General features: G+C 64.5%; 402 protein-coding genes, 2 tRNA genes, 3 rRNA genes, 12 pseudogenes and 2 other annotated features (2 of these 421 running past the window's edge). Of the genes and pseudogenes, 207 read left to right on the forward strand and 212 right to left on the reverse strand.

The window, feature by feature from the left end; translation table 11 throughout:
- The 3 genes in view from ACZ5YA_RS11330 to ACZ5YA_RS11340 are tightly spaced (each overlapping or abutting the next) and all read right to left on the reverse strand, a layout consistent with a single transcriptional unit that may run on beyond the window.
- Positions 1-796 carry the 5' portion of an imelysin family protein gene (locus ACZ5YA_RS11330; RefSeq protein WP_464092516.1) on the reverse strand. The gene continues 293 nt to the left of window position 1, outside the view, so 796 of the gene's 1089 nt are visible here — the first part of the coding sequence; the start codon lies at positions 794-796; its stop codon lies off the left edge, out of view.
- Positions 796-2304 carry a di-heme oxidoreductase family protein gene (locus tag ACZ5YA_RS11335; protein ID WP_464092517.1) on the reverse strand — a complete coding sequence of 503 codons (1509 nt, stop codon included), beginning with the start codon at positions 2302-2304 and terminating at the stop codon, positions 796-798. The genes ACZ5YA_RS11330 and ACZ5YA_RS11335 overlap by 1 nt, the downstream gene beginning before the upstream one ends.
- Entirely contained in the window at positions 2301-3599 is a 1299-nt protein-coding gene (locus ACZ5YA_RS11340) for an imelysin family protein (RefSeq protein WP_059372005.1), read from the reverse strand. Before ACZ5YA_RS11340 ends, ACZ5YA_RS11335 begins: the two co-directional genes overlap by 4 nt.
- Positions 3600-3818: 219 nt before the next feature.
- On the opposite strand from ACZ5YA_RS11340, the gene ACZ5YA_RS11345 reads away from it, so the two are divergent.
- The 4 genes from ACZ5YA_RS11345 (at position 3819) to ACZ5YA_RS11360 (ending at position 7700) form a co-directional block, all read left to right on the forward strand.
- Positions 3819-4745 (forward strand): LysR family transcriptional regulator, encoded by a 927-nt coding sequence (locus tag ACZ5YA_RS11345; protein ID WP_464092518.1) that lies wholly within the window; start codon positions 3819-3821, stop codon positions 4743-4745.
- Between the two features lie 107 nt (positions 4746-4852).
- Positions 4853-5653 carry a class II aldolase/adducin family protein gene (locus tag ACZ5YA_RS11350; RefSeq protein ID WP_223283329.1) on the forward strand — a complete coding sequence of 267 codons (801 nt, stop codon included), beginning with the start codon at positions 4853-4855 and terminating at the stop codon, positions 5651-5653.
- 81 nt (positions 5654-5734) lie between these two features.
- The gene (locus ACZ5YA_RS11355; RefSeq protein ID WP_059371999.1) at positions 5735-6694 is read left to right on the forward strand and encodes a Bug family tripartite tricarboxylate transporter substrate binding protein; all 960 of its coding nucleotides are present in this window, start codon (positions 5735-5737) and stop codon (positions 6692-6694) included.
- Between the two features lie 10 nt (positions 6695-6704).
- The gene (locus tag ACZ5YA_RS11360; RefSeq protein WP_464092519.1) at positions 6705-7700 is read left to right on the forward strand and encodes a D-2-hydroxyacid dehydrogenase; all 996 of its coding nucleotides are present in this window, start codon (positions 6705-6707) and stop codon (positions 7698-7700) included.
- Positions 7701-7755: 55 nt separating this feature from the next.
- Here ACZ5YA_RS11360 and ACZ5YA_RS11365 read toward each other — a convergent pair whose 3' ends face one another.
- The 3 genes from ACZ5YA_RS11365 to ACZ5YA_RS11375 form a co-directional block, all read right to left on the reverse strand.
- On the reverse strand, positions 7756-9075 hold the full coding sequence (locus ACZ5YA_RS11365; RefSeq protein ID WP_118934136.1) for an MFS transporter: 1320 nt from the start codon (positions 9073-9075) through the stop codon (positions 7756-7758).
- Positions 9076-9120: 45 nt separating this feature from the next.
- Positions 9121-9792 (reverse strand): DUF4286 family protein, encoded by a 672-nt coding sequence (locus ACZ5YA_RS11370; protein WP_118934134.1) that lies wholly within the window; start codon positions 9790-9792, stop codon positions 9121-9123.
- A 126-nt stretch (positions 9793-9918) separates the two neighbouring features.
- Complete coding sequence (locus ACZ5YA_RS11375; protein ID WP_059372806.1) at positions 9919-10830, reverse strand: LysR family transcriptional regulator; 912 nt, start codon at positions 10828-10830, stop codon at positions 9919-9921.
- Positions 10831-11123: 293 nt separating this feature from the next.
- On the opposite strand from ACZ5YA_RS11375, the gene ACZ5YA_RS11380 reads away from it, so the two are divergent.
- Genes ACZ5YA_RS11380 through ACZ5YA_RS11405 form a run of 6 tightly spaced genes read left to right on the forward strand, consistent with a single transcriptional unit; the run spans position 11124 to position 16093 of the window.
- Positions 11124-12131, forward strand: coding sequence for an ABC transporter substrate-binding protein (locus tag ACZ5YA_RS11380; protein ID WP_059371990.1), 1008 nt, complete (start codon positions 11124-11126; stop codon positions 12129-12131).
- A 3-nt stretch (positions 12132-12134) separates the two neighbouring features.
- On the forward strand, positions 12135-12950 hold the full coding sequence (locus tag ACZ5YA_RS11385; protein ID WP_059371988.1) for an ABC transporter permease: 816 nt from the start codon (positions 12135-12137) through the stop codon (positions 12948-12950).
- On the forward strand, positions 12950-13771 hold the full coding sequence (locus tag ACZ5YA_RS11390; protein WP_059371984.1) for an ABC transporter ATP-binding protein: 822 nt from the start codon (positions 12950-12952) through the stop codon (positions 13769-13771). Before ACZ5YA_RS11385 ends, ACZ5YA_RS11390 begins: the two co-directional genes overlap by 1 nt.
- 24 nt (positions 13772-13795) lie before the next feature.
- Positions 13796-13978, forward strand: coding sequence for a DUF4089 domain-containing protein (locus ACZ5YA_RS11395; protein ID WP_059371982.1), 183 nt, complete (start codon positions 13796-13798; stop codon positions 13976-13978).
- Entirely contained in the window at positions 13975-15363 is a 1389-nt protein-coding gene (locus ACZ5YA_RS11400; protein WP_251881951.1) for an AtzE family amidohydrolase, read from the forward strand. Before ACZ5YA_RS11395 ends, ACZ5YA_RS11400 begins: the two co-directional genes overlap by 4 nt.
- A gap of 22 nt (positions 15364-15385) precedes the next feature.
- Complete coding sequence (locus ACZ5YA_RS11405) at positions 15386-16093, forward strand: GntR family transcriptional regulator (protein WP_118934130.1); 708 nt, start codon at positions 15386-15388, stop codon at positions 16091-16093.
- A gap of 20 nt (positions 16094-16113) precedes the next feature.
- Here the strand turns inward: ACZ5YA_RS11405 and ACZ5YA_RS11410 are convergent, their stop codons facing one another.
- Entirely contained in the window at positions 16114-16653 is a 540-nt protein-coding gene (locus ACZ5YA_RS11410) for an antibiotic biosynthesis monooxygenase (protein ID WP_059371977.1), read from the reverse strand.
- Positions 16654-16866: 213 nt separating this feature from the next.
- On the opposite strand from ACZ5YA_RS11410, the gene hpxZ reads away from it, so the two are divergent.
- Together hpxZ and ACZ5YA_RS11420 are read left to right on the forward strand one after the other, a co-directional pair.
- Entirely contained in the window at positions 16867-17241 is a 375-nt protein-coding gene (hpxZ, locus tag ACZ5YA_RS11415; protein ID WP_059371974.1) for an oxalurate catabolism protein HpxZ, read from the forward strand.
- 130 nt (positions 17242-17371) lie between these two features.
- On the forward strand, positions 17372-17926 hold the full coding sequence (locus tag ACZ5YA_RS11420; RefSeq protein ID WP_059371972.1) for an NADPH-dependent FMN reductase: 555 nt from the start codon (positions 17372-17374) through the stop codon (positions 17924-17926).
- Positions 17927-18782: 856 nt separating this feature from the next.
- On the opposite strand, the gene ACZ5YA_RS11425 is transcribed toward ACZ5YA_RS11420, so the two are convergent.
- The gene (locus ACZ5YA_RS11425) at positions 18783-18998 is read right to left on the reverse strand and encodes a dodecin (protein WP_042794506.1); all 216 of its coding nucleotides are present in this window, start codon (positions 18996-18998) and stop codon (positions 18783-18785) included.
- Positions 18999-19185: 187 nt separating this feature from the next.
- On the opposite strand from ACZ5YA_RS11425, the gene ACZ5YA_RS11430 reads away from it, so the two are divergent.
- A complete protein-coding gene (locus ACZ5YA_RS11430; RefSeq protein WP_059371970.1) occupies positions 19186-19692 on the forward strand; it encodes a DUF6496 domain-containing protein in 507 nt (168 codons plus the stop codon).
- A gap of 16 nt (positions 19693-19708) precedes the next feature.
- On the opposite strand, the gene ACZ5YA_RS11435 is transcribed toward ACZ5YA_RS11430, so the two are convergent.
- The gene (locus tag ACZ5YA_RS11435; protein WP_118934129.1) at positions 19709-20611 is read right to left on the reverse strand and encodes a LysR family transcriptional regulator; all 903 of its coding nucleotides are present in this window, start codon (positions 20609-20611) and stop codon (positions 19709-19711) included.
- A 111-nt stretch (positions 20612-20722) separates the two neighbouring features.
- Here ACZ5YA_RS11435 and ACZ5YA_RS11440 point away from each other — a divergent pair, with 111 nt between their 5' ends.
- The 3 genes from ACZ5YA_RS11440 (at position 20723) to ACZ5YA_RS11450 (ending at position 22944) form a co-directional block, all read left to right on the forward strand.
- Positions 20723-21517 carry an SDR family NAD(P)-dependent oxidoreductase gene (locus ACZ5YA_RS11440; RefSeq protein ID WP_464092520.1) on the forward strand — a complete coding sequence of 265 codons (795 nt, stop codon included), beginning with the start codon at positions 20723-20725 and terminating at the stop codon, positions 21515-21517.
- A gap of 15 nt (positions 21518-21532) precedes the next feature.
- On the forward strand, positions 21533-22546 hold the full coding sequence (locus ACZ5YA_RS11445) for a zinc-binding alcohol dehydrogenase family protein (protein WP_118934127.1): 1014 nt from the start codon (positions 21533-21535) through the stop codon (positions 22544-22546).
- A gap of 152 nt (positions 22547-22698) precedes the next feature.
- A complete protein-coding gene (locus ACZ5YA_RS11450; protein WP_280016431.1) occupies positions 22699-22944 on the forward strand; it encodes a hypothetical protein in 246 nt (81 codons plus the stop codon).
- 60 nt (positions 22945-23004) lie between these two features.
- On the opposite strand, the gene ACZ5YA_RS11455 is transcribed toward ACZ5YA_RS11450, so the two are convergent.
- From ACZ5YA_RS11455 to ACZ5YA_RS11465, 3 genes are all read right to left on the reverse strand, one after another.
- Entirely contained in the window at positions 23005-23361 is a 357-nt protein-coding gene (locus tag ACZ5YA_RS11455; protein ID WP_054453246.1) for a hypothetical protein, read from the reverse strand.
- Between the two features lie 75 nt (positions 23362-23436).
- Complete coding sequence (locus ACZ5YA_RS11460) at positions 23437-24345, reverse strand: aldose epimerase family protein (protein WP_464092521.1); 909 nt, start codon at positions 24343-24345, stop codon at positions 23437-23439.
- Between the two features lie 87 nt (positions 24346-24432).
- Positions 24433-25323 (reverse strand): LysR family transcriptional regulator, encoded by an 891-nt coding sequence (locus ACZ5YA_RS11465; protein WP_059371955.1) that lies wholly within the window; start codon positions 25321-25323, stop codon positions 24433-24435.
- A 130-nt stretch (positions 25324-25453) separates the two neighbouring features.
- Between ACZ5YA_RS11465 and ACZ5YA_RS11470 the strand changes: the two genes are divergently transcribed.
- From ACZ5YA_RS11470 to ACZ5YA_RS11495, 6 genes are all read left to right on the forward strand, one after another.
- Positions 25454-26242, forward strand: coding sequence for a 3-hydroxybutyrate dehydrogenase (locus tag ACZ5YA_RS11470; protein ID WP_118934123.1), 789 nt, complete (start codon positions 25454-25456; stop codon positions 26240-26242).
- Between the two features lie 21 nt (positions 26243-26263).
- Positions 26264-27634 (forward strand): fumarylacetoacetase, encoded by a 1371-nt coding sequence (gene fahA / locus ACZ5YA_RS11475; RefSeq protein ID WP_464092522.1) that lies wholly within the window; start codon positions 26264-26266, stop codon positions 27632-27634.
- A 71-nt stretch (positions 27635-27705) separates the two neighbouring features.
- Entirely contained in the window at positions 27706-28665 is a 960-nt protein-coding gene (locus ACZ5YA_RS11480) for a Bug family tripartite tricarboxylate transporter substrate binding protein (protein ID WP_464092523.1), read from the forward strand.
- A gap of 65 nt (positions 28666-28730) precedes the next feature.
- Positions 28731-31400 carry a DNA mismatch repair protein MutS gene (gene mutS / locus ACZ5YA_RS11485; RefSeq protein ID WP_464092524.1) on the forward strand — a complete coding sequence of 890 codons (2670 nt, stop codon included), beginning with the start codon at positions 28731-28733 and terminating at the stop codon, positions 31398-31400.
- Positions 31397-32590 carry a ribosomal protein uL16 3-hydroxylase gene (locus ACZ5YA_RS11490; RefSeq protein WP_464092525.1) on the forward strand — a complete coding sequence of 398 codons (1194 nt, stop codon included), beginning with the start codon at positions 31397-31399 and terminating at the stop codon, positions 32588-32590. Before mutS ends, ACZ5YA_RS11490 begins: the two co-directional genes overlap by 4 nt.
- A gap of 217 nt (positions 32591-32807) precedes the next feature.
- The gene (locus ACZ5YA_RS11495; RefSeq protein ID WP_464092526.1) at positions 32808-33035 is read left to right on the forward strand and encodes an endopeptidase; all 228 of its coding nucleotides are present in this window, start codon (positions 32808-32810) and stop codon (positions 33033-33035) included.
- Positions 33036-33477: 442 nt separating this feature from the next.
- Here ACZ5YA_RS11495 and ACZ5YA_RS11500 read toward each other — a convergent pair.
- The 6 genes and pseudogenes from ACZ5YA_RS11500 to ACZ5YA_RS11525 all read right to left on the reverse strand — a co-directional run.
- Positions 33478-33999: pseudogene (locus tag ACZ5YA_RS11500) on the reverse strand (IS110 family RNA-guided transposase); the annotation flags it as partial.
- Between the two features lie 118 nt (positions 34000-34117).
- Positions 34118-35107, reverse strand: coding sequence for a fimbrial protein (locus ACZ5YA_RS11505; protein WP_464092527.1), 990 nt, complete (start codon positions 35105-35107; stop codon positions 34118-34120).
- A gap of 325 nt (positions 35108-35432) precedes the next feature.
- Positions 35433-36557 (reverse strand): outer membrane protein assembly factor BamC, encoded by a 1125-nt coding sequence (gene bamC, locus ACZ5YA_RS11510; protein ID WP_059371942.1) that lies wholly within the window; start codon positions 36555-36557, stop codon positions 35433-35435.
- Between the two features lie 17 nt (positions 36558-36574).
- Entirely contained in the window at positions 36575-37480 is a 906-nt protein-coding gene (gene dapA, locus ACZ5YA_RS11515) for a 4-hydroxy-tetrahydrodipicolinate synthase (protein ID WP_059371940.1), read from the reverse strand.
- 87 nt (positions 37481-37567) lie between these two features.
- Positions 37568-38215: a site-2 protease family protein gene (locus ACZ5YA_RS11520; RefSeq protein ID WP_059371937.1), complete on the reverse strand. Its 648-nt coding sequence runs from the start codon at positions 38213-38215 to the stop codon at positions 37568-37570.
- 69 nt (positions 38216-38284) lie between these two features.
- Positions 38285-38911 (reverse strand): L-threonylcarbamoyladenylate synthase, encoded by a 627-nt coding sequence (locus ACZ5YA_RS11525; protein ID WP_059371935.1) that lies wholly within the window; start codon positions 38909-38911, stop codon positions 38285-38287.
- An 86-nt stretch (positions 38912-38997) separates the two neighbouring features.
- Here ACZ5YA_RS11525 and ypfJ point away from each other — a divergent pair, with 86 nt between their 5' ends.
- The 3 genes from ypfJ to ACZ5YA_RS11540 all read left to right on the forward strand — a co-directional run bounded on the left by ypfJ (position 38998) and on the right by ACZ5YA_RS11540 (position 41333).
- Positions 38998-39852, forward strand: coding sequence for a KPN_02809 family neutral zinc metallopeptidase (gene ypfJ / locus ACZ5YA_RS11530; protein ID WP_251882096.1), 855 nt, complete (start codon positions 38998-39000; stop codon positions 39850-39852).
- Positions 39853-40035: 183 nt separating this feature from the next.
- A complete protein-coding gene (locus ACZ5YA_RS11535) occupies positions 40036-40572 on the forward strand; it encodes a hypothetical protein (protein WP_054453268.1) in 537 nt (178 codons plus the stop codon).
- Positions 40569-41333, forward strand: a complete 765-nt coding sequence (locus ACZ5YA_RS11540; protein WP_059371932.1) for a DUF1828 domain-containing protein — start codon at positions 40569-40571, stop codon at positions 41331-41333. The genes ACZ5YA_RS11535 and ACZ5YA_RS11540 overlap by 4 nt, the downstream gene beginning before the upstream one ends.
- A 7-nt stretch (positions 41334-41340) precedes the next feature.
- Here ACZ5YA_RS11540 and ACZ5YA_RS11545 read toward each other — a convergent pair whose 3' ends face one another.
- Entirely contained in the window at positions 41341-41613 is a 273-nt protein-coding gene (locus tag ACZ5YA_RS11545) for a hypothetical protein (protein WP_054453716.1), read from the reverse strand.
- A gap of 271 nt (positions 41614-41884) precedes the next feature.
- The gene (locus ACZ5YA_RS11550; RefSeq protein WP_059371930.1) at positions 41885-42622 is read right to left on the reverse strand and encodes an ArsR/SmtB family transcription factor; all 738 of its coding nucleotides are present in this window, start codon (positions 42620-42622) and stop codon (positions 41885-41887) included.
- A gap of 88 nt (positions 42623-42710) precedes the next feature.
- Between ACZ5YA_RS11550 and ACZ5YA_RS11555 the strand changes: the two genes are divergently transcribed.
- The gene (locus tag ACZ5YA_RS11555) at positions 42711-43979 is read left to right on the forward strand and encodes an MFS transporter (protein WP_118933178.1); all 1269 of its coding nucleotides are present in this window, start codon (positions 42711-42713) and stop codon (positions 43977-43979) included.
- Here the strand turns inward: ACZ5YA_RS11555 and ACZ5YA_RS11560 are convergent.
- The 3 genes from ACZ5YA_RS11560 to ACZ5YA_RS11570 form a co-directional block, all read right to left on the reverse strand.
- The gene (locus tag ACZ5YA_RS11560) at positions 43939-44571 is read right to left on the reverse strand and encodes an FMN-binding negative transcriptional regulator (protein WP_251882136.1); all 633 of its coding nucleotides are present in this window, start codon (positions 44569-44571) and stop codon (positions 43939-43941) included. The genes ACZ5YA_RS11555 and ACZ5YA_RS11560 overlap by 41 nt on opposite strands.
- A gap of 96 nt (positions 44572-44667) precedes the next feature.
- On the reverse strand, positions 44668-45156 hold the full coding sequence (locus tag ACZ5YA_RS11565; RefSeq protein WP_464092528.1) for an N-acetyltransferase family protein: 489 nt from the start codon (positions 45154-45156) through the stop codon (positions 44668-44670).
- A 52-nt stretch (positions 45157-45208) separates the two neighbouring features.
- On the reverse strand, positions 45209-45403 hold the full coding sequence (locus tag ACZ5YA_RS11570; RefSeq protein WP_054453278.1) for a hypothetical protein: 195 nt from the start codon (positions 45401-45403) through the stop codon (positions 45209-45211).
- Between the two features lie 271 nt (positions 45404-45674).
- Between ACZ5YA_RS11570 and ACZ5YA_RS11575 the strand changes: the two genes are divergently transcribed.
- From ACZ5YA_RS11575 to ACZ5YA_RS11605, 7 genes are all read left to right on the forward strand, one after another.
- A complete protein-coding gene (locus ACZ5YA_RS11575; RefSeq protein ID WP_059371924.1) occupies positions 45675-46370 on the forward strand; it encodes a DUF3313 domain-containing protein in 696 nt (231 codons plus the stop codon).
- Between the two features lie 209 nt (positions 46371-46579).
- A complete protein-coding gene (locus tag ACZ5YA_RS11580) occupies positions 46580-46747 on the forward strand; it encodes a hypothetical protein (protein ID WP_165867876.1) in 168 nt (55 codons plus the stop codon).
- 108 nt (positions 46748-46855) lie between these two features.
- Entirely contained in the window at positions 46856-48499 is a 1644-nt protein-coding gene (locus tag ACZ5YA_RS11585; protein ID WP_464092529.1) for a hypothetical protein, read from the forward strand.
- A gap of 69 nt (positions 48500-48568) precedes the next feature.
- Positions 48569-49471, forward strand: coding sequence for a LysR family transcriptional regulator (locus ACZ5YA_RS11590; RefSeq protein WP_059371919.1), 903 nt, complete (start codon positions 48569-48571; stop codon positions 49469-49471).
- A 189-nt stretch (positions 49472-49660) separates the two neighbouring features.
- A complete protein-coding gene (locus ACZ5YA_RS11595) occupies positions 49661-50599 on the forward strand; it encodes a hydroxymethylglutaryl-CoA lyase (protein WP_118933182.1) in 939 nt (312 codons plus the stop codon).
- 53 nt (positions 50600-50652) lie between these two features.
- A complete protein-coding gene (locus ACZ5YA_RS11600) occupies positions 50653-51831 on the forward strand; it encodes a CaiB/BaiF CoA transferase family protein (RefSeq protein ID WP_464092530.1) in 1179 nt (392 codons plus the stop codon).
- 123 nt (positions 51832-51954) lie between these two features.
- Positions 51955-52917, forward strand: coding sequence for a Bug family tripartite tricarboxylate transporter substrate binding protein (locus ACZ5YA_RS11605; protein ID WP_118933184.1), 963 nt, complete (start codon positions 51955-51957; stop codon positions 52915-52917).
- 608 nt (positions 52918-53525) lie between these two features.
- On the opposite strand, the gene ACZ5YA_RS11610 is transcribed toward ACZ5YA_RS11605, so the two are convergent.
- The 23 genes from ACZ5YA_RS11610 to ACZ5YA_RS11720 form a co-directional block, all read right to left on the reverse strand.
- The gene (locus ACZ5YA_RS11610; protein ID WP_118933186.1) at positions 53526-55334 is read right to left on the reverse strand and encodes a right-handed parallel beta-helix repeat-containing protein; all 1809 of its coding nucleotides are present in this window, start codon (positions 55332-55334) and stop codon (positions 53526-53528) included.
- A gap of 147 nt (positions 55335-55481) precedes the next feature.
- On the reverse strand, positions 55482-55703 hold the full coding sequence (gene lysC, locus ACZ5YA_RS11615; RefSeq protein ID WP_430795150.1) for an Rz1-like lysis system protein LysC: 222 nt from the start codon (positions 55701-55703) through the stop codon (positions 55482-55484).
- On the reverse strand, positions 55597-55998 hold the full coding sequence (locus ACZ5YA_RS11620) for a hypothetical protein (RefSeq protein WP_059371908.1): 402 nt from the start codon (positions 55996-55998) through the stop codon (positions 55597-55599). Before ACZ5YA_RS11620 ends, lysC begins: the two co-directional genes overlap by 107 nt.
- Positions 55995-56405: a M15 family metallopeptidase gene (locus ACZ5YA_RS11625; protein WP_464092531.1), complete on the reverse strand. Its 411-nt coding sequence runs from the start codon at positions 56403-56405 to the stop codon at positions 55995-55997. Before ACZ5YA_RS11625 ends, ACZ5YA_RS11620 begins: the two co-directional genes overlap by 4 nt.
- Before the next feature lie 34 nt (positions 56406-56439).
- Positions 56440-56748 carry a hypothetical protein gene (locus ACZ5YA_RS11630; RefSeq protein WP_059371904.1) on the reverse strand — a complete coding sequence of 103 codons (309 nt, stop codon included), beginning with the start codon at positions 56746-56748 and terminating at the stop codon, positions 56440-56442.
- A gap of 129 nt (positions 56749-56877) precedes the next feature.
- Positions 56878-57321 carry a tail fiber assembly protein gene (locus ACZ5YA_RS11635; RefSeq protein WP_464092532.1) on the reverse strand — a complete coding sequence of 148 codons (444 nt, stop codon included), beginning with the start codon at positions 57319-57321 and terminating at the stop codon, positions 56878-56880.
- Positions 57322-57331: 10 nt separating this feature from the next.
- A complete protein-coding gene (locus tag ACZ5YA_RS11640) occupies positions 57332-58564 on the reverse strand; it encodes a pyocin knob domain-containing protein (protein WP_464092533.1) in 1233 nt (410 codons plus the stop codon).
- A complete protein-coding gene (locus tag ACZ5YA_RS11645) occupies positions 58554-59228 on the reverse strand; it encodes a DUF2612 domain-containing protein (RefSeq protein ID WP_059371898.1) in 675 nt (224 codons plus the stop codon). Before ACZ5YA_RS11645 ends, ACZ5YA_RS11640 begins: the two co-directional genes overlap by 11 nt.
- Positions 59225-60436 carry a baseplate J/gp47 family protein gene (locus ACZ5YA_RS11650; RefSeq protein ID WP_464092534.1) on the reverse strand — a complete coding sequence of 404 codons (1212 nt, stop codon included), beginning with the start codon at positions 60434-60436 and terminating at the stop codon, positions 59225-59227. Before ACZ5YA_RS11650 ends, ACZ5YA_RS11645 begins: the two co-directional genes overlap by 4 nt.
- A gap of 7 nt (positions 60437-60443) precedes the next feature.
- Positions 60444-60794, reverse strand: coding sequence for a contractile injection system sheath initiator (locus tag ACZ5YA_RS11655; protein ID WP_464092535.1), 351 nt, complete (start codon positions 60792-60794; stop codon positions 60444-60446).
- Positions 60791-61522, reverse strand: coding sequence for a hypothetical protein (locus ACZ5YA_RS11660; RefSeq protein ID WP_059371893.1), 732 nt, complete (start codon positions 61520-61522; stop codon positions 60791-60793). Before ACZ5YA_RS11660 ends, ACZ5YA_RS11655 begins: the two co-directional genes overlap by 4 nt.
- Positions 61515-62396 (reverse strand): baseplate hub protein, encoded by an 882-nt coding sequence (locus ACZ5YA_RS11665; protein ID WP_280015137.1) that lies wholly within the window; start codon positions 62394-62396, stop codon positions 61515-61517. Before ACZ5YA_RS11665 ends, ACZ5YA_RS11660 begins: the two co-directional genes overlap by 8 nt.
- Positions 62393-62692, reverse strand: a complete 300-nt coding sequence (locus tag ACZ5YA_RS11670) for a phage baseplate plug family protein (protein ID WP_118933194.1) — start codon at positions 62690-62692, stop codon at positions 62393-62395. Before ACZ5YA_RS11670 ends, ACZ5YA_RS11665 begins: the two co-directional genes overlap by 4 nt.
- The gene (locus ACZ5YA_RS11675; protein ID WP_464092536.1) at positions 62689-63333 is read right to left on the reverse strand and encodes a hypothetical protein; all 645 of its coding nucleotides are present in this window, start codon (positions 63331-63333) and stop codon (positions 62689-62691) included. The genes ACZ5YA_RS11670 and ACZ5YA_RS11675 overlap by 4 nt, the downstream gene beginning before the upstream one ends.
- Positions 63333-64997: a phage tail tip lysozyme gene (locus tag ACZ5YA_RS11680; RefSeq protein WP_464092537.1), complete on the reverse strand. Its 1665-nt coding sequence runs from the start codon at positions 64995-64997 to the stop codon at positions 63333-63335. The genes ACZ5YA_RS11675 and ACZ5YA_RS11680 overlap by 1 nt, the downstream gene beginning before the upstream one ends.
- A 168-nt stretch (positions 64998-65165) precedes the next feature.
- Positions 65166-65600, reverse strand: coding sequence for a hypothetical protein (locus ACZ5YA_RS11685; protein ID WP_251882119.1), 435 nt, complete (start codon positions 65598-65600; stop codon positions 65166-65168).
- 1 nt (position 65601) lies between these two features.
- Positions 65602-66033 (reverse strand): phage tail fiber protein, encoded by a 432-nt coding sequence (locus ACZ5YA_RS11690; RefSeq protein ID WP_059371886.1) that lies wholly within the window; start codon positions 66031-66033, stop codon positions 65602-65604.
- Between the two features lie 9 nt (positions 66034-66042).
- Positions 66043-67521, reverse strand: coding sequence for a DUF3383 domain-containing protein (locus tag ACZ5YA_RS11695; RefSeq protein ID WP_464092538.1), 1479 nt, complete (start codon positions 67519-67521; stop codon positions 66043-66045).
- Between the two features lie 4 nt (positions 67522-67525).
- The gene (locus ACZ5YA_RS11700; RefSeq protein WP_464092539.1) at positions 67526-68059 is read right to left on the reverse strand and encodes a phage neck terminator protein; all 534 of its coding nucleotides are present in this window, start codon (positions 68057-68059) and stop codon (positions 67526-67528) included.
- A 317-nt stretch (positions 68060-68376) separates the two neighbouring features.
- Positions 68377-68637: a hypothetical protein gene (locus ACZ5YA_RS11705; protein WP_059371883.1), complete on the reverse strand. Its 261-nt coding sequence runs from the start codon at positions 68635-68637 to the stop codon at positions 68377-68379.
- On the reverse strand, positions 68634-68990 hold the full coding sequence (locus ACZ5YA_RS11710; protein WP_464092540.1) for a hypothetical protein: 357 nt from the start codon (positions 68988-68990) through the stop codon (positions 68634-68636). The genes ACZ5YA_RS11705 and ACZ5YA_RS11710 overlap by 4 nt, the downstream gene beginning before the upstream one ends.
- A complete protein-coding gene (locus ACZ5YA_RS11715; protein ID WP_464092541.1) occupies positions 68983-69726 on the reverse strand; it encodes a hypothetical protein in 744 nt (247 codons plus the stop codon). Before ACZ5YA_RS11715 ends, ACZ5YA_RS11710 begins: the two co-directional genes overlap by 8 nt.
- Positions 69713-70546, reverse strand: a complete 834-nt coding sequence (locus ACZ5YA_RS11720; protein ID WP_464092542.1) for a YdaU family protein — start codon at positions 70544-70546, stop codon at positions 69713-69715. The genes ACZ5YA_RS11715 and ACZ5YA_RS11720 overlap by 14 nt, the downstream gene beginning before the upstream one ends.
- 109 nt (positions 70547-70655) lie before the next feature.
- On the opposite strand from ACZ5YA_RS11720, the gene ACZ5YA_RS11725 reads away from it, so the two are divergent.
- Positions 70656-71747, forward strand: a complete 1092-nt coding sequence (locus ACZ5YA_RS11725; protein ID WP_251882127.1) for a S24 family peptidase — start codon at positions 70656-70658, stop codon at positions 71745-71747.
- Between the two features lie 85 nt (positions 71748-71832).
- A complete protein-coding gene (locus tag ACZ5YA_RS11730; protein ID WP_464092543.1) occupies positions 71833-72018 on the forward strand; it encodes a hypothetical protein in 186 nt (61 codons plus the stop codon).
- Between the two features lie 657 nt (positions 72019-72675).
- Here ACZ5YA_RS11730 and ACZ5YA_RS11735 read toward each other — a convergent pair.
- The gene (locus tag ACZ5YA_RS11735) at positions 72676-73422 is read right to left on the reverse strand and encodes a class I SAM-dependent methyltransferase (protein ID WP_464092544.1); all 747 of its coding nucleotides are present in this window, start codon (positions 73420-73422) and stop codon (positions 72676-72678) included.
- A gap of 44 nt (positions 73423-73466) precedes the next feature.
- On the opposite strand from ACZ5YA_RS11735, the gene ACZ5YA_RS11740 reads away from it, so the two are divergent.
- Both ACZ5YA_RS11740 and ACZ5YA_RS11745 read left to right on the forward strand, forming a co-directional pair.
- Positions 73467-74716, forward strand: a protein-coding gene (locus tag ACZ5YA_RS11740) for an IS3 family transposase (protein ID WP_464092545.1) whose coding sequence is annotated in 2 segments (ribosomal slippage) — positions 73467-73761 and positions 73761-74716 — 1251 coding nt in all. Because the reading frame shifts where the segments join, the coding sequence is not laid out codon by codon here.
- Positions 73760-73876 (forward strand) — a sequence feature (AL1L pseudoknot). Its footprint overlaps the gene before it by 117 nt.
- A gap of 202 nt (positions 74717-74918) precedes the next feature.
- Positions 74919-76061, forward strand: a pseudogene (locus ACZ5YA_RS11745) (IS3 family transposase).
- On the opposite strand, the gene ACZ5YA_RS11750 reads toward ACZ5YA_RS11745, so the two are convergent.
- Genes ACZ5YA_RS11750 through ACZ5YA_RS11765 form a run of 4 tightly spaced genes read right to left on the reverse strand, consistent with a single transcriptional unit; the run spans position 76058 to position 77196 of the window.
- Positions 76058-76204, reverse strand: a complete 147-nt coding sequence (locus ACZ5YA_RS11750) for a hypothetical protein (RefSeq protein ID WP_464092546.1) — start codon at positions 76202-76204, stop codon at positions 76058-76060. The pseudogene ACZ5YA_RS11745 and the gene ACZ5YA_RS11750 sit on opposite strands and share 4 nt — an antisense overlap.
- Positions 76201-76539 (reverse strand): M15 family metallopeptidase, encoded by a 339-nt coding sequence (locus tag ACZ5YA_RS11755; RefSeq protein WP_464092547.1) that lies wholly within the window; start codon positions 76537-76539, stop codon positions 76201-76203. Before ACZ5YA_RS11755 ends, ACZ5YA_RS11750 begins: the two co-directional genes overlap by 4 nt.
- Before the next feature lie 38 nt (positions 76540-76577).
- A complete protein-coding gene (locus tag ACZ5YA_RS11760; protein WP_464092548.1) occupies positions 76578-76886 on the reverse strand; it encodes a hypothetical protein in 309 nt (102 codons plus the stop codon).
- A gap of 1 nt (position 76887) precedes the next feature.
- Positions 76888-77196: a hypothetical protein gene (locus ACZ5YA_RS11765; RefSeq protein ID WP_464092549.1), complete on the reverse strand. Its 309-nt coding sequence runs from the start codon at positions 77194-77196 to the stop codon at positions 76888-76890.
- Positions 77197-77287: 91 nt separating this feature from the next.
- Here ACZ5YA_RS11765 and ACZ5YA_RS11770 point away from each other — a divergent pair, with 91 nt between their 5' ends.
- The gene (locus ACZ5YA_RS11770) at positions 77288-78211 is read left to right on the forward strand and encodes an acyltransferase family protein (protein WP_464092550.1); all 924 of its coding nucleotides are present in this window, start codon (positions 77288-77290) and stop codon (positions 78209-78211) included.
- Between the two features lie 47 nt (positions 78212-78258).
- Here the strand turns inward: ACZ5YA_RS11770 and ACZ5YA_RS11775 are convergent, their stop codons facing one another.
- Together ACZ5YA_RS11775 and ACZ5YA_RS11780 are read right to left on the reverse strand one after the other, a co-directional pair.
- The gene (locus ACZ5YA_RS11775) at positions 78259-78474 is read right to left on the reverse strand and encodes a hypothetical protein (protein ID WP_464092551.1); all 216 of its coding nucleotides are present in this window, start codon (positions 78472-78474) and stop codon (positions 78259-78261) included.
- Positions 78475-79551: 1077 nt separating this feature from the next.
- A complete protein-coding gene (locus ACZ5YA_RS11780) occupies positions 79552-80091 on the reverse strand; it encodes a baseplate wedge 1 family protein (protein ID WP_464092552.1) in 540 nt (179 codons plus the stop codon).
- Positions 80092-80205: 114 nt separating this feature from the next.
- Here ACZ5YA_RS11780 and ACZ5YA_RS11785 point away from each other — a divergent pair, with 114 nt between their 5' ends.
- The 5 genes from ACZ5YA_RS11785 to ACZ5YA_RS11805 are packed head-to-tail and all read left to right on the forward strand — an operon-like array spanning position 80206 to position 81818.
- Complete coding sequence (locus ACZ5YA_RS11785; RefSeq protein WP_464092553.1) at positions 80206-80448, forward strand: hypothetical protein; 243 nt, start codon at positions 80206-80208, stop codon at positions 80446-80448.
- On the forward strand, positions 80445-80696 hold the full coding sequence (locus ACZ5YA_RS11790; RefSeq protein ID WP_464092554.1) for a baseplate wedge 1 family protein: 252 nt from the start codon (positions 80445-80447) through the stop codon (positions 80694-80696). Before ACZ5YA_RS11785 ends, ACZ5YA_RS11790 begins: the two co-directional genes overlap by 4 nt.
- A complete protein-coding gene (locus ACZ5YA_RS11795; protein ID WP_464092555.1) occupies positions 80656-80778 on the forward strand; it encodes a hypothetical protein in 123 nt (40 codons plus the stop codon). Before ACZ5YA_RS11790 ends, ACZ5YA_RS11795 begins: the two co-directional genes overlap by 41 nt.
- A gap of 41 nt (positions 80779-80819) precedes the next feature.
- Positions 80820-81308: a hypothetical protein gene (locus ACZ5YA_RS11800; protein WP_464092556.1), complete on the forward strand. Its 489-nt coding sequence runs from the start codon at positions 80820-80822 to the stop codon at positions 81306-81308.
- A 48-nt stretch (positions 81309-81356) separates the two neighbouring features.
- Positions 81357-81818: a tyrosine-type recombinase/integrase gene (locus ACZ5YA_RS11805; protein WP_464092557.1), complete on the forward strand. Its 462-nt coding sequence runs from the start codon at positions 81357-81359 to the stop codon at positions 81816-81818.
- A gap of 89 nt (positions 81819-81907) precedes the next feature.
- On the opposite strand, the gene ACZ5YA_RS11810 is transcribed toward ACZ5YA_RS11805, so the two are convergent.
- A tRNA-His gene (locus ACZ5YA_RS11810) sits at positions 81908-81983 on the reverse strand.
- A gap of 184 nt (positions 81984-82167) precedes the next feature.
- Here ACZ5YA_RS11810 and cls point away from each other — a divergent pair.
- The gene (gene cls, locus ACZ5YA_RS11815; protein WP_059372791.1) at positions 82168-83625 is read left to right on the forward strand and encodes a cardiolipin synthase; all 1458 of its coding nucleotides are present in this window, start codon (positions 82168-82170) and stop codon (positions 83623-83625) included.
- Between the two features lie 13 nt (positions 83626-83638).
- On the opposite strand, the gene ACZ5YA_RS11820 is transcribed toward cls, so the two are convergent.
- Positions 83639-84067 (reverse strand): PaaI family thioesterase, encoded by a 429-nt coding sequence (locus ACZ5YA_RS11820; RefSeq protein ID WP_059371872.1) that lies wholly within the window; start codon positions 84065-84067, stop codon positions 83639-83641.
- Between the two features lie 159 nt (positions 84068-84226).
- Here ACZ5YA_RS11820 and ACZ5YA_RS11825 point away from each other — a divergent pair, with 159 nt between their 5' ends.
- Positions 84227-85099, forward strand: a complete 873-nt coding sequence (locus ACZ5YA_RS11825; RefSeq protein WP_464092558.1) for an NAD(P)-dependent oxidoreductase — start codon at positions 84227-84229, stop codon at positions 85097-85099.
- A gap of 83 nt (positions 85100-85182) precedes the next feature.
- On the opposite strand, the gene ACZ5YA_RS11830 is transcribed toward ACZ5YA_RS11825, so the two are convergent.
- Positions 85183-86445, reverse strand: a complete 1263-nt coding sequence (locus tag ACZ5YA_RS11830; RefSeq protein WP_059371870.1) for an MFS transporter — start codon at positions 86443-86445, stop codon at positions 85183-85185.
- Between the two features lie 271 nt (positions 86446-86716).
- Here ACZ5YA_RS11830 and ACZ5YA_RS11835 point away from each other — a divergent pair, with 271 nt between their 5' ends.
- Positions 86717-87601, forward strand: a complete 885-nt coding sequence (locus ACZ5YA_RS11835) for a DMT family transporter (protein ID WP_118933215.1) — start codon at positions 86717-86719, stop codon at positions 87599-87601.
- On the opposite strand, the gene ACZ5YA_RS11840 is transcribed toward ACZ5YA_RS11835, so the two are convergent.
- Entirely contained in the window at positions 87598-88086 is a 489-nt protein-coding gene (locus ACZ5YA_RS11840) for a cupin domain-containing protein (RefSeq protein WP_118933216.1), read from the reverse strand. The genes ACZ5YA_RS11835 and ACZ5YA_RS11840 overlap by 4 nt on opposite strands.
- Positions 88087-88138: 52 nt before the next feature.
- Entirely contained in the window at positions 88139-88795 is a 657-nt protein-coding gene (locus tag ACZ5YA_RS11845; protein WP_059371867.1) for a GntR family transcriptional regulator, read from the reverse strand.
- 175 nt (positions 88796-88970) lie between these two features.
- Here ACZ5YA_RS11845 and ACZ5YA_RS11850 point away from each other — a divergent pair, with 175 nt between their 5' ends.
- From ACZ5YA_RS11850 to ACZ5YA_RS11860, 3 genes are all read left to right on the forward strand, one after another.
- On the forward strand, positions 88971-89945 hold the full coding sequence (locus ACZ5YA_RS11850; RefSeq protein WP_059371866.1) for a Bug family tripartite tricarboxylate transporter substrate binding protein: 975 nt from the start codon (positions 88971-88973) through the stop codon (positions 89943-89945).
- Positions 89946-89970: 25 nt separating this feature from the next.
- Positions 89971-91566 carry a gamma-glutamyltransferase gene (gene ggt / locus ACZ5YA_RS11855; RefSeq protein ID WP_464092559.1) on the forward strand — a complete coding sequence of 532 codons (1596 nt, stop codon included), beginning with the start codon at positions 89971-89973 and terminating at the stop codon, positions 91564-91566.
- Positions 91567-92003: 437 nt separating this feature from the next.
- Positions 92004-95411: an autotransporter family protein gene (locus ACZ5YA_RS11860; protein WP_464092560.1), complete on the forward strand. Its 3408-nt coding sequence runs from the start codon at positions 92004-92006 to the stop codon at positions 95409-95411.
- On the opposite strand, the gene ACZ5YA_RS11865 is transcribed toward ACZ5YA_RS11860, so the two are convergent.
- From ACZ5YA_RS11865 to ACZ5YA_RS11885, 5 genes are read right to left on the reverse strand one after another with little or no spacing between them, the layout of a single operon-like run.
- On the reverse strand, positions 95399-96889 hold the full coding sequence (locus ACZ5YA_RS11865; RefSeq protein ID WP_464092561.1) for an ArnT family glycosyltransferase: 1491 nt from the start codon (positions 96887-96889) through the stop codon (positions 95399-95401). The two genes, ACZ5YA_RS11860 and ACZ5YA_RS11865, sit on opposite strands and share 13 nt — an antisense overlap.
- On the reverse strand, positions 96880-97905 hold the full coding sequence (locus ACZ5YA_RS11870) for a glycosyltransferase family 2 protein (RefSeq protein WP_464092562.1): 1026 nt from the start codon (positions 97903-97905) through the stop codon (positions 96880-96882). The genes ACZ5YA_RS11865 and ACZ5YA_RS11870 overlap by 10 nt, the downstream gene beginning before the upstream one ends.
- Positions 97906-97926: 21 nt before the next feature.
- Entirely contained in the window at positions 97927-101097 is a 3171-nt protein-coding gene (locus ACZ5YA_RS11875) for a CusA/CzcA family heavy metal efflux RND transporter (RefSeq protein WP_464092563.1), read from the reverse strand.
- 13 nt (positions 101098-101110) lie between these two features.
- Positions 101111-102295, reverse strand: coding sequence for an efflux RND transporter periplasmic adaptor subunit (locus ACZ5YA_RS11880; RefSeq protein ID WP_464092564.1), 1185 nt, complete (start codon positions 102293-102295; stop codon positions 101111-101113).
- Between the two features lie 14 nt (positions 102296-102309).
- A complete protein-coding gene (locus ACZ5YA_RS11885) occupies positions 102310-103572 on the reverse strand; it encodes a TolC family protein (RefSeq protein WP_464092565.1) in 1263 nt (420 codons plus the stop codon).
- A gap of 227 nt (positions 103573-103799) precedes the next feature.
- Between ACZ5YA_RS11885 and ACZ5YA_RS11890 the strand changes: the two genes are divergently transcribed.
- From ACZ5YA_RS11890 to ACZ5YA_RS11905, 4 genes are all read left to right on the forward strand, one after another.
- The gene (locus ACZ5YA_RS11890; RefSeq protein ID WP_118933224.1) at positions 103800-104141 is read left to right on the forward strand and encodes a DUF4148 domain-containing protein; all 342 of its coding nucleotides are present in this window, start codon (positions 103800-103802) and stop codon (positions 104139-104141) included.
- Between the two features lie 153 nt (positions 104142-104294).
- The gene (locus ACZ5YA_RS11895; protein ID WP_013395300.1) at positions 104295-104984 is read left to right on the forward strand and encodes a heavy metal response regulator transcription factor; all 690 of its coding nucleotides are present in this window, start codon (positions 104295-104297) and stop codon (positions 104982-104984) included.
- On the forward strand, positions 104984-106333 hold the full coding sequence (locus ACZ5YA_RS11900) for a heavy metal sensor histidine kinase (RefSeq protein WP_059371857.1): 1350 nt from the start codon (positions 104984-104986) through the stop codon (positions 106331-106333). The genes ACZ5YA_RS11895 and ACZ5YA_RS11900 overlap by 1 nt, the downstream gene beginning before the upstream one ends.
- Before the next feature lie 71 nt (positions 106334-106404).
- A complete protein-coding gene (locus ACZ5YA_RS11905; RefSeq protein ID WP_118933225.1) occupies positions 106405-106770 on the forward strand; it encodes a DUF4148 domain-containing protein in 366 nt (121 codons plus the stop codon).
- A gap of 39 nt (positions 106771-106809) precedes the next feature.
- On the opposite strand, the gene ACZ5YA_RS11910 is transcribed toward ACZ5YA_RS11905, so the two are convergent.
- Complete coding sequence (locus ACZ5YA_RS11910; protein WP_464092566.1) at positions 106810-107781, reverse strand: Bug family tripartite tricarboxylate transporter substrate binding protein; 972 nt, start codon at positions 107779-107781, stop codon at positions 106810-106812.
- Between the two features lie 130 nt (positions 107782-107911).
- Here ACZ5YA_RS11910 and ACZ5YA_RS11915 point away from each other — a divergent pair, with 130 nt between their 5' ends.
- From ACZ5YA_RS11915 to ACZ5YA_RS11960, 10 genes are all read left to right on the forward strand, one after another.
- A complete protein-coding gene (locus ACZ5YA_RS11915; RefSeq protein WP_059371854.1) occupies positions 107912-108856 on the forward strand; it encodes a LysR family transcriptional regulator in 945 nt (314 codons plus the stop codon).
- 124 nt (positions 108857-108980) lie between these two features.
- Positions 108981-111056 carry a hydantoinase/oxoprolinase family protein gene (locus tag ACZ5YA_RS11920; protein ID WP_464092567.1) on the forward strand — a complete coding sequence of 692 codons (2076 nt, stop codon included), beginning with the start codon at positions 108981-108983 and terminating at the stop codon, positions 111054-111056.
- Positions 111057-111066: 10 nt separating this feature from the next.
- Entirely contained in the window at positions 111067-112803 is a 1737-nt protein-coding gene (locus tag ACZ5YA_RS11925) for a hydantoinase B/oxoprolinase family protein (protein WP_464092568.1), read from the forward strand.
- The gene (locus ACZ5YA_RS11930; RefSeq protein WP_464092569.1) at positions 112800-114485 is read left to right on the forward strand and encodes a thiamine pyrophosphate-dependent enzyme; all 1686 of its coding nucleotides are present in this window, start codon (positions 112800-112802) and stop codon (positions 114483-114485) included. The genes ACZ5YA_RS11925 and ACZ5YA_RS11930 overlap by 4 nt, the downstream gene beginning before the upstream one ends.
- Positions 114482-114784, forward strand: coding sequence for a (2Fe-2S)-binding protein (locus ACZ5YA_RS11935; RefSeq protein WP_118934903.1), 303 nt, complete (start codon positions 114482-114484; stop codon positions 114782-114784). The genes ACZ5YA_RS11930 and ACZ5YA_RS11935 overlap by 4 nt, the downstream gene beginning before the upstream one ends.
- Complete coding sequence (locus tag ACZ5YA_RS11940) at positions 114775-116163, forward strand: FAD/NAD(P)-dependent oxidoreductase (protein WP_118934901.1); 1389 nt, start codon at positions 114775-114777, stop codon at positions 116161-116163. The genes ACZ5YA_RS11935 and ACZ5YA_RS11940 overlap by 10 nt, the downstream gene beginning before the upstream one ends.
- On the forward strand, positions 116160-117278 hold the full coding sequence (locus ACZ5YA_RS11945) for an NAD(P)/FAD-dependent oxidoreductase (RefSeq protein ID WP_059371849.1): 1119 nt from the start codon (positions 116160-116162) through the stop codon (positions 117276-117278). Before ACZ5YA_RS11940 ends, ACZ5YA_RS11945 begins: the two co-directional genes overlap by 4 nt.
- 102 nt (positions 117279-117380) lie before the next feature.
- Positions 117381-117527 (forward strand): hypothetical protein, encoded by a 147-nt coding sequence (locus ACZ5YA_RS11950; RefSeq protein WP_464092570.1) that lies wholly within the window; start codon positions 117381-117383, stop codon positions 117525-117527.
- Between the two features lie 86 nt (positions 117528-117613).
- Positions 117614-118174 carry a DUF4142 domain-containing protein gene (locus ACZ5YA_RS11955; RefSeq protein WP_251881407.1) on the forward strand — a complete coding sequence of 187 codons (561 nt, stop codon included), beginning with the start codon at positions 117614-117616 and terminating at the stop codon, positions 118172-118174.
- A 94-nt stretch (positions 118175-118268) separates the two neighbouring features.
- On the forward strand, positions 118269-118502 hold the full coding sequence (locus ACZ5YA_RS11960) for a hypothetical protein (RefSeq protein ID WP_059371848.1): 234 nt from the start codon (positions 118269-118271) through the stop codon (positions 118500-118502).
- Between the two features lie 3 nt (positions 118503-118505).
- On the opposite strand, the gene ACZ5YA_RS11965 is transcribed toward ACZ5YA_RS11960, so the two are convergent.
- The 4 genes from ACZ5YA_RS11965 to ACZ5YA_RS11980 all read right to left on the reverse strand — a co-directional run bounded on the left by ACZ5YA_RS11965 (position 118506) and on the right by ACZ5YA_RS11980 (position 121266).
- On the reverse strand, positions 118506-118712 hold the full coding sequence (locus ACZ5YA_RS11965; protein ID WP_059371847.1) for a hypothetical protein: 207 nt from the start codon (positions 118710-118712) through the stop codon (positions 118506-118508).
- Positions 118713-118754: 42 nt separating this feature from the next.
- Entirely contained in the window at positions 118755-118970 is a 216-nt protein-coding gene (locus ACZ5YA_RS11970) for a hypothetical protein (protein WP_464092571.1), read from the reverse strand.
- Between the two features lie 5 nt (positions 118971-118975).
- Positions 118976-120787 carry a hypothetical protein gene (locus ACZ5YA_RS11975; RefSeq protein WP_464092572.1) on the reverse strand — a complete coding sequence of 604 codons (1812 nt, stop codon included), beginning with the start codon at positions 120785-120787 and terminating at the stop codon, positions 118976-118978.
- Positions 120788-120867: 80 nt separating this feature from the next.
- Positions 120868-121266, reverse strand: a complete 399-nt coding sequence (locus tag ACZ5YA_RS11980) for a PRC-barrel domain-containing protein (protein WP_059371844.1) — start codon at positions 121264-121266, stop codon at positions 120868-120870.
- Between the two features lie 260 nt (positions 121267-121526).
- On the opposite strand from ACZ5YA_RS11980, the gene ACZ5YA_RS11985 reads away from it, so the two are divergent.
- From ACZ5YA_RS11985 to ACZ5YA_RS12000, 4 genes are all read left to right on the forward strand, one after another.
- The gene (locus tag ACZ5YA_RS11985; protein ID WP_059371843.1) at positions 121527-121877 is read left to right on the forward strand and encodes a hypothetical protein; all 351 of its coding nucleotides are present in this window, start codon (positions 121527-121529) and stop codon (positions 121875-121877) included.
- Between the two features lie 183 nt (positions 121878-122060).
- Positions 122061-123017: a glycosyltransferase family 9 protein gene (locus ACZ5YA_RS11990; protein WP_118934890.1), complete on the forward strand. Its 957-nt coding sequence runs from the start codon at positions 122061-122063 to the stop codon at positions 123015-123017.
- A complete protein-coding gene (locus tag ACZ5YA_RS11995) occupies positions 122992-124110 on the forward strand; it encodes a glycosyltransferase family 4 protein (RefSeq protein WP_464092573.1) in 1119 nt (372 codons plus the stop codon). The genes ACZ5YA_RS11990 and ACZ5YA_RS11995 overlap by 26 nt, the downstream gene beginning before the upstream one ends.
- A gap of 64 nt (positions 124111-124174) precedes the next feature.
- Positions 124175-124780, forward strand: a complete 606-nt coding sequence (locus ACZ5YA_RS12000; RefSeq protein ID WP_118934887.1) for a hypothetical protein — start codon at positions 124175-124177, stop codon at positions 124778-124780.
- 51 nt (positions 124781-124831) lie between these two features.
- Here the strand turns inward: ACZ5YA_RS12000 and ACZ5YA_RS12005 are convergent, their stop codons facing one another.
- The gene (locus ACZ5YA_RS12005) at positions 124832-125221 is read right to left on the reverse strand and encodes an OsmC family protein (RefSeq protein WP_464092574.1); all 390 of its coding nucleotides are present in this window, start codon (positions 125219-125221) and stop codon (positions 124832-124834) included.
- Between the two features lie 396 nt (positions 125222-125617).
- On the opposite strand from ACZ5YA_RS12005, the gene ACZ5YA_RS12010 reads away from it, so the two are divergent.
- From ACZ5YA_RS12010 to ACZ5YA_RS12020, 3 genes are read left to right on the forward strand one after another with little or no spacing between them, the layout of a single operon-like run.
- The gene (locus ACZ5YA_RS12010; RefSeq protein WP_059371839.1) at positions 125618-126091 is read left to right on the forward strand and encodes a (2Fe-2S)-binding protein; all 474 of its coding nucleotides are present in this window, start codon (positions 125618-125620) and stop codon (positions 126089-126091) included.
- Entirely contained in the window at positions 126088-128379 is a 2292-nt protein-coding gene (locus ACZ5YA_RS12015; protein ID WP_464092575.1) for a xanthine dehydrogenase family protein molybdopterin-binding subunit, read from the forward strand. Before ACZ5YA_RS12010 ends, ACZ5YA_RS12015 begins: the two co-directional genes overlap by 4 nt.
- Positions 128380-128381: 2 nt before the next feature.
- The gene (locus tag ACZ5YA_RS12020) at positions 128382-129422 is read left to right on the forward strand and encodes an XdhC family protein (RefSeq protein WP_464092576.1); all 1041 of its coding nucleotides are present in this window, start codon (positions 128382-128384) and stop codon (positions 129420-129422) included.
- A gap of 304 nt (positions 129423-129726) precedes the next feature.
- On the opposite strand, the gene ACZ5YA_RS12025 is transcribed toward ACZ5YA_RS12020, so the two are convergent.
- Positions 129727-130692: a Bug family tripartite tricarboxylate transporter substrate binding protein gene (locus tag ACZ5YA_RS12025; protein ID WP_059371836.1), complete on the reverse strand. Its 966-nt coding sequence runs from the start codon at positions 130690-130692 to the stop codon at positions 129727-129729.
- 147 nt (positions 130693-130839) lie between these two features.
- Between ACZ5YA_RS12025 and ACZ5YA_RS12030 the strand changes: the two genes are divergently transcribed.
- The 4 genes from ACZ5YA_RS12030 (at position 130840) to ACZ5YA_RS12045 (ending at position 135754) form a co-directional block, all read left to right on the forward strand.
- On the forward strand, positions 130840-131796 hold the full coding sequence (locus tag ACZ5YA_RS12030; RefSeq protein WP_280015172.1) for a helix-turn-helix domain-containing protein: 957 nt from the start codon (positions 130840-130842) through the stop codon (positions 131794-131796).
- Between the two features lie 107 nt (positions 131797-131903).
- A complete protein-coding gene (gene glcF, locus ACZ5YA_RS12035; RefSeq protein WP_464092577.1) occupies positions 131904-133271 on the forward strand; it encodes a glycolate oxidase subunit GlcF in 1368 nt (455 codons plus the stop codon).
- Between the two features lie 7 nt (positions 133272-133278).
- A complete protein-coding gene (locus ACZ5YA_RS12040) occupies positions 133279-134805 on the forward strand; it encodes an FAD-binding oxidoreductase (protein WP_059371833.1) in 1527 nt (508 codons plus the stop codon).
- A 448-nt stretch (positions 134806-135253) separates the two neighbouring features.
- Complete coding sequence (locus tag ACZ5YA_RS12045; RefSeq protein ID WP_373429139.1) at positions 135254-135754, forward strand: acyloxyacyl hydrolase; 501 nt, start codon at positions 135254-135256, stop codon at positions 135752-135754.
- Positions 135755-135962: 208 nt separating this feature from the next.
- Here the strand turns inward: ACZ5YA_RS12045 and ACZ5YA_RS12050 are convergent.
- The 7 genes from ACZ5YA_RS12050 to ACZ5YA_RS12080 form a co-directional block, all read right to left on the reverse strand.
- Positions 135963-136039 (reverse strand) — tRNA-Arg (locus tag ACZ5YA_RS12050).
- 95 nt (positions 136040-136134) lie between these two features.
- The gene (locus ACZ5YA_RS12055; RefSeq protein ID WP_042794587.1) at positions 136135-136719 is read right to left on the reverse strand and encodes a helix-turn-helix domain-containing protein; all 585 of its coding nucleotides are present in this window, start codon (positions 136717-136719) and stop codon (positions 136135-136137) included.
- Positions 136720-136731: 12 nt separating this feature from the next.
- Positions 136732-138024 carry an NAD(P)/FAD-dependent oxidoreductase gene (locus tag ACZ5YA_RS12060; protein ID WP_464092849.1) on the reverse strand — a complete coding sequence of 431 codons (1293 nt, stop codon included), beginning with the start codon at positions 138022-138024 and terminating at the stop codon, positions 136732-136734.
- 11 nt (positions 138025-138035) lie between these two features.
- Positions 138036-138725: an amino acid ABC transporter permease gene (locus ACZ5YA_RS12065; RefSeq protein ID WP_059371832.1), complete on the reverse strand. Its 690-nt coding sequence runs from the start codon at positions 138723-138725 to the stop codon at positions 138036-138038.
- A 2-nt stretch (positions 138726-138727) separates the two neighbouring features.
- Positions 138728-139420: an amino acid ABC transporter permease gene (locus ACZ5YA_RS12070; RefSeq protein ID WP_059371831.1), complete on the reverse strand. Its 693-nt coding sequence runs from the start codon at positions 139418-139420 to the stop codon at positions 138728-138730.
- Positions 139421-139424: 4 nt separating this feature from the next.
- Positions 139425-140216, reverse strand: coding sequence for an ABC transporter substrate-binding protein (locus ACZ5YA_RS12075; RefSeq protein WP_059371830.1), 792 nt, complete (start codon positions 140214-140216; stop codon positions 139425-139427).
- A gap of 142 nt (positions 140217-140358) precedes the next feature.
- The gene (locus ACZ5YA_RS12080; RefSeq protein ID WP_059371829.1) at positions 140359-141108 is read right to left on the reverse strand and encodes an amino acid ABC transporter ATP-binding protein; all 750 of its coding nucleotides are present in this window, start codon (positions 141106-141108) and stop codon (positions 140359-140361) included.
- A gap of 149 nt (positions 141109-141257) precedes the next feature.
- Between ACZ5YA_RS12080 and amaB the strand changes: the two genes are divergently transcribed.
- Both amaB and ACZ5YA_RS12090 read left to right on the forward strand, forming a co-directional pair.
- On the forward strand, positions 141258-142760 hold the full coding sequence (gene amaB, locus ACZ5YA_RS12085; RefSeq protein WP_118934003.1) for an L-piperidine-6-carboxylate dehydrogenase: 1503 nt from the start codon (positions 141258-141260) through the stop codon (positions 142758-142760).
- A 137-nt stretch (positions 142761-142897) separates the two neighbouring features.
- Positions 142898-144190 carry a phospholipase A gene (locus ACZ5YA_RS12090; RefSeq protein ID WP_118934002.1) on the forward strand — a complete coding sequence of 431 codons (1293 nt, stop codon included), beginning with the start codon at positions 142898-142900 and terminating at the stop codon, positions 144188-144190.
- A 34-nt stretch (positions 144191-144224) separates the two neighbouring features.
- Here ACZ5YA_RS12090 and pdxK read toward each other — a convergent pair whose 3' ends face one another.
- The 6 genes from pdxK to ACZ5YA_RS12120 form a co-directional block, all read right to left on the reverse strand.
- Complete coding sequence (pdxK, locus tag ACZ5YA_RS12095; protein WP_059371826.1) at positions 144225-145058, reverse strand: pyridoxine/pyridoxal/pyridoxamine kinase; 834 nt, start codon at positions 145056-145058, stop codon at positions 144225-144227.
- A gap of 35 nt (positions 145059-145093) precedes the next feature.
- Positions 145094-145456: a cupin domain-containing protein gene (locus ACZ5YA_RS12100; RefSeq protein WP_059371825.1), complete on the reverse strand. Its 363-nt coding sequence runs from the start codon at positions 145454-145456 to the stop codon at positions 145094-145096.
- Between the two features lie 44 nt (positions 145457-145500).
- Positions 145501-146055 carry a helix-turn-helix domain-containing protein gene (locus ACZ5YA_RS12105; RefSeq protein WP_059371824.1) on the reverse strand — a complete coding sequence of 185 codons (555 nt, stop codon included), beginning with the start codon at positions 146053-146055 and terminating at the stop codon, positions 145501-145503.
- 93 nt (positions 146056-146148) lie between these two features.
- A complete protein-coding gene (locus ACZ5YA_RS12110; protein ID WP_464092578.1) occupies positions 146149-146931 on the reverse strand; it encodes an aldolase in 783 nt (260 codons plus the stop codon).
- Between the two features lie 28 nt (positions 146932-146959).
- Positions 146960-147601, reverse strand: coding sequence for a glutathione S-transferase family protein (locus ACZ5YA_RS12115; protein WP_464092579.1), 642 nt, complete (start codon positions 147599-147601; stop codon positions 146960-146962).
- A gap of 2 nt (positions 147602-147603) precedes the next feature.
- On the reverse strand, positions 147604-148572 hold the full coding sequence (locus tag ACZ5YA_RS12120) for a Bug family tripartite tricarboxylate transporter substrate binding protein (RefSeq protein WP_059371821.1): 969 nt from the start codon (positions 148570-148572) through the stop codon (positions 147604-147606).
- A gap of 1054 nt (positions 148573-149626) precedes the next feature.
- Between ACZ5YA_RS12120 and ACZ5YA_RS12125 the strand changes: the two genes are divergently transcribed.
- Both ACZ5YA_RS12125 and ACZ5YA_RS12130 read left to right on the forward strand, forming a co-directional pair.
- The gene (locus ACZ5YA_RS12125; RefSeq protein ID WP_464092580.1) at positions 149627-150556 is read left to right on the forward strand and encodes a hypothetical protein; all 930 of its coding nucleotides are present in this window, start codon (positions 149627-149629) and stop codon (positions 150554-150556) included.
- A gap of 223 nt (positions 150557-150779) precedes the next feature.
- On the forward strand, positions 150780-151727 hold the full coding sequence (locus ACZ5YA_RS12130) for a hypothetical protein (RefSeq protein ID WP_464092581.1): 948 nt from the start codon (positions 150780-150782) through the stop codon (positions 151725-151727).
- Between the two features lie 46 nt (positions 151728-151773).
- Here the strand turns inward: ACZ5YA_RS12130 and ACZ5YA_RS12135 are convergent, their stop codons facing one another.
- The 3 genes from ACZ5YA_RS12135 to ACZ5YA_RS12145 are packed head-to-tail and all read right to left on the reverse strand — an operon-like array spanning position 151774 to position 155416.
- Positions 151774-153735, reverse strand: a complete 1962-nt coding sequence (locus ACZ5YA_RS12135; RefSeq protein ID WP_464092582.1) for a DUF3732 domain-containing protein — start codon at positions 153733-153735, stop codon at positions 151774-151776.
- Positions 153735-154241, reverse strand: a complete 507-nt coding sequence (locus tag ACZ5YA_RS12140) for a three component ABC system middle component (RefSeq protein ID WP_464092583.1) — start codon at positions 154239-154241, stop codon at positions 153735-153737. Before ACZ5YA_RS12140 ends, ACZ5YA_RS12135 begins: the two co-directional genes overlap by 1 nt.
- Entirely contained in the window at positions 154241-155416 is a 1176-nt protein-coding gene (locus ACZ5YA_RS12145) for an ABC-three component system protein (RefSeq protein WP_464092584.1), read from the reverse strand. The genes ACZ5YA_RS12140 and ACZ5YA_RS12145 overlap by 1 nt, the downstream gene beginning before the upstream one ends.
- Positions 155417-155824: 408 nt before the next feature.
- On the opposite strand from ACZ5YA_RS12145, the gene ACZ5YA_RS12150 reads away from it, so the two are divergent.
- From ACZ5YA_RS12150 to ACZ5YA_RS12160, 3 genes are all read left to right on the forward strand, one after another.
- Complete coding sequence (locus ACZ5YA_RS12150; protein WP_464092585.1) at positions 155825-156601, forward strand: hypothetical protein; 777 nt, start codon at positions 155825-155827, stop codon at positions 156599-156601.
- 338 nt (positions 156602-156939) lie between these two features.
- Positions 156940-157368, forward strand: coding sequence for a DUF3010 family protein (locus ACZ5YA_RS12155; RefSeq protein ID WP_464092586.1), 429 nt, complete (start codon positions 156940-156942; stop codon positions 157366-157368).
- Positions 157365-158459, forward strand: coding sequence for a serine/threonine protein kinase (locus tag ACZ5YA_RS12160; protein ID WP_464092587.1), 1095 nt, complete (start codon positions 157365-157367; stop codon positions 158457-158459). Before ACZ5YA_RS12155 ends, ACZ5YA_RS12160 begins: the two co-directional genes overlap by 4 nt.
- A gap of 250 nt (positions 158460-158709) precedes the next feature.
- Here the strand turns inward: ACZ5YA_RS12160 and ACZ5YA_RS12165 are convergent, their stop codons facing one another.
- Positions 158710-159255: a hypothetical protein gene (locus ACZ5YA_RS12165; RefSeq protein WP_464092588.1), complete on the reverse strand. Its 546-nt coding sequence runs from the start codon at positions 159253-159255 to the stop codon at positions 158710-158712.
- The gene (locus ACZ5YA_RS12170) at positions 159252-161132 is read right to left on the reverse strand and encodes a zinc dependent phospholipase C family protein (protein ID WP_464092589.1); all 1881 of its coding nucleotides are present in this window, start codon (positions 161130-161132) and stop codon (positions 159252-159254) included. Before ACZ5YA_RS12170 ends, ACZ5YA_RS12165 begins: the two co-directional genes overlap by 4 nt.
- Positions 161133-162499: 1367 nt before the next feature.
- On the opposite strand from ACZ5YA_RS12170, the gene ACZ5YA_RS12175 reads away from it, so the two are divergent.
- A complete protein-coding gene (locus tag ACZ5YA_RS12175; RefSeq protein ID WP_464092590.1) occupies positions 162500-163882 on the forward strand; it encodes an MmgE/PrpD family protein in 1383 nt (460 codons plus the stop codon).
- Positions 163883-163912: 30 nt separating this feature from the next.
- Here the strand turns inward: ACZ5YA_RS12175 and ACZ5YA_RS12180 are convergent, their stop codons facing one another.
- Positions 163913-164641, reverse strand: coding sequence for an IclR family transcriptional regulator (locus tag ACZ5YA_RS12180; RefSeq protein ID WP_240633390.1), 729 nt, complete (start codon positions 164639-164641; stop codon positions 163913-163915).
- A 161-nt stretch (positions 164642-164802) separates the two neighbouring features.
- Between ACZ5YA_RS12180 and ACZ5YA_RS12185 the strand changes: the two genes are divergently transcribed.
- From ACZ5YA_RS12185 to ACZ5YA_RS12210, 6 genes are read left to right on the forward strand one after another with little or no spacing between them, the layout of a single operon-like run.
- A complete protein-coding gene (locus ACZ5YA_RS12185; protein WP_118933827.1) occupies positions 164803-166245 on the forward strand; it encodes an FAD-binding oxidoreductase in 1443 nt (480 codons plus the stop codon).
- A gap of 18 nt (positions 166246-166263) precedes the next feature.
- On the forward strand, positions 166264-167628 hold the full coding sequence (gene purB, locus ACZ5YA_RS12190; RefSeq protein WP_118933826.1) for an adenylosuccinate lyase: 1365 nt from the start codon (positions 166264-166266) through the stop codon (positions 167626-167628).
- A gap of 39 nt (positions 167629-167667) precedes the next feature.
- Positions 167668-168672, forward strand: coding sequence for a tripartite tricarboxylate transporter substrate binding protein (locus tag ACZ5YA_RS12195; RefSeq protein ID WP_464092591.1), 1005 nt, complete (start codon positions 167668-167670; stop codon positions 168670-168672).
- Positions 168673-168709: 37 nt separating this feature from the next.
- Positions 168710-169051, forward strand: coding sequence for a carboxymuconolactone decarboxylase family protein (locus tag ACZ5YA_RS12200; RefSeq protein ID WP_006391254.1), 342 nt, complete (start codon positions 168710-168712; stop codon positions 169049-169051).
- A 13-nt stretch (positions 169052-169064) separates the two neighbouring features.
- Positions 169065-169928, forward strand: coding sequence for a sulfurtransferase (locus tag ACZ5YA_RS12205; protein WP_464092592.1), 864 nt, complete (start codon positions 169065-169067; stop codon positions 169926-169928).
- 7 nt (positions 169929-169935) lie between these two features.
- Positions 169936-172272, forward strand: coding sequence for a molybdopterin guanine dinucleotide-containing S/N-oxide reductase (locus ACZ5YA_RS12210; protein WP_464092593.1), 2337 nt, complete (start codon positions 169936-169938; stop codon positions 172270-172272).
- A 192-nt stretch (positions 172273-172464) separates the two neighbouring features.
- Here the strand turns inward: ACZ5YA_RS12210 and ACZ5YA_RS12215 are convergent.
- Positions 172465-172833: pseudogene (locus ACZ5YA_RS12215) on the reverse strand (transposase); the annotation flags it as partial.
- A 555-nt stretch (positions 172834-173388) separates the two neighbouring features.
- Here ACZ5YA_RS12215 and ACZ5YA_RS12220 point away from each other — a divergent pair.
- Complete coding sequence (locus ACZ5YA_RS12220) at positions 173389-173562, forward strand: hypothetical protein (protein ID WP_165867916.1); 174 nt, start codon at positions 173389-173391, stop codon at positions 173560-173562.
- Positions 173563-173752: 190 nt separating this feature from the next.
- On the forward strand, positions 173753-174223 hold the full coding sequence (locus ACZ5YA_RS12225) for a hypothetical protein (RefSeq protein ID WP_464092594.1): 471 nt from the start codon (positions 173753-173755) through the stop codon (positions 174221-174223).
- Here the strand turns inward: ACZ5YA_RS12225 and ACZ5YA_RS12230 are convergent.
- Positions 174210-175217, reverse strand: a complete 1008-nt coding sequence (locus ACZ5YA_RS12230) for an NADPH:quinone reductase (protein ID WP_464092595.1) — start codon at positions 175215-175217, stop codon at positions 174210-174212. The two genes, ACZ5YA_RS12225 and ACZ5YA_RS12230, sit on opposite strands and share 14 nt — an antisense overlap.
- A 71-nt stretch (positions 175218-175288) precedes the next feature.
- Positions 175289-176722, reverse strand: a complete 1434-nt coding sequence (gene pdxR / locus ACZ5YA_RS12235; protein ID WP_464092596.1) for a MocR-like pyridoxine biosynthesis transcription factor PdxR — start codon at positions 176720-176722, stop codon at positions 175289-175291.
- A 394-nt stretch (positions 176723-177116) separates the two neighbouring features.
- Between pdxR and ACZ5YA_RS12240 the strand changes: the two genes are divergently transcribed.
- Positions 177117-177533, forward strand: coding sequence for a hypothetical protein (locus tag ACZ5YA_RS12240; RefSeq protein WP_464092597.1), 417 nt, complete (start codon positions 177117-177119; stop codon positions 177531-177533).
- A 54-nt stretch (positions 177534-177587) separates the two neighbouring features.
- Here ACZ5YA_RS12240 and ACZ5YA_RS12245 read toward each other — a convergent pair whose 3' ends face one another.
- The 3 genes from ACZ5YA_RS12245 to ACZ5YA_RS12255 all read right to left on the reverse strand — a co-directional run bounded on the left by ACZ5YA_RS12245 (position 177588) and on the right by ACZ5YA_RS12255 (position 180192).
- Positions 177588-178100, reverse strand: a complete 513-nt coding sequence (locus ACZ5YA_RS12245; RefSeq protein ID WP_059371809.1) for a hypothetical protein — start codon at positions 178098-178100, stop codon at positions 177588-177590.
- 213 nt (positions 178101-178313) lie between these two features.
- A complete protein-coding gene (locus ACZ5YA_RS12250) occupies positions 178314-179003 on the reverse strand; it encodes a phosphoribosyltransferase (RefSeq protein ID WP_280015185.1) in 690 nt (229 codons plus the stop codon).
- An 88-nt stretch (positions 179004-179091) separates the two neighbouring features.
- Positions 179092-180192 (reverse strand): NAD(P)-dependent alcohol dehydrogenase, encoded by a 1101-nt coding sequence (locus ACZ5YA_RS12255; protein ID WP_118933818.1) that lies wholly within the window; start codon positions 180190-180192, stop codon positions 179092-179094.
- Positions 180193-180499: 307 nt separating this feature from the next.
- Between ACZ5YA_RS12255 and ACZ5YA_RS12260 the strand changes: the two genes are divergently transcribed.
- A complete protein-coding gene (locus ACZ5YA_RS12260) occupies positions 180500-180745 on the forward strand; it encodes a hypothetical protein (RefSeq protein WP_059371806.1) in 246 nt (81 codons plus the stop codon).
- Between the two features lie 59 nt (positions 180746-180804).
- Here the strand turns inward: ACZ5YA_RS12260 and ACZ5YA_RS12265 are convergent, their stop codons facing one another.
- Entirely contained in the window at positions 180805-181638 is an 834-nt protein-coding gene (locus ACZ5YA_RS12265) for a universal stress protein (RefSeq protein WP_059371805.1), read from the reverse strand.
- A 46-nt stretch (positions 181639-181684) separates the two neighbouring features.
- Entirely contained in the window at positions 181685-182110 is a 426-nt protein-coding gene (locus ACZ5YA_RS12270) for an Hsp20/alpha crystallin family protein (RefSeq protein WP_059371804.1), read from the reverse strand.
- Between the two features lie 261 nt (positions 182111-182371).
- Between ACZ5YA_RS12270 and ACZ5YA_RS12275 the strand changes: the two genes are divergently transcribed.
- The 12 genes from ACZ5YA_RS12275 (at position 182372) to ACZ5YA_RS12330 (ending at position 195385) form a co-directional block, all read left to right on the forward strand.
- Positions 182372-182797 (forward strand): universal stress protein, encoded by a 426-nt coding sequence (locus tag ACZ5YA_RS12275; RefSeq protein WP_166738309.1) that lies wholly within the window; start codon positions 182372-182374, stop codon positions 182795-182797.
- 11 nt (positions 182798-182808) lie between these two features.
- The gene (locus tag ACZ5YA_RS12280; protein WP_464092598.1) at positions 182809-185274 is read left to right on the forward strand and encodes a cation-translocating P-type ATPase; all 2466 of its coding nucleotides are present in this window, start codon (positions 182809-182811) and stop codon (positions 185272-185274) included.
- Positions 185247-186095, forward strand: a complete 849-nt coding sequence (locus ACZ5YA_RS12285) for a L,D-transpeptidase (RefSeq protein WP_251881318.1) — start codon at positions 185247-185249, stop codon at positions 186093-186095. The genes ACZ5YA_RS12280 and ACZ5YA_RS12285 overlap by 28 nt, the downstream gene beginning before the upstream one ends.
- Before the next feature lie 70 nt (positions 186096-186165).
- The gene (locus ACZ5YA_RS12290) at positions 186166-186624 is read left to right on the forward strand and encodes a universal stress protein (protein ID WP_059371800.1); all 459 of its coding nucleotides are present in this window, start codon (positions 186166-186168) and stop codon (positions 186622-186624) included.
- A gap of 15 nt (positions 186625-186639) precedes the next feature.
- Positions 186640-189186: a magnesium-translocating P-type ATPase gene (gene mgtA, locus ACZ5YA_RS12295; protein ID WP_464092599.1), complete on the forward strand. Its 2547-nt coding sequence runs from the start codon at positions 186640-186642 to the stop codon at positions 189184-189186.
- Positions 189187-189318: 132 nt separating this feature from the next.
- Positions 189319-189756, forward strand: a complete 438-nt coding sequence (locus tag ACZ5YA_RS12300; protein ID WP_464092600.1) for a CBS domain-containing protein — start codon at positions 189319-189321, stop codon at positions 189754-189756.
- A 19-nt stretch (positions 189757-189775) separates the two neighbouring features.
- Entirely contained in the window at positions 189776-190294 is a 519-nt protein-coding gene (locus ACZ5YA_RS12305; protein WP_059371798.1) for a flavodoxin family protein, read from the forward strand.
- Positions 190295-190419: 125 nt separating this feature from the next.
- The gene (locus tag ACZ5YA_RS12310; RefSeq protein WP_251881314.1) at positions 190420-191508 is read left to right on the forward strand and encodes a PAS domain-containing sensor histidine kinase; all 1089 of its coding nucleotides are present in this window, start codon (positions 190420-190422) and stop codon (positions 191506-191508) included.
- On the forward strand, positions 191505-192158 hold the full coding sequence (locus tag ACZ5YA_RS12315) for a response regulator (protein ID WP_059371796.1): 654 nt from the start codon (positions 191505-191507) through the stop codon (positions 192156-192158). Before ACZ5YA_RS12310 ends, ACZ5YA_RS12315 begins: the two co-directional genes overlap by 4 nt.
- A 194-nt stretch (positions 192159-192352) precedes the next feature.
- A complete protein-coding gene (locus tag ACZ5YA_RS12320) occupies positions 192353-193087 on the forward strand; it encodes a helix-turn-helix domain-containing protein (RefSeq protein WP_223283457.1) in 735 nt (244 codons plus the stop codon).
- A gap of 146 nt (positions 193088-193233) precedes the next feature.
- A complete protein-coding gene (locus ACZ5YA_RS12325) occupies positions 193234-193647 on the forward strand; it encodes a hypothetical protein (RefSeq protein WP_059371795.1) in 414 nt (137 codons plus the stop codon).
- Positions 193640-195385: a PHA/PHB synthase family protein gene (locus tag ACZ5YA_RS12330; protein WP_464092601.1), complete on the forward strand. Its 1746-nt coding sequence runs from the start codon at positions 193640-193642 to the stop codon at positions 195383-195385. The genes ACZ5YA_RS12325 and ACZ5YA_RS12330 overlap by 8 nt, the downstream gene beginning before the upstream one ends.
- A gap of 37 nt (positions 195386-195422) precedes the next feature.
- Here the strand turns inward: ACZ5YA_RS12330 and ACZ5YA_RS12335 are convergent, their stop codons facing one another.
- The 4 genes from ACZ5YA_RS12335 to ACZ5YA_RS12350 all read right to left on the reverse strand — a co-directional run bounded on the left by ACZ5YA_RS12335 (position 195423) and on the right by ACZ5YA_RS12350 (position 198199).
- Positions 195423-196037, reverse strand: a complete 615-nt coding sequence (locus ACZ5YA_RS12335; RefSeq protein ID WP_464092602.1) for a lipid-binding SYLF domain-containing protein — start codon at positions 196035-196037, stop codon at positions 195423-195425.
- A gap of 68 nt (positions 196038-196105) precedes the next feature.
- Positions 196106-196540, reverse strand: coding sequence for a hypothetical protein (locus ACZ5YA_RS12340; protein WP_464092603.1), 435 nt, complete (start codon positions 196538-196540; stop codon positions 196106-196108).
- The gene (locus ACZ5YA_RS12345) at positions 196537-197520 is read right to left on the reverse strand and encodes a zinc-dependent alcohol dehydrogenase family protein (protein WP_464092604.1); all 984 of its coding nucleotides are present in this window, start codon (positions 197518-197520) and stop codon (positions 196537-196539) included. The genes ACZ5YA_RS12340 and ACZ5YA_RS12345 overlap by 4 nt, the downstream gene beginning before the upstream one ends.
- 31 nt (positions 197521-197551) lie before the next feature.
- Positions 197552-198199 (reverse strand): BON domain-containing protein, encoded by a 648-nt coding sequence (locus tag ACZ5YA_RS12350; RefSeq protein WP_125471106.1) that lies wholly within the window; start codon positions 198197-198199, stop codon positions 197552-197554.
- A 293-nt stretch (positions 198200-198492) separates the two neighbouring features.
- Here ACZ5YA_RS12350 and ACZ5YA_RS12355 point away from each other — a divergent pair, with 293 nt between their 5' ends.
- Positions 198493-198951, forward strand: a complete 459-nt coding sequence (locus tag ACZ5YA_RS12355; protein ID WP_118933806.1) for a universal stress protein — start codon at positions 198493-198495, stop codon at positions 198949-198951.
- A 48-nt stretch (positions 198952-198999) separates the two neighbouring features.
- Positions 199000-200763, forward strand: coding sequence for an adenosylcobalamin-dependent ribonucleoside-diphosphate reductase (locus tag ACZ5YA_RS12360; RefSeq protein WP_464092605.1), 1764 nt, complete (start codon positions 199000-199002; stop codon positions 200761-200763).
- A 122-nt stretch (positions 200764-200885) separates the two neighbouring features.
- On the opposite strand, the gene ACZ5YA_RS12365 is transcribed toward ACZ5YA_RS12360, so the two are convergent.
- From ACZ5YA_RS12365 to ACZ5YA_RS12385, 5 genes are read right to left on the reverse strand one after another with little or no spacing between them, the layout of a single operon-like run.
- Positions 200886-201983 (reverse strand): SDR family oxidoreductase, encoded by a 1098-nt coding sequence (locus tag ACZ5YA_RS12365; protein ID WP_118933804.1) that lies wholly within the window; start codon positions 201981-201983, stop codon positions 200886-200888.
- Positions 201984-201990: 7 nt separating this feature from the next.
- Entirely contained in the window at positions 201991-202962 is a 972-nt protein-coding gene (locus ACZ5YA_RS12370) for a Bug family tripartite tricarboxylate transporter substrate binding protein (RefSeq protein WP_118933829.1), read from the reverse strand.
- A 57-nt stretch (positions 202963-203019) separates the two neighbouring features.
- Positions 203020-203937, reverse strand: a complete 918-nt coding sequence (locus ACZ5YA_RS12375) for an SMP-30/gluconolactonase/LRE family protein (RefSeq protein ID WP_118933803.1) — start codon at positions 203935-203937, stop codon at positions 203020-203022.
- An 11-nt stretch (positions 203938-203948) separates the two neighbouring features.
- Entirely contained in the window at positions 203949-204275 is a 327-nt protein-coding gene (locus tag ACZ5YA_RS12380; protein WP_464092606.1) for an AtuA-related protein, read from the reverse strand.
- Between the two features lie 2 nt (positions 204276-204277).
- Complete coding sequence (locus ACZ5YA_RS12385; RefSeq protein WP_464092607.1) at positions 204278-205636, reverse strand: acyclic terpene utilization AtuA family protein; 1359 nt, start codon at positions 205634-205636, stop codon at positions 204278-204280.
- A 110-nt stretch (positions 205637-205746) separates the two neighbouring features.
- Here ACZ5YA_RS12385 and ACZ5YA_RS12390 point away from each other — a divergent pair, with 110 nt between their 5' ends.
- Positions 205747-206640, forward strand: coding sequence for a LysR family transcriptional regulator (locus ACZ5YA_RS12390; RefSeq protein WP_059371784.1), 894 nt, complete (start codon positions 205747-205749; stop codon positions 206638-206640).
- Here ACZ5YA_RS12390 and ACZ5YA_RS12395 read toward each other — a convergent pair.
- On the reverse strand, positions 206637-207332 hold the full coding sequence (locus tag ACZ5YA_RS12395) for a FadR/GntR family transcriptional regulator (protein ID WP_059371783.1): 696 nt from the start codon (positions 207330-207332) through the stop codon (positions 206637-206639). The two genes, ACZ5YA_RS12390 and ACZ5YA_RS12395, sit on opposite strands and share 4 nt — an antisense overlap.
- A gap of 269 nt (positions 207333-207601) precedes the next feature.
- Between ACZ5YA_RS12395 and ACZ5YA_RS12400 the strand changes: the two genes are divergently transcribed.
- The 10 genes from ACZ5YA_RS12400 to ACZ5YA_RS12445 are packed head-to-tail and all read left to right on the forward strand — an operon-like array spanning position 207602 to position 217109.
- Complete coding sequence (locus ACZ5YA_RS12400) at positions 207602-208729, forward strand: cupin domain-containing protein (protein ID WP_464092608.1); 1128 nt, start codon at positions 207602-207604, stop codon at positions 208727-208729.
- A gap of 11 nt (positions 208730-208740) precedes the next feature.
- On the forward strand, positions 208741-209877 hold the full coding sequence (locus ACZ5YA_RS12405) for an LVIVD repeat-containing protein (protein WP_464092609.1): 1137 nt from the start codon (positions 208741-208743) through the stop codon (positions 209875-209877).
- A gap of 1 nt (position 209878) precedes the next feature.
- Positions 209879-210256, forward strand: a complete 378-nt coding sequence (locus tag ACZ5YA_RS12410) for a RidA family protein (RefSeq protein ID WP_059371780.1) — start codon at positions 209879-209881, stop codon at positions 210254-210256.
- A gap of 39 nt (positions 210257-210295) precedes the next feature.
- Positions 210296-210898 (forward strand): glutathione S-transferase family protein, encoded by a 603-nt coding sequence (locus ACZ5YA_RS12415; protein WP_464092610.1) that lies wholly within the window; start codon positions 210296-210298, stop codon positions 210896-210898.
- Between the two features lie 20 nt (positions 210899-210918).
- On the forward strand, positions 210919-211722 hold the full coding sequence (locus tag ACZ5YA_RS12420) for an ABC transporter ATP-binding protein (protein ID WP_223283455.1): 804 nt from the start codon (positions 210919-210921) through the stop codon (positions 211720-211722).
- Positions 211719-212543, forward strand: a complete 825-nt coding sequence (locus tag ACZ5YA_RS12425) for an ABC transporter permease (protein ID WP_464092611.1) — start codon at positions 211719-211721, stop codon at positions 212541-212543. Before ACZ5YA_RS12420 ends, ACZ5YA_RS12425 begins: the two co-directional genes overlap by 4 nt.
- A 23-nt stretch (positions 212544-212566) precedes the next feature.
- Positions 212567-213580, forward strand: a complete 1014-nt coding sequence (locus ACZ5YA_RS12430) for an ABC transporter substrate-binding protein (RefSeq protein ID WP_464092612.1) — start codon at positions 212567-212569, stop codon at positions 213578-213580.
- Positions 213581-213589: 9 nt separating this feature from the next.
- Positions 213590-215086 carry an aldehyde dehydrogenase family protein gene (locus ACZ5YA_RS12435; RefSeq protein ID WP_464092613.1) on the forward strand — a complete coding sequence of 499 codons (1497 nt, stop codon included), beginning with the start codon at positions 213590-213592 and terminating at the stop codon, positions 215084-215086.
- Positions 215083-216696 carry a GMC family oxidoreductase gene (locus ACZ5YA_RS12440; protein ID WP_464092614.1) on the forward strand — a complete coding sequence of 538 codons (1614 nt, stop codon included), beginning with the start codon at positions 215083-215085 and terminating at the stop codon, positions 216694-216696. The genes ACZ5YA_RS12435 and ACZ5YA_RS12440 overlap by 4 nt, the downstream gene beginning before the upstream one ends.
- Positions 216696-217109, forward strand: a complete 414-nt coding sequence (locus ACZ5YA_RS12445) for a hypothetical protein (protein ID WP_124260416.1) — start codon at positions 216696-216698, stop codon at positions 217107-217109. Before ACZ5YA_RS12440 ends, ACZ5YA_RS12445 begins: the two co-directional genes overlap by 1 nt.
- Positions 217110-217173: 64 nt before the next feature.
- Here ACZ5YA_RS12445 and ACZ5YA_RS12450 read toward each other — a convergent pair whose 3' ends face one another.
- The 5 genes from ACZ5YA_RS12450 to ACZ5YA_RS12470 all read right to left on the reverse strand — a co-directional run bounded on the left by ACZ5YA_RS12450 (position 217174) and on the right by ACZ5YA_RS12470 (position 227241).
- Positions 217174-219945, reverse strand: a complete 2772-nt coding sequence (locus ACZ5YA_RS12450) for an autotransporter family protein (protein ID WP_464092615.1) — start codon at positions 219943-219945, stop codon at positions 217174-217176.
- A gap of 119 nt (positions 219946-220064) precedes the next feature.
- A complete protein-coding gene (locus ACZ5YA_RS12455) occupies positions 220065-222755 on the reverse strand; it encodes a hypothetical protein (RefSeq protein WP_464092616.1) in 2691 nt (896 codons plus the stop codon).
- A gap of 253 nt (positions 222756-223008) precedes the next feature.
- On the reverse strand, positions 223009-223929 hold the full coding sequence (locus tag ACZ5YA_RS12460) for a bestrophin family protein (protein WP_464092617.1): 921 nt from the start codon (positions 223927-223929) through the stop codon (positions 223009-223011).
- A 6-nt stretch (positions 223930-223935) separates the two neighbouring features.
- Positions 223936-226224, reverse strand: coding sequence for an FdhF/YdeP family oxidoreductase (locus ACZ5YA_RS12465; protein ID WP_118934984.1), 2289 nt, complete (start codon positions 226222-226224; stop codon positions 223936-223938).
- A 96-nt stretch (positions 226225-226320) separates the two neighbouring features.
- A complete protein-coding gene (locus tag ACZ5YA_RS12470) occupies positions 226321-227241 on the reverse strand; it encodes a LysR family transcriptional regulator (protein WP_251881288.1) in 921 nt (306 codons plus the stop codon).
- Between the two features lie 198 nt (positions 227242-227439).
- On the opposite strand from ACZ5YA_RS12470, the gene ACZ5YA_RS12475 reads away from it, so the two are divergent.
- The gene (locus ACZ5YA_RS12475) at positions 227440-228864 is read left to right on the forward strand and encodes an NfeD family protein (protein ID WP_464092618.1); all 1425 of its coding nucleotides are present in this window, start codon (positions 227440-227442) and stop codon (positions 228862-228864) included.
- A gap of 46 nt (positions 228865-228910) precedes the next feature.
- A complete protein-coding gene (locus tag ACZ5YA_RS12480; RefSeq protein WP_059371768.1) occupies positions 228911-229720 on the forward strand; it encodes a slipin family protein in 810 nt (269 codons plus the stop codon).
- Here ACZ5YA_RS12480 and ACZ5YA_RS12485 read toward each other — a convergent pair.
- From ACZ5YA_RS12485 to ACZ5YA_RS12520, 8 genes are all read right to left on the reverse strand, one after another.
- On the reverse strand, positions 229717-231378 hold the full coding sequence (locus tag ACZ5YA_RS12485) for a long-chain fatty acid--CoA ligase (protein WP_464092619.1): 1662 nt from the start codon (positions 231376-231378) through the stop codon (positions 229717-229719). The genes ACZ5YA_RS12480 and ACZ5YA_RS12485 overlap by 4 nt on opposite strands.
- Before the next feature lie 40 nt (positions 231379-231418).
- On the reverse strand, positions 231419-232573 hold the full coding sequence (locus ACZ5YA_RS12490; RefSeq protein WP_464092620.1) for an acyl-CoA dehydrogenase family protein: 1155 nt from the start codon (positions 232571-232573) through the stop codon (positions 231419-231421).
- Positions 232574-232586: 13 nt separating this feature from the next.
- The gene (locus tag ACZ5YA_RS12495) at positions 232587-233411 is read right to left on the reverse strand and encodes an SDR family NAD(P)-dependent oxidoreductase (RefSeq protein WP_059372763.1); all 825 of its coding nucleotides are present in this window, start codon (positions 233409-233411) and stop codon (positions 232587-232589) included.
- Positions 233412-233430: 19 nt separating this feature from the next.
- Entirely contained in the window at positions 233431-233850 is a 420-nt protein-coding gene (locus ACZ5YA_RS12500) for a MaoC family dehydratase (protein ID WP_464092621.1), read from the reverse strand.
- A gap of 9 nt (positions 233851-233859) precedes the next feature.
- Entirely contained in the window at positions 233860-234303 is a 444-nt protein-coding gene (locus ACZ5YA_RS12505) for a MaoC family dehydratase N-terminal domain-containing protein (protein WP_464092622.1), read from the reverse strand.
- A gap of 10 nt (positions 234304-234313) precedes the next feature.
- Positions 234314-235498, reverse strand: a complete 1185-nt coding sequence (locus ACZ5YA_RS12510) for a lipid-transfer protein (RefSeq protein ID WP_059371763.1) — start codon at positions 235496-235498, stop codon at positions 234314-234316.
- Positions 235495-237027: a class I adenylate-forming enzyme family protein gene (locus ACZ5YA_RS12515; protein ID WP_464092623.1), complete on the reverse strand. Its 1533-nt coding sequence runs from the start codon at positions 237025-237027 to the stop codon at positions 235495-235497. The genes ACZ5YA_RS12510 and ACZ5YA_RS12515 overlap by 4 nt, the downstream gene beginning before the upstream one ends.
- Positions 237028-237134: 107 nt before the next feature.
- Positions 237135-238184, reverse strand: a complete 1050-nt coding sequence (locus ACZ5YA_RS12520) for an AraC family transcriptional regulator (RefSeq protein WP_059371761.1) — start codon at positions 238182-238184, stop codon at positions 237135-237137.
- A 190-nt stretch (positions 238185-238374) separates the two neighbouring features.
- Between ACZ5YA_RS12520 and ACZ5YA_RS12525 the strand changes: the two genes are divergently transcribed.
- On the forward strand, positions 238375-239544 hold the full coding sequence (locus tag ACZ5YA_RS12525; RefSeq protein ID WP_187524035.1) for a CaiB/BaiF CoA transferase family protein: 1170 nt from the start codon (positions 238375-238377) through the stop codon (positions 239542-239544).
- A 58-nt stretch (positions 239545-239602) separates the two neighbouring features.
- Entirely contained in the window at positions 239603-240595 is a 993-nt protein-coding gene (locus ACZ5YA_RS12530) for a Bug family tripartite tricarboxylate transporter substrate binding protein (RefSeq protein WP_059371760.1), read from the forward strand.
- Positions 240596-240603: 8 nt separating this feature from the next.
- Here ACZ5YA_RS12530 and ACZ5YA_RS12535 read toward each other — a convergent pair whose 3' ends face one another.
- Positions 240604-241500 (reverse strand): LysR family transcriptional regulator, encoded by an 897-nt coding sequence (locus ACZ5YA_RS12535; protein WP_251881277.1) that lies wholly within the window; start codon positions 241498-241500, stop codon positions 240604-240606.
- Between the two features lie 71 nt (positions 241501-241571).
- Here ACZ5YA_RS12535 and ACZ5YA_RS12540 point away from each other — a divergent pair, with 71 nt between their 5' ends.
- The 5 genes from ACZ5YA_RS12540 (at position 241572) to ACZ5YA_RS12560 (ending at position 245385) form a co-directional block, all read left to right on the forward strand.
- Positions 241572-242819, forward strand: a complete 1248-nt coding sequence (locus ACZ5YA_RS12540; RefSeq protein WP_280015215.1) for a CaiB/BaiF CoA transferase family protein — start codon at positions 241572-241574, stop codon at positions 242817-242819.
- Complete coding sequence (locus ACZ5YA_RS12545; protein ID WP_192355211.1) at positions 242816-243292, forward strand: MaoC family dehydratase; 477 nt, start codon at positions 242816-242818, stop codon at positions 243290-243292. Before ACZ5YA_RS12540 ends, ACZ5YA_RS12545 begins: the two co-directional genes overlap by 4 nt.
- 87 nt (positions 243293-243379) lie before the next feature.
- Positions 243380-244345, forward strand: a complete 966-nt coding sequence (locus tag ACZ5YA_RS12550) for a Bug family tripartite tricarboxylate transporter substrate binding protein (protein WP_059371757.1) — start codon at positions 243380-243382, stop codon at positions 244343-244345.
- A 440-nt stretch (positions 244346-244785) separates the two neighbouring features.
- Positions 244786-245241, forward strand: coding sequence for a hypothetical protein (locus tag ACZ5YA_RS12555; RefSeq protein ID WP_124260409.1), 456 nt, complete (start codon positions 244786-244788; stop codon positions 245239-245241).
- Positions 245242-245259: 18 nt separating this feature from the next.
- A complete protein-coding gene (locus tag ACZ5YA_RS12560) occupies positions 245260-245385 on the forward strand; it encodes a hypothetical protein (RefSeq protein WP_262422097.1) in 126 nt (41 codons plus the stop codon).
- Between the two features lie 57 nt (positions 245386-245442).
- Here the strand turns inward: ACZ5YA_RS12560 and ACZ5YA_RS12565 are convergent, their stop codons facing one another.
- From ACZ5YA_RS12565 to ACZ5YA_RS12585, 5 genes are all read right to left on the reverse strand, one after another.
- Entirely contained in the window at positions 245443-245817 is a 375-nt protein-coding gene (locus tag ACZ5YA_RS12565) for a tautomerase family protein (protein WP_054451217.1), read from the reverse strand.
- Between the two features lie 120 nt (positions 245818-245937).
- Complete coding sequence (locus tag ACZ5YA_RS12570) at positions 245938-247197, reverse strand: quaternary amine ABC transporter ATP-binding protein (RefSeq protein WP_059371756.1); 1260 nt, start codon at positions 247195-247197, stop codon at positions 245938-245940.
- Positions 247194-248051 carry an ABC transporter permease gene (locus tag ACZ5YA_RS12575; protein WP_054451215.1) on the reverse strand — a complete coding sequence of 286 codons (858 nt, stop codon included), beginning with the start codon at positions 248049-248051 and terminating at the stop codon, positions 247194-247196. Before ACZ5YA_RS12575 ends, ACZ5YA_RS12570 begins: the two co-directional genes overlap by 4 nt.
- A gap of 235 nt (positions 248052-248286) precedes the next feature.
- Positions 248287-249288 carry an ABC transporter substrate-binding protein gene (locus ACZ5YA_RS12580; protein WP_054451214.1) on the reverse strand — a complete coding sequence of 334 codons (1002 nt, stop codon included), beginning with the start codon at positions 249286-249288 and terminating at the stop codon, positions 248287-248289.
- 516 nt (positions 249289-249804) lie between these two features.
- Positions 249805-251067: a class I SAM-dependent methyltransferase gene (locus tag ACZ5YA_RS12585; protein ID WP_118934512.1), complete on the reverse strand. Its 1263-nt coding sequence runs from the start codon at positions 251065-251067 to the stop codon at positions 249805-249807.
- A 206-nt stretch (positions 251068-251273) separates the two neighbouring features.
- Between ACZ5YA_RS12585 and ACZ5YA_RS12590 the strand changes: the two genes are divergently transcribed.
- The 6 genes from ACZ5YA_RS12590 to ACZ5YA_RS12615 all read left to right on the forward strand — a co-directional run bounded on the left by ACZ5YA_RS12590 (position 251274) and on the right by ACZ5YA_RS12615 (position 257286).
- The gene (locus tag ACZ5YA_RS12590) at positions 251274-252422 is read left to right on the forward strand and encodes a Bcr/CflA family multidrug efflux MFS transporter (RefSeq protein WP_118934510.1); all 1149 of its coding nucleotides are present in this window, start codon (positions 251274-251276) and stop codon (positions 252420-252422) included.
- Between the two features lie 368 nt (positions 252423-252790).
- Entirely contained in the window at positions 252791-253027 is a 237-nt protein-coding gene (gene rpmB, locus ACZ5YA_RS12595; RefSeq protein ID WP_006385639.1) for a 50S ribosomal protein L28, read from the forward strand.
- A 37-nt stretch (positions 253028-253064) separates the two neighbouring features.
- Complete coding sequence (gene rpmG / locus ACZ5YA_RS12600; protein WP_003810296.1) at positions 253065-253232, forward strand: 50S ribosomal protein L33; 168 nt, start codon at positions 253065-253067, stop codon at positions 253230-253232.
- A 180-nt stretch (positions 253233-253412) separates the two neighbouring features.
- The gene (locus ACZ5YA_RS12605) at positions 253413-254636 is read left to right on the forward strand and encodes an ABC transporter substrate-binding protein (RefSeq protein WP_059371754.1); all 1224 of its coding nucleotides are present in this window, start codon (positions 253413-253415) and stop codon (positions 254634-254636) included.
- Complete coding sequence (locus ACZ5YA_RS12610; protein WP_464092624.1) at positions 254636-256525, forward strand: ABC transporter permease; 1890 nt, start codon at positions 254636-254638, stop codon at positions 256523-256525. Before ACZ5YA_RS12605 ends, ACZ5YA_RS12610 begins: the two co-directional genes overlap by 1 nt.
- The gene (locus tag ACZ5YA_RS12615) at positions 256522-257286 is read left to right on the forward strand and encodes an ABC transporter ATP-binding protein (protein ID WP_464092625.1); all 765 of its coding nucleotides are present in this window, start codon (positions 256522-256524) and stop codon (positions 257284-257286) included. The genes ACZ5YA_RS12610 and ACZ5YA_RS12615 overlap by 4 nt, the downstream gene beginning before the upstream one ends.
- 19 nt (positions 257287-257305) lie before the next feature.
- On the opposite strand, the gene ACZ5YA_RS12620 is transcribed toward ACZ5YA_RS12615, so the two are convergent.
- The 4 genes from ACZ5YA_RS12620 to ACZ5YA_RS12635 all read right to left on the reverse strand — a co-directional run bounded on the left by ACZ5YA_RS12620 (position 257306) and on the right by ACZ5YA_RS12635 (position 261867).
- Positions 257306-259063: a SulP family inorganic anion transporter gene (locus ACZ5YA_RS12620; RefSeq protein WP_464092626.1), complete on the reverse strand. Its 1758-nt coding sequence runs from the start codon at positions 259061-259063 to the stop codon at positions 257306-257308.
- Between the two features lie 128 nt (positions 259064-259191).
- A complete protein-coding gene (locus tag ACZ5YA_RS12625; protein WP_464092627.1) occupies positions 259192-260064 on the reverse strand; it encodes a phosphonopyruvate hydrolase in 873 nt (290 codons plus the stop codon).
- An 81-nt stretch (positions 260065-260145) separates the two neighbouring features.
- Positions 260146-260694: a hemerythrin domain-containing protein gene (locus ACZ5YA_RS12630; protein ID WP_118934666.1), complete on the reverse strand. Its 549-nt coding sequence runs from the start codon at positions 260692-260694 to the stop codon at positions 260146-260148.
- Positions 260695-260706: 12 nt separating this feature from the next.
- Positions 260707-261867, reverse strand: coding sequence for a D-alanyl-D-alanine carboxypeptidase family protein (locus tag ACZ5YA_RS12635; RefSeq protein WP_464092628.1), 1161 nt, complete (start codon positions 261865-261867; stop codon positions 260707-260709).
- 304 nt (positions 261868-262171) lie between these two features.
- Here ACZ5YA_RS12635 and ACZ5YA_RS12640 point away from each other — a divergent pair, with 304 nt between their 5' ends.
- From ACZ5YA_RS12640 to ACZ5YA_RS12680, 9 genes are all read left to right on the forward strand, one after another.
- On the forward strand, positions 262172-262642 hold the full coding sequence (locus ACZ5YA_RS12640; protein WP_054451206.1) for an HU family DNA-binding protein: 471 nt from the start codon (positions 262172-262174) through the stop codon (positions 262640-262642).
- A gap of 156 nt (positions 262643-262798) precedes the next feature.
- Positions 262799-263311 (forward strand): MarR family winged helix-turn-helix transcriptional regulator, encoded by a 513-nt coding sequence (locus ACZ5YA_RS12645; RefSeq protein WP_054451205.1) that lies wholly within the window; start codon positions 262799-262801, stop codon positions 263309-263311.
- A 41-nt stretch (positions 263312-263352) separates the two neighbouring features.
- On the forward strand, positions 263353-264573 hold the full coding sequence (locus tag ACZ5YA_RS12650) for an MFS transporter (protein ID WP_059371748.1): 1221 nt from the start codon (positions 263353-263355) through the stop codon (positions 264571-264573).
- Between the two features lie 85 nt (positions 264574-264658).
- A complete protein-coding gene (gene leuS, locus ACZ5YA_RS12655; protein ID WP_464092629.1) occupies positions 264659-267316 on the forward strand; it encodes a leucine--tRNA ligase in 2658 nt (885 codons plus the stop codon).
- 11 nt (positions 267317-267327) lie between these two features.
- A complete protein-coding gene (locus ACZ5YA_RS12660) occupies positions 267328-267990 on the forward strand; it encodes an LPS-assembly lipoprotein LptE (protein WP_059371746.1) in 663 nt (220 codons plus the stop codon).
- Positions 267991-269046, forward strand: coding sequence for a DNA polymerase III subunit delta (gene holA / locus ACZ5YA_RS12665; protein WP_054451201.1), 1056 nt, complete (start codon positions 267991-267993; stop codon positions 269044-269046).
- Positions 269047-269161: 115 nt separating this feature from the next.
- Positions 269162-270442 (forward strand): glutamate-5-semialdehyde dehydrogenase, encoded by a 1281-nt coding sequence (locus ACZ5YA_RS12670; protein ID WP_118934674.1) that lies wholly within the window; start codon positions 269162-269164, stop codon positions 270440-270442.
- Between the two features lie 139 nt (positions 270443-270581).
- A complete protein-coding gene (locus tag ACZ5YA_RS12675; RefSeq protein WP_251881262.1) occupies positions 270582-270959 on the forward strand; it encodes a hypothetical protein in 378 nt (125 codons plus the stop codon).
- A 4-nt stretch (positions 270960-270963) separates the two neighbouring features.
- Positions 270964-271752 (forward strand): 2-keto-4-pentenoate hydratase, encoded by a 789-nt coding sequence (locus ACZ5YA_RS12680; protein ID WP_251881261.1) that lies wholly within the window; start codon positions 270964-270966, stop codon positions 271750-271752.
- Positions 271753-271805: 53 nt separating this feature from the next.
- Here the strand turns inward: ACZ5YA_RS12680 and ACZ5YA_RS12685 are convergent, their stop codons facing one another.
- The gene (locus ACZ5YA_RS12685; RefSeq protein WP_464092630.1) at positions 271806-273221 is read right to left on the reverse strand and encodes an amidase family protein; all 1416 of its coding nucleotides are present in this window, start codon (positions 273219-273221) and stop codon (positions 271806-271808) included.
- A gap of 90 nt (positions 273222-273311) precedes the next feature.
- Positions 273312-274181 carry a LysR family transcriptional regulator gene (locus ACZ5YA_RS12690; RefSeq protein ID WP_059371741.1) on the reverse strand — a complete coding sequence of 290 codons (870 nt, stop codon included), beginning with the start codon at positions 274179-274181 and terminating at the stop codon, positions 273312-273314.
- A 114-nt stretch (positions 274182-274295) separates the two neighbouring features.
- Here ACZ5YA_RS12690 and ACZ5YA_RS12695 point away from each other — a divergent pair, with 114 nt between their 5' ends.
- Positions 274296-275696: an MFS transporter gene (locus ACZ5YA_RS12695; protein WP_059371740.1), complete on the forward strand. Its 1401-nt coding sequence runs from the start codon at positions 274296-274298 to the stop codon at positions 275694-275696.
- Positions 275697-275742: 46 nt separating this feature from the next.
- Here the strand turns inward: ACZ5YA_RS12695 and ACZ5YA_RS12700 are convergent, their stop codons facing one another.
- The gene (locus ACZ5YA_RS12700) at positions 275743-276375 is read right to left on the reverse strand and encodes a cysteine peptidase family C39 domain-containing protein (RefSeq protein WP_464092631.1); all 633 of its coding nucleotides are present in this window, start codon (positions 276373-276375) and stop codon (positions 275743-275745) included.
- 119 nt (positions 276376-276494) lie between these two features.
- Between ACZ5YA_RS12700 and ACZ5YA_RS12705 the strand changes: the two genes are divergently transcribed.
- The 4 genes from ACZ5YA_RS12705 to ACZ5YA_RS12720 all read left to right on the forward strand — a co-directional run bounded on the left by ACZ5YA_RS12705 (position 276495) and on the right by ACZ5YA_RS12720 (position 279038).
- The gene (locus ACZ5YA_RS12705; RefSeq protein ID WP_464092632.1) at positions 276495-277445 is read left to right on the forward strand and encodes a 3-hydroxyacyl-CoA dehydrogenase NAD-binding domain-containing protein; all 951 of its coding nucleotides are present in this window, start codon (positions 276495-276497) and stop codon (positions 277443-277445) included.
- 95 nt (positions 277446-277540) lie between these two features.
- A complete protein-coding gene (locus tag ACZ5YA_RS12710; protein ID WP_118934686.1) occupies positions 277541-277813 on the forward strand; it encodes a GNAT family N-acetyltransferase in 273 nt (90 codons plus the stop codon).
- A 21-nt stretch (positions 277814-277834) separates the two neighbouring features.
- Positions 277835-278239 carry a YchJ family protein gene (locus ACZ5YA_RS12715; protein WP_059371736.1) on the forward strand — a complete coding sequence of 135 codons (405 nt, stop codon included), beginning with the start codon at positions 277835-277837 and terminating at the stop codon, positions 278237-278239.
- Positions 278240-278297: 58 nt separating this feature from the next.
- Positions 278298-279038 (forward strand): aldolase, encoded by a 741-nt coding sequence (locus tag ACZ5YA_RS12720; protein ID WP_059371735.1) that lies wholly within the window; start codon positions 278298-278300, stop codon positions 279036-279038.
- Between the two features lie 155 nt (positions 279039-279193).
- Here the strand turns inward: ACZ5YA_RS12720 and rrf are convergent.
- The 4 genes from rrf to ACZ5YA_RS12740 all read right to left on the reverse strand — a co-directional run bounded on the left by rrf (position 279194) and on the right by ACZ5YA_RS12740 (position 285438).
- Positions 279194-279306 (reverse strand): 5S ribosomal RNA (gene rrf, locus ACZ5YA_RS12725).
- Positions 279307-279505: 199 nt separating this feature from the next.
- Positions 279506-282388 (reverse strand): 23S ribosomal RNA (locus tag ACZ5YA_RS12730).
- 342 nt (positions 282389-282730) lie between these two features.
- A 16S ribosomal RNA gene (locus ACZ5YA_RS12735) occupies positions 282731-284261 on the reverse strand.
- Together the 16S, 23S and 5S rRNA genes form the textbook arrangement of a ribosomal RNA operon.
- Positions 284262-285132: 871 nt before the next feature.
- The gene (locus ACZ5YA_RS12740; protein WP_223283520.1) at positions 285133-285438 is read right to left on the reverse strand and encodes a hypothetical protein; all 306 of its coding nucleotides are present in this window, start codon (positions 285436-285438) and stop codon (positions 285133-285135) included.
- Between the two features lie 120 nt (positions 285439-285558).
- Here ACZ5YA_RS12740 and ACZ5YA_RS12745 point away from each other — a divergent pair, with 120 nt between their 5' ends.
- Positions 285559-286503 carry a LysR substrate-binding domain-containing protein gene (locus tag ACZ5YA_RS12745; RefSeq protein WP_118935206.1) on the forward strand — a complete coding sequence of 315 codons (945 nt, stop codon included), beginning with the start codon at positions 285559-285561 and terminating at the stop codon, positions 286501-286503.
- Between the two features lie 130 nt (positions 286504-286633).
- On the opposite strand, the gene ACZ5YA_RS12750 is transcribed toward ACZ5YA_RS12745, so the two are convergent.
- Positions 286634-288151 (reverse strand): acetyl-CoA hydrolase/transferase family protein, encoded by a 1518-nt coding sequence (locus ACZ5YA_RS12750; RefSeq protein ID WP_125472970.1) that lies wholly within the window; start codon positions 288149-288151, stop codon positions 286634-286636.
- Between the two features lie 240 nt (positions 288152-288391).
- On the opposite strand from ACZ5YA_RS12750, the gene ACZ5YA_RS12755 reads away from it, so the two are divergent.
- Together ACZ5YA_RS12755 and ACZ5YA_RS12760 are read left to right on the forward strand one after the other, a co-directional pair.
- Complete coding sequence (locus tag ACZ5YA_RS12755) at positions 288392-289312, forward strand: LysR family transcriptional regulator (RefSeq protein ID WP_059379515.1); 921 nt, start codon at positions 288392-288394, stop codon at positions 289310-289312.
- A gap of 233 nt (positions 289313-289545) precedes the next feature.
- Positions 289546-291954, forward strand: coding sequence for a DUF3772 domain-containing protein (locus tag ACZ5YA_RS12760; protein ID WP_251881246.1), 2409 nt, complete (start codon positions 289546-289548; stop codon positions 291952-291954).
- Between the two features lie 55 nt (positions 291955-292009).
- On the opposite strand, the gene ACZ5YA_RS12765 is transcribed toward ACZ5YA_RS12760, so the two are convergent.
- Positions 292010-292684, reverse strand: coding sequence for a hypothetical protein (locus tag ACZ5YA_RS12765; protein WP_059379517.1), 675 nt, complete (start codon positions 292682-292684; stop codon positions 292010-292012).
- Between the two features lie 44 nt (positions 292685-292728).
- Positions 292729-293193, reverse strand: a complete 465-nt coding sequence (locus ACZ5YA_RS12770) for a hypothetical protein (protein WP_059379518.1) — start codon at positions 293191-293193, stop codon at positions 292729-292731.
- A 454-nt stretch (positions 293194-293647) separates the two neighbouring features.
- Here ACZ5YA_RS12770 and ACZ5YA_RS12775 point away from each other — a divergent pair, with 454 nt between their 5' ends.
- Entirely contained in the window at positions 293648-293938 is a 291-nt protein-coding gene (locus ACZ5YA_RS12775; RefSeq protein ID WP_059379519.1) for an antibiotic biosynthesis monooxygenase family protein, read from the forward strand.
- Positions 293939-293968: 30 nt separating this feature from the next.
- Here ACZ5YA_RS12775 and ACZ5YA_RS12780 read toward each other — a convergent pair whose 3' ends face one another.
- The 6 genes from ACZ5YA_RS12780 to ACZ5YA_RS12805 form a co-directional block, all read right to left on the reverse strand.
- Positions 293969-294328 (reverse strand): nucleotide pyrophosphohydrolase, encoded by a 360-nt coding sequence (locus ACZ5YA_RS12780; protein WP_251881244.1) that lies wholly within the window; start codon positions 294326-294328, stop codon positions 293969-293971.
- An 8-nt stretch (positions 294329-294336) separates the two neighbouring features.
- Complete coding sequence (locus tag ACZ5YA_RS12785; RefSeq protein WP_118935259.1) at positions 294337-294954, reverse strand: 3'-5' exonuclease; 618 nt, start codon at positions 294952-294954, stop codon at positions 294337-294339.
- Between the two features lie 4 nt (positions 294955-294958).
- The gene (locus tag ACZ5YA_RS12790; RefSeq protein ID WP_059379521.1) at positions 294959-295183 is read right to left on the reverse strand and encodes a DUF1653 domain-containing protein; all 225 of its coding nucleotides are present in this window, start codon (positions 295181-295183) and stop codon (positions 294959-294961) included.
- Between the two features lie 104 nt (positions 295184-295287).
- The gene (locus ACZ5YA_RS12795) at positions 295288-296727 is read right to left on the reverse strand and encodes a PAS domain-containing protein (RefSeq protein ID WP_464092633.1); all 1440 of its coding nucleotides are present in this window, start codon (positions 296725-296727) and stop codon (positions 295288-295290) included.
- Between the two features lie 182 nt (positions 296728-296909).
- Positions 296910-297620 carry a glutathione S-transferase gene (locus ACZ5YA_RS12800; RefSeq protein ID WP_306636028.1) on the reverse strand — a complete coding sequence of 237 codons (711 nt, stop codon included), beginning with the start codon at positions 297618-297620 and terminating at the stop codon, positions 296910-296912.
- A 62-nt stretch (positions 297621-297682) separates the two neighbouring features.
- Positions 297683-298750 (reverse strand): GlxA family transcriptional regulator, encoded by a 1068-nt coding sequence (locus tag ACZ5YA_RS12805; protein WP_118934479.1) that lies wholly within the window; start codon positions 298748-298750, stop codon positions 297683-297685.
- Positions 298751-298890: 140 nt separating this feature from the next.
- Between ACZ5YA_RS12805 and ACZ5YA_RS12810 the strand changes: the two genes are divergently transcribed.
- From ACZ5YA_RS12810 to ACZ5YA_RS12830, 5 genes are read left to right on the forward strand one after another with little or no spacing between them, the layout of a single operon-like run.
- Positions 298891-299943, forward strand: a complete 1053-nt coding sequence (locus ACZ5YA_RS12810) for an ABC transporter substrate-binding protein (protein ID WP_118934482.1) — start codon at positions 298891-298893, stop codon at positions 299941-299943.
- 13 nt (positions 299944-299956) lie between these two features.
- Positions 299957-301006: an ABC transporter ATP-binding protein gene (locus tag ACZ5YA_RS12815; RefSeq protein ID WP_464092634.1), complete on the forward strand. Its 1050-nt coding sequence runs from the start codon at positions 299957-299959 to the stop codon at positions 301004-301006.
- Positions 301003-301851 (forward strand): ABC transporter permease, encoded by an 849-nt coding sequence (locus ACZ5YA_RS12820; protein WP_464092635.1) that lies wholly within the window; start codon positions 301003-301005, stop codon positions 301849-301851. Before ACZ5YA_RS12815 ends, ACZ5YA_RS12820 begins: the two co-directional genes overlap by 4 nt.
- The gene (locus ACZ5YA_RS12825) at positions 301848-302639 is read left to right on the forward strand and encodes an ABC transporter permease (protein WP_464092636.1); all 792 of its coding nucleotides are present in this window, start codon (positions 301848-301850) and stop codon (positions 302637-302639) included. Before ACZ5YA_RS12820 ends, ACZ5YA_RS12825 begins: the two co-directional genes overlap by 4 nt.
- A 36-nt stretch (positions 302640-302675) precedes the next feature.
- Positions 302676-303689, forward strand: a complete 1014-nt coding sequence (locus ACZ5YA_RS12830; RefSeq protein ID WP_059379528.1) for a proline racemase family protein — start codon at positions 302676-302678, stop codon at positions 303687-303689.
- 57 nt (positions 303690-303746) lie between these two features.
- Here ACZ5YA_RS12830 and ACZ5YA_RS12835 read toward each other — a convergent pair whose 3' ends face one another.
- The 4 genes from ACZ5YA_RS12835 to ACZ5YA_RS12850 are packed head-to-tail and all read right to left on the reverse strand — an operon-like array spanning position 303747 to position 308032.
- Positions 303747-305345: a GMC family oxidoreductase gene (locus ACZ5YA_RS12835; protein WP_118934488.1), complete on the reverse strand. Its 1599-nt coding sequence runs from the start codon at positions 305343-305345 to the stop codon at positions 303747-303749.
- Between the two features lie 5 nt (positions 305346-305350).
- Entirely contained in the window at positions 305351-306172 is an 822-nt protein-coding gene (locus ACZ5YA_RS12840) for a shikimate dehydrogenase family protein (RefSeq protein WP_464092637.1), read from the reverse strand.
- A gap of 15 nt (positions 306173-306187) precedes the next feature.
- A complete protein-coding gene (locus tag ACZ5YA_RS12845) occupies positions 306188-307174 on the reverse strand; it encodes a transketolase family protein (RefSeq protein WP_464092638.1) in 987 nt (328 codons plus the stop codon).
- Positions 307175-308032: a transketolase gene (locus ACZ5YA_RS12850; RefSeq protein ID WP_118934490.1), complete on the reverse strand. Its 858-nt coding sequence runs from the start codon at positions 308030-308032 to the stop codon at positions 307175-307177.
- A 127-nt stretch (positions 308033-308159) separates the two neighbouring features.
- Between ACZ5YA_RS12850 and ACZ5YA_RS12855 the strand changes: the two genes are divergently transcribed.
- Positions 308160-308864 carry a GntR family transcriptional regulator gene (locus ACZ5YA_RS12855; RefSeq protein ID WP_059379533.1) on the forward strand — a complete coding sequence of 235 codons (705 nt, stop codon included), beginning with the start codon at positions 308160-308162 and terminating at the stop codon, positions 308862-308864.
- A gap of 21 nt (positions 308865-308885) precedes the next feature.
- The gene (locus tag ACZ5YA_RS12860) at positions 308886-309956 is read left to right on the forward strand and encodes a glycerol dehydrogenase (protein WP_059379534.1); all 1071 of its coding nucleotides are present in this window, start codon (positions 308886-308888) and stop codon (positions 309954-309956) included.
- 39 nt (positions 309957-309995) lie between these two features.
- Here the strand turns inward: ACZ5YA_RS12860 and kce are convergent, their stop codons facing one another.
- Genes kce through ACZ5YA_RS12875 form a run of 3 tightly spaced genes read right to left on the reverse strand, consistent with a single transcriptional unit; the run spans position 309996 to position 312662 of the window.
- Positions 309996-310931, reverse strand: coding sequence for a 3,5-dioxohexanoate:acetyl-CoA acetone transferase (kce, locus tag ACZ5YA_RS12865; RefSeq protein ID WP_013395474.1), 936 nt, complete (start codon positions 310929-310931; stop codon positions 309996-309998).
- Complete coding sequence (locus ACZ5YA_RS12870) at positions 310924-311880, reverse strand: 3-hydroxyacyl-CoA dehydrogenase (RefSeq protein WP_464092639.1); 957 nt, start codon at positions 311878-311880, stop codon at positions 310924-310926. The genes kce and ACZ5YA_RS12870 overlap by 8 nt, the downstream gene beginning before the upstream one ends.
- Positions 311880-312662, reverse strand: coding sequence for an SDR family oxidoreductase (locus ACZ5YA_RS12875; protein WP_054457818.1), 783 nt, complete (start codon positions 312660-312662; stop codon positions 311880-311882). The genes ACZ5YA_RS12870 and ACZ5YA_RS12875 overlap by 1 nt, the downstream gene beginning before the upstream one ends.
- A gap of 325 nt (positions 312663-312987) precedes the next feature.
- On the opposite strand from ACZ5YA_RS12875, the gene ACZ5YA_RS12880 reads away from it, so the two are divergent.
- The 6 genes from ACZ5YA_RS12880 (at position 312988) to ACZ5YA_RS12905 (ending at position 319448) form a co-directional block, all read left to right on the forward strand.
- A complete protein-coding gene (locus ACZ5YA_RS12880) occupies positions 312988-314187 on the forward strand; it encodes an ABC transporter substrate-binding protein (protein ID WP_118934496.1) in 1200 nt (399 codons plus the stop codon).
- Positions 314188-314305: 118 nt separating this feature from the next.
- Positions 314306-315172: a branched-chain amino acid ABC transporter permease gene (locus tag ACZ5YA_RS12885; protein ID WP_054457820.1), complete on the forward strand. Its 867-nt coding sequence runs from the start codon at positions 314306-314308 to the stop codon at positions 315170-315172.
- 22 nt (positions 315173-315194) lie between these two features.
- Positions 315195-316976 (forward strand): branched-chain amino acid ABC transporter ATP-binding protein/permease, encoded by a 1782-nt coding sequence (locus ACZ5YA_RS12890; protein WP_464092640.1) that lies wholly within the window; start codon positions 315195-315197, stop codon positions 316974-316976.
- Complete coding sequence (locus tag ACZ5YA_RS12895; RefSeq protein WP_118934500.1) at positions 316969-317673, forward strand: ABC transporter ATP-binding protein; 705 nt, start codon at positions 316969-316971, stop codon at positions 317671-317673. Before ACZ5YA_RS12890 ends, ACZ5YA_RS12895 begins: the two co-directional genes overlap by 8 nt.
- 15 nt (positions 317674-317688) lie before the next feature.
- Positions 317689-318684 (forward strand): NAD(P)H-quinone oxidoreductase, encoded by a 996-nt coding sequence (locus ACZ5YA_RS12900; protein ID WP_118934502.1) that lies wholly within the window; start codon positions 317689-317691, stop codon positions 318682-318684.
- On the forward strand, positions 318681-319448 hold the full coding sequence (locus ACZ5YA_RS12905) for an SDR family oxidoreductase (RefSeq protein ID WP_059379540.1): 768 nt from the start codon (positions 318681-318683) through the stop codon (positions 319446-319448). Before ACZ5YA_RS12900 ends, ACZ5YA_RS12905 begins: the two co-directional genes overlap by 4 nt.
- 45 nt (positions 319449-319493) lie before the next feature.
- Here the strand turns inward: ACZ5YA_RS12905 and ACZ5YA_RS12910 are convergent, their stop codons facing one another.
- The 3 genes and pseudogenes from ACZ5YA_RS12910 to ACZ5YA_RS12920 all read right to left on the reverse strand — a co-directional run bounded on the left by ACZ5YA_RS12910 (position 319494) and on the right by ACZ5YA_RS12920 (position 322158).
- Positions 319494-320153, reverse strand: coding sequence for a thiopurine S-methyltransferase (locus ACZ5YA_RS12910; protein ID WP_059379541.1), 660 nt, complete (start codon positions 320151-320153; stop codon positions 319494-319496).
- A gap of 91 nt (positions 320154-320244) precedes the next feature.
- Positions 320245-320982, reverse strand: a pseudogene (locus ACZ5YA_RS12915) (YoaK family protein); the annotation flags it as partial.
- Positions 320983-321111: 129 nt separating this feature from the next.
- On the reverse strand, positions 321112-322158 hold the full coding sequence (locus ACZ5YA_RS12920; protein ID WP_464092641.1) for an aldo/keto reductase: 1047 nt from the start codon (positions 322156-322158) through the stop codon (positions 321112-321114).
- 320 nt (positions 322159-322478) lie between these two features.
- On the opposite strand from ACZ5YA_RS12920, the gene ACZ5YA_RS12925 reads away from it, so the two are divergent.
- The 9 genes from ACZ5YA_RS12925 to ACZ5YA_RS12965 all read left to right on the forward strand — a co-directional run bounded on the left by ACZ5YA_RS12925 (position 322479) and on the right by ACZ5YA_RS12965 (position 330316).
- A complete protein-coding gene (locus ACZ5YA_RS12925) occupies positions 322479-323441 on the forward strand; it encodes an AraC family transcriptional regulator (protein ID WP_464092642.1) in 963 nt (320 codons plus the stop codon).
- Between the two features lie 117 nt (positions 323442-323558).
- A complete protein-coding gene (locus ACZ5YA_RS12930; protein WP_464092643.1) occupies positions 323559-324860 on the forward strand; it encodes an alanine racemase in 1302 nt (433 codons plus the stop codon).
- Positions 324861-324863: 3 nt separating this feature from the next.
- On the forward strand, positions 324864-325532 hold the full coding sequence (locus tag ACZ5YA_RS12935) for an amino acid ABC transporter permease (protein ID WP_118933731.1): 669 nt from the start codon (positions 324864-324866) through the stop codon (positions 325530-325532).
- An 11-nt stretch (positions 325533-325543) separates the two neighbouring features.
- Positions 325544-326194: an amino acid ABC transporter permease gene (locus ACZ5YA_RS12940; protein WP_054457830.1), complete on the forward strand. Its 651-nt coding sequence runs from the start codon at positions 325544-325546 to the stop codon at positions 326192-326194.
- Complete coding sequence (locus ACZ5YA_RS12945) at positions 326181-326921, forward strand: amino acid ABC transporter ATP-binding protein (protein WP_059379546.1); 741 nt, start codon at positions 326181-326183, stop codon at positions 326919-326921. The genes ACZ5YA_RS12940 and ACZ5YA_RS12945 overlap by 14 nt, the downstream gene beginning before the upstream one ends.
- Before the next feature lie 24 nt (positions 326922-326945).
- Positions 326946-327731, forward strand: coding sequence for a transporter substrate-binding domain-containing protein (locus ACZ5YA_RS12950; RefSeq protein WP_059379547.1), 786 nt, complete (start codon positions 326946-326948; stop codon positions 327729-327731).
- A 22-nt stretch (positions 327732-327753) separates the two neighbouring features.
- On the forward strand, positions 327754-328101 hold the full coding sequence (locus ACZ5YA_RS12955) for a RidA family protein (protein ID WP_054457833.1): 348 nt from the start codon (positions 327754-327756) through the stop codon (positions 328099-328101).
- 66 nt (positions 328102-328167) lie between these two features.
- A complete protein-coding gene (locus tag ACZ5YA_RS12960) occupies positions 328168-329202 on the forward strand; it encodes a M14 family metallopeptidase (protein ID WP_464092644.1) in 1035 nt (344 codons plus the stop codon).
- A 25-nt stretch (positions 329203-329227) separates the two neighbouring features.
- Positions 329228-330316 carry a LacI family DNA-binding transcriptional regulator gene (locus tag ACZ5YA_RS12965; RefSeq protein WP_059379550.1) on the forward strand — a complete coding sequence of 363 codons (1089 nt, stop codon included), beginning with the start codon at positions 329228-329230 and terminating at the stop codon, positions 330314-330316.
- Positions 330317-330347: 31 nt separating this feature from the next.
- Here the strand turns inward: ACZ5YA_RS12965 and ACZ5YA_RS12970 are convergent, their stop codons facing one another.
- Complete coding sequence (locus ACZ5YA_RS12970; protein WP_059379551.1) at positions 330348-331166, reverse strand: 2-keto-4-pentenoate hydratase; 819 nt, start codon at positions 331164-331166, stop codon at positions 330348-330350.
- Positions 331167-331273: 107 nt separating this feature from the next.
- Here ACZ5YA_RS12970 and ACZ5YA_RS12975 point away from each other — a divergent pair, with 107 nt between their 5' ends.
- The 3 genes from ACZ5YA_RS12975 to ycaC all read left to right on the forward strand — a co-directional run bounded on the left by ACZ5YA_RS12975 (position 331274) and on the right by ycaC (position 333697).
- Entirely contained in the window at positions 331274-332221 is a 948-nt protein-coding gene (locus ACZ5YA_RS12975) for a LysR substrate-binding domain-containing protein (RefSeq protein WP_059379552.1), read from the forward strand.
- Positions 332222-332334: 113 nt separating this feature from the next.
- Positions 332335-333012, forward strand: coding sequence for a hydrolase (locus ACZ5YA_RS12980; RefSeq protein ID WP_464092645.1), 678 nt, complete (start codon positions 332335-332337; stop codon positions 333010-333012).
- A gap of 58 nt (positions 333013-333070) precedes the next feature.
- On the forward strand, positions 333071-333697 hold the full coding sequence (ycaC, locus tag ACZ5YA_RS12985) for an isochorismate family cysteine hydrolase YcaC (RefSeq protein WP_118933728.1): 627 nt from the start codon (positions 333071-333073) through the stop codon (positions 333695-333697).
- Positions 333698-333776: 79 nt separating this feature from the next.
- Here the strand turns inward: ycaC and ACZ5YA_RS12990 are convergent, their stop codons facing one another.
- A complete protein-coding gene (locus tag ACZ5YA_RS12990) occupies positions 333777-334925 on the reverse strand; it encodes a sterol desaturase family protein (RefSeq protein ID WP_059379554.1) in 1149 nt (382 codons plus the stop codon).
- Between the two features lie 256 nt (positions 334926-335181).
- Between ACZ5YA_RS12990 and ACZ5YA_RS12995 the strand changes: the two genes are divergently transcribed.
- Together ACZ5YA_RS12995 and ACZ5YA_RS13000 are read left to right on the forward strand one after the other, a co-directional pair.
- Entirely contained in the window at positions 335182-335406 is a 225-nt protein-coding gene (locus ACZ5YA_RS12995; protein WP_013395499.1) for a YdcH family protein, read from the forward strand.
- A 177-nt stretch (positions 335407-335583) separates the two neighbouring features.
- The gene (locus ACZ5YA_RS13000) at positions 335584-336186 is read left to right on the forward strand and encodes a LysE/ArgO family amino acid transporter (protein WP_464092646.1); all 603 of its coding nucleotides are present in this window, start codon (positions 335584-335586) and stop codon (positions 336184-336186) included.
- A 27-nt stretch (positions 336187-336213) separates the two neighbouring features.
- On the opposite strand, the gene ACZ5YA_RS13005 is transcribed toward ACZ5YA_RS13000, so the two are convergent.
- The 11 genes from ACZ5YA_RS13005 to ACZ5YA_RS13055 form a co-directional block, all read right to left on the reverse strand.
- Entirely contained in the window at positions 336214-336528 is a 315-nt protein-coding gene (locus ACZ5YA_RS13005; RefSeq protein ID WP_059379562.1) for a hypothetical protein, read from the reverse strand.
- A gap of 13 nt (positions 336529-336541) precedes the next feature.
- Entirely contained in the window at positions 336542-337252 is a 711-nt protein-coding gene (locus ACZ5YA_RS13010) for a GntR family transcriptional regulator (RefSeq protein ID WP_118933721.1), read from the reverse strand.
- Positions 337253-337440: 188 nt separating this feature from the next.
- The gene (locus ACZ5YA_RS13015; protein ID WP_059379564.1) at positions 337441-337857 is read right to left on the reverse strand and encodes a PaaI family thioesterase; all 417 of its coding nucleotides are present in this window, start codon (positions 337855-337857) and stop codon (positions 337441-337443) included.
- The gene (locus ACZ5YA_RS13020) at positions 337854-338861 is read right to left on the reverse strand and encodes a zinc-binding dehydrogenase (protein WP_118933720.1); all 1008 of its coding nucleotides are present in this window, start codon (positions 338859-338861) and stop codon (positions 337854-337856) included. Before ACZ5YA_RS13020 ends, ACZ5YA_RS13015 begins: the two co-directional genes overlap by 4 nt.
- The gene (locus ACZ5YA_RS13025; RefSeq protein ID WP_464092850.1) at positions 338858-340402 is read right to left on the reverse strand and encodes a class I adenylate-forming enzyme family protein; all 1545 of its coding nucleotides are present in this window, start codon (positions 340400-340402) and stop codon (positions 338858-338860) included. Before ACZ5YA_RS13025 ends, ACZ5YA_RS13020 begins: the two co-directional genes overlap by 4 nt.
- The gene (locus tag ACZ5YA_RS13030) at positions 340399-341496 is read right to left on the reverse strand and encodes a M14 family metallopeptidase (protein ID WP_251881199.1); all 1098 of its coding nucleotides are present in this window, start codon (positions 341494-341496) and stop codon (positions 340399-340401) included. The genes ACZ5YA_RS13025 and ACZ5YA_RS13030 overlap by 4 nt, the downstream gene beginning before the upstream one ends.
- Positions 341497-341516: 20 nt before the next feature.
- Positions 341517-342299, reverse strand: a complete 783-nt coding sequence (locus ACZ5YA_RS13035) for an ABC transporter permease (RefSeq protein ID WP_118933718.1) — start codon at positions 342297-342299, stop codon at positions 341517-341519.
- A gap of 11 nt (positions 342300-342310) precedes the next feature.
- Positions 342311-343144, reverse strand: coding sequence for an ABC transporter ATP-binding protein (locus tag ACZ5YA_RS13040; protein ID WP_251881197.1), 834 nt, complete (start codon positions 343142-343144; stop codon positions 342311-342313).
- 18 nt (positions 343145-343162) lie between these two features.
- Complete coding sequence (locus tag ACZ5YA_RS13045) at positions 343163-344260, reverse strand: ABC transporter substrate-binding protein (protein WP_059379570.1); 1098 nt, start codon at positions 344258-344260, stop codon at positions 343163-343165.
- A 63-nt stretch (positions 344261-344323) separates the two neighbouring features.
- Entirely contained in the window at positions 344324-345268 is a 945-nt protein-coding gene (locus tag ACZ5YA_RS13050; protein ID WP_251881195.1) for a VOC family protein, read from the reverse strand.
- Positions 345269-345522: 254 nt separating this feature from the next.
- The gene (locus ACZ5YA_RS13055; protein ID WP_118933714.1) at positions 345523-346434 is read right to left on the reverse strand and encodes a LysR family transcriptional regulator; all 912 of its coding nucleotides are present in this window, start codon (positions 346432-346434) and stop codon (positions 345523-345525) included.
- A 262-nt stretch (positions 346435-346696) separates the two neighbouring features.
- Here ACZ5YA_RS13055 and ACZ5YA_RS13060 point away from each other — a divergent pair, with 262 nt between their 5' ends.
- The 10 genes from ACZ5YA_RS13060 (at position 346697) to ACZ5YA_RS13105 (ending at position 357372) form a co-directional block, all read left to right on the forward strand.
- Complete coding sequence (locus ACZ5YA_RS13060; protein WP_464092647.1) at positions 346697-347473, forward strand: 5-oxoprolinase subunit PxpA; 777 nt, start codon at positions 346697-346699, stop codon at positions 347471-347473.
- Positions 347474-347511: 38 nt separating this feature from the next.
- Complete coding sequence (locus ACZ5YA_RS13065) at positions 347512-347754, forward strand: acetyl-CoA carboxylase (protein ID WP_013395528.1); 243 nt, start codon at positions 347512-347514, stop codon at positions 347752-347754.
- 8 nt (positions 347755-347762) lie between these two features.
- Positions 347763-349163 carry an acetyl-CoA carboxylase biotin carboxylase subunit gene (locus tag ACZ5YA_RS13070; protein ID WP_464092648.1) on the forward strand — a complete coding sequence of 467 codons (1401 nt, stop codon included), beginning with the start codon at positions 347763-347765 and terminating at the stop codon, positions 349161-349163.
- The gene (locus ACZ5YA_RS13075; RefSeq protein WP_118933711.1) at positions 349160-350032 is read left to right on the forward strand and encodes a 5-oxoprolinase subunit B family protein; all 873 of its coding nucleotides are present in this window, start codon (positions 349160-349162) and stop codon (positions 350030-350032) included. Before ACZ5YA_RS13070 ends, ACZ5YA_RS13075 begins: the two co-directional genes overlap by 4 nt.
- Entirely contained in the window at positions 350025-351014 is a 990-nt protein-coding gene (locus ACZ5YA_RS13080; RefSeq protein WP_464092649.1) for a 5-oxoprolinase subunit C family protein, read from the forward strand. Before ACZ5YA_RS13075 ends, ACZ5YA_RS13080 begins: the two co-directional genes overlap by 8 nt.
- A 135-nt stretch (positions 351015-351149) precedes the next feature.
- Positions 351150-352481 (forward strand): purine-cytosine permease family protein, encoded by a 1332-nt coding sequence (locus tag ACZ5YA_RS13085; protein ID WP_118933710.1) that lies wholly within the window; start codon positions 351150-351152, stop codon positions 352479-352481.
- A 90-nt stretch (positions 352482-352571) separates the two neighbouring features.
- Positions 352572-353222 carry an HD domain-containing protein gene (locus ACZ5YA_RS13090; RefSeq protein ID WP_464092650.1) on the forward strand — a complete coding sequence of 217 codons (651 nt, stop codon included), beginning with the start codon at positions 352572-352574 and terminating at the stop codon, positions 353220-353222.
- A gap of 109 nt (positions 353223-353331) precedes the next feature.
- On the forward strand, positions 353332-353835 hold the full coding sequence (locus tag ACZ5YA_RS13095) for a sigma-70 family RNA polymerase sigma factor (protein WP_251881185.1): 504 nt from the start codon (positions 353332-353334) through the stop codon (positions 353833-353835).
- A gap of 94 nt (positions 353836-353929) precedes the next feature.
- On the forward strand, positions 353930-354856 hold the full coding sequence (locus tag ACZ5YA_RS13100; RefSeq protein WP_464092651.1) for a FecR domain-containing protein: 927 nt from the start codon (positions 353930-353932) through the stop codon (positions 354854-354856).
- Positions 354857-354930: 74 nt separating this feature from the next.
- Complete coding sequence (locus ACZ5YA_RS13105) at positions 354931-357372, forward strand: TonB-dependent siderophore receptor (RefSeq protein ID WP_464092652.1); 2442 nt, start codon at positions 354931-354933, stop codon at positions 357370-357372.
- A gap of 6 nt (positions 357373-357378) precedes the next feature.
- Here ACZ5YA_RS13105 and ACZ5YA_RS13110 read toward each other — a convergent pair whose 3' ends face one another.
- The 12 genes from ACZ5YA_RS13110 to ACZ5YA_RS13165 all read right to left on the reverse strand — a co-directional run bounded on the left by ACZ5YA_RS13110 (position 357379) and on the right by ACZ5YA_RS13165 (position 404645).
- Positions 357379-358191, reverse strand: coding sequence for an efflux RND transporter periplasmic adaptor subunit (locus tag ACZ5YA_RS13110; protein ID WP_118933705.1), 813 nt, complete (start codon positions 358189-358191; stop codon positions 357379-357381).
- A 1-nt stretch (position 358192) separates the two neighbouring features.
- Entirely contained in the window at positions 358193-360175 is a 1983-nt protein-coding gene (locus ACZ5YA_RS13115) for a preprotein translocase subunit SecA (protein ID WP_464092653.1), read from the reverse strand.
- A 1-nt stretch (position 360176) separates the two neighbouring features.
- Positions 360177-362330, reverse strand: a complete 2154-nt coding sequence (locus ACZ5YA_RS13120; RefSeq protein WP_464092654.1) for an efflux RND transporter periplasmic adaptor subunit — start codon at positions 362328-362330, stop codon at positions 360177-360179.
- A gap of 10 nt (positions 362331-362340) precedes the next feature.
- Complete coding sequence (locus ACZ5YA_RS13125; protein ID WP_464092655.1) at positions 362341-364164, reverse strand: HlyD family secretion protein; 1824 nt, start codon at positions 364162-364164, stop codon at positions 362341-362343.
- Positions 364157-395923, reverse strand: coding sequence for a DUF4347 domain-containing protein (locus ACZ5YA_RS13130; RefSeq protein WP_464092656.1), 31767 nt, complete (start codon positions 395921-395923; stop codon positions 364157-364159). The genes ACZ5YA_RS13125 and ACZ5YA_RS13130 overlap by 8 nt, the downstream gene beginning before the upstream one ends.
- Before the next feature lie 147 nt (positions 395924-396070).
- Positions 396071-397783, reverse strand: coding sequence for a TolC family protein (locus ACZ5YA_RS13135; protein WP_464092657.1), 1713 nt, complete (start codon positions 397781-397783; stop codon positions 396071-396073).
- Positions 397776-398645 (reverse strand): hypothetical protein, encoded by an 870-nt coding sequence (locus ACZ5YA_RS13140; protein WP_280015480.1) that lies wholly within the window; start codon positions 398643-398645, stop codon positions 397776-397778. Before ACZ5YA_RS13140 ends, ACZ5YA_RS13135 begins: the two co-directional genes overlap by 8 nt.
- 16 nt (positions 398646-398661) lie before the next feature.
- On the reverse strand, positions 398662-399432 hold the full coding sequence (locus tag ACZ5YA_RS13145; RefSeq protein WP_059380151.1) for a SapC family protein: 771 nt from the start codon (positions 399430-399432) through the stop codon (positions 398662-398664).
- Positions 399433-399873: 441 nt separating this feature from the next.
- A complete protein-coding gene (locus ACZ5YA_RS13150) occupies positions 399874-400710 on the reverse strand; it encodes an SDR family oxidoreductase (protein ID WP_251881173.1) in 837 nt (278 codons plus the stop codon).
- A gap of 107 nt (positions 400711-400817) precedes the next feature.
- Positions 400818-402233 (reverse strand): aldehyde dehydrogenase family protein, encoded by a 1416-nt coding sequence (locus ACZ5YA_RS13155; protein WP_464092658.1) that lies wholly within the window; start codon positions 402231-402233, stop codon positions 400818-400820.
- 117 nt (positions 402234-402350) lie between these two features.
- The gene (locus tag ACZ5YA_RS13160) at positions 402351-403316 is read right to left on the reverse strand and encodes a PDR/VanB family oxidoreductase (RefSeq protein ID WP_118934707.1); all 966 of its coding nucleotides are present in this window, start codon (positions 403314-403316) and stop codon (positions 402351-402353) included.
- Positions 403317-403349: 33 nt separating this feature from the next.
- Positions 403350-404645: a cytochrome P450 gene (locus ACZ5YA_RS13165; protein WP_118934709.1), complete on the reverse strand. Its 1296-nt coding sequence runs from the start codon at positions 404643-404645 to the stop codon at positions 403350-403352.
- A 310-nt stretch (positions 404646-404955) separates the two neighbouring features.
- Here ACZ5YA_RS13165 and ACZ5YA_RS13170 point away from each other — a divergent pair, with 310 nt between their 5' ends.
- Both ACZ5YA_RS13170 and ACZ5YA_RS13175 read left to right on the forward strand, forming a co-directional pair.
- Positions 404956-405666, forward strand: coding sequence for a TetR/AcrR family transcriptional regulator (locus ACZ5YA_RS13170; protein ID WP_464092659.1), 711 nt, complete (start codon positions 404956-404958; stop codon positions 405664-405666).
- Positions 405667-405949: 283 nt separating this feature from the next.
- Positions 405950-407473 carry a tyrosine-type recombinase/integrase gene (locus ACZ5YA_RS13175; protein ID WP_081398509.1) on the forward strand — a complete coding sequence of 508 codons (1524 nt, stop codon included), beginning with the start codon at positions 405950-405952 and terminating at the stop codon, positions 407471-407473.
- A 51-nt stretch (positions 407474-407524) separates the two neighbouring features.
- On the opposite strand, the gene ACZ5YA_RS13180 is transcribed toward ACZ5YA_RS13175, so the two are convergent.
- Complete coding sequence (locus tag ACZ5YA_RS13180; protein WP_319308247.1) at positions 407525-408064, reverse strand: JAB domain-containing protein; 540 nt, start codon at positions 408062-408064, stop codon at positions 407525-407527.
- A 252-nt stretch (positions 408065-408316) separates the two neighbouring features.
- Between ACZ5YA_RS13180 and ACZ5YA_RS13185 the strand changes: the two genes are divergently transcribed.
- From ACZ5YA_RS13185 to ACZ5YA_RS13200, 4 genes and pseudogenes are all read left to right on the forward strand, one after another.
- The gene (locus ACZ5YA_RS13185; protein ID WP_306653495.1) at positions 408317-408457 is read left to right on the forward strand and encodes a DUF3606 domain-containing protein; all 141 of its coding nucleotides are present in this window, start codon (positions 408317-408319) and stop codon (positions 408455-408457) included.
- Between the two features lie 33 nt (positions 408458-408490).
- A pseudogene (ligD, locus tag ACZ5YA_RS13190) lies at positions 408491-408709 on the forward strand (non-homologous end-joining DNA ligase LigD); the annotation flags it as partial.
- Positions 408710-409275: 566 nt separating this feature from the next.
- A pseudogene (locus ACZ5YA_RS13195) lies at positions 409276-409670 on the forward strand (transposase); the annotation flags it as partial.
- A gap of 117 nt (positions 409671-409787) precedes the next feature.
- Positions 409788-410213 carry a DUF4113 domain-containing protein gene (locus tag ACZ5YA_RS13200; RefSeq protein WP_464092660.1) on the forward strand — a complete coding sequence of 142 codons (426 nt, stop codon included), beginning with the start codon at positions 409788-409790 and terminating at the stop codon, positions 410211-410213.
- A gap of 1830 nt (positions 410214-412043) precedes the next feature.
- Here ACZ5YA_RS13200 and istB read toward each other — a convergent pair.
- Positions 412044-412826 (reverse strand): IS21-like element helper ATPase IstB, encoded by a 783-nt coding sequence (istB, locus tag ACZ5YA_RS13205; protein ID WP_123787013.1) that lies wholly within the window; start codon positions 412824-412826, stop codon positions 412044-412046.
- The gene (gene istA, locus ACZ5YA_RS13210) at positions 412826-413839 is read right to left on the reverse strand and encodes an IS21 family transposase (RefSeq protein WP_123788106.1); all 1014 of its coding nucleotides are present in this window, start codon (positions 413837-413839) and stop codon (positions 412826-412828) included. The genes istB and istA overlap by 1 nt, the downstream gene beginning before the upstream one ends.
- Before the next feature lie 101 nt (positions 413840-413940).
- On the opposite strand from istA, the gene ACZ5YA_RS13215 reads away from it, so the two are divergent.
- A complete protein-coding gene (locus ACZ5YA_RS13215) occupies positions 413941-415482 on the forward strand; it encodes an IS3 family transposase (RefSeq protein ID WP_123787012.1) in 1542 nt (513 codons plus the stop codon).
- Here the strand turns inward: ACZ5YA_RS13215 and ACZ5YA_RS13220 are convergent.
- The 8 genes and pseudogenes from ACZ5YA_RS13220 to ACZ5YA_RS13255 form a co-directional block, all read right to left on the reverse strand.
- Positions 415389-416114 (reverse strand): porin, encoded by a 726-nt coding sequence (locus ACZ5YA_RS13220; RefSeq protein WP_123787011.1) that lies wholly within the window; start codon positions 416112-416114, stop codon positions 415389-415391. The two genes, ACZ5YA_RS13215 and ACZ5YA_RS13220, sit on opposite strands and share 94 nt — an antisense overlap.
- A gap of 467 nt (positions 416115-416581) precedes the next feature.
- Positions 416582-417682 carry a cupin domain-containing protein gene (locus ACZ5YA_RS13225; RefSeq protein ID WP_123787010.1) on the reverse strand — a complete coding sequence of 367 codons (1101 nt, stop codon included), beginning with the start codon at positions 417680-417682 and terminating at the stop codon, positions 416582-416584.
- 69 nt (positions 417683-417751) lie between these two features.
- Positions 417752-418729 (reverse strand): Bug family tripartite tricarboxylate transporter substrate binding protein, encoded by a 978-nt coding sequence (locus tag ACZ5YA_RS13230; RefSeq protein WP_123787009.1) that lies wholly within the window; start codon positions 418727-418729, stop codon positions 417752-417754.
- Between the two features lie 36 nt (positions 418730-418765).
- Positions 418766-420238, reverse strand: a complete 1473-nt coding sequence (locus ACZ5YA_RS13235; RefSeq protein WP_123787008.1) for an aldehyde dehydrogenase family protein — start codon at positions 420236-420238, stop codon at positions 418766-418768.
- Between the two features lie 24 nt (positions 420239-420262).
- Positions 420263-421228 carry a dihydrodipicolinate synthase family protein gene (locus ACZ5YA_RS13240; RefSeq protein WP_123787007.1) on the reverse strand — a complete coding sequence of 322 codons (966 nt, stop codon included), beginning with the start codon at positions 421226-421228 and terminating at the stop codon, positions 420263-420265.
- 157 nt (positions 421229-421385) lie between these two features.
- Positions 421386-422196: pseudogene (locus ACZ5YA_RS13245) on the reverse strand (IS5 family transposase).
- 24 nt (positions 422197-422220) lie between these two features.
- Positions 422221-422538 (reverse strand): tripartite tricarboxylate transporter substrate-binding protein, encoded by a 318-nt coding sequence (locus tag ACZ5YA_RS13250; protein WP_123787006.1) that lies wholly within the window; start codon positions 422536-422538, stop codon positions 422221-422223.
- The gene (locus ACZ5YA_RS13255) at positions 422450-423037 is read right to left on the reverse strand and encodes a tripartite tricarboxylate transporter substrate-binding protein (RefSeq protein ID WP_343498436.1); all 588 of its coding nucleotides are present in this window, start codon (positions 423035-423037) and stop codon (positions 422450-422452) included. Before ACZ5YA_RS13255 ends, ACZ5YA_RS13250 begins: the two co-directional genes overlap by 89 nt.
- 325 nt (positions 423038-423362) lie before the next feature.
- Between ACZ5YA_RS13255 and ACZ5YA_RS13260 the strand changes: the two genes are divergently transcribed.
- Positions 423363-423938 (forward strand): MarR family winged helix-turn-helix transcriptional regulator, encoded by a 576-nt coding sequence (locus ACZ5YA_RS13260; protein ID WP_123787004.1) that lies wholly within the window; start codon positions 423363-423365, stop codon positions 423936-423938.
- Between the two features lie 475 nt (positions 423939-424413).
- Here the strand turns inward: ACZ5YA_RS13260 and ACZ5YA_RS13265 are convergent, their stop codons facing one another.
- Both ACZ5YA_RS13265 and ACZ5YA_RS13270 read right to left on the reverse strand, forming a co-directional pair.
- Positions 424414-425121 (reverse strand): helix-turn-helix transcriptional regulator, encoded by a 708-nt coding sequence (locus tag ACZ5YA_RS13265; protein ID WP_123787003.1) that lies wholly within the window; start codon positions 425119-425121, stop codon positions 424414-424416.
- A gap of 268 nt (positions 425122-425389) precedes the next feature.
- Positions 425390-425752 carry a nuclear transport factor 2 family protein gene (locus ACZ5YA_RS13270; protein WP_123787002.1) on the reverse strand — a complete coding sequence of 121 codons (363 nt, stop codon included), beginning with the start codon at positions 425750-425752 and terminating at the stop codon, positions 425390-425392.
- Positions 425753-426186: 434 nt separating this feature from the next.
- On the opposite strand from ACZ5YA_RS13270, the gene ACZ5YA_RS13275 reads away from it, so the two are divergent.
- Together ACZ5YA_RS13275 and ACZ5YA_RS13280 are read left to right on the forward strand one after the other, a co-directional pair.
- Positions 426187-427436, forward strand: a protein-coding gene (locus ACZ5YA_RS13275) for an IS3 family transposase (protein ID WP_123786977.1) whose coding sequence is annotated in 2 segments (ribosomal slippage) — positions 426187-426481 and positions 426481-427436 — 1251 coding nt in all. Because the reading frame shifts where the segments join, the coding sequence is not laid out codon by codon here.
- Positions 426480-426596: a sequence feature (AL1L pseudoknot), on the forward strand. Its footprint overlaps the gene before it by 117 nt.
- A 46-nt stretch (positions 427437-427482) precedes the next feature.
- Entirely contained in the window at positions 427483-428007 is a 525-nt protein-coding gene (locus ACZ5YA_RS13280; RefSeq protein WP_464092661.1) for a LysR substrate-binding domain-containing protein, read from the forward strand.
- 4 nt (positions 428008-428011) lie between these two features.
- Here the strand turns inward: ACZ5YA_RS13280 and ACZ5YA_RS13285 are convergent, their stop codons facing one another.
- The 8 genes from ACZ5YA_RS13285 to ACZ5YA_RS13320 all read right to left on the reverse strand — a co-directional run bounded on the left by ACZ5YA_RS13285 (position 428012) and on the right by ACZ5YA_RS13320 (position 436349).
- Positions 428012-428998, reverse strand: coding sequence for a Bug family tripartite tricarboxylate transporter substrate binding protein (locus tag ACZ5YA_RS13285; RefSeq protein WP_123786991.1), 987 nt, complete (start codon positions 428996-428998; stop codon positions 428012-428014).
- Between the two features lie 57 nt (positions 428999-429055).
- Positions 429056-430621: a class I adenylate-forming enzyme family protein gene (locus tag ACZ5YA_RS13290; RefSeq protein ID WP_123786990.1), complete on the reverse strand. Its 1566-nt coding sequence runs from the start codon at positions 430619-430621 to the stop codon at positions 429056-429058.
- A complete protein-coding gene (locus ACZ5YA_RS13295; protein WP_123786989.1) occupies positions 430618-431079 on the reverse strand; it encodes a MaoC/PaaZ C-terminal domain-containing protein in 462 nt (153 codons plus the stop codon). The genes ACZ5YA_RS13290 and ACZ5YA_RS13295 overlap by 4 nt, the downstream gene beginning before the upstream one ends.
- Positions 431076-431774: a dienelactone hydrolase family protein gene (locus ACZ5YA_RS13300; protein ID WP_123786988.1), complete on the reverse strand. Its 699-nt coding sequence runs from the start codon at positions 431772-431774 to the stop codon at positions 431076-431078. Before ACZ5YA_RS13300 ends, ACZ5YA_RS13295 begins: the two co-directional genes overlap by 4 nt.
- A gap of 18 nt (positions 431775-431792) precedes the next feature.
- Positions 431793-432914, reverse strand: coding sequence for an acyl-CoA dehydrogenase family protein (locus ACZ5YA_RS13305; RefSeq protein ID WP_252978696.1), 1122 nt, complete (start codon positions 432912-432914; stop codon positions 431793-431795).
- A gap of 268 nt (positions 432915-433182) precedes the next feature.
- The gene (locus ACZ5YA_RS13310; RefSeq protein ID WP_123786986.1) at positions 433183-434352 is read right to left on the reverse strand and encodes an acyl-CoA dehydrogenase family protein; all 1170 of its coding nucleotides are present in this window, start codon (positions 434350-434352) and stop codon (positions 433183-433185) included.
- Between the two features lie 39 nt (positions 434353-434391).
- A complete protein-coding gene (locus ACZ5YA_RS13315) occupies positions 434392-435558 on the reverse strand; it encodes a CaiB/BaiF CoA transferase family protein (protein ID WP_123786985.1) in 1167 nt (388 codons plus the stop codon).
- Positions 435555-436349: a citryl-CoA lyase gene (locus tag ACZ5YA_RS13320; RefSeq protein ID WP_123786984.1), complete on the reverse strand. Its 795-nt coding sequence runs from the start codon at positions 436347-436349 to the stop codon at positions 435555-435557. Before ACZ5YA_RS13320 ends, ACZ5YA_RS13315 begins: the two co-directional genes overlap by 4 nt.
- 280 nt (positions 436350-436629) lie before the next feature.
- Between ACZ5YA_RS13320 and ACZ5YA_RS13325 the strand changes: the two are divergent.
- Both ACZ5YA_RS13325 and ACZ5YA_RS13330 read left to right on the forward strand, forming a co-directional pair.
- Positions 436630-437743: pseudogene (locus ACZ5YA_RS13325) on the forward strand (IS3 family transposase).
- 255 nt (positions 437744-437998) lie between these two features.
- Positions 437999-438658: an SOS response-associated peptidase gene (locus ACZ5YA_RS13330; protein WP_123786983.1), complete on the forward strand. Its 660-nt coding sequence runs from the start codon at positions 437999-438001 to the stop codon at positions 438656-438658.
- A 143-nt stretch (positions 438659-438801) separates the two neighbouring features.
- Here ACZ5YA_RS13330 and ACZ5YA_RS13335 read toward each other — a convergent pair whose 3' ends face one another.
- The 8 genes and pseudogenes from ACZ5YA_RS13335 to ACZ5YA_RS13370 form a co-directional block, all read right to left on the reverse strand.
- Complete coding sequence (locus ACZ5YA_RS13335) at positions 438802-439053, reverse strand: hypothetical protein (RefSeq protein WP_123786982.1); 252 nt, start codon at positions 439051-439053, stop codon at positions 438802-438804.
- Positions 439054-439089: 36 nt separating this feature from the next.
- On the reverse strand, positions 439090-439350 hold the full coding sequence (locus ACZ5YA_RS13340; RefSeq protein ID WP_123786981.1) for a type II toxin-antitoxin system HicB family antitoxin: 261 nt from the start codon (positions 439348-439350) through the stop codon (positions 439090-439092).
- Positions 439351-439446: 96 nt separating this feature from the next.
- Positions 439447-439770, reverse strand: coding sequence for a helix-turn-helix domain-containing protein (locus ACZ5YA_RS13345; protein WP_252978695.1), 324 nt, complete (start codon positions 439768-439770; stop codon positions 439447-439449).
- A gap of 6 nt (positions 439771-439776) precedes the next feature.
- Entirely contained in the window at positions 439777-440484 is a 708-nt protein-coding gene (locus ACZ5YA_RS13350) for a hypothetical protein (RefSeq protein ID WP_464092662.1), read from the reverse strand.
- Positions 440485-440552: 68 nt separating this feature from the next.
- Positions 440553-441328: pseudogene (locus tag ACZ5YA_RS13355) on the reverse strand (IS3 family transposase); the annotation flags it as partial.
- Between the two features lie 660 nt (positions 441329-441988).
- The gene (locus ACZ5YA_RS13360; protein WP_063589394.1) at positions 441989-443215 is read right to left on the reverse strand and encodes an NAD(P)/FAD-dependent oxidoreductase; all 1227 of its coding nucleotides are present in this window, start codon (positions 443213-443215) and stop codon (positions 441989-441991) included.
- Between the two features lie 9 nt (positions 443216-443224).
- The gene (locus ACZ5YA_RS13365; RefSeq protein ID WP_063589393.1) at positions 443225-443542 is read right to left on the reverse strand and encodes a non-heme iron oxygenase ferredoxin subunit; all 318 of its coding nucleotides are present in this window, start codon (positions 443540-443542) and stop codon (positions 443225-443227) included.
- Complete coding sequence (locus ACZ5YA_RS13370; RefSeq protein ID WP_063589392.1) at positions 443539-444699, reverse strand: aromatic ring-hydroxylating oxygenase subunit alpha; 1161 nt, start codon at positions 444697-444699, stop codon at positions 443539-443541. The genes ACZ5YA_RS13365 and ACZ5YA_RS13370 overlap by 4 nt, the downstream gene beginning before the upstream one ends.
- A 131-nt stretch (positions 444700-444830) precedes the next feature.
- On the opposite strand from ACZ5YA_RS13370, the gene ACZ5YA_RS13375 reads away from it, so the two are divergent.
- Positions 444831-446141, forward strand: a complete 1311-nt coding sequence (locus ACZ5YA_RS13375; RefSeq protein WP_063589391.1) for a citrate/2-methylcitrate synthase — start codon at positions 444831-444833, stop codon at positions 446139-446141.
- Here the strand turns inward: ACZ5YA_RS13375 and ACZ5YA_RS13380 are convergent.
- Complete coding sequence (locus ACZ5YA_RS13380; RefSeq protein ID WP_235816761.1) at positions 446133-447050, reverse strand: LysR family transcriptional regulator; 918 nt, start codon at positions 447048-447050, stop codon at positions 446133-446135. The genes ACZ5YA_RS13375 and ACZ5YA_RS13380 overlap by 9 nt on opposite strands.
- Positions 447051-447183: 133 nt before the next feature.
- Between ACZ5YA_RS13380 and ACZ5YA_RS13385 the strand changes: the two genes are divergently transcribed.
- The 6 genes and pseudogenes from ACZ5YA_RS13385 to ACZ5YA_RS13410 form a co-directional block, all read left to right on the forward strand.
- A complete protein-coding gene (locus tag ACZ5YA_RS13385) occupies positions 447184-448752 on the forward strand; it encodes an FAD-dependent monooxygenase (protein ID WP_464092663.1) in 1569 nt (522 codons plus the stop codon).
- A 48-nt stretch (positions 448753-448800) separates the two neighbouring features.
- Positions 448801-449805 (forward strand): Bug family tripartite tricarboxylate transporter substrate binding protein, encoded by a 1005-nt coding sequence (locus tag ACZ5YA_RS13390; protein WP_082886977.1) that lies wholly within the window; start codon positions 448801-448803, stop codon positions 449803-449805.
- A 324-nt stretch (positions 449806-450129) separates the two neighbouring features.
- Positions 450130-451551: pseudogene (locus ACZ5YA_RS13395) on the forward strand (IS1182 family transposase); the annotation flags it as partial.
- 246 nt (positions 451552-451797) lie between these two features.
- A complete protein-coding gene (locus ACZ5YA_RS13400) occupies positions 451798-452208 on the forward strand; it encodes an IS3 family transposase (protein ID WP_425536166.1) in 411 nt (136 codons plus the stop codon).
- 77 nt (positions 452209-452285) lie between these two features.
- Entirely contained in the window at positions 452286-452507 is a 222-nt protein-coding gene (locus tag ACZ5YA_RS13405; protein ID WP_217619035.1) for an integrase core domain-containing protein, read from the forward strand.
- Positions 452508-452674: 167 nt separating this feature from the next.
- Positions 452675-453251: pseudogene (locus ACZ5YA_RS13410) on the forward strand (LysR substrate-binding domain-containing protein); the annotation flags it as partial.
- Here the strand turns inward: ACZ5YA_RS13410 and ACZ5YA_RS13415 are convergent.
- A pseudogene (locus ACZ5YA_RS13415) lies at positions 453134-453948 on the reverse strand (SDR family NAD(P)-dependent oxidoreductase). The pseudogenes ACZ5YA_RS13410 and ACZ5YA_RS13415 sit on opposite strands and share 118 nt — an antisense overlap.
- Positions 453949-454391: 443 nt before the next feature.
- Here ACZ5YA_RS13415 and ACZ5YA_RS13420 point away from each other — a divergent pair.
- A protein-coding gene (locus ACZ5YA_RS13420; protein ID WP_063589230.1) for an aldehyde dehydrogenase family protein crosses the window boundary here: on the forward strand, positions 454392-454473 show its 5' end (the start). The gene runs 1430 nt beyond the window's last position; only the first 82 of its 1512 coding nucleotides appear in the window; the start codon lies at positions 454392-454394; its stop codon lies off the right edge, out of view.

The following is a 454473-nucleotide window of genomic DNA, read 5'->3' on the forward strand; positions in this document are numbered from 1 at the left end:
GCGTGGACAACTGGCTGCGCCAGAATGCAGCGCGCTTGGGCCGCGCCGCTTCCGGCGTATCGCCCAGCACGGGCAGGATCTTCACGTCGCGCGCAAACTGCAGCCCGGTGGATAGGGACTTCATGGCCTCGGCCGCGATTTCCTGTTGATCGCGGTACAGGTCGTTGCCCGCCTTGGGTTGCGCGAACTGCCGGCCGAAATCGCCCTCGGCGCTCCAGGCCTGGGCTACATCGCGCGTGATCTGCCTGACGTTGGCGGCCACCGCCCGGGCGTAATCGCAGGCGTAGGCGTCGACCTGCCCGCCATCCTGCCGCAGCAAGGCCGGCTCGCCGTACAGCACGTATTCCAACGCGGGCAGGCCCTGCACGGCCACGCTGCGTCCCGCCAGGGCGCCGGGCACGAGCAAGGCGCCGTCCTGCGCGGCGATCAGCGCCTGCACCTGCTTCGGCATCACGCCGCGCGTATCGGGCCAGAAGGCCAGGCGCTCGTAGCGGTTGGCCTGCACCAGAGGGCCAAAGCGCAGGAACTCGACGCCCGACCAGGCCAGCGCCAGGTCCTCGAACGCCTGCTTGACGCGCGCCGCGTTGGCCGCGCCGGGCTGCGCGCACCAGCCGCCCAAGGCGCCGTCCAGCGCCGAGGCCGCGTCCGCCATTTTCGCTACCGCCGGCCGCGCGTAATCGCGCGCCAGACGCTCGCCAAGATCCGCGGGCGGCGCGGCCTGCGCGGCCCAGGACGTGATGCCGCCCAGCACCGCAGCCGCGGCCAGTTTCAATACACGCGGGGCTATTGCAGCCATCACAGCGACTCCAGGAAACGGATGAGATCGGCGCGTTCTTCCGGCGTCATTGCCACCACGCGGTCGCGCGCGGGCTTGGCCTCGCCGCCATGCCACAGCACGGCCTCCAGCAAGGTGCGCGCGCGTCCGTCATGCAGCCAGGTGGCATTGGGGTTCACGGTCTTGGTCAGGCCTATGCCCCACAGCGGCGGCGTGCGCCATTCGCGGCCATTGGCCAGGCCGTCCGACACGCCGTCGGCCAGATCGTCGCCCATGTCGTGCACCAGCATGTCGGTGTAGGGCCAGATCAGCTGGAAGCGGTGCTCGGACTGCTTGGCGTTGCGGCTGGTGACGTACTTGGGCACGTGGCAGGCGACGCAATTGGCTTCGTAAAACAGCTTCTTGCCGGCCAACACCCGCGCATCGTCGGCGTCTCGGCGCTGCGGCACGGCAAGGTTGGTGGAATAGATGGTGACGAAGTCCATCAGCTTTGCCGGCACTTCCTCGGGGCCGAAGCGCGGCTGCGCGCCGTGCGGCATGTCGAGGCACTGCTTCTGCGAGGGCGTGCAGTCGCCGGAATGCTGGGGAAACAAGGGCGTGGACAGCCCCATGTCGTTGGAAAACGCCGCGGCGCTCTGCTGCTCGACCGTGGGTTGGCCGGCCTTCAGGTTGAAGCGCCCCAGCACACGCGCGCCGGTGCGCACGTCGGTGACCCAGTTGGCCTTGCCGACGATGCCGTCGCGCTTGTCCGCGCCCACGTTGGCCAGGATGTCGGCTTGGTGGATGGATTCCAGCAGACCCAGGCCGATCATGGGTGGCGCCAGGCGCGGCGAGATCTGCGTGTCCGCGCGCATCGGACCATAGCCGAGATTCTCGATGCGGTAGGCGGGCTTCATCAGCGTGACGGTTTCACCGCCGTTAAGCGCGACCGGGACCGGCTGGTACTCGATCTCCATGCGGCCTTCGGCGGGCAGGCCCGCGACCGCGAAGTTCTGCAGCTGCACGCCGTAAACGGGTTCGGGCAAGGCCGCGATCTCGCCCGGCGCGAGCTTGGGGTGACCGCGATCGGCGCCCTGCGGCACCGCCAGGCGCAGCAACAGCGCCACCGCGTCGGTACGTTCCAAAGGATCGAAGCCCGGCACCGTGCCGCGTCCGTCCTTGGTATGACAGGCCTGGCAGGAACGCGCATTGAACAGCGGCCCCAGGCCGTCCGAGGCTTGCGTGGAAGCCGGCGCCGAGACCCAGTCCTTGCGGAACAGGCCGTTGCCGACCTGGAATTCCTGGCGCCCCTCAAAGCTCATGTTGGCCGACGGCTGCGAAAAAATGTCGGCGTTGATGAGCTTGTTGGTGGTGGCGGCGCCCGCCTGCATGGTCTCGAAGGTCTCGACCTTCGAGAAATCGCGCGTGGGCGCGGTGATGGCGGTCACGCGCTTCAGGTCTTCGGGCGTGAGGTCGTCACGCCCGGTCGGAGCGGCGGCGGCGCCGGCATGCGCCGACGCCGCCAGTACGGCGGCTAAAACGAGTTTCACTTGAATACGGCGTCAGGTTTGTCCAGGCTGTCGGAACCTTCGATGGCGACCTTGCCCAGGTCCAGCAAGGCGATCACGCGCTCCAGGCTGCGGGTCTGGTCGACCAGGCGGTCGATGGCGGCCTGCACCACGGCATTGCCTTCCTTGTTGCCGTCCGAAATCATCTGGTCGTAGGTTTCGACCGTTTCGGCGCGCGTCTTCATCGCCTGCATGGCGGCCACGGTGGCGTCCAGCTTGGCGCGCACTTCGGCGTCCAGCTTGGGATCGCGGGCCTTCACCAGTTCCGACAGGCTGGCGCCCGAGACGGTCTTGCCGTCGATACGGGTGTAGCTGCCCAGGTAGACGTTGCGGATGCCGATCTGGTCGTAATAGTGCGAGTTGTGCGTGTTGTCCGAGAAGCAGTCATGCTCTTCTTCGGGATCATGCAGCATCAGGCCCAGCTTCATGCGTTCGCCGGCCAGCTCGCCGTAGGACAGGCTGCCCAGCCCGGTCAGCATGGCGATCAGGCCCGCCTTGGGATCTTCTTCGACGGCCTTGCGCGCGGCGCCGTCCTTCTTCCAGTTGCCGACCATCTCTTCCAGGTCCGTCACCAGCAGGTCGGTCACGGCCTTCAGGAACTGCACGCGGCGCTCGCAATGGCCGCCCGTGCACTGCTTGGGATCGAAATCGGTGTGCGGACGGTTGCCGGCGTGGCGTTCCTGCGGCGTGCCCTTGCGGTCGGCGGGCGCGGGGCCGGTGCCGTTCAGGTCCTGGCCCCACAGCAGGAATTCGATGGCGTGGTAGCCCGTGGCCACGTTGGCTTCGTTGCCGTCGGCTTCGTGCAGCACTTCAGACAGCAGCTGGGGCGTGATCTTGCTGACGTCGACGGTCTTGCCGCCCACCGAGATCTTGGAATTGGCGATGACGTTGACCGCGTAGTAGGCGTTCTCGTCGTTTTCCGTGCCATAGGACGCGTCGACGTAGTCGATCAGGCCTTCGTCCAGCGGCCAGGCGTTCACGCGGCCTTCCCAGTCGTCGACGATGGGGTTGCCGAAGCGGTAGGCCTCGGTCTGCTGGTAAGGCACGCGCGCCGCCAGCCAGGCCTCGCGCGCGGCCTTCAGCGTGTCGGCGCTGGGCTTGGCGATCAGGGCGTCGATGGCGGTGCGCAGGGCCCGGGCGGAAGTCAGCGAGTCTTCGTAGCCAGCCAGCGCCAGATCCGAATACGTGGCGACCACGGCCTTGGGCTCGGCCGCAGCCTGGGCCGTCCCCCCGAACACCGCAGCGGCCAAAACCGCTCCCAACAGCAACTTGCGCATCGACTTTCTCCCGTAACTCGAACGGCACCCGCCCCCACGGCGGTCCGCTCAACCTCGAATTTTGAGGATGAGAGTGTAAACAATTTTCGTTTGTCATTCAGAATAAAGTCAGATACCTGACATTTCTTTGAACCGCCAGCCCCGTTTTCCCGGAGGCGGCAAGGCCGCATGCGCACGCCGCTGCGACTACTATCCCCTACTCCCCTCCCGTCATGCGCCATGGAACTCCGCCAACTCCGCTACTTCGTCCGCGTCGTTGAACTGGGCAGCATCGGCCGCGCCGCGCGCGAGCTGGAGGTGGTCGCCTCGGCGCTCAGCCAGCAGATCAGCCGTCTGGAAAGCGAGCTGGCCACGCGGCTGCTGGTGCGCACGCCCACTGGCGTGGTGCCGACGCCGGCGGGCACGGCATTCCTGCGGCAGGCGCAACTGACCTTGCGGCACGCGGAAAACGCAGTGACGGCCGCGCGCGAGGCGCGGCTGGCCGGCATGGTCAGCGTCGGCTTCGCACCGACCACCGCATCGGTGCTGGCCAGGCCCTTCTACGCGGCCATGGCCGAACGCTATCCGAACGTGCGGCTGCATCTGGTCGAGGGCTTGTCGGGCAACCTGGGCGAACTGCTGACGGGGCGGCGCCTCGACCTGGCCGTGCTGTTCCAGAACGACAGCAGCCAGGGCCGCAGCGCCATCCCGGTGCTGGACGAACGGCTGTTCCTGCTGGCGCGCCGCGGCATGGTCACCCTGCCCGACGGCGAGCCCATCACCATGGCGCAACTGGGCAGCCTGCCGCAAGCCGTAACCAGCAAGGCCCACGGCCTGCGGGCCTGGGTCGAGGCCGCCTTCGAACGGGCCGGCGTCGAACCCTGGATCGGCGTCGAGGTCGACGGCCTGACCACGCTGATGGATCTGGTGCAGGCCAACGCGCTGGCCACCATCCAGCCCGGCGCGGCGGTGGCCCGGGTGGAGTCCGGACTGCTGAGCATGCACCCCATCGACGATCCCTTCCTGTTCCGCCGCAACCTGGTGTATTGCATCAACGACGAGGAACTTTCGCCGGCGGCATTGGCCGCGCGGGTGGTGCTGCTGGACGTGATGCGCGCCCTGGTGCGCAACGGCGGCTGGCCGGGGGCAACCCTTCTCGATTCGTGATGCCCCCATGCCTGGGCCGGGGCTAGGCCCGCCCCCATCCCGCCGATAAATTGCCAGGCATGGATGCCGCGGCATGGTGCGGCGGCAATGGAGCTTCACGAATTCCGATGACCACTGACACTCACGCCGGGGGACGCCTGCGCATTGCCTCGATGCGTCCGCATTGCACCGAGGCGGAATGGAAAGCGCGCGTCGACCTGGCGGCCTGCTACCGCCTGGTCGAGATCTACGGCATGGCCGACATGATGGCCAACCACATCTCGGCGCGCGTGCCCGGCGAAGACAACGCCTTCCTGATCAACCCCTACGGCATGATGTACGAGGAGATCACGGCGTCCAGCCTGATCAAGGTGGACCTGGACGGCACCATCCTGGCCCGGCCCGACTTCGGCGAATTGGACTACGGCATCAACAAGGCCGGCTATGTCATCCACAGCGCGGTCCACGCCCATCGCCACGAAGTGGACTGCGTGATCCACACCCACAGCTGGGCCTCGATGGCCGTGTCCTCGCTGGAATGCGGGCTGCTGCCGCTGACCCAGACCGCCATGCGCTTCCTGAAGATCGGCTATCACGACTACCAGGGCGTTGTGCTGGGCGTCGAGGAACAGGCCTCGCTGCTGGCCGACCTGGGCCAGGGCGAAGCGCTCATCCTGCGCAACCACGGCGCCCTTACCGTGGGACGCAGCGTGGGCGAAGCCTTCAACTGGATGCACCGCCTGGAACTGGCCTGCCGTTCGCAGCTGGCGGCCATGGCGACGGGATCGCCGCTGCAGGCCGTGGCCGCGCCGGTTTTGCAGGAAACCTGGAACAACTACCAGCCCGGCACGCGCCGGCCCTATGGAGTGATGGAGTGGCCCGCCTTGCTGCGCAAGCTGGACCGGCAGGACCCGAGCTACCGCGACTGAGTTTTTCGGTTCAACAGGCGCCGGCCGGCGTGGCGGCACGGCGCCATCGAAAACACCACTACGCCCACGCGAGGAGACATCATGAACACTGCACGAGCCCTGCTCGCTTCCGCAGCGCTGGCTGGCGCCTGTACGCTGGCGCCGCCCGCGGCCGCGGACTATCCCGACCGGCCGGTGAAGGTCATCGTGGCGTTCTCGCCCGGCGGCACCACCGACACCCTCACCCGCAGCGTCACCAATACCCTGACCCAAAAGCTGGGCCAGCCTTTCGTGGTCGAGAACAAACCGGGCGCGGGCGGCAACATCGGCACGGAATACGTCGTGCGCGCGGCGGCCGACGGCCACACGCTCATCGTCAACTCCGTGGGGCCCATCGCCGTCAACCCCTCGCTGAACAAGCTGCCCTATAGCCCGCTGACTGATCTGGTGCCCATGGTGCAGATCGCCACGGTGCCCAACGTGCTGGTAGTGCCGCCGGCTTCGCCCGCCAAGGACATCCAGGGATTCCTGAAGTACGTCAAGACCGCGCGCCAGCTCAACTACAGCTCCACTGGAGTCGGCACGTCCTCCCACCTGTCCAGCTACATGCTGATGGACGAGCTGGGCGTCAACGCCACGCACGTGCCGTACAAGGGCGCGGACGCGGTCAACGACCTGCTGGCCGGGCGCATCGACTTCATGTTCGCCACCATCCCTTCCGTGATCGGGCACATCCGTTCCGGCAAGCTGCGCGCGCTGGCGGTCAGCACGTCGCAGCGTTCCGCCACCCTGCCCGAGCTGCCCACCATCGCCGAATCCGGCTACCCCGGGTTTGACGCGGGTTCCTGGTTCGGCTTCTTCGCGCCCAAGGGCACGCCGCAGCAGGTGGTGGACGTCGTCAACCGCGAGGTCAACGCGGCACTGCCGGGGCTCAATGAACAGATGCTGCGCGAAGGCGCCGAACCGGTAGGCGGCACGCCCGCGCAATTCGGCGCCTTCATCAAGCGCGAACATGACAAGTGGGCGCTGCTGGTGCGCAAGTTCGCCCCCGAAGCCCATTGAACCCGCCGCCATGACGCAAGGCTCCGACATCCGCATCCTGTGCTCGCCCGCCGAAGCCGCGCCGCTGCGCCTGGCGCTGGACCGCAGCCCGGCAGCGGGCCGCTATGCGCTGGTCCACCCCGTTGCGGGCCAGCCCATGATGGCCGAGACTGCGTTCGTCTCGCGCGACATCACGGGGCATTCGACCAAGTTCGAGATCCAGCCATCGACCGCGCTGTACTACGAGGCCATGCGGAACGCGCCGGCGCTGCGCTGGGTGCATGTGCACTCGGCCGGCGCCGACCGCGAGATCTACCAGCGCCTGCACGAGCGTGGCGTCGCGGTCACGACCTCGCAAGGCGCCAGCGACCCGGTGGTAGCCCAGAGCGCCGTCGCCGGCGTGCTGGCGCTGGCGCGCCGCCTGCCGCTGCTGGCCGCCGATCAGCGCGACCGCGCCTGGCGGCCGCTGCTGGACGAGCGCACGCCCAGGGACCTGGCCGGCCAGCATGCCGTGGTGGTGGGATGGGGCGGGATAGGACAGCGTATCGGCGCGCTGCTGGCCGCGCTCGGCCTGAAGATATCGGTCGCGCGCCATAGCGGCGCGCCCGTGCCGCAGGCCCGCCACACCGTGGGTTACGGTGAACTGCCGTCCCTGCTGCCCGCGGCCGACTGGCTGGTATTGGCCTGCCCGCTCACGTCCGCCACGCGCAACCTGATCGGCCGCGATGCGCTCGCCGCGCTGCCCGCGCATGCGATGGTGGTCAACGTGGCCCGCGGCCACGTGATCAATGAGCCCGAACTGATCGCGGCGCTGCGTGCCGGCCGCCTGGGCGGCGCCTTCCTGGACGTGTTCCAGCACGAGCCGCTACCGCCGGATTCCGCGCTGTGGGACCTGCCCAACGTCATCGTCACGCCGCACAGCGCCGGGTTCTCGGACGGCAATGCCGCGCGCGTGCGGGCCCTGTTCGTCGACAACCTCAACCGCTGGCTGGCCGGCGAGCCGCTGGCCAATCGCAGCATCGCCTGAATGGCCTGTCGCCGCCCGGCCGCGAGGCCGGACGGCGACAGGCATGCGCCGCGCCTCAGCGCTGCAACGGAGACTTGGCCGTTTCCCTGGCGGCCAGCACCGCCACCGCCGTCACGACCAGCGCCGCCGCCACGTACAGCGATATGGCGAAGGTCGAATTCCAGGACTTGAACAGGCTGGCGATGATCAGCGGCGCGAAGCCGCCACCGACGATGCCGGCCAGCGTGTAGGCCAGCGAGGAACCCGCATAGCGCACGCGGCCCGGGAACTGCTCGGTGATGAAGGCGGCCTGCGGGCCGTACATCAGCGCGTGGATCAGCAGGCCCACCACGACGGCCGCGCAGATGGCGATGGGATGCGCGGTGTCCATCAGCACGAAGAAAACGAAGGCCCAGATCATGCCCAGCACCGCGCCCGCCAGGTACACCGGACGGCGGCCGATCTTGTCTGACAGATGCCCGCACAACGGCACCGCAATCGCATTCAGCGCGGCGCCCAGCATGGTTGCGGTGAGCGCCATGGGCCGCGACAGGTGCAGCACCGTGGTGACGTAGGTCAGCGTGAACACGACCACCAGCGCATAGAGCACGTCGGAGCCGATGCGCGAGCCGCCCGCGACCAGCAACTGCCGCCAGTACTGGCCCAGCACTTCCTTGATGGGCGTGGCGGCGGTTTCACGCTTCTGTTCCATTTCCAGGAACACGGGCGTCTCCTCCACGCCGCGGCGCAGCCACAGGCCGAACAGCACCAGCGCCACGCTGGAGACGAAGGGCACGCGCCAGCCCCAGGCCTGGAAGTCCTCGGGGCTCAGAAAGGCCGAGACCACGGCGATGAAGCCCGTGCCTATCAGCGTGCCGCAGGACGGACCGATCTGCGTGAAGGAGGCGTTGCGCCCGCGCTGGTCGGGCTTGCCGTGCTCCATCGACAGCAGCACCGCGCCGGCCCATTCGCCGCCCAGGGCCACGCCCTGCACGAAGCGCAAGGCCACCAGCGCCACGGGCGCCCATACACCCCAGGACGCGTAGGTCGGCAACAGCCCCATCAGGCCGGTGGACACGCCCATGATGACCAGGGTGGCGACCAGGACAAACTTGCGCCCCAGCCGGTCGCCCAGATGGCCGAAGACGAAGCCGCCCAGCGGCCGAGACACATAGCCCACGGCATAGGTGGAGAAGGCCAGGATGGTGCCCGTCAGCGGGTCGAAGGACGGAAAGAAGATGGAATTGAAGACCAACGCCGCCATCAGGTTGTAGATGGTGAAGTCGTACCACTCCAGCGTGGTGCCGACCGAGCTGGCCAGGGCCAGCCTGCGCATCTTGTTGGGCGCGGCCGCGGTCTTCACCGGCGCGGCGCCATATAGCGTTTCTTCAGCCATGGGATTCCCCTTGAATTGGATGTTTGGTGACTGGCCGCGATGGGCTCAGCGCAGGTCGGCTGCCGTCAGTTTCCAGCCCAGTTCCAGCAGCCAGGCCTGTGACGGATCGGTATCGAATGCGCTGCAAGCCCGATCGCGCAGGACGCGCGCGGCGGCTGCGGAACTCGCTTCCACCACGAACAGCGGCGCCAGCACGCGGTTGTCGGCGGACTCGCGCGGCAGCGGCGTGCTGAGCCCCGCGTCCGGCACCAGCAGATAGGACTGCACGAAGCCGTCCGCCTGCGCCAGTTCAGCGCCCAGCGCCTGCGCCCGGGCCACCAGCGCTTCGCTGTCATTCGTCGCCGGCAGAGGCAGGACCGCGATCTCGCTGCCGGAGCCAAAGCCCGTCACGGCCCGCACGGCGCACACGCGGCGCATCGGGTCGCGCATGCGGTCCAGGTTGGTCACCGACCATACGGTCTGGCGCTCGAACGCCTTGCGATAGTCCGCCGTGGTGAAGGCGGCCAGCGATTCGGTGCGGTACAGGCCCAGATACTTGCGGCCGCCTTCCCGCGACAGGTAGCGCGCGCCCGACAGGAAGCCGGGAATGCGCACGCGCTCTTCCACGTGCTCGCGGTCGTACCAGCGGTTGAAATCGGCTTCGTGGGCGGGGTCGGCGTCAGTGGCGACGAACAGCAGGCCGTGCGGCGGGAGGGAGGATTCGGTGTGCGTGCTCATGGGCGGAAGACAGGAAATTCCTTCGATTACGGAAGGCTCCATCTTCAGCCGGCCGGTTGCCCCGGGACAAACGAGTAATTCTTCTGCGCGGCAATAAAATTACTGAAAGACGCCCTAGGGATAACACTATTGCGCCGAACCCAATCGCGGCGCAGCGACCGAGGACGTGAACTGGTCCGACGCGCGGCTGGCAAGTTCGGCCACCAGCCGGATCGCGTCCGAGCCGGCGCTTTCCAGATAGCTCACCACCAGCAGCTGGGGCGGCACCGGAATGTCGCAGCGGATGATCTGTACCTCGCCGCGCGCCACGTATTCGTAGATGGGCGGCAGCGGCACCAGCGCCCGGCCGAAGCCGCTGCGCACCAGCCGCGCCAGCGCGGAGATCGAGCTGACGCAGTGCACCTTGCCTTGCGGCATGCCGACTTCGCGGTACAGGGCCTTGAGCGCTTCGTGAGGCTGCGATCCCGGGCTCATGGTCAGCACCGGTTCGCTCAGCAGTTGCTGCGCGCTCAGCGCCTCCTCGTCGCCCGCCGGCCCGACCCAGCCCATCTCCATGGGCAGGCAGGCGTTGCTGATGATGCCGCTATCGTTCAGCAGGTCCGTCTGCAGCGCGATGTCCAGCGCGCCTTCGCGCAGGCCGCGGTGCAGCGCGCGCGTGGTCTCGGAGGTGAGCTGGACCTCGATGCCCGGATAGGTGGAGCGCAGATTGGTCAGGAAGCCGATCAGCCAGGTGTGCACCACGGTTTCGATGGCGCCGATACGCACCAGGCCAAAGACCTCGTCGCCGCCCTTGCCCAGCGACAGGATCTGCTGGCGGATCTCCAGCAGCCGTTCGCCATAGTCCAGCAGCCGGGTGCCGGTGGCCGTCAGCCTGAGCTCCTTGGCGTCGCGCTCGAACAGGCGCGCGCCTATGTCCTCTTCCAGCGAGGCGATGCGATTGGCCACGGCGGCCTGGGTGATGTGCAGGCGGTCGCTCGCCGCCCGGAAACTGCCCAGGCGCGCCGACCACAGAAAGGCTTCGACAAAACGCGTATTCATCTCGGTATGACGCGGCCAGGCGTCGCGCAAGGGTTCACAAGTCCGGAGCGGCACGCTCCGATCCGCCCACATGCTACCGCCATCGCGCGCAGCGCGACACGGGGGCCGGTTACGTCCCCTTCATTGGTGCGCCGTGCACCAATGTGGTTCAGGCGAGGCACCAGCGCGAGGCCGGCCCGCCAGGCGCACTGGGCGCATGCCGCCCCGGAAGAAGTTGGCACGGCTCTTGCTTGATGCCTGGTATGCCAGCTTGTCTACAAGCGCCACTTTCCTTGCACACCAGGAGTTCCTCCATGATCTACCGCAACGCGCCCCACGCCTTCAACGCCACCCGCCGCCGGCTGATCCAGGGCGCCGCGCTGGGCGCCGCGACGCTGGCCGCGCCGGCGCTGGTTCGGGCGCAAGCGGGACCCGTGATCCGCATCGGCTTCTGGCCCGTGGCGGCCGGCCTGCCGTTCTACGCGGCGCTGGAAAAAGGCTATTTCAAGGAGGCCGGGCTGAACGTCGAGCCGCTGAAATTCGCGGGCGCGCAGCAGGTCATGGAAGCCATGCTGGCCGGCCGCGCGGACGGCAGCGCCAACGGCACCGGCTCGGCCAATCTGGCCATCGGCGAGATCGCTTCGCCCGGCCTGTTCAAGATTTTTGCGTCCAATCCCAGCAACGCCAAGCACGTGCTGGACGAGTTCATCGTCGCGAAAGACAGTCCCATCAAATCCATCGCAGACCTCAAGGGGAAAAAGGTCGGATCTGGACCCGGCATCCAGAACGCCACGCTGGCCAAAGCAGTGCTGGAGCGCGCCGGCGCAACCGGGGCGACCGTGGTCGAGCTGGCGATAAGCCAGCACGTCGCCGCGGTCGCCGCCGGCCAGTTGGACGCCTGCTACACGCTGGAGCCCACGGGCACGGTGGGCAGGCTGAATGGCACCACCCGCGTGCTGGAGTCCGGCGTCATCTCCAAGTACGTGCTGGGCGATCCGATGGCGCCGTGGTTCGGCGGGTCGGCATCGCTGACCACCGCCTTCCTGAAGAAGCATCCCGAGGAAAGCAGGAAATTCATCGCCGCCTATGCGCGCGGCATCGAACTGATCCGCAGCAAGCCGGAAGAGGCGCGTCCCTACCTGAAGGGCTACACCGCCATCGAAGGTCCGATGACCGAGGAAGTGCCGCTGGCCGCCTACACCCTCTACAACGAGTTCACGCCCGGCGATATCCAGCACTTCCAGAAGTTCTTCGACCTGTTCGCCGACAAGGGCGTCTTCGCCCAGAAGGTCGACGTCTCGACCATGCTCTACAAGGGCTGAGCCATGACCGCAACCACTGCAACAACCACGGCCGGCCCGGCCGCGACAGCGCGGCCCCCACGCAAATTCGACACAAGCCGCCTGCTGCCGCTGATCGGCCCGCTGGCGCTCTTCGTGGTGTGGGACCTGGTGGTGCGCCTGCAACTGGTCAGCCCCGTGCTGCTGCCCACGCCCAGCGCGGCGCTTGCGGCGCTGGTCAAGGGCATGGCGGGCGGCCCGCTGCTGGCGGACTTCCTGGCGTCGCTGAACCGCACACTGCAGGCCTTCCTCATCGCGGGCGTGATCGGCGTGCCGCTGGGCGTGCTGCTGGGCAGCAACGAAAAGGCGTATCGCAGCGTGGAGTTTCTGATCGACTTCTTCCGCTCCACGCCCTCTTCCGCGCTGATCCCGCTGTTCCTGATGATCTTCGGCGTTACCGACATGAACAAGATCGCCATTGCTGCCTTCGCGGCGGTGCTGGTGATCCTGTTCAACAGCGCCTATGGCGTCATCAACGCCCGCAAGCAGCGGGTCATGGCGGCGCGCGTGATGGGCGCGTCGCGCTGGCGCATCTTCAAGGACGTGCTGATCTGGGAAAGCCTGCAGCCCACCTTCGTGGGCCTGCGCAGCGGCGTGTCGATGGCGCTGGTCATCGTGATCGTGGCCGAGATGTTCATCGGTTCGGACAGCGGCCTGGGCAATCGCATCATCAACGCGCAGCAGGTGCTGAACGTGCGCGACATGTACGCGGCCATTCTTGCCGCCGGCGCGCTCGGCTATGTGTTGAACATACTTTTTCTCGTGCTGGAAAAGCGCGTGGTCCACTGGAGCGGCCGCTGATGTCCACCGTCCTCAATCCCATCATCGCCCCCGGCCCCGCCGCCGCCCCGTTCGAGCCCGGTCCGCTGGGCACCCACATCACCATACGCGGGCTGACCAAGTACTTCGCCGGCTGGCCGTTGTACGAGGACTTCAACCTGGACATTCCCAAGGGCAAGATCGTCTCCGTCTTCGGCCCCAACGGCTGCGGCAAGTCCACGCTGATCAACATGATCGCGGGCCTGATTCCCATCGACTCGGGCGAGATCCTGTTCGACGGCAAGTCGCTGGCGCAGACCAAGATCGGCTACGTCTTCCAGAACTACCGCGAAGCCATGTTCCCGTGGCTGCGCACCATCGACAACATCGCCTATCCGCTGCGCCTGGAAGGCCGCAGCAAGGCCGAGGTGGATGCGCGAGTCGCAGAGCTGGTGGCCTCGTTCGACGTCAAGTTCGACCTGAACCGCTACCCCTACGAACTGTCCGGCGGCCAGCAGCAGACCGCATCGATCATGCGCGCGCTGGCGCCTGGCCCCGAGGTGCTGTTCCTGGACGAACCCTTCTCCGCCCTGGACTTCGAGATGACGCTGTTCATCCGCGAAAAGCTGCAGGAGGTCTTCATGCAGACCGGCACCACCATGCTGCTGGTGTCGCACGACCTGGAGGAAGCCGTGTACCTGGCCGACCAGGTGCTGCTGCTGACCAAGCGGCCCACCCGGGTCGCAGAGATCCTGGATTACCGCGACGCGCGTCCGCGCACGGTGGCGACGCTATCAGAGCCCAGCTTCATCGAAATGAAGAAACTCAGCCTGGAAATCTTCCAGCGCGAAGTGCGCAAGTAAATCACCCGTACCGGAGAGTCCGCCATGACCCAGGAAACCATCGACCAATACGTACGCAGCGCCCTGGCGCTGGCCGGCTATGCCTTGCGCGAGCAGACGGTGGCCGACGTCGCGCAGCAATTCGCGCGCATCCAGGACATCGCGGCCGGCTTCGTCGACGAGCCGCTAGCCGTGGAGCTGGAATCGGCCGCGGTGTTCCGTCCGTGAGCGGCCCCGCGCAGGATATCGCGCGCCAGGTCCGCGCCGGCGAACGCAGCGCCATGGCCGTGCTGGACGCCACGCTGGCGCGCGTGCGCGAACGCGACGCGCGCTACAACTGCTTTACCGCCGTCACCGAAAGCCGGGCGCGGCAGGAAGCGGCGGCCATCGACGCGCGCCGCGCCCGCGGCGAGCCGCTGCCGCCGCTGGCGGGCGTGCCTTATGCGGTCAAGAACCTGTTCGACATCGCCGACGAAGTCACCCTGGCCGGCGCGCGGGTCAACGCCTCCAACCCGCCCGCGCGGCGCGACGCCAGGCTGGTCGAGCGCATGCGCGAGGCCGGCGCGGTGCTGGTCGGCGCACTGAACATGGACGAACACGCCTACGGCTTCACCACGGAAAACAGCCACTACGGCGCCTGCCGCAACCCGCACGACACCACCCGCATCGCGGGCGGCTCTTCCGGCGGCAGCGCCGCCGCGGTCGCGGGCGGCCTGGTGCCGCTGACGCTGGGCTCGGACACCAACGGTTCGATCCGCGTGCCGGCATCGCTGTGCGGCGTGTTCGGCCTGAAACCTACCTTCGGCCGCTTGTCGCGCGCCGGCTCATTTCCGTTCGTTGGCAGCCTCGACCACCTGGGACCGTTCGCGGCCAGCGCCAGCGACCTTGCCGCCGCCTACGACGCGCTGCAGGGCGCGGACGCCGAGGACGTGGCCTGCGCCGGGCGTCCCGCCGAAGCCGCGTTGCCGGCGCTGAACGCGGGCATGCGCGGACTGCGGGTGGCGGTGCTGGGCGGCTACTTTTCGGAATGGGCCGGACCGCAGGCCCGCCGCGCCGTCGAGATCGCGGCGCGTGCGCTGGACGCCACGGCCGTGGTCGAACTGGCGGGAGCCGCCCAAGCTCGCGCCGCGGCCTTCGTCATCACGGCGGCGGAAGGCGGCGCCCTGCATCGCCGCAGGCTCGTCACGCACTACGACTACTACGAACCGCTGTCGCGCGACCGGCTGGTCGCAGGCAGCCTCGTGCCCGCGGCGTGGGCGCAGCAGGCGCAGCGCATCCGCCACCGCGTCTATCGCGAAGCACTGACGCTGTTCGAACACTACGACGTGCTGATCGCCCCTGCCACGCCAGTGCCGGCCACGCCCATCGGTTCGGACTGGCTGACGTTGGCCGGCCAGCGGCTGCCGGCGCGCGCCAGCATGGGGCTCCTGACGCAGCCGGTGTCATGCATCGGCCTGCCCGTCTGCGCCGCGCCGGTCTGGCCCGAAACCGGACAGGACGATCACCTGCCGCTGGGCGTGCAGTTGATCGGCGCGCCATGGCGCGAAGCCGATTGCCTGCGCGCCGCGCACGCGCTGCAGCAGGCCGGCATTGCCCGCCTGCGCCCCCTTTGAACCACCGCTCCGAGGCCACCACATGGAAACCGCCTTCGCCGTCATCGACATACCGCGCACGCTCGCCGACACCGCCTACGGCACGCTGAAGCGCGACATCCTGGACTTCCGGCTGGCGCCGGGCGACCGCTTCACCGAAACCGAGATCGCCGACCGCCTGCAGGTCAGCCGCACGCCCGTGCGCGAGGCCCTGTTCCGCCTGGAGCGGGAAGGCTATCTGGAGGTGCGGCAACGCAATGGCTGGCTGGTCAAGCCGCTGGACTTCAACACGCTGGACCACTTCTACGAACTGCGCAGCGTGCTGGAAGCGGCCGCGGTGCAATCGCTGTGCGCATCGGCCAGCGCCGCCGAGCGGCAGCGCGCGCTGCGCCCGCTGGCCGATATCTGGCTGGTGGACCCAAGCGAACGTTCGGGCGACTGCGAGCGGCTGGCGAATCTGGACGAGCGCTTTCACATCGACCTGGTGACCGCCGCTGGCAATCCGGAGATCGCCCGCGTGCACCGCGCAGCCACCGAACGCATCCGCATCGTGCGGCGGCTGGACTTTACCCTGCCCGAGCGCATCGGCAAGACCTACGAAGAGCACGCGGCCATACTCGAAGCCGCGCTGGCCGGCGATGCGGCGCGCTCGGTGGCGCTGCTGCACGCGCATATCCAGGGCAGCCAGGCCGCAGTGCGCAAGATCACGCTGCACCGGCTGTACTCCTCCCGTGGCGCGCGCGCGGCCTGAACCGGCCGCGCCTGCCTGCTTCAGCCCGCCCGCAGCCAGCGATGCAGCATGCGCGCCACCAGGGGCATGCAGATGAACACCATCACCGGCGTGAGCGCTACGCTGGTGATCAGCACACGCCAGAAAACCGGCAAGAGGCTCAGCGGTTCGCTAGCCAACACGGAGAAAACGAGCAGCACCGGAAAGTAGGCCAGCCAGATGCTGACGGCCTGCTTCCAGCGCGGCGGCGCGCTGGTCCTGGGCGCGAACCAGTCGTCCGTGCCGCTGACGCGGCGCTCGTGGCTGGCGCGCACCAGCGACGCGCCGCGTTCCAGCCACATGCGCCGCGGCAGGGAGTTTTCCCAGCGGGCGAGGCTGGCCGCGTCGGCAAAACGCAGGACGATCTGGTACTGGTCGCCGCCTTCCGCGGGTTGCAGCACGCCAGACCCGAGAAAGCCCGGGAAACCTGCCGCGAGGATTTCCCCCTGGCGCATCCAGGACAGGAAATCGCCATAGCGTTCGGGGGTGATGTGCCGGGTGACCAACATGGTGACCGGGGCGGAAACGGCGGAACTGGACATGGCGGAACTCCTGGGACGGCGCGCAGCTTGTTATGCAGCATCTATGCAGTATTTACCCTAGCAAGCGGCATGCCAGGATCGGCACGCCGCGCTCCTCCCGACGAGGTCGAGAAACCGCCGCTCACGGGACGGAGCCGCCGCACCGCAGGACACACCATATTGGTGATTACCCCTACATTTCGCACCACAACGGTGCCAACTGGAGCAGCACGCATGGATATCAATCTGCCCGACGTCGTGGCGGAAGTCACCGCCGCCCTGGACCGCTACGAAACCGCCCTGGTGAACAACCAGGTGGAGGTTCTGGATGCGCTGTTCTGGAACAGCCCTCACACGCTGCGCTATGGCGCGGGCGAAAATCTCTACGGCTACGATGCCATCCGCGCCTTCCGCGCGGCGCGTTCACCGCAAGGCCTGGCCCGACGCGTGTTGCGCGCGGTCGTCACCACCTATGGCCAGGATTTCGCAACGGCCAATCTGGAATTCCAGCGCGACGGCAGCGACCGCATCGGCCGGCAAAGCCAAACCTGGATGCGCACGCCTGAAGGATGGCGCGTGGTCGCTGCCCATGTCAGCCTGATGAGCTGACGCGCCAACCCGCGCGCCGCCGACATCAGCGCGTCATGATCATGAATAAACATATCCGCGATCGTGATTGAGCGGGCTTGCGTACAGGTCTACACTGACAATCCCGTCCCCCCCTTGGAGCCTGCGCCCCATGAGCACCTACAAGATTGCCGTTTTCGTCGGAAGCCTGCGCGCTGCCTCGTTCAACCTGCGGCTGGCCCGCGCGCTGGAAAAGCTGGTGCCCGCGGACTTCAAGTTCGAATACGTGAGCCTGGGCGACGTGCCGCTCTACAACCAGGACAACGAGAACAACCTGCCCGCCCCCGCCGCCAAGCTCAAGCAGCAGATCGCCGACGCCCAGGGCATCCTGTTCGTGTCGCCCGAGCACAACCGCTCCGTGCCCGCCGCCATCAAGAACGCCATCGACTGGGGTTCGCGTCCCTGGGGCCAGAACTCCTGGACCGGCAAGGCCGTCGGCATCGTCGGCACTTCGCCCAGCGCCGCCGGCACCGCGTTGATGCAGCAGCACCTGCGCAACATCCTGGCCGCCGAGGGCGCCAACGCCCTGACCACGCCGGAAGTCTTCCTGCAATACACCGAAGGCCTGGTCGACGACCAGTACAACATCACCAACGAAGGCACCCGCAAGTTCCTGCAAGGCTGGGTGGACCGCTACGTGGACTGGATCAAGAAGTTCAACCCCTGATCGCCGCCGCTGCCGGCGCGGGCTCCTCCCGGCCGGCAGAGATCGCCCGTCTACCTCCGGGCGATCCAGCCCCCCGATACGTCGGGGGGCTTTTTTTTGCGTGCGACCTCCCATGAATCCCGCATCCTTCCTCGACCGGAGAATGCGGCGGCCATTGTGCGCAGCCAGCGCAGCTCGAGCGGCGGCCCGCCGCCGGGCCGCCCCAAGGGGCCAGCCCCCTCGGGGGCCGGCAAGCACGCGCAGCGTGCGCGGCGTGGGGGCATTCACTTATCCCCGCCAACTGTGGAGAAGGTTGAGGACAGCCTTGGGGCATAGTGAAATTCCCCTGTCCCGCCAAGCACTTGCGAGGGCCGGTCAAAAATTGCGCAATCATCCTTTTGGATGATTTTTGACGCACTTATCCACTGAAACCAGGATGACCGCGCGGACTTGCGCGGCGGCTGCGCCGAAATGTGGATTTGTCCCCGCGTTCTGTGGAGAAGCATGAGGACAGTATGAGGGCAGGTCGAAAATTCCCTTGCATATCAATCGCCTGGAAGGGGTGGTCAAGAATGGCTCAAATGCCGTATCGAAGCGCCCAGGTTGTCCCCGCCAAATGTGGATAAGCCTGAGGACAGTATGAGGGCAGCATGCAAAAAGCCTTATGCACCAAGCACTTGAAGCTGCCGCTCAAGAAACGCTCAATGCCGGCGGGTTCACGATGCCTCCGCGGATCGCGATGACGGCAGGCGCAAGGCAAGCAAGCTTGTCCCCACCGAATGTGGACAAGCCTCTGAACAGTCGGATAACAAGCGGGAAAAATCCTTATCCGACAATCACTTGGAAGGGGTGCTCAATAAAGAAGCAGCAAGCGGACTCACTCGTTCCCTTCCAGCCGCATGCCTATCTTCAAGCCGACCTGCCAGTACGCCACCTTGCCGTCCTTGATGTGGCCGCGCACTTCGGTCACTTCGAACCAATCGAGGTTGCGCAGCGTCTCGGAAGCGCGCGCGATGGCCTGGCTGATGGCGTCGTCGGTGGACTTGGTGGATGAACCCACCAGTTCGATTTGCTTGTAGACATGATTCGACATAGCTCGTCTCCGCTAAGGGGTGAGTCGTGCATCGTCGGTCTGGCGGCGGTGTTCCGGCGCTTACGACCGGCAATCCATTCGAACACACAGCATACGCCCACGGCGCTAGAGTGGTGTTACGAGTTCCGTCGCACCGGCCTCGGCGCGGCGGAGCGCGTTTTCGCAACGCAAGCAAGGAGGTGTCGTCATGCCTGAACGAAAAACCCTGGAACGAGCGGCGCGCGACAAACGGCAAGGAAAATCCGCATCCACGCAGGCCGGAGAATTCGTGCGCGAGGAAATCGAACACGTGCGCGAAGGCAAGCATGGCGTGAGATCCACCAAGCAGGCCATCGCGATCGGACTGTCCAAGGCGCGCCGCGCCGGCGTGGCCCTGCCCGCGCCGAAGAAGGCCAGCGCGGCGACCAAGCGCCGCGCAAAGCAGGACAGCGACGCAGCCCATGATGGGCATGCCAAGTCCGCCACACGCGCCAAGGCCACCACCACCGCCCTGAAGAAGGAAAGCGCCAAGCCCGCTACACGCACCGCGTTGTCGCGGCAGGCCAGCGCATCGGCCTCCAAGCGCAGCGCCGCCGCCCGCTCGGCCGCGGCCAAGAAGGCTGCCGCCACCAAGGGCGCCGCAGGCCGTTCCGCAGCCGCGAAGAAAGCCGCCCGCACGCGCGCGGCAAACCAACGGGCCAGCCACGCGCATTGAAGCGCACAAAGGCCGGCTAGCCCGCCTCGAACGCCTTGAAGCGTTCGTGCAGGAACTCGCGCAGCCGCTTTACCGCCGGCGACAGCAGCATGCGGTGCACGCACAGCAGGTATAGCGGCGACGGTTCGCTGGTGTAGTCGGCCAGGACTTCGATGAGCCTGCCCGCCCGCAGATCGGCCAGCACGTCAAAGCGCGACTTGTAGGCCAGGCCATGGCCAGCCAGGGCCCAACGGCGCACGAGTTCGCCGTCATCGCCGACGCGGTCGCCCTTGACCGGTATGGTGAGCGCGGCGCCTTCGTGCCGGAAGGCCCAGCGGTCGTGCAGGGTTTCGCCCAGCACGAAGGACAGGCAGTTGTGGCGGCGCAGGTCATCGGGCACCTGCGGCACGCCATGGCGCGCAAGGTATGCGGGCGAGGCGCACACCACGCGGCGGTTGTGCTCGGATAGCGGCAGGGCCACCAGTCCAGAGTCGTTCGGAGTGCCATAACGCACCGCAAGATCCACCGGCTGCCGGTACAGGTCGGCCAGGCGGTCGCTGATGCGCACCTGGAAGTTGACGCGTGGATGCCGTTCCTGGAACTCATCCAGCCATGGCAGCAGCACGTGCCGGCCCAGGTCGGACGGGATCGACAAGGACAGCGTGCCGGAGATCTCCGTCTTGTTGCGCGCCACGGCGTTCCTGCCCGCGTCCAGCGCCGACAGCGCCGCGCGGGCATGTTCCAGATAGCGTGCGCCGTCGCTCGTCAGCCTGAGGCTGCGCGTCGTGCGCACGAAGAGGCGCGCGTCCAGGACCTGCTCGAGCCGCTTGAGCGCGGCGCTGGCGACCGCTGGCGTCAGGTCCAGCTCGCGCGCGGCGGCGGAAAAGCTGCCCTGGTCCGCCGCCGCCATGAATATCCTCAGATCCTCGAACCGCACCATGCCGGCCTCATTTTCAAAAAATTATTGAAACTGACTGCGATGCTAGCCGCTTTTTCGCTGGTTTGGACTGGGTAATCATGGCTCCATTCCCCGACACGCAAGGAGTCCCCCATGAAAATCGAACTGAACGGCAAGAAGGCCCTGGTCACCGGATCGTCTGGCGGCATCGGCCTGGCCATAGCCGCAGGCCTGGCCGAGGCCGGCGCCGAAGTCGTGCTGCACGGCCGCAACGCCGACAAGCTGGCGCAGGCGGCCGCTTCGCTTGCCCAGCAGTTTCCCGCCGCGCGCGTGAGCACCGTGCAGGCCGATCTCGCCACCGCCGACGGCGCGGCCTCGATCTCGGCCGCCCATCCCGACGTCGACATCCTGATCAACAACGCCGGCTACTTCGCCCCCAAGTCCTTCACTGAAATCACGGACGACGACTGGCAGTACATGCTGGACATCAACGTCATGAGCGGCGTACGCCTGTCGCGCTACTACCTGCCGCGCATGCTGGCCGCCGGCTGGGGCCGCATCGTGTTCATATCCAGCGAATCCGGGGTCCAGATCCCCGCGGAGATGATCCACTACGGCGTCAGCAAGACGGCGCTGCTGGGCGTGTCGCGCGGATTGTCCGAGCTGACCGCCGGCACCGGCGTCACCGTCAACGCGGTGCTGCCCGGCCCCACGCGCTCGGAAGGCGTGTCGGACTTCTTTGCCGAAATGGCCAAGGAACAAGGCGTCACGCAGGACCAGATGGAGCGCGACTTCATCGCCCAGCACCGCCCCACTTCGCTGCTGCGCCGCCTGGCCACCGTGGAAGAAGTGGCCAACATGGTCGTCTACGCGAGCTCGACGCAAGCCGCCGCCACCAACGGCGCGGCGCTGCGCGTGGACGGCGGCGTGGTGCGTTCCATCATCTGATCCCGGCAAGCAACCATGAAAGCCATCGCCTATTTCAAGAACCTGCCCGCCGATCACCCGGAGGCGCTGCAGGACATCGACATCGCCGACCCGGTGCCCGGCGACCACGACCTGCTGGTCGAGGTCCGCGCCATTTCGGTCAACCCGGTGGATGTGAAGATCCGCGCCAATCGCAAGCCCAAGGACGGCCAGCCCGAAGTCATAGGCTGGGACGCCGCCGGCGTGGTGCGCGCAGTGGGTGCAAAGACCAGCCTGTTCAAGCCGGGCGACCGCGTCTGGTATGCGGGCGCGCTGAACCGCCCCGGCGCCAACAGCGAGCTGCACGTGGTGGACGAGCGCATCGTCGGCCGCATGCCGGCCAGCCTGGACTACGCCCAGGCCGCGGCGCTGCCGCTGACCACCATCACCGCCTGGGAGCTGCTGTTCGACCGCCTGCGCGTGCTGGACAACGCCGCCCCCAGCCAAGGCAGCCTGCTGGTCATCGGCGCCGCGGGCGGCGTGGGATCCATTCTGGTGCAGTTGGCGCGCCAGTTGACCGGACTCACGGTGATCGGCACCGCCTCGCGCCCGCAAACCCAGGCCTGGGTGCGGGAACTGGGCGCGCATCACGTGATCGACCACAGCCAGCCGCTGGCCGCCGAACTCAAGCGCATCGGCTTCGGACACGTCAGCCACATCGCCGGCCTGACCCAGACCGACCAGCATTTCGCGCAGATGGCCGAAGCGATTGCGCCGCAAGGCAAGATCGCCCTGATCGACGATCCCGCAGCCATCGACGTGCGCCTGCTCAAGTCCAAGTCGGCCTCGCTGCATTGGGAGTTCATGTTCGCGCGTCCGCTGCACGGCACGCCCGACATGATCGCGCAGCATGAACTGCTGAACCAGGCCGCCCGCCTGATCGACGAAGGCGCGCTGCGCACCACCCTGGGCGCGCACTACGGCAAGATCAACGCCGAAAACCTGCGCCGGGCGCACGCCTTCATTGAAAGCGGCAAGGCGCAGGGCAAGATCGTGCTGGAAGGGTTCTAAGGCGCGTAGGCCATGCCTCGCCGCTCGCGGCGGCGGGGCGTCTCGCAATTGCAGGCAGAAAGCAGTACAAACTCGACTGCGCGCAAACACATGCGCGACACCATCGGGAGTCTCTTCTGCTCGACCACATTCTCAATCAGGCGCTTGAACCCGTGCTCTGGGGGATGGTGGCCTTCACCCTGCTGATGCTGCGGCTGGCTCCCTTGCAAGGATGGAAGGCCGCCATCGTCGCCGGCATCACGGCCGGACTGGTCTTCGACACCGTGCAGTTCCGCGTGGGTCCGCCGCGCCTATGGGACTTGCAGGTACTGGGTTCGGTGCTGGCCGCCCTGCTGGCGGCCGCCGTCTTGGAAGCGCTATTCCTTCTGGTGCGCCGCTCGCGAGCCGAGCGGGCCTGAGGCGTGGGGCCGGCATCCGGTCCGAACTGCGACACATGATGCGCCGGCAATGCGCCCGTTCTAGGCGCGCCCTTCCCGCTTGGCGCGGGCGTGGGGATCATTGATCTCGGCTTCCAGCTCGGCGATCAGCCATTCCAGCCAGCCGTTTTCGCTGCGCGCGTAGACCACCGCGGCGGGCGTCTTGCCCGTGCGCCAGCCAGGCTGGTGCGCATCCATCCACGCGCCCAGGCTTTTGTGCGGCGCCAGCAGGCCTGACAGCCACGACCACAGATAGTCGGGCACGTTGCGGCGGAATCCTTGCGCGCAGGCATAGAGGGTGGGCTCAAGCGGCAAGTTGCCGGCGCGCGCCAGCCTCGCCTGCACGCGGCGCAGCGTCTCGGCCGCGGCCTGCAATTGTTCGGTGCTGAGCTTTTTCATCGAAGGACTCCTGGACTTGGTTTGCCCGGATTATCGCCGCAGGCGGCGGCGCTTTCAAAGCGCCGCTTGCAGGCATCAGGAACGCGCCGTTCGGGGCGGCTCCAGGCCGAACAACGCGGTCGCGGCAAAGCGCGCGCCGGGCTCGAGCGCCCGCATGCCGGTACGGGCTTCGCCGGCCGCCGCAAGGTTAAACGCATCGGCTACGTTGGTGACCGGCTCGACGCACAGAAAATCCGAACCGCCCGCCGTGTAGACCACCAGATGCGCAAACGCCGGGTCGGCGTGCAGCGACAGCTGATGCCCATCGGGCCAATGCAGGGTGGCTCGCCCTTCCCACTGCGACAGATAGGTGTCGCAGCCGCTGGCCGAACGCCGCAGTTCGCGCACATGAACGGCCTTGCTGCCGGTGGGCAGGCCGTCGGCGTCCGCCGCCCACTCGCGGCGCGCATGCAGCGTGACCCGCTCGGCCGTGAAATAGGGATGCAGGCCCAGGCCGCAAGGCATGGGCGTGTCGCCGAGATTGACGATGGCAAGCGCCACGCTCAGGCCGCGCGCGTCCAGCTGATAGCGCTGCACGCATTCGAAGGGCCAGGGCCAGCCCAGCACGCCGGCGGGCTGCTCCAGCACCAGGTCGACGCTGTCCGGACTGTGGCTGCGCACGCGCCACGGCTGATACAGGCCTGCGCCATGGATCGCATGGGGCCGGCCGGGTACGGACTGCAATGCGTGCCTGGCGCCGTTGAAGGTGAACACGCCATCGCGGATGCGGTTGGAGTAAGGCGCCAGCGGATAGGAGCCCGCCCGCGGCCAGCGTCCGGCGGGCCACTGCGTGTCGGTCAGGGGCACGATCCAGTCATGCGCGCCGGTGGACAACCGGGTCAGGCGGCCGCCGCCGCCCGGCGCGAATTCGGCCTGGAGCGGACCGCTGGTGATGGTGATGCGCTCGCTGGCGTCCAGCGTGGCCGGGACGGATAGAACCTGCATGGATAAGAGACTCCGGCGGCGGAAACAGGGCCGCGCGCTGCGATTGTGCCGTTTGCGGACGGCCGGGAGCAAGCGCGGACAGGCCCCCTATCCCGCCACGCCCCCAACGCCGCACAACGCCAACAGACGCCCCAACGCCGGATTCTGGTTGGTCTCCAGCCAAGCAATGCCGTGCTGCAGCTTAGGGGCGTCCGCCGGCAACGGGCGGAACATCACGCCCTCCATGTTGAAGGATTCGATGTCGCGCGGAATGATGGCCACGCCGGTGCCAGCCGCGACCAGGCACAGCAGGGTTTGGGACGCCTCCGTTTCCCGCAGCACGCGCGGCAGGAAACCCGCCTCCAGGCAGATCGCATCCATGGCGTCGCGCAAGTGGAAGCCCTTGCCCGAGGGATAGGCGATGAACGGTTCTTGCGCCAGATCCGCGACACGCAATTCGGCCTTGGCGGCCAATGGATGCGCGTCTGCCAGCGCAATGGAAAACTCGCTGAGCATGAACTCGTGCGACGCGATGTGCTTGCCCTCCAGGGGCAGAAAGCACAGCGCCGCATCCAGCGTGCCGTCCAGCAGCTTCAAGCGCAACTCGCCCGTGGGCAGCGGCCCCTGGATGTCCAGCGCGATATCGCTGTAATGGCGCCGGCAATCGCGCACCAGCCCCGGCAGGCGCACATGGCTGGCGCGTCCGGTATAGCCCAGCCGCAGGCTGCCGGTCTCGCCCCGGCCAGCCTTGCGGCAAGCCTCCACGGCGCCGTCGAGCTGCCGGAACATGGGCTGGATGCTGTCCAGGAACACGCGGCCCGCCACCGTCAGCGTCACCTTGCGCGTGCTGCGGTCGAACAGCTTCACGCCCAGCTCGTCTTCGAGTTCGCGGATGCGCTGGCTCAAGGGCGGTTGGGCGATGTGCAGGCGCAAGGCGGCCCGTGTGAAGTTCAGCTCCGTGGCGAGGACCATGAAGCTCTGCAGATGGCGCAATTCCATGAGCGGTTCTGAGGGTGCCGGTTATTAATATTCTATGAATATAAATCATGCATCGATAATAAATTGGACGACTCAATCCCCACGCCCTAACCTGCCACGCATTCCATAACGACACAGCGTGGAGACAAGCATGGCTGATCTTTCGGGGCGGGTGGCCCTGGTAACCGGTTCGACCAGCGGCATCGGCCTGGCGGTAGCGCGGCGCCTGGCGCGCTCCGGCGCGACCCTGGTGCTCAACGGCCTGGCCGACGCTTCGGCGGCCGACGCGCTCTGCGCCGAATTCCGCGATACCTATGGCGTGCCGGTCCGTTTCCAGCCCTGTGACCTGCGCAAGCCGGCCGAGATCGAGGCCATGATGGCCGAGTTGAACCAGGCCTACGGCGCGCTGGACATCCTGGTCAACAACGCCGGCATCCAGCACGTCAGCCAGATCGAAGCCTTTCCGGTCGACAAGTGGGACGACATGATCGCGGTCAACCTGTCCGCCAGCTTCCACACCATACGCACCGCACTGCCTGCCATGCGCGCACGCAACTGGGGCCGCATCGTCAACATGGCATCCATCAGCGGCTTGCGCGGCCGCGCCGGCAAGACCGGCTACAACGCCACCAAGCACGGCTTGATCGGCCTCACCAAATCGGTGGCGCTGGAAACCGCGCAGACCGCCATCACCTGCAACGCCATCTGCCCCGGCTGGGTACACACGCCGCTGGTGCAGAAGCAGATCGACGCACTGGCCGAACGTGACGGCCTGGACAATGCCGCAGCCACCAACAAGCTGTTGGGCCTGCGCCAGCCTTCGGGCAAGTTCGTCACCCTGGAGCAAATCGCCGGGCTGTGCGAGTTCTTCTGCTCGCCCGACGCCGACGAAGTCCGCGGCGTGGCCTGGGCCATGGACGGCGGCACGACCGCGGCCTGAAGCGACGACGACCTCACGAACATGCGCGCAGGCCGGGCAGCGGCGCGCAGCCATACCGACAATGCCCGCGAGGAGTACACGATGCTGGACCACACCCACGCGCCCACCGCCCAGAGCTGGGTCGACGGCGCCGACGGCCATCCGGATTTCCCGGTGCAGAACCTGCCGATGGGCGTGTTCCGCCACGATGGCGGCGCACCACGAATCGGCGTCGCCATCGGCGAACAGGTGCTGGATGTCCAGGCCGCCGTGGAACTGGGCCTGCTGGACGGACTGGACCCGGTCGCACGCCAAGCGCTGTCGGCGCGCAGGCTCAACGACTGGATGGCTTTGCCCGGCCCCACCCGCAAGGCTGTGCGGCACGCGCTGTTCGCCCTGCTGGACGCCGCACACCCTGACCGCGCGCGGCATGAGGCCCATGCCGCGCGCCTGCTGCACCCGCAAGCGCAGTGCGAACTGCTGCTGCCCGCGGACGTGGGCGACTACACCGATTTCTATGCGGGCATCCATCACGCAAGCCAAGTGGGCAAGCTGTTCCGCCCCAACAACCCGCTGATGCCGAACTACAAGCACGTGCCCATTGCCTACCATGGCCGCGCGTCCTCCATCTGCGCGTCCGACACGCCCGTGCGGCGGCCCCGCGGCCAGGTCAGGATCGCGGCCGGCGTCGATACGCCGGCCTTCCGGCCCTCGGCGCAATTGGACTTCGAACTGGAACTGGCCATCTGGATCGGCCCCGGCAATGCCCTCGGGGAGCCGGTGCCGCTGGAGCTCGCCGCCGGCCACATCGCCGGCTACGGCCTGCTGAACGACTGGTCCGCGCGCGACATCCAGGCCTGGGAATACCAGCCGCTGGGCCCCTTCCAGGGCAAGAACTTCGCGTCCACGGTTTCGCCCTGGATCGTGACCAGCGAGGCGCTGGCCCCGTTCCGCCGCGCCGCGATGGCGCGCGGCGACGCCGATCCCGAACTGCTGCCCTACCTGCGCGACGCCAGGGATGCCGCCAGCGGCGGACTGGAGATCGCGCTGCAGGCGTGGCTATCCACGCCGCTCATGCGCGAACGCGCGCAGGCGCCGCGCCAGCTGTCGGCATCCGACGCGCGCCACCTGTACTGGACGCCCGCGCAGATGGTGGCGCAGCACACGCTGGGCGGCTGCAACCTGCGCCCCGGCGACCTGCTGGGCTCGGGCACCATCTCCACGCCCGACGACAGCGGCCACGGCAGCCTGCTCGAACTGACGCACGGCGGCACGCAACCCATTACCCTGCCCTCGGGCGAAACCCGGCTGTTCCTGGAGGCCGGAGACGAAGTCACCCTGACGGCCCATTGCAGCCGCGAGGGTTTCCAGCGCATCGGCTTCGGCGCAAGCCGCGCGCGCATCATCGATTGACGTTCAATACCAGGCATCCCGCTAGACCTGGAGACGGCCGGCAAGCCGGCGGCACACTAAGGAGGAATGACATGAAGAAGATCCTGGCAGCAGGCATGATGGTCCTGACAAGCGCAGGCAGCGCCCCCGCGCTGGCGCAGGACTTTCCCAACCACCCGATCCGCCTGATCATCCCGTACTCCGCCGGCGGCGTCACCGACGTGGTCGGCCGCGCCCTGGCCGAGCAGTCCGGCAAGCGCCTCGGCCAGACCGTGGTGGTCGAGAACAAGACTGGCGCCAACGGCACGCTGGGCGCGACCCAGATGCTCAACACCGCGCCCGACGGCTATACCGTCACCATGGTGCCCATCGGCATCTTCCGCATGCCGCACATCACCGGCACGCGCTACGACCCGGTCAAGGACCTGACCTACATCTCGATGATCGCCGGCTACAACTACTACGTCGCCGTCGCCTCGGACTCGCCCTGGAAGACGCTGGACGACCTGGTCGCCTACGCCAAGTCCAAGCCCGACACGATTTCCTACGGCACGCCGGGCGCCTACAGCAGCCAGCACATCGCCATGGTGCAGCTGGGCGAAGCCGCCCAGGCCAAATGGACCCACGTGCCCTACAAGGGCGACGCCGACGCGCTGACCGCCATGCTGGGCGGCCACATCCAGGTGCTGGTCGGCGCCAGCACCATCCTGCCCTACGTCGCCTCGGGCAAGGTCCGCATCCTCGCGTCGCTGGGCGACAAGCGTTCCCCCGACCTGCCGGACGTCCCCACCCTGAAGGAAGCCGGCTATCCCGTGGTGCACACCTCGCCCTTCGGCATCGCCGGTCCCAAGGGCATGGACCCGGCCGTGATCGCCAAGCTCGACGGCGCCTTCCGCGACACGCTCAACGACGAAGCCTTCCTGGCCCTGCTGCGCCAGTCCGGCGTATCGCCGCAGTACATGGATACAGCGAACTACACCAAGGCCGCCCACGCCAGCGCGGAAACCGAGCGTGAGGTGATCAAGAAGTTGGGGAATATCATGAACAAGTGAGGTCCGGACAAAACCAGCATCCGTCCCTCCCCGCAGCGGTTCACGCGCCCGATACAATCACGGGCATGAATTCCGCAACGCAAAACACCGCCGCCGACGCCCACCCGGGCCATACCCCCATGATGCAGCAATACCTCCGCCTGAAAGCGGAGGCAGGTCCCTTGCTGCTGTTCTACCGCATGGGGGACTTCTATGGAATGTTCTATGAAGACGCGGAGCGCGGCGCGCGTCTGCTGAACCTGACGCTGACCAAGCGCGGTTCGTCCAACGGCACGCCGATCCCGATGGCCGGGCTGCCGGTGCATGCCATGGAGCAATACCTGGCGCGGCTGGTCGCCATGGGCGAGTCCATCGCCATCTGCGAGCAGATCGGCGACCCGGCGACGTCCAAGGGTCCGGTCGAGCGCCGCATCGTGCGCATCGTCACACCCGGCACGCTGACGGACGATGCGCTGCTGCCGGCCAAGGCGGACCGCGCGCTGGCCGCCGTGTTCGTGGGCGGCACCGCGCGCGCGCCGCGCGCGGGGCTGGCCTGGCTGAACCTGGCCAGCGGCGAATTCCGCGTGACCGAATGTGCGCCGGCGCAGCTGGAATCCGAGCTGCACCGCATCGCGCCGGCCGAGATCGTCTGCGCCGACAGCGCCGAATTCGATTTCCCGTTCGAAGGCGCGCGGGCCCGCGTGCCCGATTGGCACTTCGAAGCGGACAGCGCGCGCGCGCACCTGCTGGCGCATTTCAAGACAGATACGCTGGCGGGCTTCGACATCGAAGACATGCCGGCCGGCATCTGCGCCGCGGGCGCGCTGCTGCGCTACGCCGCCCGCACCCAGTCGCAGGCCCTGGCCCACGTGCAGAGCCTGTCGGCGGAGCGCCCCGGCCAGTACGTGCTGCTGGACCCGGTCACGCGCCGCAACCTGGAGCTGACGCAGACGCTGTCGGGCGAAGATTCGCCGACGCTGTTCTCGTTGCTGGACGGCTGCCGCACGCCCATGGGCAGCCGGCTGCTGCGCCGCTGGCTGCACCATCCGCTGCGCGAGAACGAACAGGCGCTGGCGCGCCAGCAAGCCATCTCGGCGCTGCTGGCGGGCCGCATGGACATGGAGCAAACCTTCGGCGCGGCCGGCTTTGGTTCGGCCGGCCTGCTGGAGTCCTTGCGCAGCGCATTGAACGCCTTCCCGGACATCGAGCGCATCGCCGCCCGCCTGGCGCTGCGTTCGGTGCGCCCGCGCGAGCTGGCCAGCCTGCGCGACGCGCTGCAAGCCCTGCCGGCGCTGCGCGACCAGGTCGAGCCGATGGCGGATTCGCCGCGGCTGGGCGAACTGGTCTCGCACCTGTCGGTGGACCCGGCCCTGGCCGCCCTGCTGGTGCGCGCCATTGCCGCCGAACCTGCTGTCGCCATCCGCGACGGCGGCGTGCTGGCGGCGGGCTTCGACGCCGAACTGGACGAGCTGCGCGGCCTCGCGGCCGACGGCGGCGACTTCCTGGTGCAGCTGGAAGCCCGCGAGCGCGAACGCACCGGCATCAGCAACCTGCGCGTGGAGTTCAACCGCGTGCATGGCTTCTACATCGAAGTCACCAAGGGCCAGACCGCCAAGGTGCCGGAGGACTACCGCCGCCGCCAGACGCTGAAGAACGCCGAACGCTACATCACCCCTGAACTCAAAACCTGGGAAGACAAAGTGCTGTCCGCCCAGGACCGTTCGCTGGCCCGCGAGAAATGGCTGTTCGAGCAATTGCTGGACGTGCTGGCCGAGCACGTGCGGCCGCTGTCGGATTGCGCGGCCGCCTTGGCCGAACTGGACGCGCTGGCCGCCCTGGCCGATCACGCGCGCCGCCACGACTGGATCGCGCCCGAACTGTCCGAACAGGCCGACATCGACATCGATGCCGGCCGCCACCCGGTGGTGGAACACGCCATCGAGCGCTTTACCCCCAACGGCTGCCGTCTGGAGCCGGCGCGCCGCATGCTGCTGATCACCGGCCCGAACATGGGCGGTAAATCGACCTACATGCGGCAGGTGGCGCTGATCGTGCTGCTGGCGCGCATCGGCAGCTTCGTGCCCGCGTCGCGCGCCCGCATCGGCAAGATCGACCGCATCTTCACCCGCATCGGCGCGGCCGACGACCTGGCGGGCGGCCGCTCGACCTTCATGATGGAAATGACCGAGGCGGCCGCCATTCTGTCGGCCAGCACGCCCAACAGCCTGGTGCTGATGGACGAGATCGGCCGCGGCACGTCCACCTATGACGGCCTGGCGCTGGCCTGGGCCATCGCCTGCCGCCTGCTGGCCCACAACCGTGCGCTGACGCTGTTCGCCACCCACTATTTCGAGCTGACCCGCCTGCCGGCGGAACAGCCGGCCTCGGCCAACGTGCACCTGGCCGCGGCCGAATCGGCCGGCGGCATCGTGTTCCTGCACGAAGTGCGCGAAGGCCCGGCCAGCCGCAGCTACGGGATCCAGGTGGCGCAGCGCGCGGGCGTGCCCGCCGCCGTGATCCGCCAGGCCTCGCGCGAGCTGGAGCGCCTGGAGGCCCAAGGCGCACCCACGCCGCAGCTTGGCCTGTTCGCGGCCGCGGCTGACGCCGACGCCCAGGCCTATGCCGAAGCCGACCGTTCCGACGACCTCGACGCCCTGGACGCCCTGCGCGAGGAACTCGCCGCCATCGACCCCGACAGCCTGACCCCGCGCGAAGCGCTGGACGCCCTCTACCGCCTGAAGAAGCACCTGCAATGAACCTCGACCATCCCTTGGCCCTGCTGGGCAACCAGAGCCCCAACGACTTCATGCGCCGCTACTGGCAGCGCAAGCCCCTCTTGATCCGCCAGGCCATCCCCGGCTTCAAGCCGCCGGTCACGATCGCCGCCATCAAGAAACTGGCGCGCCGCGACGACGTGGAGTCGCGCCTGATCTGGCGCGAGAACGGCGAATGGCAAATGGAGAACGGCCCGTTCGCGCGCCTGCCCAAGGACAACGAAGGCGATTGGACCTTGCTGGTGCAAAGCGTGGACCTGCACAGCGATGCCGCATCCGAACTGATGCAGCTGTTCCGCTTCATCCCCGACGCGCGTCTGGACGACGTGATGATCAGCATCGCCAGCCATGGCGGCGGCGTGGGTCCGCACTTCGACAGCTACGACGTGTTCCTGCTGCAGGCCGCCGGCGAGCGCGAATGGCGCTATGGCCGCCAGAAGGACCTGTCGCTGGAGCCGGGCCTGCCGCTGAAGATCCTGAGCCGTTTCGAGCCCGAAGAAACGGCCGCGCTGGCGCCCGGCGACATGCTCTACCTGCCCCCGCAGGCGGCCCACGACGGCGTCGCGGTAGGCGACGGCTGCATGACCATCTCCATCGGTTTTCGCGCGCCCACGCAGGCAACGCTGGCGCGCGGGCTGCTCGAAGCGGCCGCGGACCAGGTCATGGCTCGCGTCGGCCTCCTGGGCGGCCCCTATGGCGAGCCCGCCCTGCCCGGTCCGAAACTGTCGGCGGTCTATCGCGACCCCGGCCAGCCCGCGGTCGACACACCCGCCGCGCTGCCGGACGCGCTGGTGGCCGCCACGCTGGAAACCGTGGAAAAGCTGCGCTTCGACGACGCGCTCGCCTCGCGCTTCCTGGGCTGCTGGCTGACCGAGCCCAGCAATCTCAGCGTGTTCGACGCTCCCGAAGGCATGGACGTGGACCTGGAAGAAGACTGGCCTGCCGCGGGCCGGCTGGTGCTGGACCGGCGCAGCCGCATGCTCTATCGCGGCAAGCAGCTCTTCATCAATGGCGAGACTGCCATGGTGCCCGCAGACGCCGCCCTGCGCACGCTGGCGGACGCGCGCAGCCTGGATTGTGCGGATCCGTCCTGCGCCCGCCTGACCGACGAAGCGCGCTCCTGCCTGGCGGATTGGCTGGATTCCGGCTGGATCCGCTACGTCGCGGCGTAGCATCCCGACACGGCCCCGTATCAGTCCTGTACAGAAGGAAATCAGGTCTGATACGCGGGACACATCAAGAAAGAGATAACACGAAGCTGAAAGGTTTGTTGCCGTTGGGATGCGACCTTTTTAAATTTCATACGCGTTGCGCCCGCGTGTTCCTGTAGTCTGACTTCTGGTTTCCCCTAATGGGGTTTCAAGAGTCGTCATCTACAGGAGTCTAAAAATGATGAGCAAAACCTTGATTATTGCCTCGGTGCTGGCCGTCGCGCTGAGCGCCTGCAACAAGAAGGAAGATGCCCCGGCGCCCGCGACCAACCCCGCTCCGGGCGCAAGCGCGCCCGCCCCCTCCACGACGCCCCCGGCCACCTCGCCGGCTCCGGCGCCCACGCCCAACACCACGCCGGGTGGCGGTTCGACCACCCCGGGCGGCTCGACCACGCCCGCGTCCTAATAAAAACTCAGCGACGAACCCCCGCTCTGAGGACGCAAGAAAATCTATGGTCAGCCCGTTTTTTGCAAGCGAGTTGGTGTTGGCGTAGATTGGGCTTTGCTCAAATCTATTCGGAGTCAGTTGGGGACAGGTCCCCGCTCCATGATGAGAGTCGCGCCCGGCAAACCAAAAAAACCCCTCAGCATGGAAAGCTGCTGTTTTTCATGGCAGGTTTTTTTGCCAGGCCGTTGAGCCATTTATGTCTTCACGTACTCGCGCCGCAGAACCAGGAAGTGACTGCGTAAAACGGTGATGAATGTCAGGTTGCGCTAACGGCCTGCCCACTTCGATAGTTCGTTCCATTGGCGAGGATGGCCCAGGCTATCCTCGCCAATTTATTGGCCAGCGCGCAGGCCACCACGTTCGAGTGACACCTTGCCAGCAGTTCGCGCCCCCAGATGCCCAGCCGAGGCGGCAGCTCCTGCTCGGCCAGCACTGCCGGCAGGCGCCGGATGATTGCCTGGCCGCGCGGCGGACTGATGCCGAACTCCAGTAAAAGGGCGTGGACCTGGTTGATCACGCCGGTGCGCTCGCGCACCAGCGACTCTCGCACGCGGCGCAGCGCCGAGACGGTCTGCTGAGCCTCGTTGCGGGCGCTCACGAGCCGCATGCTTGGGCGCGAAGCGGCCTCGCAGATCGCCTGCGCATCGGCGAAGTCGTTCTTGTTGCCCTGCACGAAGGGGCGCACGAACTGGGGCGAGATCAGCTTGGCTTGGTGGTCCAGCGCCAGAATGCGGCGTGCCATTCAATGAGCTCCCGCACAAGCCTCCATTACCACCGTGCTGCACGGCATATTGCCCAGTAGCGTAAACAGTTGCTGGCGCGAACACTTCTTGCGAAACACCATCCTGCCGCTCGCGTCCTGTCCGTGCAGATGGAAGCTATGCTTGCCCAGATCGATGCCAATCAGCGTCACGATGCTCATGAGAGGTCGCCCAGAAAGAACAATCCCCACTCAGCGTACCGCTTCGTGGGGATCGGGCTGACCATCTCATTAAGCCCCGGCTGTCACGGCCGGGGCTTTTTCGTGTCCAGGTGACGCGCTATTGATAGCTCATCGTGAATGTCGCAAGACCGTTGGCCGAGCCTGGGGTCACGGTCTGCCCGGTCTGGACATAGCGGGCATTCAGCGGGATGGAGAATGAGCCGTTCCCGGTCACCCCTGCCACCCATTGATTCTGCGCGCCCCAGGCGGACGAGCTCGGCCCGTATTGGACGACAGTCGTTCCGTTCAATACCTGGATCCCCACGCCTTTGGCGGTTGAGGTTGGCGTCAACGATAGCGTGTCGGACAGGTTTGCAAGATTGGTCTGATCGGTCAACGTGACCGCGACGTTGACCGTCGCGGGAGGAACGCCGCCAGAACAGGTCAGGCCTATGCTGAAGGGCTTCTCCGGGGAAAATGATCCGATTCCGGTAAATACCTTGCTCGGGACGGGTGGAAACTTGACCACCACGGAAGGCGTCGCAACGGAGCAGGTCGGCTTCTTCGGTGAAACTTCGATTCCCCCCGAGATGCGAATGGAGGCGAACTGGAAATTTCCAGCGTTCTGGACGATACCTTTGGCAATTTCGCCTGTCAGCGTACCCGACTGGGTAATCGGCCCGGTCTTGACCAGCTCGAATCTCAAGGACCCTTCCCCGAACGTGGCGTAGGGATTGGTGTTCTGAAAACCGACCGGAAAGTAAACTGCAAAAGCGGTCCATCGCAGCCGCACGCCTATGCCGGGAATGGCGGTCTGGTATACGTTATTGGAGAGCAGCGGACCGGTGGTGCCTTCGTAGTAGTTGCTCAGGTACGCCCCCGCGCCGGGGCAAGTAACCGTGAAATTCGTACCCCAGTTCATTTTGAGATCTCTAGTCACGAGAGGCGTCCAGTCCGCGACGTTCGGGTCGATACTGGGCAACGTGACCGGCTCAAGCATGAACACGCCTACCGAGCCTGTATTGGTCGTGCAAGCGTCGGCCGCCCAGGCTCCCGGCGCCGCGGCAATGGCGGCGACCAGCGTGGCGCAGCGGATCAGTTTTCTCATGGGCATGATTCGGGAAGTACCTAGCAAATTGCGTAAGCCACAACTATATGGATAACGGCACAGGACACGAATCAGCCCCATCCGAAAAATGTTCGGACAACAATAGGACTTGTCCCACCACCTCGATTGCACTCCTTGCCGAAGCGCCTGACTCGCTGCGGCCGTCCCGCGTGAAGGTGCCCAAGCGCGTGATGTTGTCCCCAAAAAAAGAGGCCCCGACAGTGAACTGTCCCCGAAAGTTGGACATAGATCCAACCTTCGGGGACAGTTCACCGTAGGGGCCTCTCTTGTGCGGGCCTGCGCGTGAGCGCAGAACCGTCTGGTCTTACATCTTGTCCTTCAGCACGCTCAGCAGACGCTGGGCGGTGGCGCTATTGTCGCGCGCGCCATTGGCATCCAGCACGGTCACCACGGTCTGGTCGCCGCTGGCGGCCAGGTGGATACGGTACTGAGGCGCCTCGGCCTTCTTGTCGCCCGAGAACATGCGGCTGAAGAAGCCCGGCTGCTCCATCTTTTCGCCCGTGTCGGTGTCGACATAGCGGACGAAGTAGTCGCCAGCGGAGCGGTCGCGGTCGTCCACGGCGAAGCCGCCGCCATCCAGCGCCACGCCGACACGGCGCCAGGCGCGGTCGTACGATTCGGCAACGAGCAGCGAGGCGCCCTGGGCGCGGACGTCCTGCTGCACGGCGGGTTTCTGCGGCGCGGCCTCGGCCTGCTGCACCAGCTTGCGGGCGTTGTCGACGTCGGAGCCCAGATAGACCATCATGCGCGCCAGCATGGCGGCGTTCAGGCCCGGGTCTTCCTTGCCGTTCTGCCATTGCACCTGCATGCCGTCGGCGCCGACGCGCTTCTCAAGCATCTGGCGATGGCTGACGTAGACCTCGGTGTGGCCGTTCACGCGTTCGACGCGCGTACGGAATTTCTCGCGCTCGCCGCTGTCCCAGGCCGACTCCAGCACCGCGCCCAACGCTTGGCGCAGCCAGCTTTCCGGGATCTTGGCGCGGTTTTCCGCCCAGTCGGTTTCGATCAGGCCTGCGCTCGGGTTGTTGCTTGCCACGGTGAAACCGCTTTCGGTCCAGAAGTCCACCAGACGCGGGAACACGTCTTCGGGAGCACGGTCCACGACCAGCCAGCGCAGGTCGCCGTCACGCTCGACACGCATGTCCTGGCGGCCGGGGAGCACGTTGCTGGTCTTGGGCTGGGAAGCTTGCGCCTGGCCCTGTTGCTGGAACTGCGAATAAGTGGTGGAGCCCGAAGCGGGCGCGCGATAGCGCGGATCGCTGTTGGCCTGGGTCAGGTCGGGGGGAATGCTGAGCGGCTCCCCACGCTGGGTGACGGCGCTCTTGTAGTTGACGGACTCTTCATTGCCCAGGAATTGATTGACCTCACTGCAACCGGCCAACAACACCAGAGACATCAATGCCGACAAACCGGCATGACGCTTGTTCATACGTATCCTCACGATATTTAGAGCAGGCCCGTTTCCTGGAGCGCGGCGCGCACGGTCGCGTGGTGCTGCGCCCCCAGTTCAACCAGCGGCAGCCGGTAGCCCAGTGCGCTGCGGCCCATTTCGGCCAACGCCCACTTGACGGGGATGGGGTTGGCTTCCACGAACAAAGCCTTGTTCAGACGCGCCAGGTACGCGTTAAGTTCACGCACCTTCGGCACATTGCCGGCCAGGGCGGCGGCACAGAGCTCACGCATGAGCTTGGGCGCCACGTTGGCCGTAACGGAAATATTGCCGCGCGCGCCCAGCAGGATCAGGGCGGCGGCGGTGGGGTCATCGCCGCTGAAGACCTGGAAGCTGGCCGGCGCTTCGCGCAGCAGCAGGCCGCCGCGGGCGATATCGCCCGTGGCGTCCTTGATGCCGATGATGCCCGGCACCTGCGCCAGGCGCAGGACCGTTTCGTTGCTCATGTCGGCAACGGTACGGCCCGGCACGTTGTACAGGATGGTGGGCAGATCGACGGCTTCCGCGATGGTGCGGAAGTGACGGTACAAACCTTCTTGCGAGGGCTTGTTGTAATAGGGAACGACCGACAGGCCAGCCTGCGCGCCCACGGCCTTGGCGTGGCGCGTCAGGTGGATGGCTTCGTCGGTGGAGTTGGCGCCCACGCCGGCGATGACCGGAATGCGGCCCGCAGCGTGTTCGACCGCAACGCGGATCAGCTCCGCATGTTCTTCCATGGAGACCGTGGGCGACTCCCCGGTGGTGCCGACCACCACCAGTGCGTCGGTTCCTTCCTGGATATGCCAGTCAATCAGCGACCGGTAGGCCGCGTAGTCCAGACTGCCGTCGGGCTGCATGGGAGTGACCAGAGCCACCATGCTGCCTTGGAAATTAACGCCTGCGGCGGTTGCAGGGGATGCCATAAATGTAGGGCTCCAAAACCCCGTGGCGGGATGCCCCAGGGCCAGAATCAAAGAAACCGTTAAGTTTAACGGATATTGGCTGAAATCCTACAGAAACCACTGGACGATGGTCGTCCCCAGGGAGAGTACCGGCCGCATCAATAGCCAGAGCACATCCGTCACCAGCAAGATGACGACGATCACCAGACCATACGGCTCTATTTTCGAGTATTGCCAGGCCAGGCGGTTGGGCAGCAGGCTGAAGAGGATGCGTCCCCCGTCCAACGGCAGGATGGGCAGCAGGTTCAAGGCCATCAGCACCAGGTTGACGTTCACGCCGGCCACGGCCATTTCGAACCAGAACGACTCCTGCAGGCCGGACTCCAGGAAGATGCGCAGCGAAAACGCCCACAGGACGGCCATGAACAGGTTGGCGGCGGGTCCCGCCAGCGCCACCCACAGCATGTCCTGCTTGGGCCGGCGCAAGCGGCCGAAATCCACCGGCACGGGCTTGGCCCAGCCGAACAGCATGCCCGGGCTGCCCAAAAGCTTGGAGGCCAGCAGGATCGCCACCGGCACCAGCAGCGTGCCGACCGGATCGATGTGCCGCGCGGGATTCAGGCTGACGCGTCCAGCCTGATAGGCCGTGGGGTCGCCGAACATCCGCGCGACGTAGCCGTGCGCGGCTTCGTGCAAGGTGATGGCGAAGATGACCGGTATCGCGTAGACCGCAATGGTTTGGATGATGTCATTCATGGCGAACCGGATTGTAGATGAGCCGCGCGCCGGCGCATGCCGGCGTGCAGGTCGGCGCGGCGGGCGCGCTCAGGCAAGACCGAGGGTGGCAGGATCGCCGCGTCCGACGCGCACAACCACCGGGTCGTCGCCGGTGAGGTCGATCACGGTGGTGGGCGATTGCGGGCAAGCGCCCGCGTCGATGATGGCCGCCAGGGAGTGCTCATAGCGTTCGCGGATTTCTTCCGCGTCGTTCAACGCTTCGGTCTCGTCCTTGGGGATGAGCGTGGTGGACAGCAAGGGCGCTCCCACCTGCTCCAGCAGGCCCAGCATGACGGGATGGTCCGGCACCCGGATGCCGATGGTCTTGCGCGACGGATGCGAAACGCGGCGCGGCACTTCCTTGGTGGCTTCCAGGATGAAGGTCCAGGGTCCCGGCGTCGCGGCTTTCAGCAGGCGGTACTGGCGGTTGTCGACGCGCGCGAAGTGGCCGATTTCGGCCAGGTCGCGGCACAGCAGCGTGAGATGATGGCGTTCGTCCAGGCCACGCAACCGCCGCAGTCCGTCGGCGGCGTTCTTGTCGTCCAGCCGCGCGACCACGGCATAGCTCGAATCGGTAGGCACCGCGACCAGCCCGCCATCGGCCAGCCATTGGGCCGCCTGCTTCAGCAGGCGCGGTTGCGGATTCGCGGGATGAATATCGAAATACAAGGCCATAGGTTTATCCTAACACTCTTGAAGGCCGCTCAGTACAGAGCGGCGATGCAAAATGGCGGGAACGCCGACCCGCCCGGAGAAACAGTATGCGCCTTGATGACTCGCGCGAAAGCGACAATGTGGAAGACCGCCGCGCAGGCGGCCCACGCATCGGCGGCCGCGGCACCATCGGCATAGGCACGATCGTGCTGGCCCTGGTCGCCATGTATTTCGGCGTGGATCCCAGCGTGGTCCTGCAAATGGCCGAAGGCCCGCCCGTGCAGCAACAGCAGGGCCCCGCCACCCGTCCGCCCGCCAACGACAAGCAGGCAGTGTTCGTCTCGAAGGTGCTGGGCGAAACCGAAGACACCTGGAGCGCCATTTTCCAGAAGGACCTGAACCGCCAATATGTGGCGCCCAAGCTGGTGCTGTTCCGCGGCGCCACGCCCACGGCCTGCGGCACCGGACAGTCGGCCATGGGGCCGTTCTACTGCCCGGGCGACAGCAAGGTGTACATCGACCTGGCGTTCTTCGACGAATTGCAGAACCGCTTCAAGGCGCCGGGCGATTTCGCCCAGGCCTATGTCATCGCGCATGAGGTCGGCCATCACGTCCAGCATCTGCTGGGCATCTCGGACCAGGTGGACAATCTGCGCCGCCGCAATCCTGCGCAGGCCAATGCCCTGTCGGTGCGCATGGAACTGCAGGCCGACTGCTTCGCCGGCCTGTGGGCGCAGCGCGCCAACGCGGCGCGCAGCATCCTGGAAAGCGGCGACGTGGAAGAAGCCCTGACCGCCGCCACCGCGATCGGCGACGACCGCCTGCAAAAGCAGAGCCAGGGCTATGTGGTGCCCGACTCCTTCACCCACGGCTCGTCGGCCCAGCGCGTGCGCTGGTTCAAGCGCGGGCTGGAGAGCGGCAGCATCAAGCAGTGCGACACGTTCGGCGCCAGCTCGCTATAGCCGCGTGAACAAGCCCCGATGCGCCGCCCGTTGTGCTGTACATCCATACAGCACAACGGGCGGCGCAGTCTTCATCTTGTAAGATTACGCCCCCTCGCAGTGTTGCGCGTGCGCCCGCCGCCGCGCGGCGTTTGCCAGGCGCGCTGCCCGGCGCGCGCATTTCCAAGACCCTAGATCAGTTCCATGGCCAACAAGTTCGAACCGTTAATCACCGTTGATGAGGTGCAAGAGATTCTTGCCGAACCCAAGGAAACCGTAAAACCGATCGCCTGGGTCCCCAAGCCCGCCGCCAGCAATCTCCAATGGATGGAATTCGCCTGTGCCTGCCGGGTCAAGGGTGAAGTGCGCGAAGACGTGATCTTCCGCGCCACCTATCGCGGCGCGCGCACGGCAGTGCATGGCCAGGCCACCATTTTCCTGGCCGAGGCGTTCTGCGCCAGCCTCTTCGTGGGTCCGCACCGCGTGTTCGGCGTGGACACCGACGACTCCTTCCATACCAGCCTGGTGGGCGAAGGCCGGCCGCAGTACCGCAAGCCGCTTGCGGACCGCAGCCATGAACACATCTGGGTGGACGATGGCGAAGGCTACGCCGAGCCCATCGTGCCTGCCCTGCAGAATATCGGCGCGCTGATGCAATACTTCCTGCCGCGGGCGAACCTGACGCTCACCGGCGGATTCGCGCATCCCCTCAAAGGCCGCCAAATCGAACTGATCCTATGAGCACTTTCCTGGAAGCCTCCGGCTGGACCGTCCTGCCGGCGGGCGAGCACGCCATCCGCGCCATATCGCCCATGACCCTGGGCCTGGACGGGCAGCATGCGGCCTTCTTCATCGCGCATCCCGACGAGTCCACGTTCTACCTCACCGACGCCTGTGAGACCGCGATGCACGCGTCCAGCTATGGCATCGACCTGGCGGCCAAGCGCATCGACATCCTGAATGAAACGCCGGGCGTCAGCCTGGCGCACTTCGACCGCGACGGCGCCATCGTCGCCAGCGGCCCCAACGAACAGCTGCAGGAAGCGCTGTGGGACGCGGTCAAGCTGGCGATGGCCCTGTCGTTCCAGTGCGCCAAGTGGATGCCGAAGTTCAGCCAGCTGCGCTTCCGCGCGCAGGTCGGACGGGCATTGACGGCAGGCGTGGGCGTGAACCGCATGGTCAAGGGCGCGCGCGCCAAGGGCAGCAGCGGCCACACGGCCGATTTCGCCTTCGCCGTGCGCGCCGCCAGCAGCACCGCGCTGACGTACATCGAACCGATCGCCCTGAAGGCCGGCAAGAAAATGGACTGGACGCAGGTCTACCAGACCCACGGCAAGATGTCGGACGTGAAGATGGCGGACGCGCGCAACTCGCGCATGGTCATCCTGGAGGACGGCGCCTCGGCCGAGGAATTCAAGAAAGCCGTGACCATCCTGGAACAGTCCGCAACCGTGCAGACGCTGGCCAAGACGCGCGATTGGCGGGAAGTCTTTTCCGGCTAGGACGGCGTCAGGCTGGCAGGTTGGTCAGGCCGTCGACGATTTCGCGGCCGTGCAGGATCGCTGCATGCACCGCTTCGCGCGGACTGTAGACAAAGCCGCCCTCGGCAAAACGCGGAACCGGATATTCGTCGCCGCCTTCGAGCACGGCGCCAGCCTGGACCACCATCACCGACGCTATGAATACGGGGCCGCTGGATTGCGCCTGAACCTCGGCGTCTGCGCCCCGGGACACTTTGGCCGTCAGCCGGTATCCCTTGTAGATCAAGTTGTTCTGATGCACTTCGGATGCCCTCTTTCTGCGACCCAGCATACCCCGCTTGTCCATGACAGTTCGGATATGTTTTGTAACGTGGGCAGAAAATAGAAACACTGTTGCAGCGCAAGAATTGTGTCCCCGTTTTTTGAGGACGCTGCGCGCGAAGCACCTGCGCACCGCATGGCCAGGGTTGGCGCGGCTTGCGGCGCGACGCGGGATGCTGTCGCAACCCGCCGCCGCACAGGTTCACGGGGATTTCCCTAGATCTGTTGCATATGCACACCTTGTTGCGGCTTCAAGCCGCAACATGGCGGTCCTGCTGCGCAGTCGCCGCGGCCGGCTGCTCACCGGCCGGTCCAAAGAAAGCGGGAAACTGCTTTTCGCCCTTTTTCGTGACGCTCAGCGCACGTGAATCCAGATCCTTGCTGATCCACCCCCGGCGCGTCAGCGCCTCCAACAGCGCCGCGCCCAAGGCGCCGCCCAGATGCGAGCGGCGCTCGCTCCAGTCCAGGCAGGAACAGGCGAAGCGCCGCCGGCGTTGGCGCGCCTGCGACACGTCCACGCCTATCTGCGCCAGCGCTGCCTCCCCCAACGGCGTCAGCAGGTAATCGCGCCCGTCCGCCGTAAGCCATTGGCGCGACAGCATGGCGTCATGGATGCGCACGGCCAGCGTGCCCGCCATGTGGTCATAACAGGTGCGCGCCTCCCGCAGCGCCGACGGCGTGCTGGGTTTGAACGGCACGCGTTCCGCGCCAGCCACCACCAGCAAGGCCTCCAGCGCGTGTCCGACCTCGCTGTTGGCCAGGCGGTAGTAGCGGTGCTTGCCCTGCACGGCCATTTCCACCAGCCCTTGTTCCCGCAGGCGCAGGAAATGGCTGCTGGCGGTGGAGGCGCCGATGTCGGCGGCAGCCGCCAGTTCGGTCGCGGTGCGCGCGCGGCCGTCCAGCAGCACGCACAGCATGCGGGCGCGGGCCGGATCGGCGATGGCGCCAGCCACGGCGGAAAGATTGATGTCGGCGAACTCGGATTCCATGATTCGTCACAGACCAAAGTGTTGTGTGCAGAGTCAAGCATACTGCGACTCAACACAACAAGACAGCAGCCGGCCTGCCCGGACACCCATGCCCGCATCCCGGAAATTCTTCGGCTGGACAGTGCTTTACGCCACCTTCGTGCTGGCGATCTTCGGCTGGGGCGTCGGCTTCTACGGCCCGCCCGTCTTCCTGCATGCCGTGGCGCAGCGTACCGGCTGGGGCGTGGCCCTGGTATCCGGCGCCGTCACGCTGCACTTTCTTTGCGGCACCGTGGTGGTCGCCAACCTGCCGCGTCTGTACCGGCGCTGCGGCGTGCCGGCAGTCACGCTGGGCGGCGCCGTGCTGCTGGCGTTCGGCGTGGGCGGATGGGCCACGGCCGCGCAGCCCTGGCAGCTCTACGCAGCTGCGCTGTTCTCGGGCATGGGCTGGGTGACGTTGGGAGCCGCCGCCGTCAATGCGTTGATCTCACCCTGGTTCGTGCGCCGCCGCCCCGCCGCGCTGGGCATGGCCTACAACGGCGCCAGCGTCGGCGGCATCGTCTTTTCGCCCTTGTGGGTTTACCTGATCGGCCAGGCGGGATTTGACCAGGCGGCCTTGTGGGTGGGCGCGGCGATGGTGGCGGTGATCGCCGTGCTGTCGCGCCAGGTGTTTGCCCTGACACCGCAACAGCTCGGCCAAGAGCCGGATGGCGCTTGCGCTGCGACTCAGGCGCCGGCGGCTGCGGCAGGCATCGCCCCGCCCGCGCCGGTGGCGGACCTGTGGCGCAACCGCGCCTTTCTCACCTTGGCTGCCGGCATGGCGCTTGGCCTGTTCGCCCAGATCGGTCTGATCGCGCATCTGCTGTCCCTGCTGGCGCCGCTGCTGGGTGCGCAGACTGCCGGCCTGGCAATGGGCCTGGCCACGGCCGCGGCCATAGGCGGGCGCACGCTCGTCGGTTGGCTGATGCCTGCCGGCACGGACCGGCGCAAAGTCGCCTGCCTGGCCTATGCCATTCAGATCGCCGGTTCGTTGATTCTGATGTTGGCCGCCGAGCACGCCTGGGCCATCTGGCTGGGCGTTCTGCTGTTCGGCTCAGGCATAGGGAACGCGACCTCGCTGCCGCCGTTGATCGCGCAGACAGAGTTCGCCCGCGAAGACGCGCAACGTGTGGTCCCGCTGATCGTCGCCATGTCGCAAGGCGCCTACGCCTTCGCGCCCGCGTCGTTCGGCATGCTGCGGGCATGGTCCGAACAGGCCGGACAGCCGCTGCTCTGGTTCCTGGCGGCGGCGGCCTGCCTGCAGGCTGCCGCCATCGCCAGTTTCGCGTGGGGGCGGATTACTCCAGCCCGCCGCGGCGGGCAACCAGCCCGGCCATGACCGCATCGCCGTTTTCCGCCGCCAGGCCTTCGGCCACGCCGCGCCTGTCGGCAAGCGTGCGGTTCTGACTGACCTTCCATTTGCCTTCGATGCGCGCAATGGGGATCTCCACGCCGACGATGGCACGCATCTGGGCGGCGATGAAATCCGCAGGCGCGTCGGCCACGCGCCAAGGCTGCGCGCGCGCCCTTTCCTGGCTGTCGGTCAGCGCATCCAGCTGGGCCCGCAGCCAGGCCGGATCATCCTGGATCACCGGCACGCCCCAGGCGTGCACGGCAACGAAGTTCCAGGTGGGCACGACCTTGTGCGTCTCGGCCTTGGTCGGATACCAGGACGGCGTGACGTAAGCCTGCGGCCCATGGAAGACGACCAGGCATTCGCGGCCTGCAGCCAGGTCGGCAAGCTGCGGATTGGCGCGAGCCACGTGCAGACGCAATACGCCATGCGGCCCCTCGGGATAGAGTAAACAGGGAATGTGGTTCGCCATCAGCCCCCCATCCCCGCTGGTCGTGAGCACGCCCAGGGGGTGGGCGCGGATGAATTCGTGCTGGACTTCGGGCGAGTCTTCGCGAAAGGCGGACGGCAGATACATGGCGGGTTCGGCGGTAGCGGCTGAAAACCACAACATACCGCCATCGTGGCTCCATTTCCAGGACCAGCCAAGGCTATTTTCATGGAGCCAGAAGCATCAGACCGGCAAGGGCTTTTCCAGCAGGACGGTAGTGAAGCCGCTGTCCCATTCCTCGTCAGGATAGGTATCGATCTCGGCGTAGCCGTGCTTGCCATAGAACTGGCGGCTGCGCATGTTGAAAGAATCCGTCTCCAGCCGCGCGCGTGCGAATCCCGCGCCCTGGATCGCCGCTTCCATCCATGCCAGCAAGGCGCCGCCAACGCCCTGCCCTTGCCTTGCGGGATGCACGTGCAAGGCCCAGATGAAGTCGTTCTCCCAATCCGCCATGCCTGCCAGCACGCCGTCGATTTCGCACACAATGAAAAGACTGCCCCTGGCGCTCACATACTGGGCCGTCTTGCCGCTGGCGCGGAACTGCTGGTCCCTTTCCGCCGTCATTTCCGGCATCCATGTGCTTTCGTAGGTGCGCATCAGCAGGTCTTCGAGCAAGACTGCGTCCTCAGGCCGGGCCGGCCTGATCATGAATTTCTGTTGTTGGTCCGTCATGCGCGGCAGTGTAGCAATGCCCGCCGCGGCCGCCGGGCAAAGATGCGCGCGCTTATCGTCGCACGCGCTCGTATGCCTGGTTCATGCGATCCCGCGCCCCGGTTTCGTTGGCGTAGGCGCGATCATAGTTGTCCAGGCAATCCTGGGTGGGATTCGGCCACTTGATCGCGGCGATCGCGGCGGTGAGCTCGTCGCGGGCCCGTTGCCAGTCCTTGACGGCGGCATACCATTGCTTGGCAGTGTCCATAGTTGTCTCCCTATGTTCACTCGTCCATCGTAGTCCCGCGGCGGCTTTCCGCGGCAGCTATTACGGCTTACCCGCTATGGAGCCTTCGACGCCCCCTCGATCCTTTGTTTCAGTTTTCCCAAAATGGAATTCTGCTTTGCAACGAAACGGGGTGTCCATCCGAGCCAAAGCGGGAAATCCGGCGCGAAACGGGGCAATAATTGCGCCGCCCGCGGCGCGCGCACGGTCTTTCCATCTGCAGCCCGGGCGCCATTTTCAGGAAGAGAAGAATATGAAGATCCGTCTCGCTCTGGCCGCCTGCTGTGCAGTGATCGGCCTTGCCGGCTGCACCAACCTGCCCAAGCCGCAGAACTATTCCACGTCCCTGGGTGAAAACCAAAGCCGGCTGAAACAGGATCCCGACTGGAGCGCCGGCATGGTCTGGGTTCGCCCCGGCCCGCCCATCGGCAGCCAGTACCCGAAAAAAATCATCCTGGAGCCGGTGCAATACATCCAGGGCGACCGGCCGGACGAGCTGGACCTGAAGGCCGACAGCGCCATGCGCGAGCGTGTGCTGGCCTACCTGAATGAAGCGATACGGCGCGAGTTCGAGCAAGCCGGCTATCAATTGCTGACCCGGCCTGCGCCGCACGCGCTGCGCCTGAGCGCGGCCATCACCGGCACCTTCCGCAACGAGCGCGACCCCAGGATTACCGAGTACATCCCCATCGGTTTCGTGATCGGCCAGACCGTCAAGGCGGCCGGTTACCGCGATCAGTCCGCGCGCCTGCTGCTCGAAGCCGCGCTGCGCGACGCCAACACCAACGAACTTCTGATCACCTCGCTGGGCACCGTCACGGGCGGCAATCTGCCCGCCGACCGCAAGCCCACCGTGGACGACGTGCGCAGCGCCATCGACGATTGGGCGCACCACGCGCGCGAACAGTTCGACCGCATCTGGCTTGAGGACAGGCCCGAAGCTGGCTAGACCGCGCATCAGCACAGGAAGGAGTGTCCTATCAGCTATCAGTGTTGATGGGCCCTGATCCATCAGGGCGGAACAGAACGGGCTAAAGCGGGTCGAATCCATCGCATTTTTCACCTGAAAATCACGATGTGATGAATATTGACGTCAACCCTCACTTACCCAGTGCCACGGCTAATGCTACTGTTCCGCCTGTGCAAGGAGTACATGCAATGGATCAGAAAACCAAGCCCTGGGCTTTTCCCAAGCCGCATCCGGAAAATACCCCGCGGGGCGAACGCAACAAACAGGAGTTCGACGCTCCTGCCCAAGACCCGAAACCCGCGCCCAAGCCGCGCGCGAAGAAGGAGACGCCGGCCGCCAGCCGGGCTCGCACATGAGCCCGGCCGGGCGCCCCGCCGACCCGCTCCTCGAATAAGCTTATCCCGCCTGCCCATGGCCCTGCGCCCGCATTCGCGATCGACGGCGCTCGTATCGCGGAATCCAGCATGGCCATGATCGCCGATCCGCCGCTGCGAGGCAGCGGCAAGATTACCGGAGTGTTCTTCGACCCAGCAGGGGAAATCGCGGCCGTGGCCTCCGAGTTCCCCCTGCTCGCGCACCCTCGCGCCCGCGCGGCCTATGGCGGCCAAACGCTGCGCTATCGCGTGGCGCTGTACCGCCGCGGCAGCCCCATCCCGTTCGCGGCGTTCGACGAGCTGCGCCATCCCGTCAACCACGTCGCCTTCCATCCCGACCAATCCGTGGTCGCGATCGGCGCCGGCCGTTATGACGGCGGCTATCTGTTCGAAGGCGACCTGCAGGTCTGGGACTGGCGCAGCGGACTCTCCCGCCGGTTCTTCCACGACATCCCCGAAGTTGCGCATTGCGCCTTCGACCCCGCGGGCGACGGGATCGAGGCGTGGGTGCGGCCCTGGGACGAGGAATGGGAAGGCCTGCCCGACGATCCGCCCGACGCCGCGTTCAGCACGCTGTATGTCGTGCGCGCGCCCTACGGCGAAGCAACCTGGTCCGATGCCGGACCGCGCGAACTGGAACTGTCGAGCGACGCCATCGCGCCGGCAGCAGATTCCCCCGCGCCTGCACCTGAATCCCGCCTCGCGCAATGGCTTGGGCTGCCGCAACTGGCGAGCCGCAACGCCATCCACGATCTTGCGTGGCTGGACGCCAAGCGCATCGCGGTGGCGCATGGCGGCTGCCTGCTGGAAATCCACGGCGTCGAAGACGGCTTGATCGCCGCATACTCCGGCGCCGGCCATGGCGCCGAGATCATCCGGGCGGCAGGCATCCATGTACACGTCGTGGAGCCCTCGACGCGGCCCGACATGAAGTGGCGCCAGGATTCCCGGCTGTATACGCTGACGGACAAAGGACTGGACCTCGTCGGCGAATACGACGGCGAATACACGTTCTCGGCCTCGTCACAAGGCGTAATGCTGGGCCGCAGAAACCGCATCCCCGCTACCAGAGGCGCACGCGACCTGCTGCGCGACCTGGGCTCGGGCGCCGAACTGCGCGTGGACCTGGGCCATTACGACTGCTTCAATCACTACATCCGCATCAGCGGCGCGCCGTCGCCGTTCTGTGTGCAGGGCACGCCTGCAAGCTCCCATGAGGCCAAACGCCTGTGCATGGTCATGTCCGACGGCCAGATCAAACCGCTCTGGCCGGTGCTCAAGGCCAATGGCAAGCCCGACAGCCATGCCATGGAGCTTAGCGGCTGCTATGTCGAAGACGCGCAAGGCGCGGGCCTGGTCATCAGCGGGCGGCACTACTCTCCCGCCGTCAGCGCCGCCTGCGCCGGCTTCATCTATCGCAAGCCGCTGGACCGCGACCGCGAACGCTGGCGGCATCCCACCACCGCCTCGGCCAGCGCGGTCGTCTTCATGCCCGGCCCCGGGCTGGTCGCCGCCGCATTCCTGGACGGCGGGCTGCTATTGCTGGATGCCGCTTCGGGTGAAATCCAATTGCGCGCCCGGATGCGGCTGGAAGGCCTGCCTACGCTGGTCTTCGCCCTCGATGCCCACGAGGAAAAGCTGGCTCTGGGAACGGCCGACGGCCGGATCGCCATCATCACGGTCGGCGAACTGCTGGCGCGCGGCGCGGCGCAGGAATGGGTGGAAATCGGCTAAGCGTAATCCCCTAGGCCGGCGGCGCTAGACTGCCGCTATCCTCGCGGACGTGTATCTCCGCGACTCCCCATGACCCCTCGCCTGGATCTGTATACCCTGCAGGTGTTCCTGGCCGTGCTGGAAGAAGGCAGCATCGCCGCCGCCGCCGCGCGCGAACATATCGCGCCATCGGCGCTATCGAAGCGCCTGTCCGAACTCGAACGCGTGCTGGACGTGCCGCTGTTCCAGCGCCATGCGCGCGGCGTGGAACCGACCAGCGCCGCACGCGCATTGGCGCGGCGCGCACGCGCGCTACTGCATCAAACCCAGGACCTGGCCGCCGAAATCCGCGACTACTCCGCCGGCCTGCGCGGCCGGGTGCGCGTCGCGGCCAACCTGTCTTCGATCGCGCAGTTCCTGCCGATGGAACTGCGCCGCTTCCTGACCCAGCACCCCAACGTGCAGATCGACCTGGAAGAATCCGTCAGCGCCGGCGTCACCCGCGCCGTGATCGACAACGCCGCCGACATCGGCGTCTATACCCAATCCGACGACGAAAACGGACTGGACATATTTCCCTACCACCGCGACGTCATGGCGCTGGTGGCGCCATCGGGGCACCCCTTGTCGCGGCGCCGGCGGGTCTCTTTCGCCGATACGCTGGATTACGACCACGTCGGCATGCACCGGGGCAGCGCCGCGAACTATCTGTTCACGCGCGAAGCCGCTTCCATGAACCGTTCCCTGCGGCTGCGCTTCCAGGTCACCTCCTACGACGCGCTGGTGTCCATGGTGCGCGCGGACCTGGGAGTCGGCATCGTGCCCACCGAGGCCCTGTCCGCCTATGTGTGCGACGAGCTCTGCATCATTCCGCTTACCGACGCCTGGGCGCAGCGCCAACTGAAGTTGTGCGTGCGCAGCAATGAATCGCTATCGGGTGCCGCCAGGCTGCTGCTGGATCATCTGATCGCCGAAGCCGCAAAGCAGCAATAGGACGCGCGGGCCGGCCCGGGCGCGACGCCTGGATCCCGAGCCATCGCGTTTCGCGATCCCCCGCCGAAGATTCACGATTTGTCCTGCCTGGGTCCATCGCAGAAGATGGAGGCCGACCACCCATATCCCGGACATCGCCGCGCAAAGCCCTCGCGGGCGCAGGATCCGGATGCCAGGAGACGACCAGCCATGAGCCTTCCAGACCGAGTCGAAATCGTGGAAGTGGGCATGCGCGACGGATTGCAGATCGAATCCGAGTTCGTGCCCACCGACACCAAAATCCAGATCCTGAACGCGCTGATCGACGCAGGCGTGCGGCACTTCGAAGCCACCTCCTTCGTTTCGCCCCGCGCCGTGCCGCAGATGCGCGACGCGCAGGAAGTCCTGCAGGGCGTGCGCAAACGTCCGGGCGTGGTGCTGGGCGCGCTGGCGCCCAACCGCAAGGGCGTCGAACGCGCGCTGCAGTCGCAGGCCGACGAGATCGTCGTGTTCCTGTCCGCCACGGAAAGCCACAACACCAAGAACCTGAACCGCCCTGTCGAACAGTCGCTGCGCGACATCGAGGACATCGCGCAGCTGCTGAAAGAACACCCCATCAAGCGCAAGGGCGCCATTGCCGTCGCTTTCGGCTGCCCCTTCGAAGGCGACGTGGACCTGGGCCGCATCCGGACCATCTTCGACCACTTCGCGCGCCAGGGCTTCGATGCCGTGACCTTGGGCGACACCACCGGCATGGCCACGCCCCGGCTGGTGCGTCACACGGTCGAGACGCTGCGGGCCGATCATCCCGGCATCAAGATCTCGCTGCACTTCCACAACACGCGCGGCATCGGCCTGGTGAATGTGGTGGAAGGCCTGCGCGCCGGCGTGACGTCCTACGAATCCTCGCTGGCGGGGTTGGGCGGCTGCCCGTTCGCGCCGGGCGCCACCGGCAACATCTGCACCGAAGACCTGGTCTACCTGCTGGACGAGATGGGCGTGGACAGCGGCATCGACCTGGGCGCGCTGATCAAGGTGGCCCAACGGCTGGAAGGCATCGTCGGCCGCGGCCTGCCCGGCCAGTTGATGAAGGCGGGGCCGCGCCTGCGCCTGCATGACTACGCCGTGGCCGCCGGCGCGATCGGCTGAGCCAAAACGGGATCTTCGGGATAGCCAGAACGATAACCACGCACCAATACGCCATGCCACTTACCGGAATCCGCATCCTGGACCTGACACGCATCATCTCCGGGCCGTACTGCACATCCATACTGGCCGACATGGGCGCCGAAGTGATCAAGATCGAGGCGCCCGGCGAGGGCGACCCGATCCGCCGCCAAGGCGTGATCCGGGACGGCCTGAGCTGGTATTTCGCCAACTACAACCGCAACAAGCGGTCGGTGACGCTGGACCTGTACAGCGCCGAAGGCAAGGACATCCTGCGCCAGCTGATACCCCACTGCGACGTCGTGATCGAGAACTACCGGCCCGGCATCATGGACAAGATGGGCTTCGGCGACGAGGCGCTGAAAGCGTTGCGGCCGGACATCATCCATTGCAGCATCAACGGCTTCGGCGCGTCCGGCCCCTATCGCGACCGCCCCGCGTTCGACTTCATCGCCCAGGCCATGAGCGGCTTCATGAGCCTGAACGGCGGCGAAGACGATCCGCCCATGCGCGCGGGGCCCCCCATCAGCGACCTGGCCGCAGGCCTGAACGGCGCGCTCGGCGTGGTGGCTGCGCTGCTGCGCCGCGAACGCACCGGCCGCGGCGACTCCATCAGCGTCAGCCTGCTGTCCAGCATGATCGGGCTGCTGAGCTTCCAGGCGTCGAACTACTTCGCCAGCGGCGAGCTACCTCCCCGCACCGGCAACGACCACGGCATCGTCGCGCCCTATGGGCTGTTCGAGACCGCCGACGGCCAGGTCGCGATCGCGCCGTCCAACGATGCCATGTACGAAAAGCTCCTGGACGCGCTGGAGCTGCCCGAACTGCGCGCGCATCCGGAATTCCAGGCCAACGCCGACCGCATGCTGAACCGCGCATCCATCAAGTCCGCCATCGAAGCCCGCACCCGCCAGAAGGACAGCCACTACTGGATCGAACGCCTGAACCGGTACGGTGTGCCCTGCGGACAGGTGCTGAACCTGCAGGACGTGTTCGACGACCCCCAGGTCGCGGACCAGCAGATGGCCATGGACGTTGCGCATCCCGATGGCCAGCAGGTGCGCATGCTGGGCTTTCCGATCAAGTTCTCCGAGGCGCCCTGCCAGATCCGCAGCCCTGCGCCCGAGCTGGGCGCGGACACCGAATCGGTCCTGGAGGAACTGGGCCTGTCGCACGACCGGATCGGGGAACTCCGCGCGAAAGGAACCGTCTAGCCAACCAGGGGCCTGAACCCGCCCGCCGCAACCGAACCCGCAGTACGCGTCAGCAGCATCCGCAGCAACCGACGTCTGGCGATCACGACCGGACGCGCCCACCAAGGAATGGAGACCACAATCATGCTACGTGCCCTAATGTTCTCGGCCTGCGCGCTCGCCGCCTGCGCCCCCGCCGCCGCGCAGCAGTACCCGAACCAGCCCATCCGGGTCATCGTGCCGTTCACGCCCGGCGGCGGCACCGACTTCCTGTCGCGCACCGTCGCCGCCAAGCTGTCCGATTCGGTCAAGTGGAACGTCGTCGCCGAGAACCGGCCGGGCGCCGGCGGCACCATAGGCATCACCACCGCCGCGCGCGCCAAGCCCGATGGCTACGAGATCGTCATGGGCCAGGTCGACAACCTGGCCGTGGCGCCTTCGCTCTACACGAAGCTGGCCTACGACCCGGTCAAGGACTTCGAACCCATCGGCATCGTCGGCGAAGCGCCGCTGGTGGTCGTCGCCAACAAGAACGGCCCGTACAAGTCCCTCAAGGACCTGATCGCCGCCGCCAAGAAGGCGCCCGGCACGATCAACTACGGCTCGCCGGGAGCCGGCACCATCACGCACCTGGCCGCCGAACTGCTGCAACTGCAGGCGGGCATCAAACTCGTGCACGTACCCTACAAGGGATCGGGTCCGGCCATGGCCGACCTGCTGGGCGGGCAGGTCCCGGTCATCTTCACGTCCATCCCCTCGGCCGCGCCGCAGATCAAGGCCGGCAGCGCCGTGCCGCTGGCCGTGACCTCGCTCAAGCGCAGCCCGGCCATGCCGGACGTGCCCACCATCGCGGAATCCGGCTATCCCGACTTCGACGTGCGCGTCTGGTATGGGCTGCTTGCTCCCGCCAACACGCCCAAACCCATCATCCAGACGCTGAACACGGAACTGAACAAGATCCTCGCGCTAAAAGACGTCCAGGATGCGCTGGCCGCGCAAGGCGCGACCGCCATGCCGACCACCCCTGCCCAGTTCTCGCAGACCATCGCAGCGGACTACAAGAAGTGGCGGTCGGTCATCCAGTCCGCCAACGTGAAGCTCGAATAGCATCCGATCCAGACCTTGCGGCTGCCATAAGTACCTCTGACCGCCGCTGAATTTCAACGCACGCGCGGCTTTGAGAACAGCCTAGACCAAACGCATGCATCGTCTCATGCGTATGCACGACACTCCCCTCGGAAGCGTCGCGCATACGCTTGGATGATGGACCGCAGCAGCATTGACAGGGAAAGAGCCAGTCGAGACGATGACCTCAGCGCCACAGGTTTCACCATGGCGCAAGTGAAGGAGGCTCATCATGTCAATCTCATGCAGACGACTGGAGGATGTGATTGCGGTCTCGGCAGCAGGAGACCAGTACCGGATCGAGCGACATATCATTCAAGAACCCGCGACGGACGACAGTCCCGATCCGCACATAGTGCTGCAATGCCGCCTGTCCACCGGCGGCGCCGTGATCTGGGAGGGGAAAGACGTGTACAGGCTGAAGTCAGGCGAAATCCTCAGGCCAGTAAATCGGCGGAAGAAGAAGAGTCCATTTGAAGGGTAGCGAAGAAAAGCCCGCGGCTTGCGCCTGCGGGCTTTTGTTTGGGTGGCGGGCACCTGCCCGTCACAACCTCGCACTCAGGCCATGCTGAATACGCACATGGCCATGCTCAAGCCCGCGTGGTAATGACGAAAGCATTCCCAGCGGCCGGCGTACCGTAGTACGTGGCTCGCCACTGCCCCAACGCGGTGCTCTGTTCGCCCCACATCTGTCCGAGCGCTCCGGTGGTGGTCGTAATGTCGGCCTTGACCATTGCGGGTTGCTCCGCGCTGTCGCAGATCTTGTGAATCGTGAAGGACGGACCGGCAGTGAATCCAGAGCCCGCACAATTTATCTTCATGCGGACGGAGTGGCCGTAAGAAACAATTTCGGTAGCGCTTGCCGCGTCGCCCCAACCGGACAGCGACACAGCCACCACGTCGTTAAAGATTCCGGGATTCAGCATGCGAATCGAGTGGTTTCGGCCAACCAGTACTGATCCGTATTCCAGCTTCAGGTCCGTGCCCAACCAGTATGGGCAGCGGCTGTCGCCATCCGGGCCGACGATGTAATTTCCTTCCACCAAGACGCCGCCTACCTTGCCCAGCGTCTGGCCAAACAGAAAAATCGGGATGCGGTCGTATGTGCTGTTCCCACCGGCGTCGCCCGCGTTGTAGACCATGTTGCCGCGCAGAACGGTGTCATACACGCCGCCAGCGCCCACGTCCCAGCCCACGACCAGCGCATGCTTGCCCTGCCCCCTCAGGGTGTTTCCCATGATCTCGTTGCCGACCGTGCTTACAGCGTTGCCGCCCACCGTGCACCCAATCCCGAACGTGGCGCCGCCAACCAGGACGTTGTCCGTGATCCTGCAAAATTGACTCATCACGCCGATCAGATCGCCACACCCGATAGTCGCCAGTTCGTTCGTCAGCGCCGGCGAGCTACCTTCTGGATCTATCGTCAATTGCGTGTCGCTGATTCTCGCCATGATCCGGAATTCCCTGCCTCCGTCGATAACCAGCACTTCGCCTACTCGCACATTCGTGAACTTCGGCCCCGAAATCCACGTTACGGCGGCGCCAGTCAGGTTCACGCGCAGCCTGGCGTCGCGCCCGCCGATGATGGGGGAATAGATCGTATTGTTTGAAATGATGGTGTAGTCCGCGGCTCCGAGCAGTATCGCTCCCGCGCCCGGGCGAACGATCCTGTTCTGAAGAATCAGATGCCTCGCCTCCTGCCCCACGAATCCATACACGCCGATGGCATGCATGAACGTGTCCTCGATGTGATTGCCGACGACGCTCATGCGCGCTGCGCTGCATGTGATGCCGTATCCGCAGCTGCCAACAAGCACATTGTCACGGACCGTTGCGTCATCGGCCCCACGCACATGCACGAGAACCGCGTTGTAGTCTGCAGCATTGTTGCCGCGGTTGCCGTTGACCGTGCATCCGCGCAGCCCAGCGCCATGTGCGAAACCGAAATCGATCAGAATAAGCAGATTCAGGCCGTCCGGCTGCGTAATAACGGTCTTGCCGTCGCCAACCAGTTCCACGCCGGCGCGCATCCGGATAGACGAATTGATGACGTAGGTTCCGCCGGCGCACTGCACCTGACCGAGCCCGCTGTTGAAAGCCGCATCCAATGCGGCTTGAATAGCCGCACCGTCGATGGATTCGGCCAGTGAGGTGATGAAAGGATAGTCGACTTGGGCGGCCGACAACGTGGCGTAACGCTCCGCGAGCGTATGGAGCGTGCCATCCGCGATCGGGCCATGGTCCTGGACTTGAACAGAATGCCCAGCCATGTTGTCCGGTGCACTGGAAGTGCGAGGTTCTGGGAGAACGGCTGCATCATCATCGACATGATGCTTCAACGCGGCCGAATTCTCGGCCGAGCGTTTCAGTTGCTGTAGGGAAAGAGTTCTGATCGTCATGTGATATCTCCGGGAAATTTGCCGCTGCTGGGCTAGGGGGCATTCTCTGTTTGCATATCCGGTCTACATGGCTTTCTCCTGGATGGACGAAAAAAAGCCCGCGGAGTGCGGGTTATCTGTTGCAGCATGACCTGGCGGATCGCAGTCTCACGACGGGCCGAACCGGGATTTCTCCCAGCTCTGCGCCGTCACACGCTGCCGTGCCGCACACTCTCCGTACAACGCGACCAGCGCGATGTAGCTGCGCGCCAGATCGTCCCAGCTATCGCTCGTCACCTCGGGCACTGGCGGGCACGACTGCGCCAGGTTGGCTGGCAGAATTGGCCAGACGGCCGGCCTCGTTGATGTGCCGCAGCCGCTCAGCGTCAATGCGGCAGCCAGCAGGTAGAGGGCTCTGGACTTCGACACGGGTGTACCTCTCGATGATCTTGGGGCTGGCGCCGCGTAACGCAGCAAGCGCGCCTTCCAGGGATTCGGAGATCCCGCCCAGGCGCGTCGTCTGACGCTGGAACTCGGTGAGCTCGGCCAGCGTGTAGTCGGCATTGGCCTGGTCTATTCCGGCGCGGTACTGAACGGCGCCATACCAGCGCACACACAGGAAGGCGGCGGCCACCAGGACGGCGCCGATCAGATACGGCGCCAACGCGCGCAGCGATGCGTTCATGCGCGTCCCTTCCAGCCGCGCGGGATCTGGAAGTGCGGGCCGTCTTTGAGCGTCTTCCAGTCGCCGCCCCATTCCACCGGAACGCCGAGCTCGGTCGCGCAGGCCTTGACCACCTGCGCCAGGCCGGCGAAGGCCTGCCAGTTGCTCCAGGGAATCACCCCATCAATCAGCGGCGCCAGGTCAACGGCATGGCTCAGGCCGTCCGCCTGCGGCAAGTGGTAGCTGTCCATCGTCTGGCTGGCGCCACGGGCGACGTACTCGCGTTGCCGCTCAAGGGTACGAACGCCTTCCACCACAGTGAAGTCGACCGTCGTGCGTTGAATCGCCAGTTGGACGATCTCGGCCAGGTCGAGATGCACCCCGACCAGGCGGTCCAGGCTGCGTTGGGATAGTTGGAAAGTACTCACGGATGAAGTCTCCGCATGAATGAAACGATGCGCCTCATGCCCCTCTGCCGCGCACTCGGTCGATCACGGCCTGCCACAACGCGCCGATGGGAACGGTCTGCACAACCTCCCATCCTCGGGAGACAATGGCCATGCCGAACATGCCGGTCAGAAAACCGGCCAGGCCTTCTGGAATCTCCAGCAGCAGCGACAGATAGGGAGCCGCGTAGTACGCCACCAACGAGCCGCTGGCAGCCATACTCAGCCGGGCTGGCCATGATCCTTGCAGATAGCGCATGGAAACCGCTGCGCCCAGAACGCCGGCGAGCTTTGCGGCAAGGGCGTCGAAATCTTGGATGTTCAATTTCGCCCCTCGCAAAAAGAAAGGATCCACCGACGTGAACTGACGCACCCTCCCCAAAAGTTGGACGAGATCCAACCTTCTTGGGGAGGTAGTTCACGAGGCGGAGAAGTCTTGGGATCTCCCCAAGAATCAGACTTTTGGAGTCTTCCCCATTGCCGCCAAGCCAGGAGTTTCTGGCCAAACAAGGTCGTATGGAAAGCCGGGCAATTGTTCGATGCGATTTAGAGCAATACGGTATCGCTTCCAGGAGTTCAACAGCATCTCGTCGCCAGAGGTGCTCTCTGCCACGTCTACGGCATCTTGCAACGGTGCGATGCGAATCGCTGCCTGTGCCAGGCGCGCATCGCGCTCGGCCAGCACACGAAGACGTGCATGTTCGGCCGACTCGGGAAGTCCTTCCACCAACTGAGGCATACCGCTCTCCCCAGGCACAATGAACTTCCCCTGTGCTTGTCCGTTGATCAGGGTCCTGTATTGCTCGTCGGTAATCGCCACCTTGTCGTCAGGGAGGACGTCATAGTGGAAATCACCAAGATAGAATCCCCTGGTGGCGGGGCTGTAATAGAAGCTCATCCTAACCTCCTCAGTAACCAATCGCGAGAACGTTTGCCAACGCCCCGTTTGCCAAAGTGAACGACGAGCCGTTCCACCGATAAGCAGTAATACCTACCCCGGTCCTTGTCCGGCCGTAGGAGCCGTACACGACAATGTTGTCTGTAAACCATTCAACGGAATTAGATTCACTCACAAAAACCTTGAAGCACGCGTTTGGAAAAGCCACGGGAAACGTGGCCATGACAGAGGAATTTACGGTCCCGGGCGCCGCCATTTGTTGAATGATGAGACCGCTCGGCAGCTTTTGATAGCCGTTCTCTGCAATGAAAGAGTTTCCTCCGTTCAAGAAAGCCGACACAAGCGTGGCAGGCGACAAACTGACGCCGTTGTGCAACAGGTCCACCGCTTCATGGAGAGTCGCCATTCGCACGATTCCAGCCTCATCCGACGTCGCGACATCGGTCTCGAATACGGTGCGCTTCCAACCCGACCACACTCCAGCCTCATTCCGCGTCCGTGTGAATTGGTCAGTCGAAAAAAACGTCGTAAAAACCTGCGTTTTTATTGGGCCGGAGCTTTGCACAAGCAAGGTTCCCGCAGCGGAATCGCGGGGATAGTGAAGCCCAACTTTTGCGTAGGCTGCGATGTTCTGCCCATAAAAGCCAGACCGCAACACATAGTCAAGATCCTGGTTCTCGCCAAGAAATGCGTCGAAACCCAAACCGAAAGAGCCTACCGTCAGCAAGCGACCGGCGGTTGTATCAGTCTGGTTCGATTGGATCTTGGATTGAAGTGCGGCCGGTGTTACCACCTTGTCAGTGCTGACGCCCGCTTGGACTTCCTCATTGGTCGCCAATCCTGTGCCTAGAGAAATCCAACCGCCGCCGCCCAAGTCGGGATCAGCGGTGTTGTTTTCCACCAGGTTCAGCCACCTGCTGCCAGTACCTGACGAGGCCGCCAAGATCGCGCCCTTGGGATATCCACCTACGGCCGCCGAAAAGGCAGCATCAAACCGGTAGGTCGCTCCTGCCTGACTCCAACGGGTGGCCGTACTCAGGAAATTCAGGATGCCATTGAAGTCCGCACCATATGGCGGCACTCCCCCTGCGGCCAGAGGAGTCATCGTCAACGGCGGAAATCCATCAGTAAACGACGCCGCCCCCGGCGTCACGCCGATCTGCGACGCAACCGGAATAGTGTTCTTCGTCCCGCTTTCCGCAAACGGGACGGCCGATTTGATAGGTGCATTGCTAGCTTGCATTGATAAGCCCCGAAGAAGTGAAAAGTACGCCCGAGCCGAACGGCTGCATCAGCGCTTCGTTGAATCCGAACGTGGTAGAAAGATCGACCTGCAGGATGTTCGCCAGAACCGCGGCCGGTTTGGGTATCGCGCCTGATTGAGTCAGGATGGCGATTTCATGCGGCGCCAGCGCGAACTCGAACACGTAGCGGAATTCCATCCTCCCTGTGTCCGACACGTAGCAACGCCCGCGCCCCGCGAACAGGTTCGACAGCAGCCGGTTCAAACTGGGCGAAGTGCAATCCGAGATGTTGGCCAGCGCCTTGACCAGGATGAGCGTGCGATACGCGTCGTCGGCGAGCCGATACGTCTGCGTGGCCTGCTCGCCTGTGTAGAACGGCGCCTGGTTGAAGGGCTGCCAGTTCAGCGCCTCGTCAAATCCCAGATAGGTGACGTCTCCCGGCACCGTCAGCATCCGGCCGACGTCGACGATCCTGCCCCAGATGTCCAGCCCGAAACCCTGCGCGGTCTCGACGTTCCAGACGAAGTCATGGAAAGCGTCGAAATCGGCGTCGGGGTTGATGTAGTCGTCCATGTTGTTGATCAACTGGACGAGCGTGGGGCTGTTGGCGTACTGGCTGATGAGGGTCCGGGCCGCCAGCCCCGGCTTAGGCACGACGCTCATATCAATGTCACCGCAATATCGCTGGCCGTGATCGTGGGCCGGCGGTTGATCGGTACGGCCAGGCTGGCGCCCGACGGCGTGTCGGAGCCCAGCAGCAAGGACAGGATGGAGACCACCGGGCTCAGCACCGAAATGGGTGCGTAGAAGCGGCTGGCATAAATGGTCGATCCGATCCGCGCGCGCTGCCCGCCATCTCCGCCGTTGAAGGCGTCCATGATCGCCTGCTTGGTCAAAGCCACAATGTCCGACGGCAGCGCGGGGTTGTCCGCGAGCTGCACCGCGAAGCGCACGGGCAGCGCTGCCGGGGTTTCCCAGGTCACGACATACGACGGGTAGGGATAGGCATATCCCTCCTTGTCCTCCACGGTATAGGAGGTGTTGCCGTTGTAGTCGGAGCCATTGCTCTTCTTGCGCCAGATGGCATCTGCGATGTCCACCGCCTCGCCGCCCGTCACCGCGACCCAGATGGAGTGCGGACGCAGGACGACGCCGCCGACCGTCTTCGGCACGGAGAGATCGTTCTCCGTCACGTAGGCGTCGATGACGCCCTCCACGTTCGCCACATTGGCGTAGATCGCCGGGATCGAGCCGCGGGCGTTCAGCGCCACCGACTGCCGCCGGCGCTCTTCGAACTCGGCCCGGCTTTCCACATGGCTGCCCACCGTTGCGGCATCGGCGTTCGATACCGAGTCCCAACCGGGAATGGCCTGATAGATCTGGTTCAGTGCGCCTGGCGCGCAATCCACCGGCCCATCGACCGAGCAAGCGAATGGCAGGTCGACGCTTCCGCTGGCCGGTATCGTTCCAGCCTGGGTGCACAGATACAGATTTCCATCCACCGCCTGGGCGCGCGCGCCCACGGGTATCGTCACGCCCGCCAGGCCCGTGCAGGTGGCGATGACAGCGGTAGGCGTACCCGGCTTGCGGTCCAGGAAGTAGATCCGCCCGATGGCGTCCTGCATCCGCCCTTGCGCATAGGCCGGGTCGACCTGGTTCACGTAGGTCGCAAACTCGTTGTTCTTGTCGCCGATGATGGCGGTGGTGCTGGAGGCCAGCTGGCCCTGGGGCGTTTCCAGCGCGGGATTCAGCCCGCCGCCGAAGGCCGCGTCCATGTCGGACAGGACGCCGGCGAGGATGGCGGATTCGTTGGGCAGCACCAGCCCTTCCGGCGTGAACTGCACGCGCGGCACTTTCGAGTTGTTCGGCATGGTTTCCTCAGAAGCTGACGGTTTGCGTCGTTCCGTCTTGCAGGGTGATTGCGACGTAGCCCGCCAGGGCGCGGTCGGTATAGGAGGTCAGCGTGCAGACCGCGTCGTCCACGTCCGGGACTGTCAGCGCGGCTCGCCGGACGTGCTCCCGCACCAGCGCCAGCGGCGGTTGATGGCCCAGGAATTCTTCCCAGTACGGAACGCCTGGGGCGGTGTTGTAGAACAGCTCCCCCTTGAACAGCTTGATGGCGCTGGCGACGTCTTGCGCCACGGCGTAGGGCTTGGTCGCCAGCGCGATGTTTCCCGCGGCATCAAGCACCAGGTCCCAAGCCGTCCGGTCTAGCAGCAACGTGTTCAATTGGGCGCTCCTGTGTTTGCCGGCCCGCTTTGCACGCCGGAATGCGTGTGGGTGCTGCCCACGTCCTTGCCGTTGTTGCGCAGCGTACCCAGCGTGTGCATGTCGCCCTGCCAGGTAGACGTGCCACCGAAGGATCCGCCGCCTTGCTGCACCGTCCCGTTCAGCACGATCCGGGGCGAATTCAATGCGCACTGCGCGCTGGCGTTCAGTTCGATATTGGGCGCGGCCACCGTCACCTTGGAGGGCGACACGACATTGATGCCGTCCGCCGTGAACTGCACGTACTGCACCGGGGTTCCATTCAACAGACCGCCGAAATACAGCCCGTCCGCCATGTCGTGGGAACGCCAGGAACCGGGGTTGTTCTGCGCCTTTGAGGTCTTCACCAGCGAGATATCCCGATTCGCGAAAGCCGCCATCCCGATATCCCCGACCTTCGGGTCCAGGATGACGGCGTCCGCTCCGCCCTGAAGGCGAAAGTAGGGAAGACGATGCAGGACCCCATGCGGCACGGCATTGCCGGCGCCATCGAGCTGGTTGACGAGCGGCTGCACATCGACGAAACCCACCGGAGACAGTCCGCCTGCATTCGTCACCGACACCACCTTGACCAGCGTCGCCGTACTGACTCGATTCAGGGCCTGGCTGATCAGGAACTGCAAGGCCCCGAACTCGCTGTCGCCCTGGCCGGCTTGCGCCAGCCCTGCGTATCCGTATTGCTTAGCCATTGAGATTCCTTTTGCATACGGCCATCGACTGCCAGACGCCGCCAGGCACCTCTGCCTCCAGCTTGTGGGACAGACTCACAATGATCCACTCGCCATGCGCGGGTTCGACGGTGCTGATGACCTGCACTCTTTTTCCCAAGCCGAGGTGCGGGTTGTAGAGCGTCGTCAGTTGCAGTCCCTTGCTCGTAAACGCCGGATATCCGATCAACCCCGTTTCCGGCGCCACGAGAATCGGATCGCCCTTTCGGTATCCGCCCTCCGGCCAGACTGACAGGATGCCGCGGTCTATCGTGAAATTGACCCGGGCGGCCTTCGCGCAACTGCGTAGTTGGTCCATGTCGGTTCCGGAAAAATAGGGGTCGGCCAACACATAGTCCTCCCCACTTTTTTCGCCCTTGTATCCCATTGATTTGGCGATATCGCACATGATTTCCTGCGCCTTTTTCGCGCCGGGAAACGACCTGGCGGATGCGGGCTTTACCTGCTTGGCCCCAGCCACCTCGGTCTTGACTGTGAATACGCCCCCCGCGGCCGCTTTGCCCTCTGCCCCCATTCCGTAACCACCCCAGGCCTCGACGATGTCTCCTTCGTAGACCACGCAGGGAACACCCGAGTCTCCCGCTGCGTCGATCCGGACAAGATTCTTTCCCCGGCGCTCCGTCATGACGGGTCCTATCGTCGTCAGTTTGTTCATCAGGTCTTGATTCAGTCCGTGGATCTGCAGGGTCATTGGACTGTTTTCGAATACGGTATGGAGAGGAATATCCACCGTCATCCTGTAGCCGCTGAGCGTCACATCCGGCCCCTGCTCATCGCCGAACTCCCCCTTGCCCAGGCTGATGGTCACGTTCAGCCGGCGTTTGATGAAGCTCATGGTTCCAAAGGCTCCAGGTATGCCAGGACGAAACGCGAACCGAGATGCTGATGCTGCGGGTCGACGTGGCCCTGAGTGTCCACAAAAGCCAGATCGCCGACGAAGCCCAGGTAAGCTGACCGCACCAGCCGTACCCGGTCATGGCAAAGCACCGTGGTCACGATGGGCGCATTGTCGAGTTCAAGATCCAGATAAAGCCCGGTCGACTTCTGGTAGACGGCGATCTGGCAGTTCTGCCCGGACAGCACGACGCTGAGCGTTTGCGCCGGCACGGGTCTTAGGGGAATTCTCTTCATTGGATGGGCTCCAGATCCGCCACCTTGTTCTGGTCGCGCCGGGGATAGGCATCAATCTCGAACGCCTGCACCTGGCCATTGCTCACTTCATACGCGCCGCTGGGGTCCTGCGTGGCCGGCGATAGCTGGACGGCCGTCTGCCGGACTTCCTGCAGCGTCAGATCGACGATCAGGAGGCTGGAGCCGTTCTTGTCTGCGCGGGTGTACGAGTACTTCACCAGGTTGGCCGACGGATAGACGATCTCGGGCGTCACCACTGAGTACAGTTCCGTGCTGCCGACAATGCGCTCCAGCACGGACAACATGATGTTGCGCGACGCCGGATCACCGCCATGCGCCAGCTTGATGGTCGCCTCGAATGGCGCATCGACCTTGTTGAAGGACGAGAATCCGCCCTGCTCCGAGGGATAGCTGGATATCTGGCTGCCCTGATTGAAAGCAATGCTGAGGAACGTCTCGAAGACCAGCATCTGCCGCCCATCGACGCCATACAGCCCCCAGCGAGGAGGACCGAAGATCCTATCGGTCAGCGCCGCAAGTTCGAAGCTTGCCGGTTCGAAGACCGCAGGAAGCGTCGCCGCGCGGAAGACCGCGGGGACGCCCGGACCGCTCGGGACATCGGGAAAAGGAATAAACGGCATCAGAACATCCCCGTATTGCCTTGTTGGACGAGATTCTGGGAGCGCCCCACACGTCCCAAATCGCGGGCGACTCCCTCGCCATCCGTCGCTTGCGTCATAACCGTAATGGGGCCGTGGATATGAGTTTCGGACGTATTGCTGGTGGTTGCCGTGCTGCTCGGGATGGCGGCAGCGCTGGCTTGGGCTGCCGCGACCGTCGTAGCCGCAGCCGCGGCGCCTCGTTCCTGATCTTCGAGGAAAAGCGTCCCATAGATTGCCCCGGCAGCGGCGGCGAGCTTGCGCTCTTCGCTTGAGCTATCCCCTTCGGACTTGTTCAATCCAAAGTGGCGGTACACGGCCACGCTGGCCTGGGCCGGGGTGGTGGCGGCGGCCAGATGTACTCCCGCCCTACGCCTGGTGCTCTCCAGCTCGCTGGCGACGAAATCCAGCTGTTGTTCAACCGTGGACTCGCGCAGGTCCATGCCATATATGCGCTTGAACTCGGCCTGGCGTCGCGGATTCCATAGTCCGATGCCGGCGGAAGCGCCATCAGCGCCCACGGCCCTGGGGTCCAGGTTGCTTTGGGCCTGCAGGTTGGCCACCAGCCCCACGGCCGCCTCCCGGGCATAGCCCTTGGACTCGAAGTACCTGACCGCATCGAGAACCTCCTTGCGCTTCAGCGCGGGGTTTCTCATCGCGGCCAGGTCTTCTTGCTCGCCCCCATTCAGATCTTTGCTAAACAAGAACAGCGCAGCGCCAGCCGCCGCACGCCCAGCCAACTTCAACGCCGCAGGACCCAAGCCTCTCAACGCACCCAGTCCACGCGCCGCACCGGCGCCACCAAGGGTTCCGAGAGCCGTAGCCACGGCCCCCAAGGCAGATGCCAGGCTCAGCAGCGAATTCGCCCAGGACAGAATCTTGAGCGTCCCCAACGCCAGCAGGACGTTTTGCCACCCTCCCACCGCCTGCGCCGCCGAATCGACTGCATCGACGAACTTCACGATGGCCTGCGCCGCTGCGTCGACCCACTCGACGATCTCGTCGCGGTTCTCAAGCAGATAATCGCCCCAGCCCTGGGCGAGCGAGATAATCCGCTCGAACGCCGGCATGAGCGCCAGCAGCACCTTGACGCTCACCGATTCAAAGGTATCGCGCAGGTCCAGGTAGCGGTCACGCAGCTGCGTGGCCGCTTGTGCATCGTTGCCGGAGATGGCTGCGCGTTTCTCCTGGACCTGAAGCATCCGCTCGAGCTCGTCGGGCCCGCGCTTGAACAGATTGAACAGGCCCTCGCTGATGCCCATGTCCTGGGCGGCCAGCGCGGCCTGAGCCCTGTCCTTCTGGTAAAGATCGGCAATGATCCTCGACCTGGCCAGCAGGTAGGTGTTCCCATCCTTGAGGTCGCCGACATTGCCGCCGTTGCGGAAGAACGCGGGTAGCGAGTCCGCGGCGGATCCGCGGTTGAATCTGGCTACCTCGCCCGAGGATTCCCTCAATTGGGCGGAAATGGCTTCCGCGGTTCCGCCAGCCCGCTCGGCCGCCATCTGCCAGGCAGACAGCCGCTCCGTGCTCATGCCCAGGTTCTCGGCCATTTGCCCCAGGCCGGCCGCGCCGGTGATGGTATCCGCCGCGAAACGCTTCGGATCGAAACCCGCAGTCACGAGCAAGGCATCGGTGATGGTGGCCATGCAATTACCTCGGTTCAGCTAGGACGCGCCTGTTGTGTGCGTCCACCGCAATCACCTCAAGCAGGTTGTACAGGTCTTCGGCGCCGTAGGCCGTCTGCAGGTCGTGCAGCAGGCCCGGGTGCCGGGAAATCACCAAGCCAATACTCCGGGGAATATTGGCGTAGCGAATCAGGCGCGTGCCGCCGTTGTGGACTTGGAGCCCGAAGTCGATGGGACGGCGGCCGTAAAAAAATCCAGGTGCAAGCCCAGGACTTTCTTGCGCAGCGCGAACAGGGTCGCCACCTCCTCGACATCGCCAGACATGAGCTCGCGCGTCACACTTGGGCTGGGCTGGATCTGCACGCAATCCATCATCTTGTCCAGCAAGGGCTTGGCGCTGTCGAAAGGCAGCTTGGCGAGAGCCTTCATGCCCATGGCGGCCACGCCGGCCAGTCCTGCCTCGGCGATGTTTTCCGGAATTTCCACCCCGGCGTTCATCAACGAAAACAGCGCCCGGCCGGCCCATTCCTCGGCGTCGTAGGCAGAAAGCTCCGTCAGGATGAACACCTTGCCCTTGTCGCGCCCTTCCGCGCCGATGGTCAGGGTTATCTGCTTTCTGGCCATGTCACACCAGCGCCGGCGAGACGTTCTGCCAGGTGATCTGGAACGCCATGGGTTGGAGCATCGCCTTGGCATCCGGCGCCGGCGGAATCTGCGTCAGCACGCCGCGGGTCAGCGTGTACTTGCGGTCGATCGACGGGATGTTGAGGGTGCCGTTTGCATAGAACACTTCCCGGGCCGTTTCGCTGGCCGCCATCCAGATCTCGAAGATGCGCATGGACGGGGAGTCGGGCTGGATCATGATTGTCTGCACGCAGGGGACCGGCACGTAGCCGGCCGACATGCGGCCGTCCACGCCCATGGTTACCTGCGCGGGCTTGGCAGCGTCGAAGGTGAAGGCGCTGTCGGAAGCGTAGCCCTCGATTTTCTGCGGCACCGAAAAAACGCCGCCCACCGTAAGCATCAGAACCGAGTTGGCACTGGTCAAAGTCGCCATGTTGAATCCTTAAAGAATGGCCAGCGAGGCCAGGGTGATCTGCTGGACGGAACCGCCGTCCAGGTACCAGAACGTCATGGGCGGGGTGCCGCGAGCCTCTCGCACCTGCGGCGTCGCGTCCTTGATCTGCAGATACCAGCCGCGGGTCTGGAGCGTGTCGGAGATATCCACGCCGGCCTGGCTGTTGATCTGCGCCTTCTGCTGGCTCGACAGCGTCACGCCGGCGCGGATGGCGCCGAAGTTGACCGCGGCGTTGATCGGGTCCAGGCAGGCAGCATCGATCAGCGTGTAGCCGTCGATGTTGTAGGGAATGGCGTTCACCTGGGTCAGCAAGCTCATCAGCGCCTGCTGGAACGCCGCGTTCAGCCAGATCTGGTTGACGTAGGTGTCGACCCATTTCCAGTTGCCGCTGATCTGGCCCGGGTACAGGAAGCGGAAGCGGTCATTGCTGGTGGCGTAGTCGCCATAGAAGTTGTAGCCGTTGTCGATCAGCGTCTGAGCGGTCGTGGCGTCGGTCACCGAGAACGCCAGGCCCGACTGGCCTTTGAACGCCAGCGTTGCGCGGCCGTTGGTGCGTTCGAAGTCCAGCGACGCCACCGCGCCCAGGACAAAGGCTGCATGCAGGATGTCCTTGTAGACAGGCACGGAACCCGAGTACTCGTTGGCGCTTACGACCGCCGCCCAGTTGGACATGTTGCCCTGCTGCGTGGCGGTGACATCGGTGTCCCAGCCGACGTAGGCGTAGCGGTCGCCCTGGGCATTGGTCCACGCCGAAAACGCCACCTTGCCGGCCGTATCGGGCTCGAAGGTCGTCATGAACGCCGCCCAGTTCTGGGTCAGGTCGGTAATCCGGCCCATGTCCACCGCCGGGACGCCGGCCGCGGCCCCATGCGACACCAGGGCGCCTGCGGCCTGCGTCAGCTTCAAGCCCGATGCGAGGGTGCCGCTGCCATAGGAGACCGTGCTGGCGGCGCCGTCGGTCGCCGAGGTGATCACGAAAGCGGCGCGCTGCGCGTCATAAGCGCAGGTCGCGCCCATGGCGGTGAACGCCGCTTCGATGATCGAGGCGGCGTTCGAGAAGCTCGTTGCCGTCGACAGGTCGATGCTGGAGGACGTCTTGGCCACGCCATCCACGCTGACCGTCAGGATGCCGGACAGCGCCTGCAGCTGGGCCAGCGTCACGGCGGCCATCGAGCCGCCACGCAAATAGGCCGAAACCGCTGCCGCCGGATATTGGGCATACAGCAGATTGCCCGGCTTGCGGGTCGAGTTGTCGAAGCCGTTGAAGTAGACGTCGGCCAGGGCGGCTTCGGTCGAGGTGGGACCGAAGAAGCGCTGGACGTCGCGCGCAGTCGCGAAGCTCTGGACGGTGCCGATGGGGACGGCAGTATCGTGGGTCAGGATCAGGCCGTTCAAATCGAGCGCCGATCCGCCGGCGGCGATCACGCCAGGCACGACCTGGACGATTTCACTGGCGGGAATGGACATAGGATTAAGCTCCCGTAGGGTAGGTGGTGTCGGCCTCGATGAGGCCCACGTGAAGGTGGTCCGCAAACTGCTGCGGCACGCTAATGGAAGGGTTGAACTGCAGGACGGCGTCGAACGACCACCGCTCGAAGGTCTGGCTTTCTCCGCTCTCGAAGGGCAATTGCTTGAGCTCGCCCGCGTATAGCGGTTGAGTTCTTCCCAGCTTTCCCAGGAACTCGCACCCGTACTGGCTGCGCAAGGCAATCGACAACGTGAGCGCCAGGTCCAGGGCCCGCGCCCCGTAGCCATCCACCCGGGCAGACCAGTGCGTGGCCTGGGTCATGATTCGTTTCCCCGCCGCAGGCGACGGATCGGCATAGGTCATGACCGGCACGGAAAGGCCCTGCGCCGCCAGCGGAGTAATGACGACGCACTCGCGCGGTGGCGCGGGCACCCAATTGGGCAGACCGCGGACTACGTCGCAGTCGACCAAGGTCTTGAAGAATGCGGCGAGGTCCTCTACCAGCTGGTTTTCAGTGATGCTGATCTGAACGCTCATGGAGTTGGATTCCTGCTGAAGAAGACAGGCGCCGAAACATCGCGCCCAAATGCAAAAGCCCCGGCACGTGGCCGGGGCTGTATTTCGGGGTTGCATTTGTCAGGGGCGCAATGCCCCGGACCAATTGTGATCGATTGCGTGACCGTTGGGGCGAGGTCTTGTGACGGAATCGTCACACGCTGTGCAAAGAAGTTCGCCCCCTGCCCCGCCCATAAAAACCGAAGCCATGCGCCGAAAGCAAAAAGCCCCGGCACGTGGCCAGGGCTGCATTTGCTTGGGGCGCAATGCCCCGGACAAATTGTGACCGATTGCGTGACCTACGGGGCGGGGTCTTGTGACGGAACCGTCACACGCCATGCATAGGTACGGCCGTGCCCGCCTTGCTGGGGCTCTTGAATCAGCACGCTGCCGGTATCCTGCAGCGCATCCATGGCGCGCTGGATGCCTCTTTGCAGGCGTGTCTTTTCAGGAGCAGACAGACACCGGCCGCGTGACACATGACGGACCAGCTCCATCAAACGGAATGAGCGGCCGGGATAGCAGGCCATCAGATCCATCACCTCGTGCGCGTACTTCACGCCAGCCTCCTTTCCACCAGGTTGCGGAACAGACCCAGGTACAACTTGTATTCGGTTTCGGTCAGGGCCACGCCGGTCGTATCGGCAATCCAGTCCAGCGCCTTCGCGCGGCGCGCCCTGCCGTCCAGCTGGCCGAACATCACGTTCTTCTGCGGATATTCGGCAATGATGATCATGCGCTCGTGCCAAGGCAGCGCGGCGTGCATCGCCTCGACCTCCATGGCGTGGTGATGGTTGATGGGCCGGTAGTCCTCCTCTTCGGAGAGATACACCTCCATGTTTCCCACCGTAGCGCCGGACCAGGTCCATCGGGCCCAGTTCCAGATCAGATCGTCACCCGTCAATTTACTCATCAGCCACCTCGCATTGTTTACCTGTCTTGCCGTTGGAACCGTTCTGCAGACGGCCCTCCGTATCCTGGCTTTCGCCCTTGGCGCGCTTGAGCATGTCGGCGATGCCCTTGCTCGGGTGGTCGCCGCGCGCGATGCGCGCCTCCCACTTTTCGATCCAGCTCCGGGGCGGACATCCACGGTCCCTCAGAACCTTCTGCGCGCCCATTTTCTTGAGCGCCGCCTCGGCCTCGGCGCGCGTGGCCAGCGTCTGGCCGGGCGCCGGCAGCGCTGGGCGAGGCAGCGGGATATCCGCCCACACGCCCTTCGCCAGTTCCTCGTTCAGCGTCTTCTCCCAGCGCGCCTTGATGGCCCCGTAGGTGCAGCCCAGCAGATCCACCGTGCTCACGCCCACCGCAGCCCAGTACACCGCCGGATGCGACCAGGCGCCGCGCTCGCCGCGCCTGCGCGCGGACAGGCCGCGCACGGCCTCGTGATACGCCACTTCAGGGACCATCCACGGGCAACATAATTTGATGAACTGCGGCAGCGTCGGCGGCCATTCCTGGGTCAGGCAGGCGACCAGGCCGCGGCGCACCTGCACCTCGTCCAGGCCCGCCAGCTTCTGGTTCCATGAATCCTTCAACTCGCGGGCGGTCAGACCCTGCCATTGCTGCGCGAACTTGGCGCCGTACATCAGCAGCATTTCGTTCACCACCAACGCGCCCATGGTGGCGGAAGGGATGTCAGCGGGTTGCATCGATCGTCCCCATGAACCGCTCGCGCGGCCTGCCATCGTCGGCCAGTACTTCTCGCAGCTCCTCGGTCCAGTCGGCCAGGCGTTGCGCCCTGCCTGCCGGTTGTTGGCCGGCTGTAGCGGATGTCCGCGGCGGGAAGAGGCCCTGATACCCGCCCGCGATGCTGTTTGCGATCACGGCGCCTGGCCGGTGCCCTGCGGCCAGATAGGCGGCAAGCTGTTGCAGCTGGCGCCTGGCGCCCTCCTGCGTCACCGGCTTTTTACGGGCCTTGCGGTCGGCGATCCAGCTGACCCAGTCCTCGCGGTCCAGCCAATCCGGCAGTTCGATCACGGAAGCATCGAATCCGCTTCCCCGCTTGCGGGAGGCGTGTTCTGTTGGTTCCTGGTTCTTGGTTCCTGGTTCTTGGTTAGCTTCCGATCCGCCTTCTGCCGGGGCATGGCCGGGTTGCTCGTCGAAACCCATGGGAAACCCACTGGGTTGTTCCGGATTGCGCCCGCCCTGCCTGGGCCGGCCGCCTCGCCTGCCGTTGGCCTTGGCGGTCTCGGCCTTGACGTGATACGCGGCAATCTCCACGTCCGCCCGCTTGTTGTGCCAATGGCCATCGCGCAGGACGAAGAACTCGGCCAGCACCTGAGCGGCCGCCTCTCTTTCTTCTTCGCTACGGGCGCCCACCCACCGGAATACCTGCTGCAGGTTGTCCACGATGGGCTGCTCTTCGGCGTAGTACCGACGCAGCAGGCGGCTGTAGATGGCATCCTCGAGCAGGCTCAGATGCGCCGTGGCCTGTGCGTAGTCACCGATGTTGTGGCTGTAGTAGTTCATGCGTGTTTTTGCATCCCCGCCAGTCTTACCTCGCTATCATTCTTAAATCTTAGAATGCTAAGATTCTAAATGCAAGCCAACTAAGATTGTTTTTGTTTAGCATCCTAAGATGACCTTTCAGAAGCGAATCACACAGGCGTTCAACGAGGAAGCGGCCCGCCGGGCGGACGCGGCCGAGCCACGCCTTACCAAGACAGACCTATGGAAGGCCGCCGGCGCCTCTTCCGGCGCCGCGACGCATTGGTTCAATGGGTCCAACGGCATGGACATGGCGACCTGCATCAAGGTCGCCCCGCTGCTGCGCGTGAACGCGCAATGGCTGTACGACGGCACCGCCCCGAAACTGCCTGCGCGCGATGGATCCCTGGCCGCAGCGGTGCTGGCCCCCCCTCCGTGGCCCTTCCCGGGCATCCCGGAAGAACAGGTGCGGGCATTGCCCCCGGATCAGCTGAACAAATTGCAAGGCGCGCTTGCGCTGGCAATCGCGCAATTGAAGCTGGGGATTGACGTATCCCCTGGGACTGCCGCGCCGCAAATGCCGACGGTCCTGCGCAGCGACTCGCTGGTGGACACCTATTTGTCCCGGGACGAGTTCCCCATGCGCATCGATGACCTGCCCGCGGCGCCCTGGGAAGGTGGCAAGACCACGCGCCAGACAGAGCGCGAAGGCCGGGTCCGGATCAGCACCCAGACAGGCGTGGTCGCCAACGTAGGCGTGGGCGAACCGCCCGCGGCCAACGACAGGTTCGAGAAGGTCCCGGAACTGGCCGACGTGCGGCTGGCGGCGGGCGACCCCATCGAGAACCACGCCGAAGAGCAGACCGGCATGATCCAGTTCCGCAAGTCATTCCTCAGATCGGTAGGCGCGGACAACGGCCGGGGCCGAGTCGTCTACGCGAAGGGCGACAGCATGGAACCCGTCATCCGTGACGGCGCTGCCTTGTTGGTGGTCCCCAACGAAAGCCTGACGCTGCAGGACATCGCCGCCGGCGGCGTCTATGCCATCAACTACGACGGCAAGATGATCGTCAAGACGGTGGCCAGGGAACGGCTTACCGGACAATGGGTGGCGCGGTCGTTCAATTCCTTGCACGATGACATACCGCTGGAAAACGGGGCATCGGTGCGGGTGTTGGGGCGGGTTGTGTGGGCCGGTGCAAGGTTGCGGGATGATGAGGCGGGGCGGTGGCGGGTTGAGTGATGGGGGTCTCGTGGCCTCGCCTTGTGGGTAATGCTAGCGCTCCTCGACAAGCTGGGGGAGTGTCAGGATTTTTGTGTGCAGGCCTATGATGGTTTTCAAGGAGACCGATCATGGCGCGCAATCCGAAGTCCACGAAGCCGTCCAGCCCATCGGCACACGCTTTGACCACATCCGCCAGATCCTTGAATCCAGTCCATTCGTTCCAGGGGATCGACCGACCCACCAGCAGCGCCAGCTCAATGGCGTGACCCAGGCCGTCGGCCTGCGGTAGGTGGTAACTGTGTCAGGCTACGCTGCGAAAGCTGAAAATGACTCATTGCTTTGGGCTCCGCACGTCTCCGAATGTATTTGACAGTCACCGCGGCGACGTAGAAGGCCGCCGAGCCGACGAGCGCGACATCTCCAGCGCTCGCCCACCCTCCGACGAAAAAGCGGCAGGCCGGTCCGCTCCTGCGTCGTGTCCTTGATCGCCGGGGCAAACACCGCCAGCGCCGCTGGCCAACGCCAGCCAGCAAACGAAGGCCAAGACTGCGCACAGAGTGAGAATGATCGTGCTGTTTACACCACGCCCCTTTGCCGTGCACACGGTCGATCACGGCCTGTTACAGGACACCCACGGGTGCCGCCTGCACAGCACCTTCCGAACACGCGAGACGATGGCAATGCCAGACATGCCGGTCAAGAAGCCGCCCCCTCGGGAATGCCAGACACGAACGAGAGATACGCCGCAGCTCACTAGGCCACCAGCGAACCGCTGACGGCCATGCGAAAGCGCGCCGGCCATGCCCCCAGCAGGCGCCCCATGGACATCACGGCGCCAAGGATGCTAGCAAACTTTGCCGCTAAGGCGTCCGAGTCTTGAATGTTCAATCGCGTCCCCTATGCACGAAAAAAAACCCGCCGGAGCGGGTTTTGAGGATATTGGCATCTATTTGGAGAGGAAAAACGTGCCTCGCCATCTCTCATCGTAGTCAACCATCGAGGACTTGGCCTCGGGGTGTTGCTCAAAGAACGCGGTCCAGTCGAACTCGCTATAGGAATAACCGAAGTGCACAGCCATGAACTCGATTGCGGAACGAGACGGGCGACCAACCAATGTGTGCCCGTTCCTAGTCATGGAGTCCGACCATGCCATTTGCTGATCCTCTACGGGATCGAGCAGAAGCTGAATATCATGAGGGTTCTTGTAGACTAAACGAGGGTCGTCCGAGGGCACCCTGGGACGCTCATCGATCGCCGGCGTAACCTCAGTATCGATAACCACCAATTCTGCGCCGGTACGCTCGATCAGATCCAACAATTCCGCGTGCCGAATCGTGTGGTAGTAAAAGCCCAAGCAGAAGACGACGTCGAACTTCTGATCCTCCAGCCTGCGAAAAACGTCTCCTTGCTGCAGGTCGTACCGGCTTGGGGCAATCCCATAGTGGTGAAACGTGTCCTTAGCATTTGCAATCAGCTCCGCTCGGGGTTCGATGCCCGTCACATGCGATGCCCCCGCCTGCAGTGCTGCAAAGCTCCAGCGACCATCATGGCTCGCAATGTCAAGAACACGCCGGCCCCGGATTTTGTCTGCGTTGCGAGCGACGATTGCCTCATAGCGACTGTTCAGCCTATGGCGGAAAGGGCTGGTGTTGCTGGTCTTGTAAAACTTCTCGTAGCCGTCAAAAAAGCCCATACTGAATCGCCCCGGGTTTTGCGGAGGCTCCTACTCTTGAGAGAATGCGAGCCATGAGCAAAAACAACGCGAACAAGTTTTCCCCTGAAGTGCGCGAGCGCGCGGTGCGCTTGGTGCAGGAGTCGCGCAGCGAGTACCCGTCGCTGTGGGTGGCGGTCGAGTCCATCGCGCCCAAGATCGGCTGCTCGGCGCAGACGCTGCTGACCTGGGTCAAGCGCCACGAAGTCGACAGCGGACAGCGCGAAGGCGTCACCACCAGCGAGCGAGAACGCATCAAGGAGTTGGAGCGGGAGAACCGAGAGCTGCGCCGCGCCAACGACATCCTGCGCACCGCCAGCGCTTTTTTCGCGCAGGCGGAGCTCGACCGCAAACTGAAGTCGTAAACACCTACATCGACCGGCACCGGGAGGTTTACGGGGTCGAGCCGATCTGCAAGGTGTTGCAGGTTGCCTCGTCGGCCTATCGGCGCCATGCCGCGCGGCTGCGCGATCCGGCGCGGCGCAGCGACCGTGCGCGGCGTGACGAACAGCTCATGCCGCACGTCCAGCGAGTCTGGCAAGAGAACCATCGCGTCTACGGCGCCGACAAGGTCTGGCGGCAGTTGAATCGCGAAGGCGTGATGGTGGCCCGTTGTACGGTCGAACGACTGATGCGCGCTCAGGGCCTGCAAGGCGTGCGGCGCGGCAAGCGGCAGCGAACGACCATCACTGATGATGCGGCCAGCCATCCAATGGATCGGGTCAACCGGCAGTTCCGGGCCGAGCGGCCGAACCAGTTATGGGTCTCGGACTTTACTTACGTCTCGACCTGGCAGGGCTGGCTGTACGTGGCTTTCGTCATCGACGTCTACGCCCGGCGCATTGTCGGCTGGCGCGTGAGCAAATCCATGACGACGGACTTCGTGCTTGATGCGCTGGAGCAGGCCCTATACGCCCGCCAGCCTGGCAACGATGGTTCTCTGACCCATCACTCCGATAGGGGATCGCAGTACGTTAGCATCCGCTATAGCGAACGCCTGGCCGAAGCGGGCATCGAGCCGTCCGTGGGCAGCCGTGGTGACAGTTACGACAACGCCCTGGCCGAGACCATTAACGGCTTGTACAAGGCTGAACTGATTCACCGCCGCGCACCCTGGAAAACCAGGGAATCTGTCGAGCTGGCAACGCTGGAATGGGTCGCCTGGTTCAACCATAAGCGCCTGCACTCATCCATCGGCTATATCCCGCCGGCCGAGGCTGAGGCAAACTACCACAACCTACTCGGCACATCCGCCGGTGAGGCTGTTTTACTTTAACCAAACAGCCTCCGCGAAAACCGGGGCGATTCATACTTACTCCCGATGAGATAGCGAATTATCGCCGATCCTCGCAGCTTGAGTCAGTCCGTGTGCATGGTTAGTGGTGGAATTACCATGAGTGACCCTAATCCAGTTTTTAGTACCGATCTAGATTAGAGAAATCCGGCATGATTTCACCATATGGAATAGGAGCCATGCCGTGAAGAGATCGAAATATACCGAAGAGCAAATCGCCTTTACACTGAAGCAGGCCGAACAGGGAACGGCCGTACCCGGGGTCTGCCGCAAGACGGGCGTGAGCGAAGCCACCTTCTACAACTGGAAGAAGAAATTCGGGGGGCTTGGTCCCTCAGTGCTGCGACGACTTCGTCAGCTAGAAGAGGAATGCAATCGACTCAAGCGCCTGGTCGCGGACCTGTCGCTGGACAAGGCGATGTTGCAGGACGTTCTGGCAAAAAAGCTCTGAAGCCTTCTCGGCGTCGCGTACTCGTGAATGATCTGATGAAGCGCGTTGGTGTGGGCGTGACCAAGGCATGAGCCGTCGTCATGATTTCCCGGTCGTTGTATCGCTACGAATCGTGCCGACGCGACAGTGGCGCGCTGATCATGCGGATCCACGAGATAGCGCATACGCGGGTTCACTACGGATACCGGCGTGTACACGTGATGCTGCGCCGTGAAGGCTATCGAGACAATCACAAACGGGTCTACCGCTTGTATCGGGAACAAGGCTTGTCCTTGCGGCACAAGCGCCCCAAGCGCAATAAGTCGGCGCAACGTCGTCAACCCAAAGCGGTCGCGCAAGCCATCAATGACATCTGGAGCATGGACTTCGTCATAGATCAATTGTTCGATGGTCGCCGCCTGCGTGCGTTAACCCTGGTCGACAATTACACCAGAGAGTGCCTGGCCATCGACATTGGCCAAAACCTTCGGGGGTGACGATGTGGTGGCGACCCTCGGGCGCGTATGCGCACTGCGCGGCTTGCCGCGCGTCATCAAAACCGATAACGGCAGCGAGTTCATCTCCAAAGCCATGGAAAAATGGGCATACGAAAACGGGGTGGAAATCGACTTCAGCCGGCCCGGCAAGCCGACGGACAATGCGCAGTGCGAATCCTTCAATGGCCGCTTCCGTCAGGAATGCCTAAACAGCCACTGGTTCTTGTCATTTGCCGACGCGAAGGAGAAAATCGACGTCTGGCCCACGTACTATAACGAGGTTCGTCCCCACTCCGCGCTGAAGTGGCAGGCACCTGCCGAATACGCGCGCCAGCACTTGGCCGACGGCCAAAACGCCAACCGCAATGAGCCGGAAATCTCTACTTCCGATCCGGACTAATTCGGGGTTAGGGTCACTTCCTGGCACTCGGCCCGGCCCGCTTCGCGCTGGCTGTGCCCGTACCAACGCACGCCCAGCCAGGCCGCCACCAGCACCGCGACCCCGATCAGGTACGGCAACGCGGCGCGCAGCAGTGGATTCATACCCGCCCCTTCCAGTCGCGCGGAACCTGGAAGTGCGGCCCATCCTTGAACGTCTTCCAATCACCGCCCCACTCCACCGGCACGCCCAGCGCCGAGGCGCATGCCCTGACCACCGCGGCCAGGTCGGCGAGGGCCTGCCAGTTGTTCCAGGGGATGGACCCGTCTACCAGCGGCGCCAAGTCCACCGCATGGCCCAGCCCATCCGCCTGGGGCAGGTGGTAGCTATTCATGGTCTTGCTGGTTCCTCGGGCGACGTACTCGCGCTGCTGCGCAACGGTTCTGACTCCCTCCACCACGGTGAAGTCCACCGCCGTGCGCTGAATGGCAAGCTTCACGATCTCGACCAAATCGGGGTGCACTCCAACCAGACGCGTCAGGCTGCGCTGCGAAAGCTGAAATTGGCTCGTTGCTTTGGGCTCCGAATGTGCTTGACAGTCACCGCAGCGACGTAGAAGGCGGCAGAAGCCGCGAGCGCGGCATCTCCAGCGCTCGCCCAGCCCGCCACGAAGATGCGGCAGGCCGCGCCGGTCGCCGTCAGGCAGACCGCAGACAGGCCGATCCGCTCCAAAGTTGTGTCCTTGATGCCGCGGGCGAAGACTGCCAGCACCGCGCCGCCTGCCACGACCAGCCAGCAGACGAACGCCAGGACCGCCCACAAGGTGAGATAGATGGTGCTGTCCATGTCACGCCCCTTTGCCGCGTACGCGGTCAATGAGTGCTTGCCACAGCGCCGCGATAGGTGCGACCTGCACCGCCTCCCAGGCGCGCGAAACGATGGCCATGCCGAACATGCCGGTGAAGAAACCCGCCAGCCCTTCCGGGATCCCCAGCAGCATCGACAAGTATGGCGATGCGTAATAGGCCACCAACGAACCACTGGCCGCCATGCTGAGGCGCGCCGGCCACGACCCTTGCAGATACCGCATGGACACCGCGGCGCCGAGGATGCCGGCGAACTTTGCCGCGAAGGCATCGAAGTCTTGGATGTTCAATCGCGTCCCCTATAGACGAAGAAAAACCCGCCTAGGCGGGTTGAAAGCAAATCGAATGGGATGTCTAATCCGTCCAATAACGGAGAAGCCCTTGAAGCATTACAACAATTTGGATTGGATTCGATTGCTCTTGGCCGTTCAGGTCGTCGCCATACACAGTGGCCTGTTTCCGACGGTCTTCATAAATCCAGTCCCAGGATTTCTGGCGTTAACCGGGTTCGTCGTGATGGGATCGATCGAACGCAACACCGTTCCCCAGTTCTTCATCAATAGAGCGTTACGCGTGCTCCCGGCCCTCTTCGCCTCGTTCATTGCCGTCTGGGTGATCTTCGACGGCGCCGAGATGCTGAAGACGATTAAGTACTGGTTGATACCCGTCGGCGACGCTCCGGTAAACGCCGTTGTATGGAGCCTGATCTATGAGGAGTTTTTCTACGCTCTAGTGGCGGTTCTGTTCTCCTTCGGCCTCTATCGCACCAAGGTCGTCCCCATTGGATTGGCTATCGTCTTTGCGGTGACCGCGATGGTGTTTGCCTTTCCGCCCGGCATCCTTCGGCCTGCAATCCTCCTGGGCGCCGCTTTTTTCCTTGGTAACGTCGCATGGACTTATCGAACGCAAATTCAACGCATTCATCCTCTGTTCGCGACTGCGTTCTTCGTCGGCATGCTGGCCTTCATTTTCACGCTTCCTTATGAGCGCGTAGCCGATCCATACCGAGCTGGGTGGGATCTTTTGGCGTTCGCCGCAATGCTCATTTTTGGAATTGCCGGCCCCAAATTTCCGAGACTTTCCATCGACCTCAGCTATTCGTTGTACTTGGTTCATTGCTTGGTGCGCGCATTCTTCCTCGGCGTAGTTCCGCTGGGCCTAGGAATGTTCTGGCGGGTACTCCTGATCAGTATTCCAATCAGCGTCGCATCCTGGTTCTTGATCGAACGCCCTGCCCTTAAATTCAAGGGGCGACTGAAAATGGCCAGAAATGCCAATCAGACAAGGGCAGCTGAGGCCCGCTGACGTGGGCATGAGCGTGCGCGCATGCCCACGCGCTCATAGAGGATTCGCTAAACCTCGGCGAGGACTGTGGGCGGAGAGAACTTTTCGTGATCATATGTCCACCGCTCCGACGGCATCGGATCAACATCCGTCACGTCCACCAGTGAGTCCACGATATTTGAGGTGAATCGCAGTTCAATCGGAATCTCAGTGCCGTCGTCGTAGGTCATCGGTTTGATGATTTCTATGACGACTCCGCTATCAACTCTGGCATATGTCTTCATGCATATGCCTTGATGATAATTAGCCCAGCCGCACCATTGCCGCCGACATTTCCAGCAGCACTCGGTGCTGCGGCAGCCCCAGCACCGCCAGCCCCGGGCGTCTCAGCACTCAAACCAGCAGAAGTCGCACCAGCTGTGCCACCTCCCCCTAGCGACGATGCCCCGCCGGCCCCGCTAACGCCGTGCTGTACGGCCAATACCAACCCGTAACTGCCACCGCTCCCCCGGCTGTTACTGACGTTGCCTGAGTCACCTAGTCCACCTGTACCGCCGTACGAAATAATCAGAAATACCGAGGTGGTTAACCCTTTGTTTCCGCCGCCGCCACCCGTAGCGCTAACTATCGACCCAAGAGAACTGGTCCCACCAACCCCACCAATCCCCGCGCCAGCAACAGGGGCCCCAGTGCCGCCGGCACCGATCGTTACTGGAGTATTTGACATCCCTCCCGCAACTATCGAAACGGCTTCTCCCCCCGCCCCACCACCTGCGCCTGCACTTCGAGCACCAGACCCATTCGTCTCGCACGAGCCACCGCCGCCACCACCAGCAATGACGTGAGCTAGCGATTTGCTTGTTTTCGACAGCGTCGAGAACGTAGTTGCGCCCGTCGTCGTGAACGCCCCCCCATCAACGCTGACCTGTTGCGTGCCAGCGCTGAGGCGGTACACGGACGTCCGAAGCAGCGCGCCAGCAATTTGATTTACCCAGCCCACCCCGCCGGAATCCGGGTTCGTCACATTGTTGTCGACAGTATTGAGCCAAAACCCTAATAGATCTGCGCGCAACAACACCGCGCCCTTGGGATACCCGCCCACGGCGGTGGCGAACGCGGCGTCATAGATATAGCCGCCACCGGCCTGCCCCCACCGTGCGGCCGCGCTCAAAAAATACAGGATTCCATTGAAATCCTGCCCGCGAGGCGGAACCCCGCCGGCTGCCAGGGGAGTCATAGTCAACGGGGGAAACCCATCGGTGAAGGATGCGAGGCCCGGCGTGATCCCGATCTGCGAAGCGACAGGGATGGTGTTCTTTGAGCCGCTTTCCGCGAAGGGGACCGGCGATTTGGAAGGTGCGTTACTGGCCTGCATTTATGAGCCCCGATGAAGTGAAGAAGACGCCGGACCCAAAAGGCTGCATCAGCCCCTCGAGGAATCCGAAAGTGGATGGAAGATCGACCTGAAGAACGTTCGCCAGCACGGCGGCCGGCTTGGGAATGGCCCCTGACTGACTGAGGATCGCAATTTCATACGGCTCCAACTGGAACTCGAACACATATCGAAATTCCATGTCCCCGGTGTCGCTCACGTAGCACCGCCCTCTCCCTTGAAACAGGTTCGATAGCAGCCGGTTCAAACTGGGCGACGTGCAATCCGAGATATTGGCCAGCGCCTTGACCAGAATCAGCGTGCGATACGCATCGTCGGCGATCCCTGCTGCCTCCCAATTAGGTTCTGCGCTGCTACTGACGTCAAGGGCTGTGACGCCTTGGCGCTGTAGATAGTAAGCTCGGGCGACAATAGGGCGCCCTAGGCGATCCTGGTCGAATCGCCACTTGTGAGCCTTGAGCCATCGTCGCTGCCAGGCGGGATAGCGGTAGCCGGTGATTCGCTCCAATTCGGCTTCGGATACCCGTATCCGTCCTATGTGGTGTCCTGGGAGACGCCGGCGGCGCTACCGGTCCTGTTCGCCGTGGAGTTGGCGAGTAATCCGGCACTGCCGTCGAACATCGTGGATCTGACCACGCAAGCCATCATCGATGCGTTCAACGGTGCCGACAGCGGCCAGCGGGCGCGCATCGGGTCGATCATCTGTGCGAGCCGGTTCTACACGCCAATCTCGCTACTAAGCCCGTCCGTGTCGATCTTGTCTTTACTGTTGGGGACGTCGGCGCCGACCGCGCCCAGCTTGACGGTACCCATCAACCGCCGGCCGACCATTACGGCCGATGACATTTCGGTGACTCTGGTATGACTGTCGATCCCAAGCCGGGCCTGGTAGCCCGGACCCTCATCAGCCAGTACGCCGATAGTCCGACGCTCGTCCAGTTGATCAACAACATGGACGACTACATCAACCCCGATGCCGATTTCGACGCGTTCTATGACTTCGTCTGGAATGTCGAGACCGCGCAGGGCTTCGGGCTGGACATATGGGGGCAGGATCGTCGACGTCGGCCGGATGCTGACGATACCGGGAGACGTCACCCATCTGGGATTTGACGAGGCGCTGAACTGGCAGCCCTTTAATCAGGCGCCCCTATACGTAGGCGAGGAGACTACGCGGACGTATCGGCTCGCCTAATGGGCAGGAAGCGGACTTCGGACAAGCACCTTGCATTGCGTGTGTACGTCAAATACGGGCGCTACAAGGACACCTATTACACGATCATCAACAAGAAGTACCACGGTCTGGGCAATGACCGGGCAACGGCGGAGATGGAGGCGAAAGCGCCACAAGGCGGTGGTTACGCCAAGGGATCGATCGCCGACATGTGCAAGCAGTTCATCGCGTTCCAGCGCAAGCTGATCGAGGAAGGCGATAGCGCCGCTCTCGCGAAGCGAACCGTTGACGACTACGAGGAGGCTTTTGACACCCACCTTTTACCTCTGTTTGGACACATGAAGCCCAGGGAGTTCAAGGCAGCCCACAAGGGGAAGTATCTAGACGGGATGCGAGAAAAGAAGCGAGGTATCAGGGCAAACCGAGAAATGGCCGCTCTTGGGTCCGCTTTCAACTACGGCATTCGTCATGGCATGGCAGATGCAAACCCATGCCACGGCGTCAGCAGAAATCCCGAGCGCCCGCGCTCTCGCAAACCGGAAAACGTCTAAGTCAACGCCTTCCTGGAGATCGCCAAGGCCCGCGGCGAGGGAAGCTACATGACAGCCCTGATAGGCTTGATGGTGGGGATAACGGGGCGTCGCCGGGCCGAGATCCTGGACCTGGAGGAATCTGCACTCACGCAAGAAGGGGTCAAGGTTCAGGCGGCCAAAATCAAGGCGACCGACGCCTCCCGGGAGTACCTGATCGCGTGGTCACCCCTTCTCAGCAAGCTTCTGACAGAAGCCGTACGCCTGTCGAAGAAGCACGACACCCCGTACGTGTTTGCTGCCCGTTCGGGTGCCCCTTATACAGATTCCGGCTTCAAAGCCAACTGGTCAAAGATCATGGCCGACTTCGTGAAATCTGGAGGCGAGAGGTTCACGGCACATGACCTGCGGGCCATGTACGTTACGGAAATGGTCAGCCGGGATAAGAACCCGGAGACGCATAAAAATGCCGCTACGACACGCCGCGTTTATGACCGTCGCAGGAAGGTGAAGGTGACGCCAACCTTCTAATCGAATTAGAAAGTTCCAAAACAATTAGAAATTGGCAGACCGCAGAAAAGAAATCAGCCGCTCTAAGCGGCTGATTTCTAAGGAATTCTTGGGGTGGCTGATGGGGCTCGAACCCACGACAACCGGAATCACAATCCGGGACTCTACCAACTGAGCTACAGCCACCTCTGATACTGCTTTTCTTCTTTGCCGTGCTGCTTTCGAAAGCTGCTCAACAACGAAGAGGCCGAATTCTAGCACGTTTTTTTAATCCGTGTGAAACCTGCCCCGCCGCCCCTCTTGCCAGCGCGGGCCACCTTGCTATCCTTCGCCATTGATCATCTACGGAGGCCGCGCTTACGCCATCGCCATGGACCGCATACACGCAATCTTGATCGATTATTGGCCCCATCTGGTATTTGCCATCAGCATCGTGGCCGGGACGGGCGCGGCGGTGCATGCCGCGATGACCAAACAGGACGTGCGGGCGGCCATAGGCTGGGTGGGGGTGGCGCTGTTTTCGCCGCTGTTCGGCGCGCTGTTCTATTTCGTGGCGGGCATCAACCGGATCCGCAAGACGCGGCTGTCGCAGCAACGCGACGAGGCGATGGTGGTGGATGCGGAGCAGGTCGAGACCGCGCCGGTGGATGTGGCGCCGATCTCGGGCCAGCAGTTCGCGTCGCTGAAGGTGCTGGGCGACCGCGTCAGCCGTTTCCGCCTGCTGGGCGGCAACGCGGTGCGGCCGCTGGCGGGTGGCGACGAGGCCTATCCGGCGATGCTGCAGGCGATCCGCGAAGCGCGCCACGCGGTGGCGATGCAGAGTTATATCTTCGACAACGACGCGATCGGGCGGGAGATGGCGCAGGCGCTGATCGAGGCGCGCGAGCGCGGGGTCGAGGTGCGGGTGCTGATCGACGCCATCGGTTCCAAGTACTCGCGCCCGCCCATCGTGCGCATGCTGTCGCGCGGCGGGGTGCCGGTGGCGCGCTTCATGACCAATCCGCTGGGCGTGCTGCGCATGCCCTATGCCAATCTGCGCAGCCACCGCAAGGTGCTGGTGGTGGATGGACGCCTGGGCTTTACCGGCGGCATGAACGTGCGCGCGGCCTTCGTCAGCGCGCTGGCGGGCGACGACACCAACCGCGATACGCACTTCCGGGTGGAAGGACCGATCGTGACGCAGCTGATGTCGGTGTTTGCGCACGACTGGAACTTCACGACGCACGAATCGCTGCCGGCCAGGCCCTGGTTCGATCCCGAGGCCTTGCCCCCCACCGGCGACGTGCCGATGCGCTGCGTGCCGTCCGGCCCGGACCGCGCGCTGGGCAGTACGCACAATATGCTGCTGGGCGCGCTGGCAGTGGCGCAGCGCCATGTGCGCATCCAGTCGCCCTACTTCCTGCCCGACCAGACGCTGATCGGCGCGCTGGCCACGGCGGCGCGGCGCGGCGTGGTGGTGGACATCGTGATTCCGGGCAAGAACAACCTGCGGCTGGTGGACTACGCGATGACGGCCCAGCTGGACCAGGTGGTGCGCACGGGCTGCCGGGTCTGGCGTTCGCATGGCGCGTTCGACCACTCCAAGCTGATGACGGTGGACGACGCCTGGGCCTATGTGGGTTCGTCCAACCTGGATCCGCGCAGCCTGCGGCTGAACTTCGAGCTGGACACCGAGATCTACGATCCCGGCGTGGCGCGCTGGATCGGCGCGCGGGTCGACGGCCTGATCGCGCAGGGCCAGCGCGAGACGCTGGAGAACCTGCTGCGCGCGCCGTTCGCCAAGCGCCTGCGCAACAAGGTGATCTGGCTGGCTACGCCTTACTTGTAGCCCCCCAAGAAGCTCAACCGTCAGAAGCCGGCGCGGGCGCGGCGCGCACCGCGAAGACCGCGTTGGCCTTGAGCATGACGCGGCCTTCGACCTGCAGCAGGCAGGTGGCGTAGATCAGCCGGCGGCCCTGCTTGTCGATGCGGACATGGGCTTCGAGCCAATCCCCGGGCTTGACCGGGTTGAGATATTCCACCGACATCTGCACCGTGACCACCGAGGCCTGCGCCTGCTCGGCGATGGTGTGGCCCAGCGCGCTGTCGGCCAGCGTGGCCAGCAGGCCGCCATGGGCGATGGCGTGCATGTTGGTGTGCGCCTGCCCCACGCGCAGCGCCAGGACGCAATCGGCGTCGCGCTTGTAGAGCGCGCCGAGCTCCGCCAAGTGCTCCATGAAGGGGCTGCTGGGGCGCCATGGCGCGAAACCGGAAGGAATGGAGTCTGTCATGCTCAAGCCTGGTTTTTTCACGCGGAATACCTCAAGTATCGCAAAGAAGACCGCGGCCGGCACCGCTACCCGCAAACCTGTGATCGCGGCGCGGACGATCCGCAAGTCAGAGTAAGATTTACGCCATAACAAACCCCTACATGGCAGGAGCAGTGGAAGATGGCGAAAGTCGGCATGGTTGGTATCGGCCTCATGGGCCATGGCATTGCAAGCAATCTGGTCAAGCATGGTCATGCGCTGACCGTGCTGGAACATCCGGGCAACCAGCCCCTGGACTCGTTGAAGGCCGCGGGCGCGACCAGCGTGACCGATGGCGCCACGCTGGCGGCCCAGTCTGACGTGATCATCCTCTGCGTTACCGGCAGCCCGCAGGTCGAAGCCGTGTTGCTGTCCGAAGGCGGCGTGCTGGCGGGCCTGCGTCCGGGCACGGTCATCATCGATTGCTCGACGGCGATTCCCTCTTCCACCGTCAAGGTGGCGCAGGCCGTGACGGAATCCGGCGGCCGCTTCCTCGATGCGCCGATGACGCGCACCCCCAAGGAAGCCGCCGAAGGCCGGCTCAACCTGCTGGTGGGCGGCGACGCCGCGCTGTTCGAGGAATGCAAGCCGCTGCTGGCCTGCTTCGCCGAGAACATCACGCACGCCGGCCCCATCGGCGCCGGCCATCGCATGAAGCTGCTGCACAACTACGTGTCGCTGGGCGTGGTCGCGCTGTTGTCGGAAGCCGCGGCCTGCGCGCTGCGCGCGGATATTGACCCGGCGGTGTTTGCCGAAGTGTTGGCCAAGGGCGGCGGCGGCGGCGTGGCGCTGGAACGCATCAAGCCCTACCTGCTGGAGCAGGACCCGTCCTCGCTGCGGTTCTTCATGTCGAATGCGCAGAAGGATCTGTCCTACTACAACACCATGGCCGCGGAAACGGGCGCGGTGCGGGAAATCGGCGCGGCCGTGCAGCACACGTTCGATCAGGCCGTCACGCAAGGCGGCGGCGACCGCTACGTGCCGGAACTGGTGTCCTTGCTGAAGGACCGCTAGGACGGCCTCAGAGGCCATCGCGTCCGGCGTCACGGACGCGATGGCAGACACTGCGGGCAGCATCGGCCTGCAGTCCGCGGGGCTCAACGCCCCGCCACCGCCACCCCGCGCGGCAAGCCCCGCGCCGGCAGGCGCAGGGAAATCAAGGCGGCCGCCAGCAGCAGCGTCCCCGACGAGCCAAAGGCCACCCAATGCGTGCCGAAGGTTTCGTAGGCCCAGCCGCCCAGCCATGAGCTGATCATGCCGCCGACCTGATGGCCCAGGTAGACCAGTCCGTAGAGCACGCCCACCAGCCGCACGCCGTAGACGTCCGCAAGAATGGCCGACGACAAGGCGATGCTGCCGGCCCACGCGATGCCGCCCAGGGTAGCCGCAGCGTACAGTTCCCAATGCGCCCCCACCATGACCAGCGCGAAAAAACCCAGCCCGCGCACCAGGTAGATCGCGGCCAGGATGGCGCGCCGTTCGACCTGGTCGGACATGCGCCCCAGGACCAGGGTGCTGAAGATGGCGACCAGGCCGATCAGGCCTATGCCCAGCGAACTGGTGGTGGCGTCAAAGCCATGGTCCATCAGCATGGGCACGCCATGCGTGCCCAGAAGGTTCATGCTGAAACCACAGGCGAACAGGCCCAGCGCCACCTGCCAGAACGGCAGCGAGTTCAGCGCCGCGCGCACATTGGGCGCCGGCTGCTTCGCCGCGGTTTTGGCCGGCCCGGCCTTGTCGATGATCTGGTGCGGTAGCAGATCGGTGTGCTCGGGCGCTTCATCGCGCATGACGAAGAGCGCCATCGGCACGGTCAGCAGCGCGAACAGCGCGGCGAAGCCCAGCAGGGTTTCCCGCCAGCCCACGGCGGAGATCGCAAAGGTCAGTGTCGGCGTCATCAGAGCGATGCCGGCCATGGAACCGGTGGACAGGAAGAACAGCGCCATGCCGCGCTGGCGCGTGAACCAGCGGCTGATCACCGGCGTCAACGCCACCGGGCTGGTGAAGCCCAGGCCGATGGACAGCGCCACGCCGAAGGACAGCAGGAACTCGATGGGCCCGCGCGCGTAGACCGTCCAGATGATCGACAACACGACGATGGCGGTGCCGGTAAGCAGCACGAAGCGGGTGCCGCGCGTTCCGACCAGATACCCCGCCAGCGGCATGGCCAGCCCGTAGCAGAGCATGCCGAGCGCGACGATGCTGGAGAGCGTGCTGCGCGTAAAGCCCAGGGTGTCCGCGATGGGCAGGAAGAACGGCCCAACCCCCATGCGCAGGCCGACCGTCAACAGGGTGAGTACCGTAGCGGCGCCTACGATGTTCCAGCCGAAATACCAGCCGCCCGACTCTTGCTTCTCCACTTGCGCTTCTCCTCGATATCTTCTTGTGGCCGCTATGCGCGCCCAGGTTCGCCGTCGCCGCCCAAAAGGCGCGGCGGGAGCGAGAAGAACGAGGCGTGTACCGGCTTGTCGTTACCAGCGGCCTGACGACGCCGGACGCGTCATATTACTCCTGGCTATATGCCTGCTCCGCCCGGAATCCCGGAATCTGTTCGGTGAGCGGTCACCGAAGCGCTGTATAGTGCTCGCCATTTCGTAGCGCCCGAAGCAGACCGTGAAGTCCAAGACCTCGATGTTCGCCCTGTCCCGCCAGGAAATCGCGCTGGTGCTGGTCACCATGCTGTGGGGCAGCACCTTCCTCATCATCCACATCGCCATGCAGCACAGCGGACCGCTGTTCTTCGTGGGCGTGCGTTTCACGATCGCCGGCCTGATGGCGCTGCTGATGTTCCGCAAGCACATGGCCGCCATCACCCGCCAGGAGGTAGGCGCCGGCATCGCCATCGGCTGCGCCCTGTTCCTGGGCTATTTCCTGCAGACCTACGGCTTGCAGACCATTACCAGCAGCCAGTCCGCCTTCATCACGGCGATGTACGTACCCATCGTGCCGCTGCTGCAATGGGCCGTGCTGAAGAAGCCGCCGGGCCTGATGAGCTGGGTGGGCGTGGCGCTGGCATTCGCGGGCCTGATCCTGCTGGCGGGTCCGCAAGCGGGCGCGCTGAATTTCAGCGTGGGCGAAGCGGCGACGCTGGCCGGGGCCGCGGCGATCGCCGCGGAGATCATCCTGATCGGCCACTATGCCAAGAAGGTCGACAGCCGCCGCGTCACCTTCGTGCAGCTCTTGACGGCCGGCCTGGTGTCGTTCGCACTGATGCCGGCGATGGGCGAAGCTGTGCCGGAATTCTCGTGGCTGTGGGCGGGCGCGGCGATCGGCCTGGGACTGGCCAGCGCCATCATCCAGCTGACCATGAACTGGGCGCAAAAATCCGTATCGCCCACCCGGGCCACCGTGATCTATGCGGGCGAGCCCGTGTGGGGCGGCATAGTCGGACGCCTGGCCGGCGACCGGCTGCCGGCGCTGGCGCTGGTGGGCGCCGGCCTGATCGTGGCGGGCGTGCTGGCGAGCGAGGCCAAGTTCACCCGCAGGAAAAAGCCGCAAGCGCAGGGCGCCGATTAGCGGGCCAGGCGCGCGATCAGACCTGCCTGCGCGGGGTGCAGCCGTTGCAGTTCGGCGGCGTCGGCCAGCTCGAACTCGCTGAACTCGAAGCCCGGCGCCACCGTGCAGCCGGCCAGCGCATAGCTGGCCTGGTCGGCGAGCTCTGCCGCGAACCAACTGCCAGCCGGCACGACCGCCTGGAATGCGGCATCAGGATCCTTCAGCGCGTCGCCCAGCCGCAAGCAGCGGTAGGCGCCATCCGGCGTCAGCACATGGACAAGCAGCGCGTCGCCCGCATGGAAATGCCAGAGTTCGTCGGATCGGATGCGATGCCAGGTCGACCAGGCGCCGTCGCACAACAGGTAGTAAATGGCGGTGCTGGCCGAGCGGCGCGCGCCGTCGCCGCGCGTCACGGCATCGGCGGCGCGATAGGTTTCGCGGTAGTAGCCGCCTTCGGGGTGCGGCAACAGGTCCAGGCGGCGGATGAGGTCGGCAGATGCGGTCATGGCGGGACGGGCGCGTGGAGGATGGCGCCAGTCTAGAGCAAAGCCGCGCGTCCTAGGCCGCCTGTTCCAGAAACGCCTGCAGGGCCGGCACGGTATTCAGCACGTGCTGGCGCATGGCCGCTTCGCAGCGCGCCGGGTCGCGCGTCTGCAGCGCGGCGATCAGTTCCTGGTGCGATTCGCGCACGCGCAGGACGCGGCCGGGCTGGGCTACCCACAGGCGCATGTAGGGTTCGACGACGGAATGCAGCTCCGAGATCTGGCGCAGCAGGCGCGGCTGCTGGCAGAAGCTGCACAGGTACTCGTGGAATTCGCGATGCGCGGTGATCCAGTCCAGATGTTCGCCCGGCCCCTGCTCCAGCTGTTCCAGCAGCAGCGACAGGCGGCGGATGTGTTCGGCGCCCATGTGCTGCACCGCGTTGCGCATGGCCAGGCCTTCCAGTACGGAACGCATTTCGAACACTTCCAGCATTTCCTGCTGGTTCAAGCCGCGCACCACCGCGCCGCGGTTGGCGCGGATCTCGACCAACCCCTCGGAAGCCAGCCGGCGCAGCGCGCCGCGTACCGGCATGCGGCTGGTGCCGATTTCGGCCGCGACCACCTCGGGCACCAGGCGCTGGCCGGGCGCATAGCGGCCCAGGCGGATTTCGCGCTGCAGGTGCAGGTAGGCCTCGTCTTCGGCGCTGATGGCTGTCTTCTGGAATTGCAGCATTGGAGTCCCGGGGGCTAGGGCCGATGGATAGGCCCACGAAAGCCGCCATGATAGATAACCGCAAAAATAACACAAATTGGATCCAGTGATCCATGGATGCAAATACTAATAGCCCCGCACCGCCCGCTTGCGTCTAATCCCTGCACGCACTCCATAACGCGATCAAGGGGAATTCATGAAGTTTCGTTTCATCCGGGCGCTGGCAGGCGCCGCCGCCGTGGCCTTTGCCGCCCAAGCGGGCGCCCAGGCAACCGACTGGCCGCAGCATCCGGTGCGCATCGTCGTGCCGTTCCAGGCCGGTTCCGCCACCGATCTGATTTCGCGCCAGCTGGGCGCCGCGCTGTCGACGGAACTGGGCCAGCCCTTTGTCGTCGAGGCCCGTCCGGGCGCCGCCGCGGCCATCGGCAGCGCCTCGGTGGCACGCTCGGCCCCCGACGGCTACACGCTGCTGATGGGCGGCCCTGCCGCCATCGTCACCAACCGCTTTTTGCAAAAACGCCTGGCCTACGACCCCGACGCCTTCGCGCTGGTGTCGATGGTGGCGTACACCCCCAACATCCTCCTGGCCAACCCGTCGCAACCGTTCAAGACCCTGCCGGAAATGGTGGCCTACGCCCGCGCCAACCCGGGCAAGCTGACCTACGCCTCGTTCGGCACCGGCACGACCTCCCACATGGCGGGCGAAATGCTCAAGTCCGTGGCCGGCATCGACATCCTGCACGTGCCGTACAAGGGCGCGGGCGAAGCCATCCCCGCCCTGCTCAGCGGTCAGGTCTCGATGTACTTCGACACCATCATGACGGGCCTGCCCCAGGCCAAGAGCGGCGCGCTGCTGGCGCTGGGCATGTCCAATGCCAAGCGCTCGGCGCTGGCGCCCGAGATCCCCACGATTGCGGAACAGGGCTACGCCGGCTACGACATCGCGCCGTGGTACGGTCTGGTCGCCCCCGAAGGCACGCCCGCCCCGGTGCTCGACAAGCTCAACCGCGCCGTCAACAAAGTGCTTGCCGATCCGGCGCTGCGCAGTAAGCTCGCGGAAGCCGGCGCAGAGCCCCGCGGCGGCAGCCGCGAGGAATTCGCCGCCTTCATCAAGGCCGAGATCCCGCGCACCAAGCAGCTGATCGATCAGGCCGGCATCACGCCGCAGTAATTTTCACTACGAGTTTCCCGTTTCCATGTCCTTACCCTTCGATTGGTCTTTCCCCTACGCCTCCCGGAAGATGCCGGTCCTGGCCGCCAACGCGGTCGCCACCAGCCAGCCGCTGGCGGCCCAAGCCGGGCTGCGCATGCTGCTGGCCGGCGGCAACGCCGTGGACAGCGCCATCGCCACCGCCATCGCGCTGACGGTGGTGGAACCCGTCATGAACGGCATCGGCGGCGACATGTTCGCGCTGGTCTGGCATGACGGCCAGCTGCACGGCCTGAACTCCAGCGGCTGCGCGCCCGCCGCGTGGACGCCGGAGTACTTCGCCGGCCGCGACGCCATGCCCGGCACCGGCTGGGGCACGGTGACCGTGCCGGGCCAGGTCGCGGGCTGGAAGGCGCTGTCGGAACGGTTCGGCAAGCTGCCCTTCGCGCAGCTGTTCGAACCCGCCATCGCCTATGCCGAGGAAGGGTTCGCGGTATCGCCCACCATCGCCCGCCAATGGGCCACTCAGGCGCCCAAGCTGGCACAGGAGCCGGGCTTTGCCGCCGCCTTCCTGCCAGAGGGCCGTGCACCCCAGGCCGGCGAATGGTGGCGCTTTCCCGCGCAAGGCAAGACGCTGCGCGCCATCGCCGAAAGCGGCGGCGATAGCTTCTACCGTGGCGAGCTCGCCCGCAAGATCGCCGACTTCGCCCGTCAGACCGGCGGCGCGCTCAGCGCCGAGGATCTTGCCGAGCACCGCCCCGAATGGGTCACGCCGATCTCGCAATCGTTCCGCGGCTACGAACTGCACGAGATCCCGCCCAGCGGCCAGGGCATCTCGGCGCTGATGGCGCTGGGCATGCTGGAACAGTTCGACCTGGAAAGCATGGGCCGCGACAGCGCGGACTATTACCACGTCAGCATCGAAGCGATGAAGCTGGCGTTCGCGGACCTGCACCACCACGTCGCCGATCCGCGCCACATGCGCACCAGCGCCGCCGCCCTGCTGGACCGCAGCTACCTGGCCGAGCGCGCGCGCCAGATTTCCATGGACCGCGCCAGCGTGCCGGTCGCGGGCACGCCCGCCACCGGCGGCACCGTTTACCTGACGGCGGCCGACGCCAGCGGCACCATGGTGTCCTTCATCCAGTCCAACTACCACGGCTTCGGTTCCGGCGTGGTGGTGCCCGACACCGGCATCAGCCTGCACAACCGCGGCCTGAACTTCGTGTTGACGCCCGGCCACGCCAATCAGGTCGCGCCGCGCAAGAAGCCGATGCACACCATCATTCCGGCATTCGTCACGCGCGGCGGCCAGCCGCTGATGTCCTTCGGCGTGATGGGCGGATCGATGCAGGCCCAGGGCCATCTGCAGATGGTCACGCGCCTGGCGGCGTTCGGCCAGAACCCGCAGGCCATGAGCGACGCGCCGCGCTTCCGCGTGGAAAAAGGCCCGGTGGTCAACGTGGAATCGCACCTGCCGGCGGACATGGTCGACGCGCTGCGCGCGCGCGGCCACAATGTCGCGGTGGCGCCTGCCGACAGCCTGGAATTTGGTTCGGCGCAACTGATCTGCCGCCTGCCGCAAGGCGGCTACGTGGCCGCGTCGGATTCGCGCCGCGACGGCCAGGCCGTGGGCTTCTGACCCGCTCCGGCCAGGCGCCACGCCTGGCCGGGTTCGACGCTTCAAGCATCGCCGCCGCTTCGGGCGGCGATGCGCTTTTGGCCGCCAGGAACACGTCGGACGACGCCATGTTCAGGCCCGCTACGCGCGTTGCGGCAGCATCAACGCATACTGCCCTACGGCGGAACAAGCGCAGCCGCTGCTGCAAATCGCACCTGACGCACCAACGCGGCTTCTTCAGCCATGATCCAGCACTGTGCCGAAAACGCCAGCGTGATCGCCGAGGCTTGCACGCCCTAGGCCTTTCGAGAAAATTCTCATTCTTTTGCACTTCCCCACCAACCAAGATTGCGGGATCCACAGCAACGCGCCAGCCTCCTCGGCAAACGCCGGTACAACGCCAAGCCCGCGAAGGCGGCATGTATCGGACGCCTCGGCTGCAAGCACGCGAGATCCCCATGAAATTCCGCGTTACCCCCCTCGTGGCAAGCCTGCTCGCCGCTACGCTGCCCGCCCTCCCAGGAATCAGCCGGGCCGCGGAGCACAGCCAGATCAGACTGCATGATCCGGACGGCAAGGGCCATATCATTCTGGCGCCCGGCAGTCTCATCCCCCATACCGGCAACGATCCCGCCATCGATGTCTCCGGCGCGGGCAACATCGTCGAAGGCGACCAGGTCACGATCAGCGCCGAGCCGGCCTCACAATCCGCCAGTGTGCGGGCCAGCGCGGGCGGTCGCGTGACGCTCACAAACAGCACGGTCACGGCCAGGAACAACCCACAGGGGCAAGGCTCCCACGCACTGCATGCCCAGGGAACAGGCAGCATCATCGATGCCAGCGACAGCAACCTGTCCTTGAACGCCAGCTACTCTCATGGCGCCTACGCGCAGGATGGCGGCAAGATCGTGCTGAGGGTCGGGGCCGTTTCGACCGGGGGCGGCAACGCCTCTGCCCTGCATGCCAACGGGCCGGGCAGCACGATCGAGGCAGGCAGGCTGACAATCGCCACCAGCGGCGATCTCGCTTCCGGAGCCGTGGCAGGACTGGGCGGCGCCATCACGCTGACGAACGCCCAGATCAAGACCACGGGGGATACGGCCCACGGTGTGCAAACGAAGGAGCGCGACGGGCTTGTTTCGGTGCGCGATACCGACATCAGTGCCACAAACGGCGCGGCCGCCTATCTCGAAGGCGGCAGATTCGAGATGAATGGCGGCACGCTGAACTCGACCAAGCAGGCCGTTCGTCTGACGTCGACATACCAGGGACAGGCAGCGACCGCCAGCATCCGCAACGCCGCGCTGACCACCACGGGCGACTATCAGTATGCAATCGATCTCAGGGCCCCCGGCACCGCGATTGTTCTCGAAGACACGACTGTCTCGGCTACCGGTTCGGAGGGCCGCGGGATACAGCTCGTCGGCACAGGCACGGTCTTTTCCGCAAGTCGCTTTGCCATCGCCGCCAGTCACGTCGGCATTGACAGCCGGGCTGGCAAAGTCACGCTGAACCAAGGAATGGTCGCCACCCGGATAGCCCACGGCCATGCCTTGTATGTCTCGCGCGAACTCGGCGACTCCGCCACCCTGGAGGCCAACGCAGTCCGGATCGAAACATCAGGCGCCGGGGCCATAGGCGCGCTGGCCCGACGGGCCGGCGCGCAAATCCATTTGCAAGATTCCTCGGTGATCACCCATCGCGCAGGCGCCCAGGGCTTGGCCGCCATGGAAGGCGGCGGCAGGCTGTCCGCGCGGAACTCCACGATAACCACCACGGGCGCCAGCGCCGACGGACTGCTTCTGCGCAACGGAGGCGATGCCCTGCTGGACAACACGCAGTTCGACATCACGGGACTCGGAGCATCTGGTATGCGGAGCACGGGCTCCGATCCCGGCATGAGCAACAGCGTGATTCTGAAGAACGGCTCACGCATCACCACACGGGACGGCGCCGCCCTGCGGATAGCCGGCGGCAATCATGTGTTGACGCTGGAGAACGCCACGGTCACTGCAAGCGCGGGCGGCCAGGAAAACACGGGAATCCTGCTGCATTCAAGTGCGCTCCCCGTCATCGACCTGGGTGGAGGGAGCCCGACTATGGTGGAAGCCCGACAGATTCGGCTCTCCGCGGCCCGCTCGGTGCTGACGGGCGACATCATGATCAATAGCGGCGCCGCAGACGTCTCCCTGCGAGACGGGTCCGTCCTGACCGGCGCGGTCATCCAGCGCGACAAAGGCCGCGTCAACAGCCTGACGCTGGACAAATCCAGCGCCTGGCATGTGCGCAACGACTCCATGCTGCGCGAACTGAACAACGACGGGACAGTGCTGTTCGCAACGCCAGCGCAGAGCGGAGAATTCAAGACCCTGACGGTCAACAACTACTCGGGCGGCGGAACGTTGGTGCTCAAGACCCGGCTGGGCGACGACGCCTCTCCGACCGATCGTCTCGTGATCGACGGGGGCGCCGCATCGGGCGGCACGGCGCTGCGTATCCTCAACGCGGGCGGCGCGGGCGGCCAGACGCAACGGGGCATACGCGTCGTGGCGACCATCAATGGCGCCGTCACGACCCAGGACGCCTTCCGCCTGGATGCCGGCTCCAGCGGCTATCGCGCCAGCTCGGCCACCCTTGCGCTGAACGGCTATGACTACAGCCTGGTCCGTGGCGGTAACGGCGGCGCGGCCTCCGACTGGTACTTGAAGTCGGACGGCGGGCCCCAGCCGCCCGTGATTCCGCCTGTGATTCCGCCCGTGGTCCCACCAGTGATTCCGCCCGTGGTCCCGCCTGATCCTCCTCCCAAGCCGCCGGTCACGCCGCCCGAGGTCGTGTTGCCGCCTCCCCCGCCCGAGGTCGTATTGCCGCCTCCCCCGCCCGACGCCAGGAACGTGTCGCCGGAAAGCGGCGCCTATGCCGGAAATCTGCTCGCCAGCATGCGATTGTTCGTCCACAGCCTGCACGACCGGGCTTCCGACGAAGCCGGCGAACAGCAGGACATGGGGGAGCGCCGATTGTGGACCCGGATCAGCGGCCGCCACGACAGCGGCCTGCGCATGGCTGAAGGCCGAGTCGACATCAACACCGACGCCGCGGTCCTGCAACTTGGAGCAGACCTGCTGCGCATGCCGGCGGGCCAGGCCGCAGCCATGTACGCTGGGCTGATGGGCGGCTATGGCGACGCGCGCATCCGCTCCACCTCGTCGCTGAGACTGCCTGGCGCTCTCTCATCGATGCAGGTACGGGCCCGCGGCAAGGTTTCCGGCCATGCTGCCGGCGCATACCTCACCTACTACTCGAACGATGCCACACGCCTGGGAGCCTACGCCGACGTCTGGATGCAATATGGACGCTATTCCAACCAGATCAGCAGCGAACTCGGCACGGCACGGTATCGCTCGGACCTGTGGTCGGCCTCCCTGGAGTCGGGTTACGCGCTGATGCCCTTCCCTGCCGGCTCGCCGCTGCGCGGGCTGGTGGTGGAGCCGGCCGCGCAGCTGGTCTATGGCCGTTATCAGGCCCGCGACGCCACGCTGCAAGGCACTCTGATGCAAAACGACAAAGACAAGACCTGGAACAGCCGCGTGGGCGTGCGCCTGTATCCGCGCGCCGCGGCCGGCGCGGCAACAGCGGCGTTGCACCCGTTTCTCGAAGCAAACTGGCGGCGCGATGGCGGCAGAGCATCCGTGCGCATGGGAGACAGCACGCTGAATGCGGCATCCGCGCGCAATGCGTTCGAATTGAAGCTGGGTGCGGAGGGCCGGCTCGGCAATGCCTTGCGGCTGTCCGGGCACATCTTTGGCAAGCTCGGCAGCGGCGATCAGCGCGGCTACGGCGGCACGCTGAGGGCGGACTATCGCTGGTAGCCTCCTGCCCTGCCTGCCTCACCCTGCGCCGATCCAGCCTGGGGCTGAGCGGCGGAGCCGGCCATCAACAAGGTGTAGCGCCGGCTCGAATAGACGGACGCCAGCGCTACCCCCGTCTGCTCGCGCAGCCGCCGCACGTCCGCTTTCTCCACCGCCAGCAACACTCTGCCGCCGCACGGCGGCAGCAACGCGGTTACGCCGTCCAGAGACACCCGCCCAGCCGCGCCCCGCGAGTAAAAGCGCGCCGAGAACGGCAGGCTGTCGACGAAATAGAGCGTTTCGCCGGCAGTCATCAGTGCACCGGCCCGGGCAATCAGGGTTTTTTCCGTTTTCAGCCGTTCCGGATTGGCCAGCTGTAAGCCACAGAAGACGATCACCGCAATCGGCCCCAACGCCATGCAGGCCGTCGCAACGCGGGCTGGCGCCGCGGTGCGGGCGCGGCTCAGGCACGCGCCTATCGCCAAGGCCAGCGGCGGCAAGGCCGGCAGCGCGTAGGTCCACAAGATATTGCCCGACAGGGTGAAGAAGAGCGGCGTAGCCGCGCCCCAGGCCAACAGGTAGGTCCAGCGCGGCCGGCGCAGCCATCTCCCTGCCCGCCGCGCCGGCCCGCGCCAGCGGCGCGCAAGCAGCCAGACGCCGAACACGCCCCAGGGCAGCGATGCCACGATGCCGTCCAGCCAGATGGCGCCGTAGCGCCTGCTGTGCGCCGAGCCGTAGAGGTCTCCGCTCCAGCCCGGATCCACGAAGCGCAAGAAATGCTCGCCAACGATGAAGTACTGGATGAAGCCCGGCGTCTTGAGCTCCGCCGCCACGTACCAAGGCAGCACCAGCGCCGCCAACACCACGCTTCCCGCCGCCCATGGCAGGCGCCGCAGGCTGGTCCGGACGTTCCCGTGCCACAGCATCCAGGGCACGATGGCGCCCGCCACCAGCACTACGGCCAGTGGTCCTTTGGACAACAGGCCGATCGCCAGCCCCAAAAAGAAGCCGTAGCGCCATCGCCCCGCCGCTGGCCCGCGCGACAGGATGAATGACGCCATGCTCAGCGTGACGCCCAGGGCCAGGAACGGATCGGTCAGCACCGCCCCGGCCGCGACCAGGGGCAGGAACATGGAAGCATAGGCCAGCACGGCCCAGCGGGCCGCCTGCACCGAGTATAGGCGGCGGCCCAGCGCATAAAGAATGGCGAGCGTCGCCGCCGTGGCCAGCAGCGACGGGAATCTGATGCTGAATTCGCTCAGCCCCAGCAGCCGGATCGACAGCGCCTCGGCCCAGAATCCCAGCGGGGGCTTGCCCCAGAACGGCACGCCCGGCGCGAACCAGGGCGTGATCCAGTCGCCCGTTTCCGCCATCAGCCTGGCGATCTCCGCATAGCGCGGCTCGGACGTGTCGGCGAATGGCACCAGGACCATCGCCAAGAGGCGCACGCCCAGTATCGCCGCCAGGGCGGCGGCCATGGTCCGGGCGCTCAGTTGCACGCGACGCCCCCCCCATGGCCGCATGCCGCGCTATCCGCGGGTCCGCTGTGCTGCACGTCGCGCACCAGATAGACCGGCCGCTGCTTGCTTTCCATATAGGTCTTGCCCACGTATTCACCCAACAGGCCGATGGTGATGAGCTGCACGCCGCCCATGAAGGTCATCATCGCCATCAGCGAGGGATAGCCTGCGACGTCATCGCCGAACATCAAGGTCTTGAAGATGATGGCGGCGCCGAACACTGCGCCGCCCAAGGCGGCGACCGCGCCGAGTCCCGTCGCCCAGCGCAGGGGCGCGGTGGAAAATGAGGTGATGCCTTCCATGGCCAGGCGGAACAGCGCCAGGTAGCTCCATTTGGTGGTGCCGGCGGCGCGGGGCTCGCGGTCGTAGTCGATGATGCGCGTCGGCATGCCCACCCAGGCGTACAGGCCCTTCATGTAGCGGCAACGTTCGGGCAGCTGCATCAGCGCCGTCACCGCGCGCCGGCTCATCAGCCGGAAGTCGCCGGTATCGGGCGGGATCGCGGCCTTGCTCAGCCGGCTCAACAAGCGGTAATAGGCGTAGGCGGAAAGCCGCTTCAGCACGCTTTCCCCCGCGCGGCTGCGGCGCCGCATGCTGACGACGTCGGCGCCCTCTTTCCAGGCGCGGACCATGGCGGGGATGGCCTCGGGCGGATCCTGCAGATCCGCGTCCAGCAGGATGACGGCGGCCCCGGACGCATGTTCGATCCCCGCCGTCATCGCGGCCTCCTTGCCGAAGTTCCGGCTCAGCCTGACCAGCTTGATGCCGCGTTCCTCACGCAGCAGCGTCTGCAGGTATTCGGCGCTGCCATCGCTGCTGCCGTCATCCACGAACACGATCTCGTAGGACAGCCCCAGCGTATTCAATACCCGCCGCAGGCGCTCGTGGCAGGCGGGCAGCACCTCCCTCTCGTTGAGGAACGGAATGATGACGGACAACTGTATCGGGCTGACCGCGCCCAACACAGCGATATCGATATCGGGTCTGGCATTCATCGGATCGGCTCCGTAGGGGACCTACTCCCGGGCCAAGGCCGGTTTCGACAGTTCAAGTTCGTCGGCGTCGTCGTTCCTGTGCGCCAGGCGGTAAAGGGCCGGCAGGACCAGCAGCGTGAGAATGGTGGAAGAAATGATGCCGCCGATCACCACGGTGGCCAGCGGGCGCTGGACCTCGGCGCCCGTGCCGGTGGCGATCGCCATCGGCACGAAGCCCAGCGAGGCCACCAGCGCCGTCATCAGCACCGGACGCAGCCGCGTCAGCGCCCCGATGCGCACGGCCTCGGCCACGGACTTGCCCTCTACGCGCAGGCCGCTGATGAACGACAGCATCACCAGGCCGTTCAGCACCGCCACCCCGCACAGCGCGATGAAGCCCACCGCCGCGGTGATGGACAGGGGGATGCCGCGCATCCACAAGGCGATCACGCCGCCCGTCAGCGCGAAGGGAATGCCGGTGAACACCAGCAGCCCGTCCTTGACGTTGCCGAACATCGCGAACAACAGCGCGAACACCAGCACCAGCGCCGCCGGCACCACGATCTGCAGGCGCTTGGCCGCGGACTGCAGTTGCTCGAAGGTGCCGCCCCAGGAGGTCCAGTAGCCCGCGGGCACCTGCACCTTTTGCCCGATGGCGGCAGTGGCCTCCGACACGAACGAGCCCAGGTCGCGGCCGCGCACGTTGGCGCTGACCACGATGCGGCGCTTGCCGTCCTCGCGCGAGATCTGGTTGGGGCCCGGCGCCAGGTCGAAGGTGGCGACCTCGCTCAGAGGGATGTAGGCGGCCTGCGCCTGCCCGTCCTGTTTGGGCAGGGCTATGGGCAGCTTCTTCAATGCGGACAGGTTCTCGCGCACGGCCTCGGGCAGGCGCACCACGATGTCGAAGCGCCGGTCGCCCTGGAAGAAGGTTCCCGCCTCGCGGCCGCCCACGGCGATGGCCAGGGTGTCCTGGACATCCGCCATGCTCAGCCCGTAGCGCGCGGCCCGGGCGCGGTCGATGTTGACGGTCAACATCGGCAGCCCAGTGGTCTGCTCGACCTTCACTTCCGAGGCGCCCGGTATCGTCTGCAAGACCTCGGCGATCTCCGCCGCCGTACGGTTCAGCACGTCGTTGTCATCGCCGAACACCTTGACCGCTACGTCGCTGCGCACGCCCGAGATCAGCTCATTGAAGCGTAGCTGGATGGGCTGGGAGAACTCGTAGTTGTTGCCGGGAACCTGGTCGGCTTCCTTCTGGATCGCCGCCAACAGCTCGGCGCGGGTCTTCCTGGGGCTGGGCCACTGGTCCGTCGGCTTGAGCATGATGTAGCCATCGGAAATGCTGGGCGGCATGGCATCGGACGCGATCTCGGCTGTGCCGGTGCGGGCGAACACGCGCTCGATCTCCGGGAACTTCTGCTTCAACCGGGTCTCCAGCTGCTTCTGCATCTCGACGGACTGCGTCAGGCTGGTGCCGGGGATCCGCAATGCCTGGATCGCCATGTCGCCTTCGTTCAGGTTGGGGATGAACTCGCTGCCCATGCGCGCCGCCAGCACCCCGCTCAACACTACGAAGAGGGTTGCTCCCGCCAGGATCAGCGGCGTACGGCGCAGCGCCACGTCGAGCAGGGGCTCGTAGCGGCGCTTGGCCCAGGCCATCAGGCGATTCTCCTTTTCGGAGACGTTGTTCCCCATGAACAGCGCCACGGCGGCGGGCACGAAGGTCACGGACAGGATCATCGCCCCCAGCAGCGCCAGCACCACGGTCAGCGCCATGGGATGGAACATGCGCCCCTCCACCCCGGTCAGGGCGAAGATCGGCAGGTACACGACCATGATGATCAACTGGCCGAACAGCAACGGCCTGCGGGCCTCGCGCGCGGCCGCGAACACCTCGTGGAAGCGTTCGCTGCGCGTGAGCGGCCTGCCATGGTGCGCCCGCGCGTGGCTCAGGCGCCGCACGCAGTTCTCCACGATGACCACTGCGCCGTCGACGATGATGCCGAAGTCCAGCGCGCCCAGGCTCATCAGATTGGCGCTGACCTTGTAGGTCACCATGCCGGTAAAGGTGAACAGCATGGACAGCGGGATGATCATCGCCGTGATCAACGCCGCGCGGATGTTGCCCAGGAACACGAACAGGATGACGATGACCAGCGCCGCGCCTTCCAGCAGGTTCTTCTTGACGGTGGCGATGGCCTTGTCGATCAGGGTGGTGCGGTCGTAGACCGTCACTGCCTGCACGCCGGCCGGCAACGACTTGTTGATGGCCTCCAGCTTGACGGACACCGCTTGGGACACCGAGCGGCTGTTCTCGCCCAACAGCATGAACACGGTGCCCAGCACCACTTCCTCGCCGTTGCTGGTGGCAGCCCCCGTGCGCAGCTCGCGTCCGATGGACACCTCGGCCACGTCGCGTATCCGGATCGCCTGGCCCTCCACGGATGCCAGCACCACGTCGCGGATGTCGTCCATGGAACGGACCTGCCCCGGCGCCCGGATCAGGTACTGCTCACCCTTGCGTTCGATGTAGCCCGCGCCGATGTTGGCGTTGTTCCTGTCCAGCGCGGCCATGATGTCGGTCAGCGCCAGTCCGTAGGAGGCCAGCTTCTCGGTGCTGGGCGCCACCTGGTATTCCTTGGCGTAGCCGCCGATGGCATTGATCTCCGTGACGCCTGGAATGTTGCGCAGCTGCGGCTTGATGATCCAGTCCTGGATCTCGCGCAGGTCCGTGGGGGTGTAGGGCGAGCCATCCGGCTTCCTCGCGTCGTCCTGCGCCTCCACCGTCCACAGGTAGATCTCGCCCAGGCCCGAGGATATCGGCCCCATCATGGGCGTCACGCCCTCGGGCAGGTTCTCCTTCGCTTCCTGCAGGCGCTGGTTCACCAGTTGGCGGGCGAAATAGATGTCGGTGCCGTCCTTGAAGATGACCGTCACCTGCGACAGGCCGTAGCGCGACACCGAACGCGTCTGCTGCAGCCCCGGCAGGCCGGCCATCACCGTCTCTATCGGATAGGTGACGCGCTGTTCGGTTTCCAGCGGCGAATACCCCGGCGCGCCGGCATTGATCTGGACCTGGACGTTGGTGATGTCCGGCACCGCATCGATGGCGAGCCGGGAATAGTTGTAGACGCCGATGGCGGCCATGCCCAGGGTGACGAACAGCACCAGCCAGCGCTGCTCGATGGCGAAACGGATCAAACGTTCAAACATGTTCCGCTCCGCCTCAGTGCGCGTGCTCGGCGCCGGCCTTGCCCAGCTCCGACTTGAGGACGAAGGTGTTCTCCGCCGCATAACGCGTGCCGGGGGCAAGCCCCGACAGCACCTCGACCCGGTCGTTCGAAGCCTTGCCCAGCTTCACCGGCTGCACCACAAAGCCGCCAGGCACCTCCACGAACACGGCAGGCTCGTTGTCGATGGTCTGGACCGCGTCGGATGCCACCGTCACCGCGGCGTCCGACATCCGCGTGACCACGTCGACGGAAACGAAAAGCCCTGGACGCCAGGCCATGTCCGGATTCTCCAACGTGACGCGCGCGGTGGCCGTACGCGTCTGCTGCCCCAGCAGCGAACCGATGTATGACACCGTGCCCTCGGCCTTGCCGGCGAAGGCGGCGGAGCTCACGCTGGCCGCTTCGCCTACGCGTACATCCTGCAAGTCCTTGGGCGCGATCACGAATTCGGCCCAGACGGTGCGCAGGTCCGACAAGGTGAAGATGCTGGCGTTGTCGGGCAAGGCTTCGCCCAGCGCGATGTGCTTCTCCACCACCACGCCGTCAAAGGGCGCGCGGATCTCCAGGCTGCCCAGGTCCTTGGAGCGCGGCTCGGCGCCCACGGTGCGCAGCTTCTGCTCCGCGTTCTGCACGGCGATTTCCGCCTCCTGCAGCGCGGTGCGCGCCGCCTGGTAGTCCTGTTCGGCGGACACCTTTTCCTGCCACAGGCGCAGTTCGCGCCTGTGGGTCTGGGCGGCCAGGTCGCGCCGCTTGGCCGCCGCCAGCCATTCGCTGCGCAGCTCGGACAGCGCGGAGCTGGACAGGACGGCGAGCAGCTCGCCCTTCTTGACCTGCTGGCCCAGGTCCGCCGATACGCTTTGCACCACGCCGGCCATGCGCGGCACCACGTGCGCGGTCCGGTCCGCATTGAACTTGATTTCGCCGGGGAACTGCACCGATGTCGCCAGCGCGGCAGGCGCGGCAACCTCGGACTTGATGCCGGCCACCGCGACCTGCTCGGGCGTGAGCGCGATTTTTTCCTGTTCCTGCGGCGCCTCTGCGCCTTGTTCCGTCTCGGCATGACCGTGGTCGGCCTCGCCCGCCGCCTGCGCCGGATACAGGGGCGCCAACAGCAGCGCCGCGCACAGGCCGGCCGCGGTCCACATCTTGGGGGGTTGCTTGTTCTTGTGCTTTGCCATTTCTTATGCTCGTTTCAACGTCCAAGAATGCGGTCGATATCCGCGGAAGCCTGGTACACGGATGCCAGCACCGTCAGGTAGGCAATGTTTCCGTCGGAGAGGGTGCGCTGCGCGTCCAGCACTTCCAGAAAGCCGAACTTCCCCGCCTCGAAGCCTTTGCGCGCAGCTTCGTAGGCCTGGGTGGCGCCAGGCAGGACCGCGCTGCGGTACTCGCGCGCGGAGCCCGCCGCCAGATCGAAACGGGTCACGGCCTGCAGCAGCTCTCCCATCAGGCCGGACTCCAGCTCGCGGTACTGGTCCTGTGCCTTGTAGGCCTGCATGGTGGCGGCGTAGACATTGCCCTGGTTGCGGTCGAAGATCGGCAGCGGAATGGACACCCCGAGCTGGGCCTTGTCGCGGCCCGCTTCGTTGTCGCGGGCCACGCCGGCGCTCAGCGTAATGTCGGGACAGCGCTTGCTCTTCTCGACCTCCAGCTGCGCCTGCCCCAGGTCGACGGCAAGCTTGCCGCCCTGCATCCTGGGCGATGCGGCCAGGCCTGCCCGCAGCTCGTCTATCGACGCCCGTTCCGGCAGTGCGTTCAGATCCGCGCCCACGCTGGCAAAGGCCGGCTCCGGTTCGCCCCAGAGCAGGCCGAGCTTGCGACGCGCGCCCAGCAGCGCAGCCTCGGCCGCGCGCGCCTCGATGCGCGCATTGGCCAGGGCGACCTGGGCCTTGCTGCCCTCCAGCGGCGGCGCCTTGCCGGCGGCCACGCGCCTCTCCGCCAGCCGCAAGGCGCCGCTGGCGATATCCACGGTGCCGCGCGTCACGCGCACGGACTCCTGCGCCACCGCCACATCGAAGTAGGCCGCTATGACCGCCGCCCGCAGGCCGGCCCGCGTGTCCGCCACGCCCTGGCGCGCCAGGTCCCTGGACAGCCCCGCCGCCTTGACCCGCGCGGCGCGCTTACCGCCGGTTTCCAGCGGGACGTTCAACATGGCGGTGGTGGTGCGCGTGGCCGATTGCGTGTCGTCCACACTCACATCGATGGAAGGGTTGGGCAGCGCGCCCGCCTGCGTGAGCAGGCCCTCGCTCGCCGCGGCCTCATTCTTCGCCGCGGAAAATCCGGGATTGCGCTCGAGCGCCGCGGCCAGGGCGCGCTCCAGCGTCAGCACGCCGCCGTTCTGGCTCTGCTGCGCCGGCGCAGGCATTCGGGCCGCGGCCGCGTCCTGGGCGGACGCAGAAGCAGACGCGGCAATCATCAGGGCCGCCAGGGTCAGCGGCAGGACGGATACATGCATGGTTCAACCAAGAAAAGGGCGAGCCGGCAATGTATCCAGGCGGGTTCGTCAATCGAGCGACAGAAAAATGACATTTCCGTAAGGTTCGCGGCCTTACGAAAACGTAATCAGGGCGTCGGCGAATTGACGGGCATGGGTCCGTAGAGTGTCACCGTCGCTACACAAACAGCGTGTATGCGCCTGACGCAACACCGCGACCGGCGCCGCGCTCAACCTGGGAGATATCCATGAAGATCAAAACCATTTCCGCTGTCCTCGCCCTGGGTTCCGCCCTTGCCCTTCCCTTTGCCGCCAGCGCATCCAGCACCTGGCACCAGACCAACACCGAGATCGGCTACGCCATCGCGCCGGATCACGCCGCCAGCGGCAAGACGCGGGACGAAGTAAAGACCGAACTGGCCGTGGCCAAGTCCGACCCTAAGCAGTGGTTCCTGACCAATCTGAACGCCGCCAAGCCGGGCTGGGCCAAGCAAGGCACCTCCCGCACCCGCGCCGATGCCATGGCGGAGCTGGAAGCCATGACGCCGGCCGAACGCGCCCGCCTGGACGAGATCTACACCCCGGGCTGAGCGCCGGGCCCGTGGCGCACGCGCTCCGCGTGCCCGCCAGCGCTGCGCAGGGCGGCTGGGCCGCCCTGTTTGCGTTTATTCCCGCAGAACGATTCCGCCTAGAATAGACGCAGCATCCGAGGACTTCCGCGCACTCTTTTTATTTCCGCTGACATGAAAGTACTCGTAATCGAAGACGAAAAAAAACTCGCCGAGTACTTGCGGCGAGCGCTGACCGAACACAACTACGTGGTCGATGTGGCCCTGGACGGCGTCACCGGACTGCATCTGGTGCGTGAAAGCCAGTACGACCTGGTCCTGCTGGACGTGATGCTGCCCGCCATGGACGGCTTTTCGGTGCTGGCCGAGATCCGCAAGACCAGCCGCGTCCCGGTCCTGATGCTGACCGCGCGCGATAAGCTCGAAGACCGGGTCAAGGGCCTGCGCGACGGCGCCGACGACTACCTGGCCAAGCCTTTCGCCCTGTCGGAACTGCTGGCTCGCGTGCTGGCGCTGGGCCGACGCAGCGGCCACGGCCAGACCGAGACCATTGCCCAGAACGTGCTGCGCATCGACGGGCTGGAACTGGACCTGCTGCGCCGGCGCGCCAGCCGCGATGGGGTGCGGCTGGACCTGACCGCCAAGGAATTCACCCTGCTGGCCCTGCTGATGCGCAAGCAGGGCGAAGTCCTGTCGCGACTGGAACTGGCCGAACAGGTGTGGGACATCAACTTCAACAGCAACACCAACGTGGTTGAAGTCGCGATCCGCCGCCTGCGCGGAAAGGTCGACGAACCCTTCGACAAGAAACTGCTGCACACCGTGCGCGGCATGGGCTACGTGCTCGAACCGCGGAGCGACTGATGCCCGGGCAGCGCCCCAAATCGCTGCATCGCTGGCTGTCGCGCTGGCTGGCGATCCAGACCTTCATTGCGCTCGGCCTGGTATGCGTGGCGGTCTATTACGCGACCAACCTCAACCTGGCCAGCCGCCAGGAAGCGCTGCTGCAGCAGAAGGTCGAAGTCGTACGGCACCTGGTCGAGGAAAACGCCGCCAGCCAGGACTCCACCCGCCTGCGCCACAAGCTCAGCGACTTCTTCTATGGCCGCCCCGACTTCTCGCTGGTGCTGGAGATCGACGGCGAAAAGGTCTATTACGGCAGCCCCATCGCCGGCGACAACGACTTCACGCATGAGCGGCGCATCGCCTTCACGCTGCCCTTCCCCGGCGGGCCCGGCGACGCCATGAACGCCGAGCTGGTGCTGGACATCTCCAGCGATATCCTCCTGCGCAAGGCGCTGGCCTGGACCCTGTTCGCCTGCGCCCTGGCCGGAGCCATCGTCGTGGCGGCGGTCGGAACCCTGCTGGTGCGCAGAGGGCTGGCGCCACTGGATGCGCTGGGCAAGCAGGCCGCGCAACTGTCTCCAGACCGCATCGGCGAACGGCTGGACGAAAGCGGCCAACCCTGCGAGATCCGGCCCCTGGTGCGCCAGTTCAACGCGGTGCTGCAGCGGCTGGAGCGCGCCTACGTGCAGATGGAGGGATTCAACGCCGACGTAGCCCACGAGATGCGCACGCCGCTGGCAACGCTGATCGGCGAGACCGAGCTGGCGCTGAGCACGCGCCCGTCGCCGCAGGCCTTGCGCGAAACATTGGGTTCCAACCTGGAAGAACTGCAGCGCCTCTCCAGCATCGTCAACGACATGCTGTTCCTGTCGCAGGCCGACCGCGGCGCGCAGGCGCGAGGCAGCTGGCAAGCCAGCCTGGCCGCCATCGTCCAGGAGGTGACGCAGTACCACGAGGCCGAGGCCCTGGACGCGGGGGTCGATATCGCGGTGGTAGGCGATGCGTCGGCGCAGGTCGATCGCACCCTGTTTCAGCGCGCCGTGTCGAACCTGGTCTCGAACGCCGTACGCTATGCCGCTCCGGACAGCGTGATCGAGGTCGAGATCAAGCCCGGCAGCGCTGGCGAAATCCTGATCTCGGTGCGCAACGCGGGCGAACCGATACCGGAAGAACATCTGCCGCGGCTTTTCTACCGCTTCTACCGCAGCGACAGCGCGCGCGAGTTCGATGCCAACCATCATGGGCTGGGATTGGCTATCGTCGCCGCGATCGCGCGCATGCACGGCGGCCGCAGCTACGCCAGGTCGGCCAACCGGACCACCACCATAGGCTTCAGCATCGCGGCGGCCGACATTACAGAAACCTAATCCGCCTGCCCGGATTCTGTCGGCGCCCCTTGCCTAGAATTTCTCCACGCCCCTCGAAGCATGGAGAAAATATGAACCGTCTGACCCTGTTGATCCTCGCCGTTTCCGTCGCCGTCGCGGCCCCGGCCGTCCAGGCCGAGCCGATGACCCGTGAACAGGTCAAGCTCGAGTTGGCGCAGGCAAAGAACGCCGGCCTCGTCACCTATGGCGACCTGGATTACCCGCCGTCCCCGCCCGCCGCCGCGTCCAAGACCCGCGCGCAAGTGCGCGCCGATCTGGCGCTGTGGAAGCGCTCGGGCATGGCAGATCTCTACCGCGGGTCGCAGAAACCCGATGTCTTCAGCCTCAAGTACCGCCAGCGCCACGCCGAATATGTGAGGATGCGCACGGGCGCGGAATACCTGCGGCAGCTGGAGATCGAGAACCGCAGGCAATAGGCCCTGCAAACGCGCGGCACAATGCCGCGCGCCCGGAGGTCACATCGGCTTGAGATCGACCTCTTTGGCGATCTTGCCGAAGGTTTCCAAATCGCTCTTTACGCGCGCCGTGGTGTCAGCCGGCGTCGACACGCGCGGGATCATCGCCAGGTCCAGCAGGCGTTGCTTCATTTCCGGCTTGGCGAACTCGCGCGCCAGGGCCTGCTGGATCTTGTCGACAATCTCGTCCGGCGTGCCCTTGGGCGCGGCCAGGCCGAACCAGGCGACCGCGGAGAACCCGGGCAAGCCGGCTTCTGGCGCGGTGGGCACATCGGGCAAGGCCGCCACGCGTTCCGGATTGGTGACGAACAAGGGCCGCACCTTGCCGGCCTTGATGAAGGGCGTTTGTACACCCGTGTTGTCCAGCACGGCATCGATATGGCCGCCCAGCAAATCGTTCATGGCCGGGCTGCTGCCCTTGTAGGGCACGATGTTGACCTGCATGCCGGCGGCACGCGCGAACATGAGCTGGGTCAGGTGCTGCTGGGTGCCCAGGCCGGCATTGCCGAAGGTGATCTTGTTCGGGTTCTTGCGGCCGTAGTCGATGAATTCCTTGAGGTTCTTGGCGGGGAATTCATTGTTCGTGACCACCACGAAAGGCAGGTCGACCAGCACCGTGATCTGCTTGAAGTCTTCCAGCGGCTTGTAGCGCAGCTTGTAGACGTAGGGATTGACGGCCATGGTGCCGCTGGCGGTCAGCGCCAGCGTGTAGCCGTCCGGCTCGGCGCGCGAGACGAACTCGGTACCCAGCACGCCGCCCGCGCCCGGCTTGGCCTCGACGATGGCGGGCTTGCCCAGCTCGGTCTGCAGGGCTTGCGCGGCGAAGCGCGCCAGCATGTCGGCCGACCCGCCCGTTGCGTAGGGCAGGACGATCGTGATCGGCTTGCTGGGATAGGCGTCCGCGGCCATCGCGGGCGCGGCGATCCCGGCCGCCAGACAGGCAGCGGCCAGAGTTTTCAGATGCTTGACCATCAATGATTTCCCCTCGTGGTGTATCGACTGCGCTTGCACCGGGGGAAGATTAAGCGGTCCCGCGTTATATGGCTAATCAACAATTAAAATAGATCTCTATCACCAATTTTGATAATCATCTGAGACTGCGATGCTGACCTCGATGGACTTGAACCTGCTACGCATCTTTGATGCGGTCATGACCGAACGCAACGTCACGCGTGCGGCCTCTGCGCTGCACATGACGCAGCCCGCAGTCAGCAATGCCATCAACCGGCTGCGCCTGACTTTGAAGGACCCGCTGTTCGTGAAGATACAGGGCGGCGTGCTGCCCACGCAGCGCGCCGAACTCCTGTGGCCCCCAATCCGCGACGCGCTGGCCCGCATCGCCGACACACTGGAACGCAACGATTTCGATCCGGCGCGCTCCGAGGCCGTGTTCCGCATGGCCATGTCCGACTACGTGGCGGACCAGGTCATCCGGCCGCTGTTCGTGGAGCAGCAGACGGTGGCGCCCAATGTCCGCATCCATCTGCATCCCTACTCGCTGGACAATGCCGGCGTGTTGCTGGAAAAAGGCGAAGTCGACATGGCGGCGGGCGTGTATTCGAACTTCGGCTCGTCCCTGCGCACCCTGCCGCTGGAAACGCTGACCTACGTCTGCGCCATGCGCAAAGGGCATCCGCTGCTGGCGCTGCCGCGCTTCACGCTGGACAGCTTCCTGCGCGCGCGGCACCTGATGGTCAGCCTGCTGGGCACGCCGACCCTGATCGACCATGAGCTCGCGCCCCACGGCTACAAGCGCAATGTGGTGCTCACCATCAACCAGTTCGCGCTGGCGCCGCGCTTGCTGGCCGAAACCGACCTGATCTGCGTGGTGCCCCTGAACACCGTGCGCAACAGTCCCTACAGCCATCTACTGGAAGCCGTCGAGGCGCCCTTTCCCTTCGCCCAGCGAACCGTCAACCTGATCTGGCACGAACGCTCGGACAACATTCCGGCGCATCGCTGGCTGCGCGAGGAAATCCTGAAGGTTTGCCAGGCGCAGGGGATGGTGTTCGACCAGGCGCAGCCGGCGGAGTCCCATCCGTACTGATAAATCATTCACGCCAGTGATAATCACTAATACCAATCTTTGATTGGACCGAATGATGGTGCATCAATAGCATTCTGGTCATCCCACTCCCGGCGCCTTGTGCGCCAGCATCCTGGAGACCAGCGTGACCCAGACCGCATCCGCCCCGGGCGCCCGCCGTTTTCGCGTCGGCTTCGACGTAGGCGGCACGTTCACCGATTTCACCCTGCTTGCCGAGCACTCCGGTGAACTGCACTATTTCAAGGTGCCCTCCACGCCGCACGATCCGGCCGAGGCCATCCAGACGGGCCTGGCCCATCTGATCCGCGAACACGAGATCGCCGGCTCCGAACTCGCGCACGTGGGCCACGGCACCACGGTGGCCACCAACATGGTCATCGAGCGCAGGGGTTCGCGCTGCGCGCTGGTCACCACGCGCGGCTTTCGCGACGTGCTGGAGATCGGCCGGCAAACACGCCCCCATCTCTACGACTACAACGTCACCAAGCCGCAGCCGCTGGCCCCGCGCGAGTGGCGCTTCGAAGTGACTGAACGCGTCGGCGCGGACGGTTCGGTGCTGCAGGCGCTGGACGAAGACGAGGTGGTGGCAGTGGCGCGCGAGCTGGCCGCAGCCCGCGTCGAATCGGTCGCCATCTGCTTCATGCACAGCTACCGCAACGATGCGCACGAACGCCGCACCCGCGACATCCTGGCCGAGCACCTGCCGGGCGTCTACCTGAGCGTTTCCAGCGAAATTCTGCCGGAGTTCCGCGAGTACGAGCGCATGTCCACCACTGCGCTCAACGCCTATGTCGGCCCGCGCATGGCCGGCTACATGCGCAGCCTGGTCAGTTCGGTACGCGCCATGGGCGTGGCAGCCGAGCCGACCACGGTGCATTCCAACGGCGGCCTGATGTCCGTGGAATCGGTGCTGACGGCGCCGGTGCGCACCTGCGTGTCGGGCCCGGCCGCTGGCGTGATCGGCGCCACCGAACTCGGCCGCGTGGCGGGCCTGCCCAACCTGATCACCTTCGACGTGGGCGGCACCAGCACCGACGTGTCGCTGGTGGCCGAGCTGCGGCCGCTGTTCACCTCCAGCCGCCTGGTGGCCGACTATCCGGTCAAGACCCAGATGGTGGACGTGCACGTCATCGGCGCGGGCGGAGGCAGCATCGCGCGCATCGACGACGCGGGCGCGCTGAAGGTCGGCCCGCAGAGCGCGGGCGCGGTCCCTGGTCCCATCGCCTACAACCGCGGCGGCCAGGTCGTGACCATCACCGACGCCCACGTCGTGCTGGGCCGACTGAACCCGGTCGCGCTGTTGGAAGGCCGCATGGCCGTGCATGCGCGCCAGGCGCGCGAGGCGCTGGAGGCGCAGATCGCCCGCCCGCTGGGGCTGAGCGTGGAGGAAGCCGCCTACGGCATTCTGCGCATCGCCAACTCCAACATGGCGCGCGCGGTGCGCGCGGTCTCCACCGAACGGGGTCACGACATCCGCAAGTTTGCCCTCTGCGCCTTTGGCGGCGCGGGCGGCCTGCATGCCGCCGAACTGGCACGCGATTGCGGCATCGGCACCCTGCTGATCCCGCAAGAACCCGGCACCATGTGCGCGCGCGGCATCCTGCTGTCCGACATTTCCATGGACTTCGTGCAGACGCTGATGGCGCACGCCACCGCGAACGGTTGGACCGCCGTGCGGCAGGCGCTGGAAGCCCTGGCCGGCAAGGCGCGCGCCTGGCTGTCCAGCGAAGGCGTGGGCGACTCGGAGCAGCGCCTGTCCGCCGTGATCGACGCGCGCTACCAGGGCCAGAACTTCGAGATCGCCGTGCCGCTGGACGGCATGCAACTGATGCCGCTGGATGCGTTCGTGGCGGCATTCAGCGCGGCGCACGTGCGCGAGTATGGCTATGACGCCGCCGGCCGTCCGGTGGAGATCGTCAATTGCCGCGTGCGCGCCACCGGCCTGGTGCCGCGCGCGCCCCTGGCCCGCGTGCAAGGCGGCGAAAGCGTGGCCGGCGCCTTGAAGGAACGCCGCAACGTGTACTTCGAAGGGGAGGGCTGGGTGGACACGCCCATCCTGCGCCGCGCCCTGCTGCCGGTGGGCGTGCCCCTGGACGGGCCGGCCGTGATCGAGGAAATGAGCTCGACCACCGTCGTGCTGCCGGGCCAGCAGGCGCGCGCCGACGAATACGGCAACCTCGTCGTCAACCTCAACCGCTAAGGCTTACGCCATGACCAATCGATCGACTTCCGCCGCCGGCACGGACACCTTCGACCCCATCGAAATGGAGGTCTTCAGCAACCGCCTGCTGTCCATCACCGAGGAAATGGGCAATACGCTGATCCGCTCGTCCTTTTCCACCAACATCAAGGAGCGCAAGGACTGCTCCGTGGCGCTATTCGACGCCGCCGGCCGCCTGGTGGCGCAGGCGGCCCACGTGCCGGTGCATCTGGGATCGCTGTCCGGCGGCATAGACGCCGTGCTGCGGCGCTACGGCGCGGCCGGCGTGCGCCCGGGCGATGCGTTCCTGTGCAACGACGCCTATCTGGCGGGCGGTACGCATGCGCCCGACATCACCGTCATTACCCCCATCTTCCACGAGGGCGTGCTGCGCTTCTTCGCGGCCAACATCGGCCACCACACCGACGTCGGCGGCGCCGTTCCCGGCTCGACCTCGCACCACCTGAAGACGGTGTGGGAGGAAGGCATCCGCCTGCCGGCCATGCGCATCGTGCGCGAGGACGAGCTGGACATGGACCTGCTGGAGATGATCGCGCACAACACGCGCGAACCGGACAATCGGATGCACGATATCCGCGCCCAGATCGCCACCAACGACAAGGGCGCCAGGCTGATGCTGGAACTGGTGCAGCAGTCCGGTCTGGAGATCCTGCTGTCCGCCATCGACAGCATCATGCTGTATACCGAGAGACGCCTGCGCAACCGCATCGCGCAACTGCCGGCTGGCACCTATACCTTCACCGAGCGCATGGACGACGACGGCATGGGCGGCGATCCCGTCACCATCCAGGCCAACGTCGAGGCGCGCGACGGCCAGCTCCATGTCGATTTCACCGGAACCAGCAAGCAGGCGCGCGGCGCCTTCAACCTGCCCGCCAGCGCCCTGAACGCCAGCGTCTACTTCGCGGTGAAGGCCATGCTCGATCCCGAGCTCATGCCCAACAACGGCCTGTTCCAGCCCATCACCATCACCGCCCCCGAGGGCACCATTACCAACCCGCGCTTTCCGGCGGCGGTGGGCGCGCGCGTCACCACCGCGCAGCGCGTGGCCGGCACGGTGATCGGCGCACTGGGCCAGCTGTTGCCGCCAGACCGCGCCATGGCCTCGTGCAACGACGTCATGCCTTCCATGCTGTTCTCCGTGCCCATGCAGGACGGCAAGGGCACCTTCGTCTACCTGGAAACACTGGGCGGCGGCGCGGGTGGACGCGCGCAGGGCGACGGCATGGACGGCATCCAGGTACACGTGACCAATACCTCCAACCTGCCCGCCGAGGCGCTGGAGATCGAGTACCCGCTGCTGGTCGAGGAGTACGCGCTGGTCAACGACAGCGGCGGCGCGGGCCGCCATCGCGGCGGCATGGGCATCGCGCGCCAGATCCGTTCGCTGCATGACCAGCTGGTCTGCACCATCCGCTGCGACGCCGCGCTGTTCGGCGCGGCCGGCCTGAACGGCGGCCTGACGGGAGGCACCTCGCGCGTGATCCAGAACCCCGGCCGCGCCGACGAGCAGCGCCTGCCCAACAAGATCGCCGGCCACGGCTTGGCCAGCGGCCAGTCCGTGCGCCTGGAAACGCCCGGCGGCGGCGGCTACGGCGCGCCCGCTGACCGTAGCGCGGCCGCCATCCGCAACGACGTGCTGGGCGGCAAGGTCAGCCGGACCGCGGCCGAACGCGACTATGGCGCGGAACGCGTGGCGCTGGCGCTGCAAGGAGACGCGGCATGAGCGCGCCGGCCCCTGCCTCCCGCAGCGGCGGCGAACTGCTGGTCGCGCAGCTGCAGGCCTATGGCGTGGAGCGCGTGTTCATGGTGCCGGGCGAGAGCTTCCTGCCTTGCATCGACGCGCTCTATGCCCGGCGCGACGCGATCGAAGCGGTGGTCTGCCGCCAGGAAGGCGGCGCCGCCTACATGGCCGAAGCGCATGGCAAGCTGACCGGCCAGCCGGGCATCTGCTTCGTCTCGCGCGGCCCGGGCGCCACCAATGCGGCGATCGGCGTGCACACGGCAAGGGAAGACTCCACGCCCATGATCCTGTTCATCGGCCAGGTCGGCGGCGACACCGCCGACCGCCAGTGCTTCCAGGAGGTGGACTACCGCGCCATGTACGCGCCGCTGGCGAAATGGGTCGCGCAGATCGAGCGGGCCGACCGCATTCCCGAATACCTGGCGCGCGCCTGGGCGATCGCCACGAGCGGACGCCCAGGACCGGTGGTCCTCTCCCTGCCCGAAGACATGCTGTCCGGCGTCGCCGACGTGGCCCTGGCCGCCGCGCCACAGCCGCCCTGCGCCCGTCCGGCCGACGCCGACATGCTGCGCCTGCGTGAATTGCTGGAAGCGGCAGAGCGGCCCTTGCTGCTGCTGGGCGGCTCGCGCTGGCCGCAAGCCGCGCGCGAGGCCATGCGCGACTTCGCCCTGCGCTTCGACCTGCCAGTAGCGACCGCCTGGCGCCGCCTGGAGCTGTTCGACAACGACCATCCCAATTTCGTCGGCCAGGTCAGCGCCAGCATGCCCGCGCACCAGAAGCGCGCCGTCATGGACAGCGACCTCGTCATCGCGCTGGGCACCCGCCTGTGCGAGCCGACAACCATCAACTATGAGTGGCTGGCTTCGCCCACGCCGCGCCAGACGTTGATCCATATCCACCCGGACGCCAACGAGATCGGGCGGCTGTGCACGCCGGCGCTGGGCATGGTCGCCAGTGTGGACGGTTTCGCCCGGGCCGCCGCGGGACTGGAGCCGACGCCGGGCTGGCAGCCGCGCCGCCGCGGCGCTGTAGCGGCCGCCGCGGCGCCTGCGCTGCCGCCCACGCCCGGCCCGCTGGACCTGAACGCGGCGGCGCGCCACGTCGCGGCCACGCTGCCGCGGCATTCCTGCGTCACAGTGGGCGCGGGCAACTACGCGCTCTACGCGCACCGGCACATCGCATTCAAGGGACCGGGCAGCCAACTTGCACCCGCCGTCGGCGCGATGGGCTACGGCCTGCCTGCGGCCATCGCGGCCAAGCTGCGCGACCGCAACGCAGCCGTGGTCTGCTTCGCCGGCGACGGCTGTTTCCAGATGACCATGCAGGAGCTGGCCACCGCGGCCCAGTATCGGTTGGGCATTGTGGTGCTGGTCTTCAACAACGGCCTGTTCGGTACCATCCGCCTGCATCAGGAACGCGCCTATCCCGGACGCGCCCTGGCGACGGAACTGGTCAACCCCGATTTCGCGCGGCTGGCGCAAAGTTATGGCGGCTACGGCGCCGCGGTCGAGCGCACGGAGGATTTCGCGCCGGCCTATGACGCCGCGCTGGCATATGCCCGGGAGCATCGCATGCCGGCCATCGTGGAGCTGCGCTACGACGCAGACATCATCCTGCCAGACCGCACTCTGTCCCAGCTGCGCCGCGCGGAGACCGCCGCATGAAACCGCTGCTGCGCCGCGTCTCGGTACCTGCCTCGGCGCCGTTGCGCCTGACCTGGAACGGCTTGGCGCTGCAAGCCCATGAGGGCGACACTGTGCTGACGGCGTTGCTGCTTGCCGCGCAGCAATTGCGCGTCACCTTGGGCGAAGGTGCGCCGCGCGCCGGCTTCTGCCTGATGGGCGCCTGCCAGGATTGCTGGGTGCAGACGGCGGACGGAGCACGCCTGCGCGCCTGCTCCACCGCGGTCGCAGACGGCATGGAACTGGTCAGCGCCCAGCCCGGAGAACTCGCATGCAAGTGAACCCTCCCGGCGCCGATGGCGCGCCGCGCATGGTGGTGGTGGGCGCCGGTCCTGCGGGCGTGCGCGCCGCGCAGACGCTGCTGCGCCACGGCGTGCGCCCGGTGATCGTGGACGAAGCCGCCTTGCCTGGCGGCCAGATCTATCGCCAAGGCGCGGCCCCTCGCGGCTCCGCGCGCCAGCGCTATGGCTTCGAATGGAAGCGCGCGCAAGCCATCCACGCGGCGGGCGCGGACCTAGCTGCCCGGGCAGACTACCGCGCCGCCACCGCGGTGTGGAATGCCGCGCCGGGCAGCCTGGACCTGGTCCGCCACGGCGAACTGGAAACCCTGCCCTACTCACGGCTGCTGCTTGCCACCGGCGCCACCGACCGCGTCCTGCCCTTCCCGGGCTGGACCCTGCCCGGCGTCTATACGCTGGGCGGCGCGCAGATCTCGCTGAAGAGCCAGGGCTGTACGTTTGGGCCACGCATCGTGTTCGCCGGCACCGGCCCCCTGCTCTACCTGGTCGCCTACCAATATGCGCGCGCCGGCGCCCAGGTGCAGGCGGTGCTGGACTGCGCGCCGCCAGGCAGCCAGGTCCGCGCCGCGCCGGCACTGCTGAGCCAGCCCGGCATGCTGGCCAAGGGCATGTACTACCTGGGCTGGCTGCGCGCCCGCGGCGTGCCGGTGCACCACGGCGCAAGGCTGGATGCGGCCGAGGGCGCAGGCCGCGTCGAGCGCACGCTCGCGACCCTGGGCGGCAAGCAGCGCGCCATTGCTTGCGACGCGCTGGCAATCGGCCACGGACTGCGCGCGGAAACGCAGCTTGCCGACCTGCTGGACTGCGCCTTTGAATTCGACACGGCCCAGCGCGCCTGGCTGCCGCGCCGCGATCCCGAAGGCCGCAGCTCGGAGGCCGGCGTCTACTTGGCCGGCGACGGCGCAGGCATAGGCGGCGCCATCCTGGCCGAGCTTGCGGGCGAACGCGCCGCGCTGGCCATGCTGGCAGACAGCGGCATCGACGTCAGCGCCGCCAGGGTGCAGTGGCTGGCCCGCCGCCAGGCGCGCTGGGCGCAATTCCGGCGCGGCCTGGATCGGGCCTTTCCCCTGCCCGGCGCGGATGGCGCCTGCGACGACTCCGTCATGGTCTGCCGCTGCGAGGAAGTGCGCGCCGGCACGTTGCGCGCCGCGGCCGCGCAATACGCCATCGACGACCTCAACCGCTTGAAGGCGCTAACGCGCATCGGCATGGGCCTGTGCCAGGGACGCATGTGCCAGGCAGGTGCGGCCGAACTGCTGGCCGACTGCCGTGGACTGGCCCTGGCGGACATAGGCCGGCTACGCGGCCAGGCGCCCGTCAAGCCCCTGAATCTGTCCATGCTCGGCAAGGTGGAACCATGAACCCGCTGCACACGGAAGTCGCCATCATCGGCGCCGGCCTGGTGGGCGCCAGCGCCGCCCTGGCGCTGCGCCGCATGGGCATCGCCACCGCGCTAATCGACAGCGGCGCAAGCGGCGCACGCGCCAGCGGCGTCAACTTCGGCGGCGTGCGCAGGCAGGGACGTTCGATCGAACAGCTATATCTGGCGCAGCGCGCGCACGGCATCTGGTCCCGCCTGCCGGAACTCATCAGCACCGATGCGGAATACGTGCGCAGCGGCCACCTGAAGCTGGCGCGCTCCGAGGCCGACCTGGACAAGCTTTGTGCCTACCGCGACAAGGTCGGCGACTTCGACCTGGGCCTGGAGATCATCGACGCCGCCGAGCTGCGCCGCCGCTTTCCCGCGCTGGGTCCGGGCATTGCCGGTGGCTCGCTATGTCCGGAAGACGGCCAGGCCAATCCGCGCCTGGTCGCGCCCGCCTTCGCCCATGCCGCCGCGCGCGCCGGCGCCAGCTTGCTCGAACATTGCGCCATCACGCAGGCGGACACCCAGGGTAGCGGCTTCCTGCTGACTGCCGCCGACGGCCGGCGCGTACACGCCGACACCGTCATCAATGCGGCTGGCGCCTGGGGCGCGGCGGTAGCCCGTTGGTTCGGCGACGACCTGCCCCTGCAGGTCAAGTATCCGACCATGCTGGTCACCGAGCCGCTCACACCCCAGATCGGCGTGTCGTTGGGCGTGGAAGGCGGCGGCTTCTACGCCCGCCAGGTCGCGCGCGGCAATGTGGTCATGGGCGGCGGCTACGGCAGCGCGCTGCCGGGAGACCGCAGCCGGCCGGGTCGCGCCGCGCTCGCCGAACTCGGCCGTACGGCTCCATCCGTCTTGCCCGCGCTGGCCTGCGCCAGCGTGATCCGCTGCTGGTCCGGCATCGAAGGCTATTTCAGCGACAAGAACCCGGTCATCGGCTTCAGCCCCAGGGTGCCGCGGCTGCTGCATGCCTTCGGCTTCTCGGGCGGGGGCTTTCAGATCGCGCCCGCGGTGGGCGAAGTCATCGCCGAAATGGCAATGGGGTACGGCAGTTTGATGATGGCGGAGAAGTTCTCGGCCAGCCGCTGGGAGGCAGCGCAGGCGTGATCGCCACCGCCGCGCAGGCGGGAGGCGTTGCTGAAGACGCCCGACTGCGGTCCAACACCATACAGGCTGAAACCTGCCTGGGCGTGATCCAGCACAGCAGCTTTGCCGACAACTACGGGCGCCACCGACGCGGTCGACGATGAGATTCCTGCCGGCACGCAGTGCTCTGCCTGGGTCTTCAAGACTGGCCAGGCCGACGCCACGCCGGCGACCTACGCCGAACTGACGGGCAAGCCCAAGCCCCTCTGAAGCCGCCGACGGGCGGGAACAGCGATTGCTGCTGGATGCTGGCTTCCCACTCAAATGGCGCCCTGCGCCCCTATCTGGAGGTTTCCATGAAAATCCGCTATCTGACCGCCACGGTCCTCGCCTCGCTGACATGGGCTGCGGCCCCTGCAGCGCAGGCGCAGACGGCGCCCGCCGCGCGCCCCTCGGCCGCGGAAGCGAAATTGGACAGCGCCGACCGCGACTTCCTGGAGAACGCAGCCCAGGCCGGCAATCTCGAAGTCGCCGGCAGCAAGCTCGCCCTGGAGAAAGCCCGCGACCCCGACGTGAAGGCATTTGCCCAGAAAATGATCGATGACCACGGCAAGGCCGGCCAACAGCTGGCCACGCTCGCGCAAGGCAAGGGCTACCAGGCGCCAACCGAGCCATCGCTGGTCCAGCAGGCCAAACTGAAGGCGCTGGGCTTGCGCGACGACAGCTTCGACAAGGCCTATGTGGACGAGATCGGCGTATCCGCGCACCAGGACGCGGTGAAGCTCTTCGAGAAAGCCTCGAACGATGTGAAGGATCCCGACGTCAAGCAATTCGCAATCGAGACCCTGCCGGTGCTACAGCAACACCTGGAAATGGCGACAAGCATGCAGCAACGCATGGACGCCGCCAAGAAGTAGGAGCCATTCCCCGGGTTTTCGATACCCGCGTAGGAACAGATGCGCATACCTGCGGGCGCATCTGCAACCAGTACGCTTGCTGCGGAACATGCATATGGATCGCGAGGAACTATTGGCACAAATGATCGCCACGCCAGCGGTCGACCGGGACTTCCATGAATGGCCGGAAGTATTGGCCAACTATGCCGAATGCCTGATCGCGCTGCAGCCCATGCTGCGGCCGGAGGAACTGGAAAGGCTGATACGGGTCGGCGCGGATTTTTACCGCACGCTGGCGCGCGCCGAACAGTATCGGCACACGTCAGTCTGGGACGACCCGCAGCCGTAACGCTCAACCATAGGCGCCGTATGAGCGCCTGTGGTACGCCTGCCTGACGTAGCGCTGGAGTTCCGCCTCAACTGAAGAGACGGCGGCGGCAGGTTCCGCCTGCGGGTCCAGCAAGCGCCGCGCAGCTTCGAGCGTGCGCCGCGCCCTCTGTTCACCTTCACTCAAGATCTCGGCGGGTGCCGCCGTCGTATCGCGGTCGAACTTGTCCATGACGCTGCTCCTGAAGGCGGACGGAATGCCGCCACATCGCCATCAGCAAACCACGTGCCCGCATGCATGCGGCACGGCAATTGCTGCGTTGCGGCTTTCCTCTGAATCGGCGCCCCACTGTCCTGCAGCGTAAGCAACGCCCAGCATCTTGAGTTCGTGCTGCCGACGCTTCAGCTGGTCCTGCGGCTCGACCGGGCAGTCGAGATCGACCTCGATCATGCCCTGGCCGCGCCCGCCCGACAGGGCGGCGACGAGCAAGGCGGCTAGCTGACGACCATTGAGACCAACGCGCGGTCCAGCAGCGCAGCAAGGCGGGAGAGTCCTGCCTCCACCGGCCCCGCGATGTGTACGCGCAAGCACGGCCGGCCCCGCGAGGCCAACTCCTCCATGTCGCCCAAGGCCTGCGCGCGCTGCATGGCGGCGAAGCCCAGGGCGTGGCCGGGCGCTTGCAGCTCCTCCCCGGCGTCCGCGGTAATGAACAGGAATCGTCCGCCCGCGGGGCCGCCTTTGTGCAACTGGCCTGTGGAATGCAGGTAGCGCGGACCGAACCCGCCCATGGTTGCAACCCCGGTCGCTTGGCGCAGCCGGCAGCGCATCGCGGCGAGGCGCGCCTCGTGGACCGGATTCCGTGCGACATAGGCCAGCAGCGACACGTAGTCGCCCTGGTCCATTCCCGCAAAGTACGACGCCAGCAGCTCGATCGCGGTCGCCCCCTGGGCCTCGCCATGGAAGGCCAGCGCGCCTTCGACTAGCCGGGGCATAGGATCGGCTCCCCCGATGCCGGCTTCGTGACGCGCCGCCAGCGCCTGCGTGCGCGCCTTGCTGGCTTCGACGTCCGGCTGATCGAACGGGTTGACGCGCAGCACGGCGGCGGCCACGGCGGTGGCCATTTCCCAACGAAAGAACTCCTGGCCCAGCGACTGGGCTGACGGCAGCTCGCAACGCACCACCGGGAATCCCACAGCCGCCAGCCGCCGCATACGCGTGTCCAGGTCCGCGCCAGGCGTATCGCTGTGCGCAAGGTGGACGAACATGCGGTCGCGGCCATAATCGCACGCATCCCCGGCCGGCTCGTGGGCGACGGGAATGATGCCCCGCCCATTCTTGCCTGTGGATTCGGCCAGCAATTGCTCGAGCCAACACCCCACGTATTCCAGCCCGGGCGCGGCCAGGATGGTGAGCTTGTTGCGGCCGTCCAATGCGGCCTCGCCCAGCAGCGCACCCAGAAGCAACCCCGGATTGGCGCGCGCCTGGGCCTGCGCCGCGCATGCCCGCACCATGGGGCGGGCGCTGCGCAGGAATGCCGCGGGATCGTGCCCCAGCAGCGCCAGCGCGACCAGTCCGAAGGGCGACAGCACGGAGTAGCGCCCGCCCACGGACGGCTCGCCCTCGAAGACGGCGGCATAACCGTCCGCCCGTGCGCGGTCCAGCATCGGAGACCCAGGATCGGTAATGGCGACAAAGCGCTGCCCCGCTTCCTGCCGTCCAAGCCGCCGCGCCACCTGTTCATGGAAGTAGGCAGCGAGCATGCGCGATTCCAGGGTCGATCCGGACTTGCTGCAGACGATGAACAGGCAACGCGTGATATCCACCGCGGACTGCACCGCGCGCACCTGGGCTACGTCGGTCGAGTCCAGCACGTGCAGGCGCAAGCCTCCGCTGGCCACGCCCAGCGTGCGGGCCAGCGCCTCGGCGCCGAGGCTGGCGCCACCCATGCCCAGCAACACCGCATCCGAGAACCCGGCCACGCACAACCTGCGGCAGATTGCCGTCATGCGGCCGAGCGCCCGGGGCGCCATGCCCGGCTGCAGCCAGCCCAGCCAGCGATCCTCATCGGTCCACGTCCATAGCGTGGCGTCGCATTGCCACAGGCGCGCCATCCAGTTTTCGCTTTCCGCCTGGTCGATACGATGCCGGACCCGCGCTACCAACTCGGCCGGCGCCTGGAAGCTGAATCCGTTGAGCCCCGCCGCCTCGCGGCGCAGGGCAACGGGAGTCCGCCGGCCTGCGTGTTTTCCCGAAAACTTGACCGAGCGTAGCGCCAGGCCGGCATCGTGGCTAAGAGGGGTGTGCATAGGAAAAGCCGGCCGACCGGCATGGAAAGAACGGGATGACTGAAAAAGGGCGGCTCGGGGCCGCCCTTCAAAGCTGCGCGTTACCAGTACGGATCCTGGTTGTAGTACTTGTGCACGCTGAGCGCCCAGCTTTCGTCCGCCATCCTGGGCCAGTCGTCCTTGTCGAACCCCGGCGCGTTCTTCAACACCTCCTTGTCCACGTTCAGGATGAAGCACTTGCGGTCCGTGTCCAGGGTCAATGCCGCCCAGGGAATGGCAAAGAGCTTGTCGCCCATCCCCAGGATGCCGCCGCGCGACAGCACCGCGTACGCGACTCGCCCGCGCGGCACGTCGATCATGATGTCCTTGATGGATCCCAGCCCTTCTCCCGCGGCGTTGACGACATCGTTGCCCTCCAGGGTGTCCGCGGCCATGACTTCAGGGCCCGGGCCCGTCGCCGAACTTTTGGGTCCGCCAACAATATTGGTTTGATGCTCCATGCGTTTCTCCTGTGCGGGGCCTATCCCCACGTTGAACTCCGGCAACGGCGGCGTCTCGTGCGCCGATCCGGACTGCCCCATCCAGCAAGCGTCGTGCCCACCGCCCCCTGAACATCTGGCGCGAAGCCAACTGCAGCGCTTGCGCGCAGATATTCCACCGATCGGCATTTTTTCCCGCTCTTGTGACGCTCTCCCCGGCGGCTCAGCCCGGGCATGGCGCTTGCGGATCGCATCCCGCTATCTCACATAGGAGCGTACTCATGAAATTCCGAGCCTTCACCTACGCACTGGCCTTGTCCGCCGGACTGGCTTCGGCCGGTGCGCTGGCGCAGTCCGCCATGCCCACCTCGCCGTCCAACACGCCGAACGACGGCACCGCCGTGCCCCCCAACCAGCCCGTGCCGCCCGGACAGAAGCCGCCCGCGCCGAATGCGACGCCGAACACGCCGACCACCCCGCCCAACCTGAACAAGGGCGACCACGCCCGGTCCGACATGCACAAGACCGACAAGCAGGGCCGCCACCGCGAGGCCAATGACAACGTGCCCGGCACCAAGGGCGGCGGCGCTACGCCGCCTCCGGGCTATCCGAACTCCGGCGGCTCCAAGTAGCCGCGCAACGACGACGTGAACCGAAACAGCAGAAGGATGTAGTTGTTTAGTTGTGTTAACCACGTCCGGCAGCTTCTTCACATTCCTTAAAAGACCTCGGAAAGATTCATTCGACAGGATCGATACATTGCGCGGCAGCAGTCTGCGGACTCCAAGAAAACTGCCGTGCAAACGAGGTTGCCCATGTCGGAAGTCGTCGTATATGTCAGAAGCCAGCCCCAGCTGGGCGACCAGATCGTCGCCCTGCCGGCGCTCTATCAACTGAAAACCTGGTGGGCCTCGAGGCGGATCCGGGTGGTCGCCCGCGACGACCTCGCCGGCTTCTACCGGGGCGTGCCCTGGGTCGACGAGTTTGTCCGGGCCGCCACGTTCGGCGACTATCTGCGCACGCTCAAGAAGCACACCCCCGTTTGCGTCAGCCTGCACCACAGCAGCGAACGCTTCGGCCTGATCAACCTGCTGCGCCGGCCCGCCTTGCGGTTCGGCTTTCACAACGCGCGAATGAGCGACCTGGCCTGGACGCACTCCCATCGCAAGAGCCTTGCCGAGTACATCGGCTTGGCGAATCTCCGGCTGCTGGCGTCGTACCGGCAGTTCGACGCCGAGGCCGCGGCGCGCCGTTGCTTCCAGACACTAGCCCACCCGCATCGGCACGAGGGACCAGGGGCCGACGTGGTCCTGATCCCTGGCGGCGGCTCCGGCGCGTTCAAACGCTGGAGCCTGCTGAACTATCTGCGCCTGGCCGAAAGGCTAAAGCTGCTGCTGGGCCAGGACACCCGCTTCCTGTTCGTGCTGGGAGAACAGGAAGTCATCGAACGCGACCAGCTCGAAGCCATGCGGCGTCCTGAGTTTTCCATCGCCTACTGCCGCTCGGTGCCGGAGCTCAGCGCCCTCATGCTGCGTGCGCGCCTGATCGTGGCCAACGATTGCGGCCCGTCGCATATCGCCCAGGGCGCCTGCGTGCCCTACGTGGGCGTCTTCAACGAGTCCAATCCGGAATGGTTCTGGGACCGCCCCTACTCCGCCGCGGTCGTGCCCCGCCATCCCCGCGACGGCATCAATTCCGTCACGCCCGACGACGTGCTGGGCGCCTGCCGCAAAGTCCTGGAGCATCATGCGCATCCTGCATACGCTGGCTGAGCGCAGCCTGGGCGGGCTGGAATTCCGCGTCCTCGAGCAATCGGCATGGCTGCAGCGCCATGGCTACGAAGTGGCGATCGCCGCTCCAGCGGACAGCGAAATCGGGCGCGAGGCGCGGCAGCGCGGCCTGCGCGCGGTGGACATGGACTTCGACGCCGCCTACTCGCCGGCCACGGTCCTGAAGCTGCGGCGCGCGGTCAAGACGCTGCGCATCGACCTGATCGACAGCCACAGTCGCGCGGACGGCAAGACCGCTGCGCTGTGCCGCGACCTGTGCGCCGTCGTCAGGACGCGCCACTTCGCCAAGCCCATGCCCTCCTCTCCACGGCGGCGGCTGGAATGGAAAATAGGCTGCGACCACGTCATCGCGACCAGCCTGCTGGGCAAGCAGGAAATCGTCGCGGCGCGCCTGGCCCCCGCGCAGCGGATCAGCGTGGTGGGAGAATGGGCCGCCGACGAATTCTTCCAATCCGCCGACACGCCGCAGTCACGCCTGCGCACCCGGCAGGCCTTGGGCATCCGAGCCCCCGACAACGCCTGGGTCATCGCCACCATAGGCATGCTGCGTCCCGAGAAAGGCCAGGCCGACCTGTTGCGCGTGGTGCACCGGTTGCGCGGCCAGGGCCTGCCCGCCATCGCGCTGGTGGTCGGCATGCCCACGGCCAGCACCAAGCCCTATGCCTATGCGCTGCACCAATTGACCGTCGACCTGGGCATCTCCGAGCATGTGGTGTTCGCTGGTCATCGCAACAATGTTGCGGAGATGATCCGCGCCGCCGACGTGGTGCTGGTGCCTTCGGCCACCGAAGCCTGGTCACGCGTCGTGCCCGAGTCGTTTGCCGCGCGCCGCCCGGTGGTCGCCAGCGATGTCGGCGGATTGCCGGAAATCGTCGCTCCCGGCCAGACCGGTTGGCTGGCCGCGCCGGGCGACGTCGCAGGCTACACAGACCGCATCATGCAGATCCGCGGCGATCCCGCGCAAACCGCAGCCGTGATCGACAACGCCCGGACCTACGCCGACGCCAATTTCCGGCTCGCGGGCAAGATGTTCAGCACCTTGGAAGCGTACAAGCGGGCGCTGCGTCCCGCTTGACGCAGGAGCGCCGCGACGGAAGGGGTATCATGGTGCCCCCGATTTGTTTACTCGATTCAGTACCGTGACCAAGCCCGCCCTATTGCTCGTTCTGGCAATCGCCTTGACGGGTTGCTCCAAGCAGGAAGAAACACCCTGGGAACGGCTTCAAGCCGCCACGCCGCAACTGCAGCTGGCCGCCAACACCCCGGAAGCGGCGGTGAAATCCTGGTGGCAGGTGCGCGACGCGCATGGCCGCTACACCGCCACCGCCTGCAAGGAACTGGTCGAGCTGTACCGCCCGTTCAACGCCGCCGAAGACTCCCTGAGCACCGCGCCGTTGCAAACCTGGCAGAACGCCGACCAGAAATGCAGCGTCGACACCTACGAGCGCAGCGTCGTCAACGTCGACGTCCAATCCGACACGCGCGCCTTCGTAGTCGCCCAGATCCGCAACACCACGCCCTCCACGCCCGGCTTTCCCGTGGACAACGACGAGCGCGACCGCAAGGAGCGAGGCGTGCGCATGCAGTACCTGCTGGAACGCGCCGACAAGACCCAGGACTGGAAGATCGCCCAGGTGTATGGCCGCAACCGCTATTGCGAAGTGACCCCGGTCAATGGCTGGTGTCCGCTGTACAACCGCGCGGCGGGGTCGGCGAATAGTTATGTGTTTGAGTTCAGCCAGTAGGTGAGGCGCGGGCAGAAGCGCGTTCTGCCCGCCTCCGGACGCGTATCCTCTTCAGGCCGTCAGGATTACAGCTGGCCGCACCCGCACCGTCTTGCCCAACGTGCGCGCGACCGGCGATGCCTGCACCGCCCCGCGAACCAGATCCTGCTGCGCCGCCGTCAGCGCCGCAGCGAAGCGCAAACTCACCTCGAATCCGGTTTCGTCATCCTGACGATCGATGGCCACCTGCACCGTCGCCTCGGGCAACGCAACGCCGGCGCGGTCCGCGGCCATGCCGATGGACATGCAGACACAGGCCGCGAGCGCGCTTTCAAGGAGTTCGTGCGGCCGCATGCCCGCGGCTCCTCCTTTGCCGTCTTTTTGCGTGTCGGAAAGCAGGACATTCCTGCCGTTCGTTACCTCGACGCCATAGGGCTCGCCCAGCCGTTTCGCCTTTACCATGCGGGTCTCCTGTCGAGAATGAAAGAGACGACAGGCTAGGCCTGGATCGGGGACCGGGGAAGGCCAGCGGAGATGCTGGTATGGGATGTGACAGGGTAGACGTCACTGCAACGCAACCGAAAAAATGGGGCTGCACGCGATCTGGCAGCACGGCTACACCGTGCTCACCGACGGGGCGGCCGAAGGCGTAACATCCTCGGGGCTGACCCTCGGCGATCCGAAGGAGCCGTTCGCGTCGGCTCTTGGCACCAGCTCTGGTTCGTCGCCCTTAAGTTCTGTCTGGAACAATTAGGCAGAATTATTGAATTTTTAGGCAGAATTCCGATTTGAAAAAATGATTCACTCACGGTTCAGGCAAGCTTTCGCCTGCCATGCCCGCCCACCAAGGATTCCTCCATGACCCAACTTCAAATCAATGGCCAGGCCAAGGATATCGACGTCCCCGGCGAAACGCCCCTGCTCTGGACCTTACGGGATGAACTCGGCATGACCGGCACCAAATTCGGGTGCGGCATGGCGTTGTGCGGCGCCTGTACCGTGCACATGGACGGCGCGCCAATCCGGTCCTGTGTCACCCCGCTCTCCGCCGTGGCAGGCCACAGCATCACGACCATCGAAGGGGTAGAGGCGGATGCGGTCGGCCGGGCGGTGCAGCAAGCCTGGATAGAACAGAACGTTGCCCAATGCGGCTACTGCCAGGCGGGCCAGATTATGACGGCGGTAAGCCTGCTCAAGGTCTCGGCGCAGCCGACCGACCAAGACATCGAGGACGCCATGAGCGGCAATATCTGCCGTTGCGGCACCTATCCTCGCATCCGCGCAGCCATCCAGCAGGCGGCCAGGCTCCTCGCTCAGGGAGGCAAGCAATGACGCGCACCGCTCAACTTTCCCGGCGCGGCTTTTTGCAGGGCGCCCTGGGCGCGCTCACCCTGACGGTTACCGCCAGGGGTTTGATCACGGCAGCCTGGGCCGCCGAGTCCGCCACCCAGAAATACGGCGCTGACAGCATGCCCGGCGGCACCGTCGACGATCCGCTGGTTTTCGTCAGCATCGCCGCGGACGGCACCGTCACCATCGTCGCGCACCGCGCCGAAATGGGCACGGGCGTGCGCACCAGCCTGCCCATGGTGGTGGCCGACGAGATGGAAGCGCGCTGGGACCGCGTCAGGGTCATACAGGCGCAAGCCGATGAAGCGCGCTATGGCAACCAGAACGTGGATGGCTCGCGCAGCGTGCGGCACTTCCTGATGCCCATGCGACGCGTCGGTGCGGCCGCCCGCCAGATGCTCGAAGCAGCGGCGGCAGCGCGCTGGTCGGTTCCTGTGGCCGAGGTCAAAGCGGTGCAGCATGAAGTGCTGCACCAGCCCTCCGGGCGCCGGTTGACTTATGGCGAGTTGGCTGCGGACGCGGCCAAACAGCCGGTTCCCGCGGGCGATGCCCTCAAGCTCAAGGATCGGGCCGAGTTCCGCTATATCGGGAAGGAGCACGTGCGCCTGGTGGACCTGGAGGCCATCGGCAAGGGCCAGGCTAGCTACGGCATGGATATGCGCCTGCCCGGCATGGTCTATGCCGTCGTCGCACGTCCTCCTGTCGTCGGCGGCAAGCTGCGCCGTCTCGACAGCGCCAAGGCGCTGGCCGTACCCGGCGTGCTGAAGGTCGTCGAGATTCCACCGATGCAGGGGGCGCCCGCGTTCCAGCCCCTGGGCGGCGTCGCAATCGTCGCGCGCAACACCTGGGCGGCCCGCCAAGGCCGCGACGCGCTGCAAATCGAATGGGACGATGGCCCCAACGGCAGCTACGACTCAAGCGCCTACCGCCAGACGCTGGAATCGGCAGCGCGCAAGCCCGGCAAGACCATGCGCAGCCAGGGCGATGCCGCGCAAGCCTGGGCCAAGGCGCCCGAAGCCGAGCGCGTCGCCGCGGAGTACTACGTTCCCCATCTGGCCCATGCCTCGATGGAACCGCCAACGGCCACCGTCCGGATCAAGGATGGCCGCGCCGAGGTCTGGACGTCGATCCAGAACCCCATCGCCGCGCGCGACGCCGTCGCCGCCCGGCTGAAACTGGAGCCCGCCGACGTCGCGGTGAATGTCTTGCTGCTGGGCGGCGGGTTCGGCCGCAAGTCCAAGCCCGATTTCGTGGACGAGGCAGCCATCGTCGCCCGCGCCATGCCCGAAGGCACGCCAGTCAAGCTGGTGTGGACTCGCGAAGACGACATTCATCATGACTATCTGCATACCGTGTCGGTCGAACGCCTGGAGGCCGTTCTGGACAAGAACGGCCAAGTCCAGTCCTGGCTGCACCGCAGTGCCGCCCCCACCATCGCCTCCCTCTTTTCGGAAGGCGCCAAGGGCCAGCAGCTCTTCGAATCGGCCATGTCGGCCATCAACATGCCGTACCGCATTCCCAACGTCCGGGTGGAAACGGCCGAAGTGGAGGCCCATGCCCGTATTGGCTGGTTCCGCTCGGTAGCCAACATTCCGCACGCCTACGCTGCCCAGTGCTTCATCGCCGAGTTGGCCCACCGCGCGGGCAAGGACCCCAAGGATTTCGCGCTCGACCTCATCGGCCCGGCGCGCAGGATCGACCCGGGCACAATGGCCGACACTTGGAACTACTCAGAATCCCCCGAGCGCTATCCCTACGACACGGGCCGCCTGCGCGGCGTGATCGAAGCGGCCTGCAAAGGCGCGGAATGGGGCAGAACACTGCCCCAGGGCCACGGCCTCGGACTGGCATTCTGCTACAGCTTCATGAGCTACACCGCCACCGTGGTCGAGGTGGCCGTGGATGCAAAGGGAGAGGTGCGCGTGGTGGCCGTGGACATGGCGATGGACTGCGGGCCGCAAATCAACCCCGAACGCATCCGCGCGCAGATGGAAGGCGGCGCCATCATGGGCCTGGGACTTGCCCTTGCCAGCGAGATCACGTTCGAACGCGGCCGCGTGAAGCAGAGCAACTTCCACGACTATGAAGTGCTGCGCCACAATGCCTCGCCACGCGTGATCCGCACGCATCTGGTCAACGACGATCACACCCTGCCTCCTGGCGGCGTGGGCGAGCCCCCGGTGCCGCCCGTGGCGCCCGCGCTGTGCAATGCCATCTTTGCCGCCACCGGCAAGCGGATCCGCAGCCTGCCGGTGCGCAGGGTAGCCTAGGCATGGAGACGGTCGACGTCCGCGTGTTGCGCGAAGCCCGCGCCTGGCTGACGGACGGGCACAGGCTGCTGCTGGCCACGGTGGTCAAGACCTGGGGCTCCTCCCCGCGTCCCGTCGGCGCCATGATGGCGCTGCGCGAAGACGGACGCTGCGTCGGCTCTGTTTCGGGCGGGTGCATCGAAGACGACCTGATTCATCGATACACCCGCGCCTATGGCACAGGCGCCATCGCGCAAGGCGCGCCTGAACTGGTGCGCTACGGGATCGAAGCCGACGAAGCGCGCCGGTTCGGACTGCCTTGCGGCGGCACGCTGGAGCTGCTGCTGGAGTTCCAGCCGGACTACGAAACGCTGGATGCCCTGGTCCGGCGGCTCGAATCCGGCCAGTTGGTCCAGCGCACCGTTGACGTAGCCACCGGTGCGGTGACATTGGCGCCGGCCGCGACGCCCGCCACAGTGCAATTCGACGGCGCGACGCTTTGTTCCACGCTGGGGCCGCAGTACCGGATGCTGCTCATCGGCGCAGGCGCGTTGGCGGAATACCTGGCCACCATGGCCTTGTTCAACGACTTTGCCGTGACGATCTGCGATCCGCGCGGGGAACAAGTAGGCAGCTGGTCCGTGCCCGGCGTGCACATCACCCGGGAAATGCCCGATGACGCCGTGCTGGCCCTCGTCCCCGACACGCGCACCTGCATCGTCGCCTTGAGCCACGATCCCAAGCTGGACGATCTCGCGCTCCTGGAAGCGCTGCACAGCCCGGCGTTTTACGTGGGCGCCATCGGTTCACGCCGCAATACGGGCATCCGCAGGCAACGCTTCATGGAGCATTTCGGCGAAACCGCCGCATCCCTGGAACGGCTGCATGCGCCAGTCGGCATCCATATCGGCAGCAGGACGCCCGCGGAAATCGCGGTGAGCATCATGGCGGAGATACTTGCTGTCAAGAACGAGGTTGTATTGCCTGCCATCGTCGATGGTTCTTGCCGGGGGCTACCTGCAGCACACCGTCCCGTGGCGATGACCCAACCCCTGACGCCATGAGCATCGCGCCCTGGGTAGTAAAAGGGTAAATAAAAAGCTCCGTGCAAGATATAGCTCGGAGCACTCAGGTGTGTATGGCACACAACTGGACAGCAAGGAACTGATCAAATAGCTAGAGCGGTCCGGGTGGAAACTGGGAGGAGGTCAGCACCAGCAGTCCCCATAAGTGCCCCTGTATATCTTGCGGGATCATATAGGTCATCGAGTCAGCACCTATCACTCATAGCCGGCGGACGGCCAGCTTCCGCCTGTCGACAGTTGCAGTAAAGCAAAGGACAAATTCGGACAGGTCGGCTCCGCACACCTACTGCACTGGCGACAGGTTCGCCTCCTTGGCGGCCGCGGCATACATCGGAATCTCCCTGGCCATGGTGTCGGCCAGGACTTGCGGCGCGCTGCCTACGGGATCGATGCCCAGCTCCAGCAAGCGGTCGGCCACGGCGGGCTCTCTCACGGCGGCGGATACGGTGTTCTGCAACTTGTCGATGACGGCCTGCGGCGTGCCCGCCGGCGCGTACAGGGACGACCAGAACGACATTGCGAAATCCGGTGCGCCGGACTCCGCGACGGTGGGCACGTCGGGCAACAAGGTAAAACGCTTCGCCCCCGTGACGGCCAGCGCTTTCAGCCGGCCGCTGCGGATCTGGGGCAGCACGGCCGCGGTGTCGATCAGCGCAAAGTCGATCTCATTGGCCAACAAGGCCGCAACCACGGCGGAGTTCCCTTTGTAGTTGACCACCTCCGCTTCCAGGCCGACGCGCTTGGCGAAGAGTCCGGTGGCGAGCTGGAAGGAGTTGGCGCCCGAGCCTGCGAACAGCGGCTTGCCGCTATTCTTGCCCTGAGCAACCAGATCGGCCACCGAGCGCGCCGAGCTTTCAGCCTTGACGGTCAGGATCATGGGAATGTCCCCGACAAGGGAGATCGGCGCAAAATCGGCGACCGGGTCGTAGTCCAGGTTGTTGTAGATGGCCGGATTGACGGTCATGCCGCTGCTTGGCCCCACCAGCAAGGTGTAGCCGTCGGCCTCGGCCCGCTTGACGGCGCCGATGGCAATGGCGCCGCTGGCGCCCGGCCGGTTCTCCACGATGAAGGGCTGGCCCAGCCGGCGCTGCAACTGCTCGGCCATCAGGCGGGCCAGGATATCGTTGCCGCCGCCAGGCGCGAAGCCGACGATCATGCGCACGGGCCGCGCCGGATACTCTTGCGCCGCGACACTGAAAGCCGACAACGCGAGCACTGCACCTGCCCACAAAGATAGAAACCGTTTCATGCCACGCTCCATACGTTGAACTCAGTGCGCCGTTACTGGGGAATGCACGGATGGCCCATTCTCCCCTGCCTCGCTACATTGGGCACGACCCAACGTGCCAGCCGATGCCGCTGGCAGCGACAGCACGCAACGGACCCCGGAGCCGAAATGGCGCCTGAATGGCACAACTGGAGCACCCACGATCACGGCCAGCACGCCCTGGCGTTCTGGCAGGATGCGGTCTGCGCCGGTGTGCTCGACTCCGAATTCCGCGCCGAACCCGACGCCGGATTCGCAGGCACCATGTCCAGCCAGAACCGCGCGGGCGTCCGGCTCGTGAACTTCGCGAGTTCCCCGCACATGATTCGGCGTTCCCAGCGGCAAGTCAGCCGTCTCAATGGCGATCACATCATGCTCAGCCTGCAATTGCAGGGCAGCGCCTTGATGTCCCAGGGCGACGAGCAGTTGTGCCTGCGGCCCGGAGAATTCGGGCTGCTCGACACCGGATCCGCGTTCGACATCACGTTCCCGGAAACGACCTCGCGCCGGCTGGTCCTGTTGCCGCGCCACGCCTTGAGCGCGCGCGCCCCGGGCATGCGGCGGCTGCGCGCGCCGGCCAGCCTGCCGGCCGACATGCCGTTCGCGCCCGTGCTCACCGAAGCCATGCGCCTGCTGACCGATACGACGGTCAAACTGCAGGACCGCACCGTCGACACGCTGCTGGATGCCGTCATCGAGATCGTCTCGTTGCATTGCGCATCCCTGGCGGACGCCGCGGCGCCCCCGTCCACCGAACTGAGCTTCGTCGGCGTGAAGCGCCACATCGATACGGCGATCGCCAACCCGGACCTGTCGCCCGCGATGGTGGCCGCAGCCTGCCGCATATCGGTCCGCACCCTGCACCGCCTGTTCGCGCGGCATGCCGCCTCGTCGTTCGAAGCCTACGTGGTGCAGGCCCGCCTGACGCTCGCGCATGAGCTGCTGGCGGCTGGCAAGACCCGCACGGTCAGCGAGGCGGCCTTCGCCTGCGGCTTCAATAATCTCTCCCACTTCACGCGGCGCTTCTCCGAGCGATACGGCGAGTTGCCCGTAAATCTGCTCAAGCAAGGGCAGACCCGCGGCTGACTGACGCCGTGGGCGGCGTCCGCTGACGCGCTGAGCACAGCCCCGCGCAGCGCCTGGCGGCAGAATGAGCTTCATCCCGGCCCTGGCCGGCAAGCTTACGTCGCACCATGCCCAAGACCATCACCATTCACCGCCCCGATGCGGTCCGCGCCGCCGCCGAGAGCTGCGTGCATTTCGGCTTCTGCACCGCGGTCTGTCCTACCTACGTGCTCGATGGCGAAGAGCTGGATTCACCGCGCGGCCGGATCGCCCTGGCGCGCGAGATGCTGGACAGCGGCGCTGCGCCCAGCCCGGCCGCCGTGCGCCACCTGGACCGCTGCCTGTCGTGCCTCTCGTGCGAAACCACCTGCGCGGCCGGCGTCTCGTATCACGCCATCATCGACGGCGCGCGCGAGCATATCGAGAAGAGCAAGGTCCGCCCGCTGACGCAGCGCCTGCTGCGCTCGGCGCTGGCCCGGGTACTGACGACCCCCACGCTGCTGCGCCCCGCCGCGGCCGCGGGCCGGTTGCTACGCGGCGCCGCCGGCCGCCTGGGCGGGCCGTTGGGCGCGTTGGCCTCCCTATCCAGCGCCCCCGCACTCGCGGCGTTTGCGCCGCGCGCCGAAGCCGCTCCACAGCCGCCCGCCAACCCCACGCGCCGCGTGGCGCTGCTGGACGGCTGCGCCCAGTCGGTGCTCGGCGCCGAGATCAACGCCTCGGCCAAGCGCCTGCTCATACGCGCCGGCATCGCCGTCGTCGACGTGCCCGGCGTGCAATGCTGTGGCGCGCTCGAACTGCACATGGGACGGCGCGAGGCCGCCACCCGGCACATGGAACAGGCCGTCCGCAGCTGGTCGGCCGCGCTGCAGGCCGGGCATATCGACGCCATCATCAGCACCACCTCGGGCTGCGGTTCCGTTATCAAACGCTATGAGGAACTGCTTTCCGACCGCCCCGAACTGTCGGCGCAGGCGCGCCTCGTGGTCGAGGCCACCCAGGACATCGCGCAGATCACCGCCGGCCTGCCGTTGACATCCACCGGCTCGGCGTCAGGCCTGGCCGTTTCCTATCACGACTCCTGTTCACTCAAGCATGGCCTGAAGATCGAACGGCCGCCGCGCCGCGCGCTGGGCAAGCTGGACATGGAGGTGCGCGATATCGCGGAATCGCATCTGTGCTGCGGCTCGGCCGGGACCTACAACATCCTCGAGCCGGCCATCTCGGACCGCCTGGGACAACGCAAGGCGGCCCACGCCTCGGCCGGCCGGCCTGACGTGATCGCCGCCGGCAACATGGGATGCCTGGTGCAGATCTCGCGCTTCACGCCCGTACCAGTGGCGCACACGGTGCAGTTGCTGGACTGGGCCACCGGCGGCCCGCCGCCCCGCGGTCTCGAAAACTACCGGCCCAAGCCGCCGCAGGCGGCGGCCGACGCTCCAACGCCGGCGGTCACGCCGGTTCCGACAACCGCCGGCAGCGGCGATCTTCTGTGGTGAAAGACGTATGCCTTCCAATGACCCTATCGTAGATTTCGCCCATGCGGCGGCAGCCGAGCTTGGCGCGGACGCCATCGCGCTGGGTGACGACGTCCTCGGACGCTACGGCGAACACACCCTGCCCTGCGCCGATGTTCGCCCCGGCGCGGTCGCCTATCCGGACTCGACCGAGGCGGTGCAGACGCTGGTGCGCCTGGCCAACCGCTTCCGCGTCCAGCTCTATCCCATCAGTAATGGCCAGAACATCGGCCTGGGCACCCGCTCGCCCATCCGCCCTGGCCAGGTGGTGGTGGACCTGGGGCGACGCATGAACCGCATCCTGGAAGTGAACGAGACGCTGGGCTATTGCGTGCTCGAGCCCGGCGTGAGCTTTCGCGCCATGCACGACGAGCTGCAGCGCCGGGAAAGCAAGCTGATGATCTCGCCGACCGCGGGCCCGTCGCAGGGCAGCATCCTCGCGAACGCGCTGGACAAGGGCGGCGGCAGCGGCGCCTACGCCGATCATTTCGGCATGAGTTGCGGCATGGAGGTCGTGCTCGGCAATGGCGACGTGATCCGCACCGGCGACGGCAGCCTGGCCGGGTCCTCGCATCCCAACTGGCACGTCTCCAAATACAGCTTCGGCCCTACGCTGGACGGCCTGTTCTCCCAATCCAATTTCGGCATCGTCACCCGCGTAGGCATGTGGCTCATGCCTCGGCCGCCGCATATCGAACCCTTCTTTTTCACCTTCCCCGACGACGAAGATCTGGGGGAGATCGTCGAACGCATCCGTCCGCTGAAGCTCAGCAATTTCGTGCCGACGCTGATCCGCGCCACCAATGACCTGTATCTGCTGTCCTCGGCCGCCACCAACCCGGAATACGCGGCCAGCGGCGGCAAACGCTCGATGTCCGACGAGGGACGCGCCGCGCTGCGCAGGCAGTATGACCTGGGATCCTGGACGGTATCAGGCGCCGTGTACGGCGCCAGCCGTGCCGCCGTGCAACCCCAGATCGACCGCATCGCCCAGCACTTCCTGGCCTCGGGCAAGGGACGCCAGATTCCCATGGAGGAAGCCGAGGACATCGGCCCCCTGCACATCGCCATCAACTCCAACACCGGCGTGCCGACCGACAGCGAATTGAAGATGCTGGGCTGGCGCCCGGGCGGCGGCGCGATCTGGCTGTCGGCGGGCTCCCCCGTCGCCGGCGACATCGTCAACGCCCTGCAAACACAGGCGCGCCGCATTTGCCACGAGCACGGGCTGGAATACCTGCTGTCGAACGTTTGCGGCGCCCGCTTCGCCCGCGCCATCCACGCGATCATCTACAACCGGGAAGACGCCGACGAAACCGCGCGCGCCGACGCCTGCTACCGGGCGCTGGCCAGGCTGTTCGCCGATCGCGGCATTTTCGTGGGACGCGCGCCGACCATGTATCACGAGTTCCACCAGGCCCAGCGCATGCCTGAGCTGGTGCGTGCTTGCGCATCGATCAAGGCCGCCTTGGACCCGAATGGCGTGATCGCGCCAGGGAAGTACGGGATCGAATGAGGAGGGGCGTGTCCGGGGCGGCTGCGCTCCCGACGCCCGTGAGCCGCCGGCCGCGCGGGCTTGGGCGGCGGCTATCTGTAAGACGTTGAATTTTCGGGGGATGTTGGCGTAGCAGGAGGGGCTCGAACCCCCGACCCTGGGGACACAGATCCGAACGAGGAGTACGCACGTCAGACCCTTCCGAGACGACTCATTCAACAATACTCAAAACTTCACAGAACTTTATATTTCTTATTTGAACGATCTATACAGTGAAAGGGTAATTGGGCAGTACCACTTGAAAATCGGAATTGAGGGCGACTTTCACGCCGCTTCTAGGGCATTCATTCCGACGGACAAACTCTGCTCCTCCTCACCCTCCCTATCTCAACGCATGAACACCAACAGCAAAAAAACCATTAAGGCACAGTTTCACCTGCAACGGCTCTTGCCGGCGGTGCTCAGTCTAATGCTCGCAGGCATGGCCGACTCAGCACTGGCAGATACCAGTGGAACGCAGGGCGGTATTAGTGTTCACTACGGCGTAGGAAAGCAATACAAGCGCTACACACTGAACTATGAAGCAGCGTCGGTCTGGACTACCAAGTTCAGTGGGAACTGGGGGCGCCTGGATTTAACGCCCGAAATCGGCGTTTCCTACTGGACAGCCGATGGCTCTCGCTCGCCCAGTCAAGCCTGGCAATTTAGCGCGATCCCCATGTTCCGCTGGTGGACTACCGAACGCTTCTACATCGAAGCGGGCATTGGGGTCACAGCGCTTACTCGCACTCGGTTTGCAGACAAGAACATCGGATCTGCCTTCCAGTTTGGTGATCATATCGGTGCGGGTTTTCTACTCACGCGCCATGACCGCATTGGTCTGCGTCTTTCACACTTTTCCAATGCTGGCATCAAGCGACCGAACCCTGGTCTGGACACCTTGCAATTGACATATACGTATCAGTTTTGATCACAACGAAGATCCAAAACCGTGACCACGATGCGTATGATTTCGCCGCGCATGCGAACCCGGCGACGACGCACGAACACTACGACAGACGGGTGGTGAAGAAGGCCATCGCGCCAGAGTAAAGTTCCAACGCAGGCATTTTTATTTTGATAATTGCCTTGTTAACGGCTTTTGGCATTACACAATAGCTTGATTTACTTAGCTATTCTGGCGCGGCAGGAGGGGCTCGAACCCCCGACCTCAGGCTTAGAAGGCCCGTGCTCTATCCAGCTGAGCTACTGCCGCGCGGTGTGGTGATGGCCCGGAAAGGATCCGGGCGCCGCATTTTACCTTGTTGCGGGCGGCTTGGGCGGCCGGCCCGCAACACAGGCCTATAAACCCTACTCTTCGCCTATGTCCGCATGGGTCGACACCCACAGCACCAGGGCGTCGTCCGGACTCAGGCTGATCACGCGATGGCCCATGCGGCTGTCTATGTAGAAGCTTTCCCCGGCCTTCAGGCGGGCGGGCTCGTAGAACTCGGTGTAGAGCTCGACCTCGCCTTCCAGCACATAGACGAATTCCTCGCCGCGGTGGCGGCTCCAGTCGTGGAATTCGTCGAAGGAACGGGCCTTGACGCGGGTGTGGAAGGGCATCATGCGCTTGTGCGACAGCGCGGTGCACAGCAGGCGGTGGTCGTAGTACGGGGTTTCGTACTGGCGCCCTTCTCCCTGGCGGCTGAGGCTGCGGCGTCCGGTGCCCATGTGGGCATCGGACGCGGTGAAGAGCTCGGCCACGTCCAGCTCCAGGCCCGCCGCGATCTTGATCAGGTTGTCATAGGTGGGCGACAGCAGGCTGTTTTCGATCTTGGACAACGTGGACGCGGACACGCCGGTGGCCGCGGCCGCCTGCTTCAAGGTCCACGCCCGCGCCTGGCGCAAGGCTCGCAGCCGCTGTGCCAACACGCTTTGTTTGTTGCCTTCCATCTATGCACCCTGTCATGCCCGCGACCGCCGCTCCCGCCACCAGTCGCGCGCCTGGTAAGACCAATAAGTAAGTTGCACCGCTGCCGTGCCGAGACCGCCGCCGTTCCAGGCCAGCCCGAACGGCGCGTACAGCTTGTAGCGCTGGGTGTCGCCCGCGATCCCTTCGGCGACGACCCGGCCGCCGATCGACGCCGTGTTCATGCCGTGTCCGCCGAACGCCGTGCAGTACCAGACATCCGGCGAGAGCTGGCCGATCTGCGGCATCAGATGCCGCGCGTAGGCCATGCGTCCCGACCACGCCGTTTCCACGCGCAGTCCCTGCAATTGGGGATAGACGGAGAGGAGTTCGCGGCGCAGCGACTCCGCCAGGTCGGGCGGGTCGTCGACACGGGTGGTGATTCTACTGCCCCAGCCGATGCGCCCGCCATCGAGCACGCGGTAATAGTTGCCGGCGCGCCGGTCGTCGCCGATGGCGGCGGTGGTGCGTATGGCTTCCTGCACCCGGTCGCCCAGCGGCTCGGTCAGCATGATGTAGGTGGCGATGGGCAGCATCGCGCGGCGCAGCGCAGGCACCACGTCCTCGGTGTAGCCGCCGGTGGCCAGTACCACGGTGCGGGCGTCGATCTGGCCATGCTCCGTTTTCAGGCGCTTGACCGCGCCGTCCAGCGACGCCTGCACAACAGGCGAGTCTTCGTGGATGCGCACACCCAGGCGCGCGCATTCGCGGGCCAGCGCGCGGGCGTAGTTCAGCGGGTGGAAGTGGAAGGACGTGGGGTCCTCCACGCCCTGGAAGTAAACGTCGGACAGCAGGCGTTCGCGGACCTGGCCGCGGCTCAGCAGACGCACGTCGCGGCCAAAGTCGCGTTGCTGGCTGTCGCACCACTGCCGCAGGGCGTCGGTCGCCTCGTAGCGCACCACGCGCAGCCGGCCGTCGACCTTGCGGGCTTCGGTGATGTCCAGGTCGCGGATGTTGTTGCGGATGATCTCCACGCCTTCCATCGACAGGCGGTAGAGCTTGCGGTAGTGGTCTTCGTCGACGTGCTTTCTGATGGCGTCGGCCCCGGCGGAGTATGCCGGCGAGACGGAGCCGCCGTTGCGACCGGACGCGCCCCAGGCGATGCGCCGCCCCTCCAGCAAGATGACGTCGCGGCCGCGGCGGGCCAGCTCCAACGCGGCGGACAAGCCGGCCATTCCGGCCCCCACCACGCAGACGTCGGTGCTGGCCGCGCCGGACAGCGGCGCATAACGGGTGTCGCCGTCGGCCAGCGTGCGCTTGTAGTAGGTGTCGATGTACTCGGAAGCCATGGTGGTCGGCATCAGTTCAGGCCCGCGCCTTGCAAGCCGCCGGTCAAGCGCTTTTCCAGCCAGTTGGCCAGTCGCAGCAGCGGGTAGCAGTAGATGAAGTAGATGGCGGCGATCATGCCGTAGATGAATAGCGACTTGGCCGGAAAGGTGATGATGAAGACCTCGCCCTGCCGCGTCAGTTCGGTGATGCCCACCACGGACAGGATGGCCGTGCTTTTGATCAGCATGACGTAGACGCCGCTCATGGGCTGCACGATCAGGCGCATGGCCTGCGGCAGGATGACCAGGCGCAGGATCTGGAACGGCCGCAGACCCAGCGTCATCGCGCCTTCGGTCTGGCCGCGCGGCACGGCCTGGATCGCGCCCATGACGATTTCGGCGACATAGCAGGACGTGTAGACCGACAGCGACACGAAGGCGGCGGTGCCGGAATCCCAATGCAGCATCTCGATGCCCGAGCTGGGCAGCACGAAATAGAAGATGTAGAGCTGCACCAGGAACGGCGTACCGCGCAGGATGTGGATGTACAGGCCCAGCAGCTGGTGCACGCCGCGGATGCGGTAGCTGCGGATCACGCCGATCACGAAGCCCAGCAGGGACCCCGCGATGATGGCCACGAAGGAGATCTTCAAGGTCTCCCAGAAGCCCTTCAGCAGGAACGGCAGCACCACGCCGGCAGTGGAAATATAGGAATCCAGCATGCTTACCTCGCGTTCCAGGCGGGACCCGCCAGCCAGATGCTCACGCCGCGCGACAGCAGCAGCATGCAGGCATAGATCAGCAGATAGCCGGCCGCGATGGTCAGGAAGCTTTCGTTGGGCACGATGCGGTCGCTGTTCATCTGCACGCCGGCCGCGACCAGTTCGAATACCGTGATCAGCGACAGCAGCGAGGTGTCCTTGATCAGCACGGCGGTCTGGCCCAAGAGCGGCGGCAAGGTATTGGCGAAGGCTTGCGGCAGCACCACGTAGCGCAGCCGCTGGCGGTAGTTCATGCCGCAGGCCTTGGCGCCTTCGATCTGGCCGCGCGGCACGGATTCGATGCCCACGCGGATGATTTCGCTCATGTAGGCCGCATGGTGCAGCGTCATGGCGAGGATGCCCAGCAACATCTCGCTCCAGCCCTTGGCGCCCGGCACCAGCATGGGCACCGCGTAGTAGACCAGGTAGATCTGCACCAGCAAGGGCGTGGAACGGATGAATTGCACATAGGCCGCCACCGGCCGCCAGACGGCGGCGCGGGGCGACATATGGGCAAGCGCCAACGGGATGCCGGCCAGCACCGACAGCACCAGGCTTGCGCCCGCCGCGATCAGGGTGTTGGCCAGGCCGGTGGCGAACTGGCCGGTGTACTGGCTGACGATGCGCCAGTTATAGAAGTCGAGCAGCCAGTCCATGGGCTCAGTGGTCTTTCTTCCAGTCGGTGGAGTACCAGTACTTCACCTGTTCTGGCAGCGTGTTGTCGGCCGTCTTCAGCGTCTGCCAGTTGTCCAGCCAGAACTTCAGGCGGAAGGCGTTGGGACCGACGGCGAAGGCCAGCGGTTCGCGCACCATGATGCCGTCCAGCACGCGCAGGTTGCCGAAGTCGACCAGGAACTGGTTGGCCGTGGACAGCGACATGATGCCGGCGTCCAGGCGGCCGCTGGACAGGGCCTGCCCGACCGGCGCGCTGCCGCCGGAGAATTCCTTCATGGTGGCCTTGGGCAGCATCTTCTTGCCCACTTCCGCATAGGTGCTGGCGCCCAGCACGCCCACGGTCACGCCGTCCTTGTTGAGTTCCTCGTACGATTTGTAGGGTGAATCTTTGGGCACCACGGCCACGGTGTCGGCGTAGAACATGGGGGTGGAGAACAGCACCTGCGCGGCGCGCTGCGGGGTCGGCGTCATGTCGGCAGCGACCATGTCGGCCTTGCCGGACAAGAGCGCCGGGATCAGGCCCTTCCACTCGTAATCCTGCAGCACCAGCTTCACGCCCAGGTCGTCGGCCATGCGCTTGGCCACTTCCACGGCCAGGCCGGTGCGCTTGCCGCTCTTGTCCATGAAGCTCATCAGCGGCCCCGAGGTCTGCACCGCGACGCGCAGCTCGCCGCGCTTGAGGATGTCGGCCAGTTCGTCGGCCTGCGCGGGCAAGGCGACGGTGGCGGCCGCCAGGGCGATGCCGGCCACGCCCAGCCATTGTTTGATTTTCAGCATTTCCTACCCCTTGTGGTGAATGGACTCACGTCATTCCGGGCAAAGCACAGTGCGCCGGCAGCGCCCGGATCAGCCGGACCGGCCCTGGTTACCGCCGGGCGCCGCGCATGCGGACGACCCGTTGCTTCCTTGCTGCTAGGAACTACAGAATCTTTTCCAGGAAGGCGCGGGTGCGCGCTTCCCTGGGGTGGCCGAACACCTCGTCCGGCGTGCCCATTTCCACGATGCGGCCCGCGTCCATGAAGAGTGCGCGGTCGCCCACATCGCGCGCAAAGCCCATCTCATGGGTCACCACCGCCATGGTCATGCCGTCGCGCGCCAATGCGCGCATCAGTTCGAGTATGCCGCCCACGGTTTCGGGGTCGAGCGCCGACGTGGCCTCGTCGAACAGCATCAGTTTGGGGTCCATGGCCAGTGCGCGCGCGATCGCCACGCGCTGCTGCTGGCCGCCGGAGAGCTGGCTGGGATAGCGCGCGCCGTATTCGCCCATGCCGACGCGGCCCAGCAATTCGCGGGCATAGCGTTCCGCGTCGGCGCGGGAGCGCCCGCGCACCACCCGCTGGGGTAGCGCGACATTGTCCAGCGCAGTACGGTGTTGGAACAGGTTGAAGTGCTGGAACACCATGCCGACTTCGGTGCGCCAGCGGTTGACATCGGTGGCCGGGTCGGTAAGCGACACGCCGTCCACGCGGATGGCGCCGCTGTCGATGCTTTCCAGGCCGTTGAGCGTGCGCAGCAAGGTGCTCTTGCCGGATCCGGACGGACCGACCACCACCATGACCTCGCCGCGGCCGAGCTCGCAGTCGATGCCGTCCAACGCCAGATGCGGGGCCTGCCCGTCGCGTTGATAGGTCTTGGTGACTGCCTGGACTACCAGCAGAGGTTCCGCCACGGATCCACCTTCGTATGAGTGCTGCCTTGGTTAAAAAGGTTTCGCAATTCACGCTGGAGTTTCGTATAGTAAATTTTTTTCCAGAATCGCCACTTAGGCATAACCCTTAAGCGAAGACAGGTTCTTCGCAGGCAACCCAAGGAACCGGCATGGACACTCCCCAAGACATCCTGCGCGCGCTCGGGCTGAACCCGGAATCGCTCACGGGCGGCACGCTGCGCGCGCGCAGCCCGATAGACGGCGCCGAACTGGCTCAGGTGCATGAGCACACGGTGGCCCAGGCCCATTCCGCCATCACCCGCGCGCGCCAGGCCAGCCTGGCGTGGCGCGACGTGCCGGCGCCGCGCCGTGGCGAGTTGCTGCGCCTGTTCGGCGAAACGCTGCGCCAGCACAAGCGCGAACTGGGCCGCCTGGTCAGCCTGGAAGCCGGCAAGATCGTCGCCGAAGGCGAAGGCGAAGTGCAGGAAATGATCGACATCTGCGACTTCGCCGTGGGCCTGTCGCGCCAGCTCTACGGTTTGACCATCGCTTCTGAACGCCCCGGCCACCGCATGATGGAAACCTGGCACCCGCTGGGCGTGGTCGGCGTGATCAGCGCATTCAACTTCCCGGTGGCCGTGTGGTCCTGGAACGCCGCGCTGGCGCTGGTCTGCGGCAATGCCGTGGTCTGGAAGCCGTCGGAAAAAACCCCGCTGACCGCGCTGGCCTGCCAGGCGCTCTTCGCCCAGGCCGCGCAGCGCTTCGGCGACGCGCCCGCCGGCCTGTCCGAAGTGTTGATCGGCGGCCGCGACATCGGCGAGGCGCTGGTGGATTCGCACGCCGTGGCCCTGGTCTCGGCCACCGGCTCGACCCGCATGGGCCGCCAGGTCGGCCCGCGCGTGGCGCAGCGCTTCGGCCGCGTGCTGCTGGAGCTGGGCGGCAACAACGCCATCATCGTCGGCCCCACGGCCGATCTGGACATGGCCGCGCGCGGCATCGTGTTCGGCGCCATCGGCACGGCCGGCCAGCGTTGCACCACCACGCGCCGCCTGATCGTGCACGAGAGCGTGGCCGACGACCTGGTGCAGCGCCTGCACAAGGCCTATGCCAGCGCCACCATCGGCAACCCGCTGGACAGCGCCACGCTGGTCGGTCCGCTGATCGACCGCGTGTCCTATGACGCCATGCAGGCGGCGCTGACGGCGGCGCGCGAACAAGGCGGCAAGGTCACGGGCGGCGAACGCGTGCTGGCCGAGCAGTATCCCGATGCCTGGTACGTGCGCCCCGCCATCGCTGAAATGCCGGGCCAGACCGACGTGGTCTGCCACGAGACCTTCGCGCCCATCCTCTACGTGATGCGCTACGCCGACTTCAATCAGGCGCTGGCCTTGCAGAATGGCGTGCCGCAAGGCCTGTCGTCGGCCATCTTCACCAATGACCTGCGCGAAGCCGAGACCTTCCTGTCGGCGGCGGGCTCGGACTGCGGCATCGCCAACGTCAACATCGGCACCTCCGGCGCCGAGATCGGCGGCGCCTTCGGCGGTGAAAAGGAAACCGGCGGCGGCCGCGAATCGGGCTCGGACGCCTGGCGCAACTACATGCGCCGCGCCACCAACACGATCAACTATTCGCGCCAGCTGCCGTTGGCCCAGGGCATCAAGTTCGGCGAATAAGCCCGCACGCCACGCTGTCCACGTAAGCCCCCGCCCTGCGCGGGGGCTTACGCTTTCTACATACGATTAGCCTGCCTTACAAACTGTAGCGGGGGTCGATGCTACATTTCCTGGTCACAAAACTACGTTATGACCCGATGACCATCAGCCGTCCTGCACGATCCGCCCTCCCCCTGCGCACCCTGGTCGCCGCCCTGGCCATGGGCTTGGCGGGCGCAGCCACCGCGGGTGTGTCGTACCGGCTGGATCGCCCCTCGGCCGCCCCCGGTGAAACCGTCACCATCGAGGCGGTGTACTTCAACGAAGGCACTTCCCGCTCCACCTGGGAGGCGCCGCCGGAACTGGTGCTGCAGTGGCGCGGCCAGGACGGCCAGATCGTGCGCAGCCTGGCCAAGCTGCGCGGCGGCCCGGCCAGCTTCAGCGTGCCGGTCAACAATTTCGCGCGCATGGCGTGGACCGCCGTGGTACCCGCCACGGCCCAGGGCCTGCAGGCCGTGTCCATCGAAGGCCAGCCCGCGATGATGGCGCTGGACGCCACCGGCCGCGACAGCGGCACCCTGGCCAGCACGCCCGCGCGCGGCCCGGTGGTGGACGCCAGCAGCGGTGAACCCGTGCCCGCCGCGGCAGTGGCCGCGGTCGGCGCATCGCCCGAAGGCGGTCCCTCGCCCGACGCGTCCGCCGTGCCGACCGTGCAACAGCAGACCGCGTTCGACCGCTTCCGCAGCTCCATCTCGGAGTACAAGCCGGTGTACTTCGACGTCGGCACCCGCGGGCAGACCACCGCGCGCTTTCAGATCAGCGCCAAGTACCGCCTCTTCAGCCCCGCGGGCGACCGCCCCGCGACCTGGGACGAGAATTTCTACCTGGCGTACACGCAGACCTCGCTGTGGGACCTGGAAGGCGATTCCATGCCCTTCATCGACACCACCTTCAATCCCAGCGCGTTCTGGCTGTCCGACAATATCTGGCAGTCCGCCAGTCAGAACTGGCGCTTCGGCATGAACACCGGCGTCGAGCACAACTCCAACGGCAAGGACGGCGCGGATTCGCGCTCGGTCAACGACGGCTATATCGAGCCGCGCTTCCATTACCGCTTCGACGGCGGCAGCACGCTCACCTTTGCGCCGCGGGTCAAGGCCTACTTCGGCGTCGCCAGCGAAAACAGCGACTATGCCGACTACGCCGGACACGTCGACTGGCAATTGCGCTGGGCCCAGGACAACGGCGCGGTGGTGTCCGCCATGTACCGCCAGGGCGATCAGAAGCGCCGCACCACCCAGCTGGATTTCGCCTGGCCGCTGCAGCGCACCTGGCTGAACATGAACGGCTACCTGCATCTGCAGTACTTCAACGGCTACGGCGAAACCCTGCTGGGCTACAACCAGCGCAACGAATCGCAGTTCCGCGTCGGCCTGTCGCTGGTGCCTTGAACGAGGCGCGCCGCCAGGCGCGCGCGTAGGCGCCCTAGCCTTCCACCGCCAGCTCTTCCCAGCCCAGTTCACGGGTGCGCTCCAGCGCCACCGTAACCTGGGCGGCGGCAGAACGCACCGCCTCGACCAACGCCTGTCCATTCAGCAGCCGCGCCGTGACGCCGGCCATGAACACGTCGCCGGTGCCATGCACCGAGGGCGGTATCGCAATCTCCGGATGCGTCACGACGGTGGCCTGATCCCGCGTCACCACCGCCAGCTGCAAGGTGCCGGCCGCGGCGGCCATGGGCGCCGCGCTGGTCACGACGATCCAGTCCGGACCGCGCGCGATCAGTTCACGCGCCGCCGCCACCACCTCGTCGATCGACGACAAGGCGCGCCCCACCAGCAGTTCCAGTTCGAAATGGTTCGGCGTCATGCCGTCAGCCAGCGGCACCAGCAAGTCCCGGTATTGCTCGACCAGCCCCTCGTTCACGTACAGCCCGTCGTTGCGGTCGCCCATGACGGGGTCGATGTGCACCTTCAGATCGGGCCGCGATGCGCGCAGCGCAGGCAGCCAAGCGGCCAGCAACCCGGCCTGCCCGGGTTGGCCCAGGTATCCGCAGACCACCGCGCGCGCCGTCCGGGTGACGCCGCGCTCGTCCAGGCCCTGCAGCAGCCCTTCAAACCAGTCCAGCGGCACCGCGCCGCCATGCAAGGTCGGATAGTGCGGCGTGTTGCTCAGGATCACGGTAGGCACCGCGATCGCGTGCAGGCCCGCCTTGCGGAAGACAGGCATGGCGGCGTTGTTGCCGACGCAGCCGTACACGACCTGGGATTGAACGGAAACGATATCCACCTGCGCGGTAACGGCGGGGATTGCGCTCATGGGGCTGCTCCTGGGCTGCCGCGGTCTACGCGGCGCTACATGCGGGTGATGAAATAGATCTTCTTGACGAACTGGTCCACTTCCCAGCGGCCGGTATAGCCTTCGGGCATGACGAAGGCTTCGCCCACGGTCAGTTCATGCACGGTGCCGTCCGGATCGACCAGGCGCGCCGAACCTTCCACGATGTAGCCGAACTCGATGTAGCCCGTGGTGTTGGACTGGAACACGCCCGCGCTGCTTTCCCAGACGCCGGCCTCTGCCTTGCCGCCATTGCCCTCGAACGCGGTCACGGTGCGGAACGCCGCGTCGCCCGAGATCGGGCGGCGGGGCTTTCCAGGCACCGGATTCTTCATGGGGCCTGCATCGATGCGGACGAGCCGCGATTGATCGTTCTTCATGGAAGTTCCTGTATGCGGATAAGGTAATGAGTCCGGCGGCCCGCTCAGTGGGCGGCCACCACCAGCACTTCGGCCATGGCCCGGCTGACGGTGCGCATGCGGTGCGGCAGTTCGGAGTCGAAATAGACGGAATCCCCGGTCTCCAGGCGGAACTGGCGTTCGCCCACATGGACCTCGATGGCGCCCTTGAGCACCAGCAGGAATTCCTCGCCGGGGTGCGGAAACACCGCGGTCGCATCGGGAAAGTCGCGGGGCGGATGCACCACGAAAGGCTCCATCGCCTTGACCTTGCGGCGGCCGGCCAGCGACTCGTAGTGATACTCGCTGCCCAGCCCCCGGCGCTGCAAGGCCTCGCGGTCCGCCACCCGCACCACGCTGACCACTTCTTCCTGCGCGGCATCGTCCGTGCCCACCAGTTCCGATACGCCCAGGCCATAGGCTTCCGCCAGCCGCAGCACGGTGGAAATGGAGGGTTCGCTCAGGCCCCGCTCCAGCTTGGAGAGGTAGCTCTTGGTCAATCCGGTGCGCTGCGCCAGCTGTTCCAGGGACAGGGTTTGCTGGCGGCGCAGGGCGCGCAGGCGGTGCGGCAGGTCTATCATGGGCGGGGTTGCGGAAATACAGTCGCGGAATACGACCGGTAAGCATGCCCTAATCCGGCCCCGCCGTCGAGCCGGCCCCGCCCGCGGCCGCCATCAGGCCAACACGTCGGGATGCGCCCGCAGCGCACGCCGCGCATAGTAAGAGAAGCCGACCTGCGACCGCTTGGGCGTCAGGATCCAGTCATGCGCCTCGCGGCCCAGCGCCGGCGGAATGGGCTGGATCTTGCCGGCGGCCATGGCCAGCAGCTGCATGCGGGCGGCGCGCTCGAACTGCAGCGCCAGCACGCAGGACTCTTCCACCGAACCCGCCGCGATCAGCATGCCGTGGTGCGACAGCAGGATGGCGCGCTTGGAACCCAGCGCGGCCGAGATGATCTCGCCTTCCTCGTTGCCCACCGGCACGCCGGGCCAATCCTTCAGGAAGGCCACGTCGTCGTACAGCGGGCAATTGTCCATGTGCGAGATTTCCAGCGGCACCTCCAGCATCGACAGCGAGGCCGCGTGCAGCGGATGCGTGTGGATGATGCAGTTCACGTCCGGACGCGCGCGGTAGACCCAGGAATGGAAGCGATTGGCCGGATTGGGCATGCCGCCCCCTTCCTGCACCCGCAGGTCCTCGTCCACTAGCAGCAGGTTGCTGGCGCTGATCTCGTCAAAGCCCAGCCCCAGGCGTTGCGTGTAGTACCGGTTCGGCTCCGGCGCGCGCGCCGTGATCTGCCCGGCCAGGCCGGAATCATGCCCGCCGTCGAACAGAATGCGGCAGGTCAGCGCCAGGCGTTCGCGCAGGCTCCATTCGGGCGTCTCGAACTGGCGCTGCATTTCGGCTTTCGCCCGCGCGATCAGTTCGTCCTTGCCCAGATGCATCGTATCGGCCATCGTCGTCACTCCTAAGATAGTGTCTCTGTCATGCCGCTTCGATCAGCGGCGTAAAACCCGGCAAGGCGCGCATGCGCGCCACCCAGGCGTCGATATGGGCAAAGCCGGACAGGTCGTAGCCGCCCTCGGCCGCCATGCTCGTGTAGGGAAACAGCGCGATGTCGGCAATGGTCGGCGCGCTTCCCACCAGATAGTCGCGACCCGCCAGATGCGCATCCATCAGCGCGGCAGCCTTCATGCCGATCTCGCGCCATGCCCGCATCGCCGGGTCATCCACCTGCGCGGTGTTGCGCAGATGGATCAGCAGGCGCGGCTGCGCAAAGGCGTGCATGTGCTGGGTCTGCTCGAAGCTGAGCCAGCTGCTGACCTGCGACTGCTCCAGGCGGCCGCCAGGCAGCCAGGACGTGCCCAGCCCCAGATACCAGAGGATGGCCTGCGACTCGGCCAGCCACTCGCCCTCCGGCGTCAGCAAGGCCGGCACCTGGCGCCACGGATTGATGCGCGCGAACGCGTTCGTGTCCAGGTCGCCCTGCACGATGTCGAAGGTGCGCCGCTTGATCGGCAGGCCCATGTAGCCGCAGGCCAGCCGGATCTTCCAGGCGTTGCCCGAACGCAGGGTATCGGCCAGTTCCAGCGGCTTGCCCGCCAGCGGATGCGGTGTCTGGTTCATCGTCAGTCCATCTTGATGTTGGCGCGTTTCACGATCTCGGTCCACTTGGCTTTCTCGCCGGCGATGAAGCGCTGATACTCGTCCGGCTTGCCCGTATACAACTGCGTACCCTGCGACGCCAGCCGGTCCTTCAATTCCGGCGACGCCAGGGTCTTCTGCAGCGCCGCGTTCAGCTTTTCCATCACGTCGGGCGGCGTGCCGGCGGGCGCGAAGAACGCGTTCCACGAGCTGATCTGCAGGGCCGCGTCGCCCACCTCGCTGCTGGCTGGCACGTCGGGCGCGGAAGGCAGGCGCTTGTCGGCGGCCACCGCCAGCGCGCGCAGCTTGCCGGACGCCGCATGCGGCATGATCACCGGGCTGGCGTCCATCACCACGTCGACCTGCTCGCCGATGGCGGCATTCACGGCTTCGCTGCCGCTCTTGAACGGCACATGCACGATGTCCACGCCCGCCGTCAGCTTCAACAGTTCCAGGCCCAGGTGCGGCGAACTGGCATTGCCCGCCGAACCGAAGTTCAGCTTGGCCGGGTTGGCCTTGGCATAGGCCACGAACTCGCCGAAGGTCTTGGCCGGCACGCCCGCACGCACGGCCAGCAGATACGGCGATCCCGAAACCATGCCCACCGGCGCGAACTTGTCCGCGTCATAACTGAGCTTGCTGTAGATCAGCGGGTTGACCACCTGCGTGCCTACCGTACCCATGAAGATCGTATAGCCATCGGCCGGCGCGGTGGCGGCCACCTGCGCGGCGATCACCCCGCCCGCGCCCGGCCGGTTCTCGATCACGATGCTCTGTCCCAAGGCGTCGCCCATGCCCTTGCCGACCTGGCGCGCCACGATGTCCGTGATACCGCCCGCGCCGAACGGCACCACCAGCCGGATCGGCCGGTCTGGATAGGCCGCCGCCTGGGCGCTACTGGCCGCCATTGCCGCTACCAATGCCAGCGCGCCGGCAATTCCCGAAATCTTCATGTCATCCCCCTACGGGCGCCGCCTATCGGCACCATCATGACACGAAGTGTCCTATAGGAGATTGATTTTCCGCAAGGAAAACCAGATTAGGTAAAACCCTGAGCAGCGGGAATAAAATTCGCCTTTTTTGTTGAAGTTCGCCTTTTGGCCTTGGTGGGCATCACCTGCTATTGCGCAGGCATCTTCTCTTATTCTGTGCGGATGGACGGCCTGCAGGCTGAAGAAAGGCGAACTTTGCAGTAAACGCTATTGAATTAGCGCGACAGTCCAAGCTGGCAGATTTGGGATATGCCCGTACGGGCATTGGGAAGGAGACACGGACGTCTCGAGCACCCGGCGATACGTTGGGAGTTGTAAGAGAAGAAGACCGTGCCTTGTATGAAAGGCCCGGGGGCCTGTGGTCACTGGCCGCTTCCGGCCAGAATGGGTCACTCACTGGCACCATTCCCCGGCCGTTCAAGCGGCGGCTCTGCCACGGCAACCGGCCCAATTGTGCTCGCTTTAAAGGGTTCGCGAGCGTAGGAATTATCCTTGGCATCGAAATTAGACGACTCCATATGCGCCGACGGCGATATGTAACAGAGGGGCATCACTGATGCCCGAGGTCAGCGATGACCAACGCAAAAACTCCGCCCGCCCCCACGTGCTTCTAGCTACAACCCCGACGCTCCCCTGCCGATTGCGCGCGGTGCGTTATCCAAACTTGCGGACGACGAAGTCGTTCTCGGGTGTGGATTTTTGACGTCGCGCTTGCCCCGGGGGCCGAGAATTAAACTCTGGGAGCAATGTATGAAGCGGCTAAGATGACCGGCGGCAACTCGTTTAGCCATTGATAATTGTTTCTAGTCGAATTCACGGACCGTATTCATTAAGATTTTCAAAAGCGCGCTCGTTTGTGTGCAGTTGCAATGGCTGCGCCGGCGACTAGGGCGACCATAGGTCTATCATTGAGGTGTTCAGCAGAACGTAGCTACGCCGCACCTTCTTTCCTGAAAGTGAAGAAACCACGCGGGCTGTCGGGTTTTGAGCTTTTTGCTCCCAAACAGGATGAAGTATGGACAAGATTTTGGCCAATGCCGTTGCGTCTATCCAACTGGCAATTGAGGACTACCACAGCGACGGAAAAAACCGATCACTGTCAGCACTGCGCAACATCAGCGCTGGCGTACTACTTCTGTTTAAAGCGAAGCTTGCAGGAATGGCTCCCGAGGAAGGCCTGATCAAGAAAAACTTGAAATTGGCTTGGGAGAATGGGCAAATCAGACTCGAGCCAAGTGGCGACAACACCATCGATTTCGAAGGCGTCAAGGATCGCTTTAAGTTAGTCAAGTTGAAATTCGACTTTGGACAGGTCCAGCATATCCTTAAGCTCCGGAACCGCGTGGAACACTACGCGGCTGACATCAGTCACGCAGCAATGCGCGAGGCTATAGCCACCGCAGCAATCGTCATCGGAGATTTTTGTCGCGAACATCTTGGAGAAGAAGCGGCGAGCCTCATTGGGCCCGAGCTATGGCAGTCGATGCTAGAGGTGCAGGAAATCAACGCTGCGGAAATTGCTTCGTGCCAAGCCAGGAAAAAGGAGATCAAGTGGGCGAATCCTGAGCTACAAGAAATCATGTCAGAACATCATTCTTGTGTCCGCTGCGACTCTAAGCTCACTGCCCCTATAAATCACTCGGCTCCAACGGAAAAGCTACTGTTCTCTTGCGTTGCCTGCGGACACATAGAAGCGTACCAAGAAGCGGTGGAACGCGCATTCTTAGAGTGGTCGGAAACAGAAAGCATAGCGGCTGTTATGGATGGAGGCGATGATGTGTGGGCGGAATGCGGTCAGTGTTCCGAGGAGTTCGTGATTGCGAGTTGTGGCTACTGTGTTCGCTGTGGCCACTCCAAATTCAGATCATGTGCTACCTGTCGGCAGGTCTTCGTCAAGGGCGCCTACTGCGAGTATTGCGATGCGATGGCCGGCAGTGGCCAATAAGTTGGGCCGTTTCTGGCAGCACACCGATGGCTGTGGGCGCAAAATTTGCAGTCGCATCCACGTCAGTGAAAGTGGTTCGGGGTGGCAGGCCAGGGTTGTATTCGGAGCATCTGCCAAGCCTTGATCCAAAAAAAATATTAGTGAGAAACTTGTGACTATTGTTCGAGTACCACAGAACCTTTCGTTGCCCGAGGCGATAAATTTCTGCAACCGCTTATGGAACTTGGAAGACGACACGGAGTATGAGTTCGATTTTTCACGGCTTGGTACTGTGGAACCGTTTCCCATGGCGTATGTCGCCAATGAACTGAAACGATTTCGACAGAGCAAGGCTGAGGCGAAATTTTCGGCTCTGAATTACAAGGATCACACATACGCAGCTCACATGGGCTTCTTCCGAGCATTTGGCTTGCAGTTCGGCAAGGCGCCGGGCGAGGCGGCCGGTAGCAGCACTTACATCCCGCTCACCCGCTTGGATGTGAAAGATGTCGTTGGTGAAGCCATTGACCGCGGCTCGCACCACGGAGACGTGATCGAAGACAAGGCTCAGCAGATAGCGCAACTTCTCGTCCGCGAGAAGAATGGTCCTGCAGTGGACACTTTGACGTATTCAATACGCGAGATCATGCGCAACGTGGTGGAGCATTCAGAATCCCTGCACATTGACTACTGTGGGCAATACTGGCCGTCACGAAAGCTCATAGAAGTGGCCATCCTGGACTCTGGGTGTGGGGTTCGGAGAGGTTTGGAAAGCAACCCGTTCATCAAGATGGATTCTGACCGAGATGCCCTACACCTTGCTCTCATGCCGGGTATCTCTGGCAAGATGTACAAAGGGGTGCGAAAGCGCACCAATGACGTGTGGCAGAACTCCGGTTTTGGTCTCTACATGACGAGCAGAATCTGTAGGGCTGCAAACAGCTTCGTGATCATTAGCAATGGTGCGGGCTTATTTCTAAGCGAAGGTCAGAAAAAAGACCGAGTGACGACGTTCAAAGGCACCGCTCTTCGCCTTCGAATAACGGCCGACGCGCTTCAAGACTCAGCAGAAATGCTGGCCCAGTATGCAAAGGAGGGGCACGCCGCCGCAAAGCGTATCTCAGGAGGCGAGGCATTAGAGCCGTCCGCGGCATCGTCCATGCTCTCGCGAAACTTCCGGCATGCGGACTGACTCGTCGAACATCTCGAGCGGATTGTCGCGGCGGTACTGTCCACCGTTAAGTTTCGATCCAACCCTCTGGCACCAAACCTTTCCCACGCCACTCTTCGACCAGATGGACGTTCTCTAACCCTCCCCAAACCTCCTCGTTAGCATGATCTAGAACGATGATTTGCAGGCGTCCATTGGTCTTGGCGACGATCTTGTCAAATAGCGCGAATACCTTCCTAACAGCCACAACGTCTTCGCTCTCCCACGCCGGATCAAGTTCCTTCTCGACTTCTCTTCCCGCACGCCGAGTCGGAAAGTAGACTTGACTGGGCTGGTCGTAGACCAACAATGCGGGCACGGGGTGCTGAGGTGAGCGCAAGAAGTATCCCTGCAATGCGAGACTAAGCGCAACGTGGTAGGCTAGCCAGTTTGCACCGCTGCCAATCTCCCAAAGAAAATCGTCTCGTGTTTCCCGAATAACTCTTACCGTCAAATCTTGGACGACAAGGCGAATCGGCGCTTCGGGCCACTCCCCGTCAAGCTGAGGAATTAGCCTGCCCGAAATGGCTTGAATAGTATCGAGTGCATTTTCAAGTTTGCGACCGATCTCATGCTCGGACACCAGCTTAGTCAGTGTCGAGACTTCGCCCTTGAGTGTCGAAATCTCCTGGCTCAGATCAGAAGAAGTGTCGGAGGTAGCGTACAGCCGTAAGGCTTCTTGCAGTCGCCCGAGGAAGCGGGAGATTTCTTCGCTACGCGTTGTGCTCGCCTTCGCCGCATCAGACTGCCCTTCAAGAGCACGAACTTCCATCCGCACGGCTGCTAGTTCGTCGAGCAAGTTATCGATCGACTCTCGCTGGCGTAACGTTTCTTTGCCCAACGATTCCGCAACCTCTGGATAGGACCGCAGCCGCAACTCAATCCCTTCCAGCGCTTGGCACAGCTGCTCCACCCGGGCGCGGCCAGCCTCACTTGGCTCCAGCACCGCTGCGGGATGTTCTGACGCGAGGTCTCGAATCCACGCAGACAAGCCCAACCGATCGCGCTGAATGTGCAGCCCGCTGCGATACTCGTCACTGCTCTCGTCCAGCCGGCGCAGCTCGTGAAGACGCTGTCGCGCCTGACTGAGAGCCATAGTCAGCTTCGACTCGACAGCGCGCAGCTGTGTAAGCCTACTCATGATGACGTCCATCGCCGCCAAAGAAGTCGTCGCGGAATGGGCATCAGTTTGGAGAGCTTGTCGAAGCAGATCGACGGTCGAAGGCCAGTCGTCCGGCACAATAGTGTGCGCTGGCAAAAGCCCATATTCGATTGCCAAACGTGCCCATGCGAACCCCTCGCGCTGCCATGCGGTGCCCGTGTCTTGACGAGCCTTCAACTCCGCTTCCTTTCGACGAAGAAGCCGAGATAGTCGATCGAGGTCATGCCGCGCTTGAAGCAGTTCGGGGCTTATTGCACCAAGTAAGTATGGAAATATGGTTTTGAGCTTTTCACGGTGCTCAGTAGTATCTGCCTTGAAAAACAACACGTCTGGATTTGCGACGATGTTCTGCGGCTGGAATAGGAAGGCCATCAAGTCACGAAAACTTACGCGTGATTTGAATCTCTCTTCAGTCCCAGGCTCGAACTGCAGATTCGACAGGCCGGCAAGCCGGTTCAAGACCGCCTTTACGTGTTCAACATTCTGGTTCTTCTCCGGAATGCCCGGAGGCACTTGGACTTCTGGTCCCTCAAGCAGCAACATTTCGCCCGACGCTTTTAAACCACCCGGCTCGCGGCGAGCCAGGAGCTTTTGCCCTTCAAGGGTATCTACCAGCACTCCGAACCACGAGCACGTCTCTCGGATGACGCCTACGGGAATAGAGCACTTTTCTGATCCCAAGCAGTAATCAATGATTGGAATGACCGACGACTTACCTGTCTTCGAGGCTCCACTGATGACATTCACTTTGCCAGCTTCGAATTTGACCACCCTCGGCTCACCACCGATGCGCGGCCAAAGGATGACTCGCAGAATTTGGAAGTACATTAGAAACCCACTTTTAACGTGTGTGCTACCTGCTGATCCGTTAAGCCGGCGAACCAATAACCGATCTTGTCGCACGCTGGCGCTATTCGTCTAATTCGTTCAGGCAGGACGGGAGGCTGCAGCCCCTCGTGCGGTCTAAATGCTCGGACCGTTGCCGTACTTGGTTCTATCCGTACCAAGCGCGACTGCTCCGCCAGCACAAGCGATGAAAGCGTCAATTTTCTGAGTGCCAAAGCACGCCCGTGCAAAGCTAACAGATCTTCGCGACGCTCGCCGAGCTTGCCCGCCAGCAGATGCAAACCAGATGCCTTTTGTGTACTGAGCACTATGGCCAGCGTTGGCGCGTGAAGAATCATCGGCAAGAGGAGGAACACCAAAGGCAGCACCACAGACTGTTCGTCTCGCTCCTGGAAACCGAGAACGAATCGCCAGATGGAAAACGCACCCAGCGATTCGTTCTGAACGATCGCTGCTTCGCTAAGGTGTATTGAAGGAGCGTCGTACATTATTCTTCGTCTGCCTCGTTCAGAAGCGTCTCGTGATTCGGATGCCACCCCAGCTTCCGTCTATCAGCTAGGTCATGGAAGCTTCCATGTGTGAAATGGCCAGGCACTTCCCGGCCGTCCATTGGCACGTCCATAGCTGCGCAGCGGCTGTAAATGACTCGACCTTGCGCGTCCTCAGCTTTCTCTGAGTAGAGCTCTCGTACTTCGCTCTGCGTAGCGTCATGCTTGCGCAGCAGAGTGGTTTCCCAGTTTTCCAACGTGCCTTCGAAGACTAGGCCTTGGTCCGCCCACTTTGCCTTGTCGCCCGATGTGCGCATCAGATCGCTAGCTGCCCGAAGTTGCTGCTCCTCAGATGCCGCGATCAACTGAAGTTGCCGCGCGAACACTGGCCGATCTGTCAACAACGCCTCCGCAGCCTCTTTTGATGGAGCTGTCGTAAATGTTGGCAGGTATCCGGGCATGTTGTTCTGCTGCACAAAGGCATGAAAATTCCTTCTGAACTCTGAGGCAACCACCATCGCAGGAGCCTTGCGGCGGATGCACTTGTCAGCTGCCTCCTTCGCTTGGCCAATCGCGGAAGCGCAGATTATGTCCAGAGACGCCTCGGGAACCGTGGGCCGCAACAGCTCGCGAAGCGGCTCTAATGGGTCTGCATCAGTCGCAATGATGGCAGTCCTTCGAATGAGGGAAAAACGCAGAGCGTCAGTGGCATCCAGAAACTTCTGAACGTGCCCTAGGCAATTGGGAGGCTTGGACCTTTTTCTCAGCCTATTTTTAATTTCCTTGACCAGAGCTTCAACAGCATTGGAGTCAACCGCAGCATGCATCGCCATGCTCAGCTTACCGGTCTTTGGCGGAGTGACGTAGAGCTGAAATGAGGCCCCAGGCTCGGCCGCCTTACGTGTCTCCAACGCCTCCAACCAATTGACGACTGTCTTCCAAAGGTCATCAGACCAGTCGGAAATAGGATTGTGAGTGAGAGCGCTTTTGCACTGTTCCAACAGAAGCGTGCCATCCGCATAGTGAACAGCAACATCGTCGAGATATTCAAGGGACACGCTCGCGTCACGCGGGCAACTTAGTAGGTGATAGCACATCCTCACCGGCTGCAGCGCGAAGCCAAGGTATGGACCAGCCGCGGCGTGCTTAACCAATAACGGTGCAGCTTCACTCATAGAACGCACCATGGAAGCAAAAGCCACGACTTTCTGTATGCATAGCGGGGTGCACGTCTACCTCATGTGTTTGAGCTTCTCAGTCCAGACCCTAGTTTACTCACAACTCGTTACCAGGAAAACTGAATGGATCGTGCAATAGATGTTCCATCCCAGCCCCGGTTAACAAGAACCTGCGAAGAGCCACCTCGGACCATCGGTCACCCCAACTCAGCGCAAAAGCCATCGCACCGAGGAGGTCACCTCCGATCAAAAGCGAAGTAGAAGATCAAGTACGGCAGATACACTTATCGGCTTCACCAGTCACTCAGTAGCGCTTGCTCGAATTAGCGGACTACATGTAACGAGATACAGGTATGATGGCCGTGTTCACCTTGCTCCCAAACACGCCCTAACTTTGATACGACGATGACAATTCCATTCCCTAAGGCTCATCCGATAATCCAACGTGATAATGATCTTCATAGCAAGGTGCGTGGACTTGAAGACCGAATCGAACAACGTTACTTGGTGGAAAACCTGCGGAAATCCGTTGCAGCTCTACGCGAGTTCACTGTGGACGATTCGGCACCACCACCAGGATTTAAGATACCCCCGCCGATGCCTAAGGAGTTCTGGGAAAGCCTAGCTCCGCTTTTAAATGCGGAGGAGCCCCCCGAGTTTAAGGTAGTCAATGAGGATCGACGCATGATAAAAGCCATGAGCACGGAGCGAGGGAAAATGTATGTGTTGGGATTTCTAAGTTGGAATCTCGCGCAAAGCCTGGAAACGCTTTTTGGCGGTATCGTTGTCAGCTACATACGCATGTTCAAGGACAAAAAACGTTTGCCGCTTGAAGTTGACAACGTCTTTAAGGAGCGTGCCGATCTGAAATTGACGCATACAATGTTCCAGCGACTACGGAACAAGCATTTTGCACATAAAGAACTTGCGCATGATCGTCACACGTTACTTTACGAACTCGACGATGAGGGAAAAGTCTCGATCAACATCAACGGACCACAATATGGAACAGAGTATCATCTGGCCCAGTGCGAGGACATGGAAAAATGCTTGCGTGCAGTTTCCCTATTTCTCCAGCAAGATATCCTCCACCGTAAAACTGAGATAGAGACCAGCTTGACTGATCAACAGCACAAATCCCTCCGAGAGCATTATTTTTCTAACGGGATTTCTGCAGCGTAAGTTGTAATTCAGTTAGCAAGCTAAGGTGGTGTGGAGAGGTGAGGCACGCTAGGAAGGTGACAAGTTTGACTGTACCAAGCTAGACGCTGTGACCAGTTGCCAGAGCTCCGAAAGGCAACGCTGTGGGAGCCTGTTCCCCATCCGCCTATACCTCTTTTCGCGGCTTAACTGCGAGGTTTGAAACTGATCCCTGCGAGAGGGGCTCAACCGAGGCCAGCCGAATTCCCGCGCCGGGAAGAAACAGCATCCGGCAAAAAGCCGCCCCGCAGGTATCCCCAGATCAGCTTATCACGCAGGGTTTTCATCAATACATTACATCAGAATTTCTAGGAGACACCATGCCCATTTGCGGCGTCGAAATCAAAGGAAGCGAAGCAATTCTTTCCGTAGTCGAAGTTGTTGATGGCCATTGGACACACATTCCGAAGGAAACAAAACGCATTGCCTTAACCGACGATGACGATGCGGAGAACGTCCGGTCGTTTGCGGATCTAGTCGCCGGGTTTCTTCGCGACAACAAACTGTCCGAAGTCGCTATCAAGAAGCGCGGTAAGAAGGGAGAATTCGCTGGGGGCCCGACAACCTTCAAGATCGAAGGCGTTTTCCAACTTAACCGGGAATGCTCCGTTCAGCTAATCCCGGCGCCGACCATTGCCGCGCAGGATAAAAGGCACGATTTCGCAATCCCGACTACCTTGAATAAGTACCAAGTGGAGGCATTCCGAACCGCATGCGCCGCCCTTGCTCAGCGCCTTCCAAAAGTATGACCAAGCTGTACATCGAAGGCTCAAGCGCGCCCTCTGAGATCAAGACTTCATTGGCGGAATTCTCCAAAAGCATCGCGCTTCACCGCGAGGACTCGAAGGCAGAAAACGGATACGTTTTTTTTGGGACTAATCGAGTAACGGGCACGCGGGTCACTCTCAAGTACTACTACTGGGGAGGGAAAGCTGAATACCACGCTGAGCCCCGACAACTTGCCCAGATTGACGCACAGAACGTCCTCAAGATTCTGGACGCCGGACTCATCGATGCAAAGTGGGCGTACTTCATGACACCCACTTGCACTGGCGGCGATCTAGACCTAGTTCTGGAGTCAAATCCACTTGGCGTGAAGGCAGCGCTTGAATACACTTATCAGATTCTTTCGGGTTTGAGCCATCTCCATGGGAATCGCTTCCTCCATCGCGACATTAAGCTCGCAAACGTGTATTTGACTGAAAGTGGTTTTGTTGTCATTGGTGATTTCGGGTCGGTGAAGCGGTTGCCAGAGACGGTCTCGACGATTCCCGCATCAAGCCATTCGCTAGCTTATCGACCACCGGAAACGGTGATAACGAACTCGTACGGTATTCCCGGAGATATCTATCAATGCGGTTTAGTTCTGTACCAGTTGCTCGGCGGGACGCTTTCTTATGACGGCCTTGCTTGGTTAAGCAAGCGAGAACTAGTGCAGTTGGAGACGCTCGCTACGCCGTCGGATAAGGATGACTTTATTGACCGTTGTATTAAAGCGAGAATCGCGGCGGGAAAGGCAACAGACCTTACATCCCTACCACCCTGGGTTCCAAGGTCGATTCGGCGAATCATCAACAAGGCATGCCATGTTGACTCGGGACAACGCTTCCAAACCGCCTCCGCGTTCATGGCCAAGCTCCATGAAGTTCGTCAGTCTGTTCCCGATTGGCGAGTTATCGAAGGTTGTCCAACACTTATTGCCAAGACTAGCTACAGAATCGTAAGTGGTGACGAGGGATATTCGGTTCAGAAGCGGGCGAAAGCAGACTGGCGGTATGAAAATGTCATCACCGGCACTACTCTTGAAGAGTTAGTCGAGAACATCACACAGAAGGTTTAAACCCCTGGGCCAAGTGCTAAGCATGCCTTCAATTTTTTCTTGCTAGATACATCAAGTGGGATGTGCCTCTCGTCGATGCCCGCTTCCAACCCGTACCGACCGTTTTGCTGCAGGCCGAGCGAGGCCGTACCCAAAGGGCACCGAGGGCAAATTATCAATGATCGCCTACGACGCGACGGCCTGACCTCATCGACTCTTAGCAACAGGTCGATCATCCTTACAGGAGCATATACCAGCGAAAGACCTCGTCTCAGAAAAGCGCACAACACGGATACACAAAGAAACCCGGCAACGCTTTCCATCTGCGCATCGTATCTATGGCTGCAGGTCTATCGGTCGCAAAAAGATCCAAGCATTTTGTGATCTCAGCCTGCGTAGGCACTGGCGTAAAAAAATCTGATATACGTACAACCAGACTTGGTTGGAACGATGGTGCAGCCCCATCTTCTCCGTAGCCTGGGCCGGCGGTAAATACATATGTCACATCCCTTAGATCGCCGCTTGCAAAAGCAAGAGCGTCATCATGGCGCCGCAGTAGCCATCCCTTCGGATGCAGCGGCACAAAAATATCGACATTTACAAGCGGCGCTGCGCCCCATCCCGCATTTGCGAAAGTAATCTTGAACTCGACCTCAGTTCCAAGTTTCTTCGGGACAAAAAGTTCGTTATGGGCTTCCCACCCTTCGTATCGCCTCCCATCGTCATGGACATTGTGTTTTATGTATATCCAGGATCTGTACGTGGAGGGGTCAATAGGCCCATGCTCTCCGTCGTCAAACTTGCGCGGACCAGTCATGGCAAGTACTCCGTTCCAGGCGGATACTCTTCCCATTGCACTGAAGCGTATCCGCGATCACCATCGAGATCAAAGGAGCCTGCTGGAAACTTCCCTTCAATCAGCTGGCAGGTAAAGTCTACAGCGTTGCCCAAGAATGCCGTTGTATGCGTGACCTGTCGGATGGCATAAAGTTGGTCCCTGGTCCACACTTCATTTGTTTGTGGAGGTGGAAATGCTAGGGCCTCCAGTGCAATCCGATTGGCACTATCAAATGGCATTGCATCGATGAAAGTGTCCGGGCCATGCCCTGTCCGATAGGGTCCAGCCAGTGTACGGTTCTGTTCCATCGGAGTATGAAGATCGATAGGGTGTTCGAGCCAGAAGCCATCAACGCGTGACGTCATCGCTGCAGGATATAGTTCGGAGATCTCCTGCCGAATGGACAGTAGTTGAACACTCTTTGAGCGATCCAAGTCCTCAACGCCTGCATAGCCCCAGCCACTAAGCGCCATCGCGTAGCGCACATTGCAGACGAAGTCGTACAGCGCCGAATTGATCAAGTAGAAGAACCACCTTGGTCCTAGCGCTAGGATGCGGTTCACCACGGCAGCAGGGAGGGTCAGCAACTGCGTCACCAATACGGCTGACCACAAAACGAGGCCGATCAAAGCTGCGAACCAACTCCATCCGCTGCTGCTACCAAGGTCATGGGTGTATTCGTTGATTTTGTCGATCGAGTTCTGGAGATGTTCCCGAATTTCGTCCCAAACTTCACTGAGATTTCCCGGTGGTATCTGAGGTCGTTCCAGACCGATGTCCGTGGAGAACGCTAGGTATCCGAGCATCGTTTGATGAGCGGTGATGATGTCATCGGCCGATGGCGCTGCTCGACTGAAGTGCTTTGTGGCGATAGGCGGTTCACCGGTTACAGGAGCGACGAAAACTTCGGTGAGAGTTTGGTGAACCAGATTCGCTATCGAGCGGATGGATCCATCACTCACATGGACCAGTTTGTCTAGGCGTGAGTTGAAAATCTCCTCGTTCTTGCGGTCCTTCCAGATTCGCACATCCATCAGACTTTCAATCACCATATGCCGCAGCGCGTGATTTCGAAACGGCCCCCCGACCATCGAATTCACATACGGATGCCCAACGATGTCACCACCCACATGCGAAAAGTAGCCCCGTGCATACGCAATGAGGACTGGGTCACCGCTCGCAGTCGCATTGGCAAGCAACCTAGCAGCGAAAGGCGCCGTCCGCCTGTAATGGAGAATGTCCATCCACCACCATTCGGAGTAGTCGCCAACTTTTGCCGGCTTCTTGAAAGGTGGGTCATTCGAGTACGGCGCCCCAAAATATCGGAAGATGTAAGCGGGGGAGGTAACTTGGTCGCTGTCCAGATTCCAGCTCACGTCAATTTGGGGCAACGTGGCCCACTTCATGACATCGGGACCAAATATTCTGCGTAGGAGGTCTAGGTCCATTCCCTGGAACGGGTTGATGACTTCGACTTTGGTCCGAGAGAAGGCGATCATCTTCAGGGCAGACATAAAGCTGTGCACCGCAAGGCCGGTGAACTCTAGCAGCGAGTTAGAGAAGCCTCCGGAGATCCAGCTTGCGATCTCCGTTACAGGCTTCCCAATGTAATTCTGCACCTCTTCCAGTATGTCGCGGATCTTGCGAATTTCATGATAAACGCGCATCCCTGAACCGAGCGCGTCATAGAGGAACTGGTTGTCCTCAGCGGGGTCCAGCAGAAACAGCGTCAAGTCCGGGCCGATAGCGCCAAGTCGCAGCGCCTTCCCGATCTCGCCATCCAAATCGTCCTGGGTATATCCCAGACGTCGACCGACTTCCTCGCCAATGACAATGTGACCGCCGAATTTTGGCATATCAATCTCCTAGCGATAGGAAAAACCAAAACTTACACGCTAGTTGTCCGGGAGATAAGACACGTCCTTTCTAGTTCCTGTGAACCAGAATACCCAAACGTTGGAGCGACAGAAAGCGCGCGTCCAGCTCCACCGGCCGAACCTCAGTGTAGGGCTGAGAGTCCGCGCGTGGAGAGCCAGCTACTCGCACGGAGCCGTTCGCACCCCGTGAGTCCTGCGACAGTCAGTTGCACTTTGCCGAGCCGGCGGTATTCCAGACAGCGCTTTCCGCTGAAACCAATGACTGTTTGGTGACAGATAGCGTGAATGCTCCGGTCGGCATCCATAGGCGGCAATCGCTGCATTACAGCCGATCAAACTGTCTAGACCAACGGCCGTAATGGGTCGAAAGCGGAAATTGCTTGCAGAGACGGGGACCTCTGCGCGCAAAACACAGATCATCGTCCGCGCGAAATCAGATCTATGCGGCTAACGTACCGTCGTCGGCCCTCGCGTCGAGCGACTGGCGCGCGACTGTAGGCCGGTGACTTGCAGGCATCGCGTCACATGCTTCTAGCAGGAGTAGCGCAGTACCGGGAAGGTCGCTCATGCACAACTTCCCCCTTTGGAATGACGAAGCATCGCTCAACGCTGGAAAATGTCTTTGCAACCACTGACCTGGTACCGACCGCCGCAATTTGTCTATGGCTTCCACCGGCAACAGGTCGCCGTTGAGATCAGACTGCTTCCTCTCCGTTTTTTTCCTTTGAGGAAGAGGGAGAGGCGGCGTGTCGGCGCCGGCTATCGCGCGAAGAACGCCACCTGCCCGAGCAAGATACCTCTGAACGGCAGGGCAATCACGGACCTCTTCCAAGTCGGGCGTCTCATCTTCGACTAAATCATGACCTCGGCCAGGGGCATCCGCGAACGCCGTGGCGCGATATTCTTGCTTGACCACGAGAAGAGCAAGCCCATGCTCGAAGCACAGGTCAGCCCCCGGGATAAAGTGTTCTCGACGCCAGTAGGCAAAACCCAACTTTCTTCTTCTGTGCGCCTACGCACGCCGGGCAATAGCGAATCACCTCTTCTCGGGTGAAGCCGAAGCCCTCCCCCAACTTTCTCTTAGACACAGCCCAATCAGCTACCGCTCCCTCGCTCGACAGACGCGTCAAGAAGTACAAGGGCTGTAGCGTGTGCGACCTCCAGTAGGTCTCGGCCTGCTGGCCGAGTGCTGTGACGCTTGGTGACGATAGGTCCCGCTGCGCCTGGGCGGCACCTCCGACCTGTTAGGCGCGGACGCTGGAACCGCAGCGAGGGATCACCCGCAGCACTTGACAAACCCACATCAGTTTCGTTGAATGAAATATATTCCATTCAACGAAACGACAATGACTTCCTCCGCTGAGCACACCCTGGTGACCCACCTGGCCGATTTGCAACGGCGCCAGATCTCCCCGACCACGCGCGCGCGGCTGGCGCAGGCGCTGCTGGACTGGTTCACGGCGGGCTGGTCCGCCGCGGGCACGCCGGCCGCGGCCGGCTATCGGCGCGTGGCGCTGGACTGCCAGCCGGGCGCGGGACCGGCGCCCGTCTTCGGCGGCCCGGTCGTCAACGCCAATGGCGCGGCCTTCGCCAATGCCGCCATCGCCCATATCCGCGAAATCGACGACGCCCACCGTGCCGCCATGCTGCACCCGGGCGTGGTGTCGGTCACGCCAGCGCTGGCGCTCGCGGCGGATGGCGGCATGACGCAGCGGCAGGTCGCGGACGCCATCATCGCCGGCTACGAAGTTTCATTGCGCCTGGGCGAGGCCCTGGGCACGCGCCACGCGGCGGGGTTTCATGCCACCGCGACGGCGGGCGCGGTGGGCGCGGCCGCCGCTGCCGGGGTGGCCTTGGGGCTGGCGCCGGCGCCCCTGCACCACGCGCTCGGCATCGGCGCCACCCAGGCGGCGGGGCTGTGGCAACTGGTGGACGACAACGCGCACGAAGCCAAGTCGCTGCATCCGGCCTTCGCGGTGCGCAACGGCCTGGCCGCGGCCTATGCCGCGCGCGCCGGCCTGCCGGGCGCGCAACGCTTCGCCACCGGCGCGCGCGGGCTGTACGCGCTGCTGGCGGGCGACGGTCCGCTGGACGCGCTGGCGGGCGGCCTCGACGCCAGCGAGCGGTTGAACACCGCCACCATCAAGGCCTGGCCCTGCTGCGCCCAGCTCTTCACGCCGCTGGATGCCACCCGCGAGCTGTTGGACGCGCACGCGCCGACGCCCGACGAAATCGAATCGGTCGACATCGAGATATTCACGCACGCGCTGAAGATCGCCGGCGTCGACTGGCCCGCCACGCCCGCCCAGACCTGCTTCTCGCTGCGCTACGTGGTGGCGCGGCTGCTGCTCTCCGGCGGGCTGGGCATCGAAGACATGGAGTCCACGGATCTGCAGGCGCCCGACCTGGTGGCGCTGGCGCGCCGCATCACGGTGCGCACCAGCGACGCCTTCCAACGCGAATTTCCGCGCCTGCGGCCATGCCGGGTGACCCTGATACTGAAGGATGGGCGCCGACTGAGCGCGTTGCGCCAGTTGCGGCGCGGCGATCCCGAAGACCCTTACGACTGGCCCGCGCTGCAGGCGCGCATGCGCGCCTTTGCGCCGGCCATGGATGACGCCGCCGCCCGCGCCATCGTGGCCTGGTGCGAACGCTTCACGGACGAGGGCAATGACGCGCGGGCGTGCCTGCCGGAGCCCGCGTTGTTCGGCTGCGCGGCGCCGCGCTAGGCGACGCCGCGAGGCGCCCGCCCGGGCGCCTCATTCGGATGCGGGCGGCGTCCAGGACGCGGGCGGCGCTGTGCGAAAGCCCTGCTGCGCCAGTTCGTGGCGCGCGATCTCGACCGCCTTGCGCTGCGCCGCCTCGTTGTGGCGCGACGCCAGCCCCAGCACCACCAGCGCGCCGACGAAGGTATCGTCGGCATCAAACACCGGCACGGCCACCGACGCCATTTCCGCGACCCGCTCGGAGCGGGTCATGGCATAGCCCTTTTCATGGATGTCGCGCGCCAGCGGCGTGGCGCCGCCGGTGAAGGCGCGCAGCACGTGCGCCGACGAACCGCCGTCCTTCAGGCTGATGCGCGTGCCGACCTCGACATGGTGGCGCACTTCCTTGGTGGTGTTCTCGCGGTACAGGCAGATGCGGTCGTCGCCGCTGCGCACGTACACGGCCACGGTCTCGCCGGTCTGCGCGACGATGTTGCGCAGCGCCGGCTGCAGGCGCGAGCCCAGGTCGAAGGTATCGCGATACAGCATGCCCATGTGCAGCAACGCCGGTCCCAGCGCGTAGGTGCTGCTGTCGTAGCGATAGATCATGCGCGCCTTGATGAACACGCCCAACAGGCGCAGCAGCGTGGCCTTGTCCAGGCCGGTGCGGTCGGCCAGGTCACGCAGCGAAAGGCGCAGATGGTCTTCGCCAAAGCACTCCAGCACGGAGATGCCGCGTTCGAGCACGCCGACGGGCGGCTTAGGGGAATTCTCGCTTGACACGGTTTCGAATGCTTCCTATAGTTTTGTTCAATAAAACGTATTTTAATCAATGAAACGAAAGACGGCTACCGGACCAGGGAACCGCCGTCCGGGTTTCAACCCAGGAGACAAGCGTCGCGCGACCCGCGAGCCTTACGCCCGCCGCCGCGCACCGTAGCATTATGCCGAATCAGATCGATGCACTCGCCGCCGCGCTGGGCGCCATCGTCGGGCCGTCCCACGTCCTGACCCATGCGGCCGACACGGCCCGCTACACGGCGGACTGGCGCCGCAATTTTCCCGGCGCCGCGCGCGCCGTGGCGCGCCCGGCCGATACGGCCGAAGTCTCGCGGGTGGTGGCGCTGTGCGCGGCGCAGGGCGTGGCGGTGGTGCCGCAAGGCGGCAACACCGGCCTGGTGGGCGGCTCGACCCCCGACGCCTCCGGCCGCGAAGTGGTGCTGAGCCTGGACCGCATGACGGCGGTGCGCCGGGTCGACGCGCTGGACAACAGCATCACGCTGGAAGCCGGCTGCACGGTGCTGGCCGCCCAGCAGGCGGCCGCCGAGGCTGGCCGGCTGTTCGCGTTGTCGCTGGCATCGGAAGGCAGCGCCACCATCGGCGGCGTGGTCTCCACCAACGCCGGCGGCGAACAGGTGCTGCGCTATGGCAATACCCGCGAACTGACGCTGGGGTTGGAAGTGGTGCTGGCCGACGGCAGCGTGCTGCCGCAACTGGGCACACTGCGCAAGGACAACACCGGCTACGACCTCAAGCAGCTCTTCATCGGCGGCGAGGGCACGCTGGGCGTGGTCACCGCGGCGGCCTTCCGGCTCTACGCCCTGCCCCGCAAGGTGGTGACGGCCTGGGCCGCGGTGCCGACGCCGCAGGCGGCGGTGGACCTGTTGGCGCGCCTGACCGACGCGGTCGGCGAGCGCGTCACGGCCTTCGAACTGATCGGTCGCCAGACGCTGGAACAGGTGCTGGCGCACCCGCTGGACGGCATGCGCGATCCGCTGGCGCAGCCCTCGCCCTGGACCGTGCTGTTCGATGTGTCCGAGACGTCGGCCTTGATGGACCCGGAACCGGCCGTCGAGGGCGTGCTCGAGGCCGCGATGGAACACGGCGGCGTGACCGATGCGGTGATCGCCGCCTCCGGCCGCCAGGCGCATGAACTGTGGGCGCTGCGTGAGCACGTGCCGGAGGCGCAGCGGCTGGACGGCCCCTCCATCAAGCACGACATCTCGGTCGCGGTGTCGCGCATTCCCGAATTCATCGCCACCGCCGGCGCCCGCCTGCAGGCCCTGATGCCGGGCATCCGCATCGTCTGCTTCGGCCACGTCGGCGACGGCAACCTGCACTACAACCAGAGCAAGCCGCTGGCGATGGACGACGCCGCCTTCCGGGCCCAAGAGGACGCGGTGCACGACATCGTGCACGACGTCGCCGCGCGGCTGGACGGCTCGATCTCGGCCGAGCACGGCATCGGCCGCCTCAAGCAACACGCCTTCCTGCAATACAAGCCCGCCGTCTCGGTGGACGTCATGCAACGCATCAAGCACGCGCTCGACCCGCGCGGCACGTTCAATCCGGGCCGGCTGCTGCCCCGCCCGGCCCATCACTCCTAAGCCTCCAGGACCCGCACCATGCCCGTTTCCGTCTTCGACATGCAATCGCTCCAGCACCTGTGGAGCACCGATGAACTGCGCGCCATCTTCTCGGAAGAGAACCGCGTCCAGCAATGGCTGGATTTCGAGGCCGCGCTGGCCGAGGCCCAGGCCGAGCTGGGCATCATCCCGGCCGCCGCCGCCGCGCGGATCCGCGCCCAGGCGACGGTGGCCAATATCGACATCGCCGCGATGTCGGCCGAGATCCGCCGCATCAAGCACTCGCTGGTGCCGGCGCTCAAGCAATTGCAGGCGGGCTGCGGCCCCGACCATGGTGAGTGGCTGCATTACGGCGCCACCACCCAGGACGTGGTCGACACCGGCGTGGCGCTGCAGCTCAAGCAGGCCCATGCCGTCTTCATGCGCGACCTCGCCGCCATCGGCCGCGAGCTGGCGCGCCTGGCGCAAAGCCATCGCGACACGCCCATGGCAGGCCGCACCCATGGCGTGCAGGCGCTGCCCATCACCTTCGGGCACAAGTGCGCGGTGTGGCTGGACGAACTGTCGCGCCATCACGAGCGCCTGAAGGAATGCGAGGCGCGGGTGCTAGTGGGCATGGTGGTCGGCGCGGTCGGCAGCCAGGCCTCGCTGGGCGAACAGGCCGCCGAGGTCGAGCGCCGCACGCTGGCCAAGCTGGGGCTGGAGACGGCGCCGATCAGCTGGGCGCCGGCGCGCGACCGCTTCACCGAATACGCGCTGGTGCTGGCCATGATCGGCGCGACGCTGTCGAAGATCGGCAATGAACTGTTCAACCTGCAACGCAACGAATTCGCCGAAGTCGAGGAAGCCTTCTCGGAAGGCAAGCTGGGCTCGTCGACCATGCCGCACAAGCGCAACCCGACCTCGGCCGAGAACCTCGCCGGCCTGTGCCGGCCGCTGCGCGCCAATGCGACGCTGATGCTCGAAGGCATGGTGCAGGAAGGCGAGCGCGACGGCATTGCCTGGAAGATCGAATGGAAGGCGCTCCCCGAATGCTGCCTGATCGCCGGCGCCATGCTGTTCCAGGCCAAGAACCTGCTGGCCGGACTGCGCGTGGACGCCGACGCCATGGCGCTGAACCTGGACCGCATGCGCGGCTACCTGCTGTCCGAACACGTGATGCTGGACCTGTCCGAGCGCGTCGGCAAACAGACCGCGCACGAATGGATCTACGAAGCCTCGATGCACGGCATCACGCACAAGCTCGATTTCGCCCAGGCGCTGCGCCAGCACAAGGATCTGGCCAACCTGCTGGGCGAGGAAGAAATCCTGCGCCTGACCGATCCCGCGGGTTACCTGGGACAGTGTGCCGCCTCGGTGGACAGGGTGGTGCAGCGACATCAAGCCGGCTGGCTGCAAGCCTGACGGTTCCCCTTGATAAAAAATACACAGGAGACAAACACCATGGGCATTTCCTTCGCAAGCGGCGCCATGCGCCGGCTGGGCCGGCGCGCCGCCCTCGTCGCGGCGCTGGGGCTGGCGGCACTGGCCGGCGGCCAGGCGCAGGCGGCATTTCCCGAGCGTCCCATCACCCTGGTGGTCGGCTTTCCGCCGGGCGGCGGCGGCGACCTCTATGGCCGCCTGATCGCCACCGCCATGGGCAAGACCCTGGGGCAGACCGTGATCGTCGAGAACCGGCCGGGCGCGGGCGGCAACATCGCCGCCGGCCTGGTTGCCAAGGCCGCGCCCGATGGCTACACCATCCTGCTGGCCATGAGCGGCAACCTGGCGGTCTCGCCGGCGCTCAAGCCGCAGAGCCTGCCGTACAAGGTGCCGGACGACTTTGCCCTGATCGGCCTGATCCTGGAGGCGCCGCACGGCCTGTTCGTGGCCACGCCGTCGCATTTCAAGACGGCGCGCGAAGTGATCGACGCCGCCAAGCAGAAGGAACTGACCTTTGCCTCCACCGGCACCGGCGGCGCCGCCCACATCGGCATGGAGACCATCAAGGAACTGGGCCACCTGAAGCTCCTGCACGTGCCGTACAAGGGCTCCGGCCCCGCCATCACCGACATGCTGGGCGGGCAGATCGACATGTTCTTCGCCACCGCATCGCCGCTGGTGCCGCAGGTGCAGCAGGGCCAGTTGCGCGTGCTGGCCCTGACCGGCCGCCAGCGCAGCCCGATCCTGCCCGACGTGCCGACCTTCAAGGAGCTCGGCATCGACATGACCATGACGCAGTGGTACGGCCTGGCGGCGCCGGCCGGTACGCCGCCCGCGGTGCTCAAGGTGCTGTCCGAGCACCTGTCGCGCGCGCTGGCGGACCCCACGGTGCAGAACACGATCCGCAAGGACGCCGCGATGGAGCGCGACCTGCCGATGGACCAGTTCAAGCAGTACATCCTCGACGACATCGCCAACTACCGCAAAGCCGCCACCCCCGACCTGCTCAAGCAGATCGGCCAATGACCCAATCCGACCGAACCGATTTTCAGGAGACCCCACCATGTTGCAGAACTGGACCGACACCCTCGCCAACAACCGCAAGGCCGGCGAGGCCCTGGGCAAGCACAACCCGCAGCTGCTGACCGCGTTCCGCGCCCTGAACCAGGCGCAGGGCGCCACCGGCACGCTGGACGCCAAGACGCGCGAGCTGATCGCGCTGGCGGTGGCCGTCACCACGCGCTGCGACGGCTGCATCGCCGCGCACGCCGACGCCGCCCGCAAGGCCGGCGTGACGGAACTGGAGCTGAGCGAGGCCTTGAGCACCGCCATCGCCCTGAACGCGGGCGCCGCCTATGTGTATTCGTTGCGCGCGATGGACGCGCTGACGGCGGGTCAGGGTTGAGCGGGAGCCACGCATGTACACCACCCTGATCAGCGCGGACGAACTGGCCCGCGCCCTGCAAGACCCGCAACACCGCGACATCGTGGTGCTGGACTGCGGCTTCGAGCTGACGGATCCGCAGGCGGGCCGCCGCCACTACGATGCCGGCCACCTGCCGGGCGCGTTCCACGTGCATCTGGAAGACACCCTCAGCGGCCCCAAGACCGGCCGCAACGGCCGCCACCCGCTGCCCGACCGCGCCGCGCTGGCGCGAGCCCTGGCGGCGCTGGGCGTGAACGCGGACACCCAGGTGGTCGCCTACGACAATGCCGGCGGCATGTACGCGGCGCGCCTGTGGTGGCTGCTGCGCTGGATCGGCCACGAGGCCGTGGCGGTGCTCGATGGCGGCGAAGGCGCCTGGAAGGCCGCGGGCCAGCCGTTCACGACCGATGCGTCGGCGCCGCGCCCGGCGGGAGCCCTGGCCGTCGGCGAGGGCCGCCAAGCCACGCTGGACTACCCCCAGCTGCGCCAGGCGCTGGCCGCCGACGCGCGCCGGGTGCTGGACGCGCGCGCCCCCGACCGCTACCGGGGCGAGAACGAGACCCTGGACGCGGTGGGCGGACACATCCCCGGCGCCCGCAACCGGTTCTTTCGCGACAACCTCGGCGTCGACGGGCGCTTCCTGCCCCCCGCCGCGCTACGCCAGGCCTTCCTGGCGCAGCTCGATGGCCTGGCGCCGGACGCTGTGGTGTGCCAATGCGGTTCCGGCGTCACCGCGTGCCACAATCTATTGGCCATGGAAATCGCGGGCCTGTCCGGCGCGGCCCTCTACCCCGGCTCGTGGAGCGAATGGAGCGCGCAACCCGACGCGCCCGTCGCCACGGGCGCCAACCCCTGATCCGCCCATGATCGACGCCTCTTCCCACCCTCCCCGTCCCGACAGCAGCCGCCTGTCCCATAGCGCGCACTGGGGCGTGTTCTCGGCCGCCTGGAAAGACGGCGCGCTCGACGTCCGGCCGCATCCGGGCGATCCCGACCCCAACCCGCTGATCCAGAACTTCACCAACGCGCTCGACCATCCGGCGCGCGTCACCACGCCGATGGTGCGGCGCGGCTGGCTGGAACGCGGGCCGGGTCCGGACGCGCGCCGGGGAAGCGACGATTACGTGCCGCTCGGCTGGGACGACGCGCTGGACCTGCTGGCCGCCGAACTGCGTCGGGTGCGCGACCAGCACGGCCCGCAAGCGGTGTTCGGCGGTTCGTATGGCTGGTCCAGCGCCGGCCGCTTCCATCACGCGCAGAGCCAGGTGCACCGCTTCCTGAACACGGCGCTGGGCGGCTACGTGCGCTCGGTCAACAGCTACAGCGCGGGCGCCTCGGCCGTGATCCTGCCGCACATCCTGGGCAGCATGGACGACGTGGCGCGCCGCAACGTCACCTGGGAACAGATCGTGGCGCACACCGACGTGGTGCTGGCCTTCGGCGGCATGGCGCTGAAGAACTCGCGCGTGGCCAGCGGCGGCATCAGCCGGCACATCGAGCGCGACTCGATGCGCCAGGCCGCGCGACGCGGCTGCCGCTTCCTGAACATCAGTCCGCTGGCCTCCGACCTGCCGGCGGACGCGGCGGCGCAGTGGGTGCGCGCCGTGCCCGGCACCGACGTGGCGCTGATGCTGGCGCTGGTGCATGAGCTGGTGGCCAATGGCTGGCATGACCAGCCGTTCCTGCGCGACTTCTGCGAAGGCTGGGATGGCTTCGAGGACTACCTGATGGGCCGCGCGGACGGCCAGGCCAAGGATCCGGCCTGGGCCGCGCCGATCTGCGGCGTACCGGCCGCGGACATCGCGCGGATCGCGCGGTTGCTGCCGGGCAAGCGCGTGCTGGTGACCGTGGCGCATTCGCTGCAACGCGCCGAACATGGCGAACAGCCGGTCTGGATGGGCGCGGTGCTGGCCGCTGTGCTGGGGCAGCTGGGATTGCCGGGCGGCGGCTACGCCTACGCGCTCGGCACGCTGGCGCACTACGGCAAGCGCAGCAACGCGGTGCCGGTGGCGTCGTTGCCGCAGGGCGTGAACGGCGTCAAGGCGTTCATTCCCGTGGCGCGCATCGCCGACATGCTGCTGCATCCTGGCAAGCCGTTCGACTACAACGGCAAGCGCATGGACTACCCGCACATCCGCCTGGCCTATTGGGCGGGCGGCAACCCGTTCCACCATCACCAGGACCTCAAGCGCCTGTCGCGCGCCTTCGCCACGCTCGACACCTTCGTGGTCCACGAGATCGGCTGGACCGCCACCGCGCGTCACGCCGACATCGTGCTGCCCTGCACGATGACGCTGGAACGCGAGGACATCGGCGGCGCGCCCACCGATCCGCTGCTGGTGGCCATGCACCGCATCGCCGCCCCCAACGGCCTGGCGCGCGACGACTACGACATCTTCGCCGACCTGGCCGAACGGCTGGGCACGCGCGAGGCCTTCACCGAAGGCCGCAGCAGCGGCGAATGGCTGCGCCACCTGTATGAAAGAACCCGCGCGGCCCTCGAGGAAAAAGGCCTGGAGGCGCCGGACTTCGACCAGTTCTGGAAGCGCGGCGAGTTGACCCTGCCGCAGCAGGACGACGACGGCGGCATCCTGCGCGCGTTCCGCGACGATCCCGCCGGCAAGCCGCTGCCCACGCCCAGCGGCAAAGTCCAGATCAGCTCGCCGACCGTGGCCGGCTTCGGCTACCCCGATTGCCCCGGCCATCCTGCCTGGCTGACGCCACAGGACGCGCCGACGCCGGCGCATCCGCTGTTCCTGGTCGCCAACCAGCCCGCCACCCGCCTGCACAGCCAGCTGGATTTCGGCGCTCACAGCGCGTCGCAAAAACGTCAGGGGCGAGAAGTGTGCACGCTGCACCCCCGCGATGCCGCGGCCCGCGGCATCGGCGAAGGCGACATCGTGCGGCTGTTCAACGACCGCGGCGCCTGCCTGGCCAGCGCCACGCTCAGCGACCGCATCATGCCAGGCGTGGCGCAACTGCCCACCGGCGCCTGGTACGACCCGGTGCGGGACGAGCGCGGCGAGGTGACGCTATGCGGCCACGGCAATCCCAACATCCTGACGCGCGACGCCGGCACCTCGTCGCTGGCGCAAGGTTGCAGCGGCCAATTGACGACGGTGCAGGTCGAGCTCCATGACGGACCGTTGCTGCCGATCCGGGCCTTCGAGCCCCCCCCCACGGCAGCGTCCGCGCGCTGATGCCGCGCCCCCCGGGCTGGCGGGCGGCACCGCGCCTTCCACTTCGACGCCATGCGCGAACTGTGCGTAGTCATCTGCCCGGCCCGGCTATATCCCCATGTCCAGGGCGCCCAGCGCGGCACCTTCCCGAGGCCGGCGCCCCTCCCCCGAGGATGCCCGATAGCGGCTTTGGGTAGCCACCTGGGGTCAAGCCGGCACACCCCGGCTCGCCAGCGCTTGGCGGGGGTCGGCGGAATCTAGTTCTTCACGTAGTACGCCGCGGGCTTGAACAAACAGCGATCGATAGACTGCTTCGTGCGAAACACACATGATCTTTCCGTCAGGAAAATGACGCTTCAGCCATCCTGAAATTTGTTCTGGTGACCAGTCAGCCTCCAACAGGCGTATCACGATACTGCGCAGCTGCGGTTCACGGGACAGCAGGTAAGGCTTCGGTCGCAGACCACGCTTGAGGAACTGCTTTTCAGCATCGTACGCTCGGTACTTCCCTGGTCCACCATTGCGGCCGACCTCTCTCGAGATCGTCGATGCTGAGCGGCCTAACTGGCGACCAATAGCTCTACGGGGTGAGTGCTGATGACTGTTATCAGCCTGAAGCGGCCGCTTGGTTGAATTCTATTGATGACCGATCATGGCCGAGAACGGCCATAGTCTAGGGCTAGCAAGTCACCGGCCGACATGCCGCATGGATCGGACGGCGCCGTCAAAATGGCGAACGTTATTCCTGCCACTCAAACCCTGAGCTGCGGAAATGGGGTTCTCCCTTTTTGTTGAAGTTCACGTATCGGCGTGGAGATTTGACAACACCCAGAGCCTTAGCCTGCGACAAGAGGTCGCACCCAAGACCTGTTTGCAGCTTGCGCAAGCCAGAATCGCAGTACAAATCGAACAGTTCAACGATTTGCATGAGGCCTGGCGGTAGAATCCGGCCGTGCATCGGGAACATGGCGCCCGCCGCGCTGAGCTTGCCGGGACGCGGAGAGTCCGTGTTCCCCAACCCCACAGCGCAAGGTGAAATCCGGCAGCCCGATCTCACACTCGTCGGAATCGGGCTGATGCGCTTCGTGGCCCTCGCGGCTATCGCTCGTTTGTCCTTGCCCGGCCCACGAGTAGTAAATGAAGCTGCTGAAGCAGCGTTTTGAGGAAATGATGAATTTTTGGGTCCCTGTAATCTTCGGTACGTTCAAGCTCCTCGTGTTGGGAACAGGCATGTTTCTCGCCATCAAGTCCCATTACGATGGAGAAAAAAAGGAGAAGAAGGAAAAGGAGAAGGAGATGAACGCAACGTAACAGGGACCTCGTTGCTATTGGGGACATCCTGATCGCGGCGCTCGATGCAGCGGGATCGCGATGCTAGATGTTCTCGTCCAGATCGTCGAGCTGCACCGCTCGTGAAGGACCGCTATACGGAACGCGGTCCGGCGAAGCGAAGGATTGCGGGGCCGCAGGGAGCAGTCAGCGCCTATAGACCATGTAGGCAATGCCGAGCATTCCCATTACCGTGCCGCCGACTATGAGCGCGACGCTTTCCGTCAGCTCGGAGCCGTGCACGTACAACAGCAGGCACGTCACCGCGATGAGCGCGATCGATGAAACCAGCAAGAACAAGCGCCACTGGGTTCGTATCGCTCGCCATGCTTCACTCAGCGAAAATCCGCGGCTACGCATGGGCCGTGACGCCAAACAAAAGCCTGATTCCGATTCCGCCAAACATTCCGCCCTGCAAAAACCCACTCCATATATTCCATTGATTTCGCCTGCTCCAAAGGCGACGGCCTCCCGCTGCCGCCTCGATGCGGAGCGCCAGAGGCGTGCAGGCGATTCAGGCGAGCAACGACGGAAAGAGGCTGGCGAGGATTACTCGCGTCAGGAAATGAGACGAACGGCGCCGCATGTCATCGCGTTGCCCACCCAATCCCCGTCGGACATGGGCAGGGCTACGGTTTCATGATCAGGCGCACCCCTCTTGCCGCCCCGCTCTCGAGGCGGCGATGCGCCTCTGCAACTTCGGACAGTTGCAGTATTTCCAGGTTGCGCGGTTTCAGCGTGCCTTCTGTCAGCAGTTGATTGACATGGTTGGCCGCCATTTGCAGGTCTGCGCTACTGGCATTGCTGATCGCAAATCCGACCAGGCGCGCATCACGGGTGTACAGCGCCCCGACCGGGAGTTCCGGACGAGCCTTCAACCCGGCCATCAGGACCACTCGTCCCCCATGGGCGATCAGGCCAACCGCCTTGTGGAGGTCATGGCGGCCCGATGTGTCGAGATGGACATGGATGCCCTCAGGCGCCGCGGCACGGATTTCGTCCACGAGATGCTCATCGCTATAGTCGAGCACCACGTCCGCGCCCAGCCTGCGGCAATAGGCCTGATCGGCCGCCGCCGCGGAGGTGATGACTCGCGCGCCGGCACGCGCGGCGGTGACGATCGCTGCGCTTCCCACATGGCCAGCGCCGCCCGCGATGTAGACGGTCTCGCCTGCCTGGGCCTGCCCATGCTTGATGATCGCCAAATAGGCTGAGGCCGCGGGGTGGAACGCCCCGACGGCAACTTCAGGCTTCACGTCGTCCGGCAGAGGGTAGAGACGGTCGGCCGCCACTACCGCATACTCGGACGTACAGCCTTGCCGGCCGGCATGCCCCAGACTGTTGGACCAGACGGCGTCGCCAATCTTGAAGGGACTTGCGCTGGAGCCCACCGCCGCGACGGTTCCCACCAGATCCCTGCCGACCACGAACGGGAACGGCAGCGGCGTCATGTATTGGCCAGATCTCACGAATGTGTCGATCGGGTTTACCGCCGCGTACTTCACTTGTACGAGTACGTCCGTGGGACCAGGTTCTGGCACACGGATCGGCTCAATGCGAATTTGCTCCGCAGGGCCACGTTGATCGATCCACGCGGCGCGCATTGTGCTACGAATAGAAGACATGCTTGCGATCATGGACCATTCGCCGGAGGGAAGAAAGGTGCAAGAACTGGCGAAATCAATGGGACATGCTCGCCAGCCGCAGATCAATCATCCAGATCCTGCAGCGCGGCCTTCAGCCGCCGCACCGATGCCAACGCCTCTTCGGGCGTGGCGAAATTGGCAAACCCCATCAACAGGCCACTGTCTTTTCCCTTGCGCATCCGCCAGTTGCTCAATGCGTGAACAGGAAACCCCTGAGCATGCGCGGCGGCGGCCAGCGCCTTGTCGTCTTGCGGGTGTTTGAGACGAGCGAGAACGTGCATGCCGCCCACTTGCGGCTGTACCTGCACGCGGTCGCCGTATGTCTGGACCAGCGCATCGACCAAATAACCGTGCCTTTTGCCGTATAAGGTGCGCATCTTGCGCAGATGCCGGGCAAAATGGCCTTGCTCGATGAAGTCCGCGACCATGGCTTGACGCAAGATGGAGCCCGAACCCGACAGGTTGTATGCCATGTCCTGAAACTTGCCGACCTGGGAGGCTGGCACGACAAGATACGCGAGGCGCAAGCCTGGAAACAGGACCTTGCTGAACGTGCCGCTGTAGAGTACCCGTTCGTCGCGATCGAGGCATTTCAATGCTGGCAACGGCCGGCCGTGGTAGCGGAATTCGCTGTCGTAGTCGTCTTCAATGACCCACGCCCGGTTGCGCCTGGCCCAATCCAACAGTTCCAGCCGCCGCGGCAGCGACAGCGCTACGCTGGTCGGACTTTGATGGGTGGGCGTGACCACCGCAAAACGCGCCAGCGGCGCTCGCCGCTCGCCTGCGCCGACATCCAGACCTTCTTCGTCGACCGGAACCGGTGTCAGACGCATGCCGGCGCACTCCAGGCACCAACGAGCGTTGATGTAACCCGGATCCTCAAACCAGCCCTGGTCCCCTGCGCGCAACAACGTGCGGCACACCAGTTCCAGCGCCCCGCGGTACCCCGTAGTCACGAATACCTGCTGAGGCGAACAGGTGATGCCGCGCGAGATACCCAGATAAGTGGCAATGGCATCCCGCAAAGGCATGTACCCAGCCGGATCGGGGGCGGTCATCGCCGCCGTCTCCAAGGTACGCACGTTGCGCCCCGCCAACCGCGCCCACACCTTGCGCGGAAAGGCATCCAATGCGGGAAGACCTAGTTGAAATGGCAAGGCCACGCCGAGCGACGCGTGCGGCGAACGCAAAGACTCGCGCTCAGGGTTTGCCACGACTATCGCCTTGCCCGGATCCCGCAAATTCCTCAGCCTGGGAGACACGATAGTGCCTGCCGCACCGCGCGCAACGAAGTAGCCTTCGCTGGTCAACATTCCATATGCAGATTCGACAGTGCCTCGCGCCAGGTTCAATTCACTGGCCAGGCTGCGCACCGACGGGACACGATCTCCCGGCTTGAGCTTGCCGCTGGCGATCGCCTCGCGATAACGCCGATACAGCTGTAAATAAACCGAGTCGCCTTTCCCTCGGCTGGGCGTCAGGTATTGAGCCACCATAGCCATGTCCCACTAATTTAAAAAACTCTTGCACCTTCTTGCTAGGGCATGGGTGTCCTACATTCGGATGGACCGACAAAGGAAAGCACGTGTCCCTCTTCGATTCATCCTTCTCGAAAACGACCATGATTTTTCAGGCCGCCTTCGCCGTCACGCGCGAATTGCGTCCACGTCCGACAGATGCCGCAGCAATCGCGGCTCCAGTATATCGCCTAGCCAAGTAGGGCCTGCATGCCCAAGGGTATGCACTTAGGCCAGCCGCCATGGCCCGCACACCTGCGTGCGCGCCGGCAAAACACGCCAGTTCACCCACAGAAGCCGGCCTTTGCGGCATCCCCATCACGCATGCGCGAATGACGCAGGGGCTTCATCAAATGATTCAGGAAGCACAGGAATGGAATGCATCTCCCAAGCAGTTGTGAAAATCTCGGAAGCGAAGGTCAATCGCCATATGGGGGAATGGCGCCGGCAGCACAGGATGGGACTGGACCGCGGCAGACGCCTGGTCATCGGCGGACTGGTCGTCAGTGAATTTGGCTACCTCCTGGCGGCTTACAGCAATGGCGAACTATCGAGCTTTGAAGATTTCCAGGCGATCGCCGACGCGGCCGATGCTCTGACGGCAGGGTGTGAAGCCGATTTCTTGAACCCGCGCGAGTATCAGAATCTCAACATCGGGCTGTCTACCGCGCAAGCCAATCTGAAGGATCTGATGATGATCATCCGGACGATCGCGCAATACGTGCAAGAGTGTCATGAGCAAGGGTGCGAGGAGCGGATTGCGCTGGGACCGCAGTTCAACGGAAAGTAGTTGGCTTCCTTGTGAAAGGCCGCGGGCAGCCATGCTGCCGGCGGCGATCCACGGTCACCGGTTCGGGGCGCCGCCGTTGAGTTGCTGCTGCATCATCTGTTCCATCATCCGCTGCTGCATACCCATGTACTGGTCCCTCATGTACTGGCGTTCCCTGATCTGTTCGGGACTCTGATTCGAGTAATTCCCCCGCATGGCGCCCCATCCCATCATTGGACCTCCCTGATGGTGGCGCCCGCCGCCATCCGCCGCGCAACACCCCATCGCGCCGCCGTTCCACATCTGACCCATCATGCCCATGGTCTGCTGCATCAATGCCTGATGCTCTCGAAGCAGCTTCTGACGCTCGGCCGGGTCGCTGGTCTTTTGGATCTGGTTCATTTGCTGCTGCATCTTCTCCAGATTTTCCCTGGCTTCGGCCGCCTTCTTGTCAAATTGTTCGATGTTCTCGGTCGATTGCGCAGCCTGCGGCGCAGCAGCGGGTTGCTCCTTCGGGGCCGCGGCGCCCGCCAAGGCGGGAAGCAATGAGGCAAACAATGCGTATAAGGCCAGCTCGCGCATCTTCATGATCGGTCTCCATGTGGTTGGTATCCCCAACGGCTTCGGCGCTGAAAGGATGATCAGAGCCAGCGTATATCGGTCTGTATGATGAACATTGACAATCGTCAAAATACTGGCCGAACCTGTCGGCGACGCGCCGCGGCACGTGCGTCGCCGATCTTCTCGAGCAAGCATCGCTTGTCGTTTCCATGGTCTGTCTGCCTTGGACCCGAACGGGCATCAGCCGCGATGCGGCGCAGAAACCGCGGTCCATGCGGAAAGCGGGTGGCTACGCTCCGCTTCCCGCAGCAGACGTATGACCTCTTCATCCCCGGTCTGCTCGAAGTCCTCGTACCATTGCCCCACGCCATAGAACGGAACCGGCGTGCCGATGCAGATCATTTCATCCGCCTCGTCCGCAAGCTGCTGTCGGGTCTCGGCAGCGGCGACCGGCACCGCGACCACGATTCTTGCCGGTCCCGCCTTGCGTATGGACCGCAGGGCCACGCGCATGGTCGAGCCGGTCGCAAGGCCGTCATCGACCAGTATGGCGATCTTGCCCTGCAACTGCGGCGGCGGCCTCCCCGCGCGATACAAAGCTTCACGGCGCTCGATTTCCTTGCGCTCGCGCAGAACGATAGGTTCTATCGCGCCCGGCGAGATGCCGTAAGCCTCGATGGCCTCGGATTGAAACAGAGTCTGATCGCCGCTTATCGCGCCGATCGCATACTCGGGATACCCGGGCATTCCGATCTTGCGCACCATCACGACATCAAGCGGCGCGTCCAGCGCCGCGGCGACCTGGAACCCCACCGGCACGCCGCCCCGTGGCAACGCCAGCACGATCACGTCTGGACGGCCTGCGTACCGCATCAGCAGGCGCGCCAGCAACACGCCGGCCTCCCGCCGGTTCTTGAAGGAAATATTCATCAGAGCACCTACGCCGCAGACTGCTGCATTCCGGGCCGGCATGCCGTTATCCCGCGGCGTCCGTACCCGGGCCGGGAACGAAGAGCATTCAAGAAGGCTGGATGGCGACCTTCAACACGTTATCGCGCTGGTTTGCGAAGAGATCGTAGGCGTCCGCAATCTGGTCGAGGGTATAGCGGTGCGTGACCATTTTTGCGAGGTCCAGGCGGCCTGATTCCAGAACGCTCATGAGGCGGCGCATACGCTCCTTTCCGCCGGGGCAGAGCGCGGTGTTGATCCTGTGGTCGCCCAGTCCAGCCGCGAACGCGGACACCGGAATCTTCAGGTCGCTGGAATAAACGCCCAGGCTGGACAGCGTTCCTCCCGGCTTCAATACGCGCAAGGCGGATTCAAAGGTGCTCTGCTGTCCCAACGCTTCAATGGCGGAATCCACCCCTTTGCCGCCCGTCAGCCGCAAGATTTCCTCCACGACGTCGCAGTCATGGAAGTTCAGGACGATGTCCGCGCCCCACGAGCGCGAGATTTCCAGGCGCTGCGCATTGCCGTCCACGCCGATGACAGTGGTCGCCCCCAGCAGCCGGGCGCCTGCGGCCGCGCAAAGTCCTATCGGGCCTTGCGCGAACACGGCCACCGTGTCGCCTATGCGGATGTTGGCGTTCTCGGCGCCTTTGAATCCGGTGGACATGATGTCCGGGCACATCAGCACCTGCTCGTCGCTCAAGCTGTCCGGCACCGGCGCCAGGTTGGCCTGCGCGTCGGGAACCAGCAGGTACTCGGCCTGGGCGCCATCGATCATGTTGCCGAACCGCCATCCCGCGGTGGCGCGGTATCCGTGGCATCCGCACATGCCGCTGGCCACCAGATAGCTGCCGTCCTGGGAAGGGGCGCCGTCCTGGGCGGCGTATGAATTGAAGTTTGGACAGATTGCGCCGGCGATCACGCGCTGGCCCTCGGCGTAGCCCGTCACGGCGCTTCCCAGTTTCTCGATGACGCCTACCGGTTCGTGGCCGATGGTCAGGCCGGGCTTTACGGGATACTCGCCCTTGACGATATGGATATCGGTGCCGCAAATGGTCGTGGTCGTGATCTTCAGCAGCGCGTCGTTCGGACCGACGTCTGGAATGCGCTTTTCCCGTATCTCGATGTGATCTTTCCCGGCAAACACGACTGCTTTCATCATGGAGGTCATGGCTTATCTCCTACTCTGAAACGACGATGGTTCAATTTTCGGCGCGCGCGAGGGTACGCCCCTGTCGCCATCGGACCGCGAGACGTGCTTTCAGCTTAAAAGACGGAACCGGGGGAAACTTGACCGAGGTCAATTTTCCCGCGCATGGGGCATGTATCTTGACGCTGTGCCACTGGCCATGGCCCCTGCAGGGCGGCACTCATATCCCCGCCCCGTCATTGGCGGCCTGCAGCACTCACGGCAACGCGATCCTGGCCTTCCCATCATCGCCTCTGCCAGGAAGCCCCACTCGTTCCAAGGAGAACCCGTGATCACGCCAACCCGCTCCCGAAACGCCATCGCCGTCATCGCCGTTGCCGCGGACGGAACCACCTACAGAATCGAACGGCGCAGTCAGCTGCGGCCGCAGGAAGCGCCTGCGAACACGTTCTTTTACTGCTGCCTGCCCGACGGGCAATTGGTCGACCAGATCGGATCCGGAACCTACCAGCTTCCCGACGGAACGATCGTCAGAACGCGCCGGCGCCGCGATCTCCAGGAGAACGGAATCTAGCCCGGCGCCGCTCGCTTCCTGGCCGCGGCCGGGGAGCGCATATGCGTTCCCCGCAAGCCTCAGTGGGAGAACAGGACCGGAACCGTCATGGCGGCGAGCAGCGAACGCGTGGCGCCACCCATCACCCATTGGCGCATGCGGCTGTGTCCATACGCGCCCATGACGATCAGATCCGCGTTGAAATCGGCGGCTGTGCTCAGGATGACGTCACCCACGTCTACCTCGTTCGTGCTGCGGGATTGGTGTTCCGGCAAAGGAAAGCCATGGCAGGCGCAGTACGCCGCCAGGTCTTCGAACGGCACTTGCGCGCCCCCGCTGGCATCCAGGTCGTCCGTCGTCAGAACGGCCAGGGCGTTCGCATTGCGCAGAAGCGGAGCCGCGTCGGCGATCGCACGAGCGGCCTCCCGGCTACGGTTCCAGCAATACAGCACCCGGGCGCCCGCCCCATTGAACTTGCCGGCCGAGGGCAACACGATGACGGGCCGCCCCGCGGACATCAAGACCTGCTCCACGAAGTAATTGCCGACAGCCGCGTCCACGTCGTTTCGATTCTCCTGACTGATGACCAGGACATCGGAACAGCGGGCATGGGTGACGACACATTCCGCAGGCGCGTCCTCGCCCTGCCGCCATGAAGCCGCCACGCCGCTCTCGCGTGCGGCCTGACTGAACGTCAGCTCGACAGCCGTGCGCCCTTTCTCGTTTATCTGCTTGGCCATGTCCATGGAACGGACCCACAGGCCTGCCTCATCGTAGAAATAGCCGGGCGAGATGTAGCTGGCAAATATCCCGGTCAGATGAGCGTCATTGGCGCGGGCGAGTTGCAGGGAGAATTCGACCCGGCGAGAACAATCGAATCCATGGTCTAGATGAACGGCAATTCGGCGATACATGATTACCTCTACGGAAAGCGAAAGGACTTGCCGGGCGAAATGCGCTTCATTCGATCTGCAGCGTCTTGTTCCGGCTTCCAGCCGCCTTGGGCAGGGTCAGGATCAGCACGCCGTTCTCGCAGACCGCCTTGGCCGCCGCCTGGTCTATGGGGCTGGCCAGCGATACCGAGCGTTGGATCCGCCCCCAGAAGCGCTCCTGGCGGACGACGTTCCCCGCCTCTTTCGTTTCGCTGCTCTTTTCCTTGTTGGCCGAGATCATCACGGTGTTTCCATCGATCTCCACCGAAATGTCCTTCTTGTCTATCCCGGGAACCTCCGCCTTCAGGACATACTTGTCGCCCGCCTCGGTGACGTCGATATCCATCCGTGGAGTCTGTTCATCCAGGTTCTGTCGAATCGGCCGCAGGAACGCCTGGAATACGTCCGACAACGGTTCACTCATGAATGGGCTGTATTGCGTCAATCGCGACATGGTTATCTCCTTTCCATGATGATGAGAGGCGGGCTCAGGTACACCCGCCTTTCCATGTTGCTCCAGCGTGCGGCGCCCAAGTTGACCTTTGTCATCCAGAAAACGGGGACAAGAGTTCCGCCCATGCGCAAGCCTCGCCGGCTGCGTTGAAGCAATCGGGCGACAACTTGACCGGCGTCAATTTCAACTGCGGGATGCGCGCGATGATGGCAATAAATGCGGGGCCATGCGGCCCGGGCATCAACTTCTATCGGAGGCGCCGTGAAAAACGTACTTATTCCCGTGGATGGATCGGGCAACTCCCTGCGCGCCGTGCGCTATATGGTCGACCATGTGCGCGAACACGGCCCTTGCTCCATACACCTGCTGAACGTGCAAATGCCCATTGTTTCGGGAACGGTATTGGCCTTTTTTGAGCCGGAGGCGATCCAGGAGTACTACGACGACGAATCGAAGATGGCCCTGGCGGAGTCGGAGGTCCTGCTGGACCGGTCAGGAATCCTCTATCAAAGGGCGACACGGATCGGCAACGTCGCCGAGTCCATCAAGGCCTATGCCACCGAGCAGGGATGCGACCATATCGTCATGGGTTCGCGCGGACTGGGCGCGGCCGGCAGCCTGTTGCTGGGTTCGACCACCTTGAAGGTGCTGCACACGGTTCACATCCCGGTGGTGCTGGTCAACTAGGCCAATGAGCCATGGCCCCGCCGGATCATCAGCGCACGCTGATCTCGATCAGCCTGGACCTGATCAAGGATCCAATGTTCGCCCTGCTGCTTGCGGGGGGAGGGCTTTATGCGATTCTGGGAGCCTGGCATGAAGCCGCCTTGTTGCTCCTCTTCGTGCTGGTCATTTTCGCGCTGACGGTCGGGCAGTCCCTGCGTACGGCACACGCATTGGAAGCGTTGGGACGCCTGGCGGCGCCTCGCGCCCTTGCGCTGCGCAACGGCAAGCGGTACTGGGTCGCATCGGCGGAACTTGCACGCGGCGACTCTGTGCTGCTGGCGGAAGGGAACCGCGTCCCGGCGGATGGTCAGCTCATCGACGGCGAAGGCCTGCTGGTCGACGAGTCCGCACTCACCGGAGAATTCCAGCCGGTATTCAAGCGCATACAGGCCACACCCGGAAGCGGCGCCGAAATGCTCTGCGGGGCGTTGGTGCTGTCGGGAACGGGCGTCATGCGCGTGGATGCCGTCGGGGACGACACCAGACTGGGAGCGTTGGGTCAGGCCATGCGGCAGCTGACGCCCGAACGCGCGCCCCTGGAATCGCAGACCCGCCATTTCATCCTGCGGTTCATGTGGGTGGGCTTCATCCTTTCCCTGGCCACGTGGGCCTTGTATGTCCACATGCGGGGAGGATGGTTCGAAGGGTTGTTGGCAGGCATCGCGCTGGCGATGAGCCTGCTCCCGCAGGATTTCCCGGTCATCGTGACGGTCTTCTCCGCGATGGAAGCCAAGCGCATAGCGGGCGACGGCGTACTCGTCCGGAAGCTGAGCGTGGTCGAAACCCTGGGCAAGACGACTGTGTTGTGCGCCGACAAGACGGGCACCATGACAACGACCACGATGGCCGTGCGCCAGCTGCATGTCGGATCCACGAGCCTGGACACATCCGATCTCGTGGGCGCAACCGGCGCCAATCCAGCGCCCGAGGTCTGGAATCTGGCTGAAACGCTGGCGTTGGCGAGCGTGCCCGATTCCGGGGACGCAATGGAGGACGCCTTCCGCAGCTTCGCTTCGGAACTTGCCGTCCGTCCGCCCGCGCCAAGCTCCCTCAAGCTGACAAAGGCCTATCCGTTCTCTTCCGCGCGACTGGCAGTCGTCCACGCCTGGACGGCCGCGCCGGAGAACTTTATCCGGATTGCGTGCAAAGGCGCGCCGGAAGCGGTGTTCAAGCTTTGCCGGCTGACGCCGGACCGCCAGGCGGAACTGGAGGCCGAGGTCCGGCGCATGGCCGGGGAAGGCCTGCGGGTCCTGGCGGCAGCCAGCGCACGCTGGCCGGATTCGCCGCTACCCGATAATCCGGAAGATATACCTCTGCAGTTTGCCGGTCTGGTCGGGCTGGAAAACCCGCTGAAGGAAGGCGTGAGCCGTTCGGTCGCCGCTTGCGATGACGCGGGCGTGCGCGTGCTCATGCTGACGGGCGACCACCCGGCGACCGCCAGGGCCATCGCCCGCCAGGCAGGCATACCGGCCGATCTCGTGGCCGAAGGCGATGTCCTGGAGCGGGAAAGCGACGAACGCCTGTCCGAACTGGTCAAGCGCGTATGCGTTTACGCGCGTGTGAAGCCTGAGCAAAAGTTGCGCCTGGTCCAGCTTCTGAAACAGCAGGGGGCCATCGTCGCAATGACCGGCGACGGCGTCAACGACGCGCCCGCCCTGCGCGCGGCGCATGTCGGCATCGCCATGGGCGGGCGCGGCACCGATGTCGCGCGGGAGGCCGCAGACCTGATCCTTACCCGCGATGATTTCTCCGACATCTTGAACGCGATCCGGCAAAGCCGGCGATTGTTCGACAACCTGTCCAAGGCGATCGTCTATATCGTCGCGGCGCATGTCCCGATAGCGGGACTGGTGATTCTGCCCCTGCTGTTCGGCTGGCCGGAACTGCTGCGCCCAGCCCACGTGGCATTCCTGGAGATAGTGATCGGTCCCCTGTGCGGGTTGGCGTTCGAATCGGTCGCGGGAGAGCCGGACCTCATGCGCCGCCCTCCTCTGCCCGTGGCGAAGCCGCTCTTTTCATTGAGGACGTTCCTGCTCGGCTTTGCCCAAGGGCTGGCGCTGCTGGCAGCGGTGGGGATGCTCTATGGCGGGCTGCAACAAATGCAATCGCCTGCGGATAGCGCCCGAGCCACCGCCTTCTGCGCCCTGGTGCTGGGCAATCTGGCCTTGATGATCAACAACCGCGCGCCCCACCGGCACCATACTGGCATGTGGGACGGAGCGACCCGACTGGCGATAGCGTCAACGCTGGCCCTGCTTGTGTTGACTTTGGAATGGCCAGCCCTGCGCCGTCTGTTCGAATTCGGCCCGCTGGACGTCAGAGGCTGGGCCGCCGCCTGGCTCGTGGCGGTAACGGTGTGGCTGGTCGCCCGGGGACTACGCCCGCTGGGCCAGCCGCTAAGGACGCAAAAATGGCTGCACTGCAAGACCGCACGATGATTCCCGGCGCATCCGGACTTGCCGCCCGCGCGGTACGCACCGCCGCGGCCACGCTCCTGTGCGCGGCCGCGACATCCCAGGTGTCGGCCCAGCCCACGCCCGAGGACGTGGCCCGCGCCTTTCGCCTGGAAGTCATGCCCGCGCTCCAGGTGTCCGCCGGCGACCAGGCGCGCTATGGCGGCCTGGCGCTGCAGGCCCTGGCCGATGCCGGCGTCGGTCTGCTTGGCTCGCAGTATGTCCTGCTGGTCGACAGGAACGCCAGGGTCCAGGCCGTGCTGCTCTATTGGCTGCCCGCCGCCGGTCCGCCCGTCTATGTGGGCGCCTCCTCCGTCTCGACCGGAAAAGTCGGCCAGTTCGACCATTTCGAGACGCCCACCGGCGTGTTCGCGCACTCCTTGGCGAACCCCGACTTCCGCGCCCTGGGCACGAAGAACGCGAACGGGATACTGGGCTACGGCGCGAAAGGCATGCGGATCTATGATTTCGGCTGGCAGCAGGCAAACCGGGGATGGGGCAATAGCGGCGCCAGCACGATGCGCCTGCAAATGCACGCGACGGACCCGGTCCTGCTCGAACCCAAGCTGGGAACGCCGCAGTCCAAAGGCTGCATCCGCATACCGGCCACCCTCAACCGCCTGCTGGACAGCTATGGCCTGCTGGACGCCGACTATGAGCTTGCGGCGGACCTGATCTCTCGTCCCTGGGTACTGCTGCGCGACAGAACCCCGGTCCCTGGCGCCGGGCGCTACCTGATCATCGTGGACACCAAACGCGAGGACCGGCCGGACTGGTCCGCCCCTGGGCGCGCTGTCGCAAAGTGACTTGACTCCGGTCAAGATCCGCCGCTTCCAAAGGCCGATACTTTGCGCATCCCCTCTTCCGGAGACAGTCATGTATCAACGCATATTGGTACCCATCGATGGCAGCGCCACCTCGGACCTGGGTCTGAACGAAGCGATACGCCTGGCCCAGCTCACTCATGGCAGCCTGCGCCTGATTCATGTAATCGATGAGCTGTCGTTCGCCCTGGCTGTGGACTCCTATGGCTACTATGCCGGCGAGTTGCTGGATCTGCTCCGGAAAAGCGGCGCCGAGATCCTTGAAAAAGGCATGGCTGCGGTCCGGGAGCAAGGCATCATCGTGGAAGGCGTGCTCTATGAAAACCTGGACAAGACCGTGCAGCAACGCGTGATCGCGGAGGCGGAAAGCTGGAAGGCCGATCTGATCGTCATCGGCACGCACGGCCGCCGGGGCGTGCGCCGCATGGTTCTGGGCAGCAGCGCGGAAGGAATCCTGCGGGGAGCCCCCGTGCCCGTCCTGCTGGTGCGAGCCCCCGCCGGCACCGCGTGACCGCGCGGAGGTCCGATGGATGAACGGCCTGACGTCTATCCCTGGTGGAACGAGGACGAGCAGGCGCTCTACGCGCGCCTGGGCTGCACCAGCCAAGGCCTCGACTCCCAGGAGGCATCCCGCCGGCAGGCATTGGCGGCGCCCAAGCCGCGGCTTGCCCGCCTGCGGGAGGGCGCCGTATTTCTTCTGCGCCGATTCGCAAGCCCGCTGGTTCTCATCCTCCTGATCGCCGGCGCCGTCTCGGCGTCCCTGGGAGAACTCGGCAACGCCCTGATAATCGCGGGCATCGTGCTGGTGAGCGTCACGCTCGACGCCTACCAGGAAAGGCGCAGCGCCCAGGCCGAGTTGAAGCTCCAGCAATCCGTCGCGCAAAAGGCCACCGTGCTGCGGGACGGCCGCAGCATTCGCATCCCCGCCACGGCAGTGGTTCCGGGCGATCTGCTCGCGCTCGAGGCCGGGGACATCATCGCAGCGGATGCCTGGCTGGTTTCCAGCCGCCATCTGCAGGTCAATCAGGCCTTGCTGACCGGCGAGTCCTTCCCCGTGGAGAAAAGCGCCGCCGCCACCGATATCGGGACGGATCAGGCGATCGATGCGCCGCGCGCTGTCCTGGCCGGCACGGCCATCCACAGCGGCAGCGCGACAGCCATCGCGGTGCTCACCGGCGCGCAAAGCGAACTGGGCAGGATCGGCGCCGACATCTCCAGGCGCGCAAAGCCGACGACGTTCGACCTGGACATACAGCGCTTCGGCTACCTGATCCTGCGCCTGACGGTGTTCCTGGTCCTGTTCGTCCTGCTGATCAACGCTCTGTTCCATCGGCCATGGCTGGAGTCCTTTCTTTTCGCCATCGCCCTGGCCGTGGGACTGACGCCGGAACTGCTGCCCATGGTGGTGTCGGTGACCCTGGCCAGAGGGGCGATCAGACTGGCGCGCAAGCACGTCATCGTCAAGCAGCTTCCGGTCATCCAGAACCTGGGCACCATGGATGTGTTCTGCACGGACAAGACCGGGACGCTCACCGAAGCGCGGATACGCCTGGACCGGACCGTGGATGTGGAGGGCAGGCCCAGCGCAAGCGCGGCTGCCCTGTTGCAGGTGAACAGCCGTTACCTGGCGGGCGCCAAGAACGCCCTGGACGAGGCGGTGCTGTCCGCCAGCGGCGCGCCCCTGGACGCTTGGACCCTGCTGGCCCAGCTGCCGTTCGACTTTGACCGGCGCTGGGCGGGAACGCTGGTGCAAGGGCCGCCCGGCGTCCGTCTGATCGTCAAGGGCGCTCCGCAGGACGTGCTGCGCCTTTGCTCGGCCTATGCGCCCGGCGGCGACGCCGCGCCCGCTCCCTTGACCGAGGCCGTCCGGCAAACGGCCGGACAGACCCTGCACGACATGGAAAGCAATGGATTCCGCGTGCTCGCGATCGCGTCAAAAGCGATGCCGGCCGCCGGGACCTCGGTGGACAACGACGATGCCTCGGACATGGTGCTGCACGGCTACGCCGCGTTCGCGGATCCGCCGAAACGCGGCGCCGCGTCCGCGCTGAAGGCGCTGCGCGCGCGCGGCGTGCAGGTCAAGGTCATTTCGGGCGACAGCGAACTCGTGACCCGCCATGTCTGCGCGCAACTGCAGCTGCCCGTCGAGGGCGTCCTGACCGGGACGGAACTTGCCGCCATGGACACGGCGACCCTGCGCGGCCTGGTAGAGAAGACCACGCTCTTCTGCCGCATGACGCCGGCGCAGAAGGAGCGCGTGGTGCTGGCCTGCAAGCAGCTCGGCCACACGGTCGGCTACATGGGCGATGGAATCAATGACGCCCCGGCCCTGCACGCCGCGGACGTCGGGATATCCGTGGAGTCGGCGACGGACGTGGCGCGGGAAGCGGCCCGCGTCATCCTGCTCAGGCGCAGCCTGGGAGTGGTGCATGACGGCGTCATGGAGGGCCGCCGCACCTACATGAACGTGTTCAAGTACATCATGATGGGTACCAGCTCAAACTTCGGAAATATGTTCAGCATGGCCGGCGCGGCGCTGTTCCTGCCCTTTCTTCCCATGCTTCCGGTGCAGATCCTGCTGAACAATATGCTGTACGACCTGTCGGAATTGCCCATTCCCCTGGACAACGTGGACGCGGAGGACATCTCCTCCCCGCGCCGCCTGGATATCGGCCTGATCCGCCAGTTCATGTTCGTCATCGGGCCGGTAAGTTCCGCTTTCGACTTCATCACCTTCTATCTGCTGCTGCATGTGCTCAAGGCCACGGAAGCCGAGTTCCAGACCTGCTGGTTCGTGGAATCGCTTTGCACGCAGGTGCTGGTCATCTTTGTCATCCGGACCCGGCACAACCCGCTGCGCAGCCGGCCGCAGGGCGCGCTGGCGGCAGCCTGCTTCCTGGTCGTGGCCGCGGCGCTGTGGCTGCCACTGGGGCCGCTGGCCGGCTTCTTTTCCTTCGTATCCCCTCCGCCGCTCTTCTACCTCATGCTCGCCCCCCTGGTCGTCTGCTACCTGGCCGCCGTCCATGAGATCAAGCGTCGGTTCTTTCTTGCGCGGTTCGCGCGCCGGGAATAGCGCCGCGACGCAGCGCATGCTTGATCAATGTCAAGGAGCGCCGGCTCGGCAGGCTCAATATGGAAACGTCGGACTCGACCTACGAGTTGCGCCTTTGACGTCCTGGAGAGCAACATGCGCGCGCGGAATCTTATGACCCCAGACCCCTATTGCGTCACGGCGAGAACGCCGGTTTCCCAGATCATGCGCGCGATGCTGGACAAGAACATCAGCGCGGTGATGGTGCTGGGCGACGATGGAAAATTGATCGGGCTGGTCAGCGAAGGCGACCTGGTCAGGCGCCAGGACAGCACGCATCAGAAAAAGGTGGACCACTGGCTGGCCCTGCTCGCCGAAGGCGAGGCCTTGAACCTGGAGTTCCTGCACAGCCTGCAACTGGGCGAGCAGACGGCCGCCTCTGTCATGAGCAGCCCGGTCATCACGGTGGAAGAAGACACGGAACTGGCCCAGATCGCCGACCTGATCCTCAAGCGCGGCATCAAACGCGTCCCGGTTACCCGCAACGGCAAGCTGGTCGGCGTGGTCAGCCGCAGGGACATCCTGCGCGCGCTGCTGGACCAGGAAGGCTGAGCACCCGAAGGGAGGCATCATGGAGCGCATCGGAATCTTCTTTTATTCGCGCACCGGCACCGCCCGCGCGACGGCCGAGCGCCTGGCCTCCCTGAGCGGTTGGCCGGCCTATGAGATCCGCGATGCCGTCCCCAGATTCGGCCTGAGCGGCGACTGGCGCTGCATCGTCGACAGCCTGCTCAAACGCTGCCCGGACGTGCGCTATGAAGGCCCGGCCCTGGATAGCTTCGACCACGTCATCCTGATTGCGCCGGTCTGGCTGCGGTCGCTGGCGGCGCCCATGCGGGCCTTCCTGAAAATGCAGGGACGCTTGATCAAGGCCTACTCCGTCATCTGCGTCATGTCCGGATTCGGCGGCTTTCGCGCCGTGGACGACATTGCCACCCTGGTCGGGTCCAAGCCGCGCTCGATCCTGCTCCTGAAACAATACGACGTGCTGGCCGAAGAGTGCGACGCGTCCCTTTGCCGCTTCCGGGAGCAAATCCGGGCGGCGGCGCCGGCGGCATGGGACGACCCGGTATTGCCCGCCGTCGATTGATCGCTCCCCTTTTACAAGGGCTAGTGCGTTCGTATTACCTCGCTCTCACCAGTAGCGCGGCGCGGGAATGTGTGCTGCAATAATTTTCTATCCGCCTCAGGGCTGGCTCCTCGCACGTTCCCGCAATGAAGCACACGTTCAGCGCGCCGCCACTGCTCGACATCATCCAATCCGCTACCGAGCCGATTATCACGATAGACGAGCGCCAGCGCATCGTGATGTTCAACCCGGCCGCCGAGCGCGTCTTCCTTTGCCTTGCGGACGACACCATAGGGGCGAACCTCGACACCCTGATTCCCGTGCGGTTTCGCACCGCCCATGCCCGGCACGTCGACCGATTCAAGCTCACTGGAATTTCCGAACGCCAGATGGGTCTGGGCGGACCGCTATGGGGCCTGCGGTCCAACGGCGAAGAATTCCCCATGGAAGCCTCCATTTCCCAGACCAGGACGGAGGCAGGCGTATTCCTCTCCATCTTCCTGCGGGACATCACCGAGCGCCAGCGCGTCGATCAGGCGCTGCGCGCGTCCCGCGACGAACTGACCCGTCTTTCGAACGCCTTGCTGCATGTGCGCGAGCAGGAGAAAAAGCACATTGCCCGGGAGTTGCACGACGATCTCGGACAGACCCTGACCGCGCTGACCATGGAACTGTCCCAGCTGGAAGCCGGCTTCGCCCCCGACGACAACGACATGCGCGCCCGCGTGCGCGCCATGCGGCGCCTGATCAAGAAAACCTTCGCTTCGTTGCGGCGCATCGCTTCCGACCTGCGCCCGGTCATGCTGGACGATCTGGGGCTTGCCGCCGCGGTCGAATGGCTGGTGGCGAATTTCGTTTCCCGATACGGTATCGACGTGGAAGCGCAAATCGACATCGGGCCGGCCGAGCCCGGCAAGCCTGTAGCCACCACGCTGTTTCGCGTGGTCCAGGAGGCGCTGACCAATATCGCCAAGCATGCCCAGGCCACCAAGGTGCAACTGCGGCTGCGCTGCACGGAATCGACGTGCGAGCTGACCGTCCAGGACAACGGCGTGGGCGCCGCCCCGGAAAGCCTGGCCAAGAAACTGCCCTTGTCGCTGGGACTGCAAGGCATACGCGAACGGGTCCGGCTGCTCAACGGCGAGGTCACGATACACACGCGGAAAAAAGGGGGCTTCCGCCTGCATGCGCAGATGCCCGCGCAACCCCCGGAATCCAGCTGGGAGGCCGCGTGATCACCGTCATTCTGGCCGATGACCACACGCTGCTGCGCGCGGGGCTACGACGCCTGCTGGAACATGCCGGCGACATCTCGGTGGAAGGCGAGGCCGGCAACGGATCAGAAGCCTTGAAGCTGATGGCCCAGCGCCCGTGGGACCTGCTGGTGCTGGACATGTCCATGCCCGGCCGTGACGGCGTGGACCTGATCCGCCAGATCCGGCATGAGTACCCGAAAATCCCGATACTGGTGCTGACCATGCATGGGGAACAGCAGTACGCCGTGCGCGCGATCAAGGCGGGAGCAGCGGGATATCTGACCAAGGACAGCGCCGCCGAGGAGCTGGTGGAAGCGGTGCGCAAGGTTGCGGGCGGAGGCCGGTACCTGAGCCAGTCCCTGGCCGAGAGCATCGCTTTCGAACGGCACGGCGATACAGGCGCCCTGCCCCACCTGTTGCTGTCCGACCGTGAACTGTCGGTATTCCGGCATCTGGCCTCGGGCCTGAACAACTCGGACATCGCCCGGCTGCTGTTCCTGAGCGTCAAGACCATCAGCACCTATAAATGCCGCATCCTGGTCAAGATGCAGCTGCGCAACCAGGCCGACCTGGTGCGCTATGCAATCCGGCACCGGTTGATCGACGACAAGGACAGCCCGGACGCCTGAACCCCCGCTGGGGCGCGGCAGTCAACCCAGGTAGGAATATTCCTACAGCCGTAGGTAAACACCACGCCAATCTGGCGGGATGCGCCGATAGCGCGAAGCGCCACGGCCACGCATACTGGGTCCGTACATCCGCGGGGCATGCGCCCGCCTGCCCCACGCGGATTTCCGGCAGTCCGACTCAGTGAGGCGCCATCATGGATACCCTCTCGCCGTTTTCCGCAACCCGATTGCCATTACGCGCCGAGGTGATGGGCGATTGCGAAGTCTGCCCTCTCGCCCGTATCTGCCACGCCGGCACAGACGCAGGCCTGGCGCCTGCGGCCACGCCCCACGCCCGCCGGCTGGTCCATCAGGGCGAGGCCATCTATCGCGCAGGCGACCCTTTGCAGAATCTGTACCGGCTGCGCTCCGGGTCGGTGAAAATCCGGGCCACCAATCCGTCCGGCCTGGAACAGATCACCGCCTTTCCCGTCGCTGGCGCCGTGCTGGGACTGGACGCGATCGAGACCGGTACGCACACCAGCGATGCGATCGCCCTGGAGGATTCCCTCGTCTGCATCCTGCCCTTCTGCGAACTGATGGGAAACTGCCGGCAGGACTTCATCGCCGCCCAGCAGTTCAACCGGCTGATCTCCCATGACATCAATGAAGGCCGCGAGCTGCTCATGGCCCTGGGGTGCATGACCACCGAGGAACGCGTCGCGCACTTCCTGATAGGCATATCCGAGAGAATGGTGGCAAACGGGTACTCGCCCCGCGAGTTCATTCTGAAGATGACACGCCAGGACATCGCCAATCATCTGGGCATGAAGGTGGAAACGGTGTGCCGGGTCTTCGCGCGCATGCAGGATGCAGCCCTGGTCAGCGTGCGTAGAAGGCAACTGGAAATCCGCAACATCGAAGCGCTCCGCAAGATCAGTTGCGGATGAGCGCAGGCGGACGCGCCGCAACCCCGTAAAGTTGGCCGCGAATTGAGTTTCGTCAAGCCGGTCCGGGCAGGAGATCCTATTCTGAACAGGTCGCGCCCGGCGGACGCCGTTGCGGCGCTCCCTCTACCCTCGCGGAGGAACTCGTCATGCAACCGGATTACGAGCCCTATGTGGCACTGTACAAGTATGGCCTGAATACTGCGCTGGCCATGGCCGAGAACTATTTCGACAGCGCCCGGCAGCTACGCGCCCTGCAGCTGAAGACCGACAAGGAAATGCTCGCCTTCGCGCAGCAGGCGCACGCCGAAATGGAATCCATGTCCACGGTAGCCGCAATTTGTTCCTATCAGCAGAAGCTGGCCGCCGATCTGCTGGGGCGTGAACTGGACTACCTGCGCGAGATCGAGAAGATCGCCCGCGCGGCGTCCGCCTCTGCGTCCGCCACCTTGAGGGACAGCAAGAATCCGTGGCAGGAGCGGGTCTCGGAGGTCGCGTTCGACGTCGGCCAGTTTCTCGCCAACGGCAACGCGATGAGTTCCGCCGGCGGCAAGAATGCGTAGCGTCAGGAATTGGCAAACTGAAGAAGGTCCGTTCCAGGCGCTGAACCATTGGAAAGAAGCGCTGATCGCGCAGGCTACGGGCGGAGGCTCGCCGGCCGCGTTCACGCTCGCGCTCGCCGATTGGTGGATGCACCTTTGCACCGCGCCCGGCAAGCAGCTCGAACTGGGGTTGAAATGCGGCACTGAAGCCGCGGCGCTGTGCCGGCACGCCGCCCTGCCCTGGACCGGCGTGAACCGAAGCGCTTCCACGCCCGCGGCCGACAGCGCGCAAGCGCCGCCGGCCTGGCAGCGCGAACCCTTCAGCCTGTGGTTGCACGCGTTCCAATCGGCGCGGCTATGGTGGATGGACGCCACCAGGGATGTACCCGGCGTCGCCGCCCACCACGCGGATCTGGTGTCGTTTTGCGCGGCCCAGTGGTGCGATATGTTCTCGCCAGCCAACTTCGCGTGGTCCAATCCCGTCGTGCTGGAACGCTCCCTGGCCGAAGGCGGCCGCAACCTGATTGCCGGCCAGATGAACTTTCTTGCCGATCTGCAGCGCAGGCTGAGCCACGCCCCCGAGGAGGGGACGGAGCGCTTTCAGGTGGGCAAGGACGTGGCGGTCACGCCCGGCGCGGTCGTCTTCAGGAATCATCTCATCGAATTGATCCAGTACGAGCCGTCGACCGCCACGGCGCACCCCGAGCCGATACTCATCACCCCTGCGTGGATCATGAAGTACTACGTGCTGGACCTGTCGCCGGGAAACTCCCTGATCCGGCATCTGGTCGCGCAGGGTTACACGGTGTTCTGCATCTCCTGGCGCAATGTGGATTCGCGGGACCGGAACCTGTCCCTGGACGATTACCTCCACATGGGCTTCATGGCCGCGCTGAACGCCGTCTGCCGCATCGTGCCAGGCCGCCGCGTGCACGCCGTGGGCTACTGCCTGGGCGGTACCCTGCTGTGCATCGCCGCCGCCGCGATGGCGGGAAAAAAGGACGACCGCCTGGCCACGCTCACGCTTCTGGCGGCGCAAACCGACTTCACCGAACCGGGCGGACTGGGACTGTACATCGATGCCAGCGAGGTGTACTTGCTGGAAAGCCTGATGTGGGCGCAGGGCTACCTTTCAGCCGGCCAGATGTCCGCCGCGTTCCAGGCGCTGCGGCCCGTCAGCGATACGGCCGCGCGCGCCGTGCGCAGGTATCTGCTGGGCGAGCATACGGCGCCCAATGACCTGATGGCATGGAACGCGGACTCCACCCGCATGCCTTACCGCATGCATGCCGAGTATCTGCGCAAGCTCTTCCTGAACAACGAGCTGGCGGAGGGCCGCTACCAGGTCGACGGCCGCATCATCGCCCTGCGCAACATCCGCGTGCCCATCTACGCCCTGGGCACCGAAAACGACCGGATCGCGCCGTGGCAGTCCATCTACAAGATCCACTACCAGACCGACGCCGACATCCGCTTCGTTCTCGCCAGCGGCGGGCATAACGCAGGCGTCGTCAGCGAGCCCGGGCATCCCGGGCGCTGGCACCGCGTAAGGGAAGGCGAAATGGACAGGCTGCGCCTCGGCCCGGACGAATGGGCGGCCGCCAGCACCCTGCGCCCCGGATCTTGGTGGCCCGATTGGCATGCCTGGCTCGATGCCCACTCCGGTCCCGCGCAGCCGGGCCTGCGGCCCCTGGGCGAGCCCGGGGCCATCGGCGCCTCCTTGACGCCTGCCCCGGGGCGCTTCGTGCTTCAGAATTGACCAGCAGGGTTGCCGCGGCGGCGCACGATCAAGATCTTCAGGGCGCGGCGTCGCAAGCCCCGTTCTCCTGCGCGCACATGAAGACAGGCACCTTGATGAAAAGAATGCCTTTCAGCGCGAGCCCCCGCACCAGCCCGGCGTCCGACAGGATAAAACCCGCAATCGGCTCGATGACCAGATTGCGTCCCGCCATGGCGGTCTCGTCCAGGACCTGGATGGTTCCGCTCGCGCCCTCCACCCATCCGGGGGCAGCCTGGAACGCCCGCAACGCCTCGTAAGTGGAGAAAAACAGGATCAGCGCCTTTCCGTCCAGCCCAAGCACCGAACCCGGGGGGCTGGCCATGGCGTTGTAATAGCTGCGCCCTCCCACCGCGTCGATCAGCACGCCACGGCCATAGGCCATTCCCAGGATGCCGCCATCCGCATGCAGTGCAGGCACGACCAGCACGCCAAAGGAACGCGCAACCAGCGCCTGCGCTTTGCGCGATTGAAGATAGAGACGCGATAGCGCCGCCTCCGCCTCCTGGTCCACCCGCTTGAGTACGGCGGGAGACACCGACGAGAGCGAATCCGCCGGCTGTCCAAAGGCGATTTCAACAGGCACGATGGCCAGGAGGAGTTGAAGCCATATGGCAAGGACGCGGGTCTTCATGAGTCCTCCAGGGTTGCGGCGCATTCCGGCTCGCGGCTGCGCGGTTCATCACGACGCCCGCCGGCGTTTCAGCGTGCGCCCTTGTGGTCCTTCTGGCCGGTATTCTTGTGCCGCCCCAACAACTCGGCCGTTTCGGCCTTCTGCCGCTGTTGCTCGGCGTTTTCCTTGGCATCCGAACGCGCCTTTTCCTGTTTGGCGGGCGGGGTTTTGGCAGGCTGTTGCATGTTGGTCTCCTGGACATCGGGGCGCGCCGACTGGGCGGCACATTGATAAAGGCGTAGATGAAAACTGCGGACATCGCCGCTAGGCATCCCCCGCCGGCAGGCCGCGGGCATGTATCCCATCTTGAGCCTTCCACCGGCGTTCTTGTTGACCAAAATCACAAACTCGATGCCGACGCGGCGGCGACCGGCCGGACCGCGCAGGGTACGGAGCGGGTCGGATCGGCACGCCGCTGAACAGGCGGCAGCTCGCCCAGCGTGACGGGCGTCGAGGCCTTTCAAGGAATCAAGACTGCCGTTGCTTGGATACGACCCATGCGGACATCGTCCAACGCCGCGTTCGCCTCTTCAAGAGGATATATGCGCACGTCGCACTGCACGTCGGAGGCGATGGCAACATCCATGAACTCCCGCCCGTCGGCACGGGTCAGGTTGGCCACGGATACAAGCTGGCGCTCCTCCCATAGCAGTCGGTACGGAAAGGACGGAATATCCGACATATGAATGCCGCCGCACACTACGCAACCTCCCTTGCGTACCGCTTTCAGCGCCGCAGGGACGAGATCCCCCACTGGCGCGAAGATGATGGCGGCATCCAGTTGCTCCGGCGGGTCACTCATGCTGTCTCCCGCCCATACGGCGCCGAGCGCGCTGGCCTGCTGTTGGGCAGGAAAATCCCCTGCCCGCGTAAAGGCGTAGACGTGCCGGCGCTGCCAGGCGCAGACTTTCGCCACTATCTGGCCCGCGGACCCGAATCCATAGATGCCAAGCCTCTGCGCTGGCCCCGCTGCCCGCAACGCTCGCCAGCCGATCAGCCCCGCGCACATCCAAGGTGCCATTGAGGCCGCACTCCGGTCCCGAGGCACCGGAAATATGTATCGTGCGTCTGCGATCAGGTGCGAGGCAAAGCCGCCAGCCCGCGTATAGCCGGTGAATTCCGCGAAATCGCAAAGGTTTTCTCGCCCCGACAGGCAATAGCCGCATTGGCCGCAAGTCTTCCCCAGCCACGCCGCGCCTACGCACCGCCCCACCACGCCCGGGTCGACGCCTGCGCCTGCCTGCTCTATGACGCCTATCACCTCGTGCCCGGGCGTGACCGGATAGCGCAGGCCCGGCAGCTCGCCATCCACCACGTGCAGATCGGTGCGGCAGACGGCGCACGCCTCGACCCTCAGTCTCACCTCGCCGCCGCCCGGCTCGGGCGTGGCGCCGTGCTCCAGGGTCAGAGGCTCGCCCGCGGCCCGTTGCACCATGCTTTTCATGGCGGGCGCCCTGGTCGGCCGCGGCGTCGGCCTAGCCGACCGCCAGCTTGTCCTGCACTTCGACCACACCGGGCACCGCCCAGGCCGCCCGCTCCGCGGCGCCACGTTCGACCCAGCTATTGACCCGGCCGCTCAGTACGACCTTATGGTCATGCACGCTGACTTCCACGCGGTTGGCCTCGACCAGCGCACTGTTCAGCAGCGCTTCCTCGATCTTCCGCTTGACGTCGCCCGCGTGCACGGAGGGCGTCACTTCGATCAGGTTCGATATGCCAGTCACGCCTGAAAGCTTGTGGACCGCGTGCGCCGCCGCTTCGCGTTGATAGAACCACTCGACGGAGCCATTCAACGTCACCCAGCCCTTGTGCACGGACACCTGGACCTTGCCATCGGGAATCGTCGAATCCCAGGCAATGATGCTGAGCGCCCGCGAGGCGATCTGGTCGTCCGCAAGCTGCTTGTCCGCAGCCATCCGCACCTCGATCTCCTGAGCGATTCCGCGGACTCCCTTGACGCGTTGAACCGTTTCCTCGGCGGCCAGTTTCTGCGCGAAAGTGCTGACATGCCCCGTCAACGTCACTACGCCGTTCTCCGCCACCACGCCTATGTGCAGATTATTGACGCTGGGCTCGAATTCCAGCGCCCTCTGCACCCTGTCCCGCAGTTCCGCATCGATCATGATGCTCTCCTGAATGCTCGCGGTTGAACCAAGTCCAGCCCAATTCGGAATCGCCGAGCCCGGTTGCGGCCATATGATGATTCCCCATTCTTGGCCTGGGCCTCCCGGACATATTGATCCATGCCCGCGGGCTCTCGTTGATTTTTGTCATGCAAATATGGGGGCAAAACCGCGGCGGCTGCCCGTCCCGGGTCAAGACGCCTCGCCTCGCGCCATTCTTGACAACGGTCAATATTCCGGACGCGCACCCTCCGATACTGAGTATCCGTTCCCCCACTACGCGGAGCTCCAGCATGTATCAGAAAATTCTTGTGCCCATAGACGGCAGTCCGACGTCCGAGCTGGGCCTGAAGGAAGCCATACGAATCGCGCGCGCCACGGGCGCCAGCCTACGCTTGATTCATGTCATCGATGAACTCTCGTTCGCCTTTACGGCCGACGCGTACAGCTATCGCGCGGGCGAGCTGTTGGACCTGGTCCGAAAGAACGGCGCAAAGGTGCTCGAAGCGGCGCTGGAGAAAGCCAAGGCAGCGGAGGTGGAAGCAGACACGGTGCTATATGAAAACCTCGACAGGACCGTTAAGCAAAGGGTGCTGGACGAAGCCTTGGCGTGGAAGGCGGACTTGATCGTCATCGGCACGCATGGACGCCGGGGACCGAGCCGTCTGGTGCTGGGAAGCAGCGCCGAGGGCATCATGCGCGGCGCCGCCGTACCTGTGCTGCTGGTGCGCGCCCCCGAAGGCGGCGCGTAGGTCCCAGGGGCTCCTGTGCGCTTGCCGCAGGAAATCTGTGCGCGAGTGATGGCCGACCGTTATGCCGGGCCGGACGAGGTCTCGGCGCGGCAGATCTACCGGCGGGTGGCTCGCGCATTGTCCAAGGCCGAGCCTGCGGAGCAGCGCGCCGCCATCGCGCAAGCCTTTCTGCGGAACATGACGCTGGGCGCGATCGGCGCCGGCCGCATCATGGCCAACGCCGGCCGGGACATCCACGCGACCATGGTCAACTGTTTTGTGCAACCGGTCGGCGTCGGCGCACCCGGCCTGTCCTTCGAGGCCGGTCTGGATGAGGCCTGCAAGACACTCGCCATGGGCGGCGGAGTCGGCTATGACTTTTCGGCGTTGCCGCCAGCATCGGCCGATCCAAAGGCCCGGGACTCCATGCCCGGCGTCTGCGCCGCGATCGACAGGTACGACGCGGCCTGCGCTGGCCTGACGTTTCAAGGCAGCAGGCGGGGCGCGCAAATGGCGGTGCTGGCCTGCAATCACCCCGATATTTTCGAATTCGTGCGCGCCAAGCATGGCCGCACACGATGGTCGACATTCAATATTTCGGTCGCGGTGACCGATGCGTTCATGACCGCCGTCCAGCAAGACGAGGCATGGCCCTTGCTGCACCCTGCGCTACCCGATGCGCGCAGCATTTCCTTGGGTGCAGCCAAGCTGGCCTGCGGGCTATGGCGGTATGGCCAGGTACCCGCCCGCACGCTCTGGCGCGCCATCGCCGGTCAGGCCGTGCACAGTTCGGAGCCCGGCATCCTGTACATCGACACCATCAACCGCGCCAACAATCTGCGTGCAGTCGAAACCCTACGGGCCACCAACCCCTGTGGTGAACAGCCTCTGCCGGACTATGGCGGCTGCGTGCTGGGTCCGATCAATCTCACCCGCCTGGTCAGGCATCCGTTCGGCCTGGGCGGGCAGCCGACGGTCGACCTGAAACGATTGGGTCAGATGGTTCGGACACAGGTACGCATGCTGGACAATGTGATTGATTTGACCGAATGGCCGCTTCCCGCTCAGGCGGCGCAAGCGCATTCCAAGCGTCGGATTGGGATAGGAGTGACCGGCCTGGCGGATATGCTCGCCATGATGAAACTGCGTTACGACGGCGAACCCGGACGATCGGCAGCGAGAGCCGTCGCACGCTGTATTCGTGACCATGCCTACGCGGCATCTGCCGCGCTGGCCGCGCAGCGAGGGCCATTTCCCCTGTATCGCCCCAACGATTACCTGGCCGCGGACGCGATCGGCAGCGCACTCCCTGTGGCGGTCCGGCAAGCGATTGCCGCGCATGGCTTGCGCAACAGCCACCTGGTTTCATTCGCACCTGCCGGCAGCGTCAGCCTTGCCTTCGCGGATGGCTGCTCCAGCGGCATCGAACCCGCCTTCGACTGGGCATATCGGCGGCGCCTTCAATTGCGAGACGACAACACAGCGGAAATGGTCGTGGAGAACCATGCATGGCGGCTTTGGAAACACTCCCAGCCTCCCGGCTCGCCAATTCCCGAGTACTTCCGAAAAAGCGCGGATATCGCGCCGGCAGACCACCTGCTCATGTTGGCGGGCATGCAACCATTCGTAGATGCCGCCATCTCAAAGACTGTCCCAGTACCCGGCAATTATCGTACGGAGGACGCGCAAGAATTGTTCATGCTGGCTTGGAGAATGGGGTTGAAGGGCCTGACAGTGTTCCGGCCAGATGCGCATTTGGCCGCGGTAATGACCTCCTCGGTCAACGTATCAGCATCTGAATGTCCAACGCGTAGTCCCGATACCTGCGGCTAGCGCAGTCACATGGCTCCGTAGACCACGGTCTCGGTCAAGCTCGAACCGTGCGCTGGCGGTATTGATCGGCGCATGCAACAGGAGGGCGCGCGCGCCCTCCCCCGCGCAACCCGCCCTTTTCGCTACGCTCCCGCCAGGGAGGATGGAATGATCTTGCGCTCCATCAGCACCCCCAGCCAGTGCTTCACGCATGCCTCGGTGTCATAGGTCTGCGTGAAGCCCGCCTGCTTGATCTTGACCGTACTGACAAATGCGGGCGCGGGCGGGGTCTTCAGGCCATAGCCGAAACGGGCGTCGGCCGAGTAATGGGATTCGCCAAGGATCTGCGCCATGCTCAGGGGCCGCAAGCCATGCTGCTTGACGATCTCGTCCCACAGGGTTGCCCGGCTGGGCAGGTATTCGGCCAGGCGGACAGGCTGGTCCGGGCCGGCTTCGACACCCAGGAACTCCGCCAGGGACGGCCACAGGTCGTGCCAGCTGAACACTTCGCCGTTGGTAAGGTTGTAGTGCTCGTTCCAGGACGTCGGATGCTCCGCCGCCCAGACGCCCGCATCGCCGATCAGACGCGCATCCACGGCTTCACGCGGATAGGAAATGTGGCCGGGATAGCAGAACGGCTTTCCTTCGGCGCGGCACACCGCCGCGTAGACGCCGATGACCGGCACGGTATTCATCGCCACGCCCACATTGGGGCCCAGCACGATGGTGGGTCGGAAGATCGTCCAGCCAAAGCCGCTCTGTGCGGCCTTTTCCCGGATGTAGTCTTCCTGGAACCAGTATGAGTTCGGATGATCGTCGCGAGGCTGGCGTTCACGCGCCGGCGTGCGGATGGGATGCAGGTGCACGCCATAGGCCTTGGTGCCCTGCAGCACGCTGACATGCCGCAGCGTGCCGCTGGCGGCCAGCGGCTCGATGACGTTCCTGATCATGCTCAGGTTGGTGGCCATCTGCTCCGGGTCCCGCCAGCCGGCGATGAGGCCAGGCTTCTCATAGACGGCCGCATAGAACACGTGCGTGGCTTCTGGCATGTCCCCAAAGGCGCGACGGCACGCCTGCGCGTCCTGCAGATCGACCGGCAGATGGGTGTACGGCCGTTGGCTGATGATCTCCGGACGCCGGCGGGAAACCGCGACGACGTCCCAGCCCGCGTTCAGGAATGAATCGACGGCAGCGGAGCCGACCAGCCCGCTGGCGCCAGTAACGATAACGGTGCGTGACATGATTCCGTCAATCCATGACCAGGTTGATCTGCTTGAACAATTCCTTGAAACGGACGTACTCGTCCGCCATGCGCTTGCCGAAGTCCGCCCGGCTGTCCGCTGAAGGAACGATACCCAGGCCGGCGAATTTCTCCTGCGTTTCCGGGTTGTTCACGGCCTTGACGATCTCATCGTGGAGACGGTCCAGGATCGCTTGCGGCGTGCCGGCGGGCGCGACGATGCCGTACCAGGCGACGCTTTCCGCGCCTGGCAGTCCGGCTTCGGCGACAGTGGGGACGTCCGGCAGCAAGGGCGAACGCTTGGCATCGGCCACGGCCAGGGCGCGCAACTGGCCGGACTTCACGAACGACAGGATGGGCGGCACGCCGCTGATGACCATCTGGGTGCGCCCGCCCAGGGTGTCGGTGATCGCATCGCTGTTGCCCTTGTATGGCACGTGCAGGATTTCGGTCTTGGACAGGTGCTGGAACAGCTCGCCGGCGATATGACCGCTGGTCCCGACGCCAGCCGAGGCGTAGTTGACCTTGTTCGGATTGGCCTTGATGTAGGCAATCAGCTCCTGCAGGTTCGTCACCGGAATCGACGGGTTGACCAGGATGACGTTCGGTCCCGTGGCCACCAGGGCTACCGGCGCCAGATCCTTGAGCGGGTCATAGGGCATTTTGCTGCGGGCATTGGGATTGACCGTGATCGGCCCCGCGGAAGCGAAGCCGATGGTGTAGCCGTCCTTGCCGGACTTGGCGACGATGTCGGTGGCCAGGTCGCCGCCGGCGCCCGGCTTGTTCTCGACGATCACCGGCTGGCCCAGCTGCTCGGCCAGGGGTTTGGCCACCAGGCGCGCGATGATGTCGATGGAACTGCCGGGGCCGAAGGTGGCGATCAGGCGTATGGGGCGCGCGGGGTAGGCATCGGCGGCCTGCGCGCCCGTGACGGCGGCCAGGCTCAGGGCCAGGCCGGCGATCAATCGGAAAGGAATCATGATGTTGTCTCCCATGGATGGTGGTCTTTTATGTGGATCGAATTCGTGGCGCGCGGCTCAGTCTCTGTGCGAGTACATCCGCTTGCCGGGATGCGGCAGCCGGGCGCGCAGAATGACGCCCTGCTCCGCTTCGGTGATGAACAGGGAACGCCCGTCCTCGCCGCCGAAAGCAACGTTGGTGGTGCGCAGGCCCGCGCAGGAACGGATGCGGTAAAGGGGTTCGCCCAGCGGGCTGAACAGCCACACGGTGCCCGCCTGTGCGTGGACGATGGCCAGGTTGCCGGCCTCATCCAGGGCCATGCCGTCCGGCCCGGCCGTGCTGCCCGATAGCTGGATGAAACGGCTGGCTTTCTTCATCTGGCCGTCCGGTTCCAGCCGCAGCGCGTAGATGGCGTTGTCGTGCGTGATGGCCACGTAGAGCACGTTCTCGGCCTTGTTCATGACCAGACCGTTGGGGCCCGCCAGACCATCCATGATGAGGTCCACCGTCTTGCCGTCGGCGCGCAGGCGGAACACGCGGCCGGTGGGGTTTTCCAAGGCGCTTTCACCTTGATCGGTGAAGTACAGGTCGCCGTTGGAGGCGAAGAACAGATCGTTCAGGCCCTTCAAGCCTTCCCGCCGCACATGCTGCAGGTAGGGCCGGATGCTGCGGGTCTCGGGATCCAGAAGCATCAGGCCATGCAGATGGTCAGCGACGAAGATGCGGCCGTCGCGATGGATCTTCAGACCATTGGGTTCGCCTTCGTAGGTGACGACGACCTCGAAATTGCCCGCCGGATCCACGCGCAGGATGCGCCCATGCGCCAGATCGACGCACCAGAGATTGCCCGAGCGATCGAAAGAAGGCCCCTCCAGAAAAGAGTGCATCTTCACGTGGCGCGCGGCGAGCCAGGTCGAGGCCTGATCGGTCAGGTGCAGGGATTCGGGCAGCCGGGCGTAGACCTCGGTGCCCATGGGTTCAGCGGGAGGGTACATTGCGGTTCCTTTCAGGATTGCGGTGGGCAGGCCGGAAGTTCGATCCCCAGCATCAACGAACTAAGCGACTTGCCATGGGGATCCAGGCGCAGCGAGCGCGTGACGCCGCCCGACAGTACGTTCGGAATGACGAAGTTCAGCGCCCTCAGGCTTTCGACCTCATAGCGCCCCACCTTCCCTGCTCCCAAATGGGCAAAGGCCTGCTCTACGCGTTCGACAGTGAGCGCCTGGCGCAGCAGGCGCCAGGCGTCCTCGTCGTAGGCAATGACGGCGATGCTCGAGGTATTGCCCTTGTCGCCGGCGCGCGCATGCGCCAGGTCATGAACCAGAATGCCCATGCTCAAGCTCCCACCGTAATGACTTCGGGCGTGACCCAGTCGCGCGGAATCAGCAGGGCATCCACGGCTATGACCTCCTTGGCGCCCAGGTTGACGGGACCGCCCGCGCCATAAGGCCCTTGCATGTTCAACTGCCGCACGTGGTCCCCCAACAGGTGGGCGCTCTTTTTGTCTGGACAGCGCGCCGACACGCGCAACCGGACTTCGTAGGGGTGGCTGGCGACGGCCTCCGGATGATCGCCATGCAGGCTGCTGATGCCGATCAGGTCTACCTGGATCTCGCTGGCCGCGCCGCCGTCAAGCCGGAACCGCTCCTTCACCGTGTCGGCCGCCAACCGCGCCCGCGCAATCGCGTTCACGCCCGCATAGGCCACCTCGCCGGTGCCTATCCACCCATCGAAGTAGCCGACCACGACCTTGTAGCGATCGGTCCGCGGCGCGGCGCGTATGCCGCGCACGGCCACCCGGTCCGCGTGCTGCTCCTCAAAATGCAGGCCTTCCAGGCTCAGTACGCAATCTGGCGTCACGTAGGCCGCGGGATCATGGATTTCGTACAGCGCCTGCTCGGTGCAGGTCATGCGGTCGAGGCGGCCGCCCGAGCCAGCCGGCTTGCCTATGTACAACTCGCCGTCGCCGTAAAGATCGGCATAGGGATAAGCCAGTTCGGCCAGGCGGGGAACGTCTTTCTTGCCTGGGTCGGCGAAGTAGCCGCCGGTGATCTGCGCCGAGCACTCCAGCAGATGGCCCATGATGGTGCCCGCCGCCAGCTTGGGCAGGTCCTGGTAGCTCCAGCCGTGATGATGCAAGGCCACACCCAGAAACAGCGAGGGATCTGCGACCCTGCCCGTCAACACCACGTGCGCGCCGGTGGCGAGCGCATCGCGGACCACGTCGGCGCCCAGGTAGGCATTCGCCGACGCCAGTTGCGGCAGGATCGCCTCCAGCGGCAGATCGCGATCCAGCAGGCGCAGTTCGGGATGCAGGCGCACGCGGTCGGCCACGTCGTCGCCGACTACGGCGGCACACTTGAGATCCTGCCATCCCAAGGCCTGACCGATGTCCAGCGCGGCCTGCGCGGCGCCGGCCGGGTTGGCCGCGCCCATATTGGACACCAGCCGGACGCCTTTCTCCTGGCACGCCGGCAGGAAGGCGCGCATGCGCTCCTCCAGCATCGGGTTGTAGCCGTGAGCGCCGTCATGCTTGCGCGACAGTGTTTCGCGCGCGATGGTCCGTTCGGCCAGGCATTCGCACACCAGGTAGTCGATATCGCAGTCTTCCAGCAGCGGCATGGCCGGACCGATGCGGTCGTCCGCCATGCCGGCCCCTACGCCGATGCGCAGCCGCTTGCGCGGTTCATTCATGTCTGTCTCCATCCGTATTGCTACTTTGCGGCTTAGTATGCTGCGGCCAGTCTGATCTGAAAATTGATATATTTATATCTTCGTAATAACTCAAACGCATCACGCCGGCCATGACCCTGACCATTTCCGAACTGGAGGCGGTGCTGTTGGTGGCGGAAACGCTCAACTTCCGCATGGCCGCCGAACGCGTGCCTATTTCCCAGCCGGCGCTCAGCCGGCGCGTGCAGGCGGCGGAACAGAAGCTCGGCGCCAAGCTGTTCGACCGCGACAAGCATGGCGTGGCGCTGACCTCCGCCGGTGCGGAACTGGTACCGATTGCGATGCGGATGCTGTCGGAGTTCCGCGATTCGCTTAGCGATCTGTCCGAATTCATCGCGGGCCGCCGGGGCAGCATCAACATCTGGGCGCTCCCCTCCGTCGCCTCCGCCCTGCTGCCCGCGGCGACGCGCGCCTTCCAGAAATCGCACCCTCAGGTGCGCCTGAACATCCACGCGGTTTCCGCGCGCCAGATCACGCAGGCCGTATCGGAAGGCAATGCCGACATCGGCATCTCCATCGAGGTTCCCGACCAGCCGGCCAGCGTGCAATTCACGCAGCTACTGAAAGAAAACTTCGTGCTGATCTGCCCGATAGACGACCCGCTGGCGCAACGCAAGCGCGTGGATTGGAGCGTTTTCGCCGACAGGCCTTATGTGGCGAGCGGCCCCGCCAGCAGCATCCGCCAGGTCACCGACCAGATTCTGGCCGCCTCCGGCCGGCTGCCGGAAATGAACTACGTGTCCGACAATATTTCTGTCGTGGGCGCAATGGTGGCGGCCGGCGTGGGCATAGCGGCGGTGCCGCAGCTGGCCCTGCGCCTGATGGACACCTCGCGGCTGTGCAGCGTGGCGCTGCACTCGCCCACCGCGTCACGCAACATCGGCATATTGCTCAAGAACCAACGGTCCCTGTCGGCGGCGGCGCTGCGCTTCCTGGACACTTTGCGGCGGACGGATCCGAGCTAGGAGCGCGGCGCCAGCTGGGTCTGCACACCCGTTCCGACCGGATTCAAACGATCCGCGATCTCGCGCTGCACACGCCACAGATGGACACGCATGCTCTGCTCGGCCGCATCCGGCGATCGACTCGCAATGGCTTCCGCGATTGCGCGGTGTTCCTGGTCACGCATCTGTATGCGCTCCCGCGTGGTTTGCGTCGTGGCGGGAATATGCAGGCGCTGGTCCGCGCCGACGTGGCGCAAGAACGCATAAAGGCTTGCCGCCAGTTGGTTCCCGGAGCTGTCCGCCAGCAATTTGTGGAACGCGATATCCCCGGTCGAGCGCGCAACCCCTGACGGCGTTGTGGCGGCTTCCAGGATTTTGGCGATCTGTACCGGCGAGGCCCGGATTGCGGCCAATCGCGCGATCGCCGGCTCCAGCACCATGCGCAGTTCGATCACCTCAAGCGCATTCGTCTCCTGGACCACGACATCGCCTTTGAGGATGGGCGGATCGTTGCGACGAATGGCCGGCCGCGGCAGTTCGGACGCCTCGCGCATCTTGTCCAGGGCAAGGCGCAAACGATGACGATTGACGTCCAGTTGCCCGGCGAGAACCCGCTCGGAAGGCAGTTCCTCCCCCTTGCCCAACAGCGCTCGAATCTGCGTGATCAACCTGCGTATGTCATTGGAAACCTCGGGTTGGCGGGTGCGTGCCATTGTTCCCTCGCGTCATGTTTTCGCAACCATCTTAGATTCGAAAACGGTTGAATCGCAATAAAAATAAACAACCGGTTGATAATTTTGATAAATCGAATTTTTCCGCATAACCAATTGTTTTATATCGTCTTTTTATAAATAAAAAGCACGACAAGCGGAGACCTTAGGGGTTTTCCATATCGAACCACAAATACCGTTTACACAACCATTGGTTGTTATTAGATTTGTTCCGCCATGTGGTTAATCAATAACTTTCAAGGGGAACATGTATGCACGGAACCCATCCCGCCAGCAGCACTCGCGAAGCGGATTTGTCGGCCATGTATGAGCAGATCGAGCGGAGATCCATGTTTCCGTTCTGGGCGCGCGAGAACGAGGCGCACGATGACATCAAACAGCTCGTCAGCGGCCCCAAGGCCGTGCCCTTCCGCTGGTCGTACAAAGAGGACATCCAGCCCCTGCTAGCCGAATCGGCGCGGCTGATCTCGACCGAAAACACCGACCGGCGCTCGCTGATCCTGGTCAATCCGGGCCTGGCCCCGCGCCGCGCAACGGTATCGACCCTCTACACCGCGTACCGTCAGAACGATCCCAACGAGATCATGCCTCCGCACTCGCACACCGCGAGCGCCATCCGCTTTGGGCTGACGGGCCAGCAGAACTTTACTGGCGTAGAGGGTGAAGACATCACTTTCCTGCCTGGCGACATGGTGCTCACGCCGCGCGACACGTGGCACAACCATGGCAATCTCGGCAACGAGCCCGCCATCAACCTATCGGTGCTTGACTACCCGCTGGTCGAAAACCTCAACGCGCTGAGCTTCAAGCACGACTACCAGGAGAACGGCGAAGTCGTGCGCAAGCAGAGCGCCCGCTTCCAGACCGAGTATTCGCGCACGCTCTATGGCGTGGGAGGCCTGACGCCCCGCTTTGTCGACCATCGGCGCGGCGGCGGCGACTCATCGCCCATGTTCGTGTATCGCTACGACGCCATGCGAGAGCTGCTCTACCGCTTCCGGGACTGGGACGAATCTCCGCACGAAGGCTTGCTGGTTGAATACACGCATCCGTTGCGGGGTGGGCCGGTGTACCGCACGATGACCTTTTTCATGCAGATGGTCCGCCCCGGAGAGACGACCTTGCCGCTGAAGCAAACGGCCAATCTCCTGGTCGCCCCGTTTTCCGGACTAGGCACGATGACCATCGGCGAAGAGAGTTTCCCGCTCGAGCCCTTCGATACCGTGGCCGTCCCCAGCGACACCTGGATCCAGTACCGCAACAACCACTCCGAGCCGCTGATCCTCTTCATCGCCAGCGACGAGCCGGCGCTGCGCGCCATGGGCCTTTTCCATCAATGGGGCCGCACCGCGCAGGGCGAACTCATTGAGTTGGTCTGAGGAGACCCGTCTTGGCTAAAGCTTGGAATACCTCGTTGGTGGCCCATGTGGACTGCGAGGGCGGCGGGCAGGTCTGGGTGGAAGGGAACACCATGTTCGTGTCCCATATGCGCCCGCCTTATGGCACCTCGATCTACGACGTGGAGGATCCCCGGCGGCCCCGGCTATTGGCCTCGCTCGAGGTGCCGATAGGATGGCATTCGCACAAGGTGCGAGCCAAGGACGGCCTGATGATCGTCAACTACGAGAAGTTCCGTGTCGGCGCGGACGATTTTGGCGGTGGACTGGGCATCTACGACGTCAGCCGTCCCGACCGTCCCCGCCTCATCAAGCACTGGAAGACGGGAACGCAGGGCGGAGGCGTGCATCGCTACGACTTCGATGGCCGCTACGCCTACATTTCGCCCACGGCTCCCGGCTTCGTCGGCAATATCGTGAAGATACTGGACCTGCAGGAACCATCGCGTCCCGAAGAAGTGGGAAGCTGGTGGATTCCCGGCCAGAACATGCAGGCCGGCGAAGACTATCCGTGGGACAACTATGTTCCGCCCCGCTGCCACCACCCGCTGCGCATGGGCAACCGGCTGTACGTGTCCTATTGGCACCACGGCATGTTCATCCTGGATATCGAGGACTTGTCGCGCCCCAAGCTGGTATCGCAATTCAACACCGGCCCGGCGCATCCTCATCCGACACACACGGCCCTGCCGATTCCCATGCTGTTGAAAGGCCGGCAGATCCTGGTCGTCGCCGACGAGGACGTCGCCAAGCTGCGTCCGTCTCCGCCAGCCTTCACCTGGCTGTTCGACATCACCGATGAACGCCAGCCCATTCCCGTCTCGACGTTCCAGGTCGATGGCGTCGACCCGGACGGCACACCCAAAGAGCCCATGTCGGGCTGTCACCAGCCCGCCGAACGCTTCACAGGCAGCGTCCTGCCCTTCGCCTGGTTCGCGCGCGGCTTGCGCCTGGTCGACATCAGCGACCCTTTCAGGCCCAGAGAGGTCGGCTACTACGAGCCCGACACGCCCGCCGGGTTCGAGCGGGTCTCGTCGAACGACGTTACGACCGACTCGCGCGGCCTGCTCTATCTGCTGGACAGGCAGCGCGGGCTGGACATCATCGAAAGCTCCGTCTACGGAAACTGACATGACATATCTACAGCAAGCCTTCGGCAAGAAGAATCCCAACCTCCCCTTCCATCCAGCCGTGCGTGCGGGTGACTTCGTCTTCGTGTCCGGCCAGGTCGCCAAGGATGAGAACGGAGTCATGCAGGAAGGGACCATCGAACAGCTGACTCGCAGCACGATCGAAGCAATGCGCCGCGCCTTGCAGAGCGCCGGCTGCGACCTGGCGGACGTCGTCAAGGTCACGACCTACCTGGAGGATGCGCGCGACTTCGGCCGCTACAACGGCGTCTTCAAGGAGTACTTCCCAGACGGCATGCTGGCGCGCACCACGGTGGAAGCGCGCGCCGTCATCGACACCAAGATAGAGATCGAATGCATGGCCTACAAGCCGCTTTGACCGCAATCGGACAACAAACACACTCAAGGGAGTTGCATCATGTTGGAAGTTCTCGGCCGCGCCACGTCCGGCAATGTTCAGAAAGTACTGTTCCTGCTCGAGGAGCTGAAGGTTCCCTACGTGCGCAAAGACTACGGCAAGACATTCGAAGGCACGACGCTCACTGGGGAATACAAGGCCATCAATCCCACGCAGAAAGTGCCAACGCTGCGCGACGGTGACCTCCACATCTGGGAATCGCACACGATCCTGCGCTACATCGCCAACACGCACGAGGCCGAAGCCCTGTATCCCGCCGACCCGGCGGCCCGCAGCCAGGTCGAGCGCTGGATGGACTGGACTTTGGCATCGCTGAACGTCGCGTACCTGGCGGGTTTCAAGGAAGCCAAGCTGCCTCCCGAAGAGCTGACCGAGGCCGCGGCGAAACTGTTGAGCGCGGAACTATCCCTGCTCGATGGCCACCTGGCGGGCAAGACCTGGGTGGCGGGCGACGCGATCTCCCTGGCCGATATCTGCCTGGCCCCGCTGGTCCGGCGCTGCCTGAAGTTCCCGCACGCCAAACCCGAATTGCCCAACCTGAAGGCATGGATGAAACGGGTCGAGGACAGACCGGCCTTTGCCACGGCCGTCGCGGCCGGTTGAGGTCGGCCATGGAGACCGGCATGCACAAACCGCCAGACGGCTCTCAGATCCGCGCGCGCGGACTGACTGTCGACTTCGACACCCGCGCCGGACGTGTGCGGGTGCTCAACGACATTGACGTCGACATCGCGAAGGGATCCTTCACTTCCATCATCGGCCCATCCGGCTGCGGCAAGAGCACCCTGTTGAAGGTCTTTGCCGGATTGGTGCCGCCCACCGGCGGCGACGTCCGCGTGGCCGGCGTCGCGCCCACGGAAGCGGTGCGCCAGCGCCGCGTGGGCATGGTCTTCCAGGAAGCCGCGCTCATGCCCTGGCGCACGGCGCTGGAGAACGTCTGCTCGCTGATGCACCTGGTGCATGCCCGGCCCAGGCAGGAAATTCTCCAGCGCGGGCGCGAAATGCTGCGACTCGTCGGGCTGGAGTATGCGGCCGACCGCTATCCCAAGCAGCTGTCCGGCGGCATGCGCCAGCGGGTTTCCATCGCGCGGGCCTTGGCCCTGGATCCCGAGGTACTGATGATGGACGAGCCGTTCGGCGCACTGGACGCCATCACCCGCGAAACCATGAGCGACTTCCTGCTGGAAATCTGGCAGCGCACCGGCAAGACCATCGTCTTCGTCACCCATTCCATCGATGAAGCCGTTTACCTCTCGGATCGGGTCTATGTCATGGCCACCAATCCCGCTCGCATCGTCGACTGTCTGCCGGTCGCGCTGCCGGGCCCGCGCAGCGAGGCCACGTTCGCCAAGCCCGAATTCCATGAGAAGTCCTATCAGCTTCGCCAGCTGCTCAAGACGGGCCACGCCCAGGGGAGCGCATCATGACGGCGGGTAGCACCATGAAAGCCAAAGCACAGCCGCAAGTCCCAGCCGTTCCCCGGTTGCCGGGAAAGATCCGCCAAGCGCTCGGCGCGGCCATGCCCAGCATCGTGCTCGTGCTGATCGTCCTGGCGGCCTGGGAGGCCTGTGTCCGCATTCTGCAGGTGCCCGCGTTCGTCGTGCCCGCGCCGACGGACATCGCGGCCGTCCTGGTGGAACGGCAGGCGGAGCTCTTCCAGGCCTCGCTCGTCACGGGCGCGGAGATCCTGTACGGCTTCCTGTACTCGTGCCTGGTGGGCATCGCGATTGCGCTGCTGGTCGACCGCTACGCCTGGTTTGGCCGCGCAAGCTACCCGCTGATCGTGCTGTTCCAGAACGTGCCGAAGATCGCCCTGGCGCCGCTGCTGATTCTGTGGTTCGGGTACGACCTGCTTCCGAAGATCGCCCTGATCGTGATCATGGCCTTCTTCCCGGTCACGCTCAACATGCTCGTTGGCCTGCGGTCGGCGGATGCCAACCTGGTCGCGCTGCTCAGGTCCATCGGCGCAACGCCGAACCAGATACTGCGCCAGGTGAAGGTTCCCGCTTCGCTTCCCGCCCTGATGGCGGGAATGAAGGTGGCCATCACGCTGAGCGTCATCGGAGCGATCGTGGGCGAATTCGTGGGCGCTTCGGCCGGGCTGGGCTACATGATCCAGTTCGCATCGAGCCAGATGGAAACAGCGTTGGTATTTGCCGCCCTGGTCCAGATCTCGGTGCTCGGCGTCTTTTTCTACTACGTCATCGAATTTATCGAGCACAGATTTCTGGGTTGGGCCACTCACTAAGTCGAATCAACAAGGGGAAAAACATGAGATCGAGTTGGAGATTCAGCGCGCTCTTCGGAGTGCTGGCACTGTTCAGCGGCGCCGTCCACGCCAAGGACGCAGTCACCGTGCAACTGGACTGGGTCGTGCGCGGCAATCACGCGCCCTTCTTCGTCGCCAAGGAGAAAGGCTACTTCGCGGACCAAGGCATCGATGTGACGGCGATCCGCAAGGGAACGGGTTCCACCGACGCCTTGCGGCTGGTGGCCAACGGGAACGCCGACTTCGGCTTCTCCGACCTGCCGACCCTGATGGTCGGAAGATCGCAGGGCGTGGCGAATTCGGCGCTGCTGGCGGTAAACCAGAAGACGCCGCTGGCGATCATTTCGCTGAAGAAGAACTTCGATCTGCAGAACGCCAAGCAGCTGAAGGACGCCAACATTGGCGTGCATCCCAGCGGTTCGACCTACATCTTCCTGAAGGCCGCACTGGCCAAGAACGGCCTGGCGCTGGCGGACATCAAGCAGTCGACCGTATCGCCGCCCTACGAAAACCTGTTACTGCTGAACCGGGTAAACGTGGTGCCGGGCTACATCGACGCCGAGGTTCCCGAGCTCGAACACAAGGCGGGAGGGCCGGGTTCCCTGTCCATCCTGCACGGCGAGGACCTGGGCATCCAGAGCTATGGCTCGGGCGTATTCACGTCGGACAAGAACATTGCTCAGCGCCCGGATCTCGTCCAGAGGTTCGTGACGGCCTATGCCAAGGCCTTTGCCGACGTGATCCAGAACCCGGAAGCGGCCGCCGACACGCTGATCAAGAACAACCCCGAGTACAAGGGCAAGAAGGAAATGCTGGTGGCGCAGTTGCGCGCAGATCTGGACTTCACGTTCTTCAGCGAGCACACCCGGACGCATGGCATCGGCTGGATCGATCCAGCCCTGTGGCGCTCATCCGCTACGCTCTTCAAGGAGCAAGGCGCGCTGTCGCCTTCCTTCGACGACACCCAGGGCTTCGACACGCGCTTCCTCGAAAAAGCGCAAGCTCTGAAGCAGTGAGGCGAGATCATGGCAGGAAAAACTCATAAGACCGCCTCGGGCGATGTCCAGCTGCCCGCCAACAACGGCGTCTACTATGACGGCGGCTGGCACGCTCCCGTCAACGAACGCTGGACCGACATCACGGCGCCAGGAACCGGCGAACGGCTGATGGCCGTGGCCGATGCGGGCGCCGAAGACGTGGCGCGCGCGGCCCGGGCGGCGCGCGCCGGAGCCCGCGCATGGCGCCGTACGGCCCCGCTGGCCCGGGCCGCCACCTTGCGCAAAATGGCTCAGCGCTTGCGGGACAATGCAAGGGAGCTGGCGCTCCTGGACGCGCTGGACTGCGGCAATCCGGTATCGGAGATGGGGTCTGACGTCATGGTCGCCGCGGCGCTGCTGGATTTCTTCGCTGGCCTCGTGACGGAACTCAAGGGCGACACCATCCCGATGGGACACGACGCGCTGGATTACACCGAGCGGGAGCCCGTCGGCGTCGTGGCGCGCATCGTTGCGTACAACCATCCGCTGCTGTTCGCCATGGGCAAGCTGGCCGCCCCGCTGGCGGCGGGAAATGCCGTGATCATCAAACCGCCGGTGCAGGCGCCTCTGTCTGCCCTGCGTTGCGCGGAGCTGATCGGAGACCTCTTGCCTCCAGGCGTCTTTTCGCTGATCCCCGGCGGCGCCGACGCCGGGGCCGCACTGGCCGCCAGTCCGGACGTCGACATGATCGGCCTGGTGGGCAGCATTCCCACCGGGCGCAGGGTGATGCAAGCCGCGGCGACGCGGCTCAAACCCGTGGCGCTGGAACTGGGTGGCAAGAACCCGTTTATCGCCTGCCCGGATGTCGACCCCGCGCTGGCGGCGCGCGCGATCGTCGACGGCATGAACTTTACGTGGTGCGGACAGTCCTGCGGGTCCACCAGCCGGGCCTTCGTGCACCGATCCATCTATGACGAAGTCTGCGCCAAGGTGGCGCTGGCTTGCGCCGCGTTCGTACCGGGAGACCCGACCGACCCCGCCACCACCATGGGCGCAATGATCAGCCGCGAACACCGCGACCGCGTCAAGCAGGCGATCGATGCCGCCGTGGCGCAAGGCGCCCGCCTGATCGCGGGCGGCGGCATTCCCCGGGACGGCGTCCCCGCAGGCGGCTTCTATCTGGAACCGACCGTCTTTGCGGACGTGGCCGCCGCCTCGCCATTGGCCACCGAGGAGTTCTTCGGTCCTGTGCTGGCGCTCATTCCGTGGGACGACGAGCAAGAGATGCTTTCAGCAGTGCACAGCCTGGACGTCGGCCTGACCGCCGCGATCTGGACGGCGGACCTGGCGCGCGCCCACCGGCTGGCGCGTGAGATCGATGCGGGATTCGTCTGGATCAACGAAGTCGGCAAGCACTTTCTTGGCGCGCCGTATGGCGGGGTCAAGCAGTCAGGGATCGGCCGCGACGAGTGCATCGGCGAGATGATCTCATTTACCCGGGAAAAAAATGTCCACATCAACTTCAGGCCAGTGACCCCGACATGAAGGCGGAATACGACTACATCATCGTCGGCGCAGGCTCCGCAGGCTGCGTGCTGGCCAATCGTTTGAGCAAGGACCCAGCGGTCTCGGTGCTGGTCATCGAAGCGGGTCCCTGGGACCGAGACCCGCTCATCCACATTCCACTGGGATGGGGCAAGATTCTGCAGCAACGCCTGCATGACTGGGGTTACGACGCCGAGCCTGCCCCGCACGCCGACGGCCGGGCCATCGAATGCGCGCGCGGCAAGGTTGTAGGCGGAAGTTCCTCGACCAATGCAATGGCGTTCGTGCGCGGCCATCCCCAGGATTACGCGCGCTGGGCGCGGCATTACGATCTACCCGAGTGGCGTTTCGAGGAAGTCCTGCCCTACTTCCGCCGCCTCGAGGACTGGGAGGACGGACACACCGGCGACCGAGGCGCTGGCGGCCCCCTGCGGGTGCAGCGCTGCCGCTATCAGGATCCGCTGCTCGACGCCTTCTCCACGGCCGCCCGCCAGGCTGGGCACCCCTGGCTCGACGATTACAACGCCTCGCCGGCAGGCGGCTTCTCGCGCCTGCAGATGTCGATCCGGCGCGGACGCCGATGCAGTGCCGCCACGGCCTATTTGCGCCCCGCATTGCGCCGCCCCAACCTGACCGTGGTCACGCTGGCGCATGTCCTTGGCGTGGACTTCGACGGCAGCCGCGCGGTCGGCTTGCGCTTTGCCAGACAGGGCCGCACCACGGCCGTCAGGGCTCGCCATGAGGTGATTCTTGCCGCAGGGGCCATCAACACGCCCGCGATCCTGATGCACTCGGGGATCGGCCCCGCTCAGACATTGCGCGATGCCGGTATAGGCGTCAGGCTGGAGCGCGCCGGAGTGGGTGAAAACCTGCAGGACCATATCTCCGTCATCGTCACAGCACGCCGCCGAGAGCCGGGCCCGTTCGTGCACGGCATGCGCCTGGACCGCATCGGCGTCTCCATGGCGCGCGCCTATCTCGGCGGCGAGGGCTTTGCCGGCGACGTTCCAGGCGGCATAGTGGGATTTGTGCAGCCAGACGGCGCGGATACGCCGGACCTGCAATTTCTCCTGACAGCGGCGCCTTTCAACGCTCATCCCTGGCTCAATCCGGTGCGCAAGCCTTTCGCCGACGGGTTTGCCGTCCGAACGGTGCTGCTGCACCCCCATAGCCGCGGCAAGATCACCGTCGCCAGCGCGGACCCGTTGGCACCGCCCCGGATCAACCAGAACTTTCTGGCGAACGACGCAGACCGGATCAGGGTACGCGAGTCGGTGCGTATCGCGCGGACCTTGCTGGACCAGCCTGCGCTTGGTGATTACGTCGCCACCGAGCTTGCGCCGGGCGGCGGCGTAATCGATGACGCAGCGATCGACGCATTCGTCCGAAAGACTGCCATCACGGTTCACCATCCCGGCGGCACTTGCAGGATGGGAGGCGAAAACGACCCAATGGCAGTCGTCGACAGCCGTATGCGCTGCATCGGCATTCCAGGCCTGCGCATCGTCGATGCCTCGGTCATGCCGGACCTGACCTCGGGCAACATCAACGCGCCCGTGCTCATGCTGGCGGAGCGCGCCTCGGACTGGATACTGGAGGAGGCGCGTTGATGCGACTTTCATTGCAGCGTCATCGCTGCGTCAGCCTGCTGCCGCTGGCACACACCGCCCACCAGCGGCTGGACGATTTCTTTTCCGTCGAGTACTGCAACCCTGCCGACGAGCTCCCCCCCGACACGGCCGCGCTGATCGTCGGCGGGGCAAGCCTGGCATCCCTGCAAGTGGGGCTGCCGGCTCGGATTCAGTCCGTGACCGTGGTGGGCAGCGATGCAGTGCCGCCGCAATTCGTGGAACAGATGAAAGCCAAGCGCGTGCTGGTGACCTGGCCGCGGGTCGCCGGCGCCGAAGACGAGCGAGAAGCGATGGAGATATGTCACGACGTGATGGCGGCATTCGGATTCGGCCGCATGGGGTCGCGGCCGCGCAACGTGGTCAACGATGTCTTGCTTTGCGATTGCTGTTGACTGAGTATCCGCGTGACGGCCCTGGCGCCGGCAGAAGGGGAGTCTGCCGGCCGCCATCATCCCCCTAGAAAGACATCCTGAAACCCGCGGTCGCGGTGACGATATGGCTGCCGGAAAAATCCGTGTCCGCGTCGACCTGACCGTAGATCGCATAGCGCTCGCCCCAGCCGTAATTCACGCCCGCCCCCACGCTGCCCCAGGTTCGAGCCATGCGACTGGCGATCTGCGTGTCAGCCACGCGTACACGCGTTCCGTCCAGGAATTCATGTTTCACATTGACGACGCCATAGACGCTCGATTCCCGCTTCACGCCGGCCGTTTGCCAATTGCTTTTGTAGTCCAGCGCGATACCCAAACGGCTCAGCAGGCTGTCGCCCTTGTCGCTGGCGACGCGCGCGCCGAATTTGTCGTTGAAGCTGTCGAAGCGGGTCGATACGTATGTCAGCTGCGCCTGCGGGATCAGGGCCAACCCCTCGGTCAACCCGAATGCCTTGCCCGCTTCGATACCCAGCCCATAGCTCTGGGCCTTCTGGCCGCCCTTCAACTTGCCGGCCAACCGTGAGTTCAGGTCGCTGTCGAACCAGGTCGCCTGGGCCTGGGCATCGATATAGACGCCATTCTTGCCGTACCAGGTCAAAGTCGGCGTCAGGCCATAGGCAGTGGTGTCGATGGTGCCGTCGCCATACACCGACGACAGACGCGTGTCGGCCTTGCCATAGTGAAAGGCCAGGCCGCCCACCAGACGGGAGCCCTCTTCCTGGCCCGCCAGGACGCGGTCAACGCCGAATTGCGCCTTCCAGCTATCGACTTTCTGGCTCACGCCCGTGGTGGACGACGCAGGGTCGAGCCGGGCCGTCGAGCCCTCCACGCGGCTCCATACGCCGTTGCGGCCGGCGTCCGCCGGATCATAGAGGCGATTGCCGACTCGCTGGCGCAGGGTAGGCAGCTGGCTCAGGTGCAGCAGCGTATTGGCATAGGCTTCATAGACGGGCACGCCGGGTTGATAGAGCAAGGGCGGTTCGGCGCCCGGCGTACCGCCGCCGGGCGAGGGTGTGCCGGGATCGGTCGGAGTCGTGCCTGGATCGGTTGGAGTCGTGCCTGGGTCGGTTGGAGTGGTGCCGGGATTGGTCAAGGAGGATCGCAAGTACCAGCCGCCATCGGCCGAGTCCTGTTGCAGCACATAGCCATAGGCGCCAGCCACCAAGGCCGGACGCCCCCCGATGACGTAGTCGCCATTGGCCAAATCGAATCTTCCCGCCGACAGGCCATGGACCTGCACGACCTGTATGCCCCGTTGGGTCTGCGCGCCGGCGCCTCCCATGTTCTTCACCGTGACCGGTGTCGTGCCAGCGCTGTCGCCCGTGATCACCAGCTTGTCCGTCGGCGAGTCATCGGCGCCAAGCTGCGTGCGGATCTCCAGGCTGCCGCCCTGCGCCGCATAGTTGCCGGCGATCGTGAGGGTGCCGAAGCCGCTGCGCGGCCCCGGTGCGATGGTGCCCTGGTTGACCGTCGCGCCGACGCGTCCCGTGCCGCTCAGCCGTGCCGCCGCAAGCACATTCACCGGCCCGCCGAGGATGCCATCCACCTGCAGCGTTCCTGCCTGGATATCGGTGGTTCCCGTGAACGCCGCGCTGTTGCCTGACAAGGTCAGCGTGCCCGCGCCCTGTTTGTTCAAGCGCGACGTCCCCGAGAACGCGGTGGACACGTCCACGTCGTGGCCGTTCGTGTCGAACCAGGCGCCGCCGCTGCCCACCGCCTGCGTGACGAAGCCATTCAGGAAATTATTCTCGTCGCGATTGGCCCGCAGGATGCCGCCGTCCAGGTTGAAGGTGCCGTTGCCCGCGCCCTTGATGACCGAGCCGGTCTCCAGCACGCCGCGGCCGCTGGCATCGCCGGTCAGGTTCAGCGTGCCGGTGGAAGTGCCGGCAGGGGCAAGCCACGTGTCGCGGACGGCGACCGCAACCCCGCCCTTGGTTATGGTCAGCGTGCCCGTGCCTTCCGAACCGATTTCGATGCGGTCGCTCGCGGTGAGCGTCGAGATATCGGCCGTCGCGCTCGATACGGTCACCGTGCCGACGCTGCCCACGCTCTTCCCGATGTAAACCGCTGCCGCGGCGCCAGGCCCGGTCGATCCGACCGTGCTCACGCTGGCGCCATCCAGGACGTGCAATTCGCCGGTTCCTTCAAAACCCACGTATATGTTGTTCAGCGGATCCCAGACCGCCTTCGGGCCTGATACCGTGACGCTCCCCTCGGCGCCGGCGACCCAGCCGATGATCGCCTGGCCGCTGTGCACGACGCCGTTGTCGATCCGCAGCGTGCCCTTGCCGCCCGTGCCGATCTCGAACGCGCCGACGGTGTTGAGATTCCAGGTCGACCCCACCCCGGAAACAAGAACGTTCCCGACGCTGCCATTGTCGACGCCGATTCTGGCCGAATCGCTATTCGCCACGCCGCCGTCCAGGATGCTTAGCGTGCCGCTGCTGCCGGACTCGCCCCCGATCAGCACCGGGCCGGCGCTGGTCCAGGTGGACGCTGTGCCAGTGCCGTCACGGCCCTTCACCGTCACGGCGCCTGGAGCGCCATTGAAACTTCCAACGTAGGCCCAGTCGTTGTTTACCGAACCGCCCGCATCGATGACCAACTCCCCGGCAAGGGTATCTCCGACCGTCAGATCGCCCCCCACCGTCCAATGCGGCGTCTGGACGGCCCCCGGCAGGACCTGGCCAGTGACGGAAACCGATTGGGCATTTGCGGGATTGGCGACGTTTGCGGCGTAGAAAACGAGGGCAGCCGATTTCAGCCATCCTGGGCGTAGGCAACTCCTGGCGACCATGAAGAATCCTTTTTTTGAGTAGACGCGACCTACTTTCGGTACGGCATGCTACCTGGATTTCTTAATAGGTTATTTCACCTATCCATGGGGTTCCGGCGGTCGTTCGCGAACGTCCATCTTCAGTCGATCCGCAAAGTGATGGCTCTCAGCTTGCCGGCCGCGGTGCGGACTGGCTCCGGCATCGGCGCTTGAGTCAGTCCGGCATTGCGGACACACACGGGGCAGAACCCGTAGCTTCGCGACTCGGACCGATGAAAATAGTTGCTGTAGGACGCTTCCATCGGCGCATGGCCGGGTATGCCGCAAGTAAAGCGAATGCGCGCCTTCGTGGTCGAGAATTCGCCACGCCCTCCAAAGCCTTCGGTGACGAGTGTTGCGGTTGGCGGCTTCATGGCGGCCGGCTTCAGATGTGGTGGAGTGATCGCCAATACCGTCGCGCGCAGGATTTCCATCCGCGAAACCGTATCTGCCAAGGTTTTCCCGCGATGGTTGGTTGTACCAGCCTCCAGTTTGCAAGACAGGCAGAGGTGCTGATCGCCCAGGTGTTTCGCGTACCTGAGGAGATTGCGAAAAGAGATAGAGAAGGGCGAGTGGGGCGTTCCATCAGGACCGTTTCGTCCACAAGAGTATGTTTCCCTGTTCCAGCCCGTTGCGTCGAAGCCTGCGAGGTAGGAGATCTCCGGGTACATGCCCTCCAGTACGTACAGACGATGGTGCAGGGTTCCCATGAGCTTGAGCGCTTCGGTGACATCGACGCCGGGATATGCGCAGTCCGGGCAAGCCGAGGGCACTACGCTCATATCCGTCAAGCTCGTGTTCTTGCGTATCCGGTGCAACAAGGAACGGTCAATCAATCGCTCGTGGCCAGCGGGACAGCGCACTTGAGCTGTGAGCTGGCCCGCTTCGTACCTGGGTGAACCGAGCACGGCAAACTTGAACCCCGCGAGCGCGTCGGAAAAATCCTTGACATACTCAGGAAACAACGTCGCATGGTTGACTGCGACGCCAGAACGGGCACTGATGCATGCCGGGCAATTGAAGACGCCGGCGCTGACATGCCGCAGGGCGGACGTGCAACTATGCAGGATGGTCAAGTGATCGGCCTCGCAGCGATACAGGTAGCGGTTTGAATCATCGAACTCCATCCGGTCAATCACCGAAGGGGGCAGGCCTTGAGCAACCCATGCGCTGAGCGCCTCAGCCCGGCGTTGCTGAGAAGTGACCGCGTCCTTGCATAGGGGGCAGTACTTGCGCACCCTTCCCGCAACCAGGCCCTTCGCCTGAGCAGTGTTCAGTTCGTTGCAATGGCCGCATTGATATACGACCATGCAGTCCTTGTTCACCTTTGCAATTTCGTGCGAAACCAGCTTGTGATGGCCAAGATTCCTTAGCAACGCCTGCTGAAATTCTTCGAGAGGATTCGCGCAAATCTCATTCCAACGGCTAGTGATTAGCTCCAGGCTTGGATTGGGGACCGTGGGCACGAGTCCTGCCTGGCCGACGAGCTCCTGGATGCAGGAAAGGAAGGCTGCTGGAGCCAACGGTCTATCTTTCATCTCGATCAGCGTTACGCCTGCCTCTACGCACCGCGTCCGCTTCTCGGCGTCCCGCTGAACCTGCGCGACGTGGGCTGCCAGGTCCTCGGCGCTCTGAGAGCGCGGCTTGTAGTGGTGCATGCCGTGATATTCGAGAGCCAGCTGCTGACTGGGGCTGTAGGCGTCAAGTTCAAGTCGATGCCCGTTATCTCTCAGGAGGAAAGCCGGGCGAGAGGTGCGCCGCCAGTCATGGGCGGGGAACAAGTGGGAAATGACGATGAGAGCGAGTGACTCGCCGCGCCGAAACCCAGATTGCCCCCATGCCTTCTCCTCGGCGCGCCATCGCGTGTCGAGATGATAGAAACCCGTGCGGCTACGGTAGAAAATCAAAAATCCGCCACCTTTTCCTGGACTCCATTCGAACGAGACCTCTGTTGCCATGTGCTGCTTTGCTCGTTCGAGGAGGTGGGCGCGGAGTATCGAATCCTTGTCCTCTTGAAGCACTGCCTTGCGTACTGCTGCACGCGACATGCAGCTATCCTCAAGAGGTGCACGCAGTAGCCGCGGCCCGGACTTCATGCTGAAGAATGGACCTGGCGACGTGTTCTCTGGATGTTGACGATGGGCGAACCGAAGTGTCCCCAAAGGGAAGGCACGCGTGAATTCTGACTGCAGTTCCACGAAGTCCTGATAACGACCCTGCACCGCCTCATTCGGCAGACGATGTCGCCGCAGCGCGCTCCTGACGGCCGCGATACCGATTGAGGGCATGGTCCATTCGAAATCTTCAGGCAAGGCCCATATCAAGGGCCGCACGTTGAACCTCAATCCAGCGGGGTTGGGAGGACCGCTTTCAGGCGTGCACAACGTCAGCGTGTGGTCGGAGAACGCCGATTTGAATTGGTCGATCAGACGGCCGACGCTTTTGCAGACTGGGCAGCCTTGCGGCGACAGGCGCACGTTGTCGTAATAAGTAATCCAGCTACCGTCCTGGCCCGCTCCGCAATCCAAGCACTCTACCGACAACCTGCGCTTCGATCCGCGTTCCGCAGGTTCACGGTCATGCAAGCGAAGTCGTCCGGATCTGCCTGGCTTGCCATCGAGTGCGGCGAGGACCCGGTTTCTAGCGTCTCGCCAAGCATCCCAGTTGGCGGGGCTTGAACGAAGCAGGCGCGGCTTTTTCGATGTACATCTCGTGCGCTCGATACTTTCCGGCATTTTTTTATTCGCGGCAAAGGGACTGTCGAAAGTGCTTTCGGTGCTGAACGAATGCATGACTGTTGGAGCTGCTGATACGCCGCCAGGCGGCGCGGTTGCCCGCGGGAAATTATAGGGATACGGGAAACCACGCCAGCCTCGCAGCTGCAATTATCGCTAGTCGCGCGCAAGCACCGTTGACCGCGGCGTGGCAGCCACGGAGGGCCTTGGGCAAGGGGACTGTCAGCTGGCCACGACGGATTCTTTTCATGCCTGTTCAGCTGTTGCGCGGCCAGCGCCGCACCCCGTACCAGACCGGAAAAGATGACAGCTAGAACAGCACGCCATCCTGCGGCGACAACGGCGGCGGCAGATTCTTGTCGCCCAGCAACTCCCCGACGTTGATTTCGATGCCGCGGCACAGGGCATCCAGGGGCAGGTTGTTGGGCAGGCGGTCGAAGGGTTCCTCGATCTGTTCGCCCAGGGCGTCCAGCCCGAAGAACGTGTAGGACAGCACGCCCACCATGAAGGGCGTCACCCAGCCTATGCTGCCGACCAGGCAGAACGGCAGCAGCAGGCAATAGATGTAGACGGTCCGGTGCAGCAGCAGGATGTAGGCAAAGGGAATCGGCGTGCTGTGTATCCGCTCGCAGCCGCCGCCTATGTATGACAGCCGCGTGATCTGGCCATCGATGTCCGCGAGCAGGATGCTGTCCAGCCGCCCTTCCCGCCGCAACTGGGCATAGGCCTGGCTCAAGTCGCCCAGAAGCACGCTGGGCGGATTCGCCGCAAGCATGATGCGGGCCGCAGTAGCGGCGGGCAGCCAGCGCTGCAGGTCTTCCTTGGGATCGCTCTGCCTCAGCATGTGCCGCAAGGCATGGGCATAGGCGATGAGGCCATGCGCCAATTCACGCTGGCGCGCGGCGGGCAGGCCGTCGGGAAAACTCAGCGTCTGCCGCGTCAGGTTGCGGATGACGATGAGCAGCTCGCCCCAGAGCTTGCGCGCCTCCCACCAGCGCTCGTAGGCCACGCTGTTGCGGAACCCCAGGAAGATGGCCAGGGTCAGCCCGACCAGCGTCAAGGGCACGGCGCCCAACCCGACCCCGCTCAAGGGCAGCCGGTGCTCCGCCAGCACCACGGCGGTGGCCAGCAGCATCATGGCGACGACACGCTTCCAGATGATGGAGACAATGGATCCCTTCAGCGTGAACAGCAGCAGCCAGGGAGAGCGCGAGGCGGGGCGGACGATCATGACGGCTTACGCTTGGGCGCCCCCCTGCGCGGCTTTGCGGATGCGCACCGGTATCGACTTGTAGGAAGGCGTGCCGCATTCCTTGTCGATATAGTCCAGCGGAACCAGGACATTGGCCTCGGGATAGTAGGCCGCGACCGAACCTCGCGCGATGCTGTATTCAATCGCGGTAATGCCTGCCAGCCGCAGCGTCCGGTTCCGCGACACGGTTTCTATGTCCACCAGATCACCGTGTTCCAAGCCCTGCGCGGCCAGGTCTTCCGGATGCATGAAGAGCACGTCGCGGCGGCCGAAGACGCCGCGGTAGCGGTCGTCCAAGCCGTAGATCGTGGTGTTGTACTGGTCGTGGCTGCGTATGGTCACCAGCCGCAACACCTCGTCCGGCCAGGGCTCATAGCGCTCGCGCACGCCGGGGAACACCGAGAACATGGCCTTGCCGGTGGGCGTGTTCCACTTGCGCTCGGTCGGCGGCAAGGGCATGCGAAAGCCGCCGGGCACGCGGATGCGCGCGTTGTAATCGTCGAAGCCCGGAATCGTGCGCTCGATCAGGTCGCGGATGCGATCGTAGTTTTGCACCAGCCCCAGCCAGTCCACCTTGCTGTGGGGCAAGGTCGCCCGGGCCATGGCGGCGACGATGGCCGGTTCCGAGCGCAGCTCGGCGGATGCCGGCTTCAGCTTGCCCGCCGAGGCGTGGACCATGGACATCGAGTCCTCCACCGTCACTGATTGCGGGCCGTCGGCCTGGACGTCCAGCTCGGTGCGCCCCAGCACCGGCAACAGGAAGGTCTCGCGCCCAACCAGCAGGTGCGAGCGGTTGAGCTTGGTGCCCAGATGCACGCTCAGCGTCAGTTCCTTCATGGCCGCGAAACAGAGTTCGGGATCGGGCAAGGCCACGGCGAAGTTTCCGCCCAGGCAGATGAGCGCCCGGGCCGAGCCGTCGACCATCGCTTCCATGGCCTGCACCGCGTCATGGCCATGGCCCTGCGGCGGCGTGAAGCCGAACTCCGCTTCCAGCTTTGCCAGGAACTCCGGGCTGGGCTTTTCCGTGATGCCGACCGTGCGGTTGCCCTGCACATTGGAGTGACCGCGCAGCGGGCAGATGCCGGCGCCGGGCTTGCCGAAGTTGCCGCGCATGAGCAGCAGGTCGGCGATCAGCTTGACGTTGGCCGTGCCCGTGTTGTGCTGGGTGATCCCCATGCCGTAGGTGACGATGGTGGCGTTGGACTTGGCGTAGGCCTCGGCCACGTGCTCCAGGTCCGCGCGGTGCAGCCCGCTTTCGGTTTCGATGTCGGCCCAGGAGGTTGCCTCCAGGTCCGCGGCCAGCGCGTCAAAGCCCAATGTGTGTTGCGCGATGAACTGGCTATCCAGGACGTTCCCGCGCTGCGCTTCCAGCGCCAGCAGCGCCTTCATGATGCCCTTGAGCGCGGCCGCGTCGCCGCCCGCCCGGACCTGATAATAGGTCGAGGCGATATTGGTCGAGCTGAAGGTCGCCATTTCCACGATGCTCTGCGGATCCGCGAAGCGTTCCAGCGCGCGTTCGCGCAAGGGATTGAAGACGATGATGGGAACCTTGCGGCGCGCCAGTTCGTGCAGCGTGCCCATCATGCGCGGGTGATTGGTGCCGGGATTGTGGCCAATGGAGAGAATGAGCTCCGCATGGTCGAAGTCCTCCAGCGAGACCGTGCCCTTGCCGATGCCGATGGACTGCGGCAAGCCCACGCTGGTCGCCTCGTGGCACATGTTGGAACAGTCCGGGAAATTATTGGTGCCGAACTCGCGCGCAAACAGCTGAAACAGATAGGCCGCCTCGTTGGAGGCCCGTCCCGAGGTATAGAACTCGGCCTGGTCAGGCGCGTCCAGGCTGCGCAGCGCCTCGCCGATGCGTTCGAACGCGGCATCCCACGACACGGGAACGAATTTGTCGGTGGCCGCGTCGTAGGTCATCGGGTGAGTCAGGCGGCCGAAGTCCTCCAGTTCATAGTCCGACAGCGCCAGCAATGAAGACACCGTGCGCTGGGCGAAGAAATCCGGCGTCACGCGCTTGCTGGTCGCCTCCCAGGTGACCGCCTTGGCGCCGTTCTCGCAGAACTGGAACGTGGAACGGTGTTCCTTGTCCGGCCACGCACAGCCTGGACAATCGAAACCCGCGGGCTGGTTGGTGCGCAGCAGGACGACGGGCGCCTCCACCACTTCCATCTGTTGCCGCACGGCCTGGGCCGTCGCCTTCAATGCCCCCCAGCCGCCCGCCGGCCCGTCATAGGGACGGATGCCAGGTACTTCACGTCGTTGTTTCATGGCTGGTCTCCTTCAAGCGCCCAATTCCCGCCAGCATGCGGCAACGACAAGAATTGATCTAATTTTTCCTGTGAACCTTTTGATAATCCATGGTTATCAAGGCTTCGTCGCCAGCGATTGGTTGAGGACGGCTTCCAGGTCCAGCTGGCCGGCGATCTGCCAGGCGGCGTTCGACAAGGCAGGCGGCGTGTCGCGCCGCAGCCTGACCAGGCAGACGTCCTCGGCGTGCTCCGGAGTGATGGGGTGCGCCAGCAGCCCGGCCCCTTCGTACTGGGCGGGCAAGGCGCTCAGGGGCATGATGGAGAACGCCCGCCCGCTCTGGCATTCCGCCAGCAGCACGCGGATGTCGTTGCTTTGCAGCACCACGCGCGGCTTGGCTTCCACGCTCTCGAAACATTTGTTCAAGGTCTGGCGGTTCTGCATGTCCGGGCTGAGCAGGCAGAGCGGAAGCTCGCCCACTTCCGACCAATCCAGCTGGCGCGGCAAGGAGGCCTGCTCGTTCGCCACCAGCACGTAGCGCTCGGCGTACAGCGGCATCACGTCGAAATCGGCGCTATCGAGCACGGACCGCTCATAGAGGATGCCCAACTGGATTTCCTGGGCCTTCAGCCGGCGCAGGATTTCCGGCGTGCTGAGCGAGGTGACTTCCAGCGTCAGCTGCGGAAGGATCTCCCGGTACTGGGCGCTGAGCAGCGTCGCCGCATGGTTGGCAGTGGGAATCGCGCCTATCGCCAGGTGGCCTTGCGGCACGCTGCGCACCAGGTTGGCCTCCTGCCGCAGCCCCTCCAGCGAAGCCATCACCTGCCGCACCCACTGGATCACCCGTTCGCCTTCAGGGGTAATGCCTTCGAAGGTCCGGTTGCGCTTGACGATGGTGATTCCGAGTTCGCGCTCCAGTTCGCGGATGCCATTGGACAACGCCGGTTGCGAGACATGGCAGCTTTCCGCCGCCCGTCCGAAATGCCGGTACTTGTCCAGGGCCAGGAGATAGGAGAGCTGACGGATAAACATAGACATTCCTGCATTTCATCGTCCACGGTAACGATCTATTTTGCAGAAAATCCGGGCCATCTCAAAGACATCGCGCACGCCGCCGCCTTGACGCCCGAGCCGCCGCGCCGGCAGGTCTCTGAATGCCGCGGCAAAAGTAGTACGCTGGATTCAGCAGCGCCGGCGGCCCGCCGCCCGGCGTTGCGTGTCGGAGGAAAGCAGCTCATGACCGCCCCGATCCTGAGCCTGATGTCCGGAACCTGTTCAATGCTGCGCAAGCTGCGCCGCGCGGCGGCGCTGTTGGCGGCAGCGGCGCTCGTCGCGGGCGGCGCAGGCGCGCAGCCGGCCGGGGGCCAGCCGGCCGCCCTCTTGCTGACCCTGGACGGCATCGTCGGCCCCGCCACGGCGGACTACGTGATCCGCGGCCTGGCCGCCGCGCGTGAACAGAATGCCGCGGAGGTGGTGCTGCGCATCGATACGCCGGGCGGACTCGACGCTTCCATGCGCGACATCATCCGCGCGATCCTGGCCTCGCCCATTCCCGTGATTTCCTATGTGGCGCCCAACGGTGCGCGCGCCGCCAGCGCCGGCACCTATATTCTTTACGCCAGCCATGTCGCGGCCATGGCACCCGCGACGAACGTGGGCGCGGCGACCCCGATTCCGCTGGGCGGCTCCTCCAAGCCGGCAGAGCCGCCAGACAAGCAGCCGCCCCCAGGTCACGAGGGCAGTCCTGGACGAACCGGGCAAGATCCGGCCGAAGCCAAGGCGATCAACGACGCCGTGGCCTACATCCGCGCGCTGGCCGCGCTGCGCGGCCGCAATGCCGACTGGGCGGAACAGGCGGTGCGCGGCGCGGCCAGCCTCACGGCCGGCGAAGCGCACGCGCGTAATGTGATCGACCTGATCGCCGATGACCTGCCGGACCTGATGGCCAAGGCGGAAGGACGCAGCGTCCGTGTCGGCAACGGCATGCTAACCCTGCACACCAAAGACCTGCGAGTGCTGGCCAGAGACCCCGACTGGCGCACCCAGGTGCTCAGCGTCATCACGAATCCCAATCTGGCGCTGCTGCTGCTGATGGCCGGCATCTATGGACTGATCTTCGAATTCATGACTCCCGGCGCCCTGTTTCCGGGCATCTTCGGCGCCATCTGCCTGTTGGTCGGACTCTACGCCTTGTCGGCGCTGCCGCTGACCTATGCCGGGATCGCGCTGGTCCTGCTGGGCATCTCGCTGATGGTGGCGGAGATATTCGCGCCGACGCTGGGCGTCCTGGGCATTGGAGGCGCGGTGTCCTTCATCTTGGGCGCCCTCCTGCTCATCGACACCGATACGCCCGCCTTTGGCGTTTCCATTCCGCTGATGGCTGGCATCGCCGCGGCCAGCCTGGGAATGACCTTCCTGGTCGGCCGGCTGGCGCTGCGTTCGCGCCAGGCTCCCATCGTCAGCGGCGCCGAGTCGCTGATCGGCCAGCGCATCAAGGTGTTGAGCTGGGCGGACCGGCAGGGCTACGTGGCGGCCGCGGGCGAACGCTGGCGAGCGACAGGTCCGGCGGGCCTGGCTGCCGGCGATGCCGTCGTCATCACCGCCGTCCGCGGCGTGACCTTGCAGGTACGGGCGGACGCCGGCCCGCCGCCGTCGGGATGACGGCGTCCGCAACCTGAGCCCTCGAACCCTCCATGCGGAGCCTGCCATGTTGATGAACCTAGCCTTTTACGCCCCCATCCTGGCGCTGGCTGTCGCGCTGTTCGCCCTGTCAGTCCGCATCCTGCGCGAGTATGAGCGCGGTGTGATCTTTACCTTGGGACGCTTTACCGGCGTCAAGGGTCCCGGATTGATCCTGCTGATCCCGCTGGTCCAGCAGATGGTAAGAGTCGACCAGCGCACCGAGGTCTTCGACGTTCCCAGCCAGGACGCCATCTCGCGAGACAACGTGTCCGTCAAAGTGAACGCCGTCATCTACTTCCGCGTGATCGATCCCGAGCGTTCCGTGATCCAGGTCGAGAACTTTCGCCAGGCAACCAGCGAACTGGCGCAGACGACGCTGCGCTCCGTGCTGGGCAAACACGACCTGGATGAACTGCTTTCGGAGCGCGACAAGGTCAACAGCGCAGTGCAGGAAATCCTCGACGCGCAGACCGACGCCTGGGGCATCAAGGTGGCGAACGTGGAGATCAAGCACATCGACCTGAACGAAGGCATGGTCCGCGTCATCGCGCGCCAGGCCGAGGCGGAACGCGAACGGCGCGCCAAGATCATCCATGCCGAAGGCGAACAACAGGCCGCGCAGATGCTGCTGAACGCAGCCCGCACCCTGTCGGAGCAGCCGGAGGCGATGCAGCTGCGCTATCTAAGCACGCTGGCCATGATAGGCGCGCAGAACAGCTCGACCATCGTCTTCCCCTTCCCCGTGGAACTGGGCCGCCTGCTCCAGGGGCTGGCGGGCAAAGGCCAGGAACCGCCCGCGGCCGCCGCCAGCCAGGCGGACCCGGGGACTCGCTAGGCCGCCGCCTTGTTCTCCTCTTGCAGCTGCCGCCACAGGATCTTGCCCGAGCTGGACTTGGGCAAAGTCTCCACGAACTCGACGATGCGTGGCGCCTTGTACGCGGCCATGCGAGTCCGCGCCCAGGCGATCACCTCTTCCGCGCGCACGCTGCCTCGCGCCTCGTCGCGCAAGACCAGCAGGGCCTTCACCGTTTCACCGCGGCTGGCGTCCGGCACGCCGATCACGCAAGCCTCGTGCACCGCGGGGTGCCCGTACAGCGTGTTCTCCACCTCCGCCGGCCAGACCTTGTAGCCGGACACATTGATCATGCGCTTCAAGCGGTCGGTCACGTAGAAGTAGCCTTCGTCGTCCACCCGGCCCAGGTCGCCGGTACGGAAGTAGCGCTGCCCGTCCAGCATGAAGAAGGCTTCGTCGTCGGCCTGCGGATTGTTCCAGTACCCCAGCATGACCTGCGCGCCGCGCGTCACGAGTTCGCCGGTTTCGCCTTGGGGCAGTTCAGCCAGCGTGGCCGGGTCCACGATCCGCGTGTCCACGCCGAAGGTGGGGACGCCTATGCATTGGCGCTTGTTGCGGTCCAGCGGATTGCAGTGCAGGAACGATGCGGTTTCCGTCAGGCCGTATGCCTCGTTGTAGGTAATGCCGTAGCGGCTGGCCAGCATGCCCGCGACCGCCTCGGGCATGGGAGCTCCGCCGCCGCACAGCTGCGCCAGGCTGGAGAGGTCCAGCTTTTCGATGCCGGGTTGCGCGAAGAAATCCACGACCATCGCCGGCGGCGCGGCCCAGACGCTGACGCGATGACGCGCCATCAGCCGCCCGGCCGCTTCGCGGTCCCAGCGCGGCAGCACCACCACCGTGGCGCCCAGCAAGATGGGCGTGTTCATGCCGCTCTGCATGCCCAGCAGATGGAACATCGGCGCCACGCCCATGATGACCGCCTCGGAGGTCAGGCCGCGCCATAGCTGCGAGCCGGCCAGGGATGCGTTCATGGTGCCGTGGGTGTGGCGGCAGCCCTTGGGCCGGCCGGTGGTGCCCGAGGTGTAGGGCAACAGGCAGAGGTCCTTCGCCCCCGCCCGGTGCGGCGACGGCTGAGCGTTGACCGCCATCGCGCCGTACCAAGGCACGCCGCCGCGCACATCAGGTGCGCGCCGGGGCGCGGCGACCCAGTCGGGCGCGTCAGGAGCCGGGCCCTGCAAGTAGTCCGAATAGGTGTGGACGATGACGCGCTCCAGGCGTCCGTCAGCGGCGAAGCCGTCCAGCCGCGCGCACAGTTCCTGGGCCGCGAAGGCCACTCGTGCGCCGCTGTCCGCCAGGTAATGCGCCAGCTCGTCCGGCGTGCTCATCGCGTTGACCGGCACCACCACCGCATCGGCGCGCAGGATCGCGTAGTACGCGATGACGAACTGCGGACAGTTCTGGCTCAGCAACAGGACGCGGTCGCCCGCCTTCACGCCCGCGCTGTGCTGCAGGTAGCCGGCCATGGCATCGACCTCGCGCTTTAAGCGCGCGTAGTCGAGCACGGTGTCGTAGAACACGATGGCGGCCTTGCCCGGATAGCGCGCGGCGGACGCCTCCAGGTTGAAGTACAGGCTGGACTGCGGCGGGCTGATCTCCTTCGGCAACCCCTTGGGCCAGTACCGATAATGCGCTTGGTGCATCTTGTCTCCTCATCGTTGTTCTGACTGTCTGCCATGCGCTTCAGGCGGTCATGGCGCGCGCGATGATTTCCTTCATGATCTCGTTGGAGCCGCCGTAGATCTTGCCGACCCGCGCATCCGCGTACATCCTGGCTATCGGGTATTCAAGCATGTAGCCGTAGCCACCGTGCAATTGCAGGCACTCGTCGATCACCTGGCAGTTCATCTGCGTGGTCCACCACTTGGCCATGGCTGCGGTGGACAGATCCAGCGTGCCGGCCAGCTGGCGTTCGATGCAATCGTCGACGAAACGCGCCGCAATGGTGGCGACCGTCTCGCACTCGGCCAGCGTGAAGCGCGTGTTCTGGAGTTCGATGAGCGCCTGGCCGAAGACCTGCCGGGCGCTGGCGTAGGCCACGGTTTCCTCGATGGCGCGACGCATGGTGGCCACGGCGCCCACCGCGATCAGCAGCCGTTCGCGCGGCAGTTGCTGCATGAGCTGTGCAAAGCCGCGGCCCTCGACGCCGCCCAGGAGGCAGTCCTCGCCCACGCGCGCACCGTCGAAGAACAGCTCCGCCGTGTCCAGGCTTTTCTGACCCAGCTTCTCCAGCAGCCGCCCGCGCCTGAAGCCTGGCAGGCCTTGCGTTTCCACCATGATCAGCGACACGCCCCTGGCTCCGGCCTGGGTATCGGTCTTGGCGACCACGCAGACCAGGTCCGCGTGCAAGCCGTTGGTGATGAAGGTCTTGGATCCGTTGAGCACGTATTCACCACCGTCCTTGGCGGCGGTGGTGCGCACGCTCTTCAGGTCGGACCCCGCTCCCGGTTCACTCATGGCGATGGCGCCCACCAGTTCACCCGTGGCCATGCGCGGCAGCCAGCGACGCTTCTGCTCTTCCGTGCCGTAGTTCAGGATGTAATGCGCCAGGATGGCGCTGTGCACGTTGTTGCTGAAGCCATGCACCATGGCGCGCGCCTGTTCCGCCGCCACGATGGCCTCGTGGGCGAAGCTGCCTCCGCCTCCGCCATAGGCTTCGGGCATGCTCACGCATAACAGGCCCAGACGGCCGGCCTTGTTCCAGACCTCGCGGTCCGCGTGCTGCTGCTTGCGCCAGCGTTCTTCGTCGGGCACAAACTCCCTTTCGAAAAGACGCCGCGTCGAATCCTGGAACAGTGTCAGGTCTGCGTCCATCCAGCCTTGCCGTGGCGTGTCCATTGCGCTCCCCCTTTCAAGGACGGCCGCCGCCGACGACCAGGACCTGGCCGCTGACGTAGTTGGACTCGGGCAGGCAGAAAAGGTACACCGCACCCGCGGCTTCCGCCGGCGTGCCGGCTCGGCCGATGGGGATCAGGCTTTCGGCGTTCTTCAGCACTTGCGGATTGACGCCCACCTTGATCTGCCGGCCTTCGATGTCCAGCGTGGCATCGCCGTCGGCCGGCGCTTCGGTCAGGCGCGTCTTGATCAGCCCGAAGGCCACGCTGTTGACGTTTACCTTGTAGCGGCCCCATTCCTTGGCCAATGCGCGCGTCAGGCCGTTGATGCCCGCCTTGGCCGCCGAATAGTTGGCCTGCCCGGCGTTGCCCATGACGCCGGAAGTCGACGAGATGTTCACGACCTTGCGAAACACTTCCCTGCCTTGCTCCGCCTCGGCCTTGGCCGCCACCCGGATGAAACCGGAGGCCGCCCGCAGGATGCGGAACGGCGCGGACAGGTGCACCGCCAGGATCGCGTCCCATTGTTCGTCCGTCATCTTCTGGATCACGTTGTCCCAGGTGTAGCCGGCATTGTTGACGATGATGTCCAGGCCGCCATAGGTATTCACGGCGGTGCCGACGAAACGTTCGGCGAAGCCCGCTTCGATCACGCTGCCCGCGCAGGCCTGCGCCTGGCCTCCCGCCCTGCGGATCAGCGCCACGGTTTCTTCCGCCGGCCCCGCGTCCAGATCGTTCACCACCACGCTGGCGCCTTCGCGCGCAAGCTTCAGCGCGATCTCCTGCCCGATCCCGCGCCCCGCGCCCGAGACCAGCGCGACCTTGCCTTCCAATGTGCCCATCGTTATCTCCTTTCCTGGGTTACTGAATTGCCAGCACCGCCACGCCGCTCAGGCGCAGTTCGCCGGTCTGGCTGCGCGCATGCAGTTCCACCCGCAAGCGGGTTTCTCCCTGCGCTTCAAAGCGTTCCACGACGCTGCCGGAACAGCGGACCTCATCGCCCACGTGCGTGATCGCCACGAAGCGCACGGCATACTCGCGCAGCGCCGATTGCGGCGCCCAGTTCGTCAGCAGCCGGGCCAGATAGGCGGCCGACAGCATGCCGTGGGCGAAGACGTCGTCCATGCCCGCGGCTCGCGCGAAATCCAGGTTCACGTGTATCGGGTTGTGGTCACCCGAAGCGCCGCAATACAGCGCCAGCCCCAATCGGCTGACCGGCCCCGCGGTAAAGCCGGGCAGCTGGTCGCCGGCCTTGGCGTCATGATTCATGGCCGCAGTCATTCCCGTCTCCTAGGTGTTGCGCACGACGGTCGTCGCGCGCAGTTCGGCGACCAGGCGCCCGGCGGCGTCGGTCACCCGGGTTTCCCGGACGACGAACTCCAGCGCGCCGCCTTTCTTGGCGTAGATGTCGGCGATGCGCGGCTCGAAGCGCAATTCGTCGCCTGCGTACGCCATGGCGTGGTAGACGAAGGCCTGTTCGCCGTGCAGCACCCGCGCGATGTCTATGCCCAGCAGTTCACGCATGGCGGCGGGCCGTGGGCTGTCCATTTCCAGGCAGAAGAAGAAGGTCGGCGGCACCGGCAGTCCCGGGTAGCCGGCCGCCAGCGCGGCGGCCTCGTCGGTATAGACCGGATCGTCCTGGCCGGTGGCCTTGGCAAAGAAGCGCAGGCGGCCCGCCTCCACGCTAGCGCTGAACGCGGGCAGGGCGGCGCCGATATGGCTGGTGTCGAGCATTGCGTTCCCCTCAGGCCGCCTGGTACAGCGTCACCACGCAGGCGCCGCCCAGTCCCAGGTTGTGCTGCAGCGCCAGCCTGGCGCCTTCGACCTGGCGCAAGTCCGCCTGGCCTCGCAGCTGCCACACCAGCTCGGTGCATTGCGCCAAGCCGGTCGCGCCCAGAGGGTGGCCCTTGGACAGCAGCCCGCCGGACGGATTGGTCACGACCTTGCCGCCGTAGGTGTTGTCGCCTTCCAGGATGAACTTCTCGGCGCCGCCCTCGGGTGTCAGGCGCAGGCCTTCGTAGGTGATCAGCTCGTTGGCGGTGAAGCAGTCGTGCAGTTCGACCACGTCCACGTCGTCAGGACCGATACCGGCGGCCTCATAGACTTGGTCGGCCGCGGCTCGCGTCATGTCAAAGCCCACTACTTTGCGCATGTCGCCAGCGCCGAAGGTGGACGGCGTGTCCGTCGTCATGGCCTGCGCGGCAATGCTGACGGCGGGCGCCAGCCGGTGGCGGCGCGCAAACTCGTCCGAGCACAGAATGGCGGCCGCCGCGCCGCAGGTCGGCGGGCAGCATTGCAGGCGCGTCAGCGGATCGAAGATCATGGGCGCGGCCAGCACCTCGTCCAGCGTGACCGGCTGGCGGAACACCGCGTAAGGATTGCGCGCGGCATGCTGGCGCGCCTTGACCGCGATACGGGCGAAGAGGTCGGCGCCGACGCCGTGCTCCTTCATGTAGTCGCGGCCCGCGCCGCCGAAGAACTGGGCGGCGCGCGGCTTGGCCGTGTCATAGCCCTGCATTTCGCTCATCGCCGAGACGAAATCCTGCAGAGGCGACGGGCGGTCTTCGTACACGCCTTTCAGCGCGCCAGGCACCATCTGTTCGAAGCCCACCGCCAGCGCGCACTCCACGGCCCCGCTTTCCACCGCCTGCCGCGCCAGGAACAGGGCCGACGAACCGCTTGCGCAATTGTTGTTGACGTTGAACACCGGAATGCCGCTGAGCCCCACGCCGTAGACCACCGCCTGGCCAGCGGTCGAATCGCCGTAGACATAGCCCGCGTAGGCCTGCTGGACCGCGTCGTATTGCAGTCCGGCGTCCCGCAGAGCCTGGCGCACGGCGCTGGCGCCCATCACGGTATATGCCTCGCTGGCGCCGGGCTTGCTGAAGGGAATCATGCCGACTCCCGCCACCCATACTTTCCGATTCATGTCTGACTCTCCTGATGAGCGGGCGCGGCGACAGCCGCGCGCCTGGATTCATGGTCTTGCCTCAGCACGGACTTCAGCACCTTGCCGGCGGCTGACATGGGCAATTCGCTGAGGAACTCGTAGGTCTTGGGGCACTTGTAGGCGGCAAGCTGCAGGCGGCAATGCCTGTCCAGAGCGTCGGCGTCGGCCGCCATGCCCGGACGCGGTACGACTACCGCGTGCACCGCCTCGCCCCACCGCGCATGCGTCACGCCGATGACCGCGCAGCGCGCCACTAGCGCGTGGCGGGCCAACACGCCTTCCACTTCAGCGCCGTAAACGTTTTCGCCACCGCTGACGATCATGTCCTTGAGGCGGTCAACGATATACAGGTATCCGTCCTCGTCCTGGCGGGCCGCGTCGCCTGTCAGCAGCCAGCCCCGGTCGAATGCACGGCGCGTTTCTTCGGGCCGGTTCCAGTAACCCTGCATCACCATGGGTCCGCGCACCAACAACTCGCCGACCGCGCCGGGCGCCGCCTCGCTGCCGTCGGGCGCGAGAATGCGCGTCTCCACGCCTACCGCAGGCGGTCCCGCCGATTCGGTGCGCGCGCCGCCCTGGCGCACGTCTGCATTGATGGCGACCGTGGCGGCGGTTTCGGTCATGCCGTAGGCATGGACGAACTCCGCTTGCGGAAAGGCCGCCAGCGCCCGGTCGAGCAAAGCCCGGGAAATCGGCGAGGCGCCCCAGATCACGCGCCTCACGCCGTCCAGCCTGTACTGCGCGAACCCGGGTTCGTCCAGCAGCATCTGGATCATGCTGGGCACCAGCAGTACTTCGGTTACGCCGTCGTCCTGCAGGGCCTGCAATACCGCTCGGGGCTGGAAGCCGCGCTGGACCGCCACCGATGCGCCCGCGACAAACTGTCCGATCAATCGTCCCAAGCCGGCAACATGAAACAGCGGTGCGACCAGCAAGGTGCGGCTGTCGGGCGGCGTGGGGACCGTAGCCATCCTGGCCACCGCAGCGCTCCAGAGATTCGCGTGTGTCAGCATGGCGCCCTTGGGCGCGCCGGTCGTGCCGCCGGTAAAGAGAATCGCGGCCAGCGCGTCGCCGCCCGCACGGATATCCTCCAGCGGCGCAGCCGCGGCGGCGTGCGCTTCCAGCACGTCGGCGGACAGCGGCGCCGTGCTGGCGGGAATGTCCACATCGGCCATGCGTGGCGCCATGGTCTCGTCCACCAACAGCAGGCGCGGACTGCAGTCGGCCAGTGCCTGCGCAAGCTCTGGGCTGCTCCAGCGTGTGTTCAAAGGCAGCACGGCCGCTCCCAGCCACCAGCACGCCAGGATCCACGACACATAGTCTGCGCCGTTGGCGCCCCAGAACGCCACGCGATCGCCCTGCAGTACGCCATGGCCGCGCAGCACGGCGGCCTTGCGTGCGGTCCAATCGATGAGCGCCGCGTAAGTCCAGCGCCGTACGTCTTCGCATAGCGCGATCTTGCCGGGGTGCAGCCGGCCTGCGCGATGCAGGCCTTGTGTCAGATACATGGTGCTCGTCTCCTGCGGCGCCGTGCTCCTTGCGCGGAGCAGCGTGCGTTCGTCCTCGAGCCCCTAGCTTCCCCCTTGGGGCAGGATCGCGGCAATGGCCGCAGGCGTCAAACCGATAGGCCAAAAGTGTCAGCGGCTTGCCGGCCTTCGGGGCCGCAGACCAGGCGGTTGCGGCGGTATTCTCCCGGCGACACGCCGGTCCATTTCTTGAAGGCGCGGTGGAAGGTGCTGGGTTCGGAAAAACCAAGGCGCTCGGCGATGTCCATCAGGGATAGATCGTGGCGACCCAGGTATTCGACCGCGGCATCGCGCCGCAAATCATCCTTCAGGGCCTGGAAGCCCTGCCCCTCTTCACGCAAGTGCCGCCGCAGCGTCTGCGGCGTCATTGCCAGTTGCGCGCTGACCTGAATAAGCGACGGCAACTCCTTGGACAGATCGTTGCGCAACAGGCGGCGGATGCGATCGGTCAGGGTGGTGCGGTCCTGGTACTTCACCAACAGGTCGAACGGCGCATTGGCCAGAAACGGCTTTAGCGTCTGTTCGTTCTGCACCACCGGCAAGGCCAGCCAACGCGACTCCAGCCACAGGCCCGTCACCGGCTGGCCATAGCGCACCGGTGCATAGAACAGCCTGTGCGCATCGGCGCTGCGCGCGCCGCTGCTGTAGTCCACGCCCAGAATGGGAATGCGCCGCGCCGCCAGCCAATTGGCCACGCCAAGCGTGAAGAACAGAAAGGAGCGTTCACCATACCAGCGCGCACAGCTGCTGGGCGCGCGCGAGTCGAGCACGATGCGCGCGCGCTCGCCGCTCACGCACAGGCGGGCGGTGAAATCCCGCAGCACGCCGTGGTAGTAGCGGAACGCCGCGCGCAGCGCCTGCCCGACCTTGTCTTCCTGCAAGGCAAGCCGGCAGGCATGGTCGAACGCCCCCATGGGAACCGGATGCTGGCCCATGCCCAGGAAGTCGTCGCGGGTGGCCCGGCGCAGCGTCCGCATTATCTGTGCGAGCTGCGCCTGCGATACCCGCGCCATCGGCGCCTGCAACAGGGACGGCGGCACGCCGGCGCGCGTCAGGACCCGGTCCACGTCCACCCCCCGGCTGCGCGCGCCTTGCAGGATTTGGGCGATATGTCCCACGGCAATGGTGTGATGGGTCATGAGGATATCCAGCGGCTGGCGTACGCCGATGGATCGATGGTAGCCAAAGCCTGCGCGCGCAGGAATGGCTGGCGTGAGCATTCTCGCCAAGCGCAATCAGCGAATCCGCCATTGGTCGGCCGGAAAGCCGCGCCTAGACTGGCGCGAGCCCCAGGCGGGCATGCCACTTCGTATTTACGGGAGTCCCTCTTTGGATACACCGAACACCGCTCCGCTCGCGGGCGTCAGGATCCTGGACCTTTCGCGGCTGCTGCCCGGTCCGCTGGGCGCGCAATACCTGGCCGACCTGGGAGCCGACGTCATCAAGATCGAGGATACGCAGGCGGGCGATTATGCGCCGCCGCCCCTGCGCGCCATCTGCAACCGCAACAAGCGCGGGCTGCGGCTGGATCTCAAACATCCCGAGGGACAGGCAGCGCTGGCGGCGCTGGCGCGCGGCGCGGACGTGGTGATCGAGAGTTTCCGTCCGGGCGTGGCCGCGCGGCTGCAGGCCGACTACGCCACCCTGGCGCGCCACAATCCCCGGCTGGTCTACTGCAGCATCACCGGCTACGGCCAGGATGGCCCGCAGCGCGACGCGGCGGGCCACGATCTGAACTACGCGGCCTGCGCCGGAGTCGCCGATCAGATGGGCTGCGGGCCCGATCTGCCGGCGCTGTCGAACCTGCCCGTGGCCGACATCCTTGGAGGCTCGCTTACGGCGGTAATGGGCATCCTGGCCGCGCTGTACGACGCCCAGCGCAGCGGGCGCGGACGGTACATCGATATCGCCATTGCCGACGGCCTGCTGGCTGGCGCCGTCGTGCCGCTGGCCACGCTCAATGCCCGCGGCGACACGCGGCCGGCGGGCGCCGATACCCTGTCCGGCGGACTGGCCTGCTATGGCCAGTACCGCGCCGCGGACGGACGCTATTTGGCGGTCGCCGCGCTGGAATTGAAATTCTGGGAAACGCTGTGCCGGCGGCTGGATCGTCCCGATCTGGCGCCGCTGCACCGCAACGGCGACGCGGCGCAGCAGGCGCGCGTGCGCCGCGAATTGCAGCAGATCTTCGGATCGCGCCCGCTGGCGCATTGGCTGGAACTGTTTGAAGGCGCCGACTGCTGCGTGTCGCCCGTGCTCAAACTGGCGGAAGGCCTGACGCATCCGCAGTTCGTCGCCCGCGGCATGTCGCTGCAGACCGAGCACCCGGTCTATGGCCGCAACACCCATGTGGCCAGCCCGGTGAAGATGTCGGGCTTCCAGTTCGCCATACATCGCCAGGCCCCGCTGCCCGGCGAACACACCGATCAGATCCTGCGCGAGGCCGGCTACAGCGAGCCGGACGTCGCCAGCCTGATCGGGCGCGGCATTGCGCTGTAGGCACATACGGCCAGCCCCGCCCGCCCCCCAAGCGACCATAACCAGGACGGAGACAATCATGAACGATCCTCATCGCAGCCTTCCCTCGCCCCTGCGCCGCAGCCTGCTCAAGCTGGGCGCGGCCCTGCCCGCCACGCTGGCCTTGCCGCGTCCGGCCAGCGCCACGGGCTTTCCGGCCCGCCCTGTCACGCTCATCGTGCCATTTCCGGCTGGCGGCGCGACCGATACGCAGATGCGCGCGCTGGCGATCGCGGCCTCGCGCGAACTGGGCCAGACGGTCGTCATCGCCAACCGGCCGGGCGCGGGCGGCACACTGGGCCCGGCAGCCATGGCGCAGACCGCCGCACCCGACGGCTATACGGTGTCGGTGGTGGTCGGCACCTTGTTCCGCTACCCCTTTCTGCAGCAGGTCAATTACGACCCGCTCAAGGACTTCACCTACGTCGCCTGCATGACCGCCTATTCCTACGCCATCGTGGTACGCGAGGACGCGCCCTGGCGCACGCTGGACGAGCTGATCGCGGACGCGCGCGCCCATCCCGACAAGATCAGCTACGGCGGCACCGGCACCGGCGGCTCCGGGCGCATCGCGATCGAACGCCTGTCGCGGCTGACGAACACGCGCTTCAATTTCATCCCCTACAAGGGCGCGGCCGAAGAGACCACCGCGCTGCTGGGCGGCCATATCCAGATGATCTCGGACGCGGGTTGGGGGCCGATGATAGACACCGGCAAAGCCCGCTTGCTGGCGGTGCTGGGCGAAGCCCGCGCCAAGCGCGTGCCGGACGCGCCCACGCTGACGGAACTGGGCTATCCCATCGTCGCGGCCAATCCGGTCGGCATCGCCGGACCGAAGGGCATGGATCCCGAGGTCACACGCATCCTGCAGCAAGCCTTCCACCGCGCGTCCCGCGATCCGGAGTACAACCGCGCGCTGGAAACCGCCGACCAGCCCCACATGCTGATGGACAGCGCCGCCTACACCGACTTCGCAGTCCGCCAAGTCGCGGAAGAAAGGAAATTCGTTGCCGAGCTGGGCCTGAAGAACTAGCCGCGCCTTCAGCCTGCGGGACTCAGCATGGAGTCGCGCAGGCGCAGCACCGACGCGCAGGACGTGTCGCGATGCGTCACCAGCGACAGGGACAGCGCATCGTGCGCGTCGGCGTCGGTCAGCGGCACGAAGGCAACGTGCGGGGTCGAATACGCGCGCGTCACGCCCGGCACCAGCGCCAGGCCCATGCCGCTGGCGACCAGGCTGATCAGCGTCTGCACCTGTATCGCCTCCTGGCTGATGCGCGGCGAAAACCCGGCCTTGAGGCATAGCGCCTGCGCCACGCCGTGCAGGCCCGGCACTTTCAGGGGCGAATACAGCACGAAGTTCTCGGCGCGGGCGCGCTCCAGGCTGACCGGCCCGCCCGCGGCCAGCGGATGCCCCGCCGGCACGGCCAGGATGAGGTCGTCGCGCTCCACCACCCAGGAGTCCAGCGCCGCGTCTTCCGCCAGCGGACCGCGCACCAGGCCTGCATCGATATCGTTGGCGCGCAGCATCGCGACCAGGCCGACCGTGCTGTCCTCGCGCAGGTCCAGTTGCACGTCCGGATACTGCGCGCGAAAGACCGGCAGGCAACGCGGCAGCAGCATGTAGGTAGCCGAGCCCACGAATCCCAGCCGCAGCGTACCCCACTCGCCCAGCGCCACGCGGCGGGCAGCCTGGCGCGCCTGGTCGGCGTGGAACAGCGCGCGGCGGGCGTCCGCCATCAGCGCCTGGCCCGCAGGCGTCGGCGTCACGCCCTTGGGGCCCCGCACCAGCAGCGGCGCGCCCACCGCGTGTTCCAGTTTCTGGATCGAGACCGACAGCGCCGGCTGCGCAATATGCAGCGTGTCCGCGGCGCGCCGATAGCTGCCCAGCTCCGCGATGGTGACGAACTGCCGGAGCTGCCGCAAATCGATAGCCATAATAAATTCCATATCGCCCAATACCGACGCCATATTAGACGTGTATGCCGACGGCCGATAGGATTTCCACCATGACAGCCACTCCCCTATCCCAAGCCAGCGCATTGGGCGGCGTGCGCATCCTGGACCTGACGTCCGTGGTGTTCGGCCCCTACGCCTCGCAGATACTCGCCGACTACGGCGCCGACGTGATCAAGGTGGAATCGCCCGCGGGCGATTCGACGCGGCATACCGGCCCCGCCCAGGAGCCCGGGCTGGCCGCCATCTTCCTGGGCCTGAACCGCAACAAGCGCAGCATCGTGCTGGATCTGAAGCAGGCGGCGGCGCGCCAGACGCTGTTGACGATGGTGGACCAGGCCGACGTGCTGATGCACAGCATGCGCCCGGCCAAGATGGCCGCGCTGGGACTGGATCCGGACACGCTGTGCGCGCGCAACCCGCGGCTGGTCTACGCCGGCCTGTACGGCTTCGGCGCGGGCGGCGCCTATGACGGCCTGCCGGCGTACGACGACATCATCCAGGGCCTCTCGGGCCTGGCCGACCTGGTGGACCGCCAGACCGGCGCGCCGCGCTACCTGCCCACCGTGGCCGCCGACAAGACTTGCGGGCTGATCGCGGCGCACGCCATCCTGGCCGCGCTGTTCCAGCGCGAGCGCACCGGCGCGGGCCAACAGCTGGAAGTGCCCATGTTCGAAAGCATGGCGTCCTACGCGCTGGTCGAGCATTACTACGGCAGGCACCTGGCCGACGAGCCCGGCGAGGCCGGTTATCCGCGCGTGCTCACGCCCTGGCGCAAACCGTGCAAAACCGCCGACGGCCATGTCTGCCTGATGCCGTATACCGACGCCCACTGGCGCGACTTCTTCATCGCCGCGGACCGCCCCGATCTGGCGCAGGACGCGCGCTTTGCCGACATCGCATCGCGCACGCGGCACATCGAAACGCTCTACGAACTGCAAGCAGGCATCGTGGCCGGGCGCGATACCGCCTACTGGCTGGCGCTGTGCGCGCGCCTGGAAATCCCCGCCGCGCCCATCAACCGCCTGCAGGACCTGGAGGCCGACCCGCACCTGCAAAGCGTGGATTTCTTCGCGCCGCTAGCAAGCGCTTCCGGCAGCCGCTACCGCTTTCCCCGCAACCCGGTACGTCTGCAGCATTCCCATGTGCCGGCCGCGATGCCGCCGCGCCTGGGCGAGCACACGCTGGACGTGCTGCGCCAGGCCGGCCTGGACGACGCGCAAATCGCCGGGCTTCTGGAATCGGGCGCAGCCCGCGACGCGCATCCCTCAACCCCGAACAACCGCAAGGACCCCGCATGACCGCCGACCGCAACGCCGCCGACATCAAGCAGCTTGGCCAGGGCTATTACTGGCAGGACCTGGCCGTGGGCCAGCGCTTTCAGACGTTCCGCCGCACGGTGACCGAAACCGACATCGTCAACTTCATCAGCGTGACCGGCATGCTGGAGACGATCTTCATCGACGCCACCTATGCCCATGGCGCGATCCAGGGACGCCCCGCCCCCGGCGGCCTGACCTACGGCCTGATCGAGGGGCTGATCATGCAGGGCATGGTGCAAGGCACCGGGCTGGCGCTACTGGAAGTCCACAAGAAAATGCTGGCGCCCGTGGTCGCGGGCGACACCATCTGGGCGGAGATCGAAGTCACGAGCATACGCCCCACCTCGCAGCACAACCGGGCAGTGGTCGCCTCGGTGATCGAAGTACGCAACCAGCACGGCAAGCCGGTAATGGCCTACACGGCCACGCGCATGCTGGCCGGCAGGCCCTGAACTTTCATCAGGCGATCAAGCGCCCCATAGAGGGCGCTGGCGCCGGGACGCCATCCGCGTCACAAGAACAGCACAAGGAGACAAGCAATGAAGAAAGCACTGCTGGCAGGCAGCCTCGCCATTCTCGCGCTGGGCGCCGCCGCAAGCGCCCACGCCGCCTGGCCCGAACGCCCCATCACCATGGTGGTGCCCTTCCCGCCTGGAGGGCCGACCGATCTGGTCGCCCGGGTACTGGCCAAGCAGCTGACCGACCAGTTGGGCCAGACCGTCGTGGTCGAAAACAAGGGCGGCGCCAACGGCAACATCGGCATGCAGTACGCGGCTGCCGCCAAGCCCGATGGCTACACCGTGCTGTACAACACCTCCTCCATCGCGCTCAGCCCCAATCTGTACCGGTCGCTGGCCTTCGACCCGGTCAAGGACTTCGCGCCGGTGTCCTCCACGGCGGTGATCCCGCTGGTGCTGCTGGTGCATCCTTCCGTGCCGGCGCCGGACACGCGGACCTTCGTGCAGTATGCGCGCGAGCATCCCGGCAAGCTGTCGTATGGGTCGGCCGGCGCCGGCAACGTCACGCACCTGGGCGCCCTGCTGCTGTTGCGCTCGCTCGAGATCGACGCGGTGCACGTCCCCTATCGCGGCAGCGCCCCGGCCATGACGGATCTGGTCGGCGGGCAGGTGCAGCTCATGACCAATACGCTGAACGATTCGCTGGGCTTCATCCGCGAAGGCAAGCTGCGCGCGCTGGCCGTAACCAGCGGCACGCGCAGCGAGCAATTGCCCGACGTGCCGACGGTGGCGGAAACGGTGGCGCCCGGATTCGAGATGGGCGCCTGGCAAGGCGTGGTGGTACCGGCAGGCACGCCAGCGCCGGTCATCGACAAACTGAACGCCGAAATCCGCCGCGCGCTGCAATCGCCTGAAATGACCAGGCAGCTCAAGGCACAAGGCGCGCAGGCGCTGGGTTCCACGCCGCAGGAATACGCTGCCTACATCAAGAGCGAAATCGCGCGCTGGGGAGAAGTGGTTAAGGCGGCCAACGTGAAGCTGGACTAATGGTTGCTGAAGACAAACGCAAAAACGCTCGCGAACTGAACCGCCCCCAGGTTTTCTAGTTGCACTAACCACCTTTGAACGAACTCACGCGGCGTCAGTCGGCTGAGCGAACAGTGGGGGCGATGATGCCTGCGTAAGCACCCGTGTCAAGCCTTCCACGCTGGGGGACCTTCTTTTATTTCGAAAACTCCTGTGCTTGCGCACTGCACCCGGAGCTCACACCGATATCTCATCTCGTGGATTTCCAAGCTATGAGTTTGAGGAGTTTTGTCCTCGCACGAATTTGGGAAAATAGCTCCCCGCGCCAGAAAGCAGTGAGATGAAGAGAGCAGGATATGCTGGAGGCCGTTGAGTGAATTTTCAGATGTCGACGCGCGCTATGCCACCATGATTGAGAGGCGCGGGTCCATCCTTTTCATTCATCTTGAAAGGACCTACCCATGAAGGACAAACTCTACAACCCAACTTCCGCACATTTATCCCGATTTGCGCCGTTATGCATCACGGTGGCTATGCAGGTATTGCCCTTGTCGTTGGCGCCGATCGTCGCAACGGCTCGGAATTTTGATGCGTCTGCACTTGATGCGGATCAATTCAGTCTGGGAATGGTCGGATTTGCTGGCGGCATATCCGGAGCCGAAAAGGAAATGGCGAAAATTCTCGAAAGACCGGATGCGGATGATTTCTTCTTGTCGGTCATCAATGATGACAACCGGAGCACGGTGGCAAAACTCTATGCGCTATGCGGTTTGAAGAAAGGCAAGAGCACAGCCTTTGGATATGCATTCGAGAAAATTCAGGCCATGAACTCGAGTGTATCTGTCATGCATGGGGATGTTATGAAAAAAGAGAGCGCGGGAGATCTTGCGGTGCAAGTAAAAAATGGTCGTTGCTGATTTCTTCAGAAAAATAGAATGAGAGAAATCTCGGCGAAAGACCTGCTCTTCATCGCCGACGGAATGGATTTATCGAGAGGAAATCGCGGCGAGTCGTTTGGCTTTCTTTGGGTAGCGGCGATGTCAGTGATCGGGCTGCCATGAACCTCCGACTTGCTGTCGGAGGCTGTATTTCCAGGGCTGCCGAACTGGCAGCAAAACTCAGCGGCCGTTGGCCTTGGCCGTGATGCCGTTGGCCGCGCCCATGTCGGTATTGGGCACGTCGCGCAGCAGCACGCGCACGTCCTGGCCGGAGATGCCGATGCTGGCGCACACCGCCTGGTTCAGCGCCGCGATCAGCGCGGCCTTCTTGGCTTCGTCGCGGCCCGAGATCAGCGCGACGTCGACACGCGCCATGGCCTTGCCGATTTCACCGCCCACGATCACATGCGCCGCCGGCACTTCCTGCAGCACGATGCGCACGCTGGGCAGCGGCGCAGCGATGCTTTCAACCACCGCGTTGGATGCGGCCTGCAGCAACGCAGCCTTCTGGGCGGCCGTGTGGCCTTCCATGATCTGGACATTCAAAATTGGCATGACTGATTCCGATGTTCCGAAAAAGGAGAAACCGGCCCAGGCGGCCGGCAAACCATCATATCCGGATCGGGGCGCCGCGGACGGCCGCGCGGCCCCAATCCGGATTAGGGTTTCTCCCTGTCAGGCCGCCTGGTCGCGGCGCTCGGGTTCGGACTGCTCCTGCGCGTCGGCGGCAGCGGCGGCTTCCGCCGCGGGCGCCGTTTCGGCCAGGGCCGGCGTCACCAGCTCCACGACCTTCTTGCGCGACAGCATGCCGATGAACTCATCGTCTTCGCCGGTCACAGCGACCGGCTGGTCGCTGTGCACCAGCTGGGCCAGCACTTCGCCCAGGCCGGCCGTGGCCGGCACGGAAGCCAGATCCTCGACGTAGCGCGAGATATCGCGCGCGCCTTCCTCGATGGCGCGCGTGGCGGCCTCGGCGGTCAGCACGCCGGCCAGCCGCTTGCCGTCCAGCACCGGCGCATATTCGTAGCTCAGGGCGCGCATGCGGTCCATGGCATGGGCGGGACGCGAACGCATGGTCAGGGTCAGGCGCGCCGGGTTCACGGCGTGCGTGGCGTTAAGCACCTTGGTGCGGTTCACGTCCTGCAGGAACGACTGCACATAGTCGTTGGCCGGGTTCAGCAGGATGTCCTCCGGCGTGCCTTCCTGCACCAGTTCGCCGTCCTTGAGGATGGCGATGCGGTTGCCCAGGCGCAGGGCTTCGTCCAGGTCATGGGTGATGAAGACGATGGTCTTGTTGAGCTTGGCCTGCAGCTGCAGCAACTGGTCCTGCATCTCGCGGCGGATGAGCGGATCCAGCGCCGAGAAGGCTTCGTCCATCAACAGGATTTCGGCATCGGTGGCCAGCGCCCGGGCCAGGCCGACACGCTGTTGCATGCCGCCCGACAACTGGTGCGGGTACTGGTTTTCAAAGCCCGACAGGCCCACCTGGTCCAGCCATTCGCGGGCGCGCTTTTCGCGTTCGGCGCGGCCCACGCCCTGCACGGTCAGGCCGTAGGCGGCGTTGTCCAGCACGGTGCGGTGCGGGAACAGGCCAAAGCGCTGGAACACCATGCTCATCTTCTTTTGGCGGAAGACTTCCAGGTCGCGCTTGTTCAGGCTGACCACATCCACGCCATCGACCAGGATGTGGCCGGCGCTGGGTTCGATCAGGCGGTTGAAGTGGCGGATCAGCGTGGACTTGCCGGAACCCGACAGGCCCATGATGACGTAGATGCTGCCTTCTTCGATCGACAGGCTGATGTCGCGCAGGCCCAGCGTGTGGCCGCTTTCGGCCAGCAGCTGTTCCTTGCTCATGCCGCCCTGGGCGGCTTCCAGCCATTTCTTCGGATGCGGCCCGAAGACCTTGTAGATGTTCTTGACCTCGATCTTGCTCATCGCTGGCCTCCCATGCGCATGCGCTGTCCATACGATTGCGTGATCCGGTCGAACAGCACGGCCAGCACCACGATACCCAAGCCCGCCAGCAGGCCGCGGCCTACTTCAAGACGGTTGATGCCGAGCAACACTTCATAACCCAGGCCGCGCGCGCCGATCATCGAGGCGATCACCACCATCGACAGGGCCATCATCGTGGTCTGGTTGATGCCGGCCATGATGTTGGGCAGCGCCAGCGGCAGCTGCACGCCGAACAGCTGCTGGCGCGGATTGGCGCCGAAGGCGCGCGAGGCTTCCAGCACTTCACGGTCGACCAGGCGGATGCCCAGGTCGGTCAGGCGGATCAGCGGCGGCACGGCGTAGATCACGGTGGCGATGATGGCCGGGATCTTGCCCAGGCCGAACAGCATGACCACGGGAATCAGGTACACGAAGCTGGGCATGGTCTGCATCACGTCCAGCACCGGCAGCATGATGGAGCGCAGCCAGTTGACCCGCGCCATCAGTACGCCCAGCGGGATGCCGATGATCACCGACAGGCCGGCCGCCATGATCATGAGCGCCAGCGTCTGCATGCCGGCGTCCCACAGGCCCAGCACGCCGATCACGCACAGCAGCGCGCCCATCGCCAGGCTCAGGCCGATACGGCGGCTGACGCCCCAGGCGATCGCGATCGTCACCGCGACCACCGCCCACCAGGGCGAATTGCGCAGCAGCTGCTCCAGCCACACCAAGGCATGCAGGACGGGCTGGGACAGGGTCTCCAGCGTGTCGGCATAGTTGGTGACCAAGTGATCGACAAAGCCGTCGATCGCCCCCCGGACCTGCCGGGCGGGAATAATTTCAGGAAACATTCGTTCTACTCCATTCTGGCGCACTCACCGCCCGGACCGCGCCCGCATGCCCAGGAATCGGGCGATGCGGCGCAAGCTTGCGGCTTCCAGCTAGAAAACGGCCGGCCATCCCGGCAGCGCCAGCGCATCTCGGTCCGGGCGCGAGCGCCCGGCCGGCGGCCATCCTGGCAAAGGAAACCGGCCCCATGAAGGGCCGGAGCGCGCCGCGACGGCGCGCAGCCAGGCACATGGCGGGTTACAGCGCGCTTTGGACGCGCCCGGCGACGTCGGCGGGGACCCACTTGGTCCAGACGTCGGGTTTGTTCTTCAGGAACCACTTGGCCACGGCGTTGGCTTCGTCGCCGGACTCTTCCATGTGGGCCAGGGTTTCGTTGATCACCGGCAGCGGCACCGAGACCTTGGACAGGAATTCGGTGAGCTTGGGCGCTTCCTCGGAGAACTTGGTGTTCACCGCCGTGAAGACGGGGTTGTCGGGATAGGCGCTGGGCTCGGGCTTGGCGCACTTGGGCGACGTCAGGCACTTGTGCTTTTCGGCGTCGTAGGGCGGCATGTCCAGCTTGACCAGGTCCATCGAACCCACCAGCGGCGTGGGCGACCAGTAGTAGAAGACCACGTTCTGCTTGCGCTTGTAGGCCGACATCAGGGCCGCCTTCTGCGCCGCGCCCGTGCCGGGCGAATACAGGGTGTAGCTGTCGTCCAGCTTCAGGGCGTGGAACAGGTTATTGCTGGTGATCTCGCAGCCCCAGCCCGCCGGGCAGCCGTAGAAGCGGCCTTTGCCGGGCTCTTCCGGATCCTTGAACTTGTCCTTGAACTTCGGCAGGTCGGCCGCGGACTTCAATTCGGGCAGGCGTTCCGCCGTGTAACGCGGGATGTACCAGCCCTCGGCGCCCATGTAGAGATCGCCGATGCGCTTGACCTTGCCGGTCTTCTCGGCGCGGTCCCAGGGATCGGCAACGCTGTTCAGCCAGATCTCGGTATTGATATCCAGGTCGCCGCGCTCCAGCGCAGCCAGGGCGGGCAGGGTTTCGGTCGGCAGGGTCTCGGTTTTGCAACCGTAGCCCTTTTCCATGATGAAACGTTCGACGTCAACCAGGACCAGATTGGATTCCCAGTTCATCGCGCCGAAATTGACCGGACGCTTGATTTCGCACTGGACGGCATCGGCGGCTTGGGCCGCGCCGGCGAAGGCGAAGAACACAGCCGCGGCGGCCAGGGTCTTGACAGGGGTAAAACGCATTGGCTTTTGCCTCCATAGGTTCAGGGACACACGCCAGGCTTGGGCCCGGAGGTGCCATGGAGCTAAGGGGGTTGTGCGGAAGACGGGCAGAACCGCCAATACAAACCGACACTAGCAACAAGACGGTCCGCGAGGGTGCGGCATCTTGCAAGACAGGAGCTTCAAAAACGCAGTTTTTGAAAACCCACAGAAAGTGAACAAACTGAACGAAGAAGCCAGCATCTTAAACGAAATTGATGCTCAACCCAACCCCACCCCGGAATGAATCAGATACATTTCCCGAAAAAATGGTCCGGGATTACCCGCAAGCGCAAGGAGTGAAACAGCGACTTTACCTAGGGGATTTTGATTCAGACGAACAGATACATTCAGTAAACAATAAATTCATATCCATACGCTTTAGCCGCTTCAAACGGGCGGGAAATCGCGGTTCCGGCCAGTGGATGGACGCGTTTCGGACAGTTTTCCGTCGCCAATTCCATTGAAACCGACCATCCTGCGGACATCTGCCGGCCGCTACTCGTTCTTGGCGTACATGTAATCCCGGCGCCAGGGGTAGGCAAGGTCCGGCGGATTGTCCAGCTCGTCGGAGCGTCCTGTCGCCGGGTGCTGTCCCAGGATCTGGTGCAGCGCAATCCAGCCGTGCTCGAACGCCATGGCGCAGCCAGCCAGGTACAGCCGGTAGGCGCGCAGCGAACGCTCGCCCTGCTCGCCGCCCAGGATGCGCGCCGCTTCAGGCAGGCGCGCCTCCAGCGCATCGCTCCAGGCCCACAGGGTGCGCGCGTAATGCGGCCGCAGGTTTTCCACGTCCACCTCTTCCAGGCCGCCGTTGGTCAGGGTTTCCATCACCACGCTGACGTGGGTCAGCTCGCCGCCCGGGAAGATGTATTTCTCGATGAATTCGCCCATGCCGTTGCCCAGCTCGGCGTTGTAGACGCCGGCCGCGGTAATGCCATGGTTCATGATCAGTCCGCCCGGCTTGAGCAGGCGGCGCAGCTTGGCGAAATAGCCTTCGAGCTGGGCCCGGCCCACGTGCTCGAACATGCCGACCGACGCGATCTTGTCGTAGGGCGCGGATTCGTCCAGCTTGCGGTAGTCCAGCAGCTCCATGCGGACCCGGCCTGCAAGCCCCTTCTCCTGGATCAGTTTGCTGACATGGGCATGCTGGTTGCGCGACAGGGTGATGCCGGTGGCGTCCACGCCATAATGCTCGGCGGCCCACAGCAGCAGGCCGCCCCAGCCCGCCCCCACGTCCAGGAACCGTTCGCCCGCACGCAGGCGCAACTTGCGGCAGATGTGGTCCAGCTTGGCCTCCTGGGCCTGGGCCAGCGTCATGCCCGGTTCGCGGTAGTAAGCGCAGGAATAGACCCGGCGCGGGTCCAGCCAGAGGGCGTAGAAGTCATCCGACAGGTCGTAGTGAAATTCGATCTGCTTGGCGTCGCGCTCGACCGAATGGCGCCAGACCGACACCACCTTGCGCACCAGCTCGGTCAGCCAGCCGCCGCGAGCCGCGTCCACCGGCGACCCCGGCAGCAGCGCCGAAGCCGCGGCCATCACATCGCGCATATTGCCCTCGATGTCGATGCGGCCTTCCACATAATCCTGCCCCAGCACGCCCACCGCGCCTTCGGCCAGATGCGCCAGGGCGGTCTTGTCGTGCGTGACGAAACGGACACGGGGTTCGGGCGGCCCCAGCACGGCGCCGTCGGGCAGAACCAGCTGGACCGGGACCGGCAGGGCCTGGAGTTTGCGTTCCACAACAGACAACAAAGGATTCACGACTTCTCCTCTGGAATACGTACGGACCGCAATGACTTTATCGGAAAAAACTTGCAATTTGCTTGTAAGGTTGCCCGTGATACAGTCGTTTACTTGGCCCAAACCGTGCAACAAACCGCATCCGGGCCCTGCCACTGCGCTACCCCGCAATCGACATGCCCCCTTCACAGTCTTTCCGCAGCAGCCTGCCTGGCTGGCTGATACTCATGGGCGCGCTGACCGCGATCGGTCCGTTCGCCATCGACATGTACCTGCCCGCCTTCCCCACGATCGCGGCAAACCTGGGCGTGTCCCGCGGCGACGTCGAACGCACGCTGGCCGCCTACCTGATCGGCCTGGCGATGGTGCAAGTGTTCTATGGCCCGATGGCCGACCGCTACGGCCGCAAGCCGCCGTTGCTCGTCGGCCTGACGCTGTTCATGATCGGTTCGCTGGGGTGCGCGCTGTCCGGATCGGTGGAAGCGTTGACCGGCTGGCGCGTGGTGCAGGCCATGGGCGGCGCCGCCGGCATCGTGATCCCGCGTGCGGTCATCCGCGACCATTACGAAACCCATGAAGCCGCCCGCGCGATGTCGCTGCTGATGCTCATCATGGGCCTCGCCCCCATCCTCGCGCCCTTGGCCGGCGGCCAGTTGCTGGCCATCACCTCGTGGCGCAGCCTGTTCTGGGTCATGCTGGCCGGTGGTGCGATGCTGATGGCCGCCGTCATCCTTATCATGAAGGAATCGCTGGCGCCTGAACGCGTGGTGCCGCTGCGCTGGCACACCATACTGCGCAACTACCGCGACCTGTTCGCGCACCGCGGCTTCATGGCGCACAGCCTGGCCGGCGGCTTCGGCCAGGCTGGCATGTTCGCCTACATCATCGGCTCGCCGCGCGTCTTCATCGAACTCTACGGCGTGCCGCCCCAGTACTACGGCCTGCTGTTCGGCACCAACGCGCTGTCGCTCATCATCTGCTCGCAGATCAGCGCGCGCCTGCTGCGCGCCTACACGCCGCGCCAATTGCAGCGCCGCGCGCTGACCTCGCTGGCCTGCGCCAGCCTGGCGGCGGTCGCGCTGACGCTGGCCGGCTGGATGAGCCTGCCCCTGCTGATGCTGTGCCTCATCTGCTACATGGGCAGCCAGGGCTTCGTCAATCCCAACTCGGCGGCGCTGGCGCTGGCGGACCAGGGCAAGCGGCTGGGCGCGGCTTCCGCACTATTGGGGACGCTGCAATTGTCCTGCGGCGCGCTGGCCGGTTTTGCCGTCAGCGCCTGGCAGACCGACAGCGCCCTGCCCCTGACGACCACGCTGGCGGCCTGCGCCTGCCTGTCCTGGATCTCGGGCCGCGTGGCGCAATCGCACACCACATAGCGTCGCCGCTTGATTTAATTAGGCTTTTCATATTAGAATCTAAGTCTTCACATGAAGTTTCCCGTGCCGAACTACTATGCTTTGTAGTTCAGCACTCTGACCCCAACCGCGCGATGTCTGGCGATTCCTTCCGGGATTTCCAGAAGTTCTTACAAGAATTCAGCGGGTGGCAGGCAGCGGGTATAAGCACTGGGGCGGACCAGACTGGGCTTTGATGGCCATTCCGATCCCCCCTCATCCACTAAGACTGGGTGGCCGGCTTAGGCAAGGTACAGCAGCAGCGTACGAAGCCTCTACAGCCCGGCGGCTAAAACCCTGTCTACCCCCCAAGCGATGCGCGCAAAAGAACGACCTAAAGAGGTGCATCCATGGCACGCGTATGCCAAGTGACCGGCAAAGGCCCGATGGTGGGCAACAATGTTTCGCACGCGAACAACAAGACCAAGCGTCGCTTCCTGCCCAACCTGCAATCGCGCCGGTTCTGGGTTGAAAGCGAAAACCGCTGGGTCCGCCTGCGTGTTTCGGCCAAGGCCATCCGCACGATCGACAAGAACGGCATCGACGCCGTGCTGGCCGAAATGCGTGCCCGCGGCGAACTGGCTTAATCAGCCTCCCCGCCAATCTACATACTAGGAGCACGACATGGCCAAAGGTATCCGCGAAAAGATCAAGCTCGAGTCGACTGCCGGCACGGGTCATTTCTACACGACCACCAAGAACAAGCGCAACATGCCCGAGAAGATGCTGATCAAGAAATTTGATCCGGTCGCTCGCAAGCACGTTGACTACAAGGAAACCAAGCTGAAGTAATTCAGCCGGTTTTCCCGCAAGACGAAAAGGCCCTGCACCGCAGGGCCTTTTTTCGTTTCCGGGCGGGCGCTGCGCGCCGCGCCTGTCTATTGCCCCGGGGCGAAGGCCCATGTTCCAATTGGGCCGCTGTCATCCGCCGCGCCTGCTGGCGCCAGATTCCTTCTCCACGCGATACCTGACATGTTCCGTCCCTGCCTCACTCTGTTGCGCCGCGCCGTGGCGCCGGCACTCCTGGCCCTGGCGCTGACTTCCGCCGCCTCGGCCAAGGACAAGGAGCCGCCCATCCGCATCGGCGAGATCAACAGCTACAAGGCCATCCCCGCCTTCCTCGGCCCCTACAAGAAGGGTTGGCAGCTGGCGCTGGAAGAGGTCAATGCAAGCGGCGGCGTGCTGGGCCGAAAGCTGGAAGTGATCTCGCGCGACGACAACGGCAACCCCGGCGATTCGGTGCGCGCGGCCCAGGAATTGCTGGCCCGCGAAAAGGTCGAGCTGCTGTTCGGCGGCTTTCTTTCAAATACCGGCCTGGCGCTGACGGATTTCGCCAAGCAGCAGCAGGTGTTCTTCCTGGCGGCCGAACCCCTCACCGACAAGATCACCTGGCAGGACGGCAACCGCTACACCTACCGCCTGCGCCCCTCCACCTGGATGCACGTGGCGGCGCTGGCCCCCAAGGCGCTGGCCTTGCGCAAGAAGCGCTGGGCCATCGTCTATCCCAACTATGAATATGGTCAGTCCGCCGTGGCCACCTTCAAGGCCATGATGACTTCGTTCCAGTCCGACGTGGAATTCGTCGCCGAGCAGGCCGTGCCGCTGGGCAAGGTCGATGCCGGCGCCGTGGTGCAGGCCCTGGCCGACGCCAAGCCCGACGCGATCTTCAACGTGCTGTTCGCCGCCGACCTGACGCGCTTCGTGCGCGAAGGCAATACCCGCGGCCTGTTCGAGAACCGCGCCGTGGTGTCGGTGCTGTCCGGCGAACCCGAATACCTGGAGCCGCTGGGCGCCGACACGCCCACCGGCTGGATCGTCACCGGCTACCCCTGGTACGCCATCGACACCCCGGCCAATAACGCCTTCGTCGAAGCCTACAAGAAGCGCTACAACGAAACGCCCAAGGTCGGCTCGGTCGTGGGCTACGCGTCCCTCATGTCGATCGCCCAGGGCCTGAAGGCGGCGGGCGAAGTGGACACGGAAAAACTGGTCGACGCGTTTGCCGGCCTGAAGGTGGACACGCCCTACGGCCCCATCCAGTACCGCAAGATCGACCACCAGTCGACCATGGGCGTGTACGTGGGCGTGACCGCGGTGGAAGACGGCAAGGGCATCATGAAGGACTTCGCCTACATCGACGGCGCCCGCCTGCAGCCGCCTGACGAGCAAGTGCGCAAGATGCGTCCGGCGCACTGATGAGCCTGTCCGGGCTGCTGCTGCAGCTGCTCAATGGGCTGGCGGACGCCAGCGCGCTGTTCCTGGTCGCCGCCGGCCTGTCGCTGATCTTCGGCGTCACGCGCGTGGTGAACTTCGCGCACGGCTCTTTCTACATGCTAGGGGTCTACCTGGCGTGGACCTTCACCAACTACTTCGGCGACGGCGCGGGCTATTGGGCCGGGCTGCTGCTGGCGGCGCTGGCCACGGGCCTCATCGGCGCGGCCGCTGAATGGCTGGTGCTGCGGCGCCTGTACCAGGCGCCCGAACTGTTCCAGCTGCTGGCGACTTTTGCGCTGGTGCTCATCATCGGCGACGCCGCGCTGGCCATCTGGGGGCCGGAAGACCTGTTTGCGGCGCGCGCCCCCGGCCTGTCCGGCGCAGTCCAGATCCTGGGCCGGCGGTATCCCGAGTACGACCTGCTGCTGATCGCCGCCGGCCCCGTGGTGCTGGGCCTGCTGTGGCTGCTGCTGATGCGCACCCGCTGGGGCCGGCTGCTGCGGGCCGCGGCGGAGAACCGCAAGATGCTGGCCGCGCTGGGCGTGAACCAGGCCTGGCTGTTCACCTCGGCATTCACCCTGGGCGCGTTCCTGGCCGGCCTGGGCGGGGCGCTGGCGGCGCCGCGCGTGCCCGCCACCCTGGGCCTGGACCTGGAAATCATCGCCAGCGCCTTCGTGGTGGTGGTGGTGGGCGGCCTGGGTTCGATTCCCGGCGCCTTCCTCGCGGCCCTGCTGATCTGCTCGGTCAAGGCATTGTTCGTGTTCCTGGGACAGGTGCAGATCGGCCCCTGGCTCTTCAATCTGTCCAAACTCACGCTGCTGGCGGAATTCGCCGTGATGGCCGTGGTGCTGATCGTGCGGCCCTGGGGCCTGCTGGGCAAGCCGCCCGAGCCCGCGGCGCACGCCGCCGCGCCCGAGCGCCCGATCGCCCCGGCCGGCCGCGGGCTGCGGCTGGCCTATGGCGCGCTGCTGGCGCTCCTGCTGCTGGCGCCGGTGGCGGCCGCGCACAGTCCCTATCTGGGCATCCTGCTGACCGAAATCCTGATCGCCGCGCTGTTTGCCGCCAGCCTGCATTTCCTCACCGGACTGGCCGGCATGACCTCGTTCGGCCATGCTGCCTGGTTCGGCCTGGGCGCCTATGGCGCCGCGCTGCTCCTGAAGCTGGCGGCCGTGCCGATGGAAGCGGCGCTGCTGCTGGGCCCCTTCGCCGCCGCATTCGGCGCCCTGCTGTTCGGCTGGTTCTGCGTGCGCCTGTCCGGCGTGTACCTGGCGATGCTGACCCTGGCGGTGGCGCAGATCCTCTGGGCGCTGGCCTATCAATGGGATGACGTGACGGGCGGCAGCAACGGCCTGATCGGGCTGTGGCCGTCGGCCTGGCTCGCCCAGGGCCCATGGTTCTATTACCTGACGCTGGCGCTGTGCGTGGCCGGCATCGCCTGGCTGCGCCGCCTGGCGTTCTCGCCGCTGGGCTATGCGCTGCGGGGCGTGCGCGATTCGGCGCTGCGCGCCGAGGCGGTGGGCATGGATACCCGGCGCGTGCAATGGGCGGGCTTCGTGGCCGCGTCCTTTGCCGCCGGCCTGGCGGGCTCGCTCTACGCGTTTTCCAAGGGCAGCATAGCGCCCGACACGCTGGCCGTGAGCCGCTCCGTGGACGGACTGGTCATGGTGCTGCTGGGCGGGTTGCAGACGCTGGCCGGCCCGCTCGTAGGCGCGGCGTCCTACACCTGGCTGCAGGATGCCGCCGCGCGCAGCACCGAGTACTGGCACGCGGTGCTGGGGCTGGCCATCCTGGCCCTGGTCATGGCCTTTCCCGAGGGGCTGGCCGGCGCCGCCGCGCGCCTGGCCGCGCGCTGGAACAGGGGGCGCGCATGAATACCGCCCCCTTGCTGCAAGTCCGCGAACTGCGCAAATCGTTCGGCGGCATCGACGCGCTGGCTGGCGTGTCATTCACGCTGGAAGCCGGCCGGATGCTCGCCCTGATCGGCCCCAACGGCGCCGGCAAGTCCACCTGCTTCAACGCGCTGGGCGGGCAACTGCGGCCCGACTCGGGCTCGGTGCTGCTGGACGGCCGCGAACTGGTGGGCTTGTCGGCGGGCAAGATCTGCCGGCTGGGCGTGGGGCGCACCTTCCAGACCGCCGCCACCTTCCGCTCCATGACGGTGCGCGAAAACGTACAGACGGCGCTGCTGTCGCGCGACCGGCTGCTGCTGAACCCCTGGCGCCGGGCCCCCCGGCACGCGGCCGAGGAGGCCATGGCGCTGCTGTCGCAGGTGCAGATGGCGGACAAGGCGCAGGAGCACTGCGGCACGCTGGCCTACGGGGACGTCAAGCGGGTGGAACTGGCAATGGCCCTGGCGCACCAGCCGCGCCTCTTGCTGATGGACGAACCCACGGCGGGCATGGCCACCAATGAACGCCATGCGCTGATGCGGCTGACGCGCACGCTGGCGGACACCCAGCGCATTGCGGTCCTGTTCACCGAGCACAGCCTGGACGTGGTCTTCAAGCATGCCGACCGCATCGCGGTGCTGGTGCGCGGCAGCCTGCTGGCCGAGGGCGAGCCCGCGCAGATTGCGGCCGACGAGCGGGTCCGCGCGGCCTATCTGGGCACGGAAGCGCCGCAGCCGGCCTGAGCCGGCCGCGCACGCGGCCTCAGTCGTTCCTCAGCCCGTTGGGCTGGCATTCCCAGAAGATCTTGGCCTGGCATCCCTCGCAGATGCCACGGTCCAGCTTGGCGTAGATCGTATGCAGCGCCGTCGCCTTGTCGGGAAAGACATGGTCCTCGCCCAGGCGCTGCAGAAAGCCCGTGCGGCGCCACATGTCCAGCACTTCCGGCCGCGGGCGGTGGAAATACAAGTCCCCACCCATGGCCCGCCTGGCGGCGAGCTCGTCTTCCCAGACCTGCGCGCCGGCCATATCGATGAAGTTCATGCTCTTGGCCATTACCAGCAGATGGCGCGGCGCCCCCGGGGCCGCGCGCAGCTCGTGCAGGCGCTGCGCCACGTGCGTGGCGGCGCCGAAATAGACCGAGCCCTCCATGCGCAGCAGCTTCAACTGCGGGCATTCTGGCAAGGCGTCCTGCGCATGCTCCAGCACCACGAAGCGCCGCTCCAGTCCGCGCGTATCGAAGCCAATGGTGCGCATTGCGGGCCGCGAAGTGCGGTGCAGATAGACCATCAGCGACAACACCGTGCCCAGCAGGATCGCCACTTCCATGCGTATGGTGATGGTGGCGGTCAGCGTGGCGGCGGCGATGACCGCTTCGCCGCGCTGGGTCCGGATCAGTTGCCGCCAGCGCGGGATATCGAACAGGGTCCAGGCCACCAGCAGCAGCAACCCGGAAATCGCGGCGTGCGGGATCATGGCCAGAAGCGGCGCCGACAAGGCCACCAGCGCCACCAGCAGCAGGGCCGAGAACACGGACGCCAGCGGCGTCTTGGCGCCAGCTTCGTAGTTGGGAATGGACCGGTTGAGCGACCCGCAGGACAGGTAGCAGGAGAAGAATCCGCCCACGATATTGGACAGCCCCTGCCCCACGAACTCGCGGTTGGCGTCGATGCGCTGGCCCGAACGCGTCGCCACGGCCTTGGCGATGGAGATGGATTGCGCCAACGCCACGATGGTCAGCGCGAAGGCCACGCTCAGCAATTCGGGCAAGGCGCGCCAATCGACGCTGGGAATATGGAAAGGCGGCCAGGGCTGGGCCAGCGCGCCCAGCACGGACACCGGGGCGCCATCGGTCAGCGCGTTGAAGGCGGCGGCCGCCAGCGCCCCCGCCGCCAGGCCCGCCAGCATGTAGGGCTTGCGCTTGTCCAGCCGCCGCACCAGCAGCGCCACGGCCAGGGTGGTCAGCGTCACCAGCAAGGCGCCCCAGTGCACCTGCGCCAGATTCGCGGCCAGGCTGGCCAGCAAGGCGCCCGCGCCATGCGCGTCCGGCGCCGGCATGCCCAGCGCGTCCTTCAGCGCATGCACGGCGATCAGCAGGGCCGCGCCGCTGGTGAAGCCGAACAGCGCCGATGGCGAGATGAAATGCGCCAGCGAGCCCAGCCTGAGCGTGCCCACCAGCCATTGCATCAGCCCGACCAGCACGGTCACGGCCAGCGCCAGCTGGATGTAGCCCTGGCTGCCGGCGACCGCCAGCGGCGTCAACACCGCATAGAGCGCCAGCGAGTTGGCATTGGTCGGGCCCGACATGACATGGCGGCTGGACCCGAAGAGCGCCGCGACGATACAGGGCACGATGGCGGAATACAGGCCGTACTCGGGCGGCAGGCCCGCCAGCATGGCGAACGCCACGCCTTGCGGCAGCACCAGCAGCGCGCCCAGCAGGCCCGCCGTCGCATCCGCGCGCAAGGTCCGCGCATTGACCTCGTCCACCCACGAGCCGAACAACCGACGCGCGACGCTCATCCCCCCCTGCATCATTCTTTCTTGTCCCTCGGCATCTGCTTTCTGATTGGTTCCGCCTGCGGCGCACAGGGCTGGCGGCGGGTCGCCTAGCGTAATCGCTAGCGCCCCTTGCGCGCAACGCGTCCCGCTTACTTCAGGTAACGGCGTTCCAGCTCCCGCATGTGGGCGTCGCCCTGCAGCGCGATGATCTCCTTGACCGCCGGCAGCGCCGCGTCCACCTGGTGGATGCCGCCATCGCGGCGGATGCGGGCGAACACATCCCGCATCGCCCCCACCGCGGCGCGGATGGCGTGGTTGCCATAGATGACCAGGCCTACCTTGCCCAGCGCCTGAATATCGGCTTCGCGCAATTGGGGATAGGCGGTAGGCACCAGCACCAGCGGCGCGCGCCCTTGCCATGCGGCCACGAACGACAGGATCTCGTCGGGCGTGTTCTGCTTGGAATGGATCAGGATGGCATCCGCGCCGGCGGCTTCATACGCGCGGGCGCGGGCCAGCGCCTCCTGCTCGCCAGCGCCCGCGATCAGGGCCTCGGTCCGGGCGATCACGCAGAAATCCGCATCGCGGCGGGCGCCACGGGCGGCTTCGATCTTGCCCTGGAATTCCTCGACCCGCACCAGTTCCTGCCTGCCGGCCGCGCGCAGGCTGGTGTCCTTGGGAAAGGTCTTGTCCTCCATCACCACCGCCGACACACCCGCGGCTTCATACTGCGGCACCATGTACGCGACATTGATCGCGTTGCCGAATCCGGTGTCGATGTCGGCGATGACGGGCACGTCCACCGCGGCGGCGATCGCCCGCATCATGTCCAGATGCTGCGAGGGCGAGAGTATGTTGGCGTCGGGCACGGCATAGCTGGCCGACAGCTCGAAGCCGCTGCCCCAGATGGCATCGAACCCGGCTTCCGCCGCCAGCCTGGCGGACAGCGGGTTGTGCGCCGACATGGCGTGCATCAGGCTGGGATCCTGCAATTTCTGGCGGAAACGGGCGTTTCTGTTCATGGCGGGCAGGTAGGCGAAAACCCGGCGCGCCGCGCGCCGGCTGCGGCCATCGTAGCGCCAATTCCCGCGTTGCCCGAAACTTCAGCCGGCCTCGCCGCCGCGTCGCGCCTTCATGGCTTGCCCGATGCCTGCCAACGCATCGTCCGGGATCAGCCGCGCCGCCATCGGCAGCAGTTCGCTTTCTTCACGCTGGATATGCGCGGCGTAGGCATCGGTGAAGTCCTGCACCTGCCCCGGGGGCAGATCGGCCTGGCGGCCCGCCGCGATCTCGGCGAGCACCCGGCGCAAGGGCTCCCAACGCTGCGCCAGCTGCCGGTGCTCGGCCACCAGACCGTCCACCAGCGCGTGCAGACAGACGGCGTCGGAGCCGGCCATGGACTCGATCAGGGCCGGGAAGAGGTCCTCTTCCTCGTCCTCGTGGTGGTGCGCGGCCGCGGTATCGAAGTAGCGCATGACGCTGGCCGCCGCGGTTTGCGCCGCGGCGTCGCTGCCATGCACCGGCAGGTGCGCGGCTAGGCGTCCCAAGGTCGCGCACTGGCGGGAAATGCGGCCGTGGCAGGCCGACAGCAATGCCAAGGGATCATCCGCGCCCGGCGCCGGGGCCGGACCTCCAGGAAAGCTCACCGCCATCGCACACCTCCGTTATCCGGCGTGGCCACGCCACCACAAGCGGATGGAATCCCACGCGCGTCCCGCGAATCCGGCCTCGGCCACCGGTTCCAGCGCCACCACCGGAAACTGCATGGCGGGCTTGCCGTCCACCAGCACACGCACCGCGCCGACTGCGGACTGGGCCGCGATCGGCGCAATCAGCGGATCCTGCGGCGTCCAGACCGGTTCGACCTTGGCGCCCGCGGGTACCGTCACATACGCATCGCGCGCGAATCCGGCCTTCAGGCTGTCCTGCTCGCCCTTCCAGACCTCGGGCGTGGCGACCGCCTGGCCGCGCGCGTACAGCTTGATGGTATTGAACCCCTGAAAGCCCCACTCCAGCAACTCGCGGCTTTCCTGCGTGCGCAGCTTGTCCGACGCCGTGCCCACCACCACCGTGATGAGGCGGCGCTGGTCAGCGCCGTTGGGCCGCTTCGCGGTGGCGACAATGCAAAAGCCGGCCGATTCAGTGTGCCCGGTCTTCAGGCCGTCCACGCTGGGATCCAGCCACAGCAAGCGGTTGCGGTTCGGCTGCGTGATCTTGTTGTACGTGAAATGCTTGGCCGAATCGTAAGTCTTGTAGAGCTGGGGAAAGTCGCGGATGTAGCGCGTGGCCAGCACGGACAGGTCGCTGGCGGTGGAGTAGGTCCCGGGATCGGGCAGGCCGTGCGGGCTGGCGAAATGCGTGGCATGCAGGCCGAGCCTGGCGGCGGTTTCGTTCATCCGCGCCACGAAGGCCTCGACGCTGCCCGACACGGCCTCGGCCAGCGCGATGGCCGCGTCGTTGCCCGATTGGATCATCAGGCCGCGCAACAGATCGTCCACCGACACTTTCGAGCCCGGCTCCAGGAACATCTTCGAGCTGCCCGCCGGCACCTTCCAGGCGCGGGTCGACACCGTGACCATTTGCGCCGCGGACAGCTCTTTCTTGCTGAGCGCCTCGAACACCACGTAGGCCGTCATGATCTTGGTCAGGGACGCTGGCTCGATGCGGGTCGTCGCCGCATGCGACGCGATCACCTGTCCGCTGGTCTCGTCCAGCAAGAGCCAGGCCTTGGCCGACAAGGCCGGCGCGGGCACCGTTTGCGCCACGGCGCCCGACATGCACGCGGCCGCGACGATCAGGCTCGCCGCCAACTTCTTCATCAACATATAACTGCTTCGCTTCCATGCTTGGTTTTTCCCGCGCGGGTCTCGCGCAGGGCACGCAATTGGAACACGCTCGACGCAGTTGGTTCAGTGCCGCAGGCATTTGAAAAGATGCGCGATGAATGTCACGACATCTTGCTGGAGCCCTTCTACAAAGCACTTTCTGTGTCGAAAACAACAAACAAGGGCCAAAAACCCGCTAGAAAACCGCATTAATCGCCACTCTTCCGCTATCATCGGCCGCGTAGCGTCAAACGCCGATACCCGGCACGCGCTGCTCCATGACCTCAACATACGGATTTTGACCATGGCCACGAAAGCAAAAGCTCCTGCCAAGAAAGTCACCAAGCCCGCCGCCAAGGCGCCCGCAAAGAAGGCAACTGCTGCCAAACCCGCTGTGAAGCCCGCTGCAAAGCCGGCCGTCAAGAAGGTCGTCGCCGCCAAGAAGGTCGCTGCTGCCCCCAAGGCCATCAAGGCTGCTCTGAACAAGACCCAGCTCATCGCCTACATCGTTGAGCAATCCGGCGTTGAAGCCAAGTCGGTCAAGGCCGTCCTGGCCAGCCTGGAAACCTCGGTGCTGGGTTCCGTGGACAAGAAGGGCGCTGGCGAATTCACGCTGCCCGGCCTGTTCAAGGTTGCCGTGCAGAAGGTTCCCGCCAAGGCCAAGCGCTTCGGCAAGGATCCGTTCACCGGTGAAGAGCGCTGGTTCCCCGCCAAGCCGGCTTCGGTCAAGGTGAAGGTTCGCCCGCTCAAGAAGCTGAAGGACGCCGCGCAGTAATTCGCGCGTAGTTCCGGTCAAGCCGGAAGGGCCCGCCTCGCAAGAGGCGGGCCCTTCTTTTTTGGGCTGCGGCCGGCGCGCGTGCGGCGCATGGGCCTGCCCTCTCAATTTATCTTCATGTTAAGATACTTCACGTAAAAATAAATCCCCAAGCCCATGAATGACCTCGTCGATCTGGTGATCTCGCAATGGACCGCCGAATGTCCCGCCCAGGACTTCGCCGCCATGTCCGTCGTCACCCGCGTATTCCGCCTGAACGCGCTGGCGGCACGCAACGTGAACCGCAGCTTCCGCAACTATGACCTGCACCAGGGCGAATTCGACGTGCTGGCCACGCTGTACCGCAGCGGCTCGCCCTACGCGCTGAATCCGCAGAAGCTGGTGGAGGCCCTGCTGCTGACCTCCGGCGCGATGACCAACCGGCTCGACCGCCTGGAGCAGGCCGGCCTGCTCACGCGCAGCCCCAATCCGGAAGACCGGCGCGGCGTCATCGTGTCGCTCACGGCCGAGGGCTTGCGCACCATCAAGCTGGTGCTGAAGGACTATCTGAAGGACCTCAACGAACTGCTTGAACCGCTGTCCGCAGCCGAGCGCAAGCAACTGGCCGGCCTCCTCAGAAAGCTGCTGATCAAGCAGGACCAGGAAACGCCTGGCGGCATCGGCGCCTGAGCCGGGCCTTCTTCCGCAGCCATCATCCCCGATCCAGATCCATGACTTCCGCTACCCAGTCCTCCCAGACGCCAGCCCTGACCGCGCCCATCCTCCTGCTGATGTCGGTCGCCACCGGCCTCGCCGTCGCCAGCAACTATTACGCGCAGCCGCTGCTGCATACGATCAGCGAGCAATTCTCGCTGTCCAGCGCCACGGCGGGCAGCATCGTCACCACCGCGCAGCTGAGCTATGCGGTGGGCCTGATGCTGCTCGTGCCCCTGGGCGACATGTTCGAGCGGCGCAGCCTGATCGTGCTGATGAACCTGCTGTCCTCGGGCGGCCTGCTGATTTCCGCCTTCGCCCCGAATATCGGCGTGCTGATCCTGGGCACGGCGCTGACGGGCATGCTGTCCGTGGTGGCCCAGATCCTGGTGCCTTTCGCCGCGACGCTGGCCGCGCCGCACGAGCGGGGCAAGGCCGTGGGCACCGTCATGAGCGGACTGCTGCTGGGCATCCTGCTGGCCCGCACCGTCGCCGGCGCGCTTGCCGACGTGGGCAGTTGGCGCACCGTGTACTGGGTGGCCGCCATCCTGATGCTGATCATGTCTGCGGCCCTGTGGCGCCTGCTGCCACGCCACCAGAGTCCGGCCGGGCTGAGCTATCCGCGCCTGCTGGGCTCCATCCTGCGCATGTTCGTCGAGGAACCGCTGTTCCGCGCCCGTTCGCTGCTGGGCGGCCTGCTGTTCGCGGCCTTCAGCATGCTGTGGACTCCGCTGACCTTCCTGCTGGCCAGCCCGCCCTATCAATACAGCAACACCACCATCGGCCTGTTCGGCCTGGCGGGCGCCGCCGGCGCCTACGCCGCCAATCGCTTCGGCCGCCTGGCCGACCGCGGCCTGGGCAACCTGGCCACCCGCGTCGGACTGCTGTTGCTGCTGGGTTCCTGGGGACTGATCGCATTCGGCCAGGTGTCGGTGCTGGCCCTGCTGGCCGGCATCCTGGTGCAGGACTTGGCGATCCAGGGCGTGCACGTCACCAACAGCAGCGCCCTCTACCGGCTGCGCCCCGAGGCGCGCAGCCGGCTGACCGCCGGCTATATGACCAGCTACTTCATCGGCGGCGCATCCGGTTCGCTGGTATCGTCCTGGCTGTACGCCCATTTTGGCTGGCCCGGCGTGGTCACGGCGGGCGCCGTTCTCGGGGTGATTACGCTGGCTTATGGCGCCCTTGCGCCCAGCGCGCGCATCCCCGAAACGGCTCCGTCCCCTGCCCGCGCCTAGCACCTCCTATAATCAGGGGTTTTGGCCGCCTCCGCGCCCGCGCGGCGAGGCGGCTCACCCTTTTTTTGCCATCGTGCACGAGCCCATGCAGGAACGTTACCTCCCCAATACCGTCGAAGCAGCCGCCCACCAAGACTGGCAGGCCCGCGACGTCTACCTGGTCCACGAAAACGCCAAGAACGCCGACGGCTCCGAAAAGCCGAAGTTCTACGCCTGCTCCATGCTGCCCTACCCCAGCGGCAAGCTGCACATGGGCCACGTGCGCAACTACACCATCAACGACATGATGGCCCGCCAGCTGCGCATGCGCGGCTATAACGTTCTGATGCCCATGGGCTGGGACGCCTTCGGCATGCCGGCGGAAAACGCCGCCATCAAGTCCAAGGTGCCGCCGGCGAAGTGGACGTACGACAACATCGCCTACATGAAGAAGCAGATGAAGGCGATGGGCTTGGCGATCGACTGGTCGCGCGAAATGTGCGCCTGCGATCCCCAGTATTACAAGTGGAACCAGTGGCTGTTCCTCAAGATGCTGGAAAAGGGCGTCGCCTACCGCAAGACCCAGGTCGTCAACTGGGACCCGGTGGACCAGACCGTGCTGGCCAACGAACAGGTCATCGACGGCCGCGGCTGGCGCTCGGGCGCGCTGGTCGAAAAGCGCGAGATCCCCGGCTACTACCTGCGCATCACCGATTACGCCGACGAACTGCTGGGCGCCGTCCAGAACGACCTGCCCGGCTGGCCCGAGCGCGTGCGCCTGATGCAGGAAAACTGGATCGGCAAGTCCGAGGGGCTGCGCTTCGCCTTCCCGCACCAGATCGCCGGCCAGGACGGCCAGTTGATCCAGGACGGCAAGCTGTACGTCTTCACCACCCGCGCCGACACCATCATGGGCGTGACCTTCTGCGCCGTGGCGCCGGAACACCCCCTGGCCACGCAGGCCGCCCTCTCCAATCCGCAACTGGCCGCGTTCATCGAGCAATGCAAGCTGGGCGGCACGACCGAGGCCGAAATGGCCACGCGCGAAAAGGAAGGCATGCCCACGGGCCTGTACGTCACGCATCCGGTCACGGGCGCCGAAGTCCAGGTCTGGGTCGGCAACTACGTGCTCATGACCTACGGCGATGGCGCCGTGATGGGCGTGCCGGCGCATGACGAGCGCGACTTCGCCTTCGCCAAGAAATATGACCTGCCCATCGTGCAGGTCGTGGACGTGGCCGGCAAGGAATACTCCACCAACGCCTGGCAGGAGTGGTACGGCGACAAGCAGGCCGGCCGCACCATCAATTCCGGCAAGTACGACGGCCTCTCCCACAAGGAAGCGGTCGACGCCATCGCCGTCGACCTGGGCGCGCAAGGGCTGGGCGAAAAGCAGACCACCTGGCGCCTGCGCGACTGGGGCATCTCGCGCCAGCGCTATTGGGGCACCCCCATCCCCATCATCCACTGCGCGGATTGCGGCCCGGTCCCGGTGCCGGAAAAAGACCTGCCGGTGGTCCTGCCCGACGACCTCATCCCGGACGGCAGCGGCAACCCGCTGGCCAAGAACGAGGCTTTCCTGTCCTGCTCCTGCCCCAAATGCGGCAAGCCGGCGCGCCGTGAAACGGACACGATGGACACCTTCGTGGACTCGTCCTGGTATTTCATGCGCTATACCTCGCCGGGCAACGACCAGGCCATGGTCGACGCGCGCAATGACTACTGGATGCCGATGGACCAGTACATCGGCGGCATCGAGCACGCGGTGCTTCACCTGCTGTATGCCCGCTTCTGGACCAAGGTCATGCGCGACATGGGCTTGCTCAACTTCGACGAGCCCTTCACCAAGCTGCTGTGCCAGGGCATGGTGCTGAACCATATCTACTCGCGCAAGACGCCGCAGGGCGGCATCGAGTACTTCTGGCCGGAAGACGTCGAAAACGTCTACGACGACCGCGGCGCCATCGTCGGCGCCAAGCTGAAGTCGGACGGCTCCGCCATCACCTACGGCGGCGTGGGCACGATGTCCAAGTCCAAGAACAACGGCGTCGATCCGCAATCGCTGATCGACACGCTGGGCGCGGACACGGCTCGCCTGTTCGTCATGTTCGCCAGCCCCCCGGAACAGACCCTCGAATGGTCGGACTCCGGCGTCGAAGGCTCCAACCGCTTCCTGCGCCGTCTCTGGTCCATCAGTTACGGCCAGCGCGAGGCCATCGCGCGCGGGCTGGCCCATGGCGCCGATTGGGCGCAGGCGCCGGCTCCGGTCAAGGATCTGCGCCGCGAAGTCTACGGCCTGCTCAAGCAAGCCGACTACGACTACCAGCGCATCCAGTACAACACCGTCGTGTCGGCGTGCATGAAGATGCTCAACGCCATCGACGACGCCAAGCTGCCCGAAGGCGCGGCCGCGGACGCCGCCTACGCCGAAACGCTGGGCGTGCTGCTGCGCGTGCTGTATCCCGTGGTGCCGCACATCACCTGGCACCTGTGGCGCGACCTGGGCTACGCCCACGAGCTGGGCGACCTGCTCGACGCGCCCTGGCCGCACGTGGACGAGGCGGCGCTGGTCGCCGACGAGATCGAGCTGATGCTCCAGGTCAACGGCAAGCTGCGCGGCTCCATCCGCGTGGCCGCCAAGGCCGCCAAGGAAGACATCGAAAAGCTCGCGGCATCCCAGGAAGAGGTCGCCCGCTTCCTGGAAGGCCGTCCGCCCAAGCGCGTCATCGTGGTTCCGGGCAAACTGGTCAACGTCGTAGGCTGATGAGGTCAAGCATGCACTTCGCCGGGCAACAAACGCATTCCCCCCGCCAGTCCTGGCTGCTGCGCGGCGCCTGCCTGGCGCTGTTCATGCTGCTCTCCGCTTGCGGCTTCGCCTTGCGGGGCGTCACGCCGATGCCATTCGACACCTTGTATGTCGGCATTCCCGACACCACGCAGTTCGGCGCCGACGTGCGCCGTGCGCTGCGCGCGGCCTCGCCGGACACCAAGATCGTGTCCACGCCCAAGGAGGCGCAGGCCATCCTGCAGCAAGTGGCCGACACCCGCACTCTGCGGGAGGTGTCGCTGAACGCCCAGGGCCGCGTCGAGGAATACGAACTCGGCATCAACTACACGTTCCGCCTCATCGACGCCAAGGGCCGCGCCCTGATCCCGGACACCACACTGTCGATCTACCGCGAAATGCCCTATGACGACCAGGTCGTGCAGGCCAAGCAAGGCCAGATCGAAACGCTGTACCGGGCCATGCAGCGCGACCTCGTATCCCGCCTGCTGCGCCGCATGACCGCGCCGGAAGTGCGCCACGCATTCGAGAATGCCGAAGAGCGCGCGGAAGACGGCGAGACCCCGCTGTACGACCCGACCACGCCGGATCAAAAGCGCACGCCCACGCCGTGGCAGACGCCGTCCACCACCGACCCGGCCATCCTGCGTTAAATGGCACAGCCCCTGGACGCGGATCGCCTGGCCGAGCACCTGCAGCGGCCAGGCAACCGCCTGGCGCCGCTCTATACGGTTTCGGGCGACGAACCCCTGCTCGTGACCGAGGCCGTGGACGCCCTGCGCGCGGCGGCCCGCAACGCGGGCTACACCGACCGCCTGTCCATGGTGATGGACGCGCGCAGCGACTGGAGTTCGGTCACCGCCGCCACGCAAAGCGTGTCGCTGTTCGGCGACCGCCGCATCCTTGAAATCAAGATCCCGACGGGCAAGCCCGGCAAATCCGGCGCCGACACCCTGGCCAAGCTGGCCGAACAGGCCGAGAAGCAGGCGGATCCCGACACGCTCGTGCTGATCGCCCTGCCCCGCCTGGACAAGGCCACCCGCGAAAGCCGCTGGGTGCAAGCCCTGAGCCGCGGCGGCATGATGGTCGATATCGCCAACATCGAACGCGGCCGCCTGCCCGCCTGGGTCGGCATGCGGCTGGCGCGCCAGAACCAGCGCGCCGACGGCGCCACCCTGCAATGGATGGCCGACAAGGTGGAAGGCAATCTGCTGGCCGCGCACCAGGAAATCCAGAAACTGGGCCTGCTCTACCCCGAAGGCCAACTGGCCGCGGAGGACGTGGAGCGCGCGGTGCTGAACGTCGCGCGCTACGACGTCTTCGGCTTGCGCGACGCCATGCTCGCCGGCGACACCGGCCGCACCATCCGCATGATCGACGGCCTGCGCGCCGAAGGCGAAGCCCTGCCGCTGGTGCTGTGGGCGGTCGGCGAGGAAATCCGCCTGCTGGCCCGCATCGCCGAAGCGCGCGCCCTGGGCCAGGACGTCAACGGCCTGATGCGCCGTCTGCGCATTTTCGGCGCGCACGAACGGCTGGCGCTGCAGGCGCTGAACCGGGTGCAGCCGAACGTGTGGCCGGCCGCCGTGCAGCATGCCCATGAGGTCGACCGCCTGATCAAGGGCCTGTCGGTGCCGGGACGCCTGTCCGATCCCTGGGAAGAAATGACGCGGCTCGCGCTGCGCGTCGCCGCCGCGGGCGGACGACCGTGAAGGCGGCATAGCCGCCGCCTTCGCCTCTCCCTCCGGCCCTGCGGCTGGAGTTCGCCCGGCCTAGCGGCCGGATATACACTGAATCTCCAGGCGGCGTCCGCGCCGCCCCATTCTCATGATCGACGCTGCCATGTCCACGTCCTCCATCGAACAAGCCATGCTCACCCTGGGCGAAAACGCCCGCCGCGCCTCGCGCGCCATGATGCGCGCCACCGGCGCCGCCAAGAACCAGGCCCTGCTGGCCATGGCCGACGCCCTGGCCGCCAGCCACGACGAACTCAAGGCCGCCAACGAGAAAGACCTGGCCGCAGCCCGCGGCAACGGCCTGGAGCCGGCGCTGCTGGACCGCCTGACGCTGTCGGACAAGACGCTGGCGCACATGGCCGAGGGCCTGCGCCAGATCGCCGCCCTGCCTGATCCCATCGGCAGCATCACCGCCACCAGCGTGCGCCCCAACGGCATGCGCGTGGCGCAGATGCGCGTGCCGCTGGGCGTGATCGGCATCATCTACGAATCGCGTCCCAACGTGACCATCGACGCGGCCGCGCTGTGCCTGAAGTCCGGCAACGCCGCCATCCTGCGCGGCGGCAGCGAAGCCCTGCATTCCAACATCGCGCTGGGGCGCATCGTGCAGACCGGCCTGGCCGCCGCGGGCCTGCCGCAAGACGCGGTGCAGGTTGTCGCCACGGCCGACCGGGCCGCCGTCGGCAAGCTCATCACCATGACCGAGCACATCGACGTCATCGTGCCGCGCGGCGGCAAGGGCCTGATCGCCCGCCTGTCGCAGGAGGCCCGCGTGCCGCTCATCAAGCACCTGGACGGCAACTGCCACGTCTATATCGACGCGGCGGCCGATCCGGACAAGGCGCACGCCATCGCCTTCAATGCCAAGACCTATCGCTACGGCATCTGCGGCGCCATGGAAACGCTGCTGGTCGACGCGGTCGCCGCCGTTTCCATCCTGCCCAGCCTGGCCGCGGCCCTCACCGAACATGGCGTCGAATTGCGCGGCTGCCCGCGCACGCTGGCCCTGCTGCCGCACGCCAAGCCGGCCACGGAAGAAGACTGGGCCACGGAATACCTGGGTCCCATCCTGGCGGTGCGCATCGTCGACACGCTGGACGACGCCATCGAACACATCGCGCGCTGGGGCTCCGGCCATACCGACGCGATCGTCACCGAGGACCTGTCCGCCGCGCAGCGCTTCCAGCGCGAGGTCGACTCCAGCTCGGTATACGTCAACCTGCCGACCTGCTTTGCGGACGGCTTCGAATACGGCCTGGGCGCCGAGATCGGCATCTCCACGAACCGCCTGCACGCGCGCGGCCCGGTCGGCCTGGAAGGCCTGACCACGCTGAAATGGGTGCTCAGCGGCGAAGGCCAGGTGCGCGGCTGACCCCAAGGCGCCGCGCTGCGCGCAGACTGACGCGGCCCTGAACACGGGGCCGCGGCAAGCCTTCTACAATACGGTCAGCGATTTTCCGCAGGCTTTCTTTTCATCCGAACGCGGCGCGCCGCGTCTTCCTGAGATCCCCATGTACTCACCCGCGATGGCCATGGCCTTCAGCCTCTTCCTGCTGTGCTTCATCACGTGCACGCTCAGCGGCATCGTGCTGTTCATCAAGAGCAAGCAGATCAACGCCGCGCTGAAGCACCCGTATCTGCAGCACCGCCCGTTCAATCAGTATCCGCTGGCGATCCAGGCGTCCATCATGCTGGATTATTTCTTCCGCCTGATGTTTCCCGGCACGCGCTTCTGGCTGATCGGCAACGCCAACGACCTGCTTACCCACGTCGATCCGAAGAAGACGCCGCTGTCGCTGAAATGGCCGATCGTCGGCTTCTGGGGTTCGTGCTGGCTCGGCCTGATCGCCATGATCGTCCTTTGGATCATGCTGTTCCTGGGAGCTTGAACCCATGCAGATCAGAATCGAAGACTATCCCGGCAGCCTCGAGGCGGCCCGCTATCTGGTCGCCGCGCGCGAATCCGGCGTCGCCGGCCCGCGCTTGCCCGCCGACTGCCGCCCCCAATCGCTGAACCAGGCCTTCGCCGTGCAGCAACGCACCGCGCAGCTGCTGCTTGAGAAGCATCGGGACGACATCGGCGCCTGGAAGAGCGCGTTGCCCACGCCCGAGAAAAGCGTGGTCGCGCCGATCTACGCCTCGACCGTCGCCTACGCCGACGCCGGCCCTGTTGCGGCCCAGACCGAGACCGTGCGCATCGAACCCGAGATCGCGTTCGAAATTGCGCGGGATCTGCCCGCCCGCCCCGAGCCCTACACCGAAGCGGATGTGGACGCGGCCATCGGCGGCGCGCGCCTGGCCCTGGAAGTGCTGGGCTGCCGCTATGCAGCCCCGGAACATGCCAGCCTGCCCGAGCTCCTGGCCGACCATATGTTCAATCAGGGCCTGGTGCTGGGTCCGCGCATCGCATCGCCGCACGATGCGCCCGGCGCCTTGAGCATCACGCTGTCCGTGGACGGAGTCGAAACCGAGCAGCACGCGGGCATCCACCCGAACGATCACCCCAAGGCCGGGCTCTACTGGCTGGCCAATTTCCTGCGTGAACAGGGCCTGGGACTGCGCGCCGGCCAGCACGTCATCACCGGCTCCTACGCCGGCTTCCTGGACGTGCCCGCCAACCGCGACCTGGAACTCGCCTACGGCGACCTCGGCGTCCTGCGCCTGCGGTTCAGCAAGCCCTAGCCCGGCCGTACGCCGAGCTTGCGTCCCATGCCCGCCTTGTCCGCTCTCGCGGACTAGCGGGCCGCTGGCTGCGCGATGTCGATGGGCGCTGCGCCCGCCTCGATGATTTCCCCCACATCCAGACACAGGTCCTCGCGGTAGCGTCCCGCCAGCACCTGCACGCCGACCGGGCTCGCGCCCGCCTCGCTCATCGCGCTCCCCATCGCCACCGACAGGCCCGGCAAACCCATGAACGGCACGCCGATCTGCGTCATCTGCGCGCGCCAGACGCGCGCATACGCGGCATCGCCTTGCAGGTCGAGCTTGTCCGGGAACGGCAGCTCGGCCGACACGGGCAACAACAATACGGGATACTCGGCGAAGAACTGTTCCCACAGGCGGGTCAGCGTGGCGCGCCGCGTCAGCGTGGCCGAAAAACTGGCAAGGTCGGCCCCGGCCGCCTTGTCGCGCTGGCCGGCAAGCGCCACCAGCGCGCCGCGATCCCCTTCTTTCTCGGCGGCGGCCACCATGGCGTCGTAACCATCGGCCAGCCACATGCGGATCTGCAGGTCCGCCGCCTCCTGCATCGGCGGTACCGCATCCAGCGTGTCCACCGTCCAGCCTGCCTCGCTGAGCCGGCGCGCGGCTTCCTGCAAGGCCTTGACCACGGCGGGCTGGGTGTCCATGCCGTCCGGATTCAGGCACAGCGCGGCCCGGCGCGGCGCCTCGGCTCCCACCAGGGGAGCAGGCACCCACCAAGGATCGCGAGCATCCCGCGCCGCCAGCGCGGCCAGGCCCAGCCTCAGGTCGGCGATGCTGCGCCCCAGGGGCCCGGACACCGCGGTCAACTGGCCGCCGATCGAGCGTTCCGGCAGCGCGGCGTTGTAGGCCGCCACGCGTCCCAGGGACGGCCGCAGGCCGTGCACGCCGCAGGCATAGGCCGGATAGCGGATGGAGCCGGCGATATCCGTGCCATGCGCCAGATGCCCGATGCCGGCCGCCACCGCGGCTGCCGCGCCTCCCGACGAGCCGCCGGGCGTCAGCGCAGGATTGCGCGGGTTCAAGGTATCGCCATGCAGCGCATTGCCGGTGAACCAGCGCAAGGAAAACGCGGGCGTGTTGGTGCGGCCCAGGATCACGGCCCCCGCGCGCAGCAGATTGTCCACGACAGGGCTGTTCTGCGCCGCGATCAAATCCTTCTGCAGCTTCACGCCATTGGTCGTGGCGTAACCCGCCTGGTCCACGTTGATCTTCACCGTGACAGGCACGCCGGCCAACGGCCCCGGGTCTTCGCCACGCGCAAGCATCGCATCCACTTGCGCCGCTTGGGCCAGCACATCGTCCGGGCGGTGGTCCACCACGGCATTGATCGCGGGATTGACGGCATCCAACCGGCCCAGCGCGCTTTGCGCGGCCTCGCGGGCGGACACCTCGCGCTTGCGGATGCGGGCGGCAAGCTCAACTGCGGACAAACGCCAAAGATCGGACACGCGCGACTCCTGAATCATGGTTGCATTGAAGGATCAGGCAAACCTTAGCGCCTGCCGCGCCTGCCCACAAGCCGCCCCCGGCCAGGAACGCTACTCGTCTTCTTCGAAGACCTCGACTATCGCGTCGGCCACGGCGCGCACGCGGGCCGTGCGGTTCAGGTCGCCGTGCATCACCAGCCACAGGTCGTAGGGTTCGCTGCGCGTCGGCCAGATGCGTACCAGCTCCGGATATCCGGGCGCCATGTGCGTAGGCACCTCGCCGATGCCCAGCCCGGCCGCGACCGCTTCGAGAATCATCAGACCGGAGTTCAGCTCCATGCCGATGCGGCCGTTGCCCGTGGGTTCGCCGCAGAAGGTATCGGACCATCCCGGCAGCACCGCCTGCTGGTACGTCACCAGCGTGTGGCCCGCGAACGCCGTGCCCGGCCGCGGCTCGCCATGCGCGGCCAGGTAGGCCCGCGAAGCGTACAGGCCGACCTCCTTGCGCGTCAGGTGGCGGTGGATCAGATCCGGATTGTCCGGCTTGATGTTCCGTATCGCCAGGTCGGCTTCGCGGCGCGTCAGGTTGCTGATCTGGATGGCCGTGGACAGCACCACGCGGATGTCGGGGTGTTGGGCATGCACGCGCCGCACCGCTTCCATGATGTAGTAGCTGGCCACGGTTTCCGAGGTCGCCACGCGCACCACGCCGGACAGGCGATGATCCAGCCCCTGCATCTGGCGCTGCAATTGGTCCGCCGCCTGCTCCATGCGTTCCGCAGCCGCGAACGCCAGTTCGCCGGCCGCCGTGGGCACGTATCCGCCCGGCGTGCGCAGGAACAGACGCGCGTCCAGCGAGGACTCCAGCGCCGCCAGTCTGCGCCCGGCGGTGGCCTGGTCGATCTGCAGCAGCGCGGCGGCGCCCCGCAAGGTTCCTACCCGGTAGATGGCCAGGAAGATCCTGGCATTGTCCCAGTCCATGGCGATCTCTCCATCTATGCATTTTTGCATCACTGTAAAGCAATTATTCGGCTTTTTTGCATCAAAGCGCAGGTCTAAGCTTCAGTCCTCGACAGCCCTGCCACACCACCAGCCATGAGTTCCGCCTGCCCCAACCTCTCCGCGCCCTCGCTGGCCGCCAAACCCGCCGCGGCCGGCCTGCTGCCGCTTGTCACGCTGGCCATCGGATTCGTCATGGCCATGCTGGACGTCACCGTCGTCAACGTCGCCTTGCCCAGCATCGCGGTGCAGTTCACCGTCCCCCTGACGGACCTGGTCTGGATCGTGGATGGCTACACCCTCACTTTCGCGGCCCTGCTGCTGGTGGCCGGCGCGCTGGCCGACCGCTATGGCGCCAAGACGATCTATCTGGCCGGCTTGGGCGTCTTCACCCTGGCGTCCCTGCTCTGCGGCCTGGCGCCCAACGCCGACATGCTGATCCTGGCCCGCATGCTGCAAGGGCTGGGCGCTGCCCTGTTCATGCCCAGCTCCCTCAGCCTGCTGACCCATGCCTACGACGACGATCAGGTGCGCAACCGCATGCTGGCCGCCTGGTCCGCCATCGTGGCGGTGGCGGGCGCCGCCGGCCCGCTCCTGGGCGGCGTGCTGATCCACCAATTCGGCTGGCGCGGGATCTTCCTCATCAACATCCCGTTGGGGCTGGGCGGCTTGTGGCTGGCGCGCCGCCGCATCCAGGCGGCCCCACGCCGCCCGCGCGCACTCAATCCGCTGAGCCACCTGCTGGGCGTGATCGCCTTGTCCTCGCTGTGCTTCGTGCTGATCCAGGGCAATGCCTATGGCTGGTCCTCCAACCCCATCCTGGTCACGATTGCCCTGTGCGCGGCCGCTGCCCTGTCGCTGGTGCGGCGCGAGCGCCGCCATGCCGACCCCATCATCCCGCGCGTCCTGTTCGCAACCCCGCAATTCGCGGCCGCCAACGGCGTCGGCTTTCTGATCAATCTGGCAGCCTACGGCCAGCTGTTCTTGCTCAGCCTGTTCCTGCAGCATGCGCGCGGCGCGGATGCCCTGGAGACCGGCCTGCAGCTGGTACCCATGCTGGCCGTATTTTCCTTGGGAAATCTGCTGTCCAGCCGGGTGTCGGCGCGCTGGAACGTGTCGACAGCGCTGCTGGGCGGGGTGTCGCTGGCCGCGGCCATGAGCGCCGCGGGGATCGTCATGTTCTCGCCAGACATGGCCTACTGGCCGTTCGCCATCATCGTCGCAGTGGCCAATCTGGGCGTGGGCGTCGCCGTCCCCGCCATGACCAGCGTGGTCATGCAGGTATCGGGCAAGGGCCACGCCAACAGCGCCGCCGCCGCCCTGAATGCCAACCGCCAATCGGGCGCGCTGGTAGGCGTCGCGCTGATGGGTACCATCCTGCATCTGCTGCCGCAGTGGAGCGCCAGCCTGCCCGCCGCCTACGTCGTCATCACCTCAGGCTATCTGCTCGCTGCCGTGCTGGCATGGCGCTACCTGCAACGCGCGCGCAACGCCTGAACGCGGGCGAGGCGGCGGCCGTCACAGGCCATGAAGGCCGCAACGCTCAAGCGTGCGCGGCCGGGAGTATCGCCACGCCGCGCCCCGCGAAGAATTCGTCGAAGACGGCCAGCGGCAATTCGACATCGGCCTGCGTGCCCGGCTCGCCCGAAGGATTGTGGAAGGTCACCGAGTCCGCCGTTGCACGCGTCACCAGCACCAGGTGCCCGCCCTTCCTGGGCGGCTTCCGCTCGGGCCAGCGTATCCAGGGATGCACGGACGCCATGAAGTAGGCGGCCTGCGCCATCAAGCCAGGCAGTTCTTCCGCGCGCAGATCGACATGCACCCGCGCCGCCAGGCCGAATGCCTCGTCCACGTAGCGCACGAACGGCGCGTAGACCATGCCCTTGATCTGTTCGCCTTCCACGGTATAGGCGCCGTAAGGCACGCTGCCCCGCGCCAGCTCCAGCGTCGGATAATGCCGCCCGTCGCGCGCCGCCAGCACCATCTTCAGGCAGGCCATGCCGCAGACGTGGCTGGCCCAGCGCGCGTACTCATCCACGTCGCGCGCGCCCGAGCCCCGCCAGGCCGGATCATCGGCCAGGGACAGCTTGCCCTGGATGATTTCGCTGGCCAGATGCGCCGACTCCCATTGGCAAAAATACGGCACGGCGGATCGGGAGGCTGGCGTCGCGTTCATGCTGAACTCCTGGATTCTGCAGGTCGAAGAGAGCCGCTATCTTGCCCGCGCGCCCTGTGCGTGGCAACCAGTCGGCGTTTGCTTCACAATGCTCCTATCCGTGCTCACAGGAGACCCGCATGTCCAGCCCTGCCACGTCCAACCCGCCCGCCATCCGCCGCGTCGCCATTGTCGGCGCAGGCACCATAGGCGCCAGTTGGGCTGCGCTGTTCCTCGCTCGCGGCCTTGAGGTCGTCGTCAGCGATCCCGCCGCCGACGCCGAAGCGCTGACGCGCGCCCGCGTGCAGGCAGCATGGCCCGTGCTGGCGGAACTTGGACACGTGCTGCCCGGCGCCTCAGCCGAGGCGCTGCGCTTCGAACCGGACCTGGAGGCTGCGCTGGCCGGCGCAGACTTCGTGCAGGAAAACGCGCCCGAGCGCGAGGACTTCAAGACCGCGCTCTTTGCGCGCATGGACGCCGCGCTGCCGCCGCAGGTCATCGTCGCCTCCAGCTCGTCCGGCCTCATCATGAGCCGCCTGCAATCGCAGTGCCGCCATGCCTCGCGCTTCGTCATCGGGCATCCGTTCAATCCGCCGCACCTGATTCCGCTGGTCGAAGTGGTAGGCGGCGAACTGACCTCGGCCGACACCATCGATCGTTGCATCGCCTTCTACCGCGGCCTGGGCAAGTACCCCATCCGCTTGAACAAGGAAGTCCCCGGCCACATCGCCAACCGGCTGCAGGCGGCCCTGTGGCGCGAAGCGATACACCTGGCGGCCGAGAACGTCGCCAGCGTGGCCGACATCGACGCCGCCGTGTCGCAAGGCCCCGGCCTGCGCTGGGCGCTGTTCGGCCCGCACATGACCTTCAACCTGGGCGGCGGGACGGGCGGGCTGGCAAACTTCATGGATCACTTGCTGGGCCCAGTCCAAACCTGGTGGGACGATCTTGGCGCACCTGAAGTCACCCCAGACCTGCAGCAGCGCCTGATCGCAGGCGTCAACGCCGAAGCCGGCGAGCGCAGCATCGCCGACTTGGTGCAGACGCGCGATGCGCAATTGACCGCGCTGCTGAAAGTGCTGCAACGCTGAACCCGGGCTGCAGCCCGGTTCAGGCCAAAAGGCCGGCATCCTCCGCAACCGGCAGGCAACGCCGCCTGCCCACTTCCATAGCAGGACTCCTCCGAATGATCTCCGTCACACACGACAGTTCGCTTTCCCGCTACACCGCCACCGTCGATGGCGTTCTATGCGTGCTCGACTACCAGTTGCAAGACCACACCATGGCGATCACGCACACCGGCGTGCCTAGCCAGGTAGGCGGCCGCGGCATCGCCGCGGCGTTGACCCAGTACGCGCTGGACGATGCGCGCGCCCGGGGTTGGAAGGTGCGGCCCTTGTGCTCGTACGCCGACGCGTATATCCGCCGGCACCCTGAATACAACGATCTGCTGGCCTGAGCGTCCTGGGCTTTTCGCATCGTGACCAAACCCTCCAAGCTCCCGGCCTCGGCCTGCCCTTGCGGCAATCCCAAGCCGTACTCCGAATGCTGCGGCCGCTGGCATGAAGGCCCGCAAGCGCTGCAGGCGCCCAGCGCCGAGGCGCTGATGCGCTCGCGCTACAGCGCCTTCGTGCTGGACAAGCTGCCCTATCTGTTGGCGACCTGGCACCCCAGCACCCGCCCCAGCGCGCTCGAACCCAATCCGCCCGACCTGAAGTGGCTGGGTCTGGCGATCAAGCAAACAGCTAGCCAGGACTCTGAACACGCCACCGTGGAATTCGTCGCCCGCAGCCGCCAGGCCGGCCGCGCCCACCGTCTGCACGAACTCAGCCGCTTCGTCCGTGAAGGCGGCCAGTGGTTCTACGTGGACGGCGACCTGTACTGACCAGGTCCGGCACTTTCGGACTTGGCCCTTCCCAACCCACACACCAGAAAAGGCAGACATGAACCAGGATTCTCGCCACGCCGAAGCGCTCTTTCACGCAGAATCTGTCGCGGCACTGCGCGCCGATCTTGCGCTCGCATTGCGAGCCGCCGCAGCGCATGGTCTGGGCGAAGGCGTCTGCAATCACTTCAGCGTGGCCTTGCCGGGCGACTCGGAGCATTTCCTCCTCAATCCTCGCGGGCTGATGTGGCATGAAGTGCAAGCGGACGACATCGTGCTGATCGATGCCCAAGGCAACAAGCTCGCGGGTCGCCATGCAGTCGAGCCCACGGCCATGTTCATCCATGCCGCCATTCACCGCATCGCCGGCAAGGCCTGTGTGCTGCACACGCACATGCCCTACGCCACGGCCCTGACACTCACCTCGGATCGCGCGCTCGACACCACGCTGTCGCAGAACGCCATGCGCTTTCACGGCCGCCTGGCGATCGACGAACGCTACAACGGCCTGGCGCTGGACGTCAGCGAAGGCGAACGCATCGCCCATGCAATGCAGGGCGCGGATGTGGTCTTCCTCGGCAACCACGGCGTCGTGGTCTGCGGGGAACGGCTGGACTATGCCTATGACGACCTGTTCTTCCTGGAACGCGCCTGTACCGCCCAGGTGCTTGCGCAATCGACGGGACGCCCGCTAGTGCCAGTCGATCCTGATCTGGCTGCCAAGGTTGCCGCTCAGGTCCAGAGCGAACGCCTGCAATCCGAGCTGTTCTTCGCCGCCTTGCGCCGTCAATTGCCTTAACCGCTGTCTTTGACGGGAAAAACAAAAGCCCTCGCAGGAGCATCCTGCGAGGGCTTTTTCATTGGAGGTTGCGGACCGCATGAGTCTAATCATCGACGCGGCGCCACAAAGACAAAACCCCACAGGGGTTACCTGTGGGGTTTTGCGGAATAAAAGCTTGACGATGACCTACTTTCACAGACGTCCGTCCACTATCATCGGCGCAAAGTCGTTTCACTGTCCTGTTCGGGATGGGAAGGAGTGGGACCAACTCGCTATGGTCGTCAAGCGTAACTGGTTGAGCGGTTGCGGTTGAGGCAACTGCTCCAATCTTGGAAGAAACACAACGCGTGGCGATCAGAGTCGGACTCGATGATCACGCACGGTGGGGTGTAATTGGTGTTGGCTGGCTGCTGACGGTGCAGCCAGATTTTGTATTGAACGACACTTGGAACGCTACATCACCAGGTCATAACCATCAGTGTTATAGGATCAAGCCTCACGGGCAATTAGTATCGGTTAGCTTAACGCATTACTGCGCTTCCACACCCGACCTATCAACGTCCTGGTCTCGAACGACCCTTCAGGGGGATCAAGTCCCCGGGATACCTTATCTTCAGACGAGTTTCCCGCTTAGATGCCTTCAGCGGTTATCTCTTCCGTACTTAGCTACCCGGCAATGCCATTGGCATGACAACCGGTACACCAGAGGTACGTCCACTCCGGTCCTCTCGTACTAGGAGCAGGCTCCGTCAAGTATCCAACGCCCACGGCAGATAGGGACCAAACTGTCTCACGACGTTTTAAACCCAGCTCACGTACCTCTTTAAATGGCGAACAGCCATACCCTTGGGACCGGCTACAGCCCCAGGATGAGATGAGCCGACATCGAGGTGCCAAACACCGCCGTCGATATGAACTCTTGGGCGGTATCAGCCTGTTATCCCCAGAGTACCTTTTATCCGTTGAGCGATGGCCCTTCCATTCAGAACCACCGGATCACTATGTCCTGCTTTCGCACCTGTTCGACTTGTCAGTCTCACAGTCAAGCACGCTTATGCCATTGCACTATCAGCACGATTTCCGACCGTACCTAGCGTACCTTCGAACTCCTCCGTTACACTTTGGGAGGAGACCGCCCCAGTCAAACTGCCCACCATGCACTGTCCCCGATCCGGATAACGGACCAAGGTTAGAACCGCAAACAAACCAGGGTGGTATTTCAAGGATGGCTCCACGTGATCTAGCGACCACGCTTCAAAGCCTCCCACCTATCCTACACAGGCCGGTTCACAGATCAATGCAAAGCTACAGTAAAGGTTCATGGGGTCTTTCCGTCTAGCCGCGGGTAGATTGCATCATCACAAACACTTCAACTTCGCTGAGTCTCAGGAGGAGACAGTGTGGCCATCGTTACGCCATTCGTGCAGGTCGGAACTTACCCGACAAGGAATTTCGCTACCTTAGGACCGTTATAGTTACGGCCGCCGTTTACCGGGGCTTCGATCAAGAGCTTGCACCCCATCACTTAACCTTCCGGCACCGGGCAGGCGTCACACCCTATACGTCGACTTTCGTCTTTGCAGAGTGCTGTGTTTTTAATAAACAGTCGCAGCCACCGATTCTCTGCGACCCCATCATGCTAAGCGCGCAGGCGCTTCACACTACCGGGGTATACCTTCTCCCGAAGTTACGGTATCAATTTGCCGAGTTCCTTCTCCTGAGTTCTCTCAAGCGCCTTGGAATATTCATCCCGTCCACCTGTGTCGGTTTGCGGTACGGTCTCGTACAGCTGAAGCTTAGAGGCTTTTCTTGGAACCACTTCCAATCACTTCGCAAGCAATGCTCGCTCGTGCCATACCCTTGATTTACGCGCCCGGATTTGCCTAAGCGCCATCTTCGATACAGCAACAGGGACATCCAACACCCTGATGATCTTCCGCGATCCGTCCCCCCATCGCACTGTACGACGGTGCTGGAATATTAACCAGCTTCCCATCAGCTACGCATCTCTGCCTCGCCTTAGGGGCCGACTCACCCTGCGCCGATGAACGTTGCGCAGGAAACCTTGGACTTACGGCGAGGGGGCTTTTCACCCCCTTTATCGCTACTCATGTCAGCATTCGCACTTCTGATACCTCCAGCAGCCTTTACAAGCCACCTTCGCAGGCTTACAGAACGCTCTCCTACCGCGTGCACAAAGTGCACACCCGCAGCTTCGGTTTATCGCTTAGCCCCGTTACATCTTCCGCGCAGGACGACTCGATCAGTGAGCTATTACGCTTTCTTTAAAGGATGGCTGCTTCTAAGCCAACCTCCTGACTGTCTATGCCTTCCCACTTCGTTTCCCACTTAGCGATAATTTGGGACCTTAGCTGGCGGTCTGGGTTGTTTCCCTCTTGAGTCCGGACGTTAGCACCCGGTGCTCTGTCTCCCAAGCTGTACTTGCGGGTATTCGGAGTTTGCCATAGTTTGGTAAGTCGCCATGACCCCCTAGCTATAACAGTGCTCTACCCCCCGCAGTAATACTTGAGGCACTACCTAAATAGTTTTCGGAGAGAACCAGCTATTTCCAGATTTGTTTAGCCTTTCACCCCTATCCACAGCTCATCCCCTAATTTTTCAACATTAGTGGGTTCGGTCCTCCAGCACGTGTTACCGTGCCTTCAACCTGGCCATGGATAGATCATCTGGTTTCGGGTCTACACCCAGCGACTGAATCGCCCTATTCGGACTCGCTTTCGCTACGGCTTCCCTATTCGGTTAACCTTGCCACTGAATGTAAGTCGCTGACCCATTATACAAAAGGTACGCAGTCACCCCACAAGGAGGCTCCTACTGTTTGTATGCATACGGTTTCAGGATCTATTTCACTCCCCTTCCGGGGTTCTTTTCGCCTTTCCCTCACGGTACTGGTTCACTATCGGTCGATCACGAGTATTTAGCCTTGGAGGATGGTCCCCCCATCTTCAAACAGGATTTCACGTGTCCCGCCCTACTTTTCTTACGCTTAGTTCCACACACAAGATTTCGCCTACAGGGCTATCACCTGCTACGGCCGGACTTTCCATTCCGTTCGACTATCTTGCGTGCTAAAACGTAAAGGCTCTTCCGATTTCGCTCGCCACTACTTTCGGAATCTCGGTTGATTTCTTTTCCTCGAGCTACTGAGATGTTTCAGTTCACCCGGTTCGCTTCCACTGGCCTATGTATTCAGCCAGGGATACCGCATTACTGCGGTGGGTTTCCCCATTCGGACATCTACGGATCAAAGCTTGTTTGCCAGCTCCCCGTAGCTTTTCGCAGGCTACTACGTCCTTCATCGCCTGTGATCGCCAAGGCATCCACCATATGCACTTAGTCGCTTGATCCTATAACGCTGTAGGCTATAGGACCTGAGTATTAGCGTTTGTGCCGTTCATAAGTTTCAAAGCAGTCTGAGGTTATTCACCCCAGTCTTGAGAACTTGGAACAAAATTAATGCAATCACAACCCGTACTTATCTTCATCAGCTTGCGCCGAGTACTTGATAAGTACATTTTCGTTGTGCTTCTTCCAGATTGTTAAAGAACGAATATAGCTGTTGAGTAAAACCCAACTCATAACACTGCGAGCAGCGCTATGAGTTAGCCTCTACACGGCATCAAAACATTGACACCAGCTACATCAAACAACCGATAAGTGTGGACGCTTAACACGAGCACTAAGCTCTGAAAGGAGGTGATCCAGCCGCACCTTCCGATACGGCTACCTTGTTACGACTTCACCCCAGTCATGAATCCTACCGTGGTAATCGCCCCCCTTGCGGTTAGGCTAACTACTTCTGGTAAAACCCACTCCCATGGTGTGACGGGCGGTGTGTACAAGACCCGGGAACGTATTCACCGCGACATGCTGATCCGCGATTACTAGCGATTCCGACTTCACGCAGTCGAGTTGCAGACTGCGATCCGGACTACGATCGGGTTTCTGGGATTGGCTCCCCCTCGCGGGTTGGCGACCCTCTGTCCCGACCATTGTATGACGTGTGAAGCCCCACCCATAAGGGCCATGAGGACTTGACGTCATCCCCACCTTCCTCCGGTTTGTCACCGGCAGTCTCATTAGAGTGCCCTTTCGTAGCAACTAATGACAAGGGTTGCGCTCGTTGCGGGACTTAACCCAACATCTCACGACACGAGCTGACGACAGCCATGCAGCACCTGTGTTCCGGTTCTCTTGCGAGCACTTCCAAATCTCTTCGGAATTCCAGACATGTCAAGGGTAGGTAAGGTTTTTCGCGTTGCATCGAATTAATCCACATCATCCACCGCTTGTGCGGGTCCCCGTCAATTCCTTTGAGTTTTAATCTTGCGACCGTACTCCCCAGGCGGTCAACTTCACGCGTTAGCTGCGCTACCAAGGCCCGAAGGCCCCAACAGCTAGTTGACATCGTTTAGGGCGTGGACTACCAGGGTATCTAATCCTGTTTGCTCCCCACGCTTTCGTGCATGAGCGTCAGTGTTATCCCAGGAGGCTGCCTTCGCCATCGGTGTTCCTCCGCATATCTACGCATTTCACTGCTACACGCGGAATTCCACCTCCCTCTGACACACTCTAGCCCGGTAGTTAAAAATGCAGTTCCAAAGTTAAGCTCTGGGATTTCACATCTTTCTTTCCGAACCGCCTGCGCACGCTTTACGCCCAGTAATTCCGATTAACGCTTGCACCCTACGTATTACCGCGGCTGCTGGCACGTAGTTAGCCGGTGCTTATTCTGCAGGTACCGTCAGTTTCACGGGGTATTAACCCATGACGTTTCTTTCCTGCCAAAAGTGCTTTACAACCCGAAGGCCTTCATCGCACACGCGGGATGGCTGGATCAGGGTTTCCCCCATTGTCCAAAATTCCCCACTGCTGCCTCCCGTAGGAGTCTGGGCCGTGTCTCAGTCCCAGTGTGGCTGGTCGTCCTCTCAAACCAGCTACGGATCGTCGCCTTGGTGAGCCGTTACCCCACCAACTAGCTAATCCGATATCGGCCGCTCCAATAGTGCAAGGTCTTGCGATCCCCTGCTTTCCCCCGTAGGGCGTATGCGGTATTAGCTACGCTTTCGCGTAGTTATCCCCCGCTACTGGGCACGTTCCGATACATTACTCACCCGTTCGCCACTCGCCACCAGACCGAAGTCCGTGCTGCCGTTCGACTTGCATGTGTAAGGCATCCCGCTAGCGTTCAATCTGAGCCAGGATCAAACTCTTCAGTTTAATCTCTGTATTTGTTTCGTATTTCTTAACCCCCGAAAGGGTCGAGTCATACGTCGCTACTCAAAGGAAGTGAGGTATGTTCTTAAACTTGACGTCTAAGGTACTTCACTTCTAGTGAGCACTTGATTTCATTGTGCTTGTGACCGAAGCCACATTGCACTCGCATCAAGCGCCCACACTTATCGGTTGTTTAATTGTTAAAGAGCGGTACTGCTAAATTCTGTACTACTTACTGTCTGCTCGCCTCGCTACGCCGCTTTCGCTGGCGCCGCGTTGTTTGCAGCAGAGAAACGAGATTATGAAGAAGTTTTTTTCGCTTGTCAAGTCAGCGTCACATACTGCGTTTCGCTTTCTTGCTTGCGACCTCTTCAGGTCCGCCTCTCTTAGCAGCTATCGAAATATCAGGGTTAACCCTAAGTTTTCGGTAACTGCTAAGCCTAAGACTATAACACGATTTTTGCAGATTGTGCAACTGGCTTTTGCCTAACTTGCTGCAATCCTTGCAATAACCGCGCGGCGTTCATTTCTGACTGCTTTGCGGCAGGCTTGGCTCGAATCTTCTTGCCCGACCTGTTGTGCTTGCTTGGCTTCGCGCTTCAGAACTGTCCGAACTGCGAAGGAGCGAGACTATAGCACAAGTTTTCCGTCTGTCATGCCATGCGGCCAAATATTTGTTCCAGATGCATCCACCATCTGCCACGCCTCACCAGCCGCGCGCTCTAGCGCCCTCCGCATCGCTATATATAGAGAGCTAGAGACAGGCCATCTTCCTGGCAAGCGCGCGGCCCCGCTCCTGCCTGATATAGGAGACGGGGCCGCGAAGGGGAATCGGCAAGGACGCCGGGCCGCTTACCAGAGGCCAAAGCTCCACCTACCAGCGCAGGTAGTCCACGTCGCGCAAGCGCGCCAGGTCGCGCTTGACCGCGACCTCGTTCATCAGCCATCCGGGCGCGCCCAGATCCTGCAGCATGTGCTCATCCAGATCGGCAGCCAGTTGGCGCAGGCGCGCTTCATTGCGGCGCTTGCGATAGGCGGCCGCAAGCATCGCGATGAATCCCGCGCGCGGCGCCGCCAGCTGGGCGGGCTGCGCCGCGACCGGCTGTGCGGGGGACTGTTGGCGATCCCTGGCAATGGCGGCCAGGGCGGAAGAAGACGGGGTGCAAAGCTGTGCAGACATGATGGGCTCCAGGTATTTATGCACTTTGGTAAGCGTAGTCGCCCAATACCCCGCTGAAAATCGAATTGTTTTGGGGGTATCGGTAAGCTATGATGACCAATCTCTCCCTGGGTCCCCATCATGCGCCTGCCGCTCAGTACCCTCCCCGCCTTCCGTGCCGTGGCCGAGCTGCAGAATCTGCGCGCGGCCGCCGAACGGCTGCATCTGACCCACAGCGCCGTCAGCCAGCAGATCAAGGTGCTGGAAACCCAACTGGGCTTTCCCCTGTTCGAGCGCAGCGGCCGGGGCATCGTCCTGAATTCGGCCGGCGCCGCGCTCTTGTGCAGCGTGCAGGGCGCCATGGCGCTGCTGGATGAAGGGACGATGGCGGCGTCGGCCGCAGCCTCTGGCAGCGAGCAGCGCTTGCGCGTGTCGGTGCTGCCCTCTTTCGCGCAACGCTGGCTGTTGCCGCGCATGGCGCGCTGGCGCGAGCGCAATCCGGGTCTGACGCTGGAAATCGAAACGTCGCAGCAGGTGGTGGATCTGTTGCGCGACGGTTTTCACGCCGCGCTGCGTTTTGGGCGCGGCCCCTGGGCGGGCGTGGAATCGGAACCTTTGTTCAACACGCCGCTGCCCCTGATCGTCCTGGCGTCGCCCGAAACCGCGGCGGCGCTTCCAGACTACTCGCCCCAGACGCTGGCGCGCCAACCGTTGCTGGGCGAGCGCGAGCTCTGGCAATCGTGGTTCAGCGCCGCCGGGTTGGACACACCCGTCACGCCGGTGGCTTCCTTCAACGATGCCGGCATGATGATGCAGGCCGCCGAGCAAGGGCTGGGCATCACGCTGGGACGCCAACTGCTGGCCGCGGACGCGCTGTGCTCAGGCCGGCTGGTGCAGATTTCTCCGATCAGCATCGAGTACGAACAGGCGCAGACCTATCACCTGGTCTACCGGCCCAGCCTGCGCGACTGGGCGCCGCTGGTGGAACTGAAGCAGTGGCTGCGCGACGAGCTGGAGATGTCACGCGAAAACCTGACCATCCCCAAGTCCGGCCCCGGCAAGAAAACCCAGGCAAAAAAAAGGTAAGACAGCCTCCGCTGCCTTACCTCTACCAAATCGCGACGCCAGCGAAAACCACGATCCGCAAGCCGGGATGCGCTACGCACGCAAACCCGGCAGGCGTCGCGGCGGCGGCAGGCTCGCGTCGCGGTGGACCTCAGGCTACCTTGCGCGCAGCCGGGCTGGCCGGCCGCATCGTGTCGGTTTCATTGAAGCGCTGGTGCCAGGAGAACGCTTCCTCCAGCAGATGCGGCGTCTGGCCGCCGCGTTCGCAGGCACGGTCGAAATAATCCTGCAGGGCGTCGCGGTAGGACGGATGCACGCAGTTCTGGATCACCGCGCGCGCGCGTTCGCGCGGCGCAAGGCCGCGCAGGTCCGCCAGGCCGCATTCCGTGACCAGCACATCGACATCGTGCTCGGTGTGGTCGACATGGGACACCATGGGCACCACGCTGGAGATGTCGCCGTTCTTGGCCATGGACTTGGACACGAAGATCGCCAGGTGCGCGTTGCGCGCGAAGTCGCCCGAACCGCCGATGCCATTCATCATGTGCGTGCCGCCCACGTGGGTGGAATTGACGTTGCCGTAGATGTCGAACTCCAGCGCCGTGTTGATGGCGATGATGCCCAGACGGCGCACGATCTCGGGCGCGTTGCTGATCTCTTGCGGGCGCAGCACGATGCGCTCGCGGTAGTGCTCCATGTTGGCCAGGATCTTTTCGTACACGGGCTTGGACACCGTGATCGAAGAGGCCGACGCGAACGCGAGCTTGCCCTGGTCCAGCAGTTCGATGGCGCTGTCCTGCAGCACTTCCGAATACATCGTCAGGTTCTCGAAGCTGGACGACTCGAAGCCGTGCAGCACCGCGTTGGCGATGGTGCCGATGCCGGCCTGCAAGGGCAGCAGCTCGTTGGTCAGGCGGCCGGCGTCGACCTCGCGGCGCAGGAAGTCATTGATGTGGCCGGCGATGGCATTGGTTTCCTCGTCGGGCGGCAAGGCGTTGGACGGACTGTCCGGCTCTTGCGTGATGACGATGGCGGCGATCTTGGCCGGATCCACTTCGATGCAGGACTGGCCGATACGCTGGTCGGGGGAAACCAGGCCGATGGGCTGGCGCGCCGGACGGGCTTCGGGCACGTAGATATCGTGCAGGCCCTCGATGGCGGCGGGCACGCCCATGTTCAATTCAATGATGATGACGTCCGCCTGCTGCGCAAAAGAGGCGGAGTTGCCTACCGACATGGTCGGCACGATGGCGCCGGTCTCGGTGATGGCGGCGGCCTCGATGATGGCGACGTTGATGGGGCCGATATGGCCCGCGCGCAGCTGTTCGACCGTTTCCGACAGGTGCTGGTCGATGAAGGCGATTTCACCTTGGTTGATCTTGCGGCGCAGGGTCGTGTCGACCTGGAACGGCATGCGGCGCGCCAGCGCGTTGGCCTGCGCCAGCATCTTGTCCGTGTCATGGCCCAGTGATGCGCCGGTGATCAGGGTGATGGAGAGCGGCTCGCGCTCGGCGCGGGCCGCCAACGCCGCCGGCACCGACTTACAGTCGCCTGCGCGGGTGAAGCCGCTCATTCCGACGGTCATGCCGTCCTGAACCAGCAAAGCCGCCTGATCGGCGGAAGTGATCTTGGCGCGCAGCCCAGGGTGGCGGATACGGTCGAGATGCATGGTGTCTCCAGATTCAAGGGCCTACGTGCGGCGGGGCGCGGCGTTGCCGCTGTGCGCCCAGGCGCCGTCTGACGCGGCGTTTCCCGAGGTTCCCGGGCCGACTCGAAGCGGTCCGGGAACGAATTTTCGGCAGTATAGGAAGGCCGGCTCAAATCTCGTAATGACTTAAAATCATCCAAATAAGTCATTTTTTTCATCGTTTGAGGGTTTTGCGCATAACGCGCGAGGGAGTCCCGGTCCATGGACGTGCGCGCATTGCGGTACTTCGTCGAAACCGTCAAGCACGCCAGCTTTACGCAGGCGGCCAAGACGCTGTTCGTGACGCAGTCGACGGTAAGCAAGATGATCCGCCAGCTGGAGGAAGAGGCCGGCACGCCGCTGCTGATCCGCGACGGCCACACCGCCCGCCCCACCGACACCGGCCGGGTCATGTACCAGCGCGGCCTGCAGGTGCTGGAAACGATGCGCCAGCTGTCCGAAGAATTGCGCCAGACCGCGGACCTGCGCCGCGGCGCGCTCGAGGTCGGAATTCCGCCCATGATCAACTTGCTGTTCACGCCTGTGGTCAAGCGCTTCCGTGAACTGCATCCGGGCATCCACCTGACCCTGCGCGAAGGCACCGGCCAGGCCGTGGAAGGCCTGGTCGCCAGCGGCGAACTGGAGGTGGGCGCGACCATTCTTCCCATTGCGCCAGACGGCGGCCTGGCCGCCCAGCCCTTCGGCAGCTACCCGATCTGGGTGATCGGCCCGCCCGACGCGCCCTGGGCCGGCAAGACCTCGCTGCCACTCTCCGCCCTGCGCGATGCGCGCCTCTTGATACCCACGGACGACTTCGCCATCACCCGGCGCTTGCGTCAGGCGTTTGCCGATGCCGGCTTCCAGCCCGGCATCGCGGCCCAGAGCGCGCACTGGGACTTTCTGGTGGCGATGGCCTCGGCGGGCCTGGGCGTGGCGCTGCTGCCGGAACCCCTGATGCAGCGCATGAAGACGCGCGGCCTGAGCACCGCCAAGCTGGCCAAGTCCGGCATGCAATGGGAGGTCGGCCATATCTGGCAGCGGTCCGGCTATCTGTCGTATGCCGCCCACGCCTGGCTGGAGGTATGCGACGCGGTGCTGGGCAAGCCGAAAAAGCGCGCCGCGCCGAGCGCCCGTCCTGTTTGAGTTGAATCCAAACGTTGGCCGCGTAAATAGGGTTTGCGGACGCCGCCCGCAGCAGAGCCTGCCTGCGGCGTCCGATCGCCTATCCGGCCCTATTTCTACCCTGGGTCCGCGCCGCCACAACGGCCGTCGGGCGCACCAAAAAAAATAGGGCCGCAGCGCTCGTTTTTGTTGCAACGGATGAGGCGGCGGCTTGCTATGCTCCCGCCTCGAATGCGAGCGACTCGCCCCAGAACATGACACAGACTTCCCTAACCCTGCGCGCGCAACCTCGCCGCGCCCGCGCCTCCATTTTCACTGCGCTGATCGCGGCGCTGCTGCTAGTGCTTGTCCTGCTGCCGGCCCATGCCGCGGCGCCGCCCACGCCGGCGGACACGGAAGCGGCGCTGGCGACCGCGCGCAAGCAGATCGACGACATCCGCAAGCGCGTCGCCGACGAAACCGATGACGCCACCCTGGTGAAACAGCGCAGCGACGCGTTGGACATCCAGTCCAAGGCCGACGCCGCCGCCGAGGCCCTGACGCCTCAGCTGGCCAGCGTGACGGCCCGGCTGAGCGAGCTGGGCACGCCGCCCGAAGGCGTCAAGGAAGCCTCCGACGTCGCCGCCCAGCGCATGCAGCTGGACAAGACCAGCCGGGCGCTGGACGCGCAGATCAAGCTGGCCAGGCTGCTGTCCGTGGACGCCGGGCAAACGGCCGAGCAGATCTCGGCGCAGCGGCGCAAGCAGTTCCAGGCGCGCTTGGGCGAGCGGCGCGATTCCTTCCTGTCCGACCAATTCTGGACCGAGTTCCGCGAGGAGTTCCCGCGCGACCTGGAACGCCTGGAAGCGCTGCGCGACGACCTCGCGACCGCGGTCGGACAGACGCCGAAATGGGGCTGGCTGCTTTTGGGCGCGGCGATCGCGCTGACGATCGCCCTGCGTGTCGCCATCGGCCGGGTGCTGCTGCGGATAACCGCCACACGCGTGCCGCCGGGGCGCCTGCGCCGCTCCTTTCTAGCGGTTACGCATGTGGTCCTGGCCGTCGCCACGCCGGGTGTGGTCGCGCTGTTGATCCATATGGGGCTGGACTGGAATTCGCAGCTGAGCGACAACACCTCGTCGCTGCTGGCCAACCTGGTGGGAACGGTGTGCTTCGGCGGCTACGTGTCCGGCCTGGGCTATGCGCTGCTGTCCGCGAACCGGCCGTCGTGGCGCCTGCCGCCCGTCAGCGACATTGTGGCGACGCGGCTGCGCTGGCTGCCCGGCGTGCTGGGCGTGCTGGTGGTGATGATCTGGCTGGCCGAACGCCTGCCAGTGCTGTTGAACGCCAGCCTGACCACCACCATCACGCTGACCGGCATCGTCGCGGTCCTGACCATGGCGACGCTGGGCGCGGTGCTGGCCATCAGCCGCCGGCTGCGGCGCCAGGCCATGCAGGAAAACGAGGCGCCGATCCCCTTCTGGGTGTCGCTGCTGCTGGGCGCGGTCTGGACCGTGCTGATCCTGAGCCTGGCCAGCCTGCTGGCGGGCTATGTGGCGTTCGGCAGCTTCATGGTCAAGCAGGTGCTGTGGGTGCTGATCGTGCTGGCCTCGGCCTATCTGCTGTCCACCTTGATCGAGGACGGCTTCAGCACGCTGCTGGGCACCTCGCACCGCGACGGCGGCGAGCACGAAGCGCCCAGCATGCGCGACCAGGCTGCCGTGCTGCTGTCGGGCGTGGGCCGCGTGGCGGTCGGCCTGCTGGCCGTGATCCTGCTGCTGGCGCCCTTCGGCGAAGCGCCGATGGACCTGCTGCAGCGCTTCGATCAGTTGCGCAAGGGGCTCGCCATCGGCGAAGCCCAGATCCGCCCCGGCGCGGTGCTGCAGGCGCTGATGGTGCTGGGGCTGTCGCTGCTGGCCGTGAAGATGCTCAAGCGCTGGCTGTCCAACCGCTACCTGCCCACGACCGAGCTGGATCCGGGCATGCAGTTGTCGGCCGCCACGCTGTTCGGCTATGCCGGCTTCGTGATCGCCGTGGCGCTGTCGCTGTCGGCCGCGGGCATAGGACTGGAACGCGTGGCGTGGATCGCGAGCGCACTGTCGGTGGGTATCGGCTTTGGCTTGCAGGCGGTGGTGCAGAACTTCGTGTCCGGCCTGATCCTGCTGGCCGAGCGCCCGGTCAAGGTGGGCGACTGGGTGTCGCTGGGCGGGGTCGAGGGCGACATCCTGCGCATCAACGTGCGCGCCACGGAAATCCAGATGGGCGACCGCTCCACGGTGATCGTGCCGAACTCGGAGTTCGTCACCAAGACCGTGCGCAACGTGACCCGTTCGAATCCGTTGGGGCTGGTGCAGATCAAGCTGCCCTTGCCGCTATCCACCGATGCCGAGCAGGTGCGCGAATTGATTCTACGAGCCTTCTCGGACCACGAGGACGTGCTGGACACGCCCGCTCCCAACGTCTTCCTGGACGGCATCGAAGGCGGCAACCTGATCTTCAACGCCAAGGGCTACGTGTCCTCGCCCCGGGCGGCCTACGGCGTGCGCAGCGCCTTGCTGTTCACCCTGCTCAAGCGCCTGCATGACGCGGGCCTGGAGGTGTCGTCGCCGCCCACCATGCTGCTGGCCTCGGCCCCGCCGCCGGCGTCGGCCCCTCTCGCCGTCCCGCCGCCCGCGCAATCCTAGCGTCCACACATCCTGGCTTCGTCCCGCCCCGCGCGGGACGCACAGGACTCCCGCCTCAGCCCGGCGTATACAGATCGGTATAGGTGCGGTTGCGCAGCGGCGGAGACGCCAGCGCGGCGCTCTGCACGCTGCGCACCGGATAGGCCTGCGCCTCGGGCGCGGGAGGCGCGGGCGGCGCAGGCCGGTCGGCCAGCACCGGGCCGCCTGCGGGCGGCGCCGCCTGCGCCACCGCGTTGCTGTCGAAACGGTGATCCGCCGTCGTCAATGCGGGATTGGTGCACAGCCCCTGCGCCACCAGCGCCGCCTTGGTGCGGTCGTCGGTCTGGCACAGGATGTCGATGGCCGCGGTCTCCAGACGGCGCGAACGGTCCGCATCCTTGGTCGAGGCGGCCGCCTGCATGGTCCGCTCGAAGTTGCGCCGCAGGCTGCACTTCTGGTCCTCGATCGGAATCGCAACGTTCATGCCGAAGCCAACCACGGCGCCGCCCCCGCCCGCCGAAACCATGCAGCTGTCGGACGAGAATGAACCGTAGAAACTCTGTCCGCCCAGCGGCGGCACGCTGCGCAGCGTGCTGGTCCCGCTGTTGCTGGAGTTGAGCGTGATGCCCTGATTGTTGCCGGCGTTGGTCGATCCCGAGGACGCCGATGTCGTCGCGCTGGAACTGCTGGTCTGGGCGCCGGCGGACACCGCCGCCAGCGACAGGGAAATGGCAAGCACTATGGTCTTCATGATGTCCCCTCGCCCGGACGGCCGAAGCCGTCCGGATAACTGGGTCAGTGATTGAAACCGCCGACATGGCCCACCGGGCCGATGCCGTGTATCGACCCGAACGCACCCACATTCACCGCATGGAAGGAGCCCGTCGCCGAAGCGCTGGTATCCGTCTTGGCGAACGTGGCGCCGCCATTGGCGATGCTGTCGCCCACCATGATGGGCGCATTGCCCGAGACATGGCCGTACGAATCGCTATTGGCGTACTGTCGCGTGCTGGTGACCACTTGCGTGCCATCGCGGCTGAAGGTACCCCCCACCTCCGCAACGCCGCCCGTCATGCCGAACGACACCTGGGTGGATGAACCGTAGCCATTGATCTGGGTGGCGGCCACGGAGCTACCCGTGGAGATGGATGACGCGGTGCCATTGATTGCCCCCGCGTGACCCGTGATTGAGCCACCAGGGTCCGCATAGGCCGAGACAGCGAACAAGGACAACGCGGCGACTGCCATGAGCTTTTTCATTTCAGCTCCTCCTGCTCCGTGCATGCACGGATTCACGATTACCGGCGACCGACCGGCGCGGACCGTTACCGCTCAGCGCCACGCCTGGACAATGACGAAAGGCGTGGGACTTTCGTATTGGTACGGAATGATTGCGCCGTCCTAGGCAAGTCGATATCGCCTAAACGGGCGACCGGGTCCCGATGGACGACGCCCGGCTGTAAAACAATCGGCCAGATTTGCGGCAATCTTGCGCGGCGCCCGTGCGTATGGACGAGGGAAACCGCGCCTGCGGCGCCGCGCGCGCATGCGGGTTCAACTCTATGGATGGGAATGAGCGTCGCCGCCTCGGGCAATTTCCCTAACGCGCACAACTGAAGCGGCAGGGTCCTGGGCGCGCCCGGTCCGGAAATTTCAGCGATACTACGGCGGCCGGCCGGGCGCTACCCGGCCTCATCTGTTTGGAGACCAGACCATGATCCAGGAGATTGCCAGCATCCATGTCCGCGAAGGACAGGAAGCGCTGTTCGAAGCAGGCGTCGCGCAGGCGAAGCCGCTGTTCTTGCGGGCCCGCGGCTGCCACGGCATGGAGCTATACCGCAGCATCGAACAACCGCAGCGCTATACGCTGGTGGTGGACTGGGAAACCGTCGAGAACCACATGGTGGATTTCCGCGAATCCAGCGATTTCCAGGAATGGCGCAAGCTGGTGGCGGGCTTTTTCGTTGAACCGCCGCAGGTGCATCACGAGCAAAAAGTGCTCTGAGGCGGCCGGCCTGGCCGCGTCGCGCGCGAGTCAGGGCTGTTCGGGCGGATCGTCGTACTTGCGCGCGCTGCCGCGAAAACGATCCGCCGGATACTTCCGCGCATTCTTGACCATCTTGCCTGCGACCGCGTCGGCGATATCGATGCCGAGCTGGTCGGCCAGGGCCACCAGGTACATCTGCACATCCGCGATTTCGTCCGCGGCATCCGCCAGTTTCTCCGGCGGCATCTGGCGCGACTCGGCCTCGCTCAGCCACTGGAACAGGGACACGAGTTCGCCCGTCTCTCCGGCCAGCGCCATCGCCAGGTTCTTGGGCGTATGAAAGGGCTGCCACTCCCGCTCTTCGGTAAACCGGCGCACGGCCAGCCGGATCTGTTCCAGGTCGGACATCGAAACTCCTAGCCCGCGGCCAGGCGGGAACTCGCCGCCAACGCCACGGCCACGGTGGTGCGCACGTCGGCCAGCGCGCGGTGGGTGGGATCCGAAGCGCCCACATGGCGCGCCAGGATCTCCAGCTTGTGCGAGGGCAGCTCCGGCCATGCGCGCCGCGCCAGCGCCAGCGTGCAATGGGTCGAGTTGGCAAACGGCAGGCCGGTCAGATCCGCCGCCGCGCCCAGGAAACGCCGGTCGAACGAGGCATTATGGAAGAACACCGGCAGGTCTTCGACGAAATCAAGGAAGGAGGAAAACGCCTGCGCCACCGGCACGCCGTCGCGGTCGACCTCGGCCTGCGTGATGCCCGTCAGACGGCTGATGAAGGGCGGCACCGGCCCGCGCGTGCGCACGACCTGCGTGTACTCCCGCTCAAGCGCGCCTGCCGCGCCCACGCGCACCGCCGCGAACTCCAGGATCTCGCAAGTGGCGGTGGACAGGCCGGTGGTTTCCAGGTCGGCCACGATGAACGGACCGCGCAATGCCTGTAACGCGGCGGCCAACGCCTCGCCGCCCGCCTTGCCGCCCGTCGCGCGGGCAGGCGCAGCGCCGCTTGCGCGCGGCCGCCGGTAGTAGAACGCCACGGCCTTACTCCGCCGGCCGCAAGGGCGCGAAGCGGGGCGTGCCGTCGGGCAGCTGACCGAAGAACATATCGGCCGGCCGCACCCACAAGCCCCGCTCGTGAGGCCAGAGGTGTTCATAGACCACCAGGGATTCCTCGGTTTCGGAGTGGCGGGCGGTGCCCACATAGAGGTAGAGGCCGCCCTTGTAATGGCGGTGCGAGGCGAGAGCCAGTGCTTCGGATTCGGTCATGGACGGTGGCTGCAAATGACGCGGCCCGGGCAGAGGGTTCCTGCCCGGGCCTGCGGGTTCAGATCAATACCGTCTTTATAGCGCATCGGACCGGCGGCGCCGGCTCAGTAGCGCACGTACTGCCGCTCGGCCTGCGGCTGCAGCGGTCCATTGGCGGCCGGCCTGGCCCGCAGCGCTGGCGCCACGGGCCTGACCGCGGCGGCCGCCGGCGGCGCGCCACGCGCAGCCTCTCCCGCCCGCTGCGTGATGTCCTCGGTGACTTCGCCGAGCCTGGCGGACTGGGCCAGCGACACCTCCACCACCTCCGCCATGATTTCAGTCACGCGGCGCGACGATGCCACGATATCGTCCATGGTAGAGCCTGCCGACTGGACCTGGCGCGCGCCGCTTTCGACCTGCTGCACCGAGGAAGTGATCAGGTCCTTGATCTCCTTGGCTGCCGCCGCGCTGTTCTGCGCCAGGCTGCGGACCTCGGCCGCGACCACGGCGAACCCCTTGCCGTGCGAGCCGGCGCGCGCGGCCTCGACCGCGGCGTTCAGCGCCAGGATGTTGGTCTGGAAGGCAATGCCGTCCATGACTCCGATGATTTCCGAGATGCGGCGCGAGCTCTGGGTGATGCCGCCCATGGTCTGCACCACTTCCTGCACGGTCTGGCCGCCCTGCTCGGCCACCCTGCAGGCGTCCAGCGCCAGCGTATTGGCCTGGCCCGCGCGCTCGGCGTTTTCGGTCAGGCCCTGGACCGCGACGCGCAAGGTCTGCGCGGCGGTGAAACGCCGCGTGATGTCGGTCGCGTATTTGACGACTTTGACCGGGCGGCCCTCGGCATCGAAGATCGGGTTGTAGCTGGCTTCGATCCAGACCTGGCGACCGCCCTTGCCGATGCGCAGGTACTGCCCGGTGTCATGTTCGCCGTTGCGCAGCCTGCGCCAGAATTCCTTGTATGCCTCGCCGCGCGCCTCTTCAGGCGGGACGAACATGCTGTGGTGGCGCCCTTGGATCTCGTCCGCGCGATAGCCCACCGCGCCCAGGAACAGATCGTTGGCGCGGATGATGGTGCCGTCGAGCTCGAACTCGATGATGGCCTGCACCTTGGAGATCGCGGCTAGCTGGCCTTCCACGTCCGCCTGCCGCTGTTGCTGCGCGGTGATGTCCACGGCGTACTTGACCACTTTCACCAGCCTGCCGCGGCGGTCGTGAATCGGGTTGTAGGACGCTTGCAGCCAGACGTCGCTGCCGTCCTTGCGGATGCGGCGGTAACGCCCCGCATCGCGCCCGCCTTGCCGCAGGCGGCTCCAGAATTCCGCATAGGCGGCCGATGCACGCTCTGCCGGATCGACGAACATGCGGTGGTGCTGCCCCGCGATCTCGTCCAGCGCATAACCCATGGTGTTCAGGAAGTTCGGGTTCGCCGCCAGGACGTGCCCGTCCAGGTCGAACTCGATGACGGCCTGGGCGTTGTGGATTGCCGCGACCTGCCCAAGCATGTCGGCCTTCTGTATGCCACGGTCCATGCGCAGCAGTTGGCTGAGAGTGATCCATTTCATCTTGACGTCTCCTGCCCGGAGTCCGGGTGGTTTGATGCCGTTCGACCTATCTGCCGCGAGACAAATGGAAATATTTATTAAACAATTTGCAAATATTTAATCTTAAAAATGAGCGGGCCTCAAGATTTTCAAGAAACCGATCAAAAAAATCGGGATTCAGCAACACCAGGGTTTGTCCGGACTCAAGCCGCGTCCAATTCGCGATATTGGCGAAAGATCCCTTCCCCGAAAGGCAAGCGCCTGCCGCTGTCAAAGTAAGGCTGCAATTCCGCCAGCGCCGCCACGCGCGCATGCAGCGCCATGACGTTCGGATAACGCACGGCCAGGGTCGCCATGCGTTTCGGAAAGGCGTAGAGCAGGCCATCCACGAGGTGGAACAGCGACAGGTCCACGTAGGTCCAGCGCTTGCCGCCCGCCAGCCAGGCCTGCGGCCCGCCCAGCACGCGTTCGAAATAGCCCAGGAACTTGGGCATGCGCTCCTCGCGAAAGCTGCGCGCTCGGCGCGCGGCCTCGACCTTCTGGTCTTCGTAGTACTCGCTGGCGGATATCGGATGATGCGTGTCGTGCGCTTCGGCCACCATGTCGGCGATGGTGAGCTGCAGCTGGTTCACCCACAGCCGCCCTTCCAGCGAGTCCGGCGCCAGGCCGTGCTTTTCGCCCAGGAACAGCAGGATGTTGGCGGTCTGCCCCAGCGTCATTTTGCCCGCGACCAGATACGGCGGCGCGAACGGCGGATGCTTGCGCGCCGAACTCAGGTCCGCGACCAGCGTGCCTTCATCCGCGCCGGGCTCGCGCGCGCATTCGCGGTAGGGAATGCCGCCGGCCTCCAGGGCCAGGCGCACGAACTCGCCGCGCCCGGGGATGCCGTCCCAGTACCAAAGGTCATAGGTCATGTCGTCTCCTTCCGTTGATAAGCCCATGGCTTGCCGGCGCCGGAACGAGCCGTGCAGAAGCCTCAGGCGGGAAACACGCTGACTCCGCCGTCGCGGCCGGCGGCCTGCTGATACTGGCGCGGCGACTGGCCGAAATGCGCGCGGAAATCGCGCGAGAAATGCGCGCCATCCGCAAACCCGCAGTCCAGCGCGATCTGCGTGATGCTGCTGGGATTGTTCAAAAGCAGCCAGCTGCCGTATTCCAGCCGCAACTGCCGCTGGAACGCCATCGGCGACATGCCCGTGGCCATGCGGAAGGCGCGTTCCAGCTGCCTGCGCCCGACGCCGACGTAGCGCGCGATCGCATCCAGCGGTGGCGGATTGTCGATGCGCTGCTCGATGAAGTGCGCGGCCTGGCGCACGCGCAGATCCTGGATGCCCGACAGGTCCGTGTGGAAATGTGCCTGCGGCACGCGCCCCGGGCGCACGCCTTGCAGCATCATGTGCCGCATCGCCTGCTGGGCCTTGTCGCGCCCGCAGTGCCGGGCCACCAGGTACAGCGCCAGGTCGATTGCGGCCGTGGAGCCCGCGCAGGAAATCAGGTCGCCTTCATCCACGAACAGCCGGTCCACCACCGCCCGGGCCTGCGGAAAGCGTTCGCGGAAAGTATCCAGCACGTTCCAGTGCACGCAGACCGTGCGCGGCCCGATGACGTCGGCCTGCGCCAGCGCGAAGGTGCCCGTACAGATGCCCAAGAGCCGCACGCGCTGCGCCGCCGCCAGCCGCAGCCAGTCGCGCAGGGGCTCGGGCAGGCGGCCATTGAAATAGTCGTTGCCGCCGCAAACCGCCACGTAGTCGAACTGGGTCGGGTCTTCGGGCAGGCCGTCGGCCACGTCTATGGTCAGGCCCGCACTGGAGCAGCGCGGCTTGCCGTCCCAGCTCATGACGCGCCAGGCGGTATGGATCTGGCGGCTGCGTCCGCCGTGGTCGCCCGCCAGCCGCAAGACGTCCACCAATCCGGCAAAGGCGGCCAGCGTGAACTGGTCCAGCAGCACGATGCCTACGGTCAGTGCGGGTTTCCCCTGAGGCAGGCCGCTGTACTCATCGTCATAGGAGAAAGACGGTGCAGCGGCGGACGTAGCGGTTTCCATGTCGCAATTATTCAAGTTTTTGTCCCAGGCCTTCAAGCTGGTTTTCCCGGGGATCGCCCAAGATGCACCTATGGCACCGTCCCGCAGCGCCCGCCGGCGCAGGCCGATCGGAGCCGATAAATCGACAAGGGGAATCCGACATGGCAACACCTACCCGCCGCGCCCTGCGCGCCGCATTGCTGGCAGCCGGACTGCTGAGCGCCGGCCAGGCGCTGGCCCAGCAGCAGAAGATCACCGTCGCCTGGTACGGCGGCAACTGGGGCGACGCGTTCCGCGCCTGCGTGGCCGAGCCCTACACCAAGGCCACCGGCGTGACCGTGGTGCCGGAAGTGGGCACCTCCACCACCACGCTGGCCAAGCTGCAGCAGCAGAAGGACGCGCCCACCATGGACGTGGCCTGGATGGACGGCGGCATCAGCGAACTGGCCGCCGCGGCCGGCGTGCTGGACGCGCTGGATCCCGCCGGCATACCCAATCTGAAGAACGTCATCGACCAGGGCGTGTACCGCAATGGCGGCAGCGCCTACGCGGTCAGCACCGGCTACTACTCGCTGGGCATCGCCTACAACACCAAGGAAGTGCCCCAGCCGCCGACCAGCTGGAAGGACTTGTGGAAACCCGAGTACGCCGGCGCCGTGGCCATACCCTCGCCGGCGAACTCGTCGGGCGTGCCGTTCATCTTCTTCCTGGCGCGGGTGTTCGCGGTCGACCCGTCGAACCTGGAGCCGCTGTACGCCAAGCTGGCATCGCTGGACACCGCGCTGTTCTTCGACAGCTCGGGCGCCGCCACCAACGCCTACCAGAGCGGCGAGGCCATCATCGGCGCGCACTTCAACGTGGGCGCCTGGGATCTGATCGACAAGGGACTGCCCATCGGCTTCGCCGTGCCCAAGGAAGGCGCCTGGGCCACGGATGCGCGCCTGCATCTGGTGAAGAACGCGCCGAACAAGGCCGCCGCGCAGAAGTTCATCGACACCGCGCTCACGCCGGATGCCGCCGCCTGCCTGGCCACGCGCCTATACCTGGGCCCCGCCGTCAAGGATGTGCAGGTGCCGAAGGACGTGGCGCGCAAGCTGCCCTGGGGCGCGGAGGGTTCGGTCAAGAACCTGAGCCTGTTCGACTGGAACCTCATCAACAGCCGCCGCGCCGAGGTCACGGACGCCTGGAACCGCCAGGTTGCCCGCAAGCGCTAGACCGGGATCGAACATGTCCGCTTTGCTTACCATCGAAGGCGTGTCGATGCGCTTTGGCGCCTACCAGGCGCTGGACCGCATCGACCTGGAGATCCAACAGGGAGAGTTCGTGGCCCTGCTTGGTCCCAGCGGCTGCGGCAAGACCACCCTGCTGCGCTCGATCGCCGGATTTCTCAGGCCCGAATCGGGCCGCATCCTGATTGAAGGCCAGGACATCAGCCGCCTGGCCGCGCACCACCGGCCGCTGAACACGGTGTTCCAGAACTATGCGCTGTTTCCGCACATGAGCGTGCTGGAAAACGTGGCCTACGGCCCGCGGCGACAAGGCGCATCGAAGCAGGCAGCCGCCGAACGCGCCCGGTCGGCGCTGGACATGGTGGGCCTGGCGGACTTCGGTGCGCGCTATCCCCGCGAAATGTCCGGCGGACAGCAGCAGCGCGTGGCGCTGGCGCGCGCCATCGTGAACCAGCCCAAGCTGCTGTTGCTGGACGAGCCGCTGTCGGCGCTGGACCTCAAGCTGCGCAAGCGCATGCAGCTGGAACTCAAGCACCTGCAGGCCAAGCTGGGCATCGCCTTCATCTTCGTCACGCACGACCAGGAAGAAGCCATGACCATGGCCGACCGGGTGGTGGTCATGCATGCGGGCAAGATCGAACAGGTGGGCGGCGGGACCGAGATCTACCGGCATCCCGCCACCCGCTTCGTGGCCGAGTTCATCGGCGACGCCAACTTCATGCCCTACACGGCCAGCGGCGATGCGCTGCAGCTGGATGCCCAGGGACTGCGCGTGCCGTTCCCCGGCAAGGCCGCGCCCGCGCGCGGCGTGGCGGTGCTGCGGCCCGAGGATTTGCGCCTGGCCGATGAATCGGCGGCGCATGGGTTGAACGGCACGGTCACCGACGTCATCAACGTGGGCAGCCACTGCATGATCCACGTGGACATCGGCGGACAGATCCTGGTGGCGCGCCACGGCGGCATTGCGCCGTCGGGGCTGGGCCCGGGCGCCGCGGCGCGCCTGGCCTTCGCGCCGGAGCACCTGCACCTGATCGGTGAACAGCCATGAACGCGCGCGCCTGGCGTTCGCCCTGCCTGCTGCTGGCGGCTCCCGTGCTGTTCTTCGCGGCCTTCTTCCTGGCGCCGCTGGCGGTGGTGGCGCTGGCCAGCATCACAGGCGGCGCCGATGGCTTGACCCTGACCCCGCAGCAGTACCTGCGCGTGCTGGGCGACCAATACCACTGGGACGTGATCCTGGTGACCTTCCGGCTGGCGTTCTTCACCACGGTGGTCTGCGTGATCCTGGGCTATCCGCTGGCCTGGTACCTGGTGCGCGTGGTGCGCTGGCAGGCCTGGCGGCGCTTCTGCGTGATCCTGCTGGTGGTGCCGCTGTTCACCAGCAATATCGTGCGCGCCTTTGGCTGGATGGTGCTGCTGGGCCGCAACGGGCTGGTCAACCAGGCCCTGGTGGGCACGGGCATTGCCGACCGTCCGATGCGTTTCATCGGCACCGAGCTGGGCATCCTGATCGGCATGGTCTACGTGCTGCTGCCTTTCGTGGTGCTGGCGGTCGGCAATGCGCTGGCGCGGGTCGATCCGGCCTGCGAACAGGCATCTGCCGACCTGGGCGCCAGCCCCGCTGCCACCTTCTTCCACATCACCTGGCCGTTGACGCTGCCCGGCGTGATGTCGGGCGCCATCATGGTCTTCACCCTGGCCGTCAGCGCCTACGTGACGCCTGCGCTGCTGTCCGGCGGGCGCGTGTCGGTGCTGTCGATGCTGATCTTCCAGCAGTACAGCACGGTGTTCGACTTCCATTACGGCGGCGCGCTGAGCATGGTGCTGCTGGTGTTCACCCTGATCCTGGTGGCGCTTGCCAACCGCGCCGCCGTCCTGCCGGGAGCCGCGCGATGATTGCCCGCAACCTGATCCGCCTGGTCGCCCTGGGAGTGCTGGCCTACCTGGCCCTGCCGCTAGTGGTGATCCTGGGTTCCTCGTTCACGTCCACGCCCTACCTGGCGTTTCCGCCCAAGGGCTTTACGCTGGAGTGGTACCGCACGCTGCCGATCGAGGCCGGCTACGTCGCCGCGTTCACGACCAGCACGGTGCTGGCCCTGGCGGCGACGGCCGCGGCCGTGCTGCTGACGGTGCCGGCCGCGCTGGCGGTGGCGCGCTACGAGTTCCCGGGCAAGGCCGCATTGACTTCGGTGTTGATGTCGCCGCTGGTGCTGCCGCACATCGTTCTGGGCGCGGCGCTGTTGCAGTACGGCGCCTACTTCGGCCTGACGCGCAGCTTCCTGTCCCTGCTGATAGGGCACATCGTCATCATCGCGCCCTTCGTGCTGCGGTCCACGCTGACCCTGCTCACGCCCGAACAGCGCGCGCTGGAGGAGGCATCGGCCGACCTGGGCGCGAATCCCTGGACGACCTTCTTCCTGGTGGTGCTGCCTCAGATCCGGCCAGGCATCGTCACCGGTTCGATCTTCGCGTTCATCTCTTCGTGGATCAACGTGGAGCTGTCGATTTTCAACACCACGGCGGACCTGAACACCATCCCCGTGAAGCTCTTCAACTACGTGCAATACACGATAGATCCGACCATCGCAGCCGTATCGGGCGCCACGATCGTGGTTGCGGTGATCGCCATCGTCATCCTGGATTTGACCGTCGGGCTGGACATGCTGTCCGAACGCGGCAAATAACCTTTCTTCCCTACCTTACTGTCTGGAGCCACAGTCATGCGCAAGCAAGACGCGTTCGATGTCATCTATACCCATACCGAAGGCGAGCCCCTGTGCATCGTGCACAGCGGCATCCCGTACCCCGCCGGCTCCACCATCCTGGAGAAGCGCGCCTTCCTGGAGCAAAACTACGACTGGCTGCGCAAGGCGCTGATGCGCGAGCCGCGCGGCCACAAGGACATGTTCGGCGTGTTCCTCACGCCGCCGTCCAGCCCCGAGTACGACGCCGGCCTGATCTACATCGACGGCACCGAGTACTCGCACATGTGCGGCCACGGCACCATCGCGGTCAGCATGGCCATGGTGGCCAATGGCCTGGTGCCGCGCGGCAAGGACGGCATCACCAAGATCCGCTTTGAAACCACCGCCGGCCTGGTGGTGTCGGAAGTGGCGTCCGAGGGCGACAACGTGCTGTGGACGCGCTTCGAGAACGTCCCCGCCTACGTGGCCGCGCAGGACATTCCGGTGGAACTGCCCGGCTACGGCAAGCTGTCCGCCGACATCGTCTGGGGCGGAAACTACTTCGGCATCGTCGACCTGTCGGGCTGCGACCTGCGCATCTCGCCGGACAACGGCACCGAGCTGTCGCGCATGGGCCTGATCGTGCGCGAACAGCTCAATGCCCGCCACCGCATCCAGCACCCGACCGAAGCGCACATCAACAACCTGAACTTCATCACCTTCTGGCACCAGCCGACCATCGAAGGCGCGTTCTACAAGAACGTCCACGTGTTCAGCGCCGGCCAGCTGGACCGTTCGCCTGGCGGCACCGGCACCAGCGCGATGATGGCCATGTTCGAAGCGCGCGGCAAGATGGGCTTGAACCAGCCGATCAAGTCGGAAGGCCTGTTGGGCAGCGGGGTGTTCGAAGGCTGCCTGCTGGGCGAGGTGGACCTGAACGGCACCCGCGCCGTGCGTCCCACGGTCAAGGGCACGGCCAGCATCCTGGGCACGGCGCGCTGGGTGATCGACAAGAACGACCCCGTAGGCGCCGGCTTCCTCATCCGCTGAAGTGCAAAGGCGCACGGGCCGATTGGCCACGTGCGCCTTTTTCCGTGACGGATACGGCTAGGCCTGCGCCGCATCCTCCAGAATCATCTCGGCCCCCCGCTCGGCCACCATCATGACGGCACCCTGCGTATTGCCGGACACCATCTTCGGCATCACCGACGCATCCACCACGCGCAGGCCGGACAGGCCGTTCACCCGCAAGCGCACGTCGGTGACGGCGGCGGCATCGGAACCCATGCGGCAGGTGCCTATGGGGTGGTAGATGGTCTGGCCGTTGCGCCGCGCGAAGTCCAGCCATTCGTCGTAGCTGTCCACCGCCGCGCCGGGGCTGATCTCCGATTCGACATAGCGCCGCATGGCCGGCTGGCCGACGATGCGCCGCGCCGCCTGCATGCCACCCACCAGGCTGTCGCGGTCCACCTGGGCGGACAGGAAGTTGGGCCGGATCGCAGGCCCCGCCTGCGGATCCGCCGACTTGATGTGGATGGATCCGACCGACTCGGGACGCAGTTGCGCCACGCCTATCGTCATGCCCGGCTGCCGGTCGAGGATACGTTCGGCCGCATTGGCGTAGCTGGCGTGCACGAAGAAGTACTGCACGTCAGGCGCCGGCAGGTCCGGCGCGCTTTTCACGAAGCCGTGCACCAGTCCCGTGCCCAGGGTCAGGATGCCCTTGTGGCTGGCGTAGTAGCGCGCCACCTGCTGCGCCAGGCGCCAACCGCGCGACATCTCGTTGAGCGTCACCGTGCCTTTCACTCGCCAGTTCATGCGGGTCGCGAAGTGGTCGATGTAGTTTTCGCCGACCTGCGGCTGCGCCAGCACCGGCGCGATGCCGAACGCTTGCAGCAAGGCGGGATTGCCAACGCCGGACAGTTCCAGCAGCTGCGGCGACTGCACCGCGCCCATGCACAGCAGCGTCTCGCGCCGCGCGCGCACGATGTGCTCCTGTCCGTTCTTGCGATAGGCCACGCCCACGCAGCGCTTGCCCTCGAACACCAGCCGAGTCACGTGCGCGCCGCATTCCACGGTGAGATTCTTGCGGCCGGAAGCGGGTTTCAGGTAGCCGTCCACCACGCTCCAGCGCCTGCCTCGGTGCTGCAGCACCTGGTAGTAGCCCACGCCCTCCTGGCTGCCGCCGTTGTAGTCGGGATTCAAGGGCTGGCCGTCCTCTTGCGCCGCCTTCAGGAAGGCATCCGATATGGGAAAGCGTTCGGACACCTCTTCCAGATGCATCGGGCCGCTCTTGCCGCGGCTGGCGTCGCCGGGTTCGTAGCATTCGATCTTGCGGAAGATGCGCTCGGCCTGGCTGTAGCCCCAGCCGGTCGCGCCCGCCGCCTCCCAGCCGTCGTAGTCCTGCGGCTGGCCACGGACGTAGATCATGCCGTTGATGAGCGTCGACCCGCCCACGCCCTTGCCGCGCGGCACGGCAATGGTCCTGCCGTGGACGTTGTCTTCCGGCTCGGTGGCGAAGCGCCAGTTGTATTCCGGGTTGACCAGCAGTTTGGAAAAGCCCGCCGGGATCGAGATCCACATGCTGCGGGCCTCATGTCCGGCCTCCAGCATCAGCACGCGATACTTGCCGTCGGCGCTCAGGCGGTTGGCCAGGATGCAGCCCGCCGTGCCGCCCCCGGCAATGATGAAGTCGTAGTCGCTCATACGGGTCAGCGTCCCGCGTCGGCCGGCTTGTCCGCCGCCACGCCCAGCATTTGCGCCATCAGTTCGATCTGGCAGGCCAGCATCGGCGCGCCATAGTGCACCTTGCAGCCGCGGGCCTGCGCCGCCAGCAGCAAGGCCGTGTCCTTGGGCTGCATGATGACTTCACAGACCAGTTGGTCCGGCGTCAGGCGGCTGGCGTCCAGCGGCAAGGCGTCGTCCGGCTTCATGCCCAGCGAGGTGCCGTTGACCACCAGGTCGTGCCCCGAGGGGTCGGCCGTGCCCACGTCGATCCGGGCGCCGGGATGCAGCGACAGGATGCGCGCCTTCAGATCCTCGGCCTTGGCCGTGGTGCGGTTGGCGATGGTCAGCCGCGACACGCCGGCCTGGACCAGCGCGAAGCCGATTGCATTGGCCGCGCCGCCCGCCCCCGCCAGATAGGCGCTCTTGCCCCGCGGCGACACGCCTGCGCTTTGCAGCCCGCGGACAAAGCCTTCGCCGTCCAGCATGTGCGCCACCAGCTTGCCGTCCGCCTCGCGGCGCACCACGTTGGCTGCGCCGATCTTGCGCGCAACCGGAGTGGCGTCGTCGACCAGCTCCAGTATCGCGGTCTTGTGCGGCACCGTGACAATGACGCCGCCCAGGTTTTCCAGCCGCCGCAGTCCAGCGACCACCTCGGCCAAGTTATCCGGCCGGGCGTGGAACGGCACGCACACGCCGTCGAAGCCAATGGCGGCAAAATGCTCATTCATGCGCTGCGGCGTCTTCACGTGGTGAATGGGATCGGCCAGGATGCCGAACAGGCGCGTGGTGCCGGTGATTTCCTTCATGTCTGTCTCCGTGTCTCAGGGCTGGAGCGTGGCGCGCGCGACGTCGGCGATGCCGTCCGCGTCCAGCTTGTAGTGCGCATACAGGGTGGTGGGCGGCGCGATCAGGCTGTATTCGTCGTAGATGCCATGGCGGCGCAAGCGCGTGCCTGTGCCCGCGTCGGCCAGCACCTCGGCCACGGCCGAACCCAGCCCGCCCAGCACGTTGTGCTCTTCCACCGTCATCAGCACGCGGGACTTGCCTGCCGCGGCCAGCACGGCGTCGCGGTCCAGGGGCTTGATGGTGGGCATGTCGATCACGCCCACCGACAATCCTTCGCCGCGCAGTTGTTCGGCGGCCGCCAGGGCCGCGTGCACAGTGATGCCGCAGGCGATGATGTTCAGGTCCGAGCCGCGGGAATGGACAATGGCGCGGCCGAACTGGAAAGGCGCGCCGTCTTCATAGACCTGCGGGTCGCGGCCGCGGCCGATCCGGAAGTAGATCGGCTCGGGCCAGTCCACCGAGGCCTTGATGGCGGATGCCAGCTGCGGGCCGTCGGCGGGCGAGACCACCGTCAGGCCGGCCAGCGCCCGCATCGTCGAGATATCTTCGGTGGCGTGGTGCGAGGTGCCATAGAAGCCCAGGCTGATGCCGGTGTGGTGGCCGATCAGGCGCACGGGCAGCTTGGTATAGGCCACGTCCATGCGGATCTGTTCGCAGCACAGCAGGCCCAGGAAGGACGCGAAGGTTGCGACGAAGGGCATCATGCCGGTGGTCGCAAGGCCTGCCGCGGCCGACACCATGTTCTGCTCGGAAATGCCGAATTGGACATAGCGGTCGGGATAGGCCTGGGCAAAGCGGTTCAAGCCGTTGGAGTACTGCAGGTCGGCCGAACCGGCGACCACCGGATGGCCGGCCGCAGCCAGCTCGATCAGCGCGTCGGAAAGATAGGACAGCCCGGGGTTCACCGCATTCAGCGCGCGGTACTGCCAGGAATCGGGAGAGAGGACTTGTGCCTGTGCCATTCAGATCTCGCGGGAAAGGATTTCTTCAACGGCGCTTTGCGCGTCTTGCGGCGCCAGGTAGCCCAGATGCCAGCCCGGCTCGGTTTCCATATAGGACACGCCCTTGCCCTTGATGGTCTTTGCGATCACGCAGGCCGGCCTGGCGCGCGACTCGTCCGCGCGCAGGCGGCGCAGCAAAGCGGTCAGTTCCACCAGGTTGTGGCCGTCCACCTCATGCACTTCCCAGCCGAAGGCCAGCCATTTTTCCTTCAGCGATTCCACGCCCATGACCTCGTCGACCTTGCCGTCGAGCTGGTAGCCGTTGCGGTCGACGATCGCAACCAGGCGCGACAGGCGGTTGTGGGCGGCGAAGAGCGCCGCCTCCCAAACCTGGCCTTCCTGCATCTCGCCGTCGCCCAGCAGCACGAAGACGTTGAAGTCGCGCCCGCTCATGCGCCCGCCCACCGCCATGCCCACGCCGTTGGACAACGCGTGGCCGATGGAACCCGAGCTGAAGTCCACGCCCGGCACCTTGCTCATGTCGGGATGATCGCCCAGCGGGCTGCCCAGGCGGGTGTAGCCGTCCAGCAGCTCGCGGGCTATGAAGCCATGGTCCGCCAGCACCGGGAAGAGACCCACGGCGGCATGGCCCTTGCCCATCAGGAAGCGGTCGCGGTCGGGCCACTGCGGCTCGCCCGGACGCAGCCGCATCACGTCGTAGTACAGCGCGGCGAAGATTTCCGCGCACGAGAACACCGAGCTGTAGTGCCCGACCTTGGCGATCTCGATCAACCTGATGGTCTCCAGCCGGATATGGCGGGCCTTTTCCCGCAGCAGCCCGACCTCCCCTTCGGTGGGGACCTCCCTGTCACTCCTCATGGCGCTTCCTTTTCGCTGTTAGGATATATGATATATAATATACCCATCGCGCTCGAATTTGCCATGGCGGGATAGAATTCATCCCGAATCCACCCGCCCCCATCAATACAGCAAGCCTGAGCCTGTCATGTCCAGCCTTAAACCGGTAAAGAAAGAGAACCTCTCCGTCAGGGTCTACAACGAAATCCGCAATGCCCTGATCAACGGGCAGTACGAACCCGGCGAACGCCTGATCATTGGCGAACTGGCCCAGGAAATGGGCGTCTCCATCACGCCTGTACGCGAGGCCATCTTCCGGCTGATCAGCGAGCAGGGACTGGAAATGCAGGCGGCCACCGCGGTCTACGTGCCTTACGTCAATTCGGAAAAGCTGCGTGAAATCCAGCAGATCCGCTTCCACCTGGAAGGCATGGGCGCGGCCGAAGCCGCACAGAACATCACGCGCAAACAGCTGGACAACCTGATCGCGCTGCAGCGGGATTTCATCTCCTGCACTTCCAGCGATCCCAAGCGCGCCAGCTACCTCAACCGCAAGTTCCACTTCGGCATCCTGGAAGCCAGCAACAAGCCCATCCTGCGCGCCACGGTCGAATCGTTCTGGGTGATCACCGGCCCCATCCTCAAGGTGTTCCACGTCAAGACCTCTGGGCTGGACTATTCGCAGAACGAGCACCGCCACGAAGCGGTATTGGAAGCCCTGGAAGCGCGCGACTCCGAAGCCGCCAGGCAGGCCATCCAGGCCGATCTGGTCTGGGGCGGCAAGATCATGATCGACTGGCTGGTCGAGCGCGAAAAGGAACTCGACTACCGCCCCCCCGCTGCCCGCAAGTAGGCAAACCCGAAGGAATCCCCCATGCTGAAGATTTTTGGCGCGCCCAGCCGCTACATCCAGGGCGCCGGCGCCCTGGACACCCTGGGACAGTACGCAGCCCTGTTCGGCCGCCGCGCCGCCCTGGTCATAGACAGCTATGTGCATGGCGTGCTGGGGCCAAGAATCGAAGCCTTGTGCGCGGCGCATAACGTGTCGCTCGCGCCGCTGATCGTCGAAGGCGACCTGACGCCCGCGGCGATCACGCAATTGCGCGCGCAGGCCGCGCCTGCCGGCATCGACATGGTGATCGCGGTGGGCGGCGGCAAGGCGCTGGACGCGGGCAAGGCCGTGGCCAAGTCCTCGCACTGCCATCTCATCACCGTGCCGACCGTCGCCTCCAACGACGCGCCCACCAGCAAGAACTACGTCCTGTACGACGCCCATCACAACCTCCTGGCGGTGGAGCACATGCTGTTCAACCCCACCATCGTGCTGGTCGATACCGCCGTCATCGCCACCGCGCCAGCGAATTTCTTTCTCGCCGGGCTGGGCGATGCGGTCTCGAAGAAATTCGAGGCCGAGCAATGCAGCCGCAACAGCGGCCGCAACATGTATGACGGCGCGCCGCCCCTCACCGCCCAGTTCATCGCCGACGGCTGCCTGCGCACCCTGCTGGCCGACGGCGCGGATGCCGTGGCGGTTGCCGGCAGCGGCCAGCCCACGCCGGCCTTCGAACGCGTAGTGGAAGCGATGATCCTCATGAGCGGCCTCGGTTTCGAAAGCGGCGGCCTGTCCATCGCCCACTCGCTGACGCGCGGGCTGCCCAGGATCAGCGGCCTGGCGAGCGCCCCGCATGGCCTGCAGGTGGCGGTCGGACTGCTGGTGCAGCTGGACCTGGAAAACCGGACGGACGGCGTGCTGGCCGAGCTGACCCGCTGGTATGCCCAGGTGGGCCTGCCCACCACCTTGCGCGAACTGGGTGCGGCCGACATGCCGGACGACACGGAACTGCGGCTGGCTGCGGAGCTGAGCCTGAAGGCCCGCCACGCCGCCAACTTCGACCGCGCGCTCGATACCGACACGCTGGCCGCCGCGCTGCGCCGCCGCGCCTGACGCGACAAGGGGCCGGATAGCTGCCGGCCCCTGGCCGCATCAGAACGCCACGTTGTCCTTGCCCTTCAAGTCGAGCTTGGCGCGCGCCTCTTCGGGCGTGGCGATTTCCAGGTTCAGCGCCTCCAGGATGGTGCGGATGCGCTCCACCTGGACCTGATTGGATTGCGCCATCTCGCCCGGCCCGATCCACAACGAATCCTCCAGCCCCACCCGCACGTTCGAGCCCATGGCCGCGCCTATGGTGGCCAGCGGGATCTGGCCGCGGCCGGCGCCCAGGATCGACCATTCATAGTCGTTGCCGAACAGGCGGTCGGCCGTGCGCTTCATGTGCATCAGGTCTTCCGGGTGCGGGCCGATGCCGCCCAGGATGCCAAACACCGATTGGATGAACGGCGGCGACTTGACCAGGCCGCGGTCCACGAAATGCGCAAGGTTGTACAGATGGCTGATGTCGTAGCACTCGAACTCGAAGCGGGTGCCGTTGGCGTTGCCCAGCGCGAGGATGGACTCGATGTCCTGGTAGGTATTGCGGAACACCAGCGAGCGGCTGTTTTCCAGATGTTCGCGTTCCCAGTCGTGCTTGAACTCCTTGAAGCGGCCCAGCATCGGGTACAGGCCGAAGTTCATGGATCCCATGTTCAGGGACGCCAGCTCCGGCTTGAAGGTGGTGGCCGGACGCATGCGCTCTTCCACCGTCATATGCGGGCTGCCGCCGGTGGTGATGTTGATGATGGCGTCCGTTTCCCGCTTGATCCGCTCCAGAAAGGGCTTGAACAGCGCCGGGTCCTGCGACGGCTTGCCGGTCTGCGGATCGCGCGCATGCAGGTGCAGCACCGCCGCGCCCGCCTTGGCCGCGCCGATGGCCGCTTCGGCGATCTCGTCGGCGGTCACTGGCAGGTGCGGCGACATGCTGGGCGTATGGATGGCGCCCGTCACGGCGCAAGTGATGATGACTTTCTGCTTGGGCTTAGCCATTGTTGTCTCCGTTGTCCTGTTTATGGCGCATGAGGCGCATCAGTTTTTCATCGCGCCAGAAGCGGCGCTTGGCAAGATCTTCCTGCGGCAGCAGGCCGCGGCGTTCCTCCGACAGCGCGTCGACCAGCGCGCCGTCCCAGGCGACGGGTTCGCCCTGGGTCGCGCCGATGGACTGGTACAGCCCGCCGTAGCGCGCGCAATAGTCGGCAATGCCGCCGGGTGCGTTGAGGTCTATGGTTTCGAACGGCCCCATGAACGACCAGCGCAGGCCCAGGCCGTCCTTCACCGTGGCGTCGATGTCCTCGGCGCTGGCGACGCCCGCGCTGGCCAGGCGGAACGCCTCATGCAACAACGCGCCCTGCAGGCGGTTCAGGATGAAACCTTCGATTTCGCGCCGCACCAGCACGGGCTTCTGGCCGATGCCGGCCATGACGGCGCGGGCGGAATCGACGGCCTGCGGGCTGGTCCAGGGCGCGGGGCACAGTTCCACCACCGGGATCAGGTACGGCGGATTCACCGGGTGCGCCACCAGGCAGCGGTGGCGTCCGGCCAGATGCCCGGTGAATTCGCTGGCGGGGATGCTGGATGTGGAGCTGCCGATGATGGCGTCGGGTTCGGCCGCCGCGTCCAGTTCAGCAAACAGCGCCCGCTTGATTTCCAGATTCTCGGGCGAGTTCTCCTGGACGTAGCGGGCGCCCTTCAAGGCATCGGCCAGGCTGCTTGCCACATGGACGCGTCCGCCTATGGCCTCGGCGTCGGTCAGCAAGCCCTGGGCTTCAAGTTCGCGCAGTTGCCGCAGGATCAGGCCGCGGGCTTCGGCCAGCATCGCGGCGTTGACGTCGTGCAGGCGCACTTCCCAGCCCATGCGGGCGAACACAATGGCCCAACCCTGGCCTATCAGGCCGGTTCCGATGATGGCGGCGCGCTGCGCCTTGGACCCGGCGTCCATCAGTAGAGCTTCTGCGTGAAGCCGTCCACCACGATGGCCTGCCCCGAAACGCTGCGGGCGGCCTCGCTGGCATTGAACAGCACCATGTTGGCGATATCGCGCGCCGTGACCATGCGGCCCAGCGCGGCCTGGTTCTCGTACTGCGCGGCGATCTCCTCCACCGGCCGGCCCAGCGTATCCGCCTTGGCCGCGATGACGGCGCGGATGCGCGGCCCTTCCACCGCGCCCGGCAGGATGGCGTTGACGCGGATGCCATAGGGACCCAGCTCGATGGCCAGGGACTTGGTAAAGCCGATCACCGCCCACTTCGAGGCGGAATAGACGGAGCGCCCGGCAAAGCCGAGATGGCCGGCCGCGGACGACAGATTGATCATCACGCCGGCCTTGGACTCCTTGAGCAGGCCAATGGCCTGGCGCGCGCACAGGAATTGCCCGGTGATGTTCACGGCCAGCGTGCGGTCCCAGTCCGCCTTGGACAGGGTTTCGACGTAGCCGGTGGGACCGGCCACGCCCGCGTTGTTGACCAGGATGTCCAGGCCGCCCAGCTTGGCGCGGACCTGGTCGAACAGCGCGGCGACGCTGTCTTCGTCCGAAACGTCGGCCAGGGCCGCATGCACGCCGGGCAATTCGGCCGGCAGCGCGGCCAGGCGCTCCTGGTTCACGTCGCATACGAACACGGAGGCGCCGGCATGGCGGAACACCTTCGCCATCTCCAGGCCCAGCCCGTCCGCGCCGGCGGTGATGAGCACCTTTTTCCCGGCGAAATCCACTTCCTCGAACATGCCTCTGTCTCCTGATTCTTATGAAAAACGGCCGATTGATGATATACGATATATGAAAAAAACAACTATTTTCTAGCGTTTGTTGCAACCGTTGCAGCCACCGGAATGCTTCATCCCAAAGCCGTAAAACCCCCGCCATTTGCTTGATATCAGCCCGCTAAGTCTTTATTCATGCGGCTTTAGGGAATTCCCCGATTCGGCGGGTTACGGCCCCAACTAGAATCCAAGGCGGGGTTTGCTACCCGCCCGTCCGATATATCATATATTCAAAAAAACGGACCAAACAAGAAAGTCCGCATCCCATACCGACAAAGGAGCGTAGACAGTGTTCAAGTTCAACAAAATTGCTTTGGCGCTGGGCCTGTGCGGCGCGCTGGCAAGCGGCACCGCAGCGGCCGACATGAAGGTAGGCGCCCTCTTCCCGTTCAGCGGCGCGCTCGCGCTTCTGGGACAAGAGAGCTATCGCGGCCTGGAACTGGCCGTCAATGAGATCAATGCCGCCGGCGGGGTCAACGGCGAAAAGATCGAGATCATCAAGGCCGACGCCGTCGATCCGACGCAAGCCGTGTCGGAAACCAAGCGCCTGATTTCCTCCAACGTGGTCGGCGTGTTCGGCAGCTACGCTTCCGGCATCTCCTATGCGGCCTCGCCCGTGACCGAGCTGGCCGGCGTGCCCTATTTCGAACTGGGCGCCACCGCGCACAAGATCACCACCCGCGGCTACAAGTACCTGTTCCGCAGCAACCCCAACACCGCGCTGTACGGCGTGTCGGTGGTCAACGCGCTGCACGACACCATCGCGCCGGGCATGGGGCTGAACCCCAAGGACATCAAGATCGGCATCATCCACGAGGACGGCCCCTACGGCACCGACGTGGCCGCCACCGAGAAGAAGCGCGCGCAGGAGCTGGGCTATACGGTCGCGGAAGTGCTGCCGTACTCGGCCAAGACCGTGGACCTGTCCTCGCTGATCCTGCGCCTGAAGGGCGCCAAGGTCGACGTGGTGCTGCAGACGGCCTACCAGAACGACGCCATCCTGTTCTTCAGCCAGGCGCGCGCCGCGGGCTTCAAGCCCAAGGTCGTGATCGGCGCGGGCGGCGGCTATTCGCTGGCGGACACCGCCAAGGCCGTGGGCGCCGACATGAACGGCGTGTTCGACCTGGACTTCCCGCAATCCTCCATCAACCCCGCGGGCGCGCCCGGCCTGGACAAGTTCCTGGAAGCCTACAAAGCCACCTACAAGAGCGACCCCCAATCCGGCCACAGCCTGACCAACTACGTCGGCGCCAAGGCCTTCTTCGAAGCCATCGGCAACGCCAAGTCCACCGACAAGGACAAGATCCGCGCCGCGGTCCTGGCCTACAAGAAGCCGGCCGGCCAGACTGCCAACGGCTGGGCCTTCGACTTCGGCGAAGACGGCCAGAACAACGCATCCACGTTCTACGTGATGCAGTGGCAGGACGGCAAGCTGGTCACCATCGCACCCAGCAACCTCGCACTCGGCAAGCCCGTCTTCAAGAAATAAGCGCCACGCCAGTGCTCAGGCGCTCGGGGGCGCCTGACGTTTCCCGGGGTCCGCGCGCCCCGGTTCGGCCGACGACACGGCCGGGCCGGGGCCGCCACCCGTTCTAAGAGGTTGCAACATGGAACTATTCATTCAACTGGTCATCAACGGCCTGTTGCTGGGCGGCGCGTACACCATCATCAGCCTGGGGCTGACGCTGATCTTCGGCGTGGTGCGCGTCGTGAACTTCGCGCACGGCGAGTTCCTGATGATAGGCATGTACATGGTCTATCTGATCGCGGCGCAATTCGGCGTGCATCCCTATGCCGGCCTGGTACCCGTCGCCGTCATCCTGTTCGCGCTGGGCGCGCTGACGCAGAAGGGCATCATCCAGCCGCTGCTCAACGCCGACCAGCACATCCAGATCTTCGCCACGGTGGGCGTGTCCACCATCCTGCTGAATCTCGCCCTGGTGATCTTCGGCGCCAACGTCTACCGCGCGCCGGTGGAGCTGGGCACCAATGCCATCGACATCGGCCCCTATTCGATGGTGACCGGGCAGCTCGTTACCTTCGTGATCGGCCTGACCCTGGCGGTGCTGCTGCACCTCTTCATGCACCGCACCTACCTGGGCCGCGCGCTGCGGGCCGTGGCGCAGCACCGCTACGCCGCCACCCTGATGGGCGTGAACGTCAACAACGTCTACGCCATCGCCTTCGGCCTGGGCACGGCCTTCGTCGGCATCGCCGCCGGCCTGCTGGCGCCGCAATATCCGGTGTTTCCCACCGTGGGCACGTACTTCGTGCTGACGGCGTTCGTGATCGTGGTGCTGGGCGGCCTGGGCAGCCTGTACGGCGCGGTGGCCGGTTCCATGATCATCGGCATCGTGGACACGTTGGCCGGCTTCTACATCGCCCCCGACCTGAAAGAGGTCGTCTATTTCGGGATCTTCCTCTTGATCCTGGTGCTGCGTCCGAACGGCCTGTTCGGCGTCGGCACAGAGTGATCAGAGCAACAAGGAGCGAGATGTGTTTCCCGATATCCGACACCCCAAGACCTACGTCAGCCTCATCCTGCTGATCGCGATGTTCCTTGTGCCCGTGATCATGGGCACGCCATTCTGGACCAACCTGTTCGTGCTGCTGTTCGTGTTCTCGGCCCTGTCCGTGGCCTGGAATATCGTCGGCGGCTACGCCGGCCAGCTGTCCCTGGGCCACGCCGTGTTCTACGGCATCGGCGGCTACACCGCCACGCTGCTGACGCAGAACTTCGGCATTTCGCCGTGGTTCGGCATGCTGGCGGGCGCGGCGATCTCGGGCGCGGTCGCCATCCTGATCAGCTACCCTACCCTGCGGCTGCGCGGCCCGTTCTTCGCGCTGGCCACCATCGCGATCCTGGAAGTGGTGCGACTCCTGGTGATCCACGAGGAAAGCTGGACGGGCGGCTCCAGCGGCATCAGCCTGCCGCTGAACATAGGCTGGACCTGGATCGTGTTCCGCGAGAAGGTCAATTACGTGATCATCGCCTTCGGCCTGTTCCTGCTGGTGACCTGGGCCTCCTGGTACATCCGCAAGTCGCGCATCGGCCACTACCTGATCGCGATCCGCGAACGCGAGGATGCGGCGCTGGCGGTCGGCATCCATACCGTGCGCATGAAGATCATCGCCGCGGTCGTGTCGGCCATGCTGACCAGCATCATCGGCACCTTCCACATCACCTACCTGACCTTCGTGGACCCCAGCTCGGCGTTTTCGCTGGAACTGTCGATCCAGGTGGCCATGTTCGCGCTGATCGGCGGGCTCGGCACGGTGGCCGGCCCCATCGCCGGCACCTTCCTGGTGCTGCCCATCGCCGAACTGGCGCGCGGCTGGCTCAGCAGCGTGGGCAACGGCATGCACGGGCTGATCTACGGCCTGATCCTGGTCGCGGTGGTGCTGACCATTCCGCGCGGCCTGGCCGGCGCCTTCGGCCCGGCCATCGAACGCTGGCTGTCGCGTCTGCCCTATCTGGGCGCACCTCGCGCCAAGCTCAAGCTGGCCGACGAACTGCGCCTGCACAACGCCGAACGCACGGATCAGCCGGTGCTCAAGGCCGACAAGCTGTTCAAGAGCTTCGGCGGCCTGCGCGCCACCAACGACGTGTCGCTGACGCTGAACCAGAACGAGATCCTGGGCATGATCGGCCCCAACGGCGCGGGCAAGACCACGGTGTTCAACCTGCTGTCGGGCTTCCTGTCGCCGGACAAGGGCGGCATCACCATGCTGGACGCGCAAGGCAACTGGGTCACCTGCAAGACGCCCGACGAGTTCGCGCACCAGGGGCTGGGCCGCACCTTCCAGATCGCCAAGCCGTTCACCGGCCTGACCGTACTGGAGAACATCATGCTGGGCGCCTTTATCCGCACCTCGAACCGGGACGAGGCCGAACAGATCGCGCTTAAGGTCGCCGAGCAGACCGACCTGGTGAAGTACCTGGACATCGAGGCGCGCAACCTGACCGTGGGCGGCATGAAGCGCCTGGAGGTCGCCCGCGCGCTGGCGATCAAGCCCCGCATCCTGCTGCTGGACGAGGTGATGGCCGGGCTGAACCCCACCGACATCGAGAAGTCGATCCAGATGATCCGGCGCATCCGAGATTCCGGCGTGTCGGTGCTGCTGATCGAGCACATGATGCAGGCCACCATGGCGCTGTCCGACCGCATCATCGTGCTGAACGAAGGCGCGGTGCTGGTCAGCGGCGCGCCCAAGGACGTGGTGGAGAACCCCGCCGTCATCGAGGCCTATTTGGGCAAGGAGTACCAGGATGCTTAAGGTTTCGAATCTGTCCTCGGGCTACGGCAAGAGCCAGGTCCTGAACGGCCTGAACTTCGAGGTCCATGCGGGCGAGATCGTCACGCTGATCGGCGCCAACGGCGCCGGCAAGACCACCACCTTGAAGACGCTGTGCGGCGTCATCGCCGCCATGGACGGCAAGGTCGAGTTCGAAGGCCAGGACCTGACCAACCGCAAGCCCTACGACATCGTCGACGCGGGCATCACCATGATTCCCGAAGGCCGCCAGCTGTTCCCGCACTTCACGGTGCGCGACAACCTGCTGATGGGCTCGTACAAGCGCGCCGCGCGCCCCATCGTGCAGCGCAAGCTGGACGAGGTGCTGGGCATCTTCCCGCGGGTGCAGGAACGCTTGAACCAGTACGCCGGCTCGCTTTCCGGCGGCGAACAGCAGATGGTGGCAATCGCCCGCGGCATGATGGCCGATCCCAAGCTGCTGGTGTTCGACGAACCCTCGCTGGGCCTGTCGCCGCTGCTGGTGCAACAGATGTTCGACATCATCCGCGGCGTCACCGCGCACGGCGTGACCGTGCTGCTGGTGGAGCAGAACGTGTTCCGCACGCTGCGGCTGGCGGACCGCGGCTACGTGCTGGAGAACGGCGCCATCGTGCGCACCGGCACCGGCGCGGAGCTGCTGAGCGACCCGCATGTGAAGAAGGCCTATCTGGGCCATTGATACCAAGGATTCCTTATGTCTTTACGCTGCACATACATCGACCACGGCCAGGGCGGCGCGCCCGACTGCATGCGCCTGGCCGAACGCGACATGGAAGCGCCCGCCGGCCGCCAGGTGCTGATCGAGGTCGCCTACGCCGGGGTCAACCGCCCCGACGTGCTGCAACGCTCGGGCTCCTATCCGCCGCCTCCGGGCGCCTCGCCCCACCTGGGGCTGGAAGTGTCCGGCACCGTCATCGCCGCCGGACCCGACGCCAGCCTCTGGAAAGTCGGCGACCAGGTCTGCGCGCTGACGCCGGGCGGCGGCTACGCCCAATACTGCCTGGCGGACGAACGCCATTGCCTGCCCGTGCCGCGCGGCCTGGACTTGCTGACGGCCGCCGCCATCCCCGAGAACTACTACACCGTCTGGACCAATGTGTTCGACCGCGCCCGTCTGGCGGCCGGCGAGCGCTTCCTGGTGCACGGCGGCTCCAGCGGCATCGGCCTGACCGCGATCCAGCTGGCGCGCGCCTTTGGCGCCGAAGTCTGGACCACGGTGGGCAATCAGGAAAAGGCCGACGCCTGCCTGGCCGCCGGCGCGCACCATGCCGTGCTGTACCGCGAGGCCGACTTCGAGGCAGCGGTGCGCCAGGGCAGCGGCGGCGCGGGCGTGGACGTGATCCTGGACATGGTGGGCGGCGCCTACATGAACAAGAACCTGCGGCTGCTGGCGCTCAATGGCCGGCTGGTGCAGATCGCTTTCCTGGAGGGCAGCAAGGCCGAGATCGACGCCATGCCCATCATGCTCAAGCGCCTGCAATTCACCGGCTCCACATTGCGCCCCCGCTCCGACGAGGACAAGGGTGCGATCACCCGCGCGCTGGCGGAAAAGGTGCTGCCGCTGATGGAACAGGGGCAATGCCTGCCGCGCATCCACAAGGTGTTCCCTCTGGCGGAAGCGGCCCAGGCGCATGCGCTGATGGAAAGCAGCAAACACATCGGCAAGATCATGCTGAAGGTGGCCGCATGAGCGGGCGCTTCAAGGACCAGGTCGCCATCGTGACCGGCGCGGTCGGCGGCATAGGTTCGGCCATCGTCGAAGGCTTCCTGGCCGAAGGCGGCCGCGTGGGCCTCATCGATTTCAATGCGCAGGGCGGCCAGGCTTACGAAAAGGAACTGCGCAAGCGCGGCCACGGAGTCTGCTTCGTGCACGCGGACGTCGCGCGCTTCGAGGAGTGCCAGGCGGCCTACGAACGCATCAGCGCGGAGCTGGGTCCGGCCACCATCCTCGTCAACAACGTCGGCATTTCACCGAAGACCGATGGACGCGCGCTGAAGGTCTGGGAGATGCCGCCCCGGGAATGGGAGAACGTGGTCGCCGTCAACCTGAACAGCGTGTTCTACATGACGCACCTGGCCACGCCGCACATGGTGCGCGAGCGCCAGGGCCGCGTGATCAACATGTCGTCGGTGGCCGGCCGCGCTTACTGCGACATCGTGGCGGCGCATTACGCGGCCACCAAGGCTGGCCTGATCGGCCTGACGCGCCACTGGGCCGCCGAACTGGGCGAGCACCAGGTCACGGTCAACGCCCTGGCGCCGGGACGCATCAGCACTCCCTTGCTGAAGACCGTGCCCAAGGAGATCAATGACGCGGTCGCGCAGGTGACCGCGCTGCGCCGCCTGGGCACGCCGGAGGAAGTGGCGGATGCCTGCCTGTTCTTCGCGTCGGACCAGGCCCGCTTCGTCACCGGCCAGGTGCTGGACGTGGCCGGCGGCTGGCTGATGACCTGAGAGCATCGCAGGCAGCGCCCGCCCGAACGCAGGCGGGCGCTTTCTTCACTCCTGCGCGCCCAGGTGGTAGACCACCGTGTCCAGCCGGCTGACGCCGGCCGCCAGGAACTTCGGTTCCTTTTCCAGGATGTCGCGGCGATCGATGATCCTGGCGGGCGACACGCCCGCAAAGATGTTCTGCACTTCGCTGTCCACGACAGAGAACGGCGGCCCCGGCATTTCTTCCTGCGGATAGTCCAGCGTGATCAGCAGTCCCTGGTAGGCGGGCGACAGATTGCCGTAGACGTGGCGCACGTAGTCCGCGCGCATGGTATCGGGCAACGCCACCAGCGCGGCGCGGTCATAGGCGCCCACGCAATGCGACAGCAGTTGCGCGTCCAGTTTGAAGATGTCGCCGCAGATGATTTCGATGCTGCCCGCCACGTAGTGCTTGCCATAGACGGACACGTGCGTGAGCGGCTTGAGCTCGTTTTCCTCGAAGAATTGTTCGACCGCGAGCTGCGACAGCTCGACGCCCAGCACGGAATGCCCCTGGGCCGCGATCCACACCATGTCCAGCGACTTGCCGCAAAGCGGCACCAGCACCCGGCCGTCCTTGGGTACGCCCAGCGTCGGCCAATACTTCTGCAATAGCGGCGTGACCCGCGATTGATGAAAATGCGTGCGCCCTTCGCGCCAACGCTCCAGCCAGAATTCCGCGTCCATGCCCGGTCTGCCTCCTGTGTATCGTTGCGGGGCATTGTAGTTCGCCGGCGCGACGGCGGGCGTCCCGGCCCTACATCCGCGGCAGCAGGCTGCGGATGTCGTCCACGATGGGCACCGCGGCCAACGCCATGAGCATCAGCGCCAGCGGCACCGTCGAGCCGAACCCGAAGTTGAAGAAGGAATACGCGCCCGTCACGCCGCCGACGAAGAACAACGACACCAGCACGGTGAGCACGACAAGCTTGCTACGGTCCGCGCGCACCGGCCGCATGGATGCGGGATCCCCCTTGGCCATGTTCCAGTAAAACAGCTTGCCCAGTTCTATGCCGATATCGGTGACCATGCCCGTCACGTGCGTGGTGCGGATCTCGGAGCGCGACAGCTTGGTGATCATGGCGTTCTGCAGACCCATGATGTAGCAAAGCAGCATGACGGTGCCCGGCACATAGAACCAGCGCAGCGTCTCCAGGTTGGCGCCAAGCAAGCCGAAGCCCAGCAGCAGCACGGCTTCGTATAGCAGCGGCATGGCGTATTCGCTGGTCAGGCGCGAGCGGCGCCCGAAGTTGATCAGGAAGGCCGAGCTGGCGGCGCCGGCCAGAAAGGACAGCAGCGCCGCCAGGCCCTGCAGCACCACGATCACCCCGCCCAGCGCCAGGTTATCGGCCATCATGGAGACGATGCCGGACATGTGCGAGGTGTATTGCTGCACGGCCAGGAAGCCGCCGGCGTTGACCGCGCCGGCGGTGAAAGTCAGGACGTAAGCCAGGTGCCTGTTGGCCTGGGGGCTGCGGCTGACGGCCGTCAGGCGGCGTAGATACGGAATGGCCACGCGTGTCCCTTCAAGACAAGAATCCATACACAGCAAAGTGCATGACATTCTAGTCGCCGCGGCACGGCGCGAGGTCCGGCGCGCCGGCCGCCAGCCATGCCGGCGGCGGCCCCGCCCGCCTCCGGCGTTTTACGCCGCGCCGGATTCGCTCAGCTGCTTGCGCCGGTATTCGCCCTGGCGCACATGCATCCAGCCCGGATACTCCGGCGGCAGGACGCTGACCTGGTCGAGTTCGGCCAGTTCGTCCGCCGTCAGGCGTATCGCCGTGGCCGCCAGATTGTCGTCCAGCTGCTCCACGCGCTTGGCGCCGATGATGACGCTGGTCACGGCCTGCTGGTGCAGCAGCCAGGCCAGGGCTACCTGCGCCACCGATACGCCGCGCGCGCCGGCGACGCGCCGCAGGACCTCGATGCTGTCATAAGCGCGTTCCTGGTCCACCGGCGGGAAGTCGAAGGCGGCGCGGCGGCTGCCGGCTTCGGCCTGCCCGTCGCGGCTGTACTTGCCGCTGAGCAGGCCGCCCGCCAGCGGACTCCATACCATCAGGCCCACGCCTTCGCTTTGCAGCATGGGCACGATCTCGCGCTCCAGGTCGCGGCCGGCGATCGTGTAATAGGCCTGCAGCGATTCGAAGCGCGCCAGCCCCAGGCGTTCAGCGATGCCCAGCGCCTTCATGATCTGCCAGGCGGCCCAGTTGGACACGCCGACATAGCGCACGTGGCCATGCTGCACCAGATTGTCCAGCGCCCTGACAGTTTCTTCCACCGGCGTGGCGGGATCGAAGCCATGGATCTGGTAGAGGTCGATATGATCCAGCTGCAGGCGCGACAGGCTCTTCTTGACGCCGTCCATGATGTGCGAGCGCGAGTTGCCGCGCGCATTGACGCCAGCGCCCGTCTGTCCGAACACCTTGGTCGCGATCACGACGTCCTCGCGCGCCACCTTCAGGTCGCGCAGCGCCTGCCCGGTGATGACCTCCGAGCGGCCCTCGGAGTACACGTCGGCCGTGTCGATGAAATTGACGCCGGCATCCAATGCGCGGCCCACCAGCCGGTTGGCGTCTTCCTGCTGCAGGCTGCCGATCTTGCTCCACAGTTCGCCTTCGCCGCCGAAGGTCATGGTGCCCAGGCAGAGTTCCGACACGAACAGGCCGGTGCTTCCGAATTTCTTGTACCGCATGGTTGCGCTCCTTCAAGGGCTGGGCGGGAGCCGGCGCTCCGGGATGGAATGGCCGCGGCCCGCCTGCCGGGATGAAGGCAAGTATGCGTCCAGGGGCCGGCGCGGACGCTGCTTGATCCTGCCCTTTTTTTGCCCAATCCTGCAGCGCTGCCCCGCCTGTGGCGCCTGGCCGCTCATTCCTCCGAGTTTTCTGCCCATTTCTCCATGAAAAGCGCCACCGCCTGGACGCAGGCTGGCTTAGGCATACACTGAAAGCCACCCAATCCTCCGACTTTCTGCCGCCCTATGCCTACCCGGCACGGCGCGCCACGGGAGCCCCCATGACCATCACATCCGCACTTGCCGCCAGCGTCGCCGTCCCGACCCTGGACGTCGCCTATGAGCCGGCGCGGCGCGAACTGCTCTGCACGCTGGAACGCATGACCGGAGACCTGGAGGGTTCGCTGGACACGCCCATCGAGGGCCTGTTCCTGCACCGCATTTCGCAGCCCACCGGCGCCAAGCCCGGACTGCAGAAAGCCGCCCTGGGCGTTATCGCCCAGGGATCCAAGCGCCTGCTCATCGGCGATGAAGCCTACGAGTACGACCCCTTCCATTACCTGATTTCCTCGGTGGATCTGCCGGTCGTGGCCAAGGTGTCCGTCGCCAGCCCGACCCTGCCCTATCTGGGCTTGCGGCTGGACCTGAACGTGGAGGAGATCACCGCGCTGATCAGCGACGACAGCCTGCCGCCGCAGCCGCCGGCCGAGGCCGCGCGCGCGCTTTGCGTCAATCCGCTGGGCGGCGCGCTGCTGGACGCGGTGCTGCGCCTGTTGCGCCTGCTGGACACCCCGCGCGACATTCCCATCCTGGCGCCCCTGGTCAAGCGCGAGCTGCTGTACCGCCTGCTGATGAACGGCCAGGGCGCGGTGCTGCGCCAGTCGGTGCTGCAGGACAGCCAGCTCAACCGCGTGGCCAAGGCCATCCGCATTCTGCGCGACAACTATGCCCTGCCCCTGCGCGTGGAAGAGATCGCGCGCGACGTGCACATGAGCGTGTCCTCGCTGCATCATCATTTCAAGCAGGCCACCGCCATGAGCCCGCTGCAATACCAGAAGCACCTGCGCCTGCAGGAAGCACGGCGCCTGATGCTGACCGATGACGCCGGCGTGGCGCTGGCGGCCCATTCCGTGGGCTACGAAAGCTCGTCGCAATTCAGCCGCGAATACAGCCGCCTGTTCGGTTCGCCGCCCTTGCGCGACAAGCAGCGCTGGAAGGACGAAACCGCCTCGGCGCCAGCCTGAGCCGCCGGTCCGGCATCTCTAGGGGATTGCCCTAATCCTAATTTGACAACGTTACCATTAGACTGCCGCCATCAAATGATAACGTTGTCATAACCCTGATTTTTCTTCGGCGGCCACATGAATCCATTCCTGGAAACCCTGCTCGATACTCCACTGGACGACACCTACCGGGGTATTCCTCCGGGCGAACCCGCCGTCCCGCTGCGCGGCGTCGCAGCCCGGGGCTGGCAGCCCAGGAGCGGCAACATGGCCCTGCCCGTCCTGACGCTGGATGAGGCCGCCTTCGCCCACAACGTCGAGCAGATCTTCCAGTACGCCCGCAGCCACGGCGCGACGCTGGCGCCGCATGCCAAGACGCCGATGTCCCCGCAGATCGTGCAGCGCCTGCTCGACGCAGGCGCCTGGGGCGCCACCGTCGCCAACCTGCAGCAGGCCGCCGTGCTGTTGCGCGCCGGCGTATCCCGCCTGATGCTGGGTAACGAGATCGGCGGCGCGGCCAGCGGCGCCCGCCTGGGCAAGCTGCTTGCAGGCTACCCCGACGCGCGCCTGCTGGCGTTCGCGGACTCCGCCGACACCGTGCGTTCGCTGGCCGCCGCGGCCGCTGAAGCCGGCCGGCCCGTGGAGGTGCTGGTGGAAGTCGGCGGCGGCCGCGCGGGCGCGCGCGACGATGCCGCGGTCGCGGCCATCCTGGCCGCGATCCGCGAGCAGGGCGACAAGCTCGCGCTGGCGGGCGTGGCCACCTACGAAGGCGCCGTCGCCAGCTCGGACGCGGCGCTCACCGCCAGCAATATCGCCGCGCTGATGGAGCGCGCCGCCCGCGCGTTCAAGGCAGTGCGCGCGCTGGCGCCGCACGCGCCGCTGGTGTTCACCGCGGGCGGCTCGGCCTTCTTCGACCATGTCACGCAGGCGGCCAAGGGCTGGCTGGCCGAGGACGGCAATGCCCAGCTGGTGCTGCGCAGCGGCGCCATCTTCTTCCATGACCACGGCACCTACCAGCGCGCGCTGCAGGCCATGGACGCCCGCGCGGGCTTCCAGGTCAACGGCCAGGCGCGCAACGCCGCCGCCGACTTCCGGCCGGCCCTGCGCCTGTGGGGCGAAGTCCTGTCGCGCCCGGAACCGGGCCTGGCGATCTGCGGCTTCGGCATGCGCGACGTGTCCTACGACCAGGACCTGCCCGCGCCGCTGGCCGCCTTCCGCGGCGGCGCGGCCCTGCCCGGCTGGGATATGCAAGCCCGCGTCACGCGGCTCAACGACCAGCACGCCTTCCTCTCCATCGCGCCGGACAGCGAGCTGGCGCCGGGCGACGTGATCGAGTTCGGCATCTCGCATCCCTGCACCTGTCTGGACCGCTGGCGCGTCTTCTTCGGCCTGGACGCGGACGGCCGCGTGCAGTCGGCCTACCGCACGTTCTTCGGATAAGCCATGCAACAGCTGAACTTCCAACAGATCTGGCGCTACCGCGAACAGCTCTGGGACGGCATCCAGGTCACGCTGGAGCTGACCGTCATCGCCGTGGTCGCGGGGCTGGCCATCGGCCTGGCCGGCGCCCTGCTGACGCGCCATGGTCCCAGGCCGGTCAAGCTGGCGCTGCGCGCCTATGTCGAGGTGTTCCGCAACACGCCGTCGCTGATCCAGCTGTTCGTCGTGTTCTTCATCCTGCCGGGGCTGGGCCTGCGCATGCCGCCCTTCGTGGCCGCGGCGCTGGCGCTCAGCCTGTATTTCGGGGCCTACGCCATCGAGATCCTGCGCGCCGGCCTGGACTCCATTCCGCGCAGCCAGATCGAGGCCGGCCATTGCCTGGGCCTGAGCACCTGGCAGGTGTACCGCCACATCGTGCTGGCGCCCGCCTTGCGCAACGTCTACCCCGCGCTGGGCACGCAGCTGGTCATCCTGCTGCTCGGCACCTCGCTGGCCTCGCAGGTATCGGCCGAGGACCTGTTCCATGCCGGCAGCTTCATCGAAAGCCGCACCTACCGCAGCTTCGAGGTCTATGCCGTGATCTGCGGCATCTATTTCACGCTGGTGCTGATCACCAAGGCCTTGCTGGCCCTGGCCGGCAGCCTGGCCTTCACCTGGCCCGTGCGCCGCTAGGAGTCGCGAGCATGCGTACGTTTACCCTGAGTGATTTCGCCTCCCTGCTCAGCGCGCTGCAATGGACCGTGGCCCTGGTGCTGATCGCGCTGGCCATCGGCGCGCCGCTGGGCCTGGGGCTGGCGCTGCTGCGCGGCCACCGTTCGGCGCCGCTGCGCTGGCTGGCCGCGGCCATGCAGCAACTGGTCCAGGGCGTGCCGCTCCTGGGCCTGCTGATGTTCTTCTACTTCGGCATGCCGGTGTTCCTGGGCATCGAGGTGCCCGCGCTGACCGCCGTCAGCGTCGCCTTCATCATCTACACGGCGGCCTTCCTGGGCCAGATCTGGTACGGCGGCATCCAGGCCGTGAAGCACGAGCAATGGGAAGCGGCCGCCTGCCTGGGGCTGTCCAAGTGGCACCAGTTCCGCCACGTGATCGCGCCGCAGGCGTTCCGCCTGTCGCTGCCGCCCACCGTGGGCTTTCTGGTGCAGCTCGTCAAGGGCACCTCGCTGGCCTCGGTGGTGGGCTTTGTCGAACTGGCGCGCGCCGGGCAGATCGCCAGCGCGGCCACCTTCCAGCCCTTGCTGGTCTATTCCTGCGTCGCGTTGCTGTACTTCGCGGCGTGCCTGCCCCTGACGATGTGGGCCCGTAACCTGGAGGGCCGCTTCCATGGCGCTCGTTGAAGTCTCCAACATCCACAAACGCTTCGGCGCCAACGCGGTGCTCAACGGCGTCTCGCTCGACGTCAACGAAGGCGAGATCGTCACCATCATCGGCCGCTCCGGCTCGGGCAAGTCCACCTTGCTGCGCTGCCTGAACGCGTTGGAGACGGTGGACGACGGCGACATCCGCATCGGCGGCGAACGGATCCACGCCGGCATGCCCGGCCTGCGCCAGTTCCGCCAGCGCGTGGGCATCGTGTTCCAGCAGTTCAACCTGTTTCCGCACCTGAACGTGGAACGCAACATCACGCTGGCGCCCACGCTCAACGGCAAGATCGCCAAGTCGCAGGGCCGCGCGCTGGCGCTGGACGTGCTGCGCCGCGTCGGCCTGGCCGAAAAGATCGACGCCTATCCGGCCCTGCTGTCGGGCGGCCAGCAACAGCGCGTGGCGATCGCGCGCTGCCTGGCCATGGCGCCGCAACTGATGCTGTTCGACGAAGTCACCTCGGCGCTGGACCCCGAGCTGGTGGGCGAGGTGCTGAAGGTCATGGAAGACATGGCGCGCCAGGGCATGACCATGGTGCTGGTGACGCATGAAATGGCCTTCGCCCGCAACGTCGCCTCCAAGGTCGTGTTCATGCACCAGGGCCGCGTCTGGGAACAAGGCCCGCCCGCCGAACTCTTCGCCAACCCCCAAACCCCCGAGCTGCGCCAATTCATCGGCACGGCCGCGCCTTCCTCCCACTAAGTCATCCGCCACTGGAGTCATTGCATGAAACTGTTCGCCAAGCTGGCCGCCGCCGCGGCCGTCTGTCTCTCCCTGGCCGCGCCCGCCTCGGCCGCCGACAAACTGCAGGACGTGCTGGGCGCGGGCAAGCTGCGCGTGGGCGTGCTGATGGACGCCGCGCCCTGGGGCTTCAAGGACGCCAAGGGCGAGGCCGCGGGCCTGGACATCGACCTGGCCAAGCTCATGGCCGCCGACATGGGCGTGAAGCTGGAGCTGGTGCAGGTCACCGGCGCCAGCCGCATTCCCAGCCTGCTGGCCGGCAAGGTCGACGTGCTGATCGCGGCCGCCGGCGCCACCCCGGAACGCGCCCAGCAGGTCATGTTCTCGCAGCCCTATGCCGCGGTGAACCTGGGCGTCTACGGCGGCGCCAGCATGCCGCAGGCCAAGACCGTGGACGAACTGAAGGGCCACAGCATCGCCGTCGCCAAGGGCTCCACGCTGGACATCTGGCTCACCGACAACGCGCCGGGCGCCAAGCTGGTGCGTTTCGAGGACACGCCTTCGGCCGTGGCCGCCTATCTGGCCGGGCAGTCGGAGTCGTTCGCCGAGAACAGCGCCATCGCGCTCAAGGTGGCCGAGGACAACGCCGCGAAGGCGCCCGAACTCAAGTTCCTCATCCGCCAATCGCCCGCCCACGCCGCCGTGCAGCAAGGCCAGCAGAACCTGCTGAACTGGATCAATACCTTCCTCTTCACCAACCGCCTGAACGGCAAGCTGCCGGCGCTGCAGCAAAAGTGGTTCAAGGAAGCCCAGACCCTGCCGCAGATGTAATCGGCTTCATCAAAGGACTCGCATGATCAAACGCTACAAATCCGGCTCGCGCATGAGCCAGGCCGTCTCGTACAACGGCTTCGTGTTCATCGCCGGCCAGGTGGCCGACAATCGCCAGGGCTCGCTGGAATCGCAGACCCGCGAAGTGCTGGCCAAGATCGAAGCGCTGCTGGCCGAGGCCGGCAGCGACAAATCGCGCCTGCTGGCCGTGGACGTGTTCCTGCCCGCCATCGGCGACTTCGACGCCATGAACCGCGTCTACGACGCCTGGGTCGACCCCGCCAATCCGCCGGCCCGCGCCTGCGTCGAGGCCCGCCTGGCCGACCCCGACCTGCGGGTCGAAATGACCGCGGTCGCCGCGCTGCGCTAAGCGCGCCTTGCGGCGGCCTTCCGATCCCTCTTCGCGCCGCCTCGCGCGGCGCTGTTGTATCTCCCCATGCATACCGGCCTGTTTCACGACATAGATTTCGATGCCGACGGCAAGGCGCTCAGTTTCCTGGGCACCCCCTACTCGGTGGACCGTTCGCCTTACTACCAGATCAAGACGCCCATCTGCCGCATCCGCAACGGCAGCGGCCCGCGCGTGCTGCTCATGGCGGGCAACCATGGCGACGAATACGAAGGCGAAGTCGCCCTGGGCCGGCTGATCCGCCGCCTGGATCCCGCCCGCATGCGCGGCGAGGTCACCATCCTGCCGCTCGCCAACCTGCCTGCGGTGATGGCGGCGCGGCGGCGCTCGCCGCTGGATAACGGCAACCTCAACCGCGCCTTCCCCGGCGTGCCCGGCGGCACCCCGACCGAGCGCCTGGCGCACTTCCTCGAACACGAACTGTTCCCGCGCCACGACGTGGTGTTCGACATCCATTCCGGCGGCACCTCGATGGCGCACCTGCCCACCGCCCTGATCGAGCGCCAGGACTCGCCCGGGCGCATGGCGCGCGCGCTGGACCTGATGGGCTCGCTGGGCATGGGCCACGCCTTCGTCGCCGCCAATGGCCGCGATGCGCCCACCTCCATGGCGGCGGCCGCGCGCGCCGGCGCGATCGGCATCAGCGGCGAGTTCGGCGGCGGCGGCACGCTGACACCCGCCACACTGGCCGCGACCCAGCGCGCCATCGACAACCTGCTGCAGAAGCTGGGCGTGACCGACGCGCCCGTGCTCGGCCCGCACCAGCCCGGCGCGCCCGCCATGCAACTGCTGGAACTGGACAGCCACGAACAGAACATCTTCGCCACCCGGCGCGGCTGGTTCGAGCCGGCGGTGGACATCGGAGCCAGCGTGCGCGCGGGCGACGTCGCGGGCTACTACCATGACCTCAACCAGCTGGACGCGGAAGAGGAAGTCCTGCGCTTCCGGGTATCGGGTATCGTGATTTCGCGGCGGCTGCATACCGACTGCGAATCCGGCGACAGCCTGATCCAGGTTGCGCGTCCCGTCGGCCAGGCTGATATCCTGACGCCTGCCGCCTGATCCCGGAACAATCAAAAGAAATCGCATGACCCACCGGCCCGCGCCTCCTTCCGCCCCCACCTACGACGACGTGCTGCGCGTGCGTCCCGAGGGCGCCGCCGCGCCCGCGCGCGCGGCCGCCCCCGCCAAGCCGCCGCGCATCGAGGAAGTGGCCAGGCTGGCGGGCGTATCGCCCATCACGGTGTCGCGGGCCTTGCGCCAGCCCGAGAAAGTGGCTCAGGAAAAGCGCGACCGCATCCTGCAGGTGGTGGCGCAGACCGGCTATGCTTCGAATCCGCACGCGCGCGCCCTGCGTTCCGGGCAGTCCAGCGTGGTGGCGGCGTTCGTCTCCAACATCCTCAGCCAGCAGTTCGCGCTGGCCGTGCAGGGCTGCGCCGAAGTGCTGGAGCCGCAGGGCTATCAATTGATGGTCGGGCAGACCTCGTATTCCTACGCCAAGGAAACCAGCATGATCGCGTCGCTGCGCGCCTTGCGGCCCGCGGCGGTGCTGTTCACCGGCGTTATCGAGCTCGAGGAAAACCGCCAGTCGCTGCGCGAGCTGGGCATCCCCATCATGGAGACCTGGGCCTATCCGCGCGACCCGATCGATATGCTGGTGGGCTTTTCCAACTATGACGGCGGCGTCATGGCCGCGCGCCATCTGGCCGAACGCGGCTATCGCCGCGTCGCCTTCGTGGCGCGCCAGGGCGGCCGCGGCGAACTGCGGCGCCAGGGTTTCAATGCCGCCGCTGCCGAACTGGGCCTGCAGGTGGTGGCGGAACTGGCCGTGGACAATGCGCAAACCATCGCCGACGGACGCGCGGCCCTGGGCCGGTTGCTCGCGATGGGCCAGGCCTTCGACGCCGTGTTCTGCGCCAACGACCTGCTGGCGGTGGGCGCGCTGTTCGAGGCGCGCGACCGCAAGCTGGCGATTCCGCGCGACATCGCCATCCTGGGTTTCGGCGATACCGACATCGCCCGCGAAATCGAGCCCGGCCTGAGCACCATCGGCGTGGACAGCCGCAAGCTGGGCGCCCGCGCTGGAGAACTGCTGCTGCAACGCCTGAATGGCGGCGCGCCCGCCGCGCGCCAGGAAGTGTTCCCGCTGACCTTGAACCAGCGCGCCAGCGCCTAGCGTCCCCTGCGCGTCGGCAACCGGCGCGAGCTCACTCGTCGAACACGATGCGCAGGCCCGGCAAGCCGATGCCGTCGAGCCTGGTGCTCCAGGTTTCGCCCGCGTGCACCGGATAGGCCTTGGTCAACGTGCCGGTCGTGACCAGTTCGCCCGCCTGGATCGCCTCGTCGGCCGGGCGTTCCCCGACCACCTCCAGCAGATGGGCCAGCGCCGCCAGCGGACTGCCCAACACGTTGGCGCCGGTACCGGTTTCACGGCGGATGCCGTTGCAGGACAGTTCCACCCGGAAGTCCGCCAGCCGTTCGATCAGGCCCGGGCCGAGCTCGGCCGGCTCCATCAGCGGCCCGATGTACAGCGCGCCATGCAAGGCGTTGTCCGCCACGGTATCGGCGGCCTGGAACTGCCAGGCGGGATAGTGCGACTGCACCAGTTCGAACCCATGGGCGATCCAATCCACGCATTCCAATATGGCGGCCGGCTCCCGCGTGCGCGGCGGTGCACAATGGAAATGCAGCACGATCTCGGGTTCGATGCGCGGCTCGACATAGCGGCCCAAGCGGCAATGGACTTCGCCGGTGTCGTCATAGACCGCGCTGTGTTCATAGACGCGCCCCCACACCGGAAATTCCACGCCCAGCGCCGCCCACATCGCGGCGTTGGTGAAACCTATCTTGCGGCCGACCAGCAGCGCGCCTTCGGCCAGCCGCGCCTGATGGATGCGAGCGGCCACGTCATAGGCGGCATCCAGGTCGAAGCGCGGACGCCGTGCCGTGACCGGCGCAATGTAAGAGGCATGGTCCTGCGCCGCCTTGATTTCGCGGGCAAGCGCCGCGAGGTCGGAAGCTGGCATGGTGGCTCCTGAGGGTACGCTCAAATGTAAAAGAAAACCTGCCCGCACGGCGCCGCAGCCGTTATATGCTCCCCTTGACGTCCTATTTTCAGAACAGCGGGGAAGCAATGCATGACTTGAATGACCTCTATTACTTCGTCCAGGTCGTCAAGAACGGCGGCTTCGCACCCGCAGGGCGAGCGCTGGGCATACCAAAATCCCGCCTGAGCCGGCGCATTGCGCTGCTGGAAGACCGGCTGGGCGTGCGGCTCATCCAGCGTTCCACGCGCAGCTTCGCCGTGACCGAATTGGGTCAGGAATATTACGAGCAATGCCTGTCGATGCTGGCAGGCGCGGAAGCCGCCCAGGAAGTCATCGACCGCACCCGCGCCGAACCTGCCGGCACCATACGTTTGAGCGCACCGCCTGCGCTGATCTACTACTTCCTGGGCGACCTGGTGGCCCGCTTCATGGTCCGCTGCCCCAAGGTCCACGTTTACCTGAAGAGCTTCAGCCGCCCCGTGGACGTGCTGCGCGAGGGCTTCGATATCGCCGTGCGCGTGCGCTTCGGCCCCATCGAGAGCAGCGACCTCATCATGAAACCGCTGGGCATGAGCTGCCAGTGCCTGGTGGCCAGTCCGGCGCTGGCGCGCAGCATCAAGCTGCCTGCGGATCCGCAAGCCCTGAACGAACTGCCCACGCTGGCCTTGGGCACGGAACAGCGCGAATCCCATTGGCGGCTGGACGGGCCGGACGGCGCACGCATCGTCGTGCCGTTCACGCCGCGGCTGGTGACGGATGACATGCTGGCGCTGAAGCAGGCCGCCTTGCGCGGCGTGGGCGTGGTCGCCCTGCCCCTGCTCATGATTCGCGACGAACTGGACGCAGGCACCCTGGTGGACGTGGGCGCCCCCTGGCAGCCGGAAGCGGGCAGCGTGCATGCCATTTTCCCGTCCCGCCGCGGCCTGCTGCCCGGCGTGCGGGAGCTGCTGGATTTCCTGAGCTCGGAGTATCAGGACGTGGCCAAGCGCGAACACGACACGCAAGTGCGCCACAAGCTGCCCACCTTGAAGTAGCAGCATGCTCGCGCAGCGTCCGACGAGTGGGACGCAGAAACCCATTTTTCCTGCCTACCCAGCCGCCCGCGTTGCTCCTAGGATGATTAGCCCCACGTCACCAGGAGCACACCATGAGCGTCCCCGCCAACTTCAATGGCCAGCGCCCCGTCATCGATCCCAACGATGCGGTCATGTTGCTGATCGACCATCAAAGCGGCCTGTTCCAGACGGTTGCCGACATGCCGATGACCGAGCTGCGCTCGCTCGCCGGCGCGCTGGCTTCCATGGCCACCCTGGCGAAGCTGCCCGTCATCACCACGGCCTCAGTGCCGCAGGGCCCCAACGGCCCGCTGACTCCCGAAATCCATGAAAACGCCCCGCACGCGAAATATGTCGCACGCAAAGGCGAAATCAATGCCTGGGACAATCCTGAATTCGTTGCCGCGGTCAAGGCGACCGGCCGCAAGACCCTGATCATTGCCGGCACCATCACCAGCGTCTGCATGGCGTTCCCCGCCATCAGCGCGGTGGCCGAGGGCTACAAGGTCTTCGTGGTGGTCGACGCCTCGGGCACCTACAGCAAAATGGCCCAGGAAATCACCCTGGCGCGCGTGGTCCAGGCCGGCGTCGTGCCCATGGACACGGGCGCCGTCGCGGCCGAGCTGCAAAAGACCTGGCACCGCGAAGACGCGGCCAAGTGGGCCGAGGTCTACACCAAGATCTTCCCGCCCTACCAGTTGCTGATCGAAAGCTACAACCGGGCCCAGGAAGTCATCAAGAAGGGCGAACAGCTCGACTCGCAACGTTGAGTCCGCCCGGATGTTCCCCGCGCGCCGCAGGGCGCGCAATTCCCTCATGGAGTATGCAATGACCAAGCCCTATGTGAAACTCGACAAGACCCAGGCCGCGGTGCTGCTGGTCGACCACCAGGTGGGCCTGCTGTCCCTGGTCCGGGACTTCCAGCCCGACCAGTTCAAGAACAACGTCCTGGCGCTGGCCGACCTGGCCGACTATTTCAAGCTGCCCACCATCCTGACCACCAGCTTCGAAGACGGCCCCAACGGCCCGCTGGTGCAGGAACTGAAGGACAAATTCCCCAAGGCGCCCTACATCGCCCGCCCGGGCAACATCAACGCCTGGGACAACGAGGACTTCGTCAAGGCCGTCAAGGCCACCGGCAAGAAGCAGCTGATCATCGCCGGCGTCGTCACCGAGGTCTGCGTGGCCTTCCCGGCGCTGTCGGCCCTGGAGGAAGGCTTTGAGGTGTTTGTCGTGACCGACGCGTCCGGCACCTTCAACGAGGTGACCCGCAATGCCGCCTGGAGCCGCATGGAACAGGCTGGCGCGCAACTGATGAGCTGGTTCGGCGTGGCCTGCGAGCTGCACCGCGACTGGCGCAACGACATCGAAGGCCTGGGGACGCTGTTCTCCAACCACATTCCCGACTACCGCAACCTGATGGCGGCCTACTCCACCGTCAAGGGCAGCAGGTAAGGTCCCCGTCGGCCGCGCCCAGGCGCGTGACCGGCTGGCGCGGACTTCCACGGCGGCGCGCACCGGGCGCGCCGCCGTTTCATTTCTTGCGGGCGAACGGGTAGGCCTGCTGCGCCAGGAACGTGCCTGGCATGTCGTTGTCCAGGATGCCGTAGTTCTCGGGCAGGCGCTTGCTCACGCCGCGCACCGCCGTGCCGAACGCGTAATCGATGAACGAGAAGTGGGCGGCGTAGTTGCGGTCGATGGCCTCGGTATCCGAGGAGTGGTGCCAATGGTGGAAGTCCGGCGTCACGATGATGTAGCGCAGCCAGCCCCAGGGCAGCCTCACGTTGGAATGGATCAGCACCGCCTGGAAGCCGACGATGATGATGTAGGCGTCCAGCACCGGCTTGGAAAAGCCCAGCGCGAACAGCACGCCCAGCACCGCGACCCGCGTGATCAGCAATTCGACGATGTGCAGCCGCGAACCGGCCAGCCAGTCCAGGGTGCGGGTGCTGTGGTGCACCGCATGGATGCGCCACAGGAACGGCACCTCGTGATAGGCGCGATGCGCCGCGTACTGCACCAGGTCAGCCACCAGCACGGCCAGGAACAGCTCCACCAGGTAAGGCAACGACACGATGGCCTGTTGCAGCGGCTCGTAGGCCGCCCAGGAAAACAGCCGGTGCACGAAAAAGTTGATGCACAGCAGCACCGCCCCCACCGACAGGTGGTTGAACAGGAAGTGCTTCATGTCCACCTGCCATTCGCCGCGGAACACCGGCTGGCCCGGGTACAGCGGGAACAGCTTCTCGAAAATGATGAAGACGGTGCTGGAAGCCAGCAGGTCCAGGATGAACCAGTCCAGGCCCAGGTAGGGATGGTGGCCGGTGTTGGACGTGGTCACCACCACGTTGCTGCCGCCGGCGGCCACCGCGCCGCACACCAGCACGAAAGCGGCGATGTTCAGCCAGCGCTGCCGGCCCAGCACGGTGTTGGCTAGCGCGATGGTGCCCGAAATCAACAGCGCGGTGAACAGCAGGCCCCGCATCGCGTCCACGTTGTAGAAGCTGCGCAGCTCCGGCGTGGTCAGGTAGGCGGGGAAGTGAAACGCCAGGACGCCCAGGACCGCCAGGATCGCCAGGAACAGCGCGATCACGCCGCTCATCATGCCCGTACCCGGGTGGATCCTCCCGTCCTGCTTGAAAAGCTGTAAGACCTGGCGAAGGATGGACGCGCGCTGATTCATTTCAAATTTATGGCAGACCACGGGGAAGCGAGTTTATCGCCGGGGACGGATCTCAATGTAATAAAACGTGATCAGGCGCGACAGAATGGCGTCCCTGCCCCCACTTTGCGCGGTATCAATTCTCAGACGGAAGGCATGCACCCGGATGGTTGACAAGGGCGCGGGGTTGGCGTGTCATGGAATCGAAAGCTTTATGGATCATCAGGTTCCCCGGTTTCCCGCAGTGCCCATCAACCGGTTCTTTAAAGAGGCCCCTATGTTCCCTGAATACCGCCACCTCATTACCCAACTGAAATCCGAAAACGCGCATTTCTCCGCGCTGTTCCAGCGTCACAATGACCTGGACCAGGAAATCAAGAACATGGAGGCCGGTATCCAGCCGGCGTCGGGCAACGAGGTCGAAGTGCTCAAGAAGGAAAAACTGCACCTGAAGGACAAGCTGTACGGCATCCTGCGCGCTGCCGACCAGGGCGGCAGTTGAAGGTATCGCATCGCTGCTGGCGGCATCGGACAACGCCGGTCCCTTGCCGCCATCGTCGGCCATTCTCTGGCTGCCGGAATCTGCGCTGAATTAGGTCAGCTAAATAGGGATTAGGGTAATTAGTTTTCCTAATCTTGCGTCCAAGGCTAGTCTGTCGCCCTTGATCCAAGGTTGACGATGACCACCGCCTACATTCCCGGATTCCTGCTCGGCCTGAGCCTCATCATGGCGATCGGCGCGCAAAACGCGTTCGTACTGCGCCAAGGCCTGCGCCAGGAACATGTCTTTGCCGTCTGCCTGACCTGCGCCCTGTCCGACGCCATCCTGATCAGCGCCGGCGTGGCCGGCTTCGGCTTGGCGGTAGGCGCCCTGCCCTGGCTCGAGTCCGCGCTGCGCTACGGCGGCGCGCTATTCCTGTTCGCCTATTCCGCGCGCAGCCTGATATCGGCGCTGCGCGCCCGCCACGACAGCCTCACGCCCTCATCCACCCAGACCACGGGACGCGCCGCCGCGCTGGCGACCTGCCTGGCCCTGACCTGGCTCAATCCGCACGTGTATCTGGACACCGTGGTGCTGCTGGGCTCGGTCTCCAGCCAGTACGACGGCCACAAGACCGCCTTCGCGCTGGGCGCGATATCGGCGTCGTTCGCCTTCTTCTTTGCGCTGGGCTACGGCGCGCGCCTGCTGCGGCCGGTCTTCGCCAATCCCAATGCGTGGCGGGTGCTGGACGGCTGCGTCGCCGCGGCCATGTTCGCGATCGGGCTGAAGCTGGTGCTCTGACCCCTGGGCCGCAGCCCCCTGCGCGGCCTAGCGGCTTTTGCCGGACCCGGCGGACGCGTTCACATAGTCCTTTACCGTGCGGTCCTTGTTGAAGATCACGGTCAGCGTCTGCTGGTTGTCCATCGCGCCATAGGCGCTGTTGTCGAAATAGAACCACGTGGCCGTCGTCAGCCCATCGCGGCCGACGCCCTGCGAGCGGGGCGGGCCGTAGTCCCGCACCATCTCTTCGTAGGTGGTGACGTTGAGCTTGATGGCGGCCACCTTCGATTCGGTCAGCAGGTCGCTGGAACCGCTGGCGCAGCCCGTCACGATGGCGGCCAGGAAAAGCAAGGATGTTCTCATTGTGTGTTCCTTTTCAGGCGTCGTGCAGGTCTTCGACCCCGTCCAGGTAGATCCGGGCCAGCCCTTGCGCGATCGATTCCTTGATCTGTTCGGTACGCTTGGAAATATGGCTGCGCAGGTTCCGCTGCGCGGCGGCGAGATCGCCCGCGCGCAGGGCGGCCAGTATCGCAACATGCTCAGCCTGGGTCTTGTCGCGCCCTATGCGTTCCATGTTGATCCAGCGGATGAAACGGATGCGTTCGTTCACGTTGCCCAACACCCGCTGCAATTCCAGATTTCCCGACATCTCCGCCAGCATCTGGTGGAAAGTTTCGTCCAGGTGCACGAGCTGCGTGACCGGCAGGTCCGGCGACTTGCTGCGGCTGTCCGCCAGGAAAGCCTCCAGCGCATCCAGTTTCTGCGGCGTGGCGCGCTCGAAGGCCAGTTGCAGACAGGCGAGTTCCAGCACCTCGCGGGTCTCGTAGAGATCGATCATTTCCTTGAGATTCAGCTGGCGCCGCACATAGCCGCGTCCGGCTTCCTCCAGGAAACCGTCGCGCGCCAGCAGATGCAAGGCCTCCCGCACCGGCGTGCGGCTGACGCCCAGGCGTTCGGCCAGGGCGACCTCATTGAGGCGTTCGCCGGGTTTGATTTCATAGGAAATCACCATCTCGCGCAGCTTCTCCAGCACGTGCGAGAAAGCGCGTCGACCTTTTTCCGCCGGTTCAATGCTTGTCATGTTCATTGTTTTCGTCTTGGGCTGCGGAAGCCTGCGCCGGCCGCCGGGCATCACGGCGGGAGACGGCGCGGCGGCGAGCGGATCACGTTCGCCGCGGCTGCGAATTCGGCCTCGATCAGAGGGGGGCAAGCGTTGATGATTGTAATGGCTCCGGACGCATCGCGGCCGGCGGCCCGGCGGGCCGCCGGCCGCGTTCAGGATGGCGTGGCGTAGTTGGCGCGGCCTACCGCCACCAGCTTGTCGGCATCGTCGCGCACCTCCACATCCGACACGCATATGCTCTTGCCCATGCGCAGCACCCGGCCCACGGCGCGCAGGCTGGTGTTGGTGGCCGGACGCAGATAGTCCGTGCGGAAGTTGATGGTCGCCAGCGGCTTGCCCAGCATCATCATCAGCACGTACTGGCCGACCGCGTCTATCATCGCCGCGATCACGCCGCCATGAAATTGCCCGCTGCCCGCCATGCGCTCGAATTCCGGACGCAGCTTCATCTGCATCACGATCTCCTGCCTGTCGTAGTCGGCGGACAGCACGGTAAGCCCCATGAAGCTGTTGAAGGGAGCCCGCTGCAGACGCTGCTGCATTTCTTCGATCGTCATCACTTCGCTCATGGCGTCACCACCACTTTGCCCATGACTTCGCGGTCCTCGATCAGGCGCAGCGCCTCGCCCGCCTCATCCAGGCTCAGCACGCGGTCCACCGGAACCTGCATCTTTCCCGACTGCACCAGCGCCAGCAAGGCATCCAGATCCTCGCGCATCCAGCCGTTGGAGCCGCGGATATTCAGCTCGAAGGTCCAGATGAAACGCAGATCGGTCTGCGGGTCGTAGCCCGCGGTGGCGCCGCAAGTCAGCAGCCGGCCGCCGCGCCGCAGGCAGCGCATGGACTTGACCCAGGTATCGCCGCCGGTGAAGTTCACGGCGACGTCGACGCCGCCATCGAACTTGCGACGGTGCGGCTTGCCATAGAGTTCGTAGATGGCGCGGGCGAAATCCGCCTGCGAGTAGTTGATGACATGGTCGGCGCCCAGTTCGCGCAGGCGCTGCATCTTGGACTCGCTGCTGGCGCAGGCGACGACCTCGGCGCCCGCAATCTTCGCCAGCATCACGCAGCCCACGCCCACGCCGCCGCTGGCGCCCAGCACCAGCACTTTTTCCCCGGCCTGGACCTGTCCTATGGTGTGCATCATCCGGTAGGCCGTGCCGAAGGCCACCGGCAAGGCCGCCGCCTGCTCGTAGCTCACCCCGTCCGGGATGCGGATCAGCTGGTGCACGCGCGCCTTGCACAGCTCCGCCAGGCCGCCGTGGACGGTTTCCCCCATCAGGCCGCCCTCGGCCCGGTTGATGGGATCGACCAGCACCCGGTCGCCCACCGCCCAGCCCTCGACGCCCGAGCCGACCTCGACGATCTCGCCGGCCACGTCCAGGCCCATGATGACCGGGAAATCCAGCTTGATGCCCGGCATGCCCCGGCGCGTGAAGACGTCGTGATAGTTGATCGACGTCGCCTTGACCCGCAGGATCACGTCGCCCTCGCCCGCCTTCGGATCGGGGAACGCGGAGTCATATTGCATGACCTCCGGACCGCCATGTCCGTGAATGACTACTGCCTTCATGGATGCTCCTTGCTCTGATTGAGGATGGTTGGGTTGAACATCAGCTCGGCGGCCAGCTGCGCGGCCGCCTTGCGGTTGACCTTGCCCGTGCTGCTGACGGGCATCTCGTCGACAAAGCGCACCGCCCGCGGGTGCTGATAGGCCGGCCCATGAGCCAGCGCGTGGTCCTTGACCTCCCGTTCGGACAAGACCGCATCGGGACGCAGCACCACCAGCGCAACCGGCTTCATGCCCTTGAGCGCATCGGGCAGCGGCACGACGCAAGCCTGGAAAATGGCGGGATGACGCTCCAGCATCTTCTCGACCTCGCCGGGATAGATGTTTTCGCCGCCGCAAACGAACATGTCATCGGCCCGGCCCACGAAGTAATGGAAGCCGTTCTCGTCGCGACGCATCACGTCGCCGGTGATATAGAAGCCGTCCTCCGTCATGGCCGCCGCGGTCTGCTGCGGCAAGGCGTGATAGCCCAGCATCAGGGCCGCGGAGCGGACTTGCAGCACGCCTGCCGCGGCGTCGAGGTTGTCGCCGTCGACCAGCCTCACCTGCACCGCCGGGTGCGGATACCCGACGGACAACACCGGCTGCGCCAGCCCGTCGGGATGCGGGCCGAACACCAGCGCGCCGGTTTCGGTCGCGCCGTAGCCGTTGCCGATGGCCGCGCGCGGAAACATGGCGCGCGCGCTGTCGGCGATGCGTTGCGTGAGCGGCTCGGACCCCAGCCGCACCATGGCCACCGAGGACAGGTCCGCCTGCGCCGCCAGCGCGGTCTCGCGGGCCAGCAACGCGATCATGGTGGGTATCGCGGTCAGCCAGGTGCAGCGGTAGCGCGGTATCGCGTCCAGATAGCCCGCGGGTTCGAACTGCGGCATCAGCACCAGGCTGCCCCGGCCCGCGAGCGCCAGCTTGACGGTGTTGAGCGCATTCATGTGATACAGGGGCGCCGCCACCAGGAAGCGGTGGCCTGAGTAATCCGTCGCCGCGATGCGCTGGCGCACCGTCCAGAGGTAGCCAGCGTGCGACAGCATCACGCCCTTGGGACGACCGGTGGACCCGGACGTGTAAAGGAACAAGGCGGCCTGCCCCGGGACCACGGGCTCTGCCTCCCTGGGGCCAGGAACAAGGAACGCGGCATAGCCTTCAGGGCCGTCCGCCCCGAACTCGACCATCGGCAATTGCGCCGTGCAGAGTCCGCGCCGCAACGCGTCGCAGAACACCAGGCTGGCGCCGCAATCCTGCAGGATGAACTCGATGCCTGCCGCTGGCAGCCGGTGGTTCACCGGCACCGCGACCAAGCCGGCGCGCATGATTCCCAGATAGGCGGCCAGGAACTCCATGCGATTGGCCGACAGGATCGCCACCCGCGCGCCCGGGGCCAAACCGCGCGCCCGCAGCCCGCGCGCCACGCCGTCGGCCTGCGCATCAAGCTCGCCATAGGTATAAGTGCGCGGTCCGGTCTCGCCGCCCAGGTCGATCAGGGCGACGGCGCTCGCGTCGTGGTCCGGCGAAAACAGCACGCCCAGGTTGGCGGATGCGGCCATTATGCATCCTTCCAGCCCGTCAGCCCCTCCACCGCCTGCCGCGTGATCTCCTGCGAGTGGCGCAGCGTCCCTTCGCGCCAGATCTGGTCCACCGGGCAGAACGAGTCCAGCAGGTCCGCGCGCAGCATCTCGTAGCGCTCGCTCTCCGGGTCCGCCTTGAATTTCAGCCACAGGTCCAGACGCAGCAAGCGGCGCATGTGCCAGCCGCGCGTGCCGAACTCGATCACGGCGCCGCACATCGGCACGTCGCCCAGGAAGGATTGCACGCCATAGAACAACAGGCCTTGATAATTCGGGCGCGACTTGCCGTGCGGCCGCTGGCCGACGATGCGCTCCTTGCCCCACCACTGCACCGCCAGGTCATGCAGCGGCCCGCCCTCCTCGTTGAAGCACAGGAAGAACGGCTCGCCGTATCCGCCTATGCCCGTATGCCAATCGATCAGGGCGACCTTGGCCGCGCCGGCCAGGTGGTCGCGGACAATGCGCTCCAGCGTCAGGTTGGACCATTCCCGTCCCTTGCCGCCGTAGTTCAGGCCGTCCGGATGGGAGTACTGGCCGCGCGCCAGCGTGTCGTACAAGCGATCCTCGCCATGGCTGGCCGCGAAATCCTCCATGGCCTGCTGCGCGGCCGCAACCTCCGCGCGGCTCCATTCGTCGCGCAGCAGCAGCGGATGCAGCAGCGCATAGTCGGGGTTGGCGGGCGGCGCTCCCTCATGTCCGATGAAGTTTCGATTCAGGTCCACGTTGTTTTCAGTGGTGCGGCTCAGGTGCGCGAAGCCCCAGGGGTTGATGGCATGCACCATGACCACCGCCACGTCCGGGTCGAGCGCCGCGGGGCCGCCGCCCAGCATCCACGCGATCTGCGCGGCCGAGCCGAAGAAGCCCTCGAGTCCGTGCGTGCCGCTGATCACCAGCAGGCGGCGCGGCGCGTCGGCGCGGCCGAAGCAGGCCACGTCGGTCACCAGCGCCGTGCCGCCCGGCGCCCGCGCGCCGGCGTGCGTGTACTCGGCCAGGCGTCCGCCTGCGCCCGCGGCTGCCGCCCGGAACTTGTCGCGCGCCCGGCCATAGTCGAGCGCGTAGCATTGATGGAATTCCATGGATGAGTTCTCCTGTGCGCCTACTCGGCCTGCACGGTGGCCGAGGTCGATTTGTCCCAGAACACCAGCTTGCGGTGCAGGTAGCGGATCAGGTTGGTGCCCGTCAGGCCGATGAACACCAGGCTGAACAGGCAGGCGAACATGGTGGCAACGTCCATGTTGACCGAGGCCGACTGGATCAGATAGCCGAGCCCCTTGCTGGACGAGATGAACTCCGACACCACCGCGCCGATCAGGCTGAGAACCACCGAGATCTGCAGGCCGGCGAAAATGTGGCCCGAGGCCGCGGGCAGCTTGACGTGGAAGAACACGTGGCTGCGCGAGGCGCCAAAGGCCTTCATCAGATCCAGCATGGCCGGGTCGGCCTGGCGTATGCCCACCACCGTGTTGATGAACATCGGGAAAAAGCTCATCAAGGCCACCATCACGACCTTGGAGGCCATGCCGAAGCCGAACCAGACCAGCAGCAAGGGTGCGATCGCCACTTTCGGCGTGGACTGCAGGGCGATGATGTAGGGATAGATGAACTGCTCGAAGGTCTCGGACTCGGCCAGGATGGTTCCCACCACCAGAGCCAGCCCGCAACCTATCAGGTAGCCGTACACGGTGCTTTGCAGCGTGAACAGAAAGTGCGGCCAGTATTGCCCGTCGATATAGCCGGTCTTGAGCGCCTGCAACACGGATTCGGGCGCGGGCAGCAGGTAGTTGGGCACCGAGAACACGCGGATGCTGACGAACCACAGGATCACCAGCAGCACCCCGGTGATCAAGGGATAGAGTATGGATTTGATGGATCGGGACACGAACGCCTCCGCTAGTCGAACTTCACCAACTGATCGAACAGTTCCCGCAGTTCGGCGCACAGGCGCGTGAACTCGGGGTCGTTGAGCGTCGCCAACGTCCGCGGCCGCGGCAGGTTCACGGAAATCTCGCGGATGATGCGCCCCGGGCGCGCCGACATCACCACGATCCGGTCCGACAGGAACACCGCTTCGGCAATGCTGTGCGTGATGAACAAGGCCGACTTGCGCGTGGCCATCCAGATGCGCTGCAGCTCTATGCTCATGCGGTCGCGGGTCATGGTGTCCAGCGCGGAGAACGGCTCGTCCATCAGCAGCAGCGCGGGGTCATGCACCAGGCCGCGGGCGATGCCGACGCGCTGCTGCATGCCGCCCGACAGTTCGCTGGGGTAGTTGCTCGCGAACTTTTCCAGGCCCACCAGCCGCAGCAGTTCCAGCGCCCGGGCGGTGCCCGCCTCGGTATCCTTGCGCAAGGCGCGGATCGGCACCAGCACGTTGTCCAGCACCGTTTTCCAGGGCAGCAGCGTGGGTTGTTGAAACACGATGCCGACGTCGCCGCGCGGCTTGTCGATAGGCGTGCCGCTGAGCAAGGCCTTGCCGCTGGAAGGCGTCAGCAGACCGCTGAACACCTTGACCAGCGTGGACTTGCCGCAACCAGACGGCCCCAGCACCGACACGAATTCACCAGCGCCCAGCTGCAGCGACAGATTGTCGACGGCGGTGATCGGTCCTTTGCTGCTGCGGTAGACCACGCTCACATTGTCGGCCGTCAGCAAGGGGCGGCCGGCGGCGTCCGGACGCGCTGGCGAGCGCCCGCCTTCAACCAGGGATAGATTCAGGGAGTTCATAGGGATTCCGGCTCGCATCTACTTGAGCCGCTGGGCCGCTGCCACCACGGCCGCGGCGTCGAAATCATTGATGTCCTTGACGAACTCGTTGGTGTAGAGCGGCTTGACGTCCACGTTGCCGGTGCTCAGCTGTCCGCCTTCGTGCAAAACCTCCACATAGTCCTTCCAGGACTGCTCGGTGTAGTAGCCCATCTTCCCGGCGCCCTGTTCCGGCAGCATGGTGGCCAGGCGCACCTTCAGGATCTGCACGGCGTCCGCCAGCTTTTTCTCCTCGCTCCCCTCGGCCGGCTTGGTGGCCGGATACAGGGTCCAGAAGTTCTTCACGCAGGCTTCCGGATTGGCGTTGCAGGCGACCACGCCCTTGGCCGCAGCGCGCGCGAACGCCACCACCAGTTGCGGCTTGTCGCGCAGGGTATCCTCGTGCGCGATCCAGCCGCTGGAGAACAGTTCACGATAGTTCTGGCCCATGGGCAGGCGGCGCAGCTCGACGCCCATCTGTTCGATCTGCACGTGGAAGGTATCGAACAGATTCAGCGCCTGCACCTTGTCATCGCTGACCGCGCGCAACGCCGTCGCGCCCACGCCCACGGGCACGAACTCATAGTCGCGCTGCAGTTCCAGCCCGATCTTCTTCATCATCGCCTTGGTGACCGCCAGGTTGCCCCAGGACATGGCGCCCACGCCGATCTTCTTGCCTTTGAGGTCGGCAAGCGACTGGACCGGACTGTTCTTGGTGACGACGACGTCGAACGGCGACAGGTAGATGCCGTTGTAGAACATCTTGACCGGCAGGGGATCGCGGCCCGGCTGGCGCGAGATCACCAGCGGATCCGGTGTGATCCAGCCGAAAGTGATGTGCTTCTGCGTGACCTGCGGCAGCATCACCGCGGCCCCCTGAAAGAAGGTCGCCTGTACGTCCAGGCCCGCTTCCTTGAAGTAGCCCATGCCCACCGCCATCAGCGTGGGAGCGTTGGAAAGCGAAATGTTGGTGCCGTAGGCGAACGTGACTTTCTCCGCCGCGTTCGCCGCGCCGCCAGCGGCGCTCAGCGTTACCAGCGCTGCGGCTGCCAGGATCCCCCGCCGGACGCGGCGCTTCGGATTTGCGATACCTATCATGCTGCTGCTCCTGTTTTATTTGAAGTACTAGCTGGATATCGGTACTGCAGACTGCCCGCCGGATCAGCGCCCCGCGCAATCCCAGGGCAAGGCCGCGCCGGCGCCGGCGCAGAAAATGAGGCTTGCGCCGCCCGCATGTTCGGCCGCCACCCGCAATTGATCGTTGGCGCGGAGGTAGGGAACGCGATTGGCCTCGAGCACGGCAGCGGTGCGGGACAGGTCGGCCACTTCCACGGCAAGCGCGGCCGGGCGCGGCAGCACCGGAATCTCGCATCCCGGCAGGCGCGACCGCAGAGCGTCCCGTGTTGTCAGCCCCAACCATCCCGAATGCAGTCGGAACCAGGCCTCGCCCTCGCGCCGCGTGCTGGCCACGCCCAGATAGCGCTCATAGCGCGCCGCCGCCTCGTCCAGATCCTCCACCGCGACGATGGCCGCCGCCAGCGCGCGGGCGCCGTTGGGATGGGACAGGTAGCGTTCCTGCCAGAGCAGTTCGGGAGTCTCGTGGCGCAGGGTCAGGATCAGGCCTTCAGGCATCGCGTCGCGCGACGTGCGCACCTGGCTGAACCGCGCCAGTTTGGGGCCTTGCGGCGTGCCTATGTAGCGTTGCAGCACGCCGGGTTCGGCCGCAAAGCCGGCCTCGCGCAGCGCGGCGATGCGCTGCTCGGGCTGGGCAGTATCGAAGGCGATGATGTGCATGCCCGCATAGCGGGCCAAACCGTCGGGAATACCGCGCAAGTCCAGCGCCGGGTCCACCACCGCGACCAACTCGATGTAGCCGTGGCCGAGCATGGCGCAACGGTTGGCGATGCCGGCCTTGACCACTTCGCGCGTGACGGCGTGGGTGCCGGAGTGCTGTGACAGCGGCGTCAGCTGAAACCCCAGCCGTTCGTACAAGGCGGCGGCCGCCCCCATGTCGTGCGCGTACAGCCCCACGTGATCCAGTCCGACCGGATCCGGGCCTGCCGATTCCGCGTTCGCCCGGATGCGGGCGCCGTGGAGCTGCGTCATGGATATTCCTTCTTCTCTCTGAATGGGCGGGAACCAACTCGGGAAGGCAAGAAGCGGCACGGGCAGGCCCGACTTCTGTTCACATCAATGCATACATTGATATATACATCAGTGAATATTCAAACGGCAATCGTTTTACGGCCTGTCCGCATGAGGGATTTCACGGAGTCGCGCAGGCATGCGCAGCCCCTGCCGCGAGGCGCCGGCGGCCTGGCGGATCGATTTGGAAGATGGTTCGAACCGTTGGCGTGGGCTCAGCCCGCCCCGCCCCGCTGCGCCATGTACGCATGCCGGAAATAGTCCCGCACCGCCTGCATGGCGGGCGATACTTCCGCGCCCCGGCGCCAGGCCAGCCCCACGTTCATCGGCGGAATCGGGTCCTTGAGCTGGACCGTTTCTATGCGCCGGCCTTCCAGCGACCAGGGCCGGTAGACCATGTCCGACAGCAGGGCCACGCCGCTGCCGTTGGCCACCATGCTGCGCACCGCCTCGACGGATGAGGTGCGCAGCCTCACGTCGGGCTTGAAGGGGGTTTCGTTCCAGTAGCGCAAGGCGGTGTAGGCCGCCTCGTCCACGGTCAGCATGATGAAGGGTTCGCGCGAAACGTCCTCCAGGGTCACGGCGTCCGCCGCCAGCAAAGGATGCCTGGCCGGCAGCCAGAGGCGTCGCGGCGAGCCGAAGAAATGCTCCACCGCCAGATCCGGGTTGGCGACGTTGGAGGTCAGCAGCACCGCCATGTCATAGCGGTTCGCGATCAGGCCTTCCTCGATGGCGCTGCGGTTCAGTTCGTGCAGCTGGATGTCCAAACGGGGATACAGCTGCGACAGCCGCTGCAGGTGATACGGCAGGAAGTAGCCGATCACCGTATAGGACGCCGCCAGCAGCAGGCGGCCCGATACCTCTTCCGCCGCCGCCGGCATGCGCAGGGCTTCGTCGACCGAGGACAGGATGTTGTAGGCGTGGTTCAGGAAGGTGCGGCCGCTGTGGGTCAGCGTCACGCCGTGGGCGCCGCGCTGGAACAGCGCCGTGCCCACCGTTTCCTCCAGTTCGCGGATGGCGCTGGTGATGGCCGACTGGGATATCGCCAGCTGGATCGCCGCCTGCGAAATCTGGCCCAGTTCGGCCGCGGCGATGAAGTATTTGAGCTGGCGTAGGGTAATCGACATGTCTAGCCTTATCTGTTTAATCGATATCTTCCCCTCAGGATATCTGCATATTCTTTGCGCATCCCCATCCGCCCCATCAGGGGTATCCCTTATTTTTCATAGAGAAATCTTCGAAACGCGGCCGCCAACGCGACGGACGCTTATCTAAAAAACAGATATCTATAGATCAATAAAAAGATCTTTTTATCCCCTTGAGGCTTGGCTAATGTTCACGTCACACGCCGCGCCGGATGCGGCGAGCGACAAGAAGGAGCCTCCCGCAATGAGCAAGCGCAGCATCGACCTCAACTCGGACATGGGGGAAGGATTTGGCCCATGGACCATCGGGGACGGCGTGGACGAAGCGATCATGCCCTTGATCAGTTCGGCCAACATCGCCACGGGCTTCCATGCCGGCGACCCGCGGATCATGAACCGCACGGTGCTGCAGGCCCGCGAACACGGCGTCTGCATCGGCGCCCATCCCGGTTTTCGCGACCTGGTCGGCTTCGGCCGGCGCGACATGCGCGAAAGCGCCGAAGCGCTGGTGCACGACATCGTCTATCAGCTGGGCGCGCTGCGCGAATTCGCCCGGCTGCACGGACTGCGCCTGCAACACGTCAAACCGCATGGCGCGCTGTACATGCAGGCCGCCCGCGACGAAGCCCTGTCGCGCCGCCTGATCGAAACGCTGCAGGAACTGGAGCCCACGCTGGCGCTGTACTGCATGGAAAGCTCGGTCACCTACCGACTGGCGCGCGAACTGAACCAGCCCGTGGTGCGCGAGTTCTACGCCGACCGCGACTACGACGCCGGCGGCTCCATCGTCTTCACCCGCTACACCCAGCCGCTGGACCCCGCCCAGGTCGCCGAAAAGGTGCTGCGCGCCTGCACCGAGGGACGCGTGCGCACGGTCGAAGGCAAGGACATCGCCATCGACTTCGATTCTGTCTGCATACACAGCGACACGCCCGGCGCCCTGTCCCTGGTGCGCGCCACCCGCGAGAAGCTGGAAACCCACGGCATCCGGATCGCGCCGCCCAGCGTGACCGGCCCCTGAACCGCCTGCCGCCCAAACAACATTCCAAGGAGAAACCCATGCCGTTGCACGATATTCCCAGCCCCCTGCCCGGAACCTTCTATCGCCGCCCCAGCCCCGACGCGGCCCCCTTCGTGGAGCCTGGCGCCACGGTCGCCGCCGGCGCCGTGATCGGCATCGTCGAAGTCATGAAGCAGTTCAACCAGATCGAAACGCCCACCGGCGGCGTGGTGGCGGAAATCCTCGTCGAAGACGGCGAACCGGTGGAAGCCGGGCAGCCCCTGCTGCGCATCGAGGGATAGGCCGCGCCATGTCCGATATCCATCTCCCCTACCGGCCGCGCCGCATCCACAAGGTGCTGGTCGCCAACCGCGGCGAAATCGCCTTGCGCATCATCCGCGCCGCCCGCGAACTGGGCATGCGCACCGTCGCCGTGTACAGCGAGGCGGACCGCGACGCGTTGGCCACGCGCATGGCCGACGAGGCGGTACTCATCGGCCCCTCGCACGCGACGCGCAGCTATCTGAATACCGAAGCGCTGCTGGACGCCGCCCGCAGCACCGGCGTCCAGGCGGTACATCCCGGCTACGGCTTCCTGTCGGAAAACGCGGCATTCGCGGAGGCCGTGAGCGACGCCGGCCTGATCTTCGTCGGGCCCGATGCCGCCACCATCCGCACGATGGGCGACAAGGCTGCAGCGCGCGCCTGCGCCCAGAAGGCCGGCGTGCCGACGGTACCGGGCAGCGAGGGCGTGCTGTCGTCGCTGGATGAAGCCCTGACCCATGCCGCCGTCATCGGCTACCCGCTCATGATCAAGGCGGCCGCGGGCGGCGGCGGGCGCGGCATCCGCGTGGTGCGCGACGAAGCCGAACTGCGCGCGCAGATGCCGCAGGCCCAGGCCGAGGCACAGGCGGCCTTCGGCGAAGCCGGCGTGTACCTGGAACGCTATCTGCCGCGCGCCCGCCACATCGAAGTTCAGGTCCTGGGCGACGGCAGCAACGCCGTCCACCTGTACGAACGCGAATGCTCCCTGCAACGGCGCCGGCAGAAGGTGCTGGAAGAAGCGCCCTCGCCCGCCCTGGCCCCCGCCACCCGGCAGAAACTGTGCGAATCGGCGGCGCAACTGGCGCGCTCGGTCGGATACCGTGGCGCAGGCACGCTGGAGTATCTGTATGACGACAGCCGCGGCGCGGGCGAGTTCTATTTCATCGAGATGAATACCCGCATCCAGGTCGAGCACCCCATCACCGAAGCCATCACGGGCGTGGACCTGGTGCGCGAAATGCTGCGCATCGCCGACGGCGAGCCGCTGCGCTGGCGCCAGCAGGACATCGCCATCCGCGGCGCTGCGATCGAATGCCGCATCAACGCCGAAGACCCCACGCGCAACTTCGCGCCCAGCCCGGGCCGGGTCGAACACGTGCGCTGGCCCGGCGGCCCCGGCGTGCGCGTGGACTCGATGCTGTATCCGGGCTGCGCCGTACCGCCCTACTATGACTCGCTGCTGGCCAAGCTGATCGTCTGGGACGAGGACCGCGCGGCGGCGCTGACGCGCATGGCGCGCGCGCTCGACGAAGTCGAACTCGCCGGCGTGCATTCGACACTGGCGCTGCACCGCGAGCTGCTGGAGGATGCGGACGTGCTGGCGGGCCGCTACCACACTAATTATCTTGAGGCCTGGATGCAAAGGGACCGGGAGGACAACCAATGAGCTTGCGCTACACCCACGGCGGCGACGAGTTCATCTTCGTCGAGATCAGCGAGGACATGTCGCTGGAATCCTTTTTCAAGGGCATGGCGATCACGCGGGCGCTGCGCGAACGCGCGGTCGACGGCGTGACCGAGATCTGCCCGGCCAATGCGTCCTACCAGGTGCGGTACGACCCCGACCGCATCGCGCCGGACGCCCTGCTGGCCTTGCTGCGCGAACTGGAGGCAGGCATGGACCTGGCCAACCTGACGCTGGCGACCCGCATCATCGAAGTGCCGGTGTATTACAACGATCCCTGGACCCACGAGACCCTGATGCGGTTTCGCGAAAGGCATCAGGATCCGGCGTCCACCGATCTGGAATACGCGGCCCGCATCAACGGCCACGACTCGGTGCAGGGCTTCATCGACGCCCATTCCGGCTCGCCCTGGTTCGTGTCCATGGTGGGCTTCGTGGCCGGGCTGCCCTTCATGTACCAGATGGTGGAGCGCGAGCGCCAGCTGCAAGTTCCGAAGTACCTGCGCCCCCGCACCGACACGCCCAAGCACACGGTGGGACACGGCGGCTGCTTCGGCTGCATCTACTCGGTGCGCGGCGCGGGCGGCTACCAGATGTTCGGCGTCACGCCCGCGCCGATCTTCGAGCCGGCCCAGCGCCAGGCGCATCTGCGCGACTCCATGGTGTTCTTCCGCCCGGGCGACATCGTGAAGTTCAAGCCCATCACCCGCGACGAGTACGACCAGGCCGCGGCGCAGGTCGAGGCTGGCAGCTTCGCGCTGCGCATCCGGCCCGTGTCGTTCTCGCTGGCCGAGTTCCAGCGCGCCCCCGATGCCTGCAACGCCCAACTGCTGGAGACGCTCCATGCCTAACGATCCCATCATCGAAGTCATCAAGCCCGGCCTGGCCACTTCGGTGCAGGACACGGGCCGCCAGGGCTACTACCACCTGGGCATACCGCCGTCCGGCGCGCTCGACCAGTACGCGCTGGCGGCCGCCAACCTGCTGGTGGGCAACGCCGCCGACGCCGCCGTGCTGGAATGCACGCTGCTCGGCCCCGAATTGATGTTCCACCGCGCCGCCGTGATCGCCGTGACGGGCGCCAGCATGATCCCCAAGATCGACGGCGTGGCGCAGGCCTGCAACGTGGCGCTGGCGGTGCAGGCCGGCAGCCGGCTGTCGTTCGACTTCGTGCAGGCCGGCGCCCGCGCCTGCCTCGCGGTCGCGGGCGGCATCGACGTGCCTGTGGTCCTGGGCAGCCGCTCGACCTATGCGCTGGGCTCCATCGGCGGCCATGAAGGCCGCAAGCTGCAGGCCGGCGACCGGCTGGCGGTGGGCCGGGCCTCCATCCGCACGCGCGTGGGCCGCGAACTGCCAGCCGCGCTGGCCGAGGCTCCGCCCAAGACGCAAACGCTGCGCGTGCTGCCGGGCCTGTACGACCACCGGCTGGAGCCCGAATCCGCCGCCGCCTTCTATGAAGACGTCTGGACCGTGACCTCGGAAGCCGACCGCATCGGCTACCGCTACAAGCAGGGCCGCCCGCTGCGCTTTCGCGCCCGCGAACAGCCTTTCGGCGCGGGCGCCGACCCGTCGAACATCGTCGACGCCTGCTATCCCATCGGCTCCATCCAGGTGCCTGCTGGCGTGGAGCCCATCATCCTGCACCGCGACGCGGTGTCCGGCGGCGGCTACGCCATGATAGGCACGGTCATCAGCGCCGACCTGGACAAGGTCGGCCAGATGCAGCCCAACCAGAGCGCCCATTTCGAGCGGGTGACGCTGGAGCAGGCGGTGGCCGCAAGGCGCGACTACCGCGCCCGCTTCGAGCGGCTGCATCAGGCGCTCAGCGGCTGACACCCGGGGCGCGGCCAGGCCGCGCCCTTCCCCCGTTTTCGTGTATTCCGGCCTCGCCCACTGGCAAGGCCGGTGGGCGACGCGCGCCCGTTCCGCAGTCGAACCGCAGCATCCGATCCCGCCAGGAGATCCGACATGGCCAACATGACCTCACGCAAACCGTCCGATGAGACGGACAACTCGCTGCACGCCGTCGCCGACAGCGACCGCATGCCCCGCTACGCTCTCACCATGGCCTGGTGGGCCGTGTGCAGCGCCGTCTTCTACATCGTCGTCGGCGCCACGCTGGCGCTGAAATACGGCGCCCGCAACGCCATCATCGGCATGGTGCTGTCGGTGATCAGCTACGGGCTGATCAACGGCGTCATCAGCCGCTATGCGATCCGCAGCGGCCTGTCGGTGGCGCTGTTCTCGCGCCGGCTCTTCGGCACCTCGGGCGCGGCGCTGGCCACGCTGATCTTCTTCGCCACCGCCATCTACTACGCGGTGTTCGAAGGCGCGGTGATGTCGGTCGCGGCGCATCATCTCTATCCGGCCGTGCCGTACTGGCTGGTGGCGCTGGTGGTGGTCATCTACAGCGTGCTGCTGATCTTCGGCAGCGTGCAAAGATGGCTCGACAAGTTCAACGGCGTGCTGCTGCCGTTCTATCTGCTGGGCCTGCTGCTGGCCGTGGTGATGGCGACGCAGGAATACGGCTACAGCGACGCCTGGCTGTCGTTCGGCCCGCCCGAAGGGCCCGTCCCGGGCGGCTGGTGGGACGCCTTCGTGTACTACATGGGCGTGTGGGTCCTGATGATGTTCACCTTCGACTACGCCCGCTTCGGCAAGCGCGAGGACCAGACCTACCATAGCCGCTACAACTTCGGCATGCCGTTCTACCTGGTGACCTTCCTGCTCAACGGCGTGGCCGGCATCTATCTGGTCAGCACGATTCCCAGCGACGCCGCGCTGTCGGAGGTGTCGGTGGTGCTGGCGCTGCTCAAGCTGATGGGCCTGGGCGGCTTGCTGTTCGTCTGGATCACGCAGACCCGCATCAACACCGCCAACTACTACCTGGCCACCATCAACATGCAGGCGTTCTTCGCGCGCTGGCCGGGCATGCGCTGGCCCAAGGCGATGTGGGCGGTCATCGTGGGTGCGGTGACCTATGCACTGATGCTGCTGGACGTGTTCTCGTACCTGCTGCAGGCGCTCGCCTACCAGGGCATATTCGTGGTGTCCTGGGTGGCGGTGGCGCTGGTCCACATCCTGGGTGGCCAGGAATCCGCGGCGCCAAACGAAGGCGGCGCGGCCTTCAACCGCGCCGGCCTGGCCGGCTGGTTCGCGGGCGCGATCTGCGGCCTCGCGCTGATGCATACGGCCGGCTTCGCGGCGACGCTGGCCGCGCCGGCCAGCTTCGTGGTGTCGGCGCTGGTGTACCGGATCTGCTCCACGGCTGCGGGACGGATGCAGGCGCAGGGCGGCTGATGCCGCACCCGGGCCGCGCGGCAAAACCCGCGGCCCGGCCCGAAGTGTCCTGTGTACACTTTCCACTGATCCCCAGGCAGGTGGAAGGAAATGAACATGCGCGTAGATTTGGCGGCATTGCGGCCGCAGCTCATACAGATCGCCCGGAACGCGGATACCGGCGACGGCGCCCATGACCTGAGCCATCTGGAACGCGTATGGAAAGCCGCGGCCGGCATGCTGGCGCACCACCCCGAGGCCGACGCCGTGGTGGTCATGGCCGCCAGTTACCTGCATGACTTGGTCAACCTGCCCAAGAACCATCCTGACCGGGCACGCGCCTCGGCCATGGCGGCTGACCAGGCCGTGCGCGAGCTGCGGGCGGCCGGATATCCCTCAGCCAAGCTCGAAGGCGTCCATCACGCCATCGAGGCCCACAGCTACTCCGCCAACATCCCGCCGCGGACCATCGAGGCCCGCATCGTGCAGGATGCCGACCGCCTGGATGCGCTCGGACCGGTGGGACTGGCCCGCATGTTCCACGTCGGCGGGCAGTTGGGACGGGCGCTGGCGCACCCCGACGATCCCATGGGCGCGCATCGGCAACTGGACGACGGCATCTATACCCTGGATCACATCGAATTGAAGCTCGCCAGCATCGCGGGAACCATGCAGACGGAAGGCGGCCGCGTGCTTGCGGCCACGCGGCTGGACTGGATAAGACGGTTCCGCGACGAGTTCGTGGCGGATTGGGCGGCCTGAAACGGCGCTATCTTCGATCGGCCAGTGTTCATGTTATATAATAAGAACCATTCTCATAAACACTGATGCCGGCCGAATCCAGGCCCGATGCGCGGTGGGGGGGCTTGCCGTGCCGGCCAATAAATTCGCGTTACCGCAGCAGGACATCGAAGGCCTGTACATCGACCATGGCGGTTGGCTGAAAGGCTGGCTGCGGCGCAAGCTCGGCGATGCCTGCAGCGCCGCCGACCTGGCGCATGACACGTTCGTGCGCCTGCTCACAAAGGATGCCCTGCCCGAAATACGCGAGCCGCGCGCGCTGCTGACGACCATCGCACATGGGCTGGTACTGAATCTGCGTCGGCGCCAGCGTCTGGAACAGGCTTACCTGGAGGCGCTGGCGCTCCTGCCGGAGCCTCAGACGCCTTCGCCGGAAACCCAGGCCATCCTGCTCGAAACCCTGTTCGAGATCGATCGCCTGCTCGACGCCCTGCCCCGCTTGATGAGACAAGCTTTTCTGCTATCCCAGATCGATGGCAAGCGCCAAAGCGAGATCGCAGTCGAGCTTGGCGTGTCGGTGCCCACGGTCAAACGCTACATCGCCAAGGCTTTGGCGCACTGCTGCTTCGCGTAACCCGATTACCTGGAACCCGGCCCGATGCCCCCCCATCGCCTCCAGCGTCCGTCTTCAGGCAGCGCATTGGCTGGTCGAACTGCAAGGTGACAGCGTGGCCAGCAACACGCTTCGGCGCTGGCGCGAATGGCGCGCAGCGGATCCTGAACACGAACGCGCGTGGCAGCATATCGAGGGCTTCCAGGCCAAGCTGCAGGGCGTGCCCGCGCCCCTGGCGCGCGCAACGCTCACCGTTCCCGATTCTCCCGCGCGCCGCAGGCTCGTCAAGACGCTGGCGCTTGCCGTCTTCGCGGGCGGCGCGGCCTCGATGCTGGACGAGCAGCGCGCCTGGCGGCGCTGGACTGCCGACAGCCGGACCGGCGCGGGCGAACTTTTGAACCGCCTGCTGCCAGACGGCACCCAGGTCGCGCTCAATGCCGGCACCGCCATCGACATCCAATTCACGCAGACGGAACGCGCGCTGCGCCTCATCAGCGGCGAACTGCTGATCACCACCGCGCCGGATCCCGCGGCGGACCCGCCTCGCCCCTTCCTCGTGCGCACCGGCCAAGGCAGCATCCGCGCCCTGGGCACGCGTTTTTCCGTACGCGACCTGGACGGACGCAGCAGCGCCGAAAGCCTGGTCGCCGTCTTCGAGGGCGCCGTCGAGCTGGCTCCCGCCAGCGGCGCGCCAGCCCTGCTGCGGGCCGGGCAGCAAGGCTGGCTGGGACGTCATGCTGCTACCGCGGCGGGTTCCGCCAACGAAGATGCGCTGGCCTGGACCCAAGGCATCATCGTCGCCCAGGACATGCCTCTGCCGGCATTCCTGGCCGAGCTTGCGCGCTATCGCCCCGGCCGCCTGGCCTGGGACGATGCGGTGGCACACCTCAAGGTCACGGGCACCTATCCCACCGCCGATACCGACCGCGTCCTGGAAATGCTCGTCGACACCCTGCCCGTCACGGTGAGCTACCTCACGCGCTATTGGGTCACGCTGCGGCCCCGTCCGGCCCGGACTACAGAAAAATTCCGCAACGGTTGATCCCTTTTCGTTTTTCGCGGGGCAAGAAGAGTAGGACCACACATTGCCTTCATTCTTGCTCCGGGGAACTGCATATGGGTTTAAACCGCCCGAAACCAACGACTTCCATTCCAGCGGCCGGCCGCCTGCGCCTGCACGCCCTGGTCAGCATGGCCACGCGCGGCCTGCGGGGTTGCGCCGCCATCGTCCCGCTAGCCGTGTGCGCCCCAATGGCGCATGCGCAGGCCGCGGAGGAAGCACGGTACTACGACATTCCCGCCGGTCCGTTGACCGCCGCGCTCAACCGCTACGGTCGTGAGTCCGGCCTGATGCTGTCTTTCTCGACCGAGCAGACCAACGGCCTCCAGAGCAAGGGAATCCAAGGCCGCTACACGGCGCAGGATGGCTTGCAAGCATTGCTGGCGGGTACCGGCTTCGAGGCCGCCGTGCGGCCCAGCGGCGGCTATGTATTGCGGCCTGGCAGCACTCAGCAGCTCGCTCCCGTCGAGGTGGTCGGCGCGCACGAGACCGCCACCGGCCCTCTCTACGGCTATGCCGCCACGCGCAGCGCCACCGGCACCAAGACGGACACCGCCCTGATTGAAACGCCGCAGTCGATCAGCATCGTCGGCGCCGAGGAAATCGAAATGCTCAAGCCGCAGAACCTGCAGGACGCGCTGGGCTATGTCGCCGGGGTCAACCGCTCGGAAGGACTGGACCGGACCTCGGACACCTTGATCGTCCGGGGTTTTCAGCTCGATGGCAACGGCAACCAGTACCGCGACGGCACCAAGTACACAGTCAATATCTTCAACGGCCAGCAGGAACCCTATGGCCTGGAACGCATCGAAGTCCTCAAAGGCGCATCCTCTGTGCTCTATGGCGCCGCCGCGCCCGGCGGCATCATCAACACCATCAGCAAGCGGCCCCCGGCCGCGGCCCTGCGCGAGCTGAACGTCGAAACCGGCAGCTTCGACCGCAAGCAGGTATCAGGCGATTTCGGCGGGCCGCTGGACGAGGAAGGCGTCTGGTCATACCGGCTTACCTTTCTCGGCCGCGATGCGGACACCTTCATCGACCACATTCCTGACCGGCGCGCCTACGTGGCGCCCGCGATGACCTGGCGGCCCAGCGCAGCCACTTCCCTGACCTTGCTCGCCGATTATCAGAAAGACAGGACAGGCTATGTCTACGGCCTGCCCGAAAGCGGCACGATCCTGCCCAACCCCAACGGAAGAATTCCCCGCGAACGCTTTACCGGCGAACCCGGTTACGACAAGTTCGACCTGGAGCGCTACTCGGTCGGCTATTTGTTCGAACATGCCTTCAACGACCAGGTGAAGCTGCGCAACAGCCTGCGCTACATGCATGCCAGCAACGAATACCGCTCGGTCTGGATCAGCGGACTGCAGGATGACGGCCGCACGACCGCCTATCGCGGCGCGGCGCCGCGTTGGGACCGCTCTTCAGGCGTCGTCTCGGACACCTCGCTGCAATACCAGTTGCGCACGGGTCCGGTGGAACACACCTTTCTTGCCGGTCTGGACTATTCCGTCGCCCACCACGAATCCGAACGCTACCAGCGCGAACTCGGCAACATCGATATCTACAACCCCGTCTATGGCAGTCCGATAGGCGGCATCGAGACGCAAAACCCCTACTCCTGGAAAAGCGATACCAAGCGGCTGGGCCTATACCTCCAGGATCAGATGAAGATTGCCGACCGCTGGGTCGTGCTGCTGGGCGGACGGCAGGATTGGGTACGGTTCGACTCGGGTAACTTCTTCACCGGCGAAAAGACCGCGGACAATGAAAAGAACAAAGCCTTTACCGGCCGGGCGGGCCTGGTCTACCTCGCCCCCAACGGCCTCGCCCCCTTCCTGAGCTACAGCGAGTCCTTCGAACCGACCGAGGGCAATGACCGCAGCGGCGGCCGCTTCAAGCCCACCACCGGCCAGCAATACGAAGCCGGCCTGCGCTATCAACCGCCGGGCTCCCACACCATGGTGTCGGCGGCCGTTTACCAGATAACCCGCAAGAATGTGCTGGTCGCCGATCCCTCCGATCCGTCGATGACGTACTCGATACAGGCTGGCGAGGTGCGCTCGCGCGGCTTCGAACTGGAAGTCCGTTCGGCTCTCACCCGCGACATCAACCTCATCGCCGCCTACGCCTATACCGACGCCCGCACCACGCAAGCCAGCCCCTTGCAACCCGAACAGGAAGGCATGCGCACTCCCGGCGTGCCGTACAACCAGCTCTCGCTCTGGGCCGACTACAGTTTCGGCAGTCTCGGGCTGCCCGGTCTGAAGGCGGGCGCCGGCATGCGCTATGTGGGCAGCACGCGCAGCCAGACCAACGCCGAAGTGCCGGCCTTCACGCTGTTCGACGCCATGATCAGCTACAGCACCGGCCCGTGGCGCTTTGCGCTCAATGGCACCAACCTGGCGGACAAGACCTATATCGGGAATTGCACCTATGGATGCTTCTACGGCGAGCCCAGGCGGGTGATCGGGACGGTGAGCTATCGCTGGTAGGCAGGCTCAGAACTTCACCGAGCAGCGGATGCCCGACGGAATCACATTGCCCTCGTTGGGCACGCGCAGCAGCACGGTAAAAGTGCCGCTGGCGGCGTCCATCACCCGGTCGATGCGCCAGACCTTCGCTTCCAGCGGCTTGTCGGTGATCGCCTGATTGACGCTGACCTGCGCCTGCGCATCGGCCTTGATCTGGCCATACAGGCCTTCCGGCACCACCACCCTCACCAGCAAGGGATTGATCTGCGCCAGCTTGACGATCTTGTTGTCATTGACGCGGTCGCCCGGACCTGCATAGCGCTCGGCGACGACGCCGTCGAAGGGGCTCTTGATGCTGCGTTCGGCCAGAATCGCCTGCTGCAGCGCCACCTGTAACTGTGCCTGGCGGCTGCGCGAGGTCATTTCGTCGTAATCCCCCGCAGGCAGCAGCTGGCGCTTGAACAGATCGGTGTTGCGGTCGACGACGCGGCTCAGGTAGGCCGCCTCGGCGCGGCGCAGACCCAGCGTGGCCTCGTCGACGCTGGTGTTCAGTTCGGCCACCACCTGGCCTTTCTTGACCACGTCGCCGCGCTGCACCAGCACGCTGCTCAGCACGCCGGCCGACGCGCTGCCCAATTCGGACACCTGGAAGGGTTCCATCAGGCAGGCCATGGGCGCATGCAGATTGCCGGCCTGCGCGGACAGCGCGGGCTCGGCCAGCACCGGCAGGCGGGCATCGGGCGGCAGCCCCTGCGCGCCTGCGGCAGTGGCGAACAGGCAGGCCAACAGGGCCGGGCGGACAAAGCGATGGCGGGTCGTCATGGGATCGGGTCTTTGCATGTCAGTCGCCCTGCCCCGAGAAGGACAGGGAATTCTCAAGTTCTTCATCCGCGGCCACCATCTGGCGGCGCTCGCGGGCCAGTTTTCGTTCGGTGCGGGCCTGGGCGAAACGCAGCCAGCGCGCCGCCAACCCGTTGCGGTCCTGCCCGCGCCGTGCGAGCAGCAGCCGCGAAAGGGCGGCCCAGACGCCGCTGGCGACGCTGTCCAGCACGGAGTCTTCCAGCGACAGGATGGCTTCGACATGGCCAGGATCGCCCTGGCGGCCGCTGCGTCCTTCCAATTGGCGGTCGATGCGGGCGGATTCATGCCGCTCGGTCAGGATGACGTGCAGGCCGCCGGCCTCGCGCGCGGCCTCCGACAAGGGGATATCCGTGCCCCGGCCAGCCATGTTGGTGGCGATCATGATGCTGCCCAATTCACCAGCGCGCGCGATCATATCGGCCTCGTCGGCGTCCTGCTTGGCATTGAGCACCACAGCGGGCAGGCCGGCCTGGGCCAGCACCTGGGCCACCTGCTCGGACGCGGCGACCGAACGCGTGCCAATCAGGATGGGCACCCCTTGCCGATGCAGGGCGCGCGTGCGGTCGCGCACGGCGGCCCACTTTTCTTCCAGAGTGGGGTACACGGCATCCGGCGCATGTCGCCGCCGCGACTTGCGATGGGTGGGAATGCGGACCACCGGCAGGTCGTAAACGCGGCCCAGCTCGGCGCGGATTTCCGCGGCCGTGCCCGTCATGCCGGACAGCAGCAGATAGTGCTTGAAGAAGCGCTGGTAGCTGATGCTCTTGAGGGTAGCGCGCGGTTCGCTCAGTTCCAGCCCCTCTTTGTGTTCCAGCATCTGGTGCAGGCCCTGGCCCCAGGACCGGTCCGGCATCACACGTCCGGTGAACTCATCGACCACCATGATCTTGCCGTCGCGGATGATGTATTGCTCATCCAGCCGGTACAGATGCAACACGGTCAAGGCGCTGAGCATCAGCTCTTCGCGCCGGAACGGGATGCTCCATGGCGCCGGCAGCGCGGCGCACAATTCGCGCAGCTGCTCGCGCCCCAGTTCGGTCAGAATCGCGCGGCGTTCGCCGCGGTGCAGGCGGTAGTGTTCAGGCGTCAGGCTTGCGGCCAGTTCCATGGCCTGGCGCGTCACGTCGGCGGTGTCGTCCTCCTGCACGCCGGAAATGATGAGCGGCGTGCGCGCCTCGTCGACCAGCACGCTGTCGGCCTCGTCCACGATCGCATAGCACAGGCCGCGCAGGTACAGCTGGGATAGCCTGCCCTGCTCCCCCCGCAGCCGTTCCAGGCGCAAGGCGTCTTCGTCCTTGTCGCTGTCCAGCACGATCAGGTCGCGCAGGTAGTCGAACACCAGGGTCTTGTTGGAGCAGTACACCACGTCCGCCTGATAGGCCTTGCGCCGCGTGGGTATGTCCATTTCCATGCTGACCCAGGCCACCGACAGGCCCAGCGCTTCGTAGATGGGCCCCATGATCTGCGCATCGCGCTCGACCAGGTAGTCATTGGTGGTGATGACATGCACCGGCAGGCCGGCCATGGCGACCGTGGCGGCCGGCAAGGTCGCCGTCAGCGTCTTGCCTTCGCCCGTGTTCATCTCCGCCACCATGCCTTGCAGCATGGCCCAGCCGCCCAGCAGCTGGACGTCGAAATGCGCCTTGCCCAACGCCAGCCGGCCCGCCTGGCGGATCAGCGCAAAGGCGCGCGCCGCGCTTTCCTGGTTGATGCCGTTGGCGCGCAGGTCGAACGCGATCTCGTCGGCCCGCCGGCGCACGCCCGCCAGGTCGATGTCGCCCAGCGCCTGCGTTTCGCGCCGCACCCGCGCCAGGATGCGGCGGGTGCGCCACAGGGGCTGGCGGCGCTTGCGGCTCAGCCAGCGCAGCGCAGCCGTGCCCCATGCCTCCAGCTTGTTGGCATGGCGCTCGCTCTCCTTTTCAGGATAGAGCGGGTCGGGGTGGAGAGCGTCGAAGGCGCGCATATCAGAGGCGGAACTGGCGCAGCACCATCTGCCGCACCGCGTCGTAGGCCTGCAACGCCAGCGGCCTGGGCTCGTGCGAGAACTTCACGTAGACCCGGGCGCCAAGATAGGCGCGCGGCGCATCCTGGGGCAGCGCCAGGTCCATCACGAACAGGTTCTCCGCGGATTTGGCGCGCCCTTCCTGCGACTTGCGCGGATCCACGCCTATGCTGCCCCCGCCCTGCAGGCTGAGCGCCAGGCTGGGCAGTTCATCGGTAGCGGCCGGCACCTCGCGCGAGACCACCGCCTTGAACTCCTCGCCGCTGTCCTGCACCAGCCGCACGCGCACGTTCCTGAGCGAGCGGTGGATGCGCTCCAGGCTGGATTGCGGCACCACCACGCGCACGGTTTCCGCGTCGGTCAACACATAGCCCAACAGTTCGCCGCGCTGCACGTAGCGGCCCGTCATGTCCTCCGGCTGCGCCGGCACGTAGCGTCCGGCGTGCGGGCTGCGCACCTGCTGCGCCTGGACCTGTTCCTGGATCGCCCGCCGCTCGGTCTGCAGGCTGGTCCATTGATGACGCATGATGGCCGCCTGCACCTGGTTCTGCGCATAGGCCTGCACGTAGCGCGCCTGGTACTCGTCGACCTGGGCGGCCAGCATGGCATCGCGGCGCAGCAGCTCGTCGTTTTCCAGCGTCAGCAGCGGCGCGCCCTGCCCCACCGGCGCATCGTCGGCCGCCTGCCGCGCACGCACGAAGCCGGCCACCGGCGCCCTGACCTGGGCGGAAGGCGGCACCCAGACCACGCCCTCCGTATCGGTGGACGAGGGTAGCGGCAGCGCGCCCGCCAGGCCAACCGCGCCCAGCACGCACAGCCCGCAGATCAGATAGGAGCGCAAGCGGTGCGCCTGGATCTGCGGGTCGGCATAGAACTGCCGGCCCAGGCGCCACAGCGGCATGACGATGGTGTTGAACAGCGCCCACATGGCCAGCAGCACGCCGAAGAAGAAAAACTGCCCCGCCATGATGAAGATGGCCAGGAACATGATGAACATGCGGTAGCAGAAGGACAGCACGGCGTAGCTCGCGAACCACGCGCGTTCGCCCGGCGTCGCGCGCGGCGCTTCCACACCGCGCAGGCCCAGCGCATAGCGCTTGAACAGATAGCCCAGATAGCCGTTGGCCCGCTGGCCCAGGTTGGGTATCTCGATGGCGTCCGACAAGACGTAGTAGCCGTCATAGCGCAGCAGCGGATTGCCGTTCATGAACAGCGTGGAAACGCCGCACAGGACGATGACGGTATAGGCCAGCGAACGCCCCAGCCCGGGATCCAGCTGGGTCCAGACGATCATCGCCACGGCTGCCAGGAACAACTCGACCAGGATGCCGGCCCCGCCCGCCAGCATGCGCCAGCGCTTGTCGGCAAAGGCCGAGGCCGCCGAGGCATCCACGTAGGGAATGGGCACCAGCAGCAGGAACATCAGGCCGATCTCGTGCACCTCGCCGCCGCGCGCCTTCACGGCGCAGGCGTGGCCGAGTTCGTGGATGGCCTTCACCACCGGATAGACCAGCGCCATCGCCAGCACATTGCCCGTGGAGAACACCTGGTCCCAGATATTGTGGGTCAAGGCCTGCCAATGCATGGCGCCCAGCGCCGCGCCCGCGCCCACCACGCCCAGCCAGAGCAAGGCGCCCAGCCAGGTGAACAGCCAGCGGTAATACGGCAGCGCCCGCGTCAGCCAGCGGTCCGGATCCAGCAGCGGCATCTTCAGCGCGCTGGGATTGCCGATGTACTGCTTGATCTTCTGCATGCGCTGGCGCTTGCGGCGCTCGACCAGGTCGCGCACATCCGGCGCGCGGTCGGTGGTCAGCACATCGGCCCGGTGCAGCTGGGCCATCAGGCGGATGACCTCGTCCTGCGGCATGGCGTCGCCCTCCAGCTGGCCGCAGGCGATCTCCCAGATCTCCTGCACCGTGCGGCGCCCGTCCATCAGGCTGATCATCAGATTGGCCTCGGGCGTATAGCGGTGGAACTCGCCATTGCTCTGGTCCTGCATCACATACCAGACCTGCCCCCGGTAGACGTGGCGATGGATATGGATGTGCGAGCGCAGCCGCGGGCGCAGCGCGCTGACCCGGTGCCAGGAATTGCTATAGAGCGCGGTACCAGACATCTTCTGCTCTTCAGCCGAACCAGGCCCACCATTTCAGGCGGAGCCAATCGAAAAACCCGTGCGTCCAGATCCAGGCGTAGCGGCGCTCGTCGATATCGATGCGGCCCACGCCTTCCATGCCTGGCCGCAGCGCGGGCGCCGCCTTCTCATCCAGGCTGGCCTCCAGCCGGAACACCGTCTTGCCCTCCTGCACCTGGGCCAGCGGCACGATGCGCGTGACCGTGAAAGGAATCTGCCGGTCGGGCATGGCGGCAAGAGCCACCCGCCCCGTCTGGCCAACTGCCACGTCATCGATCAGCCGGTCTTCCACGTCGAGCCACAGCCGGTAGCCGTCCGGCGGCGACAGCTTGAACAGTTCCTGCCCGCGCTTGACGGCTTCGCCCAACTGTTGGCTCAGGTCGCCGCTGACTATCGTGCCGTCGAACGGTGCGCGCAGCGTCGAACGCTGGATCTGTTCACGATGGAACTGCATCTGCGCCATGGCCTGGCGCGCCTGCGCCTGCGCAATCGCGGCCGCCGCGCTATCGCCGCGCGCCGAGGCTTCTTCGGCCTGGCGGCGGTACTGCACCTCCAGATTGCCCGCGCGCAGCAGCTCCAGCTCGGTTTCGCGCGTGTCCAGGGCGGCCAGGGCGTCGCCCTGCTTCACCTCGTCGCCAGCGCGGCGCGTCGCATCGCTGATGTAGCCGTCGAACGGGGCCGCCAGCACGCGCTGCACCACGCCCTGCACGGTGGCGGTCGCGCTGATGCGGTACGGCCCGTGCGCAAACACGCCCAGCGCTACAACGGTCACCAGCGCCAGCGCGGCCAATTTCCGCCCGATGTAGCGCGGCCCCAGCAGACGGCCCGCTTCGCGCAGCGCGCCATCGCGCCACTTGCGCCAGAAGGGGCGCTCCTGCCGCAGGCGCTGGTACAGCACGCGGCCGGCCAGCAGCACCACGCTCTGGCATAGCTCGACGCTTTGCCGGTCGAAGGGCTGCTTGTCCGGCCGTTCGAACACCAGGGCGCCGCGCGCCTCGTCCTCGGGTGCGAACGGCACGGTCAGCACATTGCCGTTGCCAAACTCGCGCGCCAGCTTCTGATGCGCGCGCAGCTGGATCGTGCGCGCTTCGTCTTGCGGCAGGCACAGCGTGGTGTTCTGGTCGATGGCCTCGTCCATGGCCTCGGCCACGGCGCGCATCAGATTCATGTTCTGCACCAGCCGGCTGCTGTGCGACAGCGCATACACCTTGGAGCGGCCGTCCTGCCGAAAGCCGATGCTGACGCGGTCGCACTCCAGGCGGGTCGCCAAATCCGTGACCAGCGTCAGCGCCACATCCTTGAACTGCCCTTCCTTGAGCGCTCGCGCCACGCTGTTGATCACCACCATCAGCCGCTCGACCGTGTGCGCGCTGTCGGCTTCCTGCCGCTGCAACAGCCAGAGCTCCAGCACGCCCGCGCCCCAGCGCAACGCCTGCACCAGCGGCTCAGGCGCCTGCATGGCGGTCTCGAATGCGGCCACGCCATGGATGCGTCCATCGAGCACGATGGGATAGGCAACCACCAGTCCGAGCGCGTCGGCCGACACCGCGACCTCCCGTCCCTGCAGCGATTCGTCGACTGCGCCATAGAACGCCGCGCCGGCCCGGCTGCCCGGCGGGTACTGGGACGCCGCCTCGAAGGGGCCGGCATCCGGTTCACCCAGGATCAGCGCCGCATGACGCACACCCGTCAACTGGCCGGCCTGCAAGGCCAGCCAGGCGTCCAGGAAGGACTGGCGGTCGCTGGCGGCCGACAGCGCCGACCACCAGGCCAGGTCCGCGCGCTTCACCTGCGCGGGCACGACTGCATCATTCATCCTCGCTTCCAGTCTCCGTCAGCTCGGGTTCCCGGCGGCGCACGCTCAGTCCGCGCTTGCGGGCTGCCTTGGGTTCCCACGTGTTGGTCTTCGAATTGAACACGACCGTACCCTTGGAGGCCGCGCCCAACGCCCCGCTCAAGCCCAGCAAGCCCACCCCTGCGGCCAGTGCCACCCGCTCGGCCGCTGATGAACCGGACAGCGGCGCTTGCGCATCCGCCCTGGCGTCCGGCTGCCCGGCTTGCGCCGCGCCCTCGGCTGCCGGCGCCGCGTCCGGCGGCACGGCATCCTCGACCGGCGCCGAAGTCGGCGACGCAGCCTGGGCGCCGCCGGCATAGCCTTGGCCCCCGTCCTGCACCGTCTGATCCGTGCGCATCGAGACCTGGTGCGGCGCGGCCGACGAAGCATAATCGGAAAGCCCGCCGTCGTGGCGCTCGATTACGATGTCGGGCCGAGCCACGCCCAGGCTGACGCGGGCGGCCAAAGCATGCCCCTGCGCATCCATCTGGCCATCCGCCGCTCCCCAGCCGGCCAGCGCACCGAACGCGGGCCGCGGCCAATCGCCAAAGTTGCCGTTCCAGGAGAACAGGTTCTCCATGGCGCGCGTGATCAGGTCGGGCGTATTGCCGCCCTGGCCGAAGCGGGTCAGGTTGATGACGCGGCCGCTCGCCGGGTCGATGTAGATCGCCGCGAAGTCGCCCACCATCACATCCTTGGAGAAGTCGCCGCGGAACTTGTCGGCGCCCAGGCCGCCCAGCATGTAGTTGCTGCCGGTCCCCGCCAGCAGGATGTCGTCGCCGCCGAAAGCGATATCGGTGGTTTCGATCAGGCTGACGCGGTCGTTGACGAAGGCCACGCGGCCGTTGTCGCCCAGCATGACGTTGTTGCCCGCGCCGCTTTCCAGCTGGTCCGCGCCCATCCCGCCCAGCATCACGCCCTCGCCATTGTTGTAGAGGCTGTCCCGGCCGCCCGTCGACGGGTACGAGGTTTCGAACATGGCGATGCGCCCGGCGGCGGTGTACAGCGCCCGCGCGCCGTCACCGGCGATCAGATTGAAGCCGCCTGCGCCCGTCGCGCGGATGACGTCCTCGCCCATGCCGCCGAACAAGGCATTGCGGCCCGCGCCCACGGTGATGGTATTCAGCCCGCCCGCCGGCAGGTTGATCGTCTCCAGCATCCGCAGTCCGGCGCCCGCCAGATAGCGCGCACCGGCGCTCGGCGCCGCCGTATCGATGAAGTCGCCGCGGTCGCGCAGGTAGTTCACCGGGTCCACGGTCACGATGCGGCCAAAGTTGGCGAACACGATGTTGTTGCCGTCGCCTGCCATGATCGTGTTGCCGCCTGCCGCCAGCCTGTCCGCCGACCCGCCCACGGCCAGGCCTGCGGCCTGCTGCGGCGTCAGTACCAAGGTCAGCGCCGCCAGCGATTGCAGATCCGCCCGCGCCGCGGCGCCCATGTCCATCGGCGCGCCCAGGTCTATGTTCATGCCGGCATTGCCGAACACGATGTTGTTGCCCTGGCCCGCGTCGATGACATTGCTGCCGCCGCCGCCCGCGATCAGGTCGTTGCCCAGGCCGCCCAGGATGCGGTCATTGCCCGCGCCGCCGTACAGGATGACACCCTGCGTGGTCGTGCGCGCATCCAGCAAGTTGTTGCCGGCCGCGCCGAAATGCAGCGCCTGGCCCGCCTGGCGCTGGCCGGGCAGTGCGGTGTAGTAGGAGTCGTCCTGGCTGGTCGAGCCGAACAGCAGCACCGGACGGTCGGCGCCGCCCACCGTGCCGCCCTCGGCCACCAGCAGATTGTTGCCGCCGCCGCCCTGCACCAGCGTCACCGTGCCGACCGTGGCGTGACGCACCGTGTAGGTGTCGTCGCCCTGGCCCAGCATGGTGTTGACCGACTGCACGCCATGGAAAATGACGCCGCGGTCGTACACGTGAGTGCCGGCCTGGCCGGACAGCGACACCGTGCCGCCCGCGCCGCCCAGTCCCGGCGTCATGCCCAGCCCGGTGATGCGGCCGAAATCGGCCGCCTGCGCGTTGCCGTACAGACGGCCCAGTCCGCTCAGGTTGTCCACCTGGTCCTGCATGCCCGTCTTGCCCGCCGTGGCGCCGTCGTCGAAGATCCGAATGCGGTCATTGACGGGCGCCGTCGAGACCGCCCCCTGATCGCGCGCGCCCAGGACGCCATCCGACTCGCTCGGCAGGCCCACACCCGCGTGCAACGCACTGTCGTAGCCCGGGCGGTCCAAGGTTGCGCCTTCAATCAGCAAGCTGCCCTGGATGCCCGATACGTCGTGCGGCTGATCGCCATAGTTGGCGTAGCTGGCGCCCGTGGCCGGATCCACCGTAATGACGGGCTGATCGGTGGCCCGCGGGCTGCGGACCTTGCCCGGCTCGTTGGCCGCGCCGGCATAGGCCGGATCCGCCACGCGCACCAGGATGGGCGGCAGCGCCACATCCTGCAACCCCGGCAGGGTGGTGAAGAGCGAGGCCGACAGATGCAGGTCCAGGCCAGCCAGGCTCACTGGCGGCAGGCCGACGCCGGCTCCGCCCTCGACCTTGATCAACACTTGCTGCGCCGCGCCCCAGGCGTGCGCGCCTGCGCCATTGGCGTCGAAGGCCAGCACCACGCTCTGATGCCAGGTCTGGCCGCCGTCGGTCGACAGCAGCACGCCGCGCCCTTGCAGACCTTGCATGGCCGCAGCCAGCGCATCCGCAGAAGACAGGCCCGCGCCCTGCGACACCGACCCGTACAGCGCGGATGCCACCATGGCGCTGCTCAGGGAAACATAGGCCTGGCCGGATGCCGGACGCGGCAGCACGCTGGCGTCCAGGCTCACCGACAACGACAGGGTATTGCCGCCATCGGCGTCCAGTTCGCCCGGCTGCGCCGTGATGCTGACCGGCTGCGCGCCATCGAACACGTCGCGCGAACCGCCGCGGCCCGTGACGATGGTATTGCCCACCACATCTCCCGACAGATCGAAGGTATCGCTGCCGCTGCCGCCGATCAGCGTCGTGATGACGTTGCTGCGGGTCGACAGCACGTAGATGTGGTCATTGCCTTCGCGCGCATCCAGGTTGACGCGCTGGATGTTCTGGTAGCTGGTGTTCAGCCCCGCGCCGCGTATGCCTTCCTGCGTCAGCGCAAACGCGTCGGCGTCCTCGGAACCCAGCATGGTGTAGGTATTCAGGCCCGCACCGCCGTCGATGGAGACCGGCCCGTTCACGACATAGCCGCGCCCGCCGTCGGCCTGCGCCTGCGCTTGCTTGAAGGCATAGACCATGAACTCGTCGTCGCGCTTGCCGCCATGCAGGGCCAGCGGCGCGGCGTTGCTGTAGACGCGGAACACGTTGCTGCTGTTCTCCGCGCCGTACAGCGTCATGCCGTAGCTGTTGCCGCGCGACAGATAGCCCTGCGTCGTCAGCACCGTGCCGATCTGGTCGCCGGCAGCCACTTGCGGCAGTTGGCGGTCCAGCGCGTACAGTTGTCCGACCTGGTACTCGTTGTGCTTGGCCGGATCGCTGCCCAGGCCGCCGTCGATGACCACGTGGGTGCCGGTGTCGTCGATATAGAAGCGGTTGCCGCCATCCACCGCATTCAGGCGCAGTCCGCCCGTCATGCTGCGGTCGTAGTTCACGCGCTGGACCGAATCGGCATAGCCCGCGCCTTGCGGCGTGATCTTGGCGACATGGTTGGCGCGGACCAGGAAGCTCTCGTCCTGCGTCGTGCCGTTGATAGTCAGCTTGTTGACGTCGGCCAGGTTTTCGCGGCCGTGGTCGTCGGAATCGTGAACGTTGACGATGATGGAGGTCAGCGCCGCGTTCAGGTTCACGACGATGTGATCGGCGCCGCGGCCCCCATCCACGTCCACCCGGTCCGTCACGCCTGGCGAGCCTTGCTGGCTGGTCAAGGAAGGCAGTTGATCCAGCACGATGAGATCGTTGCCGTCGTTGCCGCGCAGCGAAATCCCGCCCGCCAGCGCGCGCGCCGACAGGTAGATGTAGTCGTCGCCCTCTCCGCCCTGCACGGTGGCGCCCCGCGCCAGCAGGATGCGGGACATCCAGATCTTGTCGTCGCCCGCGCCGGCATCCACGGCCAGATGGCCGAGGAAATCCGACTCCGATAGGGTAATCAGGTCGGCACCGGAACCGGTCGTGATGACGGTATTGCCGCCCACGGTCGCGCGGTCCAGCAGAACGCTGTTGCCGCCATCGCCCGCGTCCACCGTCAGTGCGCCGGTCAAGCCGCTGGCCAGCACCGTGATCTGGTCGGCACCGGAACCGGTCGTGATGACGGTATTGCTACCCACGGTCGCGGTGTCCAGCAGAACGCTGTTGCCGCCATCGCCTGCGTCCACCGTCAGTGCGCCGGCCAAGCCGCTGGCCAGCACGGTGATCTGGTCGACGCTGGAACCGGTCGTGATGACGGTATCGCCGCCCACGGTCGCGCGGTCCAGCAGAACGCTGTTGCCGCCATCGCCTGCGTCCACCGTCAGTGCGCCGGCCAAGCCGCTGGCCAGCACGGTGATCTGGTCGACGCTGGAACCGGTCGTAATGACGGTGTTACCGCCCACGGTCGCGCGGTCCAGCACAACGACGTTGCCGCCATCGCCTGCGTCTACCGTCAGTGCGCCGGCCAAGCCGCTGGCCAGCACGGTGATCTGATCAAAACCAGAACCGGTCGTGATGACGGTATCGCCGCCCACGGCTGCCGCTTCCAGCAGCACCGTGTTGTCGCCTTCGTCTGCCAGCACGGTCAACGCGCCCGCGATCCGCGTATTCAACACAGACACCGCATCGTCGCCCAACCCGGTCTGCACCAGGGCGTTGCCGCGCAGATCGGATGCATCGAACACCACCGCGTCGTCGCCGTCCAGGGTGCGCACGACGGTGTCCTGCTGGTCGATCAACTGGGCCCGCAGCGTTACGCGGTCCCGACCAGAACCGCCGGTGACGTCCAGCAAGAGGCCTTGGACCAAGGCCCCATTGCCATCCACCCCGCCGCCGATCTCGGCGCTGGCGCCGAACGTGATGGCGTTGTCGCCCGTTGCACTGCCGTAGACATGCACCTGCGGCGCCAGCAGGCGGCCATTGATGTCCGCCACCGCGGCTTTGCCGTAGCCCGCCTGGCCACGGTCATCGCGGTCCACGCGCAGATTCATACGCTGGCCCGCCTGGATCAGCGCGCCCGGCATGAGGCCGCTGCGGCCCGCCACCGACAGGTTGTTGCCCGCCAGCAGGCTGAGCGCGCCCATGACGCTGATCACGGAGTCCGCCGCCAGGACGATGTCGCCCGAGGCCGCCGTCTGTCCGGCTTCGTGGCGCGCCACCAGCCATGCGTTGTTCGCCTCGATGCGGCCGATGTTCATGGACAACGCCTGCGACACGCCTTGCGCGTCAGTGGCAGCACCCGCCTGCACCAGCGCCACGTCGCCGCCCGCCAGGGCGTTGATCGTCGCCTGCGGCCCGACTGCCGCCACGATCAGGGCATCGTTGACCTGCACGCCGGCGACGTCGGACTGCGCATAGCCGCCAACCGAGCCACCCGCCGTGAAGTACAGGCTGCCGCCCGTCACGACCGCGTCCGTCCGGCCGCTGGAAACTCCCGGATGCGCCGTCTTGTCGTTGACGATGCTGGCCTGGCTGGCCAGATGCACCTCATCGCGCGAGCGCGACTCCACACGAGACAGCGTCAAGTCATGGACGCCCAACTGACTGAGCGATATCGAGCCTTGGGCCGAGGCCACCAGATGGCCGGACAGGTCCGTCAACAGCGGCGAGCCCAGCTCGCCTATCGTGCCGGACAGGGTTTCCAGCCACACGTTGCGCGCCGTGATGGCGGCCTGGCCGGACGGCGTGCCGTTCAGGATCGAATCCAGCGCATAGATGCGCGCATCCCCGCGAACCCCGTTGGCATCGACCACGTCGATGCCGCCCAGGCGCAGGCTGTGCATGCCGTACAGATTGACGCCTTGCGCCGCCGAGGCGCGCACCAGCGCTTGCGCGTCGCCCTGCGAGATGCTGATCAGCAGCGGCGTGCCCTGCAGCGACAGGTCCGCGCCCAACTGGCCCACGGACTGGCCGGCGATCAAGACCACCTCCCGCGTGTAACCCAAGGCGGCGAGGTCCGCCGCGCCCAGATCCGACAGCACCACGTTCGCATACTGCCGCTGCCCTTGGGCCGTGGCGTTCAGGATCGATTGCCCCGCCTGCAGCGTCACGCTGCCGGCCGACACCACCTGGCCGACCAGCAGATTGGCGTCCGCCTGGTAGGACGAACCTCCTGCCGCCGTGCCCTTGGTGTGCGCCAGGACCAGGTTCAGGTCCTGCGCGCCCACCTGCGACACCCGCGCCACGCCGCCCGCTTCCACGTACAGGGAATGGCCCGCGGCGAGATTCAGCTGCAGGTGCTTGGCGCCATCGTATTGATAGATGCCGTTGGCGTCGCGCGTGCTGCCCACGACGTCCTTGTCCGCCACCAGGCTGACCTGGCCGGCGCTCTCCAGCGTGCCGGCGTCGGTGCCGATGATGGAGCCGCCCTGCGCGCTGACCGTGATGGTGATGCCTTCCTTGGCATGGATGTCGCCCAGGCGGATGCTGCCCTGCGGCGAGTCCAGGCCCACCGTGGTGTCGCTGTATGCGGACACCACGCCGTTGACAGCCTGCACCGCGAGCGAGCGCGTCAATTTCAGCGTCAGATAGCGCGGGTCGCGCATATCGCCCACCAGCATGCCGGTGCTCAGCGCCTGCGGGCTGGCGCCATCCTGCGCCATGTACGGCACGCTGATCTGGCTCCAGACCGGATCCAGGAAGCCGCTGCCGATATCCACCACCTGCACGCCGCTGGCGCGCGCGGCATCGATATTGGCCTGCAGTTGGCTGCGCTGGCCCGCCGTTGCGCCTTCCAGCATCTTGCTGTTGTAGATGAAGACGTCGCGGCTGTTCTGGTACAGGTCGAAACGCTCGGCAAACAGGAACTGCACGGCGCTGTTGGCCGCCAGCGTCCTGCCCAGCATCAACGAGGCATCGTTGGAGAACAGCGGTTCAAAGCGCTGCCACAGCGACGTATCGGAGAAATCGACGCTGGCGCGGTCCAGCGGCATGGTGCCGGCCGGGCCGATGTAGCGGTAAAGCGTGTGGTATACGCCCGCCAGGTTGACCGCGTTGGCGCGCGACAGGATGGCCTTGTCGGCCTCCGGCAGCGAGTCGAACACGTTGGCGCGGTCGGCTTCCGACAGTCCGCCCAGGTTGGGCAACTGCAAGGTGTAGTCGCCGAGTTCGGCGCCGATCGAGCCCTGGCCGGAAGTTCGCAGCACGATGTCCGCGCCCGCCTTCACGTTCAGGAAGCGGTCGGCGGGCGGCGCGCCCTCGCCGCTGACCTCCAGGTCGAAGACCTGTTCGTTGATGGCCGCCGACACCGGATACAGCAGGTTGTTCTCGATATTGCGCAGCGTCGCCGTCGAGAAGTAGAAGAAATGGCCCGCATCGTAAGTCTGGCCGTACAGGGCGATCTCCTGCGCGGTCTGCGGCGGCGCGTCGGCGCGCACCGAGTAGACGCGCGTATACGCCTCCACCCCTGCCCCATTCAGGCTGGACGCGTCGAACGCCAGCGTGATGGCCTGGCCCAGGTTCGGGTACAGGGCCAGCAAGCCGTCATTCTGCCCTGCGCCGGTCTGGTAGAGCATGGCGTCGGCCAGCGATGCCGCCAGCCGGATCGTGCCGTCCGCGCCCACGATGGCGTAGTAGGCCGTATCGGCCCGCACGTCGCCCACGGAGTGCCGGAAGTAGATCTCGTCGCCGGTGCGCAAGGCGCGCAATTGCCCGCTGCCGTCGTCGACGATGTTCATGTCGGCCAGCTTGAAACTGCCATCGGCCACGGCCGTCAATCCGGACACCGCGGTTCCGGCAACGGATTCCAGCCTATCGCGCCAGTAGTTGTGATACTCGGCCGTCTGCGCCAATTCCTTGTCGACCACGTAGTCGTAGACGACCTGGTTGCGCGTCGACTTGACCAGGTCCTTGGCCGCGGCAATGTCCAGCGCGGCCGGCAGGTAGTTGGGGTCGAAGCCCTGGTTGCGCAACTGTTCATGCAACGCTTGCAGCTGGGCGCTCAAGCCTTCGGTGGAGCCCGCCGCCTGCGTCTGGAACAGGTGCGTGGAGACGGTGAACATGCCGCGCACGTCCGCCGCCGCGAAGCCGCGCAGCAGTTCGCCGGTGATGCCGGCATCCGTGAACAGCGCCTTGGCCAGCGCCTGTCCCTCCGCCGTCTGGTTCAGCGCCTGGATCTGCTGGTACAGCACCGCCTGTTCCTTGGAGGCGAACAGCTGGATCGTATTGTTGGCGCCGACCAGCACGTAGTAGGCCACGTTGGTCTGCAGGCTGGACACCTTGCCCGTCTGCAGGCGCACGTCGTTCAGGTACACGCGGTCGAAGTCCTGCAAGGCGCGATAGCCCGTCACCTGGCCGCTGGCGTCAGTGACCGGCACGATGTTCATGTCGGTCAACGTAATGACGTTGTCGGCCTGTACCGAAGCGCCGCTGGCGGCTGCGTCCAGCAGCCTGACGGTGACCGCTCCAGGAGAATTGCCCGCGAGCGCAAGGATCTTGCCGACGGTGACAGGGTCGCCGCCATTGAAGGCGCCGTCCACGCTGTCGGACAGGGTCACCACGCGGCCGTTCACGCTCTGCACGTAATAGATGACCGTCTGCGTCGAATTCGCGAAGCTCAGCTCGATGCGCTGGCCCTGCACCAGGCGGTCGGTCCCCGGCAATGTCAGCGTGGCCACGCCGAACTGCGTCAGGGACTGTTGCGCGAAGCCCGAGTCGACCAGGCGGATGCCGGCGTTGACGGTCTTGCCCTGCAAGGTCGACGTATAGGCGCCGGTGGCAACCGGGTCGTGGACGTTGGTGTTCTTGTAGACGTCCAGGTCCATCAATTGCGACTTCTGCGCGTAGACCTTGCCGCTGAAGGTGATGCGACCGGTCAGCCAGTCGCTGTCGGAGCTGGCGGCCGTCAGCGGATTGCCGTTGGCATCGACGATGGTCAGGATGTGCAGCGTGCCGTTGTCGTAGACGCCCAGCTCATGGCCCTGCAAGGCGCCGTTCTGGTTCGTCATGTACAGCTCCAGGCCCGCCAGCGAGATCGACTGCCCGCTCTGCAGCAGCGCCTTGATACTGTTGGCCAGCTGCGTGCGCGCGCTGTCGCTCAAGCCCGCGCCGGTCAGGTCCCAGCTGAAGCTGTTGCCCATGTCCACGTACTCGGCGTAGCCCGCGCCGACGCCCGACTTCTCCGTGTAGGTGTGGAAGGGCAACAGGTTGCTGCCGTACCAGCCCCAGTAGGACGTCGGGGTGTCCGACGTCAGCACGCCCTGCTTGAGCGCCGACGCGCCGAAGCCGCGCTGCACCGTGTAGGCCACGGCCAGCGTAGCCGCACCCGAACTCGCGCCCTTGCCCAGGCCGGTCAAGCCGTACGCCAGTTCCGTCGGCAAGCGGGTCGAGACCACCGTGCCCAGGCCGTTGCGGATGTAATAGTTCTTCGTCTCCACCGCCGCGCCCGAGAAAGTCACGGACACGTGGTTCTGCGAGTTGTACAGGCTGGTGGCGGGCGAGCCGTCCGCCTGGACCAGGCTCAGGGACTCGATGCGGCGCGTGTAGCTCACGCCGTCTATCGTGAAGGTGATCTCGCTGCCGATCAGCCCGTTGCCGGCATTGTTCATCCACTGGTTGTAGGCTGCCACCGAGGAGACGCCGCCTGGCATGCTCCAGCCCAGCTGCGTGCCGGAAAGCAGCAGCTGATTGGAGACAACGGAGCGTTCGATGACGGACCATGCGCTATTCGGCGCGGTGGAGGTCAGGTTCGCGTACAGCGAGCCCGCGCCCGTGGCGATCTGGTCGTTCGGGTTCGCCAGGTTGTGCTGCAGGATCGCGTTGACGATGGCCGAGCTGATGTCCTGATCGCCCGCTTGCGGCGTGCCCACGGCGCCCGCGGCCGGCACAGCGGGCCGCACCGTGTCGGTGGTTCCGGTGTAACTGGCGGCCCCGGCCGTATCGGCGCCATTGCTCAGCACGATGTTCAGTTCGCGATGGCCATTGGGATCGGCGGTGGTCAGATCGCCCACATACGGCGACTTGAGCCGGATGAGGACGGTATCGAAGCTGTTCGACCCCCACCACGATTCCGTGGGCAGGATCTGATCGATCGCCAGCACCTGCCCGCCTACCAGTATGCTGGTGTAGCTGCGCATTCCCGCCAGCACGCGCTGGGCGTAGTCGACGATGGACGGATCCGCCTTGGCGGCGAACTGCGTCATCTGATCGGCGGTGAGCTGCAGGCGCAGCGTATCGGAACCCTGCTGCGTGGTCAGGGCGCCCGTGGGCAGCGTGAAGCTGATCGGCAGATTGGCGTTGGACTGCTCCGTTGCGCCCGCAAGCGCATACGACGGTCCGTACAGCACGCCCTGGCTGCCGGCGGTATAGCCCAGCGAGGCCAGCGACACCGGGCCCGCGCCCGGGTTGGACGGATCGTACAGCGTGAAGCTGAACCGATAGACGCCATTCGCGCCGCTACCCGCCACCAGCCCCAGATATCCCAGGATCTCGGTGCGGGCGTTGCCGTTCAGGCTGTTGTTGTACGCCAGGCGCACCAGGCGATGGCCGTCGACCGCCGCCTGCAAGACCGCGGCATACTCATCGGCCGTCATGCCGATCGCCAGGTACTGGCCGCCCTCGGCCTGCGTGCTCAGGTAGGTGCCCGCGCCGCCCAGCGTCACGGTGGCGGTCTGCAGCGAGCGCACTCCCGACCAATAACTGTCGTACTGCGCCAGCTGCGCGCTCAGTTCGGCCAGGATCTTGGCCGTGACCGTGGGGTAGGCCTTTTCCGTCGCGGTGCGCGTGTCGGCCAGTTCACCGTCCAGCAGCGAACCGCCGTTCAGGCTGATGTGCACGCCGCCCAATTCCGCGTACACCGCGGCCTGCGGGTTGCTCCAGTTCACCGGCTTGACCAGGGTCAGGTCGGCGTTCAGGACGTTCTGCGCCAGATAGATGCTCTTGTCGGCGCCGGCAGGTCCGCCCGCCAGGCCCGCCTGGGCCGCGAAGCCCTGGCGCGCATGGATGATCAGCGCCTTGGACGCCGTGCCAATGGCGCCGTAGCCGGCGTTCAGCTCGATCCGGTTGCCCGAGACCACCGTGTCGTTGCCCGCGGACGCGTGGCTGAAGATGCCGTTGAGCGCTTCGATGTAGACCGTGCCAGCGGACGAGGCGACCTTCTTCAAGGAAGCCCAGGAGCTGGCGCCGCCATCCGAGAAGTAGTTCAGGCGGATGTCGTTGCGCGCCTCGGCCCGGGTGTAGCCGCTGGAACCCATGATGTTCAGGTTGATCGCGCCACCCAGCGCGATGGCGTCGACATTGACCACGGCGGATGCGCCGGACGGCATCTGGCCGTTGGCATCGCGCGCCATGATGCCAACCTCGCCCTGCATCGTGATGGAGGTCGGCGTGGAGGCCGACACGGCCTCGATACGCACGGTCTTGCCATTGCCGACGATCAGGTTGCCAGCCAGCGTCACGTTGCCGTTGCTGCGGATGTAGATGGCGTTATCGCTGTTGCTGGAGCCCATGAAGCTCAGCGTGATCTCCTGCGATGCCGGCACATAGAAGGTGAACAGTTCCTGCTGCTTCTTCTCGACCACTTGCGTGAGCGTGGTGGTCTTGGTGCGCAGCCAGCCGCCCCCGCTGGTGTGCGGGCCGTCGTTGCGCACGATCACGCCGGTATTGAACTTGCGGTAGGCCACGCTGAACGCGGACGTGTCCAGCGCCGTGCCGCCCGACGATTCCAGGCGGTAGTGCTTGCCGTCGGGGCCGACTATGTCGCCGTTGGCGTCCTCGACCAGGCTCTGCGTGCCGCTGCCCTCGATCGTGGACGGCAGCAGCGCTTCGTTCAGCTTGCCGCTGGCCGCCAGCTGCTGCTTGAGCGCGTCCGGCACCGAATTGATGCCGTCGTAGGCAAGCACCGTGGACACCAGCACCGGGCGCGGCGTCTCGTAGACCGTCACGGGGCCGGACTTGGTGGTGTCGTTGTCGGTCAGCCAGCCCAGCGGATCCCAATCCCCGAACAGGTTGAAGCGCTTGGTGGTGTAGACCGTGGTGGTGGTCTCTCCCGAGGTCCAGCCCATGACCCACACCATCATCTGGCCGGTCTGCGGCTTGTATGAAAGGGTCAGCGTGCGGCCGTCCTGCAGCGTGCCGGCGGAATTGCTCAATCCGCCAGCATCGCGCTGGCCGGCGGCGTTCTCGTAGACCCAGATCCAGCTCAGCGCCAGCGGATCCGCCGGGTCCGGCGTGACCTGCACGAACTTGTTCCAGACCGTGTGCACGACATTGTTCAGGCCCTGCAGTTCATACAAGTCCTTCTGCCCGCGCGACGTATCGATGATTTCGATGCGGCCGCGGCGATAGGTGCTGACGTCGATATCGTGCGTCACCAGCGCGTAGGTGGTCTGGTTGTCGATATGGACCGAGGCGTAGCCGTTGGCCACGACCAGGTTGCCGTTGCCCACCGACACGATCTGCCCGGTCAGCGAAATGCTGCCGCCCGCCAGCCTGACCGGATCCAGGATGATGGTCTGCGTGGCGTAATCGAAACGGCCCGTGATGGCGCCATAGCGGTTCAGGGAACCGTCCGCGCTGAACGACACGCCGTTGATGGCGTAGCCGTTGCCATCCTGCAAGGCCTTGTCCTGATCGCCGCGGAAAGAGCTGTCGATCTTGATGTAGGCATCCGTGACACCGCTCTGGATCTTGCCGTCGATGTTCAGCGTCAAGGCCGAAATGCTGATCGCGCCCAGGGCGAAAATGCGCGAATCCCGCGCCGCCGGGTTGTCGTTCAGGTATTTCGAGAAAGGCTCGAGCTTGGTATAGCCCCACTTCAGCAGCACGTTCTGCATCGTGTCGTCGATGCCGGTGCTGGCGCCGCTGTTCTTCAGCGCGTTGATGACGTTCTGCCACTTGTCGTTCAGGAAGGTGGGATCGGCGCCCGAGTTGTACCAGCCCTCGCTCTGCAGGCTGAAGTTGCCCTTGGCCACGATGTCCAGGCTGAGCGCCTGGATGGTTCCCGACACATTGATGCTGCCCAGCGCGTTGATCACCGACACCTTGCCCAGCGGGTTGACCACCGCGCCCATCAGGCTCAGGTCGACCGGCGCGTTCGCAATCATCTTCGCCACGCTGTTGGTCGGATCGTCTGGGTCGTTCAAGGCGCCGCCGAACGGGTCCGCGGCCCAGCCGTTCTTGATCTGGCTGATGCTGACCTCGGCCGTGTCGGCGCCCGACGCGCCCTTCACGGACACGTCGTTGACGTACAGGTGTCCGGTCTTGAAGACCTTGAGCTGGCCGTCGGATCCCGGGCGGATGATGGTGCCGTCCAGCACCACCGCGTCCCGGACGTTCATCAGCATCGGCGAATCGTTGACGATATTGATCTGGGTGTTGGCGCGGGCATCGATGCCCGACCGGTACACGCCGCCGGTATCGGTCGCGTTCACATAGACCGAGCCGCCGGACGCGTACATGTCCGGCATGTCGATGAAGAAGGTACTGAAGGAATCCAGGTAGCGGATCTGGCCATTCTGCAGCTTCACGCCCATCTGGATGCTTTGCAGCTGCTGCTGCAAGGCGGCGATATTGGCCTGATAGCGCGCCACGGCCTGCGGATTCGACGCATGCTCGGCCTGCATCCGCGTCAACGTGCGGATCTGCTCGCTGATGACGTTCTGCTGGCTGGCATAGCGCAGCGTAGGCTGGGCAATGTCCACCGTCTTCAGTACGAAGTACAGCTTGCCGACGTTGCCGGCGGCAAAGCTCCCGAAGTTCGACTTCATGGCATCGCCGACCTGGGCGGCCGTCGGATTGCTCAAGTACATCCAATAGCTGCTGTTGGCGTAGTCCTCCGCCGCCAGGTCCAGGTCGCGGCTGTTGGGACTGTTGTAGCGGTAGTAGCTGCCGTTGTGCTCAATGATCATTCCGGCCGTGACGTTGACCTTGATGTCGCTGGCGCTGAACGCGGTCAGTTCATAGCGCACGTCGATGTTGACCGTGCCTGGCGCTCCGTCCAGGCTGGTCTTGCCCGCGCCCAGCAGCTTCTCCAGGATCGCCCTGACCGCGGGCGAATTCGAGTCGAACCGCAGCGGCGCTCCCGCAGCGGGCAGCGTGGCGCTGGTGTAGCCCAGTTCCTCCAGCAGTTCGGCCGGGATGACGAACAGGTTGGCCGCATTGTTCACGCCCGCGATGATGCGCGTGGCGGCGCCCGTGGCCACCTTGCTCGACGTGGTATCCACCACGCCCTCGGCCAGCTTGACCGTGGGATTCAGGTTCAGGCCGATCACCTGCACCGAACCGTTCACGCGCGCCTGGTCCAGCTTCGACGGATTGGTCTCCAGCCGCACGTTGCGCTGCGCCTTGAGCACCGAACCGTTGGCCGCCACACCGTCGATCAGCACGGTGTTGATCTGGCGCGCCTTGGCGCCGCTGTCCACCGCCGGCACCTGGGCGATGCCCACCAGGGTGAACGACACGTTGTCGTTGGCCAGCAGATAACCGGTCGACAAAGGATCGGTCGCCTTGCCGTTGCCCGCCAGCGCCAGGATGCTGTCGCCTTCGATCGAGGCGTTGTCGATCTGGATGGCGTTGCGCACCGTCAGGTTGTTGTTGCTGTCCGACTTGCTGAAGCTGGACACGGAAACCACCAGCAGATCGCTGATCGTGGTCGTCACGCCGCGCGTGTTGGCGGCCATGACCACGTCGCCGAAGGCATTGCGCAGGAACGCGCCGTTCACCTTGACCTGGGCCAGCGCGCCGTCGGTGCTGAGCTTGTTGGTCGACAGCGTCACCGACACGCCCGCCACGCCGGTGATCTTGTTGCGCTGGGTGTAGATGATGTCGTTGGTCGCGACCAGGTCCAGCATGCCCGGCGTATCGAAATTGCCCCGCGCCTGCACCACGGTCATGCCGGCCGTATCGAGGGTGCTGTTGGCCTGCCGCGCGCCGGTAACGGTGATGCTCGACTCCGGCTTGATCGTGACCGTGTGCTTGCTGACGTCGGCGCCCGCCACCCTGACCGAATAGCCGCTCAGGGTAGAGGTGCCGCGCACGGTATTGTTGCTGCGGATATCCAGCTTGTTCCCGATCACGTGCGCGCCGCCGCCGATCTCGATGGCGGACTTGCCGCCCAGATCGACGTCTATCTTGCCTTGCCGTCCCGCCACCAGCGCGATCGTGCCGGCGTCCATCTTGACGTCCACGGACTGCACCTGGTCCGCCGTGATGCTCAGCAGGGTGCCGTCGATGCGGGCGTTGTTGCCGATCTGTACGCGCGTGTCCAGCGAGGTCGTCAGCGAGGCGCTGTCTATCGATACTGTCACGCCGCCCACTTCCAGCGAACGGGCCTCGGCCAGCAGGCCGGCCTCGCCATTGCGCTCCGTGGTTCCCTTCGTGGTCACGCCGATGATGGCGCCCTGCAGCGTCGCGTTGTCCACCGATGCCTTGAGCGAGCCGCCCAGGCGGGTTTCGGCGTTCATCACGCCCACGCCGATCACGCCGCCGGTGATCGCCTTCGAATAGGCCCGGCCGTAGTACGTGCCCTGGGCATTGATATTGACCATGCCCGGGGTTTCGCCCAGGCCCGGCGTGGTAACCGACAGGCCCTGCAAGACCGCGCCGTTGCGCGCTTCGGCCAGCGTCGTCGTGGCAATGTCCACCAGCGCCTTGTTCACGTTGACGGCCAGCCCGGTGGTGGCCGCTACGCCGGCCGTCTGGGTCTGGCTGAAGTCCACGCTGACCAGCGCGTTCAGGTCCACCAGCGGCGCGCTGACGGTCGTGGCGTCCACGGTCGCCGTGGTCGTGTCGCGCGCGATGTTTTCGGCAATGCCCACGCCGATCGCCGCGCCCACCATGCCCACCGCCACGCTGACTTGCGTCAGGTCGATATCGGCGCGGACCTGGGTATCGGCCTTGACCTCTACCTTGCCCAGCGCCCCCACCTTGCCCGCGCCCGAGACCCGGGCGCTGACGGCATTGCGGGTGTTGTTGGTCACGCGCACTCCCGCGCCCGACGCCGCGATACCGCCGCCGACCGCCACGGAGGCGGTGACCGCGTCCAGACCCTTGAATTCGGTTTTCTCGACCGCCACGACCGAGACTGCATCCTGCGCGCCGACGTTCTTGCCGTTGGCCGTATTGATATAGGCGCTGACCTCGTTGGCCGCCACGCTATCCACCAGCGTCACGGCCAGGGCCAGATTCAATCCAAAATTGCCCGGCACGGGCAGCGACGCCGCCACGGCCACGCCATAGGCGCCGGACTTCAGGATGGTGCTGCTGTCCTGGGCGCGCACGTTCACCGAGCCCGCCCCGCCGATGATGCCGGCGATGGCTTCCGAGCCCTGGATGTAGGCGGAGGTGGCCGTCGCAAAACGGTTGCTGACCTGCACTCCGGATCCGGCGACCGACCCGCCGAAGCCCGCCACCGCCACGCTGCCGGCGAAGTTGACGCTGGTAAGCGTTTCGCTGGACGTGGCCAGCACGTCCACATTGCCCTTGGCGACCGAGATCGTGCTGTTGTCGATATAGGCCAGCGCCCGGTTGGCGCGGTTGACGCCGTCGTCCGAATGGACGCCGAACGTGTTCTTGGCGATTGTCACGCCAATGCTGGCGCCCAGGCCCGCGCCCGTGGCGCTGACCGACACCGCGCCAGCCACGGCCGAGATGCTGGAGGTATTGTCCGCCTTGACCGACACGCCGGTACCCGCCGTGACCGTCGAGCCGCTGATGTAGCCGCCCACGTCGTTGGCGACAGTCTGCGTGCTCTCCGCCCCCGCTCCCGACACCGCCACGCCCCCAAAGCCCGCGGCAACCGAGGCCGCGACCGACACGCCGTCCAGCGTCGCGGTTTCCTTGGCCGACACCGCCACGGCGTCCGACACGTTCAGCGTCGATCCGGTCACGGACGACTGCACGCTCATGGCTGCCACGTTGCGCGCCACCGACGCGCCCACGGACAGGGATCCGCCCTGCATTGCGAACGCCAGCGACGCGCCGATGGCCTTGGCCTCCAGCGTCGTCGTGTCTTCGGCCGTAACCGTCGCCCGCGTCATCTGCACGCCTGCGCCGGCGCTCAACACCGAGTTCGACAGCGCCGCCTCGACCGCGCCCAGCGCCTTGTTGCTGGCCAGGGCCACGCCGACCGACAGCGCCAGCCCCTGGGAGGTACCCGCCAGACTCGCGCCCGCGGCGGTCGCCTTGAGCGTGGACTTATTCGACGCCTTGATGTTCAGGCTGGCCGCGCCCCGCACATTGGGGTCGATCTGCGTCAGGCCGTTGACCTCGGCGCGCGTGACGGCGCGCGAGGTGTTGTAGGCCGACGACCCGGCGGCCGCCAGCGCCAGCCCCTGGTAGGCGATGCCCACCGCGCCCGCCACCACCACCGCTTCCAGCGTCTGCACGGTATCGGCGGTGACGTTGATGGCGCCCAGGTTGGACACCTGCGTATTGGCGAGGCTGGCGCGCGCGCCCGCCGCCTGCGTGATCTCGTTGTCGGCCAGCGAGGCGCCGATGGCCAGCGAGCCGCCCGCGGCCGTGAAGGCCACGCTGGCGACCACTACCGTGGCCTTGATGGTGCCGCTCATGTCGGCGTCTATCGTCAGCGCGTTGGCGCCGTTGCCGCTGACGCGCGAGTTTTCCATGATCGCCACCGCGGACGAGCCGATCACGTTGCGCGCATCGGCGCCTCCGCCCGCCAGCGAAACCCCGCCCAGGCTGACGCCCGCCGCGATCGACACCGCCACCGCCACGGTGTGAATGTCGGCCTTGCTGTCGGCCTTGACGGTTATGACCGGCGCACCGGTGAAGTTCACGCCATCCACCTTCGCCAGCGTGTCGTTGGCGACTTCGTTCTGCGCCAGCGATACGGCCACCGACAGCGACGCGGTCGCACCCAGCGACACCGCCACCGAGATCGCCACGGCGGCGATCGTGCTGTCTATGCGTGACTGGTCTGTCGCCGTAACGGACACGCTGCCCGCATCCCAGGCATGTGCCTGGCCCTGGTCCGTAATGCTGGCGGTGATGGAGGTCTTGATCTTGTTGACCGCCCTGGCGCCGGCGCCGGCGCCCGAGACCGCCAGGCTGGCGCCGTCGACGATGGGCGGCGCATAGGCCACCGACACCGCCACCGCGCCCGCCACCACCACGGCGTCTATGCTTTGCTGCCGGTCGACGCTGCCGTCGGCCTTGAATTTCACATTGCTCGCATCCACCGTGACCGCGCCCGCGATGACGGCGCTGCGGTCGATCGACGCCGCGATCTCGTTGACCGGCCTGCCCGCGCCCAGCGCAACCACCTGGCCGGCGCTATTGACGTCGTAGCCGATGACGTTCTCGGCCATGGCCACGCCCACGGATGCCGAAGCGGCCGCGTAATGGCTGACAGAGACCGACGCCGACATGCCCAACACCACCGCATCGATCTGCGACAGGCCCAGCGCCCGCACATCGAGCGCGCCGCGCGCCCCGCCCGCGTCCCGCGTATCGATGACGGCATCGGCAATACCCGCCTTCACGCTGGCCGATATGACGTTGCGCGCCAGCGCGCCGCCGCCGCCAATGGCGGCGTTGGCGCTATCGCCCACCGACACCGCCACCGAAGCGCCCAGCACCACCGACAGGATGTCGGCCTGCTGGATCGCGCTGACCGACAGCCTGGCGCCGCCAGTCTCGATGCGCCCGCCCCGGATCTCGGCCTGCACTGTGTTGAAAACCTTGTTGACCGCGACGCTGGTGCCGACCGCGATCGCCACGCCGGCGCTGCCGGCCTGCACGCTGACCGCGCCACCCACCGCGATGGCGGTGATGGCGGCGCGATCCGACGCCGACACCGTCACGCCCTGGCTGCCGCCGCGCGTGCGGAGGATGGAATCGTCGACCCGCGCGCGCACCGTCGTGCTGATTTCGCTGATGGCCACCGATACGCCCACCGAGGCGCCGGCGCCCATGCCGCCCGCGGATACCGCCACCGCCAGCGCGCCCGCCACGGTCACGATGGTTCCCGTGTTCTCGGCGTTGACGCGCACATCGCCGTCCAGATAGCCATTGTTCAGCGGCGACACATTCTTCAACGTGGCTTCCACCGACCCGCCTATGGTGTTGCCGCTGCCCGCGCCGGCGCCCGCGCCTGCAAAGCCCTGCCCCACCGCGACCGCCGCCGCCACGCCAATCGATACCGACACGATGCGCGAGTCATTGATCGCGTCCACCGCCAGGCCATTAGCCGAACCGATCTCCGTACGCAGGCCGCCATTGCTGGCGCTGCTGCCGTCGATATAGGCCCGGGTCTGGTTGTTGACGGTGTTGTGGGTGGCCGACACGCCGGCCGCAATGCCCGCGCCGCTGCCCGGCGACACCGCCACACCCAGCCCGCCCGCCACGGCCAGCACGTAGCCGTCGTCGCGCGCCTGCACGGCCACGCCCGGCGCGCCGCCCGCCGACAGCGCCTCGACCAGGCGCGCGTTGCGGATGCCGGCCTCGTTCTTGCTGTTCAGCCGGTTCACCGACACCGCGCCGCCCACCGACACCGCCGCCGTGCCCACGGCCACGCTGCCCGCCACGGTCACGTTATGAATCTGCCCCTTGAAGAGCGAAGCCACCTGCACGTGCGCGCCGCGCACGGCGCCCTGCGTATCGCGGATCTGCGCCGAGATCGAGTGTTCGCGCGCGTTGCCCGCGGGCGCGCCGCCCAGGTAGTTATAGGACAGGCTGGCGCCCACCGCGACGCTCGCGCCCTGCGATCCCAGCCCCAGCGCCACCGCGCCCGCCAGGCTGTTGATCGTGGATTCATCGCTGGCCCGGACCACGATATCGCCGCCCGCCGTCACGTCCTGCCCGGCCGCGGTCTCGCCGATCTCGGCCTTGATGCTGTTGGCGATCCAGTTCAGGACTGCCGATCCACCAAAGCCCACATTGGCCCCAGACCCGCCGGCCGCGACCGCGCCGCTGACCGCCATGGCCGAAATCTGCGCGTTCAACCCCGGCGACAGGTCATCGGGCTTGGCAAAACTGGCCAGCACCACGATATCGCCCGTGGCGGACAGGGACGAACGCAATGCGCCCGCGTACACCGTGTCGAATATCTGGTTGACCGCGAATGCCATGCCGGCGGCCACGCGGCCGCCCACGGAGACCGCCACATTGCCGGCCAAGGCCGCGATGCTGGCCACGTCGCGCGCGGCGATGCGGATATCGCCCGAGGTCGCCGTCACCGACGAATCGCGGATCTGCGCATGCACCGTGTTCTTGATCGTGTTGACGGCCAGCGATCCGCTCACCGCCACGCCCGCGCCGCCGGCCAGGCCGACCGACACGTTGTAGATGCTGGCGCGCTCCTCGGCGCGCACTTGCACGGCCTGGGCCTCCACGGTCGCTTGCGCGATCGCCGCGCGCACGTCGTTGCGCATGTCCGCCACGCTCACGGATGCGCCAATGGCGGCCGATGCGCCCTGGGTAGTGGAGATGCCCAGCGCCCCCGTGGCCGTCACGATGCGGCTGGCATCCTGTGCCGATACCGACACCGCGCCGGCCTCGGCGCGCACTTTCTGTCCCGCCGCCGCCCCCGTGTTGTCGATGATGGCGCTGACCTCGGAACGCGAGATATTCACGCCGACGGCGCCCGCGCCGCCCAGCGACTTGCCGCCCGCGCCCGCCACCGTGATGCTCAACATGCTGTTGCTCAGCGCATGGCCTTGCGTCAGCGTACCGATATCCAGCGAGATCAGCCCTCCGGACGTAATGCGGTCCACCGCCTTCTGCAGGCTGATGCCACCCGTACCCGTGGCCGCGCCCAGCTTCATGGCGATGCCGTCGCGGGCGTTGTCCAGCGAGCTCGCCAGCTGGTAGCGGAAGGCGCCGCCTTGCGAGGCGTTGATCACGTAGTAGCGTTGGCCGTCCACCAGCCCGGCGATGTTCGCGCCCTGGCTGCGGTAGATGACCACGTCGCCCGTCGCCAGGCCAGCATCGCTGGCGAAGGAGAAGCTGTTTTCGCCGATGACCTGGCTCTGGGCCGACGAAGCCGACAGCGTCGCATCGGTCGGCGTACCCTGGGTGATGCTGGTGTTCTGGGTGCCGTCGCTGCCCGTGCTGGTCGAGGTCTGCGAAGTCTGGCGCACCAAGGCAACCTGCGTGAACGCGATCATCGCGTCCGGGTTGACCGAGATCGGCTTGTTCTGCGCGTCCAGCAGCTTGACGCCGTTGGCGTCCGCCAGGAAGTACTCGTAGCGCTTGGTGCCCGCATTGAACTCCGACACGTAGCCCAGCGTCCCCAGCGCCACCGGCGTGCCGTTCACGTCCTTGAAGCGCAGCGTGGTGCTGTTGACCACTTCAACCACATAGACGTGGTCATTGGACAAGCCAGTCAGCACGCCGTTTGCCGCCAGATTGACGACCACCTTGTCGCCCGTGGCCAGGCCATGGGCCTTGGGCAGCGTCAGGCTGCCGTCCGGGTTCAGGGCTGCGCCTGCGGGATTGTTGACGCTGAAGCGCTGCAAGGCGCCGCCCACGGCCGCGCCGCTGAAGTCGACCAGATTGCCCTGGCCGTCGCGCAGCTGGAACGAGCGCTGGTCGGCGCTCAGGTTGAACACGTAATAGGTGACGCCGACCTTCAGCACGTCCTTGCCTTGGGCCAGGATGCGGTTGGCCAGCACGTCCTCGATCTGGCCGTTGCCGCCGACAGAGCCGCTGTAGACGATGGCCGAGCCCTCCTGCACGCCCGCGAACGGCTGCGTCAGGGTCAGCGTATGGGTGGCGGCATTCACCGTCACGCCAGCGTCCACGCCGTGGAAGGGCTGCAGGTTGACGCTGGTGGCCTCCTGCATGCGCACGTGCGCAAAGCCGATGGCCGCCAGGTTGGCGACGCTGCCGAATTGCAGCGCCTTGCCGCGCAGCGCGTCTTCCTGGGTATCCGCCAGCTGGATGATGGCCTGGCCGTCGGGGGCCGCGCGCCGGATCACGTAATACACGCGGTCGTTGCGCAGGGCGGAGCCGTCGGCCAGCGTGATGTTGCCCGCGCCCGAGCTCAGGTAGACGCCGTCGCCGGTCTGCCAGCCTGAAAACTCGCCGCCCGCGGCGCCGGTTTGCGCCGGCATGCCGGCGTTGCCGCTGTCGTCCTTGGCGCCGTTGATGACGGCTGCCGCATCGCCCGTGAAGGTCAGCGTGCTGCCGCCCTGGTCCACGCGGATGTCGCCGTCGCCCACCGGCAACTGGCTGCCGCCGTTGAGCTGGGCATTGCCGCCCGCGGCCATCGGGTCCACCAGGCCGGCAAATACGTTGACGTTGCCCTGCACCGCATGCACGTCGCTGCGCAGGATGGCAGCCGCGACCTTGGGATTGGCGGCGGCGCCGCCGTTGTCGGCCACGCCCACCGTGGTGACGGCCGCGCCCGAATCGGCCAGCGTGGTGTTGTCGAAGGCCAGCAGATTGCGGTCGAAAGCCGTGTTGCCGCCCATGATGTTGACGGCCACGGCCAGTCCTACCGCCGCGCCCTGGGTCGCGATCGCGCCCGCCACCGTAATGGCATAGAGCGCCGAGGCGTCCGAGGCATTGACGCGCACGGCGTCGCCCGTGAAGCCTGCCCGGCTGCCCGCCTTGACGGTGCTGTCGCTGATGCGGGCCTCGGTGGCCGCGCGCATCATGTTGACATTGACCGCGCCGGCCAGCGCGAACTTCTTGGACAGCGCGCCCGCCGCCCCCACCGACACCAGCAGCGGCGACGAATGCGCCGACACGTCCACCTTGCCGCTAACGTCCACATCCGCGTACTCGATCAGCGCGCTGGTGCGCGAGCTGAATTCGTTGACGCTGACCGACGCGCCCACGGCCACCGAACCGCCCGCCGTAACCGCGACGCCGCCCGTCACCGCGACCAGCGTATTGTTCTCTATCGCCTCGACCGTCAGCGACGAGGCGTCGATGCGGCTGCGCGCCGTGACCGCGCCGTTGCCGTCGCGGCTGGGCAGCACATAGGCCGCCACCGCGGAGCCGACGCGGTTGACCTGCACCGAGCCGGCGCCTGCGAACTTCGCCTCGCCCATGCCCACGCCCACGCCGACCGCTCCGCCGCCCAGGGACGAGGTATCTTTGGCGCTGACCTTGACCGCGCCATGCCCGCCGGTATCCACGGTCGAACCCTGGATGCCGGCCATGACGGCGTTGCCGATCTCGTTGTAGCTGACGGCGATGCCCACGCCCGCCTTCTTGCCTACGCCCGCGGCGCCGGTCACCGCAACCAGCGTGGTCTTGTCCTGCGCCCGCACAGTTACGTCGTGGCTGCCGCTGGCGGCGCCGTTGTAGACGATCTTGCTGTTGACCAGATAGCTTTCGATGCGGTTGGACATGACATTGACGGATACCGATCCGCCCGCGCCCGTCCCATCGCGCGCCGCGCCCAGCGCGCCCGCGAAGCCCACCGCGACCTGGGTGGATTCCGCCGACACGTCGACACGGCCCGTGTACAGCAGCTCGGTCACCTGGCGGATGCCCGCCTCGACCTTGCTGCTGCTGACATTGACCGCGACCGCCGCGCCCACCCCCGCCTTGCCGTCGGAACTGGCGACCGCGCCCGCCACGGTGGCCAGCACGCTCAGGTCGCGGGCCTCCAGCGTCACGTCGCGCGCGCTCACCTTGGCCGCATTGCCCAGCAAGGCAATGTTGGCGTAGTCCGCCACGCCGACGGCGGCCGAACCGGCCACCGCCACGCCCTTCTGCCCCTTGGCGCCGGCCATGCCGGCGGCGATGGTCACGGCCACGCCGGTGCGCCGCGCCGCCAGCGCAAGATCCGCAGCCACCACCAGCTCGCCCACGGCCAGCACCTGGGCGCGCGCCTCGCCGCCCATCATGTTCATGCTGTAGGCGCCCGCCACGGCCACATTCGACTTGGCCGTATCCGATTGCGCCAGCGCGGCCGAGCCCGACAGCGCCAGGCTGTGGGTGCCGTTCAACGCCTCGATCTTGGCGTCGCCGCCGATCGTGATATTCATGCCGGCCGCGTTGATGTAGCCCTGCGCGAAGTCATTGACCATGTTCACGGCCACCGCGCCGGAAATCGCCACGCCCGCCTTGGACTGCTGGCTGGCGCCGCCTGCCGGCGCCGGACTGCCTGGCGCCGCGCCCGCGTCCTGGGTCAGTTGCGTGGCTTGGCCGCTCAGGCCTTCCAGCTTGGAGCCCAGGCTCGTGGCCGGCGCAGGCGCGGGATCGTTCGCCCCCGGAGCCGCGTCGCCCTGGCCGGTGGGCAGCTTGATGTCATCGATGCTGGTGCCCGTGCCTCCCGCGCCGCCCGTGCCGCCGGCGCCCGCGCCGGTGCCGCCGCCCGCGCCCGCCACCGGGCTGGACACGCGCGAACCCGCCACGGCCAGATTGCCGACGAAGCCCTTGTTCTCTGCGCGGATCGTCAAGGAAGCGGCTGAGAACGAGCCTACCGGCAAGCCGGTGGGTGCGCCATCGGCCACGCGCAGCGTGTCGCCGATCAGCGCCTGCGTCCAGCGGTTGACGTCATTGATGGACACGCTCATGCCCACGCCCACCGCCTGCGATCCGGCGGCGGCGCCCGCCACCGTGCCGACCCAGGTCGCGTCCGTCGCCTGGATGTCCGCCGCGCCCGCGGCCGCGATCCGCGCGCCCCGGCCGACCTGGGCCAGGGTGGTCGCGCTGGTGGAGTTGACCAGCACCACGCCGTTGAGCGCCAGGCTCTTGGCCTGGCCGCCCGATGCGCCCAGCGTGACCGAGATCAGTTCATTGTCCGCATCGACCGTCAGCTTGCCCGAGTTGATCTCGGCGGTGTCGCTGACCAGGGCGCGCGTATCGTGCTTGGCCGCGTTCACGTACACCGACACGCCGATGGCCGAGCCTTCCTTGGAGCTGCTGCCGTAGTCGAAGCCCTGGAATTTCGGTGTCAGGAATCCCTTTACCCGGTCCTTGCCATAGCTGTAGCGGCTCTCGGCCGCGCCGCGCGGCGCGGCCTGCTGGAGCGACTTGGCGCCGCCCAGGGAAATCGACGGCAGGATGATGTTGCCCACCAGGTTCAGGCGCTGCGAGGAGTTCTCCGCCTGGACGGTCACATCGCCCGCCGTGCCGCCGGACAAGGTCGTATTGATCTTGCCCGCCACCTGCGCCTGCGTCTTGGTGTCCTGCACCAGCACCGTGAATGCGCCCGACAGGGCCAGTTTCTTGCTCTTGGCCGTGGCGCTGGCCCAGCTGCTGAAGCTGGACGAGATGCCGCCCGTGCTGGTCAGCGTGGCCTGCAGATTGTTGAGGAAGGACGCGGCCGCCTTGCCGGCAACCTCGGCCTTGGCCTTGGTGCCGTCGGCGTCATTCCACTTGGCGTTGATGCCGTCGAAGGGCGCGTACAGATTGACCAGCCACAGCTTCATCGGGTCGATCTGGTTCAGGGTGCTGGCGGTAACCGCCACGTCGCCGCCCTGGGTGTTGATCGCGGCCAGCTGGCTGACGGTCGCTCGCGTCGCAACGTCGTCGATGCCAATGACCACGGCCGCCGCCGCGCCAAAATCGGAACCGTCCGGTCCGGGCGCGCGCTCGGGCTGATTGGTCGTCAGGTTGTTCTTCTTGTTCAGGAACGCCTGCTTGTCCGCAATCGCCTGATCGTCCACCCCGCTCATGATGGTGAGCCGGGTGTTGTATTGCGTCTGTGCCTTGACGGTGACGTCGCCGCCCGCGGTGTTGACCGTGGCCGCCACCACGCCGTTGCCGATGCGGGCGGTCGTGGTGATGTTGTTCATCGCCATGCCCAGCGCCGCGCCCACCTGGAACTCGGTGGAGGGATTGTCGATTTCCTTCTGGATGTCCGAATCGTACTTGGCGCGATCCTCGAAATCCTTCTCTTGCTTGATTTCCTTGATCTTGGCGCCGAACTTGCCGCCCCGGCTTTCCGACACCAGTGCGCTGAAGAAACTCTTGACGTACTGAACGCCCGTCCCCAGGCCGCCCAGGGCGCCGCCCACGATGGGGCTGACGGTCTTGGCGATGGCCGCGTTCTTGGCTTCGGTCTGCGCCGACGTCAGGAAATCGCTGCCGGTGGCCGCGCGGCCGCCCAGGATGGTCTTGACGGCAATGGCGCTGCCGGCGTCCTGCGCCTTTGCCTCGACCGTCACCTTGCCCGCATTGCGCGTCACCACCGTGCCGTCCATATAGGCCTCGGTGGTCAGCTGGTTGTACGCGAATCCCACCGCCACGCCGACCTTGGCGTAGCCAGCCTTGTACTTGCCCGTCTCCTTGGACGGATCGATCTTGCCGTCGGCCCCGGTCACCGGCTTGGTGTCGTCGCTTTCGGCCATGGCGCCCGCGGCCGATATCGAAATCGTGCTCTTGTGGCTGGTCAGCGCCTGGATCGTGACGTCGCCGCCCACGCCGCTGACGGTGCCGGTATCCGGATTGGCGGTATGCAGCAGCCCCGTTTCCAGCCTCGCGCCCGTGCCTATGTGCACGCTGGATTCGCTGATCACCACCGCCACGCCCACGCCTATCACCGCCGGAACCGCGCCTATTTGGCCCGGCAGCAACGCGATCTCCATCTCGTTGGTGAGGTCGGACTTGATCGTGATCGAGCGGGACGCGATCACCGTGCCCTGCACGTCGATAGTGGACTTGTTCTGCAGCACGCCCACGGCGATGCCGGCAATCTTGGCGACCAGCGGGCTCAGCTTGACCGTGGCCGATGTCGTGGACGTGATGGTCACGTCGCCATTGGACACCAGGCGCGCCTGCGCGCCGACCTTGATCGACGAGTTGTATTCGATGCCGGCCCAGGCCGCCATGGCGCCGGCGCCGTCCAGGAACTTCATCAAGGCGTCGAAGGCCGAGTTCACGCCGCCCGCCAGCGTGCCCAGCACGCCGCCCTGGTTCGCGCCGTTCTTGATCAGCGGATCCAGGTCGTAGTCCTTGCTGTCGATCTTGCTGCTCAGGCTGACGCCGGATCCGCCCGTGTCCTTGGCCCACAGGGTCGCGTTGTTGATCGTGATGGCGGCGTCCAGCTTGTAGATCTGGGCCACCGCGCTACGCCACGGACGGTAGCGCTGCGCCGCCAGCTCGACCGCTCCCGCGGCCAGCACGATGTTGGCGCCGCTCGTGGCGCCGACGGTGATCTTCTCGCCTTCCAGACGCAGGGCGTAGCCCGCATCCAGCGTGATGTTGTGCAGCACCGAATACGACTGGCCGCGGATGATCACGTTGCGGCCGCTGACCGTCAACGCCTGATCGAGTGCGCCGCTGCCGATGTCCAGCACATAGTCCAGCTTGTTCGTATTCGCGCCCAGCGTCACGCCGGCGATCGTGCCGGTGGTGGAGATCAGGTTGGACAAGGCGGCGCTGCCGCCCAGCGCCATCACCTGCAGGCTGTTGCCGCTGCCGCTATTGGACGCCAGCGTTACGGTCACGGTGCCGCCGGCGGTGTCCGCCGGTTGCGTCACCATGAAGGAAACGTTGTTGGTGTTGCCCTTGAGCGTGTCGTAACCACCGCTGCTGCCCAGGGTGACGGCCTGGGTCCAGGCGCTGGCATCCAGCGTGGTCGCGCCGGTGGAGCTGGTGGAGATGACGGTGGCGTCCGCGAACACGCCGCCGTTGAGCGCCACCTGGCTTGCGGCCGAGCCGCCGCTGACGAAGTGGACGTTGGTATTCGACAGCACTGCGCCGACGCTGGTGTTGACCACCAGGCTGTTGCGCGCGCCGGCCTGCGCGGCGATGCTGTTGCCTGCACCGGTGTTCAGCCCGCCCTGGCCGTAATTCACGACGAAGGTGTTGTCGCCGCTGCCGGAGCGGATCGTCGAGTTGGACCCTGCCAGCACGAACTGCGTCTGATGGCCGATCGCCAGCGCCGCGCCGGTCAGCACGCCCGCGCCATCAGAGCTGCTTTGCACCTGTCCGGCCGCGATCAGGCCGAGTTTATAGGCCGCATCCGACAGGCTGACCGTGGAGTTCGACACCGTGCCGTCGGCGTTCAGCGCCGCCTGCATGCCGGGCGCCAGCGAGAACGCGCCGGAATAGCCCGCCGCGATCGCGTCCTGGCTGTACCGGATCTGCAGGCGGCCCTGCGCGTCCAGGCTCGCCGTCAACGCATAGAGATAATCCCAGGGCGTGGTGCTGTCGCTGGCCGGAATCAGCTTGCCGGCATTGGGGCCGCCGACCGCAATGCGCAGCGGCTCGCCCGCCGCGTTGACCATGATGCCGGCGCCAATGGCGTCCAGCAGATCCTGGATGGTGCGCACGCCTTCCAGGCCGACGTCGACCCGCGCATTGCCGTGATTGGGAAACAAGAACGCCAGCGCAGGCCCTTCCGCCGGCGTGTAGCCCGAGGTCAAATCCGACAGATAGGTCCGCGTGGTCACGCCCGTGTAGGCCGTGGTATCCACGGTATTGGCGCTGCTGCCCTCCACCACGAAGCGGAAGTCCTTGACGTTGGTGTGGACGCTGCTGATCTGCGCCCCGCCCGAACCAATCTTCACCTGGCTGTTGTCCAGCGCCACGCTCTTGCCGCCCGTGGACAGCTCTATCGTGTTCGACCCGGCGGACCCGATCACCTGGGTGGCATAGGCATTGCTGATGATGAAATAGTTGGACAGGCCGGCGATGCCGTCCAGCACCGCCGTCCCGGCAAAGCGAGAGGTATCGATCCAGTTGCCATACTCGCCGCTGATCACGCGCACGCTGGAGATGCCGGCATAGGTGGAAGCGGTGGCCTGGGTCTCGTTGGCCGTGCGCTGGATCCAGCCCGTGGCGCCCGTCTGCTGGAATGACACATAGCCCACGCCGCCGCTGGCCGCCATCTGCGACTGGTAGCCTGCGCCGTCCGTGCCGGTCAGGCCGTCGGCCGCCACCACCAGTTCGGTGGCCGCATTGGCGCCCGTGCCGCCATAGAGGTTGTAGCGGCCTCCCAGCAGCATGATCTGGTGCCGGGTGTTGTCGCCCGAGCCCGCGCGGATCACGCCGCCCGCCATGAGCCCGCTGACCAGCACCGTGTTGCCGCTGAAGGCCGAGGCGTCGATCAGGGTGGAACCCAGGCCGCCGTTCAGGCGCGCGTCGCTGAAAGCGCCGTTCAGCGTGTTGCTCAGGGTCGGGACCGGCACCCCGGCGCCCAGGGGAGTGCCGTCGGAGGCGTAGCTCGCCGACAGCTGATTGTTGGTGAGCGTGAAATTCCACTGGCCGTTTTCGTCCAGCGTGTTGCTCTGCGCACCCGCCTGCGCCCACAGCTGGTTCGCGCCCTGGTAGCCGGTAAAGGTATTGTGGCCCAGGCCGCCCAGCAGGACGTTGGCGCCCGCGCTGCCGATCAAGGTCAGGTCGCCGCGGTAATTCGTGCCGTCCAGCGTGACGCTGGTGGCGGCGTGATAGGCGCTGCCCGCCGCAGCGGCGGCGTCGATGGTGCGATAGTCCTGCAAGGTCACGGCGTTCACGCCGCGCAGGGTCACCGTGCTTGCGGCGCCCGCGCCCAGAGGCGTGTTCGTCAACGTGGCCGAGGTCTTGTCGCCACTAAGCGAGGCGTTGCTTTCCACGCCCGCGATGTATTCGGTTGCGCCGCCCGCGGCCAGGTTGCCGATCACCAGATCGTTGCCGCCGCCGCCACTGATGCGGTTCTGTCCGCGGCTATTGGCCACGGTGATGATGTTGTCGCCCAGGCTGCCGACGATGTCGTTGCCATAATCGCCGCCCGCGCCGATGACGTTGCTGATGTTCAGCACTCCGCCCAAGCCGCTGGCATCGTAAAGGCCGGTATTGCCGTCCTGGAAGTTCAGGTTGACGGTGACGTTGTCTTCATAGGCCGAGTAATCCAGCGTGGTCCTGCCCGCCACGCCGAAGAACATCTGCACGTCGAGATTGCTGACCAGCGCGGCCGCCAGGCCGTTGACGCTGCCGTCGGCCGCCACGCCCGCGCCCATGTAGACGCTGATGCCCCCGCCGGTCTGCACGCGGGCCGTGACGTCTGCGCCGAATTGGGAAAGGTCCAGTGTGTTGCCGCTCTGGCCGGCCTGCTGGGTCAGGTTGAAACCGAGGGTGCCGGCGGCGGCGATGTAGGTGTTGCCGCCGCCGCTGCCCTTGATGATGTCTTGCGAGCTGTTGATCGTGACCGTGGTGTCGCCCACCACCGTGATCCTGTTGCCGCCCTGCGTGGAACCCTTGACGCCGCTGATCGCCCGCACATAGCCGAACCCGGTCGGCGGCGGCGGCGGAATCTCTTCGCCATTGGCGTCCGCCGTGGGGCCGGACAGGTCCACCGTCACGCCGGTGGCGTAGCCGCTGTAGTCCAGTATGGTCTTGCCGCTTTGCGCCGTGCCGATCAGGTTGAAGGTCTTGTCGCCGATCTTCAGGTTTTGCGAGCCGTCGGCGGACTTGAACACCACGTTGACGACGCGCTGGGTCCAGTTGTTGCCGGCGTCCACCGTCGAGTACGTGATCTGATAAGCGTCGTTGTTGCTGATTATGGCCGTGACGTTGCCGCGGATGCCCGAGAAATCCAGCGTGTTGTTGCTGTTGTCGTCGTCCTCGTTGCGCACCCAGACGCCGTTATCCAGCTTCATGCCCTGGCGCACTTCGATCGTCGTCACCGCCGCGGTCGAATTGTTGTCGAACACGAATGTGTTATTGCTGCCGTAGCCGATCAAATGATCATTGACCGCCACGCCCTGCAGGGTCGAACCGCCGCTTTGCAGGCCGGTGGCGCTGGCCATCACGCCGTTCCAGCTGGCGACCGTCACCGTGCCGGCCTCGATCGCGCCGTGACGGTAGTCCAGCACCCAGTCGCCGCCCAGCGCGGCGCTGCCCACGGTATGGGTGGCCGCCGCCACGTCGGCGCGCGTAATCGCCGCGAGGCTATCGACGAAGGCGATGCCGCCGCGGCCGGCCGCCACGTTGCAGCCATAGAGCAGGATGTCGCCGTCTTCCGACATGGCGTCGCCCCAGGCGCGCAGCTGGTCCTTGTAGGCATCCAGCTGGCCCGAACCCAGGGTGGCCGTGCCCAGCTTCAGGGATCCCACGCTGCCGTGGCTCATGATCTGCACCGCCGCCAGGTCCTGGTGCTGGCCCAGCACCTGCGTAATCTGGTCCACGCCGTCGTAGCGGCCGTCCAGCACGATGATCTCGGTGTCGTGGCTGCGCAGCACCTGCAATTGCGGGCCGTCGCCTGTGGGCCTGGCCAACCCGTCCAGGCCTTCGGTCTTGCCGCTGATCAAGCCATACAGGCCCTGGACGATCTGCTCGGCATTGTCCACCGCCGGATCCACGAAGATGATCTGGCGCACCGGCGTCTGTTCGGAGTTTGTGGTGTAGCCGGGGATGTTGGCGGCCGGCTTGGGCTGGCTGGCTTCCTGCCCGGGCAGCCAGGCCTTGGCGTCGCCCTGGCGCGTGGCGTTGGCCTTGGCGTACTGCTCCAGCGTCAGCATCTCGCTGTGCTGCGTGACGGCCTTGAAGGCCGCCCGTTCCACCAGGTACGGATGCGAGCCGGGCGCGCTGGGTTTCTTGCCTTGAGCGCCGGCGGCGGGATCGGCGGGCGCCACCACGGGAGCCTGATCGCTTGCGGGCGGCGGCGGCGGCACCAGCAGTTCGGCCGACATGAGATAACGGCGCTCCAGCGCCTCGAAGAGCGGCCGCCTGCGGAACAGGGACTGCTGCACCTCGCGGGAGGAACGGCCGGTCCAGAGTTTGCGCGCCAGTTTCTTCATGCTCATATCGTCGCTCGACATTTCTTGTGCGGGCGCTGGAAACGCCCTGATTTAAACGATTCCGAGCCATCCGGCTGATCGCCGGATAGCTCCGCTGTGGTCTTGCCTGCGTACTGCCCGGCCTGCGCGTCGTGGCGCAGGCCCCCTCCGGTCCTACAGCATCTGCTGGCTGATCGCCGCGATGTCCGCCGCGTTCAGCGTGCCGGCGGCCTGCTTGAGCTTCAGGCCATCCAGCAAAAAGTTGTATCCAGCCTCGGCCTGCTGGCGCTTGGCGTTGTACAGGTTGCGCGTCGCGTCCAACACGCTGACGATGTCGTTCAGCCCTGCCTGGAAGCCCTCTTCCTTGAGCTTCAAGGCCAGTTCGAACGACTCCACCGAGCTGTTCAGCGCCTTGATCCGGTCCATGCCGATCACGATGTTCTGGAACGACGAGAACACCTGGCGCTGCACCTTGCGCCGTGTCAGGCTCAGGTCGGACGAGGCCGCGCTCAGGCGGCTGGCCGCCGCGTGACTCATGCCGTAGGTGTAGCCGCCCTGGAAGATCGGCACCGACAGGTTCACCGTGAAGCGGGTATCGGCCACCGTGCTGCCGCCGCCGAACAGGCTGCCGCCCGTCTCGTTGCGGCCGGTGGAGGCGCGCAGATTGACGCTGGGGTAGTAACCCGCCTTCTGCACCGACACTTCCTTTTCCGCCACCGCCACGCCGGCCGAAGCCGCGCGGATCGACCAGTTCTGGTCCAGCGCGGTGCGCAGCCAGGCCTGGGGATCGTTGGGCACGGGCAGCGTCATGGGCAGGTCCTTGCGCACCGGACGCAGCTTCAGGTTGCCGTAGCCGACGATCTCCTGCACAGCCTGTTGCTTGTCCAGGTAGTCGTTCTTTGCCAGCAGCGTATTGGCGTCCTGGATATCCAGGCGCGCCTGCACTTCGCTCAGGCCCACGCGGGTTTCCTGGCCGCTGTGAAAGCGCGCCTGCACTTCGCTCAGGCCCACGCGGGTTTCCTGGCCGCTGTGAAAGCGCGCCTGCACCAGTTCCTGCTGCTTCCGCGTGGTGCGGCGCTCGGCCTCGGTCAGCTCGATCTGATCCTGCGCCGCCAGCACGCTGAGATAGGCGGTTGCCGTGCGCAGCATCAGGTCTTGCTGCGCGTAGGCGTAGCTGGCCACTTCCTTGCGCTCGGCCTCCTGCGACTGGCGCCACTTGTGATACGCGCCCAGTTCGAAGATCGGTTGGTTCAGGGTCAGCGCCCAGCCGTTCTCGGCCCAGTTGGCGCGGCCGGTCTGGTAGACGGTGTTTTCGCTGTCGACCACGTTCTGGCGGACGCGGCTGCGATTCATTTCGCCGCTCACGCTGGGCAGCAGGCCCGCGCGCGCGGAGATCACGCCATAGCCCACGGCCTGCAGTTCCTGGTAAGCGCCTTGCATCTGCGGATCGTTCTGCAGCGCCATCATGTAGACCTGGTCCAGCGTCATCGGATCGCTCTGGTCCGGCAGCTGTGCGCCGTTGTACGCCGGCATGTCTTGCGCCAGATAGGACGCTGGCGCCGGAAACACGGTGTTCTCATCAAAGCGCGGCGCGGGCGCGGGGGCCACGTCGTCCATCTGGGCGCTGGGCGTGGTCTTGCCGAAGCCGGAATCCTCCTGGGGAGTGGACTGCCCCAGCTTGAGCGGGCCGCTTTCGGTTTGCGGCGCCGTCGCGGCAGCGGCCGGCGCGGAGGCGGCCGGCGCGGAGGAGGCCGACACGGACGTGGCCGGCGTCCCCTGGCCGGACGAGGCGCAGCCCGCCACGTTCAATGCGGCCATAACCGCCGCCGCCAGCATGCCCTTGCGCGCGAACGCCGGAGGAAAGTGAAGCTTGTTGTAGTCAGTCATAGTAGACAGTCAGGAACTCGTGCCCGTCCCGCGCTGCGCCCGCAGCCAGGCTATAGAGGCTGCGGGGTTCGTCGGGCAACAGGAAACCAAGAACATCGCTTTCCGCCAAAGCGAGACTGGCGGCCAGACGCAGAAGATCGGGGATGAACGCCCGCAACGGCAGCTCGGCCCCACGAAAAGTCACCGTGAACGAATCGCGCCGGGTGTCGGCCTCGTCCACTTCCAGGAACATGAAGCCGGCCGGATCGGCCTGCCCGCAAGCCTGCGCCACGATGCGCTGCGCAACCTGCCGCAACACCGGGTTGCCGAGCCGGGCCAGATAAGGCTCCAGGTGCGCATCGAACGCCGCGCGGTCTTGCAGATGGCGCATGCGGTAAGCCGTCACCGCCGCCTCGCGCTGCGTCGCCGGGTGCCATTTGTAGCCGCAGCCCAGGGGCAGCACGCCATGCTGGCGCAGCGCCTCCGGCGTGGGCATGAACTCCAGATAGACGCGGTACGTGCCGGCCGCGCCATCGGGTTCATAGGCGAAGAACATGGCGCGCGCATGCTCCATGTCCTGCGCCACCCGCATCCATAGCGCCTGCGGCATGGCAAGCGCGCGCGACAAGGTGGCCAAATCCAGCTGACGCCAGTTTTCGCGCTGTATGCCCAGCATGAAGCGGTTGCCGACCAGGCCTGCGGCCGAGAACTTCATCGACCATTCGACCCCGTCGATCTGCCGGTTCTTGAAGACCGACAGCAAACGGTCTGCCCAGATCCGTTGCTCCCCCCGCAGCGTGTGCAGGGGGATATGGATCTCGGGTTCGGTGCCGGCTTGGCTGGGGGCCTGGCCGATCGCGGGAGTCAAGGTTGCGGTCAGCATGGCCCTGCGGCGGGAATCAGGCCGCGGACTCGGCGGGCGCGGCGTCCTGCTGCAGCGCCTTCAGGCGGCGCTGCTCGTCCAGCTGCATGGCCAGGCGCTGGACGTTGCCCAGCGACGCGCGATGCAGTTCGATCAGGCGCAGAATGCCGGCGCGATGCAGTTCGAGCACGCGGGCATCGTCGATGCCGGCGAACTTCTGCTCGTCCACGACCCAGAAGCCGCTCAGATAGCGGTCGCCGTCGGCCTGCGAAATCGTGATCGTCTTGGCCGTGAGCAAGCCCAGCTCGTTCAGGCGCTGGGCCATGTTCTTGGTCAGTTCCATTTCGCCCTGGAACACGCGCAGGAATTCCATCATCTGCGTCAGGTAGCCGGTTTCCTTGCCGTCCTCGAACAAGGCCACGCCCTCCGCGGCATTGACGCCGGGATAGGACTCGTCGATGCACACGGCCAACCGGTCGGCCTCGGCCGTGGTGCCCAGCACGAAGGGATAGCGGCGGGCAAAGGCGGGAACGTAGGTATCGGCCTTCCAGGTGCCCAGCTCGGTCACGAACAGATTGGACTTGTCTTCCAGGCCCAGCAGCACGGCCACGTGGAAGTTGCCAGCGTCGTCGCCCACGAACACGATCGGATAGTGGCGGCCGGCATCGGCGAATTCGCTGGCGGCGATGGGCAGAGCATTCGTGTCCTGCGCAAATGCGTAATGATCCGGCTGAATCTGGATCTTGGTGTCCTGGTGCGCTGCCCGATCCAGCGCCACAGCCCGTTCATAAAACACAGTCGCTGACATGCCTCTAGCCCTCCTTGCCTTTTTCCAGTTACGGACCCGAGCATCATGTAAAGCTTGCACACACTGTTGCTGATATGCCGGCTTTTTCGCTCAAGTCAATGCATCATTTTGTCTATTGACTGCAAGCATTAGACGAGGATTGAAACTCTTCGTCTATACCTGAAACTAGGTATATCTTCTTATGGCGAAAGGGAATTTTCTGGGTTACAACTGATAACATCGCAATAAATTGATGTATTTCGCATTAATGCGAAGTCTTCGCGGCGGACCGATAGCTGCCAGGCGGTGCGCATCTCGAAGTTGCCCTCGGATGGCTTCGCAAGAAAAAGCCCGCCGGGTCAGGGCGGGCCTTGGTTCAATCTTCGCGGCCAGGTTCCTGGCCGCACTGTCAGATGGCTGCTTGGCAGGCCGGCCGTTGCTGGCCGGCAAACGCCGTTTCCATCAAAGCACGAAGCAATCCGCCGAAGCGCGCACCGTCATGTCGCTGACCGAAACGCCCCAGGGTTGATCGATGGCCAGCAGGACCGCGTCGGCGATCGATTCAGGCTCCAGCGGCATGTGCGATATGCTCTCCGGATCGCGGGAATGGGGCGGCAAGGACCCATCCTGCAGGCCCTTTATCATCGCCGTGAATTGCTCCATGTTGTTCCCGACTATGCCAACGGCGGCAGCGTGGTTGACCACGGAGCCGCCCAGTCCGGTGCTGGGCACGCCCGTGGGTTTGATCGTCGTCACCTTGATCTTTCCGCGCGCCTCCATTCTCACGGCTTCCGACATGAAGTTGACTGCCGCCTTGGTGGCCCCATAGATCGCCGCGCCCACCACGGGAAAATTCCCGTAGATGGACGAGATGTTGACGAAGTGACCGCGTCCCTGGGACATCATGGCGTCGTGGGCGGCGATCATGCCGTTGAACACACCCTTCATATTGATATCGATGCAGCGCATCCAGGCATCGTAGGCAAGCGCGTGATCGGCGACAAAAGCCAGCGGCATGATGCCTGCGTTATTGAGCATCACGTCGATCGAACCGTATTCGTGCACGCTGGCCGCGACGAGGCGCTTCAGGTCATCCAGAATGCGGACATCGGCGGCTAAGGCCTGCGCCCGCCCCCCGGCCGCAATAATGCCCGCGACGGTTTCCTTGGCCGCCGCCGCATTGACGTCGCCACACGTCACCAACGCACCGCGCGCAGCGGCCTTCTGCGCGACCAAACGGCCGAAGCCTCCGCCTGCGCCGGTAATGACGATGGTCTTGCCTGAGATGTAGTCGTTCATGGTGTTTTTCCTTGTATGCCTCGATGTAGGCAAGCCGCTTGCGCAGAGCCGCATGGCTGCCATGTGCGTACCTTGCCGTCGTATCGGTCTATCGGTGCAATGACGCGTCAGGAGCCGCCCTGCGTTCGATGCGGCCGCTTCACCGACACCGTCATGGGCACCGTGTACTCCAGCAAACCATCGACCCCGTTCTCGATGCCTATACCCGATTGCTTGTGCCCGGCCATGGGCTTGGAGGGCTTGAGAGTGTGGATCTGATTGACCCAGACAGTGCCGGTGTTCAATCGCAGTGCGACCCTGGTCGCGGCCGCGTGATCGCTCCCCCACACCGACCCGCCCAAGCCATACTCGCTGTCGTTGGCCCGCGCAATCACTTCTTCCTCGTCGCGGAAACTGAGCAGCGGCAGGATCGGACCGAAAGGTTCCTCGCGCACCACGCGCGCCGTATCTGGCGGGTTGTCCACCAAGGTGATTGGAAAGAAATAGCCCTTCCCTTCGGGGACTTCTCCGCCGGCCAGAAAGCGGCAACCCTGGCTGCGCGTGTCCTCAAGCAAACGCTTCAGCCGCTCGAACTGACGGCGATTCTGCACGGGACCGAGCTGGACGCCCTCGACGTTGCCGGCCCCGAGCCGGGTTTCACGCGCCAGCCTCGCCAGCGCCTGCGCCATCCGGTCGTAAACATCTTCGTGGATGTACAAGCGCTTGATGGCAAGGCAGTACTGCGCGCTGTTGGCGAATGCCCCCCAGAAGATAAGGGGCGCAATCGCGTCGATATCGGCATCGGCCATGACGATGGCCGCGTCGTTTCCGCCGAGCTCAAGTGTCAGCCGCTTCAGGTTGCCTGCTGCGCTAGCCATCACGGCGCGACCGGTTTGGGTCGATCCGGTGAAGCTGATCTTGTCGATGCCCGGATGCTCTGACATCAGCGGACCCAGCGCGTCGGACCCGCTGATGACATTCAGCACGCCCGGCGGCAACACGTCGCGCAGCAACTCGCCCAGCTTCAATGTCGCCAGCGGTGTAAACGGCGAAGGCTTCAGCACCATGGTATTGCCCGTGAGCAAGGCGGGCGCGATCTTCCAGATGGCCAACACCAGCGGGAAATTCCAGGGCACGATGCCGCCGACCACCCCTAGCGGCACGCGCAGCACCCTGACCAACTCTTCGGGCGACTCGGTGCTTACGTCGGCGGGAAAATCCAACCCAGCCGTCGCCGTGCACCAGAATGCGGCGGCCATCACCTCCTGGCGCGCGGCCGCAAGCGGTTTGCCTTGCTCCCGCGTCAACAACTGCGCCAACGTTTCCTGATTGGACACGATGACTTCACCCACCCGGGCGATCAACTTTCGCCGTTCTTCCAATGGCAGTCCGGCCCAGGCGGGCGCCGCGCGCCGCGCGCTGGCCACGGCTTCGTCCAACTGCCGCGGCGCGGCGTCGGGCGCGCGAGCCACGACCTGCTCCGTGGCCGGATCGAGCACCTCGATGCGCCTTGACGCATCTACGGCCTTGCCATCTATGGTCATGCTGAATTCAATGGGATTTCCCATGGTGATTCGGACCTCAATGTTGCGGGCCTGGCAAAACGTCCATCGGCCGCGCGTTGGCTGACGGCGCTCGCTACCGAGCGCCGTGACGAACAATCAGAGATCAAGCACAAGCAGCGGCGACTTGGCGCGCGAGCAACACGGGGTGAACTGGTCGCCGCTTGCATGCTCTTCGTCCGTAAGGAATACGTCGCGATGGTCCGCCACCCCTTCCACCAGCCGCATGACGCAAGAACCGCAGGAGCCCTCGCCGCAGGAGGTATAGATGTCGACACCCGCAGCAAGCAGCACGGACGCCACTGATTGGTCCGCGGGCACATGGAACAACTGGCCGGAACCGGCGAGCTTTACGTCGAAGGCGGTGTCCTGCGAGACATCCACGGCCTTGGCGCCGAAGTGCTCATACCGCACCCGATGCTTCGCGATGCCAGCCCCATCCGCCGCCCGGCAGACCCATTCGATGAAGCCGGCGGGACCGCAGACGTAGATCTCTTGCGTTGCGCCCGTTTGGGAAAACAGTTCATCCGGACGCAATCTCTGCTCATCGGGCTGGTCGTCATAGTGGAAGATGACGTTTGCGCTGAAGGCGGACTGGGCGATGCGGTCAAGAAAGGCCGCTTTCGATTGATTGCGAACGCAATAGTGCAAGGAAAATTCCGTCCCCGCCGCATGCAGGGTTTCCGCCATGCACAGCATGGGCGTAATGCCTATGCCTCCCGCGAGCAGGATGCTCGGGGCCTGCGGCTTGAGCGGGAAGTGGTTGCGCGGCATGCCGATCACAACGATGGCCCCCGGTTGCAGGGTTTCGTGGATCGCAACCGAACCGCCCCGCGACTGGGGATCCCGCAGGATGCCGATGACGTAGCGGTGCCGTTCCGACGGCGCGTTGCACAGCGAATACTGCCGCACAATGCCAGGAGCGATGTGTACATCTATGTGGGCTCCTGCCTCGAAAGGCGGCAGGTTGCCGCCGTCCAGAGCTTCCAGTTCCAGACTGATGATGTCGTCGGCTTCCTGCCGCCGGTGCGTAACGCGCACTGAACTCGTTACTTGAGATTGCATCGCTAATGCTCTACGGAATGAGGGGAAGAACCGCTAGTTCATGAAGCATCGAACAGGTAGATGCTTGGGGCCGCCGACGAAACGCGAGGCGCTCATGGTCATCTCGCCTGCCAGCTCTACACGCTGCAAGCGCGGAATCATCTCTTCGAACAGCAGGCGCATCTCCATCTTTGCCAGGTGTTGCCCCAGACAGATATGCGTTCCCAGCCCGAAGGCCAGGTGCCGATTCGGCTTGCGGTCAATGTCGAAAGCAAAGGGATTCTCGAAGGCTTCCTCGTCACGATTGGCCGAGCCGTAGCACAGCATCAACCAGTCGCCCTTGCGAATCTGGCGGCCGCGGATTTCGGTGTCTGCCACGGCGGTACGCATGAAATGCCGCACCGGGGACGCCATGCGCACCGCTTCGTCAATGAACTGCGGGATCAGGCCAGGATTGGCTTGGAGCCTGGGCAAAAGCTCCGGATACTGGCCGAGCGCCCACATGGCAACCGCGGTCGACGACGAGGTCGTGTCGTGCCCTGCCGTGGCGATGATCACGTAGTAGCCCAATCGGCTGTCCTCGCTGATGGGGACGCCGTCTATGACCGCATTGGCAAGCAGCGTCGCCACATCATTGCGCGGATTCGCACGCCGGTCGGCCGTGACCTTTTCGAAGTACGCGCGGAAGTCGGCCACGATGGCCAGCGTGTACTTGGCCAGCGCCTCGGGATCGCTGGCGCGCGCCTGCCCCGCACGTTTGAGTTCGGGGTCTTCGCTGCCGAACAGCTCCTGCGTCAACAGCAGCATCCTGCTTTCGTCCTCGGGCGGCACGCCCAGGATGTCCATGATGACGTGCAGCGGATAATGCAGCGCAATCTCCGTGGCGAAATCGATGACCTCGCCGTCGGCGGCGGCAAGCTTGTCGACGGTACGGGCGGCCAGGTCGCGGATCCGCTCATCCAGCTTGAGTATGCTGTTCGGCATGAACCACGCCTGCGTCAGTGATCGCAGCCCCTTGTGCTCCTCGCCGTCGACATGCACCAGCGACCTGATGCCGCCGTTGTGGCTCCCGCTTACGGCCACGAGCTGCTGAATCGTCGCCTTGGGGGAACAGATAATGGCGTAGTCGCCATTGCGGAAAGTCTGGGTGTCGCGCGATATCGCGGACACGTCCGCATGCTTGGTGACGACCCAGAAAGGATCGAAGCCGTCGTTGATCGCTCGCCCCAACGGGTTGTTGGCACGCGCCCATGTGTAAGTGGCATGCAGTTCATCAATGTCGGCATAGACCTGAGCATCAACCAGGACTTTCGAGACATGGCCGGGCAGATCGAAATCGGTATGGTTCATGATGTGGGGCGGGAAGGTGGAAGGGTCGATTCGAGGGGCGATGCATTACTGGACGGCTGCGATCGTCCAATAGGCATAAACCACTCAATAAATCAGAATTCAAATTCTGATTCTATTATTGAGAGGCGCCGGCCCCTCTTCAATGCGGGGTTTCCCTAGGCCCGCTCAGCGCCAGGCAAAGCGCTCGTTACCGCCGCGCCTTCGGCAAACGGCGTCCGCCATAAGAGAGAGCAGTGGCCTCGCTTGATTGTTAAGAGAGATATCGCCTGCTACTGCATAATGTTGCACTTCAGGTTGGATAGATGTTGCCATGGCCACCTCTCGATCACAGAAAGCAATTACCAAGACGACACGCGCCTCCGGGGAGCGAAAGGCTCCCCGCGCGGCTCCGAAATCACCAGCCGCTCCCCGCCCTCCCCAGCAATTGCGCAGCGAGGAGTCGCTGGCCAAGATGATTCGCGCTGGCAGAGAGTTGATAGAACGACATGCGAACCTGGACCTGGTGCTGATCAATGACGTAATACGTCTGGCGGGCACATCCATCGGCGCGTTCTATGGCCACTTCCAAGACAAGGAAACCTTTCTTGCGGCAGTCCTGGACGCCGCGGTCGCGGAAACCCAGGCGGAAGCCGACAACCTGGTCTGGCAGGACGCCGTCTGGACCGAAGGCACCGCCTCCGATATGGTCGCGGCCCTAGTCGATTACTACGTCCGCGGCTGCCGCCAAAACCGGGGAATCTTCCAGGCTCTGCTAAAGGTTTTTTCGATGGACCGCCGGGAATCGAGTCCGCTGGTCGCCCTGAATCGCCATATGAGTGCCCTGTTCATACCCGCTCTGGCGCGAAAAATGCCGGTCCGGGCAGGCGAGGATGTCGAATTGGATATCCAGATCGCCATGCAGATGCTGTCGGGAACGCTCAGCGTCATGATGCTGACGGACCCGGGGCCGCTGCACCTCGCGGACGATGCAATCAAGCAGCAATTGACGGAAAGGATGCGGCGGATACTGCGCTTGGCCTGAAGACGGCCGCTTCGTGCGGCAGCCCGGCCGCACGCCTGCGCCAGCAGCAAAAAGGCCGTCAGCGACATGTCGTTGACGGCCTTTCTTTATTGGTCGGGGCGGTGGGATTCGAACTCACGACCCTCTGCTCCCAAATTAGAAACGCGCGAACGTCGGCGAACGTCAGCGAACGAATAACCAACTGATTCATAAGGCTTTATACAAATTTCCTTGTTCATCGACGTTCGCTAATGTACGCTGACAGCCGCGAAAATGTTGTCCCATATGTTGTCCCATATGGCGCATGAGGCAGAAGAATGGAGAGATTCGAGGAAATATGACGAGATACCCAAAACGCGGAAAAGGTGCGCGGTGGACCGTCAAAGAACTGGAAGCGGTACCGGCGGAATGGGTCGGTGATCACCTGGCCGATGGGGACGGCCTGACTGGGGAAATCCGCATTCAGCGCGGCACGATGGCCGTGGTGTGGCGATACGCCTATCGCATGGGCGACAAGGTAAAGAGATTCTACTGCGGCTCATGGCCGGAGCGCACACTCGACGAGATCCGCTCCGCCAGGAACAAAGCGCGGGCGGACATTAAGGCGGGCCGCAATCCGTCAGCCGTCCGCGACTTGGAAAAAGCCCAAATGCGGGAAGCTATGGCAGCTGAATCTGCCGCTGTAACCGCCGCTGAAGAAGAGGCCACGACCGACGCCCTGTCGTTCCAAGAGATGTATAAAAGCTGGCTAGAATCGGGAGTGAAGCGAGCAGATGGCAACACCGAGGTGAAGCGCATCGTTGAAAAGGACGTGCTTCCCTTGATCGGTGATACTCCCGTGCGATCAATTCGCGAGAAGGACATTGAGCGAGTGATCCGCTCGATTGTCGGCCGCGGTTGCAATCGGCTTGCCGAGGTGACCTACCAAATACTGGGCCAGATGTTCCATTGGGCAGAAAAGCGCCAACCATGGCGAAAGCTGCTTTCGGAAGGAAATCCGGTTGAGCTGGTTGAGCTCGGGGTGCTCCTGGCGGACGATTACGACCCGGATAACGCGCGCGAACGCGTTCTCCCGCCTATTGAGATTGTCGAGCTCCAGACTCGATACCGCGAGTTGGAGGAGCAGTATCTCGCTTCGGATGACAAGCGAAAGAGGAAGCCTCCATCCAAGGCGTTGCAGGCAGTTTCCTGGATCTGTTTGAGCACGCTATGCCGGATAGGGGAACTGCACCTAACCGAAATTACGCATCTCGATCTCCGAGAAGGTACGTGGTTCATTCCCAAGGCGAACGTCAAGGGCAGAAAATCACAGAAGCGGGACCACCTGGTCTTTCTGTCACCCTTCGCAGTCAAGCATTTCGAGACCCTTGTCAGCCTGGCAGGATCATCCCGCTGGCTCCTACCTTCGCGCGACAATGATGACGCGGGGGTAGACCAACCGATGTACAAGCAGGCCTTTACTAAGCAAATCAAAGATCGGCAAGCCATGTTCAACGGACAGCCCAAAGCACGCCGCGCTTCGGACAACTCCCTGGTGCTCGGCAAAGGCCATAACGGCAATTGGACGCCTCATGATTTACGGCGAACGGGGTCGACCATCATGGAATCACTGGGCATCGATCCAAACATCATCGACCGCTGCCAAAATCACGTCATTCACACGGGCAAGAACCGTGTCAGGCGGCACTACCAGCTCTACGACTACGCCGACGAGAAGCAAGCAGCATGGGCGAAGCTCGGCGACTATTTGGGAAGACTGCTGTCGGGAGCCGTGGCGCCGGCCGAGCTTCAAAAGCGGCTGACCGCCAAGCAACTACTCGCGGCGTAAAAAAAGCCGAAGACCGTTCGGTCTTCGGCTGTTGGACGCAGGCGGGCAAGCCTAGATCAAGCCCATCTTGGCCATAGAATGGCCGCTACCTGCCGCCACGATCACGTGGTCGACCAATGTCACATTGACCAGAGCCACGGCGTCCTTCAAGCGCCGCGTAACCTCAACGTCCGCCCTGCTTGGCTGCGACGAACCCGAGGGATGGTTGTGGGCAATCAAGATGGAATGCGCGTTGTGCCGAATAGCCGCCTTGACGACCTCGCGTGGATACACGCTCGTCTCAGACAGCGTGCCTCTGAACATTTCCTCGAAAGCGATCATTCTCAATTGCGCATCAAGGAACATTACGCCGAACACCTCCTCGTCCGACAGCGCCAGGCGCGTCACGATATAGTCGATGGCGGCGGACGGCTTGTCCACTGGCAAGCGACTACCCAGCGCCCCCTCCAATTGCTGTGCAGCCGCACGTAGCAGCTCTTCCGGGGTTGCGGCTCGATAGAGGCCGCCCGCCTCGCATACAACCGGGGCGCCCTGGACATCCTGCGGCACCTGCCTTTCTCCTGCCCAGGCGCGACTGAAACTTAGTTGCATTGCTCTCTCCAATAGCAAGGGTTGCCTACCAACCCATTAATGATCGGTCGTCAACAATGGAGGGTGTCAGAATTGGGGACTCGCCATGCGCAGTCAGCTCTTACCAATGGACATTGGGCTATACCTAGAGCTCACACCTAAGAAGCCAGCTTTCCCGGGCACGCCATTTGCTAACTGGACTCGGTTCCACCTTCTCAAAGGAGCGGCAATGTCTGACGATCTTAGTACCGCGGCCCGCAAGACCGCGCCCGCGTGAACGTCAATGAGGCTCACGAGCTCAAATATTGGTCGCGTGAATTCGGCGTCACCGAAGACAAGCTTCGGCAGGCCGTAAAGGAAGTTGGCGTTTCCGTCGACGCGCTTCGGAAGCACTTCTCGTCGCCCCCACGCTGAGGCGACGCATCCCCACCCTTGGCTGGCAACCGCCATTTGTCGCAGACGCTGCCACAACTGTTCGTTGCTAAGAGCGGGCCCAAGATCCGAATAGGCATAATCTTTGTCGATTACCTTCGCATCGGATTTAGCGCCACGACCGCTTCGGCGTGGTCAGCAAGGGCGCGGCCGGGACTCGGTGTCTCCGTGCCGCTCTCTTGGGAAGAACTGCCACAGCTGTCCAGCTGGGCGCAATGGACCATCACCAACGTAGTCGCTGACAAACGTCCGTTGTGCCTGAAAATTTGACGAGCGTGGCTTGCTTGATCAACCGACTGGCATGGGTCAGGTGCGGTCTGTCACCAAGGACGGATCCCGGCCAGAAGCGGACGCAGGCCATGAAGTTTCCATCGTCCGGTGCTGAAATCAAAACGGACGTTGATGGCCGGCATTCCACGAATCCGGCCACCTCAAAATCAGTGAAGCTCTCTGCTTGAGGGAGCTCGGCGGCCGGTGTGCTTTAGGTGGTCCTAGCGGGTCGCGCAGGTCGGGGCAGCGGAAGGGCTCAATCCTTGAGCGTTTTGAACATGTCTCGGATCTCATCTTCGGAATCGGGGCCATTCAGCCGGGGGCACAAGGGAACGACCACACAGCTGAAAAAAGTGCTGTTCGTAAATTGATTCTAGGTGGTGATTCCCCCTGGACGGGCAGAAAGCCTGAGGCCCGCGTTTTTACGCTCACAGCATTGTTCCAATCCTGCGAAACCATCCTTCAACTGAATCGCCCCGGATTTCCTAGACACCCAGTTGCCTCACAATTGAGGCGATATGGAGGTGTGTATGGAAGGCAAGGCATCGCGGCAGCGATTCTCAGAAGAGTTCAAGGTGCAGGCTGTAAAGCAAGTCACCGAGCGGGGGCACAAGGTCGGCGACGTAGCGACACGATTGGGCGTGAGCACGCACAGCCTGTATGCGTGGCTCAAGCGGTATTCGGGTAGCCCTGAACAGCGTGCGCAGCAAGATGGCCAGAGCGCAGAGGTCCGTCGGCTTAAGGCTGAGCTTAAGCGGGTGAGCGAGGAGCGCGACATCCTAAAAAAGGCCGCCGCGTACTTTGCCAAGCAGTCCGGGTGAAGTACGCGTTTATCAAGGCCCATGAAGAGCAACACGCTGTGCGTCGCCTATGCGCAGTTTTGGGGGTGCATCCCAGCGGCTATTACGCCTGGAAGGTGACCCCGAGCCGGATCAACATGAGCAAGACACCGATCCAGTATTAGAGGCCGCATGAATCAGGTTCCAACTGCCTTGACAGACACCGCACCCGGGCGGCGATAAAGCTGCGGACGCAGAAAAGCTTGGTTAATCAGGTGATGGTGTTCGCACACACATCACCTTTCAAACCCGTCGCCCGATTCTCCCGCAACTGCGTCGTGCCTCTCCCCGCACCGACTGGAGACACGAGGCAAATCGTGGGCGCAGCTGTCGCCGGCGTGCGCCGCATGTTCGAGCCAGGGTATCAACTTAGCAAGGCCGGTGTCATCCTGCTGGACCTTCAGCCGGAGGGCGTGCACCAGGGCATGCTGGACCTTGGGGACTTGCAGGAAGACCAGACCGCGCTGATGTCAGCGCTCGACGAGATGAACCGGCGATACGGCCGCGGCACGATCAGTGTGGCCAGCGGAGGAACACCGCAGGACACCCGCGGCTGGCATATGCGGCAAGAACGCAAGACCCCGTCCTATACGACAAGCTGGGCCGAGCTGGCAGTCGCGCGGACCTGACGCGTCGATAGTCCCAGATGGGGATAAGGCGATGACGTCTTGGTGACGCTGATCGGACGAGGTAGCGGGCCGTCGAGGCCATGACCAGGTCGACCGGGTGAATTCCAAAACCTTTTTATTCTTATTCTTCTGGATGGCTGAATCAGAGGAGAAAGAGAATCTAGAAAAGTTTTCGCATCAACCTGGTCACCTTGGTCAGCAAAGAAAACCCCACTGTCGCAGCGACTTTTTCCTACCGGACCATGCTGACCAAGCGGAGTAGCACCGCTTGCTAAGTAATGCAGCTGGGACGAGGTGGCGGCCAGCTGACGCCACGACCAGCTCGACCGGGTGGAATCCAAAACTATTTTCTTCTTATTCTTGTGGTTGGATGATTTAGGGACAGAAGAGAACCTAAAAAGTTTTCGCAACAACCTGGTCATCCTGGTCAGCAAAAAAGCCCCAACTGCTGCAGCGGCTTTTTTGCTACCGACCCCTGCTTACCACGTGGAGCAGCACCGCCCACAGCAGCATCATGCAATTCCCACCAACGTCGCTGTTGACCACCAGTCTTAGCTGCCCTTCGCAGGGTGCCGGTTGAATGGTCTTGCAAAGCCGTGGTCCGTAGTCAACCGTCGCCATCGCCTACTGGAAGGGGAAATTGCCCCGGTCGTAGAACTCGAGTGCGTGCTTAGTAAGGGCACCTTAGTTAGGCGACATTTCATACCGGAACCGGGACGCTTCTACATGCCCAGACTGAGCCACATTGGACGTTTTGCTGGACCAATCTTTGGAGACAGCCGCTAGTTACCGATGTGGTTGATGTCGCATGAAGCCACTAAGAACAGGCGCTAGGCCGAGCTAGGAGATCGTCCCATCTCACGGGTGGACGCACCTTCACATCTTCATTCCGTCATATCTCAAAGCCCGCCTTTTAAGAAGCGATTTAGAAAAAAGCGAGAAGCTAAGACCTATGAAACGAAGCGCACAGTCTCCGGTTCCCGCAGGCCAGCCAAAATGCGGACTGAGCTAGCGCCCTGTGTCCCACAGGTGGGTGCTGGGGGGGTGATCGAGTGAAGGCCATCATTTTTCTTCGCATGCGTTTTCCGAAAGCGCGGTGAAGTTGCTTAGGCCTCACTTGGTAAATGCTGGCGGCTTCAGCGCCAAGCCTTGCAGTTCGGGGGCGTGCTGGTGCCGCGACCCGGTAGAGGAGCGACTTGGGGAATTGTCACCTGCCCACCTAGGGTGTGTCTCGACGCCTACTAGCCGTGCGGAACCTGAGCTTGATGCAAAGCCCGCTCGCTCTCCAGTGCCATTGGCACACTCGGTGGCGGTTGCCCGGCGAGGGCGCTCCGAAGTAGGGTGGTCACCGTCCGAAACGGGGCTCATCCCATACCCTCCGGTAAAGGGGGCGGTGTTGATTGATATCCGCCTTTTTAGGAGGTAGCAAGCGATTCGTTGCGTGTACCTCTTCACCCTCTGGCAAGCCCAACGATTGGCATTCAGTTGCTCGTGCACGTGACACCAATCTGCGGTCGCAAGGATTCTCGGCTTAGATCTCATGCGAAGCCGCGTACGATTACGGCCGCAAGCCTCTGTTAGTAAACATGCAGGCTCTGCGTCAAATAATAGCGCTTTGTGACCGACCGTTTAAAACGGCACCTTGCTCGCTCGCCTGCGTGCTGCGAAGCCTTCAAATCCTGGACAGCCAAGGTAGATGTCAACGCCGATTTAAATCTGACCCACTTCCAGTCGAATCGCCGAATTAAATCTGACCCACCCGGGTCTTCTTCCTTGCGCTGCTCGGCCGCGTAGGGCGTAGCCCGAAGCGGCCGAGCAGCGCGGCGCCGGTCATGCCGCCGACGTCACCCTCCTTGCCGCCTGTCCGGCCTTGCGCTTGTCCTTCAATCGGAAGCTCTCACCGGCGATCTGCACGATGTGCGCGTGATGCAGCAATCGGTCCAGCATGGCCGCCGTCAGCGTCTGGTCGTCTGCGAAGGCACCCGCCCACTGCGTGAACGGCAGGTTGCTCGTGAGGACCATCGAGCCGCGCTCGTAGCGCTTGGCCACGACGTTGAAGAACAAGGTGGCCTCGTCCCGCCCGAAGGGCAGGTAGCCGATCTCGTCGACCACCAGCAGCTTGGGCCCGAGCACCGCTCGGTTGAAGTATTCCTTCAATCGGTTCTGCGCCTTCGCTGCGGCCAACTGCATCATCAGGTCGGCCGCCGTGATGAACCGGGCCTTGTGCCCGGCCATGACGGCACGCTGGCACAGTGCCAGCGCGATGTGCGTCTTGCCCACACCGCTGGGCCCGAGCATCACCACGTTCTCAGCGCGCTCGACGAAGGCCAGGTGACCAAGCTCAACGATCTGCGCCTTCGGTGCGCCGCCGGCCTGGGCCCAATCGAACTGCTCGAGCGTCTTGATCGACGGCATCGTCGCCAATCGCATCAGCACCGTGCGCTTGCGCTCCTCTCTCGCCGCTTGCTCGCTGGCCAGAACCTTCTCCAGGAAGTCGGCGAAGCTGGCACCATCGCGTGCAGCGTCTTGTGCGAGTGCCGGCCAGTCGCTCCCCAGCCGGGCGAACTTCAGCTGCTCGCACAGCTCGGCAATGCGGTCATGCTGCAGGCTCATCACACCACCTCCACCAGCAAGGCGTCGTACACGGCCAGCGGATGCTGCAGGCTCTCGACCGGCAGGACCACGCGCTGTCGGATCGGTGTCGGCGCCTTTAGGGCCGGCGCGGCCAACATGACCGCGCGTTCCTCGGCCAGGCGCACCGCCGGCACGGCCTTGGTGGTGGCGTGCACGCGGGCGTTGGCCACCTCGTCGAGCCAGCGGCGAACATGGACGTTGGCAAGGTGCGCGTCCAGTCGCAGGCCACTGGCTTCGAGGGTCGCCGCCAGCGGCACCAGGAAGCTGCCCTTGAGGTAGGAATTGAAGCGCTCGACCTTGCCCTTGGTCTTGGCTCGATAGGGGCGGCACAGCCGAGGCTTGAAGCCGCAGCTCTCGGCGAGCTCACGCAGTTCGCTGTTCCAGCGGTGCTGGCCCTCGCCGTAGGCATCACGCTCGATGACGACGGCCTTGGTGTTGTCGAACAAGACATGTTCGGGCACGCCACCGAAGTAGTCGAACGCCTCGCGCAGCCCGGTGCACAGGGTGGCGACGTCCTCGCCCGAGCAGGCAACGAACTTCACGTAGCTGGCGCGGCTGTAGCCCAGCGTTGCCACCAGTGCGATCAGCGGATCGCGGCCTCGGCGAACGTAGGTGAAGTCGGCCTGCATCTGCTCGCCTGGCAGCGTCTCGAACCGCACCAGCGGCTCGGGCTCGTTCTTCTTCAGCGGCGCCAGCCAGGCCTTCAACTGGCTGATGCCGCCCGTGTAGCCGCGTTCTTGAATCTCGCGCAGCAGCACCGTCGCAGGAATCCATCGGGGCCTGGCTTGGCCGATGCGCTCATGCAGATAGCTCTTGTATTCGTCGAGCTTGCACGCTCGCGGCTCCCGCGGTCCGTACCGCTGTGCGGCCTGGTCCCGCAGATACCTGCGCACCGTATTGCGCGAGCAATCCAACTGCCTCGCGATCGCTCTGACGCTCTCGCCCCTTCGGGCCATCACTCGTATCTCCACTGCTTGCTCCTGAGTCAACATCAGCAGCCTCACAAAGGCTGCCATCGTGTCCCAGGTGGGTCACTTTTACTTCGGCGCAGTGGAGGTGCGGACGAAAACTTGGACTCCTTTGGAGATAGTTCATGTATTCGTACGCAGAACGCATGCAGGCCGTGCAGCTCTATATCAAACTGGGTAAGCGCATAGGCGCTACCATTCGTCAGCTCGGCTTCCCGACAAAGAATTCACTCAAGCAGTGGTATCGTGAATATGAACGTCATCTCGACTTACCGGCAGGCTATGTACGCACCGTGCCATGGTATTCGGATGAGCAAAAGCGAGTCGCTGTGGAGCACTATCTGAGCCACGGCCGTTGCCTGGCACAGACCGCGAAGGCGCTGGGTTATCCTTGCCGCACAACGCTCTCGGCTTGGATTGATGAACATGACCCTGACGCCAGGCGACGCGTCGTTGGAAAGGTCGGAACCGCCAAACCGCGATCAGAGCAGCAGAAGCAGGCCGCAGTGATCGATCTGTGCTCCAGGCGCGAGAGTGCGCGTGATGTGGCTGAAAAAGTTGGCGTGAGCCGCCAGACGCTGTACAACTGGAAGGATCAGCGACTTGGCCGCGAGGCCCCTGCATCCATGACACGCCATCGCGATTTACCACAGACAGCCGACCGTGAGGAACTGCAACGCGAACTTGAGACCTTGCGTAGAGACGTTCAGCGCCTGCAGCTTGAGCACGACTTGCTAGAGAAGGCCAATGAACTGCTAAAAAAAGGCCTGGGCATCGACCTGCAGCTCCTGACGAACCGGGAGAAGACGCTGCTGGTTGATGCCCTACGACAGAGTCACACATTGCCAAAGCTCCTCGCCCGGCTTGGCCTTGCCCGCAGCTCCTACTTCTATCACAGAGCTCAGCTGCAGTTAGGAGACCGGTATGCCGATATCCGCCAGAGCATTACGGATCTGTTCGAGGCCAATCATCGCTGCTATGGTTATCGTCGAATTCATGCCGCGCTGGCCAATCGGTGCATGCGTACATCGGAGAAAGTCGTGCGCCGCCTGATGAAGCAGGAGCAACTCGTGGTCGCAACTGCAAAACGGCGTCGATACAGTTCCTATCAGGGAGAGCTGTGTGTCGCACCGACAAATCTGATCGATCGTGACTTCCAGGCTGCGGCGCCAAACAAGAAGTGGCTTACCGACATCACGGAATTCCAGCTGCCGGCAGGCCGGGTGTATTTGTCGCCTGTGATCGACTGTTTCGACGGACTTGTGGTGAGCTGGTCGGTGGGTACGCGTCCGGACGCGCAGCTCGTGAACACCATGCTGGATGCCGCCATTGAGACAATCGCCGATGGCCCCGATCTGCCTATTGTGCACTCTGATCGCGGTGCCCATTACCGGTGGCCGGGGTGGCTCTCGCGAATGCACGAAGCACGACTTACCCGCTCAATGTCGCGTAAAGGGTGCTCACCGGATAACGCGGCCTGCGAGGGCTTCTTCGGACGGATGAAAAACGAGATGTACTATCACCGTGACTGGACCGACACGACGATTGGGGAATTCATGCATGCGATCGATTCCTATATTCGCTGGTATAACGAGCATCGCATCAAACTCTCGCTCGGCGGAATGAGCCCCATGGAGCACAGGCAGCGCCTGGGAATTACAGCATAATCAGTCCAAGATTTTGTCCGCACCCCCCAGTGGGGAAAATTGAAATGCCGTTGACAGTTCGATGAGGTGCCCATTGGAAACGATGCTGAGCCAAGGACGATGGGCACCGGATTTGCGCCGCGTCCGCCTCTTTTTTCGTCAATGGCCATTGCAATGCCCCACTGCGCTTGGTCATATTTTAGCAGCCCCGACCAGCCGCGGCATTGAACAGAGTTGCTGGAACTCTCGCCCGCGCAATTTGCAGCGACGGACGTATCTCTTCCAAGCGAGTAAGTCGCTCCCACGGTGAAAGGCCCAAATCTATTGCGATATGCGATCGAGTTGTCTGACCTAGCATTTGGAATGTAGCTATCAAAACTTGCCATGCTCAAAGCTGATGGTCCGATAATATCCGCATCGACTTGGGCCCAAAAACTCATTGTGTACTGTCGACCGAACGTAAGCGTTCCCCATCCTTCGTCAACACCAACAGTCGCTGATCGACCAAACAAACGGCCATTTTGTCCAGACGCTCCGTTGTCAAGGAAGAATCCGCTCTCTAGATTAAATATTGCATTGACTGAAGAGCTGATTTTCTCAGAGCCTCTAATTCCGAATCTCGACGGTAATTGGCCTCCGGTAAGGGTGGTCATACGTGTCGTTGACCGGCCGTTAACGTCAGAGTGAGTGATGTTTTAAACGGCTCCATCGATCGCTCCGTACAAGTTATATGCCGTGTTATTTTGTGCGTGCAGAGAAAGTGCTAACAAAGTAACTATTGTGCCCAAGGCAGTTTTTTTTCAATATAGGCTCGACCGGCATGAATAATCTGTCGACCTGAAAGGTCGAGATTATCTTATTTTTGAATGTGACGCACCCTCGACGTCACCTAGTATCGAATATGTGTGCGGCCACTATTGTTGGTTAACGAATTTCAGGGCTGGGTATGTTTTTCTTACCTTGCCCATCGTCCGCAATTTTCGTTGTTGTAGGCCGCCGAAAGGCGATGCGTCGTGACTAACATGAGCGCGATTTGCCGGCGGTGCCGACAACGCGCTCATATTTTTAAAGTGATTAGGTTTTTATTGAAATTGTTGTTGGTGGAATCGTATTCCGACCATTATTTTGCGCGACCGTCTAGCGGTTTAGCTGGCCAACTGATGCTATGAACTGCCGAGGTCGGCTCCTCGCGATATAAGTGTGCTGCTTCGAGAAGTGGTGCGTCGCTGACGCTAAACAAGGTAGCGCCTTCGACGCCCGCTTGGTGTTCGTGCCATGCCCAGGGCGGTACGACGAAGACGTCCCTGGGGCCATAAGTGAAGCGCTTTCCTTCTATAACGCATGTGCCGGTGCCTTCGACAACGTAGAAAACTGTACTTGCGGTTCGACGATGCCGGTCTCCGTTGAAACCTTTGCGCAGTTTTTGTACAGCGCAGCGCATCGTCGGAAGTGCTGGTCCCCCGGTTCTCGGATCGATGTACTCTACGATCACGTCATCGTAGGGGCTTGCTTTTCCGCCTTCGCAATAGAGATCCAGCTGGCTCTTCACTACCTTCCAGGGATATCTGTAGGCCATAGGTCCGCTTGCCTGTTTCTCCCAGAGCGGGCGAACCACGCCAACACGTTCACTGATGTATTCGCTTCGCTCCGTGCGCACGGGCTGAGTTGTCTCACCAAGTGGCTCATAAGCCATCTGCCCCATAGCAGCCATCAGTGGAACGTCGAGTACGTCAAGCCACAGTCCTATTCCGTCACTCTCGTTGTGATGGTCATGCCAGCACCATGCGGGGGTAAGAACAAGATCGTTGACTTCCATATCCAGGCATTCGCCGTCAACGACAGTGTAGAGACCAGGGCGCCCTTCTATGACGAACCTTAAAGCAGCGATTGGGTGCCGGTGGGCCCAAGCAACTTCGCCCGGCTTCACGATCTGCATTCCTGCAACGATGGTCTGCGATGTACCACCTCGCTCAAGATCAGGATTCAAGAAACAAACATTTCGGCGCGCAGTCTCGCTGCTGGTCATAACCTCGCACGCTTTATCTAGCTTTCTTTTGATTAGTTCCCAACTCCATAACATCGGGCGGGCGCCGGCACGAGGTCCGCCTATGACTGATTCCATCATCGCGTCGTACTGCCACTGCCCCCGCATAGACGCCTCTGCTAACTCCTTGTCGAACTGCTCGAAGGCAAGCTTATTATCAAGTTCACTATGTCCCACAGTGTCTACCTCAGGTTATTTAACCGCGTCGCTATTGAGCATTGCGTAAGTCAGGCAGGGGCACAGATGTCAGTCTTTGACTATGCCCGCGCGAGTGATGATTCCATCCCACTTCTTGAGTTCATTCGGAACGAAAGTGACCATTTCTCTAGCGGGCATCGGCCGAACCGTAAGCCCTACGCCAGCTAGCTTGGTCTCGACTGCGGAGGTTGTTAGTGCTTTGACCAAGGCGCTGCTTAGTGCATCGGTCAGGTCCGAAGAGGTAGCGGCCGGCACGAATACGGCCGCCCAAGGAGAAAGGTCAACTGCGCTCATTCCTGATTCCGCGAACGTAGGTACCGATGGAGCGAGCGGACTGCGCGCACTCCCAACGACCGCCAACGCTTTGACCCTGCCTTCCTTCACCTGTTCAAGAACACTTACCGTCGTGGCAAACATCACCTGCACACGGTTGCCCAGTAAGTCTGTAATCGCCTGTGCCTCACCGTTGTAGGGCACTGCATTCATCTTGATTTGAGCTTTCTGAATAAGCTGTGCCGCTGCAATATTTCCTGTTGAATTACCATACGCGTAATTCAACTTGTCGGGATTAGCCTTGGCAAAAGCCACTAATTCGGCGACAGAGTTGACAGGTATAGATGCATTTACGTACATGAAGAAAGCGGATTCGCCTAACATGCCGATGGGCTTCAGAGCCGTCGCCGGATTGTAAGGAGGCTCTTTGCGTGAGAGTGGAACCCAGAGCAATTGGGTGGTGGTACCCATCAGCAAAGTCTTGCCATCTGCGGCAGATCTCACGACATACTGCGCGGCAATAGACCCTTCGGCACCTGGGCGGTTCTCGACAACTACACGTTGGCCAGAGGTCTCTTCCAAACCAGATGCGACTATCCTTGCAAGTGCATCCACCGAGCCGCCAGCTGCAAAGGGAACAACGAGCTTAATCGGGCCTTTCAGCTGCTCCGTGGCTTGCGATGTATTTGGCTGAAGACTGGCCAACACTAAAAGTGCGCCTAGTCCACGAACAATGCTGTTCTGGAAAATCATGTGTTCCTCCACCGGTTCTACCAAGTATGTTCCTGATTATCGGAACTTGATATTGATGTTTTTTGTGTACGTGAATTCAGCAATTTCTGCGAACGACTCTTCCCTACCGATACCTGAGTGTTTGATGCCGCCAAATGGAGCACCGAGGAAATGCTGGCTGGAATTGTTGATCCAAACGTAACCGGTCTGGATCCTTCTCGCGGCGCGGTGAGCTTTATCTAGATCAGTGGTCCAGATAGAACCAGTGAGTCCAAAGTCGACATTGTTCACGGCTTCGAAAAGTTCATCCTCATCTCGCCACTTCAAAACAGACAGGATGGGTCCGAACACTTCCTCGTTGGCAATCCTCATCCCCGGTGTGACATCAGCCAAGATTGTCGGCTCAAAAAAGAAGCCTTCTTTTAAGTCTGGTGAGCCTGGCCGCTTTCCACCGCTGACAAGTCGAGCCCCTTCATCCAGAGCTGATGCAAGGAAGCCCTCGACCTTCGTTAACTGTTCTTTGCTTACCAAGGCACCCATAGTTGTAGCGGGGTCGGTCGGAATACCTGGTACGTGACGGTGGGGAACAAGATCAACAACTCGCGCGAGGATCTCATCGTGTATTGACTCGTGCAAGAAAAGCCGGCTGGTCGAGCCGCAACTTTGCCCGGCCCAAGTAAAATTCATGCCGCCAATAATTCCCTCGACGAGAGCCTCTTTGTTCGCATCGGGATAAGCAATCAACGCGTTCTTTCCTCCCAGCTCGAGAAGGATCGGTTTCAGGTCGTCAGCTGCTGATCTAGCTACCGCCATTCCAGCGCCGACGCTTCCAACGAGCGTTACCTTACGAACTAGCTTATGTTTGCTCAGCGCTTCGCCACAAGTCCGATTTCCGCAAAGAAAGTTGACCACTCCAGGCGGAAATATGTCTCCGACAAGCTCGGCCAGCTTCAGAATTGAAAGCGGAGCCTGATCAGGAGCCTTGATGACTACGGTGTTACCTGCGATGAGCGGCGCAGCCATCTTGACCGCCGCGAACATAAAGGGATGGTTGTACGCCACAATCCGGGCAACGACGCCAAGCGGCTCACGAACCGTAAAGTTCAAGTTCCCGGAACCCATTGGGATGGTTTCGCCCTTGTTTTCGGTTGCCAGTCCTGCGAAGTACTCAAGCAACTCCGCCGCAGATTCTGCGTCACGCGCCAGCGCTGAAACCGGATTGCCATTGTTCAGCGAGTCGAGTTGCGCCAATGGCATAGCGTGCGCCCGAATGACCTGAGCCGCCTTGCAAAGATATTTTGCCCGCTCGGTGGGAAGTGTGTCTGCCCAAGCTGGAAACGCCGCGTGTGCTGCACGAACCGCAGCGTCCACATCTTCGGCATCTGACAAGGGCGTCGCGCAAATCGGCGTGTTGTACGCCGGATTTATCGTGTCAACAAACACGCCGTTCTTAGGCGGATGCCATTGGCCACCATAAAACAGCTCAAGTCTTTTTGGAAGGACGCCGTCAGGGATTTCGTGATTTTTCATCGGAAAGTCATCTGCTTAAAGTGCTCACACGTTTTGATATTCTTTTTGCAACTTTGCCCAGCGAGCGCCGCACTCCAACGCACCGGCCCGGTAGTTTTCTGGAAGGTCGAGGTACGGCGGACGGCAAGGACCGGGTTTGATGAGTCCAGCTGCTTCGAAGCGTAAGTGAGCAATTGGAATGCTGTAGTCCATGAATGCAGTCAAATCCCCGCCCGCAAACATGGCCGACTCGGCCCACTGGCACTGTTCGCTGATTTTTGCGGCTTCGGTCCAGTTCTGTGCTTTGATGGCACGCGACAAAGCATTGAGGGGCGCCGGGGCACACGCAACTGCGCCTGACCAGCCAGCCTTGATATTTTCTGGGTTTACTTGGGCGGCTCTGAGCCAGTCCCCACCAAGGGGCAGCAAGCGGCAGTTCTCACCTACCGTTCTGGCATCATTGTCCAACGCGGCACCACCAATATGCTTGGCTGCAATAACCTCAGGAAGAGCAGCAAGCTCTCGATAAGCACCTTCGCTGATTTTTCCCTTGAATGCCACCGGATTGTCGTAAACGACAAGCGGTATGCCAGGCAACGCTTGCGCCACGTCCTTGTAAAAGCGTACGAGCAGCTTGTCGTCTAGGGCGAGCCACATTGGCCGTCCTACAAATAGTCCATCCGCGCCTGCATCAATAAGCTCCGCACCCCTGGAGATAGTGTCTCGCGTATTTAGCGTGGTTATTCCAGCAAACACCAGTCTCCTTTTGGCAACGGTATCGACCACGCATCCAACGAAGTCCCGCACTTCGTTGGCAGTCAAGGAAGCGCATTCGCCAAACGTTCCAGTCGTCATAATTATGTCAGTACCGGCTGAGACGACTATCTCCGTCATCCTGGCAGACTCGTCCAGGTCTACCGTGTTCTGGCTGCTCCAATGTCCGGCGTCTGGCGTTGCCGGCGTTGGCAAGATTCCTACTAGGCCCACGATGTCTTGGGGAGTGATCTTCATAATTGTCCTTTCAGAATGGAAGAATGTTGCGTTCACTAAATTCTTAAGACTCAGCGGAGAATCCAACTGTTTTAACAATCTTTCCCCATCGGACTTGCTCAGTCGAGACAAAGTCTTGCAGAGACGCTGCACTTCCCCAAACCGGCTCTAGAGCGTGTTATGAACTTGCTCCCGCAGCCAGCAACACTGCGGCTTTGGGCAGCATGAGGATGGTAAAGATCACGAAATGCAATCCAGCCAACACTTCAGGCATGCGCTCGAAATCCCGGCTCAACCTTCTGAATCGGGACATCCAGCCAAAACTGCGCTCGACTACCCAGCGTTTGGGCAGCAGCACAAAGCCCTTTTTCGCCTCGGGCAGCTTGACGATCTGCAGATCGATACCAGTCGCCTCGGCGGCTTGCCGAGCGTCAGCGCCCGTGTAGCCTTGGTCCGCCCAGGCAATGCTGACCGATTCGCCCGTGGCGCGCTGCACGGCTTCGCACAACTCCTTGACCTGTGCGCGCTCCTGTTCATCGGCCGGCGTCACTGTCATCGCGATCAGATGCCCCAGCGTATCGACGGCCATATGTACCTTGCTACCCCGACGCCGCTTGTAGCCATCGTAGCCGGCGCGCGGGCCGCTCTCGCAGCTGCTCTGCAGCGTGCGCCCGTCCAGGATTACCGCGCTGGGCTGGCCCGGGCGCGCACCACCAACACGGATAATCGAGCGCATGTCATTGACCATGGCCTCGAAGCAACCCGAGTCGTTCCAGCGCCGGAACTGCTGATACACCCTGCCAGGGCGGGAAATCATTCGGCAGCAACCGCCACGGCGCACCGGCACGGGCCAGCCATCGCAGGGCATTGAACGCTTCGCGCAAGCTATAGCGGCGCTGCGGGGCGTCCTCGTCCATCAATGTCAGATAGGGCGCCACGAAGTGCCATTCCTCTTCGCTGACATCGCTCGGATAGGGTTTTCTGTTCACGGCTTCAAGAAACCTTCAATTCGATCAACGCAGTAAGTTCATAACACGCTCTAAGGCGTTATCTTCGAGGGTCCGGCGCACGTCGCTTCGAGCAACTGCGGACTGGATAAGTTTAGAAAGTAATTCAGCCTTTTGAGGAGATGTTCCCGCGGGGAGATAAACTCCGAACTTGTCTCGGGACTCGATTCCCGGAAAACCCTGTTCGATAAAGGTTGGAGTTTCAGGGAAGAACCGGCTTCGGGTGGGTCCTGAACTAGCCAACAAACGACACTTGCCAGCTTTTACGAAAGGCACGAAGTCGGTCAACGTTGCACAAGCTGCTGGAATTTGCCAGCTCAACATGGCTAAGACGGCTGGGGGTTGGGCCTTTGTAGCCCACGTGTTGCATGTCTATTCCAGCCTCACGCCCTGCCATAACACCAATAAAGTGAGTGGTGGCGCCAACAGCGGGCGAGCCAAAACTTGTCCGTTTAGGATCTTTCTTTACCCAGGCGAAGAACGCCTGAAGACTTGTTATGTCGCTCGGTACCTCTGGGCCTACTGCTAAGGCAAGATCCATCTCCGCGACAGAGCAAACACTCAGAAAATCGGTGTTGGGGTCGTAAGGCAGTCCCTTGTATGTATTTGGATACAGATACATTGACGGCAGTGGTGTCAACAGAAATGTCCCTCCGTCTGAGGGGGCATTCTTGACTAGTGTCGAAGCTATCTGCACGGCAGCACCAGGACGATTTTCGACTACGACGGTTTTCGCGTACTCACCCGACAAAACCTCGCTGAGCTTGCGACAAATAATGTCCATTACGCTGCCCGGCGGGCCGGCCGTCACGAATTTCGCCATCCCAAGTTCGGACGTCGCCGATGTGGATGTTCGGGCACCAAGCAGCGCTACGCTAGCGCTACTCAGGATGAAAGACCTTCTCGAAAGTACCTTAGCCGTTGCCATCTCTGACTCCGTTTCTTGTCGTTATAGCGGGCCGAACGGGTCCTCAAGTAAGCGATCTACAGCTGGAACCCAGCGCACTTTTCGAAGACTATATGAATCCTAAGTGTTTAGCAAGGACCCTTAGGGATTGTCCGAACGAGTGGCTTCCGAGGCAATTGACGGTTGATGTCGAGCTTTGATCTGTTAGGATGACGTACAAGAATTTGGGGGGGTCCACACAGTGGAAGGCTTCGATTTGCCGGTGCGGTCAGCTGACGGCGTACACGCACTAGACGACGAACTCGAATCGTCAATTGGCTTCGCGATCGCCGAGGTATCACGAGTAGCACGGCGTGCGCTGTATGTTCGTATAGCTGAATATGGGGTTCGAGGCGGCAGTTGGTACCTGCTCCGCGTCTTATGGAAAGCTGATGGCCTGTCTCAGCGCGAAATAGCCAATAAATTAGGGCTTACCGAGCCCTCGGTACAAGAGATGCTGAAGGCGATGGAAAAGGACGGTCTCGTCAGTCGAGAGAGAGATCTGAGTGACCGGCGAAAAATTCGTGTGTATTTAACGGACCACGCTAGAGCTCTTCAGAAACCTCTACTTGAGCTGTCCAAGGAACTTAACGCAATTATCCTTAGCGGTTTAACGCTAGAAGAACAGTCAAATTTTACGAACTATCTGCTACGAATTTCTTGCCGATTGACTGAGCATATGGAACGAGTTTCACCCAGCACCATTAGCTCCGTGTCATTAGATCTAAGGGCCGAGGTGGCGGGTGCAAACGGGAAAAAAGAGCAAAAACAGATCTGAGTTGCTCGACTTTGAACTTAATTGTTCAATTTTTGAAGACCCGACACGTGTCATTATAAGTTTTGTCGCTGCTTTCTGGGCAACCGAAAGCCGCTAACACGTTGCGTAGCGAACGTTATATGGGGTACGTCGCTTCTCAGCGATTAGTTTCTATTCTTGGAAGACTGTTCTTCGGAACCAATTCACCAATCTATGCGACACCGCGAGCTCAGCCTCAGGCAGTATAGGTTGCCAAGCGAATACAGGCTTATTTGAGCTCTGCACAGGTACGCTACTGACGCAAAGGCACTATTAACATGGAGCACGACCTGTATGACAGTCCAGCCAGCGGTATAATGAACAGGCTATGCGTTCAACGTCGGAAGTTAAACAGACAGCAAATCGGTAGCTGATCTCCCCCTGAAGTTGCGATAATGTCAATGTCCGCGCTATGTGCCGCCAAAAGAAGTAGGCGCTGCCGTCCACTCCTCCGACGTCAGCTTCTGCGCTCAGATGCCAACCGACGCCGATGATCTTCTTCCGCGCGCCACTCCTTCACTAGCTGATGGCGGCTTCGCGTGTAGCGGTCAGTCAAGACCGCAGCGTCGATAGTTCGATCGACTCTGAATAACCGAAAGTTATTCCTCAACTCGCACCAACCGGCAATATACCTTTGGCCTTCAACGAAACCAAGCGTTATCGGCCAGACGACTCGGTTTGAAACCGATTCGCCCTCGTCTTTATACGACATCTGAATCTTTCGTTGCTCACGCATAGCCTTGCGGACATCGCCCAGATCGAAAGTATGTGTATCTGAGAGGGCACGGCCAATATACAACGCATTATCGTTCAGCGTTCTTTGCACTTCAGGGGAGAGCACCGAGACAATTTTGGCAAGAGCGTTCTGCGCGGCGCGGCCCAGTGCTACATCAGTCTGGCGGGTTACCCATTGCGCCCCCGCGGTAAGTGCCTGCAATTCTTCTTCGTTCAGAGACAACGGCGGAAGTAGAAAACCTGGTCGCAGCACATAACCAAATCCCGGCGCACCGTCAATGTCTGCGCCCATCGCCTGAAGAGTGCAGATGTCACGGCGAATCGTTCGCAGTGATACGCCGGCTTCGCGCCCCAATACCTCGCCCGACACCGGTCCGCGATGATTGCGAAGTATTTGCAGGAGATGGAATAGGCGTTGGCTACGTGACACAGTTCATCCTATTGGTCGGTCTACGTCTTATTAACGCTCGACTAGAGCCCGACACGTTCTATTGCGGGTGAGCTCGTCCTGTCGAACCACGTGACCCTCACAAATCTGAATGGATTGGATGTATTGCGTACTTGGTCACTATGCGAAGTAACCCGTCCGACCCTATGCAGTCACATCGCCTTGTGGAGTAACGTAGCAATCCCACTCGCATGGCCACTACGCTTCAAAAATATGCTTTCCACGAGGCAAGTGACCTAGCGGGTTAAGGTCACTGCGCAGCGAACACGCTCTTATCGAACACGGCCTTTAACCCAGTGATCTTCCCATTTTCCACCGTGAAATGCTTTGCCGATAGTATATTTTCGAGAGGCTGGGTATGGGTGTAATACATTAGCAATGCCGTCTTGGTGTCGCCGAACGCTGAAATCAACGTTGCGCCTTTCAGCATCTTTGCAAAGCCAGATTCACCCTTGTGAAGCGCATCGCCTCCTTTCGTGGTACCGAAGGGCGATTCATTCACTACGTCGTCTGCGACCACTTTCATGGCGGTGGCGTGATCGCCGTTTCGCCAAGCATCATAGTAGGCCATCGCGATTTCCAGTGCCGGGCTGGCGTCGTTTATGGTGGTCATGTACGTCTTCCTCAGTGTTGGTGAAGGTTTGAGTGTAGGGCCGCGGTGTGACAGATCTTGGCACCATAGCTACGCAGTTGGTTTTTGGCATGCGAGGAGCCGTTGGTCCGACGGTCTTGTTATCGCAGGGTTATCGAGGCCTTGGCAATTGGTGGCTGCGCACAGCCCAAACGATGACTGATTGCCAGAAGCTGCGTGTACGTGACTCATACAACAAGCTGCGGTCCAAGAGGATTTCCAGGCGCACCCTGCTGTCGTCCAATGCACCATTGCGACGGAGCATGGTAGGACGAGCACCTCCGCTAAGCGAGCGCTAAGCTTAGGAGACGCTGCTTTACGATTCGACTTCGTTTGGCACTCGCAGTTGCTGTAGGTCTGCTTTTGCGGTGAGATGAATCGCCCCGGGTTTTGCGGAGGCTCCTACTCTTGAGAGAATGCGAGCCATGAGCAAAAACAACGCGAACAAGTTTTCCCCTGAAGTGCGCGAGCGCGCGGTGCGCTTGGTGCAGGAGTCGCGCAGCGAGTACCCGTCGCTGTGGGTGGCGGTCGAGTCCATCGCGCCCAAGATCGGCTGCTCGGCGCAGACGCTGCTGACCTGGGTCAAGCGCCACGAAGTCGACAGCGGACAGCGCGAAGGCGTCACCACCAGCGAGCGAGAACGCATCAAGGAGTTGGAGCGGGAGAACCGAGAGCTGCGCCGCGCCAACGACATCCTGCGCACCGCCAGCGCTTTTTTCGCGCAGGCGGAGCTCGACCGCAAACTGAAGTCGTAAACACCTACATCGACCGGCACCGGGAGGTTTACGGGGTCGAGCCGATCTGCAAGGTGTTGCAGGTTGCCTCGTCGGCCTATCGGCGCCATGCCGCGCGGCTGCGCGATCCGGCGCGGCGCAGCGACCGTGCGCGGCGTGACGAACAGCTCATGCCGCACGTCCAGCGAGTCTGGCAAGAGAACCATCGCGTCTACGGCGCCGACAAGGTCTGGCGGCAGTTGAATCGCGAAGGCGTGATGGTGGCCCGTTGTACGGTCGAACGACTGATGCGCGCTCAGGGCCTGCAAGGCGTGCGGCGCGGCAAGCGGCAGCGAACGACCATCACTGATGATGCGGCCAGCCATCCAATGGATCGGGTCAACCGGCAGTTCCGGGCCGAGCGGCCGAACCAGTTATGGGTCTCGGACTTTACTTACGTCTCGACCTGGCAGGGCTGGCTGTACGTGGCTTTCGTCATCGACGTCTACGCCCGGCGCATTGTCGGCTGGCGCGTGAGCAAATCCATGACGACGGACTTCGTGCTTGATGCGCTGGAGCAGGCCCTATACGCCCGCCAGCCTGGCAACGATGGTTCTCTGACCCATCACTCCGATAGGGGATCGCAGTACGTTAGCATCCGCTATAGCGAACGCCTGGCCGAAGCGGGCATCGAGCCGTCCGTGGGCAGCCGTGGTGACAGTTACGACAACGCCCTGGCCGAGACCATTAACGGCTTGTACAAGGCTGAACTGATTCACCGCCGCGCACCCTGGAAAACCAGGGAATCTGTCGAGCTGGCAACGCTGGAATGGGTCGCCTGGTTCAACCATAAGCGCCTGCACTCATCCATCGGCTATATCCCGCCGGCCGAGGCTGAGGCAAACTACTACAACCTACTCGGCACATCCGCCGGTGAGGCTGTTTTACTTTAACCAAACAGCCTCCGCGAAAACCGGGGCGATTCAGGCAGTTGGCAACTTGCCTCTGCTGCATGGCGCCTTCTACCAGCAACGGTTGTTTGAGGACGATTACGTGTGCCTGATCCGCAATGGCCATCCATTGCTCAAAGGCAAGCTTGAGCTTGAGGACTATCTAGAAGCACAGCACCTTACGGTGATCAACAGTGTTGGCGACGCGATGGTTTCACGTGAACTTGCTCTTCGTGGCCTGGTCCGCAATACTACGCTGGAGGTGCCGAACTTCCTGACAGTCTCCAACATCGTTAAAAACAGTGACCTTCTTGCCACTGCCCCGTCGCTTGTCGTACGTGTACAGTCTCCTGATGATGCCATTTGCGTACGCGAACTGGCATTTTCAATCCCGCGCGCAAATGTCCGACAATTCTGGCACCTGCGCTACCATAATGACCCGGCTCATCAATGGTTGCGCGCACAACTTGCCAGGCTTCACCACGGCATGAATGAGGCAACTGGCACAGACATGAACTCAGTAGAAGAGCCGTCGCTTTTGACGCCCTCCTCTCTCTTAGCCGACTCGGGTTGATTCATTAGAAATCCAACTTTACCCCAGCGTCCTTGATACGCTGCTCGTATTCGCGACGATCCTCCTCCAGGAAGGCGGCGAACTCTGCAGGTCCTTGATTGATCAGTTCAAGCCCTACGCCCTCGACGAACTGCTTTTGAAAATCCGGCTGCACAATAATTTCAGAAACGTCATGGGCGATTTTGTCGATTACAGCCTTAGGCGTACCAGAGGGCGCAGCGAAACCGAACCAGGCGATCGACTTGAAATTGGGATATCCATTCTCCGCGAATGTCGGGACGTCTGGAAATAGAGATCGACGCTCGAGCGATGAGATGGCTAGCGCCCGCAGCTTGCCACTCTTGATATGCTCTATTACTGGCGAGACCCCGGTAAGCGCAAAGTCGATCTGCTCGCCTAATAGCGCGACCACTACGTCTGATACACCCTTGTAAGGCACATGGTGAAACTGCACTCCCGCCAGTTTGCCGAATGCATCAGTATCCAGGTGTGCTTTGCTGCCTATCCCGTAGCTCCCATAGTCCAGCGAGCCAGGGTTTTCTCGCGCTGCTTGCAGCAGATCACCTAAGGTTCGGTATGGCGAATCCGCGTTGGTGACAAGAATTTGTTCCGTCTTGACAAGGTTGATGACGGGGACAAAGTTCTCTACCGGGTCATACGGCAGTTTACGATATAGATACTGGTTGGACGACAGAGTAGGATCGTTGGCCATCAGCAAGGTGTAACCGTCAGGCGTCGCCTGAGCAACGAAGTCCGCGCCAATGATAGTGTTCGCGCCGGGCTTGTTCTCAACGATGACAGGTTGGTTCCATTTGCGATTCAATTGCTCGGCCACTCCGCGTGCCAACACGTCAGTCAGGCCCCCTGCGGAAAACGGCACGACGATGCGCACTGGTTTTTCGGGATAGCTTTGCGCTTGAGCTTGTACCTGCATGCCGGCGCAAGACAGCATCAACAATGCGGCCCAGCGAATGAATGGGTGCTTTTTCATGGTCTTATCCTAAACCTCGGCTGTGTTAGTCGCCATGGTCAATGTCACGGGTTGTTGCTAAGAAACCTGTCGGTCCCTGTCCGCCCAATAAGGCAGACGCAAGGCGACCTTGTCTATTTTGTTAGTGCTGGGGACCCTGGTCAGCCTGTCCATGAACCGTACGTACCGTGGTTTCTTGTAACTGGCGATAAGCGACCGGCAATGCTCTATAAGTTCTTCCTCTGACACGCTGCCGCCATCGCGCAAAGCCACGAAGGCGATTACAGACTCACCCCACTTGGCATCCGGCACGCCCACAACAGCGGCTTCCAGAACGGCTGGATGTTGCAACAAAGCCTCTTCTACTTCCCTTGAATAAATGTTCTCGCCGCCGGAGACGATCATGTCTTTCTTGCGATCGACAATGAACAAGAAACCTTCATGATCAAAAAATCCGATATCACCGGTACGCAGCCAACCATCTACCAGCGCAGCCTGAGTCGCGGCTTCATTTCTCCAGTACCCTTGCATCAGGGAGGCGGATCGCAGCCAAAGTTCACCTGGCTCGTCGACGTCACATTGAGAACCATCTTCACGCAGGATGCGCATCTCAGTGCCTAAATACGGCTGACCAGCGGAAGCCAGGCGTCTTGTCTCTGCGGGCTCGCCCTCCAATACGTGCTGATGCTTCAGAAGCACCGAACCCAAACCGTTTTCTGTCATGCCATAAATCTGCATGAAAATCGGCCCAAACCGTGCACGCGCCCTCTTCGACAATGCCACTGACATGGGAGCGGAGGCATAGCACACAGTGTGCAGGCTTGAGAGATCGAAGCTGTCCCGCTCCAACTCCTCTAGCATCATCTGAATCATGGTGGGAGCCAGATGGGCGGACGTCACTCTTTTTTCTTCTATGCTCTGCAGTACCTTCTGAGCGTCGAACTCCCGATGCAGTACGATAGATGCACCGACGCACAGGTAGGTCAGCATTTCGGTAGGGCCGCCGATATGATAGAACGGCATGACGATCAACATGCGGTCGATAGGCGTGGCGGAGTGCGCCAATGCCTGTACGCGAGCTTGCTCGAGTTGGGCTTCGTTGCCAAGCAAGGCGCCCTTCGGTTTGCCGGTAGTGCCGCTGGTGTAAATCAACAAGAACGTATCATCAGGGTCGGCTCGTTGCATCGGAGGGCCGTCCTTGCCCTCGATTAGCAAGGTTTCGTAGTCTAACGCCCAGTCGGGTACAGAACCATCTCCTCTTATCTGAACGTAAGTTACCTGATCAGACAGGTGTGGCCGCAGCGCGGTTATCCGATCGGCAAAATGTGCTTCGTAGAACAGCACAGCAGGGTCTGCATCCTGCAGGATGCCGACCTGTTCAGGCTCGGCCAAACGGTAGTTCAGCCCCATCGCAATATATCCGCCCAGGCCGGCCGCACCTAATACTTCGACGAATTCAGGATTGTTGCGTGACAATACCGCAATACGCGCCTGGCGGGCAGTTCCGCGAGCCACCAGAGCATTTACCAGAAGCGTGATACGCCGGGCCAATTGTGAGTGCGTGAGCGTTTCACCCTCAAAATGTATTGCCGGATGGCGCCCGAAACAACGTGCATTGCGTTCGAAAATATCACCGAGAATCATGATGTGATTGTCTCGCGGTTAACTAGTAGAAGGGAAATCCCTGTATGGGCGACAGAGCCATCTGCTTTGATGAGCTGAATACGTCGCTCAAGTACGCCTCGAAGCGGATTTGAAGTGACCCGCTTGTTGGTTATTTCAACATCGGCATACAGGGTATCTCCGACAACCACTGGCAGTTGGTATCGCCAGTCACGCACGCCAAGATCAGCCAGCACGCGGTCCCCCAAGTACGGCAGGTCCGCGGCCAGCCCTGTAGCTATCAGCAGACAATAACTGCCGTGCAATATCCGCTGTCCCGACGGGGCTGTGCGCGCGAACTCGGCGTCTGCATGAATGGGATGCCAGCCCCCGCTCAGCATGCAGGAAAAACTAAGGTCGGTTTCGTTCAGCGTGCGGCCCCCGCTCCGACCGCGAACACCGACCTGGATTTCATCGAAGTGCAGCGGCACTGGATTCATGCGGGCACACCTCCCAGCGCCTGACGCAGGAATGCCTCTGTGCGTTCGTGTGCAATGCGGACATCCTGCTTGCTACCACGCGTATAGAAACCGTGGTCAGCATCTTCGTATACGTAGACAGCTACGGAAGGAAGTGTCCCCAGGCGTTCTTGTATCGTCTGCAACGCTTCCGGCGTCAAAAAAGCATCTTTTTTCCCGTAGTGAAGAATAACGGGGCATTTCGGCACCCCCGCTGATTCGATGCTTTTGTCGATACCGATGCCATAATACGAAACGGCGGCATCCACCCTGGATTGGACCGAACTCAGATATGCGAGGTGGCCTCCCATGCATAGTCCCGCAACAGCGACTTTGCCGTTGAAATCGGGTAATGCGCGGATGTGCTCTACAGTGGCTGCCACATCGGAGACCCCATCGGACAAGTCGTATTTTTCCAAAAGCGACATTGCACGTTTGATATCCTCTTTGGAATGGCTCAATTCCATACCCGGCTCGAAACGCCAGAAGAGATCCGGAGCGTAAACGAGGTAACCATCTGCCGCATAGTCATCCGCCACCTTGCGGATGACTTGAGTCACGCCAAAAATTTCCTGTAGCAGTACGATCGCATGGCCGTTCGGGCTTATGGGCTTTGCCACGTACACGCCGAATTGCTCACCATTTCTAGCGGCGACAGAATCATTCAGGAAGCTCATATGCTCTCCTATCAAGAGTTACGTGGAATATCTACCGGTGAGAATCTCGCGCGCAATAGCGGAGCGATGGATTTCGGTCGTACCGTATCCCACGCTCATACCACGCACATCTCGAAAGTGGCGTTCGTATGGGTATTCTTCTGAAAGCCCATAGGCTCCCGCAAGCTGCATGGCTTCATTCGTTACCCGCAATGCCATGGAGTTCACAAAAGTTTTAGTAATTGATGTGTCTACGATGCTGGGAACACCCGCATCGACTCGCTGCGCCGCTCGATATAGAAGTGCGCGAGCAGCCTCGATATCAATCGCCATGTCGGCCAGCTTCCATTGCAGCCCCTGCTGATCAGCCAATGGTCGCCCAAACTGCTTGCGGTCGTGCAGATGTTGCGTAATCTGCGTAAAGGCTGCTTCAGCTACTCCCAGGCAAATGGGGGGGTTACCTGAGATTCGATCTGCGTCCAACACTTTGAATAGCTCACGCATGCGACCGGCGGGAAGAAATACGTTTTCTGCCGGGATGCGACAATTGTTGAACACCAACTCGGCCATACCGGTGCCTCGTAAACCGAGCAGATCAAGATGCTTGCCCACCGAGAATCCCGGCGTACCCCTTTCGACAAGCACGGCTCCCACGCCCTGCAAACCTGGATCGTCGTTAAAACGTACCAGCACTAGAAAGAGGTCAGACACTTGGGCACCCGTGCACCAGAGCTTTGACCCATTCACTACATATTGCTCTCCTTCGGCTACGGCGCGTGTCTTAACGTTGCCCACGTCTGAGCCAGCGTCCGGTTCGGACATACTCCAGGCCGCAAAGAGCTCACCTTTTGCAAGGCGGGGCAGATACCGACGCTTTTGATTGTCGGTGCCGAGTCGTGTGATAGCGCGGGTCGCTGCGCCATCGGTACACGAAAACAGCATGGCAGAATTGGCGCAGCCACGCGCAATCTCTTCGACTATCAGCACAAGTTCCATTAGGCCCAGCTCTGAACCGCCATACGCTTCGGGTATGGAGACACCGGTGTAGCCATGCTCAGCCAGCAGCTTGATATTTTCAACGGGCGGCTTGTAGTTACGGTCAGCAAGTGGGGCCTGAGGCGCGAATGATGCCTGCACGAGCTTACGCACCGTATCGCGCATCAGAATCTGTTCTGATGTAAGACCAAGGTCTCGCATATACTTCCCTCAAAGTTCAACTTCCAGAATTCGAAATCAGGATATTTACGATGATAGAAACGAAGTAAATGCTTGCCCAGATAGCGTCACACATAGCGGGTATGTCGGTGATGAATAGTGGCTGGCTATTTTTCAGTTCCAATGCGTCCGGGATTCGCCGACGCCAATTTTTGAGCGCGCCACAACACCTCTGGAATGCATGATCATGCACTCAGCAACCATGGCGCGCGGTCTATTTGACGCGATTGACAGATCCTTTGCCCGATAGCACTTCGCTGGCCAGAATGATGCGCTGCATCTCTGAGGAGCCTTCGGTGATCGTGCGACTGCGGGCGTCGCGAAACATGAGCTCCAATGGCAGCTCTCGCGACAGGCCGGTTCCCCCATGAATCTGGATGGATCTATCGACTACGCGCACTAGCATTTCATCTGCATAGAGCTTCACTGCCGATGCTTCGAAGTGGTAGGGCTTGCCTTCGTCCGCTTTGCATGCAGCGTGATACGTCATCAAGCGTGCAGCGTGCAGCTCTACTGTGGAGTCGGCGATCATCCACTGAATAGCTTGACGCTTGGCCAGGGGCTGGCCGAACGTCGTACGCGTAGTGGCGTAGTCAACGGCAAGTTGAAGAGCGCGCTCGGCCCGTCCGATGGCTTTAGGACCGTGCAACAAACGTCCCATATCCAGAAATTCACGCGCCAGCGACCATCCCGCGCCGACTGCACCGACGACCTGGTTTTCGCCAACCAGCACGTCATCCAGCAATAATTCCCATGGCTGGTCAGGAGACATCAGCTCGAAAGACTGGCCTAGCCGCAACCCTGGCGTTCCCTTGTCGATAAGAAAACACGAGATGCCACGCTCTTCGTCATCGATTATGGTGCGCGCGAACAGTTGCACGAAATCAGCCTTTTCAGCGCCTGTAATGAACACCTTTCGGCCATTGATTCGATACTGATTTCCCTCGCGTATCGCAGTCGTCTTCAATGCCGAGGGATCGGATCCCCCGTTAGCTTCCGTCAACGCGAAGCAAGTGCGCTTGTCGCCACGCACCACCGGCATCAGATACTTGTCGCGCTGCTCAGGACTGCCCTTGAATAAGACCGGCCCCAGGTAAGGGGTAAACGGCGATGGCGCGCGAAAGGACGGCACATTGCATCGAGCGAGCTCTTCGTAGACCAGGCATGCACCCAGCACACTCACACCGCCTCCTCCTACCTCCTCAGGAAGATCGAAGCCCCAGAATCCCAGCTCCTTTGCCTTGGCTTGGAGATCTGATCGAACTGAATCAGGGATATCTGGAGCATCCGAGTACAAGGACTCAAGCGGCAGCAAATACTCATCGACGAACCGGCGTGCGGAGTCCCGCAGCATTCGCAAGTCCTCGGGGATTTCGAAGTTCAATATTGTCTCCTTAAGGCTTTTGAACGTCTCATGCAAGACTCAGATGACACCATCTTTTCGCAACTGGCTGATTTCCTGTTCTGACATTCCAAGGCCACGCAAGACTTCAGCGTTATGCTCGCCGAGCTCTGGTGGCGGCAGAAAATCACTGCGATTGTCGCCGTCGTATCGAATGGGACGATGTGGCGCCCTGATGGAGCCGTAGCGGGGATGGTCGATCGAGTAGAACACGTTCAAGTGCTGTACTTGCGGATCGCCTTCGAGATCGGATAGTCGGTTTTCTGATGCGAAAGGTATGTCGTGGCCCGTGAGGCGATCAATCCAGTCCGCGCGATCGCGTCGGGCGAAGATCTCTGATAGAGCACGAGCAAGTTCATCGTATCGCGAGATACGGTCGGCCCGGGCAGGAAAGGCAGTTAGAAGGTCCGGCTCTTCTATAGCGGCCACGAGGTTACGCCAGAACTTGTCGGGTGACGAAAGATGCAACCCGATACGGCCACCATCCCGGCATGTCAAGACGTACGATTGAGAGACTGCAGCCCGCCCATATATGTCAGGATAATTTCCTGTGGCGAAAAAGGTTCCAAGCGGTTCGGTTGCGGTCGCTATCATGGCTTCCAGCATACTGACCTCGACCTTCCGGCCCATGCCGCTGCGCGACCGCTCCACTAGGGCTCCCAGAACCCCGACGCAGGCGTGCATTCCTGCCAAGGCATCGGAAACCGCCGGCCCTGCAACTCGCGCGTCACTTCCTTGATGAAACAATGACAGCCACCCGGAGGCCGACTGACCGACGTTGTCGTATGCAGCCCTGCTCGAGTAGGGGCCGCTGCTGCCGAAGCCGGTGATCGAACAGTATACGAGCGCAGGGTTGAGTTCATGCAGGCGGTGATAGTCGACGCCAAGTTTCTTCTCAACGCCCGGTCGAATGTTGATGAGAAGCACGTCCGCCTCCGCCACCAGACGATCGAATACGTCACGCCCCTGAGGCTGCGTGTAGTCTAGAGTGAGACTACGCTTGTTGCGGTTATGCGCCTGGAACTGTGGGCTGTAGTTGCCGTCCTTGAACGATCGAAAAGGATCGCCTTGTCCGGGTCGTTCTATCTTGATCACGTCGGCACCTAATTCTGCCAACATCATGGCGGCCAGGGGCGCAGTGATGAAATTGCCCATGTCCAGCACCCGGATTCCGTCCAGCACTTTCATGGTGCCGACTCCTCCTCATGCTGAGCGTTGTCATGTGCTTCCTCCTCGGTCCGCAACCAGACCTCCTTGGCGATAGGATTACCTTGCTCCTCTACCAGATGGCCCACTAATCCTACAGACCGCCCCATCACGGCAATGCCCCGTGCTGCCTTCCATGAGATACCCAGTTCGCAGCACAGGGCACCAATTGCGCCAGTGGCATTGACGGGCAGATCTTTTCCGAACTGCCGGGTGGCGGCATCGGCAATGCCTTTCATCAGCTTTACGTAACGGCCGCTGAATCCGTGCTCTTCTGCAACCTTAAACAAACGAGTGGCACGCGGATCCTGCGGTTTGTGCAAGTTATGTCCGATACCGGGAATAGACGTCTTTGCAGATCGATAGCGGGATACGATATCGTCGCTCATAACCTCAATACTCTGTTCCGGGTTATCCGCTAGCGTTTCATGCAACACTCGGGCCGCGCCCTCCGCAGTACCGGCAAAGGTCGTACCCATGCCGCATAATCCGGCAGCTACAGCCGATTGCAACGACTCAGGCGCGCCCAAGTACGTTAGGCGAGCGGCAATCGCCATCGGTGTCAGGCCATGTTCCACCAGAGTGACCAGGATGGCGTTGAACATGGTTGATTCCGCTTCGCTCGGAAGACGCCCGGTTATCTCTAGATACGCCATATCGCCCAGGTTCAGCTTGCCGATGATGTCGTCGCACAAGTCATATCCCCGGACAAGAATACGGTCGACCGAACTCCAACCCATCTCACTGCTGATTGGCATCGCTTTTCTCGTCATGTAATAACTCCGCATTAATTTGATTCCATTACGAAGATACGGTCCGGCCGAGTATGTGTCCAATAATGCACGGACATGGCTGTCATGTTTAAACTTGATGAGCGTTCGGGCTCGACTCCGAAATGGTGAACGACGATTATTTCTCGTTCTGCGGAATTTGGCTCGAAACCCTGTCGCTGCTCTGTACGATCATGATTCGCCGTTGACCTCACCCGAAGAAACTGGACAGTCCAGAACTGGAGAATTCCGGCGACACTAATGCCCAGGGAGGGCGTTCGCCATGAGAAAGTCCAAGTTCACCGAAGAGCAGATTGCGTTTGCGCTGCATCAGGCCGATACGAGAGTGTCGGTCGAGGAGGTTTGCCGCAAGGTCGGCGTCTCGCAGGCCATGTTCTACGCGTGGAAAAAGAATTACACCGGCGTCGGGGTCAGTGAGTCGCGACGGGGCCAACTCGAGAACGAGAACCAGAAGCTCAAGCAGCTGGTCGCCGATCTGTCACTGGACAAAGTCATGCTGCAGGATGTGCTGAAAAAAGCGCTAAGGCCGACGCATCGCAAGCAGCTCGTCGTCAATCTGATCAGACGCTACCGCGTGAGTGTGAACCGGGCCTGCCAGGTCTGTCAGCAGAGCCGGGCCGGTTAGTACCAGAAGCTCAAACCCAAATCGCTTGATGCATCGTTCAAGGCACGTATGCACGAGATCGCCAGGACCCGTGTGCGACACGGCTTCTGGCGCATTTACGTGCTGATTCGTCGCGACGGCTGGCACGTCAATCACAAACGCATTTACCGCCTGTACAAGGAGAATGGCTTAAATCTGCGCAGCAAACGGCCCCATCGTGGCAAAGCAGCAGCCCATCGCCTGGAGCGCCCCACGTTGACTACGCCTGACCAGAGCTGGAGCATGGACTTCGTCTCGGATGCCTTGTTCAATCGGCAGTGATTCCGGGCTTTGACCGCCGTGGACAGCTTCACCCGTGAATGTCTCGCCACTGAAGCGGAGCAGTCTCTGACGGGTCAGGATGTCGTGCAGGCATTGATGCGCATGGCGGCCGAGCGCAGCACTCTGCCGCGTCGCATTCGGGCCAAAAACAGCCCGGAATTTGTTTGCCTGTCGCCCGATAAATGGGCTACGACAACGGCGTGACGTTGGATGACTCTCACCCGGGCAAGCCCATGGACAACGCTTTCATAGAGTCCTTCAACCCCAGTATACGTGATGAATGTCTGAGCAAGACCTGATTCATGTCGCTGGCAGACGCTCGCCCAAGCTCGATAGCTGGAGGCATGATTACCATTATTTCTGGCCCCGCTCGGCGCTGGTCGATACCCCGCCAGCGCTATTTGCCAGGCAGTTTGCAGTTCCCCCAACTCCGTCGGATTCTCTAGCTTGAACTTGTCCAGTTCGCGGGAGGAGGTCAAGCAGAACAGGAGGCCTTGTCTCTCGCAAAAGGGCAAGACAGTCGCAGTTGCGACTTGCAGGTCGAACCTGCATATAAATACAGTATAGCTAGAAGGGTTATTCGGGCAATAGCTGAACGCGTTATCCCCCAAATCCGTGCAAACCCTTGTGGGTAACCCGCGGCAAGGCAGTATCCATGGGGCTTTCTCGGCATTGCCTATTTCTTGAGCAAGAGGAGGTGGGTCTGATGTGCAGCCATTACCAACCCGTTACCGACGCCGATCGATTCTGCCGGACGTTCGCCGTGCAGCTTCCCTTGGGTGGCAGATCGGGCGACATGTGGCCCAAGTACGAAGGAGTCTTCGTGCGCAGACCGCCAGAGCTCGAGTCAGGCGACGAGGCAGTGCCAGAAAGAGAAGCTGCCACGGGGCGCTGGGGCCTGGTGCCATCGCGAACCCGAGCCATCAACGAGAAGCTGTCCACCTTCAACGCCCGCAGCGAGACGGCAGCCAAGTCCTTTACCTTCGGCGGCGCCTGGCACCAGCGCCAGCAATGCATCGTGCCGGCCGCCTGCGTGTATGAGCCGGACTGGAGCAGTGGCAAGGCGGTGGCCACGCAGATCCTTCATAAGGACGGCGAGCCGTTGGCCGTGGCCGGCCTGTGGGACCGCTGGCGTGGCCCGGGCGGGCAGCTGCTGGAGTCCTTCACGATGCTGACGATGAATGCTCAGAAGCATGAGCTTTTCAGCCAGTTCCATCGTCCTGGACAGGAGAAGCGGATGGTGGTGTTGCTGCCGGCTGGCGCATTGGATGAATGGCTGCACGCAAAGCCGGAGCAGTATCGGGATTTCTTCCAGCCCTATCCGGCGGATCGACTGGTGGCGCGCGTGCCTCAAAAAGAGGGGTAAGGCCGGGCCGGCAGGGCGAAACCGGCCGGCCGACGATATGTGATGCAATTAACCATCAGCATGAGCGTGATGGATTCTAGGCTTTGCTCGAAGTATTGCCGAGACTCGAGGCGCGTCAGCCAGCCTTCTAACACACAGCTGGGTCACGGCACCACGGCGGCAGACTGTTCTCCCACAGGCCGGCTCGATTGGCGCTTGCCCGGTCTGAGCACGAAGGAGTCGTTTCCCTTCGCCAGGTCAGCCAGCTTCTCACGTGTCAGGCCCATTTCAGTCATGCGGGCATGCGCTCTCGTGAGTAAATGGACCATATGGAGGCGTGCGGCCTCAGACCGGTTGGGATCTCCGGCGCCCTGTTCCAACTCGCGCAGCACCTGATAAAAGTCTGTGTATCTCATGCGGTTATTCCTCGGTAGACATTGGCTAGTTGCATCTCATTCATTGAGGGCGGCCACGTTGATATCGACGAGCATCCAGCGTCCACCCTGAAAGCGGTCATCACCAGCCCAATCGTCAGGTGTCGTGGGCACAGGGATCGGCAGGTTTTCTCCCTCGAAATGCAGCTCGACAGCCTCCTGCACCTGGCGAGGCAACTCTTGCAGATCGTCGGCGGCGGTGAAGCATCCTGGGAAATCGGGCAATGTGATGCCGTAGGCGCTGCCCGGATCCTTATGAACGTATGCAGGATAGAACACGGTTTCCTCCACGAAGGGAACACTCAGATAGTGCGTAAGGCGGCCGCGCGCGGCAAGACATCCTCCTGGCCCATCCGGCAGCGGCTCAGCGGGCGCCTACACCAGCTCCGCTACGCCACTGGCCTGCGCCTGGTCAGGCTTCGGGGACGCGGTAAACGTCCAGATGCGGCCAAAACCCGCCGTCTCGCAGAGCACTGCCCAGTGCGAGTAAGGGATTTTGGATTCCCCGCTTTTCCAGCGACGGATCACACGACTATCGGACACGCCTACCAGGTCCGCAGCTTGAGCGCTCGACAGGCCAGCGATCTGGAGAACGGTGCGCACTTCGGCGGGCGTGGGCTGCACCCAGCCACGCGCATAGGCCTGCAGGCACTCAAAACGAATGCTGGTCTCGACGTTGTAACCAACGGGCGTTTCCATGGATTCCTACCTCATTTCGTCATCAAGGATGAGCAGCGATTGCAAGCGAAAAGATAGGGCAAATTGTCCGCTTTTCGTATCCGCCACACCGCCTAATGCCCGCGTTACCACGGAATACGGCCTATTCCTTTGCAGACTGGGGTTGTGTGGTTGGGTTGAAGTGGCGTGATCGTTAATTGCATCTTCTTCCTCCCCCCCGCGCCGCTGCATATCTTTGCGGAGTGCCAATCTCCTGAAGCAAGGACAAGGGGGGGCGATTTCACGACAGTACAGGGACAGATCCTCTATCACAGGCTCGGGCCCGCCCCCCCTGCCTAAAGAGCTCTCGCCAGCATCAGCATCCTTGTTTACCTGCTTCTGCGACCTGGACAGTCTTGCGGCGACTGAAGCCTTTGAACGAACTGCCCTGACATTCTTGGCCCGGCGTATGTCCTGCTCGATGGCTCCAATGTCCTGAGTGGGAGAGGCAAGTTCGCCTAGTTCCTTCGACTTGCCGATCATCCATAGCGCGGCCGCATACACGCCCATGCCCACCGACGGATCGCCCTTTTCAAGACGGGCAAGCGTGGGAATAGACACCCCCAGACGCTGCGCCCATTCCCGCTGGGACTGCATCCTGCGCACCCTGGCCACAACCAGGTCTGCCCCCAAACGCTCAAGAGCGGCAAGGGCTGGGGCAGGCAAAAACTGAAGTGACGGTGAACTCTTGGGCATACATATACTTTATCGAAAAGGCATCACAAACAAACTATATGTTGTATTTGACGAGACAGCCCTGCGGTGCCCATTGACCAACCCACGATCTGCCGCGAGAACAGATCCAATACGGCGGCAAGATAGAGCCAGCCTTCGTGTGTTCGGATGTAGGTGATGTCCGTCACCCAGACCTGGTTGGGGGCATCGACCCGGAATTGGCGTTGTAGATGATTCGGGGCAACAACGCTGGGACGAGTACCCCGGCCTCCTGGGCGACGACCGTATCCGCTGTGCGAACGCAAGCCAGCCTGACGCATCAAACGGGCCACGCGGTGCTTGCCACACAGCTCTCCCATATCGTTCAGGTCACTGCTGATCTTACGGTAGCCGTAGATCCGGCCACTGTCTTCCCAGCATTGCTCTATGAGCGCGCTGACGCGCTTATCCTGTACCCCACGCGCACTCACAGGCTGCACCTTCCAGGCGTAATAGCCGCTGGGATGCACCCCCAAAACTGCGCATAGGCGACGCACAGCGTGTTGCTCTTCATGGGCCTTGATAAACGCGTACTTCACCCGGACTGCTTGGCAAAGTACGCGGCGGCCTTTTTTAGGATGTCGCGCTCCTCGCTCACCCGCTTAAGCTCAGCCTTAAGCCGACGGACCTCTGCGCTCTGGCCATCTTGCTGCGCACGCTGTTCAGGGCTACCCGAATACCGCTTGAGCCACGCATACAGGCTGTGCGTGCTCACGCCCAATCGTGTCGCTACGTCGCCGACCTTGTGCCCCCGCTCGGTGACTTGCTTTACAGCCTGCACCTTGAACTCTTCTGAGAATCGCTGCCGCGATGCCTTGCCTTCCATACACACCTCCATATCGCCTCAATTGTGAGGCAACTGGGTGTCTAGGAAATCCGGGGCGATTCATATTGCAGGCGGAGAAATTACAAAACAAGCGCGGAATTGGATAGGCGGAAAGCTTGACGCATCCAAGCGCAGTCAAATTTTATTCATGGACCGCGAAGACATCCTGAGTCTGTACGTTGTGAGCAGCCTCCCGCTTCCTAACGGAGCAACACAAGATGAACCGAACTCGAAATTCGACGATGAGTTGCCATTTTGAAGCCTAGTCGCCTTTGAATATCAAGCTTAATTGAGTGGTCGAACAGGCGCAACTGGCCATGGCCGGTGTTGCTACCCGCGGCTAGCGCTCCCTCGTCGAGCCAGCCTTTTTTTGCTTTCTAGGCGGTACATTCATCCTGCACAGAAGACGAAGCGCGAGGCACACATTTTTAAAAGCTGGTTAGGCTCCGTTGACCGGCAGCTTTTGATCGGAAGCTCCGCGGCATCACTGGCCGCCTACGGCCAGAAGCGGTCATCGGCGATTCTCTTTGGTGCCGTATACCTAGCGGTCTGGTCGCCAACCTCTCGAGTCTAGAAGGTGAATGAGGCCAGCACGAAATTGACGTCGCATTTCGGCACGCTCGACCTTCCCACTGATTCCTGTAGTTCACGGCGCGCATGCTACCCCTTAAATTTCTCCAGGCGGTATGCGGAGTCTTCCAGTTGGGTCGCGCTGGGAGAATTGCCTGCCAGCATCCACCGCTTCGCCAACTTGAGGTCCCGCGCAGCGTTGACGGCAATCACAGAATGAAGCCGACCATCGCGAAACTGGAAGAGGCTGAACTTGTCCCCTGTCATGTCACCCCGAACGACATAGGGCTCTTCGGCAGAGGGCAATCCGAGCACCTGCAAATTTAAATTGTATTGATCCGACCAAAACCATGGGATCTCGGCTACTGAAGCAGGTAGCCCCGCCAGGGATCGTCCCACCGCAATACCCTGGTTCTGAGCGTTCGCCCAGGACTCGAAACGAATACGCGCGCCACCTTGTGTACTTGGCCAGCCGCAGGGTTGGTTTGCCACATCACCCACCGCGTAGATATCGGGATCAGACGTGCACCCAGTTGCGTTGACCAGGATGCCATTGTCGACGTCCAGCCCGCATTCGACAGCAAGCTCAACGCCTGGCGCGAGGCCCACTCCGATCAGCACTAGGTCTACCGTCTGCCGGCCCTGGCTAGTAATGGTGTCGAGGCTCCCCTCTGAATTCCGCTCGATGGCTAAGAGTGAGCTGTTTAGCCTGATGTCGACACCGTTATCGCGATGCCTTTGCATCAGGAAATCCGAGATCACGGGCGGAACAGATCGCGCACACAAGCGCGTGTTTCCTTCCAGCAATGTCACCTGCGTGCCGAGCTGAGTGGCCGTCGCGGCGACCTCCAGACCAATCCAGCCGCCACCAAGAACAAGCAATCTGCCCCCGCCAGCTCGTTTTAGCGCGATCCGTACATTCATCGCGTCGTCCCAACTCCGCAGTGTATGGACGCCGGGGAGCGCTATGCCAGGAAAATTCGGAACGCGGGCGCGGCCCCCTGTGGCAATAACAAGCTTGTCGTAGGAGATATGGTCGCCACTGGACAAAGAAACTACCTTGCAGTGCCTGTCGATCCCAGTTGCCCGGATACCGAGCCGCAAGTCGATTCCAGCCAATTGCGCCTGCTCAACAGATAGCAGATACGCCGGTTCGCTTTCCGAACCGGCCAGTATGCTTTTGGACAATGGAGGACGCTCATAAGGTGCGAGCGCTTCTTCTCCGATCAGGGCAACCTCGGCATCAGGCATGTGCTCGCGCACGGTGCGTGCGACCCAGGCGCCGGACTGACCGGCGCCGATGACCACAGTTTTCATTTCGATTTCCTAGCGGGCCGCGGGACGCAAATAGATGACCCCGCCCTCCACCTTGATCTCATGGCAACGCAAATCCTGCGTGCAGGGAGCTCCCTTCGCCTCTCCCGTACGAATATCAAAAGTGCCTTCGTGAAGGGGGCATTCGATCAGACCGCCCTCCTGAATAAGGCCATCCGACAAGGCCGCGTCGCCATGGGTACATTGGTTATCCGTGGCGAAGACTTTGCCGTCCAGGTTGTAGAGGCAAATTTTCTGCCCATCGACCTCTATGGGTAAAGTCTCCTCGCCTTCGATATCTGCGTACGGCGCCACGTTGATCCAGCTCATGATTGCGACCCCTTCAGTGGTTCGTCCGTCATCAAGTCGATGTAATGGTTTTCCATGTGGTGCAGCGCCTCTTCCAGCGGCGCCATCGGGCCAGGCTGGAAAAATCTTGACCCCGAAGCGTTTTGCAGCGATTCAACCATCACCGCGTCCTCTGCGATGATTTGTTTGACAAAGGCTCGATACTTAGTCAGTTCTTCCTCGTAGTTGGGAATGGAGAAGGCCGCTTCGGGGAAAAGCAGATAGCAGACGACGCGTGTTTCGTTGGGCGAGATCGGCCAGACGTGCCACATGCGCAGGCTGTCCGAGCGCATGGATAGATTCAAATTGGGATAGATCCCTGCCTTGCAGGCGATGCCCGACGACTTGTCGGTTGCCCACGGCAGCGTGGGGAACACCTGCTGGCCGCTCGTGGAGTGCGGCCGAGCTTCGTACTGCGTGTGCCAGCCGCCATTGGCCTCGAGCTGAAATTTTAGCTTCTCGCCTTTAACGAAGCCGCCAAAAGTACTTTTATGAATCACACCAACGTGATAGATGTCGATGAGGTTCTCGACAAGAAATTTCCAATTGCATTTGACATCGATCTCGACCTTATCCGCGAGCTTGCACTCGCCAGACTGAAACCACCACAGTCCTTTCTCGTACGGCGCGATGTATTCCTCGAATGACATGGGACTTTCGGCGAAATTGGTGAAGATCCAGCCGCGCCAGATCTTGACCGGCAACGGCTTGAGCCGGGCGCCGCTCATGTCGACTTCGGATTCCTTCATGCCCGGTGCGGCAATTAGCTTGCCACCGACGTCGAATAGCCAGGCGTGATAGGGACAGCTGAAGTCCTTGGCGTGGCCGCACCCACTGGCAACAGCCACCCCTCGATGCAGGCACATGTTCATGCACACCTGGATTTCGTTCTCGGCCGGTCGCGAAATCAGGATGGGCTCGTTCATGACGCTGAAAGTCATGTAGTCGCCGACATTCGGAATTTCTTCGACGCGGCCGACGGAAAGCCAGTGTGTCATGAAGATGCGCTCTTTCTCCAGCGCATAGATTTCTTCGGAACTGTAGACGCCGCCGGGCAAATGGCGCGCACGCAGAAGGCTCTCGCGGGTTTTCTCGAAGCGGGGCGATAGCTCTCTCAGCTGGATGGTAGCGGTTTGCATCTGGTGTCTCCGTGGGCAGTTAATACTGTGGAGAGAAGTTTATGATTGACATCGATCAATGTATAGATCGACTATCAAATCGATATAAAATTACGCGACAATGACCCCAATATTTGAAGAGGAAACTGCCCATGGGTAAGCCGCACCAGTCTTCAGACGATGCCGTCGCGCTCACTCCCGGAGAATCCGGCCGCCGCGTCAACGACGTGGACTATGTGCGCCGTGACGAAGCCCTAGCCATGTTGGGAATCAAGAAGGAATCGCTTTACACATATGTCAGCCGTGGCCTGATCAAGACGCTGACCGAGCCCGGACGGCGCACCAGCCTGTATCGCAAATCCGATCTAGAGAAGCTCAGTACCCGCGTCGGCGCCAAGGGCGGCGGCGCGCCAGTGGCTCAGTCGCTGCGTTATGGCGAACCGGTAGTGCAGACTTCTATTTGCGAAATCAGCACGGCAGGGCCGAGGTACCGCGGGCAGCCAGCCACCACCTTGGCCCGGGAAGGCCGTTCGCTGGAATACGTGGCGGACCTTTTGTGGGGCGGTCTGCCGCCGGCGCGCGATCGTCCGTGGCCAGTCATGGAAGATGAATCGGCCGAGATGCGGGGCAAACTGGTTTCGATGCCGCAGCAGGCCGACGCCTTTTCGCCAATCCGTGTCCTGGCGATGGCAGCGCTGCAACTCAGCGCGCTGGAGGCCGCTGGCGACGCTCGCGGCCACGGCGATGCACGCGTGAGCGGATTGCGGCTGATCAACGCCTTTTCCGGAATATCCGGATACTTTGGGCCGGACCACGCTTACGCTACCGTGATTGCCGACGAATTCGTGGCGTGGCGCGTGCTGCGTGGCTTCGGCCTGGCCGGGCGGCCTGACGCGGACCAATTGCTTGCGGCGATCAACGCTGCCCTGGTGCTCAGTGTGGACAACGAACTGTCGGCTCCCACCTTTTGCGCACGTATCAGTTCTTCCACCGGCGTCGACATGTACGCCTGCGTGGCCTCAGCACTGATGGCCCAGGCCGGCCCCATGCAGGCTGGCGGCATGATGGATCTGGAGCAGTATTTGGCCGAGGTGTTGTGCGCCGACCGTCCGATGGCGTACACGGGAGTGCCGTGCTTCGGCCATCCCTTATACGATCGTGACCCTCGAGCCGAGCTGCTGCTGGAGATGGTGCGCGACCTGTCGGGCGCGGCGGCGACGCGGGAGCGGCTACTCGAATTCGTCGACGCGGTGCATCGCAGAACCGGCGCCTACCCCAATTTGTTCGCCGCATTGGTGATTTTGGCGCACGTACTAGGCCTGCCTGCGGGCGCGGCGGTGTATCTGCACTGCCTCGGCCGAACCGCCGGCTGGGTGGCCCATGCAGCTGAGCAACGGCTGTCCGGCGTCATGCTTCGCCCGCGCGCGCGATACGTGGGCGCGCGTCCGGCTGGCTCATTCTAGGATTTGCCCGGAAATTAGCTGGCGCAGCCATTTGTGTGCCGCGTCGGTATGCGCGCGACGATGCCAAAACTGTCGCACGCGCGCCTTAGGCATTCTAAAGGGCAGCGGATAGGCCTCCAGCCCTTCCATGCCTTTAACTGCGTTGCCCGGCACCGTGGCGATCAAGTCCGATTGCAGGACGATAGCAGCGCAGCGGTGGTAGTGCGTGACGGTGAGCTTCACGTCGCGTCGCTGCCGGCGGCCAGACAGCGCTTCTTCCACCAGGGCATCAGTGCTGCCCGCGGTGGACACCACATGCTGCTGGGAGAGGTAGAGCGCCAACGTGAGCCTGCCCCCCAGGCCTGGGTGGCCCTTGCGCGCGATGCAGCAATACCGGTCGTCGAACAGATGCTGCTGGTAGAAGCCGGTATGTAAGAAGCTGATGTTGCCGATTGCCAGGTCGGCTTGGCCGCTTCGCAAGGCCGGGGCATAGTCGGCCTGGGGGATGCGCGAGGCTTCAATGCTCACTCCCGGCGCGACGGCCGCCAGGGCACGCATAAGCCGTGGCAGCACCACCATCTCGCCGACGTCGGACATGAGCAGGTGGAACGTGCGGCTGCTAGAGGCTGGACGAAAATCGCCGACATGCTCGAAGCAGGTCTCAATGCCGGTCAGAGCGGTCTCAAGCGGCGCAAATAAGCTATTGGCGAGGGCGGTGGGCTCCATCGCGCGGCCCGAGCGCGTAAATAGGGGGTCATTGCACTGTTCGCGCAAACGGCGCAGTGCATTGCTCATAGCCGGCTGAGTCAGGCCGATGGCGGTGGCAGCGAGCGAAACGCTGCGCAGTCGATACACCATCACAAACACCCGCAATAGGTTCAAGTCGAAATTCTTGATATTCATGGCATGAATTGAGGAACGTTCGATCATTGATTTGACCATAGCCAGGCCGCACCGCGAACATCCAGGCTATGCGTACTTTGATCGAAAGGTAGGAGTCATGTCGGAAGCAATAGAGGAAGTACCGGTCTTGATCGTGGGCGGCGGACCCGTCGGCTTGGCCATGAGCATCGACCTAGCGCGGCGCGGTGTGCACTCAGTGTTGCTGGAGCAGGGTGACGGCACGATCGAGCATCCCCGCACCGGGCTAGTGGCGATACGCACAATGGAGGCATTTCGCATGTGGGATATCGCCCGTCAGGTGCGGGACTGCGGTTTTCCGGAGGACTACAACCTGTCGATGGTGTTCTGCACTTCGCTGAATGGCCTGCTGCTGGACCGCGAACCATATCCTTCCATGCGCGACAGCCCCACGCCGCCCGAGACACCCGAGAAGAAGCAGCGCTGCCCCCAGTTATGGCTACAGCCCATACTCACCGAAGCCGCGTTAGCCAGTCCGGAGGCCCGCATCCTGTTCGAGCACCGTTTCCTGCGCCTGGAGCAACACGGCGAAGCGGTATCAGTCGCCGCAGTCGACACGCGTACTGGCGCGACGAAATCATTCCGCGCACGTTATGTGCTCGGGTGCGATGGCGCCACCAGTCAGGTTCGCGAGCAACTAGGTATAGCTTTGCAGGGCCGGTTGCTGAGCTATTCGGTCAATATCCTCATCCGGGCTGTAGCACTGGCCGACCGGCACGTAATGGGACAAGCCGAGCGCTACATGTTCGTCGGTCCCGACGGCATGTGGGGAAACCTCACAGTCGTGGACGGCGCTGACATTTGGCGCCTAACAGTGCTGGGTTCGGAGGAAAAGATGGACCTGGCGTCGTTTGACGCCGAGTCCTGGGTGCGGCGGGCGCTAGGTGGCCCGGGCGCGCCCGAGATAGAGTTTGAGGTCCTCTCGGTCACGCCGTGGCGGCGCAGCGAGATGCTGGCCGACAGTTATGGCCACGGGCGCGTATTCCTTGTGGGCGATTCGGCACACACTATGTCGCCGACCGGGGGAATGGGGATGAACACCGGCATACAAGAGGTGCTGGACTTGGGCTGGAAGCTGCAAGGGATGCTGCAAGGCTGGGGTGGTCAAAATCTGCTGCGAAGCTATGAACTCGAGCGCCGCCCGATCGCGCAGCGCAACATCAGCTTTTCCACGCAGAACTTTCGCGCCTGGCAAGACACGCCCGATCCCAGCGCCGTATGCGACGACACGCCTGCGGGCGCACGCACCCGCGCGGCACTGGGCCGGAGGCTGCGCGATTCAACGCGAGTCGAGTGGGAGTCGATGGGGCTGCAGATCGGCCACCGGTACGAGCAGTCACCAATATGCGTTCCAGATGGCACAGCGCCCGTGCCTGACGACTTCCGGATCTTCGTACCTAATGCACGTCCCGGAGCCCGAGCTCCTCATGCATGGCTGAAGGATGGGCGGTCGACCCTAGATCTGTACGGCGAGTCGTTCGTGCTGCTCGATTTCGGCGGGGATAAATCTCCAGATGTGCATACTCTGCTAGCCGCGGCGCAGCGCGCGCGCGTGCCGCTGCGACGAGTGATCCTGGATGAACCGGAGGTAGAGCGCCTGTACGCAGCCAAGCTCGTACTGGTGCGGCCCGACGGGCACGTCGCGTGGCGGGGGGGGGGGGCAGTCGGCGACGCCCGGCTCATCATTGATGTAGTGCGGGGCGCCACCTGAGGGTCGGTGATTCCGCAAAAACACGACAAAATAGCGAAGGAGACAAAAATGAATCAATCCACCAAGCGAAAATTCTTGCGCACCGCACTCTGTGGCCTAGTTGCCGGGTTGTGTCTGCCTACATCGGCGGCGCACGCCGCAGACGAGGGTTATCCGAGCCGGCCCATCAAGTTCGTAGTGCCGTATACCGCCGGCGGTAGCAACGATGTGGTGGGCCGTGTGCTCGCGCAAAAATTGTCCACGTACTGGGGGGTGCCCATCATCGTAGAGAACAGGCCAGGCGCGGGCGGCAACCTGGGCGCGGCGCAGGTCGCACGTTCCGCGCCGGACGGCTATACGTTCCTGGTCACGCCAAATAACCTGCTGACGATGAATCCGTATATCTATAAGAAGACCGGCGTGGGCTACGACCCGATCAAAGATTTCGCTCCGGTGTCGCTAATGGCGACTGGACCGATCCTACTGGCGACCAATGCCAAATTGCCGGTAAATTCTGTGAAGGATCTGATCGCATATGCCAAGGCAAATCCGGGAAAGTTGAGTTATGCGTCCGCCGGCATCGGGACGCCGCATCATCTGAGCGCCGAGTTGTTCAAGTCGCTGACCGGCATCGAGATGGTGCACGTGCCATACAAAGGGGCGGTGCCGGCGATCAGCGACCTGACTGCAGGCCGCGTAGATGTCATGTTTGGGATTCCCAACAGCCTGATGCCCTTCGTAAAAACCGGCCAACTGAAGGCATTGGCAGTCAGTGGCCTAAAGCCCTCCTCACTGCTGCCGGAGCTGCCTACCGTAGACGCGTCCGGCGTGCCCGGCTTCGACTCCTCGCTGTGGATCGGCCTCAGCACGGCGGCCGGCACACCTTCGGCGGTGATCACCAAGGTTACCCAGGGAATTGCGCAGGCCATGCACGATCCTGAGGTGAAAGCTAGTCTAGAGGCGCAGGGGCTTTCTCCGGTTTCGAGCACGCCGCAGGAACTCGAGGCGCTGATCCAGCACGATGCGGCGCGGTGGTCCAAGTTGATCGATGAGCGCCAGCTGACCGCGGATTGATACTTCAACACTTTCGATCTTCTCATTTCGAAGGGCTGGTATTTCATGGGAAAAAGCGCTTTTTGGTCTTGGGAACCGCCGAAGCTCCAACTAACCTTAAACGTAGGCCGGTCTGCATCTATCGAGATTGTGCAGTTGTGCCGGGGCGGCGGATTCGTCCAGCGCGGCAATTGAGCGTAACGAGTTGGCGCAAAGGTCTTCAAACAGCCTCGGCCGGAAGCGGACTACCGTAGTCGTCAGCTTCCGGCCGAGGCTGTGTGAAAACTCTTTGACGCCGCGACGGTGATCTAGATCGAGTTTGGTATCTCGATCCCGGGAGTCGACATGCCCCGATTCATCGAAGGTCAGGACCGGCAGCTGGTGGCGTTGATCCCGGAATGCCTGGATGACTTCATCGCCGACGACAACCCGGTGCGCATAATCGACGCATTCTTCGACGAGCTCAACCTGGAATCGCTGGGATTTGAGAAGGCGGCGCCAGCAGCTACCGGGCGCCCGTCGTATCACCCGGCCGTGCTGCTGAAGATTTACATCTACGGCTACCTAATTCGGGGCCAGTCCAGTCGTCGACTCGAGCGAGAGTGCCAACGCAATGTCGAACTGATGTGGCTGGTCGGCCGTGTGGCGCCAGACTTCAAGACCATCGCGGATTTTCGCCGTGACAATGGGTCGGGCATTCGCAACGTTTGCCGGCGGTTTGTTGCCGTATGCCGAGATCTCAAGCTATTCAGGCAAGCCGTGATTGCCGTTGATGGAAGCAAGTTCAAGGCAGTCAACACGCGCGACAAGAACTTCACGGCTGCCCAGATAGACAAACGTCAGCAGCAGATTGAGGAGAGCATCCACCGCTATCTGGCGGTGCTCGACACCGCGGACCGAACGCAACCTGTCGAAATCGAGGCCAGGACCAATCGGCTCAACGACAAGATCGAGCTCCTGCGCAAGCAAATGCACGCGCCGGATGACGTCAAGGAGAAGCTCAAAGATAGTCCAGACGGTCAACTGTCGGTGACTGACCCGGATGCCCGCTCGATGACTACCAGTGGCCGGGCTCGGGGATGGTCGGCTACAACGTACAGATGGTGGTCGAAGCCAAGCACCATCTGATCGTCGCGCACGAAGTGACGAACCGAGGACATGACAGGGACTCCTTGGCATCGATGACACACGCCGCGCGGGAGGCGATGGACAAGAAGCGACTGCGTGCGATTGCCGATCGTGGCTACTACAGCGCGCCTCAGATCAAGGCATGTGCAGAGACAGGTATTGATGTGATCTTGCCCAAGCCGACGACTTCCAATGCCAAGGCCGAAGGCCGCGTCGACCGTTCGGTCTTCATATACATCGCGAAGGGCGGTGAGTACCAGTGCCCTGCGGGCCAGCGAGCCACCGGGTTACGCGGGAGGAGAATGGTCTTCAATTGCGGCGCTACTGGAGTAGTGCCTGCCCACAATGCGCTATGAAGGAGCGATGCACACCTAGCGCGTATCGGCGCATCAGTCGATGGGAACATGAGGCCGTGTTTGAGGCGGCGCAGCGCCGTCTAGACCGACTGCCAGAAGCGATGAAGGTGCGGCGGCGCACGGTGGAACATGTGTTCATCGCGTTCAATCATTGGATGGCGATACACACTTCCTAACTGGTCGCTTGGACAATGTGAGCACGGAAATGAGCTTGAATGTACCGGCCTATAACCTCAAGCGGGTCATGCGCATCCTAGGCTTCCAGCAAACGATAAAAGCGATGCTGCCGATGGGGGCTCCCTTCATGTCCAATGACGCACTTCATATCGTATCCGCGCCGCTCAAACGGCCTTTAGGGAGTCTTGCGCCGAAAGATCGAAGTGAAGACTGGAGTTACCAAGGTTCTGTGGACAAGAGTAGTATCTGAACCGATCGGGGATGATCTATGTCTGCGAGCAAGACGCCAAGCAAAGTTAGGCGAGCGTATAAGTTCATTGAAGCCCACAGCGATGAGTACAGCATTTCGGCTATGTGCCGGGTTTTGGGCGTGGCGCGTGCTGGCTATTACGCTTGGCTAAGTAATCCAATCTCTGATCGGACACAGGAGGACGTTCGGCTTCTCCGTCTGATTCGTGCCTCTTTCTCGGCTAGCCATGGCATCTACGGCGCTCCCCGCGTCCTGCAAGACTTGCGAGAGCGCGGAGAGACGTGCAGTAAGCATCAAGTGGCGCGACTCATGAGAGAGAACGGCTTGCGGGCGTTGCATGGATATCGCACAAGACATATTCCGGCACCCAAGCCATCACCGCTCATCCCCAACCTGTTGCAGCGAAAATTTACCGTTTCGAAGCCCAACGAGGCCTGGGTGACAGACATCACCTACATTCGAACGTGGCAAGGTTGGCTTTACTTGGCCGTCGGCGTCCTCGGGGCACGCTGATCCATTCAGACCAAGGCACTCAGTACGGCAGTGATGTTTGGCGGCGCTTCTGCAAAGTAAATCACCTTGAACCGAGCATGAGTAGGCGGGGAAACTGTTGGGACAACGCTGTAGCCGAGTCCTTCTTTAGCAGCTTGAAGAAGGAGCACATCAAACGGCATATCTACTCCGACCGAGACGCTGCCCGTTCGAGCTTGGCGGAATACATTGATGATTTCTACAATTCCGTGCGACGACACAGCTACCTCGGCGAAGTTAGTCCGAACGAATTTGAGTCTGCGCATAGCAAGCGGAAATAAGGTGTCCACAGAATCCTGGTACCTCCACCGTCCCAAGTTGTTGCGATCCAGGTGAACTCGCTGTGGTCGTTAGGGCGAGAGGAGTTTCCACACAGCCTCGGCCAGAAGCAGACATTAGGGGCAGAACTGTCATTGAGAGTTACGCTGTCGAATGTGCCGCCAGATGCCCGGGCACAAAGCTCGAATTCGACGAGAATTACGGATTCCGGGACATCGTGGCCGACCGTTACGACGCCGGCTTGCGCATGGGCAAGACCACCGACAAGGACATGATCGCCGTGCCTAGCGGCCCACCGCTGCGCCTAGCCGCGGTGGGATCGCCGGAGTATTTTGCGTCCCGTCCCACGCCAAGGTGCCAGGGCCTCATGCAGCAAGCCTGCATTAACCAGTGGATGCGAAGTTCGGGCGACCTGTAGTCTGGGATTTCGAGCGCCGTGGCCAACACGTCGACGTCCGCGTGGACGGCCGTTGATCGTCAACACCACGCAGCCCCAGATCGATGCGACCGGGCCCGGACTGGGCCTGCCGCTGCTGCCGGACGATGAGCTGATGCCTTACCCAGGATCAGGCCGGCTGGTCCGGGTGCTGGAGGACTGGTGTCCCAGTTTCGAGGGCCATCACCTCTACTATCCCAGCCGGAGACAGCCGTCACCGGCGTTTTCGCTGGTGGTGTGCGCGTTACGGGCAACCAAGCTTCTGAGCAGGCCTGCCGCCAGAAAGCCGCCATCGACCGCGAGCGTCTGACCCGTGATGTACGCCGTATGTTCACCGCACAGAAACGCCACCGCTTCCGCGACCTCATCCGCTTCGCCATAGCGCCGGGCGGGAATCGTGCGCAGGGACTCCGCCCGCGTATCGGCAGGATGATGCGCGCGCTTGAAGGGGGTATCGATAGGCCCGGGAGCGACACAGCTTGCGGTAATCCCTGCGCCGGCCAGCTCGTGGCGATCTGCCGGGTCAAGGCGCCCAACACGGCCTTCGGCGTGCCATAGGCCGCCCGGTAGACACTCGCCCGGTCGCCACCGATTGACGTGATGTTCACGATCCAGCCCCAGGCGCGCTGTTTCATCAGGCGAAGCGCCTTTTGGCAAGCCAGCATGGGACCATTCAGGTTGACCGCCATCACCTGCTGCCACCGATGCACGGGATAGTCCTCGAAAGCGCCTGGATGGGCGATGCCGGCATTGTTGACCAGGATGTCGCACCGTCCAAACTGAGCGTTGACCGCATCAAACAAACTCCTGATGCTGGCCGGGTCACTCGCGTCAAACCTGATCGCGCTCGCATGAGCGAGGTTCGCCGCAACCTCGCTGGCCGCCGGGCCGTCCAGATCCCCGATGAAGACATGATGGCCGCCCGACTCCAGCCGCCGGGCGGTTGCCGCCCCGATCCCTTTCGCCCCACCAGTCACCACCGCGACATGCCTGGCGACACCCTTCACCAGGGCCCCTCGCGCCAATCACAGGTGAGATCGCGGGCCTACCGGCGCGGGCGCGCACAGCGGCCAAAGGGGAGACACTCGGCAAATACCATGGCCACGATTCAAACGGGAGTCGTACCGGCCTGAACGGTGACGCATCCGCAAGCGAAATGTCCACGGTATGTACGTGAAGGCCGTAGGGCATCTACCAGTATCCTTTTCATTAGCGATCTAAGTATTCTGATTGAAGCCCGCAAAGACGGGCCGGCCCTTTCCGTTGCTCACGATCAGGAGACATCCCATGTGCCCGCCCAGCGCCCGGCCTCCCTAGCTGCCGTCCATCATCAAGATCCGGCGTTACGGATCGACCATCGTGAGCCCTCAGCGCTCAACAGCACAAGAATCCCTACCTGTCCCGAAAAGGAATGGCAAGGGACGAGCTCGTCTTTGAAAGAGGAAGCTTGATGAACTCTGATTCACCCAATGTTGCGCAGGAAATACCAGGCCTGAACGCAGCGATGCCTTCGAACTTCGATCTCTATTACG

The organism is Achromobacter sp. JCM 18799 (assembly GCF_055395645.1).

Excerpts from the sequence above, each read along its gene's own strand:
- ACZ5YA_RS11340 (WP_059372005.1), bottom strand. The coding sequence starts at position 3,599 with ATGCGCAAGTTGCTGTTGGGAGCGGTTTTGGCCGCTGCGGTGTTCGGG.
- ACZ5YA_RS11345 (WP_464092518.1), top strand. The coding sequence starts at position 3,819 with ATGGAACTCCGCCAACTCCGCTACTTCGTCCGCGTCGTTGAACTGGGC.
- ACZ5YA_RS11350 (WP_223283329.1), top strand. The coding sequence starts at position 4,853 with ATGACCACTGACACTCACGCCGGGGGACGCCTGCGCATTGCCTCGATG.
- ACZ5YA_RS11355 (WP_059371999.1), top strand. The coding sequence starts at position 5,735 with ATGAACACTGCACGAGCCCTGCTCGCTTCCGCAGCGCTGGCTGGCGCC.
- ACZ5YA_RS11360 (WP_464092519.1), top strand. The coding sequence starts at position 6,705 with ATGACGCAAGGCTCCGACATCCGCATCCTGTGCTCGCCCGCCGAAGCC.
- ACZ5YA_RS11365 (WP_118934136.1), bottom strand. The coding sequence starts at position 9,075 with ATGGCTGAAGAAACGCTATATGGCGCCGCGCCGGTGAAGACCGCGGCC.
- ACZ5YA_RS11370 (WP_118934134.1), bottom strand. The coding sequence starts at position 9,792 with ATGAGCACGCACACCGAATCCTCCCTCCCGCCGCACGGCCTGCTGTTC.
- ACZ5YA_RS11375 (WP_059372806.1), bottom strand. The coding sequence starts at position 10,830 with ATGAATACGCGTTTTGTCGAAGCCTTTCTGTGGTCGGCGCGCCTGGGC.
- ACZ5YA_RS11380 (WP_059371990.1), top strand. The coding sequence starts at position 11,124 with ATGATCTACCGCAACGCGCCCCACGCCTTCAACGCCACCCGCCGCCGG.
- ACZ5YA_RS11385 (WP_059371988.1), top strand. The coding sequence starts at position 12,135 with ATGACCGCAACCACTGCAACAACCACGGCCGGCCCGGCCGCGACAGCG.
- ACZ5YA_RS11390 (WP_059371984.1), top strand. The coding sequence starts at position 12,950 with ATGTCCACCGTCCTCAATCCCATCATCGCCCCCGGCCCCGCCGCCGCC.
- ACZ5YA_RS11395 (WP_059371982.1), top strand. The coding sequence starts at position 13,796 with ATGACCCAGGAAACCATCGACCAATACGTACGCAGCGCCCTGGCGCTG.
- ACZ5YA_RS11405 (WP_118934130.1), top strand. The coding sequence starts at position 15,386 with ATGGAAACCGCCTTCGCCGTCATCGACATACCGCGCACGCTCGCCGAC.
- ACZ5YA_RS11410 (WP_059371977.1), bottom strand. The coding sequence starts at position 16,653 with ATGTCCAGTTCCGCCGTTTCCGCCCCGGTCACCATGTTGGTCACCCGG.
- hpxZ (WP_059371974.1), top strand. The coding sequence starts at position 16,867 with ATGGATATCAATCTGCCCGACGTCGTGGCGGAAGTCACCGCCGCCCTG.
- ACZ5YA_RS11420 (WP_059371972.1), top strand. The coding sequence starts at position 17,372 with ATGAGCACCTACAAGATTGCCGTTTTCGTCGGAAGCCTGCGCGCTGCC.
- ACZ5YA_RS11425 (WP_042794506.1), bottom strand. The coding sequence starts at position 18,998 with ATGTCGAATCATGTCTACAAGCAAATCGAACTGGTGGGTTCATCCACC.
- ACZ5YA_RS11430 (WP_059371970.1), top strand. The coding sequence starts at position 19,186 with ATGCCTGAACGAAAAACCCTGGAACGAGCGGCGCGCGACAAACGGCAA.
- ACZ5YA_RS11435 (WP_118934129.1), bottom strand. The coding sequence starts at position 20,611 with ATGGTGCGGTTCGAGGATCTGAGGATATTCATGGCGGCGGCGGACCAG.
- ACZ5YA_RS11440 (WP_464092520.1), top strand. The coding sequence starts at position 20,723 with ATGAAAATCGAACTGAACGGCAAGAAGGCCCTGGTCACCGGATCGTCT.
- ACZ5YA_RS11445 (WP_118934127.1), top strand. The coding sequence starts at position 21,533 with ATGAAAGCCATCGCCTATTTCAAGAACCTGCCCGCCGATCACCCGGAG.
- ACZ5YA_RS11455 (WP_054453246.1), bottom strand. The coding sequence starts at position 23,361 with ATGAAAAAGCTCAGCACCGAACAATTGCAGGCCGCGGCCGAGACGCTG.
- ACZ5YA_RS11460 (WP_464092521.1), bottom strand. The coding sequence starts at position 24,345 with ATGCAGGTTCTATCCGTCCCGGCCACGCTGGACGCCAGCGAGCGCATC.
- ACZ5YA_RS11465 (WP_059371955.1), bottom strand. The coding sequence starts at position 25,323 with ATGGAATTGCGCCATCTGCAGAGCTTCATGGTCCTCGCCACGGAGCTG.
- ACZ5YA_RS11470 (WP_118934123.1), top strand. The coding sequence starts at position 25,454 with ATGGCTGATCTTTCGGGGCGGGTGGCCCTGGTAACCGGTTCGACCAGC.
- fahA (WP_464092522.1), top strand. The coding sequence starts at position 26,264 with ATGCGCGCAGGCCGGGCAGCGGCGCGCAGCCATACCGACAATGCCCGC.
- ACZ5YA_RS11480 (WP_464092523.1), top strand. The coding sequence starts at position 27,706 with ATGAAGAAGATCCTGGCAGCAGGCATGATGGTCCTGACAAGCGCAGGC.
- mutS (WP_464092524.1), top strand. The coding sequence starts at position 28,731 with ATGAATTCCGCAACGCAAAACACCGCCGCCGACGCCCACCCGGGCCAT.
- ACZ5YA_RS11490 (WP_464092525.1), top strand. The coding sequence starts at position 31,397 with ATGAACCTCGACCATCCCTTGGCCCTGCTGGGCAACCAGAGCCCCAAC.
- ACZ5YA_RS11495 (WP_464092526.1), top strand. The coding sequence starts at position 32,808 with ATGATGAGCAAAACCTTGATTATTGCCTCGGTGCTGGCCGTCGCGCTG.
- ACZ5YA_RS11505 (WP_464092527.1), bottom strand. The coding sequence starts at position 35,107 with ATGAGAAAACTGATCCGCTGCGCCACGCTGGTCGCCGCCATTGCCGCG.
- bamC (WP_059371942.1), bottom strand. The coding sequence starts at position 36,557 with ATGAACAAGCGTCATGCCGGTTTGTCGGCATTGATGTCTCTGGTGTTG.
- dapA (WP_059371940.1), bottom strand. The coding sequence starts at position 37,480 with ATGGCATCCCCTGCAACCGCCGCAGGCGTTAATTTCCAAGGCAGCATG.
- ACZ5YA_RS11520 (WP_059371937.1), bottom strand. The coding sequence starts at position 38,215 with ATGAATGACATCATCCAAACCATTGCGGTCTACGCGATACCGGTCATC.
- ACZ5YA_RS11525 (WP_059371935.1), bottom strand. The coding sequence starts at position 38,911 with ATGGCCTTGTATTTCGATATTCATCCCGCGAATCCGCAACCGCGCCTG.
- ypfJ (WP_251882096.1), top strand. The coding sequence starts at position 38,998 with ATGCGCCTTGATGACTCGCGCGAAAGCGACAATGTGGAAGACCGCCGC.
- ACZ5YA_RS11535 (WP_054453268.1), top strand. The coding sequence starts at position 40,036 with ATGGCCAACAAGTTCGAACCGTTAATCACCGTTGATGAGGTGCAAGAG.
- ACZ5YA_RS11540 (WP_059371932.1), top strand. The coding sequence starts at position 40,569 with ATGAGCACTTTCCTGGAAGCCTCCGGCTGGACCGTCCTGCCGGCGGGC.
- ACZ5YA_RS11550 (WP_059371930.1), bottom strand. The coding sequence starts at position 42,622 with ATGGAATCCGAGTTCGCCGACATCAATCTTTCCGCCGTGGCTGGCGCC.
- ACZ5YA_RS11555 (WP_118933178.1), top strand. The coding sequence starts at position 42,711 with ATGCCCGCATCCCGGAAATTCTTCGGCTGGACAGTGCTTTACGCCACC.
- ACZ5YA_RS11560 (WP_251882136.1), bottom strand. The coding sequence starts at position 44,571 with ATGTATCTGCCGTCCGCCTTTCGCGAAGACTCGCCCGAAGTCCAGCAC.
- ACZ5YA_RS11565 (WP_464092528.1), bottom strand. The coding sequence starts at position 45,156 with ATGACGGACCAACAACAGAAATTCATGATCAGGCCGGCCCGGCCTGAG.
- ACZ5YA_RS11570 (WP_054453278.1), bottom strand. The coding sequence starts at position 45,403 with ATGGACACTGCCAAGCAATGGTATGCCGCCGTCAAGGACTGGCAACGG.
- ACZ5YA_RS11575 (WP_059371924.1), top strand. The coding sequence starts at position 45,675 with ATGAAGATCCGTCTCGCTCTGGCCGCCTGCTGTGCAGTGATCGGCCTT.
- ACZ5YA_RS11580 (WP_165867876.1), top strand. The coding sequence starts at position 46,580 with ATGGATCAGAAAACCAAGCCCTGGGCTTTTCCCAAGCCGCATCCGGAA.
- ACZ5YA_RS11585 (WP_464092529.1), top strand. The coding sequence starts at position 46,856 with ATGGCCATGATCGCCGATCCGCCGCTGCGAGGCAGCGGCAAGATTACC.
- ACZ5YA_RS11590 (WP_059371919.1), top strand. The coding sequence starts at position 48,569 with ATGACCCCTCGCCTGGATCTGTATACCCTGCAGGTGTTCCTGGCCGTG.
- ACZ5YA_RS11595 (WP_118933182.1), top strand. The coding sequence starts at position 49,661 with ATGAGCCTTCCAGACCGAGTCGAAATCGTGGAAGTGGGCATGCGCGAC.
- ACZ5YA_RS11600 (WP_464092530.1), top strand. The coding sequence starts at position 50,653 with ATGCCACTTACCGGAATCCGCATCCTGGACCTGACACGCATCATCTCC.
- ACZ5YA_RS11605 (WP_118933184.1), top strand. The coding sequence starts at position 51,955 with ATGCTACGTGCCCTAATGTTCTCGGCCTGCGCGCTCGCCGCCTGCGCC.
- ACZ5YA_RS11610 (WP_118933186.1), bottom strand. The coding sequence starts at position 55,334 with ATGACGATCAGAACTCTTTCCCTACAGCAACTGAAACGCTCGGCCGAG.
- ACZ5YA_RS11620 (WP_059371908.1), bottom strand. The coding sequence starts at position 55,998 with ATGAACGCATCGCTGCGCGCGTTGGCGCCGTATCTGATCGGCGCCGTC.
- ACZ5YA_RS11635 (WP_464092532.1), bottom strand. The coding sequence starts at position 57,321 with ATGAGCTTCTATTACAGCCCCGCCACCAGGGGATTCTATCTTGGTGAT.
- ACZ5YA_RS11640 (WP_464092533.1), bottom strand. The coding sequence starts at position 58,564 with ATGCAAGCTAGCAATGCACCTATCAAATCGGCCGTCCCGTTTGCGGAA.
- ACZ5YA_RS11645 (WP_059371898.1), bottom strand. The coding sequence starts at position 59,228 with ATGAGCGTCGTGCCTAAGCCGGGGCTGGCGGCCCGGACCCTCATCAGC.
- ACZ5YA_RS11650 (WP_464092534.1), bottom strand. The coding sequence starts at position 60,436 with ATGCCGAACAACTCGAAAGTGCCGCGCGTGCAGTTCACGCCGGAAGGG.
- ACZ5YA_RS11660 (WP_059371893.1), bottom strand. The coding sequence starts at position 61,522 with ATGGCTAAGCAATACGGATACGCAGGGCTGGCGCAAGCCGGCCAGGGC.
- ACZ5YA_RS11665 (WP_280015137.1), bottom strand. The coding sequence starts at position 62,396 with ATGAGCTTCATCAAACGCCGGCTGAACGTGACCATCAGCCTGGGCAAG.
- ACZ5YA_RS11670 (WP_118933194.1), bottom strand. The coding sequence starts at position 62,692 with ATGAAGAGAATTCCCCTAAGACCCGTGCCGGCGCAAACGCTCAGCGTC.
- ACZ5YA_RS11675 (WP_464092536.1), bottom strand. The coding sequence starts at position 63,333 with ATGCCGTTTATTCCTTTTCCCGATGTCCCGAGCGGTCCGGGCGTCCCC.
- ACZ5YA_RS11680 (WP_464092537.1), bottom strand. The coding sequence starts at position 64,997 with ATGGCCACCATCACCGATGCCTTGCTCGTGACTGCGGGTTTCGATCCG.
- ACZ5YA_RS11685 (WP_251882119.1), bottom strand. The coding sequence starts at position 65,600 with ATGGCCAGAAAGCAGATAACCCTGACCATCGGCGCGGAAGGGCGCGAC.
- ACZ5YA_RS11690 (WP_059371886.1), bottom strand. The coding sequence starts at position 66,033 with ATGGCGACTTTGACCAGTGCCAACTCGGTTCTGATGCTTACGGTGGGC.
- ACZ5YA_RS11695 (WP_464092538.1), bottom strand. The coding sequence starts at position 67,521 with ATGTCCATTCCCGCCAGTGAAATCGTCCAGGTCGTGCCTGGCGTGATC.
- ACZ5YA_RS11700 (WP_464092539.1), bottom strand. The coding sequence starts at position 68,059 with ATGAGCGTTCAGATCAGCATCACTGAAAACCAGCTGGTAGAGGACCTC.
- ACZ5YA_RS11710 (WP_464092540.1), bottom strand. The coding sequence starts at position 68,990 with ATGAGTAAATTGACGGGTGACGATCTGATCTGGAACTGGGCCCGATGG.
- ACZ5YA_RS11715 (WP_464092541.1), bottom strand. The coding sequence starts at position 69,726 with ATGCAACCCGCTGACATCCCTTCCGCCACCATGGGCGCGTTGGTGGTG.
- ACZ5YA_RS11720 (WP_464092542.1), bottom strand. The coding sequence starts at position 70,546 with ATGAACTACTACAGCCACAACATCGGTGACTACGCACAGGCCACGGCG.
- ACZ5YA_RS11725 (WP_251882127.1), top strand. The coding sequence starts at position 70,656 with ATGACCTTTCAGAAGCGAATCACACAGGCGTTCAACGAGGAAGCGGCC.
- ACZ5YA_RS11730 (WP_464092543.1), top strand. The coding sequence starts at position 71,833 with ATGATGGTTTTCAAGGAGACCGATCATGGCGCGCAATCCGAAGTCCAC.
- ACZ5YA_RS11735 (WP_464092544.1), bottom strand. The coding sequence starts at position 73,422 with ATGGGCTTTTTTGACGGCTACGAGAAGTTTTACAAGACCAGCAACACC.
- ACZ5YA_RS11750 (WP_464092546.1), bottom strand. The coding sequence starts at position 76,204 with ATGAATCCACTGCTGCGCGCCGCGTTGCCGTACCTGATCGGGGTCGCG.
- ACZ5YA_RS11760 (WP_464092548.1), bottom strand. The coding sequence starts at position 76,886 with ATGGACAGCACCATCTATCTCACCTTGTGGGCGGTCCTGGCGTTCGTC.
- ACZ5YA_RS11775 (WP_464092551.1), bottom strand. The coding sequence starts at position 78,474 with ATGAAGACATATGCCAGAGTTGATAGCGGAGTCGTCATAGAAATCATC.
- ACZ5YA_RS11790 (WP_464092554.1), top strand. The coding sequence starts at position 80,445 with ATGACTGTCGATCCCAAGCCGGGCCTGGTAGCCCGGACCCTCATCAGC.
- ACZ5YA_RS11795 (WP_464092555.1), top strand. The coding sequence starts at position 80,656 with ATGCTGACGATACCGGGAGACGTCACCCATCTGGGATTTGACGAGGCG.
- ACZ5YA_RS11805 (WP_464092557.1), top strand. The coding sequence starts at position 81,357 with ATGACAGCCCTGATAGGCTTGATGGTGGGGATAACGGGGCGTCGCCGG.
- cls (WP_059372791.1), top strand. The coding sequence starts at position 82,168 with ATGGACCGCATACACGCAATCTTGATCGATTATTGGCCCCATCTGGTA.
- ACZ5YA_RS11820 (WP_059371872.1), bottom strand. The coding sequence starts at position 84,067 with ATGACAGACTCCATTCCTTCCGGTTTCGCGCCATGGCGCCCCAGCAGC.
- ACZ5YA_RS11825 (WP_464092558.1), top strand. The coding sequence starts at position 84,227 with ATGGCGAAAGTCGGCATGGTTGGTATCGGCCTCATGGGCCATGGCATT.
- ACZ5YA_RS11835 (WP_118933215.1), top strand. The coding sequence starts at position 86,717 with ATGTTCGCCCTGTCCCGCCAGGAAATCGCGCTGGTGCTGGTCACCATG.
- ACZ5YA_RS11840 (WP_118933216.1), bottom strand. The coding sequence starts at position 88,086 with ATGACCGCATCTGCCGACCTCATCCGCCGCCTGGACCTGTTGCCGCAC.
- ACZ5YA_RS11845 (WP_059371867.1), bottom strand. The coding sequence starts at position 88,795 with ATGCTGCAATTCCAGAAGACAGCCATCAGCGCCGAAGACGAGGCCTAC.
- ACZ5YA_RS11850 (WP_059371866.1), top strand. The coding sequence starts at position 88,971 with ATGAAGTTTCGTTTCATCCGGGCGCTGGCAGGCGCCGCCGCCGTGGCC.
- ggt (WP_464092559.1), top strand. The coding sequence starts at position 89,971 with ATGTCCTTACCCTTCGATTGGTCTTTCCCCTACGCCTCCCGGAAGATG.
- ACZ5YA_RS11860 (WP_464092560.1), top strand. The coding sequence starts at position 92,004 with ATGAAATTCCGCGTTACCCCCCTCGTGGCAAGCCTGCTCGCCGCTACG.
- ACZ5YA_RS11870 (WP_464092562.1), bottom strand. The coding sequence starts at position 97,905 with ATGAATGCCAGACCCGATATCGATATCGCTGTGTTGGGCGCGGTCAGC.
- ACZ5YA_RS11875 (WP_464092563.1), bottom strand. The coding sequence starts at position 101,097 with ATGTTTGAACGTTTGATCCGTTTCGCCATCGAGCAGCGCTGGCTGGTG.
- ACZ5YA_RS11880 (WP_464092564.1), bottom strand. The coding sequence starts at position 102,295 with ATGGCAAAGCACAAGAACAAGCAACCCCCCAAGATGTGGACCGCGGCC.
- ACZ5YA_RS11885 (WP_464092565.1), bottom strand. The coding sequence starts at position 103,572 with ATGCATGTATCCGTCCTGCCGCTGACCCTGGCGGCCCTGATGATTGCC.
- ACZ5YA_RS11890 (WP_118933224.1), top strand. The coding sequence starts at position 103,800 with ATGAAGATCAAAACCATTTCCGCTGTCCTCGCCCTGGGTTCCGCCCTT.
- ACZ5YA_RS11895 (WP_013395300.1), top strand. The coding sequence starts at position 104,295 with ATGAAAGTACTCGTAATCGAAGACGAAAAAAAACTCGCCGAGTACTTG.
- ACZ5YA_RS11900 (WP_059371857.1), top strand. The coding sequence starts at position 104,984 with ATGCCCGGGCAGCGCCCCAAATCGCTGCATCGCTGGCTGTCGCGCTGG.
- ACZ5YA_RS11905 (WP_118933225.1), top strand. The coding sequence starts at position 106,405 with ATGAACCGTCTGACCCTGTTGATCCTCGCCGTTTCCGTCGCCGTCGCG.
- ACZ5YA_RS11910 (WP_464092566.1), bottom strand. The coding sequence starts at position 107,781 with ATGGTCAAGCATCTGAAAACTCTGGCCGCTGCCTGTCTGGCGGCCGGG.
- ACZ5YA_RS11915 (WP_059371854.1), top strand. The coding sequence starts at position 107,912 with ATGCTGACCTCGATGGACTTGAACCTGCTACGCATCTTTGATGCGGTC.
- ACZ5YA_RS11925 (WP_464092568.1), top strand. The coding sequence starts at position 111,067 with ATGACCAATCGATCGACTTCCGCCGCCGGCACGGACACCTTCGACCCC.
- ACZ5YA_RS11930 (WP_464092569.1), top strand. The coding sequence starts at position 112,800 with ATGAGCGCGCCGGCCCCTGCCTCCCGCAGCGGCGGCGAACTGCTGGTC.
- ACZ5YA_RS11935 (WP_118934903.1), top strand. The coding sequence starts at position 114,482 with ATGAAACCGCTGCTGCGCCGCGTCTCGGTACCTGCCTCGGCGCCGTTG.
- ACZ5YA_RS11940 (WP_118934901.1), top strand. The coding sequence starts at position 114,775 with ATGCAAGTGAACCCTCCCGGCGCCGATGGCGCGCCGCGCATGGTGGTG.
- ACZ5YA_RS11945 (WP_059371849.1), top strand. The coding sequence starts at position 116,160 with ATGAACCCGCTGCACACGGAAGTCGCCATCATCGGCGCCGGCCTGGTG.
- ACZ5YA_RS11955 (WP_251881407.1), top strand. The coding sequence starts at position 117,614 with ATGAAAATCCGCTATCTGACCGCCACGGTCCTCGCCTCGCTGACATGG.
- ACZ5YA_RS11960 (WP_059371848.1), top strand. The coding sequence starts at position 118,269 with ATGGATCGCGAGGAACTATTGGCACAAATGATCGCCACGCCAGCGGTC.
- ACZ5YA_RS11965 (WP_059371847.1), bottom strand. The coding sequence starts at position 118,712 with ATGGACAAGTTCGACCGCGATACGACGGCGGCACCCGCCGAGATCTTG.
- ACZ5YA_RS11975 (WP_464092572.1), bottom strand. The coding sequence starts at position 120,787 with ATGCACACCCCTCTTAGCCACGATGCCGGCCTGGCGCTACGCTCGGTC.
- ACZ5YA_RS11980 (WP_059371844.1), bottom strand. The coding sequence starts at position 121,266 with ATGGAGCATCAAACCAATATTGTTGGCGGACCCAAAAGTTCGGCGACG.
- ACZ5YA_RS11985 (WP_059371843.1), top strand. The coding sequence starts at position 121,527 with ATGAAATTCCGAGCCTTCACCTACGCACTGGCCTTGTCCGCCGGACTG.
- ACZ5YA_RS11990 (WP_118934890.1), top strand. The coding sequence starts at position 122,061 with ATGTCGGAAGTCGTCGTATATGTCAGAAGCCAGCCCCAGCTGGGCGAC.
- ACZ5YA_RS11995 (WP_464092573.1), top strand. The coding sequence starts at position 122,992 with ATGCGCATCCTGCATACGCTGGCTGAGCGCAGCCTGGGCGGGCTGGAA.
- ACZ5YA_RS12005 (WP_464092574.1), bottom strand. The coding sequence starts at position 125,221 with ATGGTAAAGGCGAAACGGCTGGGCGAGCCCTATGGCGTCGAGGTAACG.
- ACZ5YA_RS12010 (WP_059371839.1), top strand. The coding sequence starts at position 125,618 with ATGACCCAACTTCAAATCAATGGCCAGGCCAAGGATATCGACGTCCCC.
- ACZ5YA_RS12015 (WP_464092575.1), top strand. The coding sequence starts at position 126,088 with ATGACGCGCACCGCTCAACTTTCCCGGCGCGGCTTTTTGCAGGGCGCC.
- ACZ5YA_RS12020 (WP_464092576.1), top strand. The coding sequence starts at position 128,382 with ATGGAGACGGTCGACGTCCGCGTGTTGCGCGAAGCCCGCGCCTGGCTG.
- ACZ5YA_RS12025 (WP_059371836.1), bottom strand. The coding sequence starts at position 130,692 with ATGAAACGGTTTCTATCTTTGTGGGCAGGTGCAGTGCTCGCGTTGTCG.
- ACZ5YA_RS12030 (WP_280015172.1), top strand. The coding sequence starts at position 130,840 with ATGGCGCCTGAATGGCACAACTGGAGCACCCACGATCACGGCCAGCAC.
- glcF (WP_464092577.1), top strand. The coding sequence starts at position 131,904 with ATGCCCAAGACCATCACCATTCACCGCCCCGATGCGGTCCGCGCCGCC.
- ACZ5YA_RS12040 (WP_059371833.1), top strand. The coding sequence starts at position 133,279 with ATGCCTTCCAATGACCCTATCGTAGATTTCGCCCATGCGGCGGCAGCC.
- ACZ5YA_RS12045 (WP_373429139.1), top strand. The coding sequence starts at position 135,254 with ATGCTCGCAGGCATGGCCGACTCAGCACTGGCAGATACCAGTGGAACG.
- ACZ5YA_RS12055 (WP_042794587.1), bottom strand. The coding sequence starts at position 136,719 with ATGGAAGGCAACAAACAAAGCGTGTTGGCACAGCGGCTGCGAGCCTTG.
- ACZ5YA_RS12060 (WP_464092849.1), bottom strand. The coding sequence starts at position 138,024 with ATGGCTTCCGAGTACATCGACACCTACTACAAGCGCACGCTGGCCGAC.
- ACZ5YA_RS12065 (WP_059371832.1), bottom strand. The coding sequence starts at position 138,725 with ATGCTGGATTCCTATATTTCCACTGCCGGCGTGGTGCTGCCGTTCCTG.
- ACZ5YA_RS12070 (WP_059371831.1), bottom strand. The coding sequence starts at position 139,420 with ATGGACTGGCTGCTCGACTTCTATAACTGGCGCATCGTCAGCCAGTAC.
- ACZ5YA_RS12075 (WP_059371830.1), bottom strand. The coding sequence starts at position 140,216 with ATGCTGAAAATCAAACAATGGCTGGGCGTGGCCGGCATCGCCCTGGCG.
- amaB (WP_118934003.1), top strand. The coding sequence starts at position 141,258 with ATGGACACTCCCCAAGACATCCTGCGCGCGCTCGGGCTGAACCCGGAA.
- ACZ5YA_RS12090 (WP_118934002.1), top strand. The coding sequence starts at position 142,898 with ATGACCATCAGCCGTCCTGCACGATCCGCCCTCCCCCTGCGCACCCTG.
- pdxK (WP_059371826.1), bottom strand. The coding sequence starts at position 145,058 with ATGAGCGCAATCCCCGCCGTTACCGCGCAGGTGGATATCGTTTCCGTT.
- ACZ5YA_RS12100 (WP_059371825.1), bottom strand. The coding sequence starts at position 145,456 with ATGAAGAACGATCAATCGCGGCTCGTCCGCATCGATGCAGGCCCCATG.
- ACZ5YA_RS12105 (WP_059371824.1), bottom strand. The coding sequence starts at position 146,055 with ATGATAGACCTGCCGCACCGCCTGCGCGCCCTGCGCCGCCAGCAAACC.
- ACZ5YA_RS12110 (WP_464092578.1), bottom strand. The coding sequence starts at position 146,931 with ATGGCCGATACGATGCATCTGGGCAAGGACGAACTGATCGCGCGGGCG.
- ACZ5YA_RS12115 (WP_464092579.1), bottom strand. The coding sequence starts at position 147,601 with ATGAACCAGACACCGCATCCGCTGGCGGGCAAGCCGCTGGAACTGGCC.
- ACZ5YA_RS12120 (WP_059371821.1), bottom strand. The coding sequence starts at position 148,572 with ATGAAGATTTCGGGAATTGCCGGCGCGCTGGCATTGGTAGCGGCAATG.
- ACZ5YA_RS12125 (WP_464092580.1), top strand. The coding sequence starts at position 149,627 with ATGGACAAGATTTTGGCCAATGCCGTTGCGTCTATCCAACTGGCAATT.
- ACZ5YA_RS12135 (WP_464092582.1), bottom strand. The coding sequence starts at position 153,735 with ATGTACTTCCAAATTCTGCGAGTCATCCTTTGGCCGCGCATCGGTGGT.
- ACZ5YA_RS12140 (WP_464092583.1), bottom strand. The coding sequence starts at position 154,241 with ATGTACGACGCTCCTTCAATACACCTTAGCGAAGCAGCGATCGTTCAG.
- ACZ5YA_RS12145 (WP_464092584.1), bottom strand. The coding sequence starts at position 155,416 with ATGAGTGAAGCTGCACCGTTATTGGTTAAGCACGCCGCGGCTGGTCCA.
- ACZ5YA_RS12150 (WP_464092585.1), top strand. The coding sequence starts at position 155,825 with ATGACAATTCCATTCCCTAAGGCTCATCCGATAATCCAACGTGATAAT.
- ACZ5YA_RS12155 (WP_464092586.1), top strand. The coding sequence starts at position 156,940 with ATGCCCATTTGCGGCGTCGAAATCAAAGGAAGCGAAGCAATTCTTTCC.
- ACZ5YA_RS12160 (WP_464092587.1), top strand. The coding sequence starts at position 157,365 with ATGACCAAGCTGTACATCGAAGGCTCAAGCGCGCCCTCTGAGATCAAG.
- ACZ5YA_RS12165 (WP_464092588.1), bottom strand. The coding sequence starts at position 159,255 with ATGACTGGTCCGCGCAAGTTTGACGACGGAGAGCATGGGCCTATTGAC.
- ACZ5YA_RS12170 (WP_464092589.1), bottom strand. The coding sequence starts at position 161,132 with ATGCCAAAATTCGGCGGTCACATTGTCATTGGCGAGGAAGTCGGTCGA.
- ACZ5YA_RS12175 (WP_464092590.1), top strand. The coding sequence starts at position 162,500 with ATGACTTCCTCCGCTGAGCACACCCTGGTGACCCACCTGGCCGATTTG.
- ACZ5YA_RS12185 (WP_118933827.1), top strand. The coding sequence starts at position 164,803 with ATGCCGAATCAGATCGATGCACTCGCCGCCGCGCTGGGCGCCATCGTC.
- purB (WP_118933826.1), top strand. The coding sequence starts at position 166,264 with ATGCCCGTTTCCGTCTTCGACATGCAATCGCTCCAGCACCTGTGGAGC.
- ACZ5YA_RS12195 (WP_464092591.1), top strand. The coding sequence starts at position 167,668 with ATGGGCATTTCCTTCGCAAGCGGCGCCATGCGCCGGCTGGGCCGGCGC.
- ACZ5YA_RS12200 (WP_006391254.1), top strand. The coding sequence starts at position 168,710 with ATGTTGCAGAACTGGACCGACACCCTCGCCAACAACCGCAAGGCCGGC.
- ACZ5YA_RS12205 (WP_464092592.1), top strand. The coding sequence starts at position 169,065 with ATGTACACCACCCTGATCAGCGCGGACGAACTGGCCCGCGCCCTGCAA.
- ACZ5YA_RS12210 (WP_464092593.1), top strand. The coding sequence starts at position 169,936 with ATGATCGACGCCTCTTCCCACCCTCCCCGTCCCGACAGCAGCCGCCTG.
- ACZ5YA_RS12220 (WP_165867916.1), top strand. The coding sequence starts at position 173,389 with ATGAAGCTGCTGAAGCAGCGTTTTGAGGAAATGATGAATTTTTGGGTC.
- ACZ5YA_RS12225 (WP_464092594.1), top strand. The coding sequence starts at position 173,753 with ATGCCGAGCATTCCCATTACCGTGCCGCCGACTATGAGCGCGACGCTT.
- ACZ5YA_RS12230 (WP_464092595.1), bottom strand. The coding sequence starts at position 175,217 with ATGATCGCAAGCATGTCTTCTATTCGTAGCACAATGCGCGCCGCGTGG.
- pdxR (WP_464092596.1), bottom strand. The coding sequence starts at position 176,722 with ATGGTGGCTCAATACCTGACGCCCAGCCGAGGGAAAGGCGACTCGGTT.
- ACZ5YA_RS12240 (WP_464092597.1), top strand. The coding sequence starts at position 177,117 with ATGGAATGCATCTCCCAAGCAGTTGTGAAAATCTCGGAAGCGAAGGTC.
- ACZ5YA_RS12245 (WP_059371809.1), bottom strand. The coding sequence starts at position 178,100 with ATGAAGATGCGCGAGCTGGCCTTATACGCATTGTTTGCCTCATTGCTT.
- ACZ5YA_RS12250 (WP_280015185.1), bottom strand. The coding sequence starts at position 179,003 with ATGAATATTTCCTTCAAGAACCGGCGGGAGGCCGGCGTGTTGCTGGCG.
- ACZ5YA_RS12255 (WP_118933818.1), bottom strand. The coding sequence starts at position 180,192 with ATGACCTCCATGATGAAAGCAGTCGTGTTTGCCGGGAAAGATCACATC.
- ACZ5YA_RS12265 (WP_059371805.1), bottom strand. The coding sequence starts at position 181,638 with ATGTATCGCCGAATTGCCGTTCATCTAGACCATGGATTCGATTGTTCT.
- ACZ5YA_RS12270 (WP_059371804.1), bottom strand. The coding sequence starts at position 182,110 with ATGTCGCGATTGACGCAATACAGCCCATTCATGAGTGAACCGTTGTCG.
- ACZ5YA_RS12280 (WP_464092598.1), top strand. The coding sequence starts at position 182,809 with ATGGCCCCGCCGGATCATCAGCGCACGCTGATCTCGATCAGCCTGGAC.
- ACZ5YA_RS12285 (WP_251881318.1), top strand. The coding sequence starts at position 185,247 with ATGGCTGCACTGCAAGACCGCACGATGATTCCCGGCGCATCCGGACTT.
- ACZ5YA_RS12290 (WP_059371800.1), top strand. The coding sequence starts at position 186,166 with ATGTATCAACGCATATTGGTACCCATCGATGGCAGCGCCACCTCGGAC.
- mgtA (WP_464092599.1), top strand. The coding sequence starts at position 186,640 with ATGGATGAACGGCCTGACGTCTATCCCTGGTGGAACGAGGACGAGCAG.
- ACZ5YA_RS12300 (WP_464092600.1), top strand. The coding sequence starts at position 189,319 with ATGACCCCAGACCCCTATTGCGTCACGGCGAGAACGCCGGTTTCCCAG.
- ACZ5YA_RS12305 (WP_059371798.1), top strand. The coding sequence starts at position 189,776 with ATGGAGCGCATCGGAATCTTCTTTTATTCGCGCACCGGCACCGCCCGC.
- ACZ5YA_RS12310 (WP_251881314.1), top strand. The coding sequence starts at position 190,420 with ATGAAGCACACGTTCAGCGCGCCGCCACTGCTCGACATCATCCAATCC.
- ACZ5YA_RS12320 (WP_223283457.1), top strand. The coding sequence starts at position 192,353 with ATGGATACCCTCTCGCCGTTTTCCGCAACCCGATTGCCATTACGCGCC.
- ACZ5YA_RS12325 (WP_059371795.1), top strand. The coding sequence starts at position 193,234 with ATGCAACCGGATTACGAGCCCTATGTGGCACTGTACAAGTATGGCCTG.
- ACZ5YA_RS12330 (WP_464092601.1), top strand. The coding sequence starts at position 193,640 with ATGCGTAGCGTCAGGAATTGGCAAACTGAAGAAGGTCCGTTCCAGGCG.
- ACZ5YA_RS12335 (WP_464092602.1), bottom strand. The coding sequence starts at position 196,037 with ATGAAGACCCGCGTCCTTGCCATATGGCTTCAACTCCTCCTGGCCATC.
- ACZ5YA_RS12345 (WP_464092604.1), bottom strand. The coding sequence starts at position 197,520 with ATGAAAAGCATGGTGCAACGGGCCGCGGGCGAGCCTCTGACCCTGGAG.
- ACZ5YA_RS12350 (WP_125471106.1), bottom strand. The coding sequence starts at position 198,199 with ATGATCGATGCGGAACTGCGGGACAGGGTGCAGAGGGCGCTGGAATTC.
- ACZ5YA_RS12355 (WP_118933806.1), top strand. The coding sequence starts at position 198,493 with ATGTATCAGAAAATTCTTGTGCCCATAGACGGCAGTCCGACGTCCGAG.
- ACZ5YA_RS12360 (WP_464092605.1), top strand. The coding sequence starts at position 199,000 with ATGGCCGACCGTTATGCCGGGCCGGACGAGGTCTCGGCGCGGCAGATC.
- ACZ5YA_RS12365 (WP_118933804.1), bottom strand. The coding sequence starts at position 201,983 with ATGTCACGCACCGTTATCGTTACTGGCGCCAGCGGGCTGGTCGGCTCC.
- ACZ5YA_RS12370 (WP_118933829.1), bottom strand. The coding sequence starts at position 202,962 with ATGATTCCTTTCCGATTGATCGCCGGCCTGGCCCTGAGCCTGGCCGCC.
- ACZ5YA_RS12375 (WP_118933803.1), bottom strand. The coding sequence starts at position 203,937 with ATGTACCCTCCCGCTGAACCCATGGGCACCGAGGTCTACGCCCGGCTG.
- ACZ5YA_RS12380 (WP_464092606.1), bottom strand. The coding sequence starts at position 204,275 with ATGGGCATTCTGGTTCATGACCTGGCGCATGCGCGCGCCGGCGACAAG.
- ACZ5YA_RS12385 (WP_464092607.1), bottom strand. The coding sequence starts at position 205,636 with ATGAATGAACCGCGCAAGCGGCTGCGCATCGGCGTAGGGGCCGGCATG.
- ACZ5YA_RS12390 (WP_059371784.1), top strand. The coding sequence starts at position 205,747 with ATGACCCTGACCATTTCCGAACTGGAGGCGGTGCTGTTGGTGGCGGAA.
- ACZ5YA_RS12395 (WP_059371783.1), bottom strand. The coding sequence starts at position 207,332 with ATGGCACGCACCCGCCAACCCGAGGTTTCCAATGACATACGCAGGTTG.
- ACZ5YA_RS12400 (WP_464092608.1), top strand. The coding sequence starts at position 207,602 with ATGCACGGAACCCATCCCGCCAGCAGCACTCGCGAAGCGGATTTGTCG.
- ACZ5YA_RS12410 (WP_059371780.1), top strand. The coding sequence starts at position 209,879 with ATGACATATCTACAGCAAGCCTTCGGCAAGAAGAATCCCAACCTCCCC.
- ACZ5YA_RS12415 (WP_464092610.1), top strand. The coding sequence starts at position 210,296 with ATGTTGGAAGTTCTCGGCCGCGCCACGTCCGGCAATGTTCAGAAAGTA.
- ACZ5YA_RS12420 (WP_223283455.1), top strand. The coding sequence starts at position 210,919 with ATGCACAAACCGCCAGACGGCTCTCAGATCCGCGCGCGCGGACTGACT.
- ACZ5YA_RS12425 (WP_464092611.1), top strand. The coding sequence starts at position 211,719 with ATGACGGCGGGTAGCACCATGAAAGCCAAAGCACAGCCGCAAGTCCCA.
- ACZ5YA_RS12430 (WP_464092612.1), top strand. The coding sequence starts at position 212,567 with ATGAGATCGAGTTGGAGATTCAGCGCGCTCTTCGGAGTGCTGGCACTG.
- ACZ5YA_RS12435 (WP_464092613.1), top strand. The coding sequence starts at position 213,590 with ATGGCAGGAAAAACTCATAAGACCGCCTCGGGCGATGTCCAGCTGCCC.
- ACZ5YA_RS12440 (WP_464092614.1), top strand. The coding sequence starts at position 215,083 with ATGAAGGCGGAATACGACTACATCATCGTCGGCGCAGGCTCCGCAGGC.
- ACZ5YA_RS12445 (WP_124260416.1), top strand. The coding sequence starts at position 216,696 with ATGCGACTTTCATTGCAGCGTCATCGCTGCGTCAGCCTGCTGCCGCTG.
- ACZ5YA_RS12450 (WP_464092615.1), bottom strand. The coding sequence starts at position 219,945 with ATGGTCGCCAGGAGTTGCCTACGCCCAGGATGGCTGAAATCGGCTGCC.
- ACZ5YA_RS12455 (WP_464092616.1), bottom strand. The coding sequence starts at position 222,755 with ATGCATTCGTTCAGCACCGAAAGCACTTTCGACAGTCCCTTTGCCGCG.
- ACZ5YA_RS12460 (WP_464092617.1), bottom strand. The coding sequence starts at position 223,929 with ATGATCGTCCGCCCCGCCTCGCGCTCTCCCTGGCTGCTGCTGTTCACG.
- ACZ5YA_RS12465 (WP_118934984.1), bottom strand. The coding sequence starts at position 226,224 with ATGAAACAACGACGTGAAGTACCTGGCATCCGTCCCTATGACGGGCCG.
- ACZ5YA_RS12470 (WP_251881288.1), bottom strand. The coding sequence starts at position 227,241 with ATGTCTATGTTTATCCGTCAGCTCTCCTATCTCCTGGCCCTGGACAAG.
- ACZ5YA_RS12475 (WP_464092618.1), top strand. The coding sequence starts at position 227,440 with ATGACCGCCCCGATCCTGAGCCTGATGTCCGGAACCTGTTCAATGCTG.
- ACZ5YA_RS12480 (WP_059371768.1), top strand. The coding sequence starts at position 228,911 with ATGTTGATGAACCTAGCCTTTTACGCCCCCATCCTGGCGCTGGCTGTC.
- ACZ5YA_RS12485 (WP_464092619.1), bottom strand. The coding sequence starts at position 231,378 with ATGCACCAAGCGCATTATCGGTACTGGCCCAAGGGGTTGCCGAAGGAG.
- ACZ5YA_RS12490 (WP_464092620.1), bottom strand. The coding sequence starts at position 232,573 with ATGGACACGCCACGGCAAGGCTGGATGGACGCAGACCTGACACTGTTC.
- ACZ5YA_RS12495 (WP_059372763.1), bottom strand. The coding sequence starts at position 233,411 with ATGGGCACATTGGAAGGCAAGGTCGCGCTGGTCTCGGGCGCGGGGCGC.
- ACZ5YA_RS12500 (WP_464092621.1), bottom strand. The coding sequence starts at position 233,850 with ATGACTGCGGCCATGAATCATGACGCCAAGGCCGGCGACCAGCTGCCC.
- ACZ5YA_RS12505 (WP_464092622.1), bottom strand. The coding sequence starts at position 234,303 with ATGCTCGACACCAGCCATATCGGCGCCGCCCTGCCCGCGTTCAGCGCT.
- ACZ5YA_RS12510 (WP_059371763.1), bottom strand. The coding sequence starts at position 235,498 with ATGAATCGGAAAGTATGGGTGGCGGGAGTCGGCATGATTCCCTTCAGC.
- ACZ5YA_RS12515 (WP_464092623.1), bottom strand. The coding sequence starts at position 237,027 with ATGTATCTGACACAAGGCCTGCATCGCGCAGGCCGGCTGCACCCCGGC.
- ACZ5YA_RS12520 (WP_059371761.1), bottom strand. The coding sequence starts at position 238,184 with ATGACCCATCACACCATTGCCGTGGGACATATCGCCCAAATCCTGCAA.
- ACZ5YA_RS12530 (WP_059371760.1), top strand. The coding sequence starts at position 239,603 with ATGAACGATCCTCATCGCAGCCTTCCCTCGCCCCTGCGCCGCAGCCTG.
- ACZ5YA_RS12535 (WP_251881277.1), bottom strand. The coding sequence starts at position 241,500 with ATGGCTATCGATTTGCGGCAGCTCCGGCAGTTCGTCACCATCGCGGAG.
- ACZ5YA_RS12540 (WP_280015215.1), top strand. The coding sequence starts at position 241,572 with ATGACAGCCACTCCCCTATCCCAAGCCAGCGCATTGGGCGGCGTGCGC.
- ACZ5YA_RS12545 (WP_192355211.1), top strand. The coding sequence starts at position 242,816 with ATGACCGCCGACCGCAACGCCGCCGACATCAAGCAGCTTGGCCAGGGC.
- ACZ5YA_RS12550 (WP_059371757.1), top strand. The coding sequence starts at position 243,380 with ATGAAGAAAGCACTGCTGGCAGGCAGCCTCGCCATTCTCGCGCTGGGC.
- ACZ5YA_RS12555 (WP_124260409.1), top strand. The coding sequence starts at position 244,786 with ATGAAGGACAAACTCTACAACCCAACTTCCGCACATTTATCCCGATTT.
- ACZ5YA_RS12560 (WP_262422097.1), top strand. The coding sequence starts at position 245,260 with ATGAGAGAAATCTCGGCGAAAGACCTGCTCTTCATCGCCGACGGAATG.
- ACZ5YA_RS12565 (WP_054451217.1), bottom strand. The coding sequence starts at position 245,817 with ATGCCAATTTTGAATGTCCAGATCATGGAAGGCCACACGGCCGCCCAG.
- ACZ5YA_RS12570 (WP_059371756.1), bottom strand. The coding sequence starts at position 247,197 with ATGAGCAAGATCGAGGTCAAGAACATCTACAAGGTCTTCGGGCCGCAT.
- ACZ5YA_RS12575 (WP_054451215.1), bottom strand. The coding sequence starts at position 248,051 with ATGTTTCCTGAAATTATTCCCGCCCGGCAGGTCCGGGGGGCGATCGAC.
- ACZ5YA_RS12580 (WP_054451214.1), bottom strand. The coding sequence starts at position 249,288 with ATGCGTTTTACCCCTGTCAAGACCCTGGCCGCCGCGGCTGTGTTCTTC.
- ACZ5YA_RS12590 (WP_118934510.1), top strand. The coding sequence starts at position 251,274 with ATGGGCGCGCTGACCGCGATCGGTCCGTTCGCCATCGACATGTACCTG.
- rpmB (WP_006385639.1), top strand. The coding sequence starts at position 252,791 with ATGGCACGCGTATGCCAAGTGACCGGCAAAGGCCCGATGGTGGGCAAC.
- rpmG (WP_003810296.1), top strand. The coding sequence starts at position 253,065 with ATGGCCAAAGGTATCCGCGAAAAGATCAAGCTCGAGTCGACTGCCGGC.
- ACZ5YA_RS12605 (WP_059371754.1), top strand. The coding sequence starts at position 253,413 with ATGTTCCGTCCCTGCCTCACTCTGTTGCGCCGCGCCGTGGCGCCGGCA.
- ACZ5YA_RS12610 (WP_464092624.1), top strand. The coding sequence starts at position 254,636 with ATGAGCCTGTCCGGGCTGCTGCTGCAGCTGCTCAATGGGCTGGCGGAC.
- ACZ5YA_RS12615 (WP_464092625.1), top strand. The coding sequence starts at position 256,522 with ATGAATACCGCCCCCTTGCTGCAAGTCCGCGAACTGCGCAAATCGTTC.
- ACZ5YA_RS12620 (WP_464092626.1), bottom strand. The coding sequence starts at position 259,063 with ATGAGCGTCGCGCGTCGGTTGTTCGGCTCGTGGGTGGACGAGGTCAAT.
- ACZ5YA_RS12625 (WP_464092627.1), bottom strand. The coding sequence starts at position 260,064 with ATGAACAGAAACGCCCGTTTCCGCCAGAAATTGCAGGATCCCAGCCTG.
- ACZ5YA_RS12630 (WP_118934666.1), bottom strand. The coding sequence starts at position 260,694 with ATGGCGGTGAGCTTTCCTGGAGGTCCGGCCCCGGCGCCGGGCGCGGAT.
- ACZ5YA_RS12635 (WP_464092628.1), bottom strand. The coding sequence starts at position 261,867 with ATGTTGATGAAGAAGTTGGCGGCGAGCCTGATCGTCGCGGCCGCGTGC.
- ACZ5YA_RS12640 (WP_054451206.1), top strand. The coding sequence starts at position 262,172 with ATGGCCACGAAAGCAAAAGCTCCTGCCAAGAAAGTCACCAAGCCCGCC.
- ACZ5YA_RS12645 (WP_054451205.1), top strand. The coding sequence starts at position 262,799 with ATGAATGACCTCGTCGATCTGGTGATCTCGCAATGGACCGCCGAATGT.
- ACZ5YA_RS12650 (WP_059371748.1), top strand. The coding sequence starts at position 263,353 with ATGACTTCCGCTACCCAGTCCTCCCAGACGCCAGCCCTGACCGCGCCC.
- leuS (WP_464092629.1), top strand. The coding sequence starts at position 264,659 with ATGCAGGAACGTTACCTCCCCAATACCGTCGAAGCAGCCGCCCACCAA.
- ACZ5YA_RS12660 (WP_059371746.1), top strand. The coding sequence starts at position 267,328 with ATGCACTTCGCCGGGCAACAAACGCATTCCCCCCGCCAGTCCTGGCTG.
- holA (WP_054451201.1), top strand. The coding sequence starts at position 267,991 with ATGGCACAGCCCCTGGACGCGGATCGCCTGGCCGAGCACCTGCAGCGG.
- ACZ5YA_RS12670 (WP_118934674.1), top strand. The coding sequence starts at position 269,162 with ATGATCGACGCTGCCATGTCCACGTCCTCCATCGAACAAGCCATGCTC.
- ACZ5YA_RS12675 (WP_251881262.1), top strand. The coding sequence starts at position 270,582 with ATGTACTCACCCGCGATGGCCATGGCCTTCAGCCTCTTCCTGCTGTGC.
- ACZ5YA_RS12680 (WP_251881261.1), top strand. The coding sequence starts at position 270,964 with ATGCAGATCAGAATCGAAGACTATCCCGGCAGCCTCGAGGCGGCCCGC.
- ACZ5YA_RS12690 (WP_059371741.1), bottom strand. The coding sequence starts at position 274,181 with ATGGACTGGGACAATGCCAGGATCTTCCTGGCCATCTACCGGGTAGGA.
- ACZ5YA_RS12695 (WP_059371740.1), top strand. The coding sequence starts at position 274,296 with ATGAGTTCCGCCTGCCCCAACCTCTCCGCGCCCTCGCTGGCCGCCAAA.
- ACZ5YA_RS12700 (WP_464092631.1), bottom strand. The coding sequence starts at position 276,375 with ATGAACGCGACGCCAGCCTCCCGATCCGCCGTGCCGTATTTTTGCCAA.
- ACZ5YA_RS12705 (WP_464092632.1), top strand. The coding sequence starts at position 276,495 with ATGTCCAGCCCTGCCACGTCCAACCCGCCCGCCATCCGCCGCGTCGCC.
- ACZ5YA_RS12710 (WP_118934686.1), top strand. The coding sequence starts at position 277,541 with ATGATCTCCGTCACACACGACAGTTCGCTTTCCCGCTACACCGCCACC.
- ACZ5YA_RS12720 (WP_059371735.1), top strand. The coding sequence starts at position 278,298 with ATGAACCAGGATTCTCGCCACGCCGAAGCGCTCTTTCACGCAGAATCT.
- ACZ5YA_RS12740 (WP_223283520.1), bottom strand. The coding sequence starts at position 285,438 with ATGTCTGCACAGCTTTGCACCCCGTCTTCTTCCGCCCTGGCCGCCATT.
- ACZ5YA_RS12745 (WP_118935206.1), top strand. The coding sequence starts at position 285,559 with ATGCGCCTGCCGCTCAGTACCCTCCCCGCCTTCCGTGCCGTGGCCGAG.
- ACZ5YA_RS12750 (WP_125472970.1), bottom strand. The coding sequence starts at position 288,151 with ATGCATCTCGACCGTATCCGCCACCCTGGGCTGCGCGCCAAGATCACT.
- ACZ5YA_RS12755 (WP_059379515.1), top strand. The coding sequence starts at position 288,392 with ATGGACGTGCGCGCATTGCGGTACTTCGTCGAAACCGTCAAGCACGCC.
- ACZ5YA_RS12760 (WP_251881246.1), top strand. The coding sequence starts at position 289,546 with ATGACACAGACTTCCCTAACCCTGCGCGCGCAACCTCGCCGCGCCCGC.
- ACZ5YA_RS12765 (WP_059379517.1), bottom strand. The coding sequence starts at position 292,684 with ATGAAGACCATAGTGCTTGCCATTTCCCTGTCGCTGGCGGCGGTGTCC.
- ACZ5YA_RS12770 (WP_059379518.1), bottom strand. The coding sequence starts at position 293,193 with ATGAAAAAGCTCATGGCAGTCGCCGCGTTGTCCTTGTTCGCTGTCTCG.
- ACZ5YA_RS12775 (WP_059379519.1), top strand. The coding sequence starts at position 293,648 with ATGATCCAGGAGATTGCCAGCATCCATGTCCGCGAAGGACAGGAAGCG.
- ACZ5YA_RS12780 (WP_251881244.1), bottom strand. The coding sequence starts at position 294,328 with ATGTCCGACCTGGAACAGATCCGGCTGGCCGTGCGCCGGTTTACCGAA.
- ACZ5YA_RS12790 (WP_059379521.1), bottom strand. The coding sequence starts at position 295,183 with ATGACCGAATCCGAAGCACTGGCTCTCGCCTCGCACCGCCATTACAAG.
- ACZ5YA_RS12795 (WP_464092633.1), bottom strand. The coding sequence starts at position 296,727 with ATGAAATGGATCACTCTCAGCCAACTGCTGCGCATGGACCGTGGCATA.
- ACZ5YA_RS12800 (WP_306636028.1), bottom strand. The coding sequence starts at position 297,620 with ATGACCTATGACCTTTGGTACTGGGACGGCATCCCCGGGCGCGGCGAG.
- ACZ5YA_RS12805 (WP_118934479.1), bottom strand. The coding sequence starts at position 298,750 with ATGGAAACCGCTACGTCCGCCGCTGCACCGTCTTTCTCCTATGACGAT.
- ACZ5YA_RS12810 (WP_118934482.1), top strand. The coding sequence starts at position 298,891 with ATGGCAACACCTACCCGCCGCGCCCTGCGCGCCGCATTGCTGGCAGCC.
- ACZ5YA_RS12815 (WP_464092634.1), top strand. The coding sequence starts at position 299,957 with ATGTCCGCTTTGCTTACCATCGAAGGCGTGTCGATGCGCTTTGGCGCC.
- ACZ5YA_RS12820 (WP_464092635.1), top strand. The coding sequence starts at position 301,003 with ATGAACGCGCGCGCCTGGCGTTCGCCCTGCCTGCTGCTGGCGGCTCCC.
- ACZ5YA_RS12825 (WP_464092636.1), top strand. The coding sequence starts at position 301,848 with ATGATTGCCCGCAACCTGATCCGCCTGGTCGCCCTGGGAGTGCTGGCC.
- ACZ5YA_RS12830 (WP_059379528.1), top strand. The coding sequence starts at position 302,676 with ATGCGCAAGCAAGACGCGTTCGATGTCATCTATACCCATACCGAAGGC.
- ACZ5YA_RS12835 (WP_118934488.1), bottom strand. The coding sequence starts at position 305,345 with ATGAGCGACTACGACTTCATCATTGCCGGGGGCGGCACGGCGGGCTGC.
- ACZ5YA_RS12840 (WP_464092637.1), bottom strand. The coding sequence starts at position 306,172 with ATGAAGGAAATCACCGGCACCACGCGCCTGTTCGGCATCCTGGCCGAT.
- ACZ5YA_RS12845 (WP_464092638.1), bottom strand. The coding sequence starts at position 307,174 with ATGGCACAGGCACAAGTCCTCTCTCCCGATTCCTGGCAGTACCGCGCG.
- ACZ5YA_RS12850 (WP_118934490.1), bottom strand. The coding sequence starts at position 308,032 with ATGAGGAGTGACAGGGAGGTCCCCACCGAAGGGGAGGTCGGGCTGCTG.
- ACZ5YA_RS12855 (WP_059379533.1), top strand. The coding sequence starts at position 308,160 with ATGTCCAGCCTTAAACCGGTAAAGAAAGAGAACCTCTCCGTCAGGGTC.
- ACZ5YA_RS12860 (WP_059379534.1), top strand. The coding sequence starts at position 308,886 with ATGCTGAAGATTTTTGGCGCGCCCAGCCGCTACATCCAGGGCGCCGGC.
- kce (WP_013395474.1), bottom strand. The coding sequence starts at position 310,931 with ATGGCTAAGCCCAAGCAGAAAGTCATCATCACTTGCGCCGTGACGGGC.
- ACZ5YA_RS12870 (WP_464092639.1), bottom strand. The coding sequence starts at position 311,880 with ATGGACGCCGGGTCCAAGGCGCAGCGCGCCGCCATCATCGGAACCGGC.
- ACZ5YA_RS12875 (WP_054457818.1), bottom strand. The coding sequence starts at position 312,662 with ATGTTCGAGGAAGTGGATTTCGCCGGGAAAAAGGTGCTCATCACCGCC.
- ACZ5YA_RS12885 (WP_054457820.1), top strand. The coding sequence starts at position 314,306 with ATGGAACTATTCATTCAACTGGTCATCAACGGCCTGTTGCTGGGCGGC.
- ACZ5YA_RS12895 (WP_118934500.1), top strand. The coding sequence starts at position 316,969 with ATGCTTAAGGTTTCGAATCTGTCCTCGGGCTACGGCAAGAGCCAGGTC.
- ACZ5YA_RS12900 (WP_118934502.1), top strand. The coding sequence starts at position 317,689 with ATGTCTTTACGCTGCACATACATCGACCACGGCCAGGGCGGCGCGCCC.
- ACZ5YA_RS12905 (WP_059379540.1), top strand. The coding sequence starts at position 318,681 with ATGAGCGGGCGCTTCAAGGACCAGGTCGCCATCGTGACCGGCGCGGTC.
- ACZ5YA_RS12910 (WP_059379541.1), bottom strand. The coding sequence starts at position 320,153 with ATGGACGCGGAATTCTGGCTGGAGCGTTGGCGCGAAGGGCGCACGCAT.
- ACZ5YA_RS12920 (WP_464092641.1), bottom strand. The coding sequence starts at position 322,158 with ATGCGGTACAAGAAATTCGGAAGCACCGGCCTGTTCGTGTCGGAACTC.
- ACZ5YA_RS12925 (WP_464092642.1), top strand. The coding sequence starts at position 322,479 with ATGACCATCACATCCGCACTTGCCGCCAGCGTCGCCGTCCCGACCCTG.
- ACZ5YA_RS12930 (WP_464092643.1), top strand. The coding sequence starts at position 323,559 with ATGAATCCATTCCTGGAAACCCTGCTCGATACTCCACTGGACGACACC.
- ACZ5YA_RS12935 (WP_118933731.1), top strand. The coding sequence starts at position 324,864 with ATGCAACAGCTGAACTTCCAACAGATCTGGCGCTACCGCGAACAGCTC.
- ACZ5YA_RS12940 (WP_054457830.1), top strand. The coding sequence starts at position 325,544 with ATGCGTACGTTTACCCTGAGTGATTTCGCCTCCCTGCTCAGCGCGCTG.
- ACZ5YA_RS12945 (WP_059379546.1), top strand. The coding sequence starts at position 326,181 with ATGGCGCTCGTTGAAGTCTCCAACATCCACAAACGCTTCGGCGCCAAC.
- ACZ5YA_RS12950 (WP_059379547.1), top strand. The coding sequence starts at position 326,946 with ATGAAACTGTTCGCCAAGCTGGCCGCCGCCGCGGCCGTCTGTCTCTCC.
- ACZ5YA_RS12955 (WP_054457833.1), top strand. The coding sequence starts at position 327,754 with ATGATCAAACGCTACAAATCCGGCTCGCGCATGAGCCAGGCCGTCTCG.
- ACZ5YA_RS12960 (WP_464092644.1), top strand. The coding sequence starts at position 328,168 with ATGCATACCGGCCTGTTTCACGACATAGATTTCGATGCCGACGGCAAG.
- ACZ5YA_RS12965 (WP_059379550.1), top strand. The coding sequence starts at position 329,228 with ATGACCCACCGGCCCGCGCCTCCTTCCGCCCCCACCTACGACGACGTG.
- ACZ5YA_RS12970 (WP_059379551.1), bottom strand. The coding sequence starts at position 331,166 with ATGCCAGCTTCCGACCTCGCGGCGCTTGCCCGCGAAATCAAGGCGGCG.
- ACZ5YA_RS12975 (WP_059379552.1), top strand. The coding sequence starts at position 331,274 with ATGCATGACTTGAATGACCTCTATTACTTCGTCCAGGTCGTCAAGAAC.
- ACZ5YA_RS12980 (WP_464092645.1), top strand. The coding sequence starts at position 332,335 with ATGAGCGTCCCCGCCAACTTCAATGGCCAGCGCCCCGTCATCGATCCC.
- ycaC (WP_118933728.1), top strand. The coding sequence starts at position 333,071 with ATGACCAAGCCCTATGTGAAACTCGACAAGACCCAGGCCGCGGTGCTG.
- ACZ5YA_RS12990 (WP_059379554.1), bottom strand. The coding sequence starts at position 334,925 with ATGAATCAGCGCGCGTCCATCCTTCGCCAGGTCTTACAGCTTTTCAAG.
- ACZ5YA_RS12995 (WP_013395499.1), top strand. The coding sequence starts at position 335,182 with ATGTTCCCTGAATACCGCCACCTCATTACCCAACTGAAATCCGAAAAC.
- ACZ5YA_RS13000 (WP_464092646.1), top strand. The coding sequence starts at position 335,584 with ATGACCACCGCCTACATTCCCGGATTCCTGCTCGGCCTGAGCCTCATC.
- ACZ5YA_RS13005 (WP_059379562.1), bottom strand. The coding sequence starts at position 336,528 with ATGAGAACATCCTTGCTTTTCCTGGCCGCCATCGTGACGGGCTGCGCC.
- ACZ5YA_RS13010 (WP_118933721.1), bottom strand. The coding sequence starts at position 337,252 with ATGAACATGACAAGCATTGAACCGGCGGAAAAAGGTCGACGCGCTTTC.
- ACZ5YA_RS13015 (WP_059379564.1), bottom strand. The coding sequence starts at position 337,857 with ATGAGCGAAGTGATGACGATCGAAGAAATGCAGCAGCGTCTGCAGCGG.
- ACZ5YA_RS13020 (WP_118933720.1), bottom strand. The coding sequence starts at position 338,861 with ATGAAGGCAGTAGTCATTCACGGACATGGCGGTCCGGAGGTCATGCAA.
- ACZ5YA_RS13030 (WP_251881199.1), bottom strand. The coding sequence starts at position 341,496 with ATGGAATTCCATCAATGCTACGCGCTCGACTATGGCCGGGCGCGCGAC.
- ACZ5YA_RS13040 (WP_251881197.1), bottom strand. The coding sequence starts at position 343,144 with ATGAACTCCCTGAATCTATCCCTGGTTGAAGGCGGGCGCTCGCCAGCG.
- ACZ5YA_RS13045 (WP_059379570.1), bottom strand. The coding sequence starts at position 344,260 with ATGATAGGTATCGCAAATCCGAAGCGCCGCGTCCGGCGGGGGATCCTG.
- ACZ5YA_RS13050 (WP_251881195.1), bottom strand. The coding sequence starts at position 345,268 with ATGACGCAGCTCCACGGCGCCCGCATCCGGGCGAACGCGGAATCGGCA.
- ACZ5YA_RS13055 (WP_118933714.1), bottom strand. The coding sequence starts at position 346,434 with ATGTCGATTACCCTACGCCAGCTCAAATACTTCATCGCCGCGGCCGAA.
- ACZ5YA_RS13060 (WP_464092647.1), top strand. The coding sequence starts at position 346,697 with ATGAGCAAGCGCAGCATCGACCTCAACTCGGACATGGGGGAAGGATTT.
- ACZ5YA_RS13065 (WP_013395528.1), top strand. The coding sequence starts at position 347,512 with ATGCCGTTGCACGATATTCCCAGCCCCCTGCCCGGAACCTTCTATCGC.
- ACZ5YA_RS13070 (WP_464092648.1), top strand. The coding sequence starts at position 347,763 with ATGTCCGATATCCATCTCCCCTACCGGCCGCGCCGCATCCACAAGGTG.
- ACZ5YA_RS13075 (WP_118933711.1), top strand. The coding sequence starts at position 349,160 with ATGAGCTTGCGCTACACCCACGGCGGCGACGAGTTCATCTTCGTCGAG.
- ACZ5YA_RS13080 (WP_464092649.1), top strand. The coding sequence starts at position 350,025 with ATGCCTAACGATCCCATCATCGAAGTCATCAAGCCCGGCCTGGCCACT.
- ACZ5YA_RS13085 (WP_118933710.1), top strand. The coding sequence starts at position 351,150 with ATGGCCAACATGACCTCACGCAAACCGTCCGATGAGACGGACAACTCG.
- ACZ5YA_RS13090 (WP_464092650.1), top strand. The coding sequence starts at position 352,572 with ATGAACATGCGCGTAGATTTGGCGGCATTGCGGCCGCAGCTCATACAG.
- ACZ5YA_RS13105 (WP_464092652.1), top strand. The coding sequence starts at position 354,931 with ATGGGTTTAAACCGCCCGAAACCAACGACTTCCATTCCAGCGGCCGGC.
- ACZ5YA_RS13110 (WP_118933705.1), bottom strand. The coding sequence starts at position 358,191 with ATGCAAAGACCCGATCCCATGACGACCCGCCATCGCTTTGTCCGCCCG.
- ACZ5YA_RS13115 (WP_464092653.1), bottom strand. The coding sequence starts at position 360,175 with ATGCGCGCCTTCGACGCTCTCCACCCCGACCCGCTCTATCCTGAAAAG.
- ACZ5YA_RS13120 (WP_464092654.1), bottom strand. The coding sequence starts at position 362,330 with ATGTCTGGTACCGCGCTCTATAGCAATTCCTGGCACCGGGTCAGCGCG.
- ACZ5YA_RS13125 (WP_464092655.1), bottom strand. The coding sequence starts at position 364,164 with ATGAATGATGCAGTCGTGCCCGCGCAGGTGAAGCGCGCGGACCTGGCC.
- ACZ5YA_RS13130 (WP_464092656.1), bottom strand. The coding sequence starts at position 395,923 with ATGAGCATGAAGAAACTGGCGCGCAAACTCTGGACCGGCCGTTCCTCC.
- ACZ5YA_RS13135 (WP_464092657.1), bottom strand. The coding sequence starts at position 397,783 with ATGACTGACTACAACAAGCTTCACTTTCCTCCGGCGTTCGCGCGCAAG.
- ACZ5YA_RS13140 (WP_280015480.1), bottom strand. The coding sequence starts at position 398,645 with ATGCTGACCGCAACCTTGACTCCCGCGATCGGCCAGGCCCCCAGCCAA.
- ACZ5YA_RS13145 (WP_059380151.1), bottom strand. The coding sequence starts at position 399,432 with ATGTCAGCGACTGTGTTTTATGAACGGGCTGTGGCGCTGGATCGGGCA.
- ACZ5YA_RS13150 (WP_251881173.1), bottom strand. The coding sequence starts at position 400,710 with ATGAACGACTACATCTCAGGCAAGACCATCGTCATTACCGGCGCAGGC.
- ACZ5YA_RS13155 (WP_464092658.1), bottom strand. The coding sequence starts at position 402,233 with ATGACCATAGATGGCAAGGCCGTAGATGCGTCAAGGCGCATCGAGGTG.
- ACZ5YA_RS13160 (WP_118934707.1), bottom strand. The coding sequence starts at position 403,316 with ATGCAATCTCAAGTAACGAGTTCAGTGCGCGTTACGCACCGGCGGCAG.
- ACZ5YA_RS13165 (WP_118934709.1), bottom strand. The coding sequence starts at position 404,645 with ATGAACCATACCGATTTCGATCTGCCCGGCCATGTCTCGAAAGTCCTG.
- ACZ5YA_RS13170 (WP_464092659.1), top strand. The coding sequence starts at position 404,956 with ATGGCCACCTCTCGATCACAGAAAGCAATTACCAAGACGACACGCGCC.
- ACZ5YA_RS13175 (WP_081398509.1), top strand. The coding sequence starts at position 405,950 with ATGAGGCAGAAGAATGGAGAGATTCGAGGAAATATGACGAGATACCCA.
- ACZ5YA_RS13180 (WP_319308247.1), bottom strand. The coding sequence starts at position 408,064 with ATGCAACTAAGTTTCAGTCGCGCCTGGGCAGGAGAAAGGCAGGTGCCG.
- istB (WP_123787013.1), bottom strand. The coding sequence starts at position 412,826 with ATGAGCCTGCAGCATGACCGCATTGCCGAGCTGTGCGAGCAGCTGAAG.
- istA (WP_123788106.1), bottom strand. The coding sequence starts at position 413,839 with ATGTTGACTCAGGAGCAAGCAGTGGAGATACGAGTGATGGCCCGAAGG.
- ACZ5YA_RS13215 (WP_123787012.1), top strand. The coding sequence starts at position 413,941 with ATGTATTCGTACGCAGAACGCATGCAGGCCGTGCAGCTCTATATCAAA.
- ACZ5YA_RS13220 (WP_123787011.1), bottom strand. The coding sequence starts at position 416,114 with ATGACCACCCTTACCGGAGGCCAATTACCGTCGAGATTCGGAATTAGA.
- ACZ5YA_RS13230 (WP_123787009.1), bottom strand. The coding sequence starts at position 418,729 with ATGATTTTCCAGAACAGCATTGTTCGTGGACTAGGCGCACTTTTAGTG.
- ACZ5YA_RS13235 (WP_123787008.1), bottom strand. The coding sequence starts at position 420,238 with ATGAAAAATCACGAAATCCCTGACGGCGTCCTTCCAAAAAGACTTGAG.
- ACZ5YA_RS13240 (WP_123787007.1), bottom strand. The coding sequence starts at position 421,228 with ATGAAGATCACTCCCCAAGACATCGTGGGCCTAGTAGGAATCTTGCCA.
- ACZ5YA_RS13250 (WP_123787006.1), bottom strand. The coding sequence starts at position 422,538 with ATGTTGAGCTGGCAAATTCCAGCAGCTTGTGCAACGTTGACCGACTTC.
- ACZ5YA_RS13255 (WP_343498436.1), bottom strand. The coding sequence starts at position 423,037 with ATGGCGAAATTCGTGACGGCCGGCCCGCCGGGCAGCGTAATGGACATT.
- ACZ5YA_RS13270 (WP_123787002.1), bottom strand. The coding sequence starts at position 425,752 with ATGACCACCATAAACGACGCCAGCCCGGCACTGGAAATCGCGATGGCC.
- ACZ5YA_RS13285 (WP_123786991.1), bottom strand. The coding sequence starts at position 428,998 with ATGAAAAAGCACCCATTCATTCGCTGGGCCGCATTGTTGATGCTGTCT.
- ACZ5YA_RS13290 (WP_123786990.1), bottom strand. The coding sequence starts at position 430,621 with ATGATTCTCGGTGATATTTTCGAACGCAATGCACGTTGTTTCGGGCGC.
- ACZ5YA_RS13295 (WP_123786989.1), bottom strand. The coding sequence starts at position 431,079 with ATGAATCCAGTGCCGCTGCACTTCGATGAAATCCAGGTCGGTGTTCGC.
- ACZ5YA_RS13300 (WP_123786988.1), bottom strand. The coding sequence starts at position 431,774 with ATGAGCTTCCTGAATGATTCTGTCGCCGCTAGAAATGGTGAGCAATTC.
- ACZ5YA_RS13305 (WP_252978696.1), bottom strand. The coding sequence starts at position 432,914 with ATGCGCGATACGGTGCGTAAGCTCGTGCAGGCATCATTCGCGCCTCAG.
- ACZ5YA_RS13315 (WP_123786985.1), bottom strand. The coding sequence starts at position 435,558 with ATGAAAGTGCTGGACGGAATCCGGGTGCTGGACATGGGCAATTTCATC.
- ACZ5YA_RS13320 (WP_123786984.1), bottom strand. The coding sequence starts at position 436,349 with ATGACGAGAAAAGCGATGCCAATCAGCAGTGAGATGGGTTGGAGTTCG.
- ACZ5YA_RS13330 (WP_123786983.1), top strand. The coding sequence starts at position 437,999 with ATGTGCAGCCATTACCAACCCGTTACCGACGCCGATCGATTCTGCCGG.
- ACZ5YA_RS13335 (WP_123786982.1), bottom strand. The coding sequence starts at position 439,053 with ATGAGATACACAGACTTTTATCAGGTGCTGCGCGAGTTGGAACAGGGC.
- ACZ5YA_RS13345 (WP_252978695.1), bottom strand. The coding sequence starts at position 439,770 with ATGGAAACGCCCGTTGGTTACAACGTCGAGACCAGCATTCGTTTTGAG.
- ACZ5YA_RS13350 (WP_464092662.1), bottom strand. The coding sequence starts at position 440,484 with ATGCCCAAGAGTTCACCGTCACTTCAGTTTTTGCCTGCCCCAGCCCTT.
- ACZ5YA_RS13360 (WP_063589394.1), bottom strand. The coding sequence starts at position 443,215 with ATGAAAACTGTGGTCATCGGCGCCGGTCAGTCCGGCGCCTGGGTCGCA.
- ACZ5YA_RS13365 (WP_063589393.1), bottom strand. The coding sequence starts at position 443,542 with ATGAGCTGGATCAACGTGGCGCCGTACGCAGATATCGAAGGCGAGGAG.
- ACZ5YA_RS13370 (WP_063589392.1), bottom strand. The coding sequence starts at position 444,699 with ATGCAAACCGCTACCATCCAGCTGAGAGAGCTATCGCCCCGCTTCGAG.
- ACZ5YA_RS13375 (WP_063589391.1), top strand. The coding sequence starts at position 444,831 with ATGGGTAAGCCGCACCAGTCTTCAGACGATGCCGTCGCGCTCACTCCC.
- ACZ5YA_RS13380 (WP_235816761.1), bottom strand. The coding sequence starts at position 447,050 with ATGATCGAACGTTCCTCAATTCATGCCATGAATATCAAGAATTTCGAC.
- ACZ5YA_RS13385 (WP_464092663.1), top strand. The coding sequence starts at position 447,184 with ATGAGCATCGACCTAGCGCGGCGCGGTGTGCACTCAGTGTTGCTGGAG.
- ACZ5YA_RS13390 (WP_082886977.1), top strand. The coding sequence starts at position 448,801 with ATGAATCAATCCACCAAGCGAAAATTCTTGCGCACCGCACTCTGTGGC.
- ACZ5YA_RS13400 (WP_425536166.1), top strand. The coding sequence starts at position 451,798 with ATGTGCCGGGTTTTGGGCGTGGCGCGTGCTGGCTATTACGCTTGGCTA.
- ACZ5YA_RS13405 (WP_217619035.1), top strand. The coding sequence starts at position 452,286 with ATGAGTAGGCGGGGAAACTGTTGGGACAACGCTGTAGCCGAGTCCTTC.